The sequence below is a fragment of the Leifsonia sp. RAF41 genome, assembly GCF_052114085.1.
Taxonomy (GTDB): Bacteria; Actinomycetota; Actinomycetes; order Actinomycetales; family Microbacteriaceae; genus Leifsonia.
The window spans coordinates 2,984,727-3,436,002 of the sequence record NZ_JBFREB010000001.1 but is presented as its reverse complement, the minus strand read 5'-3'; the positions used below and the strand labels follow the sequence as shown (position 1 = coordinate 3,436,002).

Sequence of the window (451,276 nt, the reverse complement as noted above, 5' to 3'; positions counted from 1 at the left end):
GGGAGTGATGACCGTCGCATCCGCCGCCACCGGCCTGTTCACCTTCGTGAGCGTCTCCAACGTGCCGTGGTCGTTCGACGCGACCTTCAGCAACGGGCTCAGCTCGTTCGTGACCAGTGTCTCCCTGGGCCAGGCGTGGCTCGGCATCACGCTCATCGCGGCCGCCGTCACGGTCCTCTGCTTCGCCGTGCGCAACCAGACCGCGATCGTCTTCGTGACGATCCTGGCAATGGCCACCGTCGTGCCGATGGCCCAGCAGGGGCACAGCGCGGAGGCCGCAGGCCACGACGCGGCGGTGACCTCGTTCGGGCTGCACGTGCTGTTCGCGGCGATCTGGCTGGGCGGCCTGATCACGCTCATCGTCGTCAAGCAGACGCTGGGCAACGGCCGACTCGTCACCGTGCTCGAGCGTTATTCGACCATCGCCCTCATCTGCTTCGTGGTCGTCGCCGCGTCAGGGTACGTCAACGCGGAGCTGCGGGTCGGGACGCTGGCCGAGCTGGCGACGCCGTACGGCATCCTGGTCCTGGTCAAGGTTGCTGCGCTCGTCGTCCTCGGCCTGTTCGGCCTCACTCAGCGTCGCTACCTGATCGGCCGGCTGAAGAGCACGGGCGAGCCGCGCAGCTTCTGGTGGATCGTCGTCGCCGAACTCGCGTTCATGGGAATCGCGTCCGGAGTTGCGGCGGCGCTCGCCCGCACGGTGACGCCCGTGCCAGAGACGCGTGCGGCCACTCCGACTCCGGCGGAGATCCTCACCGGCGAGAAGCTGCCCGACCCGCTCAGCTTCGAGCGGCTGTTCACCTCCTGGAACTTCGACCTGCTCTGGGTGCTGGCGTGCGCCTTCGCCGTGTTCTTCTACCTCGCCGGCGTGTGGCGCCTGCGCCGCCGCGGCGACTCGTGGCCGGTATACCGCACCGTGCTCTGGGTGCTGGGCATCGCGCTCCTCTTCTACATCACCAACGGCGGTGTGAACGTCTACGAGAAGTACCTGTTCTCAGCCCACATGTCGGCGCACATGGTGCTCACCATGGCCGTGCCTCTGCTGCTCGTCCCGGGCGCGCCGGTCACCTTGGCGGCGCGCGCGATCCGCAAGCGCACGGACGGTTCCCGCGGTGGCAGGGAATGGATGCTGCTGGCGGTGCACTCGCGTTTCGCTGCGGTGATCTCCAACCCGATCGTCGCGGCGATCCTGTTCGCCGGATCGCTGTGGGCGTTCTACTACACGCCCCTGTTCCGCTGGGCGACGACCGACCACATCGGGCACGAGTGGATGATCGTCCACTTCCTCATCACGGGGTACCTCTTCGTGCAGTCGCTGATCGGGATCGACCCGGTCAAGTACCGGCTCCCGTACCCGTTCCGGCTCCTGCTCCTGCTGCTCACGATGGCTTTCCACGCCTTCTTCGGGCTGTCGATCATGCAGATGCACGGACTGATGCTGGCCGACTGGTTCGGCGCGATGGGCCGCACCTGGGGCGACGCGCCGCTGATCGACCAGCAGGCGGCCGGCGGCATCGCGTGGAGCATCGGCGAGATCCCGACGGTGATCCTGGCGATCGTGGTCGCCATCCAGTGGAGCCGGAGCGACGAGCGCGAGACGAAGCGCAGCGACCGGAACGCGGACCGCACGGGCGATGCGGAGTTGAAGGCGTACAACGAACGGCTGGCGCGGATGGCGGACCGCGACCGCGCGGTCCGGTGACGAACTCGCGTTAGGGCCCCTGGGCCACGACGATCGCGAGCGAACCGTCCGGTCGGATGGTGACGTTGCTCAGGCGCATCGAGAACGGCGCGTCGTCGCTGCGCCGGCTCACGGTCCCGTCGAACAGAGACTGCACCGTCACGTCGATGTGCGCGACACCGACCATGTCGTCCGTCACCCAGCCGGTGTCGCCGGCCCGCAGCCGCACGACGGGGTAGGTGACCATCGACCACTCGGGGTCGCCCTGCACGCGGTCGTCGATCTCGACGCCGAAGGGGCAGCCGGCGGGCTGAAGCACCTTCTGCTTCGCACAGTCGTCGAGGAAGTCGTCCACCTGCTTCTGCACCGCCAGCGTGAATTCAGAGGTCGGCTGGGCGTCGACGACCGTCTCGGTGACGTGTCCCGGCTCTGCCAGGGCCGTGACCGGGGCGGCGTGCACGTAGTGGGAGCTGTGCGACAGCTCGAGCGGTGCCAACGGCAGGACCAGATAATCGGCCGAAACGCTGAAGGCGGCCGCCGGCTGATCGGGCGACGCCGCCCGGGGGGCGACGGTGTGCCGGCCGACGGTGAAGGTGTCGGCGTGAGCGACGGTGACGCGGGCGACACCCAGTGGGGTGGATGCGAAGCTCCAGGTCGGCAGCAGGCCGAGCGCCGACCCGCTCTGCCGCACCTGGAATGAGGCCGAGACGGCGCGTCCGTCGGCGCGGGCGTGGACGACGACGGTGTGGACCCCGTCGGCGCCGGTCGTGTCGGACGCGACCGCCACATCCCGGATCGAGGGGAGGATGTCCGACCGCAGCAGCTCGCGGGATGCGCCGGACGGCAGCCCTGCGGCTTCGAGCGCGCTGGAGGTGGGAGCGGCCCCGGGCATGGCCAGCGCGTCGGGCACGCGATGCGCGGCAATGGACGCGACGAACGCCTCTACGAACCCGCTCGGGCTGTAGTACGCCCGCTGCACCGCCCCGAAGGCCCCCGCGGCGGCGACGAGCAGCAGGATCCCGAGCCCTGACCAGAGCAGGACGGCGCGCCGGAGCGTACGCGAGTCCCCCACAGCCATGAGGCCATCCTAGGGTCCTGTGGATAAGCGGCCTCGCGGCGGTAGGCAGCGTTAGAGTAGTGCGTCAGGTCGGGCGATCGGAAAGGGAGGCCATGGAGCGTCCACCCCTCTCGCCGGAGCAGCAGGCGGTCTTCGATCTGATCGAGAACACCCGCGAGCACGTCTTCGTCACGGGTCGCGCAGGCACGGGCAAGTCCACTCTCCTCAACCACCTGTCGTGGAACACGGAGAAGTCGCTCGTGATCTCGGCCCCCACCGGTGTGGCCGCGCTGAATGTGGGTGGGCAGACCATCCACTCCCTCCTCCGGCTGCCGATCGGCGTCATCGCCGACCACACCATCGACCAGAGTGCCGAACTCCGCAAGCTCCTCAACAGCATCGACACGCTCGTCATCGACGAGGTCTCGATGGTCAACGCCGACCTGATGGATGCCGTGGACCGCAGCCTGCGCCAGGCGCGTCAGCGCGCGGGCGAGCCGTTCGGCGGCGTACAGGTGGTCCTGTTCGGCGATCCGTACCAGCTCGCGCCCGTGCCGGGCGACCGCGAGGAGCGCGCGTACTTCGCCGACACCTACCGCTCGATGTGGTTCTTCGACGCCAGAGTCTGGCAGGAGGTCGACCTCCGCATCGTGGAACTGCTCCAGGTGCATCGGCAGCACGAGTCCGACTTCCGGTTCATGCTCAACGCCGTGCGCCACGGTCAGGTCACCAAGGAGATCGCCGACCGGCTCAACGAGGTGGGAGCCCGTCCGGCGCCCGACGACGGCACCATCACCCTCGCCACCCGCAACGACACCGTGAACCGGATCAATGCGCAGGCGCTCGGTCGGCTGCCCGGGCGCGTGCTGACGGCGAAGGCCGAGGTCAGCGGCGACTTCGGCGGCCGCAATTATCCCGCCGACGAGTCGCTCGAGCTCAAGGTCGGCGCGCAGGTCATGTTCCTGCGGAACGACGTCGGTCAGGGCGACGGTCCCCGATGGGTCAACGGCACCATCGGCACCGTGACCAAGATCGATTCGAACGTGTACGTCGACGTCGACGGCGAGGTCCACGAGGTGGAGCCGGCGATCTGGGAGAAGTTCCGTTACAACTGGTCGCCAGAGACGAAGAAGCTGACCAAGGACGTCGTGGCCGAGTTCACGCAGTTCCCGTTGCGACTGGCGTGGGCGGTCACCATCCATAAGTCGCAGGGGAAGACGTACGACGCGGCCATCGTCGACCTGGGGACGCGGGCTTTCACGTCAGGGCAGACGTACGTGGCACTGAGCCGGATCACCACGCTCGACGGCCTGTACCTGACTCGCCCGCTGCGGCCCAGCGACATCATGGTCGACGCCGATGTCGAGCGTTTCATGCGGGATGCGCGTCCCGTCACCATGCCCGTCGCGGGGGCGGCGGCCGGATGAGCGGGATCGTCGAGAGGGGACGGACGTGGCGGTGACCTTCGTGCTGGACTTCAGCGACGGACAACGGGTCGAGACGAGCGGCAACGGTGTGATCGGTCGCAGCCCCGCGGTGCACACGCCGGGCACCGAGCTGGAGGACCCGGGCCATGTCGAACTGGTCTCGGTGCAGGACGACGCCAAGTCGGTGTCGCGCGCCCATCTCGCGTTCGGCCAGTACGAGGGCGTCTTCTGGGTGATGGACCTCGGCTCGGCGAACGGCACGACGATCACCTACCCGGGCGACGGGACATTCGCCTGCGACCCCAACACTCGGCACGAAGTCGACCCAGGATCGGTGGTGCGGTTCGGGAGCGTGTCGTTCGCGCTCACACGACGCTGATCGCGCACCGGATCTGTGGTGGGCCGGATCAGTGGTGGTGGTGGACCGTCACGGCCGCGACACCCGCATCCGTGAACCCGAGGGCCGGGATGGTGATGGCGGACACCGCGCACGCACTCAGCAGGAGCACGAGAACGAAGCGGAAGGCGCTGCTCTGGGCGGGAACGGGACGGCCGCGCCGGATCACCACGGCGGCCGTCGCCGCGACGGCCACGTCGAGCAGAGAGGCGGCACCCATCGGGATGAGTGGCAGACCGATGGCGGTGCCGCCGGAGGCTGTCGCCCCCGCGACGGCGAGAGCGGCCCACATCCCGATCGGGAGGAGCGCGAGCGCGGGGATGAGCCGGAGAGCGGGCGGCCGATCGCGGGCCAGCGTCGCCGCGGCCCACAGGAGTTCCGCCAGGGCGAGCACAAGGAACGCCGCCAGCAGAGGAGGGGGTGCGCTGGGAGCGAGCGCTGCGTGAAGCAGCCCCGCCCCCAGCGCGGCCACGGCGAGGAAGGCACGGGTCGCCGGGCCCACCGCGACGGCCGAACCGGCCGAGGCGGCGGGGGCGACCCGCAGCGTTCCTGTCATCCTGCTCATGGGAGCCGTGGCCCCGCCGATCAGGCGGCGGCCGTCGTGGCGCGGGTCCCGCGGTCGGCGCCGAGACCGGTGCCGAGGAGGACGATCGCGCTCACGAGGTGCAGGAAGTGGTCGGGCGTGTTGAGGGCGAGGATGTTCGCATCCGTGCCGACAAGGAAGAAGCCGACGATACCGAGCAGAAGGTAGACGGCGCCGACCGTGGTGTTGACGGCCTTGGCGGCTGCCACCCGGGTCAGGCCGGCGATCAGCAGGGCTGCGCCGATGAGGAGGTGAGCGATGTTGTGCAGCGGGTTCACCTCGAAGATGCCGAGCAGCAGGCCGCCCTTGGTGGCGACGAAGCCGACCCCGCCGGTGAAGGCGAAGCCGAGGAGCCCGACCAGCAGGTAGACCGCTCCGAAGATGGTGGCCACCAGGCGGTTCGGTGATGTGCGCATTGTGTCGTTTCCTTCCGTAGGACGGCGCACCGATGCGCGCCTCACTTCCCATTCGAAGCGTCGTCCGAATCGGATTGCGGTCACAGCCCCTTGCGCGGCGGCTTCGTTTCTGCCGCACGTTACAATCGCTGGACACGCAGAGCCGATGGCGGGGGAAGATTCAATGCGACGAGACACGAAGTTCGGGCGTCTCGCGCTCGCCGCGACCGCCGCGCTCGTGGCCCTCGTGCTGGCCGGTTGCACGTCCGGGGCCGGTAGCGGAGGGCAGCCGTCGCAGCAGCCGGGCGGCTTCTCGACGGATGTCGAGAAGCGCCTGACCTCTGCTGTCACCGACGCCATGACGCTGGCCGACGCCTCCGCCGGGTTCGCCGGCGTCTGGGCCCCGTGGGCGGGCAGCTGGACGACCGCTCAGGGCACGACGACACGGGGAGGATCGAAGCCGGTCACGGAGGACATGGCCTTCCGCATCGGGCAGAACACCACGCCGATGACGTGCACCGTGCTTCTCCAGCTTGTCGACGACGGGCGGATCGGTCTCGACGACCCCCTGACCAAGTGGGTGCCTGGCCTGATCGGTGTCGACGGTGTGACGATGCGGGAGCTCTGCCAGAACACGTCCGGCATCAACGACTACATCGCCGCCCTGAACAGCAATTTCTTGATGAACCCGACGCGTCAGTGGCCGCCACTCGAACTCGCCAGCGACGGTATCGCGATGCAGCGGTTCGGCACTCCGGGTGAGAAGTACGGCCGCTCCGCCACCAACGCTGTACTCGTCGGGATGGCGCTCGAGAATGCCACGAGCCGCAGCTGGCAACAGCTCTACAAGGAGTACATCTTCGACAAGCTCGGCATGACCGCGAGCGTCCTGCCCGAGACCAGTCAGCTGACTGTTCCGGGACCGCACCCGGCGGGATACTCGGTGGGACTGGATGCGGCCGGCGCGATCGTGTGCGAGCCGATGCGCGACGTGAGCAAGATGTCTCCCTCGCAGGGATGGACGTCCGGTGGCGTCGTCTCCACCGTCAGCGACCTCAAGGCCTTCGGCCAGGCACTCGCCGGCGGCAGCCTCCTGAGCGAGAAGGCGCGTAAGGCGCAGGTCGACGCGGTCGTCAACGGCGAGTCGTGGCAGCGCTACGGCCTCGGCGTGCAGCTGCTCGGCCCGCTTCGCGGCAGCAGTGGCGCGGTGCCCGGTTACCTCTCGGCGGTGTTCGCCGACCCGTCCTCCGGCCTGACCATCGTCGTCGCGCTGAACAACTCGACTCCGGGTCCCGCTTTCGCGCAGTTGCTCGCGCAGCGACTCGCGTCGATCGCCTCCAAGCTGCCGGTCGAGCAGAAGGGTGCGAAGGCGGTCGCCTCCCTCCCGTGGTCGGAGCAGCAGACGGTCGACGGCATGAAGAGGTCGGCGCCGTGCCCGGCGAAGAAAGCCGGCTGACGCTCCTCTGCTGGTGACGTCGGTTCGGAGTTCGCTACGCCCCCGCCAGCGCCGCCAGCTCGGCGCGCACCGGGAACGCGTCGTCCTCCAGTACCAGCTGAACGGCCGCGCCGGTCGCCCGGTTCACGATCACAGGAGCCAGCAGGTTCACGGTGCTGCCCGCATGCGACGGCGTCACGACGACGAGCAGCAGCGCATCCGGCTCAGCCGCGATCCCGAGCTCGGCCGCCCGGTCCTCGGGCAGCTCCGGCGAGTAGCCGGGGAGGTGCCGCGACGCGTCGATCGTGAACAGGCGGATCTCCGGGCGCTCGACCGAGGCGAGCGTGTACAGGCCGTCGGCGCCGGCAACGGGCTCCAACGTGAACGAATCCAGGGGCTCGAGTCCGGGAGGCGGGGTGAGGAAGTGGACCGCGCTCATCGGAGGAAGTCCATCAGCGTCGGCTGGAGCACGCGAGCCGTCACGGCGATCGCGGTCTGGTAGTTCACGTCCTGCGTCTTCAGGTCGAGGATCACCTTGCTGAGGTCGACGTCCTCGAGCGACGAACGCTGGCCCTCCAGGGAGTTCGCACCGACGGCCAGGGCATCCTTCGCCTTGTCGATGCGGGTCTGGCGGCCGCCCACCTCCGCGTGCTCTCCCACGATGGCCTTCATCCTGTCGTCGATCTCGCCCAGGCGCGCAGTGACGTTCACGCCGGTGCGAAGGTCGTTCGCAACGTTGTCGATCAGCGCGAACACCGACGTTGCGCCCGTCCCGAAGACGGCCGCTCCGTCCGCATCCACCCGCACTGTTGTGTCGGGGCCGATCCTGCGCTCCACTGTACTTCCCGCCGTGCCGGTGAACGAGTAGTCGGGCTGGAAGGCGACGCCGGCGTCCGAGTTGCCGGCGAAGACCGTTCGGCCCAGGTACGTCGTGTTGGAGAGCGACAGCAGGCTGTTCTTGAGGCCATCGAGCTCGGTCGCGAGCGAATTCTTCGCCTCTGGCGACATGGCGCCGTCGTTCGCTCCCTGCACGGTGAGGTCGCGGACGCGGCGCATCAGCGCCTCCACGGACGTGAGTGCCGAGTCGGCGGTCGTCAGCCATGCATCGCCGTTGTCGACGTTGCGCTGGTACTGCGACGTCGCCGCCTGGTCGGAGCGCACGCCCATGGCGCTCGCCGTGGCCGTCGGGTCGTCCGACGGCTTGTTCAGCAGGCGTCGGCTGGTCGCCTGGTCGTACAGCTGAGCCTGACGCTGAAGGCTCAGCTGGAGGTTCCGCTGGGCGTTGAGGGTCTGGGTGGAGTTTGTCACGCGGCTGATCATGGCTATCTCCCGACGAGTCCGGTGTGGTTGATGAGCACATCGAGGGCTTCGTCCACGGCGGTCATCACGCGCGCGGCACCCTGGTAGGCGTGCTGGAAGGACAGCATGTTCATGTTCTCCTCGTCGATGTCGACGGAGGCTCCGGACAGCTGCGCGCTGGTCGCCGCGTTGCTGGCCATGTCGGCCAGGTCGGACTGCTGCTGCTCGGTTCGGCTGGCGACGCCGATACGGACGACGACGGCGGCCCACTGCTTGTCGACCGCGTTGGTCCCGGTGCCCAGCTGGCTGATCGCGTCGGCGATGCTTCCGTTCGCTCCCCCGGCCCCGGCGGTTCCCGTGGCGATCTGGCCCACGCCCGTCGGGACGACCGAGAGGCCGAGCGCGGCGGGCTTCGTCGGGTCGATGGCGAAGAAGTCGAGGCCGGTCGCGCCGGTCGGCGTGGTGCCGGTCGAGTGGATGGCGTTGACCCGCTGGGCGAGCGTGACGGCGAACGCGTTGTAACTCACCGCGGCTTCCGCCAGCACTCCCCCGGTGCCGTTGGCGTCGGCCGGCGCGAGCGTCGAGACGGCGCCCGCTATCGATCCGCCCTCCATCGCGATCGCGGCGCCCGGGCGGTACGCCCATTCGAGACGCGGCGGATCACCCGCGGCGTCGGCCATGCGTGCCGCCCCGGCCGCCTTCACCGCGTTGGCCGTGGTGCCCGAGACGAGCGCGTTGCCGCCGACCAGCACATCCACCGTGCCGTCATCGTTCGGCCGCACGACTCCCCCGGCGAGCTTGGCGATGGATGTGGTGAGCAGGTCGCGACGGTCCATCAGCTCGTTCGCCGACTGGCCGGAGGCGAGCGCCGAGCGGATGCGGCCGTTCAGGTCGGCGACCTCGGTGGCGGCGGTGTTCAGGTCGGAGACCATCCCGTCGACCGAGGTTCGGAGGGCGCTCCACTGGTCGTCGACGGCTCGGTAGCCGGACTGCAGCTGGGTGACGACACTGCCCGCCTGACCGAGGAGCACTCCGGCCGGCGCTTGCTCTCCCGCCTGGTTGGCGACATCGCCCCACGCGGACCAGAACTTCTGCAGCTGCGTCGACAGGCCGTTGGTGCCCGGTTCGTTGAGGGACGACTCCAGCTTGGCGAGTGCGTCGGCCCGCGTATTCGTGTAGCCGGAAAGGGCCGACGAGCTGCGGACGCGGGCGTCGATCGTGGCGTCGTCGAGGCGCTGAATGCCGTCGACGCTGACACCCTGCCCCGGGCGCACCCCACCCTTGAAGAGCCCGGTCGCGTTCAAGGCCGGGACCCCGGACGTGCTGACGCGCTGGCGGGTGTATCCCGGGGTGTTGGCGTTGACCAGGTTCTGGCCGACGACATCCAGCCCGGCCTTCGCGGCGACGAGCCCCGTGTACGCGGTGTTGAGACCGCTGAAAGTGCTCATCGGGTCAAGCCTCCGTGTCGAAGAAGCGCGCCGTGTCGCCCAGGCTGCCGGTGCCCCCCGCGCCGTACACGCCGGGGTCGTCGCCCGCACCGGACAGCGAGCTCAGCGTCTCCTGCGTCGAGCGGGCGGCCTCGCGCAGCAGGCGCTCGTTGGTGTCGCGCACCTCCGCGATCTGGGCGGTGAGTTCGGTCAGGGCGGCGAGGTGCGACCCGAAGATGTCGGACCAGATGCCGTCGGGTGCGGCGGTCGCGAGCTCGCGCAGGGTCGCATCCGGGCCGATCCCCCACTCGTCGGCGAGCGCGGCGACCTCGACGGTGCGGGCGAGCCCGACGGCGCGCATCCGCTCGATGACCTGCTCGACTTCACGGGTGGCGTGCGAGATCCAGCGGGACTTGCCGGCGATCAGGAGCAGCTGCTCCTCCTCCAGCTTGAACAGCAGGAGCTCCAGGAGCTCGCGCTCCTTCCACAGCTGCGCTGAAAGCTCACTCGCGGCCATGTCGCTACCAACTTCCTCGTGAGTCGATGTGCGCACCTGGTCTCCTCGGGTCTGAAGGGCGGTGGATGCTGTCCCCGCCTCTCCACACAATCGGCACGCTTGCGCCTGATGTTAGGCGTCGCGGGCGGCCCGACGTGGATGCGACCTACCGCTTCATAGGCAGGTGTCAGTATTCCCCGTACTGGGGGTACGGGCTGCCCCGTAGTGGGGGCAGAGAGCATGCAATCTGAGCACTCTCGAATTGTTACCGTAAACAACGAAAGACCCCTAGCAACCCGTTCGGCACCCGACTAAGTCCGAGCGTCCACAGCACCGCCCGAGTACCGAGAGACGACTTTTCCGAAGAGGTCGCCGCAACGTATCCGTCCGATGAAGAGGGGTCACCCAGCGTGAACCGGAACGAACGCAACGCGCTCGTCGTCGAGAACCTGCCGCTTGTCGGCTACCTGGTCTCCGACCTGTGCTCCCGCGCTACGCACCTGTCGCGCGACGACCTGGCCTCCGCCGGGTCCGTCGCCCTCGTCCAGGCGGCCGACGCCTACGACGCCACGACCGGTGTCCCGTTCGGCGCCTACGCCCGCACCCGTATCGTCGGCGCGCTCTCCGACGAGCTGCGTGCCTCCGACTGGGCCACCCGCGGCGCGCGCAAGCGCATCAAGGAGACCCTCGCGGTGCAGGAGAGCCTGACCTCGTCTCTCGGTCGCGCGCCGAGCGTCGACGAGATCGCGAACGCCCTCGGCGTCGACCGCGAGACGGCGGCCGCCGGTCTGGCCGACGCCTCGCGGACCGTCTCCGCCCTCGATGAGACGATCGAGCCGCTGCTCGTCTCCGAGATGACCGGCCCCGAGGATTCGCTCCTGGCCGACGAGCAGACCGGGTACATCCGCGCAGCCGTCGCCGCCCTCCCCGACCGGATGCGCTCCATCGTGGAGGCGATCTACTTCGACGACCGCACGGTGACGGAGATCGCCGAGGAGCTCGGGATCACCCACTCCGCCGTCTCGCAGCAGCGCTCGGAGGCCATCCGCCTCATGCGCGAGGGATTGGCGACCCACTACTCCGACGACGGCGACCCCGTCGTCATCGAGGCGAAGACCTCCCAGGCCCGGCGCAGTGCCTATCTGGCACGTCTCGCGCAGCACGCGGTCGCGGGCGTCTCGCGCCTCTCCCCCACGTCGCCGAGCTCGGCGCGGGCGTCCTGACGACGCACCGCTAACGGGACGGCAGCGACAGCCGATAGAGGCTGATGCGGACCACGGAAGGGCCGCGCACCACCACCCACATCATGGAGGAAACATCATGGGTATGCAGATCAACACCAACATCGCGGCGAACAACGCCTACCGCAACCTGAACAACACGCAGGGCGACCTCTCGAAGTCGCTCGAGAAGCTGTCCAGCGGCCTCCGCATCAACCGTGCGGCGGACGACGCGGCCGGCCTCGCCATCTCGGAGGGCCTGAAGTCGCAGGTCGGCGGTCTGACCGTCGCCGCCCGCAACGCTCAGGACGGCATCAGCGTCGTGCAGACCGCTGAAGGTTCGCTCACCGAGGTCCACTCCATCCTGCAGCGCATGCGCGATCTCGCGGTGCAGGGCGGCAACGACTCGAACTCCGTCGACTCGCGCAAGGCGATCCAGACGGAGGCCGACGAGCTGGGCAAGGAGCTCGACCGCATCACGCAGGGCACCAACTTCAACGGGATCGACCTGCTCAAGGGCGGCGCGCTGAACTTCCAGGTGGGCGCGGGTGCGACCGCGAACGACACCATCAAGGTCAACCTGGCTGACGTCGCGACCTCGGTGGGCACCCTCGCCGGCGCCGCCGGTGCCACCGGCTTCGACGTCACCACCAACGCGGCGGCGAACACGACGATCACGTCGATCGACACCGCGATCACCGCGATCTCGACCGCCCGCTCGGAGCTCGGTGCTTCGCAGAACCGGTTCGAGTCGGCCGTGCGCAGCCTGAACGTCTCGAAGGAGAACCTCTCGGCCGCGTCCAGCCGCATCACCGACACCGACATGGCGGAGGAGATGGTGAAGTACACCCGCTCCAACATCCTGTCGCAGGCCGGTACCGCGATGCTCGCTCAGGCGAACCAGTCCAACCAGGGCGTCCTGCAGCTGCTCCGCTAGTAGGCCCGGCGGCCGGGGCGTCGACCCCAAAGCGCGTCCCGGCCGCCGAACCACACCGCACCAACCGTCGTAGGAGGGAGACCACCGCATGAGCATGGCCATCGACGGGCTCATCAGTGGCCTGAAGACGACGGACCTGATCAACAGCCTGATGCAGGCCGAGGCGATCCCGCAGACCCTGCTGAAGAACAAGGTCACCGACTCCACGACCTACATCACCGCGATGCAGGCACTCAACACGAAGGTCGCGGCCCTGGCCGACGCCGCCGCGAAGCTCGCGAAGCCGGCCGGCACCGACCTGCACACCGCCTCCGCCAGTTCGACTGCCGCCGTTGCGACCGCAGGGGCCGGCGCCGTGGACGGCACCATCGACTTCACCGTGGACAAGCTGGCGCAGTCCCAGGTCACGGTCACCGGCCCGTTGACGCAGTGGCCCGATCAGCCGCCGACGCTCACCTTCGTCGCGGCCGACGGAACCGTCAAGCAGATCACCGCGGGCAGCTCATCCCTCGCCGACGTCGCCGCGGCGATCAACCAGGCGGGAGTGGGCGTCAGCGCCACCCGCGTCGCAGCCGGACTGGACCCGGCCACCGGCCAGCAGCTCTACCGGCTGCAGCTCAGCTCGACGAAGACCGGGGTCGCCGGCTCATTCACCGCGTACCGCGGTACTCCCGCCGACGTCACCGCCGGCACGGCGACGAACCTGCTCACCGAACCCGGCGCTGCCCAGGTGCGGGCGGCCCAGGATGCGCAACTCACGCTCTGGGCCGGGACGGGCGCCGCGCAGACCGTCACCAGCTCGTCGAACACGTTCGCCGACGTGCTGCCCGGCGTCGCCGTGACGGTGTCCGCCGCATCCAGCACTCCCGTCACCCTGACCGTGGCGCGCGACGACAAGAGCCTGACGGCCGCCGCCAACTCTCTCGTCACGAGCGTCAACGACATCTTCTCCTTCATCGGGTCGAAGCAGGCCGTCTCGACGACCACCGATTCGGCCGGCGGCACGGTGGTGACCGGTGGTGCGTTCACCGGCGACTCGACCGCACGCGACGCCAACCAGAAGCTGGTGGATGCGATCAGCTCCCCCATCAACGGCGTTTCGCCCTCCACCTACGGCATCAGTATCCAGCGCGACGGCACGGTCGCCTTCGACCAGAACGTCTTCAGCGCGGCCATGGCGGCCGACCCCACCACGGTGAAAGCTGCGCTCACCACGATCGCACAGCGGGTGGCGGACGCCTCGACTGCCGCCAGCGACACCTACACCGGGTCGCTCTCCCTGCGGATCAAGGGCGAGCAGTCCACCGTCAAAGACCTCAACGACCAGATCACCGACTGGGACACACGCCTCACCGACCGGCGGTCGACACTCGAGAAGACGTACGCCAACCTCGAGGTGCAGCTGCAGCAGCTGCAATCCCAGTCCTCCTGGCTCACCGGCCAGCTCTCCTCACTCCCGACTGCGAGCTCATGAACATGAACGTCCTCACCTCGGCGGCGGCCAAGCTCTCCGCATACAACCGCGACAGCGTCCTCTCGGCGAGCCCGGCCCGTCTGCTCACGATGCTGTACGACCGCCTGCTGCTCGACCTCACCCGCGGCGAGTCCGCGCTCGAGGCTGCCCAGTGGCCGACCGCGTGGGAGAACCTGCGCCACGCCGACCAGATCGTGGCCGAGCTGGCGGGCACCCTCCGGGTGGAGCTCTGGGACGGCGCCGAGGGCCTCCTCCAGCTGTACGGCTACCTCGCGGATCTGATCGTCGGAGGGATGATCGAGCGCGACCCGGCAAAGGTGCGCGAGGCGATCGAGCTCGCCGAGCCTCTGCGCCAGACCTGGCACGAGGCCGCTCGCCTGCTGCCGGCGGTCCCCGTGGCGACGGAAGCGGATCGGGACCTCGGTGTCGCCTGAGGTCGTCCGCGAGGACGAGCCCGTCCGCGAGGACGCCGTCGCCTGGTCGGACGCTCTCGATCGGATGGAGCACGAGCTGCACGGAGCGCTCGCCAAGGTCGACCCTGTCCCCTGGCGCCCGCCGATCGCGCTGGGCCCCATCCCGCCGGAACTGCAGGAGCGCGCCGCGCGCCTGCTCGAGGCGCAGCTGCACACCATCCGTTACCTGGAGGATGTGCGTCAGACTACCGCCCGGCACCTCGCGGCCGTCCGAGCTGTACCCCGGTCGGAAGTCGGGCCGCACCCCGTCTACTTCGATCTGATCGGCTGACTCCCCGCGCGTTCTCCACCTGTGGATAACCATGTTGATAAGACGTGGATGAACGCCTGATCGGTGTGGAGGACACGCGCGGGATGTGTGGACTCTCAGATTCTCAGATTTGTGATTATGCCTCTGACCAGGCGTTTGCCGAAACGACACGGCCGCTCGAAGCTTTCTTCGAAAGTACACCGCTGTAATTCACAACGGGGTACAAGCTGTGGATGACGTTGTGGGAATCGGCGCCCGAACGCGTGCAATTTAGGCCATACCGTATTGGTATGTGAGTTGGGAACTCAATATTCTCCCTCCTTGTGTCTTTCTCTCTTCGCCTTCTCTCAACGGTCGGGCTGATCGTCGCTGCGGCGCTCGTCGCGGGTGACCTGCAACCGGCTTCAGCCGCTGAACCCGCGCCCCAGGCCGTCGACGTCCTGTCCCTGCCCAAGCAGGAGTCGGCGAGTCCGGAGAACCCGGCCGGCTCGGTGCCGCGGGGCGACTTCGAGTCCGAGCCACGGCCCGAACCCGATGCCGAGCCGCAGAAGCCGACCGTCGAGCGCCCGGTAGAGCCGGCTAAGCGGTCGTCCACGTCGAAGGGGCCCGCCGCTGGAGCGACCGTCGAAAAGCGCGACGAACACTCCACGGTCTGGAAGAACCCGGACGGGACCACGACCGAGCTGGTTTCTCCTGACCCGATCAACGTGCGGGACTCTGAGGGAGAATTCGTCCCCATCGAGACCGGGGTGGACGGCACGGGCCTGCTCTCACCGATCGGACTGGGTGGAGGCGTCGTCGAGGATCACCCCTTGCATCCGTCATTCGCCGAGCATGCGAACGCCGACGACGCGTTCTCCGTCTCGAAGGACGGTCACACCGTCCGTTTCACCCTGGTCGGGACCAAGAACTCTCGGCTCGTCCGCAATCTGAACCCGTTGGCTTCGCGATCCGATCGTTCGAAGGTCGTGTACGAGGACGTACTCGACGGTACCGACGTGGGATACGAGGTGCAGAAGGCGGGGGTGAAGGAGACCCTGAAGCTCCTCAAGTCGCCGGGACGCTCGGGACGGTCCTCCTGGTCCTGGAGCGTCGCGGCCCCGGGCCTCTCGCTGTCGAAGGACTCGGCGACGGGGAACGTGACCTTCACAGACGGGAGTGGTCACCTCGTCTTCGTCATTCCCGCGCCGAGGATGTGGGACTCGTCCGGCGAGGAGGGCGTCAAGGAGCCCGCCGATCATCCCGTGGAGGTGGACCTCAAGCACACCGGGTCCACCTGGAAGGTCACCCTCACGGCGGACCGCGCCTGGCTCAACGACAACGACCGCGTGTACCCGGTCTACGTGGACCCGTCCGTGTGGTCGGACAACCAGGATGTGCACGCGTTCCGGTCGGACGGGTCGACTCGCACCAACACCGGCACGCTGGTGGGGAACGCGCGTGCCAACGGGGACACCTTCTGGCGCACAGTCACGCACTTCGACTACGAGTCGTACTTCGGAAAGCAGATCACGGACGCCTACATCTACGGCGTCGTGGACGGTGAAGGAACGACAAACGCTTATCCCGGTGGCGTCCACCACGCCACCGCCTTTTCCTATTACGGCGTCGGCGAGCACCTCTCGGCCTTTCCCGTTGGAGCCGACGGCTTCGCCCAGGACCCGAGGATCGAGAACCGCATCGCGTCATGGGTGAATGCGCGCTCGGCCGGGAATTACCTGATGATCGCCGGCGACGATCGGGGCGGGATCTACTCGTACAAGCGCCTCGAGACGGCCATGTACATCACCTACAAGGACTTTCCGACCGCGGGGAACCTCGTGGCTCCGTCACCGTCGAACGGCGGTTCGTCATCCATCAATCCCACACTCGCCATCGCCGGGGCGACGGACCCCGGCGGTACGGGCCTCGCCTACCAGTTCCTGGTCTCCGAGAACCCCAATCCGTCGGCCGGCGCGGTGTGGGGGTCCGGCTGGACCAGCCAGACGAGCATCAAGGTTCCGCAGTGGGCCCTGCAGGCGAACAAGACCTACTACTGGAAGGTGCAGGTCAAGGACGGCTACGACGGGTGGCTCGGCACCTCGACCGTGCGCGACAGCGCGACGTGGCGATTCGCGACGACACCGCCGCCGACCCCGAACGCCGACACGGCTTCGCCGGTCGCTGAGCAGGTCGTGACGACCGTCGCGCCGACGTTCACCATCGACCCGGTCGCCTCGTCATCCGGCGCGACGCAGTACCAGTTCCAGGTCGCGACCGGCGCCGACGCCAACACCGGACAGGTTGTCGCCTCCGGGTGGACGACCAACACGTCGTGGACTCCGCCCGTCGGCACCCTGCAGGACGGCGGGCGCTACAGCTGGGGAGTCTCCGTCAAAGACGGCGCGACGACCTACCTGCCGTTCTGGGCGAAAGCGTTCACCGTCAACCTCCGGATCGGCGACGCCGGTCCAGCACCGGCCGATACCGCTGGGCCGCTGACCGTGAACCTGGCCAATGGGAACGCACACCTCTCGTTCTCTTCGCCGACCGTGCAGACGCTCGGCGGCGAGATGGGGTTGTCGTTCGCGTACAACTCGCAGCAGCAGTCCAATCGGGGGCTGACGGCTCGATACTTCGACGTGACTCCGGCCGCCGGAGCCAACCCTGCCTACACGTTCGGCGGTCGTACCGCTCAGCTGGTCCGAACGGACGCGGCCGTCTCGTTCGACTGGCGCTATGGGTCCCCGGGGCCGGCGATCCCGGCGGACTACTACACGGTGCAATGGACGGGTTACATCACGCCCCCCGCGGCGGGCAACTATACGTTCGGATTCCTCCGCGACGACGGTGCGCGACTGAAGCTCGACGGGAAGCTCATCGCGGACTTGTGGACGATCGGCCGACAGGATCGCATCGACTGGCTGCCGTCGACCGCTCTGAAGGCGGGGGCGACGCCGATCACCGTGGAGTCCTACGAAGCGGATGCCCTGGCCCGCATCGAACTCTGGGTTCGGGATGGCAGCGGCAAGGAGTACGTCGTGCCACCGGATTGGTTCAGCACGAGTGTTCCCGTCCTTCCCGGCGGCTGGGCGTCGTCGACCGCTCTCACCGGTGCCGATGGCTACCTGCGCGCACAGATCACCGAGTCCGCCGTCATCCTGATCGACTCGAAGGGCGGCGTACACACCTACACGAAGAACCCGATCGCCATCGGCTCCGCGGTGCCCGCCGGGTACACCGCGCCGCCGGGGGAGGGGGGCGTCCTGGCGCTCGACAAGTCGGGCAACGTCACTCTCACCGACGAGTCGGGGACGGCCTACGTGTTCGACGCCACAGGTGCCGTCAAATCGATCTCCACGGTCGAGGACACGCGTAAGCCGTCGCTGCCGATCGCGTCGTGGCGCGCGGGTACCACGCAGCTCGACCGGATCAGCGATCCGCTCTCCGCTCTGGCGGGCGGAGGCTACGGGCGGGAGGTGAGGTTCGCCTATGCCGGCGACTCCGCAGCGTCGATCGGTCTCGGCGCGGCCGACTCCGATCTCGCCGGTGGGGCCTGTCCGGTGCGCGGTGGATACGCGCCGCCTCCGGCCGGCATGATCTGCCGAATCATCTATCCCGGCCACGTAGCGGGCTGGTGGGACAACACCGAGCTGCTCTACAACGGGAACGGTCAGCTGGCGGGCATCCTGGACCCGGGTCCGGAGCTCACCACCTTCGCTTACGACAGTGCCGGCCGCCTGACCACCGTGCGCGACCCCCTCGCGAACGAGTGGATCATCGCCGATGGATCCCGCGCGCAGCTTGCGCTGTCGCCGACGACCGCGACGACGATCGCCTATGACGGTTCCGGCCGTGCCACCTCGGTGACGCTTCCCGCGCCGGACGGTGTCACTGCCGACGCTCGACCGGCGAAAACGTACGCCTACGGCGACCACACCACCTTCGTCGATGTGAAGGGGCTGGACGTCCCCGCAGACGGTGTGTCCAACGGCCACGCGCGAACGGTGACCTTCAACGACGCGCTGCAGCAACAGGCCGACACGTCGGCCTCCGGCCTGACAGCGCGTACGGAATGGAACGTCTTCGACCAGCTGGTGTCCTCCCAGGATCCCCAGGGCCGGAAATCGACCCGCCTGTACAACGGTCGTCACCGGCTCACCGACACCTACGGTCCCGCGCCTGCTTCGTGCTTCGGTGCGGGGGGCGCACCGGAAGGCGCTTGCGCGGTGAGCCCAGCGCATACCCGCACTGCCTACGACGAGGGCCTGCGCGGACTCAGCGTCCAGTACTTCGACAACACATCGTTCGCGGGCAAGCCCAAGGCATACTCGCTGGGGCTCGGCCCGGCCGACGGAACCATGTCGAAGGACTGGGCAACCGCTGCACCCGTCGCAGGCATCCCCGCCGACAACTGGTCGGCCCGAATGACCGGCATGATCACCTTCCCCGTGGCGGGAACATACAAAATGTCGGTGACGGCCGACGACTCGTCGCAGTTATGGCTGAACGACATCCTGATGATGGCGGACGCGGTCGCCGGAGCTGCGCACGCGTCACCGGACGCCGTGGTCACCGTCGCGGCTGGGCAGTCGCTTCCGATCCGCATCCAGTACTGGGACGTCGGCTCCCTGGCGAGCTTCGCCCTCTACTGGACGCCGCCCGGCGGCACGCGCCAGCTGATCCCGGGGAGCGCGCTGGTTCCGGACTACGGACTCGTGACGTCGACCACCATCGATGACAGCGCACCAGCGGTGGCCGGTGTGGATCCCTCCCGGGTCACGGCTCTGAGCACGTCGACCGACTACGGCTCGGCTCCCTGGTACGGACTTCCGACGACGGAGACCGTCGATCCGGCCGGACTCAAGCTGACGACGGCGACCTTCTACGAGGCGGATGGGGCGGGCTTTCTCCGGCGTACCCACCGGGCGCTGCCGGCCGCGACCGTGCGGGGCATCCCGACCGGTACGGCGACCACCTCGACCTACTACGGCGACACGCAGACCCTGCAGGACGCGTGGGGCGGGGGAGTGTGCGGCGTGCCCGCATCCACGCCGCAGTACGGAATGCTCAAGCGCACGACGGACCCGACCAACTCGGACGGCGTCGCGATCGTCAGCGATACGGCCTACGACCTGATGGGTCGCGTCGCCGGCACGAAACGGAACGGCGACACCGAGTGGTCGTGCAAGTCGTACGACGGGCGAGGGCGGGTCATCAAGTCGACAATTCCCGCGTTCGCGGAGTCGAAGGCACGCACGGTCGTCACAAGCTACACCGCGAGCGGCACCTCGGCCGGTGACCCACTCACCAGTTGGGTAGAGGACGCGGCAGGTCGGATCACCACAGTTACCGACCTCCTCGGTCGGACGGTGAGTTACACCGACACGAGCGGCTCGGTGACATCGAGCGAGTTCGACGTGCTCGGCCGTGTGGTCTCCAAGCGGACGACGTACCCGAACGGTGGGGCGACGACGACATCGTTCGCGTTCAATCTGGACGGTTCGCCCACCTCGGTCTCGCTCGACGGTGCTCTCGTGGCGCAGGTCTCGTACGACCGCGGCGAGCCGGCGTCGGTGGTCTTCCCTTCAGGTGCTGATGCGTCCGGCAACGGTAGCGGAATCACCCTCTCCAAGGATGCTGCCGGTCGGGTGTCGGCGTTGGCGTTGACCCTTGCGGATGGCTCGATGGTCCGCGACTCGGTGGTTCGTTCCCAGGGCGGACGCGTGCTTTTGGACACGCTCTCGTCTGCCGCGGCGGATTACGAATCGCGTTATCGGTTCGACGGCGCGGGGCGTCTGGTTCATGCGTCGATCCCGCGCCATGAGTTCGAATACGGCTACGCGCCCGCCGCGTGCGGTGCGGATCCCATAGCTGGCAGCAATAGCAATCGCACACGGATGGTGGACGTGTTCGACGGGACCAGCTCGTCGACGGTGGACTACTGCTACGACAACGCGGACCGGCTCACAGGAACCGTTGCGTCCGGGGCGCTCCCCGACTCCGCTTGGTTGTCGGGAAAGAATCTGTCGGTTGTCGGACCGGGGGCATCTCTCGCGTACGACGCTCACGGGAACACCACCCGGCTGGCCGATCAGACGCTTGCGTTCGATGGATCGGACCGGCACGTCTCCACGGTGTCGGCCGACGGCTCGTCGGTTTCGTACGCGAGGGACGCGCTGGATCGCCTCGTTAGCCGCACGGCTGTGTCGCCGACGGGCGAGAAGTCCGTGACGCGGTACGTATTCGCCGGGACCGCCGACGCTCCGGTTGCGGAACTCGACGGCGAGTCGGTGCTGAGTTCGACCACGGCTGTCCTTCCGGGCGGTATAACGGTCACTCGTCCCATGTCCGGGGATGCGGTCTGGTCGTATCCCAACATCCACGGCGACGTGGTCGCAACCGCCGGCCCGACCGGTGTCCTGGTGGATTCGCTCTACCTGTACGACCCATTCGGGCAGCCGGTGGACCTCGCCAGCGGCCGGGTCGGCACCCTGGCGGCGGACGCGGCGGTTCCGGCGAACCAGCCAGGAACGGACTCGTCCAACGCCTGGATCGGCCAGCACCAGAAGCTCTACGAGCACGCCGGTGGCGTCGCAGTCATCGAAATGGGTGCTCGTCTCTATGTGCCGGGTCTTGGCCGCTTCCTCTCGGTGGACCCCATCGAGGGCGGAACACCGAACGACTACGTCTACCCAGACGACCCGATCAACGAATTCGACCTGACCGGGAAGGCGGCGGGATGGGATTGGGGCGCGGTTGCGGATGATGTGTCTGGAGCACTTGGCATCGCTGCGTTGTTCGGGTGCGGTCTCTGTGGCGCCGTTTCCGCTGGGATTTCGGCTGCTCGGGGGGTCTATCAAATCGCGACAGGCGACGTTGCGGGCGGTGTCATGAACTTGGCGTCGGCGGCCACCTTCGGGGCAGGCAAGGCGATTGCTGTGGTATCGAAGGCTGTACGATCCGTACGGCTTGCCAAAGCGCCCGCCTACCTGCGCGGCAAGCCCGCGAACGTCGCGAAACGAGCTGCGATTAAGGCGACGCATCGAAAGGTCATGAGGAATGTGGTGCGGCCGGTTCGAATTGCCGCCTACGCGCACGGAGTGGTTCAGGGTGCCGCATGGGTGCACAGTTACGCCTCGCGCATCAACGCCGGAAGGAGGCTCTATTGAGGGCGTATCTAAGGGCGTTCGTCCTTCGCTGGCTTTTGATTGTTATCTGTGTTTTCCCAGTCGGCGTTGCGATCTCAAACCTGCGTGGATACCAGTATCTCGACGATCCGTTCGGCCACGTCGTAGCCGCCCTGGTGATCGTTGCTGCTTCGGTGGCGGATTTCCTCCGGTCGCGGCAGACGAGCAAGAAGTACAACCCCGAGCAGTCCCTGCGTCGGGCGAGGCCGCAGTTGCCACCGCGGTCGCAGCTCGACCTCACCCGTCCGATTCTCGGTGTGTATGTGCGTGGCGAGCTCGCGGGTATTCATTCGTTGATCACGGTGTATCAGAACGATGAGGCCGAGTGGGTGGGAGGCTATGCGACCCTGGATGGTCATTTCTTTCCTCGGCTGGTTGATGGTTTGAAGGACATTCCCTGGGCTGATTTCGGGGCGGAGCTTCAAGAGGCCGGCATCTGGTTGCTGCCGCAGAGTGGTTACTCCGACAACGTCGCTGAGATCATCTTTGGCGACGATTCGGCCTCGTCGGCGCCGAAGGGCTTAATAACGCGTTGGCTCACTAGGAAATAGCTGCGTCTTGGCCACAAGGCGCGGTAACGCGGCGTTTCGAGTGCGCTCCCGCAAGCCCCACGCACGACACTTCATCGACACCCTCCGGGAAAATGACCGAATTCGCTCCAGTAGGCGCTCGTGGGCGTGGTCCTCTGCCGGTCGTCGGCGAACCTGTAAAAGGAGCCTTGATGAAGATCCCGATTGAAGAGGTTCTGCAAGAGCCGATCGCGAGAGTCGGATTCTGTCGCGCCGGCGAAGCGAGAGGTCGTTTCGTTTCGATTACCCCGTTGAAGCCGGTTTTCTCGACTATGCCGGAAGATGACACCATCATTTTTGACGTGGGCTTTTCGGGCCCGTTTCACTCCGACGGCGTACTAGTTGACGACTGGTATGTGGTCGCCCTGGAACACAGTGCATTGGTTGACGACCTCAGAAGCTTTGAAATTGATTGGGCACCCGATCACCTCAAAGGGCCAGTGGAAGCAACCATGTTTCCTGACCTCCGTCCCAGAGGAGGGCGAACGCGGCTCTCAAGCCTTCCGGGGCCTAGCTACGGCAAAGCGGAGTCCTTCGAAGCGCTACTTGCCCTTGCTGAGCTTGCTTGCACCGCCGACCGGTACATAGAGGGAACCGGGTACCCCGGACTCGACCAGAACGGTTTCAGTCAGAAAGCGATCTTGTCGAGTGACACGCCCGTCGAGGCGCTCATGGCTGCGTTGTCGGCCTACCGCTATACGCTCGCCGTCGTTCCAGCCGACTGGGGCCTTGAGCTGACGGACGACATTTGGAACGAGTTCCGCTCTCAATGACACCGGCGCACCTGGTCCGCGCCTGCGATCAAGTCTCGTGTGGTGGTGCATTTCGTTGTGCTTCGGCGTGGTGGGTCTGGCGCTCAGTTCGAGGACAGGTTGTTCGGTCACCTCGCTTCGTGTGTTGGGGACGAGGGTGAGGCAACTTTCGGCGGGGAGGTCGAGGTAGTGACGGCCCATATTGTGCACGGCCGGAGGTACGGATTTTACTGATGATGAACTCGATGCTCTGTTAGCACCTTTGCGATCGGGTGGGCAAGAAGTAGTGATGTTCTGCCGACCCGAGTGTCCCGCGCCGCGAGTTCGACTACGGGTATTCGCTGCGAGGACTCGCAATTGGTGATTGCTGGGTGCTGACCGCTCCTCCTCATCCGGCAGGCTTGGTCTGTGACCGGGAGCCCGGCGACGATTGGTGCCACGCACAGCTTGCGGTCGGGCTTAACCGAATCGGACGGTGCGACGACGCCTCGCTCCACCTTCGTGAAGCGTTGCGACATTCGGACTGGGACCACGTCCGCAGGATGTCGCGAAACGAGCCAGCGTCAGGGCCGCCCACCGAGAAATACGGCTCGCGTACCAAGCCTGAAGGAGGCCGTGTGGAAGGCGTATGTCGGCTGGTTCTCGAGTCGTTGGCTTCCGATGGTTATCTGTGCTTTCCCAGTCGGCGTTGTGACGGAGTCAGGTGACACATCGTGAGCGAATGGCTCCTCTCACTAGACGAGGTCCTTAGGGGCCATGCGGCGCGCGTCGGATACACGACGGCTGGGCCCGAGAGCGACAGCTTCGTGCTGTTTCTACCCGTGGCCGATTTTGACGGGGTGATGCTCTTCGACGTGCTCTACTCGCGGCCGGCTCACGACTTCGATGCCCAGATCGATGATTTCATGGTGTCCATCGGAGATCGGAGCACGGTCGAGCGTTTGGCCCGGGCCGAGATCCGCTGGTGCCCGCATGAGTTGCAACCGCTTGTCGTCAGAGCAATGTTTCCCCGGGAGAGCGGCATCCCGGAGCTCAGTATCGATTCAACTCCGACAGCTGGCGCCTATGGTCGGTTCGGGGGCGACGCGGCCCTTCGTGACCTCTTGATGGCGGCGTGCGACCCGCGCGATCGGCTCACGGGTTATGAGCGTCGGTACTCGAAATTGGATGGTACCCCGGATTTCGACGCTCTCTTCCGACACGTCCCAACGGTTGAGCCACTTTTGGCAATGCTGGAAGCATTCGGCAAGACTCTGGCGATTGTTCCGCTCGCCGGAGGTATCGCAAGGACAGATGACCCGTGGGCTGAGTTCCGGTCACAGTTACCTGCCTCTGGCCAGGCAGGCGCTTCTGAGGTGCCCTCACCGTCGGGTCGCACCGTGAAGCACGACATCGCTGCCTCGCTGTCGCCCCGGCTGCAAGACATCGCCTCGGCAGTCGCAGGTGTATTCGGTGCGTCGGTCGTCATCGCATCTCGCGAGAGGACAGGTGCACTCGAGCCGAGCGTTGAGTTCGCGGGAACCGAGCCGACCGGCGCGAGCATCCGCGTGTTTGAGGAGGGCGGGACCGCGCGTCTGGAGATCGAGAGCAGCCTCGCGTCCGGAAGAGTTAAGCCGCTTCGGATGCCTTTCGACGAAGCGCTCGGATTCCTGCAGCTCGCCGGCGAGTTCGGCGTCGTGGTTGTGGAACGGCGGGGCGACTTTGGGCGCTATCGCAAGTGGGGCCCGTGGACCACCGAATTTCTCAACACCCTCGGTGACAATGACCGAATACGCTCCAGTTGGCGCTCATGGGCATAGTCCTCTTTAGGCGAAACCTCAGGGAAATGAGTGCCATGGATCCATTCATCGACGTGTTGAACCGCCTCGCGGAAGAACCTCCAGGAGAGGTGGGGCGTCACGTGGTGGAGATTTCGCGCGAACCCGAGTTCGTGCGTATCGCCGCCACTCGCCCGGTGTCGACTGCTTCATTGGTTGTGCTGCCGACCACCCAGGTGCAGGTGGACGTCGTCGCTCCGACAGGGTGGCAAGAGGGTGACACGAGCGATGCTGACGACGGGTGGGAGGAGTTCTTATACGAGCTATGGGCCTACTCCGTCGTGCTGGAAACCATGGGACCGAAGCTCCGATATAGCTATGTCGCGCGGGTATCCGCGACTCGCGCTGTTGTGAGCGTGACTGACGGCCGTGAGGAAGCGACCTATCAGGTGGACCTCCCGCCGGAAGTCGGATTTCCTGACAGCATCGCCTCGGCGTACCACACAGGCCTACGCGAAGGCGTCATCAGGTGAACCGCGGCGGAGAAAGCCTCCAACGCTACTTGGCGAGCGTCGGATACACGACGGCTGATGCGGATGACTAAAGGCTATGCAGAACCGGATGAGCGCGGCCGGCGATTAGAGGACGAAGCCGAAGACGCATTTCAGCGCGGAGAAGTCGAACTGAGCGAGTCTCTTCTCCTTCGAGCCGCCCGGGCGGGTGGCCGCAGTGAGAGTCTGGACCACAATCTTGGAGTCGTTCAAGCCGCGCTTGGAAAGCATCAGGAGGCCATCGAGTCGTTCTCGCGAGCAATGCGGTACTCGCCGGAGTCCGTGGCAAACCGTGGGTATTCGTACGATGCCATCGGAGAGCCCGAGCTTGCGGAGACTGACTATCTATCAGCCCTCGAAAATGACCCCTCGGACGTCGAAACGCTCGTCAACCTCGGACTGCTGTACATCTCCGACGATCGTTGGGCACAAGCCGATCTGATGCTCGCGCGTGCCGTCAGTCTCGACTCGAGCGCAGAGTGGCAATACTCGGATGTTCTTATCCACAATCGACGACTCTTGGAGGCGCGTCGAGCGTTGGAACGCACTGTCGCGGCCGGTGAGAGCCGAGCCAACTTGGATCTTGCCCTGCTCGATATACGCGAGGGCCAGTCCGAGTCCGCAGAAAACCATTTTCTCGCTGCGATCGAGGCCGGTTCGTCTCGAGGGCGCGTCGAATATGCAACGTTTCTGCTTGACCACGAGCGGACGATGGAGGCAATCGGCGTCGCCCGCGCAGGAGCCCAACTCGGTGACGATTGGTGCTACGCGCCGCTCGCGGTCGGACTTAACCGAATCGGGCGGTGTGACGAGGCCTCGCTCTACTTTCGTGAAGCGTTGCGACATTGGGACTGGGACTACATCCGCAGGATGTCGATACCGGGGACAGACCTCGATCGGCAATGATGCGTGCCCTCATAGGCACCGGTGACCGGCCGGACGCATTGCTAGGTACCTCATCGACTCGAACAGGATCGGACCATGCCCAAGCCCCGTAAACGCAAACTCAACCGCGATTCCGACGAGACGGCTGAATCCGCCGCCGTCGCGCCGCGCGGCAAACGGAACCAGGTACGCCCAGGCACGTTCAATCGCGACGGTGAGCTCTTTACCCCCGAGGGAATCCTCGTCCAGCGAGTGAAAGCCGACCTCACCCAAACTGACGCGCTGAAGCTCGTCCGCAAGGGCGCTCGCGTCGCGTTCGAAGGGTGCGGCTGCGGCGGCGACGGAGGTGGGGGCTGCGTCCCGGCGTGGTCCACCTCGGAGGACTCCGCAGCGGCCGTTGCGATAGGCGAGCCACGCTTCACGGATGAGCATGGCGCTCCGACATGGATCGAGCACTGGTCGGGCGAAGGCCAGACAGTCGTTTTCCTTCACGGGGACATTCGATGGGGAACGATCGCGTGTTGAAGGCGAGAAGGCGTCAAAGTGGCGACGCCAAACGTAGTGATTTAGCGCCACTTGGTGGTCCAGGATCACACCAGTGGGTGATCTGTTTCGGCCGATCGGATGACGCGGGCGCCGCCTCCGCGCTGACAGGCTCCATCCATGCACCTGAAATTCCTCGTCCCGATCGCCACTTTCGCCGGCGTGACCGTCCTTGCCCTCACGGGGTGCACAGCCCCCTCCGACGGCGCCGCACGCGACGACGGAGAGCATCGAGTCTCCATCGTCTACTCGGCGTGGGTGGACGGCGGCGACGTGAAGTCCGTGGAGTACACGCACAACACTCCGGCCGACGGTGCGCTCGGCCAGGTGGACCAGCCCGGCACGCCGACCTGGAGCCTGACGGCCACTGTGCTGCACGACCGCGCGCTGACTGTCACCCCGACGGAGGGTGGGATCGCCCATTGCCTCATCAGCTCACCCTCCAGCAAGGTTGTCCTCGCGGTGAAGCAGGGCGAGGCCGGAGCGAAGGCCACCTGCGACGCGACGATCACGAAGTAGAACCGGGGACTAACGGCGGGGCAGCAACGGCCGATAGCTCTTCCTGAGCACGGATCGCTCATCGACTGGCCACGGATGGGCCGCCCTCGACCCAGGAGTGCAGCTGTGCTCGAATCCGTGACCAGTGCCGCCCTTGCGAGCGCCCTCGACGGCCTCGCGGCGCGCCAACGTGCCATCGCGAACAACATCGCCAACGTCAATACGCCCGGTTACACCGCGGAGCGTGTCTCGTTCGAGGATGCCCTGGCCGCGTCGGTCGCCGACCACGACGGCCACACCACAGCGACCACCGCCCGCTCCCTGGAGCCGACGCGCCTCGACGGCAACAACGTGAACCTCGACACCGAGACGCTCTCGAACGTCGACACCGTGCTGCGCTTCCAGTTCGCCACGCAGGCCGCCGGTAACCAGTTCTCCGCCATCCGCGCCGCTTTGAAGACCATCTGAGCCACGGATACGACCTCAAGGAGCATGACGTGACCTTCGACGCCATCGGGATCGCCGGAACCGGCCTGACGCTGCACCGCAAGTGGCTGGACGCCATCTCGGACAACCTCGCCAACATCAACACCGCGAAGCCGACCGACGGCGCCGCCTTCCAGGCCCGCTACATCGTCGCGCAGGAAGGGCAGGGCACCTCGGGCGTCTACGTCGAGGGCGCCGCCTACGGCAGTGCCGAGGGCCGGCTGGTGTACGAGCCCGACAATCCCGTCGCGGACGCGAAGGGCTACGTGCGCTACCCGGACATCGACCTGTCGACCCAGATGGGCGCGCTGATCATGGCCCAGCGCGGCTACCAGGCGAACGCCGGCGTCGTCGACCGAGCCAAGGAGACCTACCAGGCCGCTCTGCAGATCGGGAGGAACTGATGCCCATCCCCGCCATCGGCGCCCTCTCCGGCGTCACCGCGAACCCTGCGGTCACCGCGACCTCCGCGACGAACGGAACCGGGGGAGCGGCCTTCGGGAACGCGCTCACCAGTGCCGTCGACAACCTGCAGCAGCTGCAGGGCACCAGCGACCAGCTGGCCATCCAGGCCGTCACGGGAAACCTGGACGACATCCATAACGCCACCCTCGCGTCCACGCGCGCACAGGTGACGATGGAGCTCGTCGCCGGCGTCCGCAACAAGGCGGTCGACGCCTTCAACGAGATCATGCGGATGCAGGCCTGATGCCTCAGCAGGTAACCAGTTTCTTTCGGCGGCTCGGGGACACGATCCGCGGCTTCAGCGTGGCCCAGCGGGTCATCGCGCTCATCGGTGTCGCCGTGATCGCCCTCGGCGCGACCGGGATCGCCCTGTGGGCGTCCCAGCCGTCGTACACGCCGCTGTTCTCGGGCGTCGCCGCGTCGGACGCCTCATCGATCGTGGACCAGCTCCGCACGGACGGGGTGCCGTACCAACTCACGGACGGCGGCGCCACCATCCTCGTCCCGCAGGAGAAGGTCTACGACGAGCGACTGAAGGCCGCGTCGGCCGGGTTGCCCGCCACCTCCACCGGCGGGTACTCCCTGCTCGACAAAATGGGCGTCACGTCGTCGGAGTTCCAGCAGAACGTCACCTACAAGCGCGCGATGGAGGGGGAGCTCGGCAACACCATCGGCGCCATGAAAGGTGTCAAGACCGCATCGGTGCGCCTGGCGATCCCCGAGGAGACGGTGTTCGCAGCCGAGAAGAAGGACCCGACCGCGTCCGTCTTCGTCGAGACGCAGAACGGCGTCACCCTCAGCGCGGACCAGGTCCAGGCCATCGTCCACCTGACGAGCGCGGCGGTGGCCGGCATGAAGCCGACGGATGTCGCCGTCGTCGATGCCGACGGCACGGTGCTGAGCACGGTGGGCGGCGGAGCGACCGGGGGAGCGGACAAGCAGGCCAGCGACTACGAGACCCGCGTCAAGTCGGCGGTTCAGGAGATGCTCGACAAGGTCGTCGGCGTCGGCAATGCGACCGTCGCTGTCGCTGCGGACGTGAGCAGCGAGAGCGCCCAGCGCACCGAGGAGTCGTTCACGGCCCCCACCGACGCGCCCTCCCTGAGCGAGACCACGCAGAAGGAGACCTACTCGGGATCCGGCGGAGGCAGCGCCGGCGTACTGGGGCCGGACAATATCGCCGTCCCGAACGGCGGAACCGGCAACGGCACCTTCAACTCCGAGTCGAGCACGAAGGACAACGCGGTCGACAAGGTCACCGAGCAGCGCACCATCCCCGCGGGCGCCATCAACCGGCAGACCGTCTCGGTCGCACTCAACTCGGACGCGGTCGGCGGGGTGAGCGCCAACGAGGTCCGCAGCCTGGTGAACGCTGCGGCCGGCATCGACATCAAGCGCGGCGACTCGGTGAGCGTCGAGATGGTGCCGTTCAGCAAGGCGGGCGCCACCGAGGCGGCCAAGGCCCTGCAGGAGACGAAGGATGCGGCAGCCGCGGATCAGCTGACCAGCATCATCCGCACCTCCGTCATCGCGGCCGCCATCGTCGCCGCGGCGATCATCGCGTTCATCCTGTTCCGCCGGAGCCGCCGCCGTGCGGCCGAGCTGGATGAGCTCGCCGACGACACGGCCACGCTCGCCCTGGGTGCCGGGGGCTTCCCCATCGCGCTCGAGCAGGCGGCACCGACGGTGCCGATGCAGCTGGACCCGCTGCCCGATCTCCCCGCGGACCCGGAGGAGCTGGCGGCGGACCGGCGGAAGGCCGACATCGAGGCGCTCGCCGAGCGCGATCCGCAGCGGACCGCGGAGTTCCTCCGCAGCCTCATGGATGACAAGGCGGGCGTATGAGCACGGCTCTGAGCGGCGCGCAGAAGGTCGCCGTGGTGCTGATGAACATGGATCAGCAGCGCGCGGCCCAGGTGATGAAGCAGTTCTCCGACGAGGAGGCCGACGAGATCACCGCGGAGATCCTGCGGTTGCGGCGGGTGGATCCCGGTGTCGCCGAGAAGGCGCTGAGCGAGTTCCACGACCTGGCCACCCGGGGCACCGTGACGGCGCGCGGCGGACGGGACATCGCCGTCGGGCTGCTGGAGGCGTCGTTCGGTGCCGAGCGCGCCACCGGCGTGCTCAATCGTGTCGCATCCAACCTCGCGGGGAAGCAGTTCGAGTTCCTGGATGCGGTCGAGCCGGCACACGTGCAGATGCTCCTCGCCGGTGAGCTGCCGCAGACCAGCGCCCTCGTGCTCGCACACCTGCGGGCGGATCACGCGTCGCGCATCCTCTCCGGGCTCGACGATGTCGCCCGGACCGAGGTCGCGCACGCCATCGCGACGATGGGCTCGCCCAGCCCGGACGCCGTGCGCGTCGTCGCTGAGACGCTGAAGCAGCGCGCGAGTGCGGTCGTCTCGTCGCGGACGTCCTCCGACGCCGTCGGGGGAGTGCAGCCGCTCGTCGACATCATCAACCGTTCCGATGCCGCCACCGAGAAGGCACTGCTGGAGGCGCTGGAGCAGCGCGACCCGCAGCTCGCCGAAGAGGTGCGCTCGCGCATGCTGACCTTCGACGACATCGTCCGGCTGGAGGCGCGCGACGTGCAGCAGGTTCTGCGGGGCGTGGATGCGGCCGTGCTGGCCGTCGCCATGAAGGGAGCCGCGCCGGCAGTCACCGAGATCATCACGACCAACCTGTCGGAGCGCAACCGCGAGATCCTCGAGGACGAGGTGCGCATCCTGGGCCCGGTCCGCGTCTCGCAGGTCGAGGATGCGCGCGCGGAGATCGTCCGCGCGATCCGCGACCTGGAGGCGACCGGCGCGATCACCGTGCAGCGCGGGGACGAGGACGCGTATGTCGAGTGACGCCGCGCTCGCCTTCGAGCCACTCGCCGTCCCGGTTGTCACCTCGACGGAGCACGAGCGCGCCGCGATGGCGTCCGCTCGCTCCCGCGGGTTCGCTGCCGGGTTCGCCGAGGGGCGGCGCGCCGCTGCGGAGGAGCAGGCGCGCTGGCTCGTGGACGCGGAGGATGCGCGTGCCGCGGAGAGCGCCGAGACGGCCGACCGTGCCGCTGTGCTGGCGTCGGCCCTCCGGGGCGCGGCGATCGAACTGCGCGAGGCGACCGTTCCCGTCTTGGCCGAGGCGGAGACGGCGCTCGTCGATGCGGCGTTCGCGCTGGCGACCGCGGTTGTCGGCGTCGCGCTGGAGGACCGTCTGAGTGCCGCTCGTGCCGCCGTCGAGCGCGTGGTGTCTGCTGTGGACGCCGGCGCGGTGCCGGCCGTGCGCCTGCACCCGGACGACGTCGCGGCCCTCCGCCAGGCGGGTCTCGTCGGCGAGGAGCTGCGCCTGGTCGCCGACCCGGCGCTCGCACGCGGCGACGCGATCGGCGAACTGCCGACCGGGTGGCTGGATGCGCGCATCTACGAGGCCCTCGGACGCGCCAAGGAGGCGCTCTCGTGAGCGCCGTGCTGGCCCGCTGGGGCACCGCCGTCGAGGCCGCGGGCGTCGAACGGGTCGGCCGCGTCACCGGTGTCGTCGGGCTGGGAGCCGAGCTCGAGGGCGTCCCCGCGGCGATCGGCGACGTCGTCGTGATCGGCGAGAACCCGGGGGTACACGCCGAGGTCGTTGCCACCACCGCCGAGCGTGTGCGCGTGATGCCGTACGGACCGCTGACCGGCGTCGCCGCGGGCGCTCCGGCGCGGGCGGTCCGAGCGCCGCTGCTGGTACCGACCGGGCGCGGGATGCTCGGCCGCGTCGTGGACGCCCTCGGCCGACCGGTCGACGGCAAGGGCCCGATCGCGCCGGACGGCTTCGTCTCCCTCGGCAACCGCGCGCCCGACGCGATGCGCCGCGCGCGCATCCTGCAGCCCCTCGGGCTCGGCGTTCGCGTGCTGGACACGATGGTCACAACCGGTCGCGGGCAGCGCCTCGGCTTGTTCGCCGGCTCCGGCGTCGGCAAGTCGTCGCTGCTGTCGATGATCGCGCGTGGGACGGAAGCGCAGGTGTCGGTCATCGCCCTGGTGGGGGAGCGCGGACGCGAGGTGCGTGAATTCCTCGAGGACGACCTGGGTCCGGCCGGACTCGCCCGTTCCGTCGTCGTCGTGGCGACCTCCGACGAGCCGGCCGTGATGCGGCTCCGGGCGGCGTTCGCGGCGACCCGTATCGCCGAGGCCTTCCGTGACGACGGCGCCGACGTGGTGCTGATGATGGACTCGCTCACTCGCGTCGCCATGGCGCAGCGCGAGATCGGCCTGTCGGCGGGCGAACCCCCGGCGACCCGCGGTTACCCGCCGTCGACGTTCTCGCTCCTCGCACAGCTCCTCGAACGTGCGGGCACCGGCGAAACGGGGTCGATCACCGGCCTGTACACGGTGCTGGTGGACGGCGACGACCACAACGAGCCGATCGCGGACGCGGCCCGCTCCATCCTGGACGGTCACGTGGTGCTTGACCGACGGCTGTCGGTCGTCGGGCACTTCCCCTCCGTGGACGTACTCGGTTCGGTCTCGCGGCTCGCGACGCGGGTGACCACTCCGCAGCAGCGGGCCGCGGCGGTGGCGCTGCGCAGCATCCTCGCCGCCAGAGTGGCCGCGCAGGACCTGCTCGACGTCGGCGCGTACAAGCCGGGCACGAACCCGAAGGTGGACGCCGCCGTCGCTCATGCGGACGCGATCGACGCGTTCCTGCAGCAGGGAATCGGCGAGCCCGCCGACCCGGGGGAGTCGTGGGCGCGCCTGAACGGGCTCGTCGGGATGCTGGGAGGCGCGTGATGGCACGAGCGTTCGCACTGGCCGGGCTGCTGCGGTTGCGGCAGATCGAGAAGGAGCACGCCGCGAGCGACCTCGCGGCGGCCAACGCGCTGCGACGGGACGCGGGGGAGCGGCAGGCGCGCGCCATCGCCGCCCTGCACGCCGTGCCGGCGGAGGCCACGGACGCGGGCACCCTGTTCGCGATGGCCGCGGCGCGCGCATCCAGCCGCAGCATGCTCGCCGACCTGAACGCGCTCGCCGCCGAGACCGAGGCGCAGGCGCAGTCCGCACAGCAGGCGTTCACCGAGGCGAAGAAGCGCGCGGTCGGCCTGGAGAAACTCGAGACCCGGCATCGCGAGGGCGTCGTCGCAGGCGACCTCAGCGCCGAACAGGCGGCCATCGACGAGATCGCGACCGGTGCGTGGCAGCGCGCGCAGCAGGGGGGAGACGCATGACCATGACGGATGCGATCGGCCGGATCGCGCAGATCCAGGCGACGCTGGTGCAGCTGGACGGAGGAGCCAAGGCGACGGGGGCGTCGTCGTCCGCCTCGGCGACCTCGGCGACCTCCGCGACCTCCGCGACCGACTTCGCCTCGGCCCTTTCCGGCGCACTGGGCGCGACCGACGGAGCCCCGGCGGGCGGAGTGACCGGTGCGGATGTGGTCGCCGATGCCAAGAAATACCTCGGCGTCCCCTACGTCTTCGGTGGCACCAGCGCTTCCGGCATCGACTGCTCCGGACTCGTCCAGCGCGTGTTCAAAGATCTCGGGATCGACGTGCCGCGTCTCGTCTCCGGCCAGTCGACCGTCGGTACGGAGGTGCCGTCGCTCGCGCAGGCCCAGCCCGGCGACATCATTGTGACCAACGGCGGCGAGCACATCGTCATCTACGCCGGCGACGGCAAGGTCATCCACGCCCCGAGCGAAGGGCGCAACGTCAGCCTCGTCGACAACTGGATGAGCGACTCCGATATTGTGACCATCCGCCGGGTGGTGCCGCAGGCGGCTCCGGCTCCGGCGTCGGCGTCGGCGCAGTCGGTGCTGGCAGGGTACGGATCGGGTTCGTCGGCGCAGGCCGATATGCTCCGGTCTCTCTTCGCGTCGCTCGCGCAGGGGGGATCCCTGTGAACCCCGCTGCGGTGACCGCTGGGCAGCCTGCGGCTCCGGCCGGGCGGCCGGCGGCGGCTTCGGCCAAGGACTCGGGGGACGCGTTCGGCGCGTTCCTGCGGGGCGCGGTGGATGCGGCCCCGCGCGACACCCAGGGCGAGCAGCGGCCGGGTGCGGTGCGCCACGACGGCGGCCGACCGGGGACGCGCGGCGGCCATGCGGCGCACACGAAGAGCGCCGATGCCGTGGCCCCCGGTCAGGACGCCGGATCGCCCGCGGACGGTGTCGCCGACGCACGGCCCGAGCCCGCGTCGACGCAGGCTGCGGCGGCGGACGTCTCTGCGACCGTGGCGCCGGATGCCCAGTCGGTTGTTCCCGGGATCGTTCCCGTCGTTTCCGTGGATGCGCTCGCGGCAGCCGCGCCAGCAGGTGCGGCACCGCACTCCGCGGTTGCGACCACCCCGGCCGCCGGGTCCCCCATGGGCGCTGCTGCGGCTCCCGAAGCCGCCCCGGCCATCGCCGCGGCCGGGGGACTCGCGCTCGCCGCGCCGGCGCTGGCCGGAGCGACGGCTGAAGGGATGGCAGCGGCGCCCCGGGGTGCATCCGGCACGGCGTCACGGGCGACGGCCGTTTCCCCCGGAACCGATGCCGCCGCCCAGTCCTCCGGGTCTACCGCGCGTTCCGGTGGCTCACTCCCCGACAGCGCTTCCCCGACCGACGCGCTCACGACAGTGCCGACTCCGACCGATCCGGATACGGCGACCCCCGCCGCACCCGAACCGGCGACGGGGCGCGCGGGCGGCGTGCACCCGGCGAACAGCGGCACAGTGGCACAGCCAGCGGGTGCGCCGGCCGCAGCGGCTGCGCCGGTCGCAGCGACGGCCGGCACCACATCGGCGGCGAGCAGTCAGGCCGTGGCGCCCGAGCCCGCCCCATCCCTTCGCCCCAAGGGGCCCACGGTCGACGCCCCTGCCCCGGCAATCGCCCCCACGACACCGGCGCAAGCACCCGCTCCCACCGACCGCGCAATCCCGGCGCAGCCGGTGGCCCCCGCGCCCGCCGCATCCACCGCCCCGCCCCTGACCGCCCAACTCGCGCGGCCGGTGTTCACCCTCGCGGCGGCGGGGGCGGGCGAGCACGTCATGACGGTCCACGTCACGCCCGACACGCTCGGACCCGTGACCGTGCGGGCGCACGTCGGCGGGGAGGGCGTCCGCGTGGAGCTGTTCGCTCCGACCGACGCGGGCCGGGACGCGCTGCGCGCGATCCTCCCCGAACTGCGCCGCGACCTCACCGGGTCGGGGCTGACCGGCTCGCTCGACCTGTCGTCGCAGAACCAGCCGTCACCGCAGCACGAGTCGCCCACCGGTGGCGGGCGCGAGTTCCTCACCCGGCCGAGCGACGAGACACGACAGAACGCACCGGCCGCCGCATCCACCCGCCCCACCCCCGCCGCGCCCGCGGACGGGTCCACGCACACCATCGACCTGATCGTCTAGAAGGGAGCCACCGTGGCCGTCGACCCCATCACCGGAACCGATACCGCCTCCACCGGGGGCGTCTACTCCAGCACCCCCACGCGCACGCCGAAACAGTCGCTCGACAGCGAGGCGTTCATGCAGCTGCTGGTGACCCAGCTCCGCAATCAGGACCCCAGCTCGCCGATGGACACCAACCAGATGATCTCGCAGACCACCCAGCTGGCCATGATGGAGAAGCTCACCAACATGGACACCACCGCGCAGGAGGGCTTCGCCCTGCAGATGCGGCAGGCCGCGGCGGCCCTCATCGGCCACACCGTGAGCTACCTCGACAAGAACGGGGACACGCAGACCGGCGTCGCCTCGTCCGTCTCCTACGCGGGCGCGGTGCCGATCGTCACCATCGGCGACCAGAAGATCGCCCTGGACGCCATCCTCGGCGTGGTCAGCCCGACCGACAACGGTTCGGGCTCCGGCACGACGCCGCCCGGCACCACGCCGCCCGCTACGGGCTCCGGTTCGACCACTCCCACCGCCTGACCTCCCACTCGATTTCCTCACGAAAGGAACCACCATGCTCCGCTCGCTCTACTCCGGAATCTCCGGCCTCCGTTCGCACCAGACCATGCTCGATGTGACGGGCAACAACATCGCCAACGTCAACACCACGGCGTTCAAGTCGTCCGCCGTCCAGTTCCAGGACACGCTCTCGCAGCTCGTCCGCGGCGCCGGCGGCGCTCAGGCCGACACCGGCGGCACCAACCCGGCCCAGATCGGCCTGGGCGTTCTCGTGGCCGGCATCTCCACCAACTTCACCCAGGGCGCCGCTCAGGCGACCGGCCGCTCCACCGACATGATGATCAACGGCGACGGATTCTTCGTGATGAAGGTCGCCGGCGAGACCGTGTACACGCGCGCGGGCTCCCTCGACCCGGACTCGCTCGGCCGCTTGGTCGGACCGGGCGGCGCGATCCTGCAGGGCTGGAACGCGGTCAACGGCGTCATCCAGCAGGGAGGCGCGCTCAGCGACATCACCATCCCGCTGAAGGCGGTCACCCCGGCCTCGGCCACCACCGGCGCGAACATCACCGGCAACCTTCCCTCCGACGCCGCGAACGGCGACCAGCTGGTTCGGGACGTCAACGTCTTCGACGCCAACGGAACGCCGCGCAAGTTGACCATGACCTTCACCAAGACCGCGACCGGCTGGAATGTGGCGGGCTCGGATGCCGCAGGCGCCACCGGCACCGGCGCGCTCACCTTCACGAACGGCGTTCTCACCGGCGGCGGCTCGTTGAACGTCGGAGGCGTCACGGTCGACCTCGCGTCGGTGACCGGCTACTCCGGCATCACCACCGTCGCCTTCAAGGACCAGAACGGCCGGGCGGCCGGCACTCTGGAGTCCTTCACCCTGGACAAGGACGGCACGATCACCGGTCTGTTCTCGAACGGCGACAAGCAGGCGGTCGGCCGCATCGCCCTGGCGACCTTCGTCAACCCGGGCGGACTCGAGAAGGCGGGCGGCTCGACCTACCGTGCGACCGTCAACTCCGGCGCCGCCCAGCTCGGCGGCCCGGGCGAGGACGGCCTCGGCCAGCTCCAGGGCGGTTCGCTCGAGATGTCGAACGTCGACCTGTCGCAGGAGTTCACCAACCTGATCGTCGCCCAGCGCGGCTTCCAGGCGAACGCCCGCATCATCACCACCTCCGACGAGGTGCTGCAGGAGCTCACCAACCTGAAGCGCTGATCCGAAAGCGTAGGATCCCGGCCCGAGTTGCGACACGTAGCTGCCACTCGGGCCGGATTTCCGCATCCACTCACCACTCGGCCCCGATGGTGTCAGGAGTTTGGGCGCGCCCTTAGGCTCGTTCCGTGCCCATCCTCCGAGAGCTGGCGCCGACCCTGCTCGGTGTCGCTGTGCTCGCGCTACTCGCCGTGGCGGTTCTCGCCGCGTATCGGGTTCCGCACCGCTGGGCGCCCGCCCTCGCGATTCTGCGTGGCGCGGCCCAGCTCGCGGTGATCAGTGTCATCCTCGCGGGGGTCATCACCGACCCGCGCTGGGTCGCGCTGGCCCTCCTGGTGATGTTCTCGGTGGCGGCCGCGACGGCGACCCACCGGATCGGGTGGTCTCGGCAGCACGCGCTGATGATGGCCACGGGCATGGCTACCGGTGTCGTGGTGTCGTTCTCGGTGGTGTTCCTCTCCGGCGCCATCCAGTTCAGCGCGCGCTACGCGCTGGCGATCGGCGGCATCGTGATCGGCAACTCGATGAGCATCGCGACGCTCGCCGGGCGGCGGTTCACCGAGGCGGTCGGCGACCACTGGGACGAGGTGGAGGGCTGGCTCGCGCTGGGCGCGACCCCGCGGCAGTCCACACTCGAGCAGGCCCGGGGTGCTGTCTATTCGGCGCTCATCCCTTCGGTCGACCAGACCAAGACCACGGGGCTGGTCACGTTGCCCGGCGCCTTCGTCGGCGCCATCTTCGGCGGAGTTTCGCCTCTCGAAGCCGGCCGATTCCAGGTCGTAGTGCTCGCCGCCATCATGGCCGCCGGAGCGATCACGGCGGTCATCGTGTCGGCCTGGCTGGCACCGGTGCGGGTGCGGCCGGCAGCGCTGCGCTGAGGGCGTCAGGTCTGCCGCGGCGGGTCTCTTCGAAAACATTTGACACGGTCACATCCCTCCCGCATCATGACCGATACAACGTTGTAACCCGGATAGAGGAACACTGGAGACCATGCTCGAGACCCGTATCGCCCTCGATCGTTCCGCGCGAGTCGCGACCGTCAACCGACGCATTTTCGGCTCGTTCGTCGAGCACCTCGGACGCTGCGTCTACGACGGCCTCTACGAGCCCGGGCATCCCACCGCGAACGAGGACGGGTTCCGGCTCGACGTCGTGGACCTGGTCCGGGAACTCGGATCGACCACGGTCCGCTACCCGGGCGGCAACTTCGTCTCCGGTTTCCGCTGGGAGGACTCGGTCGGTCCGCGCGAGCAGCGTCCCGTGCGCCGCAACCTGGCCTGGCATTCGCTGGAGTCGAACCAGGTCGGCCTCGACGAGTTCTCGCGCTGGCTGAAGCTGACGGGGTCCGAACTCATGCTCGCCGTCAACCTCGGCACGCGCGGCATCCAGGCGGCCCTCGACCTGCTCGAGTACGCGAACCACCCGTCCGGCACGGCCCTGAGTGAGCAGCGCATCGCCAACGGCACACCCGAGACGCACGACATCAGGATGTGGTGCCTCGGCAACGAGATGGACGGACCCTGGCAGACCGGCTACCTGACCGCCGACGACTACGGCAAGCTGGCGGCGCGCACGGCCGCTGCCATGAAGATGGCCGACAAGGACCTCGAGCTGGTGGTCTGCGGCTCCTCCGGTTCCGGGATGCCGACCTTCGGCGACTGGGAGCGCACGGTGCTCGAGCACGCATACGACAGTGTGGATTACATCTCCGCCCATGCCTACTACCAGGAGCGCGGCGGCGACCTGGGTTCGTTCCTTGCCTCCTCCGTCGACATGCAGTACTTCATCGACACCGTCGCCACGACCGCCGATCACGTCGGCAACAAACGGAAAAGCAAGAAGCGCATCCAGATCTCCTTCGACGAATGGAACATCTGGTACCTGGACGAGCACCAGGCTTCGGAGGAGATCAACGATGAGTGGCGCTACGCGCCGCGTCAGCTGGAGGACGTCTACTCGGTCGCCGACGCGGTCGTGCTCGGCAACCTGCTCATCACCCTGCTGAAGAACCACGACCGGGTGACGAGCGCCTCCCTCGCGCAGCTGGTGAATGTGATCGCGCCGATCATGACCGAGCCGGGCGGCGACGCGTGGCGTCAGACCACCTTCTTCCCGTTCTCCGTCACGAGTCGTCTGGCGCGCGGCGAGGTGCTGCGCCCCAGCGTCTCGACCGGCACCTACGAAACCGCGGTGCACGGCGAGGCCGACCTGGTGGACGCGGTGGCCACCTTCGACGAGGCCGACGGTTCGGCAGCGCTGTTCGTCGTCAACCGCAGCATCACCGAGACCCAGACCGTCCGCGTCGATGTGCGAGACCTCGGCGTCGACCGGGTGCGCGAGGCCGTGTCCCTGTGGGATGAGGACGTCTACGCCAAGAACACGCTCCACGATCAGGACCGCGTGGGACTCCGTCCGACCCCGGTCGCCTCCGTGCAGGATGGTGTGCTGACGCTGGAACTCCCGCCGGTCTCGTGGACGGGCGTCTCGCTGGCCTGACCGGGGCTCTCCGATCCCCCTGCCGCAACCGGAGGAGGGTCAGCCGGCGCCGACGGCTGCCGACGATGTCGGAGGCGTTGCCGCCGCCTGGGGAATGAGCTTGCGGACCTCCTCCGCCTGCGCCGACAGGACCACCACATCCACTCGCCGGTTCTGCGCCAGGTCGCTGTCGGTCGTTCCCGTGAAGCCGGCGACGGGGCGGGCCGAGCCGTAGCTCACCGCCGCGATCCGGCCCTGCGGGAAGCCGTTCGCCTCGACCAGGTGGCGCAGGACACTGGTCGCGCGTCCGGCCGAGAGCTCCCAGTTGGTGGGATAGGGCGCACCCGGCTGGCGCAGGTCGGCGTGGCCCTCCACCGAGACGGCGTACGAGGCCGGCGCCAGCACCGGGCCGATGTCGTTCAGAACCGCCACAGCGCGGGCGCTCAGTTCGGCGCGATTCGAGTCGAAGAAGGTGGAGTTGCCCACCAGCCCGATGGTGAGGCCGCGCTCGTCGATCTTCAGCTCCACCGCATCCTGCAGGCCGTCCCGGGTCAGGGCGGCCTGGATCTGGTCCTTCAGGTGCTGCAGGTTCTGCACCTCCTGCTGTGCCAGAGCGAACTCCGTCGACTTCCCCGACTCGTCGACATGCTTCGGGGGCACGACCACGCCGGACGCGGTGTCCACCTTCTGCGTCTTCACCTGGCCGAACCCGGTGGCCAGCGAATCCTTCAACTGCTCGAACTTCTTCGCATCCACCGTCGACATCGCGAACAGCACGATGAACATGCACATGAGCACGGTGACCATGTCCATGTAGGAGGCCATCCAGCGCTCCTCGTTCTCGTGCTCCTCAGGCTCCTCGTGCTTCTTCCGGCGTGCGGACATGTCAGGCCGCTTCTTCGATCGGATCCTTCGCGCCACGGGACGCCTTCGCGCTCTTCGCGGCCGGCTTCTCCGCATCCCCGCCCGGCACCATGGCGCGCAGGCGCTCGCCGAGGAGACGCGGCTGGCTGCCCGACTGCACGGCGAGCACGCCCTCCATGAGCAGCGTCATCCGCTCGACGTCCAGCTCGGAGAGCCGGCGTAGGCGGGCGCCCAGCGGCAGCCACAGGAAGTTGGCGGAGAGCAGACCCCACAGCGTCGCGACGAAGGCGCTCGCGATCAGCGGCCCGAGCTCGCCGGGCGTCGCCAGGTTCTCGAGCACGTGCGTGAGCGAGACGACCGTACCGATGATGCCGATCGTGGGTGCATAGCCGCCCATGGCGCTGAAGAACTTGGCGGCGACGCGGTCCTTCTTGGAGCGCGTGGCGATTTCGTCCTCGAGCAGCACGCGCAGTTCGTCGCCGTCGGTGCCGTCGGCGATGTTCTGCAGCGCCCGCTTCAGGAACGGGTCGTCGACACCCTCCGCCTCCTGCTCCATGGCGAGGAGGCCGTTGGCGCGGGCCTTCTCAGCCAGGCCGACGACCTGGTCGATCACCTGCTGCGGCGGCTCGATCTTGCCGCGCAGCGCGCGGGGGAGAGCCTTCACGGCGACGAGGAAGTCCTTGACCGTGCCACTCGCGATACCGACCGCGATGGTGGCCCCGAAGACCAGGACCATCGGTGCCGGAAGGAGCAGGGAGCTCAGGTGGGCGCCCTCCATCGTCACCATCGCTACGACGGAGCCGAAGGCGATGACGATGCCGATGATCGTTGCCGGGTCCATTACTTCTTCCTTGCTCGGAGGGGGACGGCGCGGGCCTCGGGGTGAGCCTCCACCGCTTCGTCGTCATCCAGCCCGGCCAACGCCACGAGTCCCAGCGGCGGCGCCGGCACGGGGCGCGGGCCGAAGCTGGGGAGGTCGTGGGCGAGAGCGATCACACGCGCCCGGTACGCGGCGATCTTCTCGATCACTTCGCTGATGGACTCGGTGACGATGAATTTCGCCCCGTCGACCATGACGAGAGTGGTGTCCGGACTGGCGTGGATGCGCTCGATGAGGTCGGGGTTGACCGCGAACTGGGTGTCGTTCAGTCGGGTGACGACGATCATGGGCGCGAATCCTGGTCTCGGCTCCGGGTGAGCCGTCACGAGTGCACTATCGGCTCGGGCCGGTCGGTCGTTAGGGGGACCGGGGGATGCTGCGCGGTCGCTAACGGGACGCGCACTCCGGCCGATAGTCCCTCCCGTGACGACTCTGCAGGCCCCGGCGCCGGATGCGCCCGAGGCGCCGGTCTACGACTTCCGGCGGCCGACGACGCTCGCGCGCGAGCACTCACGGGTGCTCGAGTTGGCCTTCGAGACGTTCGCTCGGCAGTGGGGAACGCAGCTGACCGCCAAGGTCCGCGTACTCAGCCAGGTGGAGTGTGACGTCGTGCAGATGCAGACGTACGACGAGTACGCGGCGTCGCTGCCCGCCACGACAGCCATGGTGCTGTGCGAGCTGGAGCACATCGGGCCGAAGGCCGTCATCCAGTTTCCGACCGTCGCCGCCCTGTCGTGGGTGAATGCGATGCTCGGAGGCCAGGGCACCCCGGTCGACCACGAGCGCATCTTCACGCAGATCGAGCAGGCGCTCGTCCGCCGGCTGATGGACGACGCGCTCGAAGACCTGCGCTACTCGCTCGGCTCCCTTCTGGTCACCTCGATCGGTGTGGACGCCATCCAGTACAACTCGCAGTTCGCGCAGGCGGCGGCGACCTCCGAGCTGATGATCGTCGCCGGGTTCGAACTCCGTGTCGGCGAGAACACGGCGCGCGCGACCGTTGCGCTGCCCGCCGTCGCGGTGCTGCCGCAGCTCGGCGAGACCAACCCGACCCACAGCACCGAGAACGCGCGAGAACTGGTAGACGCCCAGCTCGCGCACGTCCCCGTGGATGTGGCGCTGCGGCTCACCCCGGCGACCGTCCGCCCGAGCGTGGTGCTCGGCCTGTCGGTGGGCGACCTGCTCCCGCTGCCCCACCCGCAGCACCGACCCTTCGACCTCACCGTCGGCGGACAGACCGTCGCTTCGGCGGGCCTCGGCTCGAGCGGCTCCCGTCTCGCCTGCGTGATCATCAACACAGAGGACTGAACCATGAGCATGACCAGCATCGCGAACGCCACCGGCCTCTCCCTCGGCCAGGCCCAGGCCGCCGCGGAAGCACTCGCACGGGTGCTGCCGACCGGCGCACCGCTCACTCCGCTGCTCACGAACGGATCGGACGTGCGGGCAGGCGTCCAGGCTGTCGTGGCCACGTTCGTCGGGGCCGTCTCGGCAGACCTCGCGGTCGTGCTGCTAGAGGCTCCGCAGCTGGTGGACGACGGCGCCGACGGCTCGCCCGTGGTGGCGCTTCAGGATGTGCTGCAGCCCGCCCTCGAAGCGGCCAGCGACACGCTCGGCGCCGGAGTATTGGACGACGCCCGGGCGGAAGACGGCGCGGAACTGTTCGCCGACCCGGCCACCACGGTCTTCGCCCTGTCGGGGCCCGCAGGCGTCGCCGGATGGTTCGCGGTGCGCGGGCGCGCATCCGTCGCCGAACGTTCCGGCGGTAACGCGCTCGGCGGCAAGCTGGCCCGCATCAGCAACGTCGAGATGGCGCTCACGGTCGAGATCGGGCGCACCCGCATGGCGGTGCGCGACGTGCTGGCCATGGAGCCGGGCGCCGTCATCGAGCTGGACCGCTCGGCCGGCTCTCCCGCCGACGTGCTGCTCAACGGCCGCCTCATCGCCCACGGCGAGATCGTCGTCATCGACCAGGACTACGCCGTGCGGATCACCAAGATCCTGGACACGGCCGAAGACCTCGACTGAGCGGCGCCGTTTTCTTACGATTTGCGCCAAATGGTGGTTTTGGGGCCGCGATAACCACGATTTCCGCCAAATCGCACCACACGGTGGGATCGCCGGCCCGCTCCACGCCCGCTCCCACCCGGGGCGGATTCGTGCCGAATGGACGTTTACGTGCGGCCAAAGCGACAATTCGTGACGAATCGCGCGGGGTGGGAGGGCCGCGTTGAGGTCAGCGGTTCAGCGCAACGGCGTCCAGCCCGGAGGCAACGGTCCGTCGACGCTTGCGCGCTCCGCGTCCGCTGCCGCCGACCAGCCCTGGGCGGCACCCTCGGCGTCGAAGCCGCCGCGCGCGAAACGGAAGCCGACGTCCTCGTGCTGCGTGCGCGGCGGACCACCGCGGCGCACCGACGCGCGCACATTCCAGGCGTCGTCGGCGAAGCCGCCGCCGCGGAACACCCGGTAGTCGCCGTAGCGGCCGGGGTCGAGCAGGTCCCAGCACCACTCCCACGTGTTGCCGAGCGTGTCGAACAGGCCGTTGAGGTTCGGGAGACGCCCGCCGACGTCCGCGGGCGCGATCAGGCCGTCGGCGCTCGTCCAGGCCACCTCGGGCAGCGGTCCGTAGTGCGGCCCGGTCGACCCGGCGCGGCAGGCGTGTTCCCACTCGGCCTCCGTCGGCAGGCGGTAGCCGTCCGCATCCACATGCCAGGTGACGTCTTCGCCGTCGAACGTGTAGGCCGGGTCGAGTCCCTCCCATTCGGACGCCGCATTGCAGATCCGCACCGCGCGCTGCCAGCTGAGCCGCGTCGCCGGGCGGCGTGGATGCGGTGACGGCTCGCCGATCAGGTCGGCCACCTGCTCCGCGGTGACGGCGAAGACACCCAGCTCGAACTCATCCAGCTCCACGGTCCACCGCCGCTTGCGCCGTGCGTCGTGGAGTTGCACCGTCCCGCCCGGGATGCGCGCCATCTCGATATCCACGCTTCCAGCCTGCCATGTGCTCGCACGCGACCACCTCGGCGAACCCCTAACGGAGTGGGCCGGCCGGCCGATAGTTCGCTCCGTGGAGACCCTGTTCATCGCCCTGCGCGTGCTCGTCGTGCTCGGCGTGATCGTGTCGCTGCTGTGGTTCGTGCAGCGCCGCGTGACCAAGGGTCGAACCTCCGCTCGTCGCCGTCGCGGCAACGCGGTCACGGTCGTCGGGCGGCAGGGGATCGGGCCGAAGGCTTCGGTCGTCGTCGTGGATGTGGACGGCAACCGTTTCGTGCTCGGCGTCACCGAGCGTCAGGTCTCCGTGCTCCACACCGCCGACCGTCCGCAGGATGCGGACGTCACCCCGCTCAAACCCCTCCGACAGGTGGAGGCCGCGACCGGCACCACCGACGTGTCGGCACGCACTGACAGCACCATCAGCACCACCAGGCAGGATGCCGAATTCCTCACGGCGCAGGGACGCGCCTCGCTCTTCGACGAGGCACTCAAAGGCTCGATCCTGTCCCCGGCAACGTGGCGTCAGGCGAGTTCGGCGGTGCGGCCCAAGAAGTGACGGCGCGCGCCGGGCGACTTCCTCGCCTCGCTCTGGCCGGCGTCCTGGTCGCGTTCATCGCGGTCGCCATCGTCTTGCTGAGCGCCAACGCCGCGCACGCCGTGCCCACGCCGGTCCCGACGCCGACCGGGCCCGGCGGCCCGGGTGGCGCGGGCGGAACCGGTGGCATCACCGTCGACATCAACGGCCCGAACGGCACCCCGAACGCCGCCATCCTGACCCTCGTCGGCATCACCGTGCTCTCGGTGGCGCCCGCTCTCCTGCTGATGATGTCGTCGTTCACCAAGATCTTCGTGGTGCTCGCGATCACCCGGAACGCGCTCGCGCTGCCGTCGATCCCGCCGAACCAGGTGCTGGCCGGGCTCGCGCTGTTCCTGAGCCTGTTCATCATGAGCCCGGTCCTGGTCGACATCAACAACACGGCCGTGCAGCCGTACCTCGCCGGGCACATCGACTTCACGGCCGCCGCGCATGCGGCGGAGGGTCCCCTGCGCGGTTTCATGGCTGCGCACACCCGCGAGGAGGACATCGCCCTGATGACGCGGGCGGCGGGGCGGCCGAACCCGCACGACGTGAGCGCCGTCCCGCTGCTGACGCTCATCCCGGCGTTCATGATCTCCGAGCTGCGGGCCGCCTTCATCATCGGCTTCGTCATCTTCGTGCCGTTCCTGGTGATCGACATGGTGGTCTCCGCCGCGCTCATGTCGATGGGCATGATGATGCTCCCGCCGGTGATGATCTCGCTGCCGTTCAAGATCCTTCTGTTCGTGCTGGTCGACGGCTGGGGGCTCATCATCTCGAGCCTGATCGCGAGCTACGGGGGTGGGGGATGAATCCCAGCGCCGTTCTGGACATTGCTATGCAGGGCCTCATGGTCACGGCGAAGCTGGCCGCCCCGATCGTGATCACTGCGCTGGTCGTCGGCTTCGCGATCTCGCTCGTGCAGTCCATCACGCAGATTCAGGAAGTCACCCTGTCGTTCGTGCCCAAGGCCGCGGCGGTCGCGGTCGCGCTGATCATCTGCGGGCAGTGGATGATCGCCGAGCTGGTGTCGTTCACCCACGTGCTGTTCGACAAGATCCCGCAGCTGCTGGGCGGCGGCTGATGAACATCCCCATCGATCTGGGTTCGATCGAGGCGATCGCGCTGGCCTCGCTGCGCATGGTCGCCTTCCTGGTGATAGCACCGCCGTTCTCGTACAACGGCTTCCCGGCCCAGGTGAAAGGGATGCTCGCGATCGGGCTGGCCGTCGCGGTCGCTCCTCGCGCCGGCGCCGGCTACAGCTCGGGCGACACCGGAGCGTTCCTGCTCGACATGGTCCGGGAGCTGGCGGTCGGGGCGACGCTCGGGTTCCTCGTCTTCCTGGTCTTTGCGGCCATCCAGTCGGCGGGCAGCCTGATCGACCTGTTCGGCGGCTTCCAGCTGGCGCAGGCGTTCGACCCGCAGTCGATGATCAACGGAGCGCAGTTCACGCGCATGTTCCAGCTGACCGCCCTGGCGCTGCTGTTCGCGTCGGGTGGGTACCAGCTGATCATCGGTGGCCTGGTGCGCTCCTTCGACGCGATCCCTCTCGCCAGCGGGCTGAGCATGGCCGACCCGGCGAAGGAGATGGTCAACGGCGTCACGCAGATGTTCGTCGCCGCCCTCCAGATCGCGGGCCCGTTGATCGTGGTGCTGTTCCTCGCTGATGTGGGGCTCGGTCTGCTGACCCGAGTCGCGCCGGCGCTCAACGCCTTCTCGCTCGGCTTCCCGCTGAAGATCATGCTCACGGTGGTGCTGTCGGCGATCGTCTTCGTGGCGCTGCCCGGGGTCGTCTCCGGCCTCACCGACACCGCGGTCAAGACCATGTTGGGGGTGGCCCGATGAGCGACGCCCAGGAACGCACCGAACAGGCCACCGACAAGCGGATGAAGGAGGCCCGCTCCAAGGGCAAGCTCAGCAAGTCCACCGACTTGACCGCCTGGGTCGGCGTGGGTGCGGCCGCCGTGATGCTGCCCTTCACCCTGCAGAGCGGGACGACCGCCGCCATCGATCAGCTCTTCTCCGTCCGCTCGGTGATCGAGAGCCCGGACCCGTCGAAGGCCGTCGCTGCGCTGGGCGACGGACTGGGCAGCATCATGGCGACGATCGGGCCGCTGCTCGGGGTGGGTGCGCTCGCCGTCGTGGGCGCGGCGGCGGTGCAGGGCGGCATCCACTTCAAGAAGCTCGAGGGCAAGTACGAACAGTTCAACGTCGTCCAGGGCCTCGGCCGGGTGTTCGGGATGCGCGCGCTCTGGGAGGGCGCAAAGACACTGCTGAAGTCGGGAGTGGTCGCGATCGGGCTCTTCCTCGTCGTTCAGGGGCTGATGCCGGTACTGCTGACCTCCGGATCCATGCCGCTCACGTCTCTGCTCTCGGCTGCGTCGGGCGGGACCGCAGGCCTCCTCCAGGCGGCCGTCGGCGCTGGGCTCGTGCTCGCCGGGCTCGACGTGCTCGTCGTCATGCGCCGCAACCGCAAACACACGCGTATGAGCAAGCAGGAAGTCCGCGACGAGAACAAGAACAGCGAAGGCGACCCGCTGGTGCGCTCGCAGCGGCGCTCCCGGCAGCTCGCGATGAGCCGCAATCGCATGATCGCCGCGATCGGAGGGGCGGATGTGGTGCTCGTCAACCCGACCCATATCGCCGTCGCCGTCAAGTACGAGCCGGGCAAGTCGGCTCCGCGGATCGTGGCCAAGGGCGCCGGGGAGATCGCGTTGCGCATCCGCGAGAGGGCCGAGGAGGAGCGGGTGCCGATCGTGAAGGACATCCCGCTCGCCCGGGCACTGCACGCGGGCTGTCAGATCGGCGACGAGATCCCGGTCGAGCTCTACAACTCCGTCGCGCGCGTGCTCGCGTTCGTCATGTCGCTGAAGCAGCGCGGCTCGTCGAGCGGGATCCACACGATGCGACCCCAACTGCAGGGAGGGCTGTCATGAAGCCGAATAGAGGACTGGCCGCGAAGATCGCGGTGCCGATCGGAGTGGTCGGCATCATCATGCTGCTGGTCGTGCCGGTGCCGGCCTGGCTGCTCGACATGCTCATCATCGTCAACATCATGCTGGCGCTGGTCGTGCTGCTCACCACGATGTTCGTCAAGAAGCCGCTCGATTTCTCGGTTTTCCCGTCCCTATTGCTCGTCGCGACGCTGTTCCGGCTGGGCCTCAACGTCGCCTCCACCCGATTGGTGCTCGGCGACGGGTTCGCCGGGCAGGTCATCCAGGCGTTCGGGCATGTGGCGGTCGGCGGGTCGATCATCATCGGCGCGGTGGTGTTCCTCATCCTGGTCGTCATCCAGTTCATCGTGGTCACCAAGGGCGCTGAGCGCGTCGCCGAGGTCGGCGCGCGGTTCACCCTCGACGCGATGCCGGGCAAGCAGATGGCGATCGACGCCGACCTGAACGCCGGACTCATCACCGAGGAGCAGGCCCGTGCCCGTCGCGCGGAGGTCTCGGCCGAGGCCGACTTCTACGGCGCGATGGACGGCGCCTCGAAGTTCGTGAAGGGTGACGCTATCGCGGGCATCCTGATCATCATCATCAACGTGGTGGGCGGCATCGCGATCGGCATGATCCAGCGCGGCATGGAGCTGGGTGACGCGATCAACTCGTACACGCTGCTGACCATCGGCGACGGCCTGGTCTCCCAGATCCCCGCTCTGCTGATGGCCGTCTCCACCGGCATGATCGTGACCCGGTCGAACGCCGAGTCGGACATGGGCACCACCGCCAGTAACCAGCTGAGCCAGTCGCGGAATGCCCTCATGATCGCGGGATGCGCTGCCATCGTGATGGCGCTGATCCCCGGGATGCCGCCCATCCCGTTCGTGCTCGTCGGGGCGTTCCTCATCTTCGGGTCCCAACGGATCAAGACGTCGCAGGCCGCACAGAAGAAGGCGCAGGCGGCGCAGAATGCCGTCGCCACCGCGACGAAGACGGAGACGACCGAAGACCTGATCGAGCAGATGCGGGTCCATGCGCTGGAGATCACGCTCGCGCCCGACCTGGTCGACATCGTCAGCGGCGCATCCGACGACCTGCTCGCGCGGGTACGGGCCCTCCGGCGGAAGATCGCACTCGAGCTGGGCGTCATCGTGCCGCCGGTGCGCACGCGCGATAGCGCCGAGCTGCCGCCGTCGACGTACGTCATCAAGATCGCCGGGGTGGAGGCGGGGCGCGGGCAGGCGCCGTCCGGTCGCGTGCTCGCGCTGGGCGACGCCCTCGACAACCTGCCCGGCACCCCGACGGTGGAGCCGGTGTTCGGCCTGCCGGCGAAGTGGATCCCGTCCGAGATGCGGCACAGCGCGGAGCTTGGCGGCGCGACCGTCATCGACCGCGTCTCCGTGCTCATCACCCACCTCTCCTCGATCATCACGATGAACGCCGGACGTCTGCTCACTCGGGAGGACGTTCGGCTGCTCACCGAGGGTGTCAAGCAGGTGAATCCGCCCGCGGTGGAGGAGCTCATCCCGGCGCTGCTGTCGCTGGCGGAGGTGCAGCGGGTGCTGCAGGGGTTGCTCGCCGAGCAGGTGCCGATCAACGACCTGCCGCGCATCCTGGAGGCACTCACCCTTCGTGCCAAGCTCTCGAACGACCCGGAGGGGCTGGTGGAGGCGGCCCGCGCGGCCCTCGGACCGGCGGTGGTGGCACCGCACATCGACGCGGGGACGCTGCGCGTCATCATGATCGATCCCGGACTGGAGCAGTCGATGCTGGAGGGGCTGCGTCCGTCCGAGGCCGGCACGCAGATCGTCCTCGACCCCGTGCGGTTGGATGCGGTGCTCGCGTCGGTTCGGGACACGGCAGGGCGCCTGGACGACGCCGGTGTGTCGGCGGTGCTCGTGTGCGCGCCGGCGCTGCGCCCGGCCATCCGGCGGCTCGTCGCCGGCCAGATCGCCGGACTGGCCGTGCTGTCGTACCAGGAGGTGACGGCCGTCCAGGCCGCCATCGAGACCGTGGGGGTGGTGCGTGGTGCGGAGTCGATCGCGGCCTGAGTGGGTCGACGGCGCTGAGGAGGTGCTGCCCGCGGTCTCGACCTCGTCGCTCGCGTTCCAGGCGGTCCTCGACGACCTCGTGCGCGCCGTCGACGCGCCCGAGCTCGCCGCGCCCACTCCGTCGAGTCGTGACTCGTTGCGCGAAACGGCCGCGAGTGGTGACAACCTGTCGCAACTCGGCGGGGACGGACTCGGCGCCGACCGTAGCTGGGGCGCCCCGAGCGACGTCCCGAGCACGCCGAGCGTGCCGAGCGGTGCGGAGGCGGGGCCGCCGCCGGCGCGGCTGCGCGGCCGCGGCGACCTCACCCTCGTGGTCGGCCTCGGCGGCGAGGCGGACGCCGCCGCCCGCGTGCTCGCGGCTTCGGCCGACGCGTCCGCAGAGGTGCAGCGTGTCGCCGACCGGCGCGATGCCCTGGCGGCTCGCGCCGACGGGGTCCGCCGCGAGATCCCGATGGTCGCGGCTTTCACCCTCGCGGGTCCTGCGGCCGTCCCGGAGGTGGCGCCGGAGCTGGCGGGCATCGCACCCGACCAGGTCTGGGTCGCGGTCGACGTCACCCGCAAGCACGACGACACCGAGCGGTGGGTGCGGGCAGTGGATGCGGTGCTCGCGGTGGACGCCGTCCTCGCGACCGGCGCCTCCCTCACCGTCTCCCCGGAGTCCATCCACCGGCTCGGTCTGCCGGTGCTGTGGCTGGACGCGCCGCCCGCCGGATAGGCTGGGGCGATGCTGGTATTGACGCGCAAGGCGGGGGAGCGGGTGCTCATCGGCGACGACATCGTCGTGACGATCCTCGATGCGCGCGGCGACGGCGTCCGGATCGGCATCGACGCTCCGCGCGGCATCCGCATCCAGCGCGACGAGGTCGTCAAGGCGGTCACTGAGGCGAACCAGGAGGCCACCGAACGCGCCGCCGGCACGGACGACGCTGAGGCCCTCATCAAGAAGTCCCTCGGTCTCTAGGCCGGCTCTCGGCGAGATGCCGATAGTTTACATATGTGAACGATCTCGCTTTCGACCCTGCACGCACCGCCCTGCTGATCATGGATCTCCAGCAGGGCATCCTCGCCCGGCACCCGGATGCCGACCCGTTCGTCGACGGACTGATCCGTGCGCGTGACGCCGCGCGAGCGGCCGGCCTCACCGTGGGCTACGTCCGGGTCGCCGTCACGGCGGAGGAGGCCGAGCGCATCCCTCCCACCTCCCGCTTCGCCGGGTCCGCCGAGCGGTTGAACGCGGACAGCCCCGCCACGCAGATCATCGAGCGGCTGCGGCCCGCGCCCGGCGAGATCGTCGTGCGCAAGCAGCGCGTCGGCGCTTTCAGCACCACCGACCTCGGCGACCAGCTCGCCGAGCGCGGGATCGACACCCTGGTGCTCACCGGCATCGTGACGTCGGGCGTCGTGCTGTCCACCATCCGCGACGCGTCCGACCGCGACTACCGGCTCGTGGTGCTCGAAGACGGCTGCTGGGACTCCGACCCCGAGGTGCATCGGGTCCTGACCCAGAAGGTCTTCCCGCGCAGTGGCGCGACCGTCAGGTCGATCGACGAGTTCATCGCGTCGCTGGGGTGACGTCGGGCGCGGATTCCCATGTTCCGGCACCGGGGCGCGCATCGCGCCGCCGGAACCCGTGCACCGTCAGGTAGACGCCGAGGAACGCCTCCCACACGAACTCGGGCAGCGTGGCGAGCGCCGACCAGGGCGAGACCTGGTCGTAGGCGCCGAGGAGCACCGCAATTCCCGACAGCGACACGAGCGGTCCGCCGATGATGCCGACGAGCGCCCAACCGCGGGGCACCAGATGAGCGCGGTACAGCATCCAGGCGAGGATCAGCCCGTTGCCGATGCCGGCCACGAAGCCCGGCCCGAGCAGGAACGTCCAGCCGTGCAGCGCGACGAGCGCCTGCGCGACCACGACCGCGGCGGCGTCGCCGACTGCGGCGGTCCCATCCTGTCGCAGCGTGACGATGGTGAGGAGGCTGAGGATCCCGACCGTGATCAGGGTCGACTCCACGACGCGGGCGACGACGTAGGCGAGTGCGAGGGAGGGGTTGGTGCGACGGAGCACCGGATACAGCACGAGCGCGGTGCCCAGGTTGGCGATGACGAGAGTCATCTCGAGCAGCGCGCCCGCGAGCACCGGTCCGGTGGCTCCGGATCCCAGCACGAACTGGGGGTCGCTGAGCACAGGACCATAGAGCAGGGCGCCGAGAATGGAGGTGACGAAGGTGAGGAGGAACAGCACGCCCGCGGCGAGCGAGCGGCGACGGTCCTGATCCATGAGGATCCTCTCGGGTTGGGAGGTGTACGGCGTACACCTCATGAATACCGAGGATAGGTGTACGCTGTACACCATGTCAAGGGACGGGTCGACGGCGCCACGGCAGACCCTGACCATCGAGCGCATCGTGGCCGAGGGGGTCGCCCTCGCCGACAGCGCCGGCCTCGACGGGCTGAGCATGCGGACACTCGCACAGCTACTCGGCGTCGTACCGATGGCCCTCTACAAACACGTCGCGAACAAGGACGAGCTGCTCGACGGGATGGTCGACCGGGTCTGGGCCGAAGTCGAGGCGCCGTCGCCGGACCTCGGCTGGCGCGACGCCCTCCACCGCCGGTCGGTTTCGCTCCGGGACGCCCTGCTGCGCCATCGCTGGGCGGTGGGGATGATGGAGGCGCGTCTCCGTCCCGGGCTCGCGAACCTGCAGCAGCACAACGCCATGATGGGCTGCCTCCGCCGCTCGGGATTCTCCTTTCGGACCACCGTGCACGTCACCTCGGTGCTCGACGCGTACGTCTACGGCTTTGCGCTGCAGGAGAAGACGTTGCCGTTCGACACGGCGGAGCAGTCCGGGGAGGTCGCAGAACAGAAGCTCGCGGCGACGCCGCCCGAGTTCGCCCTGCACTTCCCGTACCTGCTCGAGGTGGTGGCCGAGCTCGGCCGCGCCGGCTACGACTACGACGAAGAGTTCATGACCGGCCTCGACCTCATCCTCGACGGCGTGGAGCGGCTGCGCCCGGGATGGGCGACCGCCGACGGCGATCGGGCCTGACCCGCGTCCACCGATCGGCGGACACGGGTGACAGCCGGCCGCCGGTGCCGCCGATCCCGCCGGGCCGGGAGGCTGGGGGTATGAAGTCGTCCAACCTGGCCCTGACCGGCCTCATCCTCGCCGTTTCGATGACGACGATCGACCAGACGATCGTCGCGCTCTCCGCTCCGAGCATCCAGCAGAACCTCGGCCTCACGCACGACGGGATGCAGTGGGCGGTCAACGTCTACCTGCTCACCACCGCCGCGTTCTTCCTGCTCGGCGGCCGCATCGCCGACGTCATCGGCCACAAGCGGATGGCGCTGGTGGGCATCGCCGGCTTCGGCCTCACATCCCTGTTGTGCGGGCTCGCACCCTCGGGCGACCTCGCCGAGCCGTGGCTCGTCGCGGCCCGCGCCCTGCAGGGCATCAGCGGCGCGATCATGTTCCCCGCCGCGATCGGCATCGTCGTCGAGGGCTTCGCCCGCGAGAGTCGCGGCCGGGCCATGGCGATCTTCTTCGCCATCACCGGCGCGATGACGGCCATCGGCCCGATTGCCGGCGGCTACCTGACCGTCTGGACGTGGCGCGCGATCTTCTGGGTGAATGTACCGATCGCGATCGCGGCGTTCATCATCGTGGCTGTGACCGCGCGGCCGTCGAAGCGCCGCCACGAGCGGATCGACTGGATGGGAGCGGCGGTGGTCGCGGTCGGGATGGGGCTGGTCGTCTTCGGCCTGCAGCAGGCGAGCCCGTGGGGATGGGGCAGCCCGGCGGTCATCGCCTCCCTCATTCTCGGAGCCGCGCTCCTGGTGCTCTTCGTCGTCGTGCAGCGCCGCGTCAGTCAGCCGCTGATCCGCATCGCTGCCTTCCGCGACCGCGGTTTCGCCCTGTCCACCGTGGCGACACTGTTCGCGTCGGTGGCGTTCATCAGCGCGTTCTTCTTCTTGAGCGTCTACGGACAGGTCTCGTTGCAGCTGTCGGCGACCGAGACCGGGCTGCTGTTCCTCAAGTTCTTCATCGGCTTCGTCGTCGCCAGCCGGATCGGCTCCGTGCGCTTCGACAAGTACGGTGCGCGGATGGTCGTCCTGTTCGGTGGCGTCATCGGAGCGATCGGCTTCGGCTGGCTCGCGACGACGGCGACGAACCTGTCCATCCACGCGGATGCGTTCTTCAATCCGCAGACCTGGCCCATCATCGTCGCGGGCGCCGGCATCGGACTCATGTTCAGCCCGGTTTCGACCGACGCCGTCAACCGCGCCATCGGCGCTAGCTACGGCGAGGTCAGCGCCATCTCGCAAACGATGAAGAATTTCGGCGGCGCCCTCGGCCTCGCGGTGTTCACCACGATCGTCACGTCTCGCCTGACCGACCTGTTGACCGACTCGTTCGCGAAGTTCGGCGGTTCGGCGGCGGATGCGCAGGGCGCGGTAGACAGGATCAGCGGCGCGTCGGGGACCGGCAGCGGTCTCTCGAACCTGCCGATGGCCATCCAGGAGCAGATCCTGCACGCGGTCCGAGCCGACTACGCCTCTGCCGTCCAATGGGCGTTCTGGGGCATGGCGGCGGCGATGGCGATCGTCGCGCTGGTGGGGATCTTCTACCCGGCCGGCCGCACCTCGCTTCCGGAGGCCGCTGAGCCGAACGCTGACGCGAACGCCGACCGGGCTACAGTCTGATCGTGGCAGAGCGCGTGGACGACCGCTGGTTCGGGGACTGGATCGGGTACTCCGGCGCCGCAACCTTCGCGTCGGTGGTCCTCATCCTGGCCAATCCCGTCAGCGGGTACCCGCGGACGCTCACGTCCGCGGGTCTCGTGCTCGCGCTCTTCCCGATCTACTGGTTCTTGGCCCGGCCGAGCCGCGCCGGCATCCGTGCCAACACCTGGCGCGCATGGCTCTACGTCGTCATCGCGACCGCCGTCTATTTCGTGGCGTACGGCCTCAACAACTGGGCGAACATCGCGCTGTTCATCGTGTCTCCCCAGTTCTTCCTCGTGCTGTCCGCCCTCCCGGCCGCCGCTGCGATCGTCGTCATCAACTTCGGCGGTCTGACCGTACGCTGGCTGGTCGGCGACCTCGACCCGGGGGATGTGGCCGGGGTGCTGGGGCTGACGGTCCTGGTGATCGCCGTCTCCATCTACTTCAGCAACCGGATCACCGCCGTGACGAAGCAGAGTCGCGAGCGCGGACTGCTGATCGACCGGCTGCGCGAGCAGCAGCGCGAGATCGCGGAGCTCTCGGAGCAGCAGGGCGCCGCCGCCGAGCGCGAACGCATCGCGCGGGAGATGCACGACACGCTCGCGCAGGGCTTCACGAGCATCGTCACGCTCGGTCACGCGGTGCAGGGCGAGCTGGACACGGACCCGGCGATCGCACGCCGCCACGTCGAACTGATGACGGAGACCGCCCAGGAGAACCTGCAGGAGTCTCGCCGCATCATCGCCGCGCTGACCCCGGGCCGGTTGGCCGAGTCCACCCTCGAGCAGGCGCTCGGCCGGGTAGCCGGGCGATTTGAGGAGGAGACCGGCGTTCCGGTCGCGTTCTCCGTCACTGGTGAGCCGCATCCCGCGCTCCCGGCGATCGAGGTGGTCGCGTTGCGGGTGTTCCAGGAGGCGCTGGCGAATGTGCGCAAGCACGCGGACGCGTCGGCGGTGGATGCGGTCCTCGCGTACCAGCGCGAGGCGGTCGGGATCTCCGTCCGCGACGACGGTCATGGCTTCGATGCGGCGGCACCCCGCGAGGGGTTCGGGCTCGACGGGATGCAGGCGCGCGTGCGCGAGGCCGGCGGCACCTTCGAGCTGGAGACGGCCCCGGGGGCCGGGACGCGGCTCAGCGTGTACCTGCCCGCACCCGCAGGCCCGGGGGAGGTGACCGCATGATCCGCATCGTGCTGGCCGACGACCACCCGGTGGTACGCGAGGGCATCCGCGGCATGTTGCAGAGCTACGACGACATCGAGGTGGTGGGCCAGGCGGGCAGCGGGCCGGAGGCTGTTGCGCTGGTCGCTGAGCTGCATCCCGACCTCGTGCTGATGGACCTGCGTATGCCCGGCGGAGACGGCGTCGAGGCGACGCGGACGATCGCGGCCGCGCATCCGTCGACCCGCGTCGTCGTGCTGACCACGTACGAGACGGACCAGGACATCCTGCGCGCGATCGAGGCGGGAGCGAGCGGCTACCTGCTCAAGGACATCGCCCCGGCGGAGCTGGCCCGGTCGGTGCGCTCGGCTGCTGCCGGCCAGACAGTGCTGGCGACGTCCGCGGCGACCGCGCTGCTCGGTCGGGTACAAGGCAGGCAGGCGGGTCCGGCCCTCTCGGCGCAGGAGGTCAACGTCCTGCGACTGGCAGCCGACGGGCTGACCAACGCCGCCATCGGATCCCAGCTGTTCATCGGCGAAGCGACCGTGAAGACGTATCTGAGCCGTGCCTACGAGAAGCTCGGGGTCTCCGACCGCACGTCGGCCGTCCGCCGCGCTCTCGAACTCGGCTTGCTGGACTGAGCAGTACGGCAGAATGACCGCATGGCGGCGATGAGAACGGAACGCGGGCTCGACAGGCTCGTGAACTTCTCCGATGCGACCGTCGCGATCGCGATCACGCTGCTGATCCTGCCGCTCGTCGATGAGGCCTCCCAGATCGGAAACCTGTCGTTCGCCGAGTTCCTGGGGAAGAACTCCTGGGAGATGATCGCCTTCGTGATCTCCTTCGCGGTGATCGCGCGGTTCTGGGTCGTCCACCACCGCATCTTCGAGTCCGTCCGCGACTACAACGCGTGGGTCGTGTGGTTCAACTTCCTGTGGCTCCTGGCGATCGTCGTCATTCCGTTCAGCGCCAACGTCCTGGCGGCGGGCGAGGGTCAGCGACCCGAGATCTACGCGCTCTACATCGGTGACATGCTGCTCGCCACGATCGCGACCCGGCTCATCGGCGGGGTGCTGTACCGGCACCCCGAGCTGATGACGGATGCCGCGCGCGCCGAGCCCGCCGACCGTACCCGCGGCCTCGCCGAGGTGATGATCATGGCGGTCGCTCTGGTCCTGGCTGTGCTGGTGCCGGCGATCAACCTGTACTGGCTGTTCCTGCTGTTCCTCGCCGAGCCGCTGCACCGGGTGCTCCGCCTCGCGGTCTACGGCCGGGATGCCGAGCGGACTTCCCGATCCGGCGGCTGAGGGCTAGCGTCGGGGCATGCGACCCAAGACTCTTCTCCTTCTCCTCCTCCTCGCCGCCGCGTACCTTCTCGGCGCCCGCGCAGGTCGCGAGCGCTACGAGCAGATCACCGGCTCCGTCACGTCGTTCTGGAACGCTCCGGACGTGAAGAAGGCACGCAAGAAGGCGCAGGCGCAGGCGGAGAAGGCGCGTAAGCGCTACGCCTGACTCCCGACGCACAGTCGCGCGGGCGGCTACGGCTTGTCGTGGTCCCGCTCGGTGTATTCGCCCTCGGGCGCGTCGACGGGCTCTTCTACGTCCGTGTAGGTGCCCTCGACCGCCTCTTCGGGGCCGACGCCTTCGGTCTCGGTGTACTGGCCATGCACGGTGCGCTCGTGCGGCGCCTCGCCGTCGACCTCGGTGTAGCTGCCCTCGAGGTTGTCGTGTGCGTCGCCGATCGGCTGCTCTGGGTTGCTCATACGAGGGACACTACGCCGTGCCGCCCCCGACTGCTACAGGTGGACGCGCCGTAGCCGCACCGGCACCGGCCGGAGTAGTCTGCGCCCGTCGAACGGACGATCGGCGGATCCATGAGCGAAGACGCAGCAGCGGACGAGTGGCCCCACCGCGTCCTGGAGCTCCGCATCCACGGCATCAAGAACACGCCGCCCACGGAGAGCCTCGGTCGCGAGCTGAGCGAGCTGCGCCAGACGCAGGGTGATGAGAACGGCGGGTTCTGGTGGGCCCCGAAGCAGGACGAACCGGACCGCGACCCGGACGAAGCCCCGGGGGCCGTCGACCCGGCGGTGCCGCCGACGGGCGTCCGCACCGAGGCGTACTCGTGGGGTCGACTCGCCCGCTTCGGCTCAGGCCCCCTGCTCTTCATCGGGCAGCTCTTCGTCCAGTTGGCGTGGCTGCTGCTGGCGCCGTTCGGCCTCGCCAACACCGCCTACTGGACTCGGCGCATCCCGACGCAGCGCCCGGGCGGTGAGTGGGATGCGGGGGTCGGGGGCGCCTCCCTCCGCATTTTCGCTCTCGGCCTGACCCTGCTCTATGTCTGCGCCTTGGGGTCGGTGAGCCTGGACCTCGGCGTCCAGTGCATCAGCGGCACCGCCTGCACAGCCCTGCCGAGTGGCTTCACCGGCTTCTTCAGCACCGCGCCGCTCAGTTGGCGCGGCCCGCAGCTGTCCATCCTGTCGCTCGTCCCGATCGCCGGTGTCCTGCTGCTGTTCCTGGTCTCACGACGGGCCCGCGCCCGCTATGAAGCAGCGATCTTCGACGCCGCCGACCGGATGGGCGGACGGGGCGTCAGCCGCACCGGCAAGCTTCGCCCCCTCGCCTCGGAGGGTTTCTGGCGCACCGCACGCGTGGGGTCGCCGACCGAGCGACTGCACCTGGCGGCCGCGTTCCTCCTGGTCGCCCTCCTGCTGGCCTGGGACAGGATGTTCTCCGCCGCTGAGGCGTGCGCGAAGCTGCAGACGTTCGTCTCCGGCGAGTGTCTCGGCGCGGCGGCCCGTACCGGCGACCTCCCGATTCTCGTCGGAGGGATACTGGCGGCCGCGGGACTGGTCATCGCTATCGTGCTGGTCGGAGCCCTCGCCGAGACGACCAACCCGGGCCAAGGTGCAGTGGATGAGTACCTCCGCGACCGACTCCGGCGCACCGGGACGGTCACGGCCTGGGTGCTCGTCGGTGGTGTGGTCGTCTACGTGTTCGTCGGCGCATCCCTCTGGTTCGGCGGACAGTACGACGTGCCCGGAACCGGCGCGTTCCTCGGGCTGGCGACCGCACCATCCATCATCCTGGGCGTGCTGCTGGCGATCTGCGTCTCCGCCCTGGGCTGGCGGCGGGGGGTCCCGCACCGGCTGTCGATCGCGCTCATGACCGTCGCGGGACTGGCGTTCCTGGCGGGCGTCGCGCAGAACCCGCCGACGCAGGGCGGCGAGCCGGGACCGCTGCGGGTGCCCCTCCTGACGATCGCGGCCGTGGTGACCCTCGTGCAGCTGTTCCTCGTCTGGTGGTGGCCGCGCTCGCGAAGGGGTCGTCGCGCCGGGCCGCCGGAGCGCTTCCGCGCCGAAGGCTGGGCCGGGATGGGACCGGGCGTCCTCATGCTGCTCTCCCTGGGTGCCGCGATGATCCTCTCCACCCTGCTGGTACTGGGCGTCCAGGGCTGGCTGGTGAGCGGGTCGGCCCCGTGCGGCTGCGCCGCCCCTCCGCACGGCGTGCTCCGGCCGCCGATCGTTTACCACAACTTCGGGGACGTCCTCCCGTTCATCGCTCTCATCCTCGGGGTCGTCGTCGCGGGCATCGCGCTGTCCCTCCTGCGCTGGATGCCGCTCCTGACCACTCCACGAACCCGTGACGGTCGCCGACCGCTGCTGGAGGGGGTGGATGCGTACCGCGATGGCCGCATCGACGCCAGCACGACAGCCGACCGGCTGGCGCTGAAGATCCTCCGCGCACGACGCCTCGCCGCACTGATGCACCGCGGCGAGCCGATCCTGGGCATCGTCGCCGGTCTGCTCGCGGTCGGGTTCGTCGTGGCGCTCGCCGTGTCGTATTCCGTCGCGTTCCGGGCGATCGACGGACTCGTCGGTCCGGCGCTCGCGGTCATCGCCGCCGCCATCCTCGCCGTGATCGTCGAGAACGCGCTCACGGCCACCGAACGCCCCATCAGCGTGATGTGGGACCTCATGTGCTTCCTCCCGCGCGCCGGCCATCCCTTCGGTCCGCCCTGCTACGCGGAGCGGGTCGTCCCGGAGGTGCGCGACCGCGTCACCGACTGGCTCACCCACGACCTCCAACCGCCCGACGGACTCGATCTCGCCGAGCGCCAGAAGTGGCGCGAGGCGCAGGAGGAAACCGCGCTGTCGGAAAAGCGCCCGTTCAGCGTGGTGCTGTCGGCGCACAGCCTCGGAGCCGTGCTGGCCGTCTCGACGCTGTTCACCCTGCGGCCGGACGGCGCCGAGCAGCTCCGCAACGTCGGGCTGCTCACCTACGGCGCGCAACTGCGGGTCTACTTCGGGCGATTCTTCCCCGAGCTGTTCGGCCCGGACGCGCTCGGCACGCTCGGCTCACGCCGCCCGCTGCTCGTGAAGGGCGACCCGTGGTTCACGCAGGTCGAGCTCGACCAGGACGGCGACCCGGTCGTCGTCGGCGGGTCTGCTGCGGACGACCCGTCGCTCGTGCAACTGCTCACCCAGCCGGACGGCTCCGTCGCCTGGGTCAACCTGTGGCGCCGCACCGACTACCTCGGCTTCCCGATCAACAGCTACCGGCTGGACGACCGGCGCCCCGACGACCTCGACCGCGGGGCCGACGAGTTCGGGCCGCCGCGCTACCTCGTGAAGGTGGCGACCCATCCCGACTACCAGTCCGCGCCGCAGTACCGGGTGGCCTTGCTGGATGTGATCAGCCGGCTCGAGTCTGGAGGCCCGTAACCCTCCGCTACCCCGCCCGAGCGGGAGAATCGACCCCCTTGGGCAGCGCGCTGAGACGGCGTTACGTGTTCAGCATGACCGATTCGCGTAATGCACAGGAGCCGGTCACCGGCCACGACCCACCAACGGTCTGGCCGGCCACCTCAGGGTGACGACGGTGGCGCCGTCAAGCCCACCGCGGACAAGGACGTGATCCAGGATGTGATTCCGGACCTCGACGATGCCAACGACACGGGCGAGAGCGCGGACTCCGCGACCTCGTACAGCGAAGAGGGCAAGCCGTAAGGCGCCCGGGAAGGAGCGGAGCATGAGCGACACCAGTGGACTGCCCAACACGGACGCCGAGGGTGTGCCGGAGGAGGACAAGCCGGAGCGCTTCGACGACGGGGACGCCCAGGCGGCCGAGCCCGCCGAGACCGAACCCGGTCAGTCAGGCCGGGTATCGGAACCTCACGAGACGGGCATCGCTCCGGAAGGAGCCGAGGATGTGACGGACGCTGACAACGGCGGCGACCAGTCCGCGCCTCCACCCGCCGACTTCGATCCGGCCGATCAGCCGTCCAATCCCGACCTCGTGGGTGACAGCAACGCCAGCGAACCCCCGGACTGATCCCCCACGCGCTACCGGCCGCGCGCCGGTGCCAGACGGCCCCGCCCTCCTCATCCCAGGGCGGGGTTGTTGTCTGCGCTCAGCAGTTCAGCGGTTGCGGCCGAGGAGCCATCCCGCGCCCGCGGCCAGTCCGATCGCGCAGAGCGCGGCGCCCACAGCGAGTACCGGGACGCCGCCGCCGGTGCGCGGCACCAGCATTCCGACGACGACCAGGAGCGCGCCGACGTTCAACAGCACGGCGGCGACCCAGCCGAGCGCCGTGCGGAGCGTGGCGTTCATTCCGGAAAGCGTAGCCCCGCGGCTACTCCCCATCGATCAGGTCGAGCAGGCGCTTCGTCTCGCGGGCGATGTCATCGTGGTCGTTCTGGGCTGCGCGACTCTCCAGCGAGATGACGGCGCACCGGTGGACCTTCGCGAAATCGCCGAACGGGAAGCTGAAGCGTCCCTTCGTCTCGTCGCTCTTCTCCGGGTCCTCGCCGAGGTGCCACAGCGCGTACTCGTCCCACCCGTTCTTCTCGATGAAACGGTTCTCGGCGTCTGCGCTCGGGGCGTGCTCGCTCCAGTCGTCGCGCTCGTCGTGCACGACCTTGCCCTGCTCGACGAGCTTCCGGGCGTGCTCCAGCGCCTTCTTGTTCAGATGGATGCTCATGCCTCGCCCTGGTTGCCGGTGGAGGCCGTCTCTGCATCCAACGACTCGTTGATCAGGGAGGCGACGAGCATCCGCCAGTCCGACCCTTCATGCAGGGTCTCCGCGTACCCGGGTGGAACCGCGCCGAAGACCGGCTCGTGCTCCTCGCCCTCCACCGCGACGCGGATCAGCGTCCCGAGTTCGGCGTGCGACTCGTCGAGTACCACCCACACCCCCGGTGACTTCTTCTCCACGTGGAAGATGCGGTCGCGGTACGGATACCGCACGCTGGACATCTCGAGTTCGCTCGCCGACATGGCGACTCCTCTCCCTGGGCCGTCGTCCCTAATGGAACGCCGCCCGCGTCGGCTTGGCAAGAGCCTTCTTCTGAGCGCGTCCGTTCAGGCCGACCGCCGGCCGCTGAGCACGCCGTCGATCCGGGCCAGCAGATCGGCGGGGTCGTCGAACACCGAAACGGCCCCCGCCTCCAGCAGCTCGGAGGGCCCGACACCGCCCGAGAGTACGCCGGCGGCCCGGACGTGGGCGCGCGCGGCGGCCATCATGTCCCACGTCGAGTCTCCGACGAACAGCGCGTCGGAGGGGCCGACCCCGGAGCGTTGCAGGGCGACCTCGATGAGTCCCGGCTCCGGCTTCGCCGTCTCCACATCGTCGGCGTTGGTCGTCGCGTGGATGGCGTCATCCGCATCCAGGGTCTCCATCAGCAGCTTCAACTCATCCTCCGGGGCGGACGTCGCGAGCACGACCCGGATGCCGCGGGAGGCCAGCTCGCGCAGCAGGTCGCCGGCGTGCTCGAACGCGCGCAGCCGACCGGACTGCTCCCGGTAGTGCTGCGAGTGCAGGTCCTTCGCGCGCTGGATCCACTCCTCGTCCCTGTCGCCGACGAGCGAGTCGAGGAGTTGGGCCGAATCCTGGCCGATCGATCGGTGGATGCGCCACGAATCCACCGGCGTGCCCATCTCGGCGAACGCACGGCTCCACGCGTCGACGTGCAGGAAGTTGGAGTCGACGAGGGTCCCATCGACATCGAAGAGTACGGCGGAGATCGTCATGGCTCCACGACTACCACCCCTTGCGCCTGTCCGGGATGGGGTGCACCGTGCCCGGTATGGCCGATCAGACGTATCCGGAACTCACCGACCCCCGCACCGCCATCGTCACCGGCTCCGACTCCGGTATCGGGCGCGCCACTGCCGTCGCCCTCGCGCAGGCCGGTATGGACGTGGGGATCACCTGGCACTCCGACGAGACGGGTGCGGAGGAGACTGCGCGCCTCGTGCGCGAGACCGGCCGCCGCGCCGTCGTCGCGCATCTCGACACGACGGACGCGCCCGCCTGCGGGGACGTCGTCGACCGGATGGCCGACGAACTGGGCGGCTGCGACGTCTTCGTCAACAACGCCGGCGTCAACGGCGGCACTCCGTTCTTCGAGACCGACTGGGAGACCTGGCGGAAGACCGTCTGTGCCGATCTCGACGGTGCCTTCGTCTGCATCCAGCGCATGGCCAAGCGGATGGTGGATGCGGGACGCGGCGGCCGCATCATCGGTGTCACCAGCGTGCACGAGCATCAGCCCCGCGTCGGCTCGGCCGCCTACGACGCGGCCAAGCACGGTCTGGGCGGCCTCCTCAAGACGCTCGCGCTCGAGCTCGGCGAGTACGGGATCACCGCGAACGCCGTCGCGCCGGGCGAGATCTCGACGCCGATGAACGATGCAGACGATGAGGACCCGCGGGAGGTGCATCGTCCGGGCATCCCGCTCGGCCGGCCGGGCGACGCCCGCGAGATCGCCGCGGTGATCGCCTTCCTCGCGTCCCCCGCCGCCTCGTACGTCACCGGCGCCTCCTGGGCGGTCGACGGCGGGATGCTGCAGATGGGACCGCAGGCCGGCTCGCACCTCACCTCGGACGACTGGCGCCGGCTCTAGCAGCCGTCGCCCCGCCTGTGACGGGCATTCGTGCCCGCAATGCATGCCGTTTGTAATCATTTTATTGCTATCCAGTTTCGCGTTTCGAGCGTAATGAAACGCCCCCCACGGAGTCCTCATAGGTGAGGGCCGACCGGTCCTCGACGTATTCGCTCTCGGAGGCGATGCGGCCGTCTCTTCGTGGGGGCCGTCCCACCCCGCGGTGGATCGGAAAGGAAACTGGAATGACCGCAAACGCACGGCATCGCGGGCGCACAGCGCTTGCTGCCGCAACCGTCCTTTCGCTGGGTGTGCTGGGAGCACTGGCGACCAGCGCTGCCGCGAATGCCGCCTCGATCGATACGGCGCGGCAGGGCTCGATCCTCATCCACAAGTACACGAACCCGGGAAACGGCGATCAGAACGCCTCCGGAACGGGAACCGAGCCGGACACGGAGCCGATCTCGGGAGTCGTGTTCGAGTACTGCTCGATCGACGGAATCGACCTGCTCGACGGCACAAACACGGGCTGGGACGACCTGAACGCGATCACCGCTGCAGCGAAGCAGGCTGCTGCGGCAACGGGGACGACCCAGCTCGGCAGCCACACCCTGAGCGGGTGCACCGGCATGCCGGCGACGAACGCCTCCGGTGCGGCCACGACGGCCAAGCTCCCGCTCGGCGCCTACTTCGTGCGAGAGATCTCCGCCCCCAACAACGTGGTGACCCGCGCTGCGCCGTTCATCGTCACGCTGCCCACCCCGGAGGATGCCAAGACCCTCAACGGCACCTGGGTCTACGACGTGAACGTCTACCCGAAGAACACCATCGCCCAGGGGCCGGTGAAGAACGTCGTCAAGCAGGACGCCAACGGCTCTCTGCTGGGGGCTCCGGTGCAGTACGAAGTGACGCAGCTCATCCCCGCGCTCGCGACCGGAGAGGCGTACGCGAAATTCAGCCTGACTGAGACGCTCGACACGAAGCTCACGCCGGGTGCCGCTCCGGTGACGGTGAAGGCGGGCGCGACGACGTTCGCCTCCGGTACCGACTACACCGCGGTGTGGGCGGGACAGCGGCTCACGGTCACGTTTACGCCGGCCGGTCTGGCGAAGCTGCTGGCCGGGCAGAACGTCGTGTTCGGATTCCAGGCCACGCCGAATGCCCCAGGAGCGATCGACAACCAGGTCTTCCTGAACCTCAACGACTTCACGCTCACCCCGGGCTCGGCGAACGGTACGGACGGTTCGCCCTCCACCACCGCCACGACCCGCTGGGGTGACCTGGTGGTGCAGAAGGTGAACGCGGCCAACACCTCCGACGGTCTGTCGGGCGCGAAATTCGAGGTCTACCGGGGAACCACCGATCAGGTCTCCGGCTGCACGGCAGACATCAGCGGCCTCACGCAGGTGACCGTGCCGGGCGGGAGCACGCCGTATGTGGCGACGTCCAACGGCACCGGCACGATCTCGATCGCGGGACTCTGGATCGGCGACACCGAGAAGACCGTGGCGGCGGATGGCACGGTGTCCGACACTGCGGTGGCCGGTCACGACTTCCTCCAGCGCTGCTATGTGCTCAAAGAGATCGCGGCACCGGACGGCTTCGTGCTTCCTACGGGCGCCGCGGCCCTCACCCCGGTCATGGTGAAGGCCGGCGCCAACGGCGTCGTCCCGCTGGTCAAGATCAACAACACGCAGCAGCGCGTCCCCGAGCTGCCGTTCACCGGATCCAACGTCCAGCTCGCACTCACCATCGGCGGTATCGCGCTCCTGATCATCGCCCTCGGCGGTGTGCTGGTCGTCCGTCGGCGGGCGACCCGCCGCGAAAACGGCTGAGCAGCCTCCCTCGCACGTCGCTCGGAGGCGGGTCGGAATCCCGCCCGCCTCCGAGCGGCACTCACACACCGGAAACCGAGACATGCCCCGAGAGATCCCACGGCACGCGCGGCCCCGCCGCCGCTGGCGGCCGGGCTTCCTCGTGATCCTGATCGCTGTACTCGGTGTGCTCGGGGCGACCATCCTGACCTACTCACCGGCGGCGAGCTGGCTCTCCGCCTACAACCAGTCCCTCGTGATCAGCCGCTACAGCGAAGCGATCAAGAAGGTCAAGCCCACAGCGTCGGAGCAACTCGCCGAATCGCATCGCTACAACACCGACCTCTCAGCCGGAGCCGTTCTCGAAGCCAACACCAATGTCCCCACCGGCAACGGTACGAGCGGGCTGAAGACGTACGACTACTGGAAGCTGCTCGATACGCCCAACGGTGCGATGTCCCGCATCCAGATCCCCGTCATCTCGGTCGATCTGCCGATCTACCACGGCACGAGTGATGCCTCACTGCTGAAGGGTGCCGGGCATCTCCAAGGAACCTCGTTGCCCGTCGGAGGCGAGAGCACGCACTCCGTCATCACCGCCCACCGTGGTCTGGCCGACGCGACGATGTTCACCGACCTCGACAAGGTGAGAAAAGGCGACACGTTCACGCTCACCACGTTCGGCCAGGTCTACACCTACGAGATCTTCGACACCCGCGTCGTCGAGCCCGAAGACACCGCGACACTCCGGCAGGAGGCGGATCGCGATCTGGTCACGCTCGTCACCTGCACACCTCTCGGCATCAACACCCACCGCATCCTCGTCACCGGCAAGCGCATCCTGCCCACGCCACCGAAAGACCTCGACGCGGCGAAGAACACGAAGGCGACACTCCAGTTCCCGTGGTGGGCGCCGCTCTATGCCGGTGGTCTCGTTGTCGTCGCTCTGTACACCTGGTGGGCCGGGCGCAGATATCCGCTCCACGGCGCCCATTACCCGAAGCGAAAAAAGGAGGCGCGATGACCGTGATGCCCCGCATCCCGTCCCGGAAGCCGAAGCGGCACCGATCGTCCTTCGTCGCCCCGGCGACCCGCTCCCACAGCGTTCCCGACGCCCTCTCCTGGCGTGAGCAGCTCGACGGCTCCTCCGCGCCGAAGGGCCCGGCCGCGTGGACGGCGGCGAGCCGCGACGGCCTCGGCAGGACCGTCATCGACGCCGGTCCGTACGGGGTCATCGACATCGCGACAGCGGAAGCGATCGACGGTGCCGGCCGCAATCCCGAGCTCGGCGTCGTCTGGTGGGACAAACGCTCGTTCCGTGAAGAAGACGACGACGACGGCACGATTCAGACCAGTTTCGTCCCGGCATCCATCGCCGACCACGTCTCACTTGCGCGTGCTTCACAGCCGTCGGCGTCGCTCGATGAGCCGAGGGCGTGGCCGCTCGGGTCCCCCGGGCCACCCGTTCGGGCGAGCCGGCCGAACGATGACGAGGGGCCCGACCCCAGGCGGCGCACCCGTCGATCCCGCCACGTCGCTCTCGTACCGCATCAAGGCAAGCGAAGTCGGCCGGTCGATTCGACGCATCCCCGACGGGCACTGCTGCGACGACGACGCGCGCGGCGTCGCATTGTGCTCGGGGGCGTGCTGGTCATCGTCGCGTTCGTCACGACGGTCATCATCCAGAACGCGATCATCACCCCCTTCACCGTGCCCTCGGCCTCCATGGAGAACACCCTCGACCCGGGTGACCGCATCCTGGTGAACAAGTTCGCCTACGCGACGTCGCCGATCCATCGCGGAGACGTCATCGTCTTCCGAGATCCCGGCGGATGGCTGGAGCCCGGTGAAAGGCGTGCGACGGGAAGCGACGATTATCTCGTCAAACGCGTGATCGGCATCCCTGGCGACCGGGTCACGTGCTGCGACACGAATGGCCGGGTGACCATCAACGGCCTGGTGCTCGACGAGCAATTCGCGACGATCCCCGCCGGCAGCCCGTCGGCCGCCTCGCCGTTCGAGGTGACCGTGCCCGCTGGTGATCTGTGGGTCCTCGGAGACAATCGCTACCATTCGCGAGACTCGAGCCAGACGCAAGACCTGGAGACTCGGGGATTCGTTCCCATCGCAGACGTCGTCGGTCAAGCCGTCTTCAAGCTCTGGCCGGTGACCGAACTCGCGCCGATCGGAACGGCGCGGGAGACGTTCGCGTCGATCCCCGACGAGATATGCCCGATCTGAGAGCACACGCTCGAGACCACGACGAGGTCGACGGACTGGACGAGTCCGCCGGAGGTGTTCCCGCGCCGAACACGGCTGCCGAGTTCATCTCCGACTTCGCACTCCCCACGGTCGTACCCCAGCGGGTGCACCCCCTCGCCGTGATGGCTTTGCTTCTCGCATTCCTCGTGCCGATGGTCGCCATCCCCGTCGGACACCGGGTCGCGCGCACCCTGCAGCACGACGGCGGTCGCGGTCGAGCACTGCTGCAGGCGGCGATACTGATCAGCTACCTCAACATCCTGCTGCTCGCCCTCATCGGCCTCAACCTCGCAGCCGCGGTACTTCTGCACCTGACGTGAGCCGCCTCGCCCCAAGTTGTCGACTCGGCGCACTCCCGACGGCGATGACCATCGAGAATCAGCCGATCAGAGACACGGCGCGCGCGATGACCAGCGCGAGCAGCACGAATCCAGCGAACGACTCGAGGGCCATGAGCAGCTTCGCCCGGTGCCTCAGCGGCATGGTGTCGGTCGGGCTGAACGCCATCGAATTCGACAGGGAAAAATAGAAGTAGTCGATGTAGGTCGGAACCCAGTCCGCCTTCGCGCTGGAACCGCGCGCGACCTCGTCGATCGCGTCGTGGTCTTCATCCTGCGGGAACCGGAAATCGGCAAGCTCGAGCTTCGACCGGGGGACCATCGACCTCGCGATCGGGCCGCCGCGGTCGAGCACCCAGAACACCAGAGCGAACGCGATCACGTTGGTGAGCCAGACCTGGAGCGAGGCCAGGAGGAGTTCAGAACCGTTGCCCCGCTTGTTGAGCAGCCGGATGATCGTCTCGGCGAACGCGATCTGGTTCGCCACCAGGATGATCAGGGCGAGTGCGATTTCGGCCCGCCGCGACCACATCGACTCGCGCGTCAGTCGGTGCGGGTTGTAGAGCACGAGCGCAACGACCATCAGCAGGCAGACTCCCACCACGGCATACCGCTCGATAGCGGGCACGACGCTCGGGAGGAATGCGTACGCGGCAAGGGCGATCACCGTGGCGATAACCGCGGGCCAGCGGTGCTCGGGTTGCGCTCTGCGCACGTCTTTCGAGGTTTCGGTCACACCGGGAACAGTACAACCGCGCGGTGGAGCTAGGAGCAGCGCGGAGCGATGCCGCGACCCCAGCGCCGAGGGAGCCTGCGATCGCGCGGTGGAGCTAGGAGCAGCGAGGAGCGATGCCGCGACCCCAGCGCCGAGGGAGCCTGCGACCGAGGTCCCCGGTCAGTTGAAGATCGCCCACTCCTCGCGGTCGAGCCTGGCCCGATTGCCCTGAATGACCAGATACCACGAGTTCTCGTCGCGGTGCAGGTACTCCGCGAGGATCGTCGTGTACTTCCACTCGCCGGACACCAGCGACCAGCGGATCAGCGAAATGAGCTGGCCCTGGCGCAGGTAGGGGACTGCGACGAAATCATTCTGATGATGGGGCTCCGGAACGGTGTGGCGGGCCCCCGTCCGCTGCGTGCTCATGGTGCACTGTAACTCCGCCGCAGGCCCGCTGGATATACCCCGAGCAATTCGGGAAAACGACGCTCTCTTCGCCTGTTATCCGCGGGATGCGGCGCTCGTCAGCTCCTCGATCGGCCGAACCGGCGCGATGGTCCGGTGCTCGGCGGATTCGTAGGCGGCCAGGATGATGCCGAGCACCTCGATCCCCTCCTTCTGCGTGTGGAGCGGCCGAGTCCCGTCCAGGAGGCTTCGCGCGAAGTGGGCGATCTCGGCGCCGAACTCGTGCACCGGCTCCAAATCGTATGAGGTCGGCTGCTCGTCGCCCCGTCCCCGGAACGTGAGAGTCGTGCCGTCGCTGGTCAGGCTGCCGTGCTCACCGACGGCGGAGAACTTCTCCGTACCGTCGGCCGGCTGGTACGCCCAGCTCGTGACCAGGCTGCCGATCACCCCGTTGTCGAAACGCACGAGGACCTGCGCCGAGTCCTCCCCCTCCATGAAGGTGAGTCGGTGCGTAGCCAGCAGCGCGGTCACCTCGACGGGCGAGCCGCCCGCCAGGTGCAGCAGCAGGTAGGTGGGGTGGTATCCGGTGTCGATGAGCTCGCCGCCCCCGCTGGTGGCAGCGTGAGCACGCCATCCCATGTTCGCCGGGTCGAAGTCGTTGTAGAAGCTGTCCGTGGTCCGCACCTCGTAGAGGCGCCCGAGAGCGCCGGACTCGATGAGCTCCTTCGCCTTCGCGACGGCGGGGAGGAACAGCTGGTTGTGCGCGCACATCAGGGTCACGCCCGCCTCGGTGACCGCGGCATCCACCTCGGCTGCCTCTTCGGGCGTGAGACAGAGCGGCTTCTCGCAGAGGATGTGCTTGCCGGCGCGGGCCGCGGCGACGATCGCGTCCTTGTGCAGGTGGTGGGGAAGGCAGATGTCGACGGCGTCGATGTCCGCTTCCGCGAGCATGGTCGTGTAGTCGGCGTAGATGGCAGCGCCGGTGTCGCCGGCGCGACGTTCGGCCGCTTCGCGGACCGGGTCGGCGACGGCGGCGAAGGTGACGGTCTCGGGGTTGCGCCGGTAGCCGGCGACGTGTGCGCCGGCGATGCCGCCGGCTCCGATGAGGCCGATGCGGATGGTGGTGCGGGGCAGGGCAGTGGACATGGTGAAGGGCTCCTTGAGAAGTGGATGCGGTGCTCGCGCACCGAGAAGGGGGAGAGGGTCAGGCGACGGGCGCCGCTTCCACCGCGACCGCGCGGCCGGCCGCCGCCGACTCGTTGGCAGCGACGACCATCCGGGTCAGTTCGACGGCGTGACGCAGGTTGTCGTCGGCCGTGGTGCCGTCGTGGATGTGCTGCACCCACTGAGCGAATGCACCGGGCCGGGCCTCGGGGAGTGGCAGCTCCTGCCACTCCTCACCGAAGGCCCCGCCCTTGGCGAGGAGCCGTTCGCCGCCGAAACCGAACATGACCGAGGCGAGGGTGCCCCGGAGCTCGATCGTGAACGCGCCGGGCGTCGTGACGACGCTGGCCTCGAAGACGCCGATTCGGCCGCCGGGGAACGCTGCCGTCACGACCGCGTTGTCCTCGACGGCGCGCCCCGTCACGCTCCCGTACGTCGCCGAGATCGTCAGCGGCTCGGCGCGATGGAAAAGCCGGGTGAGGTACGCCGGGTGGCAGCCCAGGTCGGTGAGGGCACCGCCGATCGCCGCCTCAGGATCGGCGAACCGCTCCGGCAGCCAGCCGGCGACCCAGCCGTCGTGCGCGAGGCGCACACGCGAGTAGGTGAGGTCGCCGAGCGTGCCATCGTCGAGGATGCGCTCGATGGCCGCGGTGTAGTCGTCCGACAGTCGCGGCAGCGAGACGACGAGTGCGACGCCGGCATCGCGGGCGAGGTGGACCAGCTCCTCCGCTTCCGCGACGGTGGGGGCGAGGATCTTCTCGGTGAAGACGTGCTTACCGGCGGCGATGGCGCGACCGATGACGTCGCGATGCCGGTCGGTCGCGGTGGTGACGGTGACGGCATCGAGCTCGGAGCGCGCGAGCAGCTCGTCGAGGTCGGCGACGAACTCCACGCCGAACTCGTCGGCGGCCTCCTGGCCGCGCTCGTCGTCGTCGTCCCAGACGGCGACGAGGGTGGTGTCGGGATGCTGCTGGACGTTGCGCGCGTAGTCGCCCGCATGCACGTGCCAGAAGCCGATCGCTGCAACGGTGAGGGGGTGGGACATGCCTGTGAAGGCCTCCTTGCCATGGGATTCGGTGCGCGAACCACGAAAGCGTATCTTCTGCTCCGGAGCAGTCGATAGCCCTTCCGGGAAAATTTCTGGAATCGATCCCAGGTTCGGCATGATCGAAGGATGAGCGCGACGACGATCAGCCTCGACGGCGAAGACTGGGCCATCCGCGAGGCACTCGGCGACACTGCCGAGTGGTACTTGGGAGCTCCGCTGCCCGAGGCGGGAAACAACGTGGCGGAGGCATCGGCAGCGATCGCGGCGGCCCCGGGCTGGATTCCCGCGCGGGTGCCGGGCGCCGTGATCGATGACCTGCATCGGGCGGGGGAGGTTCCCGACCCGCGCGTCGGACGCAACAGCCGTGCCTGCGAGTGGGTCGCGGAGCGATCCTGGGTGTATCGCCGGGCTGTGGAGCTCGGCGCAGCGGCAGCGGACGGGCATGGCGTCCTCGAACTCGACGGTGTGGACCCGGGCGCGGACGTGTACTGGGACGGCGAGCTGCTCGGCTCGGTCGACGGTCTCTACCGTCACGCGCGGCTGACGCTGAGCCCGGCCCAGAGGGCAGCGGGACGCCACAAGCTCGCGCTGCGCGTGCATCCCGCGCCCGACTCCGAGCCGCAGGTGGGCCGAACCGAGCGGGTGCGTGTCCACACGCCGCGCCTCGGGTACGGCTGGGACTTCTCCCCGCGCCTGCGGCACCAGGGCGTGTGGAAGTCCGTCCGGATCCGGCACGGTCGGGCCCTCCTCGGAGACGTCGTGGTGCGCTCGCGGCTGGACCCCGCGGCCGTCGCCTCGGTCGCGCCCGTCGCCAGTGATGGTCGGCCCGCGCAATCCGGCGACGGGATGGTGGAGGTGACGTGGGAGGCGCCCTGGGGCGGGCGTGCCGCTGCGAACCCCGGCGCGCTGTCCGTCACCGTCGCCGTCTGGCGGCACGGGCGGCACGGGCGGCACGGGCGGGCGCTCGCCGAGGTCACGGTCGCCGCGGCCGACGGCGCGGCGGAGGTCCGCATCCCTCACCCCGAGCTCTGGTGGCCGAACACCGTCGGAGGCCAGCCGCTGTACGACGTCACGGTGGTCCTCGCCGATGACGCGGGCGAAACCGACCGCACGACGCGCACGGTCGGCTTCCGCACCGCCCAACTCATTCCGAACGCCGACGCACCCGGTGGCGCACTCGCGTACACCGCCGTCGTGAACGGCGTGATGGTCCCGCTTCTCGGCTGGAACTGGACCCCGGCCGACTCCCAGTTCGGTTCCATCGACGAGGAACGGGTCGAGCATCTGCTCGGTCTGGCGGCCGGCTCCGGCGCGCGCCTCATCCGCGTCTGGGGTGGCGGACTCATCGAGACCGAGCACTTCTATGCCACCTGCGACCGCCTCGGGCTGCTGGTGTGGCAGGAGTTCTCGCAGTCGAGTTCGGGGATGCAGAGCGCACCGAGCACCGACCCGGAGTTCGTCGCGCTGATGCGCGCCGAGGCGGAGGCGCTGGTGCCGACGCGCGTCCACCACCCCTCGCTCCTGATCTGGGGCGGCGGAAACGAGCTCGACGAGGGCGGTGTACCGCTCTCCGACGACCGGTCGCCGGTGCTCGCCGCCCTCTCGTCGACGGTCGCGCGCCTGGATCCGGACCGCGCCTGGCTGCCGACCTCACCGACCGGGCCGGAGTTCCACAACCGGCTGGATCGCATCCACGCCGATCCGGATGGGCAGCACGACGTCCACGGGCCCTGGGAGCATCAGGGGCTGGTCGGGCAATACACGCTGGCCAATGCGGGAACGAGCCTCGCGCACACCGAGTTCGGCGTCGAGGGGATGACGAACCTGCGCTCGCTTGCGGCCGTCGTTCCCGAGGACGATCGCTGGCCCGCCGATCGCACGAACCCGGTCTACCGCCACCTGGGAGAGTGGTGGAACAACGCCGATCAAGTAGTCGAGCTGTTCGGCGGGCGCCCGGACACAGTGGAGACGCTCAATCGCGCATCCCAGTTGCTCCAGGCCGCCGGGTTGCAGTACGCGGTGGAGGCGGACCGGCGACGGTTCCCGCGCTGCAGCATGGTGCTGCCGTGGCAGCTGAACGAGAGCTTCCCCAACGCCTGGTGCACGGCCGCGGTCGACTTCCGCGGCGACCCGAAACCGGCGTTCTTCGGGGTGGCGCGCGCCTTCGAGCGGCGGCGGGCGACACTGCGAGTGGATCGCGCGGCCTGGGCCGGCGAGCCTGTTGCGTCCGCCGAGGTCTGGCTCTGGGCGGAGGACCCCGTGGCGGAGGGGTCGTCGGTCGCGCTGCGAGCGTTGGCGCTCGACGGCGTGGTCCTGGCCGAGCGCGAGTTCCTGGCGCCGGCCATGGGCCACCCGCAGGCGGTCGGGACCATCTCGGTGCCGACCGCTGAGCTGCCGGACGTATTCGTCTGGGAAGCGGAATGGCGGGACGCGCTCGGGCTGGTGGATCGCGAGCGGGCGCTGGCGACGAGCGGCGCCGACTTCGCAGCGCTCTTCGACCTGCCGACGCCCACGCTCGAGGTCTCGCGCCTGCCGGACGGCTCCGTGCGCGTCCGGAACATCGGCGACAGAGCGGCGGTGACCGTGCGCCTGGTCGACCCGCGCCCGGTCGGCGAGCCCGGCATCCTCTCGGTCGGTGGAGACCCGCGTCCGCTCCTGCCGAGCGAGGAGCGCACACTCTCCGCAACGCCGGGCCTCCCGGTACGTGTCGAGGTCTGGAACGGCACGGCCGTGAACCTGACCTCATGAAACCGCGAAGCAATGCAGGCGGCACACCGCCAGCGTTCACGGCCTGTTCAGTTCCGGGTGGTGGGATAGCCCCGTGAAGACGCGAATCGCGGAATACCCGCGGCCGGACCACTTTCTTCTCCACATCAGCGACACGCACTTGCTGGCGGGGGGTGAACAGCTGTATGGCTCCGTCGACAGCGAGCAGCACCTGCGCGCACTCCTGCACGAGGTCGAGGCGTCCGGCGGGCGCCCGGAGGCGATCGTCTTCACCGGCGACCTGGCCGACCGCGGGCAGCCCGACGCATACGCGCGGTTGCGGGCCCTCGTCGACCCGGCGGCCGAGCGGATGGGCGCGCGGGTGATCTGGGTCATGGGAAACCATGACGACCGGGCGTCGTTCCGGCAGGGGCTCCGCGACGAGCTGGGAGACGTCTCGCCGATCGACGACGTGTACTGGCTCGGCGGACTGCGCGTGATCGTGCTCGATTCGACCGTCCCTGGCCACCACTATGGCGATGTCAGCGAGTCGCAGCTCGACTGGCTGGCGGCCGAGTTGGCCACCGCGGCACCCGAGGGCACCGTCCTCGCGATGCATCACCCGCCCATCCCGAGCGTGCTCGACCTGGCGGTCTCGGTCGAGCTGCGCGACCAGTCGCAGCTGCGCGAGGTGCTGGACGGGAGCGACGTGCGCAGCATCCTTGCCGGGCACCTGCACTACTCGTCGACCGCGACGTTCGCCGGCATCCCGGTCTCGGTCGCGTCGGCCAGTTGCTACACGCAGGACCTCAACGTGCCGGTCGGAGGTACGCGCGGCCGCGACGGCGCGCTCTCGTTCAACCTGGTTCACGTCTACCCGAACACGGTGCTGCACTCCGTCGTGCCGCTCGGCCACTACCCGACGCTCGACTACGTCGACGCGACGGAGTCGGCCCGCCGCCTCGCCGCCGACGGCATCCGCATCCCCCCGGCGCCCCGCCGCGAACTCCCCACGGAACCCATCAGCATCGTCGCCTGATCCCCCGCGATTTGCGCCAAGTCGCGGGAATGCTGTCGCGATAACCGCGATTTGCGCCAAATCGTGGGAATGCTGTCTCCCATAACCGCGATTTGCGCCAAATCGCGCGCGCCCTGAGGCGGGTCAGGCGGGGCGTTCCCAGGGGGCCGGGAACGGGAAGTAGCGCTCCAGGAAGTCGGTGACGATGCGGGTGCGCTCGGCTGGCTCGATCTCGGGCTTGGAGCCGTCGTTCAGGCAGAACATGTCCTGGTCGCGCTTCTTCAGCAGGCGCCGCATCATGTCGGGCGCCTGCCGCAGCGTCGTCTCGATGTAGAGCACCTTCGCCTGGTTCTGCGTGACCGCGCGCCCAGTCATCAGCGCGTAGTAGTGGTACAGCGAGTTGGTGACGGAGATGTCGGTGGCCGAGCGGAACGGGCTGGCCGCCGTCCGCCGGAAGTCCTCGGCGAACTCGCGCTCCATCTCCCGCAGGACGCTGATGCGCAGCGGGGCCGCGCAGTGCTCCAGGTGCCGGGTGGTGACGGTGCCGAATCGCTCCCAGAGCAGGCGGCGGTTGACCCGCGCCGCGTTCTCGAAGCCGCTGCGTTCCGGATTCGTCTCGCCCAGGCCGATGCGCGTGCCCGCCTCGACGAACTTGGTCACGCCGCCCGGCGAGAAGTAGATGTCGGGCGAGAGGGGCCGCCCGATGAACATGTCGTCGTTCGAGTACAGGAAGTGCTCCGACAGGCCCGGGATGTGGTGCAGCTGGCTCTCCACAGCGTGGGAGTTGTGCGTGGGCAGCCCCGACCTGTCAGGGAAGAAGTCTTCGCTCCGCATGATGTGGATGCGCGGGTGCTCGGGGTCGAGCCATGACGGCACCGGGGAGTCGGTGGCGATGTAGATGTTGCGGATCCACGGGGCGAACATGTGGATGCTGCGCAGCGCGTACTTGAGCTCGTCGATCTGCCGGAAGCGCGCCTCGTTGTCGTCCCCGTCGCCGACCACGTACCCGGCCTGCCGTGCCGCCCGCTGCCGCTGGTACTCGACGTCGGACCCGTCGACCCAGGAGAAGACGATGTCGATGTCGAATGCGACGTCGCTGGCGAGCGGGTCGAACATGTGCTGCAGCGTCCGCCAGCGTCGACCGTACAACTCGACCTGGGCCTCGACGGCTTCGCTGCGGGGGAGGCGGGGGCGCATCAGCGCATTCTCGCGCGGTGCCGTGATCTCGTCGTCGCCGAACCGCCAGAACTCGAGCTGGAACGCGGTCTCGGCACCGTAGCGGAGGCGGCCGATGGGTTCGAGGCGGGGGCGGTACAGGCGCAGGATGTCGGCCTTGCGCCGCGAGAGCCGGGCGTCGGCGATCAGGAGGTCGTCGCCGTCCGCATCCCCGTCGGGGTCGATGCTGCGGGCGTAGAAGGGCTCGTCGGCGAAGGCGGTGGACAGGGCCTCGTCGACCCGCTTGCGTGTGCGGCGGTCGAGGGCCACGATCAGGCGGTTGTCGTCGTCGCGAACGAGCAGGTACTCGAGCCCGGCGTCATCGAGGGCCTCGCGGACGGCGAGCAGGTCTTCGATCATCGACTCCCGCGGCGTGAACGGTCCGGAGACCAGTGTGTACAGGCCTTTGCGCTGCACGATGTCGTCGCGAGTGAACCGGCGCACACCGATGCCGGTGTCGCTGGTGACGATGACGGGTTCGGGGTGGTCGGAGAGCGATGCGGGAGGAAGTTCAGCCATACATTCATTACTCTAGGCCGCTCTGGTGCGCGCTCTACCCGCGTTCCCGGCCCCGCGGTGCTGGAAATTCCTCCTTACCTGTCGGCGGAGAGGAGTTCCCGGACCGTTGCGAGCAGGAGCGCCCGTGCGTCCGGCGTCACCAGCCAGGGGGCGAATCCGTCCGTTGCGAGGAAGAACGTCGCACGCGCCGCGGGTGCGGTGCTGCCGTCGGTGAGCCGGGACCCGGCAGGGGTCAAGCCGATGACAGCACGGCCCGACTCGGCGTCGCGTGCGACGACGATCGCGTCCTCCGGCGGATCCGCGAGGGTGAGCTTCGAGCGGCCGCGGTAGACGACCACCTCGCCGTCGAGCCCGGCAGCGGCAGGATGCTGGGCAGCGGTGATGTGGACGCGGTCCAGCGACAGCGGGACGGCCGCGGCCGACGCCATCCCGAGCGGCACCAGGTGCCCCCAGGCGAGTAGCGGAACGGCGCGAGCGGATGCGGCCCTCGCGCTCTCCTCCGGCGCGGTGCGCGTGACGATGAGCAGGTCGGCGTCGGGGTGGTCGCCGAGGTGGGCGCGCATCCCGGCGCCGCCGAGGAACTCGACCAGTTCGCGGTCACCCGGGGCCGGGTTGCCGCCGCTCAGCACGGCGACGACCGCGCCGTCGCCGCTGCTGCGCGCGGAGGAGACGCCGAGGAGTTCGAGGGCGGAATCGACGAGCGCGAGGACGGCGCCGCGGGCCACGTCCGCGAACTCGGCCTCGAGATCGCGGCGCGCGGCGAGGAGGGCGGCGATCGTGTCGGCGTGCGAGCCCGGGTCCGTGTCGGCGCCGCCTGCGCGCAGCGCACGGCAGGCGAGCACGCCAGCGGCTCCGGCGGCCCGCGCCGCCGCGATCCACGGTCGGAGCTGCTCCACGAGATCGGCCGGGGTGGCTGCGGACCCCGTGGTCGACGCGAGCCGCGCGAGCAACGCCTCCACCTCATCCCAGCGGCCGTCCGCCACCAGTTCGTCGAGGCGCGGCCACCGTGCAGCGCTGGGCGGCCAGGCGCTGCAGGCCTCGACCAGCGTGCGAAGGCCGTCGTCCGGTCCGGCGACCGCGATGTACGCCCGCTCGGCCGCTGCCGCCGGGTCGTACCTGCCGGGGTCCGCGGCCCATTCGGCGACGGTCGCGAGCGCGAGGTGCGACGGCGCCGCCTCGACCATGGGGTTGGTGACGATGCCGACCAGGCCTGGCGCGGCCGTCCGGCCGCTCAGCGGTCCGAGGAACAGGCGCGAACGGTCGAAGTCGTTGACCGGGAAGTTGTCCCACAGCACGAGTTCGCGCTCGAATGCACGCACCGCCCGTGCGATGTCGTCGGCAGTGATCTCGCCGACCACGATGTCGGAGCCCGTCCACAGCACGCGTGCGTCCGCCGGGAGCGTCTCGGAGAGGCCGATGCGGTACGGCGTCCGCTCGAGACCGGCGTAGTCGGTGGGGCAGAGGAGCACCGGCTCGTCGATGCCGGCGGGCAGCAGGAACGATTGCTGGAACCGGGCCGCCGCCTCCCCATGCGCGCGCCCGAGCGACTCCGGCTCGTCCATCGGCACGTCGTCGAACAGCAGGGCGAACGACCGGATGCCCGCGCCGAGCAACTGACGGCACTTCGCCGCGAGCGCCTCGTGCTCGGCGTCGTCGCCGTACCGCATCGACAGCCCGGGCGAGATCGCGTAGACGAAGCGCACGCCGCGCTCGGCGGCCGCGAGGTTCAGCGCCGCCAGTTCTGCGAGCCGCCGTTCGGGATAGGGCTCCCGCCACTCCTCGCGATGCCAGGGGTCGTCCTTCGGCGCGTACAGGTAGTGGTCGAGTCCGAGGGCGCCGCCGCGCTCGAACCAGGCGAGCCGGCCCGCATGCGACCAGGGTTCACCGTAGAAGCCCTCGACCACGCCGCGCCAAGCGAGCCCGCTCACGCGGCGCCTCCATGCCAGGACGACCAGAGCTCGGCATACGCACCGCCGGCGGACACCAGCTGCTCGTGGCTGCCGAGCTCGTCGATGTGCCCGTCGCGCACCACGACGATGCGGTCGGCGTCGTGCGCCGTGTGCAGGCGGTGCGCGATCGCGACGACCGTCCGGCCCTCCAGCACCCGGTTCATCGCGCGCTCCAGGTCGCGTGCGGCCGTCGGGTCGAGAAGCGAGGTCGCCTCATCGAGGATGAGCGTGTGCGGGTCGAGCAGGACCAGTCGGGCCAGCGCGAGCTGCTGCGCCTGCGCGGGGGTGAGGACGACCCCTCCCGAGCCGACGACCGTGTCGAGACCCTTCGGCATCGCGGCGACCCAGCGGAGCGCATCCACCACTCGGAGGGCGCGCGCGAGTTCGTCGCGGCCTGCTCCGGGTCTCGCGAGGGACAGATTGTCGGCGATGGTTCCGACGAAGACGTGGTGCTCCTGGGTGACGAGGGCGACGTGGCTGCGGAGGTCGTCCAGCGGGAGGTCGACCAGGCGAACGCCGCCGACCGTGATCCGGCCGCCGGACGGCTCGGTGATGCCGGCCATGAGCCGGCCGAGCGTCGACTTGCCCGATCCTGAGGGCCCGACGATGGCGAGCCGCTCGCCGACGGCCAGGTCGAGGCTGACGCCGTGCAGCACCTCCGTCCCCTCGCGGTACGAGAAGCGGACGTCGTCCGCGACGACGTGCTCGTCGGCCGGCTGCTCGCCGGTCGCATGGCGGTCCTCGGGCACGTCGGCCACGCCGATGATGCGCGAGAGCGCGGTGGTACCGACCTGGATCTCGTCGAGCCAGCTGATCAGCTCGTCGACCGGTGCCACGAGTTGCATGGCGTAGAGCGCGACGGCTGTGACCGCGCCGATGCCCGCCACGCCGGAGCCGACCAGGTAGGCACCCCAGGCGAGTACCACGATGACCGGCAGGAGGAACGCGATGTCGGTGCTCGGGAAGAACCACGACCGCAGCCAGAGTGTGTACCACTCCGACTCGCGACGCTCCCGCAGAGCGGCGTCGATCTTGCTGCGTTGTGCGGGTGCCAGGCTGAGCGCTTCGATCGTACGGACGCCGTCCACCGTCTCGCTGATCGTGCCGCCCAGGGTGGCGTAGGAGGCGAGCTGGCGCTGGTACCCGGGCCCCGATCGCTTCAGGTACCACCGAGCCGCGATCACCAGGATGGGGACGCCCGCGAACATCGCGACGGCGACCGGCGGGCTGACCACGAACGCTGCGACGACGGTGAGCACGGCGGTGACGCTGGCGACGAGGATGCGCGGCACGCCGAACCGGACGGTCTGGGCGACCGACTGGATGTCGTTGGTGGTCCGCGCGAGCAGGTCGCCTGTCCCGGCCGCTTCGACCGTGGAGAGCGGGAGGCGCGCGACGGTCGCGAGGAACTCCTCCCGCAGCTGCGCGAAGACGCCCTCGCCGAGGACCATCGACTGGCGCTGCGCGAACCGGATCAGGACCGCCTGGCACACGATCGCCCCGAGCAGTATGAGGGCGATCGTGTCGATTCCGCTCGAGACGAGAGTGTGTCCGGTGATGCCGTCGATGATCAGTCCGATGAGGGCCGGTCCGGCGAGGCCGGCGACGGCGGCGAGAGTGTGCAGGACGAGCACGACCGACAGGCCTCCGCGGTGCTGACGGATGAGGCGCGCGCTGGTGGCCCGGACGGTCGCGGTGCTAGCGATCGGAAGCAGCATCGTCTGTCCCCTTCGTGCGCGCGGCCTTCGCGGCCTTCGCCGCGTTCTTGGCCTTCTTCGGCTTCTTCGTCTTCTTCGTGCCCTCGTCGGTCGGCCGCTGAGCCGTCACGGGATGCGTCGCCGTCCAGAGCGCGTCGATGGAGCCGGTCCAGGCCTCATCGAGCTGCTCGCCCTCCGCCGGCTCCGCGGCGCTGATCGTGCGTGAGACGATCGCCCGGTACAGGTCGCCGAGGTCGTCCTCCTGGCGGAGCAGCGACTGATGGCTGCTGGTGCCGACGACGCGGCCCTTGCGGACGACAGCGACCGTGTCCATCCGATCGAGCAGCAGCGGGCTGGCGGTGACGACGACGGTGGTGCGACCGTCGCGTGCTGTGCGGAGACGCTCGGCGATCTGCGACTCGGTGTGCGCGTCGACGGCACTCGTCGGCTCGATCAGCACCAGGACCTCGGCGTCGGTGAGCAGCGCGCGGGCGAGGCTGAGCCGCTGCCGCTGGCCGCCGGAGAAGGTCCGGCCGCGCTCAGCCACGTGCTCGTGGACGCCCTCCGGGAGCGCATCCACCGTCTCCGAGGCGGCCGCGGTGTCGAGGGCTGCGGAGACGCGGCGCAGGCGGCCGGTGGAGGTGTCGGCCTCCGTCCAGCGGGCGGCTCCTTCGTCGCGGATCGGCAGGGTGTCGAGCCCGTCGAGCAGGCGCCCGCCGAACAGATGCGGGTTGGCGTCGTTGACCACGATGCGTTCGCGGACCTCCCGGACAGGCACTCGACGGTGGTCGACCCCGCCCCAGAGCACAGGCGCTTCCCTGTGGACTGTGTCGTCGAAGCGTCCGAGGCGGGTCGCGATCCCGGCCGCCTCGTCCGGGTCGGCGTCGACGATCGCGGTGAACCGGCCGGGCTGGATGACGACTCCGGATGCGAGATCCTCGATGGCAGACCCCCAGGCGGGCGCCTCCGCCGTCGCGGCGGTGTCGCGTGCAGCCGGCTGGGTGCGGAGCACGGAAAGCACGCGGCGAGCCGACACGATGCCCGCGGTGAAGGTCTGCGCCGCCTCGACGGCGGTCCGCAACGGCAGCACCAGGAAGGTGGCGTACCCGTAGAAGGCGGTCAGCTGCCCAGGAGTGATCACCCCGTCGACGGCGAGGTGTGCCCCGAACCAGACGATGAACACGAGAAAGGCGCCGGGCAGGAGCACCTGGAGGCCGTCGAGCCAGCTCTGGGTCTTCGCGACGCCGACCCCGGCGGCGCGTACGCGCTGCGACTGTGCCGCGTACCGCTCCACGAACTCCTGCTCTCCGCCGATGCCACGCAGCACCCGCAGGCCGACCACCGTGTCGGCGCCGAGGGTGGTCAGCCCGCCCGCCTCCTCCCGCCACACCGCCTGGCGCGTGCGGAGCGGACGGAGCAGCAGCGCCAGCACCAGCGCGACGGCCGGGACCCCGATCACGACGGTGAGGCCCAGCGGGAGGGATGCGTTGAGCATGATGACCGAGACCACGGCGAAGGCGACGACGCCGCCCGCGAGGCGCGCGGTCACTTCGAACATCGCGCCGAGCCGCAGCGAGTCGGTGCTCACGGTCGCGACAATCTCGCCCGAGGACGTGGTGGCGGTGATCGCAGGCCCGGTCTCGGCCGAGTGGTAGCCGATCAGCCGGGCGATGCCGAGGGACGAGCGCAACCAGTTGGACACGGCCATCCGATGCCGGAGCATGCCGCTCAGCGCCTGCACCACGGCGACACCGAGCAGTGCGCCGCACCAGACCCAGAGCCGTGTCGGATCGCCCGAAACGCCCTCATCGACCGCGCGGCCGAGGAGATAGGGCCAGACGGCTTGGCAGAGCATCCACACGACTCCGAACAGCACACCGCCGGTGAGGCTCGCCGGCTGCCGCGCGGCCTGCCACAGCAGGAACCGCGGAACCGAGGACAGGTGGGCCTCGGTGGGTCGGGTCGGAGCGATGCGTGCGGCGCGTGGCGGACGATCGGAGGGTAACGGACGGGCAGCGCGGACGCTGGACACGGAGGGCTCCTGGGGGTTCGAGCGGGAGGGAGGGGGCGGGGGCTCAGCGTCCCGGCGGTGTGAGCGCGGCTACCGCGGCGGCGTCGAGAGTGACCGCGGGCGCCTGCTTCAGCAGGAGGGTCAACTGTGCCGCGGTCTCCAGCTCCTCGACGAGGTCGATGGCCGCGTCCAGCGTCGCCGCCGCGACCACCGGGCCGTGGTTCGCCAGCAGCAGGGCCGGATGGCCGGGCGCCGCGGCGGCGACGCCGGCTGCCAGGTCTGCGCTGCCCGGCGGGGCATAGGGGACGAGCGGCACATCGCCCAGCCGCATCACCCGGTAGGGCGTGAGCGGTGGGAGCTGCGCATAACCGTTGAGCGCCGGTGGCAGGCAGGCGATCGCCGTCGCGTACGGCGAGTGGAGGTGCACGACCGCGGTCGCGTCGGGATGCGCGGCGTACATCGCGGCGTGCAGCGGAAGCTCCTTGGTCGGCCGCGCTGCGCCCTCCTGATCCGCGGGCGTCGCCGCGAGTTCGTCCTCGGTGACCGCCCGGAGCGACGACCCGGTAGGCGTCGCGATGATGCGCGCGCCGACCCGGATGCTCACGTTGCCGGAGCTTCCCGGCGACAGCCCGGCCGCGGAGAGGTGCCGGCAGGCGCGCACGATGGCCGAACGCGCCTCGGCCTCGGTCAGGATGCGTGTCATGGCGCCGCCTTCCACGCGTCGGTGAACAACCCGGGGCCGCCGAAGTTGCCGGACTTCAGCAGCACCGCGATCGTGCGCTTCTCGCCGGCGCTGTCGCGGCTGACGGCCTCCGCCCACGGCACGCCCGGCGCTGCCTGCGCGCCGATCCGCAACCGCGTGATGCCGAGGCCGCCGGTGACTGCGCCGGAGGTCTCGCCACCGGCGATCAGCAGGTGGCTGTAACCGAGGTCGTGGACGGCGAAAGCGGCGAGCTCGCCGAGCGCCTCCTCGAGAAGCGCGGCCGCCCGTTCGGCGCTGAGCTCGCGCTGGGCGGCGGCGACGTCGGGGGAGGCGTGGATCAGTGCGGGTGCACGAGGGTCCTCGCGTGCCGCGAGCGCATCCCGCAGCCGGGTGATCGCGTCACGGTCGCGAGCGAGTATGAGCGGGTCGAGGATGTGGCGCTCGCCGCCGAACGCGGCGATCTGAGCCCGAGTGGCGGCCGAGGCGCTGCCGGCGAGGATGAGGCGGCCGGTCACCGGGACCGGCGCGAGGACGGCGGCGTCCAGCCCGGTGGAGTCCCGGTCGCGGGTCTCCACGCGCGCAAGAGCCGTCGCAAGCCCGGCCCCGCCGGCGGCGACGGTGGGATGGGTGGGCGCCAGCCGGAGGACCGCATTCGCGATGGCGTCGAGGTCGTCCTCGGTGAGCGCATCCACGAGCGTGTGGCCGTCGCGCACGCCCGCGGCCACGGCCTCGGCGCCACGTCGGACGGTGCCCCAGCGGACCAGCCCGACGGGTGCGGACGTCTGCGGCGTGAGCAGGCGGACGAGGTCCGAGTCGCGCATCGGCGTCAGCGGGTGGTCGCGCATCGGCGATTCCGCGAGCGGAACACCCTCGACGAAGAGGGTGCCCTGGTACTGGGTCCGCCCGGCGCCCGGAGTGGCCGGCGTTCCGACGGACCCTGCAGCGCCCGCGACGGCCGCCAGGGCGTCCGCGATCGGACCGATGTTGCCCGACGCCGTCGAGTCGAACGTCGAGCAGTACTTCTGGTAGAGCTGGGTCGCGCCCGATGCGACCAGAAAGCGTGCCGCGGCGGTCGATTCGGCGACGGCCTGGGCGACAGGCGCTGTACGCACCTTGAGGGCGACGACCGTGCATCCGGGTCGGTCGGTCGGGAACGCGTCGTCGAGCGTGCCGGTGGCCGGGGCACCGAGCAGGACGCTCGCGGGAAGTCCCGCCTCGGCGACGCGGCCCGCGAGATCGCAGGCGCCCGTGACATCGTCGGCGACGGCGCCGAGCCGCATCACGAGACGCCGACCTGCTCGCCCGCGACCACGACGGTCGCCCCCGCCTCGCGCAGCGCGCGCAGGTCCCCCGGGTCGGCGCCCGCGTCGGTGAGGATCACATCCACCAGGTCCAGGCCGCCCACACGGATCGGGGCGCGCGCGCCCAGCTTGGAGTGGTCGACCAGCAGCACCGTGGTGCGGGCGGCGCGGGCGAGCTCTTGCTTGAGTTCGGCGTCGAGCGCGTTGGCGCACAGGATGCCGCGGGTGTCCACCGCGGTCGCGGACAGCACGGCCACATCGATCGAGTAGTCGGCGATGGTCCGCCGCGCGGTCGCACCGGCGAAGCTGCGCGTCTCGCTCTGGTAGACGCCGCCGACCGCCACGAGTTCGACGTCCTGACGCTCGATGGCGGCCTGGATGACCGGCGCGGAGTGGCTGATGATCGTGCTGCCGGGCTGCAGCATCCCGGCGAGGGGTGCGACCGTCGTCCCCGCGTCGAGCGCCACCGTGACGGCGCCGTCGAGCAGATCGAGGCAGGCCTCGGCAATGGATCGCTTCTCGCCGCTGCCGGTGACGGCGCGCTCGTCGAAGGGGCGTCCGTGCCCGAGGTTCGGGAGGCTGGCGCCCCCGACGACCCGCCGGGCGAGACCGTCGGCTTCGAGCTGACGGAGGTCGCGGCGGATGGTCATCTCGGAGACGCCGAGTTCGTCCGCGACGCGCGACGACGACACGTAGCCCTCGACGGAGAGCCGGCGGAGCAGCTCTTCGCGGCGGGCGGGGGCGTCGGTGTAGCGCACGGCGTCCATCCAATCGGCTTCGGCGACCGCTTGTCAACAAACGCACAAATCTTGACGAGAATGTTCAGAAGTGAACAGAATGGTGAACGTGACTCTCGCTCCTCTCGCCGCAATCGGCGTGGACGTCGGCACCACCAACACGAAGGTGGTGCTGGCCGTGCTCGGTGACGCCGGAAGCGACAGAGCCGTCCACGAAGAGCGCACGCTGACCGTCCCGACGCCGAGCGGCGGGGCCGCGCTGCAGGCGGTCGTGCTCAACGCGATCCGCGAAATCGTGGCCGACAGCCCGCACCCGATCGCCGCCATCGGCGTCGCGTCCATGGGCGAAACGGGGTCGCTGACAGCGCCCGACGGAGAGCCGCGCGGCGACCTCCTCCGCTGGGCGGACGGCGACGCCGCGACGGCCGGGCGCCTCGTCGCAGCGGCGGGCGCCGAGGCGCTCTACGACGCCACCGGCGTGCCCGCTCCGCACAAGTCGCCGCTCGCGCACTGGCTCCGGCTGGTGGACGAGGGGGATGCGCGGCTCGCCGACGCGTGCTGGCTGGGCGCGGACGGGCTCGTCCTCTCGTCGCTCACCGGCGAAGCAGTCACCGACCACACACTGGCCGCGCGCACGATGGCGTACCGGCTGCCCGGAGCGGGCTCGCCGCTCGCCGACGGCTTCGACGCGGAGCTCCTCGGGCTGGCGGGTCTCACCCCCGACCGATTCCCCCGGGTGATCCTCCCCGGCGCGACCGCGGGCACGCTCACCTCGGGGGCCGCCGCAGCGCTCGGACTTCCGGTAGGCGTCCCGGTCATCGCCGCCGGCCACGACCACGCCGTCGGCGCGTGGGCGGCCGGCGTCCGCGAGCCCGGCGACGCGGCCGACTCGGTCGGCACCGCCGAAGCGCTGCTGCGCATCGTCGAGAACGTCTCCCGTGAGGGCGCGCGGCGCCACGGGATGAGCATCGGTCGCAGCATCGACGGCCGCCACGAGACGTTGCTCTCCGGCAATCCGACCGCAGGCGCCCTGGTGGAGTGGGCGTTCGCCGAGCTCCTCCCGGGAGTCCATCGGCGCGATGCGCTCGAGGCGGCGCGGACGCTGGCCGACGGTCCGATCGATGCCTTCCTGCTGCCCTACCTCCGCGGGCGTCAGTCCCCGGCTCCCGATCCCACGCAGTCGCTGCGTCTCATCCATCTCGACCCGGCGGGGACCGCACCCGGCGCCGCCGGGTCCGCTCGTCTCGCCGACCCTGCGGCCACGCTCACGGCCGTGCTGGCCGGCCTCGCCCTCCAACTCGCCTGGATGGATGCCGCCCAGACCGCGCTGGCCGGCCCCCGTCGACCAGAGCTCACCGTCCTCGGTGGGCCGGGCGCCGCCAATGGCGCCTGGTGGCGGCTCAAGCAGCGGCTCCTGCCCGGCGTGCTCCGCCGGGTCGCCGCCGCCGAGCCCGTCGCCACCGGCGCAGCCATGCTGGCCGCGCACCGCGTGACCGGCCTCACGACCTCGCTGCCGCTGCGCAGCGCCGACAGCGTCGCCTCCGCGGGCGATCCAGCCCTGCTGGACGCCTTCGTGGAGGCGGCGACGCTACAAGCCAAGGAAACCGCATGACTGACACCACCTCCCGCCCGGCGCTCGACCTCGACGCCATCGCCCGCCCCACCGGCGGACTCGCGATGGTCGCGATGGACCAGCGCGAGAGCCTCCGCCACATGTTCGACCTCGCGGGCGCTGGACGTCCGGCCGACGACGTGCTCATCCGGTTCAAGCTCGATGTCGCCGAGGCGCTCGGCCCGCTGGCCTCCGGTTTCCTCATCGACCGGCATTTCGGCTTCGAGGCGACCCGCGATCTCTTGCCCGCGAGCACCGGCCTCATCCTCGCCGCCGACGCCCTCACCCAGGAGGACGGCGGCCCGGTCGAGGAGACCGCGCTCGACGAGGTCGTCCTGACGCAGACCGATCTCGCCGGTGTCGCCGCCCTGAAGCTGCTGATCATCTGGCGCCGCGACGCCAAGCGCGAACAGCGGGTCCGTCTCGTCGAGCGCTTCGTGGCCGAGTGCCGCGCCCGTGGGGTCCTCTCGGTGCTGGAGCCCGTCGTGCGGGCGACGCCGGAGGAGCTGGCTGCCGGCAGCTGGGACCTCGATGTCGCCATCCGCGAGGCGGCCGCCGAGCTGTCGCCCTCGGGCCAGAGTCTCTACAAGGTGCAGGTGCCGATGTCGGGCACCGGCGACGCGGCCGAGCAGAGGGACGCGAGCCAGCTTCTCAACGCGTCCATCTCCGGGCCGTGGGTGGTGCTGTCGCAGGGTGTCGAGCGCGCGGCGTTCCTGCCCGCCGTCGAGGCGGCCTGCCGTGCGGGGGCGAGCGGGTTCCTCGCCGGGCGGGCCCTGTGGAGCGACGTCGTCGGTCGCGACGACGTCCCGTCGGCGCTCCGCGAGCTGTCGGTGCCACGACTCGAGGCTCTGATCGAGGTCGTCGACCGCGAGGCGCGCCCGTGGCGGGACGCGCGATGATCGCCGGACTGCTCCACACCGTCCCGGCCCTCGCCCCCACGTTCGATGCGCTGGTCGCCGACGCCGTTCCGGGTGCGCACCGCGAGCACGTCGTCGACGCGTGGATGCTGGAGACGGCCATCGCCGGAGGCGTCACCCCCGCGGTGAGCGAGCGGGTCGCATCCCACCTCCGTCACCTCGCCGAATCGGGGGCGGACGCCATCCTGGTGACCTGTTCGTCGATCGGCGAGGCGGCGGAAGCCGTCGCCGACTCCCTCCCCATCCCCGTCATCCGGGTGGATGCCGCCATGGCCGCCCAGGCCACACGCCTCGCCCGCGAGTCGGACTCTGCGCACATCGTGGTGCTGGCGACGAACACGGGGACGCTCGGGCCGACCACGCGGCTGATCGAGCGCGAAGCGGCGGCGCAGGGTGTCGCAGCCGTTGTGACCGCGAGCGTGGTCGAGGGGGCGGCTGCCGCGCGCGCCGCCGGCGACCAAGCCACCCATGACCGGCTCATCGCGGAGGCCGTGCGTGAGGCGGCAGTGCCTTCCGACGGCGACAAGGCCGCCGTGCTCGTCCTCGCACAGGCATCGATGGCCGGGGCCGCCGAGTCGGCCGGCGTCGCCATCCCCGTGCTCACCTCCCCGGCCGGCGGCGTCGCCCGCCTGGCGGAGGCCCTGACCCCGTCGGACCCGGGAACGTCGGCCGCCAGCGCGAACCGGCTGGCGACTCCCGGGTCCGGCGGAACCTCCACCGTCGCAGAGGCGCCGACCCGATGACCGGCGTCGACCTGCTCGCGTACGCCGACCGGCTCGGCGGTGACCTGCCACGCCTGCGCGCGCTGCTCGACGGCCCGCTGCGCGACTTCGCCGGGGTGCACATCCTGCCGTTTTTCGTGCCGTTCGACGGGGCCGACGCGGGCTTCGATCCGATCGACCACGGAATGATCGACCCGCGCCTCGGCACCTGGGACGACGTCCGCGCCATCGCCGTCGACCGCGAGGTGACCGCCGACCTCATCGTCAACCACGTCTCCAGCGAGTCGGCCGAGTTCATCGACTGGCTGGCGCAGGGGGAGGAGTCCGCCCACGACGGCATGTTCCTCACGTTCGACACCGTCTTCCCCGAACGCGCCTCGGAGGACGACATCACGGCGTTCTACCGCCCGCGCCCCGGCCTGCCCTTCACCGCGTACCGGATGGCCGACGGCCGCCGCCGGCTGGTCTGGACCACCTTCATGCCCAGCCAGGTCGACCTCGACGTGGCGAACGATCGCGCCCGCGCGTACCTCCGCCGCATCCTGGCGACGCTGCGCTCCGGCGGGGTGACGACCGTCCGTCTGGATGCGGTGGGTTACGCCGTGAAGACTCCCGGGTCCGACAGCTTCATGACGCCGGAGACGCTCGAATTCGTGCGCGGCATCGTGGCGATGGCACGCGAGGCGGACCTCCGGGTGCTCGTCGAGGTGCACGCGCACTACTCGCAGCAGCTCGCCATCGCTCCGCTGGTCGACTACGTGTACGACTTCGCGCTGGCGCCGCTGCTCCTGCACAGCCTCGGCACCCGCACCTCCGACCGCCTGGTCGAGTGGCTCGGCATCCGCCCGCAGAACGCCATCACCGTGCTGGACACGCACGACGGCATCGGCATCGTCGACGCCGGTCCCTCGGGCGACCGACCGGGCCTCATCGATCAGGATGAGATGGCGGCGATCTTCGCGCGCGCGGCGCAGGCCACCCACGGCCACTCCACCCGGGCGTCCGTCATCCCGGCCTGGATGAGCCTGCCGCACCAGATCAACGCGACGTTCTTCTCCGCCCTCGGCGCCGACGCGCGGAGCTACCTGCTGGCGCGGGCCGTCCAGCTGTGGCTGCCCGGCCGTCCCCAGCTCTACTACGTCGGGCTGCTCGGCGGGCTGGATGACGTGGCGCTGTTCGAACGCACCGGCCAGGGGCGCGACGTCAACCGGCACAGCTACACGCCGGACGAGGTGGATGCGGCTCTCGCGAGCGACGTGACACGCGCTCAACTCGCGCTCGTGCGCCTGCGGTCGGCGCACCCCGCCTTCGCGGGCGAGTTCCGCTACCGTGTGGAGGCGAACGGCTCGCTCGAGCTGGAGTGGGCGCTCGGCGACGCGCGTGCCACGCTCGTCGTGTCGTTCTCCCCCGAACCCGCGTTCCGCATCCACGCCACCGCCGACCACGGCAGTTCCGTCACCGCCGACTCCGTCGAAGCACTCGCCGCACTCTGACCACCCGCACCTCACCTTCCCCCACACCGAGGACCATGCAGACCACCCAGGACATCACCGTCACCCGCAGCGCGACCGAGGTCGTGATCGTCGCCCCCGCATACACGCTCGGCGTCGCGCTCGCCCGCCCCCGCGCCACCATCGCCGGCCCGGACGGCGAGATCTGGAGCGATCTCTCGCTGCTTGCGAGCGTCGACCGCCTCGGCATCCCCGACGAGTCCTCGGGTCCCACCGCGGTCACCGTCGAGGAGGAGCCGGACGGCTCGGTGCGGGTCACCGTGCTCACCGACTCCAGCGCCTGGGCGACGAAAGCCGTCGTTCTCCACTGTCTGCCGGGCGAGGTCCGTGCGCGGGTCGAGGTGACCACCGAGGATGACGACGCCCGGATCACCGACCTGACCGTGTTCGGCGGCCAGGCCACGCTGCCGACCGGCGCGGCGGGCACGTTCCGCTCGGGCATCCGCTTCCCGACGGTCTTCGTCCCGACCCCGACCGAGCCCATCCAGGTCGTCCGCCCGTCGAACACGCAGGCGCAACTCGGCGTCGTCGGCGACGCGGAGCCGGGACGCCTCCACGGCATCTTCTCGCCCCCACCGCTCGTCTTCGCGCTGGGCCGCCCCTCCATCGCCCCGGACGCGCCGCACGGCCCGACCGACATGCCGGTCGGCGACTGGCTGGCCGTCTCGGTCGTCGCCCCGATCGCCCAACTCGGTTTCACGACCTTCCGCTACGACGCGATCGACGGCGGCTTCCTGTTCCGGCTCACGTACGAAGGCCATACCCGCGTGCGGGCGGGTGGATGGGTGTCCCCCGAATTCGTGCTGCGGCCTGCCGGGGCGCCGCTCACCGCCATCCGCGACTACCGCGACGACCTCGCCGCCCGCGGCTGGGCGGCCCCCGCACCGGAACCCGCGGCCTGGTGGTACGAGCCGATCTTCTGCGGCTGGGGAGCACAGTGCGCCCTCGCCGTGCGGATGAGCCACGAGGGGGAGGCGCTCGCCACCGACAACGCGGACGGCTTCGTCCTCCCCGCCGGAGCCGCCTTCGCACCCGACCTCGCGCGCCAGTACCTCTACGACCGCTGGCTGCGACGGCTGGCCGAGCGCGACATCCACCCGGGTACCGTCGTCATCGACGACCGCTGGCAGGCGGACTACGGCACCAACTCGGTCGACACCGAGAAGTGGCCCGACCTGCGCGGCTGGATCGACGAACGCCACCGCGCCGGGCAGCGCGTGCTGCTCTGGTTCAAGGCGTGGGATCCCGCCGGTTTGCCGCCCGAGCTGACGGTCCGCGACGCGTCCGGTCGGCCTGTCTCTGTCGACCCGTCCAACCCGGCCTACCTGGCGGCGCTCGCCGAGCAGGTCACCCGGATGATCTCGCCGGACGGACTGGACGCGGACGGCTTCAAGGTCGACTTCTCCCAGCGCGCGCCCTCCGGCGTAACGCTCCGCACGCACGACGACGACGTGTGGGGCATCAGCGCGCTGCACGCGATCGTGCGCACCATCCACGTCGCGGCCAAGGCCGCCAAGCCGGACGCGCTCGTCGTGACCCACACCGTCCATCCCTCGTTCTCGGACGTCACCGACATGGTGCGCCTCAACGACGTGCTGGAGGACTCGGTCCACGGCGAACCGGTTCCGGTCGGCGACCAGCTGCGGTTCCGCCACGACATCGCGGCGGCCGCGCTGCCCGGACACCCCATCGACACCGACCAGTGGCCGATGCCGAACCGCGACGAGTGGCTCGCCTACTCGCGCATCCAGCCGGAGCTCGGCGTGCCGGCGCTCTACTACGTCGAATCGATCGATAACAGCCGCGAGGATGTCACCGACGCGGACCTCGACGAGATCGCCGCCCTGTGGCGGGCCTACCGGGCGGCACTCGGCGAACGGACAGACAAGGAGCCGACCACGGTATGAGCGCGTTCACCGAGGTCGCTCCCGGCGTCCACCGGTTCGCGGACACCTGCAACGTCTACGTCGTGACGGCGGACGCGGACGCGGCCGCCGGCGGTGCTCCTTCCGGCGCGATCGCGATCGATTTCGGCTCGGGCGACGTGCTCGACCACCTCGCCGACCTCGGCCTCGAGACCCTCGACGCCATCCTGATGACCCACCATCATCGCGATCAGGGCCAGGGCCTTCCCCGCGCCGTCGCGGCGGGTATCCCGATCTTCGTCCCGCCGGTCGAGCAGGACCTCTTCACGCGGGTCGATGAGATGTGGTCCGCGCGCGCCCTGTACAACGACTACAACCTCCGTCAGGACCGCTTCTCCCTGCTCGACCCGGTGCCGGTCGCGGGGACCGTGCCCGAGTACCGGACCGCGCGCTTCGGCGGGATCGAGGTGAAGACCATCCCGACACCAGGTCACACGATGGGCTCGGTCACCTACCTCGTCGACCGCGGCCCGGCAGCCGAGGGGCAACGGGTGCGAGTCGCCTTCACCGGCGACCTCATCTACGCCCCCGGCAAGGTGTGGTCCCTCGCGGCGACCCAGTGGTCCTATACGGAGAACGAGGGACCGGCGATGAACGTGCTCTCGTGCCTCCTGCTGCACGAGGAGGAGCCCAGCATCCTGCTGCCGTCCCATGGCGAGCCGATGCCGGACGCGATCGGCGCGCTCGAGCAGCTGGCCGACCGGATGAGCGGCTACGTGGACTCGCGGCGCACCCACCCGTGGGATCTGCGCGACTGGCTGGAGCGTCCCTTCGTGCGGCTCACCGACCATCTGCTGCTGAACCGCACCGCCAACTCGTGCGTGTACGTACTGCTCAGCGACTCCGGCGCCGCCCTGTTCATCGACTACGGGTACGACATGTCGACCGGCTGGCCGGCAGGAACCGACCGCGCGGCGCGCCGGCCGTGGCTGGCGTCACTGCCCGCGCTGAAGCGCGACTTCGGTGTCACGTCGGTGGAGGTCGTGCTCGGCACGCACTATCACGACGACCACATCGCCGGCTTCAACCTGCTCCGCGACGTCGAGGGCACCGAGGTGTGGCTGCCCGAGAACGTCGCGCCGATCATGGCCGACCCGATGCGAACCGACCTTCCGTGCCAGTGGTTCGAGCCCATCCCGGCCGACCGCGTGCTGCCGATCGGCTCGACCGTGCGCTGGCGCGAGTACGAGTTCGTGACGCACGAGCTGCCCGGGCACACCCTGTACGCGGCGGCGTTCGAGTTCGAGGTGGACGGCGTCCGCGTGCTCGCGACGGGCGACCAGCAGACCGCGGAAGGCCGGCTGGGCGTGCAGCGCGAGATCCTGAACTACCAGTACCGCAACCGGTTCCGGCGCGACGACTTCATCCAGAGCGCCGCGCTCTACCGCCGGGTCGCACCCGGTCTGATGATCACCGGTCACTGGCAGGGCCGCGAGGTCGACGAGGACTACCTGCAGCTGCTCACCGAGCAGGGCGACGAGCTGGCGGCCATCCACAACGGACTGCTCCCGGACGACGGGATGCTTCCGCCGGCCGATGGCAACCTCGTGCTCGTCGAGCCGTTCTACCAGCGCGTGCCGACCGGCGCGTCGCTCGACTACGAGGTCGTCGTCGTGAACCCGTACGACGAGCCGCGCGAGGTGGTGGCGCGGCTGGTGACGCCCGACGGGTGGAGCGATCCGTCCCCGGACTCCGTCGTCGCGGGCGCAGGAGAGACGGTGCGGCTGCGCTTCGCGGTGCGCGCCTCCGCCACGGCCGGCAAGCGTCAGCGGCTCGCGGCCGACGTCACGGTGGGTGCGGTTCGGCTGGGGCAGGCGGGGGACGCGGTGGTCGACACGGTCGCCGCACCGCCGGCTCTCGACAGTGCGGGTGCGCTCGGCTAGCCTGCGGGCGTGGACCGCATCCCGCTGCACCGAGAATGGCATGGCGACCCGGACTCGCCGCACCCGCCGCTGCTGCTGATCCACGGCGGCGGGTCGACGATCGAGACGAACTGGGGGCTGCTGCTCCCGCTCGTCGCGCCGACGCGTTCCGTGCTGGCCGTCGAGCTCCAGGGGCACGGGCGCACACCGTCGGGCGACCGTCCGGCGACCTTCGAGGGTTCGGCCGACGACGTCGCGGCGGTGCTCGCCTCGCTCGGGCTCGGACCGGTGGATGTGCTGGGCTTCAGCAACGGCGGCCAGGTCGCCCTGCAACTGGCGGCGCGCCATCCCTCCGCCGTCCGCCGGCTGATCGCGGCCTCCGCGCCGGTGCGCCGCTCCGCGATGGTCGACGGCTTCTGGGACGGCCTCACCGCCGGAACCTACGACGACCTTCCCGCGCCGTACCGGGATGCGGATCTCGCCGTCAGCCGTGACCCGGAGCACGCGCGCCGGATGTTCGACCTCGACCGCGAGCTGATGCTGGCCTTCGAGGACTTCCCGGATGCGCTCCTCGCCTCGATCGTCGCCCCGACCCTGGTGGTCGGTGCCGACCACGACGTCGTGCGTGCCTCCGCTTTCGTGGAGCTCGCGTCGCTCCTCCCCGATGCCCGCCTCCTCATCGTCCCCGGCACGCACGGCGACTACCTCGGCGAGCGCCTATCGGCCGCCGCCAACGCCGCCCCCCTCCACCGAACCCTCCCCCACCTCCTCGCCTTCCTGGACGCCCCCTGACCCCCATCGCTTCCTCACTTAATCCCGTCGGCGACGGCGTTTCGGCGGATTAATCGAGGAAGCGATGGATGGGCACAGGGGTTAGGAGGCGAGGAGGGGGTCGATTTGGGTGAGGGCCTGGATCATGCCCTCCTCTTGGCCCATCTCGAGGAGCTCGTTCATCTGGTCGACGCTCGCGAAGCGGCTGAGCATCGTCATCCGGGTGCGGCCGCCGGTGTCCTCAATGGTCGTGATCATGCGGCCCGGTTCGCCCGGAGACGGCGAGCCGCCCTCTTCGGCGAAGCCGTCGTCCAGCTCGATCCGGCTCGTCGGTTCGATTTCGACGAACCGCCACCAGCCCCACGCCTTCGTCCCGTCGGGGATGGTCATGTAGTACGTCGCGCGTCCGGCCGGCTCGAACTCGAACACCTCGAACGTCGCCGGGTATCCCGGAGGGCCCCACCACCGCTCCAGCTGCCGCGGGTCGGACCACAGCTGCCAGATCCGCTCCGGCGGGGCGTCGTACTCGCTGACGATGGTGAGCGTCAGCGCCTCAACATCCTTCTTCGACTCGATGAAGGTCATCGATCGTTCCTCTCTGCGTCGGTGGTGCCCGTCTCCTCGGCGAGGAGCCCGTCGATGGCGGTCAGGCGGTGCCGCCAGATCTGCTCGTACCGGTCGAGCAAGCCGGACGCGCGACGGATCGTCTCCGGATCGCCGGACACGACGCGCTCGCGGCCCCGCGTGCGTTTGTGGATCAATCCGGCGCGCTCCAGCACCGCCACGTGTTTTTGCACGGCGGCGAAACTCATGTCGTACCGCTCTGCGAGCTCGCTCACGGAGTGTTCCCCGCGCAGTGAGCGCGCCACGATGTCGCGCCGCGTCGCATCCGCCAGCGCCTGGAAGATGCGGTCGACCTCTGCGTCCGTCAGCTCATCTACAACCATTTGGTTGTACGTTACCGCTCCATGCAGGGATGCACAACCCGGATTCAAGGCGCGGGCGTGATCCCATGTTGACCCGCCCGCTCGCCGCGCCATAGTATCTGTGGGAACGATCCCACACGATCCGCCGGAGAAGGTGCGGTCGTGCACCCCGGAAGGACATGATGGCAAACGGCCTCCGCGCCGTCCTCTCACTCGACATCGGCGGCACCAAGCTCGCCGTCGGTGTGGTGACAGAGGATGGACGAACGCACGCACTCAGCGTGGAACCCACACGCCGCGAAGAGGGTCCGGGTGTAATCGTTCCCAGGCTGTTCGCCATGGGTCAGCGTGCCATCGCCGAATCCGGCCTCGACGTGGAGGCGGTCGGCATCTCCTGCGGCGGACCGCTCGACGCGAAGGCCGGCGTCCTCACTGGCCCGCTCCACCTCCCGGGCTGGATCGAGCTGCCGATCGTCGACCTCGCCGAGCGCGAGTTCGGCGTCCCCGCCGTGCTCGAGAACGACGCCACCGCCGGCGCCCTCGGCGAGTTCCGTTACGGTGCCGCGCGTGACGCCGACACCATGGTCTACCTCACGATCTCCACCGGCATCGGCGGAGGGGCCGTCATCGACGGCCGCCTCCACCGCGGAGCGGCGGGTAACGGCGGCGAGTTCGGGCACGTGATGGTTCGCACCGACGGCCGCCCCTGCCTCTGCGGGCGCCGGGGTTGCCTGGAGGGCTACGCCTCGGGCACGTCGATCGCCCTGCGCGCACGCGAGGCCGTCGCCGAGCGCGGTGCGGGATCGTCGCTGGCGCAGCTCCCCACGGTCCGCGCCGAGGATGTCGTCGCAGCGGCTGCCGCAGGCGACCAGCTCGCAACCGAACTGTGGGACGAGACGATCGACGTCCTGTCCACCGCCCTGACCGACCTCGTCAACGTCTTCGAGCCCGACCTCGTCGTGCTCGGAGGCGGCGTGACCCGCTCCGGGGATGCGCTGCTCGTTCCCGTCCGCCAGCGCGTGGCCGCCGACGCCATGCCGCCGGCCGCCGCCGCCTCGACCGTGGTGCTGGCCGGCCTCGGCGACGTCGTCTGCGTTGTGGGCGCGGGCGCCGTCGCGTTCGACCGTCTCGATCAGCTCGCGGGTGCGGGCGCAGGAACGAAGGGATCCCGCCGTGGCTGAGTGGATGCGAGAGCAGCTGGAGGCGCACATCCAGGTCGCCGAGCTGGGGGAGAAGCTGCTGCCGGCGCTCCGCGAAGTCGGCAAGCTGCTGTGCGACGCGTTCGCCGAGCGCGGCATCCTGTATACGTTCGGCAACGGCGGCAGCGCGGCGGACGCGCAGCACTTCACGGGCGAGATCATCGGTCACTACAAGCGCGATCGCCGCCCGCTGGGAGCCGTGACGCTGAGCACCAACCCGACCACGATGACCTGCATCGCCAACGACTACTCGTACGACGACGTCTTCTCGCGCCAGGTGCTCGGGCTCGCCCGGCCAGGAGACGTGGTCGCGGCCTTCACGACGAGCGGGCGGAGTGCGAACATCGTTTCAGCGCTCGAGGCGGCGAAGTCTGTCGGCGCGACGACGGTCCTGTTCGGCGGGGGCGATGGCGGCCCGGCGCGCGCGTTCGCCGACTACGCCCTCCTCAGCCCGTCCACGACCACCCCGAGGATCCAGGAGTTCCACACCTTCATGCTCCACGTGCTGTCTGAGATCGTGGATGCATGGGCCGACGGCGACGAGGAGTACGCACTGTGAGCATCCCCGATTCGACCCCACCGGAGAAGATCGCGGTGGATTCGGCTCAGCGCCAGCGCACGAGCGCACTGGATGCGACCGCTCCCGTCGCGAACGCCCCCGCGGGCACCCAGCCGCGGGACCTCGCGCCCGCGAAGCGCCCCACCGCGACGCCGCAGCGCACCCTCCACATGATCGGCAACGCGCACCTCGACCCGGTGTGGCTGTGGCCGTGGCAGGAGGGCTACCAGGAGGCCCGCGCGACTTTCTGGTCGGCCATCCACCGCATGGAGGAGTACCCCGACTTCATCTTCACGTGCGACCAGATCGTGCTGCTCAGCTGGGTGGAGGAGTCCGACCCGGAGCTGTTCGAGCAGATCAAGCGCCGCGTCGCCGAGGGCCGCTGGGTGAATGTCGGCGGCTGGTGGGTCGAGCCGGACAACAACATGCCGATGGGCGAGAGCTTCGTGCGGCAGGGCCTGTACGGCCAGCGCTACCTGGAGTCGCGCTTCGGCATTCCGGCGACGGTCGGCATGAACGTCGACCCGTTCGGCCACAACGCGATGCTCCCCCAGATCCTGAAGGGTCAGGGCCTCGACTCGTACACCTTCCTGCGCCCCGGCCCGCACGAGTCGGACCTCGTGCAGTCCCTGTTCTGGTGGGAGGCACCGGACGGTTCTCGGGTGCTGGCCTATCGCATCCCCTTCGAGTACGGCAGCCCTCCCGGCTCCGTCGACGGGCAGACCGAGAAGTCGCTGGCGGCTCTCGACCGCACGGTCGGTTTCGGCGAGAACGCGACCGCGATGGTTTTCTACGGTGTCGGCAACCACGGTGGCGGCCCAACGATCGCGAACATCGAGTCCATCCACCGCTACGACCGCATGGGCTCCTTCGGAAGGATGACGATGTCCTCACCGCGCACGTATTTCGACGAGGTGCTCGGCCGCGGGGAGGCGTTCCTCGAATCCCTCCCGGTGCGCCGGGACGACCTGCAGCACCACGCACCGGGATGCTATTCGGCGCACTCGGGCATCAAGGCCTGGCAGCGCCGCGCCCAGTTCGCCGTGCTGAACGCCGAGCGCTGGGCGGCCGTCGTCGCCGCGAGCAACGGCGTCGCCTACCCCCGCGAGCAGCTGGAGACCGCGTGGAAGCAGGTGCTGTTCAACCAGTTCCACGACATCCTGCCGGGCTCGGCGATCGAGCCGTCGTACGATGACGCGCGCGACCAGCTCGGTGAGGCGGTCGCGATCTCGAAGCGGATCATCACCCGCGCCCACAACGTCATCGCCCGCCAGGTGCAGGTCGACCGGGAGGACGGCACCCAGCCGGTCCTGGTCTTCAACCCGCACGCCTGGCCCGTGTCCGTGGATGTTCCCTTCCAGTACGGCGCCCAGCGCGGCGGTGTGCACGTGGTCGACGAGACCGGCGCGCCGGTCGTCTTCCAGAACTCGCAGTCGACCGCGACCACGGACGACGTGTCGCGTGGAGCTGTCGTGTTCCGGGCCGAGGTCCCCGCACTGGGCTACCGCCTCTACCGCCTGCGCCCGGGTGCAGGACCGGGGGCCGCTTCCGGCGGCTTGACCGTCACCGCGGACACGTTGGAGAACGACCACGTCCGCATCCGCATCGACCAGGAGACCGGCTGGATCTCGTCCTACCTGCTCAAGGCGACGGGCGTGGATGTGATGGCCGGCGTCGACGGGACGCAGCACACGCAGATCAACGACGACCCGACCGACACCTGGGGTCACCGTGTGATCTCGTACGCCTGGCCGGGCGCATCCATGGCCGTGAAGCGGATCGTCGTGCGCGAGACCGGTCCGCTGCGCTCGCGGGTGCGGGTGGAGCGCGAGTGGGGCGAATCCACCCTGGTGGAGGAACTCATCCTCGATCACGATTCGACCGCGCTGCGCGTCGACGTCACGCTCGACTGGCGTGAGCAGGCCCACCTGCTGAAGCTGCGCTTCCCGACCGTGCTGGACGACCCGAACGCGACCTACGAGATCCCGTTCGGACACCTGGGGCGCCCGGTCGACGGCGCCGAGGAGCCCGCGCAGTCGTGGGTGGACCTCACCGGAACGGTCGACGGCGCGGCCGCCGGTCTGACGGTGATCATCACGAACAAGCACGGTTACGACGTCTCGCCCGCGTCGGAGGAGAACGGCGAGCAGCCGAGTATCGGCGTCACCGCCGTCCGCAGCCCGGTCTACTCGTGGCACGACCCGCGGCTGCTCGACCCGGAGGGCATCTACTCCTTCCAGGATCAGGGCGTCCAGCGGTTCAGCTACGAGCTCGTCCCGCACACGGGCGACTGGCGTACGGCAGACCCGATCCGTCGCGCTCTCGTGCTCGGCAACCCCGTGCGCGCGATGCAGGAATCGTTCCATGACGGCGCCCTGCCGCCGATGCGCTCATTCGCGGGCGACGGCGGCGGGGCCGTCATGGTGACCGCGCTGAAGGGCACCGAGGATGGGACCGACGCGCCGGGTGGCGCGGACGTGGTGGTCCGGGCCGTCGAGACGCGTGGCGAGGCCGGACGGTCGCGCATCGAGCTGCCCCTGCTCGGTCGCACCATCGAGGAGGACTTCGGCCCGTCGCAGCTGCGCACGTTCGTGGTGCCGGCCGACCCGGCTGAGCCCGTTCGGGAGGTCGACCTGATCGAGCGCCCACTGCTGTGAGCGCGCGTCCCGAAGTCAGGGTCAGTGTCGTCGGCGCTGCGGCTGATGCGGTCGAGGTGCGCGAGGAGTGGAGTGACGCCGATCCCGGCTGGCGGCTCACGCTGCAGGTGACGTACACCGGTGACGAGCCGAGCGACGGGTCGGTGCTGGTGGAGGCGCCCGTCCGTGGCGCCGACGACCCCTGGTGGCTGATCCCCGGCGCGTTCTACGGGGAGAACCGTCCCGCCGACAACGCGCGCGCCTTCCCTCGCTTCGAGATCGGCGCCACGACGCCGGAGCAGCACGCCGCGCTCGTCAGCGACGCGTGGGAGTTCCGCGCCGATCGAGCGGCGACGCCTGCCGTGTTCGCCTGGGCCGGTCCCGGCCGCGGAGGCGTCGCGCTCGCCGCCGACGAGACGTCCCCGCTCGGGCTCACCGGACTCGGACTCGCGCACGACGCCACCTGGGGCGACGCCACGGTCAGTCTTCGCTTCCCCTACCGGGAGTTCCCGGTCACGTACTACGGCGACGCCCGCCCGCGGCCGGCCGACGTGTCCACGCACCGGTTCACTCCCGGTGAGACCATCGAACTGTCCGTGCGCGTCTTCGCGCTGGACCCATCCCGTCACGCCTACGCCCCCGCTTTGCGCGCCCTGCACGCCGAAGCGGCTGCGGGTGCGCCACAGGACCCGTGGGTGGATGTGGAGACCGCGGCCGATCTGACGGCCGAGGGCCTGCTGACCTGGCACTACGACCCCGACCCTGGGGTGCTGCTGGAGACCGTCGGCTTCGACCGTGAGGTGAGCGGCCGCGACGGCCTCACCGTCGACCGGCAGGCGATGCACGTGGGCTGGGTCAGCGGCATCCCCTGGGCGTACGCGCTGCTCGCGCACGGCTTGCGGACCGATCGTCCCGCCGAGGTGGATGCTGCGCGTCGCGTCATCGACTTCATCACCGGCTCCCTGTCGCCCTCCGGCACCTTCTGGGGCGTCTGGTATCGCGACCACGGGTGGACGCAGAGCTGGACAGAGCTCAAGCGTGGCCTGCACTCCCGCACCCTCGCCGAGGCGACGCTGTTCCTGGTGCGCGCCCAGGCTCTCGACGGGCACGACCAGTGGGAGCACGCCATCCGCTCCAACCTCGACGTGATCGTCGGGCGGCAGCGCGCGGACGGCAACCTCGGGTCGGTGCACCACGCCGAGACCGGCGAGGTGCTGTCGTGGTCCGGCGCGTCCGGTCTGACCTGGATCGCCGCCCTCGTCGAAGCCGCCGACCGCGACCGGCGGTACCTGCCGGCGGCGCTGTCGGCCGGCCGCTACTACGAGCAGTTCGTCGACCGCGAGTTCATCCACGGGGCTCCCGAAGACGTCGACCTCGCCCCGACCTCCGAAGACGGCTACGCCGCGGTCATGGCGTACGTCGCACTGCACCGGGCCACCGGAGACGGGCACTGGCTCGACGTGGCGCGGCGCGCGGCCGACTGGATGCTGACCTTCCGGTACAGCTACGACGTCGCGTTCCCGCAGCACACCCTGCTCGGGGCATACGGCTTCCGCACCCGCGGGGCGGACAACGCCTCCCCGTCGAATCAGCATCTGCATGCCTACGGGCTCGTCTGCACCGCGGAGTTGCGCGAGCTGTCCGCTGCGCTCGGCGACCCGCACTACGCGGAGCGTGCCGACGAGACGCTCGCCTGCTTCCGGCAGTTCATCGCCCGGGAAGACGGAGACTTCAACGCCTACCGGGGGATGGTGAGCGAGCGCTACTACCAGACGGCATGCTTCCAGCCGAAAGGGATGCTGCTCACGCTCTCCCACGCGTGGAGTGTGGGCGTGACGCTGCTCGCGTGCGAGCAGACCCTCGCAGGCTGAGGCTGCGCGTCAGCCGTCCGTGCGCAGCTGCTGCAGCAGCTGCGGGGCGCGCGCGTCGAGCACCCGGCCGCCGACCCGGATGCCCACCACGACCAGGACCGCGCCGAGAACGACGGAGGCGACGAGGCCCAGCCATCCCCACACCGCCTCCCGGGTCACCAACGAGACGACGAGCAGCACGATCTCAGGGAGGCACAGCACCGCGATGACGCCCCACGCGGCGAAGGTCGGACCGAGGAGCGAGATGTTGGAACCCGGGCGTGACCGGAACGGGTTGTCCCCCGGCTCCGGCACCGGGAAGACGAACCGCGCGGACGTCACCGAGCACACCGCGACGCCGCTCAACAGCATCCCGAGCGAAAGCCCGAGCAGGCCGGGAGCGGGCAGCCAGTCGCCCTCGAGAGCCGCGGCCCCAACGGAGACGATCACCACGGCCGGTACGGCGAACGACAGCAGCGCGGCGGCACGTCCCCAGCGGTCGGCGCGGCCGGGCACGGCTTTGGAGACGTGGAGCGCGAAGGCGGTCGAATCGTAGGAGACGTCGGCGATCATCCCGATGCCGAGCGAGAAGGCGACGACCGGGCCGGCCGCGAAGATGTAGCCGGTGGAGTGGTTGATGCTCGCGTAGAACCACATGACGGCCGGCAGCAGCGGAATGACGAGCAATTGCCGGAGGTAGCGCGGATCGCGGAACCAGTAGGTCAGGCACCGCGCCGCGATCGCGCCGGCGGCCGTCCCGGGGAAGACCCCGAAGAGGCCCGACTTGCCCGGAGCGCGCACCCGCGACGACGCCCGCGCCGGAGTGACCAGCGAGCGCGCGAGGCCCCACCGCCACACCGCCCACAGCACGACGAACGTCGCGATCGCGATCAGCAGCCGCAGCAGTGCGCCACCCGGGTCGCCCGCGGCGAAGGCGCCGGGCACGGCCCAGACCGCTCCGAGCGGCGACCAGCCGAGACCGGACGCGACTGCAGGCAGGGCGTCCGCCGAGCTCCGCAGCCCGGACGAGATGCCGATGATGATCGGTCCGGCCAGGATGAGCGGGATCAGGATCAGCAAGCCGCTGGCCTCCCGGAACCGCCGGCCGGACGCCAGGCCGCTCGCGACCGACGTCACGGCCCGCGAGATGACGATGCACGTGGCGGCGCCCAAGGCTCCCGTCACGAGAGCGATCAGCGCGATCCCGGGTGAGTGGAGCCACGGCAGGGCGGTCCCGAGCGAAGCGATGGTGGTCGCGGCGCCCGCCACGCCGACCGCGCCGCTCAGCAGCATCCCCACCATTAACGGGCGGAGGGCGATCGGGTACACGGCAAGGTGCCCCGGGTCGAGGGTCTGCTCGACGCCCGACAGCAGCAGCGGAAAGACCGCCCAGCCGAGCACGGCGGCGGATCCGGCCAGGACTACCGCGGTCGTCGCCACCTCCGCGGGCGCGAACGACAGGGCGACGAGGGCGCCCAGCACGACGAGCAGGCCGAAGGCGCCGTAGAGCGCGCCGATGATGACGGCGACGAGCTGGCTGGTGCTGCGCCGGAACGAGTTGCGCAGGACCAGCAGCCGCAGCCTTACGAGTGTCGCAACCACTCCGGTCCCTCCCCGACCCGGCGTCCGCCGACGAGCTCGACGAAGCGGTCCTCCAGGGTGGAGCCGGCGCGAACGTCGTCCACCGACCCGGCGACCACGACGCGGCCGGCCGTGATGACAGCGACGTGGTCGCACATCCGCTCGACGAGGTCCATGACGTGCGACGACACGATGACCGTGCCGCCGCCATCCACATAGGTGCGCAGGATGTCGCGGATGTTCGCGGCCGACACCGGGTCGACCGACTCGAACGGCTCATCCAGCACCAGGACGCGGGGCGCGTGCACCATCGCCGCCGCCAGCGCGATCTTCTTCGTCATGCCGGCCGAGTAGTCGACGACCAGCGTCCCGCCGGCGGACTCGAGGTCGAGCAGCTGGAGCAGGTCGGCAGTGCGCTGCTGCGCGGTCGGGCGGTCCATCCCGCTGAGCAGGCCCGCATACTCGACCAGCTGCTGACCCGTCAGCCGGTCGAACAGGCGGACGCCGTCGGAGAGGACGCCCACCATGGCCTTCGCGATCAGCGGCTGCTGCCACATGTCGACGCCATGGATCAGAACCTGGCCCGCGTCCGGACGGAGCAGCCCGGTCGCCATGCTGAGTGTTGTCGTCTTGCCGGCGCCGTTCGGGCCGACCAGCCCGTAGAAGCTGCCCGACGGCACATCCAGATCGATCCCGCCGACAGCGATCTTCTCGCCGAACCGCTTGTGCAGTCCGCGGATCCTGATCGCGAGCCCCTCGTCTTCGGCCACGCGCACCCCTCACGTCTCGGGTCGCTCGTTCGTCGGGCGGCCCGTGGAACCACCCTAGCGGCGGCGTCCGACGCCGGGCCGCCGGGTCGGCGGTTCCGACCATCCCGATCGGATGCGGCACACCGGGCGCCCCTGGTCGCATTCGTGTGTGCCGCATCCATCGGTCGACGGGGGAGGGAACGCCCGCCGTTGAGGTCATCCGTAGTTCGGCGCGGAACGGATTGGAATCGCTCTGGTTTCGGGGGCCCGCTCGCTCTCAGTGTGGCATCGTTGCCATACGAGCGGGTCCCTTGAGAAGCGTCCCGTTCGAGCGTAAGAAACAATCAAGTAACGAAAACCGGGTCCGCGGACCCGGTCCCCTTGTGAAGACCCATGCCGCTGCATTAGCGTGCGATGTGGGAAGGTTTCCATACTGTCGCTTCTGAACCCGGCGGTAGGGGATCCCGTACCTCTTCGCACGGGCGAGGACGCCCGCTGCGACACCACTGAAGGGAAATCAGATGAACAAGAGGCACACCGCCTACGCCGCGCTGGCAATCACCGCGTCGGTGGCGCTCCTCGCCGGTTGCAGCTCCAGCGGCGGCAGCTCGTCCGGCGGGGACTTCTCGAAAGACGCCAAAGGCAGCCTGAACGCCTGGGGCTTCGACAACGCCGACGAGGTCGGCACCTCGCGCATCGACTACGCGAAAGACCAGCTCAAGGGCGTCACGATCAAGATCGACCAGACACCGTTCGACGCGCAGAAGTTCACCACGCGCGTGGCCGGCGGCAACGTTCCGGATGTCGTGCAGATGGACCGCCAGTTCGTCGCCACCTACGCGGCGCAGGGCCTCATCCAGCCGCTCGACCAGTGCTACTCGGTGCACAACGTCGACCCGTCGAAGCAGTACTACTCCTCGGTCGTCGACGACATCACCTACAAGAGCAAGATCTACGCGGTGCCGCAGTTCTACCAGCCGCCGGCGATCATCACCAATGAGCGGGTCATGAAGGCGGCCGGCGTGACCGACGCCGACATCGACACCTCGAAGCCGGAGACGCTGGTCGCCGCGGTCAAGAAGATGTACAAGGCGTCCGGCAGCAACCCGTCCGTCCTCGGCTTCGACCCGCAGGCGAGCGGTCAGGCCGGTCTGTGGCTCCTCGCCAACGGCGGCCAGATCATCGGCTCCGACGGCAAGCCCACCCTCGACGACCCGAAGAACGAGAAGGGACTCGAGGTCCTCAAGCAGATCGCGGACGCTCAGGGCGGCTACGCCAAGATGAAGAGCTTTACCGACTCCTTCGACTTCTTCGGCGAGAACAACCAGTACGTGAAGGACCAGGTCGGCGCTGAGGTGAACGCGCAGTGGTACGTCAACGTGCTGACCCCGTTCGTCGACAAGGTCGACATCGGTGCGGTGCCGTTCAAGGACACCCAAGGCCAGCCCTTCACCGTCGCGTCCGGGACGTCGTTCGTCATCCCGGCCGGTGCCAAGAACAAGGACGCCGCGTGCGCCTGGGCACTCGCCCTGACCAGCGAGCAGGCGTGGGAGGCCGCGGGTGCTGCCCGTGCCAAGACGCTCGAGAAGACGCCGGGTGCGATCAACACCGGCCTCTTCACGGGATCCCCGGAGGCCGACAAGACGCTGCGCGAGAAGTACATCAAGCCGTCGGGTAACGCCGGCTTCGACAAGGCGATCTCGACCTACTACGACGTCGTCGGCAGCGGCAAGTCGTTCGGTGCTTCGCCGGCCGGTCAGCAGATCCAGACCGAGCTGCAGAACGCGGTCCAGAAGTACCTCCTGGGCAACGCGTCGGCCAGCCAGGCCCTCAAGGACGCCCAGACGGCGGCCATGAAGGCCTACGAGCAGTCCACCAAGAGCAGCAAGTAACACCGCTCGCGGTTCAGGGGCGGCCTCCTCCGGGAGGCCGCCCCTTCTGCGTGCGCGCCGCGCCGCCCGCGCCGCGCCGTGCGCGCCGCGAGGTGCGCGTTGTGGTCGTTATTCCGCCCGAATTCCAGCCACTACCTGCACCTCGCGCCCCCCGTCGGAGCCCGGGCGGCCGCTCGCGGTCGGGGAACTCAGCGCCAAAGTGACGCGCGCGGTCGGCGCGGTGCCCGGGCTCACGGCGAGGTGCGCGTTGTGGTCGTTATTCCGCTCGAGTTCCAGCCACTACGTGCACCTCGCGGCGCTTCGTCGCGTTCCGCGCATCCACTCGCGGGCGGGCGGGCTCAGCGCCACAGTGACGCGCGCGGTCGGCGCGGCGTCCGGGCTCACGGCGAGGTGCGCGTTGTGGTCGCTATTCGGCCCGAATTCCAGCCACTACGTGCACCTCGGCGCCGCGGGAGGTGCGGAACCCGCGAGGAGTGGGAGGAGCGGGCTGGGTGGGCGCGTGAGCGCGCCGGCCAGGCGAGGCGCACGAGGTGTGAGTGCGCGGGTGCGCGAAATGCGCGTTGTGGTCGCTATTCGGCCCGAATTCCAGCCACTACCTGCACCTCGGCGCCACAGGGAGCCGCCAAGTGGGCCGGGGATGCCGTGACGGGCGACTCGAACCAGGATCGGGTGGTCCCCGCCCGGCGCACTCGACCCGAGATCGCCGCCCGCGGGTTAATCACCACCGGGCGCAGCGGACGGTGTCCGACTGCGTCCGGTGACCGGGGTCGAGGTCAGCCCTTGCGGCCCTGCGTCGCCACACCTTCGATGAAGTACCGCTGGCCGAAGCCGAAGAGCAGCAGCATGGGCAACGTCACGATCAACGCCGCGACCATGACGTACTGGTAGTCACCGTGTCCACCGTTCGTCGGGCTGAACGTCGTCATGGCGTACGAGATGCCGAGCGGGACCGTGAAGCCTTCGACGCCTCCCGCGTTCAGGTAGATCAGGGCCGCCTGCAGGTTGTTCCAGCTGGCCTGGAACTCGAACAGGAAGATGATGATGAACGATGGGATGCTGAGCGGCATCGCGATCTTGGTGAACAGCTTCCAGTAGCTGGCACCGTCGAGGCGGGCGGCCTCGAACAGCTCGCGGGGGAGCCCCATGAAGAACTGCCGCTGCAGGAAGATGTAGAACGCCGAACCGAACAGATTCATGCCGAACAGCGGGATCCACGTCCCGATCAGGCCGATGTTCTTCCAGATCAGGTACTGGGGGACCATCGTCACCGCGCCCGGCAGCATCATCGTCGCCAGCACCAGGCCGAACAGCAGGGTGCGACCGGGGAACTTGAAGTACGCGAAACCGAACGCCACGATCGAGCTCGAAATCGCGACGAGACCGGCGGCGAGGACCGCGATGACGATGCTGTTGCCGATCCACGACATCAGCGGCAGCTGGTTCCAGACCTCGACGTAGTTCTGCGGCGTGAAGGTCTTCGGCCATAGCGAGTTGTCGAAGACCTCCTGCCGCGGCTTGAGGCTCGCGGCGAGCAGCCAGGCGAACGGGTAGAGGAACAGCAGGGTGAACCCGATCGCGACGATCCACAGCAGGGTCTTGCCGACGATCGACTTGGGCTTGTACCAGCGGTTTCCGACGGGCTTGTCGCCCCGACCATTGGAGGTGGTGCCCAGCTGGGCCTCCTCCAGTTCGGAGGCGAGCGGGGCCAGGGCCGCAGCAGCGGTGGACTGGGTCGCGGACGACATCACTTGTCTCCTTCGTAGTAGACGAGGCGGTTGCTGACCTTCACCTGCACGAGGGTGATGAGCAGGATGATCACGAACAGCAGCCACGCCATCGCCGCGGCGAAACCGAAGTTGAACTGGCGGAACGCCTGCTGGAAGAGGTAGACGCCGTAGAACAGGGATGAGTCCGGCGACGCGTTCGTCTGGTCTCGCCAGAACAGCAGATACGCCTGGTCGAAGACCTGCAACGCCGCGATGGTGAGGACGACCACGTTGAAGAAGATCGCCGGCGAGATCATCGGGACGGTGATCTGGAAGAACTTGCGGATCGGGCCCGCGCCATCCAGAGACGCCACCTCGTAGAGCTCCTGGGGGACGTTCTTGAGGGCCGCGAGGAAGATCACCATGGTCCCGCTGACGCCCCAGAGCGTCATCAGCACGATCGACGGCTTCACCCAGTTCGGGTCGATGAGCCACTGCGGTCCGTCGATGCCGAACAGCGCGAGGAACCGGTTGATGGCTCCCGTGTTGCCGTTCAGCAGCAGCAGGAAGATGGATGCGGTCGCGACCGCGGGCGTCATTTTCGGCAGGTAGTAGATGGTGCGGAACACGCCGGCTCCGCGTCCGACCCAGTTGAGCAGGAGCGCGAGGAGCAGCGCGAACACGATCTCGAGCGGAACGGCCATGACGGCGTAGAACAGCGTGTTTCCGAGCGACAGGCCGACCTTGGGGTCGTTGAACAGCTCGGCGTAGTTCTCGACGCCGGCTGGGCTCGCGCTGTTCGTCGCCAGGTTGTAGTTGCTGAACGAGATGTACAGGCTGTACAGCATCGCGCCGAGCGTGAACACCAGGAAGCCGATGATCCACGGGCTGATGAACAGGTAGCCCGCCATCGCTTCGCGCCGGTTGTATTTGCTCGCGCGCTTCTTCGCCGGCTTGCGGTCACCCGTCCGGGCTTTGCTGCCGGGCGATTCGGTGAGAACGGCCATCACCGACCTCCCTGCGTCGCATCATCGAGCTCGGTGATCCTCATCGCCACCCTTTCGATCCGTCCCCGCCTTCCTCGGCGGTGTGGCATCGTTACCACATAGCAGCGACTATAGGTCCTGGTGAGCGGGCCATGCAACCGCGTCCAGGCGTTTCCCGGGCGGGGACCGGGCTGCGCGGGCGCGGACCCGTCGCGACTATGTGGGCGGTGCCGGCGGGGGAACTGCCTGTGTGAGGCGCACGGTACACCTGGCGCACGCATTCGTCCTCCCTGTCGGCGACCGCCGAAGTGCGCGTTGTGGCGGCTATTCGGCGATTTTCCAGCCACAACGAGCACCTCGGCGCCCGGATGGGTGGGAGCGGGCGGCGCAGGGTGACCGTTAGGGTGGACTTCGCCGGGCGTCCGGCGCTCCGGCGCCCGTGGGAAGGGTGTCATGATCGAGAACGACGCGGAGGGGGCTCCGCGCCGCGCCACGCTGAAGGATGTCGCGCTGGCGGCCGGCGTGTCGCAGTCGACGACATCCCGCGCGCTGAGCGGTGAGGGATACGTCGCCGCCGGGGTCCGGGAGCGCGTCGTCGCCGCCGCGGAATCGCTCGGGTACGTGCCGCACGCGATGGCGCGCAGCCTCCGCAAGCAGGACAGCCGCACCATCGGCGTCCTCGTCTCCGACCTGCGCAACTCGTTCTACGCCGACCTCGCCGCCGGTGTCGCCGCGCGGGCACGCCGCGAGGGCTACACCATGATGCTGGTCGACGATCAGGGCTCGACCGAGGCCGAGATGGATGCGGCCCGCGCGTTCGTCGCCACGCGCGTCGCGGGCGTCATCGTCACGCCGCTGTCCGGTGACGTCTCCGACTACCTGATGCGCCAGCACATCCCCGTCATCGAAGCCGACCGCCAGTTCTCGGCTGGTCGCTGCGACGCCGTCATCATCGACAACGCGGGCGTCGCGAAGCGAATGACGGACCACCTGATCGACCTGGGTCACCGCCGCATCGCGCTGTTCATCGACGAGACCACGTGGACCACCGGTGGCGAGCGTGCCGCAGGCTACCGGAACTCGCTGCAGGGTTCCGGCATCGCCGCCGACCCGGCCCTGGTCATCTCGACCGGGTGGGATGCGGACGGCGCCCGCAAGTCGGCCATCGACATCCTCGCCCGCCGGGACCACCCCACCGCCATCTTCGCCGCCAACAACCTCCTCGCGGAGGGCGTGTGGAGGGCGACCAACGACCTCGGGCTGCGCATCCCCGAAGACGTCAGCGTCGTCTCGTTCGACGACTCCGAGTGGATGAGCATGGTCAGCCCCGGCATCACGGCGGTGGCGCAGGATGCGGTCTCGCTCGGCGAGACGGCGCTCGCCCGCCTCCTGGAGCGGCTGCAGGACCCGGCCGCCGAGCCGCAGACGACGGTTCTCGAGGCGCAGGTGCTCCCGCGCGGTTCGACGGCTGCGCCCCGCGCTCTGTAGCGATTCGTGGGCACACCCGTGCCCACGCCGACCGTTCCGATTCGCCGAGTGGTGACATGATGTCGCAACTCGCGGCGGATACACGCATCTACTCACGACTCGCTGTCAGCGATGGGTCTCGAGTGATCGTGACCGGAAGAGCGAGCGGACGGACTGGAAACGATCCCATATTTGCGACAGGATGGGCGCGACGAAAGGATCCGACGGTGATTTCCACCCGTGTCCCGGACGACGGCGTGCTCGTCGCGATCGACGGCGGCAACTCCAAGACGGAGGTCGTCGTGCTGGCCCGCGCGCAGGACGGGCTCGTCGAGCGGGCGCGAGCCATCGGGGCGGGAAGCGGCGCCGGGCCGGACGCCGTCGTGGCCGAGGTCGGAGCCCTGTTGCGCCAAACGGGGACGGAGCCCGCGCAGGTGAGTCGCGTATCCGCCGCTGTCGCGGGCCTTGATTTCCCGGGCGACGACGTCGGGTATCGCACCGCCCTCAGCGGGTTGTTTCCGCACGCGCAGGTCGACGTCATGGGGGATGCAGTCGCTGTATTGGAGGCGGGGGCGGGATCCGGCCACGCGCTCGCGATCGTCTGCGGCGCCGGCCTCAACGCGGTGGCGCGCGGCCCCCTCGGCGTGGCGACCGTGCCCGCACTCGGCTGGGCGAGCGGCGACGGCGGAGGCGGCGACGAGCTGGGCCGCGCGGCGGTCCGGGCCGCCGCCCGCGCCGAAGACGGCCGAGGGCCCGCTACGACGTTGCGAGCGCTGGTTCTGACCGAGACGGAGGCCGCCGACACCGTCGAGCTCGCTCGGAGCATCCGCGACGGCCGGGTTTCGATGCGGCAGGTGGGGGCGCTGGCCGCGATCGTGGCGCGTGCCGCTGCCGACGGCGACGCGGTGGCAGGCAACCTGATCGCGCATGCGGCCTCGGAGGCACTCCTGCTCGCCGGTGTCGTGGCGCGCGGCGCCTGGGGCGCGGAGGCGAGCGTCCCGCCGGGGACGCCCGCCGTGCTCGCAGGCGGCGTGTTCTCCGACCCGGCCTTCCGCGCACACGTGTCCGACGGGCTGCGAGATCTCGGCTTCGACCCGCACCCGCTGGAGTTCCGCCCGGTCGACGGCATCGTCCGCACCCTCCGCGAGAGCGCGTCCGGACAGGCCGGCCCATCGACCCGGGCCGCGGCGGAGCCCGACACCCCGGACGCCGCTCCGTGACGGCCCAACGCCGCCCATCTCATCCCGACACCCCCGACACCCCCGAAAGGTCCCGCACATGAAGGTCACGGTCATCGGCGCCGGTTCCACCTACACACCCGAGCTCGTCTCTGGCCTGTGGAACGAGCGCGAGCGCCTTACGGTCGACGAGCTGTGGCTCATGGATGTGGACGGGCCGCGCCTGCAGATCGTCGGCGGCATGGTGCGACGCATGCTCGCGCGGCAGGGCGCGGGGGTTCCGGTCACCCTGACGACCGACCGCACGGCCGCGATCGACGGCGCGGACGCCGTGCTCATCCAGCTGCGCGTGGGCGGTCAGCTGGCACGCCTGCAGGACGAGCTCTTCCCGCTCGCCTGCGGATGCGTCGGACAGGAGACGACCGGCGCCGGCGGCCTGGCCAAGGCGCTGCGGACCGTTCCGGTCGTACTCGATATCGCCAGGGAGGCCCGGGAGCGGGCGAATCCGGACGCCTGGATCGTCGACTTCACGAATCCAGTAGGCATCAACACCCGGGCACTGCTCGACGACGGCCACAAGGCCATCGGGCTGTGCAACTTCGCGATCGGTGTCCAGCGGTGGATCGCCCGCGAGCGCGACGTGGAACCGCACCGTGTGGAGGTGGACCCGGTCGGTCTCAACCACCTGTCCTGGGTGCGCCACATCCGCGTCGACGGTGTGGATGTGCTCCCCGGGATGATCGCGGAGCGTGCCGATGAACTCGGCCGCCGCGGCGGCGTGACCGGCGAGCTCATCCGCGACCTCGGTGTGCTGCCCTCCTACTACCTCAAGTACTACTACGCCCACGACGCCACCGTCGCCGAGCTGAACGCCGCAACGCCTCGGGCGACCGTGGTGGCGGACGTGGAGCGCGAGCTGCTGCAGTTGTACGCGGACCCGGCGGTCGACACGAAGCCGCCGCAGCTGGAGGCGCGGGGCGGCGCGTTCTACAGCGAGGCGGCAACAGCGCTGCTGGCCTCGCTGGTGGCGGGTACCGGCGACAACCACGTCGTCAACGTGCGCAACAACGGACTCGTCACGGGGCTGGCCGACGACGACGTGATCGAGACGCTGTGCCGCGTGGACGAGTCGGGCGCGACGCCTCTGCCGCAGGATCCGGTCGCGCCGGAGCTGCTCGGACTGATCCAGCACGTCAGCGCGTACGAGCGGCTCGCGGCCCGCGCCGCGGTGACCGGTGACCGACGGCTGGTGCGGATGGCGCTGCTCGCGCATCCACTCGTCGGCCAGTGGGATCTGGTGACGGCGCTCGAGCGCGGACTGTTCGAGACCGGTGCAGAGTTCCTCCCGCAGTTCGCGGATGGGGCAGCGAGCGCATGAGTCGTTCCGTCGACGTCGTGGTCTACGGCGGTACGTCGGCCGGTGTGGCCGCGGCCGTCGCCGCCGCCGAGACGGGGTCACGCGTGCTGCTCGTGGAGCCGGGCCGGCACCTGGGCGGTATGACGTCCGGCGGCCTGGGCTACACGGACGTCGGCGATGTCCGTGCGCTCGGCGGGGCAGCTGCTCGCTTTCGGGCCGACGTCGCCGACCACTACGGCGTCTCCCCCGGACGCTACGCCGGCCCCGAGCCGCACGTCGCCGAGGCGATCTTCCGGCGCTGGCTGGAGCACGCTGGTGTCGAGGTGGAGTTCGGCTCACGGTTGGGGACGGTGGAGACGGCGGAGGGACGCGACGGCCGTGAACTGCGGGCGCTGTTCACGACGAGCGGCGAACGGATGGAAGCGGCCGTCTTCATCGACGCGACGTACGAAGGAGACCTGCTGGCGGCGGCGGGCGTTCCGTACCGGGTCGGTCGCGAGGACCGCTCCCTGTACGGCGAACGATTCGCCGGACGTCAGGAGCTCCTGCCCGGGATGCACAACATGCCGCCGTGGGTGTCGCCCTTCGTGGGCGACCCGACCGGTCGCGCGGAGGGAGGCATCCTGCCGCAGCTGCACGACCGCCCTCTCGCCGCGCTCGGCGCGGGCGACGGCGGGGTCATGTCGTACGGCTACCGGGTGTGCCTGACGACAGCGCCGGACCGCATCCCGTTCGACCGGCCCGCCGATTACGACGAGGCGTACTGGGAGATCGGTCGTCGGCTGTTCGCCCGTGACCGCTGCCAGGGGGTGGAGCGCACTGCGGGTGGCATGCTCGGGCTCGAACCGAATCTCCCGGGTGGGATGGCGGACGGCAACTCACTGGGTCCGGTGTCCCTGAGCGTGCTGGACGGATCGGCGTGGGAATACCCGGACGCGTCGCCGGAGCGCCGGGAGGAAATCCGGCTCCACCACGTCGCGCACACGGCCGGGTTCCTGTATTTCCTGTCGCGCGATCCCGCCGTCCCCGCGGCGATCCGGCAGGAGCTGTCGAGGTGGGGGCTGCCGCGAGGCGAATTCGCCGACACCGGTCACCTGCCGCACCAGCTGTACGTGCGCGAGGCGCGCCGGATGGTCGGCGAGCGCGTGCTCACGGAGCACGACCTGGTCGCGGGATCCATCCCGCCCGACACGATCGCGCTCGGCTCGTACCACATCGATGTCCGTGAGGTGCAGCGCGTCTGGCGCTGGGTGTACGAGCATCCGGTCCCGATCGGCACGGTGTTCACGGAGGGGTACTTGTCCGTCCCGGTGCCCGTGTACGGCATCCCGTACTCCTCGCTGCTGCCGTGCCGGAGCGACGCATCCAATCTGGTCGTCCCCGTCTGCCTGTCTGCGTCGGCGGTGGCGTTCGCCTCGGTGCGGATGGAACCCCAGTACCTGATGCTCGGGCAGGCCGCCGGTGTCGCTGCGGCGCTCGCCGCGGACTCCGGCCGGGCCGTCCACGACGTCCCGTTCGATCTGCTGGCCCGGCGCCTCAGCGATGGCGGGCAGAAGTTGGCCATCCGCTAACCACGGGATGGTACCGGTGTCAATCCCCCTGACACGACAGGATTTCGGTGGTGCGTTCAGGCACTATGTAGTTATGGGAAAACTCGTCTACGGCGCAGGACAGGAGTACGAACTCGACGACCGCGTGCTCAGTCACGTCAAGCTCGCCATCGTCGCGAAACTCCGCCGTCACGAGAGTTTCCTGCTGAACTGGGATGTTCCGGTGGAGCAGGGATCGGGTCGCGTATCCCTCTGGGTCAGTCGCGAGGTTCCGCTCGCGTTCCAGTTCAGCGGCAGCCGGCCGCCCGCGATCAACACGCAGTGGCTGGAGGCACTCATGCACACGTCCCAGCGGACAGGTGGCATGGTGATCATGCCCGAGGACGAGATCAGCCGACACATCCCCTGACCGCTCGCACCCTCCCGACGGTTCGTCAATCCCCTGACGCTTCCGGCGACTGCACCTTAACTTTGCTTGCATGGGCGATTTGGCAGCAACCGCTGTGCTGATGATGCTGCCGCGCCGTGCCCGCACGCCGGTCGCCGTCCTGGTGGACGGGGCCGTCCCGTCCTCGCTCCGGCTGGATGTGTTCGGCGGACGGGACCTGTTCGTGCGGATGCGCCGGGGGCAGGGCGCGCACGGCGTGAGTGAGCCCTTCCGCGAGCAGTCGCGTGACGACTTCCCCGTCGAGTCCGACCCCGCTGTCGTCGTCGCCTTCGACCGGTACGCCCAGGCGCGATTCGCGTGCTCGGCCTCCGTGTTCGGGGCGTCCGACGTCGTCGTGTTCGTCCCGCTCGACGGGAACGGCGAGGCACCGGACCGCATCAGCATCCCCATCCCGTCACTCGACCGGCCGTCCTGGCACCGGTTCGAGCTCGTTTCGCGCACCCGCATGGAGTGCCGCTACCGCGTCGCCGCTCCGTACGACGCCGTCCCCAGCGGAGGATCGCATGCTCTATCAGCTCGCTGAGGTCGAGCGACTGCTCGACGACGGCCCCGGCCTCTACGTGCGCTATTCGGCCGGCTTCGCAGCCGATCTGGAGGACGGCTCGTTCGACGCCGAGTCCGGACTCCCGCTCCCCGGCCTTCCGGCGTTCCCGCTGGACTGCGAGGAATGGTGGACGCTGCCCCGCGCGGAGTGGACTGCTCGCCAGATCAGCCGTCTGCCCGCTCCCCGTCATGCCCCGCAGGACGGCTCCCGCCCGGAGCGCTTCGCCTGGTTGCTGCGCGGCCGCGGCGTCGGGCACGCCCCGGACGGCGAGGTGCTCGTGGGCGACGTGGAGGTCGTGGGGCGTCTGGCCGAGTGCCTGATCGAGCAGGCCGATCGTGTGTGGGGAGCACGGTTCGAAGCCGAGCTCGGGCGGCGCGAGGCGGAACTGGTGTCGGTCGCGCATGCCTGACCCCTCTGTCACCGAGGCCGGAGAGTCCTCCCGCGTGGATGCGACCGCGGTTCTGCAACTCATCTCCGACGGCCCGTCGGGCGACACGGCCATCGTGCTGCGTCGCACGGAGGCGCCGCCGTTCATCGTGATGGGCGACGACTCCGAGGAGGGGTTCTCGCGTCTGCGCCGCGGGACGATCGCCTACGGCGTGCCCGAGTCGTACCAGGCGCTGCCGCGCGACATGATCCGTGCCGGGCACATCCTCCACGTGCGCGACGACCATCGGCCTGCCCGGGTCGACAAGGCGGGCTCGATCTTCGGCCCGGCACCCGAGAAACTGTGGGTGCCGCTGGATGACGACCTCCGGCCGTTCGAGCGGATGCGGGTGCCCATCCCGTCGCTGGAGCGCCCGGCGTTCGTGGAGTTCGCCCTGCAGAGCGACGGTGAAATGCTGGAGTACCGGCTCCACGGCGAAGCGCAACTCGGCGACGGCTACATCTGCTCGTACTGCGGGAAGCTCTGCCCGGAGAAGGAGCCGCACACCGCCGCACACGGCGTAGCAGGCCACACGCACGCGGGCGTGGCGGCGGGGCAGGAGCACGAACCGGCGCCGATGACCGGACCGCTCGAGCTGGGGCACCCGGGCTCCGGGTCTCAGCTGTGAGCCGCGCTCTGCGGCTCCTCGTCTGGCAGGTGCACGGCGGGTGGATGGACGCGTTCGTGCGCGGGCGGCACACGTACCTCCTGCCGGTGGATGCGGCGGGCGAGGGCGGCGTCGGCGCCCGCGACTGGCCTGCCACCGTGGTGGATGTGCCGGAGACCGAGCTCGCCTCGACGCCCTTCGACGCCGTGGTGTTGCAGCGCCCCGAGGAGTTCGACCGCGTCGAGCGCCTGACCGGCCGCAAGCCGGGCATCGACATCCCCGTGGTGTTCGTGGAGCACAACACGCCGCAGGAGGGCGTCCCCAATTCGCGGCATCCGCTCGCCGATCGCGACGACGTCATCATCGCCCACGTCACCCATTTCAACGCGCTGTTCTGGGACACCGGTTCGACGCGCACTGTGGTGATCGAGCACGGCGTCGTCGACTATGGCAGCTTCTACACCGGCGAGCTGCCGCGGGCGGCCGCCGTCATCAACGAGCCGGTGCGGCGCTGGCGGGTCACCGGGTCCGACCTGCTCGGCGGGTTCAGCGCGGTGGCCCCGATCGACGTGTTCGGGATGCAGGTGGATGGGCTGGCGCAGGCCCTGGGCGTCGGCGGGGACCGGGTGGTCGCGGCCGGAGACATCGAGGCCCCGCGACTGTTCTCGGAGATCGGCCGGCGGCGCGTCTACGTGCACCCGAACCGGTGGACGTCACTCGGCCTTGCGCTGCTCGAGTCGATGACGGCCGGTATGCCCGTGGTGGCCCTGGATGCGACGGATGCGCGTCGCGCGGTGGTTCCGGGTGTCGGCACGATCTCGACCGATGTCCGTGAGCTGCACGACGCCGTGCGCGCATTCGTCGACGACCCGGGGCGGGGAGCGGAAGCGGGCGGGCGCGCCCGCGAGTGGGCGCTGGAGCGCTTCGGCCTCGGGCGGTTCCAGGCCGACTGGGACGAGCTGCTCACGCGCTGGGTCGGCTGACCCGCGTCGCGGCGACGGCAACGGGTCGGTGCGTCAGTCGTCGCGCGCTTCGCGGAGCGCCTTCTCGGCTTCGCGGACGGCCCGCTGCGCGTCGGAGAGCCGATGCCGTAGCTCCCGCTCGGCGGAGCGGGTCTCGGTGAGGTCGTCCATAGTCCGCTGCAGGAGACGCTGGAGGCGTTCGCGCTCGGCCTCCAGATCGCCGCGGCGGTCCACCGTCTCGTCGAGCTCGTCGTCGACCGACTCCGCATCGCCGCGGGCGCGTTCGAGGGTCTTCTCGGCGGCGCGGACGCGGCGCTCCCGTTCGCGGCGTTCGCTCGGCGACTCGGCCGGCTCCGCGCTCGGCTCCTCGCCCGTCGAGGCGGCCGCGTCCGCATCGCTCGACTCGGCCCGCTGTGCGGCCGCTTCCTGGGCAACCTTCCGCCGCCGCCCAGGGGTCGGCGCGGGGAAGTCCTCGATCTCGACCGGCAACGCCACGGCTTCGGACACGTCGACCTGTTCGAGCCCGGTGGACTCGAGGGCGCGGACCAGCATCCCGCTGCGGACCGCCGCCGCGGCTGCCGGGTCGATCACCGCCGCCTGGAGGGTCTCTTCGACCTCGCGCTGCACTGCCGGGCTGAGGTCGAGTCCCTCCGTGGCGCGCTGGAGCAGCCGCTGCCGCTCCTGAGTGAGCGACCGGATCTCGGCCCGGTCTCGGGAGGCGAAAGCGTCGCGCATCCGTGCGCCGATCTCGAGCACGTCGCCGACCAGGTCGGGTTCGTCGCGCACCAGCGCGTTGATGGCGGATGCGGATGCGGACGGCTTCCTCAGCGCCTTGATCTGCTGGGCGGTCGGCCGGTCGGCGTCCGCGGCGGCGGCGTTCCGCTTGGCGATGAAGTCGCCTGGAGCGGCGGCGTAGAGCTCGCCGGCGACATCCCGCAGGTCCATGCCGCGAGTGTACGCGTGCGCGCCGACACCGTGGAGGCGGTCGCGGGAAGGTGCGAGCTCCTGCCACCTCGCGAACGGAGGAACCATCGGCCTAGCGGCGCCGCGGGTCCTCCGGTTCCAGCGTTCTCCTGGCGCGTCGGAGCGCATCTCCTCCGTTTCCGGTACCCGCGCGGATGCCGCCCCAGCAAACGAAAGCGGCCCGCGGAAATCCGCGGGCCGCAAACGAACGATGGGTGTCAGGCGCGCGGCACCTTGGACGCCTTCACGGCGGCGAAGTACTCGCTCGACGGGCGCAGCCAGATCAGGACGACGGCGACGACCGCCGCGGCGAACTGGAGGAAGCCGGTTCCGAAGCCGTTGATGATGTTCAGCAGCGACAGGACGGTGAGGACGGTCAGCACGATGCGTGCCCAGTTCGCGCCCCGTCGCATGAAGAACGCGAAGAGAACGAAGGCGACGGCCCAGAAGATCAGCGTGATGATGGCCCAGACGGTCGCGCCCGCGATGACCGCGTCGGCGACGCTCTGCGCGTTCACCGAGCCGCCCTGGTCGGAGTTCTGCACGGCATCGAGGAACTGCGCACGCTGGTTGCCGATGGTTGCGATCGTGATGATGCCGCTGATGACGCTGAGCACGGCAGCCGCGACGAATAGCCAGAAGGCGATGTTGACCGTACGCGGCGGCTCGGTCGGCGCGACCACCGGTACGCCTGCCGGCGACCCACTGGACGCCGGGAAGGCGGGGGGAGGCGGCGGCGCGGCGGGGTAGCCCTGGCCGGGAGCGGAAGGAGCGGAAGGAGCGGAAGGAGCGGAAGGAGCGGAAGGAGCGGAAGGAGCGGCGGGTGCGGGCGGCGGAGGGGTCGGCTCGCCAGCCCCTGCGGGTCCGGCGGGGCGCGGCGTGCTCTCGTCGTCAGGATTCGTCATGCCGCGAGACTACTCCCGCGCGGAACGGCCTGACTAGGCCTACCGGCTGGGCCGCTGGGCGGAGGGCCCTTCGGCAGAGGCGTTGGAGGGCCGCGCGGGCGGCGCCGGGGACAGCGGCTGGGTGGCGGGCCCTTCGAGTACAGTGCCGTCCGGCGCGAAGCGGGAGCCATGCAGCGGGCAGTCCCACGAGAGCTCCGCGTCGTTCCAGCGGACGACGCCGCCGAGGTGGCTGCACACCGCGGTGAGCGCGCAGGTGTTGCCGTCGACGGTCGAGACGGCGACGGGCGCGCGGCCGCGACGTCCTACCGTCCCGGTGCCTTCGGCGACCGGCTCGTCCCCGACTTCGGGGCCGGTCTCTGCGGCCGCCCATTTCGTCAGGGCTGCCTTGCCGACTTCCGCGTTCATGGCGACACCGGATGCGATGTCGCGTGGCCGGGTGACCCGGTGGTGGAGGATGCGCGACCAGTCCAGGGTCTCGCCGGTCAGATCGGCCGTGAGGGTCATCGCGGAGGCGATGGCGTTCGTCATTCCCCATTTGTCGTAACCGGTCGCCAGGTAGACCCGTCCGCGCCCGCGCGGCAACCATCCGACGAAGGGCACGCGGTTTGCGGAGCGGTAGTCCTGCGCTGCCCACCAGTGGGTGCGTTCAGCGCCGAGGAACGTGCGTTCCGCCCAGGCGGTGAGGTCGGCGATCTTCTCGGCGGGCGAGGGTGCTCGACCGGCGGGATGGCCGTTGCCGCCCACGAGGAGCAGTTCGCTGCCGTCCGCCGCGGTCGCGGTGCGCAGCGATCGCGTGGGCGAGTCCGCCGACAGGTACATCCCTCGCGGGATGTCGCCGGGTACCCGGTAGGCGGTGATGTACGAACGGTACGGCTCGACTTTGGCGAAGTAGAGCCCGCGATCGAGGATGGGCGTGCCCGTCGCGAGAATGACGAAGTCGGCGCGCGAGGTTCCGGAGGTGCTGGTGACGACGGCGGGCTTCGCGGCCGACACGTCGGTCACCCGCTCGCCCTCGACGATGCGTCCGCCGAGACGTCGGAACTCGGCGGCGAGCGCGGCGAGGACCTCCATTGGATGCACCTGCGCCTGCCCGGCGAGGATCAGGGCGCCTTCGACGGCGAACGGGAGTTCTGTGGTCCGCTCCTCCACAGCGTCGAGTCCGGCTGAGCGGGCGGCGGCGAGTTCCGCGTCCAGCTTGTCGAGCCCGTCGAGCGTGGTCGCGTAGGTGATCTCGTCGCGGATCTCGAACGGCACCCGCTGCTCTTCGAGGAAGTCGAGCAGCCAGCCCTGGCCGGCGGTGTTCCCGTCGACGTACGCGCACAGCACGGCGTCCGAGGAGTGGCGGCGGATGGAGGACAGCGTGGTGCCCTGCAGCAGACTGACCTTGCCGGTCGTGTTGCCGGTGGTGACGGCGCCCACGGTTCGTGCTTCGAGCACGAGCACGCGCATCCCGGAGCGGGTCAGCATGAGGGCGGTCGCGAGGCCGGTCAGGCCGGCGCCGACGACGATCGTGTCGTAGTGACCGTCCCACTCGAACGAGTCGGTGGCGATCGGCGGGGAGGTTTGGAGCCAGAGAGACGTCATCGGCATGACACGAGCATCCCCCGTCCGGCGCACCGGCGGAAGCGGTCGGTTCGGCTTCCGTTCGTCAGGCGAGCGAGTCGAAGTCGAACCAGAAGGCGTCGTCGTCGTCCTCGCCGGCGGCGGCGCCGGCCGAAACCGGGTCGCGGGGAATGGTGGCCGTCTCGATCCGGACGCGCGTCTGGCTGGTCACGAAGATCTCGCTGGGCGGTCGGCTCGACTGCGAGATGGTGACGAAGTCTCCGTCATCCCTGCTCGCCTGCACGATGTTGCTTTTCAGCTCCTCCACCGGAGCGCGATCGACGAAGGTGAACCTCAAGTCGTCGATATAGACGTGGAACACCTGCATTACCTCTCCCGCTTCCCGTTATCGCCCGATAGTACGCGGTGGTCAGAGTTGTACCAGTGCAGTCGTGTATCGGACGACCTCACAGCAGATCGAAGTCGACGTCCGGCAGCTCCTCTGTGCCGTGCTGGACGTAGCCGGCGCGTTGTGGTCCGAGGGCGGCGATCCTGGCCTCGAGGTCGTCGACGAAGGGGCCGTCCCGCAATTCTTCGCCCGCGAACGGCTCGTCTTCCGCCATGATCTGGCTGGCGGGTCCGAGGAGCATGAGCACCTCTCCGGTGCGGCCGCTCTCCTCGATGGCCGGTGCGCGCACTTCGGTCGAGTCGTTGTTGTGCGCGAGGGCGGCTGCGAATCGCACCAGGACATCGGCTATGTCGTCTCCCGTGAGGAGTGAACCGCTTGCGTAGTGGATTCGCTTCATCAACCATCCATACGTTCACCTGGGCGCAAGGTCAAGGTCGACTGCGAAAGCCTTGCGCGCTGAGGGTGGCGCGCGTTCACTGCGCCACATGAACGATGAGACCCGTTCCCTGACCGCCCTCGCCCTCGTCTGCACCCTGAAGCCGTCGCCCTCCGAGTCGAGCAGCCAGCTCCTCGCCCGGCAACTGTTGGACGAACTCGCGACGCACGACGTGACCGGCACGGCGGTTCGCCTGGCCGATTACGACATCAAGCCGGGTGTGGAGCTCGACGAGGGTGTCGGCGACCAGTGGCCGCACATCCGCGAGCAGATCATCGCGTCCGACATCCTCGTCATGGTCACACCGACGTGGATGGGGCACCTTTCGTCCGTCGCGCAGCGCGCGCTCGAGCGCCTCGACGCGGAGCTGTCGGAGACGGATGAGGACGGCCGTCCGCTGGTGGAGGGCAAGGTCGCGATCGTGGGCGTCGTCGGAAATGAGGATGGCGCGCACGCGATCATCGCCGATCTCTTCCAGGGCCTGAACGATGTCGGTTTCAGCATCCCGTCGCAGGGTTCGACGTACTGGAACGGCGAGGCCATGGGCTCGGTCGACTACAAGGATCTGGACGAGACGCCGGAGGCGGTCGCTAACCAGAACGCGACAGTCGCGAACAACGCGGCGCACCTGGCCCGCCTGCTCGCCACCCAGCCGTACTGATCGGTAGGGCGCAGGGTTCGCCCCGGCTAGCATGGCCGCGTGCCGGAACCGCATCCTGAGATCGTCGAGCGTCAGATCGTCGCGAGTCAGATCGTCGAGCGTCTGCGGGCCGCGGGGTGCGTGTTCGCCGAAGACGAGGCGCGGCTGCTGACCGAAGCGGCGGAGTCGCCGCGGCGGCTGGAGGAGCTCGTGTCCCGCCGCGTCGCCGGTGAGCCTCTGGAGCCGCTGCTCGGCTGGGTCGAGTTCTGCGGGCTCCGGTTGCGGGTCGTTCCCGGAGTGTTCGTCCCGCGCCGGCGCACGGAGCTGCTGGCGCGCCGAGCGGCGGGGCTCGCGCAGGCCGCGGTCGATCGCGCGGGCGCTGCCGTCGTCGTCGACCTGTGCTGCGGTGTCGGGGCGATCGGCGCGGTGGTCCGGGATGAGGTGCCCGCGGTCGACCTGTACGCCACCGATATCGACCCGGCCGCCGTGCGGTGCGCCCGCCACAACCTCCCCGCCGACCGGGTCTTCGAGGGCGATCTGTTCGTGGCCCTGCCGAGCGGGCTCCGCGGTCGCATCGACGTGCTCGCCGTGAACGCGCCGTACGTGCCGACCGCGGCGATCCCGCTGATGCCGCCGGAGGCGCGTGATCACGAGCCCGGCGTCGCGCTCGACGGGGGCGCTGACGGCCTGGATATCCACCGGCGCATCGCGGCGGAGGCGGCTGCCTGGCTGGCGCCCGGCGGCACTCTGCTGATCGAGGCGGGCGAGAAGCAGGCGGAGACGTCAGCGGCTCTGTTCGGTGCGGCGGGGCTGGTGCCGAGCATCGAATCCGACGACGAGGTGGGCGCGACCGTCGTGCTGGCCGTCGCCCCTCGCTGAGCGGCATCCCTTCCCCGCCGGGCCACGCTGGGCTACCGTGCGTCGCATGAGCACGCTCGCCGCCGCGCGGCCCATGCCGATCGACCGAGTCCGCCAGACCCTCGTCGTCGTCGGAGCGGTGGTGGCGCTGGTCGGGGCGGTCGTCGGTTCCGGCTTCGCGGGCGGCACCCCCATCCCGGAGGTCGCCGGTGGTGCTCTCGGCGCGGATGCGACGCTGCTCGCGCCCGCGGGTCCGGCCTTCGCCATCTGGTCTGTCGTCTACGCGGGTCTCGTCGCCTACGCGGTCTGGCAGGCGCTCCCCTCGCAGGCCGCCCGCGACCGGCAGCGTCGGGCCGGGTTCTGGGTGCTGGGCTCGCTGCTCCTGAACGCCGCGTGGATCCTCTCGGTGCAGGCCGGTCAGCTGACGGTCTCCGTCGTCGCGATCGTGGCCCTGCTCGTCGTGCTGATCGTGGCGTTCGTCATCCTGCGCCGGCACCCGGCGGAGTCGACCGCTGACGCGGTGCTGCTCGACGGCGTGATGGGGCTGTACCTGGGGTGGGTGATGGTCGCGACGGTCGCGAACGTCACATCCTGGCTGCAGGTGGTCGGCTTCCGGGGGTTCGGTGCGAGCCCGCACGCCTGGGCGATCGGGATGCTGGCGCTGTTCGGTGCGATCGGTTGCGCTCTGGCCGTCTGGGACCGTGGTCGCTTCGCTCCGGCGGTCGCCTCCGCCTGGGGCCTCGCCTGGATCGGCGTGTCGCGGCTGACGGGGTCGCTGCTGTCCGCTCCGGTCGCCATCACGGCGTTCGCGGCGGCGGCGCTGCTGCTGCTGGTGGCGCTCGCCGTGCGGGTGGCGCGGCCGTCACGGCCCGGCAGGCGTTAGCGTCCGGGCGGGGTCCGGGGCGCCCCTAGGCTGGTGCGATGGGCGGTGTGCTGACCGGGTTCGGGATCATCGCCTTCGTCATCCTCGTCGGCTACCTCGCGGGCCGGCTCGGGATCGGCGGGCCGACGGCGCCGTTCGTACTGAACCGCATCGCGTTCTTCGTGACGAATCCGGCCCTGCTGTTCGTCACTCTGGCCCGGGCCGACCTGCGGGTCGTCTTCTCGACGCAACTGATCGTGGCGGCGATTGCGGCGATCGTCTCGGCCGCCGTCTTCGTCGCCCTGTCGCGTGCGTTTTTCCGCCTTCCCGCACCGGAGACGACTCTCGGCGCCCTGGGCTCGGGCTACGTCAACGCCAACAACATCGGCCTCCCGGTGGCCGTGTACGTGCTCGGCAGCGCGTCGTACGTCGCGCCCGTCCTGCTGCTGCAGCTGATCGTCTTCGCTCCGATCGCGCTCACGGTGCTGGACACGACCAGCCGTGGCGCGGTCTCCGTCCGCTCGATCCTCACCCAGCCGTTCCGGAACCCGATGATCATCGCGTCCGTCCTGGGCATCCTGGTGGATGTGAGCGGACTCACCCTTCCGGACGCGGTCCTGAAGCCGTTCGAACTGCTCGGCGGGGCGGCCGTGCCGCTGGTGCTGATGGCGTTCGGGATGTCGCTGGTCGGCGCCCGTCCGCTGCAGGCGGGCGCCGGGCGCACTCCGATCGTGGCCGCGGTCGTGCTCAAGTCGGCAGTGATGCCGCTGGTCGCGTTCGTCTTCGCGCGATTCGTGTTCGGGCTCGAGGGTCAGTCGCTCTTCGCGGCGGTCGCGCTCGCTGCGCTGCCGACCGCCCAGAACGTCTACAACTTCGCCGCCCGGTACGAGCGCGGGATGGCGGTGGCACGGGATGTCGTGCTCCTGACGACCGTGTTCGCCGTGCCCGCGTTGCTGGTCGTCGCCGCGCTCCTGGCACCGTGAGCGCCGATCAGCTCCCGGTGTCGAGCGAGCGCAGGTACTCGGCGTTCCCGCGGATCGCGGGCTCGTAGCGCAGCAGGTCGGGCGTCCGGATCCCGTCGGCCGCCAGCTCCATCAGTTCCGCCACCGCGGCATCGCTGCGCCCGGCGGCGTGCAGCGACAGCGCGTGCCAGACCCGGACCGACTCGGACGCGGGGAACAGTGCCAGGGCCCGGTCCAGAGCTGCCAACGACTCGTCGAACCGGCCGAGGTTGCGCAGGGTGCTGCCGTACTGGAGCAGGCACCTCCGAAGCGTGTCGCCGTCGAGCCCGGCGTGCAGAGCGCGCTCGTAGTATCCCGCCGCCGTCTCCTCCTCGCCTGCGGTGTCGTAGGCGCCGCCGACCTCGTAGAGCACGTGCGGGTCGTCGGGATGCTCGGCGTACACCGCGAGCAGCGCCCGGATCGTCGGCGCCATATCGTCGCGGTCGCGGGCGGCGAACAGCGTGCTCAGGCGCTCCAGCAGAGCGGGATCGGTCGGCTCGGGCATCCCCCCACCCTAGTTCGGCGCCTGCACCACCTCGCGGAGCGGTGCGGGGAGCTCGTCGGCCGGCAGTGCGGAGGCGAGCACAGCGCCGTAGTGCTCCTTGCGGCCCGAGGTCGTGCCGAGAAAGCGGTGCAGCTGCTGGTCGAGAGTCCGCTCCCGCTGAGCCGGCTGTTGCTGGAACGTCCGGAACAGGCGCAAGTCGCCCTCGGCCTCCAGCACCGCCGCCGTGCGCTCGTGGCCGAGGGCGGCGAGCAGTTCCGCCTCCAGATCCGGCCGGCAGACGAACACGGCGTCGTCCGGCAGCCCCGCCCGCTCGAAGAATCGGACCTCGCCCGCGTCGCACAGGCCACGCAGCCGCAGCCCCGCTCCCTGCGGCCCCAGCTCCGCGACGAAACGCCGGACGCTCATCGCGCCTCCCATCGGGACGACCTGCACCCCGTCGCCCGCGAGGTCCACGCCCAGGAGGTCGGCTGCGGTCAGCACGGCCGCGCGGTCGCTTGCCCCCTCGACGAGGATCGCCGTTCCGTCGCCTGCCCGATCACCGGTCACGCTCACATTGTGCCCCTGACGGACCAGACGGGGCTGTCGCGGTCGAGCCTCGGCGCGTACCGTGCACGCCATGAAGATCATCATCTTTGCCGCAGGAGTGGCCGTCGGGTACGTCATCGGGACGCGCGCAGGGCGCGGCGCTTACGAGGATCTGCGCCGCAAGTGGCGCGGGTTCGCCGGGTCCGACACCGTGCAGCACGTGAAGGGCGATGTGAAGGACCTCGCCGGGCGCACCGCGTCCGACGTCGGGGGCAAGGTCAGCGAGACCGTCAGCAAGGTGACCGAGAAGGCCTCGGCCAAGATCGACCAGGTCACCGGCAAGGGCGGCTCCGACGCGGGCCCCGCCACCCCGTCGCCCGCCGTCTGATTCAGGCCCCGTCGGGCGGGTGGGACAGCAGTTCCACCCGCTCGGCGAGGTAACCCCCGAATTCGCGGGCGTCGGCGTCGTGGGCCGTCGCGCTCCACCGAACCATCGGCCTGCTGTCGCGCAGGAACAGCGGACCGGTCGTTGCGCGAAGGGCCGACACCTCCATGGGGATCGCCGGCGCGTCGAAGTTCACGGTCTCGCCGTCCCGGAAGTGCCCGCGCTGGGCCGCGGCCCGAAGCGAGCGTCGGTCCTCGGCGGACCGCGACTGGTATTGCGGGCGCCCGGGAGGCGTCGCCCGGACGAGCGATCCCGTCGCGCGGAGACTGCCCTCGGCGTCCAGAAGGAAGACCCCCAGCCGCCACACGGCGCCGATCCGACGCAGTACCGGCTCACGCCTCATCAGGAATCGCCGTCGCGCGGGGACGAACTCGGCCAGCGCCTCCTGACGCGCGGCCGCGGCTTCGAGCGTCTTGACCGCATCCTCGACGGCCGCGTGGATGCGCGCGATCGCGTCCTCGTCCGTCCCGCCGTCCACGGGACGAGCCTACGAGGCGGAGGAGGTGGCCGTGCGGATCGAGAACGAGTTGTCGTCGGTGACCAGCAGGAGCTCGATGCCGGCCTCGTGCCGCAGCACCACCAGCGCGGAGGCGTCGGTCGCGGCGACGCGCTCGACCTGGTTGAGGAAGATCCGGGCCATCTCGTCGGTGACGCGGAAATCGCGTCCGAGGGCATTGACGATGTAGCCGGAGATCGCCGGCGGACGACCGCGCAGCCCCGTCTCCTTCGCGAAATCTTCGACAGCGACATGGAAATCAGGCGTCATGGTCATCGGGGTGCTCCTTCTTTAGCATCACAGACGGTAGTCGCAGAATTCCGCGGCGCCAGGGGGTTGACGAGGGGTTAGATGGAAGACATGAAGACCTTCACCTTCCCCCGGACCGAGATCACGGCGTCGAACGTCGTCCTCGGACTCATGCGCATCTCGCCCCTCGACGACGAGCAGATCCGCACCCTCGTCCGCACCGCCCGCGACGAGGGCATCACGATGTTCGACCACGCCGATATCTACGGCGAGGAACGTCACGGCAGCGAGCGCCGCTTTGGCGACGCTGGTGCCATCCCGGCGGCCGAGCGCGACCAGGTGGTCATCCAGTCGAAGGTCGGCATCCGCGACGGCTACTTCGACTTCTCGCGCGAGCACATCCTCCGCTCGGTGGATGAGTCGCTCGCCGCACTCCGGACCGATTACCTCGACATCCTGCTGCTGCACCGTCCGGACACCCTGATCGAGCCGGACGACGTCGCGCTCGCGTTCGACGAGCTGCAGAGCGCCGGCAAGGTGCGCGCGTTCGGCGTCTCGAATCAGACGCCCGGGCAGATCGAACTGCTGCAGCGGTCGCTCTCCCAGCCGCTGGTGGCCAACCAGGTGCAGCTCAGCATCACCCACGCGCCGCTCATCGCCCAGGGAGTCGCCGCCAACATGGCCGGACTCGACCAGTCCATCTCGCGCGACAACGGCATCCTCGACTACGCCCGGCTGCACGACATCGTGCTGCAGGCCTGGTCACCGTTCCAGAAGGGCTTCTTCGACGGGGTCTTCCTCGGTGACCGCGAGAACTACGCGGAACTCAACGATGTGATCGAGGAGCTGGCCGAGAAGTACGACGTGACGCCGACCGCGATCGCCGTCGCATGGATCACCCGCCACCCGGCCGGAATGCAGGTGGTACTCGGCACGACGAACGAGCAGCGCGTCCGCGACTCGGCCGCAGGCTCCGAGATCCCCCTCACCCGACAGGAGTGGTACCGCCTGTTCACGTCGGCGGGCCACATCCTGCCGTAGCCCGTTCGGCCCCGGCAGAAAGGGAGGAGGATGCGGCAGCGCTCGCCGTGTCCTCCTCCCTTTCCCATGTGGCGGCCTTCCTGCGGCGGCGTCTCCTCCCTTTCGTAGGCCCCACGGTCGCTGCTGACCGTCTCCGTGGCCCCACCGGAAACGGAGGACGTGCGGCTGCGCGGCTCCTCGAATCGCGGACAACGGAGGAACTCGGGGGCGGAACTGGCCGCAACTCCTCCGCTTCCGGTGCGCGGGGCCCAGCCGTGGCCAGTCCGCCGCGTCGGGCTTCGCTGCAACGAACACACCCGGGGCACCGGGACGGGGGAGCCAATGGGGCCGGGTTACGTTCGAATCGTGCACGACGAACCGCTGTCGCTGCCACGCCGCCTGGCGATGGTCGCGTGGCGTGCGCGCGTCGGCGCCATCCGCTCCCGCCTTGTCCAGCCCGAGGGCAGCCGTCAGGCGTACGCCGCAGGGCGCCGCTCCCTCCGTGTGCTCCTGGTCGGGTCCGGTCCGGCCGTCGGGTGGGGGGTCCGGAGCCACGATATGGCGCTGCCCGGCGCCATCGCGCGGCAGCTGGCCGCGGCCACCGGCCGAGGCGCCGTCGTGGATGTCGTCCCGCACCCGTCGGCCGGGGTTCGGCGTCTGCCGCGACTGGTCGACGGGGCGAGGTTCGAACGCTACGATGCCGTGATCCTGAGCGGCGCCGAGGCCGATGCGGTCCGGCTCGAAGAAGCACACGCGTGGGGGGAACGCCTGCGCCGGTTGCTCACCCACGTGCGCTCGTGCGGCCCGCGCTCGGTGGTCTGGCTCGGCGCCCAGCCGCTCCGCTCCATCGCCCCGGACGACAGCTTCGCAGGCGGAGTGGCGCAGTGTCACGGAGAACGGCTCGACGCCACCGCTCGAACCGTGTGCCGCGAGACGGGCGCGCTGTACGCCCAACTCGACGCCCCCGCCCCGGATGCGTCGACGCGACACGCGCGTCGGCACCGCACCCCTGCCGACTACCTGTTCTGGGCCCGCCAGATCGTCGACGTCCTGGCTCCCGCGCTTCAGGAGCGCGAGGCGCAGCGGGCGACGCCCACCAACGATGGTGGCGACCGGGTGGATGCGATCGAGCGTCTCCAGCTCAGCCTCCGCGGTGGAGACGCCCGGCTCGACGGAATCGTGGGTACGGCCAAGCGCACGCTCGGTACCGAGATCGCCATGTTCACGGTCCTCGATGACCGGAACGAGTGGCCGCTGGCGTCGACGGGCTCCGTGCTCAGGCAGATCCCCATCGAGCAGTCGGCGTGCATCCACACCATTGAGACTCCCGACGGCATGGTCGTTCCGAACGCCGCAGAGGACGTCCGTTTCGCGGCCAACGCGCTCGTGACCGGCCCCGCCGGCTTGCGCTATTACGCCGGCTACCCCGTTGAGGCTCCGGACGGCACGCGCATCGGAGCTCTGTGCGTCTTCGGACGTTCACCGCGAGCGCGCGCCGACGGTGAGGCCGACCTGGACGTGCTCCGCGAGCTGGCGCTGCTCACGCAACGCGAGCTGTGGCGGTGGGCACCCGACGGCTGACCGGCGCCCGCCCACTCCCGTCAGCGGTCGAGTGCGGTCAGCAGGCGGTCCAGCGAGCCGCCGAGTCCCCAGCGCTCCGAGAGCGCATCGAGTGCCGCCCGCTGATCGGTCGTCGGGGAGGTCAGTCGCGCATCCACCTCGCGCAGCGGGAGGTCGCGCATCACCCCGACGACCTGCGGTGCGACCGCGAGGTAGTCGCGTGCGGCGGCGAAACGTGCCCGGGCCGCCGGCTTCATGCCGCTAGCGGAATCTTCCGCTGCGGCGATGATCCCGGCGAGATCGCCGTACTCGGCGAGCAGCGCTGCGGCGGTCTTCTCGCCGATGCCGGCGACGCCGGGGAGGCCGTCGGAGGAGTCGCCGCGCATTGCCGCGAAGTCGGCGTACTGGTCGGCCCGGACCCCGTACTTCCGCTCGAGGACGTCGCCGGTGACCAGCTCCAGGTTGCTCATGCCGCGAGCGGTATAGATGATGCGCACCTTGCGCGCGTCGTCGACGAGCTGGAACAGGTCCCGGTCGCCGGTCACCACATCCACCGGCCCCTCACCGTGGGTCGCAAGCGTCCCGATGACGTCGTCGGCCTCGGCGAGAGAAGCTCCGACGATCGGGATGCCGACGGCGTCGAGCACCTCGCGGATCACCGGAACCTGGGCGACCAGCGCCTCGGGCGTCTCCTCCACATCCACCCCGTCCGGGACGACCTTCGCCACGCGGTGCGCCTTGTAACTCGGGATGAGATCGACCCGCCAACGCGGACGCCAGTCGTCGTCCCAGCAGGCGACCAGCGCATCCGGGCTGTAGTCCGTCACGAGCTTGGCGATGATGTCCAGGAACCCGCGCACCGCGTTGATGGGGGAGCCGTCCGGAGCCTTCACCGTGTCAGGCACGCCGTAGAACGCGCGGAAGTAGAGGGAGGCGCTGTCGAGCAGCATCGTTCGGCCGGTCACGCCCCCGATCCTGCCACTGTCGGGGGGTGCGCCGGAATGCCCTCGCCGCGTGGCGCTCCCGGACGCTAGGGTCGCGCTATGGCCGGAACCCTCTCCGTCGAGCGCGCCCTGCAGATCCGCGCCACCCGCGACCAGCTCCTCCCGCACATCGCGCGGCTGCCCGAGTGGACGCAATGGTCGCCCTGGGAGGACCTCGATCCCGACCTCAGCCGCGACTACACGGGAGAGCCCGGCGCGATCGGCTCGACCTACGCGTGGTCCGGCAATCGCAAGGCCGGGTCCGGCAGGATGCGGGTGACGGCGGTGGAGGCTGACCACGTCGGCATCCACCTGGAGTTCACGCGGCCGTTCCGTTCCTCCAATGAGCTCCGCTTCATCCTGGAGCCGGACGGGGATGGGACACGGGTCACCTGGCGCATGGAGACGCCGCGGAAACTGATCTACCGCGTCATGAGCCTCGAGAAGCTGGTCGGCGGCGACTTCGAGAAAGGTCTGCGCAAGCTGAAGCAGGTGGCGGAGACGCCCTAGCGAGCGCCGCGCGAAGACCGCCCGCTAGCGTGGAGCCATGACTGCCGCCCCTCTGATCGTCTCCGCCGTCGCGGTCGTGCGCGACCGGGCAGTGCTGATGGTCACCGCACGCGGACGCGAGGTCTATTACATGCCCGGCGGGAAGGTCGATCCGGGCGAGACGGCCGCAGAGGCCGCGGCCCGCGAGGCGTTCGAGGAAGTGGCGTTGCAGTTCACGCCGGGCGACCTCGAGGAGCTGTTCGAGGTGCGGACGCAGGCGCATGGCGAGCCGGATGGCCGCCAGGTGCACATGCGGGTGTTCCGGGGCTGGACGGACGACGACCCGGTGCCGTCCGGCGAGGTGGGTGCTGTGCACTGGACGACCAGCGCCGACGCGAACCGCTGCCCGCCCGCCGGCGTGGATGTGCTCCGCCGCCTCGTCGGCCTCGGCCTGATCGACTGACGCATCACGCGGGCGGGCGTGCCGCAGCGAAGGAGATTCGAACGATTTCCGGCCGAATCTCTCGCGCCACTGCCAATCGAAGGAGATTCGGGCCTCATCCTCCTTCAACGGCACACGAGAGGGGCGGTCCGCACCGGCGGACCGCCCCTCAGACGTGACTTACGGCTGCGCGTTCCAGCCGCCGCGCGGCGGCGCCGGCCAGTGCGGGCGGGTGGAGACGACCGAGCTCACCGCGCCGGACGTCGGGTCGAGCAGCACCTCGCGCTGCTGCGGGTGGAACCAGTCGAACAGGCCGCCGAGCGAGCCGGCACGCGTGTCGAACGACGCGTCACCGATGCGGCCGGTCAGCCAGTTGTTCTCGATGAAGCGGAGGACGCTGGTCTGGTCGGTCGGCGTGTGGTCGACGCGGTTCTGCGCCGCCCAGGGCGACACGACCAGCAGCGGCAGGCGCTGGCTGGGTCCGCAGCGGTCGGCGTAGCCGCCGGCCACCTTGGTGACGCTGGTGCAGACCGTGGAGTCGACGGCCGGATCGTTCGACCCGTTCGTGACCTTCGGGGCCACATGGTCGTACCAGCCGTCCGAGTCGTCGTACGCCAGGACGACCGCCGTGCTCGACCAGCTGCTCGACTTCTGGATGGCGTTGATCTCGTTGACGAGGAACTTCTGCTCGTCGATCGGGTCGGAGTAGCCCGCGTGACCGTCCTGAGCCTCTGGCGCCTTCAGGAACGACACCGCCGGGAGGTTGTTCCCCTTGAGCGCCGAATCGAACGAGGTCAGGTCGTACTGGTGGTTGGCCTGGTCGGTGTGCCCGATAGCCTTCACCGACGTCGGCGGGAGGTGGTGCGGGTTCGACGTGGACTTGTAGTACTGGAACGGCGAGTGGTGCGGCGAGTAGTCCTTCGGCGTCGCGCCCGCGATGTTCGCGGTGGTCGCGTCGCACTTGGCGTAGGAGCCGGTCTGGCCGTTCCACGCGGTGGTCGGCGTGAAGCCGCCCTGGAACCATCCCCACGTCACGCCCCGCGAGTTGAGCAGGTCGCCGACATTGCGGCCGGACATCCCGACGACGGCCGAGGACGCCGTGTGGTCGTTGTCCGAGCAGTCGTCGTAGGCCGGGTCGGGGTCGCCGATCACGGTTCCGACGCCCTGGGCGTTCGCCGACTGGACCGCCGTCGAGGTGGTGAGCACCGCTCCCGTCTTCGGGTCGTACGCCGTGCCCCCATGGGTCTGGCCCGAGATGAGGTTGAGCGCGCCCGGCGTCGACGGTCCGAACGTGGTGTCCCAGCTGTTGTCGCTCATGGCGTAGTTCTGCGCGTAGTTCCAGAGCCCGGTGACCGTGTTGCCGTCGTAGTAGTCCATCACGAGCCCCGGAGCCGCGTAGGCGCCGGTGCAGGTGTCGGTCTCGGTCTTCTGCACGAACTGGTCCATCTTGCCGCCGTCCACAGCCGCCTGCTCGGCGGCGTAGCTGTGGTTCTGGTCGCAGGTCACAGCCTGGCCGGAGGTGAGCCGCTTCGGCGCGTACAGGTTGGGATTGTTCGTCAGGGTTCCCGAGGTGGCGAGGGTGTTCGCCTTCGGTGTCTTCGGGGAGGCGGTGAACGGCATCCCGTCGGTGTTCGCCGCGTTCGGGTAGGTCCCGAAGTAGTGGTCGAACGAGATGTTCTCGTCGAAGATCACGACGAGGTGCTTGATCGGGGTGACGGTCTGGTCGGAGTGGTCGGCATGCTGGCCGCCGGGATAGGCGACCGCAGGCGCACCCGCGAGGATGCCGGCGCCGGCGAGCGCGGCCGCGCCCGCGAGGGCGACACCCGCGAGGGCGACGGGGGAGCGGCGCAGACGGGAGGGTCTGAACACGATTCCTTCTTCCTTTTCTTCACTGTCCCGGCACGGTCGTGACGGGTGGCCTCCACTGGCTGAACGCGCTCAGGCGAGCATGGTGCGGCCGAGCCAGTCGGAGGAGTCGCGGGCTCCGGGGAGCGCGAAGTAGTACCCGCCGCCGAACGGCTGGACGTAGTCGGTGAGCGGCTCACCGGCCAGTCGTTTCTGCACCGTGACGAATTGGCGGTCGAGGTCCTGGTTGTAGGCGACGAAGATCAGCCCCATGTCGAGATTGCCGTTCGCGTCGACGCCGCCGTCGTAGTTGTACGCGCGGCGCAGCATCCTCTCGCCCGCGGTGTCGTGGGTCCGCGGGTTGGCGAGGCGGATGTGGGCGTCCAGCTGGATGACGTCGCCGGTGGGGTCGTTCTCGAAGTGCGGGTCGTCGAATTCGTGGGACGCGGTCAGCGGGGCACCCGTGTCGCGGCGACGGCCGATCATGTTCTCCTGCTCGTGCAGGTTCACCCTGTCCCAGAACTCGACGAGCATCCGGATGACGCGGACCACGTGGTAGCTGCCTCCGGCCACCCACGCGGGCTCGCCGGCCCCGCTTCGCGCCCACACCAGGCGGGACATCTCTGCGGCGTCGGTGGTGTCGGGGTTGCTGGTGCCGTCCTTGAAGCCCATCAGGTTGCGCGGCGTTCCGCTGGGCCGCGGAGGCGAGACGAAGCCGTCCTGGCGCCAGCGCACCTGCATCCCTCCGCGAGTGGCCCGCGCGATCTCACGGACCGCATGGGTGACCGCGTCCCGGTCGGCCGCGCCGACCTGCAGCAGGAGGTCTCCGTCGCAGACCTCGCGGCGGAGGGCGTCGTCGGGGAACTCGTCCATGGTCCGCAGCCGTGCGGGTCTCGCCCCGGCCAGACCGAAGCGGTCGTCGAAGAGCGAGGCGCCGACCGAGAGGGTCACCGTGGACGAGTCCGGGAGCACGGTCGGGCCGAGCACTCCCGAGTCGCGCGGCGGGGCGGTCAGGCCGGGGTCGGGAGGCGTGCCTCCGGTGGTGAGAAAACGCGCGCGCTCCGTGATCGTTTTCAGGAGGTCGGCGAGCTCCGCCCGGGAGCCGGCGGTCACATCCAGGGCGATGAACGCCGACGCGCGTTGCTGGGGCGTGAGGATGCCCTGTTGGTGGGCTCCGTGGAACGGGATGGCGGCAGGATGCGCGACAGCCGCGGGATGGGCGGACGCGGTGGTCGCGGCGATGCCGGCTACCGCGGCCACCGCGGTCGCGGCCACCGCGGTCGCGGCGCCCGCGGCCGTCGCCTGCAGGAACCCGCGTCGGTCGATGCTGCTCACGAGTCCCTCCTCGGGTCGCAGATGGCGGCCACCGGTGCCAGGAGTTCGGCGGCGCGGCTGAGGGCCGCGTCCACCCGCTCCCGGGCGGGCCGGTCGAGGGCGGCGAGCGGTGTCCAGGTGCCGTCGGCCGCACGGTGCGACTCGACCAGCGCCTGGGCCTGCGCGAGGGCTTGTTGCGTCTCGGTCAGGGCGTCGTAACGACTCTCCAGCACCGCACGGAGAGGAGTGAGCGCTGCGATCGCACCGGAGAGGTTCGCATCGATGCCGGCGAGCTCGGTGCCGGAGCCGGCATCCGTGGCGCCGGTGAGGCCGTCCTGGATCGCGTCCTCGACGATCTCGTGCGCACGGAGGGCCACCTCGCCGGGGTCGAGCTGTGCATCGGCGAACTGCGACTGCAGCCGGGCGACTTCGTCGCCCAAGGCGCTCGCCGAGGCGGCAACGCTCGCGGACGGGGCGCCGCCCCAGAGCTGCGACTCGACGAGGTGGAAGCCGGTCAGGCCGCCGCGTGGCAGGCCGTCGAGTTCATCCCCGAGGTCGCCGAAGGAGTCGTAGGCACCTCCGAGCGTCTCGTAGGTCGTGTGTGCGGCCAGCCAATCGCGTCGTGCGGCCGATAAGTCGCCCTCCTCAGCGTCGGCCGCGACGGCGGCGACCTGGCGCTGGACGACCGGGATCCGCCCGGAGACCCAGGCGGTGTACGCCTTGGCCACCGGGATCAGGTCGTTCCGGGTGACCGGGACGATGCCCGGAGTGAGCGAGGAGTGAGGTGGTGCCTTGCCGACGATCACGGTGGGTCCGCGGGCGGGATCCGCGTCGGCGGGCAGGCAGATGAAGCGGTAGCGTCCGGCTCCGAGGGTCGCTCGGACCGTGGCATGCGCGCCGGCGCCGAGGCTCTCGAGGTCGAGGTAGACGCGCTTGCTGTCCACGGATTGCAGGTAGATCTCGATCCCGCCGACCGTCGTGTTGGTCACGGTGAAGACCTGTTGGCCTCCGTCGATCGCGGCGCCGGACCCGGTGTCGCTTCCGCTCCCGCTCCAACCGCCGCCGCAGTCGTCGATCCCGGCCGCGACCTCGAAGGCGGCTGGTGCGTTCGGCGACGTGGCGACCGGGCGCAGCACGATGGCGAGGACCGACGCGACAACCACGAGCGCGGCGATCGCCGCGAAGAACGCGGTCAGCCGGGCGCGAGTCGACATCGGCGGATGCCTCCTGTGTGGGATGGGGTGGTCCGGGCGACGCCCGGCGAGAGCGAGCCTAGAAGCGCGCCGCGAACCCCGGAGCGGCCTTCACGCGGTGTTCACCCGACCGTCACCGGACTGCCCCCAGGCGGGGGACACCTGCCCGATCCTCCGTTCGCGCCGCGAACAGGGGTAGCGGGACTTCGGTGCCCGCGGGCGCATGATGGACGGGTCGGAAGGGGTGCCATGCGCGAGGCCTGCTGCCCGCAGTGCCGGGGCGTCGCGCGGCTGGTGCGCAACCCCTACTACGGCGCCGGTCTGGCGGTGCACGCCGATCTGCTGGTGTGCCAGGCGTGCGGGTACTCCGGTTTCGCCGACAACCCGGAGGAAGGCGGCTCGGCCGGTTTCGTCGACATCGCGGACGACGGGCCGCTCCGCCGCTTTCTGAGGAAGATCGCCAGTCGCCGACGCGGCTAGCGGATCCGCACCCGCCCCTGCTGCCACATCCGCGCCGCCGTCACGCGCGGGTTCGCCTGCTCATCCGCATCCACCCCGAGCGCCGTGTACAGGCGCGCGAGCATCGTCTCGACCGCACGAACGCTGGTGCCGCGCTCGACGGCGATCCGCCGGGTGGAGGCGCCGGATGCGACCAGGCGGAGCACCTCGGCCTGGGCGCGCGTGACGGTGCGGATGTCGCCGGCCGGTTCCGCGGTGTGGTGCTCGCCACCGACGATCGCGGCGTCGACCGCCGCGACCAGGACGTCAACATCCTTCACTTGTGACTTGACCAGGTAGACGACGGACGGAGGCAGGGTGTCGTCGCCGACCGCCAGCTGTGGCGACAGATGCGACGTGAGTACGACGAGGCCGACCCACGGGAGTTCACGGTGGACGCGCCAGAGTAGTTCGGCTCCGGAGTCGCCCCCGCCGAAGTCGAGGTCGGTGACGACCGCGTTGGGCTCCACCTGCAGGATGATGTTCCAGGCCTCGGCAGCGGTGACGGCCTGCGACGCCTCGATGCCCGTGGATCGGAGGGCGGACGCGACCATCGACGCAGTGAAGATGTCGTCGTCCGCGACGACGGCTCGCAGGGTGCGTGTTCGCGTGGAAATATCAGTCATTGTTTTCTGGCTCCTGGCCCTGGGTCACTGTCCCGGAGGTGGACGCCACGAGGCCCTCGACGGCGTCGAGGAGTTGGGTGAGGGGGATGGGCTTGGTCAGGTAGCCGATCCCGGTTCCGGCGAGCTCATCGGGTCGGGTCAAGGAGCCGCTCATGACCAGTATCGGTCGAGGGCTCCCGTCGGCCCGGCGACCGAGCAGGCTGATGCATTCGCTGAGCGAATACCCGGGGATGATCGCATCCACCAGTGCAGCGGCGGGATCGCCCTCGCGGGCGGCCGCGCGCGGGTCGCCTGAGGCGGTCACCCGGTAGCCGTGGCGGGTGAGAGCCGCGTCCAGCGTGAGCCGGATCAGCGGGTCGTCGTCGACGACGAGGATGCTCACGTCTCTCCCACCCCTGTTCATGGCGGTCAGTGTAGGCCGCCCTCTCCGCCTACAATCCCTCCATGCCCCACCCGAACCGGATGCCGCGATGACGACCGCATCCGAAGCGCTGCGTCTGAACGGCCTGGACGCTCTGTTCCACGGCCACCCGGACGGTGTGTGCGTGGTCGACGTGGCGGGGACGTTCGTCGAGTGCAACACGGCGCTGGTCGAGCTGACAGGCTATTCTGCGGAGGACTTGGACGGGATGACGTTCTCGCGGCTCCTGCATCCCGACGACGTGGACGCGACCATGGCGCGGTTCCGGGAGACGGTCGGCGGTGAGAATCGGCGCTACGTGACCCGGATCGTGACTCCCGACGGAGCCGTCCGCCCGTTGGATGTGACGATCATCCCGCTGCGCGGCGACGACGACGAGGTGGCCGCCGTGCTGGCCATCGCCCGCGACATCGGCGACGTGGAGCGGTCGGCGGCCGAAGCGGCGGGCAACGAGGCCCTCGTCCGCATGGCCGCGCGCATCGCCGGGTTCGCCGGCTGGTTCGTCGACGTGGAGACCGGCCGGATCGAGTGGAGCGAGGGCCTGTTCCGCCTGCTCGGGATGGAGCCGGGCCGGGTCCCGGTGGACGCGGAGGCCCTCGCACTGTTCGAGCCGCAGGACCGCAGCGCGGTGTGGCATGCGTTCGAGCGGACGATCCAGCACGGTGATCCGCTGGATCTGCACGCGACCGTCGTCGACGCCTCCGGGCGAAGGATGCACGTCCACCTCGTCGGTGAGCCGGAGCGGGACGAGAAGGGTGCCATCGTCCGCGTCCACGGCGCCTTCCACGACGTCACCGCACTGGTACGGCACCGCGAGGAGCAGCGAGCGATGGCCCGGCTGCTGAGGAGCTCCCTCGACCAGGTGCACGACGCCATCGGATTCGTCGACCGGGAGTGGCGGTTCACCTTCGCCAACTCGTGGGCTCTCCAGCTGGCGGGGATCGACGAGCGACGACTGCGCGACCACACGCTCTGGGAGATGTTCCCGAGCTCGCTGGGGAGCCCGTTCGAGAAGATCTACCGGGACGCGATGGACAACGCCACCGTGGGCACCGCTCGGGCGTTCGTACCCGACTGGGGCTGCTGGTTCGAGGTGGACGCTCATCCCACCGAGGAAGGCATCGCGATCATCGTCCGCGATGTCACCGACGATCAGCTGGCCCGCGAGAAGCTGGAGGAGTACACCCGGCGGGTGGCGTCGCAGGCGGCTCTGCTGGACGCCGCGCGCGACGCGATCATCGTCCGCGATCTCCAGGGCGTCGTGCGCTACTGGAACGGCGGGGCGGAGACGATCTACGGCATCTCTGCTGAGGAGGCGGTCGGGCGGTCGATCCGTGAGCTGCTGTACGACGACCCGCGGGAGTTCGACGACGCCGCCGCGGCCCTGCTCCGTGACGGCTTCTGGGTGGGCGAGCTGCGGCAGCGCCGTGCCGATGGCTCCCTGATCGTCGCGGACTGCCGCTGGCAGCTGTCCCGCGGGGAGGACGGTCAGGTGACGGTCTTCGCGGTGAACTCGGATATCACCGAGCAGCGGCTCGAGCAGGAGCGGCGCATCCGTGCCCAGCGGCTCGAGAGCCTGGGGACGCTCGCGGGCGGAATCGCGCACGACCTTAACAACGTGCTCACGCCCATCCTGATGTCGGTTCAACTGCTGCGCCAGGACGAGCAGGATGCCCGCAAGCGCGACATGCTGGACGCCCTGGACGCCGCAGCTCAGCGCGGCGCCGCGATGATCCGTCAGGTGCTCTCGTTCGCGCGCGGCTCGCAGGGCAGGCGCGGGCCGGTGGATGTGGTCGCGCTGCTCGGCGAGGTGGGGCGGTTCTGTGCCGAGACCCTGCCGAAGTCGATCGACCTCCGGGTGGAGTGCCCGGCGAGTCTGCCTTCCGTCTCGGGCGATGAGACCGAGCTGTTCCAGGTACTCGTCAACCTGGTGACGAACGCACGCGACGCGATGCCGGACGGGGGTGTCCTCACGATCAGCGCGAGCGAGCGGGACGGCGTCATCCGTCTCGCCGTCGGTGATACCGGTTGCGGGATGGACGAGGCGACGACCGCTCACATCCTGGAGCCGTTCTTCACGACCAAGGAGAGCGGCACGGGGCTCGGGCTGCCGACATCCGCGGCGATCGTCAAGGCGCACGGCGGCGAGCTGGACATCCAGACCACGGTCGGTGCGGGGACGACGATCGGCTTCGACGTGCCCGCGGTCACCGTGGCGGACGCCTGGACGCACCGGGAGGAGGCACCGGTGCCCGGTCCGGGACGCGGCCGTCGCGTGCTCGTCGTGGACGACGAGGCGGCCATCTGCGAGCTGGTGAGGCAGACGCTCGACCAGCGCGGGTTCGTCACAGAAGTGGCGCAAGGTCGCGAAGCGCTCGAACTCCTCACCCAGGGGCGGCGGTTCGACGCCGTCCTCACCGACGTGATGATGCCGGGCGTCCAGGGCGACGCCATCGCGCGTCGCCTCGCGGCGGAGCAGCCGCACGCGGCGGTCGTGCTGATGAGCGGGATGCTCCCCGGGCCGGGGCCGCGTGCCGCGGTCGAACGGAACGGGGCGCACTTCCTGGCGAAGCCGTTCACTCCTGCGACGTTGCTGGCGACGCTGGATGCGGCCCTCGCCGGCCGAGCGTCGTCGGGTGACGAGGGGCCCGGGTGACGGAACCGGACAGGGCACTCCTGGGCGTGCTGGAGCCAGCGCTCCGCGAGGCGATCGCCGCACTCTCGGCGCCTCAGCTGGACGTGCTCGAGCGCGCGAGGGTTTCCGCCCTGCTCGCGTCGGCGGCCGAGGAGGCGCAGAGGCTGCTGGGCGAGCTCGCGCGAGATCCGCGCATCCACCGCATCGTCGGCGCAGCGTCCTCGGCGGCGATGGCTCTCTCGCTGGCGGACGGCATCGTCCCGCTGGCCGAGGTGAGCGGGAGCCTTCAGGGGGGCCTGCGCCTGCTTGCGGCGGGATCCTGGCCACCCGAAGACCAGGATCCCGCCGAGTAGGTCGCGGCTGCGCCGACCGGGGACCGGGGGGGGGAACGGGGCGGCGCAGGTACACGACGGATCGATCATCCAAGCCGCCGCGAGCAGAACGCAATGGCGTCGAGGCGGTTCTATGCGCTCCGCGAACAGAGAAAATAGATGACGAGAGCGCTCTCCTGTGTCAGGCTTCAGACATGAAGGAATCTCACGGTGCCGAATTCGCGGAGCCGGCGTCCGTTCATGGGCCGGGCCGCGCGCCGGCGGGGATGCCTCTCACCATTCGTCTGGGCGAGCGGGAGTACGCAGCGCTGGTGAGGATCGCCCGCTCCCGCGAGACCACCGCAGCGACCCTGGTGGAGCAGCTCGTCCTTCATGCGCTCAGCAAGACCGAGGTGCCGCCGCCGGCGGACTCCCACCCGGCTCGCCGTCACACGACCTACGAAGAGGCGACAGCGGGCTTCAGCCGCGACGAGCCCGCCCACACCGCACCGGATATGTAGCGGCGGGGGACGCAAGGCGGCTGGGGCGCTCGCGTAGTTGCGCTAGCGCCACTGTCGACATACTCCCAGCGGGCGTACAGTCCCCGACGTGATCCGTCGACGGCCCGTGCAGCGCGCTGCGACGCTGCTGCTCGCCGGCGCTCTCGCCGGCGGGCTCACCAGCGCCCTCGCGGGGTGCTCCGCAGACGACGCCGCGCGCGGGAGTCTCTCCCAGTCGGCCGGAACGGCGGCTGCGACGGCGCGCTCCGCCGGGCTGGTGCTGGGTCTCCAGGAGAACGACCGTCTGATCGGAACCGTCCTCGACACGGGGCTCAGCGACGCCGCCGACAGCCTGGCACAGGAGGCGCAGACTGTCGCCACGATGACAGCCGGCGGAGGCGTCGGCGCCCGCCGCGACAGCGTGCTCGTCGACATCCGTGCGGCACAGGATGCGGTCACGTCGGCGCAGCGGGCCGTGGCCGCCGGCCGAGACGCGGGCCGTGCGCTCGATCGGCAGCGTCGCGAGCTCGACCGCCTCGCGGCCGAGCTCGACACGGCCTCCAAGCGGCTGGAAAGCCGGTGAAGGCGCTCTTCGCCGTCGCGCTCGGCGTCCTCACGGCGATCGGAGGCTTCGTCGACATCGGTGACCTCGTCACCAGCAGCGTCGTCGGCTCCCGCTTCGGACTGACGCTGACCTGGGTGGTCATCGTTGGCGTCATCGGCATCTGCCTGTTCGCCCAGATGTCCGGACGCGTTGCCGCGGTCAGCGGGCGCGCGACCTTCGAGATCATCCGCGAGCGTCTCGGTGCGCGCATGGCCCTTGCGAACTTGTCGGCGTCGTTCCTGATCAACCTGCTCACACTGGCGGCGGAGGTCGGCGGCATCGCCCTGGCCCTTCAGCTCGCCTCGAGCATCGCGCCGGTGCTGTGGTTCCCGGTGGCGGCGTTCGCGGTGTGGCTCGTGGTCTGGCGCGTGAAGTTCTCCATTCTCGAGAACGTCACCGGGATGCTCGGGCTCGCCCTCGTCGTCTTCGCCGTCGCGCTGTTCGCCCTGCATCCCGACTGGTCGTCGCTCGGTTCCCAGGTGCTGTTCCAGCCGTCTCCGCACACCGACGAGTCGGCCGGCACGTACTGGTATTACGCGGTCGCCCTGTTCGGCGCGGCGATGACGCCGTACGAGGTGTTCTTCTTCTCCTCCGGTGCGATCGAGGAGAAGTGGAAGACCAAGGACCTCGCACAGTCCCGCATCAATGTGCTCGTCGGCTTCCCGCTCGGCGGTCTGCTGACCCTGTCGATCGCCGCGTGCGCCGCCGTCGTGCTTCTGCCGAAGGGCATCGCGGTGGAATCGCTGTTCGAGACCGCGCTGCCGGTGGCCCAGGCGCTCGGCAAGGTCGGACTCATCGTCGCCATCCTCGGTTTCGTCGCGGCCACGTTCGGCGCAGCGCTGGAGGTGACGCTGTCGAGCGGCTACACCATCGCCCAGTTCTTCGGCTGGCCCTGGGGCAAGTTCCGGCGTCCGGCGTCGGCTTCGCGGTTCCACGTGGTGATCATCCTGTCGCTCGTGGTCGCGCTCGGCATCCTGTTCACGGGCGTCGACCCGGTGCAGGTCACCGAGTTCTCGGTCGTCTTCTCGGCCATCGCCCTGCCGCTCACCTACCTGCCGATCCTCATCGTCGCCAACGACCCGAAATACATGGGCGACAATGTGAACGGCCGGGTGACCAACTTCTTCGGGCTCATCTACCTCGGCATCATCCTGCTGGCGTCGATCGCCGCCATCCCCCTCATGATCGTGACGGGAGCAGGCGCATGACAGATCGCCGCAACCTCCCCGCGCCGCCACCCGTCGCCGGGCGCGTCCTCGACGCCGGGCTCGACCTCCTCGACCGGCAGATCCTCGACCCGAAGGGCGTGCCCGTCAGTACGGTCGACGACGTGGAGCTGACGACGCCGGACGACCCGGCCCACCTGGACCCCCAGAGGGCGCCGGTCATCTCGGCGCTGCTCACCGGTCCCATCCTGCTGACCCGCGTGTTCGGCGGTCGGCTGCCGGATTCGCGGTTCATCCGCATCCCCTGGGCCGTCGTCTCCGACCCGGACATCGTCGTCAGGGTCGGGGTCGATGCCGACTCGCTCGACGCGAGCTGGACCGAGCGGTGGATGCGCGACCACATCATCGCCCGCATACCGGGAGGCCGCCATGATCCTGAGTGACCTGCTGGGCAGTCCGGTGCTCGCTGCGTCCGGCGAGCGGCTGGGCCAGGTGGTGGACGCCCGGTTCGTCCTCGACGGTCCGCCGGACGGCATGCTGGCGGCAGCGCGACTGCATGGCCTGGTGGTGAGTCCCCACGCCCACAGCTCGTTCGACGGTTACGAGCGGACCGGGGTGGATGCGCCGGCGCTCATCGCGCGCTTCCTGCGCTGGCGGGCGCGCGGCTCCTTCCTGGTGCTGTGGACGGATCTGGAGTCGTTCACCGACGAGCTCCGTCTCCGCGCCGGTGCGACGCTCTACTCACCCCGGCTCAGTGAATCCGAGGTTTGATCGACGTTTTGTCAAGCCCTCCCCTCGAACCCACAGCGCGGGTTGCGTGGATCGCGACGGAAAGGAGTCATTATGACCACCGCACACCCCTCCGACCGGAGTTCCGCCGACCGTGACGACCACCGCTATGCGGAAACCGCTCTTCAGAAGGCCGCGCTCATCTCGGAGATCGTCTTCCTCGTCGTCGGTCTCGCCGGCTTCATCCCCGGGCTGACGACCAACTACAGCGAGCTGTCGTTCGCGGGACACGACTCCGGGGCGCTGCTGCTGGGCATCTTCCAGGTCTCGGTGCTGCACAATCTGGTGCACCTGCTCTACGGCGTGGCGGGTCTCGCGTTCGCCCGGTCGCGGAAGGGGTCGCGCAACTTCCTGATCTTCGGTGGGATCATCTACGCCGTCATCTGGGTGTATGGCCTGTTCTTCAGCGGTGACCACCCGGCGAACTTCGTGCCCGTGAACAGCGCCGACAACTGGCTCCACCTGTTCCTGGCCGTGGCGATGATCCTGCTCGGCATCTTCCTCAGCCCGCGCATGCCCAGGGTCGATCGGCCCATGGCGCGCGGGTGACGGGGCGAGGAAGTCGTGTGACGGTCGATGCGGAATACGTCCTGCCGCTGCGCTGGCAGGACGACGAGGGCCTCGCTGAACTGATCGACTACCTCACCGGTCTCCGCGAGCTGGTCGACATCACGGTGGTCGACGGGTCGGATCCCGAGCTCTTCACGGCGCACGCCGGCGCGCTGCCGCCGGGCGTGCGCCACCTCCCGGTCGAGCCGCGGCCCGGGCGCAACGGCAAGGTCGCCGGCGTCATGACCGGCATCCACACGGCACGCCACGACCGCGTCGTCATCGCGGACGACGACGTGCGCTACGACGAGGGTGCACTGCGGGCGGTGGTCGGGATGCTCGACGCAGCCGACCTGGTGCGCCCGCAGAACGTCTTCATCCCGGCTCCCTGGCACGCCCGCTGGGACACCGGGCGCAGCCTCCTGAATCGCGCCCTCGGGCACGACTACCCGGGGACGCTCGCGGTCCGGCGGCGCGTGGTGGTGGATGCGGGCGGGTACGACGGCGACGTGCTGTTCGAGAACCTGGAGCTGATCCGCACCGTGCTGGCGATCGGCGGAACGGTCATCGCGGCGGACCACATCGGGGTCGCCCGTCGTCCTCCGGAGCTTCGGCACTTCCTGCGCCAGCGGGTGCGGCAGGCATACGACGACTTCGCGCAGCCGGCGCGGCTGATCGCCGAACTGGCCCTGCTGCCGCTCGTGCTCGCGTCGCTCCGCCGCCCGCGGCGCATCATCGCCGGGGTGGTCGCCGTTGTCGCGCTCGCCGAAGTCGGGCGCCGCCGCGCGGGTGGCCGGCTGCTCTTCCCGCCGACGGCCGCGCTCTGGGCTCCCGCGTGGCTCGCGGAGCGCGCCGTCTGCGTCTGGTTCGCCGTTGGAGCCCGGATCCGCGGAGGTGTCCGCTATTCGGACGGCCGCCTGCTGCGCGCCGCCACCCCGCTGCGCATCCTCCGTCGTCGCCTCCGCCGCTGACGGCAGCACACATGCGGTGCAGGGGCAAGCGCTTGACGGGTTGCTGTCGCCCAGGTTTTCTCGAGGTATGACACCACGCATCACCCCGCGGGGGCCGGTGAGCGAGGCGCTGCTGGAGGCGCTGTCGGTCCTTCCGTCCGCTGCCTCCGATACGGTCGACCGCTTCTCCGGCCGGGCCGCGGAAGCCCTGCAGGCGCAGCCCGACCTCCTCACCGATGACGACCTCCAGCTGACCCTCTACGTGCTCTACGGCCTCCACTACGGCGACACCGTCGACGCCGACGACGAGTGGGAGTGGCATCCCGAACTCCTCCGCACCCGCCGCAGTATCGAGCGCGCGTTCGAGCGGCAGCTGCGCGACCGCGTGCCGGTCGGCGAGCTGCCCGAGCCGACCGCCGACGCCGTCGCCGCCTACCTTTTCGACCTCACGTCGGAGGACGCCGGACCGAGCCTCTCCCGCTTCCTCGCCAAGAAGGCGACCGAGGAGCAGGCGGTCGAGTTCGTCATCCAGCGCTCCATCTACACGCGCAAGGAGGCGGACCCGCACTCCTGGGCCATCCCCCGCCTGACCGGGCGTGCGAAGGCCGCGCTCGTCGAGGTCCAGTCCGACGAGTACGGCGCCGGCCGGCCGGACCGCATCCACGCGGAGATCTTCGGCCGCACCATGCGCAACCTCGGTCTGGACGACAGCTACGGCGCCTACGTGGACAACGTTCCCGCGATCACCCTCGCGTCGTTCACGATGATGTCGATGTTCGGCCTGAACCGCAGCCTCCGCGGCGCCATCACCGGCCACCTGGCCGCATTCGAGATGACTTCGTCGATCCCGAACCGGTTCTACGGCAACGGCTTCCGCCGCCTCGGCTACGACGACGACGTCACCTGGTACTACGACGAGCACGTCGAAGCGGATGCGGTGCACGAGCAGATCGCCGGTCGCGACCTGGCCGGGGGACTGGCGGAGCAGCATCCCGAACTCCTGCCCGACATCGTCTTCGGCGCGGCCGCCTGTCTCTACGTCGACGGCCTCGCCGGCCTGCACATGCTGGAGAGCTTCGAGGCGGGACGCAGCTCGCTGCGCCACCCGGTGGCGGTGCCCGCATGACCGGGCACGCGGAGCAGCCGGTCATCGTCGCCTGCCCCGACGGCCCCCTGCTCGTCCGGGGCGACATCGACCTGACGACCCCGGACGGGACCCCGATCGAGCAGCACCGCCGTACGGTGGCGCTGTGCCGGTGCGGGATCTCGACCATCAAGCCGTTCTGCGACGGCAGCCATAAAGCGGTGCACTTCCGCACCGACACCTAGACAGGAGCGCACATGTCCGACGCCACAAACACCGAAGGCGACCGCCACGACGACGACACCGTGACCGAGCAGCAGATCATCGACAAGCCCTCGCAGGCCGAGGGCGACGAGGGCGACTCCGACGCGGGATAGGGTTCCTGCATGACGACGGAAGACGGTCTCGATGTCAGCCCGGGTGACGGTCGCAGCGAGACGTCCACGCAGCGCGCCGACCGCAACTGGAACGAGCTGCTGCAGGAGTTCCGGGTGCTGCAGACCGGCACGCAGATCCTGGCGGCGTTCCTGCTGACGTTGCCCTTCCAGCAGCGGTTCACCCAGCTGGACCCGTTCGATGTCGGCGTCTACCTGGTGCTCGTGTTCCTGGCTGTCATCGTCACGCTGCTGGCGCTCTCGCCGGTGAGCCTGCACCGGCTCCTCTTCCGTCAGCGGGCGAAAGCCGAACTGGTCGGGCTCAGCAGCATCATCCTCATCGTCTGCCTGGCAGCCGCATCCTTGCTGTTCACCGGGATCGTGCTGTTCATCATGGACTTCCTGCTGGCACCGCCCGCCGGGATGATCGCGGCGGGCTGCGTCTTCGTGGTGCTCCTGGTCATCTGGGTGATCCTCCCCCTGGCTGTCCGCCGCCAGCACCGCCGCCACCCCGCCACCCCCTGACGCCTGCGCCCCTGCCTCCCGCACCCCCCGCACCCCTGCACCCGCGCCGGTGCAGGAGATTCGGCCGGCGAACCGCCCGAATCTCCCGCACGACTGCCAATCGAAGGAGATTCGCAACCCGATCTCCTTCGATAACGAGCACGCCGGCTACGGCGTCGGCATGCCGCCGGTGACCGCGAGTGTCTCGCCGAGCACGTAGCTCGACTCGGGCGACGCCAGGAAGACGTATGCCGGCGCCAATTCGGCGGGCTGGCCCGCACGGCCGATCGGCGTCTCGAGCCCGAACTCCGGGATCGCCTCCGGAAGCTGTCCCTTGCTGACCTGCAGCGGCGTCCAGATGGGGCCGGGAGCGACCGCATTCACGCGGATGCCCTTCGGCGCGAGTTGCTGCGCCAGAGCCTTCGTGAAAGCGTTGATGGCCGCCTTGGTCGTCGCGTAGTCGACCAGCTGCTCGCCCGGCTGGTAGGCCTGGATCGACGTCGTGTTGATGATCGTCGCACCGGCCGGCAAGTGCGGCAGGGCGGCGCGGGTCAGCCAGAACATCGCGTAGATGTTCGTCTTCATGGTGTGGTCGAACTGCTCGTCGTTGATGTCGGTCAGACTCTCTTGAGCGATCTGCTTGCCCGCATTGTTGACGAGGATGTCGATCCCGCCCAGCTCGTCGAGGGCGCGCGTGACGACTTCGTCGCTGAAGGCGCGCTCCTTGAGGTCGCCGGGGATGGTGACAGCGGTGCGTCCCGCATCCCGGATCAGGCCGGCGATGCGCTGGGCGTCCTCCTCCTCGTCCGGAAGGTAGACGATCGCGACGTCGGCACCTTCGCGCGCGAACGCGATGGCGGCGGCGGCGCCGATCCCGGAGTCGCCTCCGGTGACGATCGCCTTGCGCCCGGTCAGGCGGCCGGATCCGACGTAGCTCTTCTCGCCCAGGTCCGCGGCGGGCTGCAGGTCGCTCTCCAGGCCCGGCTCCGGCACCTGCTTCTCGTCGGGCTTGATGGTGGGGTAACGGTCAACGGGGTTGTCGAAGGTGAACTGGTTTTCTGGCATGCCTCCACGCAATCACTGCGCGCGTGCGCGTCCAGGGGGATGCATCCCGCGCTCTCCGGGAGTAACGCCGCTTGCGTCCGGTCGTGCCCTGTGCCAGCATTGAGACGAATTGATACCGGTACCAAAAACGGATCGGTGGAGGGAGACACATGCTGGGCTTCAACGAAGAGGAATACCTGGAGCAGGTGCGGAGCACCGTCGCGCTCCGACCGCAGATCGAGGAGCTGGCCGAGCGCGTCAGCGCCGGCCGCTGGAAGAACATCTACTTCATCGGCGCGGGCGGAACCTACGCCGCTGCGCTGCCGTACGAGCGCTTCTTCCAGACGCACTCCGCGTTCCCGGTCCGCGCCGTCATCGGCAAAGAGTTCATGCTCGCGCCGGACCCGCAGTTCGGTCCGGACTCGGTCGCGATCTTCGCGTCCGTCTCGGGCACGACCGAAGACATCCTCGAGTGCGTCGAGTTCGCCCGCGAGAAGGGAGCGCTGACCATCGGGTTCACCGGCTACCCCGAGAGCCCGATCGCGTCCGCCGTCGACGAGGTGCTCCTGTCGGCACCCAAGGCGTGGCCGTTCGACGTGCAGTTCCTCACCTTCGCGGCCAAGTTCCTGTCGCTGCGCGGCGAGTTCGACGGCTACGACCGCCTGGTGAAGGACCTCGAGGCCCTCCCTGAGGCACTCATCGCCGTCACCGAGCAGGCCGACCCCATCGGACAGGCGTTCGCCGAGAAGCACGCCGACAACGACTACCACTTCCTCACCGGAGCGGGTCAGCTGTGGGGTTTCACCTACCTGTACTCGATGTGCATCCTCGAAGAGATGCAGTGGCTGAAGACCACGCGCGTGCACGCCGCCGAGTTCTTCCACGGCTCGCTCGAGCTCATCGAGAAGGACACCAGCATCATCGTGTTCGCCGGCGAGGATGAGACCCGCCCGCTCACCGACCGCGTCATCGCGTTCTCGAAGGAGTACAGCGACGACGTCACCGTGATCGACACCAAGGACTACGCGCTGCCGGGTGTGAGCGACGAGTTCCGCGGCGTCCTGGCTCCGATCGTGGTGGACGCGGTCGTCGATCGCTTCAGCAAGCACCTCGCGAAGGTGCGCGACCACTCGCTCGACCTGCGTCGCTACTACCGCGTCGTGGCGTACTGAGCGGCGACCGATGAGCACGGTGCGCGTCCTCGGTCTCGGGGACAACATCGTCGACCGCTTCGTCGACCGTGGGGTGGAGTATCCGGGAGGGAACGCCGTGAATGTCGCGGTGTTCGCCCGGCAGCTCGGCGCCGATGCGGCGTACCTGGGGGTCTTCGGCGACGATGAGCAGGGGCGCTTCGTGCGGCAGGCCATCGAGGACTGCGGGGTCGACACCTCGCGGTCCTCGGTGCGCCCGGGTCCCAACGGCGTGACCGAGATCGAGACGGTGGACGGGGAGCGGCGCTTCCTCGGCTGGAACCAGGGCGGGGTCACCATCAGCGACCCCGTGCGCCTCGGCGAGGAGGACCTGCGCTACGCATCCGGTTTCTCGCTGGTGCACTCGAGCGCGTACTCCGGCATCATCCCGGAGCTGCCGAAGCTGGCATCGACGCGGATACTGCGCTCGTACGACTTCTCGTCGGAGCCCGAGTACCGCACGAGTGAGTACTTGGAGTCTGTCGGCCCGTGGATCGACCTGGCCCTGGTCTCGCTCGGCGGACTCTCGCGCACGGACACCTGGGCGGAGTTGCGGCGCATCGCATCGCACGGCCCCTCGCTGGTTCTGGGGACACTGGGGGATGAGGGGGCCGTGCTGTTCGACGGCGATGCGTACTACTACTCCGATGCGGCGCCGGTGCCCGGTCCGTTCGTCGACACCATGGGATGCGGCGACGCGTACGTGAGCGCGTTCGTGGTTGAATTGCTCCGATCCGGCTGGCGCAGGAATGCGCGGGCCGGTGGCGCCGCAGTGCATCGGTCGATGCGGCGGGCGGCGCAGTTCGCCGCCCTCCAGTGCACGGTCGAGGGAGCGTTCGGTCACGGCCGAGCGCTCGACGAGTCGGTGCGGGTCGGCTCGCTCCCACAGGTTTCGGCGGGCGACGCGAGCTAGGGCGGAGGTCGCCCCGGATCAGGAAGGGGTGGCCATGTCCACAGAGCGGGACCACCGCATCCCCTCGCCGACGATCTCAGAGGTGGCGGCCGCGGCCGGCGTCGGCCGCGCGACCGTCGCCCGGACCCTCGGCGGCTACGGGTCGGTGAGCGCGAAGACGCGCGATCGGATCCTGGCCGTCGCGAAGGAGCTCGGGTACCGTCCGAATTCCATCGCCCGGAGCATGACCACCGGTGAGACGCGCACCCTCGGCGTGGTGCTGGCCGATGTCGGCAACCCGTTCTTCGCCGGTGTGCTGCGCGGGATCAGCGACGCCGCCCGCAAGGCCGACTACGACGTGCTCGTGCTGAGCACCGACGAGGATCTGCAGCTGGAGGCGGCCGCCATCGAGGTGCTCGTGGACAAGCAGGTCGACGGGATCGCCCTGGCGCCGGCGGCCGGACGCAGTGCGTCACTGCCCCATCTCGACATCGTCGCCAAGCGGGAGATCCCGCTGGTCCTCCTCGACCGCCTGGTGGACACGGTGGACGCCGACGCGGTCGTCATCAACAATCGGGAGTCGTCCCGGCAGGCCGTGATGTCGCTGATCGAGAAGGGGCACACGCGGATCGCGTTCGTGTGGGGCCCCGTCACGAACGAGCCGGCGGCCGGGGCGGACGATCTCCGCCGCATCCTCGACCACGCCCTCTGGAGCGACGGCGAGCGTCTGCTCGGGTACCTGGAGGCGCTCGAGCTTGCGGGCATCCCCTTCGACACGTCGCTGGTGACGCACGTGCTGAAGAACGAATCGCAGGCGACGCGGGCGGTGCTCGGGATGCTGTCGCTCTCCGACCCGCCGACCGCGATCTTCGCCACCGAGACGGACGCGCTCACCGGCTCCCTGCGCGCGCTGCGGCAGCGGGGGCTGCGCTGCCCGGAGGACGTCTCGCTGATCGGCTTCGACGACAGCTCCTGGGCGAGCGTCATGACGCCGCCGATGTCGGTGGTCGCCCAGCCGATGCACCAACTCGGCGAACTGACCGCCGAGTGCCTGCTCGCGCGCGTCGCGGGCAGCGAGGCGCCGGTCGCCACCCACGTCCTCGAGGCCGACCTCATCGAGCGCGACTCCGTCGCTCCCCCGCCCACGCGCCCCTAGCCCCGCCCCCTCCCTCCACGATTTGCGCCAAATCGCGGTTATGGCGCGCGTATAACCGCGATTTGGCGCAAATCGCGGAACCGCACCGTTCGGCGCTCGCGAACGCACGTGATTGGTCAGTGTTGATACCGGTACCAAAATCCCGTATAGTCATCGCAACCGGTCGCTGGACGGCCGGGATGACGATCCAAAGACGGGTCAGCGGACGAACCCGACCGCACGACCCGCACGACGGGAGATGAGCGTGAACAAGAGCAGGACCATCACGGCAGCGGCGGCGGGTGTCATGGCGCTCGCGCTCACCGCGTGCTCGTCCGGCGGCGGAGCATCCGCCGACATCACCGCCAAGCCGGACTACTCCGGCAGCATCAGCATCCTGACCGCAGCGGCGGGCGACCCGCTGGGCTCGTACTTCGAGAACCTGGTCAAGGACTACAAGAAGCTCCACCCCGACGTGAAGATCACGCTGGCGCAGGAGACGGACGACAACGCGATCAAGGACAAGGAGAAGGTCCTGATCGGGTCGCAGTCGCTCCCCGACATCTACTTCAGCTATGCCGGCAACTGGGGCGAGAACTTCGCCGCCAACGGCCTGGCCGTCGACCTCAGTTCAGTCATCGCCCCCGGCACCACGTGGGGCGACACCTTCGGCGAGGGATCGGTGAACGCCTTCAAGTACGACGGCAAGTACTACGGCATCCCGCAGTACGTCGACGGCAAGTTCATGGGCTACAACAAGAAGGTCTTCTCCGACCTCGGCCTCGACGTGCCGAAGTCGCTCGACGAGCTGATCTCCGACTGCTCGACGATCAAAGACGCCGGCTACGTGCCCATCGCGTTCGGCAACAAGGACGGCTGGCCTGGCCTGCACTACCTCGGCCAGCTCCTCGCCTACGACGTCCCGCAGAAGACGCTCGAGGCCGACCTCGTGCCGTCGACCGCGAAGTACACCGACGACGGGTACATCCAGGCCATGAAGGAGTTCCAGGAGCTGGTCACCCAGTGCACCGGCGACGCTTCGAACTCCAACGGCGTCACCTACACCACCGCCCAGCAGCAGCAGGGCACCGGCAAGGCGGCCATGTACTACCAGGAGCTCATCGAGTTCGACTCCGTGAACACCGCGGACAGCCAGCTCAACAAGGACGGCTTCGGCATCTTCCAGCTGCCTGCTGCCGAAGGCGCGAAAGGCGACACCGCGACCCTCGAGGCTGCTCCCGAGGGGTACATGATCAACAAGAAGAGCAAGAACGCCGCTCTCGCCCTCGACTTCATGAAGTTCGTCATGAACAAGAAGAACGCGACGACGCTCTCCTCCCCGCCCTACGGTCAGCCGAGCGCGGTGAAGGATGTGGTCACCGACCAGATCGCGACGCCAGCCGTCGCCGAGGGCACCAAGCTGGTGAACGACGCGAAGTCGACCGTCGTGTGGCTCGACATGGCCAACGTCCCGAGCGTCGGCGACGCGTGGGTCTCCGTCTCCGAGGGCCTCGTCTCCGGCAGCCTCACCCCCGAGGCCGCGCTGAAGGCCGTGCGACAGGCGTCCGAGAAGGCGAAATGACCACCACCCAGGCACCCCAGGCTCCCGTACGGCCGCGGCTCGACCGCGGCCGTACGGCCCCGGCCCCGGGGGACGTCGCCCCGAAGGCGGCCAAGCGGGGTGCCGGGCGCTGGCGCGGACTGGTCTGGCTCGTCCCGGCCCTGGCCGTGCTCGCCGTCTTCGTCTACTGGCCGCTCCTCCAGAACGTCGTCTTCAGCTTCCTGAAGTGGAACATCTACAGCGGCGAGCAGACGTTCGTCGGCGTGGACAACTACACCAAGCTCGCCCAGGACCCGGTGTTCTGGCAGGCACTCGGCAACAACGCCTGGTACGCGGGCATCTCGATCGTGTTCCAGGTCTTCGGCGCGCTCGTGCTCGCCGCCATCGTCGAGAGCGTCCGCAGCGAGCGCTGGCGCAAAGCGTTCCGGGCCATCTACTTCATCCCGTCGGCGATCTCACTGACCGTCGCTGGCCTGCTCTTCTACTTCATCTACCAGCCGCAGACCGGCCTGCTGAACGTCTTCCTCGACAACCTCGGCCTCGGCCAGTTCTCGCAGGCGTGGCTCGGGCACGAGGGCACGGCGATCTTCGCGATCATCGCGATGAGCCAGTGGCAGGGCTTCGGCTACAGCGTCCTGCTGTTCTCGGTGGCGCTGCAGCGCATCCCGCAGGAACTGTACGAGGCGGCGAACCTCGACGGCGTCGGCCCGATCCGCCGCTTCTTCCAGGTCTCGCTGCCGCTGGTGCGCGAGATGACCGGCCTCATGATGATCGTCACGATCTCCGGCGCCTTCCAGGTGTTCAACGAGGTCATGGTGATGACGAGCGGCGGACCGAACAACTCCAGCCAGGTGCTCGGAACGTGGCTGTACCACGCCGGGTTCGTGACCAACGACTTCGGATCGGCGGCCGCGATCGGCGTCGCCATCTTCGTCATCACCCTGCTGCTCGCTGCGGCTCAGCTCGGCTACTCGCGCAAGAGGAGAGTGGAATGGTAGTCCTCGCCCGTCTCGGCCACGGCGTCCGGGTCGCTCTCATGTGGGCGCTGCTGATCGCGCTGGCCGTCCTCGTCCTCTATCCGCTGCTGTGGATGGTGACCAACGCCCTGAAGACGAACGCCGAGCTGTTCGGCAACCCGTTCGCCCTCCCGAGCGAGTGGCTCTGGCGGAACTTCGGCAAGGCCTGGAATCAGGGCGTCGGAGACTTCGTGTTCACGAGCGTCTCGCTGACCGTCCTCGCCACGCTGATCACCGAGCTGATCAGCGCCTGGGCCGCGTACGGACTGACCCGGGTGAACATCCCGCTGAACCGTACCTTCACGGTGATCGTGCTGGCCGGCCTGATGCTGGCGCCGACCGTCGCGCTGATCCCGCTGGTGAAGCTGTTCCAGGCGTGGGGTCTGTACGACACGTTCTTCGGGCTGCTCATCCTGTACACGGCGTTCCGCATCCCCTTCACCGTCTTCCTGATGCGGGCTTACATGCTCGACCTTCCGCGGGAGGTGGATGAGGCGGCCTCGATCGACGGCGCCTCGCGCGCAGCGACGTTCTGGCGGATCATCCTGCCGATGAGCATGCCGATCGTGGCGACGACCATCGTGCTGAACGTGCTGCAGAACTGGAACGAGTACCTGTTCGCGATGATCTTCACGAGCGGCACGGGCGTGCAGACGTTGCCGGTGGGCCTCGCCGACATGATGTCGAAGAACGGCACGCAATACCCGGTGGTCTTCGCCGGGATGGTCATGGCGGCCCTGCCGATGGTGATCCTGTTCTTCCTGTGCCAGCGCTACTTCGTGCGCGGTCTCGCCGGCGGCGTGGGCAAGTAGCGGGGTGCGGACGTACCTGGAGCTCGTCCGCGTCCCCGGCGTCCTGCGCGTCACCGTCTCGCAACTGGTGGCGCGCTTCCCGCTCGGGATGCTGTCGCTGGCCGTCCTGCTGCATGTACGGCACGCGACCGGGTCGTATGCGCTCGCCGGCCTGGTGGTCGCGTGCGTGAGTGTGGGCGAGGCGGTCGCGATGCCGCTGGTGAGCCGTTCGGTTGGCGTACTGGGCATCCGGCCACCGGTATTGGCCGCCGCGCTGCTGAATGCGACCGGGATGCTGCTCCTGGCGTTCGGTCCGCCGCAGCCGGTGCTCCTGCTCGCGCTGGGGGTGATGATCGGGGCGTCCGTGCCTCCGCTCATGCCCGTCGTGCGCGCGCTGTATCCGAGGCTCGTGCCGCGGCGGACGGTGCCCGCCCTGTTCGCGCTCGACACCTCAGCTCAGGAGCTCATCTGGATCACCGGTCCTATCGCGGCGACGCTCCTCAGCGGCGCGGTGTCGACGCAGGCGCCGCTCGTGCTCGCCGCCGGCGTAACCCTCGGCGGCACCGTCTGGTTCGTGTTGACCCCGCACATCGCGGGCGTTCGGCTGCCGCGCAGTGAGACGCGGCCGGGGATCGTCCTGCTCACCCGGGCGGTGCGGCTGGCGGCCGCAGCCAGCTGTGCGCTGATCGCGTCTTTCGCGGCGCTGGAGATCGCTCTCGTAGCCCGGTTCGACGGCAACAGCGTGTTCGCCGGGCTGGCGATCGCCGTCTCGAGCCTGGGTTCGCTGATCGGCGGGATCGCGTTCGGGCACCGCCGGATCGGCCCGCGTGGGCTCGCCGGCATCCTCGGCGGCGTCGCCGTCGCGACCGCCGCGGCCGGTCTCGTCCCGGGCATCCCGCTGCTCTACGGGGTGCTGTTCCTGTCGGGCCTCGGCTTCGCGCCGTCGCTCGCGGCCCTCTACGCCCTGGTGTCGGAGGCGCTGCCGGAGTCGTCCACGCCCGAGGCGTTCGGCTGGCTGAACACCGCGGGCCTGATCGGCGCGGCGACCGGCACCGCCGTCGCCGGCGTGCTCGGGGATGCGCTCGGCGCGGCAGGCCCCTTCATCGCTGCCACCGTCGCCTCCGTCGTCGCCGCCCTGCTGCCGATCACCCCAGGCCTTCGGCCGAAACGCGCGTTACCGCCGGCCTGACCCGGACCTCACCCGGTCGAGCGTCGTCGCGGGAGACTCGCCGTACTCGGACCGATAACGCCGGGAGAAGCGGTCGAGGTCGGCGAACCCCCAGCGCGCGGCCAGGTCGGTGAGATCGGTCGATGCGGCGTCCGACGCCAGCAGGTCGGTCTGCGCCGCGGAGAGCCGCGCCCGGAGGAGGTAGTCGCGCGCCGTCGTCCCCTGATGCGCCCGGAACGCCGCGTTCAGCTGGGTGATGGTCGTACCCGCTGCCCCGGCGATGTCCGTGACCGTGATCGGCAGCGAGGCATGGTCGTCGATGAATTGGCGGGCGAGTCGATGCGTCTGCACGAGACCTGCAGGTGTCAGGGGCCGTTCGCGCGGGTCGGTGCTCAGGCGGAAGGACTGCAGCGCCGACATCGACAGAGAATGGAACAGGCTTGCGCGAACCAGCGGGTGGCGCATCGTGCCCGACTCCATGTACTCCGCCGCCACGGTCGCGGCGGTCATCATGTACTCCGCGTGGCGCGGGCCGGCGGTCTCGGCCGAGTCGAATACGACCGGACCCTCATGCCCGAACGCTGTGCGTGCCACATCACCGAGGATCTCCGGCGAGAGGAAGATGTTGACGACGTCGCTGTTCTCCGCGTAGCAGGTGAAGTCGTGTCCCGGGCGGATGAGGAAGGGCGCGCGCCTCCCGACACCGTGCTCCCCGTCGATGTCCCAGCGGTAGGGGCCGCTGCGGACGTTGACGATCACGAGGTCGTCGAAGTCGCCCGACGTCTCCCACTCACCGCCGATTCTGTAACGGGCGACCGAGAACGCCGAGTCGATGACCTGCTCGACCTCGAACGAGAAATCGGTCTGCGGGAGCGTGGCGAAAGCGAACCGCCCACCGGCGGCAGCCATAGCCGCATCGGCCTCCTCCGGGTCGGAGGTGTGGCTGTGCAGGCGCGTGAGATCAGCCATCGGGCCACGCTATCGCGAGCGTCTGACAGTCACGCGAGTGGGGCTCGTCGGTCAGTCGGCGTGGCCCAGCACATGGACCGGGATGCCGAACGACAGCGCGATGCAGAGAATCCCGGCGAAGAAAACCAGGCCCTGCCATGCGGGAAGCGTGTCGGCCAGGCCGAGGAGGAAGATGCCCACCAGGAACAGCAGGAAGCACAGGATGAACGCGATCACATCGCCCATGGGTCAGCTCTTCTTTCGTTTAGCGGCAGTCTCGCGGCGGTTCGCACGCTTGATCTCGTCGATCAGTTCGTCCTTGGTCATCCGGCTGCGGCCCGAGATGTCGAGCCGCTTGGCGATGTCGAGCAGGTGCGCTTTGGAGGCGTTCGCGTCGACACCCTCCTCGGTGGGGGCATCGGTGTCCCGGCCGCCGGCGGCCTTGCGGTCTGAGGGACCGTTCTCGGCCTTCCGCTCCCAGTGGTCGCCGACCTTCTCGTACTCGTGCTTGAGCGCTGAGAATGCCGTCCGGTGGGCGCGCTCGCCTTCGCCATACTCCTTCACCGCCGAGTCGTGCGCCTTCGACCAGAGGGCCCGCGCGTGCTTGTCGGACCGCTCGAGGGTGGAGGGGAGCTCCTCTGATGCGGGCATGATCCTGTCGTACTCCTTCCGCTGCCGGTGGGGCTAGTACTTCTCCACAGCTACGCCTCTCCGTCAGGTTTTCAACGGGTCGGCCGCGCACGGCGGCCGTTCCGATCGTTCGACGGGAACCGGGATACCGTGGGGGAGTGATCGACGACCGTGACGCCTCGCCGAAACTCGACGCTGTCGTCACGGTCGATACCGCCGACACGGTCGACACGGTCGGGCCGCCGCGACCGGTTTTCGTGCTGGTGCACGGCATCGGCGTCAGTTCGCGGTACTTCGAGCGGCTCGTGCCGGCGCTCGCCGAAGAGGGGCGCGTCATCGCCGTCGACCTCCCGGGGTTCGGTAAGGCGAAGCCGATACGGCCGAAGCTGGGCCTTTCGATCGAGGAGTTCGCGGACTCGGTCGCACGGGCGATGGATCGGCTCGGCGTGTCGGATGCTGTCGTCGTCGGGCACTCCATGGGCGCGCAGGTCGCCGTCTCCCTCGCCGACCGGCGGCCGGATCTCGTCCGTGGGATCGCACTGCTCGGACCGGTCATGGCCCCTCAGGACCGCAACGCCATCAAGGCCGCCGCGCTGCTGGGGCTCGACATCTTCCGGGAGGATGCGCGCGGCAACCGCATCGTCGTCGGCGACTACCTGCACTGCGGCGTCCGCTGGTACCTTGCGACCGTGCCGGCCATGCTCACCTTCCGCACCGAGCGCGAGTTGGAGAACACCCGCGTCCCGGTTGTCGTGGTCCGCGGCGGCCGCGACCCGATCGCGCGCGACGACTGGGTCGCCCGGCTCGCGGAAGCCACCCGCGGTGCCGGCGAGGTCGTTCCCGGCGTCGCGCACCTGGTCATGCACGGGGCGCCGTGGCGCACCGCCGCGCTCATCGCCGGGCTCGTGAAGGTTCCGTCGTGACCTGTTCCGCGACGACGAGTGCCCTGACGACGCGTGCCGGGATGAGGGCGCCGGGATGAGGCGGACGCTCCTGCGCCGCGCCGGGGTCATCGTCCTCGACTACGTCTACGCGGGCCGCCACCAGCTGCGTGCGGTGTTCGACCGCGGCACGCCCGAGTCGCTGGTCGCGGGCGAAGGCGACCGCGCGCCGGTCGTGCTGCTGCCCGGCATCTACGAGACGTGGCGCTTCCTCCGTCCGCTGGCCGACCACATCCACGCGTCCGGGCACCCGGTGCACGTGGTCACCGCGTTGGAGCGGAACCGCATGTCGGTGCCGGAGGCTGCCGCACTGGTCACCCGGCATCTGCAGGAGCACGACCTCGAAGGCGTCGTCATCGTCGCGCACAGCAAGGGGGGACTGGTCGCCAAGTACCTGATGGGCATGCCCGACTCGGGCCCGCGGATCCGCTCGGCCGTGACGGTCGCCACCCCATTCGCGGGTTCGAGTCTGGCGCGGCTCATCCCCGTCCCGGCCATCCGCGCCCTCATGCCGAACACCCCTGGGCTCGTGCGGCTGGCGCTGAGCCGGGCAGTGAATGCGCAGATCGTCTCGGTCTGGGGATGGTTCGACCCCCACGTCCCGGAAGGCAGCCGCCTCGAAGGCGCCCGCAACATCGAGCTCGACGTCGGCGGCCACTTCCGTATCCTGGCCCGGCCGGAGCTGCTCGCGGTGGTGGATGAGGTGCTCGCCCCCGCGGACTGACCCCGTGCCGCGCCCCACCCGGAATGCAGGAGAATCGGTCGGTGGCGCCCCGAAACTCCTCCGATTGAGCGCCCACTGTCGCCGCGCCGAACGCCGGCGCTACGCTTCGGGCCAACGACCGGGAGGGATCATGCTGCAAAATCGCCGAATCCACCGCACCGCCGCCGTACTCGCGGCGATCCTGCTGCTCGCGGGCTGCGCCGGCACCCCGAGCGGGGCGGCCGTCGTCGGCCGGTGGGGCTCCACGTCGTCCGGTCAGCCCAACCTCGACATCCAGAGCGACGGCACTTTCTCCGGCACCGACGGCTGCAACCGCCTCAGCGGGCAGGGTCAGATCGACGGTGACGAGATCACGTTCGGGTCGATCGCATCCACGATGATGGCCTGCGAGGGCGTCGACACCTGGCTGAGCAAGGCCGCGACCGGGAACGTCTCAGGCGACTCCATGACCGTTCTGGATGACGGCGGCAGCACCATCGGGACGCTGAAGCGTTCGGGTTCCTGACCCGAGGTCACTGTCTAGCGCGGCCGAATGCTCCGTGATTAGCGTGTGCCCTGCCACGCCTGGAACGGCACACCCGGCGCGGCGGGACCAGGTGCCGTCGGAGGAGTCACGCTCATGACCATTGCAGAGTCGAAGGGACGGTCGTCGGCCGGGCAGCCGCCCACGACCGCGTACACAGGGATCAGCGACCGGACCCAGCTCAACCCGATCTTCGCCCGGCCGGGAGAGGACAGCGACCTGCCGGTCGACCGCATCCCGGACCGGGAGTCGCTGCCGGAGACCGCGTACCAGATCGTGCACGACGAATCGATGCTCGACGGCAATGCGCGCCTCAACCTGGCGACCTTCGTGGGCACGTGGATGGACGACCACGCGGCCCGCCTCTACGCCGAGTCGGCCGACAAGAACATGATCGACAAGGACGAGTACCCGCAGACCGCCGCCATCGAGACGCGCTGCTGGAAGATCATCGCCGGCCTGTGGAACGCCCCCGATCCGGAGCTGGCGATCGGAACCTCCACCATCGGTTCGTCGGAGGCGTGCATGCTCGGCGGCCTCGCGCTGAAGCGCCGCTGGCAGCAGGCGCGCCGGGCCGAGGGCAAGCCGACCGACAAGCCGAATCTGGTGATGTCGAGCGCCGTGCAGGTGTGCTGGGAGAAGTTCTGCAACTACTGGGATGTGGAAGCCCGCTACGTGCCGATCAGCGACGAGCACAAGGTGCTCGACGGCAACGACCTCGAGAAGTACGTCGACGAGAACACGATCGGTGTCGTCGCGATCATGGGCGTCACCTACACCGGGATGTACGAGCCGGTGGAGCAGATCTCCGCGGCGCTCGACCGCATCCAGGCCGACACCGGGCTGGACGTCAAGATCCACGTCGACGGAGCATCCGGCGGGATGATCGCCCCCTTCCTGCAGAAGGACCTCGCGTGGGACTTCCGGGTCGACCGCGTCGTCTCGATCAGCACCTCCGCCCACAAGTACGGCCTCGTGTACCCCGGCCTCGGCTGGGTCGTGTGGCGCACCGCGGCCGACCTCCCGGCCGACCTGGTCTTCGACGTGACGTACCTGGGCGGTCACATGCCGACCTTCGCCCTCAACTTCTCGCGGCCGGGCGCGCAGGTGCTGCTGCAGTACTACCTGTTCCTTCGGCTGGGATGGGATGGGTACTACCGCGTGCAGAAGGCGTCGCAGGATGTGGCGCTCTACCTCTCCGGCGAGATCGCCAAGATGCCCGCCTTCGAACTGTGGAACGACGGCTCGGACATCCCCGTGTTCGCGTGGCAGCTGAAGAAGGGCCACACCGACAACTGGACGCTGTACCACCTGTCCGAGCGGCTCCGCCTGAAGGGCTGGCTCATCCCGGCCTACCCCATGCCGGACGACCTCGCCGACCTGACCGTGCAGCGCATCGTCGTGCGCAACGGACTCAGCCGCAACCTGGCCGAGTCGCTCGTCCTCGACATCCGCGAGGCTGTCGACTACCTGGACCGGCTCGAGAGTCCGATGCCGGGCGAGGTCCAGGCGAGCTCCTTCACCCACTGACCGCACTCCGGGCGGACGGCAGATCCGGCGCAGTGCGCCGCACATGATCGGGAGATGACGATGACCACAACAAGCGAGCCCGGAAACACGTCGGCTCGGCAGACGCGGGCGGACGGCACAGTGGCGCCGTCGCCCGAGCACGTGAAGCCGCACCCCTTCGGCGGGGTGCCGCACAAGCCGGCGATCGGTTCGCCCGGCACCACGTCAGCCAAATTCATGAGCCTGACGCAGCTGGCCATGCTGACGGTTGTGGCCGTCGCCTCGCTGCGCAGCCTCCCCGCGATGGCCGGCTACGGCCTCGGGTCGGTGACGTTGTTCATCATCCCGGCGATCTTCTTCCTCATCCCCGTGGCGCTGGTCGCGGCAGAGCTGGCGACGGGGTGGAAGGGCGGCGTCTTCACCTGGGTGCGGATGGCGTTCGGCGAGAAGTGGGGGTTCCAGGCGATCTGGCTGCAGTGGGTGCAGAACGTCGTCTGGTATCCGACCCAGATCGCGTTCATCGCCGCGTCGCTGGCTTTCGTGTTCCTGGATCCGAACCTGGCGAACTCCGGCTTCTATACGGCGGTCGTCATCCTGGTGATCTACTGGTTCTCGACGTTCATCACGCTGCGCGGCGGGAACCTGTTCGCCAAGGTCGGTTCGTGGTCGGGACTCGCGGGCACGATCTTCCCCGGCGTCCTCCTCATCCTGTTCGGGGCGATCTGGCTCGGCACCGGGCAGACGAGCCAGACTCCGCTGGAGGCCTCGGCGATAATCCCGCCGTTCACGGGAATCGCATCCATCGTGCTGATCGTGTCGAACGTACTGGCCTACGCGGGCATGGAGGTGAACGCCGTCCACGCGAACGACCTCAAGAACCCGGGCAAGGGGTACCCGAAGACGGTGCTGATCGCATCCATCCTCATCCTGGGCATCTTCATCTTCCCGACCATCGCGATCTCGGTCGCCGTTCCGTCGTCCCAGCTGGGCCTGACCACCGGCATCAACCTGGCGTTCCAGACGTACTTCGACGCCTGGGGGATGGGATGGGCGACCCCCTGGATCTCGCTGCTGATCGCACTCGGCGCGTTCGCGTCGGTCGTGACCTGGATCGCGGGGCCGTCGCGCGGACTGCTCGCGGCAGCGCGATCCGGATACCTGCCCGTCTTTCTGCAGAAGCGGAACAAGGCAGGTGTGCAGATCGGCATCCTGAACGTGCAGGGCATCGTGGTGACGCTGCTGGCGGCGCTGTTCATCTTCGTGCCGAACATCAACACGGCGTTCATCCTGCTGGTCGACATGGCTGCGGCGCTCTACCTGGTCATGTACATGATGATGTTCGCCGCGGCGATGCGGCTGCGCCGGACCCATCCACAGGTCGTGCGCTCGTACCGGACCCCGGCCATGGGGCTCATCGCCACCATCGGGTTCATCGCGTGCTTCGCGGCATTCGCACTCGGCTTCGTGCCTCCGGAGGGTTTCGCTCAGGGGGCGCCGGGATGGGCGTATCCGCTGCTGGTCGCCGTGGTGGTGGTCATCCTCGGGGTGCCTCCGCTGATCTTCTACGCGCTGCGGCGGCCGTCGTGGGACCAGCGGAACGCGCAGGAGAGGGCGGTGTTCGACGACGTGCTCGTGAATCCGGGGTCCACCGCGCCGGAGGGCGCGACGCCGGCCGCTCCGCCGGCTGTGCCCCCGGCGGCGCCGCCGGCCGGACCGCCCACGCCCACGGCGCCCGCCTGACCGGTCCGCCCCCCCCCCCCCCCCCCGATCACTCGGGGGGAGGCGGAGCGGGCTAGGCGGCAGCGGCAGCGGAGTAGTGGCCGGCGGCCAGGTCGTCGAAGAGCGTCGGGCCGGTCGGCTCCCAGCCGAGCCGTGCGCGGGTGAGGGCGCTCGATGCGGGGATGTCGCTGGCGAAGAATGCGCCGATCCACCCGAAGTGCGCGTCCGCGTCACCCGGATCGATGGAGGCGACGGGCACCCCGACGGCAGCGCCGATCGCCTCGGCGAACTTCCGGGTGGGATTGCCCTCTTCGGCGACCGCGTGCACCACGGGCGATGCCTCCGGGTCGGCGAGGGCGAGCCGCACCAGGCGGGCCGCGTCGCTGCGGTGGACGGCCGGCCAGCGGTTCGTCCCTTCCCCGACGTAGCCGGCGACCCCCTTCTCGCGCGCGATTCCGGCGAGCACCGCCGCGAAGCCGTGGTCCCCGGCGCCGTGGACGGTCGGCGCGAACCGCAACGCCACCGGGCGAATGCCCCGGGCGGCGGCTCCGAAAGCGAGCGGTTCCACGCCTCCGCGCGGCGCGTCCGGCCCGCTGTACGGGCTCACGTCGTCTTCTGTCGAGATCCGTCCGGGCGCGACCATCGCGATCCCCGAGGCGAACAGGAGCGGCTTGCCGGTCCCGTCGAGGGCGTCGAGGAAGATCTCCATCACCGCGCGCTCGGTCGCCCCGGAGGCGGCGTAGTCGCTGAAGTCGTGCTTGAACCCCAGGTGGACGACCGCGTCGGCCGCCGACGCGGCGGCGTGCAGGGCTTCGAGGTCGTCGAGGTTCCCGGCGAAAGGCTCCGCGCCGGCGGCCCGCAGCCGCTCCGCCGACCGCTCCGACCGGGCAAGCCCGGCGACCTGGTGTCCAGCTCCGAGTAGTTCAGGGACGACGGCCGAGCCGATCCAGCCCGATGCTCCGGTAACGAATACGCGCATGTCGCGCTTCCCTTCTCCTGATGTCAGTGACTGACGTCACTTACTACCGGCAGCGTAACACTGATGTCAGCCGCTGTCATCACCGCTCGCATTCATTACACTGGCCGCATGGGACGTTGGGAGCCGGGAGCGCGCGGACGCCTCCTGCGCGCCGCCCTCGAGCTTTACGCCGACCCGGGCTTCGAGCAGACGACCGTCGCTGACATCTCCGCCCGCGCCGGAGTCACCGAGCGCACGTTCTTCCGCCATTTCGCCGACAAGCGCGAGGTGCTCTTCGACGGTTCCGCCGAGTTCCAGCAGCGAGTTCTCGACGGCGTCGCCGCCGCCCCGTCGACCGCGTCCGCTCTCGACGCGGCAGCCGCGGGCATGGACGCGGCAGCCGCATTCCTGCAGAGCACGCCGGACCTCGAGTTCCCGCGCCTTCGAGCCGCCGTGGTCGCGGCGAACCCCAGTCTTCTGGAGCGCGAGCTGCTGAAGCTGTCCACCGTGACGTCCGCCAGCTCCCGAGCGCTGCAGGACCGCGGCGCATCTGCGATGGAGGCCGCGATCGCCGCCGAGGTCGCGATGGCCGCGTTCCGGCTGGCTTTCGAGCGCTGGGTCTCCTCCCCCGGACATCCTGATCTCCGCGCCCTCGTCCGCGAGGGGATTGCGGCCTTCCGCGCCCTCGCCTGACCCCTTCTCGGGTGGTGCGGATACCGGATGTTCGCCCAAAACCCCCTGAACTGGGGCACGGTGAACGGTATGCGAATGCATGCATGTGCCGCTAGAAAGAGAGCGACGACCACCTCGCCTGCCCGAAACCGGGCGAGTCCACCTGCCCGAAACAGGTGAGCCGTGTACCCACGCGGTCGGTCATCGCTTACCCGATTTGTGCCCTTGGGGGACACGTGCTTACCCGACGCCTCTTGGCGCGCGCCCGAACGCGCCTTCTTGCCCGAAACACCCGAATCCGTCGCGCCTCTCGCGAGCGTCGTACGCTCCGCGCATCGGCGTCCGTCGCCACCGGTGTCGTGCTCGCCCTGGTGGGAGCGCTCGCGATGGGCGCACCCGCGGCCAGCGCCGCCGACCTCGGCTCGGGCGTCCTCAACCTGTCGAAGACGTCCACCGTCACGGACGCCACGCCGGGCCAGCAGTTCCTCTACACGCTCAACTTCGGGTGCTCGTCCACCACGACCGGGTGCGTGGATGCGACCATCACCGATCCGGTCCCCGCGCCGCTGGTCGTCGTCGGACAGCCGAGCGTTGTGGGCGCCGGCAGTGTCACCGCCAGCGTGACCGGCAACGTCGTGAAGGTGCAGTTCCAGGATGCGGTCCCCAACACGACTCCGGCGAGCACGGGCCTCGCCGCCGGCACCACGGGCTCGGTCCAGGTGCAGGTCATGCTTCCGGCAGCCACGCCCAAGTCGTTCGACGGGCAGACCCTCACCAACACCGGCACGTTCACCGCCTCCAACGCCACCACCGTCACGGCCTCGCGCCCGGTGACGCTTCACGTGCCCGATGTCATCGCGGCGACGGTCGGCAAGACCTGGACGCCTTCGTCCACCCAGTTCCGGCCCGGCGAGACCTCCGCCGCGACGCTGACCGTCCAGAACACCTCGAACATCGACGCCAGCGGTCTGACGGTCGTCGAGCCGGCTGATCCCTCCGCCGCGGGGGCCACCTTCCGCTTCTACGACTTCACCGGCTTCGGCCCTGTCACCTTCCCGGCGGGCGCCGACACCATCCAGGTCACCGCAGTCACCGCGGGCGGGACGGTCGACGGCCCCGCGGGCGCGACAGCGACGCTGCCCTCGGGCGTTGCGCCGTCGGATGTGATCGGCCTGCGCCTGACCTTCGGGTCGAGCACCGGCGCCACCATCGCCGCAGGCGGAGCGGCGGGAACCCTCGTCGTCACCCTCGCGCAGCGCGCCACCGACCGGAGCACGGGAGCCGGGATCGCCGCGGGCGGAACGCGCACGAACACCGTCGGCGCGAGCGTCATCACTCCGAGCGGAACGGGCCAGGCGGTTCTGGCCTCGGCGAAGCAGGTCGTCGCACCACTGACAGCGACGGTGTCGGCCGACAAGACGTTCACCGTTCCGCAGCTGCCCGCCGGGCAGAGCACCGGTGCGACCCTGACGGCGACCAACACCTCAACCGGCGTGCTCGACACGCTCACCGTCCGGGAGCCGGGTACCGGCTCCTTCTTCAGCGACAAGGTCCTCTTCGGCGGCTTCACCGGCAGCCAGGCCTGGCCGCAGGGAGCGACCGCGGGACGGGTGACCTGGTTCGTCGACCAGGGTTCGGCTCCGGGCGACTCGACCTTCGACACCGCCTCCGGACTGCCGTCGACGCCGACGCTCGCAGCAGGGCAGCACATCACCGGCTTCCTGGTGACCTACACGGGTGCGATCGCCACGGGCGCCAGTGCGGTCATCCCGTTCACCGTCACGACCACGCTCGCCGCCGGACCGGTCGCATCCGGCTTCGTCACCTACCCGAACAACGTGACTGTCGCGGGGACGAACGCCGCCGGCACCGGAACGGACGTGGCCAACGCCGACCTCGAGGTCTACTTCCCCGAGGTGGACATCAGCCTCGACAAGACCGTCTCGCCCGGCACGCTCATCCCGGGCGGCACGAGCCTGGTGCAGCTGTCGGCGCAGACGCCGGCCGGATCGAGTTCGGTGCGCCCGAACTCCATCGTCATCACCGAGCCGCAGGATCCGGCGTCCGCGTACTGGAACGCGTTCGACGCCACGGCGATCGCCCCGACCTCGGTGCCGTCCGGTTCCACTCTGACGATCGAGTACACGACCGACGGCACCACGTGGAAGACGCTGGACACGGTGGATGCGACCTCCCGGGCCGTCACCTACTACGCGGTCCTCGACGACAAGCTGCCGGCCGGAACGACTCACACCGACATCCGCGGCCTGCGCTTCACCTTCGCCGACGCTGACGGCTTCGGCCAGGCGACGAACGTGAAGCCGGCGATCGGCTTCGTGGCGCGCGGCCAGCTCCGCGACAACAGCGGCCCGACGAACCCGGGCACCTACCCGGCCGCGACGGCGTATCAGAACTGCTCTGTCGCGACCGCGACCGGCACGGTCAACGGCGGGATGCTCATCACCAGCAAGCCGGCCACCGACTGCGGCTCCGTCAGCATCCAGGCCACCACCGGCGGCCCGGGCGACGGCGGCGTGGCCGCGAGCAAGGCGTGGGACGGCGGCAAGATCCTCCAGGCGCAGTCCCGAGTCACCACGGGCGTCACTCTCGGTTGGGGCACCCAGGTGACCGGCGTCCAGTCGATGACCGTTCAGGATGCGGCGACGCCCTCCCCGCTCAGCGGCAGCGTCTTCCAGGCGTTCGACCTGACACGTATCGACGCGATCACGCCTACCCAGACGGCGGGCGCAGCCTACGACCCGCTCATCCGCTGGGACGCCGTCTCGAAGGTGGAGCTGTTCGACGGCACCAGCTGGAACGACATCACGGCCAAGGCCTGCGCGACCGTCGCCAGCTGCGACGGGACCTTCCCCGGCTACACGCTCAGCGCATCCGAGAAGTCGTCGACCCAGGGCGTACGCCTGACGTTCGTCGAGAGCCCGAATCGGGCCGCGACCATCGCCGCGACCGCTGACCCGACGGCCCCCGCCGTCGGCTCGGGAGTCGCGAGCGCCTCCGCCGGTGCCTTCCCCGGCCCGGACGCGAACTCCCGCACCCTGCACCTCGACCTGCAGTTGCGCAACAGCATCCGCAACTCCGCGATCGACGACTGGATCACCGGAACCCGCACCTACAACGTCGCTGGATCGCCCGGCGCCGTCGACAACCAGGTGGCGGTGACCTCGCGGCCGGCCACCGGCGGTTCGTTCTCCCGCCTCGCCGACGACCGCGTCCTCATCCTGGATCCGACCTTCACCACCAAGGTGACGAAGACCGCAAACCCGACCAGCATGGTGATCCCGCAGTCGGATGTGCCCGCGACGTCGTACCCGACGACCACCTACACGGAGTCGATCGAGAACACCTCGACCACGAGCACCTGGCAGCTGCGGCTGAGCGACCCGATCGACTGTCTCAACGCCGCCCAGGGTGCAGCCCCGTGCAGCTTCGACGCCTACGTCCCGGCCTCGAACCCGTTCGAGCGACTCAACCTGACCAAGATCGCGATCAACACGACGCTCGCGACCGGCGTGCAAGCGTCGCAGAGTTCCGTCTCGCTGCTGCACCGCGCGACCGACGGAACGCTCAGTGTGCAGACGCTCACGATCGCGCAGGCGGCCGCGCTCACGCCGTCTTCGCTGGCCGACGTCGTCGGCGTGAGCGTGCTGTTCCGCGGGACGAATGCGCAGGGCGTCGACGGCTCGGGAGGCAGTATCGCGCCGGGCCAGAAGGCGACCGTCACCCTGTCCACCCAGCTGCGCCCGACCACACGGTCGGGAAGCGCCGCGCTGGTGCCCGGCACGGTGAACAACACCGCGCACGGCACGCTGCACGACGACGTCTACCCGGACACCATCGCGGCGGATTCGCAGAGCGCGTCCGTCGCGCTGGCCAACGGCAACCTCCAGGTCGCCACGACCAAGGCGTTCACCCCGACGCACACACTGCAGGCCGCTCCGACCGACCCGATCCTGGTCGACCTGGGTGCCCGCTCCACCGGCACGCTGGCGCCCAAGATACTCGTCATCGAGGACTCCGCCGCCACGTTCTGGAACGCCTTCACCCTGAAATCCTTCGCGCTGCCGAACACCCCAACGAACGCCGACCGCGTGCAGGTCGACGCGCAGACCGGCCAGGGCTCGCAGGCGGTCTGGACGAGCGGCACACCGACGACCATCGCGACCGCCGCCCTGCCGGCGGGAGTGACGGCGGCTGCGGTCACGGGCCTGCGGTTCACCTACACGCGCGCCGACGGCATGGCCTTCGCCGCCAGTGCGAGCGCCGTCAACGTGCGTCTGAGCGTGTCGCTGCGCTCCTCGCTGCGGGACGGCTCGGGCCCGGTGACGTCGAGCGCCGTGACGGCGCCGATGCCCGGCGAGACCGCAGCCGGTGTGATCACCGACACCGTGCTCGCCAACGCCTCGTACAACGCGGTGAAGGCGCCGCAAGCCTCGGCGAACGCGACCTTCACCGTCGACCCGGGCACCGCCGCGATCGCCGTCGAGAAGACGAGCCCCGGCCAGGCGGCCTCCGGACGCGAGGTCAACTGGACGCTGCGCTTCAAGAACACGGGCACCGGCGTGCTGCCGAACCCCGTGGTCACCGACACGCTGCCCGCGGACGGCTCGCTTCTGTTCGTGCCCACGAACGTCCCCTCGTACAGCACGTCGACCGGCGGAACGCTGCCGACCGATGCGGCGAGCGTGACGCGCGCCTACGATGCCGCGTCGCGCAGCATCCGCTTCACCTGGCCGGCAGGCGCGCAGCTCGCGCCGGGTGAGACGTACAGCATCACCCTGTCGCTCCAGATCAAGCCGGGTCTGCCGCCCGGGTCTGCCGCCGTGAACTCGTTCGGCGTGCGAACCGATCGCACGCTGGCGTCGAGCGGCTGCACCGCGCTCAACGCCGGCAACGGCCGCGCGGTGACCTTCGCGAACAACACGTGCTCCACCTCCAACGTGGTCACGACGCTGTCCCAGGGCTCGTTCGCCGCCTCCAAGGGTGTGAAGTCCGATACCGGCGCTTCACAGAACGTCGCGAACGCGGCTGTCCCCTGCACCGCCGACAGCGACGGCTACTACCGGTACCCGTGCGCCGCCCTCAGCGGGATCGGGCACACCGACTCGTGGAAGCTGGAGCTCACCAACGGCGGCAACGTGCCGGCGACCGCACTGACCGCCGTGGACGTGTTCCCGCACAACGGCGATGTGGGCGTCGTGGACCCGTCCCCGCGCGGCTCCGTCTACGCGCCGCGCTTCAACGGCGACCTCTCCTACCTGCCGTCGGCCGACGCGAGCGGTGCCGTGCTGAACTGGTTCGTCACCACCTCAGCGAACCCGTGCGTGAGCGAGATCACGCCCGGCGGAACCTGCCCGGCCGGTTCGTGGACCGCCGCTTCGGCGGTCGGCACCACGATCGGCGCCGCGTCGGTCACCGCGGTGAAGCTGGTGTTCGACTTCAGCAAGGCGCCGGGCGGCGTCCTGGCCGCGGGCGCATCCCTCAAGGTCACGTACACGACGACGAACGTCCCGACCACTGCCGCCGGGGACGGCAACGCTCCGGTGACCGCACCCGTAACGGGCGTGCGTGCCTGGAACTCGTTCGGCTTCTACCCGACGTACGCGTCGGGTTCGCAGCCGGCGGGGCCGCAGGAGCCCATCAAGGCCGGGGTCATCCTGACCGGCGGTCCGCTGCAGGTCACGAAGACGGTCACCGGGCCAGCCGCTCAGTACGCGCCGACGAGCTTCATCGCTAACGTCGCGTGCACGATCGACGGCGTCGCCGTCGTCCTCGGCGCGAACGCGTCGGTGACTCTCTCGAGTGCGAACGGCTACAAGGCCACTGTCGACGGCATCCCCACGGGTGCGGTCTGCCAGGTCGTGGAGCGCGGGACCACCGGCTCCTACGGCGAGTCGACGCGGACGGTCACACCGTCGTCCGTGACCATCGCCGCGGCCGACGTGGCCCGGTCGCTCAGCGCCCCGCAGACGATCGCGATCGTCAACGACTACGAGCTGACGACCCTCACGGTCGCGAAGCACGTGGACACGGCGGCGACGGCGGGAGCGTTCGGCCCGTTCTCCTTCACGGTCAGCTGTGTGTCGGCGCTCGGCGCCACGGTCCCTCTCGCCGCCGGTGACGCGTCCTTCGCGCTCACGGACGGCGGCAGCCGCACCATCGCGGGCCTGCCGGTCGGTGCAGCCTGCACCGTGACCGAGACCGACGCCGATGGCGCCACGGTCTCGCCCAACCACGTCGGGATCTCCGTCGACGGCGCCGCCGAGACGGCCGGAACGCAGGCCGTGGTGACCGTCCGTGACGACGACACCGCCGTGGTGAGCAACCACTACGCGGCAGGGACGCTGGCCGTCACCAAAACGGTCGACGGCAACGCCGCGGCCGACTACGGCGACGGACCGTTCACCCTCCACGTCGAGTGCATCTACGCGGGTACCCAGTCGCTGTTCGACGGCGACCTGACCATCGCCGGCGGGCAGACCCTGACCGTGCCAGGCGTCTTCCCGGCCGGCACGGAGTGCTCGGTCGCCGAGACCGCGAACGGGGGCGCGACCGGCACCGCCGTGAGCGCGCCGACCGTCGTCATCCCGGGTGACGACACCGGCACGGCCGTCGTGACGGTGGATGTGACCAACACGTTCTCCGCGGGCTCCGTCGAGATCACCAAGGTCCGCACCGGCGACGGCGTCGCCCGCTACGGAGACGGCCCGTTCACCGCGCAGCTCGTGTGCAGCTGGGTGAAGGACGGCGTGACGCTCACCATCCCGCTGCCGAACAGTGGCGAAGTGGTGCTGGATGCGGCCGGCGGCTACCGTGCGACGGTGACCGGACTCATCCAGGGAGCCCACTGCGATGTCACCGAGACGACGACGGGCGGGGCCACCTCGGTTGCGGTCGCACCTGCCGCCGGCGTGACCGTGCCCGCGGGGAGCCCTGCCGCGGTCACCATCACGAACACCTTCGCAACCGGTTCGGTCACGATCGACAAGAAGCGCATCGGACCGGGTGTGGCGTTGTTCGGCGCCGGCCCGTTCACCGTGCAGCTGACCTGCACGGCCGTGATCGACGGTGTCGTCACCCCGATCGACCTCGGCGCAGACGCGACACAGGAGCTCTCGAAGGCCAACGGCTACACGGCGACCGTCGACGGCATCCTGGCCGGCGCATCCTGCGTCGTCGACGAGACGGATGCGGGACTCGCCACCGCGAGCACCCTCGACCCCGCGAACGGGACCGTCACGGTCCCTGACGGCGCGGCCGCGACGGTGACGGTCACGAACACCTTCCTGATCGGCCACCTGCGCATCCTCAAGCAGGCGGACCGGGCGAGCGCCACCGTCGGCGACACGATCGTGTACACGATCCGCGTCACCAACGACGGCGCGATCGACGCCACCAACGTGAAGGTGACGGACACGTTGCCCACCGGCCTGCAGGTGCTCAGTACGGTTCCCCAGGCGACGAACGGTCCGGGCACCCTGCACTGGACCATCCCCGCGCTCGCTGCCGGAGAATCGGCGACGATGACGGTGACCACGAAGCTGATCGCCGCCACCGACACGGTGAACCGCGCCTCGGTCGAGACCCCGAGCGGACCGTGGATGGACTCGTCCGCGGCAGGCACCTGTGGTGACCCGGCCGCCTCCTGCGCGACGGTGATGGACCCGCCGCACGCGGGCCTCGCGTCCACCGGCTCGGACGTCGTCCCGGCGGCCGGATGGGCGGCGCTCGCCGCGCTGCTCGGGGGGCTCCTGATCGCGCTGAACGCGATCCGCCGCCGCCGCGGCGAACGCGGCTGACCACGCGGGCGGGTACGGGCTCACCCCGTGCCCGCCCGGTGGGATGATGTCCCGCAGGATGTCGACCGCTCCGGGATGGGGATGATCATGACCGCAGAATCGGTGGACCGGCCGGATGGTGTCCCGCACCCGCATCATCATCACGGCTGGTGGTGGAAGACGCTGCTCACGGGCCTGGCGCTGTGGATCCTGACCATTGTCGTGACCGCCACCACCCAGAACACGAACCTCGTCCCGACACTGATCCTGCTCGGCAGCTTCCTGGTCCCGTTCTGCGTCGTGCTGTTCGCCATCGAGCGCGTCACCGGGAGCATCAGCTCGCTCCAGCTCGTGCTCGCGTTCTTCGTCGGCGGCATCTTCGGTGTGCTCGGTGCCTCCCTGCTCGAGGTGAACCTGCACCAGAGCTACTGGATGTACCTGCTGGTCGGGCTGATCGAGGAGGCGGTGAAGGCCGTCCTGCTGGTCATCATCGGCTGGCGGGTCGTGCCGAAGACGGCCATGCAGGGTGCACTGCTCGGCGCGACGGTCGGCGCGGGTTTCGCCGCGTTCGAGTCGGCAGGCTACGCATTCAACGCGGCCATCACCGCGCGCGGCATCGACCTGGTCTCCCTGCTGCAGACCGAGGTGCTGCGCGCCATCCTGGCACCGGTCGGCCATGTGCTGTGGACGGCGGTGCTCGGCGCGGTGCTGTTCGGCGCGGCCCGCGGCGCCACGCGCTTCCGGTTCTCACCGTGGGTTGTCGTCACCTACGTCGGCGTCGCCATCCTCCACGGGCTGTGGGACTCGGCGAGCGACCTTGCCGCCGTGATCGCGCTCATCGTCAACGGACGGGCGTTGGAGGAGCTGGCCACCGCCGGCGGCCTCACCGCACAGACCTCGTCTGCTGTGACCGCGCTGGCCGGCATCCTGTACATCGTCGTGCTGATCGTGGTGGCCGCGGGCGGCATCCTCACTCTCTGGCTCATCCTTCGGCACTACCGCCGCGCCGAGCGCGCACGGATGGCGGAGCAGCCGATCGTCTGAGGTGCGCGTGAGTGCGCCTACTCCTCGGTGAGAGCCTCCTGCGCAGCCTTCGGCAGCTTGCGCACCTTGGCGCGGCGCTTGCGGCGGTCGGGGATCATGGACCGCATCTCCTCCAGCCGACCGAAACACAGCAGCCGGTCGCCCGACTCGAGCACCACGCCGCTGCGCGGGTTCGGGATGACGGACGTTCCGCGGTGCAGCGTCAGCACGGAGATGTCCCGCTCAGCCAGGCCCGAGTCGCGCAGCGACTTGCCGACCAGGTCCGCATTCGTGTGCACGAGCAGTTCCGCCACGCCGTAGCCCGTCGACACGCTGAGCCGCTGGCGCACGTCGATCTCGGGGAACGCGACCTGGTTGTCGATGAAGTCGATGATCGCGCCGGCCACATCCAACCCGGTCGCCCGCTCGATGCCCTCCAGCCCGGGTGAGGAGTTGACCTCCATCACGAGGGGGCCGTCCTTGCCCTCCAGCATGTCGACGCCGGCGACGCGCAATCCCATGATCTGCGCCGAGCGGACCGCCGCCTCCTCGAACTCGGGCGTCAGGGTCACCTTCTCGACGGTTCCGCCGCGGTGCACGTTCGAGCGGAACTCGTCGCCGCTCGCCACCCGCCGCATCGCGGCCACCACGCGGTCGCCGACAACCAGCGCGCGGATGTCGCGGCCACGGCTCTCGGCGATGAAGCTCTGGATGAGGACGTTCTGCTTCGTCGAGTGCAGCGTCTCGATGATCGCCTCGGCGATCTTCGCCTCCGGCGCGAGGATGACCCCGATCCCCTGCGTGCCCTCCAGCAGCTTGATGACGACCGGCGCCCCACCGACCCGCTCGATCGCCATCTGCACGTCGGCCCGGCTGCTCACGAAGGCGGTTCGCGGCATCCCGATGTTGTGGCGCGAGAGGATCTGCGTCGCCCGCAGCTTGTCCCGCGAGTTCGTGATGCCGTTCGCGGTATTCGGCGTGTACACATCCATCTGCTCGAACTGCCGCACGACCGCGGTGCCGTAGTACGTGATCGAATTGCCGATGCGCGGCAGAATCGCGTCGTAATCCGACAGCAGGCGACCCCGGTACTGGAGGTCGGGCTCGTCGCCCGAGAGGTCGATCGCGAAACGCAGCGTGTTCAGCACCCGCACTGTGTGACCGCGGTTCTCGGCCGCCATTCGCAGTCGCTGCGTCGAGTAAGCGTGCGGGGCGCGCGAGAGGATGGCGAGTTTCACGGGTCTGCTCCTGCGAAGATGGGGGAATGGCCGAGACCCATCCAACCACCGACACGGTCGGCTGGCGTGAGTGGGTCAACCTGCCCGGGATCGGCGTGTCCTGGATCAAGGTGAAGGTCGACACCGGGGCGCGCAGCTCGTCCCTCCACGCCTTCGACATCGAGGAACTCCCCGGCGACCGGGTGCGCTTCCAGGTGCACCCCTGGCAGGACACCGATCGGGATGCGGTGACCGCCGAGTGCGCGGTGCACGACCGCCGTGTGGTGCGGAGTTCGTCCGGTCACACCGAGGAGCGGATCGTCGTGCTGCTCGACCTGGTGCTCGGCGGCCGCCCGGTGCGGGCGGAGACGACGCTCACGAACCGCGACCAGATGGGCTTCCGGATGCTGGTCGGTCGCGAGGCGCTGCGGCAGGGCTTCCTGGTGGACCCGGCCCGCTCGTTCCTCGGCGGCCGGGCGCCCCGCGAGATCCGCCGCCGCAACCGCGGCCGCGAGCTGGGCTGAGTCCAAACCCGCGCGGCAACGGAGGGTCAGACAGCCGCGTCCAGGCCCAACTCGCGGCGCCAGTGGGCGAGGAACTCGGCACCCGCGTCGTCGTGGATCGCGTCGCCGATGGTGATCACCTCGTAGGGCCGTTCGAGCACGCCGTCGGCGGGGCGCACATCCACGTGTGCCACCTCGTAGCCGGCGTCGTGCACGAAGTCTGCCATCTTGTAGTCGCTGCGGGAGTCGCCGACCGAGCGCCAGCGCCGCGGCAGGGGTCCCCGTGCCGCGAAGTAGTCGAACGCGCGCTGCGCCCCGCGGTCCTTGTCGAGCAGCACCGACTCGATGTCGGTCGAGATGATCGTCGGGTCGATGCGGTACGGCACCGCGCCGTCCGCATCGGGGGCGACGCGCTCGCCGTAGCGCAGGCCGACGCCGAGGCCGGTCAGCAGCTCGAACGCCGCGTCCTGGAACCGGGATTGCGCCTCCTGGTAGGTCTCCGCATCCACGTCGGTGCGTTGCTCGACCGAGATCATGGCGCGCTTCGTCTCGTCGAAGAACATCGTGTCGGCGAAGCGGTCGCGCACGAGCCGGCGGATGCCGTCCACAGCCTCGGGGGAGAACGCGACGGTCTCGTCGACGGTGACCTCGCCCATCCCAGCACCCGTGATCGGCGCCCAGGCGCCGCCCTTCTCGAACACGCCGAACATGCGCGCTCCGTGCTGGTCGAGCGCCTCCCCGAGCCCGGCGTCGCACAGCGGCGTGACCACCTGGTGGCGGATGAAATCCCCCGACCGCCCGGTGATGAAGGCGATCGGGACGCCCGCCGCCGCCATCGAGACCAGGTCGGTGACGATGCTGCGGATGGCGATGGTGCGGGTGACGGGACTCGCGATGGGGCCGTCGACGTCGAAGAGCAGACCGAGATTGTGCACAGTCCATTCTCACCGCTGAGAGAATGGACGCATGTCACAGCCTGTTCCCGCAGCCCCACCGCTGTGGCATCCGGATGCGCCCAGCACGGTCGTGCAGGGCGACAACCTCGAGGTGCTGGCCGGGTTGCCGGACGAGTCGTTCCGGCTGATCTACCTCGATCCGCCCTTCAACACCGGCCGCCCGCAGGCGCGGCAGACCCTGACCTCGGTGAGGTCGGAGGGAGGCGCGGGCAGCGTCGTCGGGTTCAAGGGCCGCAGCTACGAACGGATCAAGGGCGATCTGCTGCGCTACGACGACCGATTCGAGGACTACTGGGGATTCCTGGAACCGCGCCTGATCGAGGCCTGGCGAGTACTCGCCGCCGACGGCACCCTCTACCTGCACCTCGACTACCGCGAGTCGCACTACGCGAAGGTGCTGCTGGATGCGCTGTTCGGCCGGGAGTCGTTCCTGAACGAGATCATCTGGGCCTATGACTACGGCGCGAAGCCGAAGAACCGGTGGCCGGCCAAGCACGACACGATCCTCGTCTACGTGAAGGACCCGTCGGCGTACCACTTCGATTCGGCGGCGGTCGAGCGCGAGCCGTACATGGCGCCGGGCCTGGTGACGCCCGAGAAGGCGCAGCTCGGCAAGCTCCCCACAGACGTCTGGTGGCACACCATCGTGTCACCGACCGGACGGGAGAAGACCGGCTACCCGACCCAGAAGCCGGAGGGCGTGCTCCGCCGCATCGTGCAGGCGTCCAGCCGCGAGGAGGACTGGGTGCTCGACTTCTTCGCGGGCAGCGGCACGACCGGTGCTGTGGCCGCATCCCTCGGTCGCCGGTTCCTGCTCGTGGACAGCAACCCGGAGGCGGTCGCGGTCATGCGGGGGCGGCTGACCGGCGGTGAGCGCGAGGTTCGGTTCGTCAGCTGACCACAGCCCTCATGCGGGGTGCTCGACGTGCGCCTTCAAGGCTCGCATCGTTCGCCGGCTCTCGCCGGCTGCCATCCGGACCAGTACCGGTTGCATCGCGCGGTAGACGCCATGCGTGGTCATCTCGCCGACGCGCGTGACGCGCGTGACCGGACCTGCCGTGGCGACGGCGTAGCGGATGTCCGCGTCGAGCCCGCCTGAGCGGACCGTCTGGTGGAAATGCAGCGCCCGGTCGGGGTCTTCCTCGAGCAGCTCGCCGCGCATCCGGCCGACGCTTGTCGAGTCCTCGTAGAGGGCGGCCGTCCCGGGCGGGCGCATCCGGGTGCCGTGGTAGACGATCGAATGCCGCAGCCAGCCGGGATAGGCGTCGAGCGCGCGGAGGGCGGCGTACACGTCGTGGGCCGGCGCTTCGATGTCGATGGTGTCCGTAATCCGTCTCATGGTGCTTGGTCTACACCTGTTCACAGCCGATCGAGCAGCGGAGTTCTCCCTCTCCACGGCGTTCGTCCGGAAATCTCAGAGTCGGTTGTGGAAGGGTGGATGCACTATGCGATCGAGCCTCCGGACCCTCCCGTTCCTGTGGGGAGCGCTCGTGTCCGCGGTGCTGTTCGTCGCCGTGTACCTCGTCTTCGTGCAGAGCTACATCGGGCAGGTGATCGACGAGCGGGCGTTCGCCGGTGCGGACGCGTGGAAGGGCGACCTGATCGAGTTCGCACACGGCTTCCTCGATGCGCTGCCCGTCGCGTCGGTGGTGATCGGCGCGGTGATCGCGATCGTGATCGTGCTCGTGCGGCGCAACTGGCTGGTCTTCGCGGTGGCGGTCGGGGCCGCCGTCGGGGCGAACGTGAGCACGCAGGTTCTGAAGTACACCATCCTCTCGCGGCCGGAGAAGGGGGTGGATGTGGGGCTCGCCAATTCGCTGCCGTCGGGTCACACGGCGGTCGCGGCGTCTGCCGCCCTCGTGGTGTTCCTGCTCGCGTCGCCGCGATTCCGGCCGCTCGCCGCGGTGGTGGGGTCGCTGTTCACGATTGCTGCAGGAGCCTCCACGCTCGTCGAGCAGTGGCACCGTCCGAGTGACGTGGTGGCCGGGATGCTCGTCGTCGCGTTCTGGGGGTGCCTGGCCGGAATCGTCCTCTCGTGGCTCCGCCTGCCCGGGGCCGAGCCGCCGGTGCGGAGCAAACTGTGGCCCCTCGTCTGGATCGGCGCGGTGTGCGCGATCGGCTCCGTCGTCGCGCTCATGGTCACCTATTTCTCGACCCAGTCGGGCACCGAGCATCTGTTCATCGCGTACGCGGGAGGCGTCGCGGCGATCGTGGCGTCGGGGTTCGTGCTGGCCGCGCTCGGCAACCGCCTCTACCGCCGGCTGGCCTGACTCGCGCCGGCGTCAGCCGTGGAAGAACGCGGTGAGTGCGTCGGAGAGGGGCTCGGGCGCATCCTCGGCCATGTGGTGCCCGGAGTCGATTCCGTGCCCGCGCACATCCATCGCCCAATCGCGCCAGATCGCCAGCGGGTCGCCGAACAGCTGTTCCAGGTCGTCGCGGAGTGACCACAGGACGAGCAGCGGCACCTGCAGCCGTCGTCCGGCGGCCCGGTCGGCCTCCTCGTCGGCGCGGTCGACGGTGAGTCCGGCGCGGTAGTCCTCGAGCATTGCGCGCACCACCTCGGTGCGGTGCACGGCCGATCGGCGCTCGGCGAAGTTCTCAGCCCCCATCTGCTCCGGCGCGCCGCCGTACCAGCCGTCCGGGTCAGCGCCGATCACGCGCTCGGGGATGTCCGGCTGAGCGAAGAAGAACCAGTGGTACCAGGCGGTCGCGAACTCCGGGCTGATGCGGTCGAGGTGCTCGACGATCGGGATGCAGTCCAGCAGGGCGACTCGGCGGACCGCCTCGGGATGGTCCATCGCCAGTCGGAAGGCGGCGTAGCTGCCGCGGTCGTGTCCGACGAGGTCGAACCGGTCGTGGCCCAGAGTTCGCATGAGGGCCAGGAGGTCGCCCGCCATCGCCCGCTTCGACGCCTGGGCGTGGTCGGGACGTGGCGCCGGCGCGGTCGAGCGGCCATACCCGCGCAGGTCGGGTACCACCACCGTGAACCCCTGCCGCACGAGCCGCGGGGCGACACGATGCCAGGTGGCACCGGTCCGCGGGTGACCGTGGAGCAGCACCAGCGGCGGGCCCTCGCCGCCGTGCCGCACATGGATGCGCGCGTCGCCGACGTCGATGTCAGCGATCGCGAAGCCGTCGAACACCGGTTGCCGGTGCGGAGTTCAGGCCTTCGCGCTCAAGTTCTCGGCGATCTTCGCGAGCGAACCGTCGAGCGCCTGCTGCATGCCGTCGAACTCTTGCGTCGTGTGGATGGTGAGCTCGACGCCGTCGTCGGTGAGTCGCAGCGAGCCGTGATAGTCGTGCGGGCCGGGAGCAGACCAGGTCACCTCGCGCGCGGCGCGGTCGACGTCGAACTGCGCCTCCGAGGTGACGGTCTCATCCTTCCCGTCCTGGTCGGCGTCGACGTGGGCCGTTGTCTCGACCTTGCCGTCGGGCAGCTCGTGCGCCTCGGTCACGCGCGGGAAATAGGCGGGGAGGTTCTCCGGGTCGGCGATGTAGTCGAAGTACTCGTCGGCGTCGCCCTCCAGCGGACGGGATGCGGTGTAGGTAGCCATGCCGCGACCGTACGCCGACACCCCACGAGCACAAGCGGCGCTGATCAGCGCGTCGAGCCCGACGGCGCCGAGGGTCAGCGCGCAGACAGCTGCGGCACAGGCGATCAGCACGGCGGGGCCGAGCGGTGCGATCAGTCCGGCGGCCGCCACACCGAGGGCACTCCCGCCGACTTTGACTCCGGCGACGGTGGCGAACACGCGAGCAGAGGCACCGGGCGGCGCGTACTCGGTGCGCGCGGCCAAGGTCGCGGCGAACAGCGCCGCGCTCGCCGCGCCCACGACGGCGAACGCCACGCCGCCGACCACCCTCCCGGCGTCGGGATTGGGCAGTGCGAGCAGGGGCAGGAGCAGCGCGCCGCCGGTCACCGCGACTCCGAGACGCACGAGTCGTTCGGGATCGCCGCTCAGTGGTCGCGCGATCAGGATGAGCGACGCCGCCAGTCCGCCCGCGCCGTACGACGCCATGAGGACTCCGGCGACGGATGCGTCGGCGCCCCGGGCAGTGGCGAGGGCCGCGGCGATGACGGGAGCGGACGCCAGCGCGGTCGCCGACCCGACCGTAGCCGTCGTCGTCCTCCGCAGCGGCGGCGAGACCAACAGGAGGCGCAGGACCGACCGGGTCGCGTCTCCTCGGCGCGACTGCCGCTCCGCGGGCAGCCAGAGAACCACCGCGGCCCCGAGGGCCAGGAGGACGGCAGTCGCCGCCAGTGCTCCGTCCGGTGTCAGAGCGCTCGCGGCCAGCGCGACCGCTGCCGGCCCCACCGTGCCAGCAACGCCGTACGTCAGTGCGTCGAGCGCCTGACCGCGACGCTGGTCGCGTCCCGCCGGATCGCTGCGTCCCGACGTGTCGAGGATGGGAGCAAGGCGACTGCTCAGGCCTCCGGTAACGAGGGGGCCGGCGCAGCCGCCCGCCGCGAGTGCAGCCGCGGCTCCGGCGACCGTAACGGGGAGCAGGAGCGCCGCGACCACCAGAAAGACCGCGTACCAAACGAACGCCGCCGCAAGAACGGGGCCGGGCCGCCTCCGCCGATCGAGCAGTCGCCCCGCAAGCGGCCCGATCAGGTGCGGAACGGTGAGAGCGGCGGCGAGGAGCCCGCCGACGGCCGGCCCCGCGATCGCCGTGCCCGCCAGCACGGCGGCGACGATCGCTCCGGCATCCGCCGATCGCGCGGCCACCGCCGCGGCGACGTAGATGACGACGCCCCTCCGCGCACTCATGACCGATACCCTGCACTCACGTGCGTCACCTGTCAAGATGGTGACGCACAATTCATGCCAACACGCCACTGGGCGCTGTACGGCTGAGCCAGTCTCGCGGTTCAGTATCCGCAGGTGGTCTTGATGGGCTCCATGGAGTCGTCAATCGCCGGCGTCGCTGCATCCAGAGCGGAGCCGTTCGCTTCAGAGGGGTCGGCGGCGTACTCATCGAACACGACGATGAGATTCTGCAATTGCTTCTGCAGGCCAGCGACATCGCGGTCGAGGTCCGGGTCGCTGACCTCCTCCACAGCGTTGTTGAACGCGATCACACTGTGCAGCATGTGCTGTGTGGCCTGGTACGAGTCCGTCTCAAGGAGGTCGTAGGTCTCGCCGAATGACGTCACGAGGGTGTCGGCGGCATCGGAGACGGCCTGACACTCACCGGTGAGTCTGTCCTCGGCGGCGATGGCGGATGCGGCGATCGGGATGACGATGGCGGCGATCCCCAGGAGCATCACGCCGAACGCGCCCCAGACGGTGGCGATGACCGCCGGCAGGGTGCCCCTCTGGCCGCGCTTGTGGATCTGGACCAGAGCGATGATGCCCAGGACCAGTCCGACAGGTGCGAACACGAAACAGAGGATCAGCGCGGCCGTGGCCAGGTTGTTCCGGGGCTTCTTCGGCGCTGGTAGTGGCTGACCCGTCGGGACCGGAAGGGGCGGCTCCGTGGGGCTGGGTTCGTGCTCGGTCGATGGGGGCGTGGAGGTCATCGAGATGTCCTGTTCTGTGGCTGTGAGAATGGTGGGATTGCGCGCCGCAGGCAGGGTCCGCAGAGCGGTGGTCGTGACCAGGAGTCCTGTGGAGGCGGCGACCGTCCATCCTGTCGAGCAGCGCGAGGAGATGTGGACGTGGGGCGCGAACTAGCGGGGTGATGCCGCCAGAAATCAGGGTCGTCATGCCCAAAATGCGGGGCCGCGGACCTCATGGCCGGGAATTCGCGTCGGCCCCACCGTGTTTCCGAGCGTCCCGGAATGAGCGAATGCTGCGCAGGGGTAGTGCCCTGAGACTTTGCGGAGGTCGTCGCTGAGCATCGAACCGACGCGTTGCCCTCGCCTGAGTCACCTGTCAAGATGGTGATGTGACGTTCGAGTTCGTAGCGGGCAACCTCGCCCTCGATTTCGTCGCGACGGTCGCCGAACGTCGCACGACCGCTGAGGAGCGCCTGCCGACCGCGGGCGATCTGGCCCAGTGGTTCGTCGATGCGGGTGTCGTGGATGCGCCTCCCGCCGTGGATGAGACGGCTTACCGCCTAGCGCTGCAGTTGCGAGAGTCCATCTGGGGTCTCCTCACGACCGACGCCGACCGACCGCTCGATGAGAGTGCCGTGGCGGACCTTAATCGGCAAGCCGCCTCGCCGGTCCCCGTCGCGTCCCTCGACGCCGACAGACGGGTGACAACCGAGGGAGACCTCCCGGCCTGCCTCGCGGCAGTAGCGCGGGCCGCAATAGACGCGTTCCGACCCGAGAACGCCCGCCACCTCAAGTGGTGCGAGGGCACCGACTGTACCCGGCCCTTCCTCGACGCCTCCCGGGCCTCGAATCGTCGGTGGTGCGGGATGGCCGGCTGCGGCGACCGTGCCAAGGCGGCCGCCTACCGAGCCCGCAAACGCGCCACCCCACCCCTCCCAACTCCCCAGCAATCGCTTCCTCGATAAGTACGGCGACACGCCGCCCTGGGGCGGATTAATCGAGGAAGCGATGGAGGGAGAGCAGGCAGGCAGAGGTCAGGAGCTCTGCCGGATGACCAGCTCGGTGGGCAGAAGAGTGACCTTCTCGACAGGCTCGCCCGCGAGGAGTCGGACGAGGACCCGCGCCATCGCCTCGCCGAGGCCGATGGACGGCTGGTGCACGGTCGTCAGCGGCGGTGTCGACATGAGGCCGAAGCTGTCGTCGTCGTAGCCGACCACCGCGATGTCGCCCGGGATGCTCAAGCCCGCCTCGTGGATCGCCGAGTAGGCACCGGCGGCCATCTGGTCGTTCGCAGCGAAGAGGCCGTCGATGGGCCGGCCGTCGGCGAGCAGGCGGCGCATCGCCTCCAGACCCGATGCAGGCGAGAAGTCTCCGTACGCGACCATCGACGTGTCCAGCCCGGCCGCATCCATCGCCCGCTTCCAACCGGAGAACCGGTCGAGGCCGGCGGGCATGTCCTGCGGACCGGTGATGAGCGCGATGTTCCGCCGCCCGCGGTCGATGAGGTGCTGGGCGGCGACCTGCGCGCCGGCGACGTTGTCCACATCCACGTAGTACGAGGAGTGCTCCGACTCACTGACCGGGCGTCCGCCGAACACCAGCGGCAGGGAGGTGCCGAGCTGCGCGTAGGAGTGGTCGCCCGAGTGGTGCGAGACGACGAGCGCGCCGTCGACGTTGCCGCCCATCAGGTAGCGCCGCGTCTTGTCCGGGTTCGTCTCTGACGAGATCACCATGTTGAGCGTGAACTCGGTGTCGGCGAGGCTGAGCGCGACGCCCTGCACGATGGATGCGAAGAACGGGTCGGCGAAGACCTTGGCCGTCGATTCCGGCACCACCAGGGCGACCACCTGCGTCCGCCGCGACGCCAGCGAGCGGGCGGCGCGGTTGGGCACGTAGTTGAGGTCGGCGATGGCGCGCTCGACCACCGCGACCACTTCAGCCGTCACCTTGGGCGAGCCGTTGACGACGCGCGAGACGGTCGCCCGGGAGACGCCGGCGCGCGCGGCGACGGCCTCCAGGGTTGGAACCGAACGGGCTGCGATCTGCTCCGTCGTCATGGGGTCTCCTCGTCGCTTGCGTCCATGCTAGACGTGCGACGCGGCGGCCTCCTCCACGGCCTCCTCGGCGCGGGCCGCGGCGATGACCCGAGCGAACGTACGGCCCGAGTCCTTCACCGTCCGTTCCTGACTCTCGTAGTCGACCCGGACGATCCCGAAACGCTTCGCGTAGCCCCACGCCCACTCGAAGTTGTCGAGCAGCGACCACACGAAGTAGCCGCGCACATCGGCGCCCTCGTCGATGGCGCGGCCGACAGCGTCGATGTGGGCCAGGATGTACGCCTCGCGGTCGGCATCGTGCACCCGCCCGTCCTCCGCCACGACGTCGTCGTAGGCGGCGCCGTTCTCGGTGATGTACAGCGGGGGCAGGGTCGGGTAGTCGCGGGTGAGCCGCACGAGCAGGGCGCGCAGCCCATCCGGGTTCACCTCCCACCCCATGGCCGTGGTCGGCAGGTGACGCGACGGGAAGGTCACGTACTCGCTCCCGACGAACGGGGAGGCCGTGGGACGCGCGGTCGGCACGACAGCCGGCGCAGCATCCGCCGCCTGAGGATGTCCGCTCACATTGTCGTCGTGGTAGTGGTTCACCCCGAGGAAGTCGAGCGGCTGCGCGATGGTCGCCAGGTCTCCGTCGTGCACGAGCTCGTCGAAGCGGTGGTCGCGGACATCGTGCAGCACGTCGGCCGGATAGGTGCCGAGGAGGAGCGGCTCGAGGTACATCCGGTTCCACAGGCCGTCGATGCGGCGGGCCGCCTCGCGGTCGACGGGATCCGCGGGGTCGTTCGGTACCGCCGTCGTCAGGTTGAGCGTGATGCCGAGTTGGAGGCCGTCCTCGCGACCGTGCGCCGCAGCGCGCGAACGGATCGCCGCCGCGGCCAGCCCGTGCGCGAGGTGCTGGTGGTGTAGCGCGGCGAGTCCCGCTCGCGGCTCACTCCGGCCGGGCGCGTGCTCGCCGCCCGCATAGGCGATCAGCGACGAGCACAGCGGCTCGTTGAACGTCGTCCAGTGGTCGACCCGGTCACCGAGGGCGTCGTACACGGCGACCGCGTAGTCGCGGAACCGGTACGCGGTGTCGCGGGACGCCCATCCCCCCTTCTCCTCGACCGCTTGCGGCAGATCCCAGTGATACAGCGTCAGCCACGGCAGGATGCCGGCGCCGAGCAGCTCGTCGACCAGCCGGTCGTAGAACGCGAGTCCCGCCGGGTTCACCTCTCGGTCGCCGGGCTTCACCCGCGCCCACGACGTGGAGAAGCGGTACGACTGCAGCCCCAGGGACGCCATGAGCGCGACGTCCTCCGGCATGCGGTGGTAGTGGTCCACGGCGACCTCCGGCGTGTCGCCGCCCGCGATCGCGCCGGGGACGCGCGCGAACGCATCCCAGATCGAGTCCTCCTTGCCGTCCTCGTGGGCGGCGCCTTCGATCTGCGCGGCAGCGGTGGCCGACCCCCAGAGGAAGTCGGCGGGCCAGGTGCGGTTCATTCTCAGCCTTTCACCGCGCCGGCCATGATGCCGGAGACCAGCTGCCGGCCGGCGAGCACGAAGAGGATCAGGAGGGGGATGGTGGCGAGCACGGCACCGGCGAGCACGATCGAGTAGTCGACGTACTTCGCCGACTGCAGCTGGCTCAGCGCGACCTGCAGCGTCGGATTCTGCGGCGCGACGAGCAGGGGCCACAGGTAGTCGGTCCACGCGGTCATGAAGGTGAACAGTCCGAGGATCGCCATCGCCGGACGCGCCGCGGGAACGCCGACGTGCCAGAAGGTGCGGATCATGTTCGCGCCGTCCACCCGGGCGGCCTCGATCAGCTCGTCCGGGATCACGTCGACCAGGTACTGCCGCATGAAGAACACGCCGAACGCGGTGACCAGGGTCGGCACGATGACCGCGCCGAGCGTCCCCGTCCAGCCGAACTGCTTCATGACCATGAAGAGGGGGATGATGCCGAGCTGCGTCGGGACGGCGAGCGTCGCGACGACGAAGACCATCAATCCCTCGCGTCCGCGGAACCGCAGCTTCGCGAAGGCGTAACCCGCCAGCGTCGAGAAGGCGACGACCGAGCCGGTGATGACCGTCGCGACGATGATGGAGTTGCCGAGCGCCTGCCAGAACGGCACGGTGCCGAGCACCTCGCCGATATTGGTCCAGAACTGCCCGCCCGGAAGCAGAGGCGGCCAGGTCGCGGTCAGAACGGTGCTGTCGCTGGAGCCGGCGACGAACGACCACCACAGCGGGTAGGCGCCGCCGATGAAGATCGCGAGCAGGATGCCGTAGGTCACGAAACCGGGCCGACGGTCGATGCCGAGCGCCTTGCGCTTGGGCGCGCGGGGTGCGGCGGTCGCGGCGGTGCGCGCCGGGCGGGTGGTGCGGGCTGTGGCGGTCACAGGTTCTTCTCCTCGCTGGCGGCGGCCAGGATGCGCGATGCCTGCAGTCGTCGTGCGGTCCGTTTGCGATGCAGCCGGCTCTCGGTGGACGCGATGCGGCGCGAGATCAGGAAGTTGAGCACTCCGAAGATCACGATCAGCAGGAACAGCAGCCATGCGATCGCGGAGGCCTTACCGAAGTTCTGCCGGTTGAACGCCATGTCCCACAGGTACAGCACGGTGGTCTGGTACTGCCGCTGCGGGCCGCCCGGGACGGCGCTCGACGGGTTGAACAGCTTCGGTTCGGTGAAGATCTGCAGGCCGCCGATGGTTGCGGTGATGATCACGAAGATCATGGTCGGGCGGATACTCGGCAGCGTGATCGAGAAGAAGCGACGGAACGATCCGGCGCCGTCGAGGGCGGCCGACTCGTGGATGTCGCGCGGGACCGCCTGCATCGCGGCCAGCAGAATGAGCGCGTTGTAGCCCGTCCAGCGCCAGTTCACCATGGTCGCGATGGCGACGTGCGACGGGAACGTCTCGGTCTTCCACATCACCGGGTCCACCCCGATGGCCTGCAACATGTTGTTGATGAGCCCGTACTTCTCGTCGAACGCGCTCGAGAAGATGAGCGTCACTGCGACCGGTGTGACGACGTAGGGGAGTAGCACGCTCATCCGCCAGAACGTCTTCGAGCGGATGTTCTGGTCCAGGATCGCGGCGATGAAGACGGCGGCGATCAACTGCGGGATGGCGGAGAGCAGGAAGATGCTGACGGTGTTGAAGAGCGAGTTCCAGAAGAACGGGTCGGACAGCTCCGCCGCGTAGTTCTTGAGGCCGACCCACTCGCCGGGCCCGGTGAGCAGGTTCCAGTTGTTGAGTGAGACGACGAACGTGTAGATCAGGGGGAACAGTCCGACGAGTGCGAAGAGCACGAAGAACGGCGCCACGTAGAAGTAGGGGGACGCCTTGACGTCGAAGCGGCTCAGCCGCTGCTTGTAGGTGAGGCCGCCGCGGCCGGCTCGCCCGCGCGGCGACGAGGGGGCGGCTGGAGCCGTCTCCCGTGTGGCGGTGGTGGTCATTGCGTTTCTCCCTGTGGAGCGGGCCCCCGCAGCTCGGGTGCAGCGGGGGCCCGGGTAGGTGGTTCGAGTTACTTGTTGACGACGAGCTGGTCGAGCAGCTTCATCGCGTTGTTCCACGCCTGGTCGCCGTTCGCCTTGCCGGAGTCGAGCTCCTGCACCGACGGGCCGAAGACCTGCGACTGGATGACCGAGTCGTCCGGTCCCTTGTACTGGGCGACGACGCCCTTCGCGCGCTCACCGAGGATCTGGCCGATGGGTGCGTTGTTGAAGAACTTCGTGAGGTCGCTCTCACCGGTGACACCGGAGTCTGTCTGCGCCTCGGTCACCGACGGGAACGTGCCAGCGGCCTGGAAGGTCTGGACCTGCGACTTGGCGGTGGTCAGCCAGGCGGCGAGGGCCGCGGCCTCCTTCGGGTGCTTGGACTGCGTCGGGACCGTCAGGAACGATCCGCCCCAGTTGGCCGCGCCGCCCGGGAACACGTTGGCGAAGTCCCAGCCGGAGGTGGCGTCGCCGCCGCCCGCCTTGACCTGACCCTGCACGACGCCGAGCATCCAGCCCGGGCAGACGAACGTGGCGAAGGAACCGTCGGTGAACGCCTTGCCCTTGCCCCAGTCCCACTGGGTCTGGTTGGAGGAGAGGCCGGCCGCTGCGCCACCGGCGAGCTTCGACCACAGCGCCTTGAGGTCGCTGTTGTCCTTGACGTTGAGCTTGCCGTCCTTGGTGTAGTAACCCTCGGGCTGCTGGTTCACCATGGCGTTCCAGATGAAGCCGGACTGGTCGTACCAGGCCTTGCCGGTGGCGGCCTTGTACTGCTCGCCGACCTTGAAGAAGTCGTCCCAGGTGGCGTTGTCGCCGCCAAACAGCTTGGCGACGGACTCGCGGTCACTGGGGAGACCTGCCGCGGCGAAGAGCTTGCCGTTGTAGCAGAGACCCTCCGGGCCGATGTCGGTGCCGTAGCCGATGATCCGGCCGTCCTTGTCGGTGGCCTGCTTCAGCTTCCAGTCGACCCAGCGGTCCTTGATGTCGTTGGCGCCGTACTTCGTGAGGTCGGTGAACTGGTCGGAGACCTGCTGGACCTTGCTGAGCCAGCCCTCCTCGACGGCCTGGACATCGGGGAGGCCGCTGCCGGCGGCCTGCTTCGTCTGCCAGTCGGTGAGCGCATTGTCACCGGTGTCGATGTTGGTGGCCTTGATCTTGATTCCGGGGTGCTCTTTCTCGTACTGCGAGTAGAGCTTGTCGAAGCCCATCGTGCCGAACGTGGTGACCGTCAGCGTGGTGGGGTCCGAGCTGGATCCGCTGCCGCCGCTCGATGAGCATCCGGCTGCGATGAGGGCGAAGGATGCTGCGCCGGCGACGGCCGCGGCAATCCTGATGGGTCGTGAAAGCTTCACGGTTCACTCCTTTGTGCGTGTGTCTGGTGTGCGCCTGGTGCGCGCTGAGAGCGCTCTCATTGGTGAAGCGTGAGAGCGCTCTCACGCGTTTCATGAGAATGTAGATCGGAACCGTGCGGCTTGTCAAGTTTCTTGTGGTCGCGCTCTCATCCGCGTCGTTCCGCGGAAACGCGAAAACGGCCGCCACCTCGATGAGGTGACGGCCGTTCGGGCCCGAGCGGGTGTCAGTCGGTCGCGGGGCGCGGGCGCTGTGCGCGCGTGGATGCCGTGTCGGCTCCCGGCTCGATCAGCGCGCCGAACTCCGTGGCAGCCCGATTCGCGAGGATCCCGGTGTCGTACTCCTCGGCGTCGTCGTCTTCGGCTGCCGAGGCGAGAACGCCTGCGGGGGTCAGCTTCCGATCCTCCGCGGCCTGCGCGTCGGCGGCGTCGTCCGCCGCCTCCTGCAGGGCGGACTTCGCGCGCAGCGGCGGCGCCTTGAAGAAGAGCGTCAGCACGAACGCGAGCAGTACGACGATCATGGCGACCCAGTAGACCTGCACCGCCGAGGCGTTGAAGCCGACCAGGAAGGGCTGTGCGAGCCGCTGATCCGCGTCGTTCAGGAACGATGTGTCGTTGGTGGCAGAACTGCTGTTCCCGGCATTGCTCGACTTCTCAAGCTGCGCCTGGACCGCGGGCACCGCCTGATCGACGACCTGCTTGCGCTGGTCGGCGTTCGAGAAGTCGATCGGAGTGGCCGGCACCTGCTGCTCGGCGACATCCTGCGGGACGCCCTGAGCCACCAGCTGCTGGACGCCGGCCTGGTGCGCGCCGGCCTGAGCCTGCTTCTCGATCGGGTCCACGATCTTGTTGTAGATCTGGTCCATGATCTGCTTGTTCTCGGGGGCGTTGGCCACCGAAGGCGTGAGTGCAGCGTCCAGGGCGCTCGTCAGGGTGGGCTTGTCGGACAGCGCGTTCTGGATGTTGGACGGGAACACGGCGAAGAGCAGCGACAGCAGCACGGCGGTGCCGAGCGTTCCACCGATCTGACGGAAGAACGTCGAAGCGCTGGTCGCGACTCCCATGTCCCGCAGGCCGACCGAGTTCTGGCTGGCGATGGTGAGCGTCTGCATCAGCTGGCCGAGGCCGAGACCGATGAGGAGCATGGCTCCCGCGATGAACCAGTACGAGTCGCCCACCTTGATGAACGTCAGGTAGAAGAACCCGCCGGCGAGCATCGCGGTGCCGATGATCGGGAACTGCCGGTAGCGGCCCGTGCGCGCGATGATCTGGCCGGAGGCGATCGAGGAGATCATCAGTCCGAGGATCATCGGCAGCAGCTGGAGGCCCGACTCGGTCGGCGTGGAGCCGAGTACGAGCTGCAGGTACAGCGGCAGGGTCAGCATGGCTCCGAACATGCCGAAACCGACGAAGACGCCGATGATGGTCGCCATCGAGAAGGTGCTGGAACGGAACAGCTTGATCGGGATGAGCGCGTCGTCCTTCATCGCGATCTCGATCAGGATGAACGCGATGATTCCGACGACGCCGATCACGTAACAGGCGATGGAAGCCGGGCTGTCCCAGCCCCACTCCCTGCCCTGCTCGGCCACGAGGAGGAGGGGCACGAGTGCCACGATGACGCCGGCGGCGCCCCACCAGTCGATGCGAGCGGAGCCGCGTTCCCGTTTGGGCAGGTGCAGGAACCGCAGCACCATGGCGAGGGCGAGGATGCCGATCGGCACGTTGATGAGGAACACCCAGCGCCAGCCGGCGATCCAGAGGATCTGGTCGGCACCGGCGAAGAGCCCGCCGATCAGCGGACCGATGAGGCTCGAGATGCCGAACACCGCGAGGAAGTACCCCTGGTATTTGGCGCGCTCGCGCGGCGCGAGCATGTCGCCCATGATCGCCAAAGGCATCGACATGAGTCCTCCGGCGCCCAGACCCTGAATGGCCCGGAAGGCGGCGAGCTCGATCATCGACGTCGAGAACGACGCCAGGATCGAGCCGACGATGAAGATCACGATCGCGATGACGAACAGCGGCCGCCGGCCGAAGATGTCGGAGAGCTTGCCGTAGATCGGCGTCGAGATCGTCGAGACGATCAGGTATCCGGTCGTCACCCACGCCTGCTGGCTCAAACCGTGGAGGTCGTCACCGATGGTACGGATGGCGGTTCCGACGACGGTCTGGTCGAGGGCGGAGAGGAACATGCCGGCCATGAGGCCGAAGATCACGAACAGGATCTGCCGATGCGACATGATCGGTGCGGGAGCGGCATTCGCCGCGGTGGTCTGACTGGACATCTGTCTCCGTGTCGAGAGTCGGGTGAGGGGACGCCCGGGCTCGCGAGGCGTCACACCGGTGTGGGGCAAAAGAATTTTGCGGAGAGTGCAAAGTTACACCCGCTGCCAGGTCGGCCACAACGCAAAGCCTCAGCCTGGGGCGTCGTCGTTCGCCACGAGCGAACGTGAGCGGCGGCTCCACTCGGCAAAGCTGCGCTGATCGGTTGGATGAGGCAGAAAACGAACACGGTGACCCCCGTCCAGGTCACACAAATGTTGTGAGCGTACGGTGGAGGAGTCGGCCCCGACCACCTCCGAATCCGCCACGAAGGTTGTATGAGTTCTCTCAGCAGTTCCCACCGCGCCCGTCGCACGATCGTCCTCGCCGCCGTTGCCGCGTCCGCCGCCCTCGCGTTCACCGCGTGCGCGGGCGAGCCTTCGCCGGTGACGAAGGCCGTCGCCCAGGCGGCCGCGCCATCCCCGAGCCCGACGTCGTCGGTCGTGTCGTCCATCCAGCCCGCCACGGGGAGCGTGTCGGGCGGCACCGTAACCCTCACCGGCACGAACCTGGAGAAGGTCGGCGCGGTGCAGATCGGCGGCCAGCCCGCGACCGTCACGCAGGCGAGCGGCGACAAGGTCGTCGTGAGCGTGCCCGCCGCCGCGAACTTCCAGGCCGGATCCGTTCCCGTCACCGTGACCGACAAGTCGGGCAAGCCCGTCACCACCGCCGCGAGCAGCTACGACTACCAGGTGCAGACGCCGGTGGACAAGCAGCTCGCCTACGCGCTCACCTACTGGAAGAACTACAACACCGCCGCGTACGGCGACCTCAACCCGGTCGGCGGAGACTGCGCCAACTTCGTGAGCCAGACACTCCTCGCGCGCGGCTGGCAGATGAACGGCGACTGGTACAACCACAACGCGGCGGCCGACTGGAGCCCTGCGTGGGGCTACGTCCCGGCCATGGACAACTACTTCCGCGAGAATGCGGCCCAGCTCGGGCTCACCGAGTACTCGTTCGACCAGCGCGACAAGATCAAGGTCGGCGACATCGTGATGTTCGACTGGAACGACAACAACTCCCTCGACCACGTGCAGATCGTGTCGGCCGTGCAGAACGTCAACGGCCAGATCAAGATCAAGATGGTCGGCCACAACGAGGACAGCGACTACCGCGACCTCGACGAGGCGATCACCGTGGACCACCCGGGCGGCATCGGTCACTTCTGGAGCGTCTCCCAGTAACAGACGGGCTTGCGGCCACGCTTCGTCGGCCGGTCTGACGCGTGAGCTAGGCTCGGCGCGTGAGTCTGGGGGGTGCCCGCCGAGTTCGGGTTCGTGCAACGCGGGTCGCCCGCGTGAGCGGCGCGCTGATCGCCGTCCTGTTCCTCGCCGGATGCGCGGCCGGAGCGGTCTCCGCCGCCCCCAGCGGTCATCGCCCGACACCGCACCGATCGAGTCCGGCGCCCACGCCCGCGCGGCCCACGCCGACGCCGACCGTGCCGCCTCCGCCGACGGTCGTCGGGTTCGACAAGACGGCGCTGTCCGTCGACGACCCGGCCAGTACCTGGGTCGTCGTCAACAAGTCCCGGGCGCTGAATCCGCTCGCCTACGTCCCGGCCGACCTGACCTACCCGGACGTCGCCTACGTCAACCATCAGCCGATGCGCCAGGACACCGCCGCGGGGCTCGTCGCGATGTTCCACGCGGGCAAGGCGGAGGCCGGGCTCGACTTCTCGGTGCAGAGTGCCTACCGCTCGTTCGAGTCGCAGACCGGCGTGTATGACGACGACGTCGCCAGGAACGGTCAGGCGTATGCCGACACGGACACCGCTCGCCCCGGCCACAGTGAGCACCAGACCGGTCTCGCAGTCGACATCAGTGCGCTGCCCGCGCAGTGCTCGCTCGACGCCTGTTTCGGCGAGACGGCGCAGGGCCGCTGGCTCGCGGCCAACGCCTGGCGCTTCGGATTCATCCTGCGCTATCCAGCCGACAAGGTCGCTGTCACCGGCTTCACGTACGAGCCGTGGCACTTCCGGTACGTCGGCATCCCGCTCGCGACGGAGTTGCACGCCACCGGCGTGACGACGCTCGAAGAGTTCTTCGGCTGCGCCGGCGGCACGAACTACCCCAGCTGACCGGCCGCTGTCTCAGCCGCCGAGCGCGTCCCCGACAATCCGCTTGGCCTCCTCCTGCACCTCACGCAGGTTCTCCTCGCCATCGAACGACTCGGCGTAGATCTTGTAGACGTTCTCGGTTCCAGAGGGGCGCGCAGCGAACCACGCCTTCTCGGTCTGGACCTTGACGCCCCCGAGCGGCGCGTCGTTGCCCGGCGCGCGGCTCAGCTTCGCCGTGATCGTCTCGCCGGCGAGTTCGGTCGCCGTGATCGCGTCGCCGTCGAGCTTCGAGAGCGCGGCCTTCTGCTCCGGGCTGGCGGGCGCATCCACCCGCTGGTACACGGGGTCGCCGAAGCGCTCGGTCAGCTCGCGGTACAGCTCCGAGGGCGACTTGCCGGTCACCGCGCGGATCTCGCTGGCGAGCAGGGCGAGCAGAATGCCGTCCTTGTCGGTCGTCCACGCCGTCCCGTCGAACCGCAGGAACGACGCACCGGCGCTCTCCTCGCCGCCGAAGCCGACCGTCCCGTCGATGAGACCGGGGACGAACCACTTGAAGCCGACCGGCACCTCCCACAGGCGGCGGCCCAGCGACTCGGCGACGCGGTCGATGATCGACGATGAGACGAGCGTCTTGCCCACCGCCGCATCCTTCCGCCACTCGGTTCGCGTGCGGAACAGGTACTCGATCGCGACGGCGAGGTAGTGGTTCGGGTTCATCAGGCCGCCGTCGGGCGTGACGATGCCGTGCCGGTCCGCATCCGCGTCGTTGCCGGTGAGGATGTCGAAGTCGGCCCGGCGTGCCACCACTGAGGCCATGGCCGAGGGGCTGGAGGGATCCATGCGGATCTTGCCGTCCCAGTCGAGCGTCATGAAGCCCCAGGCCGGGTCGACGTCCGGGTTCACGACGGTCAGGTCGAGGTCGTAGCGCTCGGCGATCGCCTGCCAGTAGTTCACGCTCGCGCCGCCGAGCGGGTCGGCGCCGATGCGGATACCGCTGTCCTTGATGGCCTTCACGTCGATGATGTTCTCGAGGTCGTCCACGTAGTGCCCGCGGAAGTCGTACGTCTCGACGCCGGACGGCTCCGCCATCCGCACCTCCGTCATCCCATTGGCGATGATTTCGTTGGCGCGCTTCGCGATCCAGCTCGTCGCATCCGTGTCGGCGGGGCCACCGTGCGGCGGGTTGTACTTGAAGCCGCCGTCAGACGGAGGGTTGTGGCTCGGCGTGACCACGATGCCGTCCGCCTGGTCGTCATGGCCTTGCCGGTTGTAGCGGATGATCGCGTGCGACACCGCGGGGGTGGGCACCCAGTCGTCGAACTCGTCCACCAGCACCCGGACCTCGTTGCCGACCAGCACCGCGAGCGCGGTCGTCGTGGCGAACTCGCTCAGCAGGTGAGTATCCGCCCCGATGAACAGCGGGCCGCTGATGCCCTGGCTGTTGCGGTACTCGACGATCGCCTGCGTGGTCGCGGCGATGTGGTCCTCGTTGAAGGCGGTGTTCAGCGACGAGCCGCGGTGGCCCGAGGTGCCGAACACCACGCGCTGCTCCGGGATGCTGACATCCGGCTTCAACTCGTAGTACGCGCGCCGCAGGGCGTCGACGTCGATCAGGTCGGAAGGCTGCGCAGGGGTGCCGGCTCGTTCGTCCATGCCCCTACTCTTCCACGGAGGAGGGGTCTCGGCGAGGTCGGCGACCGACGAGGACCGGTCCGGGTCAGAAGCGGGCGCGTCGATGCCCCGCGATCGTGGCGTGCCGCTTGGGACAAGCTGATATCCTTTCAGGCGTAAGCCCCGGACGGGACGCTCTGAGCGTCGGCGCGCCGGGGCAATCACGTTAAGCGGACCGATTGCCTACCTGGTGTGCTCGCTAGGCTGAACGGCATGTCTTCCGCTCCCGATGACGCCCCCGCCGAGCTGCCCGCCTCCGTCGATGACGTGTACAGCTTCCTCGGGCCGTCGGGCACGTTCACGGAGGCGGCGCTCAAGCAGGTGCCGGAGGCGCGGGGCAAGCACTGGCGCGCGGTCAACAACCTGGGCGAAGCGCTCGCCGACGTGGTCGAGGGGCGCAGTGTCGCCGCGATGATCGCGATCGAGAATTCGATCGAGGGCGGCGTCTCGGTCGCTCAGGATGCGCTGGCCACCATCCCGGGGCTGCGCATCGTCGGGGAGTACCTCGTCCCCGTGAACTTCGTGCTCGTGGCGAGGCCCGGCACGACGCTGGCCGACGTGCGGACGGTGAACGCGCATCCCGTCGCCTACGCGCAGTGCCACCAGTGGCTGGACCGCCACTTGCCCGACCACGGCCACCTGCCGGCGTCGAGCAACGTCGCCGCCGCCGCATCACTCTTCGAAGACAGCGCAGCGGATGCGGCCGTCGCGCCTCCCGGCATCGTCGACCACCACGACGTCGTCGTGCTTGCCGAGAACATCGGCGACAACGCCAACGCGGTCACGCGGTTCGTGCTGGTGAGCACCACCCGGAGCGTGCCGGCGCCGACGGGCGCCGACAAGACGAGCCTCATCGCCGAACTGCCGGACGACCGCCCCGGAAGCCTCCTCGACCTGCTCGAGCAGTTCTCGACCCGGGGAGTCAACCTCAGCCTCATCGAGTCGCGCCCGGTCGGCGACGAGCTCGGCCGGTACCGGTTCGTCATCGACGCCGACGGCCACATCCACGACGAGCGCGTGGCGGATGCGCTGCTGGGCCTGCGGCGGTTCAGCCCGAAGGTCTCGTTCCTCGGCTCGTACCCGCGTGCGGACGGGGCCCCGGTGGAGTTCGATCAACGCTACCGGGACGCGGTGTTCACTGAGGCTCGGGAGTGGCTGCAGTCGTTGACCGTGCAGCCGAGCGCGGACGAGGGCCACGACGGGCCCGTGTCGGCGTAGGCTGCGGGTCAGCAGCACGTCGGGAGGTCACCATGGTCGCCGAAGAGCATGACGACAGCGGTCGAGCGGGCGGTTTCGACCCGCGATTCGACCCGTCCTTTCAGCGCGGCTACCAGCCGCAGCCGGGCGAGCGGCCGCAGACCCGCGTCCGCGGGGACGCGCCCGACTCGGCGTACCGGCGACCCTCATCGCTGCTCCAGCATCCCGACGACCGCGTGAGCGACAGGGACCGCGCGGTGGCTCCGGTCGACGACGCCTACGATGCGGGCCTCGGGCTCGCCGACCCGCAGGGCGAGCTCGCACGTCAGGGGTACGGGACGATCGAGTCGACGGCTTCGGCCGATCCGCCGATCGTGGTCGCCGGCCCCGGCCTGCTCGGACGGGTGGACGTCAGCCCGCGCCGCAACCCGATCATCCTGACGCTGTGGATCGTCGGTGCCGGGTTCGTCGTGCTCGGGATCGTGCTCTACTGCATCTCGGTGACGTCGTCGTACAGCGGACCGACCCCGAGCAGTGACGTCGGCTCGCTCGTTTTCGCCCAGCTCGGCTGGATGCTGGCCGGGCCCCTGATCACCGTCGGTCTCCTCACTCTGGTGGGGTTGCTGTTCCTGACGGCGCTGGCCGGGCGGCGGACGCGGGAGGCCGTCCCGCTGGATGAGGAACTCTGACGCGGTCCCTCCCTTGTCGCCTCAGAGCGCCGGGGGAGCCGTGACCCGCAGGCTCCGCTCGTCGACAGACAGCTCGAGGTTCAGGATGTCGCCGAACGCGTCCCCGTCGAGTTCGAACGGCTCCGGCGCATCCACCGCCAACTGCACCGTCGCGCCGCGGAGGTAGCTGAGCCGGGTCCGCACGGCACGGTCCGTGAAGCGGATGATCCGGCGTCCGAGCGCGGACTTGCGGAGTACCCGGTTCTCCCACGTGACCTTGCGCCAGATCGCCAGCCAGCCGAACACGGACGCCGGTTGCAGGATCGCGACGTCGAGCAGGCCGTCGTCGATCGCGGCGTCCGGGATGAGTTCGATGTTGCCGGGGAGGGCGCCGCAGTTCGCGATGAGGATGGTGCTGACGTGCGCCGATCGCTCGTGCCCGTGGTCGATGCGGAACCGCACGTGCACCTTGGTCGCCTTCGGCAGGGCACGGAACGCGGCGTCGACGTAGGCGAGCCAGCCGAAGCGACGCTTCAGCTCGGGGCGCGCTCCCGCGATCATGGCCGCGTCGATGCCGACCCCTGCCATCACCAGGAACACGTGCTCGGTGACGGTCCCGTCCGGCCATCGGGCGGACGCCACCCCGAGGTCGATGCGACGGGTCTCCCCCGCGAAGGCGATGGCGCACGCACTCTCCACACTCGCGAACGGGATGCTCAGGTTGCGCGCCAGGAGGTTTCCCGTGCCGCCGGGGATGACCCCGAGCGTCGCATCCCGGCCGCGCATCGCCTCCGCGACGGCCCGCACCGTCCCATCGCCGCCGGCCGCCAGGACGAGCGTCGCGCCGCGGTCGAGCGCATCCCGGGCCTGCGCCTGGCCGCCCTCCTCGGGAGTGGTCTCCAGCCACAGAAGGTGGATGCCGCGCCCCGCCGTCGCCGCGGCGGCCGCGGCCGCCGCCTCCACAGCCACTCGTACGCGCGGAACATCGACCCGGACGGGGTTGTAGACGACGGCGACGATCGTGTGCTCCTGCTCGCGCCGTCCGTTCACTCGCATCACGCTACCTGTTCGGCATCGATCGATAAGCTGGTCAGGTGATCGATCCTGTGCTGCTTCGCGAGAACCCCGATGTCGTCCGCCGCTCGCAGGGGGCGCGTGGCGACTCCGTGCAGCTGGTCGACGAGGCCATCCAGGCCGACATCGAGCGCCGCGCAGCCATTACCGCCTTCGAGGAACTCCGCGCCGAGCAGAACGCTTTCGGCAAGACGGTGGCGAAGGCGCCCAAGGAGCAGAAGAAGGAGCTCGTCGCCCAGGCGCAGCAGCTCGCGGGACGCGTCAAGGAGGCCCAGCAGGCGGCGAACGAGGCGGATGCGCGCTTCGAGCAGCTGATCCGCAGCATCGGCAACCCGATCGTCGACGGCGTGCCGTCGGGCGGCGAAGACGACTACGTCGTGCTGAAGACGGTGGGCGAGATTCCCGAGTTCACGTTCGAGGCGCGCGACCACCTGGAGCTCGGCGAGTTGCTCGGCGCGATCGACATGGCGCGCGGCGCGAAGGTCGCCGGCGCCCGCTTCTCGTACCTGCGCGGCATCGGCGCCCGGCTCGAACTGGCTCTGATGAACATGGCGCTCGACAAGGCCGTCCAGAACGGCTTCATCCCGATGATCACGCCCACGCTGGTGAAGCCGGAGATCATGCAGGGCACCGGATTCCTCGGAGCGCACGCCGACGAGGTCTACCACCTCGAAAACGACGACCTCTATCTGACCGGTACCAGCGAGGTCGCGCTCGCCGGTTACCACTCCGACGAGATCATCGAGGTGGACGAGCCGCTGCGATACGCAGGCTGGTCCACCTGCTACCGGCGCGAGGCCGGCTCGGCGGGCAAGGACACGCGAGGCATCATCCGCGTGCACCAGTTCAACAAGCTCGAGATGTTCGTCTACACCCGGCCCGAGGAGGCGGAGTCCGAGCACGAGCGACTGCTCGGCTGGCAGGAGGAGATGATGAACGCGCTGGGACTCAGCTACCGCGTCATCGACACCGCCGCCGGCGACCTCGGCTCGAGCGCCGCCCGTAAGTACGACGTCGAGGCGTGGATCCCGACTCAGGGTCGCTACCGCGAACTCACGTCGACGTCGAACTGCACCACCTTCCAGGCGCGACGACTGGACATCCGGTTCCGGACCGAGAGCGGCAAGACGGCACCGGTCGCTACCCTCAACGGGACGCTGGCCACCACGCGCTGGCTGGTCGCCATCCTCGAGACCCACCAGCAGGAGGACGGCTCCGTGCGCGTCCCCGAGGCTCTGCGGCCTTACCTCGGCGGCCTGGAGTTGCTGGAGCCGATCTCCCGGTGAGCGACGACGACCGCCTGCTGATCGCGCTCGACGTCGACGGCACGCTGATCCACGAGGACGAGTCCGTGGGCGATGCCGTGCGCACGGCGGTCGCTCGCGTCCGCGACGCCGGGCACGAGGTCATGCTCGCGACCGGCCGCAGCTGGGAGACCGCGCGTCCCATTCACGAAGAGTTCGGGCTGACCAGCCAGTTCGTCGTGTGCGCGAACGGTGCGCTGACGATGAAACGCGACGACACCCTCGAAGGCGGTTATCGCCGCGAGTTCATCGAGGTGTTCGATCCGACCGAGGTTCTCACGACGATCCGGCCGCACCTCCCCAGCGGCAGCTTCATGGTGGAGGGCCCGACCGGTTTCCGCCGCTACACCGAGGGCATGACCGACTGGGAGCTGGTGAACGCCGAGGAAGTGCCCTTCGACGAACTGCTCCAGCATCCCGCCACCCGCGTCGTGGTGGTGTCGCCCGAGCACGACACCGAGGAGTTCCTCTCCATCGTCGACCGGATGGGGCTCCAGCGGGTCAGCTACTCCATCGGCTGGACGGCGTGGCTCGACATCTCGCCGGACGGCGTCAGCAAGGCCACAGCGATGGAGCGCGTCCGCCACGCCCTCGGCATCCCGCGCACCCACGTCGTGGCCGTCGGAGACGGGCGCAACGATCTCGAGCTGCTGCAGTGGGCCGGTGCCGAAGGGCTCAGCGTGGCCATGGGGCAGTCCCCGGACGAGGTGAAGGCGGCCGCGACCCGGACGACTGCGCCGGTGGTGGACGACGGTCTGGCGCACGTGCTCGACGCGCTCTGAGACCTTTTCCAGCCTGCCGTGTCAAGCTTTAAGGCGGCGCGCGCTCATTCGAGTGCGTGCCTATGGATGTGCGAACGCAGGATCGGAAGGAAGTGAATGAGCGAGATGCCCACCCGCGCGCAAGCGCGAGCGCAGGAGAAAACGGCCGGACCAGCGGTCCGCCACGGACGACTGAAGCAGCACCATCCACTCAAGGCACTCCTCACGATATTCGTCGCGATCGTCGCTGTCGTCGGCGTGACCGGCGTCTCGCTCGCGGCGTATGCGGCGGTCGACGTGGCATCCAGCGTCAAGAAGTCGGTCAAGCTGGTCGACGCCAAGGGCCACGAAGTCACGCCCGGCGTCGGTGCGATGAACGGCGCGTTCAATATCCTGCTGGCGGGCAGTGACTCCGGCGGCGGAAACAGCGCGTACGGCGACCGCGAGGAGAACCTCAACGACGTGACGATGGTGCTCCACGTCTCCGCAGACCACAAGAACGCGACCGTGGTCAGCTTCCCGCGCGACCTGTACGTGTCCATCCCGAGCTGCCCGGACCCCAAGGGCGGCAGCTTCGACGCGATGAGCCGGCAGAAGATCAACAACTCGCTCAGCTACGGCGGACTCGCCTGCACCGTGCTCACGGTCGAGAAGCTGACCGGCCTCGAGATCCCCTACGCGGGCGTCATCCAGTTCGACGGCGTGATCGAGATGTCGAATGCGGTCGGCGGCGTACCGGTGTGTGTCGCGGGCGACATCGAAGACCCGTACACGGGCCTGAATGTGAAGGCCGGTCAGAACACCCTGCAGGGCGCTCAGGCGCTCGCCTTCCTCCGGACCCGGCACGGTGTCGGCGACGGCTCGGACCTCGGTCGCATCAGCAACCAGCAGGTGTTCCTTTCGTCGCTGGTCCGGACGATCAAGAGCGCCGACGTGCTGAGCAACCCGGTGAAGCTGTACGGCATCGCGAAGGCCGCGACCAGCAACATCACCCTCTCCGACAGCCTGAACAACCCGACGACCATCGTCTCGATGGCCACGGCGCTGAAGAACATCGACATCAGCAAGGTCGTGTTCGTGCAGTATCCGAACCACTATCAGGGTGATGGCGTGGTGCCGACGACCGATGCGGCACAACAGCTCATGGGTGCCCTGGTGAACGACCAGCCGGTCGCGCTGACCGGCGACACCGGTGTGGGATCGGAGGCCGACCCCAACGCCCCCGCTCCGCAGGCTCCGGCGACGCAGGCCCCGGCGACGCAGGCTCCGGCGACGCAGGCTCCGGCCACCGAGGCTCCCGCGACCGGCTCGACCCCGGCTCCGACGGACGGCGCTGTGGCTCTCCCGGAGGATGTGCACGGCCAGACCGCGGCACAGGTCACCTGCTCCAAGCCGTTCTCGGACTGACGCTCGCTCGATCGCAATCGTGGCGCGGGCGGTCGGTTCGTTAGACTCAGGCGACGCCGGATTGCGGTCCGGCGCCGGGAGGGCTGTCCGAGCGGCCGATGGAGCCAGTCTTGAAAACTGGTGGGCAGAAATGTCTCGTGGGTTCGAATCCCACGCCCTCCGCAGCGTGTGGGCTTAGGCTGCAAGGACGGAGCCACCGTGGCCCCCATGAGGGAGCCACCATGTCGGCCGATTCCAATTCTTCCGTTCCATTGACGCTCGGCATCCTTGCCACCTCCGCGAAACCGGATGAGCGCCGCCTGCCGCTTCACCCGGCTCGCCTCGACCGCATCCCGGGCGAGCTGCGTGAGCGCATCGTGCTCGAGACCGGGTACGGCTCTCGGTTCGGCGCGACCGACGACGCATTGCGTCCCTTGGTCGGCCGCATCGCCTCCCGCGCCGATGTGATCGCGTCGAGCGATATCGTGGTGCTCCCCAAGCCGCAGCCGTCCGACCTGGACGACCTCCGCGACGGCCAGGTCCTCTGGGGCTGGCCGCACTGCGTGCAAGACAGAGAGATCACGCAGCGCGCCATCGATAAGCGTTTGACCCTGATCGCCTTCGAGGCGATGAACCACTGGACGAGCAGTGGCAACTTCGCCTTGCACGTCTTCCACGTCAACAACGAGCTCGCCGGCTACTGCTCGGTGGTCCATGCTCTCGGGCTGGTCGGCCGGACAGGCGACTACGGCCGGCGCCTCAACGCCGTCGTCATCGGGTTCGGAGCGACTGCGCGTGGCGCGGTGACCGCACTGAACGCCCACGGCATCCACGACGTGCAGGTCCTGACCAACCGGGAGGTCGCCGCCGTCGGCTCACCGATCCACTCCGTGCGGATCGTGCAGTTCGATCACGATGACGACGCTCCGTTCCTCAGTCACGTCATCACCGACGCCGGGAGGGTGCCGCTCGCCCCATTCCTGGCCGAGGCGGACATCGTCGTGAACTGCACCCTGCAGGATCCGAACGCGCCACTCACCTATCTCACGGAGGACGATCTCGCGGCTTTCGCCCCGGGAAGCCTGATCGTCGACGTCTCGTGCGACGAGGGCATGGGATTCAGCTGGGCGCGCTCGACCAGCTTCGACGAACCGATCATCGAGGTCGGCGATCATGTGCAGTACTACGCCGTCGACCACAGTCCGTCGTATCTCTGGGACTCCGCGACCTGGGAGATCGGGGAGGCGTTGACGCCATTCCTCGAGGTCGTGATGGCCGGCCCCGACGCCTGGCAGGCCGACCCGACCATCCGGCGCGCGATCGAGATCCAGGACGGTCTAATCGTGAACCCGGCGATCCTCACCTTCCAGAACCGCGAGCCGCTGCCGCCGTACCGGGATGTGCTCCGTCGCTGATACCGTCGCCCAGGCACTGACCTCGGCTACGGGTTCAGCTGGTCGTCGATCGCGTCCTTGAAGGTGCGGAGTTCGAGGGTGTTGCCCTCGTAGACCTTTCCCTGATCGCTCCAGTTGAGCGCCAACGTGCCCACGGTGTCATCCCCCGTCACTTCGGCGCCCTGGAAACGGGTGTGATCGATGACGTCGTCGTGGCCCCCGCTGCTGTGCTCGTTGTCGAGGAAGTAGATCCTGTCCGGCGTGAGAACAAGCCGACCCTCATGTCGGCCGTCCTCATCCAATCGATCCGCTGCCACTTCCGTGATCGCCTGCTCGCCCTGCGCAAGCCTGTCCGGGTGGCCCTTTCCATGTTCAACCATGACGGCACCATAGACCCGGAACCACGGTGATGGTGAGACCTCCGGGGTCTCATCCGGTGTCGGTGGATCGACGGAGTTCAGGCCTGCGGCACCGGTGCCGACGCGAACCGTTCGACTCCGGCGACCCGGAGCAGGTCGAGCTTGGCCGCATCTTCGGAGCCCGGCACCGCGGTGTAGACGACGATGCGAAGATCGCCGTCGGGTACGGTGAGCACGTCGCAGTCGACGGTGATCGGGCCCACGATCGTCTCGGTCATCGTCTTCCTGCTGGAGCGGTGCGCGGCCACCCGCGCAACGGCCCAGCGGCGGTCGAAGTCGGGGGAGGCCGCCTGGAGCCGAGCGATGAGGCGGACGAGGTCCCGGTCGGCGGGGTAGCGGCCGTGCGCCTGGCGGAGATCGGCGACGAGGTCGGCCGAGAACTCCTCAGCATGGACGTCGTCGAACTCGACGCCAGAATGCCCGTGGGTGAAGTGCCGCCAGACGAGGTTGCGGTCGAGGCCTGTGAGCTCGGACGGGTCCTTCAGCAGCGCCGCCCACAGGGGGTTCCAGACGAGGAAGTCCCAGGACGCCGAGAACACGCCGAGGGGCACATCCCCGATCCGGTCCAGGATGCGCTGCACGCCCGGCGTGAGGTGCTTCGGGACGCTGCCTGCCGGCGACGACACCGCTCCGGCGACGCGGAACAGGTGGTCGCGCTCCTCGGCGGAAAGCCGTAGCGCACGGGCCAGCGCGCTGAGGAGCTGAGGCGACGGGTTGGTCGCGCGACCCTGCTCCAAGCGCACGATGTAGTCGACGCTCACCCCGGCGAGGGCGGCGAGTTCTTCGCGGCGCAGGCCCGGCGTCCGTCTGCCCGGCCCTGCGGGGAGCCCGACCTCGACCGGGTCGACCCGATCGCGCCACGACCGCAGCACCACCGCGAACTCGCTCATGCGCTCATCGTACGTCCGGGCGCCCGCCCCATCCTGGTACTGCCGGTACCCCCGAAGACCGGTGCCTGGGCGTCCCCTCGGCTTGAACGCAGGATCGAGTCATGACGACGACACTCATCACAGGAGCCAACCGTGGCCTCGGACTCGAGACCACCCGCCGACTCATCGCGGCCGGACACATCGTCTTCGCCGGGATGCGCGACACCGCGGCCGGAGCAGGATCGCGAGCTCTCGGCGCCATCCCGCTGGCCCTCGATGTCACCGACCGGGCCAGCGTGGATGCGGCGGTGGCCTCCCTGCCCGAGCTGGATGTGCTGGTCAACAACGCGGGCGTGCTCGGAGCCTCGCGACAGGGGACACACGACCTCGACGCCGAGTCGATGCAGCAGACGCTCGACACCAATGTGGTCGGCCTCGTCCGCGTCACCCAGGCCTGCCTGCCCCTGCTCCGCCGCTCGGCGGCGCCGGTCATCGTCAATGTCGCCTCAGGCGTCGGCTGGCCCCGCTGGCTGTCGACGCCCGTGCACGACGAGTTCTCGGTGCTCGGCATCCCCTACGCAGCATCCAAAGCGGCGGTCATCGCCCTGACGGTGCAGTACGCCAAGAGCCTGCCCGAGTTCCGCGTGAACGCCAGTGATCCCGGCTACACCGCCACCGAGTTCAACGGGTACAGCGGACACCAGACCGTCGAGGAGGGGACGGATGCCACAGTGATGCTGGCCACGGTGGGTCCGGACGGTCCGACCGGCGAGTTCCACAACCGTTCTGGGCGCATCGACTACTGACCGTCATGAGCTGGTTCGCCGAGACGAACTCTCCCCGCTGAGACGGCGATCGCGATCTTTCTGGCGTCGATGCCGAGCTGGCGGAGGTTGCCGGTCAGCGGATTCGAATACCCCAGGAAGAACAGGCCGGGGTGCGCGGGCAGTTGCGCCTCTGCGTTGACCAGCGGACGACCGCTGGGGGCAAGAACGCCGAGTTCGCCGACCAGCGGCTCGAGGCCGCGGCGGAACCCGGTCGCGAGTACGACCGCGTCGGGGCGCAGTTCGGTGCCGTCGGCGAGCACCACGGCATCCGGGGTGAATCTCGAGACCGCCGCGACGACCGTGACACGACCGGCCTTAAGGGCGCGCAGCAGACCGACGTCCAGCGTCGGCGTGACATCATCGCGGGCCTGCTGGGTGGCGATCCCTCGCGGCGCCCGAGGGATGCCGTACTTGCGCAGGTCGCCGACGGCCACTCGTTGCAACGCGCCCGCGAGCGCATCCTGCACCTTGAGTGGGAATGCCGCCATCGACAGGATGAGGGCCTGGCTGGGGATGCCGACCACGGCGCGACGCACGATGTTCGGCGGTGTGCGTACCGCCAGCGAGACCGTGACACCCGCCTCGGCGAGGTCGGCCGCGATCTCCGCTCCGCTGTTGCCCGGTCCGACGACGAGTACGTTTCGAGCGCCGAGGGACGCGGGGTTCCGGTATGCGCTCGAGTGCAGCACCGTGCCGGGATAAGCGTCGAGGCCGGGCCAGTCGGAGACCTTGGCGCTGTGGTTGTAGCCCGTCGCGATGACAACGCTGTCGGCAGCGATGACGCCCCGCTCGTCTCCTCTGCTCCAGGCGACCTGCCAGTGGTGTCCGGCCCGTTCAACAGACAAGGCGGAAACCCCCAACCAGATGTCGAGGTCGTGCACGGTGACGTACTGGGCGAGGTAGCGCAGCACGTCGTCGCGTGCGACCCAGCGACCGTAGCGGCGCGGGATGCGGAAGCCGGGCAGCGCGGAGAGCCCGCGCGACGTGTGCAGGTGCAAACGGTCGTAGTGGGCGGCCCAGCTCGCCCCAACCCGGTCGGCCTTGTCGATGACGACAGTGTCGACGCCCGCGCGCTTCAGCTCCGCGGCGGCGGCGAGGCCGCCGGGTCCGGCCCCGATGACCAGCGCCGGAACACGCGAGGGGAGGGCGTAGGCGCTCACGGGAGCCACCCTAGATCGAACGGGTGAAGAGCGGGAGGGCGCGGATACGGTTCGAGCCCCACGCCCTCTGCACCTCAGCCGGGGCGGACGATGAAGGCGACCCCGTCGGGATCGCGGATGGTCGTCGCCCCTGACGGTGACGAGACTGCGTCCCTCGCCCCGAGCCCCGTCAGCCGGGCGATCTCACCGTCGAGTCCTTTCGGCGGTGCAATCAGGCTGAAGTACTGGCGATCGGTCGGTTTGCCCGCCTCGATGGGCTCGCCGCTCCAGGCGAGCTTCGTTCCGCCCGCGGGCGCCTGGATGGCCACCTCCTCGCCCACGTCCCACACCACCGGCCAGCCGAGGGCGCGGCTCCAGAAGATCCCCGTCGCCCGTGTCCCCTCGCACGCCACCTCGCCCAGTGGTCCGGCGCCCGCCAGGTAGGCGTTCTCGTCCTCGATGACGCAGAACTCGTCCCCCACCACGTCTGCCATGGCCGCGTAGCTGCCGTTCGGAACGTGTCCGTTGCCGCGCAGCCGCGCCCCGTACTCCACGCTGGCGGCGATGACCTCCGCCTGTAAGCGACCCGCTCGACTCAGGTGGAGGTGCAGCCGATTCCGTTCCGCGCCGTGAGCGTCGCCGGCGGCGAAGCGGAGCGCGACCTGCCTGTCGTCGCCCGGCAGGAGGATCCCGTCGTCGTCGACCTGCGGCGTCCGACCGAGCAGCGCTCCCCAGAACGACGCGTCGGCCTCCGGGTCCCCCGAGCGGAAGGTGACGGAGTGAAATCGGACACTCATAAGGCGACGGTAGCCGGTGTCGTCTTCGCGAGGCAATCACTACGCATTGCTGTGAGTGCGCTAATCCGTATGCGTTTATAGAACCCGCTGCGCGATTAGATTCACATTATTTCGGGGGCTTACAGTTCCAGCATTTGTCCTGATCAATTGGCATTTATGGACCTTTCGAGCCGGAATGGCAATGCGTGCTGCGGCAATCGCAGGCGTGACTTCGTAGTTGATAGTGCGCTAACGTGACCTCCACACAACCAACGACAAAGGAGTTGAAGTGACTGAGCCGTACACCGTCGTAGCCTTATCGCCGTTGCAGATCCCGATCGTCGAGCCGGAGGACGCGCTGAAGAACACCAAGCGCATCATCGGGTTCATGAAGACGGCGGTCGGCGTCGCAGCGACCGAGGGTCACCCGGTCAAGCTGGTCGTCATCCCCGAGATGGCGATCCAGGGAATGCACATGGCATTCACCGCAGGCAACCGCGAGGCGGAGAAGAAGTTCGCCCGCACCATCCCCGGTCCCGAGACCGACGAGCTCGGCAAGGCCGCTCGTGAGTTGAACACGTACATCGCCGGCGAGCTGTACCTCGTCGCCGACGACGATTTCCCGGACCGCTATTTCAACTGCGCGTTCATGATCGACCCGAACGGCGACGTGATCTACCGTCGGGCGAAGGCGACCAGCGACGGCTTCGAAGGCGGAACCCTCGGCACCACCAACCCCCACGATCTGTGGGACGAATGGATCCAGAAGAAGGGCGACGGCAACGTGCTGGACGCCATCTACCCCGTCGCGAAGACCCCCGACATCGGCAACATCGGCTACGTCATCTGCCACGAGGGTGCCTATCCGGAGATCGCCCGCGGGCTCGCCATGAACGGCGCAGAGGTCATCATCCGCGCAACCCTCATCGAGCCGCAGACCTCTCAGGGCATGTGGGAGGTGCAGAACAAGGCGCACGCTCTGTTCAACAACGCCATCGTCGTGGCACCGAACCTCGGCCCGGAGCTGGGCCCGGACGGCGTCATCAACGACCTCTTCGGCGGCCGGTCGATGATCGTCAACCAGCGCGGTCGGATCATCACGGAGACCCCGGGCGTGACTGCCGGCGACACCTTCGTCAGCACCACGATCGACATCGACGCGCTGCGTCGTGACCGTCAGGCGAACGGCGTGTTCAACGGCTTCAAGGATCTGCGCACCGAGCAGTACGCGGCGATCTATGAGAAGCCGATCTACCCGAAGAACCAGTACCTCGACGCCCCTCCCGGGGAGGACTGGCTCGCCCGCGAGCGCGAGACCCGCGCCCGCAACATCAAGCTGCTCGAGGAGCGCGGCGTCTTCACGCCGCTCGACTAGCGCACCGCGTGGCGGCGTCCCGGGGCGGTCCATCCCCCGTTCCGGCCCGGGGCGCCGCTGCTAGCACCACCCGTTGTACCCAGCACCGATCACCTCACAAGGAAGTGGAAAAATGATCAGTCCCCACACCCGAACCATGCTCAAGGTCGCCGGTATCGCGGCGGTCTCAGCGCTCCTCCTCACCGGATGCGCCCGCGGCGGAACCGACGGAGCCGCTGCCAACGACGCCGACAAGAGGACGGGCAAGGGGCTCGTCATCGGTTGGAGCCAGCGCGGCATCAGCGGAAGCGACTGGTGGAAGACCCTCGTCGAGGGCGGCCAGGCCGAGGCCAAGAAGCTCGGCGCCACCATCCAGCTCCTCGACGCGAACGGTGACACCGTCCGCCAGAACGCAGACGTCCAGACCCTCATCACGAAGAACGTCGACGCCGTCATCATGAACCCGAACGACCCCATCGGTGTCGGTGCGTCCGTCGCAGCGCTTCAAAGCGCCAACGTCCCCCTCGTCACGGTCAACTCGAACCTCGACCCGTCGCTGGTCAAGGACATGTACTGCTACGTCGCGGAGGACCAGGGTTACACCGGCTCCCTTGCCGGCGAGGTCGCCGCGAAGAAGGCCGTCGCCAAGTTCGGCGAGACCGGCGAGATCAAGGTCGTCGGTATCGGCGGCTTCCCCGGCGATGTCCTCAGTGACCTGCGGTTCAACGGGTTCATGAAGGGCTACGAGAGCGTGATGAAGAAGTACCCCGGCATCACGACCAAGAAGCTGGAGACGAAGTACGGCGAGTGGAAGCCGGATAAGGCGCTCGCCCCGATCCGCGACGTCGCCACGGCGAACCCGGACCTGAAGATCGTCTACAGCATGAGCGACGTGATGCAGGGCGGCATCGAGCAGGGCCTCCAGCAGGCCGGCATCTGGGGCGACGGCGTCATCGTTGCCGGCTACGACGGCGGGATGAACGTCGTCAAGGAGATGGTCGACAACCCGACCGGTCCGCTCCAAGCGACCGCGTCCAACCAGCCGTGGGACCAGGGCGTCGCCGCGGTGAAGATGGCCGTCGCCGCCTACAACAACGACAAGTCGGCATGCCCGAAGAAGGAAGTCTTCATCAAGACGACCGTCGTCACGCCGGAGAACGCCAAGCAGTACTACAAGCCCGCTGACACGTACGTGCGGGCGAACGACTAGGCACCTGCGGGTACCACAAGGAGTCGCTGCGCCCGATGTCATCGGTTCGGGCGCAGCGACCACGTTCAGACGAACACGTCACGAGGAAGTGCAGAGGAAATCATGGACGAGCTTCAGCTCGAGGGCATCACCAAGGGCTACCTCGGCGTTCAGGCGCTGAAGGGTGTCAGCTTCTCGGTCAAACGGGGAAGCATCCACGCCCTCGCCGGCCAGAACGGCGCCGGCAAGTCGACGCTGGTCAAGATCCTCTCGGGAGCCGAGACGCCGGATGGTGGGACCATCCGCCTGGGCGGTGAGGTCGTGAAGTTCCGTGAGCCGACGGACGCCCAAGCCGCGGGGATCCACACCATCTACCAGGAGCTCAGCCTCGTGCCTTCGCTCTCGGTGGCCGAGAACATCTTCCTCGGCACGCTCCCCAAGAAGGGAAGCGTCGTCGACTGGAAACAGATGCAGGCCAAGGCCCGCGAAGCGCTCGCCCGCGTCGGATTCGATCTCGACGTGCGCCAGCCGGTCTCCAGTTTCTCGGTGGCCGAGCAGCAGGCCGTCGAGCTCGCCAAGGCGCTGCACAAGGACGCGCGCATCCTGCTGCTCGACGAGCCCACCTCCACACTCCCTCTACCGGACGTCGAGCGCCTCTTCACCGTGCTGCGCCGGCTGGCAGCCGAAGGGGTGACGCTCCTCTATATCTCGCATCGGATGGACGAGCTCTACAGCCTGTGCGACGCAGTGACCGTGCTGCGGGACGGCGTCACCGCCGCGAACCTGACCACCGCCGAAACGAAACCCGCTGACGTGGTGACCGCCATGGTCGGAAAGAGCCTCGAGGGTTCGATCGCGGACGCGGCCCTGCGCGGCGAGCGCAGCCCCCGTCTCGGCGCCGGCCGCACAGAGAAGATCCTTCTGTCCGCCCGCGGGCTGGGCGAGGACGACCGGGTCGCCGACATCGACTTCGATCTGTACCAAGGGGAGGTGCTCGGCATCGCGGGCCTCATCGGTTCGGGCCAGTCCGAGCTCGCGAGCCTGCTCGCCGGGGCCCGCAGGAAGACCGACGGGCAGCTGACGATCGACGACAAGCCGGTCTCGTTCGCCACACCGCGCGACGCCATCCGGCGCGGGATCGGGCTGCTGCCGCAGGACCGCAAGACGCAGGGCTTCATCCCGGACATGGGCGTCGCGGGCAACATCACGCTCGCGAGCATGCCGATGTTCAGCCGGCTCGCGGTGATCGACGGCAAGCGCGAGAAGCGGGCCGCTCAGGACATGGTGACCAAGCTCGGCATGAAGGTGTCCAGCGTAAACCAGCCGATGAAGACCTTGAGCGGCGGGACGCAGCAGAAGGGCATCCTCGCACGGTGGCTGGTGCGCTCCTCCCGCCTCCTCATCTGCGACGAGCCGACCCGCGGGGTCGACGTCGGCGCCAAGGAGGACATGTACGAGCTGATCCGCGACTTCGCCCGCTCGGGCGGAACCGTGATCATCGCAAGCTCTGAGATCTCGGAGGCGATGATGTGCGATCGCGTGCTCGTCATGGCCCGTGGCCGGGTCGTCGCCGAATTCGACCACGACCAGATCGACCCGCAGGGGCAACGCATCCTGCAGCTGCTCGCCTGAGCGACCCCCGGGCAACCGAACACATCCACTGACCCAACCCAATGACGGGAAAGACAATGTCGAACAACACTCTCCAAGAGCCGGTGAAGCCGACCGGCTCGTCCCCGGCCGCGCGCCCGCGCTCGACGTGGGGCGGTGTGGCCAAGCGCCTCCTGCCGAAGAGCTACCTGCTTCTGGTGCTCGTCGTTATCATCGTGATCGGCTACTACGTCTCGGCCGACTTCCTCACCCTGAGGAACGCGGAGAACGTGATCGCGGCCGCCTCCATCGTGGCGGTCCTCGCGGTCGGGCAGTTCTTCGTCATCCTCACCGGCGGCATCGACCTGTCGGTCGGGTCGATCCTGGCCATGTCCACGGTGATCGTGGCATTGACCCTGCAAGCCGGCATGGCGACAGGGCTCTCCGTCGCGTTCACGCTGTTCTGCTGCGGGATCGCGGGACTGATCAACGGCCTGCTCGTCGTGTGGCTGCGCATCCCGCCGTTCATCGCGACTCTCGCCATGATGAGTGCGGTCAAAGGCTTCAGCTACATCATCCAGTCGACCAGCCTGATCCAGATCACCGACCAGACCTTCATCGACCTCTTCGCCCGCGGAACGACCCTCGGGCTGCAGAACCCGGTCATGATCTTCCTCGTCGTCATGATCCTCGCGGCACTCGTGGCGAAGTTCACCACCTTCGGGCGGTCGCTCTACGCGATCGGCGGCAACCCGGAGGCCGCGCGTCTCTCCGGTCTGCCCGTGGCCCGCAACCTCATCATCACCTACACGATGTCGGGACTCCTCGCCGGCCTGGCCGGTCTCATCGCCGCGGCCCAGCTGCGCCAGGGCAGCTCGCTCATCGGCGTCGGCTACGAGTTGGATGCGATCGCCGCGGTGGTCGTGGGCGGCGCCTCCCTGATGGGCGGCAAGGGCGACCCCATCAGCGCCGTGATCGGCGTTTTCGTCCTCGCGACGATCATCAACGTGATGAACCTGGTGGGGATCTCGTCGGAGCCCCAGCTGGTCATCAAGGGTGCCGTGATCGTGGTGGCCGTCTTCCTCTCCAGTGCCGGAGGTGTTCAGAGGATCTCCGGGTTCTTCCGATCGCACTTCGGACGCCGCACCGCACGGGCAGCGAGCTGAGACCGTGTCGGCACCTTCGAGTAACGAGAAGCAGTCGACGACTCGCGGTGCCAGGATGATCGATGTCGCACGGCTCGCCGGGGTGTCCCAGCAGACCGTCTCCCGCGTCGTCAACGGGAGCCCCAACGTCGCCCCCGAGATTCGGGAACGTGTGGAGCTCGCCATCCGCCAACTGCGCTACCGCCGAAACCCCGCCGCTCGTGCGCTGGCGAACGGCCAGACGATGAACATCGGGATCGTGAGCTTCGGTCTCGCCCAGTACGGTCCGTCGGTCGCCCTCAGCGGGATCGCCGACGAGGCCAGGAGCGCGGGCTATGCCACCAACCTCGTCACCCTCGGGGATGTGGACCGCGCGGCCATGAAGGCGGCGCTCGACCACCTCGCCGAGGACTCGGTGGACGGGATCGTCGTCCTGGCGCCGGTCCAGGCGGCACTCGAAGCGATCTCCGGTCTGGAGGCGGATGTTCCCCTCGTCTTCTTCGAGCCGGGGGCGCCGGAGGGGACCACCAGCGTCGCCACGGACGAGATCAGCGGTGCAGAGCTTGCTACGCAGCACCTTCTGGACCTGGGCCACGACACGGTCTGGCAGGTCGCCGGCCCTCACGGCTGGCTGGGGACCGAAGCCCGCCTCCGCGGCTGGTCGCGTGCCCTTGCGTCGGCCGGGCGGGTGACCAACCGGGTGTTCACCGGCGACTGGTCCACTCGCTCCGGATACGGCGCGGGCGGTGAGATCGCGGCCAATCCGCGCATCACGGCCGTGTTCGTCGCCAACGACCAGATGGCCCTCGGCGTCATCAAGGCCCTCGCGGATCACGGGGTCCGCGTTCCGGAGGACGTCAGCGTCGTCGGATTCGATGACGTCCCGGAATCCCGGTACTACCGGCCGGGCCTCACGACCGTGCGTCTCGATTTCGAAGAGGTCGGCCGACTGGCGGTCGACCGGATTCTGCACCTCATGCGCGGGGGCACGGCAGACGCGCTGCCCCGGGTGCTGCCGGAGCTGATCGTGCGCCAGAGCACGGGGCCTCCCTCCCACGCTTCACCAACCACCGACCACATCTGACAGAGAAAGCGAAGCGCATGACCATCAAACAACTGGGGCGCACCGGCCTCACCGTCTCCGACGTCTGCGTCGGGACGAGCGCCCTCGGCAGTTTCCCCGCCCAGTACGGCTACGAAGTCGACACCGAGACGGCTGTCGCGACAATCCGCCGCGTCTTCGACGGACCCTTCACCTTCATCGACACCTCCAACGAATACGGCGGTGGCGAGAGCGAGAAGCGCATCGGCCAGGCCATCCGAGAGCACGGGGGAGTTCCCGATGGCGTAGTCGTGGCCACCAAGGTCGACCCCATCCCCGGCACGACCGACTTCTCCGGCGACCGCGTGCGTCGTTCGGTGGAGGAGAGCCTCGGGCGGCTCGGCCTCGACACGCTCCCGCTGGTGTACCTGCACGACCCGGAGAAGATCAGCTTCGAGGAGGGCGTCGCCCCCGGCGGCCCGCTCGAGGCGCTGATCGCCCTCCGCGACCAGGGCGTCATCGGCTCCCTGGGCGTCGCCGGGGGCCCGATCGATCTCGAACTGCAGTACCTGGCGACCGAAGCCTTCGACGCCGTCATCAGCCACAACCGGTTCACCCTGGTCGACCAGTCGGCCGAGCCGCTGCTCGACGACGCGCAGGCCCGCGGTGTGGCCTTCGTGAACGCAGCCCCCTTCGGCGGCGGGATGCTCGTCAAGGGGCCGGATGCGGTCCCCACCTACTGCTACGCCCCCGTCGCCGACGAGGTGCTCGAACGGGTGCGCCGGATGGAGGCCCTCTGCGCCGAGCATGACGTCCCGCTCGCCGCCGCCGCGCTGCAGTTCTCGCTACGCGACCCGCGCGTCACCTCGACGATCGTCGGCATGTCGGAGCCGAACCGTGTGGAGCAGACGGTCGAGCTGGCCGAATTCGACATCCCCGAGGCGTTGTGGGATGCGCTGCTGCCGATCGCGCGCCTGGGTCGCGCGGGCGTGCTGGCCTAGCCCATCCGTCCAGAACCAGATCTTCCAGAAGGAAAGGACACAGAATGACCACCCTCAAGAACCCCGAGCCCGTCGACGTCGTCATCGTCGGCGCCGGCGCAGGTGGGGCGACCGCCGCCAAGGTGCTGACCGAAGCCGGTCTGCGCGTCGTCGGTCTCGAGCGCGGACCCTGGCTGAAGCCCGAGCACGCCTCGGGCGATGAGCTCAAGTTCCTCAACCGCAACTTCATCTGGCAGGATCCCAAACTCAAACCGCGCACGTACCGTCAGAACGACAGCGAAGATGCCGTGATCACCAACTTCTCGGCGACCCCGCAGGTCGTCGGCGGAGGCACGACACATTGGGGCGGCATGGTGCCCCGGATGACGGTGAACGACTTCCGCCTGCGCTCGCTGCACGGCGACGTCGAGGGCGCGAGCCTCGTCGACTGGCCGATCAGCTACGACGACCTCGAGCCGTACTACACCCGTGTCGAGTGGGAGTTCGGCACCTCGGGCCTCGGCGGCGCCAACCGCTGGGAGGGACGCCGTACCCGCGACTACCCCACCAAGCCGGCTCCCCTCAGCCAGATCGGCCGCAAGTTCGCGACCGCCATGGACAAGATGGGCCACAGCACGTTCCCGATGCCGCAGGGCATGGTGACCGAGCCGTACCGCGGTCGCAAGCCGTTCAGCGAGAACGGTTTCTGGCAGCAGTACCCGGACCCCGGCAACGGCAAGTCGTCGACGCTGATCAGCTTCATCCCGGATGCGATCAACACCGGCCTGTACGACCTCCGGTCCGACTGCTACGTCAGCGAGATCCTCGTCGACAAGACCGGCAAGGCGACCGGTGTGCGCTACCAGGACGAGAACGGCAACGAGTTCGTCCAGAACGCCAAGGCCGTCATCGTCTGCGGCGGCGGGATCGAGACCCCGCGACTCCTGCTGATGTCGAAGTCCGCCCTGTTCCCCGACGGCCTCGGAAACGGCAGCGGCCAGGTCGGCAAGAACGCGACCTTCCACCAGTACTCGTTCTCCGTCGGCCTGTTCGACAAGGAACTGCACGACCCGCTGTACGGCTGGTCGGGCCACTACATGAACCTGTGCTCGTTCGACTTCTACGAGACCGACGAGTCGCGGGGGCACATCCTCGGCTCGCTGATCTTCCCGTCGATGCTCGGGCATCCCGTCAACTGGAGCTTCCCGGGCCGCCCCACGTGGGGGCAGGCGGCGAAGGACGCCGACCGCGAGCTGTTCAACTACAGCATGAAGATCGGCATCCTCCTGCACGATCTGCCGGTGGAGTCCAACCGCGTCGACCTGGACCCGACGGTGAAGGATGCGTGGGGCCTCCCGGTCGCCCGCATCACGCACACGCCGCACCAGAACGACTTCGCGCAGGAGAAGTGGCAGGTGAAGAAGAACGGCGAGATCCTCGAGGCGGCCGGCGCCTCCAAGATCGTGCCGGTCAACATGGAGCGCATCACGGGTAACACCTCGCACGAGCTCGGGACCGCCCGCATGGGCAACGACCCCGCCAACTCCGTGGTGGACAAGTGGTGCCGTTCGCACGAGGTGCCGAACCTGTACGTGTTCGACGCGAGCTTCTTCCCGACCGCGACCGGCATCAACCCGGCGCTGACGATCATGGCGAACGCCTGGCGTTGCGCCGACCGCATCATCGCCGTGGACCGCCACGGCTGGACCGACTGACGTCGACGGCGACCGCAAAGGAGACGACGAAAACAATGGGACAGGCAGAATGGGTCACCGTACCGATCTCGACACGAGACACGGATGGGCCGCTCTTCTTCACGGAGCACGAGTGGGCGACTGTCGAGGCCGCCACTGCGCGCATCATTCCGACGGACCGCCACCCGGGGGCCAGGGAGGCGGGAGTGGTCCGCTTCATCGACCGGATGCTCGCGGGGACGCAGTTCGTGTTCCCGGCCGCTGACGGCAACGGGTTCCTCCGCATGGAGGGCCTGGAGGAGAAGGCCTGGCAGGAGCGCATCGAGAGCCGCCAGAAGTTCTACCGGGACGGTGTCGCCGAACTCGACAGCATCGCCGACGAGAAGTTCGGGGCGCGCTTCATCGACCTGGACGACGAGCAGCAGGACAGCGTGCTCGAGACCATCTCCAAGAAGGAGAAGCCGGCGAAGTTCGTCTTCGCCGACTCGGACGGCCAGGGCAGCGGCGGAGCGCCCGCCGGCAACCAGCCGGTCAACGAGGACTTCCTCGAGTTCTTCCCGCTGCTGGTGCTGAACACGAGGCAGGGTTTCTACGGCGACCCGGTCTACGGCGGCAACGACAACCGCGTCGGCTGGCGGGTGATCGGGTTCCCCGGTCCCCCGTCCCTCGCCTCGACCATGGACGGCAGCTACACGACGCTGGAGTACATGATCCCGGAGGCGGAGTGGCCGTATGAGCAGCACCCGGCGGTGCTGCGCTACGGGAGCCGCTGAGCGCCGGCCCTCCGCCGACCGCACCGGCCGGGCGCGCTTCGCAGCCGCCCGGCCGGTCGCGGCCATAATTGAGGGATGATTCCCTCAACCGCCCATCGGTCGGTCGCTCCCGGGTCCGGTCGGTGACGGAGATCAACGAGGCCCCTCGCGCTGCACGCATGGTCGACGTCGCCCGTCTGGCCGGGGTCTCGCAGCAGACGGTCTCCCGCGTCGTGAACGGGCACACGAACGTCGCGCCGGAGATCCGGGAGCGTGTCGAGCGCGCGATCGCCCAGCTGCGGTACCGCAGGAACTCAGCCGCCCGCAGCCTCGCGACGAGCCGTTCCATGAACCTGGGAGTGCTCAGTTACGCGCTTGCGGTTCACGGACCGGCCCTCGCCCTGTTCGGCATCGCCGATGAAGCCCGCCGTAGCGGCTATGCGACGAGCCTCGTCAGCATCGCCGAGGTGGACCGCGCCAGCATCAAGGCCGGATTGGACTCGCTCGTCGATGACGGCGTCGACGCCATCGTCGTGCTCGCCCCGATGACCGCCGCCGCCGAGGTGCTGCAGCGTCTGGACGCGGATGTGCCGGTCGTCCGTTTCGAGCAGGGCTCTCCCGCCGGTCCGGCCACGGTCTCCATCGATGAGACCCTCGGTGCCCAGGTGGCCACGCGACACCTGCTCGACCTGGGCCACCGCACCGTCCATTTCGTCGGCGGGCCGGAGGGGTGGATGGCGTCCGAGGCGCGACGACGCGGCTGGCAGACCGAACTCGCCCTCGCCGGACGGCCGGCGCCCACCGAATTCGCGTCGCCGGACTGGTCGGCGGAGTCCGGCTACCGCGCCGGTGTGGAGATCGCCGCGGATCGATCGATCACGGCGGTCCTAGCCATCAATGACGCGATGGCGCTCGGCGTGATCAAGGCGCTGGAAGACCGCGGTGTCCGCGTGCCTGCCGATGTGAGCGTGGTCGGGTTCGACGACCGCGACGAGTCGGCCTTCTTCCGCCCCGCCCTGACCACTGTGCGACTTGACTTCACCGAGGTCGGTCGTCGCGCGGTGGAGAGCGTCCTCCGCGCTCTGCGCGGGGAGATGGCCGACACGATCCCCCTGATCCAGCCGGAGTTGAAGGTGCGCGACAGCACTGGTCCCGTCTCTGCCGCCGGGAGGTAGCGCGAACCTCACAACGGCCCCAAGACGGCGCCGGGGTCGGCGTCGAGCTCGAGTCGATCCAGCAGAGGCTCCAGTTCGCGTTCCTCGAACCGGAAGTGCGACTCCATGATGGCGGCGATGCCCTGCAGGTGCAGCGCGAGGGTTGCGGGCGATTCAGTGGACCGTACTGCGGCGTCGAAGCGGGCGAGCAGGGCTGCGATCAGCTCGTGATCCCTGGTGAGCATGCTCACGACGCGTGCGATTTCCGGATGCTGCGCGGCGAGCGCCGGGAAGAGCAGTGTGTCCTCGCCTCGATGGTGGCCATCGAGGGCCACGCAGAATCCGTGGCAGTAGAGCAGGAGGTCTCGCGGGGCATCCGGGAGGTCAGCGCCATCGCGGGCGGCTTCCCTCGCCGTCGCGAGTGCGAAACGGAGGCGAGTGTGCGCCTCGAGAAGCTGTCGTCGCCAGGCGACGAGCCTCGGAATGTCGCTCACGCGACGGTGTCGGTACAAGCTTTCATGTGTATCCGCCTTGGTCGAGCACCGGACTGATCAGGGGATCAGGCAGCGCGCGGCTAGTTTAGCCACTCGTCCTGCTCAATCGAGTAAGGTCATGCTGGCACTTGGCCTCCGCGATGTGTTGCCGACCGAGAGGAATCGCATGACCGACAGCCCCGTACCCTCATTCGAACTGCTGGCCGCCGGCCTCCTCGAGGACCCGGACCTGGACGTGTCGGTGACCGCCACGGGCCTGCACGTTCACGGGAAGCTGTTCGCCTACCTCGACGGGACCGACCTCGCGATCGACCTTCCGCAGCAGCGCGCCGACGACCTCGTGAAGCGCGGGGTCGCCACCGCGGTGCCTGCCGGTCGCAGCGAGGCCAAGGGCGCTTGGGTCCGCATCGCCGACGCGGAGGACTGGCCCGAGCTCGCCTCCGAGGCGCACCAGTTCGTCGGCGAGCCCGCCGTCGGCAAGGAGTCCTGACCACCCATGTCGGACGCTTCGTCACCGGCGCCCGGCTGGTACCCCGACCCGCGGGCCTCCGGCGGGCTTCGCTGGTGGGATGGCCTCCGCTGGACTGAACACGTCGCGCTGGCACCCGCATCCGCACCCGCACCGTCGCCGTACGGGCGATCGCCATACGCGCCCGCCCAGCGACGGCCACTGCCCGCCGAGACGCCGGTGTACACCGTGTGGATCTGGCTTGTCGCGGTCCTGCCGCTGGCCAGCAGTCTGCTGCTGTTCCTGCTGCACCCCCAGCCGTTGTTCGAGGCATCGTCTTTCGGGCCTTCCTCGAACATCGTCATCCGCGATCCGTTCGCGCTGCTCGGCGGCCCGATGTATTTCGTCGTAGTGGGCATCGGATGGCTGCTGACGGCAGCCGGCATCGTCTTCTCGTGGCTCGACTTCCGCGAGCTGACCCGTCGCGGCGTCGAGCGTCCGTTCCACTGGGCGTGGTCGTTCCTCGGCATCGTCTATCCGATCGGCCGCAGCATCATCGTCCGTGGAGTGGCCGGCGGCCGCGGTCTCGCACCGCTGTGGGTAGCGGTCGCCGTCTACATCGCCAGTTTCGCGATCGCCGTCACCTGGTCGATCCTGCTGGTCGCGCAGATCTTGGGAACTGCAACGCAGAACGTCCCGCTCGGCACCTGAGAGCCCGGTGTTCGGACGCCCCCGCAACGTCCGATATGATGGAAGTCGTGCGTCCGCTCGCGGTCGCGCTGGAGACGTCGCATAGTTCGGCCTAGTGCACCACCCTGCTAAGGTGGAGTCCCCGTAAGGGGACCGAGGGTTCAAATCCCTCCGTCTCCGCCGATCGAGACCCCCGGAATCCCAGTAATTTCGGCGGTTTTTTCTTTCCAGACTTGCCCATCCCCCACAGCTGATTTCGCTGCGGCGTCGTCCAGGCCGTCGTAGTTCGAGATGTTCTCGACGGTGGCCCGTTCCTCGTTGCTGGGGCGATTCGCCCGCATTCTCAGAGGCTTCGACCCTGTGCTGCGTTGCATCAGAAGCAGTCCGACTGTGGCGATGAGCGCGAGGATGCTGGGGATGATGAAGACACGCGGTAGCCCTATGCGACGGTGATCGCAGTGACCGCGACTCCGCAGGCGATCAGTCCGGCCAATTGGGCACGGGACGGGCGCTCGTGGAGGAGCATGACGGCGAGCACGATCGTGAATGCGGGGTAGATCGAGGCGAGTACCGCGGCGATGGTGAGCAGCCCCAGGTGGCTGGCATAGAAGTACGCGATCGTCGCCCCGATCGAGAGGACGGCGGCCGCCAGGACCCACCCACGGTTATGGAGTAGATCCAGCCGCGCGGGCAGCGGCGGTCGGTACAACGCCGTCGCGATCGCGACGATGGCCACGGCAGTGATCTGCCCGGCCGCGACCGGCCAGAGCGTGTCGCCGGCCTGGTGGAGCGCGACGAACAAGACCGCGAACCCCATACCGGCGACGAGCCCATCTGTCGTTCCTTCTCGCGTGGTTTTCGCCGTTGGTTTCGCCACCAACCAGATCCCGGGGAATGCCAGGATGACGCCGGCGATGGCAACGGCGGAGAGCCGATCTCCGAGCAGGAACCCGACGACGACGGGGATGGCTGCGGCGCCGACGGCCGAGAGGGGAGCGGCCACCGACATCTGCCCACGCGAGAGGCCACGGTAGAGCGCCAGGGTGCCGATCGCCGAGCCGATCCCACTGGCCGCGCCCCAGGCGAGGGAGCTGATCGCCGGTGGCGGCGGTCCGGTGAGGAGGAGCGCAGCGCAGACGAGGAGGACGCCGAGCGCCTCGATAACCAGGGTGACGAAGAGGAAATGGATCCTCCGGGAGGCGACCCCCGCGGCGAAGTCGCCGACGCCGAACGCCAGCGCCGCCAGGATCGCGAGCACTGTGCCGGTCATCGATCTCCTTCACCGACGATCGTCATTGCTCTGTTCCTCCATCGTCGCAGACGTCGTAGACGATGTGAATCGCGCGCGGAGAGCTCACGACATCCCTCTGTCTCAGGCTCTCCTTTCCCGCGGAGGTGAACAAGCGTGTGCCCGAGCCGACGAGCAAGGGGGAGATGTGGATGTGGATTTGATCCACCAGGCCGGCGGCGACCGATTGGTCGATGACGTTCGCGCCTCCCATCACCACCACATCCTTGCGGCCGGCCGCAAGGCGGGCGAGCCGGATGGCTTCATGGACACCCCCGGTCACGAACTGAAAGCGGGAGCTGAGGCGCACGCGTTCCGGACGGTGATGGGTGACGACGAAGCACGGTGGGGCGATCGTCTGGTCCTGGTCGTGCCCGTACCCGATGTCGTCACTCCACCCGTCGGGTCCGTCGACGATGTCGAACAGATTGCGTCCGAGGACGACGGCGCCGGTGTTCTCGTACGAGGTCGCCAGGATGTGCTCGTCGATGGATGACCGAGGGTGCTGGAGGACCCATCCATGAATGCCTTCCCCTCCTAGGCCAAGGCCCTGGGTCAGGCTGGGTTCGGGGCCGGTGACATACCCGTCGAGGGAGATGGAAATGTCGGCGATCACTCTGCTCATGCTCGATCTCCTACCGCTCTGCCCGGGACAGATAGAGAGCGGAAGGATGGGGGAACGGTGCGCTGAAGGTGACTTGTCGCCGCTCATCGAGCGCTACAGAATCGCTCGACTGTGTCGTCCGGTCTTCGATGTCGAACCACTCCACCCGGTACTCTCCCGCCTCCAGGATCACCTGGAGCTCGCGACCGGCGTCGGGTTGCAGCACGAGGTATTCGGCACCGGCATGTACGAGGGCATACCCCGAGGACGCGACGTCGTCCCGCGGGGTCATCTCGACGAGATTGATCCGCTCCGCGTAGCGGCGCGTGTCGCCCATCGCCCACCGCGCCGGCTCATACGTCTCGAACGGCGGGACGCCGCTGTCCGCAGCGCTCTCATCCGTGGGTTCGAACCCGGCGATGATCCCGTAGTCCATGAGGAGGGGGTGATGGCCGCGCAGGAAGGTCTTCCATGCCCACAGCGCGTCGCCCTGTCCGGGTGCGTAGTGATCGGAATCGCTGATGATCACCTTCGCGCCGTCGGCGAGCGGGGGGTCCGCGTACCAGCGCGACGGGGGCGAGCCCGGCGCCATCGGGTGACCACCATCGGCGAAGATCTCGTCGTCGTAGCCCGGTGAGATCCATTCCGCCCGACTGGCGAGCAGGGGCTTGTTTACCGCGGTCTGGATCGCGACGGGAAACTGCATCGTCATCCCGATGGGATGCGTGTCGAAGCCGCTCGCTTCCTCGTGGTCCTTCACGAGATGGATGACCCGGTATTGCCACTGGGTCGTGTCTCCCCAGTCGGGGGCGGTTGCGAGGCCGAGGAAGCCCGCGAACTCGTCGTCGACCGTGCCGCCGCCGGAGGACTCGTTGGCCACCTCCCAGAGCACGTTGGGTAGGTCATGGAGGGTGTCGATCACTCGGCGGATGTACCGGTCCTGGATCTCTTGCACACGCTCGTCCAGCGGGAGGACCTGCAGGTCCACGATGGATTCGGCGGCAACACTGTTGACGTTGTTGTCGGCGTGGAAGGGGTGGCCCTCGATGTGGTCTGGCGCGGGGCTGAGGTGGAGTGCCCAACCGTCGAACAACATGACGCCGACGTACATGCCGGCGCGGCCCGCTGTGGCGACACGATCACGGAGTCGGGCGAAGTAGCTGTCATCGTGCTGGTCGAGGTCGAAGCGCGGTTTGCCGTCTTTGGCTGTCCCGGGCCCGGTGCGGCTCCACGGCTGCGGGCTCATATTGAGGTGGAAGTTGCCGCCGGCCGCTTGAGACTGGAATTGCTCCCACCGCCACAGCCGGATGAAGTTGTGTCCGCGTGCCGCGAGGAAATCGAGGTACGCGGCGAAATCCGATTGCTCCGGAACTTCTGGGGCGTCCGGTCCCGGACCCATGCCGTCCTGGAGGTTGTTCCAGATGTGGGATCCGGTGAGGTAGACCGCCTTTCCCGCGTCCGGACCGGCGGTGGGTGTGAAATAGCGGGGGTTGCGGTCGGAGACGACCAGGGGGCCTGTCGCTGCCTTCGTCGAGGGTGAGGAAACCATGCTCTACTCCGGTTCGTGTCAATGGTTGTGTGCTCCTGAGCTTGTCCGGATGCTCCGAGCAGAACATCGACCACCTGGCCGATATGTGCTGCGTGCGGAAGATGGTTTTCGCCATGGTGCCCGCGGTCGGAGCATGGCAGGGTTGAGCGCATGAGTGCCCCGGAGGATGCCGGCTTTTCGGGTGTGTCCGCGTCCGGGGCGGCCATTCCGATGCCGCTCACTGCCTTCATCGGCCGAGGCGACGAGGTCGCGATGGTGTCCGGCCTTCTCTCCCAGCGACGCCTGGTCACTCTCACGGGGCCTGGCGGAGCGGGTAAAACGCGCCTGGCGGCAGAGGTCGCACACCGGCGGCTGAGCGACTTTCCGGATGGCGTGTTCTGGGTCGACCTGTCCCTTCCGTCAGACGATGCATCTGTGGCCGAGGCCGTGGCGGCCGCTGTCGGCGCCCCGCCCGTCGGGGACCGACTCCGGTCCCTTTGCGATCTCCTGGCATCGCGGCGTGGGCTTCTCTGTCTCGACAATGCTGAACACCTCCTTGCAGGTGTGGCCGACCTGGTCGAGGTCGTGCTCCGCGCTTGCCCGGACGTCGTCGTCCTGGTGACTAGCCGGGAGCCGTTGGCCCTTTCCGGCGAGGCGGTCTGGCCGGTTCCGCCGCTGAAAGACGCGGACGCTGTCGACTTGTTCGTCGATCGCGCCAGGCTGGTGCAGCGGGAGTTCGAGTTGGACGAGTCCAGCGCCCGGGCGGTGCTCTCCATCGCGGCCCACCTGGATGGGGTCCCCCTTGCGCTGGAGCTGGCCGCCGCGTGGATGCGGGTTCTCACCCCCGAGCAGGTGGAGGCGGGCCTTGAGGATCGGTTTTCGCTGCTGGTCCGTGGCCCTCGGGGTGCCCCTCGGCGGCAGATGACCCTGCTGGGATCGATCGACTGGAGCTACGCCTTGCTGGATGACGCTGATCGCGTCATCTTTCGCCGCCTCTTCGTGTTCGCCGGTTCCTTCACGGCCGCCGCCGCTCAGGCGGTGTGCGTCGACGGGGAGGACGTCACCTCCCAGGACGTCCTGCTGGCGATCGGCCGACTCGTCGACAAATCACTCCTCATAACCGAAACACGCGACGGTCGCCCGCGCTATCGGATGCTCGAGACCATCCGCGCCTACGCGACGGCACGCGCTGCGGAGTCCAACGAACACGAGGTCATACGTACTCGCCACCTCGGCTGGTGCGTCGGCTTCGCGGAGGCCGCAGACCGGGATCGGGTATCAAGTCCCCTCACCTGGCGGGCTGAAATCGCTCTCGAATACGACAATCTCGTGGCCGGCCTGCAGCACGGGCTCGCAGCGTTCGACCCGCAACCAGGTCGGCAGCTCGCCGCTAGCCTGGCCTGGTACTGGCATTTCGACCAGCGCGGCCGAGAGGGAATGACCTTCCTCCGGGCTGCCGTCGAACGCGGGCCCGAGGATCGGACCCTGCTCCAGGTACGGCTTCTGATCGGTCTCGCCCTTGTCGCAGACACGGCAGGACCCCTCGACGTGGAGTATCAGGCAGCCGTGCAAGCGCTCGCTTTAGCGGAGGAGATCGGGGCGACAGCCGAGCGCGCGGAATGTCTTCTCCTGTCGGCTGTGGGCTCCTTCTACGTCGATTTCGACAAATCGTGGGCTCTGAGCGAACGGGCCCGCGAATCGGCTCTCGCGACCCGAAGCGCTTTTGTGGGGGGAGCGTCGCGTGCCCTGCAGACGATGATCCTGCACCTGCGAGACGAGCATACGGAAGCGCAGGCCGTGGCGGCGGTAGGCATGGGGAAGGATCTGCCCCACCATCCAGGGATTCGGTCGACGTTACTCGCCTACCAAGCCGACGGTGCGTTCGACACCGGTGACCTCCCGCTCGCGCAGGAGCTGGCCGAGCAGGCGGTGCTTCTCGCGGAGCCGCTGAACGACTACCTTCGGCTGGGGATTGCCCGTTCTACCCTCGCCCGGATCGTCGCGTTGCGTGGCGACCCCGCTCTGGCGTCCGACCTCCTCGCTCCGTTCGCACGGTTTGCCGACCGCGACGACGTGTTCATTCCCGGCCTGAACGAGGCGATGGCGTTGCTTGCGACACAGCGAGGAGACGCGGAGTCAGCGGTCGCTTGGCTCGAGCGTCCCGCCACGGCGACGGAGCGCGGCGCCCAGACGTGGATCTCCGCTCGCGCGCTGCCGCAACTGGGTGCCGCCCTGGCAGCTCTCGGCCGCGTGGACGAGGCGTCAGAGGTGTTCGTCCAGGCCGTCCATGCCTGCCGGCGCCTTGACCTTCCCGGGTCTCTCGCCCAAGCGCTCTCGGGGCAAGGCGATGTGGCGGCCGAAGCCCTCGCGACATCGGGCCGAGCTGCCGACCTCCACCACGAAGCTCTGACCATCCGGTGCCAGCATGGTTTGGTCCCTGCTCAGATCGCGAGCGTGGAGGCGTTGGCACGCGTGAGCGCGCTCACGAAACCTTCTGCAGACGCTGTGCGGCTCCTTGCTGCGACGTCGGCTGCCCGTGCGCGCCTGGGACTTCCGCGCACCCCGGCACAGCAGGCGTCCTATGTTCAGACCGTCTCCGCTCTTCAGGTTGTCCGAGACTCGGCTGAAGGGGAAGACGCCGCCTCGGCTGGATCGGCGTGGGATCTCTCGGAAGCAGTCGCTCACGCCCGACGAACCCGCGGGCCTCGTTCCCGCCCGACGACCGGCTGGGCGAGCCTCACGCCAACCGAAATGCAGGTAGTGACTACGATTGCGGAAGGGTTGTCGAACCCGGACGTCGGAGCACGCTTGTTCATGAGTCGCAGCACGGTGAAAACGCACCTGGGCCACATCTACCGCAAACTCGGCGTCGCAAACCGTGCCGAGCTGGCCGCTCGGGCATCCAAGCAGGACCGCGGGACACAAGAACGGTGACCGAGCGCCGGGCGAGATGAGTTACCGGCGCCGGCATTCCCCGGGCGTCTCAGCACCATAGCTGGTGCGGTTGCTGAGTGCCGCCGACGACGGAAAGCAGGCGGCCGGGCGTCTGACGATGACCGACACACAGGAGGCGCCCGTTTGCCGATCCGCTTACGGCGCGGCGCTACGCGTGCTTCTGACGCTACCTTTGTCGCCATGAGTCAGGTTGCAGGAGGTCGCCACTTATTGACTTCAGGCGGCGTCCTCGCCCTAGCGACTGTCGCGGCGCTGCTTTCGGGGTGCGTACAGTCGTACCCCATCGGGCGTGCACCGGCCGGGGATCCAATTGACGCCGCACAAGCACTGTCCGATGCACCCGCCCCCGTTGGCGCCAGCGACGCGAAAAAGACGTGCGGAGCGTTTGTCCTTGCTCAGGGCCAATCGCTGCCCTCCGAGGCAGTCGAGTGTCTCCAGGCGGCGGTTTCCAGCCGAGACGCTGCGGAACTTGCGTGGAGCGTTCCGACTACCGAAGGCGACCCCATCGTCTCTTTCGCCTTCGTTACCCCGAGCAGCGGAGAAGTGACGGTCTACTCCACCAACGCCTTCGATTCGTACGGTGGCGATACTGGATGGACGCAGAGATCGTGCAGCGATCCCGCGATCGCAACAAGTCTCGCCGGATGCGCGGCACCCTGAGGCACTCGGGCTGGTCGCCGTCGTGCTCCCATCTGACTCATCCCGGCAGACAACTGGCAAGGAATACCGGTCGCCGTCCAGTCTCGCAAGGGATCCCCCACCGAGACGTCTACGTCCCCGACGAGGTCCCCTATGCCAGAGCAACCGCCGTTGGTTCTCATCGCGCATCGCTTGGCCTCATCGGCCGGTTCATCCATGGCCGCGCCGGTAGGCGGGGCTGCGCCGCGGCCGCCGCGCCGATCGACCAACGCAATCGTGAGCATGGCTCCACTCAAAGAGGCCCCAGACCGCGGCGATCAGCTAGCTCCAACCGTTCCCACCGTTCGGAACCATCGTGATTCATTCGCATCTTCGGCCATGGCCCTATCGACATGCTGGCTCGCCCGCGTACCGCGCCAATGTCGAGTTATGGCTGGCCGTTATCGCAGGACGAAGAGCAGGAAAGCCAGAAAGCGCCCGCTGGGACGATTCTCGAACTCTTCGGGAAATCGCTCGTACGCAGCCGACGACGGCGCCGGCTCACTGATCGCCTCCACACGGAACCCAGCTGCGGCGAACGCGTCGGTCATCGCGTGGAGTGGTCGGTCCCAGAAGGTGAGTTCTGCCGTACCGTCGCCCATCGTCCATTCTTCGATGCGAGCTCGCGTTCCGAAGTACTCGGACGTCCCACCGGAGAGTCGATCGCTGAGGAAAGTCGCGGACGGGTGTTCCTCGGAGACGATCAGCCGGCCGCCGGGCTTCAGCACTCGTCGGAACTCCGTCAGGGTCGGGCCCCAATCCTCGAGATAGTGCAGCGCCTGGGAGACGATGACGTCGTCAAAGGTGTCGTCTGGGAACGGCAGCGGATCTACAAGGTCAGCCTGGAACAGGTCTGCGTCGGCACCAAGTCGCTGCCTGGCCTGGTCGAGCATCCCTGCGCTCGAGTCAAAGCCCGTGACGATCGCGCCGCGGTCCCGCAGATCCGCAAGGACCGGTCCCGACCCGCAGCCGGCGTCGAGAACCCGATGCCCAGTGACGTCACCCGCCAGTTCGACCAGCGCGGGCCGGTTGTAGTACTCGTTCAGAAGGCTGGTTTCATTCAGCGCCGCGTAGCCTTCCGCGATGCTGTCGTACGCGGTAGTCCCGGACTCTTCGGCGGGTGTCGTCGTCATTTGCGTCAGCGTATAGGCATCGGATGCATCGACGTCTACGAGCCAGACGGGGCAACCCCAATCGGCAGTTCAGCATCGGCGCTGTCACCCGCGACAGCGACCAGGGGATCAGCAACAGCGCGGACCGAGATAAGTCGGCAGAGCCCAGCACGTGGCAGCGATTGCGGTCACCCGGAACCCGACCCCACATCCTTCGTTCTACAAGTCAAGGCGCCCGGATTGGGGTGGCGATCGATCAGCCACCCGGACGTGTTCCGGCTAGCGTGGACCGAAACCCGAGCGGGTCTTCCTTCTGCGGGTTCTCGCCACCTCGTTCGACGCCGTGAGCGACGGAAGTGTGGCGGGTGGAATCGATGGGGACACTCAATGTGGGTACAGGTTCGCCGCCTCCTTGTCTCCGCGGCGATCGCGGTCGTCCTTGCGGGCCTTCTCGCTGCCGCCGTCACCATGTTGGGCGGCGGGCTGCACCTGCCGTCTGCGCATTCATTCACTCACAAAGAGACCTCTTTGCCGAGGTGCGTCGACCGGAACCCGATCCTGGTGAGCGACCTCGCCGCTCAGTCGCGGGCGACGTGTGATGCAACAGGTATCGAACTGATCTTCCCGGATGGGTATCGCCTGAAGGTTGAACCCCCACTTGACTCCGGCTCCGAATCGACTGGCGATGGTCCCACCTACTCCACGATTAACTTTGGGATCTACGGCGTGTGCGCGGCCACCGCAGCGGCTCAACCGGTTGCGCCAGTCAGATGGGCGCCATCTGGCCTTCGATTAGAGCGGGATCGTTGGACAACGAGCTCGCTCGTAAGCGCCACGACGGTCCGGCGGCGTCAGCGGCCATAGGTCTCACATAACCGACGGCACCGAGCCGAAGCTGCGCGCCACCGGCCGGGGACTGCCACACGATACCTGCCTATGTGGCCGGGGCAGTGCGGACCCCCAAGGCGCGCTTTGAGACTGCCGCAACCCTCAAAACCCCTCCGGACGGATCAGCCCGGAGGGGTTTTGAGGGTAATGCGTTCAGGCCGTCTGTGTCAGTTCGGTCAGGAGCTCGCAGGCTTCACGGCTGGATGCCAGGGGCACGGCACGGCTGGGGCCGTCCCCGGCCTGAGCGAGGGCGACGAGGGCGTTGCCGATCTCGGCGGCGGAAACGTGGTTCGGATCACCGTCGGCGAACCGGGTGCGGACAGGACCGAGAATCAGCGCGTGGATCCGATGGTCCGGGTTCTCGGCGGCGAGGACGCGCTGCATCATGAGCACCGCGGCCTGCTCCATGCTCACCAGGCCGCTGCCCGGGACGGGCCACTCCGCGGACTGTCCGACGACAACGGTGTAGGCGCCGACGCCGCTCAACCGCGGAACAATCGCACGCGCAAGCGCCATGTGCGCGGTGGTCAGCCCCGTGAACGCCGCCGCCCAGTCGTCCTCGCGGATGCCGGTCAGGGAGCCGCCCTGCCACCATCCGCCGACGGGGACCACGGCGTCGTCAATTCCGCCGAGACGTTCGGTCATCTGCCGGCCGAGCTCCTCCGCGCCGTCGAAGGTGGTGTAGTCGTGCGTCGGCATGTGCAGGAGCGGCGAGACACCGAGGTCGCCGAGGGCTGCACGCAGCTCCGCTCCTCGCTGATCGGAGCGCGTCGGCGCGACCACATCGGCGCCGGCCACGAGGAAGGCGCGGACGACACCTTCGCCGACGCCACCCGTACCGCCGGGAACGAGAACGCGCCGACCGGCGAGAGTGCCTGTTGAGAGATTGCGAGACATAAATACTCCTTGGTTGGACCAATGTTGGTCAAACCAACGTTAGCACGATCTGTTGGTGACACCAACTGATAAGCTTGGTGCATGCCGGACGACTCTCAGCCTCCCCTCGCGCTCCGCACCCTCGTGAGTTGGCAGGCTGGACGCGTTGCGACGATCGGGGCACGCCTCACCGGAATGCGGATACCGCTCGAGGCGCGGTCGGACTTCGCCGTTCTGTCCGCGCTGCAGGAGTACGGGCCGCTGAGCCAGGCGGACATCGGACGGGCCCTCGGCCTGGACCGCAACAACGTCAACGGCATCGTCGTCCGCCTTGAAGCCGACGAGTCCGTACGCCGAAGCCCTGACCCCACGGACCGACGGCGAAACATTGTGACTATCACCACGAACGGCGCGGAAAGACTCGCCGCTCTTCGGGAGCAGGCCAACGCGGTTCAGGACGAACTGCTCGCAGCGCTGTCGCTCACTGATCGGGACACCCTTGTCCGCCTCCTCGGCGAAGTGCTCGCATCCCATCCCGCGCAGCCATCCTGAGCGGTCTCAATCACCGCGCAGGCCCAGCACGAGATACTGCCCAGTGGCCGATCGTGCTGCGCGTCACGTGCGTTAGCGGATCGTCCTGCGTGTCAGGTGCGTTAGCGGCTCCTCTAGCGGGCCCGTAGTGTGAGTGCATGCGGGTACTCGTGTCAGTCGATATGGAGGGTATCGGCGGAGTCGTCGACCGGTCGGATATCGCGCCGGGCGGTCCCGGGTGGGAACGCGCACGCGAATTGATGACGGACGAAGCGTCCGCAGCGGTGCGCGGAGTCTTCGCCGCGAGCAAAGAGGCCGAGGTCACGGTGTGCGATTCTCACGCGAGGGGTTTGAACATTCTGTCGGATCGGCTGGATCCGCGGGCGCGGCTGATTCGCGGCACCCCACGCCCGTTGGACATGGTCGCGGGAGTGGATCGAGGCTTCGACGCACTGCTCCTGGTGGGCTATCACGGTCGAGCGGGCCTCGCCGACGCTGTTCTCCCGCACACCCTCAGCGGCCGCACCATCGATTCGGTACGAATCAACGGCACCGTCCTTGGCGAGATCGGGTTGAGCGCGGCGGTGGCAAACCGTCACGGCGCGAGGACCGTCCTGGTGACCGGCGATGACGCCGCAACTGAGGAGGCTGGGGACGTTCTTCCCGGTGTGATGACGGTGACGGTGAAGCGAGCGCTCGGGGTCCGGGCAGCGGACAGTGTGCACCCGGCAGTGGCGTGTTCGCTCATCGAGGAGGCGGTACCGCGAGCCCTGGCATCAGCCGAGGTTGGTATCGGGCCCGCTTTCCCCAGTTCGGTCGACCTCGAAGTAGATGTACGTCTGACAGAGATGATGGAACGCCTCCTGCTCATTCCAGGATCGCAACGTCGCGGCCCGCGCACCTTCGGCTATCCGGACATCGATCTGTCCACTGCCTACGGCTTGGTCGGGCTGGTAGCGGACATCGCAGAAATCGCGTGAGCGCCATTTGGGCACGGGTTGCAGCTGATCCCTGCTGGGCGAGCCGATCGCGAGTTCTTCGACAAGCTCCGCGCCATTCCACGCGGCGAGCGGGTCGCTGAAGTCCTCGCAGCGGCGGTCACCACATGGCTGATGGAGTCGGATCGCGACACTCGGCCGGAGATCGCACTGACCGGCGACGCGCGGACCTTCGCAATCGGTGGCATGGCCGCGCTCGTCTCCACGTGGCAGATGGCCGACGCGCCACCGAGTACCGCACAGCAGGTCGCGTCGCTCCGCAGGTTCGCGGCCGCTGCCGCCACCGCAGCTGGGTGACGCCTCAGCCGTCGTAGGCGACGTAGTGCAACTCTGCGTCCCGCCGGTCATTGTAGAGCTTCAGGTACGCCTGGGCGATGACTGCGGGCTCAGCATCCGGGCGACCGGCTCCGATCAGGACTTCACGTCGGATGACCTGATGGCGCTGTTGTGGATGGCAGGAGTGGCCAGCCATGACCCTGGCGCTCCCGGCGGCCGGCGTCGAATTGTGGATCGAAGCATCTCCGCTGCCTGGACCGCATAGCTCTCGACGATCAGATCCCACGTCGCACTTGACGATCCTTGAGCGGGCGGCTGACCTGCCGCATCCCACGGCCGACAGGTCCTTCTCTACTACGCGCGCTCGACGGGGAGCCAGAGCTCGCAGGTGGCCGTGCTGAAGTCGTCGGCACGGTCGAGTACCGCGACGATGGACGGTCCAGGCCGAAGCCTCCATGGGTTCGACGGGAACCAAGCAGTCGCGGTTGCAGCCCACGCCTCCTGCAGCGCAGCCGGGTACTCGCCCTCGGTGTGGAACATCGCCCACGTGCCGGCCGGAACCTCGATCGTGTCGAGATCGTCCGCCACCGGAGCCGTGCCCGTGACAGCTACTCCATGCAGGTAGGTCAGTTCGCTTCCCTCGGTGTAGTCCGGGTCGACGTCGGCGCTGACCTGGAGCAGGCCAGCCGGTTCGGCATCGCTTAGGGCTTTGAGGCGCGCGTGCTCTGCCGCCGGCAGGGAGGCGATATGGGATTGGATGTGCGGGTTGATGCCCTCGTGAATGAGGGGCACGCGGGCGGCGTGGCCGACGAGGAGAAACGCCGGCCGGTCGATGATTCGGGTGTCCATGGAGATGTTCCCTTCTACAGTCAGGCGGAACCTGAGTTGCGGTTGCGTTCGAAGGGGGCCGCCATTTCGCTTGACACTGCCGACGCTGACGCCGTGCACTGATCGGAACGCTCGGCCGAATGCCTCGGTTGAGCCGTAGCCATACCGCACCGCGATGCTCAGCAGGTCGTCGTCTCCGAGAACATCCGCTGCCGCGACTGACATTCGGCGACGCCGGATGTAATCCGACAGCGGCATCCCAGCGAGCGACGAGAACATCCGCCGGAGGTGGTACTCCGTCGTGCCGAGTTCCCGCGCCAAGGATGCAACGTCGAGGTCGTCGTTCAGACGATCCTCGACCAGTTCGACCAGCCTGTTCAGGCCCGCGATCATGGCGCCTCCCTTCGACACCCACACTTCCGGGTCGTCACGATCGGCACCCTACTATCGCGGTCCGATCGGATCGCCTTTGTGCTCCGGAACGTGCCCTCTAGACGATCCCGTAGCGAAAACGCCGGTGGCGACGCCGACCTAGGCGAAACAGGCCCGGCAACCTCTGTGCCGCCGCACGCTTCAATGGTGTCGCGTGATCTTTACAGCACGCTAGATTAGGCTTACAGTTGCAAACGAAAGCCGATTGGTCAGCACCTTCAAGGGAAGAAAGCAGAGCTCGGCTTAGCGAAGGAAAGATAATGACTGTCGCAACGTTGGCGCGCCCATCCGTGACGATCACTGATGAGCTACGCGCGGAGGCTGCCGAAGTCGTCGAGCAGATCGGCGATGAGAGATTCTCCGGTGTGACGATCACAACGGAGACCGGCAAGAGTATCCAGGTGCCAGCTGGCCTCGCCGAGATCCTCGACTCGCTCGTGCACCGGATGGAGCAGGGCGGCCGTGTGGTGTTGGAGTCGATGCCCGAGCTGTTGACGACGTCGAACGCTGCCGACGTGCTCGGAGTCTCTCGCCCCACGCTCGTGAAACTGATCACCGACGGCAAGCTCCCCGCCGTTATGCGAGGCACGCACCGGCGGGTGCGCTGGAGCGACCTGTCAGCATTCCGTCAGGCGCGCGAAGCTGAGCGTTCGGATGCTATCAACGAGTTGTTCGAGGCTGACTTCGGCGGAGAATAACGCACCACTCGCCGCGAGGTGTCCGCGGACCCCTCTATCCTGATCAGATGCGAGTGCCGATCGTCTTCGTGGACGCGAACGTCCTATATTCGAAGACCCTTCGGGACTGGCTGTTCCTGCTGCGGAAAGAGACCTGCGGTGACATGTTCACTGTGGCGAGCTCCAACGACGTTATCGCCGAGGTTCTGTACCGGATTCGGAGAAACAACATAGGTGGTCCGGGTCACCTCACGAGCAACGTGAAAGAGAAGATCGAAGCGTCTCTGGATGAACTCGTCCGCGATTTCCCTGCAGGGATGGTATTCCCAGGAGACGACACGCACGACACTCACGTCTATGCCGCATCAATAGCGTGCGGGGCGACCTACCTGGTCACCGATGACGCGGGGTTTAGCGACGTCTCCGATGAGTTGCCCTACGAGGTACACTCCGCCGACTCGTTCTTCCAGCTGATTGGTGAGAACGTCCCGCGCGCCGTCGACAACGTGATCCGAGCACAGATTTCCTACTACCGAAGCCAGAGCGACAGCAAGACGCTAAGCGAGGCTCTTACCTTGGCGAAGTGCCCGACGTTCGCTGAGATCGTGTATCAGCACCTTCAAGCAATGAGTGGCGGCAACACGACAGCTGGCATCGCCGAGAGTGTGAAGCCCGTCGTCATCGACGATGCAGCCGAGACGCCAGCCGTCCCGGAGGGCGTCCTATAGCCGGTCCATGACTGAGACAGACCGATGTGGTTCAGACGTCATTCGGTGAACAGCGTCGTTCCGCGGGTGGACCATTCCTGTAAGAGCCGCCCGCAAAAGTGCCTCGTGAGGGTGCCTCAAGCGAAGCGGCGACCGCAACTTCGCTCAAGCGACAGCCGCGCGGTGCGACTGAGGGACTTTCGACTCTTGGCGCGATCCTCCACACCTTCCAGGCTGGCTCATGGAGAGAAGGAGAGCCTCGTGGACGTTCCCGCCAGTATGGAGCTGGGAAATTATCTCGGGTGGGGAAGTTTCGTCATCCAGCTCGGTAACTTGATCGTCATCGCGATCATGCTCGTGCTGTTCGTCTTGGCACTCGTACTGCCGTTCCCGAAGGCACGGCGGCGGCGATGACTTCTCAGAGAACTACGCCCGGCATTCGACGCGACGACGCTCCGGACGAGGTTTACACCTGGACTGGGCGGGCGCGCCGCTGGCTACTGAAGCGGCTGCCGCCCGACAAGCTGCTCCCGCAGGACCAGCCCAGCTATGTCGCATCCTGGATCTACGTGTTCGGTATGGCGGCACTCGCCGCGCTCGTGGTCGTGATCGGCTCAGGATTGGTGCTCAGCCTGAATGGGCCCGGCTGGTACCACGTCTCTGCCTTGGGGCACTTCACCAATGGCGTGCACCTGTGGAGCGTCGAGCTGTTCTTCGTGTTCATGGTCGTGCACCTGTGGGGCAAGTACTGGATGGCCGCCTGGCGGGGAGGCCGCGTTCTCACCTGGATCACCGGGGTGATCGCTTTCGCCGTCTCGATCGTCGCCGCGTTCACCGGGTACCTGCTGCAGACGAATTTCGACTCGCAGTGGATCGCGTTCGAAGGCAAAGACGCCCTGAACGCGGTGGGAGTCGGCGCCTGGTTCAACGTCGCCGACTTCGGTCAGATGTTCACCTGGCACATCGCGTTGCTCCCACTCGGGGTCGCAGCGATCGTCGCGCTTCACGTGCTGCTGGTGCGGATGCACGGAGTGGTGCCACCGATCGACGCCACGGAATCGGACGACCAGATCATCCGACCCGGCAGCGAATCGGAGACGCGGCCATGAAGCCCCGGCCGAGCATGTCGTGGCGCGCTGGAGACGACCTCGTGACCCGGCCATGGCACGGCCGAGTCCGCGACTACGACTTGTTCAAGGAGGTCACGGTCGGATTCATCATCGTGTGCCTGCTCACCGTCGGCATCGTCGCGGTTCTCGGGTCGCCGGACGAGCCGAGCGTGACCTTCTCGTCGTGGGCGAAGAGCCAGCCTCTCGACTTCGCCACCACCGCTACCGCGGAACTCGGGGGGACCAGCGACACGGCGACCTACGGGCCGCCCTACAACAAGACGCCCGATGCCACCCAGACGCTCGGGCCGCTCGACCTGCAGAGCCTGTCCGGTGTGCGGATCCCGATCGATACCGCGAATGACTTCGTGATCGCGCCCCTGAGGACGCTGCCCGTCGTGCCCCGCGCCGTCACCACGTGGTCAGCAGCCGGCTCGCCGACGCAGGCGCGCTGGACCGATGCATACGGCAAAGCACTCGCCGCGGATAAGGGCACCGCGTTGCCTCCGGCGCGAGCAGCCTACGGTCCGGTACCCGCCCTCGTCACCTCGCTGACGTCGATGGCGCGAAGCGGTGGTCTCGACGGTGCGCTCGCCGGCCACGGGTTCTACAACCAGGACTACACCCGGGCGATCCTCTTCCTCGGAGACGGAACCTACTTCCAGGACCTGGCCGCACGTCAGCACCTCACCGGAGACCAGTGGGGAATGATGAACGAGACCGGCAACTATCCCGGCCAGTCCTGGCTGTGGCTGTTCTCGCTCTTCTACCAGGTGGAGCCTTTCTCTTCAGCGCCGAACGCGGACCTGCTGGTCGTGCTCATCATGGGGGTGCTGACCCTTCTGCTGGCGCTGATCCCTTTCATCCCCGGATTGCGCACGATCCCTCGGTGGATCCCGCTGCACCGGCTGATCTGGCGAGAATATTACCGATCGCAGAGGCCGCGGCCGGCCGCGGCTGTGCCGTCTCGTGATGCGCCCGCGCCGGAGCGAGCGCCCGAGAAGGTCGGCTGAGAAGTGATCGGCTGAGTGACGTCGGGTACGCGAAGAGGGGGACGGAGACGGACCGTGAGCACACTTATCGAAGCGGCAACGTGGGAAGACTTCGCGCGAAGGGCACGGCGGGACGCGCGTGTCTGGTTCATGCTCACCCCGGACCGCTTGCTCACGCTGACCCGAGGTGAGGGTCAAGCACTTCCGGTGTGGTCATCGCGGGATAGCGCGGAGCAGGCGCTCGCCCTCTCAGACGGTGCAGATCGGCTGGACGTGTGCTGCGTCACCGTGCAGGAGTGGAATCGGCGCTGGCTTCCGAGCTTGCGCGAGAAGGTGATCGGTGTGGGCGCTGACTGGCCGACACTTCGCGCGGGCGAGGCCCGCGCTCCTCTGCCGATCTGACGAACTGCGTTGCGGCACTGGGGGCACTCGACTCCGCCCGGCTTCGGCCGTCACCCTGGCGGTGGCTCTCGCGGTCGGCCGAGTGTTCGCCGTGGCACGTCGTCGGCTGTCACTCGCGGCCGCATCGGCGCCGCCGTGAAGGCGCGGACGGCATCCCGCCAGGGGCGCTGCGCGCTCCATCCGATCTCGGCGGCGATGCGTTCGGACGAGGCCGTGATGTGGCGCACGTCGCCGAGGCGGAAGTCGCCTGTCACCACGGGGGCGGGGCCCCCGAGGGCGTCGGCGATCGCCGAAGCGAACTCGCCGATTGTGCGCACCGTGCCGCTACCGACGTTGTACGCGTGCACTGCGCCCTCCGGTCGCGTCTCCAGCCACTTGATCGCGCGCACGTTCGCGGCGGCCACATCCGTGACGTCGACAAAGTCGCGGCGCTGCCGGCCATCCTCGAACACGAAGGGGGCTAGGCCCTCGTCCAGCCGGGAACGGAACAGGGACGCGACGCCCGCGTATGGCGTGCCGCTCGGCATGCGGGCTCCGAAGACGTTGTGGTAGCGCAGCGCGACCACGCGGCCACCGGTCGACCGCGCCCACGAGCGGGCCAGCTGCTCCTGGGCGAGCTTGCTGACGGCGTACACGTTGCGGGGCTCGGTCGGGTCGTCCTCGCCGATCAGCAACGGTTGCAGGGGGCGACCCTCCCGGTCGAGCGGATCGAACCGGCCTGCGCGCAGGTCATCGACGGCGCGCGCAGGCGGCTGGACCACCGCGTCGCCGTCACGGTACAGGCCCTCCCCGTACACCACCATCGACGAGGCCAGGACGAGTCGCGTCGTCCCGGCGGCAGCCATCCCGGCCAGCAATCGCGCCGTCACGCCGACGTTCGACTCCACGTAGTCGGGCGCGTCGCTGAAGTCCACACCGAGCCCGACCTTCGCCGCCTGGTGGCACACCGCGTCGGCGGACCGCAGCAGCGTCTCGGGGATCGTGCCGGCATCGCCGACGAGTAGGTCGACGTCGCCTCGGAGGGCGCTGAACCAGCCGGGCACCTCGGCGGTGGCGTGAACGTCCGGACGCAGCGAGTCGACGACCGTCACCCGCCAGCCGCTTCCCGCAGCGGCCTCGACGACGTGGGAGCCGATGAAGCCCAGCCCGCCCGTCACAATGAGGTGCGTCATCCGGCGCGACCCGCGGAGACGGGAGCGGACAGCACGCGGCGCACGGCGTCGGTGGGAATCAGCGTCCGAGGCCGGTAGCCGGTCGGCACGGCGGCGACGGTGGCCGCGACGGCCGCCCGGATGCGGGGACCGGCCTGCGCCATCCGCTCCAGCACGAGCGCGGCGTCGGCAGCGTCGGAGGTATCGCCCGCGGCCGTGCCGGCGTCGGTGTCCGTCACGAAGCAGATGGTGACGAGCCCGAGACCGAGCTCGGCCGCGAGCACCGCCTCCGGGTACTGCGTCATGTTGACGATGTCGGCCCCGGCGGAGCGGAACCAGAACGACTCGGCCCTCGTCGAGAACCGCGGTCCCTGGATGACGACGGTCGTGCCCTCCGGGACGACCTCCTCGCCGAGAGCCGCGAGCGCCCGGGTCGCCGCATCCCGCAGCACCGGGTCGAAGGGATCGGCCGCGGCGAGGTGCTGCACATCGCCCTCATCGAAGTAGGAGTCGGGACGGCCACTGGTGCGGTCGATGAGCTGGTCGGGCACGACGAACAGGCCGGGCCGGGCCCGCTCGGACAGCCCGCCCACGGCCGAAGATGTGATCACGGCTCGGACGCCGAGCGCGGCGAGCGCCCACATGTTCGCGCGGTACGGGATGCGGTGCGGCGCGAGGGCGTGGTCTTCGCCGTGCCGGGCCAGGAACGCCACCCGGCGGCCTGCCGCCTCGCCGATGCGGATCGGGCCCGAGGGCGGTCCGTATGGGGTGTCGAACGCGACGGTCTCGATATCGGCGCTGTCCTCGAACAGCCGATAGAGGCCCGACCCCCCGATGACGGCGATCTCGGCTCCGGTCATGATGTCTCCTCTCGAGTGGCCGCCGGCCGGGGTGCCGCGGCGGGGTCCGCAATGCGTGGAACGTCGGTCAGCGGAACGGAGCGCCTCCAGCGCACGACCGTCACGGTCGCCGCCACAACGGCGGCCGCCGCCAGGACCAGCGTCGCGGTCGTGTGCGAGGGGACGAGCGATTTCACGGTCAGAGCGATCGGCACCACCAGCCACTCCCAGCGCCGGCTCAGCGCGATGAACGGGATGAGGATGAGCGCGTACCAGGGGTAACTCGGGCTCGTGATCAGCAGCACTGCGCCCACCGAGACGACCTGGGCGTGCCAGGGCGCCCGCGGATCGGCAGCGCGCCACCCGAGAACCAGCGCCCCGAGGACGAGCGCGCCCGCGACCGCGGTCGCCCACAGCCCGGGAAGGAACGGAGACAGCAGGGCGAAGCGTTTACCGCTCTCGTACCCCTCTTCATTGAGGTACCCAGGGAGGTAGCCGATGACGGCCCATCCGGTCACCGCTACATAGGGGATGTACCAGACGGCGAACGTGGTGACCGCGGCGAGCAGCGTGGTGACCGGCCGTCGCCGGACAAGTGCTGGGGCCGCAATGGCCGGCACGAACTTCGCCGCCGCGGCCAGCCCGACCAGCACCCCGACGAGCGCGGCGCGGCGCCTGCTCCCCTCCGGTCCGAACCATTCGTGCAGCCGCGATCCCCGGCCGCTCAGGCGTCTGCCCAGGGCGGGAGTGGCGGCGAAGGTCGTGGCGACCATGAACAGCACACCGAGCACGTCGACGTGGGAGTTGGTCACTGCCTCCGTCGCCACGAACGGCGACCAGCCCCAGATCGCGGCCCAGCGCGGGTCGAGTCCGCGAGCGCGCATCCCGAACACCAGCAGCACAGTCGTCCCCAGGCTCAGCAGGAGGCCGCTCACCTGGAGCGGCGCGTACTGGGCCTCGACGGGCACCACCGCGCGGACGGCCGCGAAGTACGCCTCGGCCGCCGGCGGATAGATCGTCGGAACGTGCGGCCGATTGAGCGCGGTGCAGAGCAGGTCTCCGCCCGGCAGGGTCGTCGTCTGCGAGATGCGAGGGCCGTCGCAGTGGAGCGAGCCGTCGGCGGCGGGCACCGGCACCGGGAACAGCCACGGCACGCGATACGGGTCGAGTGCCTCGGCGGCGGGAACGTGAGCGTAGGGCGAGAGACCCGCATCTTGCACGATGCCGTCCCAGGCGTACCGTGCCGAGTCGGTGCTGAGGTTCGGGGGCCCGGCCAGCGCCGCGCATCCCAGCGCCGCCGACCCGGCCAGCACGAGGACGATCGCTGCGCGACCTCGCACGCGCAGCAGCACGAGGAACGCCGCAGCGGCGAGCAGCCAGGTCACGCCCGCCGTGATCCCGAGCGCGGGCTTGGCGCCCGGCACGAAACCCGCGATGGTCGCCGTGGACACGGCCGTGACAGCGGTCAGCGCGGCGAGCAGCACGCAGACGAGGACGACCTTCACGTCCTCGAGTGTGGCTGCTCCCCGCGGGCTTCGGACCGGGATCCGCCCTCCCGTTCGGAGATCGTAAGATTTGCCGCGCATCCTGCGCGCCGCCTCCGATCACAATCGGAGCATGTCCGTCACCGGCCGTGTCTCCCGCGCCCTCGAGCCGCGGATGGCCCGAGCCCGGGGGTTGCTCGCGGCCCCGGCGCGAACGGCGCGAACGACGGTCGTCATCGGCCGCCTGCTGGCCACCGCATTCGTCGTCTGCTTCCTCACCGGCCTGTACAGCCACCTCCTGCAGGAGCCGCTGCCCGGGATGCGCTTCCCCACCTGGCCCGGTCTCTACGCGTTCACCCAGGGTCTGCACGTCACGGTCGGCGTCGCGATCTTCCCGCTCCTGCTCGGCAAGCTGTGGACGGTGTACCCGCGGCTGCTCCTGTGGCCGCCGGTGGGCTCCGTGCGACAGGTGCTGGAGCGCGCGTCCGTCGCGCTGCTGGTGTCCACCGCGCTGCTCGAACCCGCCATCGGGCTGGTCAACACGTACCAGTGGTATCCGTGGCCGTTCCCGTTCCGGCAGACGCACTTTGCGCTCGCCTGGGTGATCGTCGGGTCCATCGCGCTCCACGTGGCCGTGAAGCTCCCGATCGTCGTGCGCTTCTGGTCGCGCCGCAGCGCCGCCGAGGATCGGAGCGTGACCGATGACTGATCGGCCGGGGATCACGCGCCGGGCGCTTCTCGGCACGATCGCGGCCGCCGGGGCGGCGGCTGTGGCGTTCACCGCCGGCCAGTCGTTCGGCGTGCTGGCGCCGCTGAACCTCTTCGCGCCCCGCGTGCAGGGCGACGGACCGCAGGGGGTTCCCGTCAATATGACCGCGGAGGCTGCCGGGGTGCTGTCGACAGCACAGGCCGCGGACTGGCGGCTGACCGTCCGCAACGGCGACCGCGCCGAGACCTTCGACCGCGCCCGGCTGAGCGGCCTGCCTCAGGCGAGCTCCACGCTCCCAATAGCGTGCGTCGAGGGCTGGAGCACCACAGCGCAGTGGGGTGGCGTGCGGATGCGCGACCTCCTCGCTCTCGTGGGCGCACCCGCGGGCGCCACCCTCCTGATCAGCAGCCTGCAACCGCGGGGGGCCTATCGCCGGACGACGATGGGCCCGGAGTTCGCGGAGGACCCGGCCACCCTGGTCGCCTTGACGCTCGGTGGGAAGACGCTCGATCTCGACCACGGCTATCCGGCTCGCGTGATCGCACCCGGCCGGCCGGGCGTGCTGCAGACGAAGTGGCTGGCCTCGATCGAGGTGATGCCCGGATGACGCGCATCCGCCGCATCATCGGCGCCCTCGGCCTCGCACTGATCGGCACGGGCGTTGTGTTCCTCGTCGTCGATCTGCGGATCGCGCAAATCGTCGGGGTGGTGGTCTGGCTTGCGGCGGCGGTCGTGCTGCACGACGCGGTGCTGGTGCCGATCGAGACGACCATCGACCTGCTGCTGCGACGCGTCGGGCGGCGCCTGCCGCGCGCCGTGGTGACTGTCGTGGAGGCGGGCCTGGCCGTGGGTGCCCTCCTCACGGCCCTGGTGGTGCCCGAGCTGGTCGCGCAGGCGCGCGGGCCGCGTAATCCCACGGTGCTCCCCGGCGACTACGGCACCCGGCTGGCCGTGCTCTGGCTGGTGATCGTGGTCGCGGTGGTCGTTACGTCCACCGTCATCGTGTGGCGAGCACGAAGGCCCGCCCGGCGATCGTGACCGTTGTCGCATCCATCCCGAGGTCCCCCGCGATCCCGGTCGCGACGCGCGCACCCACTTCCGCCCAGGGGAACCACGCGCTCCGAGCGCCGGCGGGGTGGACCAGCTGCGCGAGAAAGCTCGCATCCTGTTGCGGGTCTGCGTGCGCCTCCACGATCATCCGGCCGCCCGGGCGCAGGAGTTCCGCCGCTCGGGACAGGAGGGCGACCGGGTCCCCGCCGATACCGACGTTGCCGTCGAACAGCGCGACGGCGCCCCACGTGCCTTCTGCCGGCAGCGGGTCGAACACCGAGCGGTGGAGCACCGGCAGTCCTGCCGACCGCGCATGCCCGATGGCCGCCGAAGAGATGTCGATGCCGAGCGCGAGCCTCCCCGCCTCGATCGCGGCGCGCACCAGCCGGGCGGGGCCGCAGCCGATGTCGAGCAGGGGACCGTCCGTGAGCGCCAGCACCTCGCGCTCTCCGTCCGTCGCGGAGGCGAGGTAGGCGGACACGTCGAGGTGGGATGCATCCTCGTCGCCCCCATCCCGGGCGATCACCGTGAGGGGGCCGCCTCCGGTACGGAGCGCCAGCTCGTAGGGCTCGGCGCCGCCGCGCCCGAACTCGGCCGACTGCCCGGGGCCGAACGGTCCGTTTTCGACGAGGCCGGAATCGAGGAGGGCGCCCGAGCTCCAGCCCTCGGCCACGCTCATGCGATGACCCCGGCCGGCCGGAGTTCGTCCAGCGCGCGGGCCAACGCCGGCGAGCGCTGGGCCGCGGCCGGCACATCCGCCGCCGTGTCGATGTCGGTGAGCGCGGGAAGAAGCCGCACCCGGAGTCCAGCGGTGCGCAGCCGCTCCAGCTGGTGGAAGCCGGTCGCCTCGGTCGACATCGGAACGCCGAGCACGAGCGCGCCGTCCGGCCGACGCAACGCCAGCGCCCAGAAGCCGCCGTCCGTCGCGGGACCGAACCACGCATCCACGTCCGGATCGTCCGCGAACACGCCGGTGAGCGTCGCGGGGTCGACGTGGGGCGTGTCCATGCCGAGCAGCAGGACGGGTTCGTCCAGCATGTCGAACAGGGCAGCGATCCGCTCGTCGAGACTGCCCGAGCGCTGGGGCAGCACCTCCCAGCCGGCGGCGGCCGCCGGAGGCACGGCGCCATCGAAGTACAGGATGCGGCGGGACGCCGGAAGCGCACACCCGACCCTCAGCGTGTCGGTGAGCGCTGCGGTCGCGATGGCAGCGGCCTCCTCCGCGGTGAACTCCGGCTGCAGTCGCGTCTTGACGCGTCCCGGGAGGCACTCCTTGGCGATCACGACCACGGCGGTCATCGGGCTGCCTCGGCTAGGCGTCGCCGCGTGTCGCGGACAGCGGTGAGATAACCGCGCAGCGACCCGGTCACCTTCGACCGGCCGATGCGGGGGTGATAGGCCACATCCACATGGCTCAGTCGCCACCCCGCCCGGTGCGCGCGGAGCACCAGCTCGACCGGGTAACCGCTCCGCCGATCGCTCACCTCCAGTTCGAGGAGCGCCCCCCGGCGCGCAGCGCGCACGGGGCCGAGGTCGCGGAGAGGAAGGCCGGTCCGGGAACGCAGCATCCACGCGAGCACCAGGTTGGCGACCCGGGCCGGCACCGGCCACGCCTGCCGGGAGGTGGGGCGACGGCGCCCCACGGCGAGATCAGCCGTTCCCGCCCGCACAGGAGCGACCAGCGCATCGAACTCGGCCGGGTCGATGGTTCCGTCGGCGTCGCACACCAGCACGAGGTCCGAGGTCGCAGCCGTGAGGCCGGCATGGACTGCGGCCCCGTAGCCTCGGCGCGGCTCGCTCACCACGACGGCTCCCCCGAGCAGGGCGACGTCGGCGCTGCCGTCGGTCGACCCGTTGTCGACGACGATCGCCCGGTATCCCGGAGGAAGGGCGGCGAGGAGTACCGGCAGCGCCTCCGCTTCGTTCAGACACGGGAACACGACGTCGATCGGTACGGTCACGGTTCGACGCTACGCAGCGGGATGGTCGGGCGGCGCCGCCAGAATCTTACGAAACGCGGACAGTGACGCCCCTCGGGATTCGGAGCGGCCCGCCGCCCGGGCTGCCGACTTATGCTGAGCGCATGACCACCCTTCCCACCGGCTCGCCGTCGGTGCGCGACGTGCGCGACCGGCGCGTGCTCGTGGTTGAGGACGACCCCACCGTGCGGGAGGTGGCCAGCGGCTACCTCCGCTCGGCCGGCCTGATCGTGGACGAAGCGGTCGATGGTTTTGATGCTCTCGCTCTCGCGGAGCGCACGCCGCCCGACCTCGTCGTGCTGGACCGGATGCTGCCGGGTGTCGACGGGCTGGAAGTCGCCAGGAGACTGCGGAGCCGCCGGACGGTTCCGATCATCATGCTGACCGCGCTCGGCTCCACCGACGACCGGATCGAGGGGCTGGAGGCAGGCGCCGACGACTACCTGGCCAAGCCGTTCTCACCGCGCGAGCTGGTGCTGCGCGTGCAGTCCATTCTGCGCCGCAGCGTCGGCGAACTCGCCCCCGAGGCGCCGTTCCTCCTCGGAGCCTTCGCGATCGATCCCTCCAACCGCACGGTCAGGAAGGCCGGCCGGCCGCTGACCCTCACAGCCCGCGAGTTCGATCTGCTCGCGTTCTTCCTCAAGCATCCCAACCAGGTCTTCAGCCGGGAACAGCTCCTCAAAGAGGTCTGGCGATGGGATTTCGGCGACCTGTCCACGGTCACCGTCCACGTCCGCCGGCTGCGCGAGAAGATCGAGGACGACCCGACGAAACCCCGGCACCTCACCACCGTCTGGGCGGTGGGCTACCGGATGAGCGCCTGAGGAGGCGGCGGACATGCTCTCTCTCGCGGACCTCGCCGTGATCGTCGGCACCAGCCTGGTCGTGGCGCTCGTGATCTCGGCGGTGGCGGTGGCGGTGCTGCAACTGCTGCGCCGCGCGTCCATCCTGGTTCGCCTCGGTGTTGTCGTGCTGGCGGCCGTCGCGTCGATCGTCGGCGGCACGGTGGCCATCGCCCGGGCCATGTACATCTCGCCGCACGACTTCGTGGTGCTCGTCTGGGTCATCGCAGTAGCCGCTGTCGTGAGTCTCGGGGTGGCGGGGGTGCTGGGGATGGGCCTCGTGCGCACCAGCCGCACACTCCGCGATGCCGCTCGAGCGGTCGGCGACGGCGAGGTCGTCGCGGCGCAGCCGCAGGACAGCAGCGAATTCAGCGCCCTCTCGCGCGAACTCGCCGATATGTCCCGCCGTCTCGCCGAGTCGCGCGAGGAGGTCAGGATGCTCGACGAGTCGCGACGGCAACTCGTCGCCTGGATCTCGCACGATCTTCGCACCCCGCTGGCAGCCATGCAGGCGATGGCGGAGTCGCTCGAGGATGGCATCGCCGCCGATCCCGAGCGGTATTACCGGCAGCTGCGCAGCCAGTGCGCCACGCTTGGTCACATGGTGGACGACCTGTTCGAGCTGTCCAAGATCCAGTCCGGGAGCCTGCAGCTCGAGTTCGGCCCCCTGTCGCTGTACGACATCGTCAGCGATGCGGTGGCGGACCTTTCGCCGCTTGCCGCCACCCGCTCCATCTCCTTGAACGAATCGCAGGACGGCGACCTCACGGTGTGGGGGGACGCGCGGGAACTGTCCCGCGTCATCCACAACCTGCTCCTCAACGCCATCGAGCACTCCCCGGCAGGTTCCGGCATCCACGTCACTGTGCGCGAGGGGGCTGGCTCGTCGGTCGTGCTCAGCGTGGTGGACGAGGGTGGCGGCATCCCGGAGGAGCACCTGGCGAAGGTGTTCGACGCGGGCTGGCGGGGAAGCGCCGCGCGGTCCCCGCGCGACGGGGTGGTGTCGGGAGGTGCGGGCCTGGGCCTGGCGATCGTGCAGGGCATCGTCACCGCGCACGACGGGGACATCTCGGTGCGCAACACTGAGGCCGGCTGCCGGTTCGATGTGCAGCTGCCACGGTTCCGCACGGCGGCCGCCGGAACGTAGGGCACACCTGGTCGTCGGCTGCGGGCGCTCGTGCACGCCAACCGTCCGGAGGTCAGCGGATAGGGTGGGGATCTGGGTGTGCCGGGAAGTCTGGTCGGCGGGCGGTGGGTAACCGCTCCGACTGCCGAGGAGAGCCCGCATGTCTTTCGTCCGATCGGAACGTGTCGCAGCCGTTCTGCTGCTTGTCGCGGCTGTCGTGGGCTTGGTCGTGGCGAATACATCGATCGGTGCTCCGGTGCTGGCGCTCGAGAAGGTGGAAGTCGGGCCGGCCGGGACGGCGCTTCATCTGACGCTCGGTGAGTGGGTCAGCGAAGGCCTTCTCGCTGTGTTTTTCTTCGTCGCTGCTGTCGAGCTGCGCAACGAGTTCACCAACGGCCAACTGAACACGGTGAAGAAGGCGATCCGTCCCGCCGTCGCGGCAGCCTTCGGAGTCCTCGTACCCGTCGCCCTGTACCTGAGCATCACCGCGGGATCCGGTTACACCCGCGGTTGGCCGGTTCCTACGGCGACCGACATCGCCTTCGCGCTTGGCGTACTCGCGATTTTCGGACGCTCCATCCCGTCGCGGTTGCGCATCTTCATGCTCGCGCTGGCGATCCTGGATGACGTGGTCGGGATCGTGATCATCGCCGTCTTCTTCGCCCACGACATCAACCCGCTGCTGCTGATCGCCGCCGCCATCACGGTCACCGGGTTCGCGTTCCTCAGCCGACACATCGGAGGCCGTTTCCGCGTCCTTGTCTTCCTGCTGCTCGTCGTTTTGGCCGTGCTGGTGTGGGTGCTCGTGGCCCTTTCCGGTATCCATCCCACGATCGCCGGTGTCGCCCTCGGACTCGCGATGGCGCACCAGCCCGGTCTGCGCACACGCCACACGCTTGAACCTTTCACCAACGGTGTGGTCCTCCCGTTGTTCGCGTTCACGGCTGCGCTCGTCCCGATCCCCGGTGTGGGCATCGGAGAGCTTTCACCGCCGTTCTGGGGGATTCTTATCGCGTTGCCTGTCGGCAAGCTCGTCGGAATCACCCTCGGAACCTGGCTCTACACCCTGATCAGCCGAGACAACCGGCCCCACATCACCGTCCACGGACTCCTGGCTGCTGGAGCGCTCGGCGGGATCGGCTTCACCGTATCCCTGCTGATGAACGAACTCGCCTTCGACAACAGACCCGAAATCGCCGACCAGGGCACCCTCGCCGTCCTCCTCGGCTCCGGGATCTCGATCCTCGTTTCAGCGATCCTGGTCAGCACCTTGAACACGTCCTATCGACGCCTGCACCGTCTTCGTCAACAAGCGGTCGCACTGTCGGTCAAACGCTCCGACGAGCGCCCGCCACCACATCCGGCATAGGATGTCCGTCGCTCGACGGAGGGCGGAAGGCGAGGGACCTGTGGGCGATGAGCGGGTGACGATTGTCGACGTGGCGAGCAAGGCCGGCGTTGCCATCAGCTCGGTCTCGAGCGCGCTCAACGGCCGCCCCGGGGTGTCGGACGTCACGCGCGAGCGCATCATCCGGATCGCTGCGGAACTCGGATTCGTCCCTTCGCTTCGCGGGAAGAGCCTGTCGGGGCGGCGGGCGTTCACCGTCGGCCTGGTGCTGCACCGCGACCCGGACGTGCTGGAGCTCGACCCGTTCTTCGGCGGGTTCATCGGCGGCATCGAGGATGCGATCGACCCTCGGGGGTATGCACTCGTACTGCAGATCAGCGCTGAGTCGGACAAGGTGCTCCAGCGCTACGAGAAGCTCGCAGCCGACCGCCGTGTCGACGGCGTCTTCATCAGCGACCTGGAAGTCGACGATCCGCGGATCGAGCTGGTCCAGCGGCTCGGGTTGCCGGCGGTCGCGATCAACCCCGGCATCGGCTTCCCGATTCCCGCCGTGCGGGAGGACCCGGAGGCGGGGATCCGGGCGACACTGCGGCATCTGGTGGACCTGGGCCACCGCCGCATCGCCTACGTCAGCGGCCGCGCGAACATGACGCACTCGGTGGAGCGCGAGGACGCCTGGCGAACAGGGCTGCTCGAGATCGGGCTCGCGCCGGGTCCGGTCGTTCCCGGGGACTTCACTTACTTGGGCGGCGCGTCCGCCGCATCCACACTGCTCGCGCTCGCCGACGCACCCACGGCGGTGGTGTGCGCGAACGACCTCTCGGCCATCGGGCTGATCGCCCAGGCGCAGCATCTCGGGGTGGATGTGCCGGGACAGCTCTCGGTGGTGGGTTTCGACGACATCCGCCTCGGCACCTACGTGCGGCCGTCCGTGACGACTGTCCATACATCTCCGCGGAAGCTGGGCGCCGAGTCGGGCAGGATGCTGCTCGAGCTGATCGAGACGGGCGCCGTCAGCGACGTGCGGATCCCGGATGCGGAGCTGATCGTCCGCGATTCCACTGGCCCGGCGCGCGCCGGGCGCTGAGCCGAACCACCGATCGCCGCGCACCAAGGGTTGCGCTCGCCGACCTGAGCATGGCAGCATGACGGAACCGAAACGTTTCGGTGGTTCGCTCTCTCGGCTTCCGAAACGTTTCTGGAACCCGAATCACATGCGGACATTCCCGACTCGACGAGGAGACATCACATGGCAACGAAGAGGTTGCGCGGTACGACATTGGGCCGGCGGTTGCTCGCCGGCGCGGTCGCCGCGGCCACGATCGGCGCGCTGGCCGCCTGCTCCGGCGGCGGAGGCGGATCGACAGACGGCGAGCCCAGCGGCAAACTCCAGCTGCTCGTCTCGAGCAGCGACGCCACGGACGCCGGCTTCCGAGCGATCAATCAGGCGTTCGAGAAGCAGTACCCGAAGGTGGATGTGGTCTTCTCCACCGTCTCGAACGACAACTACCCGGCGACCAAATCCTCCCGACTGACGGCGGGCAACCTCGACCTGTTCGTAGTGAAGGGTCTGATGGAGACGCCGTCTTACGCGAAGGACGCGGCGACGGACGACGCGCGGCTCGCCAAGGCGGGCGGTCTGGTCGATTTGACCGGTGAGTCGTTCCTCAAGCAGTACACGCCCACCCTGCTCGACGCGCAGGCGATCGGCGGCAAGCAGTACGCAGTACCGACCGGCGTGAGCTACTACACCGGTGTCTTCTACAACAAGAAGATCTTTGCCGACAATGGGCTGACGGTCCCCACCACCTGGAGCGAGTTCACCAAGCTGGTCGACGTGCTGAAGGCCAAGGGCGTCACGCCGTTCGGCCTGGGCGGAAAGGACAGCTGGCCGGCCGGCCTCCCCATGCTGGCCTCGGTGGCGTCGCTCTACCCGACAGTCGCCGACAAGCAGCAGCTCGCGAAGGACCTGTGGACGAATAAGGCCACGCTCACAGACCCGACCCAGGTCAAGGTACTGGAGCAGACGGAGTACGTCCTGAAGAACGCGCAGCAGGGTGCGGCGGGCGCCGACTACACGTCAGTCCCGTCCGGATTCGCGGCGGGAGATTTCGCGATGACCGTCGACGGCACCTGGGACCAGCCGACGATCGATGCGGCGGTCGCGAAGTCTTTCGATTACGGGTACTTCCCGTTCCCGGGGTCGGATGACGCGGCCGACAACGCGCTGCTCAACGGCAAGACGGAGCTGCAGCTGGCGGTTCCCACCTCGGCGAAGAACAAGTCGGCGGCCATCGCCTGGCTGAAGTTCTTCTCGGACAAGAAGAACTACGAGCAGTTCCTGCAGAAGTCGGGCTTCTCGTCCGCACAGCCCGGCATCTCGACCAGCGACTTCCTCCAGTCGATCGGCGGCTACACGAAGTCATACGAGCCGGCGTGGGACCAGATCTGGTTCGCCAACAACAAGGCGGGTCAGGATGCGGTCTTCCCGTTCAACTACCCTGCGCTGAGCCCGCTCGGTTCCGCCACCGCCGAGCAGGCAGCTCAGGCCGCTCAGAAGGCGTGGTCGGCCGCCGGCTGACGCGCTGTCGAGACGGGCGGCCCGCAGATGTTCGGGCCGCCCGCTCGGGAGTCGAGAGACACATGACTGAATCGTTCCCCTTCCCTCGCCGGACACCGGTCCGGATCACCTTCGGGCTCGGGATGCTGTTGCTGGGCATCTTCGGCTTCGTCCCGGCGGTCGGCGTGCTGATCGCGTCGCTCACCGACCTGCGCGGCCTGCCCGGCCTGCCGATCAACTTCGTCGGCCTGCAGAATTACGTCGACTTCTTCTCGCCTGCGAAGTGGGCGGACAGCGCGAACGCGCTGCGGAACACGATCATCTTCGCGGTCGTGAGCACCGTGGTGCAGATCGTGGTCGCGCTGGCTGTCGCGGTGCTTCTGAACCGCAAGCTGAAGGGCCGGGACTTCTACCGCGCCGTGGTGTTCATGCCCACCATCCTGGGTGTGACGGTCACGGGCCTGGTCTGGTCGCTGATCTTCAATGTCAGCGGCGGCCCGGCCGCGTCGGTGCTCGACCTGTTCGGCGGCCACTCCGCGTTCTTCGGCGACCCTCACCTGGCGCTGACGCTGGTGATCCTGGTGCAAGTGTGGATGGTCCTGGGCATCTCCGTCATCATCTTCCTGTCCGGGCTGCAAGCGATTCCCGAAGAGCTGCTCGAGGCGGCGCAGATCGACGGGGCGACGGGTTGGCAGCGGTTCCGCAGCGTCACGGTCCCCCTGCTCGCACCCTCGATCACGGCGAACGTCCTCCTCGGCATCGTCAACGCGCTGCAGAGCTACCAGCTCATCTACGTGCTCAGCGGACCGAACAACCGCTCCACGCAGGTGCTCTCCCTGCTGGTCTACGTGCAAGGCTTCGGCGGCGCCTCCGGCACCACGCTGTCGCAGTCGCAGGGGTACGCATCCGCCGTCTCGATGGTCCAGTTCGTGCTGGTCGCCATCGTGTCGATCCTCGCGCTGGTCATCCTGCGCCGCCGGGAGGCGAAGCTATGACGACAACCACTTCCGAGTCACTGCCGGCCACGGCCGCACGCCCGCATGAGACGGTAGTGAAGCGTCGGCGGCGACGCCTGCCGATCGGGGCATACCTCTCCGCGCTCATCCTGCTCGTCGTGTTCCTGTTCCCTCTGCTCTACCTGCTCAACACGGCGCTGAAGTCGCAGGCGGAGTTCGTGGCGAACCCAGTCGGTCTCGTCGCGGATCCGCAGTGGGGCAACTTCGCCACCGCGTGGGAGAAGGGCGACTTCGGCGCATACATCGTCAACAGCGTGCTGTACACGGCGGCGGGTTCGGCGATCGGCACCCTGCTCACCTTGGTGCTCGCGTTTCCGGTCGCCCGTGGCTACGTCCGCGGCGCTAAGTACTGGTCGGTGATCTTCGTTCTGGTGCTGTTCCTGCCGAACGCCCTGATCACCCAGTTCCAGCTGCTGCTGCGCCTGGGCCTGTACGACACGCAGCTGGGCTACATCCTGCTGGTCGGCGTGGGAGTCGGCGTCGGCCCGCTGCTGCTGAGCGGTTTCGTGAAATCGATTCCGCGCGAACTCGACGAAGCCGCCGCGATGGATGGGGTCGGCTACTGGCGCTACCTCTTTGCCTTCATCCTGCCGCTGGCGCGCCCGGCACTGGTGACCGTGTTCATCCTGCAGGCGGTCTGGATCTGGAACGAGATCATCCTCGCGACGGTCCTGCTCGCCGACCCCACCAAGTTCCCGGTGACCGTCGGGTTGTATGCCTTCAAAGGGACGTACGGCAACCAGTGGCCGCTGCTCGCGGCGGCCACGTTCATCGTCGCAGCCCCGTTGATCGTCGGCTACATCTTCATCCAGCGCTACCTGGTCAACGGAGTCGTCGGCGCCGTCAAGGGCTGAGCCGTTTCCGTTCCACCCCACCCGCAAGAGAGGTCCTGTTGTCCACCACCATCGCCGCCGGCACCACCGCTGTCGCCATCCCGTACACCCTCGAACGCGTGGGCGTCGTCATGGAGCCCGACCCCACCGACCCGCGCCAGGCCGAAGGCGTACTCAACCCTGCGACGGTCCAGGACGCGGACGGCACGGTACATCTGTTCCCGCGGCTGGTGGCCCAGAGCAACGTGTCGCGGATCGGCCGGGCACGCGTCCACGTGACCGACGGGCTGCCGACGGGCGTCGACCAGCTCGAGATCGCACTGGAGGCGGAGCGGGGATGGGAGCACGGAACCGCGCATGGCGGCGTCGAGGACCCGCGCATCACGCCGCTGAAGGACCTCGGCATCCACGTCATGTCCTACGTGGCGTTCGGGCCGCTCGGCCCCAAGCCCGCGCTCGCCATCTCGACGGACGGCATCGGCTGGCGTCGGCTCGGGCCCATCCAGTTCCAGTACGACGACGGGCTCGACACCGACCTCAACCTGTTCCCCAATAAGGATGTCGTCTTCTTTCCCGATATCGTCCCCGACCCGGAGGGCCGTCCCAGCTTCGCGATGCTGCACCGGCCCATGTGGGACTTCGGATTCGTCCGGCCCGACGAGCAACCGCCGCTTCCGGCGGGCGTGACGGACGCGCGCGCCAGCATCTGGATCTCCTATGTGCCCGTCGAGGACGCCGTTCAGGATCTGACCGCTCTGACCCGGCCCGCCGGTCACCGGTTCGTCGCCGGGCCCGAGTACGACTGGGAGGCGCTGAAGATCGGCGCAGGGCCGGCGCCGCTCCGCGTGCCGGAGGGCTGGCTGCTCCTGCACCACGGAGTGACCGGGTCCCTTCCGGGCGGATCGTTCGTGCCCCAGGCGTTCACGGTCCGCTACGTCGTCGGCGCGATGCTGCTCGACGCCGACGATCCTTCGCGCGTCCTCGCCCGGTCGAGCGAGCCGCTGATGACCCCCGAAACCGCAGATGAGACTGCGGGCACAGTGGCCAACGTGCTCTTCCCCACGGCGATCGAGATGATCGAAGGAGAGCACTTCGTCTTCTACGGTGCCGCCGATACACGGATATCGGTTGCACGCCTGGTCCGCACCCTCTGACCCAACCCGCTCACCTGACAAGGAGTCCCGCGCAATGATGCGTCATCCTGAAGACCCGAACGCTCCACGTCCGCTCGTCCGCCGCTCGCGCCTCTCAGCGCTCGTGGCCTTCTTCGTCGCCGCCCTTCTGAGCGTGGCCGGCGTGACCGCTCCCGCGCAGGCAGCGGATCTGGAGACGGACGTCTCCACGATCGTCACCCGGCTGCAGGACTACTACCTGAGTCAGGGCGACGAGGTACAGATCGCCAACGGCATCTACCTGGCGCAGACCTCCAACGCGCTGGACTATGTCGCGTCGCAGAACGCCGACGGCTCGTGGTCCGACGTGAACTACCAGGACACGACGAGCTCGGCGAACGGCAAGACGTGGGATGCCTACAAGGCGCTCTACCGGATGGTCGCCATCGCCCAGGCGTACCGGGAGACTTCGGCCAAGGGGTACCACGACGCCCGGCTGATCGCGGCGGAGGAGCGCGCGCTCGCCTACTGGGACCAGGTGAACCCGGGCAACACCAACTGGTGGGAGACGGAGATCGGCGAGTCGATCGCCATGGGTCGCATCTCGATCTTCGTGGGCGACGTGCTGAGTCCGGGCGCCGCGGCACTGGCGATCACTCACAACCAGGGCAAGCTCGATCCGGCCGGAGCGAACGGCGCCTGGCGCACCTCCGATTACCTGTACAAGGCGCTCGCAACGCGGAACGCCGATCAGATCAAGGCGGGCTTCGCCACAATGGTGCAGACGGTGGCGGTGGACGACTCAGGGACCGTGCAGGAGGCGGTGCAGCCGGATGCCACATTCTGGGCACACGGCGCGCAGCTGTACAGCGAGGGCTACGGCATGGCCCTGTTCACCATGGTGGCGATGTGGGCGGACTCGGCTCGCGGCACGAGCCTGACTTTCACCCGTGACCAGCTGGACACCATCGCGTTCTACATCATCGACGGCACCCGCTGGCTGATCCGGGGCGAGATCGAGATGCTCTACCTGCTGTACCGCCCGGCGACGACGGTGGACGGGGTCACGAGCTATGCGGCCGTGTTCCTGGATCCGCTGGACCGGATGGCGCGCACCGATCCGCTCTACGCGACCACGTACCGCCAGCTCGCGGACAACATCCGGGGGAAGACGGCCGGCAACGGCGCGATCGGTGACACGTACTTCTGGCGCTCGGAGTTCTCCTCGCACCAGCGGGCGGACTACGGCATCGTGACCGGCCTGAACTCGAGCCGCACCGTCGGCAGCGAATACCGCTCGACGATCCGCAAGGACGTCGGCAATGAGATCGTGTGGAACCGCACCGGCACGACGGCGATCCAGGTGACGAACAAGGAGTACACGGACCTCGGTCCGGCGTTCGACTGGTTCCACTACCCGGGTACCACCGTGCCGTACGTGAAGGAGACCACTCTCGGCAAGGACGGCCGATCCGCCAACGGCGGCGCGTTCACGGGCGGTGTCTCGGACGGCGTGTACGGCGCGACTGTGGAGAGCCTGGACCGGGTCGGCACCCAGGCGCAGAAGAGCTACTACTACTTCGACGACGAGATGGTCGCCCTCGGTGCGGGCATCCAGTCGACCTCTACCGCGCCCATCCACACCACGGTGAACCAGGTCGCAGCCAAGGCCAACGCGTCGGTCGACGGTCAGAAGGTCGCGGCAGGGACCGACGGGAAAGTCGTCCAGGATCCGTCGTGGGCGTACAACGACAAGGTCGGGTACGTGTTCCCGTCGAACCAGGCCCTGACGGTGTCCGACAAGACCCAGACCGGCAGCTATTACGGCGACCAGCCAGAGAGCCATGACGCGTTCTCGTTGTATTTCGACCACGGCGTAACGCCGAGCAAGGCCGGCTACGAGTACATCGTGCTCCCGGCCAAGACGGCGGCCCAGACGCAGGCCTACGCGGCGGCCCCGGCCGTGAAGATCCTCCGCAACGACACGTCGGTGCAGGCGGTGCAGCATCCCGGACTCAAGCGGACGATGGCGACCTTCTACAAGGCCGGATCCCTCGAGCTCGGCGACGGCCGTACCCTCACGGTCAGCCAGCCCGGCATCCTGATGCTCGACGAGTCCTCGGGCACCCCGGTGGTGAGCCTGTCGAACCCGAGCCAGCCGGGCATCCTCGTGGATGTCACGCTGAGTGGGGGAGACGCCGCGTCGCGGGGCACGTTCGTTCTCGGGACAGGGGCGAACCTGGGCAAGACCGTCACGGAGCCGCTGGCCGCGGACCTCTCGGGCGGTTCGCCCTACACCGCGAGCGGCTCGGCCGCCGGTCACGCTCCCGCGCTCGCCGGTGACAAGGACCAGACCACGACCTGGCAGTCGTCGGGCACCGGCCCGTGGCTGAGTCAGCGTCTGGCGGCGGGCACGTACGCCCTGGGGGCGGACGTGGATTGGGGCACCGACTACGCGTCCCGTTTCCTGGTCCAGACCTCCATGGACGGAGCCACCTGGACCGATCGGAAGCTGGTCCAGAACGGTGCAGGTGGACACCAGCACGTGGACTTCCCGCCGACGACGGCGAACTTCGTCCGCATCCTGCCCCTGGATGGGCCGGGAGGGGGCTCCTACTCGGTCGCGGAGTTCGCGGCGGTCTCCGCCACGAACCTCGCCCTCGGCGCACCGACCACCGCGTCCGACGGGACGAGCCCGGGCAGCGCGACCGACGGCAACCCGACCACGCGGTGGATCGCCGACAGGACAGGGTCACCGGACGCGTCGTGGCTCCAGGTCGACTTGGGCAGTGTGCAGAAGGTGGGAGCCGTCCGGCTGTCGTGGGAGGCCTCCTACGCCAGCCAGTACAAGCTCCAGGTCTCCGATGACGGCAGGACCTGGCGCGATGCATACGCGACCCCGGCAGTGGGAAGCGATGGCGGCACCGACCTGGTGGCGCTGAACGCGACCGGCCGTTACGTCCGGATGCAGACCGTGAAGCGCGCGATCGCCACCTACGGCGTCTCCGTGTGGGAGTTCGAGGTGTTCGGCGACAGCGCCATCACCACCGCCCCCACGACCGCTGGGCGGGTGAACCTCGCCCAGGGAAAGCCGACCACCTCTGACAGCGTCTACAACAACCTCGCAAATGTGCAGGCTCCCGCGGCTACCGACGGCTCGAAGACCACCAAGTGGTCGTCGGTGCGCCCGACCGGGACCGCACCGTACACGAACCGGAACTGGCTGCAGGTCGACCTCGGGTCGGTCCAGCCGGTGTCCCAGGCGGTCGTCGAATGGGAGAGCGGCAACTCCACCGACTACCAACTCGAGGGCTCGGTGAACGGCACCGACTGGATGCCGTTGGCGCGCGTGCAGAATCCGGGCACCGCCGACCACCGTCGGGATACGACAGACTTCGCCACCGCAGAGGTGCGTTACGTCCGGGTGATCGGGTCGCCGGCGACCAAGTACGGGCTCAACATTTGGGAGTTCGAGGTGTACGGCGGGTACAACCTGGCCTGCACCGCCCCGGTCAGCGTGGGCCGCGGCGGCACCGCCACCCTGACGGGGACCATCACCCCGGCTACCAGCGGGGACTTGTTCGCCGCGTACTCGCTCGACCCCTCTGTCGCGTCGGTTGCCTCCGCGCCGCGGGCGGGAGCAGACGGCACCGTCTCCGTCGACCTGAAGGCTGGTGCTCCCGGGAGCACGTCCATCCTGCTGACGCATGCCGCCGGCGAGGAGTTCGTCTCGTGCCCGGTCACGGTGGCGGTCGACACCGCCGCGCTGCAGGCGCTGGTGGATCGTGCCGAGGGGCTCGATAGCACCATGTACACGCCCGCCAGCTGGTCTCCGCTGCTGCCCGCGCTGGATGCGGCCAAGGCCACGCTGAAGGCCTCCGGGAGCACGCAGGCCGTGATCGATGCCCGCGCGGCATCGTTGAAGGCAGCGCTCGACGGGTTGAAGGCGACAGTCATCGTCAGTGCGCCTGCGGTGACCGCGAACTGGGGGACCGCGGCTGTCGTCACCGTCACCGTGACCTCGCCACTGCCCGTCACCGGGCAGGTCTCCCTCACCGAAGGGACCAAGGACCGCGGTGCCGCCGCACTGAGGAACGGTGTCGCGGAGTTCACCCTCCCCGTCGGTCTCGCAGCGGGCGACCACACCCTGACGGCGACCTACTCCGGCAGTGACTCCGTCGACGGTGGCAGCACCACGGTGACCGTGACGGTCGTGCTTCCGGCGGCGTGGAATAAGGCGACCTCGTACAAGTCGGGCGACGTCGTCAGCTACCGCGGAGCGGTGTACAAGGCGGGATGGTCGACGAAGGGTGAACAGCCCGGCCTCAGCAACACGGGGGCATGGCAGGAACTCGCGCTGACGGAGAGCGGCGCGGTCTCGTGGACCGCGTCCCGTGTCTTCGGAGCCGGTGACACCGTCGTCTACCAGGGGCGGACCTTCCTCGCCGGCTGGTACAGCCGGGGCGACGTCCCCGGATCGGTGACCGGCCCGTGGCAGGAGATCGCGAACGCGCCGGACGGCACCGCGCTGTGGACGCCGTCGCGCGTCTTCAACGCCGGCGACAAGGCGAGCTACCGCGGCATCGTGTACGTCGCCAAGTGGTACACCCGCAACCAGGCTCCGGGCGCCCCCAACGGGCCATGGGCCGTCGCCGGGTAGCCGAAGCCGGCCCTCAGGCGGGAACCGGTTCGGGTCCGGTTCCCGCCCGCGGGGTCGCCCGTGACCCGGGTGAGCGCCGCGTCACCATTTCGGATGTGGCCGCACGAGCCCGCGTCTCCAAGAGCGCGGTGTCATTCGTGTTCAATGGTCGCCGCGGACTGAGCGCAGCGACGACGGCCCGCATCATCCGAGCTGCCGACGAGCTCGGCTGGCGTCCGAGCGCTCGGGCACGCGCCCTGGCGGGGAACAGCGTTCGAAGTGTCGGCCTGGTGATCCGGCGGGGGGACGCGGGACCGACGCGGGATGCGGAGATCGCCGGTTTCCTGGAGGGCTTGGGAACTGCGCTGGCCGCCGTCGGCGTCGCCCTGGTGGTCCGCGTCGTCTCCTCCCGCTCCCACGAGCGGGAGGCGTACGCCGCTTTCGCGCGCGAGTCGCACGTCGACGTCGTCCTCATCGAAGGGTCCCCGGAGGATGACGACCGACCGGTCTTGCTGACGCAGCTCGGTCTTCGATTCGTCCGGGCGGACCAGGGACCGGAGGCCGCCTTGCTCTTCCACTGCAGGCACAAAGGTGAGTAAACTTCACTTTCAATCGTAGCTGACAGCGCGAGAGCCCGCGGGACACCCGCGGACGGCCGGTGAAGCACGAAGGAGTGCGGCCACCGGCTTCGACAATCTCGAGGAACGGGGCCGACCGTGCGTACTCGACTTATCGCCTGCCTTGCCGCTGTGGCGACGTTCACGATCGGGAGCATTGCCTTATCGCCCGCGGACGAAGCACAGGCACTGTCGCCGGATCTCCCCTTCAGCGCCGATGCGTTGCCGACCTGGCAGACCAACGGGACCGTGTGGCAGGTGGCCGCCTCACACGGCCGGATGGTCGTCGGGGGAACCTTCAGCGAGATACGCCCGGGGGCCGGTCAGTCGGGCACCGCGCGCACTCTGCAGAGTCTCGCGATCCTGGACGCCGCGACCGGCGCGCCGGATGCCTGCCAGCTGCCGGTGGCCTTCTCCGGCGGCACGGCATCGGTCTACGCGGTGAAAACGGCGCCCGACGGCAACTCGGTCTTCATCGGCGGCCAGTTCACCAGCGTCGGCGGCGTCGCTGTGACGCGCCTCGCCGAGATCAATGTCGAGACGTGCACCGTGACTCCATTCCGGGTGAGCGGCATCTCCAGCTACGTGCTCGAGATCGAACCCTCCGCCGACGCCGTGTACTTCGGCGGCGTCTTCCAGACCGTCGGCGGACAGACCAGGCGCAGCTTCGCGAAGGTCAACCGTGCGGGAGCCCTGCAGACGGCCTTCGTCGCCAACGCATCCGGTGCGTCGCAGGACCTCTACAGCACCGTCGTCGTACCGGACAAGAACGCCCGCGGGGACGCGCTCCAGCTCTCGCCGGACGGCACCCGGCTCGCCATCGGCGGCGACTGGTTCGACATCAACGGATCGGCGACGCACAGCTTCGCCGTGGTGGACTCCACCACGGGTGCAGTGCTGCACACGTGGCCTGCGAGCACCGTCGGGAACACGTCCCGGACCAAGACGATCAGTTCGGACGGCACACGGTTCTTCGTCGCACAGGAGGGGTTCAACGGCTTCGACGGTGCGATCGCGATCAACTGGTCGGACTACAGCCAGGCCTGGCGCGACAACTGCGCTGGAGCCACTCAGACGATCGTGCCCTACCAGGGCCTGCTGTTCGAGGCGCACCACCACCACGACTGCTCCGCCCAGGGGATGTTCCCGGATGGTCGCCGCACCTTCCTCTCGGTGAGTCATGCAGCCGATCCCAACCAGCTGCACATCGGCTGGCTCCCCGAACTGAACGACGGCACCGGTGAGGGCATCGGCCCGCGCGCCATCGCGATCGGGAACGGGACCAACGGGACCCCCTACCTCTGGGTCGGCGGCGAGTTCACGCGCGTCAACGGAGCGAGCCAGCAAGGCCTGACCCGCTTCAGCCCCACCGACACCGGGGCGCCGCCGGTACCCACCCTCGCTGCGCGGGCGATCACGCCCAACGCCGTGCAGGTGAACATCCGTGGGGTCTACGACCCGGATGACTCGGACATCACTTACGCCGTCTACCGCGGAAACAACACGACCACGCCGGTGTGGACCGGGGTCGCGGAGTCGAAGCACTGGTACCGCTATCAGGCGACGTTCGTCGACACCGACGTCACCCCGGGCACCGCCTACACCTACCGGGTGCGAGCGATCGATGCGGCCAACAACCAGAGCGGCCTGTCGGCGACGGCGACCGCAACGGCATCCACGACCGGATCCGCTTACGCGTCGACGGTGATCGCCGATCAGCCGCGACTGTTCTACCGCTACGACGACACGGCGAACGCGCAGTGGGTCGTGGACAGTGCCGGAGCCACCGTCGTCGGCCTCAACGGCCTCGCCCAGAACGGCGTCACCCGGACTGCCTCGGGGGCGATCCCGAACGACGCGAGCGCCAGCGCGACCTTCACCGACACGCAGCCGAGCGGACTGCCGCAGTACATCTGGAACGACGTCATCGCGCGCGGCCCTGCGGCGTACTCGGTCGAGACCTGGTTCCGCACGACGTCCACGACGGGTGGGGCGCTCGCGAACTACGGATCGTCGGACGGACGGCCCCGATCGGATACCGGGGTGGATCGGGTCAGCGGCACGGTCGACCGCGTCGTCTACATGGAGAACGGAACCGGCTTCCTCCGCTTCGGCGTTCGGGCCGGGTTCGGCACGACCACCCTTCGGAGCCTGACGGCTCTGAACAACGGGCAATGGCACCACGTGGTCGGCGCGCAAGGCCCTGGCGGCATGCAGCTGTATGTCGACGGGGTGCTCCAGTCGCAGAACGCCACGACCGGCAACGGCACCTACTTCGGCACGTGGCACGTCGGCGGCGACAACCTCAGCGGCTACCCGACGACCGGCAACTCGCTGGCGAACCGCTACTTCGACGGACAGCTCGACGAGACGGCGGTGTACTACCGGGCACTGTCCGCTCAGCAGGTGCAGAACCACTACAGCGTCGGGACGGGCTTCGTCGACACGGTGCCGCCCAGCGCCCCACAATCGGTTGCCGCCTCGTTCGACGGCTCCAACGTCGACGTCTCCTGGAACGCCTCGACGGACAACGTCGGAGTCGGAGGCTACCGGGTCTACCGTGGCGCGACCGCCGGGTTCACGCCCGCTGCCGACACACTGCGCGGAACGGTGACCGGAACCACGTTCGAAGACGTGACACCGCCTCCGGGCACCTACTACTACAAGGTCGTGGCCTTCGACGGCGCCAACAACGCCAGCGCTGGGTCCGCAGCCTCCGCGGCCGTCGCTGTCGTGGACGCGGCGCCCCCGACGGTTCCGACGGGAGTCACCGCCGTTGCGGCCGGGCTCGCGGCCGACATCTCGTGGACGGCCTCGACCGACAATGTCGGAGTGACGGGGTACGCGCTGTACCGCGGCTCGGACGCGGGCTTCGTGCCCGGTGCCGACACCCTCATCCAGCCGAACATCGCCGCAACCACGTACCACGACGCTCCCCTTTCCGAGGGCACGTGGTACTACAAGGTAACCGCCCGGGATGCCGCCGGGAACGTCTCCGGCGCATCCAGTGCAGCATCGGTGGTCATCGTGGCTCCGGACGCCACTCCGCCGAGCGTGCCGACGGGTCTGACCGCGACGGTCGATGCCTCCCACAACGTCGACCTGGTCTGGAACGCGTCCACCGACAATGTGGGAGTGACGGGCTACCTCGTCTACCGCGGAACGACGGCCGGGTTCACCGCAGACGACACGTCTCGGATCGGCAACGTCACGAGCACGAACTTCACCGATACGGCTCGACCGCAGGGCACTTGGTACTACAAGGTCGCCGCAACGGACGGCTCGTCCAACGTGAGCGGCGCCTCGACTGCGGCGAGCGCAACGGTCACCGGTCCGTCGGCTCCGCCGACGACGCAGACGATCGTGACCAGCGCTGATTCGATGGCCGCGGCCGTCAACCCGGCGTTCGCGTACGGGACGACGAACCAGATCTCCTCGCGGTTCAACACGACGATCGAGTCCTTCCTGCGGTTCGACCTGCCTGCGGCGCCGGCCGGACAGGTCCTCACCTCGGCGACGATCTCGGTCCGTACGTCCACCGATCCGACTGCCGGATCGACGGACACCCACGAGTTCCGGCTGGTCAACGGCGCCTGGGACGAGGCGACCGTCACCTGGAACAACCGCCCGACGGCGGTGGGATCGGGAGTCCTCGGCCAGCTGAACGGTGCGACCGCGCTGAACACGGCTTACACCGCCACGCTCTCGGCTGCCGATCTGGCTCCGCTCGCGGGCACCTCGATCACGCTGAGGCTCGGGAGTGCCGCCGGGAGTGACAACGTGCGGCTCTGGTCGCGTGAGGCGCCGACAGCGGACTATCGGCCCACCCTGACGCTGGTCTACACCACGCCCTGAAGCGGGGCAGCATGAAGAAGTGGTCCGTCGTCCTCGTGCTGGGATGCGCCCAGTTCGTCATGGTCCTCGATGGCACCGTGATGAACGTGTCGATTTCTACCGTGGTCTCCGACCTGGGCACGACGGTCTCCGCGATGCAGGCAGCGATCACCTTCTACACGCTGACCATGGCAGCGCTGATGATGCTGGGCGCCAAACTCGGCGACATCTGGGGTCGCCGCCGCGCTTTCGTGATCGGGTCGATCGTGTACGCGCTCGGTTCGCTGACCACGGCTCTGGCCCCGAACATCGTGTTCCTGTTTCTCGGGTGGTCGGTGGTGGAGGGCCTCGGTGCGGTTCTCGTCATCCCGGCCATCGCGGCGCTCGTGGCCGACAACTACCAGGGCCGGGACCGCATCTCCGCCTACGCGACCATCGGAGCCGTCTCGGGTGCCGCGGTCGCCGCTGGGCCGCTGATCGGCGGCTACGTTACGACCTATCTGAGTTGGCGGTACGTCTTCTTCGGCGAGGTCGTGATCATGATCGCGGTGGTACTGCTCACCCGGCTGATCACCGACCGGACCGTCAGGCAGCACTCCCGCATCGACGTGTGGAGTGTCCTCCTGTCGGCCGTGGGCCTGGTACTGGTCGTGCTGGGGATGCTGCAGAGCAAGACCTGGGGGTGGGTCGTGCCCCTGACGTCGCCGCAGATCGGCGGAGTCGAGATCGCGCCACTGCAGATCTCGCTTACCGCGTGGTTCATCCTGATCGGCTGTGTCCTGCTCTGGGCGTTCGTCCGCCGCCAGCGCATGCTCGTGGCCGCGGGGCGGTCACCTCTCGTGCACGTCGAGATGTTCTCGATCCGCCGGCTGCGGAGCGGACTCTCCGTCCTCGGCGCCCAATACGCGGTCACCGCCGGGCTCTTCTTCATGGTCCCGGTCTACCTGCAGATGACGCTCGGCCTCGATCCGCTGCAGACCGGCCTGAAGATCTTCCCGCTGTCGATCTCCCTCATCCTGTTCTCGATCGTCGGCACGCGGCTGTCGAAGCTGTGGTCGCCGCGGCGGATCGTGCGGGCCGGGCAGTTCATCCTGGTCGGGAGCTCCCTGCTGCTCCTGGGCGCTGTGACCCCCGACCTTCGTGCCGGCCTCTTCGCGGTCGGGATGTTCCTCGCCGGGGCCGCGCTCGGGCTCCTTGCGTCCCAGCTGGGCAACGTGAACATGTCCAGCGTGACGGAGAAGGAGACGAGCGAGGTGGGCGGCCTGCAGGGGGTGTTCCAGAACCTCGGCTCCTCGCTCGGAACGGCCCTGATCGGCTCCATCCTGATCGCCGCCCTATCCACCTCCTTCGCGGGAGCCGTTGCCGGGAGCACTCTTTCCGATGAGGTGCAGGCGCAGGTCGCGTCGGAGACGCACGGCGGAGTCTCGATCGTGCCCTCGTCGACCGTCGAACAGATCGGTACCGAGGCCGGCCTGTCCTCGACGGATGCGAGCACGCTCGCCGGGCTCTACCGTGACTCGCAGCTGTCCTCACTGCGCATCGCCTTCTTCGGGCTCATCGCCATCAGCCTGCTCTCGCTGCTGTTCTCGGCGGGAATTCCTACGGAGGCGCCGCCGCGGGGCGGCCGGCAGAAGAGGTTGAGCGCTGAGGCCTCCGGTGGTGGGGATTAGGCGCAGACGAACCCGCAACTGCGGCATCCACGATCGCGTCGCCGGAGCGTAGCCTGAGCGCACGCGGACCGAAGGAGAGACATCGTGACCGACGACGCAGCAGAGGTAGCAGCACCGGTTGATTTCGTCATCATCGAGTTCCCCGAGGGGCAGCAGAACTTTTCGGGTGAGGTCCTCGATGAACTCGCTCGTCTCGTCGATTCCGGGACGATCCGGCTCGTCGACGCGATGGTCCTGATCAAAGACGCGGACGGAGACGTCGACGGGGTCGAGTTGTCCGACCTCGACGGGCTCGGCCCTCTCGAGGCCATCGCGGCGGAACTCGCCGACTTCCTCGCCGAGGATGACGTGGCCGACCTCGCTGCCGCCATGGATCCTGGAAGCGTGGCCGGCGTGATCGTCTACGAGAACATCTGGGCCGCACCGTTCGCCGCTGCAGCCCGTCGGGCCGGCGGCCGGCTCATCGCCGACGGACGCATCCACAGCCAGGACATCGCTGACGCGCTCGAAGCGGAAGCGGAGCTGGAAGACGAGCTCGAACAAGAAGCAGACAAAGAGGGGGCCTGAGATGCGAGCAGCACGTGTAGGACGAGTGGGGGTCGTCGGCCACCCCGTGGCCAAGGCGGCCGTCGTCACCAAGGTCGTCACCAGTCCCGGCCCGGCGCCCGTCGCGAAGACCGCAGTCGTAGCCGCAGCGGTCACCCCTCGTCGCCGCAGGTTCTGACCGCGTGCCTTGGGTGAGAGCAGCATCAGGATGGCGGCGATGATCGGGACGGGACTGATCGCGATCCCGAGTGCCAGTGGCAGCGTGGTTCCGATCACTTCGAGCATCTCGTCATCTCCCCGATCGGTGGCGACCAGAACGAAGGAGATCGGGCGTCGAATCTCCGACGATTGGCAGTCTGGCGGGAGATTCGAACGCTGAACGTTCAAATCTCCTTCAGTTTGCGAGTCCCCAGCGGTGGGACGATGGCCGATGGCGTTAGCACGTCACCGGCTGCCGGGACTACCGTTGGATGGTGACTACGCCAGATTCCGCGCACAGCGACGCCGAGACCGCCGACGAAGCGCCGACCTTCACCTCCTTGGGGCTGGATGGCGCCGTCCTGAAGGCCCTGAAAGATGTCGGCTACGAGACCCCGTCGGCCATCCAGGCCGCGACCATCCCCCTGCTGCTGGAGGGTCGCGACGTCGTCGGGCTCGCCCAGACAGGCACCGGCAAGACGGCCGCCTTCGCGCTACCCATCCTGTCCCGCCTCGACCTGTCGCAGAAGAGCCCGCAGGCGCTCGTGCTGGCGCCGACGCGCGAGCTGGCCCTGCAGGTGGCCGAGGCCTTCGAGAGCTACGCCACCCACATGAAGGGCGTGCACCTGCTGCCGGTCTACGGCGGGCAGGGATACGGCGTGCAGCTCTCCGCACTGCGCCGCGGCGTGCACATCGTGGTCGGCACCCCTGGGCGCATCATGGACCACCTCGACAAGGGGACGCTCGACCTCTCCGAGCTGAAGTACCTCGTGCTCGACGAGGCCGACGAGATGCTGAAGATGGGGTTCGCGGAGGATGTGGAGACCATCCTCGCCGACACCCCCGACGACAAGCAGGTCGCGCTCTTCTCGGCGACCATGCCCGCGCAGATCCGCCGCATCTCGAAGAAGTACCTCCACGATCCCGAAGAGATCACCGTCAAGTCGAAGACGACGACGTCGGCGAACACCACTCAGCGCTACCTCGTCGTGTCGTACGCGCAGAAGGTGGACGCGCTCACGCGCATCCTCGAGGTCGAGAACTTCGAGGGCATGATCATCTTCGTTCGCACCAAGAACGAGACGGAGACTCTGGCCGAGCGACTCCGCGCCCGCGGCTACTCGGCGGCAGCAATCAACGGCGACGTCGCCCAGGCCCAGCGCGAGCGCACCGTCGACCAGCTCAAGTCGGGCAAGCTCGACATCCTGGTGGCGACCGATGTGGCGGCGCGCGGTCTCGACGTCGAGCGCATCAGCCACGTCGTCAACTTCGACATCCCGGTCGACACCGAGTCGTATGTGCACCGCATCGGCCGCACCGGGCGCGCGGGCCGGAGCGGCGCTGCCATCAGTTTCGTGACGCCGCGCGAACGCCGCCTGCTCACGGCCATCGAGAAGGCCACCCGGCAGCCGCTCACCCCGATGCAGCTGCCCACCGTCGACGACGTCAACGTGACGCGGCTCGCCCGCTTCGACGACGCCATCACGCAGGCGCTGGCCGAGGAGGAGCGGATCTCGCGTTTCCGCGACATCATCGGCCACTACGTCGAGCACCACGACGTGCCCGAGGCGGATGTCGCGGCGGCCCTCGCCGTGGTTGCGCAGGGGGAGGAGCCGCTGCTGCTCAGCGCCGACGACCTGCTCTCGCAGCGCGTCGAGCGCGACTCGCGGCAGGAGGACCGTTCCGGTCGTGCCGACCGGGGTGGCCGTGACGACCGCGGTGCCCGCGGCGACCGTCCGCGGCGGGAGCGCGGCAGCCAGGCCATGGCGCCGTACCGTATGGAGGTCGGCAAGCGGCAGAAGGTGGAGCCGCGCCAGATCGTCGGCGCGCTCGCCAACGAGGGTGGCCTGAGCCGCGAAGACTTCGGTCACATCCGGATCATGCCCGACTTCACCATCGTCGAACTGCCCGCAGACCTCCCCGGCGACACGCTCTCGCGCCTCTCCGGAACGCGGATCGGCGGCAAGCTGATCCAGCTGCGCCCCGACACCGGCGGTCGCGGCCGGAGCGACTCCTGGCAGCGCGACGACCGACCGCCGCGCAAGCCCCGGCACAGCTGAAGCCGGCCCGCGCCTCGTGCGCGGACCGGCGTCGGCTGTCGGTTTCCGTGGGGTTCAGGCCGCTCCGGCGAGGGCCTTCGCCTTCAGGGTCTCGAACTCGGCGGGAGTGATCGCGCCACTGTCCAGCAGGCGCTTGCCGGACTCGATCTCACCCGCGGGCGAGCTCGCACCGGACCCGGCGACCGAGCGGATGTACTGGTTGGACGCCTCCTGCGCCTGCACGGCTCCCGCCGCGCTCCGCTGCGCCATCCTGCCGCCGCGCGCGATGAGGTAGATGAATGCCGCAAGGAACGGGACGAAGACCAGGAACAGGATCCACAGAGCCTTTGCCCAGCCGTTGAGTTCGGGATCGCGGAACACGTCGATGATGACTCGGATGAAGATCGAGATGCAGACGATCACCAGGTAGAACCAGAACGACCAGACGATGAAATCCCAGAAGCTCATGACAACTCCATTCGTTTGGCCGAAGCGATGATCGCTTCGGGTGGCCTGAAGGTACGACGTGCACGTCGGGCTCGGCTAGTGCCTTCTTTCGGCTCTGTCAGTCCTCGCTGACCCGCACGATCGTCTTCCCGTTCCGCCTGGGACGCGCGCCGAATGCAGCCGCGGCATCCTCAAGCGGGACGACATCCCCCACGAAGGTGCGCAGCCTCCCGGCGCGGACGCGTCGCGCCAGCTCGGCGAGCTGCGACCGGTCCGGCTCCACCACGAAGAAGATGGCGGTGACTCCCGGTCGCTGAGCCTGCGGCGGCTCCACGATGGTGACCAGTGTTCCGCCGTCGCGGACCAGAGCCGCCGACCGCACGCCGACCTCCCCGCCGATCACGTCGAAGACGAGATCGGCGCCTCCCGCGGCCTCGGACCAGTCGCCGTCGGTGTCGACGAATCGATGCACTCCGGCTTCCTCCGCTCGCTCCCGGTGAGCGGACCGCCCGGCGCCGATCACGTAAGCGCCCGCATCCCGTGCTAGTTGCGCCACGACGGTCCCGACTCCGCCGGCCACGCCGTTGACCAGCACGGTCTGGCCGACCTGCAGGCGGCCGTGCTCGAACAGCCCCTGCCAGGCGGTGAGGCCCGAGATCGGGAGGCTGGCCGCCGTGACGAAGTCGATGTCGCCGGGGAGCGGGGCCAGGTTGCGCGCTTCGACCGACACGTACTCGGCCAGTGTCCCGTCCCGCGCCCAGTCGGCGAAGCCGAATACCCGCTGGCCGACCGTGAGGCCGGTCGTCCCATAGCCGAGCGCGGTCACGACCCCGGCGAGCTCGTGCCCGGGGATGGACGGGGTCCGGTCGCGACCGGCCCGGTCGGTCCATGTCGCGGGCCACGCCAGCTCACCCGGTGTGAAGCTCGCGGCGCGCACCTGAACGACGACGTCGTTCTCCGCTGCGTGCGGGGACGGGCGATCCTCCAGCTTCGCTCCCCCGGCTCCTTCGGACCGGTCGGTCACCGTGATCGCCTTCATGAGAGTCCTCCTGGGTTCTTCCTCTTCGGACCATGATGCGAGTGCCGGGGCTACTCCGGCCAGCCCGAATCGTCGTCAGGCGACGATCTTGCCGAACACCTCGTTGAGGGCCTCGGTCGTGCTGGGGTGCGTGTAGATGGCGTTCCTCAACGTTGTGGAGGTGACGCCCTGACGCATCGCGAGGGCCACCGTGTTGATGACTTCCTGCGCGTCGATGCTGAGAATGGCGGCACCCAGGATCAGGTCGGTGTCCGCATCCAGGACGAACTTCATCACCCCGCGGGTCTCTTCCACGGTGTAGGCGCGGGGCATCGCGACGATGTCGGCCACGTTCTCCCGCGCGACGACGATGTTGAGGCCCTGATCGCGTGCCTCCCGCTCGGTCAGCCCGACGGTGGCGAGCGGCGGCGTGATGAACAGTGTCCTCGGGACGGCCACCCGATCCGCCGTGCTGCGGGTGCCCCCGCCGAGGAGCTGATCGATGACGATGCGCGCGTCGTCGAGCGAGACGTAGGTGAACTGCGGCCCGCCGTTCACGTCACCGAGCGCGAAGATGTGCGGCTGCGAGGTCCGGAGGAACTCATCCACGACCACGGCGCCCGGCGGCGTCGTCTTCACACCCGCGGAGTCGAGGTCCAGTCCCGCGGTTGCCGGCTTGCGGCCGGTCGCGGGAAGGAAGGCGTCCCCGTCGACCGTGAAGGTCTGCCCGTCCTTGGTGTAAGTGATCCGCGCGCCTCCCTCGATGTCGTCGATGCGGTCGACGGTCGCTCCGGTCACGATGGTGATCCCGTCTCCGGCGAGGATGCCGGTTGCGACATCGGCGACGTCGCCGTCCTCCTTGGGCAGCAGGCGGTCGGCAGCCTCGAGCACCGTGATCTCCGACCCGAAGTGCCGGTAGATGGATGCGAACTCCAGCCCGAGGTACCCGCCGCCGATGATCACCAGGTGCGCCGGGAGGTGCGAGGCCCGGGTCAGGTCCGTGCTGGAGATCAGGTGCGCGCTGGTCGCGATGCCGTCGATGTCGGGCACGATCGGCTCGGAACCCGTGTTGATCAGGATGGTCGGGGCCGTGACCGTGATCCGGTCCCGGCCTTCGCCAACGGCGACCGTGTGGGCGTCGACGAAGTGCGCCGCGCCGGTGATCACGGTGGCGGTGTCTTTTCCGTCGAGCGCCTCGAAGTTGCCGGCCCGGAAGCTGGCGGTGAGCGCGCGAACACCTTCGATCGAGTTGGCGAAGAACTCCTGGGCCTCGTCTTCCAGACGACGCGAGTTGGAGTAGTGCACGAGCATCTTCGTCGGCACGCAGCCGACATTGGGGCAGGTGCCGCCGTACATCTCTTCGGACTCCTCGATGAGGATGACGCGCTTGCCGGCGTCCGTCAGCGCGTGCGCGGCGGTCTTGCCGCCTTTACCGAATCCGACGACGATGACGTCGGCCGTGAGTGCAGTCGTAGTGTCCATGTCTTGAGTGTGAAGGCCTGCGAATGATACGAATAGCCTGTCGGGTATCAGGAAACCGCTCGAAAGTCTCACATGGATGAAATCAGCCAGCTGCTGCGCATGGCACGCCTCGAAGCAACCCTCGACAAGCGGTGTCTGCTCGCCGGATCCACCGAAATGGACGTGGCAAGCGGCGGCCCCCGCGACATCCCCTTCCACGTGCTTCTCGAGGGCGAATGCGACCTCGAAGTCGGGGGAACCCTCCACCACATGACGGCGGGAGACGTCGTGGTCATCCCGAGTGGCGGCCGCCACCGGATCATCACGGCAGGCGCCGGGTCGGCCGGATCCATTGCCGAGCGGCCGGGGGCGACCTTCTCGCTGACGACGAGCGCGGCGGGCGGCCAGCCGGTCATCGACCTCTTCTGCGGCCACTACACGATCGGCGCCGGCGCCGGCGCGATCCTCTTCGGCTCCCTGCCGACGCCCACCCAGGTATCCCTCTTCCGGTCGGAGGACAGCCGCGCGGAACTCACCCGCCTGAGCGAGTCCATGCGCGCCGAAGCGGATCGCGACGGCCCTGGCTCCGCCGCCATCATGTCGGCCTTCTGCACCGTCCTGATCGCGATGGTCCTGCGCACCAGCACCGCGTCCAGTGCACACGGCCGCATCTGGACCGCTGTGGCGGACTCGTCGATGAGCGCGACCATCCAGGAGGTGCTGGCCAGACCGGGCGACCGCTGGACGATCGAGCGACTGAGCACGCGGACGTCCATGTCCCGCGCGACCTTCATCCGGCGGTTCCACGCGGCCACCGGCATGACCTTCGGCCAGTTCCTGACACGCGCACGACTGATGACCGCCGCCGACCTGTTGGCGGGATCCGACCTGGCTGTCGCGGCGGTGGCGGCCGCGGTCGGGTACCGCTCGGAGTCCGCGTTCTCGCGGGCGTTCCGATCCGAGACCGGTCGGACGCCGGCTCGCTTCCGCAGGGCGCATCAGGAGAGTCTGCTGCCCGGCTGGCGTCGCTCCGGTCAGCCGCGCCCGGCCCAGGGGTCGTAGTCGGCGAGCAGCGGGCCCTGCGCCGGCCGGTCCGCCTCCGGGATGTGCTGCAGGTTGATGCGCACCCGGTACCAGAGCGAGCTGGAGCCGCGCATCCCATCCACGAGCTCGTCAGCGGGATGCAGCAGCGCCGCCGCGTCCGGATGGGCACTCTTCCACTGCTCGAGTGCATCCACCGCCTGGGGCTTCGTCTTCGTGCGGGCGACCTCGATCAGCGGCATCTGCGAGACGCGGCGGCCGGCGCCGTCTCCTGAACGTGGCGGCTTCTCGGCGGGTCCCAGGCGCTCGGCCAGCGCGAGCAGCGCGCCGAGCGAGCCGACCGTATCCTCGATCCCCTCGTGGGCGTCACCGCGCTCGGCGAAGCGCTGCAGCACGGTCGGCACCGTGAACTCCTCGGGGCGGCGCGAACGCACTTCGTCCCAGTCGAGCGGTGTCGACACCCGGGCGTCGGGCAGCGGGCGGATGGAGTATGCGGATGCGACCGTGCGGTCCTTGGCGTTCTGATTGAAGTCGACGAAGACGCTCTCGCCGCGTTCCTCCTTCCACCAGCGGGCCGTCGCCAGGCCGGGCGCGCGGTTCTCCACCTCCCGAGCCAGGGTCTCGGCGGCGAGGCGCACGTCGGCGAAGGTCCATTGCGGGGCGATGCGGGCCAGGATGTGCAGCCCGCGCGAGCCGCTCGTCTTCGGCCAGCCCACGAGACCGTGGTCGCTGAGGACGTCACGCGCGATGAAGGCGACGTCGACGATCTGCGACCAGTCGACGCCGGGCATCGGGTCGAGGTCGACGCGCAACTCGTCGGGATGGTCGAGATCTTCGGCGCGGACGGCGTGCGGGTTGAGGTCGAGGCAACCGAGGTTGGACACCCAGGCGAGTCCGGCGGCGTCCCGCACCACGGTCTCCTCGGCCGATGTCCCGCTGGCGTAGTGCAGGGTGGCGGTGTCGATGTACGGCGGGTGGCCGTCCGGGACGCGCTTCTGGAAGAACGGCTCCTGCGACAGCCCCTTCACGAACCGCTTGAGCACCATCGGTCGCCCGCCCGCGCCCCGCAATGCGCCCTCCGCAACGGCGACGTAGTAGTTCGCGAGGTCCAGCTTGGTCAATCCAGGCTCAGGAAAGACGACCTTGCCGGGATTGGAGATGCGCACCTCCTGCCCGTCCACTTCCAGGAACGTCTCCGACTTCGACGACGGGCTCATGCCGCCACGCTAATCTCGTTGTCCCCCTCCGGCCAGGCCCGCCGAGGCCGAACCCTTGCCGCGCCGTCGGCTCGCCGAACGTGGCGGCATCGCCCGCATGTGCCGGACCACCGGGGTGAGGAGCGCATCCAGCATCCGGATGTCGTCGCGCGGGAGAGCGTCGAACAGCATCCGATTCAGCACCTCGATGTGGCCGGGGAACACGGCGGCGAGGCGGGCACGGCCGGCGTCGGTGATCGTGACGGTCGTTCCGCGCTCATCCTCGACCGAGGGGGCGCGGGTGACGAGCCCCGCCTTTTCGAGCAGGCCGGCCTGGTAGGTGAGGCCGCTCCGGCTGTACACGACGCCGTCGGCGAGCTCCGTCATGTTGTGGCTGCCGTCGGGGGCGTCACCGAGTCGCGCCAGGAGCTGGAACTGGACGTAGCTCAGCTCTCCGGCCTCCTTGAGCTGCAGCTCGACGGCATGCCGCAGGAGGCTCGTCGCCTCGATGAGGGAGAAGTAGGCGGCCAGCTCGACAGGGTCGAGTGCCGGCGAGGGGGAACTCATGGAGAAAGTATATGTTGCTTCGAATTCGAAGCGATGTTACTGTTCCTATGTGCTTCACATTCGAAGCAAATATCGACGATGGAGAGAGAAATCATGAAGACAATGCGCTTCCACCAGTACGGCGGCCCCGAGGAGCTTCGCTACGAAGACGTCCAGGTGCCCGACCCCGGCTCCGGTCAGGTCCGCCTCCGCGTCGCCGGTGCCGGCTTCAACCCGGCCGACAACGGCATTCGGAGCGGCAACCTGCGCCAAGCCATCCCGGTGACCCTGCCGCACGTGCCGGGGTATGACGTGTCCGGCGTGGTCGACGCGCTCGGCGATGGCGTGGAGAACCTCGCCATCGGCGACGCCGTCGTCGGGTTCCTGCCGATGGTCGCGGACGGAGCGAACGCGGAGTTCGTCTTGGCCCCGGCCGACGCTCTGGCGGCCGCGCCGACCAGCATCCCCCTGGCGGATGCGAGCGCGCTTCCCTCTGTGGCCCTCACCGCCTGGCAGGCGCTCTTCGACGACGCGGGCCTCTCCGCCGGGCAGCGCGTGCTGATCAGCGGTGCGGGTGGAGCGGTCGGCGGCTATGCGGTCCAACTCGCCAAGCGCGCGGGCGCGCACGTGATCGCCACCGTCAGTCCGCGGAGCCGGGCAGGCGTCCTGGACGACGGCGCTGACGAGGTCGTCGACCACACCGGCACCGACGTGCTCGGGGCCGTGGGTGAGCCCGTCGACATCCTCCTGAACCTCGCTCCGATCTCCCCGGACGACTTCCAGGCGATGGTGGGCCTGGTGCGCTCGGGCGGCGTGGTCGTGAGTACGACCGCTTGGATGCCGGCGCCGGCCGACGAGGAGCGTGGCGTGCGCGCCGTGGACGTGTTCGTCCGCAGTGACGTGTCCCAGCTATCGGAGATCGTCGCGCTCGTGGATGCGGGTGAGTTGCGCGTCGATGTCGCGCGGCGGGTGTCGCTCCGCGATCTGGCAGCACTACACGTCGAGGCGGCCTCCGGCGGTCTGCGTGGCAAGGTCGTCGTCGTGCCGGACGCCGCCTGACATGTCCCGCGATACACCGCCGAGCGCTGCGGCGGCTTCCGGTGCAGGATCAGCCGCGCTGTTCCAACAGGCGCCGCCAGTCACTCGGCAGGCGGTCGGCCGGTCCGGGGACGGTCTGGTCGACGGGATGGCTGACCGGCGGCGCGAGCTCCGGGCCGTCGAGGAACGTCTGCCTGCGGTAGTCCCAGAACCAGTCCTCGCCCGGTTCGAAGCTCTGGATGATGGGATGCCCGGTACTGGCCGCGTGCTTGGTCGCGTGGGTGTTCAGCGAGTCGTCGCAGCAGCCGACGTGCCCGCAGGTCGCACAGCGGCGCAGGTGCACCCACCAGTCGCCGGTCTGCGTGCACTCGACGCATCCGGGCCCGCTCGGACCGACGCTCGGGTCGATCCCTTCGGCGGCTCCCACATCACTCATGCCCAGCTCCCGTCATGATCCCTCGTCCTCGTACCTCTTGGCGCGCCCGGATGCTCGCAGACGGACGAAACGGTAGCCGATCCCGACCGCCAAGACCAGCACTCCGGCGACGATCGAGCCGGCGGGGAGCGCGGCGACGAGAATGACACAGCCGACCGCGCCCGCGACGGCCAGTGCTCGTGGGTAGCGGCGGTGCGCGCGGTCCTGCGTCCAGGCGGACGCGTTGGCGATCAGGTAGTAGAGCAGCACGCCGAACGACGAGAATCCGATCGCGCCGCGCAGGTCGGTCACTGCGACGAGCAGGCAGACGATCAGACCGAGCACCAGTTCGGCCCGGTACGGCACCCGGAAGCGCGGGTGGACAGCGGAGAACCACGCGGGGATGTCGCGGGTGCGCGCCATCGCCAGGCTGGTGCGCCCGATCCCGGCGATCATGGCGAGCAGAGCGCCGAGGGCGGCGGCCGCGGCGCCGATGCGGATGACCACGCCCGGCCACGCTGTACCGCTCGTCTGCGCGACCGCTCCCAGAGGCGCGGCCGCCTGCGCGATTCCAGCGGGGCCGATGGCGTGCAGGGCGGAGAGCGCGACCAGGGCGTACACGACGAGCACGATTCCCAGCGCTGTCGTGATCGCGCGGGGGATGGTGCGCGCCGGATCCACGACCTCCTCGCCCATGGTCGCGATGCGGGCGTACCCGGCGAAGGCGAAGAACAGGAAGCCGGCCGCCTGGAGGATGCCGTACAACGAAACGGGCGGACCGGGCTCTGCGGCCGTCGCCCCCGTGTGGGTGAACCCGATCACGATGGCGACGGTCAGGGCGACCAGGGAGACGGCGACGAGGATGCGCGTCAGGAGGGCCGTACGTGTCACGCCCAGAGTGTTCACCACGGTCAGCGCGGCCACCGCGAAGATGGCGACCGGCTTCACCCAGGGCCCCGGCACCGCATAGGTGGCGAACGTCAGCGCCATGGCCGCCGAACTCGCCGTCTTGCCGACGACGAACGACCATCCCGCGACGAACCCGGGCCACTCCCCGAGACGCTCCCTGCCGTACACGTAGGTGCCGCCGGACGTCGGGTACTGGGCGGCGAGCTGCGCCGACGACGTCGCATTGCAGAACGCGATGAAACCGGCGACGACGAGTCCCGCCAGCAGCCCGGCGCCCGCGACCCCGGCCGCCGGTGCGAAGGCCGAGAACACGCCGGCGCCGATCATCGAGCCGAGCCCGATGGCGATCGCGTCGCGCAGGCCCAGCCGCCGCGCCAGCGGGGCGAACGACGGGGAAGGGGATCCAGTGCTCATAAGGTGCTCGCAGTGTACGCGAGCCGCGTGACGCCACCGGGTCGTCGCCGGGCAGGCGGATGGACTGTGAGCATCGACGGGGGTACCGTCGCGCGGCAGGACCCAACGGAAGGATGACGCGATGAGCGACGAGAACAAGCGCCCCGATGCGGACGAGCTGCCCGACGGCGCCGGCTCCGACGGCAGTGCCCCCGAATCCGGCGAGGACACCACCTCGGGCGGCGGCCCCGAAGACCCCGACAACTGATCCCCTAGCACCTAGCCCCCAGCCGCCCACCGCCCACCACCGAGTACGCGAAGACTGCACGTTTCGAGGTCATGAAGCGTGCAGTCTTCGCGTACTCGGCGGTGGGGCGGGGGTCAGCGGCGGTGGTGCGGGCGGATGGACAGGGACTCGACGGTGCCGGAGCGCGGGAGGTCGACGGCCGTGCGAACGGTCGCGGCCACCATCTCCGGCGTGATCGTATACGTGGTGTCGTAGGTGTGGCCCTCGCGGGCGACGAGCGCGCGCTGCATGTCCGTATCCACACGCCCGGGGTGGATGCTCGACACGCGCACACCGTTCGGGCGCTCCTCCTCGCGGAGCGCGTCCGTGAGCGCCCGCAGCGCGAACTTCGAACCGGCGTACACCCCGCCGCCGGGGCCGCTGGCGAGCCCGGATCCGCTGTTGATCGACACGACGATGCCCTCCGCCGCCCGGAGCGCCGGAAGCGCGCGCCGGGTCAGCGCCGCGACCGCGAAGACGTTGACCTCGAAGACGTGACGCCAGACCTCGGCATCCGTCTCCTCGATCGTGCCGCCGCCCTCCACACCGGCCGAGTGGACCAGGACATCCAGCCGCTCCGGAAGCGCAGGCAGCGACTTTCCGGTCAGGTCGGCGACGAGGTCGGCCACATACGGTTCCGCGGAGGGCAGCTGGGCGACCACGGCGTCCACGGCTTCCGCATCCCGACCTCCGACCAGGATGTGGTGCGTGCGTCCCAGCTCGATCGCGACCGCCTTGCCGATCCCGCGCGAGGCGCCGGTGACGAGAGCGATCGGGCGGGACGTGTCGGTGCGAGCCATGCCTCGACCCTACGCGGACACCGGCCGCGGCGGGTCGGCGCCGCCTGAGGGTCAGGCGCGGCGCAGCATCCTCAGTCCTGCCGGGATCGACAGCACCGCGATCGCGGTCACGAACACCACCAGCACCGGGACCAGTGGCCAGACGATCAGCGCGACACCGACCAGGAGCACCGGCAGCGCCAGACCGATGTAGGCGATGAGGAAGATGGCCGACAGTACCTCGCCGCGGCGTTCCGGCGCGGCGAGCGAGGCGGTGACGGCGATCGCCGAGCGGAACTGCAGACCGACTCCCGCACCGGCGAGCACGCCGCTCACCACGAACACCGCGAGGGACGCGACCAGCACGCTGACCGCGAGACCGGCCAGACCCAGCAGCATGAGCACCAGGGCCAGGATCAACTGCCCGCGGGTCGACGTCCGCACGAATACGATCTGCGACACGGCGGACGCGGCGAACACCGCGAAGGGCACGGCCCCGGCGAGCAGGTGCGACGTCTGGTGCAGCGTCCCCGCCAGCACGCTCGGGGCGAGGGATGTGAACAGTCCGAACACCGCGAAGCCGGCGAATGCGGCGACCGCGGCGGCGGAGAATGCGCCGCGCGCCTCGGCGGGCAGCGAGATCCGCTGCGGCCGGTAGGCCGGTCGCTCCTCCGCGCGCTCGACCGTCTCGGGCACGAACGCCACCGCCACCGCCGCCAGAGCCAGGATCACCAGGAACACGGCGTACGGGAGCAGGAGCGGGGTGGGGAGGAACTGCGCGAACGCGCCGCCGATGAGCGGGCCGAGCGCCAGGCCGCCCGTGTTGACCACGGTGGAGACGGTTCCGGCGAGCCGCGGCCCTTCCTCCGGGCGGGCGACTGCACGCAACTCGCTGAGGTGAGCCGTCGCGCTCGCGGTGAGCGCGCCGACCCCGATGCCGGACAGCGTGCGCGCGACGATCAGCCCGGAAACGTCGTTCCAGACCAGGAACAGCGCGGCGGAGACGATCTCGACCAGCACCGCGATGAGCACCATCCGGCGCCTTCCGGCCCAGTCGCTGAGGTGCCCGATGAAGAACAGGCTCGCGATGACACCGACCGCATAGGCGGCGAAGATGACGGTCACGACCCAGGTCGGGAAGCCGTCGCGCGCCTGATACAGCGCGTACAGCGGCGTCGGGATGGTCGAGAACGCCATCACCGCGAGGAACGCCGCCGCGATCACCCAGAAGCCGGCTCCGTGCCGGAGGCGGAAGGGACGGCGGTCGGTGGTGGGGGTGTCGAGCGTGGTGGTCATGGTTGAAGGATGCTCCCCTCCGACCATCGAGTCCAACGGAAATAGCCGATGGTGAGCATCGAAGGATACGATTGCGCCGTGGATACGCGCCAGCTCGAATACTTCGCAGCCGTCGCGGCCGAGGGCAACTTCACCCGCGCCGCGGAGCGCGTCTTCGCCGCGCAGTCGACGGTCTCCGCCGGCATCCAGAGCCTGGAGCGGGAACTCGGGCTGCCTCTGTTCGAGAGGGACGCGCACGGCGTGCGCCTGACCGACGTCGGAGAGGCCGTCCTGCCGGAAGCGCGTGCGGCGCTGGAGGCCGTCGAGCGGATGCGCGAGCTCGCCGACCGCGGAGGTCCGCTGCGCGGAACCGTACGCGTCGGCATCTTCACCAACCTCACCACGGTCGACCTACCGGGCATCATGGGCGAGTTCCATCGCAGGCACCCGGGGGTCGACCTGCGCCTCGGCCCGTCGCCGAGCGGGTCCACCGGGCTCGTGGAGGACGTCCGCCAGGGACGGCTCGACATCGCGTTCCACGGTCTTCCGGATGCGGTGCCCGACCTCCTGACGCGCCCCCTCGTGGAGTCCCCGTTCCTCGCGGTGCTGCCGGAGGCGCATCCACTCGCCGGTCGTACGGCGGTGTCGCTCGCGGACCTGGCGGGGGAGCCGTGGGTGGATGCGCGCCCCGGCTTCGGCAACCGCGTCACCCTCGACCGCGCGTTCTCCGCCCTCGGGCTGACGCGCCGGGTCCCGACCGAGCTCTCCGACCTGGGCGAGATCCCGCGCTTCGTGTCGTCGGGGCTCGGGGTGGCCGCGCTGCCCGAGCTGACGATCATCCCCGCTCCGGGTGCCGTCGTCCGCCCGCTCCGTGAGCCGGTCGACTGGCGGCTGAGCGCGATCGCCCGCGCGCGTCCCGGTCGGGCGGCGGAAGCGTTGCTGACGCTGCTCGCCGAGCGCATCGGCGGCGCCTGACCCGCGACCCTTCCCCGCCCGGCACGGATGCGTCAGACTCGGCGCCGGAAGGGCAGGAGGCGGCATGACGGACATCACGGACCACCTGAGGTCGGAGCTGCGCCACCGAATCCGACCGATGGGCGGGCGCAACCCCCGCGAGCGCGGGCGCAGCGCCACGCCCCTCGAGTTGCTCTACGACCTCACGTACGTGGTCGCCTTCGCCGCCGCCTCCGACCAGCTGGCCGAGCAGCTCGCTCACGGCGACATCTGGCCGGCGCTGGGCGCCTACGTGTTCGCCATCTGGGCGGTCTCCTGGGCGTGGCTGAACTTCACGTGGTTCGCTTCGGCCTACGACAACGACGACCTGGTCTCCCGTCTGGGGACGATCGTGCAGATGATCGGTGTGATCGTGCTCACCTACGGACTCCCTGTCAGCTTCGAGCGGGCGGCGCACGGTGAAAGCCCGAACAACCTCCTCATGGTCCTCGGCTACATCATCATGCGCGTCCCGCAGATCCTGCTCTGGCTGCGGGCGGCCCGGCAGGATCCGGACCACCGCCGGAATGCGGTGTCGTACGTCGTCATCATCTCGATCGCGCAGGTCGGCTGGCTGCTGACGGCGATCATCCCGCTGCCCGTCGCCGTCACCGTCGGTGCGCTCGTCGTGCTCGCCTTCTTTGAGATGGTCGCCCCGGTGCTGGCGACCCGTTGGTACGGGTTCTCGCCGTGGAACGCCGGTCATCTCGCGGAGCGGTTCAGCCTCCTCACGATCATCACGATCGGCGAGGTCATCGCAGGGACGACGTCCGCGGTCGGCGTGCTCACCCAGAAGACGGGTTGGTCGGTGGAGGCGGTGCTCATCGCCTCCTCAGGGCTGATCACGGCGGCGGCCGTCTGGTGGACCTACTTCCTCGTGCCGTCGCGCCTCATCCTGGAACGGCGCCCCGAGCGGGCCTTCCCGTGGCGTTACGCGCACCTCGCGCTGTTCGGGTCGATCACGGCGATCGGGGCCGGACTGCACCTGACCACGATGGCCATGGAGAGCGGCGGCGTGTCACTGCTGGGCGTCGCGCTCGCCCTCGCCGTGCCTCTGGCGACCACCATCGCGCTGATCTTCCTTACCTGGAGCGTGCTGCTGCGGTCGTTCGACCTCACGCACCTCCCGCTCCTGCTGATCACTCTCGCCCCGCTGGCGGCGGCGGTCGTGGTGGGGGCGATGACGCATCCCGGCGAGGCGATCGACCTGGAGCAGCCGGGCACGTTGACCGCGTTGAGCGTGGTCGTCGGCCTGGTCGCGCTCGGTGCGGTTGTCGAGGTGGTCGGCCACGAGCTGGTCGGGTTCCGGCACACCCTCCGGGCTTGGCGCGACGACCTGGACGCCTCGCCGCTCAGTGCTGTCGAACCGGATCCGTCGTGACGGCGGCCTGCGCATCCTTTCGCGTCTTCCGGATGCTGGCGACGGCCGCCACGGCGATGGTCGCCCCGATGAAGACGAGCGAGAACCACGTCGGGATCTCGGGGATCCACTCGACCGGGTGACCGCCGTTGAGGAACGGCAGCTCGTTGACGTGCAGCGCGTGGAACACGAGCTTGACCCCGATGAAGCCGAGGACGACCGCGAGCCCCTGCGACAGGTAGACCAGCCGCTCGAGCAGTCCGCCGATCAGGAAGAACAGCTGGCGGAGGCCCATCAGGGCGAACGCGTTCGCGGTGAAGACGATGTAGGCCTCACTGGTCAGGCCGTAGATGGCGGGGATCGAGTCCACCGCGAAAACGACGTCGATCAGGCTGATCGCGATGATGGTCAGCAACATCGGCGTGACGAAGCGGCGGCCGTCCTTCTTCACGGTCAAACGGTCGCGGTGGTACTCCTCGGTGACCGGGAGGTGGCGGCGTACGAACCGCATCACCCTGTTGTCGGACGGGTCGGAGTCGTGCGAGCCGAACGCCTGCCGCCACGCCAGGAACAGCAGCAGCGCGCCGAACAGGTAGAACACCCACGAGTAGTTCTCGATCAGCGTCGCGCCGACAGCGATGAACGCGCCGCGGAGCACCAGCGCGATGATGATGCCGATCATCAGCACCTTCTGCTGGTACGCCTTGGGAACCGCGAAGGCTGACATCAGCAGGAGGAAGACGAAGAGGTTGTCGACCGACAGCACCTTCTCGGTGAGGTAGCCGGCGAAGTACTCGCCGCCGTAGGTCCAGCCGGAGACGATGCCGATGCCCACGCCGAACAGCAGCGCCAGACCGATGTAGAAGGCCGACCACCGCGCGGACTCGCCGATGGTCGGCTCGTGCGGCTTGCGCACGTGAGCGAAGAACTCGTAGACGAAGAACGCGATCGTGACAGCGATCGTGATGATCCAGATGAGCGGGGTGACCTGCACCGGGACTCCAAGGGGATAGGCGTTGCGACTCGCCAAGGTCTCCTCCGCCCCGGCCGGAAGACTGCGGGACCAGCGGTCCGGGATGCGATGGCGCATCCGTACTGACGGACTCACTGCAGGCGGGAGTACTCCCCTTGATGCACCCAGCCTAGCGGCGGACCGCCTGGCAGGGTTCTGTGAGCATCCTCCTGTTGCACTCGCCGGCTTGCTTCGGTCGGCCGCGGCGCGGAGATTCGGCCGAATCCCGTTCGAATCTCCCGCAGGACTGCTCATCGAAGGAGATTCGACGCCGGAACTCCTTCGGCAGCGATGACGAGGCTAGCCCCAGGTCGACAGCTTCTCGGGGTTCGTGACCACCCAGACGTGGCGGACCGCTGTCGCCCGTCCGTCGAGGGCGATGACGGCGACCAGGCGGCCGTCGCGGGAGGCCAGCAGTCCCGGCCGGCCGTTGATAGAGCGGACCTGCAGGCGCAACGTCATCGGTGCCCCGAGGGCGACACGGAGCAGGGTCAACGCCGCGGTGATCCCGCTTGCCGGTCCGTGCGCCGCCCCGGCGACGCCGCCGGTGTCGACGACGACGCAGACGTCGGGGCCGAGCAGTCGCGCAAGCGCCACGGGGTCGTCGGTGCGGTAGGCGTCGCGGAACGCCCGGGGGAGCGCGGCACCGCCGCCGTCAGGCCGCACCCGCCCGCTGCGTCGCCTCGCCCCGTGTGATGGCCTCATCGGTTCGTCCTCCACCGTCGCCGCTCACGCCGTCGACCTGATCCACGGGTTCCAGCCGGTCCTCGAAGTAGGCGCGGGACAGCACCCCGCGCAGTCGTTGCGCGAGCCCCAGCCGCCCGCTCTCGTCGGGATGCACGTCGACGCCGTGTGCTGCGACCGGACCGGCGAGGCGGTACCGCTCCTCCGCATCCACACGCCCGTGCACCTCGGCGTACTCACCGCCGGGCAGCCGGACGATCCGCCCGGTCTCGTACCCGTGCAGCAGGATGTCGCGGTCGCGCTTCTGCAGGGCGAGGCACACCCGGCGGGTCAGCCAGAAGGCGACGATCGGGCCGAGCACCACGAGCGCCTGGTAGGCGGCGACGACCGACTCGACCGTGAGGTGGAAGTGGGTCGCGACGAGGTCCGCGCTGCCGGCTCCCCAGAGCGCGGCGTAGAACACGAGGGCGGCGACGCCGAGCCCCGTGCGGGTCGGCTCGTTGCGCGGTCGGTCCAGGATGTGGTGGTCGCGGTGATCGCCGGTCACCCACTCCTCCACGAACGGGTAGACCGCGACCGCGAGGAGATACAGGCCGACGACGGCGAGCGGGACGAGGATCGCCAACGTCCAGGTGCGGCCCAGCCACTCCACCTCCCACCCGGGCGGGACGAGCCGCAGCGCGCCGTCGAGGAACCCCGTGTACCAGTCGGGCTGGCTGCCGGCGGAGGCGTTGCCAGGGGAGGATGGCCCGTACAGCCAGATCGGGCTGATCGTGACGGTAGCGGCGACGAGCAGGAGTCCGCCTGTCACGATGGCGAACAGGCCACCGACGCGAACGGCGAGGTTCGGCCAGACGGGGACGCCGACGATCACGTCCTCGCTCCGCCCCGGCCCGGCGAACTGCGCAGGCTTGTTGACGTACGCAGTCCGCGCCCGCAGCGCGATCAGCACCACGAGCAGCGCGGGGACGACGGCGACATGGATCGGGTAGAGGTTCTCGATGATCCGCCCCGGGAACTCGCCGCCGAACAGCAGAGCGGACAGCCATGTCCCGATCACCGGGATGCCGAGCACGATCCCCTCGACGATCCGTAGCCCGGTGCCCGAGAGCATGTCGTCGGGGAGGGCGTAGCCGCTCCAGCCCCCGACCAGCGCGGTCAGCAGCAACCCGAACAGCAGCAGCCAGGAGAGGCGCCGCGGCCGGCGGAAGGCCCCGGTGAAGAAGGTGACGGCGAGCTGCAGGATGAGCGCGGCCGGGAGCAGCAGCGCCGCCCAGTGGTGCGCCTGGCGCATCAGCAGACCGCCGGGCAATTCGAACGAGATCGCCAGGGTCGACTGCAGGGCCTTGGACATCTCCGCGCCCGCCAGCGGCACGTAGGGTCCGCTGTAGGTCACCCGTTCGCTCGACGGCGTGTACGCGAACATCAGGATGAAGCCCGTCACGAACAGCACGACCACGCACGCGAACGCGACGACACCGAAGAGATTCGTCCAGTGCAGCGGCGCTCGCCGCATCCTGAGCTCGTCGCGCAGGGCGGTGGTACGGCGGCCGACGGAGGTGCCGGCGACGAGTCGCGACGCACGCACGGTCATCGAGGGGCGGACCCTCCGGTCGACGGGCATCAGACCCTCCCGGCGAGCTCGTCCGGTGCCCCGCCGCCGACGAACGCGCGGCGCGGATGCTGCACCGAGAGCAGCGAGACGATGTCGCGGCCGAACACCACGGCGCTCGCCCAGATCAGCAGCACCCGCACCTTGCGCTCCCAGGTCGGGATGGCAAGCACGTGGTAGCCGCGGTGCATCACCCATGCCAGAAATCCGGTGATCACGATGCCGCGCCACTGGAAGATCCCTTTCCCGAGGCCCAGGGTCGCCACGACACCGAGACTGTGGTGAACGTAGTCCTTCGGCTGCTCGCCGCGCAGCGTCGCCACGATGTTCTTGGCGAGCCGCTTCGCCTGCCGGACTGCGTGCTGCGCGTTCGGCACGGTCACCGCCCCCTCGATGGGCGACGCCAGGTCGGGAACCGCGGCGTCGTCGCCGGCGGCCCACGCATCCGGGACCACCTGCTCCGGCGTTCCGACCCGGAGGTCCGCACGCACCATCACCGAGCCGCGCGCCGTCAGCGGCAGGTCGGTGTGGTTGGCGACCACCGGATTGGCGCCGTTGCCGGCCGTCCAGACGATCGTGTGCGCGTCGAACTCGTCGCCGGTGGAGAGCACCAGATGGCCGCCCTCCGCCGACACCAGCTGAGCACCGAGGTGGATGCGCGCCCCGCGCTGCTCCAGCGCCCGCACCACCCAGCGTCCCGGCCCGTCGGTGACTTCGGGCAGGATGCGGTCGCGCGCCTCCACGAGGTGGAACGACAGATCCGAGAACCGCAGCTCGGGGTACGACTTCAGCAAGGCCGTGGCCAGCGACAGCAGCTCGCCGAACCCTTCGACGCCCGAGAAACCGCCGCCCACGAAGGCGACCGTCAGCAGCCGACTGCGCTCCGGTCCCGGCGGGAGCACGGACGCCCGGTCGAAGGCTTCGAGCAAGCGGTCGCGGATGGCGACCGCCTCCTCCACGTGCTTCATCCCGATCGCATTCTCGGTGATCCCCGAGATGGGGAACGTTCGGGTCACGGCGCCCGCGGTGACGACGAGGATGTCGTAGCCGAGGTCGAACGGCTCGCCGTCCTTCGGGAGCACCGACACCCTCTTCGACGCGTGGTCGATGCGCGTCACCGAGGCGTGGATGAGACGCGCGCGCTTCAGGTGGCTGCGCAGCGGGATCGCCGCGTGCCGCGCCTCGATCGACCCCGCTGCCACCTCGGGGAGGAACGGCTGGTAGGTCATGTACGGCCGCGGATCGATCACGACGATCTCGGCCTCGTCCCGCCGGAGCTTCTTCTCCAGCTTCCATGCGGTGTAGAAACCGGCGTAGCCGCCGCCCACCACCAGGATCCTGCGCATTGCTGACTCCTGTCTCGCGCTGCTGATGCCTTCACCAGCTATGACAGGACAGCCCCCCGATTTGTGACATCCGGGGCTGCGCGATTTCGGGATGCGGTCAGGCGGGGACGGGCAGCCGTTCCAGCTTCTCCGGGTTGAGCACCCACTGCAGGCGGCGGATGCCGTCCGCAGTGACGTCCAGGGTGACGAACGCGACCACGGCGCCGTCCCGGACGAGCACCGCCGCAGGAGCGCCGTTGGCCTCCACGATGCGGACCGTCCCCTCCCAGAACCGGCTGTGGAACGCGTGCAGGTACTTGGCGACCGTCTCGCGCGTGAAGACGGGGATGCGCGAGGCGCGTGCCAGGCCGCCACCGTCGGCGTAGCTGACGATGTCGTCGGCGAAGATCCGCTCGAGCTCCTCGATGTCGCCGGACTTCGCCGCCTGGAGGAAGGCCTCCAGCATCCGGCGCTGCTCCTGGTGGTCGACCTCGCGCACCTGCCGTTCCTCCGCGAGGTGCTTCCTGGCTCGGCTCACCAGCTGCCGCGCCGACGCCTCCGACCCCTGGATGATCTCCGCGATCTGCGCGTACGGGTAGTCGAACGCCTCCCGCAGCACGTAGGCGGCGCGTTCCGTCGGGGTCAGCTTCTCCAGCAGCACGAGCACGGCGAACTCGAGCGCCTCCCCCCGCTCCGCACCCAGCAGGGGGTCGGCGCTCGTGTCCACCGGCTCGGGCAGCCACGGCCCGACGTACGTCTCGCGCCGCACGCGCGCCGACTGCGCGAGGTTGATCGCCAGCCGGGTCGTCGTCGTCGCCAGGAACGCCGCCGGCTCGCGCACTGCGCTCCGGTCGGCGTTCTGCCAGCGCTCCCAGGTGTCCTGGACGATGTCCTCGGCGTCGGCCACCGTGCCGAGCATCCGGTAGGCGATGCCGAACAGGCGTGGTCGAACCGCCGCGAACGTTTCCGCTGCGGCGTTCAGGTCGTCCGTCTGCGCTGTCTCCCCGAGCATGGTCGAAATGCTAGCGAGCGCTCTCCAGCCAGCGGGAGTAGGAAATGCTCCCGAGGCGGTGGTCGGTGATCGCCGGATCGTTGCCGGGGACCAGTGAGCGGTCGTCGACCGTGCCGCCGAAGTATCCGGCGGCGGGGTCGGTCACGACAGTCCGGGCGTCGCCGCGGGCGGCCAGCAGGCGGCGTGCGAGATCGTCCAGTCGCAGCGGCTCCGGCCCGGCCACCTCGATGATCTCGTTGCCCGGGGTCGCCGCCGCGACCTCCGCGAGCGCGGCCGAGACGTCGGCCGCCGCGATCGGCTGCATGAGCACATCCGACAGCACGGTCCTGTCGCCCTGGGTCGATCCGTCGGCCAGCGCACCGATGAACTCGAAGAACTGCGTCGCCCGAACGATGGTGAACGGGATGCCGCTCTCGTCGACGATGCGCTCCTGCGCGACCTTCGCGCGCATGTACCCGATGTCGGGCAACCGGTCGGTCCCGACGATCGAGAGGACGACGTGGTGGCCGACCCCTGCCTCCTTCTCGGCGGCGACCAGGTTGGCGGTCGACCGTTCGAAGAACTCCAGCACCGGGCCGTCCTCGAATGACGGCGCGTTCGGGGTGTCGACCACCACATCCGCGCCCTGCAGTGCCTCGGCCAGGCCGCTCCCGGTGACCGTGTCCACACCGGTGGAGGGGGATGCGGCGACCGCGTCGTGCCCGCGCTTCTTGAGCAGTTCCACCACGCGTCGGCCGATCAGGCCGGTGCCGCCGATGACGACGATCCTCATGTCGTTCTCCATTCCGCCCGTCGGTCGATCCGAGGGCTCACCGACTATGACCGGATAGGCGTTCCGGATGTGACAGGGCGCCCCCGAGTCAGCGCAGCAGCGAGCGATGCGGGGCGGCCGCGGTCCCCGAGGGCGACGCGTCGGTGTTGGCGGGTCGCGGGTTCCGGATGCCGATGCCCGAGACGATCGCACCGATCGCGATGGCGATGGCCGCTGCGGCCGCCAGCTCGTGGAACCCGGCCACGGCAGACATGGCGCCACCGGCGGATCCCGCGAGCGCGACTGCGACGAGTCCGGCGACGCGCGACACCGCGTTGTTCACCGCGGACGCGATTCCGGAGCGCGCGGAATCGACGGCGCCGAGGATCGTCGCGGTGAGCGGAGCGACCGTGATCGACATCCCGAGCCCGAAGATGACGACGGCAGGGAGCACCTCCGTCACGTAGTCCGCTTGGCTGGTGATCCGAAGCATGAGGGCGAACCCGCCGGCCGCCACGAGCGGGCCGACGGTCATCATGACGCGCGCGCCAACCCGCCCGCTGAGACGCCCGAAGAGTGCCGAGAGCGCGATCAGGAGGATGCTCGACGGCACCATCGCGAACCCGGCGAGGGTCGCGCTGTACCCCGCGCCCTGCTGGAGGAACAGCGAGAGCGCGAAGGTCCCGACGGCTACGCCGCCATAGATGAAGGCGGTCGCGACGTTCCCCACCGAGAAGTCGCGTGCACGGAAGATCGCCAGTGGCAGCATCGGGTGCGCCGAGCGGCGCTCCCACAGCACGAACCCGACGAGCCCGACCAGGCCGAGGGCGAGCGATCCCGCGATGAGCGGGGATCCCCATCCGAATCGGGGATGCTCGATCAGCGCGAACACCGGCAGCCCGAGTCCGATCACGCCGAGTGCTGCGCCGAACCAGTCCACCCGGGCTCCGGTGGAGCGGGGAGCGTCGGCCGGGAGGCCGCGTAGGAGCAGCAGGGTGACGGCGATCGGCAGGAGGTTGATGCCGAACACCCACCGCCACGAGAGCGTGTCCACGAGGACGCCGCCGAGCACCGGTCCAGCAATGCTGGCAACGGATGTGATGGCCGTCCACGTGCCGATGGCCCTGGCCTGTTGCGCGCCGGAGAAGGTGCTCAGGATGAGTGCGAGCGAACTCGGGACGAGGAGCGCCCCGGCGACACCCTGCAGCCCGCGCGCGACGATGAGCACGCCGGCGGTCGGTGCGAGCGCGCACAGCGCCGAGGCCACCGCGAAGCCGACCAGACCCCAGAAGAGCACACGCTTCCGGCCGAACAGGTCGGAGAGCGATCCGGCAAGCAGGATGACCGAGCCGAGGGTCAGCAGGTACGCGTCCACCACCCACTGCTGCGCGGCGAGTCCGCCACCCAGCTCTCGCCCGATCGCCGGGAGGGCGACGGTGACGACGCTCCCATCGAGGAAGGCGATGAAGGTCGCCAGCACGGCGACCGTGAGTACCGTGCGCTGCTGTGTGCTGAGCCATCTGGTCATGGGGTGCATCCGTCCGTCGAAGTGCCGGGAAACCCCGACTCCGACTCTGACCGAACGCCGCACCCGTTTGTGACAGCGACGGCAGCTGAGCCAGGCTCGCGCATTTAAGGGCTGAGGGCCCGAGTCCCGACCACGATTGTCCCGACCCGCCGGAGCCAGTCGCGGGACAAAACGTTCACTTGGCGTCATGTTTTGGGGGTGAACCGCGTCGTCTAAGGCGAGGGCGTGGTTTCGATCAGATGGTTTCTGCGTCCTCCCGCCGAAAGAGTTTCGTGCGCCAATGGTCCAAGGAGGAACCATGAAGAAAATTGTTCGAATGATCACTGGAGCTGCAGCGGCCGTAGGCATCATTTTGGGTGTGGGCTTCGTGACTGCGGCCCCGGCCAGCGCTGCCGGGTCCGACTGTCAAACGCTCTCCGTGGGTGAGACCCCAGGCGGGTACCTCGCTACGATCCTGTGTTCCGAAACGTTGGACGGATGGTTGGATAACAATCTGCCGACGAGGTCCTACTACAAGGGCGTGGGCAACACTCCCGGCGACGCGCTAAGCAATGCAACCTGGATGGCCTACAACTCGAATAGCGCGAGTTCGTGCCACGACGTGAGCACAGCAGCCGTCCCTGGCGGCTACAACGTGGTCTACACCTGCACGGGCCGGCTCACGTACCCCAACGCTGCCGCTGCTGATTTGAACACCGCGGTGTCTTGGGCAAACTATCAGTTCGTCCTGTATCGCTGAGTGAGGGCTAGGTAGGTGCGGGTCCGGGCCTTCGGGTTCCGGCACCCGGACCAACTCGCAAAGCGTTTCATGGGGTCGACCACGAAGGGGTTCTTCCATCGACATTGTCAGTGGTTATTGGGTGGATTTAAAAGTCGCTTTGCCGGGGATGAAGTAGCAGATTTTCACTATGATTCCACGGGGTTCGGTGTTAGTGTGCTGAAGGAGGTGGTTGTGATGAACATGGCGACAACGACTCGCAACGCTCACTCGGCATCCGCGAAGATCGGCATCCGCGAGATCACGCGGCGCCTGAACTCCGCGCTTGGCGCGACCCTGGTTGCTTCTCTGGCGGGCAGCAAGGACCCGAAGATCAGCTACAAGTGGGCGCGTGCTGACGGCCCAGAGCCGAAGATCGACGCCGTACGCCGGCTTCAGTTCGCGCACACACAGTGGCTAGCGATCACGGCTTCCGAGGGCGAGCACGTGGCGCGGATGTGGTTCATCGGCTCGAACCCGCTCCTGGACTACGACACCCCAGTCGACGCGATCCGCGAGAACCGCTTCAAGGAGGCCGCGGCCGCCGCGAAGGCGATGGTCGAGGATGGCTTCCTCGGGTGACGGCCCGGGTCGATCCAGCCACCGGGCTGCGCCTGGTGGCGAGCCCAACGGTGCCCGTCTACCGGATCGCGAAATCGTCCTACGGGCCGATGAATCCACCCATACGAGAGGACTCGAAGAGACGAGCCTGGAACCGCTGGGACACACCCGGCCGCACCGTCTACGCATCCGATAGTGCGGGCACCGCGTACATCGAAGCGTTGGCGTGGGCGCACGAGGAGGCCGCCGGCCGCGATCGCGCCATTCGCAAGACGGCTGAACTCTTCGGGATCTCCCCCAAGCGGGCTCGCGACCTGGTCGAGGCCGACTGGCTGAAGGCAGGGAACATGCAGCCAGGCTGGCTCCCGACGATCTGGCGGGACGGCCGGCGGATGTATCAGCTGACGTTCCCCGACGGCTGGTTCGTGGACGTGATGAGCAGCGACACGCTCTCGGCGATCTCAGCCGGGCTGGAAGACGACCTCTTGAAGCGCGGCATCAACGGGACGCTGACTGTGTCAGAGGTCACCTCCAACGACAGGCGGCTCACGACGCGCATCGCGACGTGGCTCCGCGAGGAAGCCACCCTCGACGACGGCACCCAGCCGCTCGGGATCCAGTTCACCTCCAAGTACGGACGCCCTGGCGAGGCCGAGGGAACCTCGTGGGCGTTCTGGATGCGGGCGATCGACGCTGGGCTGTCAGCTGAGCCAGTGATCGTCGACAACGGAGAGCCGATCAAGCTGGCGGATGCCGACTTCAAGCGTGCGCTGCAGTTCCATCACATCGACTCTCGTTGAGTGCTCGGGTGGCAGTGTCGTCGGACGCCGATGGGGTCGAGGTCATGGCTTCCCCCGGCAAAGGAACGGTCTCTCGGGCGGCAGATGCTGTCCGCTGTCCGCTGTCCGCTGTCCGCTGTCCGCTGTCCGCTGGCTGCTTGTCCGCTGTCCGCGATGGTGGGCTGTCACATCCCGCCATCCCATCCGGTCATAGCTAGTGACCGGCCGCAGCGCGTGGCCGTCGCAACGCAAGCCTGAGGAGACACGGGACATGAAGATCGTCGTCATTGGCGGGACCGGCCTGATCGGTTCGAAAGTGGTCACCAAGCTGGCAGCCCACGGGCATGAGGCGGTCGCCGCCTCACCCAACTCGGGAGTCAACACGCTGACGGGCGAGGGGGTGGATGAGGCGCTCGCCGGTGCGGACGTGGTCGTCGACGTCTCGAACTCGCCATCATTCGAGGACAAGGCCGTCATGGACTTCTTCACGGCGTCCACCAACACGCTGCTCGCCGCCGAGCGCACGGCCGGGGTGCGGCACCACGTCGCACTGTCGGTCGTCGGCACCGAGCGGATGACCGACAGCGGCTACATGCGCGCCAAGGTCGCGCAGGAGCTGCTGATCCGCGAGTCGGGCATCCCCTTCTCACTGGTGCACGCGACACAGTTCTTCGAGTTCGTGAAGTCCATCGCCGACGCCGCGACCGACGGCGACACCGTGCGGCTGGCTCCCGTGCAGATCAAGCCGACCGCTGCTGAGGATGTGGCTACGGCCGTCGCACGCACGGCTGCCGGCACCCCGCTGGGCGCGGTGCTCGAGGTGAGCGGTCCGGAGGAGTTCCTCCTCACCGAGCTGATCGCACGAGGACTCGTCGCGCGCGGTGACACCCGGACGGTCGTCGCCGACCGCGATGCCCGCTACTTCGGCGCGCACCTCACCGACCGTGAGCTCCTCCCCGGCCCCGACGCCGAGGTCTTCCCGACGACATTCGACCAGTGGTTGGATGCGCAGGTCACCGTTACGCGGTGATCCCGACCGGTCCGGCCGAGCCGTGAGGTAAGAGCGGAAGCACCGGGTTTCAGGCGTCCCCATCCCCGGGGGAGTCGCCAAGCAGACCACGGCTGGTCCCATCCGCCGCCGGACCCTTTTTCATCCCTTCGGACTGAAGGAGACGTCATGTCCACGACAGCCTGGCTGCCGTCGCTCCTCCCGCACCGCCGCCGCACCGTCGGCGAACTCCGTGCCGCAGCATCGGCCCGCGACCTCCGGCGGCTTCGTGCCCTGCTCGACCCGGACGTCTCGGTGGTGGTGGACGCGGGCGAGCCCGACCGGGCGACGGTGCGTGTGGTGCACGGGGTGGAAGATGCATCCCTCCTGCTCGCGCACGGCCTCGGCGCCCAGCGTGGCCTGCAGGTCAGTGAACGGCCGGTTAACGGCAGCCCAGGTCTGCTGCTGTCGAAGGATGGGCGCACCACCGCATCCATCGCCGTCGACCTCACTGGGAGACTCGTCAGCGTGGTGTGGGTACGCCTGAACCCGGTGGCTCTCCGGCGTGGAAACGCTGTGTAGCGGGGCGGTCCTCAGGGCGTGAGCGTGTCGGAGCCTGTCCCGAGGAGTTGGGTCGTCAGCGTCGATTCGAGCCAGCCCTGGAAGCGGGCGGGCGTCCATCCCGAGTTCACGACCAGTTCCAGGTAGACCCCGCTCGCGGCGAAGGCCCGGTAGACCGCTTGCGCCTCGGCCAGCGGCACGACGAGTTCCTGCTCGACGGAGGCGATGAGGCTGTCCATCACCCGGTTGCGGCCGCGGAGCTTCGAGTGCAGCAGCGCCCGGGTGGGTGCGTCCTCGTCGAGGGCGGAGTCGAGGATGCGGACCACATCGAAGTCCGTCGAGTACAGAACGGTCAGCCAGTGGGCGGCGCCGCGCACGCGCGAGATCGCGTCCGGCAGCTCCAGCGTCTCGCGGGCCAGCTCCCGCGCACGCGCCCGCTCGAGCCAGCGTTCGCAGATCTGGTTCAGGATCTCGCGCTTGGCGCCGAAGGCGGCGTAGACCGTGCGGGTGCCGACTCCCGCCTCCCTCGCGATCGCCTCGATGCTCGTCACGGCGTAGCCGTCGCGGGCGAAGAGCGACTGGGCCGCTTCCGCGATGCGGACGCGCGTCTGGAGGGCTCGCTCCTGTCGGTAGGTCGATCCGGTCTTGACGTCGGCGTTCACACGATCGATACTAGTCAGTGCACTCAATGCAGTACCACTGCATTGAAAGCAGCGAGAATGCAACGAAGGAGTTTTCATGCTCAACACAGAAGCCAAGCCGACCGCTCTCCGCGTCATCGAGCGCATGCTGGTCGAAGGGTTCGCCACCGGGCGCACTGCGGTGGTGGACGAACTCTGCTCTCCCGACCTGATCGAGCACCAGTTCGGGCTGTCCGGCACGGGCTCTGACGCCATCGCCAAGGTCAAGAAGGGGATCCAGGACGTTCACGCGGCCATGCCGGACCTGCGGTTCTCGGTCGAGGATTGGGCGGAGCACGACGACATCATCTGGGTGCGTGCGGAGGCGGAGGGGACCAACACCGGTCCATTCCTCGGGCCGCCCAGCGGTCTCCCGGTGCGCTTCACGGTCATCGACATCGCCCGGGTGGTGGATGGCCGGATCGTGGAGCACTGGGGTGTGCCCGACCGCTTCGAGCTGTTGGTGCGAACGGGTCGCATGCCCGTGCCGAGTCACGAGTAGGCGCCTCGGCTCTTCCCGCATTTCCAGGATACCGGAGGCGGGGGGACTTGCCGCAAGGGCCCCCTCATCAACCAGAATTGCTGGTCGCGGCCGGAATCAACCCGGTCGGAAGGGGGCTCAATGGGTTCGGATGCATTCGACGTGGTCATCATCGGCGGCGGCCCGACGGGGATGATGCTGGCGAGCGAACTGCGGCTGCACGGGGTGGATGTGCTGGTGCTGGAGCGCGACGCCGAGCCGACCCGGCTCGTCCGTTCGCTCGGGCTGCACGCACGCAGCCTGGAGATCATGGACCAGCGCGGGCTGCTCGACCGTTTCCTCGAGCAGGGCACGCGACATCCCGGCATCGGCAGCTTCGCCGGCATCGTGAGCCCGCATCCGGTGACGCTCGACACGGCGCACGGCTACACGCTCGGAATCCCGCAGCCCATCACCGACCGCCTGCTGGCCGACCGCGCCGCGGAGCTCGGTGCGGAGATCCGCCGGGGCCAGGAGGTCACCGGGTTCGAGCAGGATGACGACGGGGTAGTAGTCGAGCTGGCCGACGGTTCGCGCGTTCGGTCGCGCTGGCTGGTCGGCTGCGACGGGGGTCGCAGCGTGGTCCGCCGCACGCTGGGTATCGACTTCCCGGGGCAGCCTGCCACCACCGAGTGGATTCTCGGTGAGGTGGAGGCGACCGCTTCGGCGGAGGAAGTCGCCGCGGTGTCGGAGGAGGTCCGCAAGACGCATCTCGGTTTCGGAATCGGGCCCACCGGCGACGGGATCTTCCGCGCGGTCGTCCCGGCGGCATCCGTGTCGGAGGACCGCACGGCGCCGCCCACGCTGGACGAGTTCCGGACGCAGTTGCGCGCCTATGCGGGAACCGACTTCGGCATCCATTCGCCGCGGTCCCTGTCGCGCTTCACCGACGCCACCCGGCTGGCTGAGCGCTATCGCGTCGGTCGCGTGCTGATCGCCGGTGATGCCGCGCACGTCCATCCCCCGCTCGGCGGCCAGGGACTCAACCTCGGCATCCAGGACGCGTTCAACCTGGGCTGGAAGCTCGCCGCCCAGATCGACGGCTGGGCGCCGGAGGACCTACTGGACACGTACTTCAGCGAGCGGCACCCGGCAGCGGAGCAGGTGCTGACGATCACCCGCGCGCAGAGCGAGCTGATCTCGCCGGAGCCTGGCCCGCAGGCAGTTCGGCGCCTGCTGACCGAGCTGATCGAGTTCGAGGACGTCGCGAGGTTCCTCGCGGAAAAGATCGCGGGGACGGGCGTCCGCTACGACTTCGGCGACGGTCCAGCGCTGCTGGGGCGCCGGATGCGGGACTTTCCGCTGTCCGAGGGTCGCCTGTACGAGCGGATGCGCGACGGCCGGGGGCTCCTGCTCGATTCGACCGGCACACTCACGGTTGCGGGATGGGCGGACCGCGTCGACTCCGTGGCAAGCCTGGATGCCGACCTGGGCGGCCCCGCCCTGCTGCTGCGCCCGGACGGGCACATCGCATGGATCGGGGCCGACCAGGGGGACCTGCGCGCTCGGCTGCGCCGGTGGTTCGGGGCCGCCACGGAGTAGGCACGACGCGGCGATCAGCATCCCGATCGGAACCATGACCTTCGGGCCGAACCGGCTCGAAAGGGAATGAGTGGTTCGAACCGGGGGCCGGACGGGGGCGGGTCACCCCGGGATGAGGGTCACCTTCCCGTCGCCCGTGTTGTCAAATGTTGCAGAGGTAGCCGCCCCGAGTGCCACCGCGACAACGATTGACAGGCCAAGCAGGACAATTGCGGTGGTGAGCATCGCCACCGAACGGGGCCGTTGCCGGGCCAACCGCACCGAGGCCCAGACCAAGAGGACAACCGCACCGATGAGCGCAGGCCACACGATTGGAGCCAGGATGCTGACTACGACGGAGGTGGCAAGTAACCCCCGGTCGGTCATGGCGGGGTGGTTTCGGGTCATGGCGGGGTTGGTCATCGCTAGATGTTCTTCAGGCTCGCGCTGGTGAGCTTGGTGCCCTTGTAGACAAGCTGCTGCTGCTTGTTGGCGCTGAAGAAAGAGCCTTTGAAGGCAAGCGACATGTTGTACTTGACCGCGCATGTGCCCTGGCCGCCGGAGACGTAGTTGCTTTGGCTGGTGCTGATGTTCCAGACTCCGGCTACCCCGGTGAACCAGCCCGTGCACTCCAGGTTACGGGTGACGTTGGTCGACGTGGCCTCGAAGACGTAGCGCATGTTGAACGTGCCCGTTGTGATCCCAAACAGGCTTGCGTTCACCGGATAGGTTGCCGTGTACCGAGGCGCAGCCGCGGCGGTCTGGATGTGCAGCCCGCTGGCGGCATTTCGTGCGGAGGCCCGCTTAGTGGTGGCGATGTTGTGATGCGCCGCCGACTTGATCGAGCTGGCAACGTTGTGTGCCAGCGCCGGCTGTGCAGTGGTCCCGGTCCCCGCGGTCAGGGTCGGCGCACCGGCGTCGAACTCCATAACGGACAGCGGATTCGCCTCGATTGCGTCTGCCACCCGCTCCTGCTCGGCGGGCGGCAGGTCGTCAAACTGCTCGGTTAGCGCGGCATCGGTCTTGGCATCGACTTTCAGGGCGTCCACGAACTCAGTGAACACCGCCTCAGCCGAGTCGGGTGCCTCCTCCGCATTTGCCGCGGTGATTCCGCTCCCAAGGATCAGGCCCACCGCAATGCTGCTTGCCGACGCCACCTTCGTCAGTCGGTTCATGTGAATCTTCCATCTTCGTTCGTCTTTGAACGCGCGATCCTCGTGTCCCTCACCCGAAGTTCGGAAGGGGCGGTCCGGTTCGCGACCGTACAGGGAAATACCCCGTTACCCATGAAGACGACGCACCCGTCGAGTCGTGACGCGACATCCGCCACGGTGTTCGGTTGTGCACGCAAAAAGCACCCCCACTCCTCTCCGCGCTGGAAAGGGGTGGGGGTGCAGCTGACGCAGGGGTATGGCTCGGGCCGGGTCAGCTGAAGGTCACTGCGCTGGAGCGGCTGCAACCTGAGCGGCCGCTGCGGGTGCCGTGCGCCGGCGGTACAGCAGAGCGGAGAGCACGGCACCGAAGGCGAAGAACGCGGCGCCCCACCAGTACGCGGTCGCGTAGCTGTGGACGGCCGCCTCGCGTGCGACCTCTGCGGTCGGAGGCAGGTGGGAGGCGACGTAGTCCACGGCCGCTGTGGCCGCCAGCGTGTTGAGGAGGGCCGTTCCGATCGAGCCTCCCACCTGCTGGCTGGTGTTCACGAGGGCCGAGGCCACCCCGGCGAAGTGCCGGTCGACACCCAACGTGGCGGTCTGGATCGCGGCAGGCATGATCGAGCCCATGCCGAAGCCGAGGATCATCAGCGGAGGGAGGACGTCGGCTGCATAGTTCGCGGTGACGCCGAGGTGGGTCAGGTACACCATCCCGGACCCTGCGATCACCATCCCGATCGGCACCATCACCTTCGGCCCGAACCGGGGCAGCGTCAGGTTGGTGGAGAGCTGCGCCGCCGCCACCAGCATGATGATCATCGGCAGGAACGCCAGCCCGGTCTGAATGGGTGTGAACTTCAGCGTCGCCTGCAAGTAGTAGGTGACGAAGAGGAAGATCCCGAACATCCCGGCACCGGCGATGAGGATGGAGATGTAGGAGGCTGCGCGGTTGCGGTGCAGCACGATCGGCAGCGGAAGCAGAGGATGTGCGGCGCGGCGCTGCCAGAGCACGAAGGCGATCAGGAGCAGGCCGGACGCGATGAGGAAGCCCCAGCAGGACGGCGAATCCCAGCCGTCGCTCTCGGCGTTCGAGAAGCCGTAGACCAGTGAGAACAGGGCGCCTGAGACGAGTATCGTCCCGGGAATGTCGAGCTGGGGACGCGGTCCGGTGCGCGGAGTCGAGGCCACGAAGAATGCGGCGCCGACGATCCCGATGATGGCGATGAAGACGTTGACGTAGAGGTTCCAACGCCAGTTGAACTGCTCGGTGAGCACTCCGCCGAGGAGGAGGCCGACCGCCCCGCCCGCACCGGCGATGGCACCGAAGATGCCGAACGCGCGGGCGCGTTCCTTGGGAATGGTGAACGTCGTGGTCAGCACTGCCAGCGCGGTCGGGGCGAGGAGTGCGCCGAACGCGCCCTGCAGCGCCCGGGCGCCGACGAGCATCCCGAACGTACCGGCGGCCCCGCCCAGCGCCGAGGCCCCGGCGAAGCCGATGAGGCCGATGATGAAGGCTCGTTTGCGGCCGATCAGGTCGGACAGCCGACCGCCGAGCAGCAGCAGACTGCCGAACGCCAGCGAGTAGGCGGTGACGATCCACTGCCTGTCGGCGTTGGAGAAGCCGAGGTCCTGCTGGGCGGACGGCAGGGCGATGTTGACGACGGTCGAGTCGAGCACGACCATGAGCTGCGCCAGGGCGACGGTGACGAGCGTCCACCACCGGTGCGAGCGGGCAGCGGGCGTGCCGGGCGCCTCGGGAACGACTGCGGGGAGGGAGGAAGTCTGCGACATGGCGGCAAGCATATACGAAACTTGCCAGTTTCGGATCTCTTGAGTTCCAAAATTAACCTTACAATGGATGTGATGCACCAGCCAGAACAGGAAGAAGCCGCAATGACGCAGCTCCATACCGACGACGCCCCGCGAAAACTCGGCCGCCGCCGCGACCACACCCGGGACGCGGAGATCCTGGATGCCGCCATCGAAGTGCTGGCCGAGACCGGCTACGACCGGATGACGATGGACATGGTGGCGGCCCGCGCACAAGCGGGCAAGGCCACGGTCTACCGCCGCTGGTCCTCCAAGAGCGAGCTGGTCGTGGAGGCCATCGCCTGCCTCAAGAAGAACGACATCGACCTGGAACACGTACCGGACACCGGCACCCTGCGCGGCGACCTCGTCGCCATGATCCGGCCGCACACGATCGAGGACGGCGAGAAGAAGCTGCAGGTCATGGCAGGGATCACCTCCATGCTCGCCCGAAACCCCGAACTCGTGGAGGCGGTGACCGCGGCGATCATCGAGCCCCGCGCCGCCCTGAACCGCATGCTGATGCGCCGTGCCATCGACCGCGGCGAAATCGCCGCCGACACGGACGTCGACACACTGGCGATGATCATGCCGTCGATGACCTCGTACCGCGTGCTCATCCTCCAGAAGCCCGTGGACCGAGAGTTCCTGCTGTCGCTGATCGACGGCGTGCTGCTCCCGGCGGTCGGGCTGAAAGCTAGCGCGTCCCGCTGACGGCCAGCGTCGGTCGACCTAAACCCCGCCGCCGCCTCCACCGCCGCCTCCGCCACCAGAGAACCCGCCACCGCCGGTCCCGCCGGATGACGAGCTGCTTGCGATGGTCGTGCTGGACGAGATCCCGCTGACCATGTGCGAGAGAACGGCTGCATTGAAGGCGGTCTGGCCGGAGTACCAGGTCGGCGTCTGCCCGGTCTCCTCGTAGAACCTCCCCAGCTCCGCCAGCCACTTCTTCTCCTCGCCGAACAGCACGGCCCACGGCAGCAGGCGCTCGGTGAGCTTCAGCATCTCGCGCGGGTCGTTCACGGCGACGGACACCCGCTCGGCCCCCTGCGGCGATTGCAGGTAGCGGATGCGGTCGGCTTCGGCGAGCTCCACGTACATCCGCAATCCGTCCACATACTCGCGCAGGGCCGTGCCGCGGCCGGTGAGCGGCGAGCGCGACAGGAGGACGGCGGTGGCGATGAAGAGCAGGACCGAGCTGAGGAGGATCGCTACGGGCACCGCCCCTCCGTAGACGCCGACGAGGCAGAGCACCGCGCTGACAGCGGCCAGCAGAGTAGCGCCCAAGGCGGTGAAGAAAACCGTACGCACCGCTCCTCGGGGGCCCGCGGTGCGGTACCCGAACCTGGTGGCATCCGTGTGCACCCGCTTGAGCAACGCGGAGACGGCGCGCGCGACCCGGGAGTTGGACGAGCCGAGCTCCAGGGTGCTGCCCGGGATGAGCGCGTCGCCGAACAGAGCGCGCAAGAACTGCAGCTCATCGGTCGTCGGATGCGGTTCGTTCAGCGCCTGGCGGCCGGACGCCTCCGTGGAGACGAACTCCAGCGTGTATGAGGATCGGCCGAAGAATCCCTCGGTCTGGAGGACGCGGACCCTGCCCGACACGGCGAGGTCGAGCGTCTGCGCGGGAACCGCCTTCTTGCTGCGACCGGTCAGGTCCGCCGCGAGAAGCAGCCCCTCCGTCGGCGGGACGTATTCGGGGATGATCGTGCCGCGCCCCGGGGCATCGCGCAGCAACCGCACGCGCACGACGATCGCGGCGATCAGCGCCAGAACGCAGAGCAGGAGCCCGACGATCGACGCGAACCCCCATCCGGTGTCGAACAGTCCGTCGGCGCGCGCGATGAAGGTACCGGGAGCGAAGCCGATCGCGAACGTGACGTTCTCCCGCGGGCCGAGCTGGTCGGCACGGAAGCGGTACCCGTCGTCGGTGCGTTCGACGGTGGCCGCCTGTGTGGAGCCCTGCGCGCCGCGATACGCGGACGCCGTGCCCTGAAGGGCTCCTGCCAAGCCCGCGCCGAGATGAACGGCGGCTGTCACGCGGTCGAAGGGCTGCGCCCAGGCCGTGCCGTTCGTGTCCCAGTAGAACTCGTCGTCGCCGGTGTCGGCGAAGGAGCGTGTGACGTTCGTCTGCCGGTAGGTGATGACGTACGTCTGGTCGCCGTGCACGTAGTCTTTCGCCGCGATCGTCAACGACAGGATCCCGCCGTCGGATTCGCTGCTGTAGGGTCGCGGGACGCCGCTCTGGTCGGTCACCGAGACGACCTTCAGGTCGGTCGGGTGGCCGTCGTAGTCCTCGACCAGTTCGCGCCTGATGCCGTGGTTCTGGTCGGTCTCGGGAAAGCGGGCCACCAACGTCTCGACCGTGGTGAGCGTCGAATGCCCCTCCGCATCGCGTCCGAGTCGATAGTCGCCGTCGAAGCTCGCGAATGAGAAGTCGTCGACGCCGGTAGGAGCCAACGCTCCCGTCTGCGCGCGGGCCGCGGGGTCGGCGGGAGCGGGCGCAGCAGTGGCGCTCACGGCTCCCGCCGTCGCAATCAGCCCGCACAAGGTCACGGCGACGGCGGCCGCGATGAGCCTTCCGGCTCGGCCGTACCACTGCGGGGTTCGTTTCCGGACTCCCACCTGCGCCGCCGTCCTCCGCCCAGCCGGACGGTTCGCTCGGCTGCCGGCCCTCCCGGCAGCATGCACTTCATCCTGACACGGAGGGTGCCGGATCGGATGGGAGCGGGGAGTGCCCAGCGCGCGGCCGTCAGTCCATGATGGACGTGATGACAGATCGCATCTCTCCGCAGAGAATCCTCGAGCATGTCCAACGGCTCGGGGAGCAGCATCCGCCGATCGCACTCGATTCGGTCGACCGCCAGGTGCGCGAACCGTCGGCTGTCGCCGATCGCTACGGCCATGTCATCGACTATCTCGCCCGGGTGGAGCTCGAGGTCGACCGCAACGTGCTCGAGTTGCTCGTTCTGCTACCCGACGTGCACGAAGTCGACCGCATGTTCTACGCCGACGTGTGGCAGCCGCAGGAGATCCAGCACGGCTTGATCCTCGACCGCCTGCAGCAGGACCTCGGTCGCCCTGCGGCCCAACCCGAACTCACGGTCTCCTTCACGATCAAGATCATGGGTGCCCTCGCGCACTTCTCTTCGATCCAGGACATCGCCCGCCTGCTCTACTACCTGACCGGCGCGAGTACAGAACGACAGGCGGTGCTGGCCTACAACGTCCTCTACGACGGGATGCTGCAACTCGACGAGGCCGCAATCGCCGAGACGATCATCAGCCCGATCCGCCGACAGGAACCGGGTCACTTCGCGTTCTATCGGATGAGCGCGACCCAACTGATCCAGAGTGGTGAGCTCAAACCGTGGCAGCTCTATCTGGCGCGGATTCTGAGGGAGAAGACGTACAACCTCGTCGGCACGAACGGCCAAGACCGCTATCGCGCTCAGATGGGTGGGGTTGCGAGTGTGCTCGGATTCGCCGACGACCTCGAGAAGTACGCACGCGAGGTCGGCCGAATCGAAGCGCAACTGCTCTGGGCTGAGCACAGCGGGATGGAGTTTCCTCCCTACGTGCTCAAGGCGCTGAAGGAAAGCATCGACCTCTACCGCGAACGCGGCTTCGACTAGTGGAGCGAGTGACGGGAATCGAACCCGCGCTATCAGCTTGGGAAGCTGAAGTTCTACCATTGAACTACACTCGCGCGGCCCGGAATCCCAGTAAAACACTGGGAAGTAAGGCTGCGGCCCAGACTACCCGCTCAATGGTTTTTGGCCAAACTCACCGTCTACTCGCCGCTCTGAGCGTCGGTGCGATTTCGGCTGGAAGCGCGTCGTAGACCTGTGCCCACTCCGCTTCGTAGGCGACGGGGCCGACGAGCCCGGCCTTCCGCCGGGCTTCCAAGTCCATGAGCAGGCAGGTGGAAACGCGCAGGAGGTGGACGTCGCCGAACTCGCGGAGTTCGCCGCCGACGTACTCCGACGCCACGGTCAGGCTCCGGCTGCGTGAACGCAGGCCGCGGGTGAGACGCGCGGCGATGGCGAATCCGACCACGTAGGCGACCAGTACGGTCGCCATGCTCAACACGGGGCCCGCATCGCTGAGGAAGACCAGGCCGAACAGGCTGAGGACCGCTCCCGCGACGGGCCAGGTGTGGGCGAAGAGAGGCGCCAGCCGGAGGGAAAGCGTTAGGACTTCCGTCCCCACCGTATTGATTGCGTTAGGACGCGCATCCGGCGCTCTCCCGTCCACTTATATGGAGCCCGTGGTTCTGGCAGAGCGCCAGATCCCGTCGTCTCGCCGGCATCGGCGAGGCGGATGACCCGGATGGAGAAGTTCCGTGTTGGACCTCATTTGCGTTGTGGGGATTCTCGCGCTCGGCGCGATCGTCGCCCTGGTCGGACGAGGGGTGGAGAAGCTGTGATCTTCTTCGACCTGCTGGCGGCGGCACTGGCCGTCGCGTCGATCGCTTACCTCGTGTACGCCCTGTTGAAGCCGGAGAGATTCTAGAAATGACGGTCTGGCTTTTCGTGGCGCAATTCGCCACGCTCATCCTGCTGCTCGGGCTCACGTACCGCCCGCTCGGCGACTACATGGCAATCACCTTCACGTCGAAGAAGGACCTCCGGGTCGAGCGCGGGTTCTACCGGCTCATCGGCGTCAACCCGCGCCTCGAACAGAGCTGGCCGGTCTACCTCCGCAGCGTGCTGATCTTCTCGGTGCTCGGCGTTCTCTTCCTGTACCTGATTCAGCGCATCCAGGAGGTCCTGCCGTATGCGCTGGGACTCCCCGCCGTTCCGGAGGGTCTCTCCTTCAACACGGCGATCTCGTTCGTCACCAACACCAACTGGCAGTCGTACTCGCCCGAGGTGACGATGGGCTACACGGTGCAGATTGCAGGCCTGGCTGTGCAGAACTTCCTGTCCGCAGCGGTGGGTATCGCCGTGGCGATGACCTTGGTGCGCGGCTTCGCGGCGCACCGCACGGGCACCGTCGGCAACCTGTGGGTGGACCTGACCCGCGCGACCCTGCGCATCCTGCTTCCGCTGGCGGCCGTGTTCGCGATCGTCCTGATCATCGGCGGCGCGGTGCAGAACTTCAACGGCTTCGAGCACGTCACCTCGATCACCGGCGGGACGGTCACGATCCCCGGCGGCCCGGTGGCCTCGCAGGAGGCGATCAAGGAACTCGGCACGAACGGCGGCGGCTTCTTCAATGTCAACTCTGCGCATCCCTTCGAGAACCCGACCGCGTGGACGAACATCATCGAGATCTACCTGCTCCTGGTGATCGCGTTCTCGCTGCCGCGCACGTTCGGACGCATGGTGGGCGACAACCGTCAGGGCTACGCCATCCTCGGCGCGATGTCGACCATCTTCGTGATCACTCTGGTCTCGATGACGCTGTTCGAGCTGCAGGCCGGTGGAACCGCCACGCAGGCGGCGGGCGCTGCGATGGAAGGCAAGGAGCAGCGGTTCGGGATCCTCGGGTCGACGTTGTTCGCCAACTCGACGACGCTGACCTCGACCGGGGCCGTGAACTCGATGCACGACAGCTACACGCCGCTCGGCGGGATGATCGCCATGCTGAACATGATGACCGGCGAAGTCGCACCCGGCGGCGTCGGATCGGGGCTCTACGGCATCCTGATCATCGCCATCATCGCGGTATTCCTCGCAGGTCTCATGGTCGGCCGCACGCCGGAGTACCTCGGGAAGAAAATCGGCGCTCGCGAGATCAAGCTCGCGAGCCTCTACATCCTGACCACTCCGACGCTGGTGCTGCTGGGCACCGGGCTCAGCTTCGCGATCCCCGCCGTCGAACAGACGATCGAGAAGGTCTCGATCTGGAACCCCGGACCGCACGGCTTCTCCGAGGTGCTCTACGCGTTCACGTCTGCCGCTAACAACAACGGCTCGGCGTTCGCGGGACTCACGTCGAACACGCCGTGGCTGAACGCGGCACTCGGTGCCGTCATGTTCCTCGGCCGCTTCGTGCCGATCGTGTTCGTCCTGGCGCTTGCCGGTTCGCTGGCCGGGCAGGAGAAGGTACCCGCTACCGCAGGCACTCTGCCGACACATCGCCCGCTCTTCGTCACCCTCGTCGTCGGCACGGTCGTCATCGTCGCCGCACTCACCTACTTCCCCGTTCTCGCGCTGGGTCCCCTGGCAGAAGGGCTTCACTGATCCATGTCCACACTCACAGACACCGCCCCATCGAGCGGTGGCACGTCCGGCCGGAAGGCACCCCAGGGTGCGTTCAGCGGCGGACAGCTGATCGCCGGTATTCCCGGTGCATTCCGCAAGCTCAACCCGAAGGACATGTGGCACAACCCCGTCATGTTCATCGTGGAAGTCGGGGCGGCGCTCACGACTGTTCTCGCGATCGCGCAGCCGTTCCTCGGTCCGCAGACCTCGGGAGGCTCACCGGTCACGGTCGGCTTCACCTGGGCGATCGCGATCTGGCTCTGGCTGACCGTGCTCTTCGCGAACCTCGCCGAGTCGGTCGCCGAGGGCCGGGGCAAGGCACAGGCGGCCAGCCTGCGCAAGACGCGCACGACGACTGTCGCCAACCGTGTCGCCGACTACGACGGGAAAGCGGATGCGGCGGCAACGAACGCGCAGGTCAGCCAGGTCGCTTCGGCCGACCTTCGCCTCGGCGATGTGGTCGTCGTGACCGCGGGGGAACTCATCCCCGGCGACGGCGACATCATCTGGGGCATCGCCTCGGTGGACGAGTCGGCGATCACCGGAGAGTCCGCTCCCGTCGTGCGCGAATCGGGCGGTGACCGCAGCGCCGTCACCGGCGGGACGCGCGTGCTCTCCGACCGCATCGTGGTGAAGATCACGAGCAAGCCGGGTCAGACGTTCGTCGACCGGATGATCAAACTCGTCGAGGGAGCTTCTCGCCAGAAGACGCCGAACGAGATCGCGCTGAACATCCTCCTCGCTGCACTCACGATCATCTTCGTAGTGGTCGTCCTCGTGCTCGGCCCGGTCGCAGGGTTCGCGAACGCGGCTCCCGGGGTCACGGTCCTGGTCGCGTTGCTGGTCTGTCTCATCCCGACGACCATCGGTGCGCTCCTCTCCGCGATCGGCATCGCCGGCATGGACCGCCTGGTGCAGCACAACGTCCTCGCGATGTCGGGTCGCGCGGTGGAAGCGGCCGGCGACGTGACCACCCTGCTCCTCGACAAGACCGGGACGATTACATACGGCAACCGCCAAGCCGCCGCGTTCACGCCGGTTTTCGGGGTCGAACCGGCCGACCTGACCAGGGCGGCCGCGCTCGCCTCGCGCAGCGACCCGACCCCCGAGGGCTCCTCGGTCGTCGCGCTCGCCGAGCAGCAGGGCTTCGTGCACGACGGCGACCTGGAGGGCGAGGTCGTGCCGTTCACGGCGCAGACCCGCATGAGCGGTGTCGACTTCGCCGACGGCAGCCAGGTGCGCAAGGGCGCTGCGTCCATGCTCATCGCCTGGGCGCAGGAGGCGGGGCCGATCGCCCCGGCGATCCTCAGCGACCTTGAGGAGAAGGTGGATGCCATCTCCCGGGCCGGCGGCACGCCGCTGGCCGTCGCAACCAAGTCCGCGAACGGCGCGGCGACCATCCTCGGGGCTATCTACCTCAAGGACATCGTGAAGACGGGACTCGCCGACCGCTTCGCGGACATGCGCAGGATGGGCATCCGCACCGTCATGATCACGGGCGACAACCCGATCACGGCGCAGGCGATCGCGACCGAAGCCGGAGTCGACGACTTCCTCGCCGAAGCGACCCCCGAAGACAAGCTGGCTCTGATCCGCAAGGAGCAGGAGGGCGGAAACCTGGTCGCGATGACCGGCGACGGCACGAACGACGCTCCGGCGCTCGCTCAGGCCGACGTCGGTGTGGCCATGAACACGGGAACGTCGGCGGCGAAAGAGGCCGGCAACATGGTCGACCTCGACTCCGACCCGACCAAGCTGATCGACATCGTCAGCATCGGCAAGCAGTTGCTGATCACGCGCGGCGCGCTCACCACGTTCTCCATCGCCAACGACGTCGCGAAGTACTTCGCGATCATCCCGGCGATGTTCGTTGGAGTGTTCCCCGGCCTCCAGGCGATCAACATCATGCAGTTGCATTCGCCGTCGTCGGCCATCCTGTCGGCGATCATCTTCAACGCGCTCATCATCGTCGTCCTGATCCCGCTCGCCCTCCGCGGCGTGCGCTACCGGCCGGCATCCGCATCCCTGCTGTTGCGCAGCAACCTGCTGATCTACGGCCTCGGCGGGATCATCGCCCCCTTCATCGGAATCAAGCTGATCGACCTTCTGGTCAGCCTGATCCCCGGATTCTAGAAATCGGAACGGAAGACATCATGAACGCGTCACTTCGCGGAACCGGTCGCCAATTCTGGGTCGCACTCCGGGCTTTGGCTCTCCTCACCGTCGCCCTCGGCATCGTCTACCCGCTCGTCATCACCGGGATCGGCCAGCTCGCATTGCCGGCCCAAGCCAACGGCTCGGCGATCACGAACCAGGGAGAGGTCGTCGGTTCCAGCCTGATCGGCCAGTCGTTCACCGACAAGAAGGGCAACCCGTTGCCCCAGTGGTTCCAGTCCCGGCCGTCCGCGGCAGGGACCGGGTACGACGCCGGAGCATCCAGCGGAAGCAACTGGGGCCCGAACAATCCCGACCTCCTGAAGGCCATCCAGCAGCGCACTCAGACGATCGAGAGGGTCGACGGGGTCAGCGCCGGCCAGATCCCCGCCGAAGCGCTGACTGCCTCCGGATCCGGACTGGATCCGCACATCTCACCCGCCTATGCGCTGCTCCAGGTGGATGCCGTCGCCAAGGCACGGGGGATCAGCGCCGACTCGGTGCGTGCGCTGGTCGACAGTCACACCCAGCAGCGCGACCTCGGCTACCTGGGCGAGCCCACCGTCAACGTCCTGCAGCTGAACATCGCCCTGGCGGCGATGGACCCCGACGGTAACAAGTAGGGCGCGAGAGGATGGCGACTCGGGGCCGGCTTCGGGTGCTGCTGGGAGCAGCACCCGGGGTCGGCAAGACCTACCTGATGCTCGAAGAGGGGCATCGCCTGCACGACCTGGGCAAGGATCTGGTGGTCGCGGTCGTGGAGACGCACGAGCGCGAGGCCACCGCGGCCCTCCTGGATGGCCTCGAACTCGTCCCCCGGAAGACGGTCGAGCACCGCGGCATCACGCTGACGGAGATGGACCTCGACGCCGTCATCGCACGCAAGCCCCAGATCGCCCTGGTGGACGAACTCGCTCACACCAACGCACCCGGGTCCGCCAATGCGAAGCGCTGGCAGGATGTCGAGGCGATCCTCGCCGCCGGCATCGATGTGATCTCGACCGTCAACGTCCAGCACATCGAATCGCTCAATGACGTCGTCGAACAGATCACGGGAGTCCCGCAGCGGGAGACCATCCCCGACTCTGTCGTCCGCAGCGCCGACCAGGTCGAGGTCGTCGACCTGACCCCGCAATCGCTCCGCGACCGTCTGGCGGAGGGGCAGGTCTACCCGGCCACCCGCATCGACGCCGCCCTCTCGAACTACTTCCGTCTCGGCAACCTCACCGCGTTGCGGGAGCTCACTCTGGTGTGGCTGGCCGACGAGGTCGACAACTCACTGCAGCGCTACCGCGCCGAGCACGGCATCGAGGAGAAGTGGGAGGCGCGCGAACGCGTGGTCGTCGCGTTGACCGGCGGCCCGGAAGGGGAGACCCTCCTTCGTCGCGGGGCGCGCGTGGCTGCGCGTTCCGGCAGCGGCGAGCTCCTCGCCGTGCACGTCGCGAGCCAGGACGGGCTCCTGGAGGCCGACCCGGCGTCGCTTGCCGCACAGCGCAAGCTGGTCGAGGAACTCGGCGGCAGCTACCACCAGGTCGTCGGCACCGACATCCCGGAGGCGCTCGTCGCCTTCGCGCGGGCCAGCAACGCGACCCAACTGGTCATCGGGGTCTCCCGTCGAAGCAGGCTCACCGCGTTCCTCACCGGGTCGGGGGTCGGCGCCACGGTCGTCCGGGCATCCGGCGACATCGACGTGCACATCGTCACGCACGCGTCCGCCGGCGGCCGGAACCTGCCGAAGTTCCGTCGCACCGGCGCTCTGGGGGTGCGGCGGCAGGTGTACGGGTTCGCGCTCGCCCTCATCGCCGGCCCCCTCCTCACGTTGCTGTTCAGCCAGATCCGGAGCAGTGACTCCCTCACCGCCGAAGCGCTGAGCTACCAGCTGCTGGTCGTCGTCGTGGCGCTCGTCGGCGGGATCTGGCCGGCGTTGTTCGCTGCAGTGCTCTCCGGCCTGACGCTCGACTTCGTGTTCGTCAGCCCGTACAACACCCTCACGATCGGTCGGCCGACGCATCTGATCGCGTTGGGCCTGTACATCGTCATCGCCGTGCTGGTCAGCGTCGTCGTCGACCAGTCGGCGCGCCGGACACGGAGCGCCGCACGGGCGGCGGCGGAATCCGAACTCCTCGTCACGATCGCCGGCAGCGTCATCCGGAGCGGAGACGCCGTCCAGTCGCTGGTCTCCCGATCGCGCGAGGCGTTCGGGCTGCAGGCGGTCCGGTTCACGGCCGACGAAGGCCGGGTCGAGAGCGTCGACGGTGAGATCCCGCCGGATGCGCAGCCCACCCGCATCCCGGTGGGCACACGGGGATCGCTCGAACTCTACGGCGACGATCTGCAAGCGGCGGATCGCCGGCTGCTCTCGGTCATCGTCACTCAGCTCGAGGCTGCGCTCGAGCACGCCGACCTGAGCACCGCGGCACAGGAGGTGGGGCCGTTGGAGGCGACGGACAAGGTCCGTACTGCACTGCTGGCCGCGGTCGGGCACGACCTGCGCCGCCCTCTGGCGGCGACGACCGCCGCGGTGACGAGTCTCCGATCCGCCGGCAGCCGTCTCTCGGCGAGAGACAAGGACGACCTCCTGGATACCGCCGAGGTCGGCCTCCGCGACCTCGCCGACCTCCTGACGAACCTCCTGGACGTGAGCCGCGTGCAGGCCGGAGTGCTTGCGGTCTCGCTGCAGCCGGTGGAGCTGGAGGATCTGATCCCCCCGGTCCTCGATGAGCTGTCGGTGAAGCCCGCGGAGGTCGTCATCGACGTCTCCGACACGCTCCCCCCTGTCGCGGCCGACCCGGTCCTGCTTCGGCGAGCGCTCGTCAACGTGCTCAGCAACGCACTGCGATACTCACCGGAGGGACAGCCTCCCCGGGTGAGTGCGAGCACCTTCGGCGGGCACGTGGAACTCCGGGTCTCCGACCATGGCCCCGGCGTGCCCGACGACCGCAAAGAGGAGATCTTCCATCCATTCCAGCGGACGGGAGACACGGACAACAGTGCAGGCATCGGCCTCGGGCTCGCGCTGACGAAGGGGTTCGTCGAGGGGATGGGCGGCACGCTCGCCGCCGAGGACACCCCCGCTGGCGGCCTCACGATGGTGCTCGCACTCCCCGTCGACGACAGCGGGCGCGCGGGCGATACGGAGACCGCCCGTCAGGCCGCAGGTCCTCCGGCCGACGCTGCACAGGACGCCTGAGATGAAACTCGTCGTCGCCGACGATGATCCGCAGATGCTCGGTGCTCTGCGCATCATGTTGAGCGCGCACGGCTACAGCGTCTCGCTGGCGCGCAACGGCAAGGAAGCGCTCGACCTCATCGTGGAAGTGCATCCCGACCTCGTGATGCTCGACCTCGGAATGCCGGTGTTGAGCGGCCTCGACGTCATCAAGGCGATCCGCGGCTGGAGCACGGTGCCCATCCTGGTGGTCTCCGGGCGCGTCGACTCCTCGGACAAGGTCGGCGCGCTGGATGCCGGCGCCGACGACTATGTCGCCAAGCCCTTCTCCGCGGACGAGCTGCTCGCTCGGATCCGGGCGCTCACCCGCCGCGCGTCCGGCGCCGCCGACGCACCCGTCGTACGGTTCGGCGACGTGTCCGTCGACCTCGGGAACAAGATCGTCCTGATCCGGACAGCGCAGGGCGAACGGCCGGTGCGGCTCACTCCTACTGAGTGGCAGATCCTCGAGCTGCTGCTCCGCAATCCGCGCAAGCTGATCACGCAGCGATCCATTCTGTCCGACATCCGCGGACCACAGCACGTGGGCGACTCCGGCTACCTGCGCCTGTACATCGCTCAGCTCCGCAAGAAGCTCGAACCCGACCCCACCCGACCGCAATTCCTCCTCACCGAACCGGGGATGGGCTACCGCTTCCAGCCAGACCCGGGGCAGGAAAGCGATACCTGAACTCGCTCGGAATGACATCGCTCGCCTACGGGCCGTAGGAGGGTCGATCGAGCAGGGGAGTGAACGGCCACAAGGCTCACCGTTCTGCGGTCTCTTCGCGTTCCCGTCGCGTCCGTGCCCGAGGGGCCACGACGACAGCAGAGCACCAGACGAGGAGCAACAGGGCGACGATCCCGATCCCGACGACGGTGAGATCGACCCCGCGCACCCAGCTCCACATCGCCCCTTCGAGACCCAACTCGCCGCCGAGGAGGTTGATCAACTGGATCGTGCCGACGATCAGCGCCATGCTGACAGAAAGAGCCGTCACCGTCAGGTTGTAGCGCGATCGCCTTCGGGGCGCGCCGGATGCCCAACTGTAGGCGAACCGCATCAGAACGCCGTCCGACGTGTCGAGGAGCGACATCCCGGCGGCGAAGAGCAGAGGGAGTGCCAGCACGGTGTACCAAGCCACCCCAGCCGCAGAGCTCGTGGCAGCGATGGCGAGGAGCCCGATCTCTGTTGCCGTGTCGAACCCGAGCCCGAACAGCACTCCGAGCGGATACATCTGTCCGGGGCGCCGGATGGACGAGACGGCCCGGCCGAAGAGCCGTACCAGCGGGCCGCCCGGGCGCACATCCTCTGCCGAGCCGGTGCGGTCGCTGCGTAGGCCGGACAGGAGCGAGAACAGGTTCACACCGGCGATCGCGTAGAGGAACACCGCCGACACGCTCGTTCCCACGATGCCGGTGATCTGGTGAAGCGGCGAGTTCTCCTCGGTGACGGGTCCGACCAACACCCGAGCTCCGAGGGTGAGAGCGAGGATAAGGCCGAGAACGACGCTCGAGTGGCCCAGCGAGAACCAGAACCCGACCGATATAGGACTGCGGCTGTCGTTGACGAGCTTCCGGGTGGTGTTGTCGATGGCCGCGATGTGGTCCGCATCGAAGGCGTGACGCAGGCCGAGGGTGTACGCCGTGAGGCCCAGTCCCAGAACGGTGGGCCTGACGGCTGCCCCCGTGGTACCGAGAAGCAGGGCAAGGCCGCCGACGTGGAGCACGAGGATCACCGCGCCCATCCCGAGGACGGGCCAGAGGAGCGCGCGGCCGACGGCCCCGGCACTCCTCGCGTCAGACGACATCGACGTAGATGACCTCGACCGCGTTGTTTCCGTATCCGAGACGGTTCCAGAGCGGCACCTCGGGCTGGCCGTTCCCTGCAGCGTCGGTCGCCTTGACCCGCAGGGTGTGCCGCCCTACGTCGACCGCATCCCAGTCGAAGGTCCACTCCTGCCAGTGATACGGGCCGGACGGCGGCGCCAGGGTCGCCGGGAACCATTCGCCGGCACCGGTGAGACTCACCTCGACCCGGGCGATGGCACCGCTGCCGGACCACGCCTTGCCGCGGACCGTGCAGGTGCCCGCCGGGATGGTGGATCCTGCGGCAGGGGCGGTGATCCGCGCTCGGACCCGCATGAGGTCGACAGGCTCGGGCGGCCGGTCGGCCCATTCGTACATGTAATGGCCGGTTTGGAACTCACCGGTCAACGTCTCCGTCAGCACGTCGATCCGGCTGAGCCACTTCACCGATGCAACGGCGTACCAGTGCGGCACGATCAGGCGGAAGGGCGCCCCGTGGTCGCGACCGAGCGGCTCCCCGTTCATCTCATAGGCGATGAGGATGTCGGAACCGGGATCGGCGGCAAGGGCGAGGGGCAGCGCACGGACGAAGCTCAGATCCTCTCTGTTCGTATCAGCGAGGACCGGTTTGAGGTGGTAGGCGCCGTGGTCGGCGCCGGTAAAGCGGACGTCGATGCCCTCGGCGCTCGGTTCGGCTTGCGCGAGCACGTCATGGAGGAGGGCGCCCTTCCAGCGGGCGGTGGAGACGGCGTAGTCGCCCCAGGGTTCGCCGGTCGGCAACGGGCGCATCTGGAGGCGGCCGTTGCCTGCGCACTCCAGCGTCACGGCACGCTCGTGGGAAGGCAGCGCCCGCAGGTCGTCGAGTGTGAGGGTGAGGGGCCGGGCGACCGCGCCGCCCACCTGGAGGGTCCCGTCGTGCTCGGGCAGCGGGAAGTTGCTCCGGACATAGTGGAGGTCGGTTGGCGTGATCTCGCCGACCAGTGCTTCGGGTGGCGCCTCGGCGTTGTACGGTGCCGGGTTGATCAGTTGAAGCCCCGCGCGCGTGTCGCGCAGGTCGGCGCTGGTATCCATCGCTTGTCTCCTCTTTAACCGGGTCGAATGCTGTTCAGTAGTCGGAGTCGCGGAAGTCGGGTTCGCGGTCGTCATTGAAGGCGCCGATGCCTTCGACACGATCGGGATGCACGGCCGAGCGCCAGTGGGCGTCCATCATGATCGCGATGGCTTGCTCCACCGGCTGCCCTTCCCCGAGTTGGACGGCGCGCTTGACGGCTTGGACGGCGGTCGGCGAATTGCTTGCGATCTTCTCCGCGATGCGAAGGGCGGCATCGAGCAACTGGTCCGCCGGGTGGAGCTCGTTGACCATGCCGAGCCGGTGAGCCTCGATCGCGGTGATCGGGTCTCCGGTCAGGAGCATCTGCATGGCGCGCCCGGGCCCGACCAGCCGGGGGAGGAAGACCGGCGATCCGCCGCCGGCGGAGAGGCCGAGCATCGCCTCGGGCTGCCCGAACGTGGCACCCTCTGACGCGATGATGAAGTCGCAGCTCTGCGCGAGCTCACACCCGCCTCCGTAGGCGATGCCGTTCACCGCGGCGAAGATCGGCTTGCGCAGCTGGCGCACCGTGTAGAGGGTGCGGTCGAAGTCCTGCCGTTGGCGCAGCCAGCCCTCTTTTGTCATCTTGTTGCGTTGCCGCAGGTCGCTGCCGACAGAGAACGCCCGATCCCCGGCGCCGGTGAGTACGACCACCCGGACAGCCGTCCGCACGGCGATGTCCTCGACGGCCTGCGTGAGACGCGCACCCATCTCGGTGGTGATGGCGTTATCGGCGTGCGGGCGGTTCAGCGTGATGACGGCGATCCGCCCGTCGTGCCGGTAGTCGACGAGGACGGACGATTCGGGTTCTTGAGCGTCAGCGGGCGGCCGCGGGAAGTCGAGCAGCTTCCAGCGCTCTGTACCGGTCGAGGTCTCGGTCATGAGGTGTTCTCCTCGCAGGGTCGGGTCAGGAAAGGTCGGCCAGCCACCGCATCGCGGACAGGCTGGGCGCGAAGCAGTACTCGCCACCGCGTGTGACCACGAACGGAGGGATGTCCGTGAGCCGCCGGCGAATGGGGCGATTCGGGATGGTGAAGTCGCTGGAACCGCGCGGCGAGCCGACGATCGGGTCCGCCTCATTCGGCGCCCCGATGAAGATGCCGTCGTTCAGCCACTGGGTCTTCACGAACTCGAACTGTCTCTTGATGTGCGCACCCGCGAACACGAAGATGATGCCGCGGTCCGCTCCGTCATCCTCGAGCACACCCTCCGGCAGCTCGGGCCCATAGCTCGTGCCTCGCCGGATCATCCGATGGAGGCGGACATCCACGCTGCCGTCACCGTCGAGAGCGTCGCGCGGGTTCGCGCGGCGGGCATGGGCGCCCACGGGGCATTTGAAGCCGCGCGGATCGTCCCCGTAGGTGAAGTGGTTGTGGCGTGACGGGTCTGCGCCGAGCTGCTCGTCGTCGTGATCCGGGGAGAGGGCGAGGGGCGCTCCTCCCTGCCAGCGTCCGACCATCTTCGCGCCGAGCAGCGCCTCGTCCGCGCGGTTCGAGGCCCGCGAGCGGAGGTACTGACGGTAGGCCGCCACCTTGGTGCGCAGCTTCCGGAAGACCACGTACGTCCCGTTCCGGCCGAGGACGTCCGGGCTCGGCATCGGCGGCAATTCGCCCGTCTCGTCCGGGTAACCGAGGACGATCTCGCCCGCCTTGAGGGGGGCCTCGAGCGGATTGGCCGATGGTCGGCCGCTGCCCTCCACGGTGGGCTGCCCGATGCCGTCCTTGAAGCCGAAGGAGGTGCGTCCGGTCGGCAGTTGATAGCAGTCCTGCCGCCAGACGACGGCGATGCCGGGCAGTTCCTGGTGTGCGCGTCGCGCCTTCTCGACGACAGACTGCAGATGATCGAGGTCTGGTGCGAGCACGGCGATGGCGATATGGACATCGGCTGTGCCGAGCGGCTTCTCCCAATTCTCGGGGCTGCTCTCTCCTACGTCTCCCAGGTGAGCCGCACGTGCCGCCATCCCCTCGCGAAACTCGGGTGCGAAAGTGTCAAGGGACTCCTGAGGAACGCCGAGCGCCTCGAGCCCGTAGTAAGTGAAGGCGACCGTGATCCAGGCGTCCTGTCGTGGATCGTTCGACGGCACTCCTGCGTCCACCAGCGGCACGAGCCGGCGGACGAGTTCTCTGCCGGCGGCGCGGTCGTCGACGCGCAGCAACAGGTACGTGCCGACGTACGGGGAGGGCCGCTCGTGAAGTGCACCGCTCTGGATGTCGTCGAGTTCGAGCGCGATGTCCGTCGTGTCGGCCATCAGTGATGCTCCGGCGGTTCCGGTGGCTCCGGGTTCGGGGGCGAGAGATACGGGAAGGCCATCGATGCCGGGCGGGAGGACGCGTCCACTCCGTCGCGGATGGTGGGACCGTTGCCGGCGTTGATGAAGGTCGTGAAGAACGTGTCCATCATGTCGTCGTTGACAGCGCGGCCCCCCGCGGTCTCGTGGGACCGGCCCTCCCGTGTGGAGAGTTCGATCTCGAGGAAGGAGCCGTGCTCCTGGTAAGGCTTCGTGACGTCCACGACGAGGTAGTCGGCGAGCACCAGCTCGGTCAGGGGATGGGTGCCGCCGTCGAGTGGCCAGTCGACCGCGTCGTCCAGCCCGTCCCAGAAGGCGAGGTTGGCGTTCAGCCGAGCCCGGTAGGCGCCGGCGTAGCCGTCCTCAAGGTGGAAGCCGTCCTCCATGTTGTACAGGTCGCGGATCTCGAGATCACGATTGACCTGATCGAACTGCTTGGGTCCGAGGAGCAGGTTCTTCACCTCCGGGCGCCCCACGCGCTCGATGCGTACGTTGAACACGCCCCGGGTGAGGGTCTCCGCGATCACGCCGACAAGCGTCGCATCCCCCAGGAGAGCCGTCTCGATCTCCAGCACCAGGCCGAGCACGTTCTTACCGTCGAGGAAGATCGCGCCCGGGTCGGTGAAGGCGAGCCGGCCGGTGGCGACGGTCTTGAGCGCGGCGGGCGCATCGAGGATGAACGGATCCCACCGCGGGCCGGCGAACACGCGAACCCCGCCTCCGGACCCACCGTTCTCGTCGTTCACGACAAACGGCACCACATCGCCTGCCGGGGTGGTGACGCTGCCCTCCTGGCTGAACGAATCGCCGGCCGACCGGTCGGGCGGCGAGAACACGCAGTCGAACCGAAACTCCCGCTCGCCGGGCACGAGAGGTACAGCGCCGTCGTCGGCGACGCCCAGCGGACGCACCCGGAAGCGGTAGACGAGTCCCTCGGAGAAGGCGTTGGACACCTTCGCGAAGGGCAGGGTGTTCATGATCAAGACCAGTCGCCCCGGGCGTTCGGGGCTGGGGAACGCGTAGACGTCGGTGATGTCAGCGATCGGGTTGCCCAGTGCCCGCGGCCCGGAGATGTGATCGGACATCCCCGTCAGTCCCCGGCCTCGTCGAGCAGGGGTTGCAGGGCCGGATGTTCGAGCGCGGCCCCGGCGTCCGGATGATCCAGGACGCGCTGGAACGCCGCGTTCACCCGCTGAGCCTTCCGGATCTCCTTCACCGTTCCCGGGTAGTTGCGGGCGTAGGCCGCTGCGCGCTGCTGAGCACCGAGGATGAACGCCTTCTCCGTGGCCAGATCGGGGAGGCCGTCATAGCCCTCGGTGTGGCGGAAGACGAGGTCGAACAGGGCGAGCGTTGGACCGGAGTTGAAGAAGTCGTCCATGTAGGCGTCCCAGGGGCCGTCGAAACTGGTGATGAAAGCCAGCCGTGTGTCGTCGTCGAACAGCACGAACCGCGCCTCGTGGATGGTGGATACGGCCATCCCGTAGTCGCCTGGTCGGTATCCCTCCGTCTGCTGCAGGTCTTCCAGCGCGGTACGAAGCGACTCGCTCTCGCCCGGCTTCACCCGGAAGAACAGGCTGAACTCGCTCGTGGGGCCAACGCTTCTGCCCGGCTCCTGGGACTCCGATTCGGAAGCGGCCATGTGTTGCTCCTGTTATCTGCAGCGCTCCCCCGGAGTTCGATGTCGGGACAGTGCACTGCCTTGTCTGTCCCGGTGGCCGCATGATGCACCCGCGGCGACCGGCTCGGCTAGAGGGAGCCACAGGGGATTCTGCAGGAGCCGGGACATCCGCATGGGCGAGAGCGTTCAGCGCCAGCTTCGGGCCGTCTGAATTGGTCTCTAGTGCGGCGCGACACTTCGGAACTACGGTGCGGGTGGCTGCGGCGACCATCGCAGCGACGGAGACGGCCGGCGGTCCGGCTGGTTTTAAGGAGAACGACCATGGCTGATCAGCCGTATGTGGCGCTCGCTGCCCAGTACGCGAGCGAAGAGGAAGCGGTGGCGGATTTCGATGCCCTGCATGCGCACTTCAAGGAGGCGGGGAAGCACGCTTCATTCGATGCGGCGGTGGTGAGACGCGATAAGGAGGGCAACGTCGAAATCCCGAAGCGCGAGGACGGGGATAAGCACCACGGTGGGCGGAAGGGGCTCGCCATCGGGTTGGCCGGCGGGCTCGTCGTCGCGTTGTTCCCTGCGGTGGCGTTGGGTGGCGCCTTGCTGCTCGGAGGTGGCGCCGGCGCGGGTATCGGCGCGCTGGCAGGGCACATCTCCAAGAAGTCGTCGGCCGAGGATCTCAAAGCCATCAGCGAGACGCTGCATGCGGGGAGCGCGGGAATCGTCGTCGTGGTCTCCCCGGCGGACGCCGATCAGATTCAGAGTCTGCTCAGCCACGCGACAGGCGTCACCCGCAAGGAGATCGCCGTCGATGACGAGAAGCTCGACAACGAAGTGCAGGACGCCGCCGAATAGCGACGCGCGCAACGTGGCGTGATGGACGACCTCAGGAGGCCCGGCCGCGGGACTGGTCCGCGGGTTCGAGCGGCCGCAGTCGCTGCCGCGGCCGCCCTCGCTCTTGTGACGGCCGCTCTGGTCGGCTGCTCGGGCGACCTCAGCGCGGTGGACCGTGCCCAGGCACAGGTGTCCACGAAGGAGAAGGCGGCCAACGAGGCCAAGGCTGCGGCGACGACCGCCTCCGACACGTTCTGCCGATCGAGTAAGACCTACATCCAGGCACTCGACCGGTACGGTGACGTCCTCACCCAGACCGCCCCGACCGTCGGAGATGTGAAGGATGCGGGCGCCGATCTCGCCAAGCCGCGAGACGCCGCCTTCGACGACGCAGAAGCGGCCGTTCAGGCCCACAAAGACTGGGTGACGGCCCAGAACGAGCTCACCGACGCTCGAGCAGCGCTGGAGCAGGCCAAGGCCGGGCCATCCGGGTCTCCGACCGTCACAGCGACGCCCCACGCAACGGCGACGCCACTTGTCCCCAGCGCCACTGTCGACCGGGTGAAGCAGGCCGACTCCGAGTTCTCCTCCGCACAGGCCGCGATCACCGACCAGACCACGCTCGCAGCCGCGTCCGAGCAGTTCAACAGCGCCGCTGTCGCGCTCGAGTTCTCCTGGCTGCGGCTTTTCGCCGATGCCGGCTGCGTTCCCGACGAGAAGGCACAGGAGGCCGAGGCTGCCGTCAGCACGTATGTGGCGACGCTGCAGCAGGGCCTGACGACCGCCGGTTACTACCAGGGAGCGATCGACGGGGTGTACGGTCCGCAGACCGTTGCAGCGGTCCAGGAACTCCAAAAGGCGAGCGGTCTGCCTGTCACCGGCGCGATGGACAAGGCGACCACCGCCGCACTGGACGCGAAACTGGTCGGACTCGGCGGCGCTGCTGCCAAGGAGAGCGCGGCAACGACCGCCGCGCTCCAGCAGACGCTCAAGCTTGCCGGCTTCTGGGACGGACCCGTCGACGGACAATGGACGCCCGCACTCACGGAAGCACTGAAGGCGTTCCAGACGCACCTGGGCGTCTCGCCGACAGGAACGGTGGACGCGGCCACCCTTGCCGCCTTCGAGAAAGCGATCTCGCAGGCCAAGCAGCCACCCGTCGCTCCCAGCCCAACACCGGCCCCGTCCACTTGAAGAAGCGCCTCGATCCCGCTCCCCAGGCAGTCGGCGCCCGAACCCGGTGCGCGGTTGAGGTCACACCGACGCCGTGCGGATTCGAACCTCCCGCTCCATGCGCTTCTCGTGCCGCTCGCGGCCCTTGACCGCCTCGAGCTCGCGGCTCTTCGGTGGTGCGTTGGTGACCAGCTGGTCGAGCATCCGCCGGGTGGCGTCGGCGATCTCGTCGATCGCCTGCTCGAACGCGGCGGCGTTCGCCCGGGACGGGTGGGTGGATCCGCTGACCTTGCGGACGAACTGGAGGGCGGCCTCCCGCACCTCGTCGTTCGTGGTCGGCGGTTCGAAGTTGTGAAGGCAGCGGATGTTGCGGCACATGACACTGACGGTATTACCGCAGGGCGGGGTGGCGCACCCCCGACAGCCCACCGATAGGCTGGGCGCGTGCTTCTCTCCGATCGTGACATCAAGGCCGAGCTGGGCTCCGGGCGGATCGCGCTGGAGCCGTTCGAGCCCGAGATGGTCCAGCCGTCGAGCGTCGATGTGCGGCTCGACCGGTTCTTCCGGCTCTTCGACAACCACAAGTACCCGTTCATCGACCCGGCGGAAGACCAGCCGGAACTGACGCGGTTCGTCGAGGTGGATGCGGACCAGCCGTTTATCCTGCACCCGGGCGAGTTCGTGCTCGGGTCGACCTTCGAGTTGGTCAGCCTGCCGGACGACGTCGCCGCGCGACTCGAGGGCAAGAGCTCGCTCGGCCGGCTGGGACTGCTCACCCACTCCACCGCCGGATTCATCGACCCGGGGTTCTCCGGTCACGTGACCCTGGAACTCAGCAACGTTGCGACGCTGCCGATCAAGCTGTGGCCGGGAATGAAGATCGGTCAGATGTGCTTCTTCCGACTGTCGTCGGCGGCCGAGCGGCCGTACGGATCGGCGGAGTACTCCTCTCGCTACCAAGGGCAGCGTGGCCCGACGGCATCCCGTTCGTACCTGAACTTCCACCGCACCGACGTCTCCACCACAGAAGCGGGTCGCCCCGCCTGAGCCGAGCCGTCCGACCGAGAGGGGCACCATGAGCGAGACCACCGACCAGGCGTTCGCGCGGGCCCTGATCAGCACCGGTCCGATGGAGCACAACCCGCAGAGGATGCAGCTGTTCGGCCGGCTTGTCGGTAGCTGGACGGCGGAGGTCCGGCTCGTCGACGAGGCGACCGGCACCTGGAGTGAGTCGGTGAACGAGTGGATCTTCGCATACACGCTCGGCGGCCGCGCCGTGCAGGACGTCCTGGTCATCCGGGACGAGACCGACCCGGAGGGTGTGCGCGGGCGCGGGTCGACAGTCCGCGTCTACGACACGACGCTGGGTGCGTGGCGGGTCAGCTGGTTCGGTGCCGAAGCCGGCGATTTCTGCACCCTCGTCGCGACCCCGTACCGGCGCGACGGGATCCGGCAGGACGGCACCCAGACCGACGGACGCCCCATCCGCTGGAACTTCTCCAACATCACGGACGAGTCGTTCGAGTGGGACGGCTGGGTATCCGATGATGAGGGCCGCACCTGGTGGCTGGAGCAGCACATCGACGCCACCCGCACGGGGTGAGAAGCCCGCGGTGTTCGACGACTTCGACGCCCCGGAGCTCGACCGCGCGGTCTGGCTTCCGCACTACCTTCCCGGGTGGAGTTCGCTCGCCGAAACGCGCGCGACGTACCTGATCGACGACTCCCGGCTCGAGTTGAGCATCCCGCCGGAGCAGGGGCTGTGGTGCGCGGGCGACCACGAGCCGCCGTTGCGGGTGTCCGGGGTGCAGACCGGCAACTTCTCGGGGCCGGTCGGCTCGACGGTCGGGCAGCAGCCGTACCGGGAGGGCGTCCTTGTCCGAGAGGCGCAGGAGGAGTTCCGCGGCTGCCTGGTCGACCGGGGCACCGTCGGGATGCGCGCATCCCTCTACCTCAGCGCTCGATCGATGGCGTCCCTGTGGCTGGTCGGTTTCGAGGACGCGCCACAACGCAGTGGCGAGTTGTGCGTGATGGAGGTGTTCGGCCGCGACCTCCACGATGGCCAGGCGCTCGTCGGGATGGGATTCCACGCCTTCCGCGACCCTCGTCTGGTTGAAGACTTCGAGCAGGTTCCGCTGGCGATCGACGCCACAGAGCCGCACGCCTACGAAGCGCACTGGGACGGCGACCAGGCGACCTTCCGCGTCGACGGGCGGGTGGTCCGGATGCTGGACGCGCCGCCGCAGTATCCGCTGCAGCTCATGCTCGCGGTGTTCGACTTTCCGGAGTGGCCGGACGCACGGGATCCCGAGCGTGCCTTCGTCCCGACCCTCGCGGTCGATCGGGTCTGGGCGAACTGACTCGCCGGGCGAGCGGATACCCCTCCCGGCATACGTCGGAAGAGTTATCCACAGTCAATTACACAGGTGGAAAATAGTGAGTCCGACTCACAGCTGACCCGAAGCTTCGAGACTGTCGTCGGCGTAGAGCGCGGGGAGCTGGAGGGTCAGCCAGGGGCTGAATGCCCACGGAGTCGCCTCCACGGAGGAGAGCAGGGCTCGCGGGTCGGCCCAAGTCCATTCGACGACCTCGCCCGGCGATGGGTCGAGCTCGCCGACGACGGTTGCGGTGTACACCGGGCAGACCTCGTACTCGACAATCCCGGCCGCGTCGACGGCGCGGTAGCGGAAGTCCGGAAGAACCGGTGTCAGGTTGTCGATCCGGGCGCCGAGCTCGTCCGCCGCGCGCCGGCGCACGGCATCGTCGATGGCCTCGCCCGGGCCCGGGTGCCCGCAGAACGAGTTCGTCCAGACCCCGGGCCACGTCGCCTTGCTCAGTGCCCGGCGGGTGACGAGGATGCGTCCCTCCCCGTCGAAGAGGTGGCAGGAGAAGGCGAGGTGGAGCGGAGTGTCCGTCGTGTGGACCGTCGCCTTGTCCGCCGTTCCGATGGGGGTGCCGTCCTCGGCGAGCAGCACGACCTCTTCGCGGGGTGGCGTCATGCGTCCATACTAGGCGCGCCGTCTGAGGGCGACTCCTGCTGCCCGGCGGGACGCCAGCCGAGGTTGCGGGCCATCGCCTCCAGCGTCGCCATCGTCACGGCGTAGTCGCCCTCGGAGATGCCGCTGGCGAGTGCGGCGCGGACCGTCTGAACGCGCTCGAACGCACGATCGTGTGCGGCCCGGCCTTCGTCGGTCAGCGTCGCGCGGTCGCCGTCGAACCAGACCCAGCCGCGCTCGACGAACTCGGCGAGGACGCGGTGCCCGCGCCGGTGGCCGCGGGGGCCGCGCTGGCCGCGATTGCCGCGGTGGCCGCGATTGCCGGCGTCACCGCCGGGGAAGGGGCCGTAGCCGTACCCGCCCGGGAACGGGCGTCCGGGAAAAGCGCCGTAGGCGTGTCCGCCGGGGAAGGGTCCGTAGCCGTGGCCGCCGAACGGACCGACCGGGTGACCGCCGCGCACTACGCCGAAGGCGAAGCCGCGGTCGAACCCGCGGACGTACCCGCGTTCGAACACCTGCTCGAAGCCACCCGGTCCGCCGTGGTGGTGTCCGTGTGCGTCGTCGTGCTCGCGACCCTCAGGGGAGTGCCCGTGAGTGTCGGCGTGGGGGTGCTCGTGCGCGTCGGGACGCGGACGCTCGCCCTCCCGCGGGCTCGGCTGCTCGTCGCGGGGCTCCTGGCTGCGCCAGCCCGGGTGCGCGCCGCGACGGTGTCCGTCAGTGAACGCGTTGCGGCGGTCGTGACCGGGCTGGCGTCCCGCGCCCTGGCCGCCGTCGCCGTGGGGCAGGCGCTCGGCCAGCTCCTCGGCGGTTGCTGGGCCGTCCGCCAGAGTGTGGAGGATGCGCCAGCCTCCGCGGCGCAGCCCGAGGTCGGCGAGTGCCTCGCGCATCCGCTCGTGCAGTCGTCCTTCGATCACGCCGAACCAGTATCCGGGCGGCGTCTGTGCTGAGTCGTCGATGTTCGTCATCGCGGCTCTCCTTCCGTTTGTATGTACTGTTACAAGTAAATGTATACTTACATGCATGAACGACGATCGTCAAGACGAATCCGCAGTTCCGCCAGAAGCGGACATCGTGGCGATGGTCGAACACGCACTCCTCGCCGTGCGGCGCGACCAGTCCCGTCGGCGCCCGCCCTGGGCCGACGGGATGCAGCACGGCCACGGACACGGACACCACGGCGAGCATTGGGGCGGCGGTCCTTTCGGGGCCGGCCCCTGGGGGCCCGGTCGCCCGGGGGGTGACGCCCGCGCGACGCCGACGGAGGGCGACTCGGTTCGGGATGCGTCAGGTCGCGTCGACTGGAGCGCTCAGCCCAACGGGATGCCGTTCGGCGACTCGGCGCGCCCCGGCCCCGGCCGTCGTGGTCGTGACGGATCGCTCGGACGCTTCGCGCGCGTCCGCATGCTGGAGGCGCTGGAGGCAGCCGATGCGGACGGTCGCAGCCTCTCCGTCAGCGGCGTCGCCGCCGCGATCGGGGTCGACCAGCCGCGCGCCAGCCGCCTGGTGCAGGAGGGGGTCGAGCGTGGGCTGGTGCGTCGCATCCCCGACCCGTCCGATGCGCGCCGCGCGCTCATCCAGCTGACCACCGCCGGCCGTGCGCAGCTCGAGGAGCTCCGCACCCACCGCCGTTCCGCCGTCGAGACCGCCCTCTCGGCCTTCACGCCCGAGGAGGCGCGTACCTTCGCCGACCTCTTCGACCGCTTCGTGCGCGCCTGGCCCCGCCCCACCCCGGACCCCGCCGACCCCGTCTGATCCCGCTGCCCTCGCTCTACCGCACATTCGTGCCGAATGTGCGGTATCCCCGCGCCATAACGCCAATTCGGCACGAATCGCGATGAGTCGCCGTCCGCACCCCAGAAGATTTGGCGGAAATCGTGGGAAAGAGCGCGTCAGAACCGCGAATTGGCGCAAATCATCGCGAGGAAACCGCGGCGCGCGTCGCCGGAGTGACGATTTGGCGCAAATCGTCACAGGAACAGACGACGACCCGAAGCCGAACGAACCTCAGGCGGTGCGGCGCGGCGCCCGAACCGGGAGCAGCAGCCCCAGCCCGATCGCCAGCACCAGGACGATCGCCAGGATGCCCCAGAACTGGGCCCCGCCGACCGCGACGAACACCGCGAAGAGCGTCGGCGCGAGGAACGACACCGCGCGACCGGTCGTCGCGTAGAGCCCGAACACCTCACCCTCGCGTCCGGCGGGCGTCACGCGCGCCAGGAACGTGCGGCTCGCGGACTGCGCCGGCCCGACGAACAGGCAGAGCACCAGTCCGCCGACCCAGAACGCCGCGGCTCCCAGGTTGTGGGTGAAGAACACGGCCAGCCCGGCGATGATGAGGCCGACCAGCGACGTCACGATGACCGCCTTCGGGCCGAAACGGTCGTCCAGCCTCCCGGAGAGGAGGGTGCTGACACCGGCGACCACGTTGGCCGCGATCGCGAAGATGATCACCTGTCCGCTGGTGAAGCCGAAGGTGCCCTGCGCGAGGATGCCGCCGAACGTGAACACGCCCACCAGTCCGTCGCGGAACAGTGCCGACGCGATGAGGAAGAGCACCGTGTTGCGGCTCTCCTTCCACAGCCGGCCGATGTCGCGGACGAGGACCGCATACGACGCGAAGAAGCCGACGCGCGGCGTGCGGGCGTTCGGCGGGATCTCCGGCACCACGAAGAGCACCGGTAGTGAGAAGACGAGGGTCCACAACGCGGCGATCAGCGCGATGATGCGGATGTTCAGCCCGTCAGCGGTCGGGACGTGCAGCAAGCCGCCCGTGCCGTCGTCGTTGCTCGTGACGATTCCGAAGTACACGATGAGCAGCAGCACGATGCCACCCAGGTAGCCGGCGCCCCACCCGAAGCCGCTGACGCGTCCCACCGTCTTCGGGGTGGAGACCTGCACCAGCATCGCGTTGTAGTTGACCGTCGCGATCTCGTAGAACACGGTCCCGATCGCGACGAGGGCGACCCCGAGGAGGAAGTACGCGGGCTCGCCCACGACGAAGAACATGAGCGCGGTCACCACGACCACGACGCCCGTGTTGACGCCGAGCCACAGTTTGCGCCGCCCTGAGCCGTCGGTCCGCTGACCGAGCACCGGCGCGATGAGCGCCACGACGATCCCTGCGATGCCGACGCCCCACGCCAAACCACTCGACAGCACCGCGACCGCCGCGTCGTAGGCGGTGTGTGCGGGGCCGGAGGTGCCCGATTCGGCGTTCTTCGCGGCGACGACCGACGGGTTCACGAACAGGCTGCTCGTCAGGTACACGGTGAAGACGAACGTCGTGATGACCGCGTTGAACGCGGCGCCGCCCCAGTCCCAGGACGCCCACGCCACCACCCAGCGGGTGGGGATGCGGCGGTCCGTCGCGCTGTCGGCGAAGAGCGGGCTGGCGGTCGTCACCAGGGCATCGTCGCCCATGCCGCGACCGGGCAGATCGGTGGTCATGGGGACAGCGTAGGGCCGGGCACCCAACGCCCGGTGAACGACGCGGCAGAGCAACGACGCGGCAGAGCAACGACGCGGCAGATGAACGACGCGGCCGGCAGCGGTCGCGGATCACCCCCAGAGCGTCAGCTTCTCCGGGTTGCGGACCATGCGGATGCCGGAGACGGCGCCGTCCCGCACGCTGAAGGTCATGACCCCGGTCACCTGGCCGTCGTCGACCATCAGGAAGCCGAGCCCGTCTCCGGTCTCGCGCGGCACGACTGCGACATCCGGGTACTTGGCGGTCAGGCCGAGGAGGAAGCGGGCGACACTGTCCGCGCCTAGGACCGGTCGGCGCGCGGCGCTCACCACCCCGCCCCCGTCCGAGGTGAGCTCGACCTCCGGATCGAGGACGGCCACCAGGGCGCCGAGGTCTCCGCCCGCAGCCGCCTCCGCGAACGCGCGCACCACCCTGTCGTGCTCGGCGCGGGGGACGTCGCGCTCGCGCCCCTCCCGCACTCGTCGGCGAGCGGATGCGGCCAGCTGGCGGCAGGCGGCGGGCGAACGGCCCACCGCCTCGGCGATCTCGTCGAACGGCAGGCCGAAGACGTCGTGGAGCACGAAGGCGACCCGCTCGGCGGGCGTCATCGCCTCCAGCACCAGCAGGAGTGCCGTGCTGACCGAGTCGTCGAGGGTGACCCGGTCGAGCGGGTCGGCGGGGATCGCGGTCGTGAACGTGTCCGACGGGACCGGTTCGGGCAGCCACGGTCCCACGTACCGCTCACGTCGTACGCGTGCCGAGCCGAGCACATCCAGGCACACCCGCCCCGCTACCCGGGTCAGCCACCCGGCCGGGTTGGCGATGGCGTCGCGCGACGTCGGAGTGAGCCGGTACCAGCGTGCGTACGTCTCCTGAACCGCATCCTCGGCCTCGGCGACCGTGCCGAGCATGCGGTAGGCGAGCGACAGCAGGTGGCGGCGCTCCGCCACCACGGCGTGGTCCACTTCGATCGAGGATTCATCCATCACACCCATTAAGACGAATCGGGCACCCGGAATGCGAGCCCCACCTCACATTCCGCCTCGCTGCGTCGTCGGAGAGGCATGGACAACACACCTCTGCGGCGCACCCTGCTCGGGCTCGGCGTGGCGCTCGGCGCCTTCGTGGGCGGGTGGGCGTTCTTCGCCCCGGACGCCTTCTACAGTTCCTTCCCCGGTCTGGGGATGCACTGGATCGACGTGGACGGACCCTTCAACCAACACCTGATCCGCGACGTCGGTGCCCTCTACCTCGGGCTCGGTGCCGCCAGCCTCGGCGCGGCCCTGTCCCGATCCGCCCAGCCCGGGAGGATCGTCGGACTCGCCTGGGCGGTGTTTGGGGTGCTGCACTTCGGTTATCACGCATCCCACCTGGAGGGCTCGGTCGGGGACCGGGTGGGCACTCTCGTCTCGCTCGGGCTGAGCGCGCTGCTGGGGCTGGCGCTCCTGCTTCCGTCGCGCGCGCGCACGCCTCAGGAGCCGCTACAGGAGCCGTCGGCGCGCGCCGCCGATCGTTCGGGGGTCGTGCGATGAGGGTTGCGGTGGCGGGAGGCACCGGTGTCGTCGGTCGGCACGTTGTCGCGGCGCTCGCCGCGTCCGGGCACGAGGCGGTCGTCCTGAGTCGCGCCACGGGGGTGGACCTCGAGCGGGGCGCCGGTGTGACGGAGGCGCTGCGCGACTGCACTGCGGTCATCGACGTGACGTCGGTGCAGGCGCTCGGCGCCAAGCGGTCGAAGGCGTTCTTCGGCGGCGTCACGCGCACTCTGCTTGCCGCCGAGCGGGAAGCGGGTGTCGGGCACCACGTCGCCCTGTCGATCGTCGGCGCGGCCGAGGCGCCGTCCGCCTATTACGCGGGCAAGGCGCTGCAGGAGCGGCTGGTGCAGGAGTCGGGGACAGGATGGACGCTGCTGCGGGCGACGCAGTTCCACGAATTCGCCGCGCAACTGGCCGTACGCAGCGCGCCGGGGAGGCTGCGCATCGTCCCTGCCATGACCTCGCAGCCGGTCGCTGCCGCGGAAGTCGGCGCAGCGCTCGCGGAGATCGCGGTCGGCGCGCCGCGCGGGATCGAGCGCGACCTGGCCGGCCCACGGGTCGAGGACATGCCCTCCCTCGTCCGCCGCTACCTCGCGGCACAGGGCGACCACGGGCGGGTCCTCACGGTTGCGCTCCCTGGCCGGTGGGGTAAGGCGCTGCGCGACGGGACGCTGCTCGGCGGTCCGCAGGCGCGGCTCGGCGTGCAGCCGTTCGACGAGTGGCTCGCCGCGACGACCTCCTGACGCTGTCCGGATCGCCGGGCGGGATTCCGTGGACGCACGGATTCTCCGCTGGGCCGCTGGGCCATAGCGTTGCGGCACACCCGACATCGGAGGCTCCGTGAGCACTGCCCGCACCGCACCGAATCCCTACGGCTGGGTCCGTCACCTGATGCCGCGCATCGTCGTCGGCGCGCTGATTGCCGCCGCGCTGGTCGGCGTCTACGCCGTCGTGCTCGGCCGGTTCGACGAGACATGCTGGCGGCTCATCGGCACGATCGGCCTCTTCGTCTTCTTCGCGCTGGTGTCCTGGTACGACGCGGACGTCTCCGCTCGGCGGGCCGCCTGGTTCGGCGCGGTCAGTGTCATCACGTCGGTGTACCTGTTCGGCATCGGCCTGTGGAAGGTGTGGATGCCGGCGGTCCAGCCCGTCGGAGGGTTCGGCTACGACGCGGCCGAGCCCTGGTGGGAGCCGTTCTCGTGGTTCCTGCTCGTGCTGGTCACCCGTATCGGCCTGTTGCACATCCACCTCGTCCTCAACACGCAGCGTCGGTTCACGGGGCCGATCATGAGCAAGGTGACCGTGGCGACGCTGGTGCTCGTCGGCCTGCTCACGGGCGGCCTGTCGCTCCCCTTGATCTGGACGCGCGTCGACTTCGGCGAGACGTACTGGCGGCTGGTCGCCGTGGTGGCGATCCTGGATGCGCTCGGCACCGTCCTCATCCCGCTCACGTACTCGTTGTTCGGGCCGAAGGCCGTGCGGCCGCAGGGGCCCGCCGCTATGGCGTTCGCTCCGGCGCCGCAGGCTCCGCCGGCAGCGGCAACGGGACCGACTCCGGCCTCGCTTCCCACCTCGCCCTACCCGCGTCTCGACGCCTCCGCCGGACTCCGCCTGGAGTGGCCGCGCTACATCAACGGCCAGCCGTTGCCGGCGCGACCCGACGGCTCCCCGGACTTCACCGGCGTCGTCGGCTACTGACCGTCCGGCTCAGATCGAGGCCGGGAGGCTGTAGACGGTCCCGCGGTCGTCGCCGCGCACCTGGCGGTGCAGGTCCTCCATGGTGACGTCGAGCTGGCTCGCCGTGCCGGCCGCCGCGGTCAGGTCGCGGAGGAGGCCCTCGGGGACTTCGCCGTCGTACTTGTAGTAGATCTTGTGCTCGAGGCTGGCCCAGAAGTCCATCGCGACCGTCCGCAGCTGGATCTCGACGGGCACAAGTACGGGCCCCTCGCTCAGATACACGGGTACCTCGACGATCACGTGCAGGCTCTTGTAGCCGTTCGGCTTCGGGTGGGCGATGTAGTCCTTCACCCGGAGCGTCCGCACATCCTCCTGTGCGGTGAGCAGGTCGAAGACACGGTAGACGTCGGAGACGAAGCTGCAGACGATCCGGATGCCGGCGATATCGGTGATGGCCTCGCGGATCGCATCGAAACTGGGGTCGCAGTTCTTGCGGATGACCTTCTGCTCGATGCTCTCCGGCGACTTCAGGCGGCTGGAGATGTGCTCGATCGGGTTGTAGTCGTGCAGTTCCGCGAACTCTTCGCGCAGGATGCTGACCTTGGTCGAGATCTCGTCGATCCCGAACTTGTACGGCATGATGAACCGCGCGAAATCGTCGCGGAACGCCTGCACCTCGCTCAGCGTGGCGGGGTCGATGCTCTGCAGCGCTTCGATCGCGCGCGTGGAGAGCAGCGGTGCTGCGGCGGGATCCGTATCCATGCTTCGACGCTATCGACGGTGCTTGTGGGGTCGGTGTGAATTGGGGGAGTCCCAATCATCGCGTCGTGTGCTTCCCTGACGCCAGACGAGAGGTGGGTCATGTCGGCTGCAAGCTCGGCGGGCGGAAACGCGACGCCGACCACGTTCAACGGGCGCCTTGCGCTCCTCCTCGCGATGGCGATGTTCGTGCTGGTCGTCGACACGTCGCTGATGAACGTCTCGATCTCGGCAGTCGTCCACGACCTCCACACGACGGTGAGCGGGGTGCAGAGCGCGATCGCGCTCGAAGCGCTCGTGTCGGCGGCGTTCATCCTCATCGGCGGCAAGACGGGCGACCTGATCGGGCGCAAGCTCGCCTACGTCCTCGGGCTGCTCGGGTACGCCGTCGGCGCCATCGCGATGACCCTGGCACAGAACCTCGGGGCGATCATTCTGTTCTGGGCGGTCATCGGCGGCATCGGCGCATCCCTGCTCCTGCCGGCGATGCAGTCCCTCATCCACGGCAACTTCGAGGGCGCCCAGCAGAAGCGGGTCTACGCGCTCGTCGGAGCATCCGCGGCGATCGCGGCGGCGGTCGGACCGCTGCTCGGCGGCTTCATCACCACATTCCTGTCGTGGCGGGTCGGCTTCCTGCTCGAAGCCGTCATCATCGCGGTCGTGCTGTCCGGGATCGGCCTGGTGAAGGACGTCCCATACACCGGCGAGCGGTCGATCGACCTGGTCGGCGCACTGTTTTCAGTCATCGGCATGGGCGGCATCGTCACGGGCATCCTGGTCTGGCAGGAGGGCGGAGAGCGGGTGCTGCTCATCATCCTCGTCGGCGTCGCCGGGCTGCTTTCGCTGGTCATCTGGCTGCGGTACCGATCGCGGCGGTCGAAGCCCACCCTGCTCGACCCGGGGCTCTTCCGGTCGAAGCTGTTCCAGTCGGGGGTGTCCGGCCAGCTACTCCAGCAGATCGCGCTGGGCGGCACGATGATCGCGCTGCCGATCTACTTGCAGATGGTGCTCGAATACAACGCCCTGTGGTCGGGGCTCTCCATCGCACCGCTGTCGCTGAGTATGTTCGTAGTCGCCCTGCTCGCCGGTCGCAGGCTGAAGCGGAGGCCGGCGTCGCTCATCCTGTGGGGCTTCGTGCTCGTGGTCGTCGGGATCGCGTCGATCATCCCCCTGGTGCCGATCGCCACGTCCGGCTGGTACCTCACCCTGCCGCTCATCGTCGCCGGCTGCGGGCTGGGACTGCTGGTCTCGCAGCTGAACAACTACACGCTCTCCCCAGTGTCGGATGAGCGGGTCAGCGAGGCGGCGGGCGTGAACTCGGCCGCCGGGTCGTTCGGGCTCTCCTTCGGGCTCGCGTTCGCGGGCGCGATCATGCTGGCGACGCTGGCGACGACGTTCACGGCCAAGACGGATGCGAGCACGGTCCTCCCGCCCGACGACAAGCAGCAGATCTCGCAGGTGCTGGAGACGGATGCCGAGGTCATGTCCAACACCAAGCTCGCCGAGCTGCTGGCGACCGAGCCGCCTGCGGTGCAGGCCGAGGTCATTCGCATCAACACCGAGTCGCGGCCGATCTCCTTGCAGGTCGCCCTACTGGTGCCGCTGCTGGCGGGCCTGCTCGGCGTCGGCAACGCCTTCCGGATGCGCCGGCTGCCCGACCCCGCGCCCAACGCCGCGGCCGAGGGCACTCTCGCCGGCTGAGCGCGGAATACGTGCGGCTTCCTGAAAGTTGAGTCATGTGTACTCAAGTTTTGACGTCGACATCTTGACACGGTCCCGCGTGGATGGCAGTGTTGAGTCGTCGAGGCTCAAGTCTTGACCCCAGACTTTCACGGCCCACAAGCCAGCAACAAAGGAGAAAAGCACATATGTCACGTGCAGTAGGAATCGACCTCGGAACCACGAACTCCGTCGTCTCGGTGCTCGAGGGCGGCGAGCCCACGGTCATCGCGAACGCGGAGGGCTTCCGCACCACCCCGTCGGTGGTCGCCTTCACCAAGGACGGCGAGGTCCTCGTCGGCGAGACCGCCAAGCGCCAGGCGGTGACCAACGTCGACCGCACCATATCGTCGGTGAAGCGCCACATGGGCACCAACTGGACCACCGACATCGACGGTAAGAAGTACACCGCGCAGGAGATCTCGGCCCGCATCCTGCAGAAGCTGAAGCGCGACGCCGAGCAGTACCTCGGTGACACCGTCACCGACGCGGTCATCACCGTTCCGGCGTACTTCAACGACGCCGAGCGCCAGGCCACCAAGGAGGCCGGCGAGATCGCGGGCCTCAACGTGCTCCGCATCATCAACGAGCCCACCGCTGCCGCACTCGCGTACGGCCTCGACAAGGGCAAGGAGGACGAGCTCATCCTCGTCTTCGACCTCGGTGGCGGCACGTTCGACGTCTCCCTGCTCGAAGTGGGCAAGGACGACGACTTCTCGACCATCCAGGTCCGCTCCACCGCCGGCGACAACCGCCTCGGCGGCGACGACTGGGACCAGCGCGTCGTCGACTGGCTGATCAAGCGCTTCAAGGACAGCACCGGCGTCGACGTCTCCAAGGACAAGATCGCCCTGCAGCGACTGAAGGAGGCGGCGGAGCAGGCCAAGAAGGAGCTGTCGTCGAGCATGTCGACCAGCATCCAGCTGCCCTACCTCTCGCTGACCGAGAACGGCCCGGCCAACCTCGACGAGACGCTCACCCGCGCCCAGTTCGAGCAGATGACCAGCGACCTCCTCGACCGCACCAAGAAGCCGTTCCAGGATGTCATCCGCGAGGCCGGCATCAAGGTCGGCGACATCGCGCACGTCGTGCTCGTCGGTGGTTCGACCCGCATGCCCGCCGTCTCCGAGCTCGTGAAGCAGGAGACCGGTGGCAAGGACCCCAACAAGGGCGTGAACCCGGATGAGGTCGTCGCCGTCGGCGCCGCCCTGCAGGCCGGTGTCCTGAAGGGCGAGCGCAAGGACGTCCTCCTCATCGACGTCACCCCACTGTCCCTCGGCATCGAGACCAAGGGCGGGATCATGACCAAGCTCATCGAGCGCAACACGGCCATCCCCACCAAGCGCAGCGAGACCTTCACGACGGCCGACGACAACCAGCCGTCCGTCGCGATCCAGGTCTTCCAGGGCGAGCGCGAGTTCACTCGCGACAACAAGCCGCTCGGCACCTTCGAGCTGACCGGTATCGCCCCGGCGCCCCGCGGCATCCCGCAGATCGAGGTCACCTTCGACCTCGACGCCAACGGCATCGTGCACGTGTCCGCCAAGGACAAGGGCACCGGCAAGGAGCAGTCGATGACGATCACTGGCGGGTCCAGCCTGCCGAAGGACGACATCGAGCGCATGGTGCGCGAGGCCGAGGAGCACGCGGCGGAGGACAAGAAGCGCCGCGAGTCCGCCGAGACCCGCAACCAGGCCGAGCAGCTCGTCTACTCGATCGAGAAGCTGATCAAGGACAACGAGGACAAGCTCCCCGAGGATGTCAAGAACGAGGTCCAGGGCGACGTCGACGGGCTGAAGACCGCGCTCGCGGGCGAAGACGATGACGCTGTGAAGACCGCGTACGACAAGCTCAACGCGAGCCAGGGCAAGCTCGGCGAGGCGATCTACTCGTCCGCGCAGGCTCCGGAGGCAGCGGCATCCGAGCCGGCCGAGGGTCAGCAGGGCGAGCAGTCCTCCGACGACGAGGACGTCATCGACGCCGAGGTCGTCGACGACGAGGAGAAGAAGTAACGATGTCGGACCAGAACGGTGGCTCGGAAGAGCCAGAACGCGAGGAGCCGATCATCCGCGACAAGCGGAAGATCGACCCCGAGACCGGGAAGGTCCGGCAGCCCGACGGTGAGCCGCAGGACGACGCCGGCGAGCACGACCTCTCCCACGAGGAGCTCGTCGACGTCGGCCCGGCCGAGGAGAAGAAGGAGGAGGGCGACATCCTGAGCGACGACGACCTCGACATCCTCTCCGGCCAGACGACCGCCGAGCAGCTTGCGGCTGAGCGCCTCGCCGACCTCCAGCGGGTGACCGCGGAGTACGCGAACTACCGCAAGCGCACGGAGGCGAACCGCGAGATCGAGCGCGAGCGCGCAGTGGGGGATGCCGTGAAGGGCCTGATCCCGGTGCTCGACGACCTCGAGCGGGCGGAGAAGCACGGCGACCTGGGCGAGGGCAGCGCGTTCTCGTCCATCGCGGCGAAGCTCCGCACCGCGGTCGAGCGTCTCGGCCTCACCCCGTACGGCGAGAAGGGCGAGCCCTTCGACCCGCAGATCCACGAGGCGATCTTCCAGCAGCCCACCCCCGGCGTGACGGCGGACACCGTCGCCGAGGTCGTGGAGACCGGCTACCGGCTGGGCTCCACCACCGTCCGGGTGGCGAAGGTCGTCGTCGCGGTGCCGGCCTGAGCCGGTTGCAGCACATGACGGAGCGGCGGGACATGCGTCCCGCCGCTCCGGTCGCCGTGTGCGCGCGAAACATACAGACTTCATCCACGATAGACAACGACCTGAGAGGAGGCGCCCGTGGCTAGCCAGGACTGGTTCGACAAGGACTTCTACAAAGTGCTTGGCGTCTCCAAGGACGTCAGCGCGGCCGACCTCAAGAAGACGTACCGCAAGCTGGCGCGCAAGTACCACCCCGACTCGAACCCCGGCGACGCCGCCGCGGAGGCGAAGTTCAAGGAGATCAGCGAGGCCTACTCGGTGCTCAATGACCCCGAGGAGCGCAAGGAGTACGACCAGATCCGCGCGATGGGCACGGGCGCCCGGTTCACCGCGCCCGGCTCGGGTGCGCAGGGCGGGTTCGACGACGTCTTCGGTGGGATGTTCGGCCAGGGCGGCCAGGGCGGCCAGCAGAGCTATACCTTCCAGCAGGGAGGCGGCGGGTTCGACGACGTCTTCGGCGGACTGTTCGGCAACGGCCGGTTCGGCTCGACGACGGGCGGCTACCGCGGTTACGGCGGGCCGACCCGCGGTCGCGATGTGACCGCCCACACGACCATCGACTTCCTGACCGCCACGCGCGGCGAGACGATCACGCTGCAGGCGTCCGACGGCAAGCCGATCAAGGTGAAGATCCCGGCCGGGGTCGCCGACGGGCAGAAGATCAAGCTGCGCGGCAAAGGTCAGCCCAGCCCGGACGGCGGCGAGGCGGGCGACATCGTCCTGACCGTGACCGTCCGCAAGCACCCGGTCTTCGAGCGCGACGGCCTCAACCTGCGCGTCAACGTGCCGGTGACCTTCGCGGAGGCCGCGCTCGGCGCGACCATCGAGGTCCCGACGCTCGGCGGAGACCCGGTCAAGCTGCGCGTCGCCCCCGGAACCCCGAGTGGACGCGTCCTGCGCGTGAAGGGCCGAGGCGTGGAGACCAGCAAGGGCACGGGCGACCTGCTCGCGGTCGTGCAGGTCGCCGTCCCGTCGCACCTCTCCGCCGAGGCGAAGGATGCGCTGGAGGCGTTCGCCGCGAAGCTGCCCGACGAGAACCCGCGCGACGACATCCTGACGAAGGCCCGGAGCTGACGATGGACGAGAACAGCCAGGTCTTCGTGATCTCGATCGCGGCAGAGCTCGCGGGCATGCACCCGCAGACGCTCCGCCAGTACGACCGGCTCGGACTCGTCAGCCCCAGCCGAACGGCCGGAAAGTCGCGCCGGTATTCGATGCGCGACATCGCCAAGCTGCAGGAGATCGCGCGCCTCGGCTCCGAGGGCGTGAGCCTGGAGGGCATCCGGCGCATCATCGAGCTCGAAGACCAGGTGGGCGAGCTCCATGGCCGGATCCGCGAGCTGGAGTCGGCGCTGGCCGACGAGCTCCTGAACCGTCCGGGCCGCCGCGTCTTCGCCGCCGGTTCGGAGGGTGAGGTCGTCTCGCTGCGCGCCGGAACGCGCACGCGACGGAGCACCTCCGTCGTCGTCTGGCGTCCACTGGAGCGCTGAGCTCGCGACCGCCCTCTCGCCGAGTTGCGACATGATGTCACCACTCGACGCCGGTTGGAGCATCCACTCACCACTCGGCGGCCGGCGCGCACGGCGAGTGTCAGAGCGAGGACACGCCCTGGCCGACGTAGAGGGTGTTCTCGATGTTGTGCGCCTCGCCGGCGGCGATCTCGCGATCGATCCCGGCTCGGACCTCGCGCATGAGCTTGTGCAGTTCGGCGTGCTTGGCGGGGTGCCGGGCGTGGCCGGTGCTGTCCCAGAGGTTCGATCCCGGCAGTGCGACGCCGGCCTCGACCGCCAGCGTCCACTCCTCCGTCGTCGCAACGGCGGCGAACTCCGACTGCATGGTGACCAGCACGCTGCGGTGGAGGGCGTCCGCCGAGATCGCGCCGGCCTCGTTGACGAGGTCGAGCGTCCCGGTCGCGTCGGAGAGGAACTCCACGGTGAAGCCCAGCTCGGCCGCATCCCGGGCCGTCCCCGCGCAGCAGTGCTGGGTCATGTAGCCGGCGATCGTGATCGTATCCACGCCGGCTTCGCGAAGCCATGCCTCCAGGTCGGTACCCGGGAAGGCCGAGACGCTGCCCTTGGTGACCACGTGGGCGGGCACCCGGTCGGCGATAGAAGGATGCAGGGCCGCGCCCTCCGAACCGCGTGCGAAGACCGGCGCGCCCTCGTCCTCGATGTGCTGGACGACCACGACCGGAATGTCGTCGTCGTCAGCCGCATCCCACGCCACTTCGATGTTCGGGATGGACGTGAGCAGGTCGGGGTAGCAGATCTTCAGATGGCCGGTCACGTACTCGTTCTGCAGGTCGATGACGATCAGCGCGCGTTTCATGCGTGCACTCTAGCGTCCGTCCCCGGACCGCTGGTCTAGGCTCTATCTCGGCCGGGCCCGCCCACAAGGCGGCTGCGGTCACGCGATGAAGCACACCGACTCCCACGAGGAAGCGACGATGAGAGCCCTGTTCAAGAGCGAGGCCGCACCCGGCCTCGAACTGGTCGACCGACCCGAGCCCGAGATGGGCCCCGAGGATGTCCGGATCCGCGTCCTACGCACCGGCATCTGCGGCACCGACCTGCACATCCAGCGCTGGGACGACTGGGCGGCGTCGGCCGTGAAGGCCCCGCTCATCCCCGGCCACGAATTCTTCGGCGAGGTCATCGAGGTCGGCCCCCTGGTGCACGACGTCGAGGTCGGCGACCTGGTGTCGGGCGAGGGGCACATCGTCTGCGGCACCTGCCGCAACTGCCGTGCCGGCCGGCGCCAGATGTGCATCCGCACGCAGGGTGTCGGCGTGCAGCGCGACGGAGCGTTCGCCGAGCAGCTCGTGCTGCCCGCCACCAACGTCTGGGTGCACCACAGCGCGATCGAGCCCGAGGTCGGTGCGCTGTTCGACCCGCTCGGCAACGCCGTCCACACCGCACTGGCCTTCCCGGTCGTGGGTGAGGATGTGCTGGTCACCGGATGCGGGCCCATCGGCCTGATGGCCATCGCCGTCGCCCGCCACGTCGGCGCGCGCTTCATCGTGGGCACCGACGTGAGCGCGCAGCGGCTGGAGCTGGCGCGGGGGATGGGCGCCGACTTCACCGTGGACGTCTCGCAGCACGACATCCACGAAGCACAGAAGGCACTCGGGATGCGCGAAGGCTTCGACGTCGGCTTCGAGATGAGCGGCGCCCCGACCGCTCTGCCGTCGATGATCGAGAACATGAACCATGGCGGCCGCATCGCCATGCTGGGGCTTCCGTCGCACCAGATCGCCGTCGACTGGGGAATCGTCGTCACGCACATGCTCACGCTGAAGGGCATCTACGGCCGCGAGATGTTCGAGACGTGGAACGCCATGGGTGCGATGCTGCAGACCTCGGCCACCCTGCACGACGCCATCGCGTCGATCGTGTCCGACCGCTTCCCCGCGCGCGACTGGGAGAAGGGTTTCGCCGCTGCCGCCGCGGCCGGCGGCGGCAAGGTCATCCTCGACTGGACGGAGGTCTAGAGATGTACGGAACTTTCCGCGAGCACATCGCGACACAGCTGCAGCAGATCGAGGAGGCCGGGCTCACCAAACGCGAGCGCAGCATCCACGGCCCGCAGTCCGCGCTCATCACCGCCGACGGCCAGCAGGTGCTGAACTTCTGCGCCAACAACTACCTGGGTCTGGCCGACCATCCGGCCTTGCGCGATGCCGCCAAGACGGCGCTCGACGACTGGGGCTACGGGATGGCCAGCGTGCGCTTCATCTGCGGCACCCAGGAGCAGCACCTGGAGCTCGAGCGTCGGGTGTCGAAATTCCTCGGCACGGAGGCGACCATCCTCTTCTCGTCCTGCTTCGACGCGAACGGAGGCGTGTTCGAGACGCTCTTCACCGCCGAGGACGCCATCGTCTCGGACGAGCTGAACCACGCATCCATCATCGACGGCATCCGCCTCTCGAAGGCGCAGCGGTTCCGCTACAAGAACCGCGACATGGCCGACCTGCGTGCACAGCTGGAGGCGGCTCGGGATGCGGGTGCCCGCTTCACTGTCATCGTGACCGATGGTGTCTTCTCGATGGACGGCTACATCGCCCCGCTCGCCGAGATCTGCGACCTCGCCGACGAGTTCGGTGCGCTGGTCTTCGTCGACGACTCGCACGCGGTCGGCTTCGTCGGCGAGCACGGACGGGGAACACCCGAGTTCTGCGGGGTCTCCGACCGGATCGACATCTACACCGGGACGTTCGGCAAGGCGCTCGGCGGCGCCTCCGGCGGCTACGTCGCCAGCCGTCGCGAGATCGTCGACCTGCTGCGGCAGCGCGCTCGGCCGTACCTGTTCTCGAACACGCTGGCACCCTCCATCGTCGCCGGTACGCTGGCCGCCCTCGACCTGCTGGAGCAGTCGGACCACCTGCGGGCCCAGTTGGTCACCAACGCGGAACTGTTCCGCGGGCTCATGACCGAGGCCGGCTTCGACCTGCTGCCGGGTGCGCATCCCATCGTGCCGGTCATGTTCGGGGATGCTGCGCTCACCGGCCGCATCGCCGACGAGATGCAGCGTCAGGGCGTGTACGTGACTGCGTTCTCGTACCCCGTCGTGCCGAAGGGTCGCGCGCGCATCCGTGTGCAGCTCTCAGCGGCGCACACGGACGAGGAGATCCGCCGCTGCGTGGACGCGTTCATCGCATCCCGCGCCGCCGTGGCCGCGTAAGCCCCGCTCGCACGATTTGCGCCAAATCGCGGTTATGAGCGCCGCATAACCGACATTTGGCGCAAATCGTAAGGGGCCGGGCGCAACAGCGTCAGTCGTCGAGGGAGGGACGCGCGCGCCGCAGAGACGCCCCGCGACGGGCGAAGAACAGGCTCAACGCGATCACCAGGAACACCGCCAGCGCGGACAGGTCCACGATCGCGACCGTCCCGGCGACCGCCGCCGCCTGCGTCAGCCCGCAGGCGCGAGACGTCTGGTCAGGCACACAGAGGAACCGCTCGCCCGAGCCGGTCACGCCGGAGCGCATCCACGACCCGATCAGCTGGTTGTACCCGGTGGCCAGGCCTTTCGTCAGCGTCGGACTGGAATGCCCCGCCCCAGGGACCGCCCAGTAGGTCACCTTCCATCCGGCGTTCTCGGCCGCCGTCGCGGTGTCCTCGACCTGCGGACGGAACTTCGCATCCTCCGCACCGGCGACGAAGATGCCGACGGTCGTCTGCGGGTAGTCGCGCGATGCGAGCACGTTGGCCGGCCACGTCTTCTCGTACGCGACCTGATCGCCGCCGAAGTACTGGTCGCGCGTGACGGTGGGCCGGTACTCGCCCGGCTTGTCCGGACCGGAGATGTCGATCACCGCGCCCCAGGTCTCCGGGAAGCCGGCACCCAGGTACGCCGCGCACTCGCCACCATGCGAGAACCCGGCGATAACCCGCTGGGCGCGGTCGTGCGCCACGGGAAGGTTCGTGTCGATCCAGGCGGGCACATCCTTGGCCAGATAGGTGACCAGCTTGGTCCCGGGCACGTCCGCGCACGGCGGGTTCTTGTCGAGCGCGCCGAGCTGGTCGACGACCAGGACGAAGGGGGCCTGATTGAGGCGGTCGTCGCCGAGGCTGTGCAATGCGTCCAGGGTGGCGCCCAGAGTCGGGCTGCCCGGCTGGCCCATCATCATTTCGACGACCGGCCGTGTGGAGGAGGGATCGCGCAACCAGCCCGGTGGAACGAACAGGTGCGCGTCGCGGGCTTCGAACTCCGATGCCGTCGGCGGGATGTGCACCGCCAGCTGATAACCTTCGGCCAGTGTCTTCGCGGTGACCGGGATGGCGCGGCCGGCCACCACGGGCTGTGCGAGTGCCGGCGTCGCCGCGACACCCATGACGCCGACGGTGAGGGCGGCAGCGGCGGCGGCGACCGCGACGCGGACGGCCCTGCGGTCGGCGGACTGCACGAGGTCGCCGATCGCGAGTGGAAGGACCGTCGCGGCCAGCAGGAGGACGAACCATCCCATCCCGACCAGATCCGGTCGGGGGAGGAGCAGCACGCCGAGCACGACGAGTACCAGGCCGGCGACCTGGCTCGCGATGACAGCGGTCACCGTCGCGTTCGCCCGGAACCGCCACGAGCGCCGCACGAAGCGGTACGCCGGGTATGCGCCCACCGCGATGAGGGCGGCGGCGAGCCAGGCGAGCGCGGACATTGCGGCCAGTCTATGGCCGACCGGGCCGGGGCCTACGCCGTCAGGGCGTACGGTGGCGAAGGAGTTCGACCTCCCGCCCCTCGCGGTCGAGGCAGGCCCGCCGGCCGGTGACGGGATGCTGCCGAGCGCGCCCTCTGGTTGACTGGAGGCGTGTCCCCCGCAGCTCCCGACTTCCCCTATGAGCGGCTGGGCCGGTGGCCGGATGTCGAGGCGCCGAACCTGTTCGCGTCCGACGCCGCCGACCGGCTGCTCGCCGACCTCGCGGGCGAGGCGGTTGCTGCGCCAGGACTCGTCGTCATCGGCGACGGGTACGGAGCATTGACACTCGCGGCGGCCGCGCGCGGCGCCCACGACATCCGGGTGCACCAGGATGCGCTCACCGGCGAGCGTGCGCTCGACGCCAATGCGGCAGCTCTCGACCTCGGTGGGACGTTCGAGCATCGCCCGCTCGACGAGTCGCTGGTTCGGGGAGCCCGGACGGTGCTCCTCCGTCTGCCGCGCAGCCTCGACGCGCTCGCCGAGATCGCCACCCTTATCGCAGAGCACGCGCACCCCGATGTGACGGTTTACGCCAGCGGGATGCTGAAGCATATGACCACCGCGATGAACGGTGTCCTCGCGGAGGTGTTCGGGTCGGTGGAGGCGTCGCTGGCTCGCCAGAAGGCGCGCGTGCTGACGGCGCGGGAGCCGCATCCCGCCGCAGCCACCGTGCTGGACCGCTGGCCCGAGCGGACGCTGGACGCGGACACGGGGCTCTGGGTCTGCGCCCACGGTGCTGCATTCGCGGGTACGGCCGTCGATATCGGGACGCGCTTCCTGCTCGGCGTGCTCGGGCAGGCGGTGCCGGAGGCGCGCACGGCGATCGACCTCGGCTGCGGCACCGGCGTGCTGGCGTCGGCGCTCGCCGCGGGCCGGCCGGGCCTCCACGTGATCGCCACTGATCAGTCCGCCGCCGCTGTCGCCTCCGCTTCCGCGACCGCGGCGGCCAACCATGTCGCCGACCGCGTGACCGTGGTCCGGGACGACGGCCTGCGCTCGCAGCCCGACGCATCCGCCGACCTCGTGGTGCTCAACCCGCCGTTTCACATCGGCGGGGCGGTGCACACCGGCATTGCGCACCGGCTGTTCGCGGATGCAGGTCGGGTGCTGGCGCCCGAGGGCGAACTGTGGACCGTATGGAACTCGCACCTCGGGTACCGGGCGGCCCTCGAACGTACGGTGGGACCGACGCGGCAGATCGCCCGCAACGCGAAATTCACCGTCACGGCGTCGCGCAAGCGCGGCTGACCGCGCAGAGCCGAATCCGGGAGTTCGACGACTTCTTCCGTTGCGGATGAGCGGATTCGCAACGCTTTCAGGGGCTCCGAAGGCAATTCGGCAATCGAATCCGTCGTAACACGCTTGTCCTCCCGGGCGGATGTTGCTAACGTCCCCCTGTCGCACACCGGCGTTGCGCCCCCAGCTCCGCCGAACTTCGCGACCCTTCTCAGCCAGGGAGAGCAATGACGCAGACCAGTTCCCGGCCCGATGCCACGCCCGGTGGCACCGAACCCGGCCGAGGTGACAATCACGCGCTCAAGGCCGACGGCGTCAGCGCCGCCGGGTCGATCGTCATGGCCGTCGCGGGCAGCGCACCGGCGTACTCGATCGCGGCCACGACGGCGACGCTGGTCGGTGCCGCGGCTCTCGGCGCCCCGGCCGCCCTCCTCTGGTGCGGCATCCCGATGCTCGGCATCGCGTGGGCGTTCCTCTACCTCGGGCGCCTCGACGTGAACGCGGGCGCCGCCTACTCGTGGGTCGCGCGGGCGCTGCATCCCATCCTCGGATTCCTGTCCGGATGGGCGCTCGTTATCTCCGCCACCATCTTCATGGTCGCGGGCGCGCTGCCCGCCGGAGCGATGACGGTCACGCTGTTCGCGCCGGACCAGGCGGAGAACGTTCCGCTGATCACCGGCGTCGGCGCCCTCTGGTTCCTCGTGATGGCGGCGTGTGTGCTCTTCGGCGTCCACGTCACCGCCCGCGCGCAGTGGATCATGTCGGTGATCGAGGTCGGCATCCTGCTCGTCTTCGCCGTGCTGATGATCGTCCGCGCGACGACCTCGGCACACGCCGGCCCCTCCTTCTCGTGGGACTGGCTCGGCTTCCAGCACCTCACCGGCCAGGGCGTGTTCGTCTCGGCTGCGCTCATCGCCGCCTTCTACTTCTGGGGCTGGGATGTGGCGGCGAACCTCAACGAGGAGACCAAGGACGGCCACAAGAACGCGGGCTCGGCCGGCATCATCGGCGTGATCATCGTCTTCCTGCTGTTCGAGATCTTCACGATCGCGACCATGGTCATCCTGCCCGCCAAGACCATCGAGGAGAACAGCGCGAACGTCCTGTCGATCCTCGGGGAGGCCGTCTGGCCGGGCATCGGCGGCAAGATCCTGGTCGTCGCCGTGGCGCTGTCGACCATCGCCACGCTGGAGACGACCCTGATCCAGGTCACCCGGACGCTGTTCTCCATGGGACGCGACAACACCATCCCGAAGGTGTTCGGGACGATTCACCGCCGCTGGCGCACCCCGGCGTTCGCGACGCTGGTCGTGGTCGGGGTGTCCGTCATCCTGTTCCTGGGTGCGAACCTCATCGGCAAGACGGTCGGCGACATCATGACGAACGCCATCGCATCCATCGGCATCCAGATCGCGTTCTACTACACGCTCGCCGGCCTCGCGGTGGTGGTCGCCTACCGTCGGGTGCTGCTCAAGTCGGTGAAGAACTTCATCCTCATCGGCCTGTGGCCCGCAGCGGGCGCGATCTTCATGGGCGTCATCTTCGTGCTCGGCATCGTGCAGAACTTCCAGGACGACGCGATCATCGTCAACGTGCTCGGCCTCGGGCTGATCGTTCTCGGCGTTGTCCCCATCCTGCTCTTCTACCGCAAGGCCCGCGGCTACTACACGCGGCGCCCCCTCGAGCTCCCCGAAGACCTCGACGCCGCCGCCCCCGCCAACATCGACGACCGCGACCCCGCCGCCCGCTAGCCGCCGCCCGCTAGCTGCTCGCGGGCTAGGCGGCGGGGACTAGGGCCGAGGGGGAGCGCGGCCGGAGGGTGAGGATGAGCGTGGTCGCGACGAGGGCGGCGGCCGCGAGGGTCGCGCCGGCCGCGAGGAACACGCCATCGGGGCGGACGATCGACTGGCCGGCCAGGGCCTGCGCCGTGACCAGGGCGACCACTGCCGCGTAGACCACCGTCGCCACCACGACGAGCCGCGTGCGCACCCGGTCGTCGGCGAGCAGCTGCCAGCGACGGCCCAGCCAGCCGAGCAGGATTGCGAGCAGGGGCAGCAGCTGCAGGGCGTGCATCCCCACGAAGTGCGGGATGCGGAGATCGCCGCCGACGGTGCTCCAGCCGAGCACTGGCAGGCCCGGACCCCCGTCGGCCAGACCGACCGTGTGTGCGCCCGCGATCCCCCGGAAGTCGGCCAGCTGGGCCGCCGTCGGACCGGTCATCAGGTAGGCGAGCCCCATCCCGACGAGCGCGATCACCGCTCCCGCCCGCACGGCGAGCGTCGTCGACCGGGTGCCGAGCCGCAGGAAGAAGACGGCGATCGTGGTCAGGAAGGTGCAGACGTAAAGGGTCGTGATGGAGACGGCCATGGCCGACCAGATCGCGCCGGCGAGAGGAGTGGAGACGTTGAAGTGGCTCGTGGTCCCCGCCGCCGCCGCTGCGACGATGAGCACCTGCTCGATGATGAGTGCGACCGCGATGACGGTGCCCGCGACGTGGGCCACCCGTCGCCAGCGCGGCAGGTGAGCGATCAACCAGGCCCACGTGACGCTGTACAGCAGGATCGACAGCGAGAACTTGAGCGGCTTGGCCCAGGCGTCCAGGCCGGTGACCTGGCGCGGGTCGACGAGCAGTCCGACGAGGCAGACGACGGTGCTGACCACCATGAGGGCGGCGACCGTCATGAGCGGACGGTGCCAGGCGAAGACGGTCTTCATGAGCTTCTTCTTTCGTTGGTGACGACGGCCTGGGCGATGCGTCGCAGGCCGAGCGAGAGGGTGTCGCCGAGCACCGTGCCGACGACCATCAGCTCGGTCATGCGCGACGGGTCCTGGATGGCGCCGACGGCCGCGAGGTCCGCTTCGGCGTGGGCGCGCGCGGCCGCCGCGTACCGGTCGAGGTAGTCGTCGGGGAGGGGGAAGCCCGCGTTCGCGAAGGCGTCGATGACGCGCGCCGCGATCTGGCGACCGATGTTGTCGTCGCAGTCCGCCCATCCGGCGCGTGCGGTGAGGGCGTCGACTCGGGCGAGGGCCTCGGGTGACGGCTCGGCGACGTCCGGCACCGCGGAGCGGGACAGCGCCTGCTGCGCGACGTCGAAGGTGTGGGCGAGCGGCGCGTCCGGCTCGTCGAGCGCCTCGAGGACGCTCTTCACGGAGGCGATCGACAGCTTGCCGACCTCGAGCATCGCGCGGATCAACCGCAGCCGCCGCTCGTGCTCGTCGCCGTACAGCGTCCGATTCCCGCCGATGCGCTCGCCCGCCGGGAGCAGCCCCTCGCGGACGTAGTACTTGATCGTGGCAGCGGGGGTGCCGGAGCGTTCGGAGAGTTCTGAGATGAGCACGGGTTGATAGTAGCACTACCGGTAGTGGTGCTACCAGTGCCTGTTACAGGTCTTCGTCCTCGCGCCGGTGGCTCGACGGCGATTCGAGCAGGGACAAGAAGAACAACAGCGCCAGAAGCGCGAAGATCGCCAATCCGCACAGCAGATCGCTCCAGCTGAACGGGATGAGCTCGCCGTCGATCGAGAGCACGAAGACCGTCTCCATGACGCCGAACGCGATGAAGAAGACACCGAGGAGCACCCGCGTGGCGATGATGTTGCCGCGCCGGTGGATCTCCACCCGCCGGAGTTCGACCATGAGAGTGAGCAAGAGCAGCGGCAGCACCTGCGCCAGCGTCGCCGCCGTCGCGCTGTCCAGCAGCACAACGCGAAGGTCGGCCGGATCCACCATGAGCGACAGGCTACAGATTTTTCGCCCCTGAATCGGGAATTGCCTCTCGCCCAACAAAGTTGAGCTTAGTAGACTCAAGTTTGCCCACGACGAAATGGGAAGGAACCACATGGCGAACATGCAGGGAGCACCCTCCACGCAGGAGGACGCGAAGAGCGCCCTCGAACAGTACGGCGTCAACCTCACGGAGATCGCCAAGAGCGGCAAGCTCGACCCCGTGATCGGGCGCGACGCCGAGATCCGGCGCATCAGCCAGGTGCTGACGCGCCGCACCAAGAACAACCCCGTGCTCATCGGCGAGCCCGGCGTCGGAAAGACGGCGGTCGTCGAAGGCCTCGCCCAGCGCATCGTCGCGGGGGACGTGGCCGACTCGCTCAAGGGGAAGCAACTGGTCGCCCTCGACCTGTCAGCGCTGGTCGCGGGCGCCATGTACCGCGGGCAGTTCGAGGAGCGGCTGAAGGCCGTCCTCAAGGAGATCAACGACGCCGACGGGCAGATCATCACCTTCGTGGACGAGCTCCACATCCTGATGGGCGCTGGTGGCGGCGAAGGGTCCGTGGCCGCGTCCAACATGTTGAAGCCGATGCTCGCCCGAGGCGAGTTGCGGCTGATCGGCGCGACGACGCTCAACGAGTACCGCGAGTTCATCGAGAAGGATGCGGCCCTCGAGCGCCGCTTCCAGCAGGTGTACGTGGGCGAGCCGTCGGTGGAAGACACGGTCGCGATCCTCCGCGGACTGAAGGGCCGCTACGAGGCCCATCACGGCGTGACCATCGAGGACTCGGCGCTCGTCGCCGCCGCCTCCCTCTCGAACCGGTACATCACTGCGCGCCAGCTGCCGGACAAGGCCATCGACCTCATCGATGAGGCCGCCTCCCGGCTCAAGATGGAGATCGACTCGGCGCCCGTCGAGATCGACACGCTGCAGCGCCAGGTCGAGCGGATGAAGCTGGAGGAGTTCGCCCTCAAGAAGGAGAAGGACGACGCCAGCAAGGAGCGCCTGGAGCAGCTGCGCGAGCGGCTCCGGGAGCAGGAGTCCGAGCTGGAGGAGTTGCAGGCCCGGTGGCGCGCCGAGAAGGCGTCGCTCAACCGCGTCGGCGAGCTGCGGTCACAGCTGGAGGAGGCCAAGACGAAGCGCGACCTCGCGTTGCGCGACGGCCGCTACCAGGAGGCATCCCGCATCGAGTACGAGACCATCCCGGGCATCGAGCGGGAGCTGGCGGAGGCCGAGCAGGCCGAGCACGACGTCCCGCGCATGGTCAACGAGCAGGTGACGGCTGACGACATCGCCGCCGTCGTGGCCGCGTGGACGGGCATCCCCGTCGACCGCCTCACCCAGGGTGAGACCGAGAAGCTGCTGCACCTCGAGCACGAGCTGGGCCGGCGGATCATCGGACAGAAGAAGGCTGTGCAGGCGGTAGCGGATGCGGTGCGCCGCAGCCGAGCCGGTATCTCCGACCCCGGACGCCCGACCGGATCGTTCCTCTTCCTCGGGCCGACGGGTGTCGGTAAGACAGAGCTCGCGAAGGCGCTCGCCGGCTTCCTCTTCGACGACGAGAAGGCGATGGTCCGCATCGACATGAGTGAGTACGGGGAGAAGTTCTCCGTCTCGCGCCTGGTCGGCGCCCCTCCCGGCTACGTGGGTTACGAGCAGGGCGGCCAGCTGACCGAGGCCGTGCGCCGGCGTCCGTACTCGGTGATCCTGCTCGACGAGGTCGAGAAGGCGCACCCCGAGGTGTTCGACGTGCTGCTGCAGGTACTCGACGACGGTCGGCTGACCGACGGCCAGGGCCGTACGGTCGACTTCCGCAACACCATCCTGGTGCTCACCTCCAACCTCGGCAGCCAGTACCTCGTTGACCCGACACTGAACGAGACGGAGCGTGAGGAGGCGGTATTGCAGATGGTGCGCGAAGCCTTCAAGCCGGAGTTCGTGAACCGCCTGGATGACATCGTCGTGTTCTCGACGCTGACCAAGGAGGAGCTGGGCGAGATCGTCGAGCTGGGTCTCGATCGGCTGATGGCGCGGCTGTCGGAGCGGCGGCTGGAGTTGGCCGTCACTCCGGATGCGCGGGCCTGGCTCGCGGAGCGCGGGTACGACCCGATCTACGGCGCGCGACCGCTGCGGCGGCTGATGCAGCGCGAGATCGAGGACCGTCTCGCGACCGCGCTGCTGGCCGGTGACGTGCGCGACGGCGACCTCGTGCGCGTCGACCTCGACCGCGAGGCCGATCATCTGACGGTCGACGCGGTGCACGAGTAACGCCGCGGGCGGCGGCATCCGGTGATCGGGCGCCGCCGCCCCGCACTGCGTCGAAACGGAGGTGTTCCGCTCCTCTATCGCGGCTGTCTCCTCCGTTTCGCGCGTTCGGCCCCTTTGCGCCACGTTTCTCCTCCGTTTCCCGCAGGGTCCGCTCTGTCTCCCCGTCAACCCCGCCCTCGACGGAAACGGAGGAGTGGATGCAGTGAGCGGCCGAATATCGCGGCGAACGGAGGAAGGCGGGGGCCGCCGCCCCGCAATCTCCTCGCTTTTCGGCACGGCCGGGACCGGGCACGCGCCTGCCCGCCCTTGCCACCGGCCCGCCACCCGGCGCAGACCGGCACGCCCTGCGCGTAGGCTCGGATCATGCGTGCTGCAGTCATTCACGGAGAGCGCGATGTGCGCCTCGAAGAAGTCCCCGATCCCTCCCTCTACACCGGTGAAGGCGCCAACGGCCTCGACGCCATCGTGCGCGTGGTCGCCGCGTGCGTCTGCGGCAGCGACCTGTGGCCGTACCGCGGCGTGACGCCGACCAACGAGCCGCGCCGGATCGGTCACGAATTCGTCGGCGTGGTCGAAGAGGTCGGTGCCGAGGTGCGCACCATCAAGCCCGGCGACTTCGTGATCGCGCCCTTCTACGACTGCGACATGACCTGCGTCAACTGCCGCAACGGCGTGAGCACGTCCTGCCTGCACGGCGGCTGGTGGGGTGCGGACGACCGCATCGGCGGTTTCGCCGACGGCGGCCAGGGCGAGCGGGTGCGCGTGCCGCACGCGGACGGCTCCCTCGTCGCGACCCCCGAGTATCCGCGCGCCGAACTCATCCCGAGCCTGCTGACGCTGTCGGATGTGATGGGCACGGGCCACCACGCGGCTGTCTCAGCGGGCGTGACGCAGGGCAGCACGGTCGTCGTCGTGGGAGACGGCGCGGTCGGGCTGTGTGCGGTGCTCGCCTCGGCGCGGCTGGGCGCCTCCCGGATCATCGCCATGTCGCGCCACGAGACCCGCCAGGCGCTCGCCCGCGAGTTCGGCGCGACCGACATCGTCGCGGAGCGCGGCGACGCGGGAGTCGCCGCGGTGAAGGAGCTGCTCGACGGGATCGGCGCCGACTGCGTGCTGGAGGCCGTCGGCACCAAGGAGTCGATGGATCAAGCGATTCGCTCGGCGCGCCCGGGTGGGATGGTCGGCTACGTCGGCGTCCCGAACGGCGGCCCGGAGCTCCCCGTCCGACCGCTGTTCCAGAGCAACATCGGCGTCAACGGCGGCGTCGCTCCCGTGCGCAACTACGTCGAGGATCTGTTGCAGGATGTATGGTCCGGCGCGATCAACCCGGGCAAGGTGTTCGATCTGGAAGTGCCGCTCGACGAGATCGGCGAGGCTTACGCCGCGATGGATGAGCGGCGCGCGATCAAGACGCTGGTGCGCCCCTAGGGCCAACGAAGAAGGCGCCCGCGGGGAGATGTGAACACATCCCCGCGGGCGCCTCTGTGTGTACGCCGGCCGGTGCCGTCAGTCGTTGACGACGACGAGGTCCTCCAGCGGGCGGCGCGTGCGCGGTGCCGCCTCGCGCTCGCGGAGCGGCTCCGGCAGCGCTGCCGCGTCGCCGAGGGTGCCCAGCGCGGTGACCGACACGGGGACGAATCCCTCGTCGAGTTCGAACGCCTCTCGCAGGCCCTCGGGGTCGAAGCCGCCCATCTGGTGCGCGTGCAGCCCGTCGTGGTGCGCCTGGATCGTCAAGTGGGCGACCGCCTGGCCGAGGTCGTACGTGGCCCAGCGGCGCTCATTGCCCTCCGCGTCGACAGTCTCGGCGACGGCGACGACGAGTGCGCCCGCGGAGCCCGCCCACACCTGATTGAACCCCTGCAGGTTGGTGACGATGGTGTCGAAGGCCGCGCTGCCGCGGCGAGCGACGATGAACCGCCAGGGCTGCGTGTTGGCTGCCGAGGGCGACCAGCGGGCGGCCTCCAGCGCGGCGCGCAGCTTGTCCTCGTCGATGGGAGTGGCCGCGTCGAAGGCGCGGGGGCTCCAGCGCTCGGCGAGCGCAGGGAGCAGCGGCACGGAGGTGTCGGCGGCGCGTGAGGCGTAGTCGGCGATGGTCACAAGGGTCTCCTCGGCAATGCGTATTGGCGGTTTATTGCGGCGGCTCCATTGCCGAGCTATAACCATGTAAACGCATCGAGAAGCGGGCTATTCCCGCGCCCGCTGTGTGAACGCAATGTGTCGTGGTTGTAAAAGTTCGTAACATTCGCCGAGGTTCGGCGAGCGGTGCAACCGGGGTACAGAATCCATGCATTCCGGGCGCGTTGGATGGTGCCTCCAACGGCGGTCGTAGACAGAGCGTTCTTCTCGGCGATCAGGCATTCCATTCGTTTGAGGTTGCTTCGCGCGCGCGTGCTCTCGGTGTCCGCGTGTCCGAGGACACCCCGAAACGGGGGACGCTCCGACACGCCGCGACCCTTCAGTCGACCCCCACTTGCGGGCCGTCACCACCCTCACGTAGAACTGTCAACACCCGAACCCGACCAGATCCCCAGCGCTGCGGATGCCGCCCCCACCATCCCTGTGAGAGGTCACGTCCGTGTTCATCTTCCTGTTACAGCTCCGCCACATGCTCGGCGGACACCCCGAGTTCTATCTCTTCGCCATCTACTCCGCCCTGATCTGGGTCATCTGGATCGTCAAGGTGCTGATGTCGCGCCGTTACCGTGCCTACACCGGCGAGTTCCACGGCACGACCAGCGTCGTCGTCCCGGTCGTCGACGAGCCCCTCGACCTCTTCCGCGACGTGCTCGGCCGCATGGTCGAGCAGAAGCCGGGGGAGATCATCGTCGTCATCAACGGCGCCCCCAACCCGGAGCTCGCCGAGGTGTGCGAGGAGTTCGCGCCGCTCGTCCGCTGGGTGCACACGCCCATCCCGGGCAAGCGCAACGCCGTCATGATCGGCACCAAGATGTCGACGGGCGAGATCACCGTGCTGGTCGACTCCGACACCATCTGGACCGACGGCACGCTGCCCGAGCTCGTGAAGCCGTTCGCGGACGACCGGGTGGGCGGCGTCACCACCAAGCAGCGCATCCTGGAGCCGACCCGCAGCTGGATCACCCGCTGGGCGGACTGGCTGGAGAACTCCCGGGCCCTCTACTCGATGCCCGCGCAGAGCGTCGTCGGCCAGATCGGCTGCCTTCCCGGCCGCACGATCGCCTTCCGCCGCTCGATCCTGATGCGGGTCATGGACAAGTTCATGAACGAGAAGTTCCTCGGCGTCTTCCTCGAGGTCTCCGACGACCGGACGCTGACGAACCTCACCCTGAAAGAGGGTTACCGGACCGTCTACCAGCACACCAGCCTCGTCTACACGGACGCCCCGCTGAAGGTCAAGAAGCTCTACAAGCAGCAGCTCCGCTGGGCCCGCGGCAGCCAGTACAACACCCTGCGCATGCTCCCGTGGATGCTCGGCCACGCGCCGCTGCTGGCGTTCTTCTTCGTGATGGACATCCTGCTTCCGTTCATGCTCGCGGGAGTCATCGGCGGCTGGATCTACCGGTCCATCACCGGCGGCGGCTACAACTTCTACGAGGGCTTCCTGAAGTCCTACGGGATCGAGGGCGGCATCCTCACCGTCGCCGCCCTGATGGTCGCGTCGTCGGTGATCAGCATGTCGATCCGGCAGATCCGGCACCTCGGCGAGAAGCCGAGCGACTTCTTCCGGCTCCCGATCTTCATCATCGTGTCGACGTTCTTCCTGATGCCCATCCGGCTGATGGGGTTCTTCCGGATGGCGCACGCCAGCGGATGGGGCACTCGCGCCGGCGCCTATGCCGGCGGCCCCGCGGAGACCAGCTCCGACGAGGAGATCCTCCAGCACACGGCCGGCGCGGCAGAAGCGAGTTCACCGACGCCCGCATTGCCTGATGCCGTCGGCGGCATGACCACCGCGACGGCTCTCGCCACTCGCACGCAGGTCGCCACGAGAGCCGAAGCGAAGGCCGCCGTCAAGGCACCGGCCGTTTCCCCCAAGAAGACCCCGAGGCGCCGGCTCAACGCGCTGGCCGCCATCCCCTATCTGATCGGCATCGCGATCCTGACCCTGGAGGCCCTCTTCCTTGTCTGACCAGACCGCCCCCTCCCGAACCGCCGCTTGGTGGTCCGAGTCCAAATCCCGTTCGCAGGCGACCGCCGCGGCGGCCATCGTCCTCACCGCCGTCCTGGTGGGCATCTCGGCCTACGTCTGGGTGTCGCCCACGGGGGCGCCGCTCCGCAAGGCGGTCGACCAGGCCGCCGAGGTCGTGACCCCGTACGCGGCCCAGAACGCAGAACTGAAGCGCAACCTCGACCGCGCGACCGACACCATCGCATCCCAGAAGGGGAAGCTCACCGCCTTGCAGAAGGCGTCGCTCGCCGCACAAGCGGCCGCCGCCAAGCAACTGGCGACCGCCCAGCAGAAGGTCGCGGCCGCCGAGGGCAAGCTCTCGAGCGTGCAGGCGCAGCTCTCCGCGGCGCAGGCCAAGTCCGGTTCCGGCTCGGCCACAGCGGCCGGGACGGGAACGAAGGGCGGCTCCGGCTCCGGTTCGGGTGGCTCGCCTTCCGCTCCGATCACCGCGCCGTCCCGCGCGGAGGTGGTGAACCCCGCCAACCGCTACTACGGCATGTACACCGAGCAGGCGCCCTTCAACTGGGCGACCTTCGACGCCACCAGCGCGAAGGTGGGCGTCTCGCCCAACATGGTCGGCTACTTCAGCGGCTGGGATGAGACGTTCCGGGCCAACGCCGTCACCCGCTCCTGGCAGCAGGGCCGGCTGCCGCTGATGACGTGGGAGTCGCGCCCCATCGATGCGGGCAACGACGCGATCAACGCACCGGCCTACTCGCTGCCGAACATCATCCGCGGAGACTTCGACGCCTACCTGCACCAGTACGCCAAGGACATCGTCGCCACCGGGCTCCCCCTGGGGATCCGGCTCGACCATGAGATGAACGGCATCTGGTACCCGTGGGCGGAGACCGACGGCCAGGGCAAGTCGATCAACGGCAACAGTGCGGGCGACTACGTGAAGATGTGGCGCCATGTCCACGACATCTTCCAGCAGGAGGGTGCGAACAGCCTCGTCGTCTGGGTCTGGGCGCCCAACATCGTCAACAACCTGCCGGCGTCGCACAGGGCTCCTGGGTACCTCGAATCGCTCTACCCCGGAGACGGCTACGTCGACTGGGTCGGGCTCTCGGGATACCTGCGGCCGCCGTACAAGGCCGACAACGACTTCAGCTTCGACTACACGTTCAAGGCCAGCCTTGACGAGCTCCGCTCGATCACGAAGAAACCGATCGTGCTGGCCGAAGTCGGGGCCTCGGAGACCGACGGCCACAAACCGGCCTGGATCACCTCCTTCTTCCAGGCCCTCGCCAAACCGGAGAACGACGACATCATCGGGTTCTCCTGGTTCAACCTCGCCGTGACCAGCTACGTCGAGGGGGTCCGCGCCACCAACGACTGGCGCATCGACTCACGCGCTGACTCGCTCTCGGCCTTCATCACCGGCCTCACCAGACCCGAGGACGACTTCGCCCTCACACCCGCTCCGTAAGCCCAGAGAAAGGACGATCACCATGACCGCTCCGAAGAAGATCAAGGACCAGCCCGCCCCGCGCATCAGCGTCATCGGCACCGGCTACCTCGGCGCCACGCACGCTGCCGCCATGGCTGAGCTCGGCTTCGACGTCGTCGGCGTCGACACCGACCCGCGCAAGGTGGAGGAGTTGAAGGAGGGACGCGCTCCCTTCTTCGAGCCCGGACTCCCCGAGCTCATCCGCCGGAACGTCGCCGCCGGCCGGCTGACGTTCACCACCGACCTCGCGGAGGCCGTCGCCGTCTCGGACGTCCACTTCATCTGCGTCGGCACGCCGCAGCAGTCCGGCTCGTTCGCCGCGAACCTCTCTTATGTGGAGGCGGCGGCGCGGGGCGTTGCCGAGAACCTCACGCACGACGGCCTGATCGTCGGCAAGTCGACCGTCCCGGTCGGCACCGGAGCCCGGCTCCGCGCGATCATCGCGGATGCCGTGCCCGAGGGGATCGATGTCGAGCTCGTCTGGAACCCCGAGTTCCTGCGCGAGGGCAAAGCGGTCGACGACACCCTCTCGCCCGACCGCCTCGTCTTCGGCGGGACGTCCGCGAAGGCGGAGGCCACCCTCCGCCGCATCTACGAGAAGCCGATCGCGGAGGGATGCCCGGTGCTCGTCGCCGACCTGCCGACGGCCGAGCTGGTGAAGGTGAGCGCCAACGCGTTCCTCGCCACCAAGATCTCGTTCATCAACGCGATCGCCGAAGTGTGCGACGCGGCAGGGGCGGATGTCTCCCTGCTCGCCGACGCGCTCGGACACGACGCGCGGATCGGGCGCCAGTTCCTCAACGCGGGCCTCGGCTTCGGCGGTGGCTGCCTGCCGAAGGACATCCGTGCGCTCATGTACCGCTCCAACGAGCTGGGCGCGCACTCAGCGGTCGGCCTGCTGCAGCAGGTGGACGAGATCAACATGGGCCGTCGCCAGCGGGTCATCGACCTGGCGCTGAAGGCGCTGGGCGGCTCGGTGCTCAACCGCAAGATCGGTGTGCTCGGCGCGGCCTTCAAGCCGCACACGGACGACGTCCGCGACTCGCCCGCTCTCAACGTCGCGGCCGCCCTGCACCTGCGCGGCGCCCAGGTGGTCGTCTACGACCCCCAGGCGCGTGACACCGCCCAGCGGCTCTACCCCACCCTCGGCTACGCGGACTCGATGGAGGAGGCGCTGACCGGCGCCGACCTGACGGTCGTGCTCACCGAGTGGGACGAGTTCACCACCGCCGACCCCGCCGCCCTGAGCGAGATCGTCCGGAACCGAACCGTGATCGACGGCCGCAACTGCCTCGACGCCTCGGCCTGGAACCGTGCCGGCTGGAGCGTCTACGCCATGGGCACCGTGCCCGAGGTCGCTCCGCTCGCCGACGACCTCGCCTCGCTCGCCCCCGTCCGCTGACCCGCCGATCTCAGGAGACAACCATGACCAGTTACGTGACGAAGGCCGTGATCCCCGCGGCGGGACTCGGCACCCGGTTCCTGCCCGCTACCAAGGCGATGCCCAAGGAGATGCTCCCGGTGGTCGACAAGCCGGCCATCCAGTACGTCGTCGAGGAGGCCGTCACCTCCGGGCTGACGGACGTCCTGCTCATCACCGGCCGCAACAAGAACGCGCTCGAGAACCACTTCGACCGCAACGCCGAGCTGGAGGATGCGCTCACCAAGAAGGGCGACCTCGACCGCCTGCGCGCGGTCAGCTACTCCACGTCGCTCGCCGACATGCACTACGTGCGGCAGGGCGACCCGAAGGGCCTCGGCCACGCGGTGCTCCGCGCCAAGATGCACATCGGTCATGAGCCGTTCGCGGTACTGCTCGGTGACGACATCATCGACGCCCGCGACCCGCTCCTCAGCCGGATGCTGGAGGTGCAGCACGCGCTGAACACCACCGTCGTCGCACTCATGGAGGTGCCGCCGGAGTCCATCCACCTCTATGGGGCCGCCGCGGTCGTCGAGACCGACGACGACGACGTGGTCCGGATCACCGGACTGGTCGAGAAGCCGAGCCGCGAGAACGCACCGTCGAACTACGCCGTCATCGGACGCTACGTGCTGCGGCCTGAGATCTTCGACATCCTGGAGAAGACGGAGCCGGGCAAGGGCGGCGAGATCCAGCTGACCGATGCGCTCCAGGGCCTCGCGACGGCACCGGCGTGGACCGGAGGCGTGCACGGCGTCATCTTCAGTGGACGCCGCTACGACACGGGCGACCGGCTGGACTACCTGAAGGCGATCGTCCAGATGGCGGTCGCACGCGAGGACCTCGGCCCCGAGCTGCTGCCGTGGCTCAAGGAGTTCGCCACGAACGCCGGTCCCGCTGAGACGGCGCCGATCCCGACGTTCCCTGCGATGCCGTCGGTCGCGCCGGCCGCGGCGAAGCCTAAGGCGAAGCCGGCGAAGCCTGTTCCCGAGGCCGCCGCGGCGGCGCCGAAGGACCAGTCCACCACTCGGGAGCTGGTGGGCACCGCAGGAGCCTGAGCCCGCGTCACCGAACTACTGGTCCGGACATGCCGTCATCGCTCAGATATAACGGCATGTCCGGACCAGCGGTTTCGGCTTGGCATCAGTCCAGCCCGAGGCGCTTGAGGGTGTGCTCTTCGCTGTGGCCCGCATCGGTCTCGATCTGGTCGATCGCGATCGGGATGCTGGGGCCAACCGCCAGCCAGACGAAGCCGTCGCGGTGGACGAGCGGCACCAGGTCGGTCGTGCCGTCGCGCAGGAGCGTCCGGACGCGTTTCAGGAGCGCGTATCCCTCTGCCGGGCGGGTCACGTAGGTCTTCCGGCGGTAGTGGATGACGTGGGCGACGGTCTTGGTGCTCAGGCTCGCCACCTGCCCGTCGAGGGGCGCATCCGCGGTGTCGGTTCGGGTGTCGGTCATGGCGGGAACGGTACGCCGCCTGCGCTCGCGTCGACAGATGCACGAACCCGACGCCTGGGTCTCTCCGCGCAGCGCGGAGCACTAGACGCCGAGCCTCGGACGCTGAGCCGTCACGCGCCGAGCGGTCACGCGCCGAAGATCGCGCGCAGCTCCTCGATCGGCGCCTTGGGTCGGCGGTCCTCGAAGACGAGCCCGTTGGTCTCCTGCCCGGTGTCGGCCAGCTGGGTGTAGCAGTAACCGGCCAGGGGTGCCGAATTCCGAACGGCGTCGACCAGCGCGCGCAGCCGGTCCACCAGGTCTTCCGAACTCGTAGCCGTGGAGTAGCCCCACGCGTCGGCCGGCCCGTTCTCGGTGTACGAGACGCCGCCGAACTCGGTCAGCATGAGGGGCGCATCCGTGCGCTGCTCCGCATCCACAATGAGGCGTCGCCCGGGGAACGTGAACTCGGCCCCGAGGATGCCCTCGCGCGTCGCGTACCGCTCGGCCACCCGGGCAGGATCGTGGTCGTAGTCGTGGATGGAGAGGATGTCGGAGGCGGCGTGCTCCCAACCGTCGTTCGAGATGACCGGTCGCGTCGGGTCGACCGTCTTCGTGAGGTGCACCAGCGCCTTCGCGTACGACACCATCCGCTCGTCGTGGGCCAGGTGCTGGACGCCCCAGCTCTCATTGAGGGGCACCCACGTGACGATCGAGGGATGCGACCGGTCGCGGTCGAGGATCGCGGACCACTCCGCGATGCTGCGGCGCACCGCCTCCGGCGTGAAGGCGTAGGCGGCCGGCGCCTCGCCCCAGACCAGCAGCCCGAGCTTGTCGGCCCAGAACAGGAAGCGGGGATCTTCGTACTTCTGGTGCAGGCGGGTGGCGTTGAAGCCCAGGTCGAGGATGAGCTGAGCCTCGGCGCGCAGAGCGTCGGCGTTCGGCGCGGCCGAGTGCGACTCCGGCCAGTAGCCCTGGTTGAGTACCGAGCGCACGTAGAAGGGACGGTCGTTCAGCAGGAACCGGCCGCCCCCCACCGCCGCGGACCGCAGCCCGAAGTAGGAGGACACGATGTCCGCCGGCGCGTTCGGCACCAGCAGGCGGACGGTGGCGTCGAGGAGCGTGGGATGCGCGGGCGACCACAGCAGCTCCTCGTAGGCCTGCCCGTTGGTCTGACGGTGGATCCGGAACGGCACCACGAGCTCGCGGCCCGCAGCGCTCGTCTCGACGGTCGCCAGCGTTTCGGCGCCGAGGGCGACCTCGATGCGCACGGTCGTCCCGGCCGGAGCGGGCCGGCTCAGACGGAGCTGCGCGATGACCTCGCCGGCCGGCACGTCGGTGACCCAGTGCAGCTGCTCGATGCGGACGTCCGCGGCGGCCTCGAGCCACACGGGCTGCCAGATGCCGGTGGTGCGGTGGTACCAGATGGAGTGCGGGTGGTGGCGCCAGTCCTGCTTGCCGCGCGGCTGGGCCACATCGGCCGGGTCGTCGTCGGCCCGGATGGTGATCGAGAAGTCGCCCTGGCCGACCAGATCGGTGATGTCGAGCGAGAAGGGGGTGGAGCCGCCCTCGTGCCGACCGGCCGAGCGGCCATCGACCCACACCTCGGAGGCGTGATCGACGGCACCGAAGTTGAGCAGGATGCGCTCGCCGGATGGGACGTCGTCATGCAGCACGGTGCGCTGGTACCAGACGACGGGATGGAAGCCGGTGTCGCCGACGCCTGACGCGTCCGACTCGAACGGGAACGGCACCTGGATGACGCCCGGCAGCGGCCCTGCGGACTCCCAGTGCTCCCGTCGGCCGCGATCGTCGTCATCGAATGCGAAAGTCCACGGTCCGGACAGGTCGAGCCAGTCGGCCCGGACGAGCTGGGGCCGCGGGTAGCGGCCGTCCTGCGCGGTGGCCGCTTCGACGCGGCGTTCCTCGGTGAGCATCCCTTTAGCATGCACGATCTGTGCAGCGCTGTAAAGCCGGAAACCGTGGTCAGGAGACGGAGGGCGCGCTCTCCCTCACGACGAGCGAGAACGGCGCCAATTCGTGGCGACCCATTCCGTCGAAGCCGCCGACCCGCTCCAGCAGCATCTCGACCGCGCGGGAGGCCAGGCCCCGCATGTCGGGCGCGACCGACGTGAGCGACGGGTAGGTGACCGCCGTCATCGGGGTGTTGTCCCATCCCGTCACCGCGACGTCATCCGGCACGTGGAGGCCCCGCTCCTGCAGGGCGCGGAGGGCGCCGATCGCGGCCAGATCGTCGCGACAGACCAGTCCGTCGAACTGCAGTCCCGCGTCGAGCGCAGCGCCGACCGCCCGCACAGCGTTTCCGGCCGAGACGGCGACGCTCGGGATGAGGAGCTGCGGCTCGGGGGAGATCCCTGCGTCCTCCAGCGCTTGCTGGTACCCGGCCATGCGGAGCTTCGAGGTGCGGGTCGGCCGGGAGCTCTCGTGACCGGCGAAGGCGATGCGCCGACGGCCCTGAGCGATCAGGTGCTCGGTCGCGACGCGGGCGGCTTCGACGTTGTCGATCATGATGCGGTCGACCGTGAGCGGGGCCGCGTTCTCGCCGAGGACCACCAGGGGGATGTCCGTGCGCGTCTGCGCCAGTTCGGCGGAGTTCATGACGCTCGGCTGGAAGATCATGCCGTCCACGAGGCCCGATTCGCCGGCACTGATCACCGCACGCTCGCCCTCGATCGTGCCCTCGGTCTGCTCGAGGAGCACCCGGTAGCCGCGGCGTTCGGCCTCGTCGGCGACGACACGGGCCAGCTCGGCGAAGTAGGGCAGCGTGACGTCGGCGAAGGCCAGGGCCAGGAGGCCCGTGCGGCCGGTCGCCAGGCGGCGGCCCATGATGTTCGGCCGGTAGCCGAGCTCGTCGATGGCCCGCTGCACCTTCTCGCGCATCTGCGGGCTGACGTGGGCGTAGTTGCGGACGACGTTGGAGACGGTCTTCATGGAGACGCCGGCGTGCTCCGCCACGTCCTGAAGTCTGACCGCCATCGCGCATCCTCTCGCGTCATCATGCGGTTTCCCGCCGGGGTCACTCTACAGCGCACTCCCTTGCGCACTGTGCACCGGGTTGACACCGTCTGTCCAGCGCTGTAAATTCGCCGAACATGCCGAGTGTTCCGGCACCAGCACCACCGGTCATGCGTGCGAGCAGCGAAAAGACGTCGCGTGAACGGCTCACTCAAGGGAGAGAACAGATGAAGAAGCGATTCGCCGCACGCGCGATCGCAGTGGCGGTCACCGCGGGCCTCGGGCTCGCGCTGACGGCCTGCGGAAGCTCCGGATCCGGTAGCGGAGACGTCTCCGCCGCCGACTACACCGGACCGAAGGTCAACATCAGCTTCTGGAACGGCTGGACGGGTGGCGCCGCCCCCGTGCTCGTACCGAAATTGATCGACAAGTTCAATGCCGAGCACAAGAACATCGTTGTGAAAGACGTCCCGATGGAGTGGGCGGACATCGCACGCAAGATGCCGCTCGCGGTCAAGGCCGGCAAGGGCCCCGATGTCGCGGTCGGGCACGGTGACGACATCGCCACCTACGCGGCACAGGGACTCGTGCTCAAGGCGGACAGCATCGTGAAGTCGCTCGGCTACAAGGCCAGTGACTTCCCGGAGGGGCTGCTCGACGCCGGCAAGTACAACGGCGCCCAGTACGCGGTGCCGTGGAGCATCACGCCGCTCGGCCTGTACGTCAACAAGGACGTGCTGAAGTCGGCCGGTGTCGACTCCATCCCCACGGACAAGACGTCCTACCTGGCCGCGCTCGACAAGCTGAAGGCCGCGGGCGTTCAGGGCGAGTGGGTCGACGGTTACGTCTTCACCGGGACGTTCGAGTTCGAGAGCCTGCTGTGGCAGTACGGCGGCGACCTGTTCAACAAGGACGTCTCCGAGGCGACCTTCAACTCCGACGCCGGCGTGCAGGCGCTGACCTGGATGACCGACCTGATCAAGAAGGGCTACAGCCCGGCGGACGTGGCACAGGACGGCAACATCAACGCCCTCATCGCAGGCAAGACCGCGTTCAACTGGAACGGCGTCTGGCAGACGACCAACACCGCGTTCGACAAGCTGAGCTGGGAGGCCACCGCGGTGCCGCAGATCGGCACCGAGAAGGGCGTCTGGTCCAGCTCCACCCACTGGATGTTCATGAACAACAAGGGGCAGGACAAGAACAAGACGTCCGCTGCCGCGACGTTCGTGAAGTGGATGAACGACAACTCGGCCGACTGGCCGCAGACCGGTGAGCTCCCCGCCCAGAACTCGGTTCGCAACGACCCGAAGCTGGTCGAGACCTACCCGCACCTGAAGCCGTTCCTCGACGAGCTGCCCTACGCGCACTACGAGCCGATCGCCCCGGGCATCAGCACCGTGGAGGCCACCATCACCACCGCGGTGAACGAGGCCGTCACCGGCAAGAAGAGCCCCAAGCAGGCTCTGGACGACGCCGTCGCCAAGGCCAACACTCTGCTCAAGCAGAACAAGGCGAAGTACAGTGGCTGACACCGCTTCGATCGTGGCGCCCCGGGAGACCGGGGCGCCACGCCCGTCCCGCGGCGGCCGGGCTGGCCGCCGCCCCGGCGTCCCGCGCCGCACCGGCATCGCCTACCTCTTCCTGGCGCCGTTCCTCGTGCTCTTTATCGTGTTCGTGCTGGCCCCCGCCGTCTTCGGCCTGTGGATCAGCCTCACGAACTGGAGCCCGTTCCGGGCCACCCAGAAGTTCATCGGGCTGCAGAACTACATCGACCTGTTCACACCCGGCTCCGCCACCTCCGGCGACTTCTGGCAGTCGATGGCCGCGACCGGCATCTTCACCCTGGCGAGTGTTCCGTTCCTGATCGTCATCCCACTGCTGATCGCAGTGCTCCTGAACCAGAAGATCCGTGCTGGATCGTTCTTCCGCGGCGTCTTCTTCGCGCCGTACGTGCTCGGCGTCGCCGTCATCAGTGTCATCTGGAAGTACCTCCTCGACACCCAGGCCGGCATCATCAACCACCTGCTCGGCATGATCGGACTGCCGGACAACCTGCCCTGGACCGTCGATGTTCCGTGGGTGTGGGTCACGCTGGCCGGTGTCACGGTCTGGTGGACGATGGGCTTCAACACCGTCATCATCCTGGCCGGGCTCAAGAGCATCAGCGCTGATCTCTACGAGGCGGCGGCCCTGGACGGCGCGGGCGCGTGGCGTCAGTTCACCAATGTGACGCTGCCGGGTCTGCGTCAGGTCATGACCTTCGTCTTCACGATCACCATCCTCGCGAGCGCGAACATGTTCGGTCAGTCGTTCCTCATCACGAAGGGCGGCCCGGGCAACACGACCCGCACGGCGATCATGTACATCGCCGACCAGGGCCTGTCGCAGAACAACCTGGCCGCCGCGGCAGCGATGAGCTACGTGCTCTTCGCCTTCCTCGCCATCGTCAGCATCATCAACTTCCGCCTGCAGCGGGAGCGCGCAGAGAAGAGCGTCTCATGACAACGACGACCGCTCCCGAGAAAACTGCGACGCCGAAGAGCGTTCGATCCCGTCGCAAGCAGACGCCGAAGGCGGCAGCGCGCAAGACCCTGCTCTACGCCGTGCTGATCGTGCTGGCCCTGGCCGTCATCCTGCCGCTGCTGTGGATCGTGCTGACGTCGTTCAAGACCGACGGCGACGCCATCCGCAATCCGTATTCGGCCTTCCCCAACCCGTTCTCTACCGACGCATACACGACCCTGGCCAGCGGGCAGCAGCCGGTGTTCCGTTGGTTCCTGAACAGCCTCGCGGCGGCGGCGATGCAGACCGTGATCATCCTGGTCACCGCCTCGATGGCCGCCTACGCACTCGCCCGCCTCGAATTCTGGGGCAAGCGGATCGTCTTCGGCCTGATCATCTCGACGCTGCTGGTGCCGCCGGTGATCTTCCTCATCCCGAACTACCTGATCGTGCAGAACCTCGGCTGGCTCGACACGATCTGGGCCATCACGATCCCGGGTGCCGCGAGCGCCTTCGGCGTCTTCTTCCTCCGTCAGTTCTTCGTCGGGCTCCCGGCGGAGATCGAGGAGGCGGCGCGGATCGACGGTGCCGGCGACTTCCGGATCTTCCTCCAGATCGTCCTTCCGCTGGCCCGTCCGGCACTGGCGACTCTCGCCGTGCTGAGCTTCCTGGCGAACTGGAACGACTTCCTGTGGCCGGTGTACGTGCTGCTGAGCCCGGAGAACCTGACGCTGCAGCCGGGTCTGTCGCAGCTGCAGGGTGCGTACTCGACGCACTACGCCATCGTGATGGCGGGCGCGGTGATCGCCTCGGTGCCGGTGCTCATCCTGTTCTTCTTCGCGCAGAAGCAGATCGTGGAGAGCGTCGCCACCAGCGGGGTCAAGGGATGACGTTCCGCCGGGCAGCCCTGGCGACCGGTGCCATGCTCGGGCTCGTCGCCGGCCTCGTGGGCTGCTCGGCGGGGTCCCCATCGACGAGTGAGTCATCGCCCTCCATCGCGCCGTTCCAGATCGACAGCGACTTCCCCGACCCGGGCGCGCTCGTGGTCGGCGACACCGTCTATGCCTACGCGACCAACACTCCGGCTGCGAACGTGCAGGTCGCGACCAGCGGCGACATGAAGACCTGGAAGGTGAGCGACCAGGATGCGTTGCCCACGCTGCCGTCGTGGGCGCTCCCCGGCAAGACCTGGGCGCCTGGCCCGGCGAAGCTGGCCGACGGCCGGTTCGCGCTGTACTTCACGGCGTCGGATGCCGCCAGCAAGTACCAGTGCATCGGTGTCGCCTTCGCCGACAAGCCGGAGGGCCCGTTCACCTCGACCGCCGACAAGCCGCTGGTCTGTCCCGTCGATGAGGGCGGCGCGATCGACGCGAGCGTGACGGCGGATGCCGACGGCCAGCGCTACCTGGTGTGGAAGAACGACGGCAACTGCTGCGGTTTCGACACGTGGATCTCCGCGCAGCCGTTGTCGCCTGACGGCGCAATGCTGACCGGTGAGCCGACCAAGCTCATCAAGCAGACCGAATCGTGGGAGGGCAAGCTGGTCGAGGCGCCGGTCATCGTCCACCACGACGACGGATTCGTGCTCCTGTACTCCGCCAATGACTACGGCAATTCGTCGTATGTGACCGGCGCTGCGACATCCGCGAGCCTGCTCGGCCCGTACACGAAGGCGAAGGAGCCGCTGCTCTCGACCTCAGGCTCGAAGGGCCGCTATCTCGGCCCGGGCGGCGAGGACCTCATCACGTTCCAGGGCAGGGGCTGGATGCTGTTCCACTCGTGGGACGAGGCCTTCGCCTACCGGGGCATGCATGCCGTGCCGGTGACCTGGCGCGACGGCCTGCCGGAGCTGTCGTCATGAACACAGGCTCCCTACGCGTCACCGATCACTGGGGACCGGTGTGGGGCGGTTACTTCGCCGACCCGTTCGTCCTGCGACTCTCGGGCGGCGACTACGTCGCCTACGGCACCCATCCGGGCAGCGACGGCGACCGCGTCTTCGAGGCGCTGGTGTCGCCGGACCTCAAGCAGTGGGAGAGTGCTGGCGCCGTCCTGGAGCGCCTGCCCGACCGATTCGGCGAGGACTACTGGGCGCCCGAGGTGGCCGAGGCGCAGGGCGCGTTCTGGATGTTCTACTCCGTCGGACGCGGCATCGAGGGGCACCACCTCCGGGTGGCACGCGCCGAGTCCGCGACCGGACCGTTCCGCGACGTCGGCGTCGACCTGACGCCGGACGAGGTCTTCGCCATCGACGCTCACCCGTTCCGTGATTCCGACGGCCGCTGGTTCCTGTTCTTCGCCCACGACGTGCTCGACCATGAGCGCCCGGGCACCCACCTGGCGGTCGCTCCGCTCGACGCGGGGATGACCGCCCTCGCCGGTCCCGCCGTGCCAGTGCTCGCGCCGAACGCCGACTGGCAGCTCTACGAGCGCGACCGTCTCATCCACGGTCGCCGTTTCGACTGGCACACGCTCGAGGGGCCGGCCGTGCTGTACCGCGGCGGCCGCTACTGGCTGACGTACTCCGGCGGCGCATGGACCGGCCCCGGATACGCCGTCGGGGTGGCGGTTGCGGATCATCCTCTCGGGCCGTGGTCGCACGTCGAGCAGCCGCCCCTGCTGCGCAGCGGAGGCGACCTGCGCGGGCCCGGCCACAACTCCCTCACAGTGGCGCCCGATGGCACCGACGTGATCGCGTTCCACTCCTGGAATGAGGAGGAGACAGCGCGTCGACTGCACCTCGGCACCCTGACGATCGACGAAGACGGAGAGGAAACCCCATGAACGACGACGTTCCCCGGGTCACACCGGCTCAGCCGGACACCATCGGTCTCGAGCCCGAGATCCAGGAGGCGGTGACCGCGCTCTACGCCGACGGCACCGTCGGCAAGAGGGGCGCGTTCAGCCCGGAATGGGCCGACCGGCTCCGCGAGGACATCGAGGTCGCCTTCGATGAGGCGCTGCAGCGGAAGGGCGGCGCGGTCGGGCGCGGCACCAAGCGCTACTACGTCGAGATCCACCCGGAGCAGATGCGCGGCTGGGTCGAGCTGGTCGACCACCCGTGGGTGCGCGGCGTCTGCGAAGCCGTCCTCGGGCCGGGCTACCAGCTCGTGGAGCTGGGCTTCGACGTGCCGGGCCCCGGAGCCAAGGATCAGCCGTGGCACCGCGACTTCCCGATGCCGGACGAGACGAAGAAGACCGGCCGGCTCACGTCGCTCGCGTTCAACCTGACGGCGGTGGACACCGCAGAAGACATGGGGCCGTTCGAGATCGCTCCGGGCACCCAGTGGGATCTGCCGGAGGGCTTCGAGCACGAGATGTTCCCGGTCACGGAGCTCTACCCGCGGTTCGAGGAACGCGCGGTCCGCAAATACCCGAACCGCGGCGATATCTCGGCTCGGTCCGCGCTGACCGTGCACCACGGCACCGCGAACACGTCGCAGTCGTCGCGACCCGTCCTGGTGCTCGGTGTGGATGCTCCCGGCGCCGGAAACGCGGAACACCACGACATGGCGGTCACGCACGAGTTCTACGAGTCGCTGCCGGAGCGGGTGCGTCAGCACCTGGTCTGCCCGGTCGTCGACGAGTTGACGCCGATCACCCAGAAGCACACGATCGAGGGGCTGATGATGGGCGACGCGTAGCGCGGCTGTGCTTTCCCCCTGCTGTGCTTTCCCCGTTAAGCCACGATGCCGGGCTATGAGAAGACTAGGGTTTCTTCTCACGGCCCGGCATACGTTCGGGGTTACGCCGGATGGATATTCGGGTTCCCCCGGCGCTCTTGAAGACTACAGGAAAAGTGCGCTTCGTGTAGGTCGAATGGAGGACAATTTTGTACCCCGGTCTGCCCCCAATGTGAGGGACAACAGGGGACACGCGCCGCTAAGCCGCGTTCAGTTCCTCGACGAGCGCGGCCACGAAGGCGTCGATGTCGTCTTCGGTCGTGTCGAAAGCGCACATCCAGCGCACCTCGTTGTTCGCCGCATCCCAGTCGTAGAACCGGAAATGCTCGCGAAGACGGTCGGCGACGCCCGTCGGAAGGGTGGCGAACACGCCGTTCGCCTGCGTCTTCTGACTGAAGCCGACGCCCTGGATGCTGCCGTCAGCGATGCCCGCCTCCAGCGCCGTCCGCAGCCGGGTCGCCATCGCGTTGGCGTGCGACGCCGACCGCAGGTAGAGGTCGTCGGTGAGCAGGGCGATGAGCTGAGCGGAGATGAAGCGCATCTTGGAGGCGAGCTGCATGTTCAGCTTGCGGAGGTAGATCAACCCCTCCGACGCCTGCGGGTTGAGCACGACGACGGCCTCGCCGTAGAGCATCCCGTTCTTGGTGCCGCCGAAGCTGAGCACATCCACGCCCGCGTCGGTCGTGAACGCCCGCAGCGGCACGCCCAGGGTGGCTGCCGCGTTGGAGATGCGGGAGCCGTCCATGTGCAGCTTCATGCCGTGCTTGTGCACGTGGTCGGCGATCGCGCGGATCTCCTCCACCGTGTACGCCGTTCCGAGCTCGGTGGTCTGCGTGATCGAGACGACCAGCGGCTGGGCGCGGTGCTCGTCGCCCCAGCCCCACGCCTCGCGATCGATGAGCTCGGGCGTCAGCTTTCCGTCCGGCGTCTCCACCGTGAGCAGCTTGATGCCGGCCACCTTCTCGGGCGCGCCAGCCTCGTCCGTGTTGATGTGCGCGGTCTTCGCGCAGATGACGGCGCCCCAGCGCGGCAGCATCGACTGGAGACCGACGACATTCGCGCCCGTCCCGTTGAAGACCGGGTAGACCTCGACACCCTCGCCGAAGTGCTCAGCGAACACCTCGTGCAGGCGGGCCGTGTAGACGTCCTCCCCGTACGCGATCTGGTGGCCGTTGTTGGCGGCCGCGATGGCGTCGAGGATCTCGGGATGCACGCCCGCGTAGTTGTCGGAGGCGAAGCCGCGGAGGGTGAGGTCGTGGAGTTGTAGCGTCACCCATCCATCCTCTCAGGCTCCAGTGGGATGCGTCGTCCGCCGACCTCCGCGGCTGTCGCCGACCAGAGCCCCACGACCTCCTCGCCCAGCCGCGCCTCCAGCCCGGCGAGCGTCTTCACGACGAACACGGTGGCCGCGGACTGCGGAGCATCTTTCGCCAAGCCCTGCGCCACCGCACGCGTCCAGGCGTCCGCCGCCGCCTTCACCGCGGCGTAGTTCGCGCCCCCCGCGTACGGCTTGTCGACCGCGGTGGACGACACGATCGCGAGCCGCCCGGCAGGCGAGGCGACCAGGTCGTCGTAGAACACTCGCGTCGTGTTGCGGAGCGTCCGGAACGACCGGTCGAAGAAGTCCCAGTCCTCGTCGCTCTGCCCGGCGAGCCCGCCTCCGCCGCGCCACCCGCCGACCAGGTGGATCAGACCATCCAGCTGCCCGAACTCTTGGTGGACGCGGATGGCCAGCTCGGCCACCGCATCCCGGTCGGCGAGGTCGCAGACGATGGTCCGGACGCCCGGCACCGCGGCGGCCAACGCGTCCAGCGCCTCCTGCCGGGTGCCGACCGCGATCACGGTGGCGCGGGCGGTGGTCAGCGCCCGGGCGACCGCCTCACCGGAGGCGCTCGTCGCCCCGGCGATCAGGACGAGACGGCCGGCGACGCCGGACGGCCCGGCCTCCGAGGAGGTCCGGGCCGTGCGGTCCGCCGCCGAGTGGGACTCAGCGGCGTCCGTCATGCGTAGTCCGCGCTATCGGTGCTGCGGGTGGTTCCGGTGATACCGGCCGTGGACTCGATAACGGCGGCCATCTTCTTGTTCAGCGCCTCGTAGAACATCGAGAGCGGGAACTCGTCGTCGAGCACCTGGTCGGTGTAGCCCTTCGGCGGACCGGCGAGTACCTCATCCGACAGTCCGCGCGCCCAGTTGGAGGCTGGATGCGGGGTGAGCGTCTCGGTGAGCATCTCGTAGGCGGCCAGCCAGTGGGACACCTTCGGGCGGTCGATCGAACGCCAGTACAGGTCGTTGATCTGGTCGCTGAGGGCGATGACCACGTCCGGAACGTTCTCCCAGTCGATGGTGAGCTGGGTGTCCGTCCAGTGCAGCACGTTGTGCTGGTGCATCCACGCGAACAGCAGCTGGCCGCCGAGCCCGTCGTAGTTGCGCACGCGGCTGCCGGTGATCGCGAACCGGAAGATCCGGTCGAAGATCACGGCGTACTGCACCAGGTGGGCGGTGTCGCGGATGGCGCGCTGCGCGTCCGACAGCTCGGCGTCCGGAAGAGCGCCGAGCTCGCGCTCCAGCTTCACCGACTCGCGGAAGGCCGTCAGGTCGCACCGCAGCTCCTCCAGCGAGTAGAGGAAGAACGGCATCCGCTGCTTGATCATGAACGGGTCGAACGGCAGGTCACCGCGCATGTGGCTGCGGTCGTGGATGATGTCCCACATCGCGAAGGTCTCCTCCGTGAGGTGCTGGTCGTCCAGCATCGCGGCGGCGTCCTCGGGCAGCTCCAGCTTGGTGATCTCCGCGGCGGCACGGACGACACGGCGGTAGCGTGCCGCCTCCCGATCCTGGAAGATCGCGCCCCACGTGAAGCTCGGGATCTCGCGCATGGCTACCGTCTCGGGGAACAGCACCGCCGAGTTCGTGTCGTAGCCCGGCGTGAAGTCGACGAAGCGCAGGGCGACGAACAGCTTGTTGCCGTACTCGCCGGCTTCCAGCTCCGCGATGAACTCCGGCCAGATGACCTCGACGAGCACAGCCTCCACGAGGCGGTTCGCGCTGCCGTTCTGGGTGTACATCGGGAACACGACCAGGTGGCCGAGCCCGTCGACGCGGTGCTGCTGCGGCTGGAATTCGTTCAGGGCGTCCAGGAAATCGGGGACGCCGAAGCCTTCGTCCGCCCAGCGGGCGAAGTCGCGCTGCAGGGCGGCGAGGTAGGACGCGTCGTGCGGGAAGGCCGGTGCGAGTGCGGCGATCGAGTCGACGATGGTGCGGACGTGCTCAGCTGCGGCGGGCCGGTCGGACTCCTGCTCGACCGAGCCGTCCTTGACCTGGAGTGCCTGCAGGGCGACGGCCGCGTCCTTCAGACGCAGCCACGCGGGATCGTTCGCGACCTCGCGAACCGGGCGGCCGTCCTCGACGACCTCGGGCTCTCCGACAATTGCGCTGGATGTGAAGTTCTGGACGAATTGAGACATGACGAACCTCCCGTCGTTGGTCGACCGCTCGCACGCGGCACGTAAATGGATGTGACGAGCCTATCCGGGGATCGCAAGCGTTTTGTTGTCCAATTCGGCGGAAAAGTGCGCCGGATGGCCCTCGAACGCAGGGAAACACCGTCTGCTGAGCGCCCACCCTGCACCCCCGATCGAAGTGCACGTTGTGGCTGCTATTCCGGCGAAATAGCAGCCACAACGTGCACTTCGGTGCTCGAGCGTTGGATGCGCGCGTCCTGTCGCCCCTGCGATGATGGGGACATGGCGAGAACGGTCCGCGGCGCACGCGTGCTCATCACCGGTGCGGCGTCCGGCATGGGGCGGCTGTACGCCGAGCGGGCGGTGCTGGAGGGCGCACGTGCCGTCATCCTGTGGGATCGCGACGAGGCCGCGCTCCTCGAGTTGACGCACCGGCTGCGGCGCGAGGTTCTCGCCGGGCGCACCGCCGCAGCCTGGGGCGCGCCGCCGAGCTCGCCGAGTTCGGCCGCCGGCGGGCCTGGGACGAGCGTGCTGCCGTACGTCGTCGACCTCTCCGAGCTCGGCGCGATCGCGCAGACCGCGCAGGCCGTCCGCAAAGAGGTCGGCAGCATCGACGTGCTCATCAACAACGCCGGGATCGTGCGCGGCAAGTACTTCTGGGAGCACGACAACGGAGAGGACACCCGCCCGACCATGCAGGTGAACGCCCTGGCGCCGATGTATGTCACGCGCGAGTTCCTCCCCGGCATGCAGCAGAGCGCCCGGGAGGCGCGGATCGTCAACATCGCGTCGGCGGCGGGCACCATATCCAACCCGCGCATGAGCGTCTACGCGGCGAGCAAGTGGGCGGTCATCGGGTGGAGCGACAGCCTCCGCCTGGAGCTGGTCCAGGAGGGGTACGCGCACGTCAAGGTGACCACGGTCGCCCCCAGCTACATCGACACGGGGATGTTCGCGGGCGCCCGTGGGCCCCTGCTGACGCCCGTGATGACGCCCGAGTACGTGGTCGACCGGGTCTGGCGAGCGATGCTGGCGGGCCGGCCGATGCTGATGCTCCCGTGGACGGTCGGACTGGCGAAGACGCTGCGCGGCCTGCTGCCGACGCGGGCGTGGGATGTGGTGGCCGGGCGCGTTTTCGGCGTCTACGACTCGATGGACGAGTTCACCGGCAGGCAGTGAAACTCCGGGAGCCAAGACTCCCTTTTCTGTGAGAACTCACATACAGTGGCTCCCCGAGCGAAGGTGTCGAAGGGAGCCGATCGTGAGCGATCCGTCGTGGACCCAGGTGGTCAAGACTGTCGAACCGGAGCAGCCGGAGCTGAAGCGGGCCCTCGGGCCCGGTCTGCTGCTGCTCTTCATCGTCGGCGACATCCTCGGCACGGGCATCTACGCCCTCACCGGGCAGGTCGCCGCCGAGGTCGGTGGCGCCGCCTGGCTGCCGTTCCTGCTCGCGTTCGCCGTCGCGACGGTCACCGCCTTCTCGTACCTGGAGTTGGTGACGAAGTACCCGCAGGCGGCGGGCGCCGCGCTCTACACACACAAGGCGTTCGGCATACACTTCTTCACCTTCATCGTGTGCTTCATCGTCATGACCTCGGGCATCACGTCGGCATCGACCGCATCGCGTGCTTTCGCGGTGAACCTGACCGTCGGCTTCGGCATCCCCGACGACAACCTGACGACGCTGCTGATCGCGCTCGCGTTCATCGTGCTGATCATGCTGGTCAACCTGCGCGGCGTCGCCGAGAGCGTGTGGCTGAACGTCGTGCTCACGCTCGTGGAGCTGTCCGGTCTGCTGCTCGTCATCTTCATCGGCCTGTGGGCGATCTCCGGTGGGAACGCGGACTGGTCGCGGGTCGTCGCCTTCGAGACGCCCGAAGACAAGGGCGTGCTGCTCGCGGTGAGCACGGCGACGTCGCTGGCGTTCTTCGCGATGGTCGGCTTCGAGGACTCGGTGAACATGGCCGAAGAGACGAAGGATCCGAGCCGCATCTTCCCGAAGATGATGCTCAGCGGCCTCGGGATCGCCGCCGTCATCTACGTCCTGGTGTCCATCACCGTTGTGGCGCTGGTGCCGATCGGGGAGCTCGCTGGGAGCGAGACGCCGCTGGTGACCGCGGTCGAGAAGGCGGCGCCCGGGTTCCCGATCAACGACCTCCTGCCGTTCATCTCGATGTTCGCCGTCGCCAACACGGCGTTGATCAACATGATGATGGCGAGCCGCCTGCTCTACGGCATGAGCCGGCAGAAGGTGCTGCCGCCGTTCCTGGCGAAGGTGTCGCCGAAGCGCAGGACGCCCTGGACGGCGATCCTCTTCACGTCGGCGCTCGCCGTCGGCCTGATCAGCTACGTGTCGCTCGATCCGAAGGGATCGGTCGTCGCCTTGCTTGGAGGCACGACCTCCCTGCTGCTGCTCGCCGTCTTCGCGGTCGTGAACGTCGCCGTGCTCGTGCTTCGCAAGCAGCCTGTTGACCACAAGCACTTCCGAACCCCGACCGCGTTGCCGATCGTCGGGGCGATCACGTGCCTCTACCTGGTGTTCCCGTGGACCTCGGGCCGCCCGGCCGGCCAATACACCATCGGCCTCGGGCTGCTCGCGATCGGCATCCTGCTCTGGGTGGTCGAGCGCATCTACGCCGCGAGTGCGAAGCGTCGCGGTGAACGGGTGGAGTGAGCCCTACTCGGGCCTGATGTCGCCGCGCGCGACGATGGTCGCCGGGTCGAGATCGTCCTCGGGAGGGACGGGCACGTCGCCCACGTCATCGGGGCCGCCCGTCCCCGGGCGGACGGTGTCGCCGGTCGAGTCCTGCTGCTTGACCTCGGTCTCGCGCTCGCTCGCCGGGCTGTAGGAGCGGTCCTTCGCCGTCTGGTCGGCGTCGCTCTGGTGGCCGTCGGGGTCGTCCGGTGTGGGGTTCATTGTGCGGACGGTACGCGCTGAACGTGGTCGGATTAAGCCCCTGACCGACCTCTCTGGCGGACGACGGCCCCGGTGGGAAACACCGGGGCCGTCGTCGTCTGTGCCGTCGTTCGTTGCGGGACGGTCAGACCGTGTCGCCGCGGTCCACTTCGCCACGCCAGGCACCGGTCTCGGTTCCCTGCGACTCGATGAACTTCTTGAAGTTCTCGAGATCCTTCTTCACGGCGTGGTCGTCGAGGCCGAAGACCGACCCGATCTTCTCGAGCGCGTCGGAAGGCGCCCACTCCAACTGGACGGTCACCTTCGTCTCGGCGTCCGAGAGCCGGTGGAAGGTGACGACGCCCGCGTGCTCCGTGTCGCCCGCGACCGACTTCCAGGCCACGCGCTCGTCGGGGAGCTGCTCGGTGATCACGGTGTCGAACTGGCGCTCCGCGCCGCCGATCTTCACGCGCCAGTGATTGGTCGTGTCGTCCACCTGGGTGATCTCCTCGACCTCGTCGAGGAAGTGAGGGAAGGACTCGAACTGGGTCCACTGGTTGTATGCCGTGGTGACGGGCACGTTCACGTCGATGGACTGGGTAACTGCGGCCATGTTGGCTCCTTATCGTCGTCTTCTGTCGTCGAAGGCGACGGTAGGCTCCGCAGCGGATGCGTACAGGGCCTGGAATTCACAGGCGGATCGTGGAAAGTGCGCCGTCTTCGCCGAACCGGGTCAGCCCCAGCGCCGGGCCGCCCACTTCTCGAACACCCCCACCAGGGAGTCGGTGATCTTGCCCAGGATGGCCAGCAGGATGATCGCGAGGAACAGGCGGTCGGTGCGGCCGTTGTTCTGGGAGTCGCTCAACAGGAAGCCCAGCCCCATCGATGACGCGATCAGCTCCGCCGCCACGAGGAAGAGCCATGCCTGCGCGAGTGCCAAACGCAAACCGGAGATGACGGAGGGCAGCACCGCAGGCAGCTGCACCGTCGTGAACAGACGCACGCCACCGAGCCCGAACGCGCGTCCCGCCTCCACCAGCTGACGGTCGACGTGCTTCAGCGCGGCCGCGACCGTCGTATACACGGGGAAGAACGCGCCGATCGCGATCAGGATGATCTTCGAATCCTCACCGATCTTGAACCAGAGGATCAGCAGAGGCACCCACGCCAGCGACGGTACGGCCCGAATCGCGGCGAGAGTCGGGCTGAACAGGATGTCGGACCAGCGCGACAGCCCCACCAGTGCACCGAGCAGCACACCGAGCGCGGCGCCGAAGGCGAAGCCGACCAGCACGCGCTGGGTCGAGATCGCGATGTACTGGCCCAGCAGGCCGCGCTGCGCGAGGTCGACGGCCGCCTCCCACACCATCGCGGGGGACGGGAGCTGTGACGACGTGAAAGCGCCCGAGGTGGATGCCGCCTGCCACACGACCAGCAGGACGACGGGGATGGCCAGCCCCGCCGCGATCCGCACCCCGCGGCGCGCGGCCAGCGGCGTGCGACCGCCGGGTTCGGCTCCGGTCTCGCGGGGCCGCTCGCGGGCGACGGATGTGCCGCCCGCGGCCTCGAGTCCCGGTCCGCCGGCGACGATCCACGGTCCGTCGCCGTCTGGTGCGTTCTGCGTCGTCATCCGGTCGTCAGTTTCCGACGGCGCTCGGGTCGGCCTTCTTGGCGAAGGACGGGTCGAGGAGCGTCTTCAGCGCGGTGTCGATGTCTGACTGCGAGCGGACGTCACCGGACTGGACGAAGATCGGGCCGACCTTCTTCAGGACCGTGAGCTGCGCGCTGCCCGGGACGTTGGAGACGTCCAGGTTGCTGCGTTCCGTGATGACCGTGGTCGCGACGGCGGGGTCGATGCCGGCGACGTCGGAGAGGACCTTTGCCGTCTCCTCCGGGTGCTTCGCGGCCCAGGCGCGGGCGTACTCGTAAGTGTTCACGACGGTCTGGGCGACATCCGGCTTCGTCTTGAGGAACGACTCCGTCGCGTTGAGGAAGCCGTACGTGTTGAACTTCACGTTGCGGTAGACCAGCTTCGCGCCGGCCTTCTGTGCGTTCGCCATGATCGGGTCGAGGCCGCTCCAGGCGTCCACCGAGCCGTTCTGGAGGGCGGCCCACCCGTCGGCGTGCTGGAGGTTCTGGATCGTGACGTCGCTCGCGGAGAGGCCGTTCGCCTCCAGCGCCTGCAGCAGGAAGAAGTACGGGTCCGTGCCCTTCGTGGCTGCGATCTGCTTGCCCTTGAGCTCCTTCACTGACGTGATGGTCGAGTTCGGGCCGACCACGATGGCCGACCATTCCGGCTGGGAGAAGATGTCGACGGTCTTGATCGGAGAGCCGTTGGAGCGGGCCAGCAGCGCGGCCGATCCGGCGGTCGAGCCGACATCGATGGCGCCGGAGCGCAGCGCCTCGTTGGCCTTGTTGGAGCCGGCGGACTGCACCCAGTTGACGGTGATGTCCTGCTTCTTCAGCGCCTTCTCGAGCCAACCCTCCTTCTTGATGACCAGGCTCAGCGGGTTGTAGGTGGCGAAGTCGATGTTGAGGGTGCCACCCTTCGTGCCGGCGGAACTGCTGCTCGGCTCCGCGGCGGACCCTTCGCCGGCCACGCAGCCGGTGAGGAGCAGGCTGGTGGCCGCGACGATTCCGGCGGCGGCGGTCAGGATGGTCGATCTGCGGCGCATGGTGTCTCTCTCGTCTTTCGATGGAGTGTTCTGGGGAGGTGCGGGTGCGGTGCGGGTGTGATGTGGTGCGGTAGGTCAGTACGGGAACACGGGGAGGGCCGTCGTGCGCTCCTCGCCGTGGGCGCGACCGTGGCGGTCGATGCCCAGGCCGTCGAGCAGTTCGGCCCGGAGCTCGGCGAGTTCCGCCCAGCCGCGGTCGCGCGGTCGCGAGCCGGGCACTGTGGTCACGCTGCGGATGGTCGACCCCGGGCGGCCGTCCTCGGCGCCCAGCAGGACGATACGATCTGCGAGCTGCAGCGCCTCGTCGACGTCGTGGGTGACCAGGAGGACGGTCGTGGGCGCGGCGGCGTGGATGTCGAGCAGGAGATCCTGCATGCGGAGGCGGGTGAGCGCATCCAGGGCTCCGAACGGCTCGTCGAGCAGCAGCACACCGGGGTTGCGGGCGAGCGCGCGGGCGAGCGAGGCGCGCTGGGCCATTCCGCCGGACACCTCCCGCGGGCGGAAGTCGGCCGAGGAGGTCAGCCCGACCAGCTCGAGCAGCCGGGACACGCGCTCGCGACCGGCGGATCGGTCCAGGCCGCGCGGGAGGCCGAGAGCGACGTTGTCGGCGAGCGACCGCCACGGCAGGAGTCGCGGCTCCTGAAAGCCCACGGCGCACCGGGCATCGATCCCGGCGATCGGTGTGCCGTCGATGAGCGCCGCGCCGCCGGTCGGACTGTCGAGGCCGCCCGCGATGCGGAGCAGGGTGGACTTGCCGCAGCCGCTCGGCCCGAGGATGGCGACGACTTCGCCTGCACGGACGCTCAGCGACACATCCCGCAGCACGGCACGCGGGCCCTCGGACGCAGGACGGCGTCCGGACGTCGGGAAGCTGCGCGCGACGGCGGAGAACTCGACGGTGAAGGCGGTGGAGGTGGAAGACATCGTGCGCCCGACGCTATCGAGCGAGTTGTCATCCCGCTGGCCCGCCCGAAACGCGGCGTAACGGAAGTTGCTGGAAGGGCGGGGCCGGGTGTCAGAAGGTCGAGCCGGGCACGCCCGAGATGACGAGGGCGGCCCCGCCCGCCCACCCACCGATAGCCAGAAGGATGCCGACGATCGGCACCCAGAACGAGATCCTCCGCTTCACCAGCAGCACGATGGTGGCGATCACTGCCACGAGGGTCACGGTGCCCGGACTGAGGAGGGCCACGAAGAAGCCGACGCCCATCCGGCCGGTGTCGCACACGGTCGATCCGCCGCACGGGTCGCTTGCGAACACCAGGAAGGCGGCCGCGAACGTCTGCCCGGCCGCGACGACGATCGCGACCACGAGGAGCACGATCGAGGTCACCAGATCCCACACGATGACAGGCCGTCGCGGTGCGGGTGGCGCGCTCATCGCCACTTCGGTCAGCCGAAGATCATGGGGCGGTCGGCGTCGTCATCGTCGGCGGCCGGCGCCGAGGCGAGCTCCACGAGCACGGGGACGTGGTCGCTGGGGGCGACGCCCTTCCGTTCGTTGCGGTGGATGCTGGCGCCGACGACACGGTCGGCGAAGGCTCGCGACCCGAGGATGAAGTCGATGCGGAGGCCTTCATTGCGCGGGAACCGGAGTTGCTTGTAGTCCCAGTAGGTGTAGCCGTCGGGGACGATCGGCCGCACCACATCGGTCAGGCCCGCCTGCTCGAAGGCGGCGAACGCCGCCCGCTCGGGTGGCGAGATGTGGGTCGACAGACCGGGGACCAGCGCAGGGTCGCCGACATCCGAGTCGAGCGGGGCGACGTTCCAGTCGCCGGCGAGCGCCAGCTGCAGCGACGGGTTCTCGGCGAGCCAGCGCTGCGTGTCGGCGGCGAGGACCGCAAGCCAGTCGAGCTTGTAGATGTAATGCGGGTCAGCCAGAGCGCGGCCGTTTGGCACGTAGAGGCTCCACAGCCGGACGCCCTCGATCGTCGCGCCGATGGCCCGCGCCTCTTTCGGAAGGTCGGGGCCGTCGTGGTCTTTCAAGAAGCCGGGCATGTCCGGGAAGCCGATCGTCACATCCTCGATCGGGAGTCGGCTGGCGATCGCGACGCCGTTCCACTGGTTGAGACCGTGGAGCACGACCTCGTATCCGGCCGCCTCGAACTCCGCGTACGGGAACTGTTCGGGCTTGCATTTGATCTCCTGCATCGCGAGCACATCCACGTCTTCGCGGACCATCCAGTCGACGACACGGACCACTCGGGTGCGGATGGAGTTCACATTCCAGGTGGCGACGCGCATGCCCCGATCGTATCGGCCGCCACCGACCTCTTCCGAGTGGAGCGCGCATGCGTGGAACGTCGACGGCCTGTGGAGAACTCCCGGCCGGCGCGGCGTTCCCCTCTAGAATCGGGGATGTGACCGACGCACGACAGCAGCTCATCGACTACATCGCCGCCGAGGCAGTGTTCCACGGCGACTTCACGCTCACCAGCGGCAAGAAGGCGAGCTACTACGTCGACCTGCGCAAGGTCAGCCTCGACCACCGTGTCGCCCCGCTCATCGGACAGGTCATGATCGACCTGATCCGCGAGGTCCCGGACGTGGTCGCCGTCGGCGGGATGACCATGGGCGCAGACCCTGTCGCCGCGGCCATCCTGCACCAGGGCGCCGCGCAGGGACTGTCCTACGACGCGTTCGTCGTCCGCAAGGAGCCGAAGGACCACGGTCGGGGCAAGCAGGTCGAAGGCCCGGACCTCCAGGGCAAGCGGGTCGTCGTTCTGGAAGACACCTCGACGACCGGGGGCTCGCCCCTCAAGGCGATCGAAGCCCTGCAGAAGGTCGGCGCCGAGATCGCCGCGGTGGCCGTGGTCGTCGATCGCGACACCGGTGCCCGCGAGGTCATCGAGGGCGCGGGCTACCCGTACTTCGCCGCCATCGGCCTGAAGGACCTGGGGCTGGCGTAGTGTCCGACGAGCGCGGGAGGGGCGCGGCGGATGAGGGGCGCCCGGAGACTCCCGACGAGGCGACGGAGCCGGAATTCGGGAGCTCGGACTGGCTCCTGCAGCAGCTGACAGGCGGCCGCCACATGGAACGGCCGGAGGAGTCGCCGACGGCGGCGCTGCCGATCGTCGAGCCGGACGAAGAGCGCGGTGGGGAGTCGCCGGCGGAGCCGGTGCCCGGCCGCTTCGATGACCTCCTGAACACCGAAGACGAGACTCCCGCCGCCGACGAACCGGCCGCGTCGGAGTTCCCGGTCGCGTTCTCGTGGAACCTCACGCCGGGTGGGGGAGCGGACCCGGTGGAGTCTGTTCCGGTCGAGTCCGTGCCTGTCGAGTCCGTGCCGGCGCCGCCGGTGGACCCGACCCCGCTCGTTCCGCTGGTGTACCAGCCGCCGCTCACAGAGCCGGTCGAGGTCACGCCGGCCGATGTCGAGCCGGCGGAGGAGCCACCCGCCGCGGCGCGCTCGTGGGTGATCGAGTCACGCGAGCCCGTGAAGCCGGCCGAGCCGGAGCCTCCCCGCACGATCTTCGATGCGCCGGCCGCCGTCGCTCCTGCCGCCGAATCAGCGGAGAGCCACGGCCTGGCCGCGCTGCTCGGCTTCGGCGACGCCGAGGGGGACGGACCGTCCGGGCGCTCCGTCATCGGAGACACGACGAGCATCATCCCGATCGACCCCTCCGCGCTGACCCGACCCGCAACGGCCCCCGCGTCTCCGGACGGCCCGCGACCCGAGCCCGCGAATGCGGATACCCCGACACAACAGCTCGACGCGGCCGAGATCGCGGCGCTCCTCCGGGCGGACCGCGACGAGTCACCCGTTGCGCTTCCTTCTGAACCCGCCGTTCCCGCCGCAGAGGCGGAACTGGCGCTCGGCGGGCTGCCGTCGCCCGCGACCAGCGCGATCGACGCCGCGAGTATCGCAGCGGCATCGGAGCCGGAGCCGGAGCCCGCCCCCGCGCCGTTCGATGCGGCACTGCAGGAGCCGGACGATGCGGACGGCGATCCGGCGGATGACGGCACGGACGGGCTGGCCGCACTCTTCGGAGAAGTCGCCGTAGCACAGGCGGTCGAGCCCGAGCCCGACCCCGAGCCCGAGCGCGAAGCGGAGCGAGAGCGCGCGCAGGAGGAGACGGCGGCCGTGGCGTCTGCGCCCGAGCCCGCCGCAGACCTCGAGGGCCCGCAACTCACCGCGACGACCCCGTTCACGTTCCCACCGCCGAACACTTCGGACGCCGGCCGCCCCGACCCCTATGCACAGGGATCCCCGCCCCGCTTCACGCCATTGGCGACTGCCGGAACGCCGGTCGCTGCGCCAATGCCCGTCGCTGCGCCTATGCCCGTCGCGGCGACCGGGTCGCTGTCAGCCGGCGCTGCGGGAGCATTCGCAGCGACCGCGGGCGACGTGGCCCCTCCCGCCGGCCCTGCCGCTCCTGCCGGCCCGACGTCGCCCACTGGACCGGGTGGCACCGGGCTCTGGGGGTCGCGCAACAATCGCATCCTGCTCATCGGCGTGGCCGTCCTCGCCGTGGTGCTCGTGCTGGTCGGACTCTTCGCGCTCGGCACGCGCATCCCCTCGCTCTTCGGGGCGGCGAAACCGGCACCCCTGCCGACGAGCTCGGCTACACCGCGTGCGACCGCCCCCAGCCCCACTCCCACACCGGTTCCGACCGTCACGCCGAAGCCCGCCGCAGCGGTCGGGGCGGGCACCCACCCGTGGGATGCGCTCGGTGGCGGGGAGTGCATCCAGCCGTTCACCTCGGTCTGGGCTGAGGAGTTCACGGTCGTCGACTGCACCGCACCGCACACCGCCCAGCTGGTGTACACGAACCTGCTCTCCGCCGACCCGGCCGCGCCGTACCCCGGGGCGGATGCGCTGGCGCAGCAGATGCCCGGCCTGTGCACGGCCGGAGGTGTGGTGGACCTCGGCGCGGCCGGTGCATACCCGGACCTGCAGGTGGTCGGTTCGTTCCCGGCGACCGAAGAGCAGTGGAAGAACGGCCAGCGTTCGTACTACTGCTTCGCCAACCGCTCCAGTGGGCAGCCGCTGACCTCGTCGGTCGCGGGCCCCGGTCCGGGCGCCTGACGCGCCCGTTTCGGTACTTCTAGAGCCGCCCTGTCGCCGACAGATCCGCCGCGTACCGTGTCAGCGCGTTGGCTGGATTGAGCCGTCGGGCTGACGCGAGCGCGTCCTCCGGCCGCTCATGCGCGGGCATCGTGACGTTCACCACCACCGCCTCCCGCGCCGTCCCGGAACCGAAGAAGCCTTCCGCGTCCAAGTCGGAGAGAGCCCCTTCCATCGCTCCGAGGAGCGCCTCGTTCAGCGGTCGCGGCCGGTCATAGGGGTCGCCTCGTGCCTCGAACAGCGGCTCCAACCGGGCGAACGCAGCGTCACCGAACAGGTCGTACGGCGACGCGTTCACCATCCAGCGAACCTGGTCCACCGACGCGGGGAGGCCGTCCGCTCGCGCGGTCTCGACCGCGATCCGCAAGCCCTGCGCCGAGCACGCGGTCGGTGCCGGGCGATGCGCGACCGGAGTGGTCCACAGTCCGAAGTAGTAGAAGTCGTCGGCGGGATGCTCGTCACGCAACTGGGTCCAGGTCTCCCTCGCGGCGTCCGCGATCGCGGACCGGATGCGCGCGAAGTCGTCCATCGTCCCTCCCCAGCCGGAGCGACCCCGTCAGAACTCGGTCTCGATGGGCTCCCGCGCCACCAGTTCGTGCACGCCGGTCAGCACCTCGTCCGGCCGGAACGGGTAGCGCTCGATCTCAGCCGGGTCGCTGATCCCGGTGAGCACCAGGATGGTGTGGAGGCCGGCCTCGATGCCCGCCACGACGTCGGTGTCCATCCGGTCGCCGATCATGGCCGTGTTCTCGGAGTGGGCCCCGATGCGGTTCATCGCGGAGCGGAACATCATCGGGTTGGGCTTGCCGACCACGTACGGGTCGCGGCCGGTGGCCTTCGTGATCATCGCCGTCACCGCGCCGGTCGCCGGCAGCGGGCCCTCGGCGCTCGGGCCGGTCGCGTCCGGGTTCGTCGAGATGAAGCGGGCGCCCTTGCCGATCAGGCGGATCGCCTTGGTGATCGCGTCGAAGGAGTAGCTGCGCGTCTCGCCGACGACCACGTAGTCCGGGTTGGTGTCGGTCATGATGAAGCCCGCCTCGTGCAGGGCCGTGGTCAATCCGGCCTCGCCGATCACGTAGGCGCTGCCCCCGGGCATCTGCGACTTGAGGAAGTCGGCGGTCGCGAGGGCGGAAGTCCAGATGGACTCCTCGGGGACATCGAGTCCGGACGTCCGGAGTCGCGCGGCGAGGTCGCGCGGGGTGAAGATCGAGTTATTGGTGAGCACCAGGAAGGGCGTGCTCTGATCCCGCCACTGCTGGATCAGATCCGATGCACCGGGTAGCGCCTGATTCTCGTGCACGAGCACGCCGTCCATGTCGGTGAGCCAGCACTCGATCTCGTCGCGACGCGTCACGCGGACTCCTTTCGCCGGGAATCGGATGCGTCCAGCTTAGGGGCCGGGGGCGCGAAGCGGTGAGGGGGCGCGGAGACCGTGGATACGCTGGTCCGGTGGAAGAGACGCCGAACCCGACGCACGAGCTGACGACGAACGGCGTCGGACCCTGGCCCGGCGATTGGCCGGACGACCCGCGGTACGACCAGGAACTGCTGCGCCACGGCGACACCCGCAACGTCATCGACCGCTACCGCTACTGGAGCATGGACGCGATCGTCGCCGACCTCGACGAGCACCGGCACCCGTTCCACGTCGCGATCGAGAACTGGCAGCACGACATGAACATCGGATCGATCGTTCGCAGTGCGAATGCCTTCCTCGCGGACACGGTCCACATCATCGGGCGGCGCCGCTGGAACAAGCGTGGCGCCATGGTGACCGACCGGTACCAGCACGTCGTGCACCACGACGACGTGGCCGATTTCGTGGCATGGGCGCGCGGCGCCGGCCTGCCGGTGATCGCGATCGACAACGTCCCCGGTTCGGTCGGCATCGAGACGTTCGCCCTCCCCCGGGAATGCGTGCTGCTGTTCGGGCAGGAGGGTCCCGGTCTGTCGGCCGAGGCGCTGGCCGCGGCGGATGCCGTGGTCGAGATCGCGCAGTTCGGGTCCACCCGCTCCATCAATGCGTCGGCTGCCGCCGCGATCGCCATGCACACGTGGATCACGCAACACGTCCCGTTCGGCGGCGCGGAGCAGGGACAGCCCGCTTAGCGGTTGGCGCGGCGCCAGACCAGCTTGAGGGCCGACCAGTCGGCGTCGAGGGCGGCCACCTTCACGTCGACGAGGCCGCGGTCGAGGGCCGCATCCCGGATCACGTTCTCGGAGAGGTCGCTGACGTGCCCGGCAGCCTTGCGCGGCCACGCCGCCCACAGCATCCCGTCCGGCCGGATGCGCTCGCCGAGGTCGTGCAGCTCGGTCAGGAAGGCGTCCGCCGAGCGGTAGAACGCGAGGATGAGTCCGGCTGCCCCGTCGTCGACCCACGTCACCGTGGGGCCGTCGTCGAGGGGGATGTGCCACCCGGCATCGGCATGGAGCACCGCCGCGCGCATCCCGGGCTTCAGTCCGAGCTTCTTCCAGAGCGGGGTCGACGAATAGCCCGCGGTCGTGCTCACTCCCGCCACCCGGCGTCGTCAGCGATACGCCGGATGGCGGCGGCATCCAGGTCGTACACCGTCTGCCCGTCGTCGGGTGCCGGTGCGGTGAGGAAGTGGGCGCGGACCGGGCCGTCGTCGAGCAGCTGCACCCAGGCGAACCCGGAACCGCGCACGGCCCGCTCGCGGGGGACCGGCCACAGCACGTCGGTCGTGTTGGCGACAGCGGGTGCGACGACGACGGGGATGCCGGCGGCTCCCGCCTCGGTGGCCAGCCCGTGGTGGAAGTGCCCAGCCAGGATGAGCCGGACGTCCCCAGCACTGCACACCTCGAGCAGCGCGTCCGGGTCGACCAGCCGCAGCGGTTCGAACAGCACCGTCGTTGGGGGCACAGGCGGGTGGTGCATCACGACGACGGTCCCGTGCTCGGAGGGTGTCGCGAGCACGTCGCCGAGCCACTCGAGTTGCGACTCGTCCACGCGGCCGTAGCCGGCCTGTGGCACAGCCGTGTCGATGGTGAGCACCCGGAATCCGCGCACAGTGGTCACCGTCTCGCGGGCCCCGAGGACCTCCTCGAAGCCGTCCGCCAGATCATGGTTGCCCATCGCGTACACGACGGGCGCGCCGCGCTCGGCGGCCCACGGTTCGAGCGTGCGCTGCAGCTTCCGGTACGAGGCAGCCGTGCCGTCTTCCGACAGGTCGCCGGACGCGACGACGAGGTCGACCTCGGCCACCTCGGCGGCGCGCGCAAGAACCCGGTCGAGCCCGGCCAGCGTATCCACGACCCCGTAGTGCAGCCGTCCATCGCCGTACAGGTGCGTGTCGGAGAGGTGCAGGATGCGCAGCGTATGGGTCACGCCGTCACCCTAGCGCCGGCCACCGTCGTCGCCGCTGGCGCCGTCCACCGGCTCAGTCGGCGTCGAGCGCCTCGATGATGGAGTCGACGGCGGTGATGAGGTTGTGCAGCGCCTGTCGCTCGATCGAGTCCTCCGGCAGCTTCTGGATGTCGTAGCTCGCGGCGCTCGCCGCCTGGCGCGCTTGCGCGAGCGCCGCTTGGACTTCGAGATCGGCCATGGTCGTCCTCCTCGGATCGGGTGCTGGTGGCCGTCACACTAGCGCTCGCCGCGGTCGGCCCACCAGGGGTGCGCTACCCGATCAGCGACGGCCGCAGGTCGCGGAGCGTGCGGAAGTGCGTCATCCGCGTGACCCCGATCCCCGCGATGAGCAGCGCGATCAGCATCCACAGAGCGAGCACACCCGCGTCCGCCCACGCCGTCGCGGGGTTGCCTCCGTACATGACCTGACGGATGCCGTCCACCGCGTATGACATCGGCAGCGCATGGTGGAGCGCGGCGAGCGGTCCGGGGAGGGTCTGCCACGGGAATGTCCCGCCCGCGGTGACCAGCTGCAGCACCATGAGCACGAGGCCGAGGAACTGCCCGACGCTCCCGAGCCAGACGTTGAGGGCGAGGATGATCGCCGCGAACGTGACCGAGGCGAGCCCCATCATCCCGTACATCCCGACCGGATTGTCGATACGGAAGCCGAGGGCTCCGGCGACGATCGCGAACAGACCGATCATCTGGATGGCGCCCAGCAGGCCCGGAGTGAGCCAGCCGGCCAGGGTGATTTTCACCGGGGAGTGGAGCGCTGTGATCGCACGCCGCGACACAGGCTTCACGATCAGGAACAGGGCATAGATGCCGATCCAGCCCGCCAGTGCCACGAAGAACGGGGCGAGGCCGGCGCCGTAGGTTCCGGCGGATGTGATCGAGTCGTTCTTCAGGTTCACCGGGTCGGCGATCGTCGAGGACTGCTTCGCCTGCAGAGCAGGCGAGTTGTCCGGGATGCGGTCGACGCCCGCCTTCAGGCCGTCGCGCAGCTGCGCGGTACCGTCGTGCAGAGTGGTGAGCCCGTCGCGCAGTTGTGCCGCACCGCCTGCTGCCGTCGACGCACCGGACGCCAGTTGAGAGGCTCCCGAGGCCGCCTGCTGCGAGCCGGACGCGACCTGGGATGCGCCTCCCGCCACCTGGTCCGCCCCGGACGCCAGCTGGTTGATCTGGCCGACCGCTCCCTGGATCTGCTCGTTGCCGGACTGCACCTTCGTGTCGAGGTCGCCGAGTACCGCGGTCACCTGATCCAGCTGCGCCTGGGTCGCGCCGGCGGCGGCGAGACGCTGCAGCAGGTCCTGCCGCGCCGCGGGGGCCGCGGCAGCGATCTGCGCCGCCGCGGTTCCGGCATCGTTGGCCTTCGCTGCGAGCTGGTGGTTCCCCGCGGCCACCTGAGCGGCACCGTCGCTGACCTGTTGCGCGCCGGACGCCAGCTCACCGAGTTTGCCTGCAAGCTCCTGCGAGCCCGAGGCGAGTTGCGACGTCCCGTCGGCCAGCTGCGAGGCACCGGACTGCGCACTGGCGCTGCCGTCCACGAGCTTGTTCGCGCCGTCCACTGCCGTGACCAGACTCGAGCGGATGTCGGCGAGCCCGATGAGGAACTGCTTGGCCGCCTGCTCGTTCACCTGCTTCACGATCGACGTGCGGATCTTCTCGGCCGCCTGGGTGCCGATCGTCGAGGCCAGGTAGCTGTTCGTGTCGTTCGTCGTCAAGGTCACCACCGCGCGATGCGGGCTGGAACCCGACGCCGACGCGAGTGCGGAGGAGAAGTCTTTCGGGAAGGTGATGCTGAAGTCGTACTTCGAGTCGTCGACGCCGCTCGCAGCAGAACCCTGCGCCACGCGGTGCCACTGGAACGAGCCGTCCGCGATCAGCTGGTCGGCGACGTCGCTTCCGTAGTTCACCGTCTTGCCGTCCACCGTGGTGCCGCTGTCGTCCACGACGATGGCCGCAGGGATGCGGTCGAGGTTGGCGTACGGGTTCTGGTTCGCCCACAAGTAGAGGCCGCCGTACAGCACCGGCACGCACATCAGCGCGATGAGCGCCACGATGGACATGGGGCTGGCGGTCAGGCGGCGGAACTCCGCCGCGATCATCTGCGGGATCTTCATCACTTCTCCACAATCAGGTCCGGGAGATCGTCGGTGTCGTCCCGGCCGGGGTCTTCGTCAAAGGTCTGGGGTTCCGTCTCATCCATTCGGGAGACGAGGGAGGCGGCGGCGATGGCGGCTGCCGAGGCGTCGCCCGCGACGACGAGCACCGCGATGCCGCGTCCGGCGAGTTCGCGCGCGAAACGCCACCACTCCACGGGGTCGCCGCCGTGCCGGTCGGGCGAGACGAGAACGAGGGCATCAACGCCCTTCCGCAGCAGCGCCAGCTCGGCGAGGAGGCGGATGCGGACGGTCGGGGGTACGGTTCCGATCGACTGCCGTGCCCACTCGGACGCACCGAGGTCGCGCAGGCAGCGGCCGACCGCGACGGGATGCGACGCACGGCCGGCGAACATCAGCTCCTCCGCCACGATGCCCGAGACGGTCACGTCCGCGGCCGGCTCGGAGACGTCGGGGGCATCGATGAGGGCGATGCGGCGCCGCATCGCGGCGTAGTCGGCGGCGCCGTCGATCGTGACGGTGCCCGCGTCGGGCCGCATCCGTCCCGAGGCGATCAGCCCGAGGACGGTCGGGCGCTGTTCGGTCTCGGCTCGGGCGAGCGACGCCCGCCCGGTCTCGAACACGGCGGAGGTCGGCGGCAGGGCGGCGCCTTTCTCGACCTGCTCCAGCACGACCTTCATCGCTGTCCTCCGTTGTTCTGGTCCACGGTCTCCGCGCTGAATGCGAGCTCGGGGGTGGATGCGATCAGCTCGCCGGCCTCGCGCCACCCCATCCCGGCGGCCCCCACCCCGGCGAGCATGACCAGCCGATGTCCTGCCTCCGGAGTGAGCCCTGCGCGCGTGGCTTCGTCGAGCACCGACACGGCGGCGTTCTCGATGAGCCGGGTGACCGTCTCACTGTCGAGGTCGGTGCGGATCCGGCCGGAATCCATCCCGCGCCGCACCGTTGCGCGCAGTCGCTCGCGCGCGGGATCGAGTGCGGTTCCGACCATGGCGCGGTGCGGTCCGCGCACGGCGAGCGCGGCGCTCACGCGGATGTGCTCCACCTCGGCCCACAGGGTGGCGCCGAAGAGTGCGATCTCGACGAGCGGATCGGGATTGGACACCGGGTCGAGCAGGGCCGCGAGGCGCCGGGCGCCGCGGGTGAACACCTCGATGAGGAGCTCGTCGCGCGTGGCGAAGTGGCCGTACACGGCGCGCCGGCTCAGGCCGGCGCGGGCGGCGATCGTCTCGAGGGAGGCGTCGATGTCCTCGTTCAGTGCGACTGCCGCCGCGCCGAGGATCGCCTCGCGGTTGGCGGCCGCGTCGCGGCGCGGAGCACGGGCGGAGGAGGGGGTGGGCATGACCCCAGTGTACGCCCTTCTTGCACACTCGTGTGCAACTTAACCACCCACTCTCGGCAGATGCTCGATACGGGGCCCGAAACGCCGTCGCGATAGGATCGAGTGCGACGGTCGTCCGCGTGGCGCCGCAGCGTTCCATCCACCGAGAGGACTCCAACGTGCCCGCGATCGTGATCATCGGCGCCCAGTGGGGCGACGAAGGCAAAGGCAAAGCGACCGACGTCCTGGGTAGTCGCATCGACTACGTCGTGAAGTTCAACGGCGGCAACAACGCAGGCCACACGGTGGTCATCGGCGACGAGAAGTATGCGTTGCACCTGCTGCCGTCGGGCATCCTCACCGAGGGCGTCACCCCGGTCATCGCGAACGGCGTCGTCGTCGACATCGAGGTGCTGTTCGAAGAGCTGGATGCGCTCATCGCGCGGGGCGTAGACGTCTCGCGCCTCCGGGTGAGCTCCAACGCGCACGTCATCACGTCGTACCACCGCACGATCGACAAGGTGACCGAACGCTTCCTCGGCAAGCGTCAGATCGGCACCACCGGCCGCGGCATCGGCCCCGCCTACGCCGACAAGATCAACCGGGTCGGCATCCGCATCCAGGACCTTTTCGACGAGAACATCCTGCGCCAGAAGGTCGAGGGCGCTCTCGACCAGAAGAACCACCTCCTGGCCAAGGTCTACAACCGTCGCACCATCTCCGTCGACGAGGTCGTCGAGCAGCTGCTGGAGCACGCCGAGCGGCTGCGGCCCATGGTCGTCGACAGCTCGCTGCTGCTCAACCAGGCACTGGAGGAGGGCAAGTATGTGCTCTTCGAGGGCGGACAGGCGACCATGCTGGATGTGGACCACGGCACGTACCCGTTCGTCACCTCCTCCAACTCCACCGCCGGTGGCGCGGCGACCGGCTCGGGCATCGGGCCGAACCGTATCGACCGCGTGATCGGCATCGTCAAGGCGTACACGACCCGCGTCGGCGCCGGCCCGTTCCCGACCGAGCTGTTCGACGAGTGGGGCGAGTTCCTCCGCGAGCGCGGCTTCGAGTTCGGCACGACCACCGGCCGCCCGCGCCGTACCGGCTGGTACGACTCCCCGGTCGCCCGCTACACGGCCCGCGTCAACGGCGTCACCGACTTCGTCCTCACCAAGCTGGACACGCTCACCGGCATCGAGAGCATCCCGGTCGCCGTCGCCTACGACGTCGACGGGGTGCGCCACGACGAGGTCCCGGCCTCGCAGAGCGACTTCCACCACGCCAAGCCCATCTACCAGGAGTTCCCCGGCTGGACCGAGGACATCAGCGGCGCCCGCAACTTCGAGGACCTGCCCAAGAACGCGCAGGACTATGTCCTCGCCCTCGAGAAGCTCTCCGGCGCACGCATCTCCGCGATCGGTGTCGGCCCCGCCCGCGATCAGATCGTGGTGCGCCACGACCTGATCGACTGAGTCAGGCTGCCGGAACCCGGGAGGCGATCCTGCGGTCGAGGGCGCTCAGCTCGTCGATGATCGCGGTGACCGCCCAGACCTTGTTCCGGGTCCGGTTGGTGATGGCGTGGATGATGCCCGCCTTCTCCAGGCGGTCGAGCGCATCGTAGACGGTCGAGGGTGGACGGCGGATGCGGTCCTCCGCCGAATCCGCGTCGAACACCGGGTGGTGACTGAGCCCGTCCAGAAGGGCGGCGACCGCACTGCCCGCGCGCGGCGCCACCTGCTCCCACCACTCGGACGGGAGGTGCTGGATCGCGCGGACCGACACGAGTGACTCCTCCGACGCGATCTGCGTCGCTCGCGCGAGCTCGGCGACGATCGGCGCGGCCTGTCCGCGCCGGTACTGCGTCAGCAGTCCGAAATAGCGGGCCCGGTCGGCCGCGAGTGCCGACGCGACGGGAGGGGTCGAGGTGGCGGTCAGTCCGCGGCGGCGGTAGATAGCGCCGATGAGCGCTCGGCCGATGCGCCCGTTCCCGTCAGTGAACGGATGGATGGATTCGAACTGCGCGTGGGCGATCGCGGCCTGGGCGATGACCGGTACGTCGTCCCGGTTCGCGTAGCGAAGGAGATCCTCGAGGAGGGCGTCGATCCGCTCTGGAACCGGCGGCACATGGACGGCGTCGATCGGGGAGAAGTCGCTTCCGCCGATCCAGTTCTGCATATCGCGTATTCGGCCTGCGTAGGGGCCGTCTGCGGGGTCATCGGCCATGAGCGCACGGTGGGCGGCGAGAAGCGATTCCTTGGTTATGGTCCCCGTTCCGGCGTCGTCGGTCATGCGGGTGATCGCTTGGGCAGCCGAAACCATTGACGTGGCACTCGCGTTGGCGCGGCCGCCTGCCAGCGCACGCGCGAAATCCTCCGTCGACGCCTCGATGTGCTCGATCTTGGAGGATGCGATCGACTCGGTGCGGATGAGAAATGCCGAAATCGCCCCGGCGCCGGGGCGTGAGTCCGCATCCAACTCCGCCAAGGCTCGGACGGCTCGCTCCTGAGCTACCTGGGCGCCGGGGTCGCTGGGGAGGTCGAGGTTCGCGATGAAGGGCGGGACGGTCGCATCGACCGAGGCAAGCGTTCGGTCCGCCCGAGTGCCACGGCCACTGCGGGACCGCCATGGCACATTCTCCACAGTGTGGGGTGGCCAATCCTGGACAGCTGGCATGCGCCACCCCCATCCGGAATAGTAGGTCCTTGATCCGATTCTATGCCCGGAAACCGGAATAACTCGTAGTTATTCCGGTTTAGGGGACCAAAACCGGAATACTGGGGCGCTATTCCGGTACGTTCGTCAGAACCAGGTGCTGAGGCGCGGGGGGACCGCCGTGCGGAACAGGCGGTCGAGCGCATCCACGTCGCCCTGGATCCGCCCGGCGAGGGCCAGATTGCGGGCGATGTCGTGACCGAGGTAGACGCTTCCGAGGGCGTTGACGGGCAGCGTCACATCCGGTGCGTCGTCGGTCGGAGCGACCTCCGCTTGGCCGCCTCGCACTGTCAGGCGGAATCGTCCCGACGCGAAGCCGAGGTCGTCCGCGACATCGAGAACCACCGAGCCGTCGCGCTCGTAGGTCCGCGCCTGCACAGCGGCCGGGACGTCGAGGACGCGCACCCACAGGTGGTCTTCGAGGTCGGTCACGCGGGCGCCGCGGATGTCGTTCACCAGTGCCTGGACAGGCTCGTCGATGCCGCGCGTCCAGATCTTGACGGTGGCGACGAGGTCCAGCTCGAGCAGGAAGCGCCAGAGGGCCCGGTGTGCTGCCGGGGTGGCAGCCGCCAGGTGGCGGACCTCGACGGTGTGCCGGGTGAAGTCGTCATCGCCCTTGAGCACGTAGGAGACGAAGCCCTCAGGATCCCCCGAGTCGGAGTCGTAACGGACCAGGCGCACCTTGTCCGCCTCCGGGTCGGCCTTGAGCGGGCCAATGAGTCGCTTAGCCAGGTACGGCTCCAAGCCGATTTCGCCGTGGCGGCCGGCCATCACGCGGTCGAGCACTTTCGCGCCGATCTCGCCGTACTCGTCCGCTTCGGCGAACGACAGGCGGCCCGGCGTCTCACCGCCGATCCAGCGCACGCGCTTGGTGTCGACCGACCATGCCGTGGACCAGGTGGCCGGGCCGAAACCCCAGCGGCCGTAGATGACTGATTCGGAGACGGTCAGGATCGCGAGCGGGAGGCCGAGCGCGTGTGCTGTGCGGAGTTCGCCACCGAGCAGCGCACGTGCGACGCCCCGGCGGCGGTGCGTGGGGGCGACGGTCACCGAGCTGATTGCCCACGCATCCACTCGCGCCCCGCCCGGGACGGTGAGCGGGGCGGGCCACGCATTGACCGTGCCGACCGGCTCGCGGCTCGGGCCTGCGTCGTCGTAGACGGCCGTATTGCGCCGGGCGGCGAAGTTCTCGCGTGCCCCCTCCAGGACCTCTGCGGAGGGTTGCCGGTCATGGAAGCCGCGGAAGTCGGCGCGGATCCACCCGTCGAGGGCGTCCGCGTCGGCGGCATCCACGAGGGCGTAGCGCAACCCGGCTTCCGACAGGTCGCGGGCGGAAGTCTCGTCGAGGGAGATCGTGCGGTAGTCCATCCCCTCACCGTATCGGCAGCCCCCGTCCGGCGGCAGAGAGGGACGACACTGCGCGGCGGAGCCGTCCAGGTCTGAGGCGCCGGTCGGCTAGCGTTGATCGCATGAAGGTGCGCGGACTCATCCAGACCAGCCAGACGCGTGAGCTCACGGCGGAGGCGGACGACGCCGAGTCGGCGCGCGCACTCATCGAGGAGCAGGTGCCGGACGGCTTCGAGCTTCTCCAGGTGCACAACGCCATGCCGCGCGGCGGCCGGGTGATCGCGAAGGCGATCATCCGCGAGTCGGCCATCGACGAGATCGAGGCCGACGGCCCCGACTACGCCTCCGCTCGCGACGCCCTCCGCGCTCGGGTCCCAGCCAACCACCGCCTCCTGACCATCGTCGTCGACTAACCCCCGCTCGGCGGCTACGGGAGGGGGAAGGGTTGCGCCGATGCCTGCTCGAGGAGTGGCCAGAGGCGCGCGCCCTGGCGCGGCGAGCGGGTCGCGCGCGTTGCGGGGGTGAGGGTGGGGGCGCCCTTGGTCCAGAGAGCGGGGCCGAGGTAGGAGCCGCCCGGGATCGAGGCGTCGAGCACGGCGCGGACCGGGACGTGTGCGCCGTCGTCCTTGCCCTGCGTCCACGCGGCCTGCAGGTTGTCCGCGAAGCGCTTCAGCCGGGACGGATGGTTGACCCCGCGGATGCCGGGCGTTCGGCCCGAGGTCGAGTAACCGGGATGCACGACCACGCTCTGCACACCGGATCCGGCCGCCCGCAGACGACGGTCGAGCTCGAACCCGAACACCTGCGCCGCGATCTTCGACCCGGAGTACGCCCGCCACGACGTGTACCCGCGCTCCAGCTGCAGGTCGTCCAGCCGAAGACGGCCGAGGCGGCTGGCGAGCGATCCGAGCGTGACGATCCTGGCCCCGTCCGTCCGCTCCAGAGCAGGCAGCGCCCGGGCGACCAGGCGGAAGTGGCCGAGCACGTTGGTCGAGAGCACCAGCTCGTTGCCCTCGTCGTCGGTCCGCCGTTCTCGTGGCGGGTGGACGATCCCGGCGTTCAGCACCAGCGCATCCACCCGGTCGCGACCGAGCAGCGCATCCGCCGCCGCGTCGATCGACCGTCGGTCGGTCACATCCAGCGGCATCGCCTCGACGCTCGCCCCGCGTACCCGGCGGCGGATGGCCGACACGGCGGCCTCTGCGCGTTCCGGATCGCGGCACCCGAGCACGACGTGAGCGCCCGCCCGGGCGAGCTGCTCCGCGGTGAAGTAGCCGACCCCGGCGTTCGCGCCCGTGATGACGATCGTCCGGCCATGGGCGTCCGGCAGCTCGGCGGCATCCCAGCCCATCCGGTCACTTGCCGTTCTCGACGGCGATGCGCTCGTGGTGGTGGATGACCTCGGCGACGATGAACGTCAGGAACTTCTCGGCGAAGGCCGGGTCGAGGTGGCTTTCCTCGGCCAGGGCCCGCAGTCGCTGAATCTGCTCCTTCTCACGTTCCGGATCCGCCGGCGGGAGGCCGTGCTCGGCCTTCAGAGCACCCACCTGCTGCGTGAACTTGAACCGCTCCGCGAGCATGTGGATGACCGCGGCGTCGATGTTGTCGATGCTCTGACGGATGCTGTGTAGCTGCTCGAGCGCAGCTTCCACGTCGCTGTTCTGGGGCATGCTCCGACCCTACTGGGTCACAGGCTGGGGGATGGCTCGGCGAGCACCCGGGTGAGCACCGGCCGCGTGGCGCGCACCGCGACCCAGACGAGGAGCATCCCGGCCGCCAGGCAACCCACGACGGTGAGGAGGGTGAGGGGCGACGTCAGAAGGCTCATCCCGGTCAGCGGGAACATGACGACCGCCGCCGTCACCGCGGAGCCGATCGCCGTGATCCGCAACGGTGAGAGCACCGCACGGCTGCGCGCGGCGTTCATCTCGGAGACCGGTACCCCGATCCGGTCGAGGCTGACGTAGAGGTCGCGTCTGTCGAGGATCGCGGCGGCCTGGTTCACGCCGGCGGAGCAGGCCACCATCAGGAAGGAGGCGGCGATCGTGATGATCACACCGGTTCGGACGTCTCCGACGAGGAGCCGTGCTTGCGCACCGGCCGAGTCGCCGGCGTCGCCCGCGACCGAGATGGCGACCCCTGCGAAGACCGCGGTGAAGCTCGTCATCGCGACGCCCGAGACTTGGCGCCAAGCGGCCTTCGGCGACTCCAGGACGGCGCGGGCGGACAGCAGCCGCCGGAGCGTACGCGCGCGACGCGCCTGCCCCGACGCGACGAGCCGCAGAACCCAAGGCCCGACGAGGTTCAGCACGGCGATGCTGCCGCCGAAACCGACGGCCAGGACTCCCACGATGACACCGATCCCGGCCGAGTCCGGCAGCACGCTGAAGACCGCGACGACGATCGCGATCATCCCGATGGTGATCACCACCCGGACCCAGTGGATGCGCGGTGCGCTCTCCCGCATCCGGACTCCGAGTGGCGACAGGATGACCCCGCGCAGTCCGACGACGGCGCTGATGGCGGCGAGGAGCCCGATACCCGCCACGGCAGAGGCGGTCCATCCGGCACCGAGGAAAACCGACATCCCGAGCGGGTGGCCGCGGAAGGGGATCAGAGCGATCAGGGGCGACACCGCCAGGTTCACGATCACACCGGCGATGGCGCCGACCAGTGCCAGCAGCGTCGACTCGATGACGGTGAGAGCGGTCACGAGCCGCGGTGTGCCGCCGAGGAGACGCAGGCTCGCGAGCCGGTCGTCACGTCGCCGCGCGGACAGACGGGCCGCCGATCCCCCGAGCGCGGCGAGCGGGACGAGGAGGAGCGACAGGGCGACCACCGCGAGCGCCTGGTAGACGCCGGCCATGTCGTCCGTCCACACGAAGAACGCTTGGGCGCCGCCGGCGACGATGAGCAGCAGGCTGGTCACGACCGCGAACGCGACAACGGGGAGCACAACGGTCGACCGCGCTGAGGCACTGCGGCGGGCGAACAGCCACGCCAGGCGCAGGGTGGTCATCGTGCGCTCACCCCATCCACGATCTCCCCGTTGACGATCCGGCCGTCCGCGAGGCGCAGGATGCGGGAGCAGCGGGCCGCGACGCTCTCGTCGTGCGTGACGACGACGAGGGAACGCCCGCGCTCCGTCGTTGAGAGGATGAGCGCATCCATCACCTCGGCGGAGGTCGCCGAGTCGAGGGCGCCGGTCGGCTCGTCGGCGAAGACGACCGCGGCTCCGGTCGTCTGGGCGCGGGCGATGGCCACCCGCTGCGCCTGGCCGCCGGAGAGCTGGCCGATGCGCCGCGACTCGAAGCCGGCGAGCCCGAGTGCGGTCAGCCACATCGCCGCGGTCTGCTCGGCCGCCCGCCGGTCGATCCCGTTCAACATCAGCGGCAGCGCGACGTTCTCGACGGCCGTGAGTTCCGGCAGGAGCAGCCCCTGCTGGAAGACGAAGCCGAACGACTCCCGGCGGAGTCGCGACCGGCCCGCCTCGTCGAGCCCGATGACGTCCACCCGCCCCTGGGATGTGTTCAGCACGACGGAACCGCTGTCAGGCACGACGATGCCCGCCAGACAGTGGAGGAGCGTCGTCTTGCCCGAGCCCGACGCCCCCATGATCGCGACCGACTCACCGCGGTCGACGCGGAAGTCGACGCCGGCGAGAGCGACGGAGGGGCCGTAGGCCTTGGTGAGCCGGGTGGCCTCGAGGGCCGTAGGCGACTGGGTTGTCAGTGTCATGCCTCCAGCGTGGCCGCGGGGTCGTGGCGCCGGCATCGGTCCGAAGGCGCATCCCGGGCGGCGGACGTCATCCGATGGATGTGGTCCGGCGGTACGACCGGCTCAGCCGGTGGCGACGCGCCCGACCTTCTCCGTCTTGTCCCACTTCGCCTCGGCTCCCGCGAGCTCCTTGAGGTACGAGTCGAACGTGATCGCGCAGAGCAGCGATCCGTAGCCGGCCAGGTAGATCAGGGTGGGCGACAGCCAGCGGCCGGCCCGGGTCTTCTCCGCCTTGCGCGCGAGCCACGCGAAGACCATCGAGAACGGGATCCAGATGTAGATGGCGAGGGTCAGCGCGAACAGCGTCGGGCCGTTGAGGGTCACCCCGAAGAGCCCCGGCAGCCAGACCAGCGTCACCGGTGGGAACAACGCCGTGATCATCACGATCATGTTGATGATCCCCGGGAAGAGCAGCACATGGCCCAACTCGTGTCTCGTCGTCTTCCCGTCGGTCTGAGAGCCGAGGATGAGCACGAAGAGGTAGGCGAGCGCGGCCGAGATCCACAGCACCCGGAAGACACCGGTCGCGACCTGGTTCTGCAGGAAGAGCAGGCCCGCGAGCCCGATCGACGACATGATCATGATCAGCGGCAGCAGCCACAAGCTGAACCACACGATCCCGAAGCTGAATCCGCCCAGGTTGTGCGTGCGCGACGGCCGGAACCAGACCTTGGAGTAGCGCGCGGTGACGGACACGTTCCCGCGTGCCCAGCGCAGCCGCTGCTTCCACAGGCCGTCGATCGCGCGCGGCTCCTCGGCGAGCACGTGGGCGTGCGGCTCGAACACGACCTTCCGACCCTGGAGCTGCGTCTCGAAGGTGGTGATCGTGTCCTCGGCGAGCGTCGTCGTGTCGATGCGTCCGCCGATGGCGAGCAGGTTCTCGCGGCTGTGCAGCTGTGCGCCGCCCGCCAGGCAGGCCTGGGCGCCGAGCACGTTCTGCGCGCGCCGGGCGGCGGGCTGCGAGAGCACGTACTCGGTGCTGATGAACTTGGTGAGGTAGTTGCGGTCGGCGCTGCCCTCGCGGATGTACGCCGACACCGCACCCACCTCCGGGTCGGCCAGGTGGCGGGTCATCCGGCGGAGCGACGTCGGTGTGTAGATGACGTCGGCGTCCATGATGAGGAGCGCCTCCATCCAGTCGTCTTCGAGGATCTTCGTGATGCCGTGGTTGAGCGTGTGCGCCTTGCCCTGTCCGCCCTGGTCGCGGCGCAGGAGGTGGACGTTGCCCGGGTACTGCGCGGCGCGGTCGCGGACCACGACGGGGGTGTCGTCGGTGCTCGCGTCGTCGACCACGTAGATGCGCAGAGCCTCGCGCGGGTAGTCGAGCTTCATCAGCCGGTCGATGGATGCGCCGATCACGGCGCCCTCGTTCCAGGCGGGCACGACGATGGCGACGCGGGGGAGGTACGGTGCCGCCTTCTTGTAGTGGTTGAGCCAGGCGTGGAACGGGATGACTACGAAGGTGGCGGCCGCCGCGACCACCGGGAGGAGCCCGGAGAGCGCCAGGATCAGGCACACGACGACGCCGATCCATTGCAGCACGGTGAGTACGTCCACCCCCAGCACCTCCCTGTTCTACCCTGCACCCTACCGCGGGGATGCACGCCGCGAGATGACGACAGGAACGGGAGGTTCGCAGAGCTGCCTAGCCCTCCCCATTCCGCGGCTTCTATGCTCGCGGCGACACGGGAGCGAACGATGGATGAGCAGCAAAGCAGGGAAACCCGCTGGCGGTTCGAGCGCTGGTTCGAGGTCGAGGTCGTCAGACCCATGGCCGATTTCGAGAACCCGCGCCAGGAATGGCGGCGCTTGGTCTCCGAGGTCTACGGCACCTTCCTCCTGGTGATCGTCGCCGCAGGAGGCGGGATGATGAGCCAGGCGTTTCCTGGCGTGATCAGCCGTAGCGCCGCCGTCGTGGCCCCCGGGCTCATGGTGATGGGAATCATCCTCTTCATGGGAAAGATCTCCGGCGCGCATCTGAACCCCGCGGTCACGCTCGCGTTCTCGCTCCGCGGCGACTTCCCGTGGCGGCGCGTCCCCGCCTACATCGTCGCCCAGCTGGCGGGGGCGACGGCGGCTGCACTGCTGCTGCAGCCTCTGATCGGGGTGTCTGCCTCGTACGGGTCGAACTATCCCGCAGACGGGTTCACCGCGTTTCAGGCGTTCCTCATGGAGGCGCTGCTCACCCTGGGACTGGTCAGCGTCATCCTGGGCACCGCCTCGGGCGCACAGAACCTGGGGGTGATCGGCGCCATCGGCGTAGGCGGCTACATCGCGCTCGCCGGACTGTGGGGCAGCCCCATCTCGGGCACGTCGATGAACCCCGCCCGGACGTTCGGTCCAGACCTCGCCTCGCTAGATTTCAGGGACTACTGGGTTTACTTGGCCGGACCGCTCGCCGGCGCTGCCGTCGCCGTCATCCTCGCGTTCGTGTTGCGCGGTTACGGTGGCGGTCGCAGCGGATCCGCCGCGGCCCAAGGCGACCTCGACACGGAGGTGGGACGCCCCGGCCAGGCCTGAGACCGTCCCAGCGGGGCGGGCCGTGCCAACCGACGGTTCCGCTGCGCGGAGGGTTACCGCCGCTGCGTGGGCAGGGTCCCGCCCGCCGCGAGCCGCATGAGGTCGGAACCGAGGTCGATGCCCAGCTCGTTGCCGCCGGCCGAGCCGAACTCGTGCTGGTAGCTGTCCCAGGAGGCGTCCGTGATCTTCGCTTCGACCTCGGACTCCATCAGTACGACCAGTTCGCGGGCGGCGCGGTCGATCCGCTTGGTGAGCGCCTTGTCCTGCCAGTCCTCGGTGGCGGCGAAGACCGACGTGGGCGTGGTCATCGTGCGGAGGAAGGCGAAGAGGGAACGCATCTCGCCGTCGACCACCAGGGCGTGGCGGGCGGTCCCGGCGGTCGCGCCGAGCACCACCGGCTTCGCGATCAGGAGGTCGTTGTCGAGCACCTGGAAGAACGAGGTGAACAGCCCGCTCGGGCCGGCCTTGTAGACCGGCGCCGTCGCGATGATGCCGTCCGCCGACTTCAGCGCCTCGATCGCCTTCGTGAACTTCGGGCCCAGGTGACCGGAGGCGAGGGCCGCGCCCAGCTCGGGCAGGAGTTCGCGGAGGTCGAGGTTGAGCGTCTCGACCGTGCGGCCGTCGCGCTGGGCGGCCGCCTCGACCCGGAGGGCGAGCCGGTCGGCGAGCATCTTGGTGGACGACGGGTCGCTGACGCCCGCGTTCACCACCACGACGCGGAACGGTCGCTGCGAGGTGTCAGTCATGATCTGTCCTTCTTCCTGGGCTCCGTCAGAGTGACGGGTAGCTCGCCTGGAACTGCTCCTCGGTGTCCTGGTACGGGGATGCGCCGGTGACGTTGTCCCCGCGGTTCGCGTTCGGCCGCGGCTGGCGCGGGGCGGAGTCGCCGTACTTGTCGAGGACCAGCGACTCGTGCGTCGGCGCGTCGGGGGTCTCCGGGTCCTTGCGGGCCTCGGTCTCCTTGCGCAGCACCGGGACGACGTACTCGCCGAGCAGGTCGAGCTGCTCGAGCACCGTCTTCAGCGGCAGGCCGGCGTGGTCCATCAGGAACAGCTGGCGCTGGTAGTCGCCGGCCCACTCGCGGAAGCCGAGCGTCTTGTCGATGACTTCCTGGGGGCTCCCCACGGTCAGCGGGGTCGCGTCGGTGAACTCCTCCATCGTCGGGCCGTTGCCGTAGACGGGGGCCTCGTTGAAGTAGGGGCGGAACTGGTCCTTGGCGTCCTGCGAGTTCTTCGCGATGAAGGCCTGGCCGCCGAGTCCCACGATCGCCTGCTTGGCGGTTCCGTGGCCGTAGTGCTCGAAGCGCTCGCGGTAGAACGCGATCAGCCGCTGGTAGTGATCCTTCGGCCAGAAGATGTTGTTCGCGAAGAAGCCGTTGCCGTAGAAGGCGGCCTGCTCGGCGATCTCCGGCGTGCGGATGCTGGCGTGCCAGACGAACGGCGGTACGTCATCGAGCGGGCGCGGCGTGGAGGTGAAGCCCTGCAGCGGGGTGCGGAAGCGTCCCTCGAAGTCGACGACGTCCTCGCGCCACAGGCGGTGCAGGAGGTTGTAGTTCTCCAGTGCGAGCGGCAGGCTCTGGCGGATGTCCTGGCCGAACCACGGGTACACCGGGCCGGTGTTGCCGCGGCCGACCATGAGGTCCATGCGGCCCTTGGAGAGGTGCTGCAGCATCGCGTACTCCTCCGCGATGCGCACCGGGTCGTTCGTGGTGATCAACGTGGTGGAGGTGGTCACGGTGAGCGTCTTGGTCAGGGCCGCGATGTGCGAGAGCAGGGTGCTGGGGGACGACGAGAAGAACGGCGGGTTGTGGTGCTCGCCGATCGCGAAGACATCCAGTCCCACCTCCTCGGCGTGGGTGGCGATTTTCACGATCGCTTCGATGCGCTCCGCCTCACTCGGCGTCTCCCCGGAGACCGGGTCGCGGGTGATGTCGCTGACGGAGAAGATTCCGTACTGCATGACTGGCTCCTCTTGTTGTTCTCGCCGTTTCTATGCAAATGCATACAACGCGAAGACGCAGGAAGTATTCCCGCCTCCTATGATCCACTGCGCGTCCGATTCCCGCGTGCCCGAGTCGGTGGCAACCGATAGCGTCAAGGGGTGAAGGTTGCACTGCAGTTCGCCGCTATGGGGCTCGTCTGGGGCGCCAGCTTCCTGTTCATGAAGGTCGCCCTCGAGGGGGTCAGCTTCGGGCAGGTGGCGTGGGCGCGCCTCGTCTTCGGCGCGGTCACCCTCGGCATCATCGCGCTGGTGATGCGTGCGAAGCTCCCGCGCGAGCCGATCGTGTGGCTGCATTTCACCGTCGTCGCCATCACCTACTGCGTCATCCCGTTCCTCTTGTTCGCCTGGGCGGAGCAGTACGTCTCGTCGAGCCTGGCCAGCATCTACAACGCCGTCACGCCGATCACCACGGCGATCCTCGTGACCGTGGCGTTCCGTGTCGAGAAGCTCAACCGCGACCATGTGCTGGGCGTGCTGGTCGGCATCATCGGCGTGGTCGTCGTCGTCGGGCCGTGGGCGGTGGATGCGCTCGCCGGCAGCTTGTGGGGCCAGCTCGCGTGCCTCGGCGCTGTTACGTGCTATGGATTCAGCTTCGGTTACATCCGCCGTTTCATCAGCCCGCGGGCGGTATCCGCGACCACGAGCGCGCTCCTCAACATCGGCATCGCAGCCGTGATCATGCTGCTCCTCACGCCGATCATCGCCTGGCATCCGGTCGACTTCAGCTGGCCGGTGCTGCTGTCGCTGCTGGCGCTCGGCGCGCTCGGCACGGGCGTCGTCTACATCTGGAACATGAACGTGCTGCGCGCCTGGGGCCCGACCGCGACGTCCGGCGTCACCTACATCACGCCGGTGGTGGGAGTGGCGCTCGGCATCCTCGTCCTCGGCGAGCATCTGACCTGGAACGAGCCGGTCGGCGCGGTGGTCGTGCTGGCGGGCATCCTCCTCACGCAGCAGCGTGTGCGCCTGTTCACCCGCCGGCAGGCCGAACTCGCCGTGACGGAGGCGGCTTCGCGCTAGCCGCCGTCGCGCGTGTGGCCTCCCCGCGGTGAAGGAGATTCGGCCGTGCTGCGTGCGAATCTCCTGCGTCAGTGCCAATCGAAGGAGATGCGAGCGCCCTCCTCCTTCGTCGCGAGCGGCCGGAACGCGGCGCTGGGCCGTCGCGGCATCCCTCAGTGCGTGTGCGCGGTGAGGAAGTCGATCGTCGCCGTGAGCGCGTGCCGCGCCTCGGGGAAATGCAGATGGAACTGGTACTCGTGCGGCAACTCCGGTTCGTGCGTGGCCGGCCAGAACAGCTCCGTCACATCGACACCCTTGCCTCTCAGGGCTGCGGACATCGGGATGGATTCGGTCCAGGTGAGGCCGTCCCCGTTGCCGCCCGAGATGTAGGTGGGCGGGAAGTCGGCCGTGACGTGCTGGATGGTCGACATGGTGTTGCCCACGTAGGTTTGCGACCACTCCTTGGTGCCGGTGTAGGACCACAGCGCGGTCTTGAAACCCCAGGCGGCGATGCCGGTCAGATCGGCGAGAGCGTCGAGATCGTAGACGCCGCAGTTGAGGATGACGCCGGAGAGCTGTGACGCCTCGAGGGCGGGAGCGATCCCCAGGAGGTGGGAGTACTCCGGGTTGGTGGTCAGCGTAGCCAGCTGGCTCGCGAGCTGCGCGCCGGCGGAGTCGCCCGCAAGGACGATCTGCGTCCGATCGATGCCGAGCGCCGCGGCGTTCGCGTCGAGGTAGGCGAGCGCGTCGTTGAGTTGATGCACCGCGGTCGGATAGGTCGCCTCCGGGCCGACCGTGTAGTTCAGGCCGACCGTGGCGTAGCCGTGGCTCGCAAGGATCCGTAGGTACGGATCGACATCGGCGGCGGCCCCTGAGATCCAGGCGCCGCCATGGATCCAGACGACTGTCGGCAAGGGCGCATCCGCAGTATCCGGACGGAACACGTCGAGGGTGGTGTCGGGTGAGTCGGGCGCGTAGCGGATGCCGGTCTTCGCCGCGATCCCGGACGTGGGTACGTACGGCTTCATCTCGGCGACCGTATCCGCCGCGCCTTTCTCGAAGACGCTTCGGATGACGAGCGCGGACGGCCAGGGTGACGACGAGACGAGGCTCGCGACAATCAGGACGCAGACCAGCACGATCGCGCAACCGTAGAGGATGCGGCGGGTGCGGCGAGAGATGGGCTGGCGGGGGAGCTCGTCGGTGCGGGCGCGCGTCACGCTTTCACCGTAGCGGCCGCCGACAGCTCCTCAGTTTTTCGACCGGGCGACGGCGTGTCGATTCGAAGAACTGAGGAACTGTCGGCTGGGCGCGGAGGGCGCTGCTAGACGGCTAGGCGACCGTGGGGCCGAAGTGCTCGGGGAGGGTGGAGCGGTGCACGCCGTGGAGCTCCTCGAGGCCGATGGTGAAGAGGTCCTGCACCTCGAGAACGGGCTGGGCGCCGACCTCGGCGTCCGTCACGCCGATGCGGAGGGCGGGGATACCGCGTCCGTCGCACAGGCCGCGGAACTTCACATCGTCTTCGCGGGGGACGCTGACGATGACGCGGGCGGTCGACTCCGAGAACAGGGCCGTCGCCGCATCCACCCCGTCGCGCTCCTCGATCTCGGTCAGCCAGACGCGGGCGCCGACGCCGAAGCGCATCACGCTCTCGGCGAGGGCCTGCGCGAGGCCGCCGTCCGCCAAGTCGTGAGCGGAGGAGACGAGCCCCTCGAGCGACGCCGCGTGCAGCGCCTCGGCCAGCGACCGCTCGGCCGCGAGGTCCACCACCGGCGGGTGCCCGCCGAGGTGACCGTGGATGGTGCCCGCCCAGGCCGAGCCGTCGAGCTCTTCGCGGGTGGTGCCGAGCAGGTAGATGTTCTCGCCCTCGTCCTGCCAGCCGGCCGGGATGCGGCGGGCGACGTCGTCGATCACGCCGAGCACGCCGACGACCGGCGTCGGGAAGATGGGGGTGTCTCCGGTCTGGTTGTAGAAGGAGACATTGCCGCCGGTGACTGGGATCTCCAGCTCCAGGCAGGCGTCGGAGAGGCCCTCGACGGCCTGCGAGAACTGCCACATGACCTCGGGGTTCTCTGGGCTGCCGAAGTTGAGGCAGTCGGTGACCGCTACCGGGACCGCCCCGGAGGCGGCGACGTTCCGGTACGCCTCCGCGAGGGCGAGCCGGGCGCCCTGCTTCGGGTCGAGCTGGCAGTAGCGGCCGTTGGCGTCGGTCGCGATCGCGAAGCCCAGGCCGGACTCCTCATCGACGCGGATCATGCCCGCGTCGTCGGGGAAGGAGAGCGCCGTATTGCCACCGACGAAGTAGTCGTACTGGTCGGTGATCCAGCCCTTGTCCGCCAGGTTGGCGCTGCCGAGCAGGGCGAGCGTCTGCTCGCGCAGCTCGTCGCCGGTGGTCGGGCGCGCGAGCACCGAGGCCGAGTCGTCCTGCAGGGCGTCGATCCAGGTCGGGTAGGCGACGGGGCGCTCGTACACCGGGCCGTCGACCGCGACCGTGCGCGGGTCGACGTTGACGATCTCCTCGCCCTTCCAGTTGATGACGAGGCGTCCGGTCTCGGTGACTTCGCCGAGCACGCTGGTCTCGACATCCCACTTGGCGGTGACGGCGAGGAACGCGTCGAGCAGTTCCGGCTTGACGACGGCCATCATGCGCTCCTGGCTCTCCGACATGAGGATCTCCTCGGCGGTGAGGCTCGGGTCGCGCAGCAGCACCTTGTCGAGTTCGACGAACATCCCGCCGTCGCCGTTGGAGGCGAGCTCGCTGGTCGCGCACGAGATGCCCGCGGCGCCGAGGTCCTGGATGCCCTCGACGAGCTTGTCGCGGAACAGCTCCAGGCAGCACTCGATGAGCACCTTCTCGGCGAACGGGTCGCCCACCTGAACGGCCGGACGCTTGGTCGGGCCGCCCGCGGAGAACGTGTCGGACGCGAGGATGCTGGCCCCGCCGATCCCGTCGCCGCCGGTGCGCGCACCGAACAGCACGACCTTGTTGCCGGCGCCGGACGCGTTCGCCAGGTGCAGGTCTTCGTGACGGAGGACGCCGACGGACAGCGCGTTCACCAGCGGGTTGCCTTGGTAGATCGGGTCGAAGTACGTCTCGCCGCCGATGTTCGGCAGGCCGAGGCAGTTGCCGTAGAAGGAGATGCCGGACACAACGCCGTGCACGACGCGGGCGGTGTCCGGGTTGTCGATCGCGCCGAAGCGCAACTGGTCCATGACGGCGACCGGGCGCGCGCCCATGGAGATGATGTCGCGGACGATGCCGCCGACGCCGGTCGCGGCGCCCTGGAACGGCTCGATGTACGAGGGGTGGTTGTGCGATTCCACCTTGAAGGTGACGGCCCAGCCCTCGCCGACGTCCACCACGCCCGCGTTCTCGCCGATCCCGACCATGAGGTTCTTCTTCATCGCCGGACTGACCTTCTGCCCGAACTGGCGCAGGTACATCTTCGACGACTTGTAGGAGCAGTGCTCCGACCACATCACCGAGTACATGGCCAGCTCACCGCTGGTAGGGCGTCGGCCGAGAATCTCGCGGATCCGCGCGTACTCATCCGGCTTGAGGCCGAGCGCTGCGTACGGCTGCTCCCGCTCCGGAGTCTCGGCGGCGTTCGCGACAGTGTCGACGACGTGGGTGGTGGCGGTGTCGGTCACGCAGGCACTCCTGGCTGGGCGGGGCAGGGGGATGGGGTCCAGTCTACCGGGAGCGGCGGCACGCGACGCCGGGCGGCGCTAAGGTGACGGCGACGGGTCAGGCTGGGCAGCGCTCGGAAGGCATCGTCTTCACCCCACCCTGACCGATCGGTTGGACCGCTTCGTTGCCGATCTGGATATCGGCGACCGTGCCGTTGATCACGCAGAACACGATCCAGCCGCCCTGACCGTCGGTGAGGCCGTAATACGTGACGACGTCGCTGTATGAACCAGTCTTCACGATCGCCGGGTACGCGGCCATGAGCTCATCGATGGTCGAACTGATACCGATGCCTTCCGCCGTCTTCGGGCCGGTGGCGCGGTCCTCGGAGCCGTTTCGGAATTTGCCGTACTCGATCGCCGCAGTTCGCCCCGAGCCGTCGGCTGCACCGACCAGGGTGAAGGACAGGCCGGCGGGCGACCGAAGACGGGCCATTTCGTTGACGCAGATCGAGTCGGTGATGTCGGTGAGCGCCGGGACCGCTTGGTGTTGAGCCGGGAACGGCGTCCCGAGCTCGAGGGGGCCGACGCTCTCGAATCCGATCACCCAGGTCGACGGATCGGACGGGTCCTGCACCGGCGCCGCAACGGTTGGCGTCGGAGTCGGCGTGGCCGTTGGCGTCGGTGTCAATGTCGCGGTCGGCGTGGGCGTCGGTGTCGCGGTTGCGGTGACGACTGGCGCCGGCTCCAGGAGGCCGTTGCTGAGGGCGTAGGCGACCGTGCCGCCGGAGATGCTCACGGCGAGCAGCACGAGAGTGACGATCAGCGCGGTGCGCTTACGTCCGCCGGCTCGTCCGGGGTTCGCGGCGGCGTTTGTCACCACGAGGTCGCGGATCGCCGCCTTGCGGCGCGGGTCGAAGGTGGGCTCGTCGTTCATCGCTCTCCTCCGTTCATCTGAGTCGGCTCCTGAAGGAGCTCGGTGAGGCGGGCTTTCGCGCGCGACAGTCGCGACTTCACGGTGCCCGGTGCGATGCCGAGCGCCGCTGCTGCGTCGGCCGTGCTCAGCTCCTCGAGCACGCAGAGGGTCAGGATGTCCTGGTCACGTCGCGGGAGTGTGGCCAGCGCCGAGCGCAGAGCGGCCCGGCGGGAGTCGCGGTCGATCCGGTCGTCCACGGCGCCCGCATGGTCCGGCGAATGCTCGGGCGGCGGCAACTGCTGGAGGCCCTCGCGGTAGCGGCGGGAGGCCCGGGCGTAGTTGCGGAACACGAAGTTCGTCATGACCAGCAACCAGCCGATGACGGAGCCGTTGACCTCGCGCATCGCATCGCGGCGGCGCCACGCCTCCAGGAAGACGACCGCCGTCACGTCCTCGGCGTCGTGGATGGACGACGTCAGCCGGATCGCTTGGCGGAAGACACGGTCGTGGTGCAGATCGAACAGCGCCCCGAACGCATCCGCATCACCGGCGTTCACTCGTTCGAGCACGCTCGCCTCGTCCAGTTGGATACCCCTCACATCTATGAAGTGTCCGCGACGCGGCGCCGGGTTCCCGATTCGCCATCGCTTCCTCGCTTAATCCGCCGACGCGCCGCCGCGAGCCGGATTAATCGAGGAAGCGACGGCGGGGCGGAGGGAGGGGCGTCAGGCCTCGACGAGGGCCGAGCGGATGACGGAGGTGAAGAACGTGAGGCCGTCGGTGCCGGAGCGCATGGCATCGCGGGTGTCGGGGCCGAAGCCGGCCTCGACTGCGTGCTCGGGGTGCGGCATGAGGCCGACCACGTTGCCCCGTTCGTTGCGCACGCCGGCGATGTCGTTGAGCGATCCGTTCGGGTTGACGCCTGCGTAGCGGAAGACGACCATCCCCTCGCCCTCGAGCCGGTTCAGCTCCTCGGCCGAGGCGATGAAGCCGCCCTCGCCGTTCTTGAGCGGGATGACGATCTCCTGCCCCTGCTCGAAGCCGCTGGTCCACGGTGTGCCCGTGTTCTCGACCGTGAGGTGCTGGTCGCGGCGGATGAAGTTGCCGTGGTCGTTGCGGATCAGGCCGCCGGACACGAGGTGCGCCTCGGCGAGCATCTGGAAGCCGTTGCAGATGCCGAGCACGGGCATCCCGCGGGTCGCCGCATCCACGACCTCGGTCATGATGGGCGACAGGGAGGCGATCGCGCCGCAGCGCAGGTAGTCGCCGTAGCTGAAGCCGCCGGGCAGTACGAGGGCGTCGACGCCCTGGAGGTCGTGCTCACCGTGCCAGAGCGCGACCGGCTCGGCGCCGGCGAGGCGCACGGCGCGCAGGGCGTCGCGGTCGTCGAGGGAGCCGGGGAAGGTGATGACGCCGATGCGCATCAGGCGTCGACCTCGGCGGGGTAGTGGACGCCCACCACGTCTTCGATCACCGAGTTGGAGAGGATCTCGTCAGCGATCTCCTGGACCGTCGCGCGCACCTCGTCGTCGATCGGCCCGTCGACGGTGAGCTCGAAGCGCTTACCGACCCGGACACCGCTGACGCGGCCGCGGCCCGTCCGGGCGAGGGCTCCGGCGACCGCCTTGCCCTGCGGGTCGAGCAGCTCGGCCTTGGGCATCACTTCAACAACGATGGTCGGCACGGGGATACTCCGCTCACTCGGGCGACAAGGGTGGGGGTTCGCTGTCGATTCTACCGTGACTGTCCGACAGTGCGGGCCGGAGCGGCGACGGCGGCCGCGTGGGCGATCGCGCGCCCCTCCAGGTCGTCGCGCAGGCGTCCGAACAGGCCGGCGGACGCGGCGCCGGGCCAGTCCGGGGGGAGCGCCGCACCGGGAAGGCCGGGGTCGCGGTACGGGATGACACGCCACTCGTCGAGCGCGCGCATCCACACGGCGAAGGCCCGCCGGTCGTCGGGCGGCTCCGGGGCCTCTCCGAAGCGTGTGAGGAACGAATCGTGGATGCGGCGGATCGACTCCAGGTCATACCAGCGCGCGAGGCCCGCGGCCAGGTCGCCGCGAGGGGTTGCGTCGGCGAACAGCACGACGGCGGCCTCCCCGGCGATGTCGTGAACGGTAGCCGCCAGCTCGTCCTCCAGGGCGGCCGGGGCGATCCACAGGCCGTCGGCGACGGTTCCGCAGCCGAGCGCTGACAGCCGTCGGCGCAGGCGGTCGCGGCTGCTGCGGCGGCGCTCGGGGAAGGAGAAGGACAGCAGGCACCACGCGGACGCCTCGACGCGCTCGCCGAAGATGCGCGCATCGCCGCGCTCCAGCATCGGCACTGCCGCCGGCTCCAGGGCGTAGCCGGCCGCGCCATCCCTCGGCTCCCGCCGCAGCACGCCGCGCGAACAGAGGCGGGCAAGACTGGAGCGAGCGGTGGCGGCCGGGATGCCGAGGTCGTCCATCAGGCGAACAGCGCCTGCCGCGCTCATCCACCCGCCGATCGGGCGCAGGATGCTGCCGACGACGGTCCGGAGCAGCGCCGTGGCGCTGCCGCTGGTCGCCTCCAGGTCGTCGGCCACGGCGACATCGATGCCGCCGGCGACGTCTGCGCCGGCGACGTCAGTCATGCGTGAGTTCGCCGAGCGCATCCCGCACCGCGGCCATCCCGGCGCACACTTCCTCGAAGCTGGTGCTGAGCGGCGACAGGCCGACACGCAGGCCGTCCGGGTCGCGGTAGTCGGGGATGACGTCCCGCTGCCAGAGCAGCGCCGTCACGTCCCGCATGGCCGGATGGTTGAGGGTGACATGGCCGCCTCGCCGTTCGGCCTCGCGCGGGCTGGCCAGCGTGACGCCGAGGGGGGTCAGCCACTCCTCCGCCAGAGCGATCGCGAACTCGGTGAGCGCAACGGACTTGGCGCGCACCGCGTCGATGCCGGCCTCCTCGATCATCGCGATCGTGTCGCGCATGGCGAGCATCCCGACGATCGGCGGCGTTCCGCTGAGGAAGCGGCGCACGCCGTCCGCCGGCTGGTACTCCGGCCCCATCGTGAAGACGTCGCGGACGCCCATCCACCCCTGGATGGGCTGGGTCAGGTGGGGGATGAGGCGCGCGTTCACGTACCCGAACGCGGGCGACCCCGGGCCGCCGTTGAGGTACTTGTAGGTGCAGCCGACGGCGAGGTCGACGCCGGCTGCGTCCAGCCCCACCGGAACGGAGCCCGCGGAGTGGCAGAGGTCCCAGAGCACGAGCGCGCCGGCATCGTGGACGATTCGCGTGATCGCCGGCAGGTCGGCGAGGAAGCCCGAGCGGTAGGCAACGTGGCTGAGCACGACCAGGGCCGTCCGCGGGCCGACCGCTGCCGCGACCTGCTCGGGCGTGACGCCGGCCTCGGTGTCCGCCTCGATCCAGACCAGCCGCAGCCCGCGCTCGCGGGCGATGCCGTCGAGCAGGTAGCGGTCGGTCGGGAAGTTGTCGGTGTCCAACACGATCTCGCTGCGCTCCGGGAGGCTGTCCACCGCCGCGCGCGCGAGTTTGTAGAGGAGCACGGTCGTCGAGTCGCCGATGAACGTCTGGCCGGGTGCGGCGCCGAGGGCTGCGCGGCCGAGGTCGTCGCCGATGGTGAACGGCAGGTCCATCCACTCCTCGTCCCACCCGCGGATGAGCCGGTCGCCCCAGCCGTCCAGCAGGAAGCGGTGGATGCGCTCCACGCTCGCGCGCGTCGGGCGGCCGAGCGAGTTGCCGTCGAAGTAGGCGACGACCTGCGAGCTCCCGTCGTCGAGGCCGGCGAAGCGGGCTCGGAAGGCGGCGAGGGGGTCGGACGCGTCCTGTGCCCGGGCCGCGCTCAGGGGGTCGGGCGCAAGCGAGAGGGGAAGGGCGGTGTCGAAGTCGGTCATGCGTCGTCCTCAGAGGTCGCGGGGAAGGAGGTGGGGGTGCGGGCGGTTCCGGAGGGTGTGGCGTGGCCGGAGCCGTCGGCATCGGCGCGGGCCGCATCGGACGTGGTCAGCTGCGCGACGGTGAGACCGCGGGCGGTGGCGAGCCAGCCGGGGAGCGCGTGCGGGAGGGCGTCGCGCTCGGGGGGAGCGGTCGGGATCCAGGCGACGCGCGGGCCGATCGTCGGCGGGCGGCCGTCGGGCCGGCGGAGGCCCGCGATCGACCGGAGCACGGCATCGGGATCCACGCCCGCTCGGAGCATCCCGCGCAGCTCGCGCTCGTTGACACCGACCGCGAGCGGGCCGTTGCCCAGGTCGGTGCCGTATAGCACACGACCACCCGCCCGGGCGAACCGGCCGAGGTTGTCGGAGGCGATGGCGTGCTGCTCGGTCGGCTCGCCCCAGCCGTGGATGTCGAGCGTGCTGACCCAGCTCATCCCCCGACGGGCGGCCTCCTCGATCAACGCGTCGTCGAGGCGCTCGGTGAAGGGGGCGTGCGCGAGCTGATCGGCCCCGGCGGCGACGGCGCGAGCTGTCTGGCCCTCACCCTCGACGTGAACCGTGACCGGCACGCCCTGAGCGTGGGATTCGGCCACAATTCCGTGGAGGACCCGGTTCTCCACAGTTTCACCGGCCGCGGTGTTGAGGGTGACCTTGATGCGGGAGGCTCCGAGCATGACATTCGCCCGCACCACCAGCCGTGCCTCCCGTTCGCCGCCGACCTCTGACGAGGAGCCCGGCGGCCCCCACCCGGCGTTCACCGGGTAGCCGCCCACGCAGGTGATCAGGGAGCCGACGATGGCGACCGACGGTCGCGTCAGGTCGTCGGTGAGCCAGCCGGCGGCGACGGCGGGGATCCAGCCGAGGTCGATCGCGTGCGTGATACCGCCGGCGAAGACGGCGTGCTGGTCAGTCAGGCCGAGGTGCGTGTGATGGTCGGTGAGGCGCGGGAAGAGCGTGCCGTCCAGGCGGTGGTGACGTCCGCGTGCGTGCGCGGGCACGTCCTCCACGGGGTGCAGGCGTTCCCCGTCGCTGCGCAACGTGGTCTCGCCGAGGAGGCGGTGGCCGCTCCAGACCGCATCGACGGTGAGATACGTGTCGATGTCCGGTTCGGGATGCGCTTCGCTCACGCGGGCGCTCCGATCTCCGTACGTACGGCGTACAGCTCGGGGAAGAACGTGAGGTCGAGTGCTTTCTGAAGGAACGCAGACCCGCTCGATCCGCCGGTCCCAGTCTTCATGCCGATCGTGCGCTGCACGGTCTTCAGGTGACGGAACCGCCAGAGCTGGAAGTTGTCCTCCAGGTCGACGAACTCCTCGCAGGCCTCGTACTCGCGCCAGTGGTCGTTGGCGTGCTCGTAGATGTCGCGGAACACCGGGACGAGTTCCGGCGTGAAGACGTGCGCGTGCGTCACGTCTCGCTCCAGCACGGAAGTCGGGATGTCGAAGCCGGCACGCGCGAGGTAGCGCAAGAACTCGTCGTAGATGCTCGGTGCGTCGAGCAGCCCCGACAGCAGGGTGTGTGCGGCCGGGTCGCTCTCGAACACGCTGAGCATCCGCGGGTTCTTGTTACCGAGCACGAACTCCACTGCGCGGTACTGGTACGACTGGAAGCCCGACGAGTTGCCGAGGAAGCCGCGGAATTCCGCGTACTCGGTCGGCGTGAGCGTCGCCAGCACGGACCACTGCTCGGTCAGGGTGCGCTGAATGTGTTTCACCCGGGCGATGCGCTTGAGCGCCGGGGAGAGGTCGTCGGCCCGCAGCAGGTCGCGCGCGGACTCCAGCTCATGGAGCACGAGCTTCAGCCAGAGCTCGGTGGTCTGGTGCTGAATGATGAACAGCAGTTCGTCGTGATGGGCCGGTCGACTCACCGGACGCTGCGCGCTGAGGAGTGTCTCGAGCTCCAGATAGGAGCCGTACGACATCCGCTCCCGGAAGTCGGTGACGATTTCGGGATCGAACTCGCGGGTGTTGTCGCCATCGGCCATGCTGCAAGTCTGCGCCGATCGTGAGGAAAGTGCAACAGTGCTCGATGATTCCCGCCGTCCTCGCTCCGTTCACCGGCGCGTTACCGGCAGTTGCGCACGTCGTCGCACCCGGCTCCTAACCTGACGGCACGCTGACGCTGGGGTGGCGGAAGACAGCAGCGATGCCTCCCGACCCCACGTCGACGACCGCGACGAAAGGCTCCACCATGACCCCCGACGGACGCATCACCAGCGAGTTCGACGACGTGACCGCGAACCCGGACCCCGAGCGCTGGGATGAGGACGACTGGGACGAGCTCGCCGACGAACGCGACGACGACCTCGCCGACCTGGAACTCGTCGTGCTCGACCTCACGGGGACGACCGTGATCGACGACGGTCTCGTCGAGCGCGCGTTCACCCGGGCCGCGGCAGCCGCCGGCATCGGCAACACACCCGATGAGCGGGCGACCGCCTTCACTTTCGTCCGCGAGACCATGGGTCAGCCGACGCTCGGCGTCTTCCGCGCTCTGACCGGTGACGAGGACCAGGCGCAGCACGCCAACGCCGTGTTCGACTCGACCTACGCCGACCTCGTGGAGGCGCAGGGTCTCCGTGCCGTCGCCGGTGCGGAGGAACTCATCCGCCGGCTTCGCGCCACAGGGGTGAAGGTCGCGCTGACGTCCGCCTTCTCTGCGCGCACCCAGGGCGCGGTGCTCGACGCTCTCGGCTGGAACGATCTCGCGGACGTGACGCTCACAGCCGGGGAAGCCGGCCGCGCCCGGCCGTTCCCCGATCTGCCGCTGACGGCCCTGCTGCGCACCGGCGCATCCAGCGTCGAGGGGATGGTCGTCGTCGGCGACAGCGCGGGCGACATCGCGTCGGGGATCGCGGCCGGCGCGGGCCTGGTCGTCGGGGTGCTGACCGGTGTCCACGACGAGCAGACCCTCCTGGACGCCGGTGCCGACGCCGTGCTTCCGAGCATCGCCGACCTGCCGGAGCTGCTCGGCTACGAGGAGCCCGGCCTCGACCAGCCCTCCTTCGAGTCCCCGGCGGATGCCGTGGAGGGGCCCGGCGCCCGGTGACGATCAAGGCGGTCACCCCGCGCGTCGTCGAGCCGCCGGCGCGCCTGGGGATGGGGGTGAGCGTGTATCCGTCGGCCACCGCCATGGTGTGGCCGGGCGACGGGCGCGCGCATGAGGCGGTCGCCGTGCCGGGGGTGCGGCTGGCGCCGGGAGACGTCCTCGCCGAGGTGGAGCTTGCGACGGTCTGCGGCTCCGACATCCACACGGTGCTCGGCCAGCAGCAGGCCCAAGCGCCGCTCGTGCTGGGTCACGAACAGGTCGGCCGGGTCGTCGCCCTGGGCCGGGGTGGTGCGAAGACGACCGACGGGCACCGCGTCGCGCTCGGGGAGCGCATCGTCTGGTCCGTGGCGGTCCCGTGCGGACGGTGCGTCCGCTGCCGCCGGGGGCTGCCGCAGAAGTGCGTGAACCTGCAGAAGTACGGCCACGAGAGGATGCGCCGCGGCTGGGAGCTGTCCGGCGGGTTCGCCACGCACACCCACATCCTGGATGGGACGCCGATCGTGCGGGTTCCCGACGACGTCCCTGCCGAAGTGCTCGCCCCGGCGTCGTGTTCGACCGCGAGCGTGGCGGCGGCCCTCGAGGCGGCATCGGTGATCGTCCCCCTCGATGGGGCGCTGGTCCTGATCGCCGGAGCGGGGATGCTCGGCCTCACCGCCACGGCGATGGCGACCGACGCCGGGTCTCGCGTCGTGGTGAGCGACCCGCTACCGGACCGACGGGAAGCGGCCCTGGCATTCGGCGCTGCAGCGGTCGCCGACCCGACGTCGCTCCCCGCGGTGCTCGCCAAGGCGGGCGGGCGCGCGGGCGCGCCGACCATCGCGCTGGAACTGTCCGGCGATCCGGCGGCGGTGCGGGCGCTGCTCGGCGCGGTGGATGTGGGGGGCGTACTCGTGCTCGTCGGCTCGGTCGCGACCGGGCCGGAGCTCGGCGTCGCTCCCGAGCAGCTGGTGCGCAACCTCCTCACCATCCGCGGCGTGCACAACTACGCGCCGCGACACCTGGAGCAGGCGGTGCGGTTCCTCGCCGACGCGTGGCAGCGCTACCCCTTCGCCGCGCAGGTCGGAGCGACGTTCCCGCTCGCCGAGGTGGACCGGGCACTCGCCACGCGCTCCCACCCGCGGGTCGCCGTGCGGCCGTAGCCTGGGGTGGTGCTGGACCGCTTCTTCGAGATGATCCGCGAGGTGCCCGCGCCGGACGACGCCGAACTGCTGTTCGGCCACGACGACGCCGGGCGGATGCGCGAGCGCAATCTGCGGCGCTACCTGGAGCGACCGCACGCGCCGATCCTGCTGCTCGGGGAGGCCCCCGGCTGGCGGGGGATGACCGTGACCGGCGTGCCTTTCACCTCGGTGCGAGAGGTGGAGGCGGGAGTGCTGCCTGGTCTGGAACTCCCCGCCGCGCCGCAGGCGCCGTGGGAGGCGTCCAGCCGGGTCTACTGGGAGACGATGGGCCGCTGGCGCGGACCGCTCCCGCTGTCGTGGCCGGTCTACCCGCACCACCCGTTCGTGGCGGGGCTCCCGCAGACGAACCGCACCCCGCGGTCCTCGGAGGTGCGCGCCGGCGGCCCGGTCGCCGACGAGCTGATCCGGGCGCTCGGCATCGAGACGGTGGTCGCGGTCGGGCGCAAAGCGCAGGGGGCGCTCGCCGAGGCCGGCATCGAGGCGCCCGCTGTGCGACATCCTGCCCAGGGTGGCGCGCGGATGTTCACCGAGCAGCTGCTCGCGCTCAACCGGGCGATGCTGGACGGCTGATGGTCAGTCCAGCCGGGTCGCCTGCCGGTGCTCGGCCGTCTTCTCGAGGTAGACGGCCGCGTTCCGCGCGATGCCGTCCAGCTCTTCGTCGGTGAGCTCGCGCCGCACCTTCGCGGGTACCCCGGCGACCAGCGACCGCGGCGGGACGACGGCGCCCTGCGTCACGACCGCGCCTGCCGCGATCAGCGAGCCGGAGCCGACGCGCGCTCCGTTCATCACCGTCGCGCTCATCCCGACCAGCACGTCGTCCTCGATCGTGCAGCCGTGGAGTACCGCGTTGTGGCCGACCGAGACGCGTGCGCCGACCGTGAGCGGGAACCCCGGGTCGACGTGCGCGGCGACGTTGTCCTGCAGGTTCGAGTCCGGCCCGATGACGATGGGCGCGTTATCCGCGCGCACGACCGCGCCATACCAGACGCTCGCGCCCGGTTGCAGGGTGACGTCACCGACGACGGTCGCTCCGGGGGCGACCCAGGCGTCGTCGGCGACCTGCGGGGACCGGTCACCCGGCAGTGAGTACAGCATCATCGCTCCTTGTTCATCTGACGTTCACGCTACTTGACCCGGATTGATCCGTGCCGTATATTCCTTCTGGAATAATCAACACGGAACAACTATGGCTGAATCACGCACCCTCACTCCTCTCGCCGTCGCAGCGCTCGCGCTGCTCGCCGAGGGTCCCTCGCATCCCTACGAGATGTACCAGACCCTGGTGCAGCGCTCGGAGGACCGGCTGGTGAAGGTGCGCCCTGGCTCGCTCTACCACACCGTCGACCGCCTGGCGCGGCACGGTCTGGTGCGTGCGACGGGCACCGAGCGCGAAGGCAACCGGCCTGAGCGCACCACGTACGCGATCACCGAGGACGGCACTCTCGCCCTGGGTGAGCGCATCGCCGACATCATCGGCACCCCTGTCAACGAGTTCCCCGAGTTCCCCCTCGGCCTCGGCGAATCCCACAACCTGCCCGCGGAGACGGTGATCGCGCTGCTCCGGAAGCGCGTCGGGCTCATTCGGGCAGATGTCGCCGTGTACGACAAGGCGATCCGGACCGTACGGGCGAAGTCCCTGCCCGCCAAGTACTGGGTGGACGTGCGCTACCAGCGCGCGATGGCGGAGGCCGACGCGGCCACGCTCGAAGCCCTCATCCACGACCTCGAATCGGGAGCCCTCTCCTGGGACGAGGAAAAACATTGAGCGACCCAGCTCTCAACAGGAAGAACGTGACAATGGAACGCGAATTGAAGCCGTGGCCCGCCCTCTGGGCGCTGGTCATCGGATTCTTCATGATCCTGATCGACACGACCATCGTGTCGGTCGCCAATCCCTCGATCATGAAGGGCCTCGACCTCGGGACGGACTACAACGCCGTCATCTGGGTGACGAGCGCCTACCTGCTCGCCTACGCCGTGCCGCTGCTGATCACCGGCCGGCTCGGTGACCGCTTCGGCCCGAAGAACCTCTACCTCATCGGTCTGGTGATCTTCACCCTCGCCTCGGCCTGGTGCGGATTCTCCGGCAGCATCGGCTGGCTGATCGCCGCCCGTGTGGTCCAGGGCCTCGGCGCCGCATTGATGACGCCGCAGACGATGGCCGTCATCACCCGCATCTTCCCGCCGGAGCGCCGCGGCGCGGCCATGGGTCTGTGGGGCGCGGTCGCTGGTGTGGCGACGCTCGTCGGCCCGATCCTCGGCGGCGTGCTCGTCGACACCCTCGGCTGGGAGTGGATCTTCTTCATCAACGTGCCCGTGGGTATCGTGGCGTTCATCCTCGCGGTACGCCTCGTCCCGAAGCTGCCGACGCACAGCCACAGCTTCGACATCCTGGGTGTGATCCTGTCGGCGGTCGGCATGTTCTTGCTGGTGTTCGGTATCCAGGAGGGCGGCACCTACGACTGGGGCGTCATCTGGGGTCCCATCTCGGTGTGGGGCCTGATCATCTCCGGAATCGTCGTCCTCGCGGGCTTCGTCGTCTGGCAGGCGATGAACAAGAAGGAGCCGCTGCTCCCCCTGCCGCTGTTCCGCGACCGCAACTTCTCGCTGTCCAACGGCGCGATCACCACCGTCGGGTTCGCCGTCACCTGCATGGCGCTGCCGCTGGTGTTCTACTTCCAGACCGTGCGCGGCCTCACGCCGACCGAATCCGCTCTGATGCTGGCACCGATGGCGATCGCCACCGGTGCGCTGGCCCCGATCGTCGGGCGCCTGATCGACCGCGTCAACCCGCGGAACATCGCTGTCGCCGGCCTGCTGCTGTTCGCGCTCTCCCTCGGCCTCTACTCGGTGATGCTGTCGCCGGATATCAACATCTGGTTGCTGCTCATCCCGAGTTTCACCCTCGGCATAGCGATGTCGGGAGTCTGGGGCCCGATCTCGACTACGGCCACGCGCAACCTGCCGATGAATCAGGCGGGCGCGGGCTCCGGTGTGTTCAACACGACCCGCCAGATCGGCGCCGTGCTGGGAAGCGCATCCATCGCCGCCCTCATCGAGAGCCGCCTCACCGCCGACCTGCCGAAGGCCGCCGGGGGAGCAGCGAGCGCCAGCGGTGCCGCCTCGGGCACCGAGCTGCCGCAGTTCCTGCACGCCGGGTTCACCCAGGCCATGTCCGAGGCGCTGCTGCTGCCCGCCGCGGTCGCTTTCCTCGGCGCCCTGATCGTCGTCTGGTGGGAGCGCCCGAAGCCGCCGGCGTGGGCGCGTAATGCCGGAGGGGCGGCGGCCGGTGCTCCTGCAGGTGCCACCGCCGGTGCCTCGTCCGGTTCGCCCGCCGAGGTGCCCGCCACCCACGGCGCCCACGCGGCACCGGTGCAGGTGGATGCGACCCCTCACGGATCGCACGCAGCCGACGTCGCTCCGGCGACGAATGCCGCTCCCGGCGAGGAGCCGCCGCACGGCGTCCACGCCGCCCCGGTCACCGACTAACGCGCGGGATCTCGACAAAAAGGGAGGAGGTCGCAGCCACCGTGGCTGCGACCTCCTCCCTTTTCCGCATTTCGAGCCGGCTCAGGCCGGGACCTCCTCCGCTTCCGTCACGACTCGAACGGCATTCGCCCACGGGTCGTCGAAGGTGACTGCGCGTCCGTCGTCGCGCGCGGCCACGCCGTAGTGCCGCATCCGCTCGCTCAGCGCGCCCAGATCGTCGGCCGACGGCACCCGGATCTCGACCTGGCCGAGCCCCAGCGCGAGCTGTCGCCGCCCGGCGCCACGGCTGTTCCACGTATTCATGGCCATGTGGTGGTGGTAACCGCCCGCGCTGACGAACAGCGCGCTGCCGCCGAGCGCCGCCGTCGTCTCGAAACCGAGTCGATCGACGTAGAAGGCGCGCGCAGACGCGACGTCGCCGACCGACAAGTGCACGTGGCCCACGGATGCGTCCCCGAACGGCGAGACCCCGTCGGCTTCGCCGAGGGCGGCCCCGCGCTCGGTGAGGTGCTCGGTGAGGAACCCGTTCGGGTCGAGCGCCAGCGTCGCCATCTCGACCTGCCCGTGCGTCCAGCTCCACAGGCTCCTGTCCCGATCCCAGTACAGCTCGACGCCGTTGCCTTCCGGGTCGGTGAAGTAGAACGCGGTGCTGACGAGGTGGTCGGCGCTGCCGGTGAAGGTTCCGGGAGCGCGTCGTGCGACGGAGTACACCGCCGCGGCCAGCGCCTCTTGCGTGTCGAAGACGATCGCGGTGTGGAACAGCCCGGCCTCGCCCGGGGACGCGTGCCGCAGCTCGGGCGCGTGCTCCAGGATCACCGCGGGCGTCGTACCGCGGCCGAGGATGACGCGACCGCCGTCCGCGGCCAGGACACTGAGCGTGACGGCGTCGCGGTAGTAGGCGGTCATCGCGTCGAGGTCGGCGACGCGGAGCGTGACCGCACCCATGGCGGAGTCGGCGGGCAGCAGTTCGGGCATACAGAGGGAAACACCCGGCAGACCGGGACTATTTCACGTCTCGATCGCCCCGCCGTTCTCGGCGAGATACCGGCGCAGCGTCAGCGTGGGATCGGCGGCCTGCTCCCGGCGGTACCTCGCGAAATCGAGCTGGTCGCGCAGCGATGAGCCGCCACGCATGCGGTCCGCCTGCGCCCCTTCGACGGTCTGGATGCGCGACGCCTCCGCGAACAGCCGCTCACGGTCGCCGGCGGCCAGCACGAGCACACCGTCGTCGTCGGCGACGATCCAGTGGTCCGGAGTCACGGCCACGCCGTCGAGGAACGCGGACCGCATCGCCGTGCCGGCCGGTGGCACCCGGCGCGGGCCGAAGGGATGCGCCCCCCGGCTGAACACCGGCAGGCCGATCGCGCGCAGCTGGGCGGAGTCGCGGTGCCGTCCCCAGATGACCGCGCCGGACATCCCGGCCGTCGCCGCCTCCAGCAGCATGAGGTCGCCCACGCAGGCCTCGTCGTCGCGGCCGCCGTTGTCGACCACCAGCACCGCCCCCACAGGTGCGTCGTCGATGGTCTCGAGCAGCACATCCACACTGCCGAGGTGCGTCACGGGGGCGGCGGGACCGGCGAAGGGGCGGCCGGGCAGAAGCGGGAGCAGGCTGACCGGCGCCGTGCCGACCGCTATGCCGAGACGGACCGCGGCGTCGGCGACGGCGGCCGTGGCGGGAGGGGTGTTCGCATCCATGCCGGGACGCTATACCGTGCGGGATGCGCGCGGGGGCATGTGAGCAGCCGGACCGGAGCGACGGGCGCGGCGTCGACCGGCCCTCTAGCGCCCGGTCAGACGCTCCAGGAGTTCGCGGTACCGCGCCGCGGTGCGTTCGACGATGTCGGCGGGCAGCTCCGGCGGGGTACCGGTCTTGTCCCAGTTCCCGGCGAGCCAGTCGCGGACGATCTGCTTGTCGAAGCTGGCCATCCGCTCCTCCGGGCTGCCGCCCGTGGCGTAGGCGGCCGCATCCCAGAAACGGCTGGAGTCGCTGGTGAGCACCTCGTCGGCGAGGGTGATCTCACCGGTGGTGCGGTCTGCGCCGAACTCGAACTTCGTGTCGGCGATGATGACGCCATGCGCCTCCGCGATCGCGGCCCCGCGCGCGTACACGTGCAGTGAGAGGCGTCGCAGCTCCTCCGCGATGTCCGGTCCGACCAGTTCGACCGTCCGCTCGAAGCTGATGTTCTCGTCGTGCTCGCCGAGCGGGGCCTTCCAGGCCGGCGTGTAGATCGGCTCCGGCAGGCGGTCGCCGTTCTGCAGGCCGACGGGCAACGGGATGCCGCAGACGCTCTGCGACTCCCGGTACTCGGCCCAGCCGCTTCCCGTCAGGTAGCCCCGCACGACGCACTCGATGGGGAACATGTCGAGCGGTTTCACCAGCATCGACCGGCCGGAGACGGCCGCGGGAATGCGCTCCACCACGCGATCGCCGACCAGGGCGTGGTCGGGGATGAGGTGGTTCGGCACGTCGTCCAACTGGTCGAACCACCACAGGCTCAGCGTGGTCAGCAGCTCGCCCTTGCCCGGGATGCCCGGCTCGAGCACATGGTCGAAAGCACTGACCCGGTCGCTGGCGACGACGAGCACGCTGTCGGTCTCGGCGAGCCCGTCCGCGCCCTCGGGCACGAACAGGTCGCGCACTTTGCCCGAATAGACGTGGGCCCAGCCCGGAAGATCGCTCACGCGTCCATCGTAGAGGGACGTTCCCCCGCCCTACGCGAGCAGCTTCGCCTTAGCGCCGGAGAACTCCTCATCCGTCAGCACGCCCTGCGAGTGCAGCGTGGCGAGCTGCTGCAGCTTCGCCATCATGTCGTCGCCGCTCCCCGCAGCGGGGGCCGCCGGAGCGGCCTGCTGCTGCATCGCCGCCTGCTGCGCCGCCGCTTGCTGTGCCATCTGCTGCATCTGCGCCTGCTGCTCCTGCTCCTGCGCCTGCTGCTGGTCGTACTGGCTCTGTGCCTTCTCCTGCTGGCGTCGCTGAACGTTCCCGGAGACCGCCGTTGCGGTTCCGGCGACGACCGCTGTGCGGGCCGCCATCCCGATCAGTCCCGGGCGTCCCATTCTCCTCAACGGCATGGTGTCCTCCTCAGCTCTCAGTGGTTTCGAGTTCTTCGTACGCTGCGGCCGCGACCGCGTTCAGAACCGGTGCGGGGATGCGCTCGCTGTGCACGACGACGCCACCCGATTCGAAGAAGCGGCTGGCGAGGGTCTTCGCCCACAGGTGCTCGATCACGAGAACCGCACCCGTGGAGCCTGGCTCCAAGAGTTCGGCGATCTGCGCCACGTCCTCGTCTCCGGCGATGCCGCTGGCTTCGAGGCTGACGTCGGTCAGACCGATCTCGTCGCCGATCTGCTCCAGCTCGATGATGTCGACGCTCCCGTCGGGGTGCCGCTCGACGAAGACCAGGTCGAGGAGGCGGACGGTGCCGCTCTCCACCAGGTCGAGGATCGCTTGCACGACCCCTGCCGACGGTCGGTCGGTGTCGAACTGCGCCACCATCAACTCCGCCGGACCGTACTCGAATTCGGCCATGTCAGCCCCTCTCTCGGACGCCCACCCTGCTATTCAGGGGCACCATACTGCGCGGTCGGCACGCCCGGCAACGCACGTTTTCGATCGTCTCGGACGGCGGTCGTGGGTCCGGTCACATCCGTAGGATGGGGAGTGTCGAACGGTCGGACGGCCGCTGGCGGAGACCCGAGGAAGGGCCGTGATGACCGAGAAGAACTGGGCAGGCAACTACGAGTACCGGGCGGAGCGGATCGCCCGGCCGACGACGGTCGAGCAGCTGCGCGAGCTGGTCGTCGGCGCCCGCGCAGTGCGCGCACTGGGCAGCCGGCACTCGTTCAACGACCTGGCCGACACGGACGGACTGCTCGTCAGCACGGCGGACCTGCCCGGAGACGTGAGCATCGACGAAGGTGCGAGAACAGTCACGGTGGGCGGCGGCGTCCGCTACGGCGATCTCGCCCAGACGCTGCAGGACGCCGGGTGGGCACTGCACAACCTCGCCTCGCTGCCGCACATCTCGGTCGCAGGCGCGATCGCCACGGCGACGCACGGGTCCGGCGACCGGAACGGCAACCTGGCGAGCGCCGTCGCGGGGCTGCGCATCCTGAACGGCTCGGGCGAGCTGGTCGGTCTGCGGCGCGGTGACGACGGCTTCGAGGGTGCGGTCGTCGGTCTCGGCGCGCTCGGTGTGGTGACCGAGGTGACCCTCGACATCCGCCCCACGTACAACGCCCGCCAGCGGCTCTTCGGCGGCGTGCCGTGGGAGGCGGTCCTCGGCCGCTTCGACGAGGTCACCTCTGCCGCATACAGCGTCAGCCTGTTCACGACGTGGGCGGAGGACGCGGTCTCGCTCGCCTGGCTGAAGGAGCTGGACGGCGTCGAGACGCTCATCCAGGACGACTTCTTCGGCGCTCCGGCCCTGACCGAAGCCCGCCACATGATCCCGACGATGGATGTGCGCAACACGACCGAGCAGCTGGGAGTGGTCGGACCGTGGAGCGAGCGCCTGGCGCACTTCCGGTTCGCCTTCACGCCGTCGAACGGTGAGGAGATCCAGTCCGAGTACCTCGTCCCGCGGGCGCGGGCCGTTGAGGCGATCGAGGCCGTGCGCGCGCTCGCCCCGGTGATCGCGCCACTGCTGCAGATCAGCGAGATCCGTACGGTCGCGGCGGACGACCTGTGGCTGTCGAGCGCGTACGGGACGGACGTGGTCGGGCTGCACTTCACGTGGTTCCGCGACCAGGCCGGGGTGGAGGCGGTGCTGCCGCAGGTGGAGGCGGCCCTGCTGCCGCTCGGTGCCCGCCCGCACTGGGGCAAGCTCTACGTCGACCGCGACGGCATCGTGCCGTCCCTCTACCCCCGCCTGGCCGACTTCGCGGCCTTGGCCTCCCGCTTTGACCCCGACTCCCGCTTCCGCAACCCGTTCCTCACCCGCCTCCTCCCCTAACCCCCTCCATCGACTCCGCGAAGACTGCACGCGACACGCCGCCGGAGCGTGCAGTCTTCGCGGACTCGATGGTGGGGCTGAGGGCGCTCGGTCAGGAGACGCGGGCGGCGATGTCGGTGCGGTACTGGGCGCCGGCGAGGTGGATGAGGTCGACGGCCTGGTAGGCGCGGTCGCGCGCCTCAGCGAAGCCGGTGCCGCGCGCGACGACGGACAGCACCCGGCCGCCGGTCGCGAGCAGCTCGCCGGTCGCCTCGTCCACCGCGGTCGCGGCGTGGGCGATGGTCACCTCGGGGACCGCGGCGGCCGCATCCAGCCCGGTGATCGGGCGCCCCGTCAGCGGAGCCTCGGGGTAACCCTCACTGGCCAGCACGACGGTGACGGCGGTGTCGAGCGCGAATTCGGGACGCGGCATCCCGCCGAGCCCGCCGGTCGCCGCCGCGTAGAGCAGCGTCGACAGCGGCGTGACGAGTCGCGGCAGCACCACCTGCGTCTCCGGATCGCCGAAGCGTGCGTTGAACTCGATGACCCGGATGCCGCGCTCGGTGACGATCAGCCCGCAGTACAGAAGCCCGATGAAGGGCGTCTGCTCTGCCGCGAGCGTGCGCACGGTCGGGAGGGCGATGGTGTCGATGACCTCGTCGACGAACGTCTCCGGCAGCCACGGGAGGGGCGAGTACGCGCCCATCCCGCCGGTGTTGGGACCGGCGTCCCCGTCGAGCAGGCGCTTGTAGTCCTGGGCGGGGGAGAGGGGCAGCACGTCGTGCCCGTCGCTGACCAGGAAGAGCGACACCTCCTGGCCGTCGAGGAACTCCTCGATGAGCACGCCCCCGTGCAGCAGCCAGTGCGTCGCGTGGTCGACCGCGGCGGCGCGGTCCTCGGTGACGAGCACGCCCTTGCCCGCGGCCAGGCCGTCCGCCTTCACCACGTAGGGCGACCCCAGCTCGTCGAGTGCCCGCTCCGCATCGGCGAGGGTCTCGGCGCGTACGGCGCGACCGGTCGGGACGCCCGCGGCATCCATGATCCGCTTGGCGAACGCCTTGGAGCCCTCCAGCTGAGCCGCGGCTTTGCCCGGCCCGAAGACGGGGATGCCCCGGGTGCGCAGGGGATCGGCGACGCCGGCGACGAGCGGGGCCTCCGGCCCGATCACGACCAGCTCGATGCCGTTCTCGATCGCGTACTCGGTGACCGCTTCGCCGTCGAGCGGATCCAGGCCCGTTTCGACGGGCACATCCTGCGCGATGCCGGCGTTGCCCGGGGCCGCGACGATATCGTGCCGCACTCCCTCGGCCAGCAGCGCGGTGATGATGGCGTGCTCGCGGGCACCGGAACCGAGGACGAGAATCTTCACGCCCCCATGCTAGAGGGATCGGCTGCGGCCGCCGGGGTCAGGTCCGGGGGCCCGCGCCCAGTGGGAGTATTGACGCATGGCGAGAGCGAAGATCGCGGACGACGTCGGCGGCCCGGCCACCCGAGCCGCCGTCGCAGGGGGAGCCGACCGCAACACCATCGCCACGGCTGTGCGCTACCTCCTTCAACTGCTCGCGGAGCGGGCGCCCGGCAACACCGTCGAGGTGCGCGTGCCGCCCTTCGGCGCCGTGCAGTGCATCCCGGGCCCGCGTCACACGCGTGGGACACCGCCGAACGTGGTCGAGACCGACGCCGCGACCTTCCTCGCCCTGGCGTCGGGCGCCATGAGTTGGGACGAGGGGGTCGCCTCCGGCGCCGTGCATGCCTCTGGTCAGCGCGCCTCGCTCGAGGGGTTGCTGCCCCTGCGGTACTGAACCCTCGTCAGGGATGCACGCCGAACGCGACAGCGGCAACGGCGGCGGCCGCCAGGAGCAACGCGAACGCGCCGGCCGCGAGAGCCGCCAGGGCGACTGTTCGACGGGACGCGGTGGCCGGTCGGGATGGTGTGCTCACACCCTCGTAGACGCAGCCCGGCCCCATCCATGACGCCCGACCGTCGTCCAGTTTCGATCTGGGACAATGGGGACATGACCGACACCCCCGACGGCGACGAGCAGTTCGAGGAGACCGTCACCCCGGCGGAGGTCCGCGTGCGGCGCTCGCCGCGATACTTCCGGTTCATGATCACCGGCGCGGTGATCTTCGCGATCGTGGCGTTGATCCTGACCTTCTCGTTCCCGGAGAACCCCACGTACGACCGTGGCAGCGTCTTCGGCTTTCTGCTGGCGATCGGCGTGATCGTCGGGGTCGCCATCGGAGCCGTCGTCGCACTCGTCGTCGACCGCGCGACCGGCCGTCGAGCGCGCAGTGTGCAGGCGGATAGAATCGACGTACGCGTCCCCGAGCCCGGAACGTCACCTGCGCGGCAGGCCGACTCGGCGGAGCCGGGAACGCAGCACGACAGCACGAGCGACACCCAGAGCTGAACATCACGACTTCCTGAAAGGGGTCTGCTGTGTCCGGAGGCGACGGTCTTCTCAGTCACGATCTGCTTCCCGGCGAGAAGGGACCGCAGGACGCCTGCGGTGTCTTCGGCGTCTGGGCCCCCGGCGAGGAGGTCGCCAAGCTCAGCTACTTCGGCCTGTACGCGCTGCAGCACCGCGGGCAGGAGTCCGCTGGCATCGCGACCAGCGACGGCGACAAGATCCTCATCTACAAAGACATGGGTCTCGTGTCGCAGGTTTTCAACGAGAACGCGCTGAACTCGCTCCCCGGCCACATCGCCGTCGGCCACACGCGCTATTCGACGACCGGGGCGTCCAGCTGGCAGAACGCGCAGCCGACCCTCGGCTCGACCGCGAGCGGCACGGTTGCCCTCGGCCACAACGGCAACCTGACCAACACCGCCGAGCTCATGCAGCTCGTGCACGAGCGCTACCCGCAGCACGACGGCGAGCTGTCGCGCGGCAACACGACCGATACGGCCGTGGTCACCGCCCTGCTCACCGGCGACCTCGATCACACGCTCGAGTCGACGGCGATGGATGTGCTCCCGCGCCTGCGCGGAGCGTTCTGCCTCGTGTTCATGGACGAGCACACGTTGTACGCGGCGCGCGACCCGCAGGGCGTCCGTCCGCTGGTCCTCGGTCGTCTTGAGCGCGGCTGGGTGGTCGCCTCCGAGACCGCGGCCCTCGACATCGTCGGCGCCAGCTTCGTCCGCGAGGTCGAGCCGGGCGAGCTCATCGCCATCGACGAGAACGGTCTCCGCAGCCAGCGTTTCGCCACCGAGAAGCGCGCCGGCTGCGTCTTCGAGTACGTCTACCTCGCGCGTCCCGACACCACCATCGCCGGTCGCGGAGTCTACGAAGCGCGCGTCGAGATGGGTCGCCAGCTGGCCCGGGAGCACGCGGTCGAGGCCGATCTGGTCATCCCCACCCCGGAGTCCGGCACCCCCGCCGCCATCGGCTACGCGCAGGCGTCGGGCATCCCGTTCGGGCAGGGCCTGGTGAAGAACTCCTACGTCGGCCGCACCTTCATCCAGCCGTCGCAGACCATCCGCCAGCGCGGCATCAAGCTCAAGCTGAACCCGCTCAAAGAGGTCATCAAGGGCAAGCGCCTGATCGTGGTCGACGACTCGATCGTCCGCGGCAACACGCAGCGCGCCCTGGTCTCGATGCTGCGCGAGGCCGGCGCGGCCGAGGTGCACGTCCGCATCTCCAGCCCGCCGATCACCTGGCCGTGCTTCTACGGCATCGACTTCGCATCCCGCGCCGAGCTCATCGCGACCGGGCTGGGGGTGGATGAGGTGCGCCAGTCGATCGGCGCGGACAGCCTCGGCTACCTCTCCGAGGACGGCATGATCGACGCCACCGAGCAGCCGCGCGAGCGCCTGTGCACCGCGTGCTTCACGGGTGTCTACCCGATCGAGCTGCCGGACGCGCACCACCTCGGCAAGAACCTGCTGGAGCGCCCCGCGCTCGCTCCCACAGACGACGGTTCCGACGCGACCTCCGACGGCTGCGAGCCCGGTCCCGACTCCGAGCTCGAGCCGCTCCTCTCCTTCGGCGACCCCGCCCGCCAGGAGTAGCCCGGCCGACCAGCCGGATACGATGGTGGGGTGACCGACTCGAGCGCCTCAACGTCCGCCTCCTACGCTGCCGCCGGCGTGGACACCGCAGCGGGCGACCGGGCGGTGGAGCTGATGAAGGCGGCCGTCGGGCGCACGCAGGGTCCTGAGGTCCTGGGCGGTGTCGGCGGCTTCGCCGGACTGTTCGACGTGTCCTTCCTGCGCGACTTCCGGCGTCCCCTCCTGGCCACCTCGACGGACGGCGTCGGCACGAAGGTCGCCATCGCCCAGGCGCTCGACAAGCACGACACCATCGGCCAAGACCTGGTGGGAATGGTCGTCGACGACATCGTCGTGGTCGGCGCCCGCCCGCTGTTCATGACCGACTACATCGCCTGCGGCAAGGTCGTTCCCGAGAGGATCGCGGCCATCGTCGAGGGCATCGCCCGCGCCTGCGAGCAGACCGGCACCGCGCTGGTGGGTGGCGAGACCGCCGAGCACCCGGGCCTCCTAGGCCCGGACGACTACGACGTCGCCGGTGCGGCCGTCGGCGCCGTCGAGGCGGATGCGGTGCTGGGCGCCGAGCGCGTGCGCGACGGGGATGCGGTGCTCGCCCTGGCTTCGTCCGGCCTGCACTCGAACGGGTTCTCGCTGGTCCGTCACATCCTCGCGGCGCGGGGCATCGGCTTCACGGACCGTTCAGAGGAGTTCGGCGGGATCGTCGGCGAGGCGCTTCTCGAGCCGACGCGCCTGTACACCGGGCCGCTGCTCCGGGTGCTGCAGGATGCGTCCCTCGGCGGCGCCATCCACTCCCTCAGTCACGTGACCGGTGGCGGCATCGCGGCGAACCTCGCGCGGGTGCTGCCCGTCGGCTCGTGGGTCGAGGTGGATCGCGCCAGCTGGTCGCCGACGCCGGTGTTCCGCATCCTGAGCGACCTCGCCGGAACCACCCTCGAGTCGAGCGAGGGCACCTGGAACCTCGGCATCGGGATGTTCGCGGTCGTCGCGGCCGAGGCGGCGGATGCGGTCGCCGCGGCGATCACGGCGGACGGCATCCCCACCTGGCGCGCGGGAACAGTGTCGACCTCGTCCCGGGATTTCACCGGTTTCGAGCAGGGTGCGAAGGGCGTAGACGGCGGCGCCGTGCGGCTCGTCGGGAGCTACGCGAACTGACGCGACGTCACCCTTTTTGGTCGGAGCGGCGCCGGGCGACCTCCGGATAGAGTGACGCGTGTGAGACGACCGCATGCCCTTCGCCTGGCATGCGCGCTCACCCTCGCCGCCTTCGGTGTGCTGGTCGGTGCCGGGCCCGCGCTGGCGGCGGCCTCGCCGGCGGATGGCACAGCGACAGCCTCACCTTCCGCCCCCGCCGATGTGCTCACTCCGCTCGTCGACTGCGTTCAGGATGCGCCCCTCGGCACCGTCTCCTCTCGCACCGTCGTCCTCGGCTACCGCGCTGCAGTATCGACGGCCGTGACTGTTCCGGCGGGCTCGGGTGCGAACGACCTCACCGTCGGCGTCGCCGATCGCGGACAACCCTCGACGTTCGAGCCGGGCGAGCATCACGGCGTGTGGCTCGTGACGGTGGATGCGGCGGCCGAGCCCGGCATCGCCTGGCGGCTCGGCACTACCGACGTCGGCTTCGACGGTGCCCCGGCATGCACGACGGCGACCGCGGTCACCGTCAGCGCGCCTGCGCAGGTCTCCGCCGGAGGTCAGGCGTCCGTCTCGGCGGCCGTGACCCGCATGCTCCTCGGTGCGCCGGACGCCGGAACGGTGGCCTTCGCACTCGATGGAGGAGCGACTGTCGCCGTCCCCGTCTCGGCCGGAGTCGCACGCGCCGACCTCCCAGTGCCCGCGGTCGGCCGGCACACCGTGACCGCAACCTTCCAGCCGGCGGCAGGGTCCGGCCTCCTCTCGGCGGTCGGCACGACGACGCTCACCGCGACCGCCGCCAGCGCTCCGCTCGGCGTTACGGCCGATTCCGTGGTTGCGGGAAGTACCGGCGTCCTGGTCACCGTCACGAGGCCGTCGCCCGCAGGGACGGCCACTGTCGACGTCATGACCGCCGATGGCACGGCGACCGCCGGAACCGACTACGGCCAACTGTCGACGGTCGTGGCGTTCGCCGACGGACAGTCTTCGGCAACCGTGTCCGTACCGCTTCTGTCGCGGCCCGCGGGTGCCCCGGCCGCAACGTTCTTCGTGCTGCTGCAGCGCGCATCCACCGCGGTGTCCACCGCCTCCGCGACCGTACGGCTCCCCGCCGTGCCCGCGACCCCGCCTGCTGCCGTGACGGCTGCGGCGAACCACCCGGGAGCAGGCGGCGGCGGAGCGTCGTCGGTTCTCCCGCCGGACGACCCCACGGCCGCGGCGCCCGCAGCCGCGCTCAGCGGCGGGCAGGACCTCGCGGTGCTCATCGGTGGCCTTCTGATCACCGGGGGCGGCATCGCCGGGGTCATCGGTTTGGTCAGAGCGGCCGGGATGCGCGAGGCACGGGCGTGACAAACGTCACCCCGTCGTCCTGACACCCGCCCTGCTCACAGGTCCCGCCGTTCCGCGAGTCTGGACGGGTGAACGAGACACCAGCCATCCGCCTCACCGGCCTGCGCAAGACGTTCGGGGCGCTCTCCGCGGTCGACGGCGTCGACCTGAGCATCCGTCCGGGTGAGGTCGTCGCTCTGCTCGGCCCGAACGGGGCCGGAAAGTCCACCACCATCGACCTCGCACTCGGGCTCGCGCGACCTACGTCGGGAAGCGTCGAGCTGTTCGGCGGCCCGCCCCACGATGCGATCCACGGCGGCCGCGTCGGGGCCATGCTGCAGGGAGGCGCGCTGCTGCCGACCCTCACCGTCGCTGAGTCGGTCGCGCTGGTCGCGGCCGCGCACCGCCACCCGCTCAGCGTCGACGAGGCGCTGAAGCGGGCACGCTGCACCGAGATCGGGCGGCAGCGCGTCTCCAAACTGTCCGGCGGACAACTGCAACGCGCGCGGTTCGCCGTCGCGGTCGTCTCCGACCCCGACCTGCTGTTCCTCGACGAGCCGACGGCGGCAATGGATGTGGAGGCCCGGCGCACCTTTTGGCAGTCGATGCGCGAGTTCACGGAGGCCGGTCGCACAGTCGTCTTCGCCACCCACTATCTCGAAGAGGCAGACGAGTACGCCGACCGCATCGTGATGATGGCCAGGGGACGGGTCGTCGCCGACGGGACGCCGACCGAGGTCAAGGCGGTCGTCTCCGGCAGGCGCATCCGGGCAACCGCTACCTTCGCCGCCGCCCCGGAGACGCAGGCCGAATTGCTCGCGCTCCCCGGCGTCCGCTCCGTCGACCGCCGGGGCGACCAGCTCACGCTGGTCAGCGACGACTCCGACGCCACCCTGCGCGCCCTCCTCACGGCGCGCCCCGACATCCACGACATCGAGGTGACCGCGCACACGATGGACGAGGCCTTCCTCGCCCTCACCGAGTCGCGCGATCCAGAAGGAGCAGTCTCATGAGCATCGCGTACCTGGGCCACGAGTCCCTCCGCCAATTGAAGAACATGCGGGCGATGATCTTCACCCTTGCCGTCCCCCTCGTCATGCTGTTCGCGTTCGGCGGCACGTTCGGTGGCGAAGGTCAGGTGGATGCGGTGACGCACCTCCCGTGGATCGTGGTCACCACCATCCAGGTCGCCGCGTACGGAGGGATGATGTCGGCCCTTTCGCAGGCGTTCCAGATCGTCACGGAGCGGTCGATCGGCTGGAACCGTCAGCTGCGCATCACCCCCCTCAGCGGCACGGGCTACCTCGTCTCCAAGCTCATCGCGGCCCTGGCGCTCGCGCTGTTCAGCATCCTGGTCATCGTCGGGGTGTCGGTCGCGTTGTATCGTCCCGACCTCGCCGTCGGCAGCTGGGTGCTCGCCGGTCTGGCGATCTGGTTGGGCGTCGTCCCGTTCGCCCTGCTCGGCATCCTGATCGGACAGTTCGCCAAGCCGGAATTCGCCCAGCCGTTGTTCATGGCGGTGTTCATGGGGATGGCGGTGCTCGGCGGGCTGTGGATCCCCCTCCAGGTGTTCCCTGCGTGGGTGGCCGATGTCGCCAAAGCCGTGCCCTCGTACTGGTTGAATCGCGTCGGCCAACTCGGCGCGCTGCAGAGCGGGGACGCCGTCACTCCGACGATCGTGCTGGTGGCGTGGACGCTGGCGCTCGGCGCCCTCATCGTATGGCGGTACCGCCGCGACGCTGCTCGCGGCTGAGCGCCGCCGGTCCGCTGGCTAAGGTAGCAACGTGTTCTCGCGTGAGGTGCAGGAGGTCCAGCCGATCGGCTGGTGGGTCCGGCTCACCCATCCGTCCGCATTCCGCTGGTATCCCGGAGCCGCGATCGGGCTCCTCTACCAGGTTTCGGTGCTGGTCGGGTTGTGGACATCGAGCGGGACGCTCGGCGAGAAGCTGCTGACCACGGGTCTGCTCGCCATGATCTACGTCGGCTTCCTGGTGCTCCCTCCGCTGCTGTGGTGGGAGTCGGAACGCGTCCGCTTGATCGGCCTCGCCGCCTACTTCGCGCTCACCCTGACGCTGTTCCCCCTGATCGGGACCGTCGCCACCTGGACGTGGGTATACGTCGCGTGCGTGGCGGGGATGGTGGTGGCGCGCAGCGCGGTCAGCCTGGCGATCATCGGAGGCCTGGGCATCCTCCAGCTGGTGGTCTTCACTGCGGCCGGCTCCCTCGAAGACGACTGGTTCATCGCCTTGGTGACGGTGTCCATCGGGGTCATGATGAGCGCGTTCGCCCGCCAAATCGACGCGCTCCGGCGACTCCGCAACGCGCAGAGCGAGATCGCCCGGCTGGCGGTGGTCGACGAGCGCGCACGCTTCTCGCGCGACATGCACGACGTGCTCGGGCACTCACTCACCGTCGTGACCGTGAAGTCGGAGCTGGCCCGGCGGCTGATCCCCGTCGACCCGGTGCGTGCAGCGGACGAGATCGCCGACATCGAACGGCTGAGCAGGTCGGCGCTCGCCGACTTGCGGGCCGCCGTCGCGGGCTACCGCGAGATGAGCCTCTCCACTGAGCTGGCCGCCGCGCAGGCCGGGCTCGCCGCCGCCGACATCCGGGCGCACCTTCCCCGCAACGGCGAGGCGGTCGACCCCGACTTGCGGGAGCTCTTCGGATGGGTCCTTCGCGAAGGGGTCACCAACGTGATCCGCCACTCCGGCTCCCGTAACTGCTGGGTGACGGTCGCACGCGACAGTCTGGAGATCGAGGACGACGGTCGCGGGCCCGTCGTCGATCCCGGGTCAGTGCCGGCCCCGCTGGGTGCGGCCGACACCTCGGCGACGCTCCGGACGGCCGGCTCGGGATTGGCGGGGCTCGCCGTGCGCGCAGCCCAAGCGGGTGCGGTCCTCGCCGTCGGCGCCGGCGCGCGCGGAGGCACCCTGCTCAGCGTGCGGAGGACTGCGTGACAGGGACCATCCGGCTGCTGCTCGCCGACGACCAGGCGTTGGTCCGCGGCGCCCTCGCCGCCCTCCTCGACCTCGAACCGGACTTCGAAGTCGTGGCGCAGGTGGGGCGCGGCGACGAGGTGGTGGCCGCCGCGCGGTCAGCGCACGCCGACGTCGCCCTGCTCGATGTGGAGATGCCCGGAGCGGACGGCATCGCGGCGGCGGCGGCCTTGCGCGCCGAGGTTCCGCTCTGCCGGTCGCTGATCGTCACCACGTTCGGACGCCCCGGCTATCTGCGTCGGGCGATGGAGGCGGGTGCGTCCGGGTTCGTGGTGAAGGACACGCCGTCCGGACAGCTTGCGGATGCGGTGCGCCGAGTCGCTTCAGGGTTGCGCGTGGTCGATCCGGCGCTGGCGGCGGAGTCGCTCGCATCCGGAGCGTCGCCTCTCACCGTCCGGGAGGCGGAGGTGCTGGATGTCGCCGGTCAGGGTGGGAGCATCTCCGACATCGCTCGTCGGCTGCACCTCAGCGAGGGCACGGTGCGCAATCACCTGTCGAGCGCGATCGGGAAGACCGGTGCCCGCAACCGCTCGGAGGCGGTGACGATAGCGACCCGTCAGGGTTGGTTGTGACCGGGTTGGCGGAGATCGGTACGGTGCGGTCGGAAGGGGACTACGCGCGCTTCGGCGTGCCCGTTTCCTCGTCCTCGTCTTCGTACTCGAACTCGTCGTCGGTTTCGGGCTCGTACTCGGCCCACTTGTCGTACTGGCCGTCTTCGCTGTGGGAGTGACCGGTCAGCTCGCGCTCCAGCGCGTCATAGTTCACAGTCGGACTGAACGATTTCAACTCGCGAGCGATCTTGGTGTGCTTCGCTTTTTGACGGCCGCGCCCCATGCGTGACCCCCTTTTGGTCCCAGCCCGTGCGAGAGACTCGCCGGGGATCCGATAGAAACAGTGAAAACTACGATTCAGTTTAGCATGCGGCCCCCACGAGACCCCGAGTCGGCGCACAGCGAGAAATGATGGGATGAGCGCGTGAGCACGACCAGGACCGACACCCAGGTGGTGGTCATCGGCGCGGGTCAGGCCGGCCTCGCGGTCGCCTACTACCTCCGTCGATTCGAGCTGACTCCCGGGGTCGATTTCGTCGTCTACGACCGGGGTCCCCGCACCGGCGGAGCGTGGCAGCACCGGTGGGATGCGCTCAAACTCGGCAGCGCTCACCACGTTAACGATCTGCCGGGAATGTCCGAGATCGGCCTGAGTTTCGACACGGCCGACCGCTCGCTCCCGGCCCGGGACATCGTCGCCGGCTACTACCGCCGGTACGAGGAGTTCTACGGTCTCGACGTCCAGCGTCCCGTCACCGTGACGAGCGTCTTCGACAAGGGTGCCGACCTCATCGTCCAGCACACCCGGGGTGAGACGGCGACCCGCGTCGTGGTCAATGCGACCGGCACGTGGGGCGCGCCGTTCGTCCCCTACTACCCGGGCATCAACACGTTCAGAGGTCGCCAGGTGCACACCTCGAGCTACCTGTCGGCGGAGGAGTTCGCGGGCCAGTCGGTCATCGTCGTCGGAGGCGGCACCAGCGCGATCGGGTTCCTGCTCGAGCTGGAGGGCATCGCAGCGTCTCTCACCTGGACCGCGCGGCGACCGGTGGACTTCCGCGATGAATCGGAACTCACCATCGAGGGCGGCGTCGCCGCGGTGGCGATGCAGGATGCTGCGGCGCGATCCGGGCAGGCGCTCCCGTCGATCGTGAGTGGGACGGGCGTGCCCCGCACCCGGAGGATCGCCGCGGGCATCGAGCGCGGCGTGCTGATCGAGCGCGAGATGTTCACCCGGATCGAAGAGGACGGCGTGCGCTGGCCGGACGGCTCGTTCACCCGCGCGGACGCCATCATCTGGGCGACCGGGTTCCGTCCGGAGCTGCGCCACCTCGCGCCCCTGCGCTTGCGGGAGAAGACCGGCGGTCTGACGGTCGCGTCGGGCGCGTCCTGGCAGGACTCGCGCATCTTCCTCGCCGGGTACGGCCCCCAGGCGTCGACGATCGGCGCGAACCGCGCCGGCCGCATCATCGCCCGCCAGGTCATGGCTCAGCTCTGACCTTCCGCACCCAGCCCCCGAGTTGCGACCTGATGTCGCGACTCGTGCCGGATGGGCGCAACGAGTCACGACTCGATCGCCCCGGCCGCGCGCATCCGGTCGGTGACTCCGTCGAGTTGCGACATGATGTCGCGACTGGACGCGGACTGGAGCAACGAGTCACGACTGGCTCTGGGGTCCTGGAGCTGCTGACCGGCGCGCGCGGCGGCCGCGTCCGACCCGGTGAGGGCCTCGCGGACCCACGGCACCGGCTCGTCGCCCCGCGGCTCGTGGTGCGCGACGGGCCTCCGCTGATCGGTTCGCGCTGACCTCCGAAATCCGCACGTAACGCGGCCCGGAGACAATGGAGTCATGTCTCCACAAGAGCCTCTGCTGGATGCGCCACGAGCGCGTCGCCTGCCCGTGACCGTATCCATCACCCGTCGCGTCGATGGCAACCGCCTGACGGAGGTGACCCACTGGGTGCAGTCGGGCGTGAACCTCGCGAACGGCTACGAGGGTTTCCTCGGTTCGGGATGGGTGCGGGCGCACGCCGACTCGGGCGAGTGGCACATGCTGTACCGCTTCGCGGACTCGGACACGTTGGAGGCCTGGGAGGCGTCGGACGACCGCGCCGACTGGCTGTATGAGGGCCGGGAGCTCGTCGAGGTGTCGCGCGTGGAGCGCCGCACGGGTATCGAGGGCTGGTTCGATGAGCCGCAGCCGGGAGTGCCGTCGGCTCCGCCGCGCTGGAAGCAGGCGGTCACCATCTGGCTCGGGTTCTTCCCGCTCTCGTTGGCCTTCACGTACCTGACCGGGATGTTCGTGCCGGGCTGGCACAGCCTGTGGCCGCTGGCCACCGTGCTCGCGACGACGCTCTGCCTCACCCCGATCATGACCTACCTGCTCCTTCCGTTCGTCACACGGCTGCTGCAGCCGTGGCTGCGGCGGCGCTAGTGGGAGGCCGCCTCTGTTCAGGGTTTCCCCTGAGCACCCCCTGAACTCCTCCCATTTCAGCTGAGTGCGCTTGCATCGCATCCACTCGCGATATATCGTGATTCACGTCAACAGTCGCGATATAACGCGAATCACCGACGGTCCCCGGCAGAGGACCGGAGAAGAAGGAGCAAGCACGATGGCACAAGAGAAGTGGCTGATCCAGCCGGGCGAGAGCCGCACCATCGACGTCGAGGTCGTCCGCGCGCTGAAGGTCGGCTTCATCGGAGGCCAGATCGACATCGTCGGACACGACGAGCCGGGTGCACGCATCGAGGTCCACTCGGTCGCCGGGCGCGACCTGAAGATCGTGATCGACGGCGACCGCCTCGAGATCGACCACCCGCAGCTGCGCTGGGACAACTTCATCGAAGTCTTCAAGTCCATGCGCTCCAGTGCGCGTGCCGATGTCAGCGTGCTCGTTCCGCGCGACGTCGAGCTCAAGTTCGGTGTCGTCTCGGCGACCGCGCTCGTCTCCGGACTCCACACCGACGCGCGTCTCAGCACGGTGTCTGGGGATGTGGTGGCCGACGGCCTCACCGGCGACATCGAGCTCAACTCCGTCAACGGCGAACTCTCCGTCCGTGACCACACCGGTCGCATCACGGCCCACACGGTCTCGGGCGATGTGACCGCCACCGGTGCCATCCGCCGGTTCTCGTCCGACGGGGTCTCCGCCGACGTCATGTTGGACGTCATCGGGACGCCGGACGACATCAACGTGAACTCCGTGTCGGGGGACACGACCATTCGCATCCCGGAGGCCGTCGGCGCCCGTTACCGGGTGAACACCGTTTCGGGCAAGGTGCAGCTGGACAACATGACCGTCGTCGGCGGAATGGGTAAGGGGTACACGGGCACGTCGGGCACCCTCAACGGGACGTGGGTCGAGATCAGCGTCAACTCCGTCTCGGGCGACGCGGCCGTGCTCCGCAGCTCCGCGAGCGCCCAGAGCGCGGAAGGCGCGGCGCCGCAGGAGGCATCGGCGTGAGCCCCGTCTTCTCTCACGGCAGCCTCCGCCTCTACCTGCTGAGCCTCCTCGACGAGTCCCCGCGGCACGGCTACGAGCTGATCCAGGCGCTGACCGACCGCTTCGGCGGCACCTACAGCCCCAGTGCGGGCACCATCTACCCCCGGCTGGCGAAGCTGGAGGAGGAGGGCCTTGTCACCAAGTCCGCGGACGGCCGCAAGACCGTATACGCGATCACGGATGCCGGGCGAGCGGAACTCGCCGCCCGCCGCCCGGAGCTCGATGCCATCGAAGAAGAGGTCACCGACTCGGTGCGCCGACTCGCCGATGAGGTCCGCGCCGGCGTCAACGACGCCATGCGGACCCTCCGTGCCGAGCTGGCGTCGGCCGCTCGGGAAGCGAAGCGCAACGCCTCGAGGGTCGACCCGCGGCAGGATGCCCGCGACGCGGATCGGGATGCGCGGGCGGCGGGGATCGGGGCCGTTCGGGATGCGGAGGCGGCGATCAACGAGTTCCGTCAGCAGCTGCGGACCGACCTGCGCTACCAGGCGGCTCGCGGTGTGCTCCCAGCGGACGTGGTGCCGCTGCTCAAGGGAGAGCTCGACCGCGTGCGCCGCGCAGTCACCGAGGCTCTCGAGCGCCGCTGACCGCTTCTGGCCGGTTTTCGGAAACAGTCAGTCAATGCTCATTCGGCTCCCAGTGAGGCCGCTCGCGCCCCGAGCGCCGCGCCAATCCGCGGCGGACGAGCCGCCGCAGGTGCGACCCTCAGTGTTTGCAGATCACGATGCTGGGGACAGCGCGACGCGCCGACTTGACAGTGCATTGGCAGCGAGTATGCTCGCCACTCGTGACAACTGAGGGGAGATCCCCGAAGCGCTGGTTGATCGGCGACCCGCTTCCGAGTGAAAAGCTCGAAGGACAACTGCTCCCGAAGCACCTCGCCCTACCCATCTTCGCCTCGGACGCGCTCTCGAGCGTCGCCTATGCTCCGCAGGAACTCCTGATGATCCTGCTGCTCGGCGGCCTGGCGTTCCTCACCTTCGCTCCCTGGGTCGCGGTGGCCGTCGTGGTCCTGCTCGTGACCGTCGTGCTGAGTTACCGACAGCTGGTCAAGGCATACCCCTCCGGCGGTGGCGACTACGAGGTCGCCCACAAGAACCTCGGCGAGAAGGCCGGGTTGATCGTCGCGTCGGCGCTCCTGGTGGACTACGTGCTCACCGTCGCGGTGTCCGTCGCCTCCGGCGTGGACAACATCATCTCCGCCCTGCCCTTCCTCGCGCCGTGGCGGGTCGAGCTCGCCGTTCTGTGCGTCATCCTCATCGCCGCGGTCAACCTGCGCGGCGTGCGCGAGTCGTCCAAGGCGTTCGCGCTCCCGACCTACATCTTCATCGGCAGCATCGGCCTGATGATCGTGACGGCGTTGATCCGCACGGTCTTCGGCGACGCTCCCGTCGCCGAGTCGGCCGGATACCAGGTGCACGCGGACTCGCTCACACAAGCGGCCGTCGTCCTTCTGCTCCTCCGCGCCTTCTCCAGTGGATGTTCGGCTCTCACCGGTGTGGAGGCCGTCGCCAACGGCGTCCCGGCGTTCCGCACCCCGAAGATCCGAAACGCTCGGGTCACCCTGGCCCTGATGGGCGGAATCGCGATCACCCTGTTCGCCGGCCTCACCGCGATCGCGCTGATCAGCGGCGTGCACTACGCCGAGAACCCCTGCGACCTGCAGGGCTGGGCGGACTGCGCGACCCAGCCTCAGCGCAGCCTGATCGCCCAGATCGCCGCGGCGACCTTCGGCAACAACACCTTCTTCTTCTTCCTGGTGCAGGCTGCGACCGCGATCGTGCTGCTGCTCGCGGCGAACACCGCGTTCAACGGCTTCCCGCTGCTCGGCTCTGTGCTCGCCCGCGACTCGTACGCTCCCAAGGCGCTTAACACCCGCGGTGACCGGCTGGTGTACTCGAACGGCATGATCATCCTGGCTCTGGCGGCGACGGTGCTGCTGGTGGTCTACCAGGCCAACCTGACGCAGCTCATCCAGCTGTACATCATCGGCGTGTTCGTCTCGTTCACCCTCGGCCAGTCCGGGATGGTGAAGCACTGGATCTCGCTGCTCCGCACCGGCGGCCAGACCGGGCGCGAACGCACGGGCATCATCCGCTCGCTGTGCATCAACGCCTTCGGCGCCTGCCTGACCGCGATCGTGCTCATCGTCGTGACGATCACCAAGTTCACGCACGGCGCGTACCTGGTCTTCATCTTCATGCCGATCCTGTGGTTCCTGATGCTCGGCGTGAACCGGTACTACCGTGACGTCGAGAAGGAGGTCGAAGTCGACCCCGTCACGACGTTCGGCAGCGTCGGCGACCACGCCGTCGTGCTCATCGGCAAGATGCAGAAGCCCGCGCTGAAGGCACTCGACTACGCGATCGCCGCCCGCCACGACTCGATCGAGGCGGTCCACGTCTCCATCGAGGAGGAGGCCACCCAGAAGCTGCAGCGGCAGTGGATCGAGCAGAACATCCACGTGCCGCTCACCATCATCGAGTCGCCGTACCGCGACTTCGGCATCCCCCTCGTGAAGTACCTCAAGCACCGGCGTGAGGAGCACGGCTCCGAGGTCGTCACGGTCTACCTCCCGCAGTACATCGTCGGCCACTGGTGGGAGGGGCTCCTGCACAACCACCGCTCCCGCCGGATCAGCAAGCAGCTCATGCTCTGTCACGGCGTCACCGTCGCGCTCGTGCCGTGGCTGCTCGACTCGTCGTCGCTCATCTACGGCCGCCGCTCGCGGCCGCTGCCGGGACAGGATCGCCGAGGCGAGCCGGTGCGTCCCATCGCCCGCCGGCCGCTGGCGCCCGCGTCTGCCGCGCGCACGCCCATCCACATCCACCAGGTGCCGATCACGATCGAAGAGCCGCCGCAGACGGCGGAGTCTATAGCCGCGTCCATCCCCGAGCCGGAGCCGAAGGTCCCCGCCCGGGCGAAGCGCTAGCCGCCGCTCCTTGACCTTGACCTTGACGTAACGTCAACTCCTAACGTGGGTTTCACAACCGCACGGGAGGAGGAGACATGGACTGGTCCATCCAGGACATCGCGCGGATCGCCGGCACCACCAGCCGCACGCTGCGCCACTATGACGCGATCGGGCTGCTGAAGCCCAGCCGCGTCGGCGGCAACGGCTACCGGTACTACGACCGCAACGCGCTCGTGCGGTTGCAGCGCATCCTCTTGCTTCGCGAGCTCGGTCTCGGCCTCGACGCCGTCGGCAGCGTGCTCGACGATCGGACGGATGCGGCACCCGCTCTGCGCGACCACCTTGCGTGGTTACGGGCGGAGCGGGAACGGCTGGCGCGGCAGATCGCGTCGGTCGAGTCGACGATCCACGCAGTGGAGGAAGGAGAAGAGATCGTGGCCGAGCGCATGTTCGACGGATTCGATCACACGCAGTACAAGGAGGAGGTGGAGCAGCGCTGGGGCAAGGATGCGTACGCGGCATCCGACAGCTGGTGGCGCAGCAAGACGCCGGAGGAGCGGCGGGAGTGGCAGGACCGCCAGGAGCGACTGGCGAAGGACTGGCAGGCCGCCGCCGCGAGCGGTGTCTCGCCGGACTCCGACGAAGCCCAGGAGCTCGCGCGCCGTCACGCCGAGTGGCTGGCCGGCATCCCCGGCACCCCCGGCTACGGTACGGGTGCCCCCGCCGCCGCCTACCTGACGGGGCTCGGCGACATGTACGTCACCGACGACCGTTTCGCCGCCAACTACGGCGGCACCTCCGGGGCGACCTTCGTCCGCGACGCCCTCCGTCTCTACGCCGCCGCCCACCTGACCTAGCCCCCGCTGTCCCACCATCGCTTCCTCGAAAAATCCGGCTAACGGACCCCGATTCGCGGATTAAGTGAGGAAGCGATGGTGGGACTCAGTCAGGGGTGGCGGGGGCGGCGGGTGAGGCGGTCGTCCAGCCAGTGGGCGGCGATCAGGCGCGACGGGCGGGACGCGGGGGTCGGCCGCGAGGCGGCGGCGCGGTCGGGTTGGGGACCGCGCACGAATGGGGAGTCGGACCGCGTGACGCGTGCGTGCGCAGCGCGGTCTGATTCGAGCAGGATGCCGTCGCGCACGTCGTAACGGACGGCATCCTGCTCCTCCTCGAGGCCGGCCGACTGCTCGGCCGTTCCCTCGAGCTCGCTTTCCAGCGCTGCCTCAGTCGTTGCAGCGTCCTGCGGCAGGCGGATCGCGAAGAAGGGGAGGGTGATGCTGCACAGCGGCCCGACGAGCAGCGCGAACGCGAGCGTTCCCACGCCGACGTTGCCGCCCAGCACCCACCCGATGATCAGCACGGTCACCTCGATGGCGGTCCGCACCATCCAGATGGGACGACCGGTGCGAGCGTGCAGCCCGGTCATCAGGCCGTCACGCGGCCCGGGACCGAGCCGCGGGCCGATGTAGAGCCCGGTCGCCACTGCCAGCAGTGCGAGGCCGGCGGCGAAGAACAGCACCTGCACCCACAGGATCGTCTGCTGCGGGATGAGGTCGAGGCCGAGTTGCGCACTCGGGCCGACCAGCAGCACGTTGAGGACGGTTCCGAGGCCGGGACGCTGGCGCAACGGGATCCAGAACGCGAGCACCACGAGCCCGACCAGGTTGGTGACGAACCCGAACGGGATGCCGGTCTTGAGCGACAGCCCCTGCGCCAGGACGTCCCACGGCGACAGGCCGATACCGGCGCGGACCATGAGCGCGATGGCGATTCCGTAGAGGAACAGGCCGATCAGCAGCTGCACGAGGCGGCGGGTGAGGAGCAGTCGGCTGGTCATGACACAATCCAATCGCGACAATTGGACTGGCGGCAAGATGCCAATTCGCCTAAAGTGGCCTGCATGTCGGATGCTCAGCTCACCGCCCGCTCGCTCGAGAACCTCCTCGGAGCGTGGCGGACGAGCGCCGCAGGCTACCAGGCGCTCGCCGACCGCATCCGCCTGCTGGTGCTCGACGGTCGCATCCCGATCGGAACGCGCCTGCCGGCCGAACGCGACCTCGCCGGGCGCCTCGAACTGAGCCGGACGACGGTCGCGGCAGCCTACCGCCAGCTGCGCGAGGCCGGGTTCGTCGACAGCGTGCGCGGCTCGGGGAGCGTCACGCGGTTGCCGGGCCGGACACTCCCGCTCCCGGCCGTCGGGGGCGAGGGGATGCTCGACTTCACCAAGGCGTCCCTCCCCGCAGCCTCCTCGCTCGCGGCCGCAGCGCGAGCCGCCGCCGAGGACCTGCCCCGCTTCCTCTCCGAACCCGGCTACGACCCGGTGGGCCTGCCGCACCTCCGCGGAGAGATCGCCGACCGGTACACCCGCCGCGGGCTCCCCACCGATCCGGACCAGATCCTGGTCACCGTGGGCGCGCAGCAGGCCATCGCGCTCATCGCACGCACGTTCCTGCAGCGCGGTGACCGCGTCGTCATCGAGGTGCCCACCTACCCGCACGCGATCGAGGCGATCCGCCTGGCCGGAGCCCGGCTGGTTCCCATCACCGTCACCGCGCCCGAGGAGGGACCGCACCGCCTCGGCGAGCAGAACGATGGATGGGATGCGGACGCGATCGAGCAGACGTTCCATCGCGCCAATCCGGCGCTGGCCTACCTCATCCCCGACTTCCACAACCCGACCGGCGCCTCCATGTCGCCGGAGACGCGGGAGCGTGTGCTGGCCGCCGCCGCCGGTCACGGCGCCATCGTGGTGGCGGACGAGACCACGGCAGAACTCGACATCGACCGCGTCGGAGAATACCTGCCGATGCCGCGGTACGCGGACCCCGCATCGCCGGGTGCGCCGATCATCATGATCGGCTCGGCGAGCAAGACGCTGTGGGGCGGACTCCGGATCGGCTGGATCCGCGCCGAGCGGTCCCACATCCAGCGCCTGATCGCGGCCAAGCCGGCGACCGACCTCGGCACTCCGGTGATCGAGCAGTTGGTCGTCGCGCGGCTGGTGCCCCAGCTCGACGAGATCATGGAGGAGCGGCGCGAGCAGCTCCGGGATGGCCGGGAGACGGTCCGCCGGCTCGTGGCGGAGCGGTTCCCCGACTGGTCGATGCCCGTACAGCACGGCGGCCTCACCGCGTGGGTGGGCATCGGGGCCCCCGTCAGCTCGGCGCTGGCGCTCGCCGCACGCGGTCATGGTCTGCTGATCGCGGCCGGACCCCGGTTCGGGATCGACGGTGCCTTCGAGCGCTTCCTCCGCATCCCGATCACGTACACGCCGGAGGAGTACGAGCGCGCCTTCACCGCCCTGTCCGGCGCCTGGGCTGTCGCGGCCAACGAGCCGGTGCCCTACTTCGACCAGGGAGCGCTTCCCAGCGTGGTCTGACTCCCGGGCGGGACTCCCCGGGGAGTAGCAGGATGTCGTACCTGGGCATGAAGAGAGCGCCCACCCTCTCCTGACATACTTTGCGTGCGCCACCGGTGTCGCACGTCCTGCAACCCGTCCCTCGAGGGGAACCCCCGTGCATTTCCTGGCTGTCCTCAGCATGAAGAATCGCGCTCTGATCGCGCTCGTGACGATCGTCGCAGCGATTTTCGGCGGACTCGCGCTCAGCAACCTCAAGCAGGAGCTCATCCCGTCGATCTCCTTCCCCCAGCTCGTGGTGCTCTCCAGCTACCCCGGTGCTTCGCCGGAGGTCGTGAACAACGACGTCAGCACCCCGGTGGAGGCGGCGATCCAGGGCGTTCCGGACCTCGACAGCACGTCAGCGGTCAGCAGCACGAACCAGTCGATCATCACCGTGAAGTTCACCTACGGGACCGACCTGGCGACCGCCGAGCAGAAGATCGACCAGGCGATCAACCGCATCAAGTCGACCCTCCCGTCGGGGGTCGAGCCGCAAGTGCTCTCCGGAAGCATCGACGATCTGCCGGTCATCCAGCTCGCCGTCACCGGCGGGAGCGACCAGCGCAAACTGGGCGACGACATCACGAAGCTGGTGCTGCCGGACATCAAGGATCTGAAGGGCGTCAACGACGCCCAGCTCGTCGGCGAGGTGGGCCGGCGCATCACGATCACGCCCGACCCGGCGAAGCTGGCGGCCGCCGGCGCGTCGACCTCGGCGATCAAGGATGCGCTGCAGCAGAGCGGCGTGCTCATCCCGGGCGGCGCCATCACCGAGGACGGCAAGACGCTGTCCATCCAGTCGGGCACCCAGGTGAACTCGGTTGACGAGATCGCCGGGCTGCCCCTGGTGCGGTCGGCGGGTGCGAGTGCCGGCGGTGCCGCCGGTGCGGGCAAGGCTGGCGTCGGCGGCGCAGCGGGCGCGGGAGCGGGCGCGGCCACCGTCGTCGCCCCCACCACCCCGGCGACGATCGGGTCCGTCGCGACCGTCGCCGAGACCGACGACCCGATCACCTCGCTGTCGCGGGTGGACGGCAAGCCGGCACTGACCATCGCCGTCACCAAGCTGCCCTCGGCCAATACGGTCGAGGTCTCGCACGAGGTCACCAAGCTCATCCCGGACCTGGAGTCGAAGCTCGGCTCCGACGCGAAGGTCACGGTCGTCTTCGACCAGGCGCCGTTCATCACCCAGTCGATCAACTCCCTCACCGAAGAGGGTCTGCTCGGCCTCGCGATGGCCGTCATCGTCATCCTGGTGTTCCTGTTGTCGATCCGCTCGACGCTGGTGACGGTCATCTCCATCCCCACGAGTGTGCTCATCACGTTCATCGTGATGTGGGCCTCCGGCTACACGCTCAACATCATCACGCTCGGCGCGCTCACGATCGCGATCGGACGCGTGGTGGACGACTCCATCGTCGTCATCGAGAACATCAAGCGGCAACTGGTGGCGGGCTCCGACCGGGCGGTCACCATCGTGCGGGCTGTGCGGGAGGTCGCCGGCGCGATCACCGCCTCCACGATCACGACCGTTGCGGTGTTCCTGCCGCTGGCGTTCGTCGGTGACGTGACCGGGGAGCTGTTCCGCCCGTTCGCCGTGACGGTCACGATCGCGCTGTTGTCGTCGCTGCTCGTCGCGCTCACGATCGTCCCGGTGCTCGCCTACTGGTTCCTGCGCGCGCCGAAGGCGCACAAGCACGAGGGCGGCTCCGACGTCGAGTCGGCGCACCTCTCGGTGGACGAGGCGACGACCAGCGGCGTCGACGAGCTCGAGCACCCGTCACGGCTGCAGGCCGGATACCTGCCGATCATCCGCTGGACCCTCAGGCACTCGTGGTTGACCATCGTCGCTGCAGCCGTCGTGCTGGTGCTGACGTTCTTCTCGGTGCCGCTGCTGAAGACGAACTTCCTCGGATCGAGCGGCCAGAACTCGCTGACCGTCACACAGACCCTCGACCCGGGCGCGAGCCTGCAGGCGAAGGACGACGCGGCGAAGGTTGTGGAGCAGAAGCTGCTCGACACCGCGGGCGTCAAGACCGTGCAGGTCTCGATCGGATCCAGTGGATCGTCGCTGCGCGACGCGTTCACCGGCGGCAGCGGCGGCACGACGTTCTCGATCACCACCGACCCGAACGCCGACCAGGCGAAACTGCAGAACACGATCTCGGACGAGATCGCCGGCATCAAGGACCAGGGCGAGATCACGCTCTCGACCTCCAGCGGCTTCGGAGGTTCGAGCGACATCGAGGTGGACATCACCGCGAGCAGCAACGAGGATTTGCAGAAGGCGACGGATTCGGTGGTCGCGCAGCTGGACAAGAAGTCCTCGTTGAAGCAGGTCACCTCCAATCTGAGTGCGTCGCTGCCGTACGTCGCCGTCGAGGTCGACCGGTCGAAGGCCGCCGCGGCCGGTCTCAGCGAGGTCGCCGTCGGCACCCTCGTGTCGCAGGCGATGCAGCCGACGCAGGCCGGTTCGGTTGCCATCGACAACACGACCCTGAAGATCTACCTGCAGAGCGACAACCCGCCGACGACTGTCGCGGGTCTGGCTCAGCTGCCCATCCCGACCGTCACGGGCGTGGTCCCGCTCGACAGCCTTGCCGCGGTCAAGGAGGTCAAGGGGCCGGCGACGGTCACCACTCAGCGCGGTCTCCGTACCGCGAGCGTGACGGCGACACCCGCGACGGACAACCTGACCACGGCCAACGCGGATGTGACGGCGTCGCTCAAGGCGGCCGACTTGCCGGAGGGAGCGACGGCGAAGATCGGCGGTGTCTCATCCAGCCAGTCGGATGCGTTCTCGCAGCTCGGGCTCGCCCTGCTCGCGGCCATCCTGATCGTCTACATCGTGATGGTGGCCACGTTCCGATCCCTGCGTCAACCGCTGGAGCTGCTGGTGTCGGTGCCGTTCGCTGCGACCGGTGCCATCCTGCTGCAGCTCGTTTCCGGCATCCCGCTGGGCGTGGCGTCGCTCATCGGACTGCTGATGCTCATCGGCATCGTGGTGACGAACGCGATCGTGCTCATCGACCTGGTCAACCAGTACCGACAGCGTGGGCTCAGTGTGGCCGACGCCGTCGCGCACGGCGCGTCCCGACGACTCCGGCCGATTCTGATGACGGCCTTGGCCACGATCGCGGCACTGACCCCGTTGGCGATCGGGCTGACCGGGCACGGCGGCTTCATCTCGCAGCCGCTCGCGATCGTTGTGATCGGCGGTCTGATCTCGTCGACCGTACTCACGTTGGTCGTGCTCCCGACGCTGTACAACCTCGTCGAGGGGCGCCGCGAGCGCAAGTCGGCGCGGAGGGCGGCGAAGGATGCGGACCTCGGCGGCGGGGACGGCACGCCCGGCAGCGGCTCGGGTGGAGCGGATGGGCCGTCAGGCGACGGGCCGTCGGGCGACGGGCCGTCCGACGGCGGTCGGTCGCCGGAGAACCCCGAGCCTCCCGTGTTCACGCGGCCGGCAGGCGGCTCCCAGATCTGAGCGGTGCGGCGGCGGGACGTCCGGAATCCCAGACGGGTGGACGTCCGCCGTCCGCCGCGCCCGCCTCCCGCATCGCTAGGGTCGCGGTATGAGCGAGCTAGGGCTGTCCGTCGATCCGTTGTGGCCGCGCGCCGGAGACTGGCCGCCGTTGGGGCCCGACGGCGCCGATCTGACGCTGATCGGCATCCCGACCCATGAGACGTCGCTGTCGCCGACAGGCGCGCACGCGACTCCCGCAGCCGTGCGGGACGCCCTGCGCCGGTACTCGGCGTTCGCTCCAGGGCTCGATGTCGAGGCGCTGCGGTTCGCGGACGCGGGGGACGTGACATCGCCGGACGGACCGGACGGGCGCGAGCGCGCGGCCGCCGCCGTCGCGGAGGCCGTCGGCCGGTCGCGGCTGACGGTCGCGGTCGGCGGCGACAACTCCCTCACCGTGCCGGTCGCGCTCGGTGCGGCGGGGGACGAGCTGGCGTCCGCCGGTCTCATCACTCTCGACGCCCATCACGATCTCCGCGATGGGAGGTCGAACGGCTCACCGGTCCGCGAGCTGCTCGAGTCCGGACTGGACGGCCGCCGAGTCGTGCAGATCGGCATCGCCGACTTCGCCAACTCGGCCGCCTACGCGCGGCGGGCCGCAGAGCACGGCATCACGGTGATCACGCGCGGCGAACTGCACACCCGGTCGATCGAGGATGTGATGGCGGAGGCGATGGAGATCGCCGGCTCGGCCGGCGGGCCGGTTCACGTCGACCTGGATGTGGACGTCTGCGACCGTTCCGTCGCCCCGGGGTGCCCGGCCTCGGTGCCCGGCGGCCTGGCTGCGTGGGAGCTGCGCCGGTTCGCCCGCCTGGCGGCAGCATCCCCGTTCGTCCGTTCGATCGACATCGCCGAGGTGGACGCAACCGCCGACGCCCCCGACGCCCGCACCGTCCGTCTGGCCGCTCTCCTCGTCCTCGAGGCCGCCGCCGGCCTCGCCTCCCGCTGACCCCCCTCGCTAGCGGCGGCTAGCTACGCGTGGAGGGTGCGGGCGACGAGGGGGACGCCGGGACGGTAGGCGAGGTGCACGTAGGTGGGGGCGTGCAGGACGACGAGGTCGGCTCGGGCACCCACCCGGAGGTGGCCGACGTCGTCACGGCGCAGCGCGGCCGCACCGCCGCGGGTGGCGGCCTCGAGCGCTTCGGCGGGAGTGAGCCCCAATTCACGCACCGCCAGCGCGATGCAGAACGGCATCGACGAGGTGAAGGACGAACCCGGGTTGCAGTCGCTCGCGAGCGCGATCGTGGCTCCCGCATCCCGCAGCCGTCGGCCCGACGGGTACGGGTGCCGGGTCGAGAACTCGACGCCCGGGAGGAGCGTCGCGACGGTGTCGGAGGCGGCCAGCCGCTCCACATCGTCATCGCTCAGGTAGGTGCAGTGGTCGACGCTCGCCGCATCCAGTTCGACCGCCAGAGCGACACCGTCGCCCGGGCCGAGTTGCGCGGCGTGCAGGCGGACACCGAGCCCGCGAGCAGCACCTGCGGTCAGGATGCGGCGGGCCTGTTCGACCGTGAAGGCACCCGTCTCGCAGAACACGTCGATCCAGCGCGCGTACGGAGCGCAGGCATCGAGCATGGGGCCCGTGACAAGGTCGGTGTACGCGTCGGAGTCGTCGGCGAACTCGTCCGGGACGACGTGCGCGCCGAGAAAGGTCGTCTCGTCGGTCACTTCGCGCGCCAGCCGGAGCAGCCGCTCCTCGTCGGCGACGGTGAGCCCGTACCCGCTCTTGACCTCGAACGTGGTCGTGCCCTGGGTGCGGAGCTCGGCGACGAAGCCGGCGAGCCGTGACCGCAGCGCGTCATCCGTCGCAGTGCGCGTCGCCGCGACCGTGGAGCGTATTCCGCCCGCGGTATACGGCTGCCCCGCCATCCGCGCCTCGAATTCTGCGGCCCGGTCACCGGCGAACACGAGGTGCGTGTGCGAGTCCACGAAGCCGGGGATCACGGCCGCGCCATCGACTTCAATCACCGCGTCGGCGTCGGAGTTCGGCGCCGAAGATGCCGGACCTGTCCAGGCGATGTGGCCGTCCACCATCAGAACCGCGGCGTCCTCGACCAGCCCGAGTGGTCCGGAATGCGCGGGATCGAATGTGACCAGCTCGCCGATCCCGGTGACCAGGGTCGCCGTCATCGCCGCGTCGCGGTCTGCTCACGCATCGGGATGCGCAGCCCGCGCTCCTCGGCGACCTCCACCGCGCGGTCGTAGCCGGCGTCGACATGCCGCATCACGCCCGTGCCCGGATCGTTGGTCAGCACCCGCTCGATCTTCTCGGCGGCAAGCGGCGTCCCGTCGGCGACGACGACCTGGCCCGCGTGGATGCTGCGTCCGATCCCGACGCCGCCGCCGTGGTGCAGCGACACCCAGGTCGCGCCGGACGCGGTGTTCAGCAGCGCGTTGAGCAGCGGCCAGTCGGCGATGGCGTCCGAGCCGTCGGCCATCGACTCGGTCTCCCGGTACGGGGAGGCGACCGAGCCCGAGTCGAGGTGGTCACGGCCGATGACGATCGGGGCGGAGAGTTCGCCCGAGGCGACCATCTCGTTGAACCGCAGCCCGGCGAGGTGCCGCTCCTTGTATCCCAGCCAGCAGATGCGCGCCGGAAGGCCCTCGAAGTGCACCTTCTCGCCGGCCTGGGTGATCCAGCGTCGCAGGTGCTCGTCCTCCGGGAACAGCTCCAGCACGGCCCGGTCGGTCGCGGCGATGTCGGCGGGATCGCCACTCAGCGCCACCCAGCGGAACGGACCTTTGCCCTCGGCGAAGAGGGGCCGGATGTAGGCGGGGACGAAGCCGGGGAAGTCGAACGCGCGATCGTAGCCGCCCAACTGCGCCTCCGTGCGGATCGAGTTGCCGTAATCGAACACCTCGGCGCCGGCATCCTGGAACCCGACCATCGCCTCGACCTGGGCGGCCATCGAGCGGCGGGCGTCCTCGGTGAACCGCTCGGGGTCGGCGGCGGCACGGTCGTGCCACTCCGCGACGCCATAGCCGGAGGGGAGGTACGAGAGCGGGTCGTGCGCGCTGGTCTGGTCGGTCACGATGTCGATCGGAACGCCGCGGCGCAGCAGCTCGGGGAACACCTCGGCGGCGTTGCCCACCACTCCGACGGAGACGGCCCGACCCGCATCCTTGGCGGCCAGCGCCTGCGCGACGGCGTCGTCGAGGTCGGTGGCGAGCACGTCGAGGTAGCCGTGGTCGACGCGGCGCTGCAGGCGGGAGCGGTCCACATCCACGATCAGGACGGCGCCCCCGTTGAGCGTGACCGCGAGCGGCTGCGCCCCGCCCATGCCGCCGCATCCGCCGGTCAGGGTGAGAGTGCCCGCGAGCGACCCGCCACTGTGCTCGTCGGACCCACCCTGCCGGGCGGCGAGCTTGCGCGCTACCGCGCCGAAAGTCTCATAGGTGCCCTGCAGGATGCCCTGCGAGCCGATGTAGATCCACGATCCGGCGGTCATCTGGCCGTACATCGTCAGCCCGAGCGCCTCCAGGCGGCGGAACTCGGGCCACGTCGCCCAGTCGCCGACGAGGTTGGAGTTGGCGATGAGAACGCGAGGCGCCCATTCGTGGGTACGGAACACACCGACCGGCTTCCCGGACTGCACCAGCAGCGTCTCGTCCGCCTCCAGGTCGCGGAGGGTGGCGACGATCGCATCGAACGCCTCCCAGCTGCGTGCCGCCCGCCCGGTGCCGCCGTAGACGACGAGGTCGTCCGGCCGTTCTGCGACTTCGGGGTCGAGGTTGTTCATCAGCATCCGCAGCGGCGCTTCCGTCTGCCAGCTCTTGGCGCTGAGCTCCGTGCCGCGTGCAGCGCGAACCGGTCGTGCTCCATCCATCGTTCTCGATTTCCTTTCGACGATTCATCGCTTCCTCGATTAGTCCGCGCCACGACGGCGTTTCAGCGGATTAAGTGAGGAAGCGATTGTGGGGTCAGGGGAGGGGGGAGGCGGCGCGGAGGGCGCCGGACGTGACGAGGACGTAGGCGGCCTCGATCTCGGGGGAGAGGTGGCGGTCGGGGCCGGGGCCGGGGACCGTCAAGCGCAGGGCGGCGATCACGGCGCCGGTCGCCGGGCCGGGCCGGAGCGGTGCACGTAGGTCGGCGCCGCGGGCGGCGGTCATGACCTCGATCGCGATCACGCGGGCCAGGCCGTCCAGGGCGCGGCGCAGCTTACGGGCGGCCGCCCATCCCATCGACACGTGGTCCTCCTGCATCGCGGACGAGGGGATGCTGTCCACCGACGCGGGCGTCGCCAGCCGCTTGAGCTCGGAGACGATACCGGCCGCGGTGTACTGCGCGATCATCAGTCCGGAGTCGACGCCGACCTCGTGCGCGAGGAAGGGTGGCAGTCCCTGGTTCCGCGCCGGGTCGAGGAAGCGGTCGGTGCGGCGCTCCGACATGCTCGCGACGTCGGCGACCGCGATCGCCAGGAAGTCGAGCACGTACGCGACCGGCGCTCCGTGGAAGTTGCCGTTCGACTCGACGCGGCCGTCGAGGGTCAGCACGGGGTTGTCGACCGCCGACACGAGTTCGCGGCCGGCGACCAGCTCGGCGTGCGCAAGCGTGTCGCGGGCGGCGCCGTGCACCTGCGGCGAGCAGCGCAGCGAATACGCATCCTGGACGCGCGTGCACTCCGGGCCCTTGTGGCTGGCGACGATGGGCGAGCCGGCGAGCATCGTCCGGATGTTCGCCGCGGCGACCGCCTGGCCCGCCTGCGGCCGCAGCCGCTGCAGGTCGTCCGCGAACACGGCGTCGGTCCCGAGCAGCGCCTCGACGCTCATGGCCGCAGCGATGTCGGCGTCGGTCAGCAGACCGTGCAGGTCGTGGATGGCGAGCGCCAGCATCCCGAGCATCCCGTCGGTTCCGTTGATGAGCGCCAGGCCCTCCTTCTCGGCCAGGACGACCGGTCGGATGCCCGCAGCCGCCAGCGCGTCCGCCGCGTCCACGAGCTCGCCGTCGACCCGCACCCGGCCTTCGCCCATGGCCGCGAGGGCGCAGTGCGCGAGCGGCGCGAGGTCGCCGGAGCAACCGAGCGAGCCGTACTCGTGGACCACGGGGGTCACACCGGCGTTGAGCAGGGCGGCATACGTCTCGACCGTCTGCGGTCGGGCGCCGGTGCGGCCGGTCATCAACGTCGAGAGGCGCAGCAGCATCAGCGCGCGCACGACCTCACGCTCGACCTCCGGGCCGGAGCCCGCGGCGTGGGACCGCACCAGACTGGCCTGCAGCTGGGCGCGACGGTCGCCGGGGATGAACGTGGTGGCCAGTGCCCCGAACCCGGTCGAGATCCCGTAGTGCGGCTCCGTGTCGTCGGCCAGCGCTTCCACGATGGCGCGAGACGCGGCCACGCCGGCGAGGGACTCGGCGTCGAGTTCGATGCGGGCGTCGTGGCGGGCGACGGCGACGACGTCGTCGACGCTGAGGGGGCCGGCGCCGACGGTCACGAGGGTCTGGGTCTGGAGCATGCTCCGATCTTCGCGGCGCGGCATCGTCGCGCGCGCCGGCTGTAGGCTGCTCGGTGTCCGGGATCCCAGACAGCGCAAGCAGTGCCGCGATCGGCGCACCGAGGGCGGAGGTGGATGCGATGAGCAAGGTTCCCGCGGCCGAGAACACGCTCCGGATCCTCGTCTACCTGGGCACGCAGCGCGGGCCGGTCCCGGCGGCCGCGATCGCTACGGCGCTCGGCCTCCCCCGCTCCACCGTGTATCACCTGCTCGCCGTTCTCACCGAGCACGGCTTCGTGCTCCATTTCCCGGAGGCGAGACGCTACGGCCTCGGCGTCGCAGCGTACGAGCTGTCCAGCGGATTCTCTCGGCAGCAACCCCTCAGCCGGCTCGGCCGCCCGATCGTCGCGGCGTTGGTGGATGCGCTCGGCGAGTCCGGCCACGTCGCCGTGCTGCACGGACGAGATGTCGTCTACATCGTGGAGGAGCGCGCGCCGCGCCGGCCGCGCCTGGTGACGGATGTGGGGGTCCGGCTCCCGGCGCACCTGACCGCCAGTGGCCGAGCGCTGCTCGCGACGCTGCCCCGTGAGCAACTGCGCGCACTGTACCCGGACTCCGGCGCCTTCGAGGACCGCACCGGCTCCGGCCCGCACTCGTACGCCGAGCTCCGCCGCGTCGTGGCGGAGGCGCGCGAGCGGGGCTATGCCACGGAGGACGGCGACGTGACGCCGGGCTTCGCCTCGGTCGCGGTGTCGGTACGCGACCACGCCGGGTGGCCGGCGGCCGGCATCGCGGTCACGTTCCCGCGCGAGAACGTACCGGCGGAGGGGTGGGATGCGCTGGCCGCGCGGGTGCGCGACGCGGCGGCGGAGCTGTCCCGCCGTATCCGGGGGAGCTGATCCACTCGGGAAACGAAGGAAGGTGCGTCTGGTGGCGCGTGTCTTCGACGCCTCTCAGCGGGCAGTGACCGCCAGTGGCTTCGCGTAGCAGATAGAGAACTGGCCGTCGACGTAGGCGCCGAAATTCGGGATGCGCTCGTAACCCGAACTCTCGTACAGCGCGATCGCCGCGTCGTGCAGCGGCCCGGTCTCCAGGCGGAGCTCGGCGATCCCCGCTTCGGCGGCCGCCGCCTCCACGGCTGCCAGCAGCCCGCGCGCCAGGCCCTGACCGCGCGCATCCGCGTGCACGAACATCCGCTTCAATTCGGCGTACATCGGTGCACCAGGATCGACCACCAGCGCCGCGATGCCGAGTGCGCGCCCGTCGCTCCGGCCCACGAACAGCGTGACGCCCGGCTTCTCCAGCTCACTCACATCGAGCAGGTAGCAACTGTCGGCGGGATAGAGCCCGAGCGCGAAGTCGTCGCTCAGCCGCAGCAGCTGCTCGATGTCGGGCTGTCGCGGCGGCTCGGGGCGGATCTCGGTCGGCATGCGCCCGATGGTAGCCGCGGCATGTGTCCGTCGTATTACGTGGATGGATGCGGCCGCCGCCAGGGCGCCCGCCGCATCCACTCACGAAGGGGTCAGGCCCGGCTGGGCGTCCGGTTCTCGGCGCTGACCATCCAGGCGTACTGCTCGAGACGCTCGATGATGGCGTGCAACAGGTCGGCCGATGTCGGGTCCTCCTCGTCGACGTCGTCGTGCACGTCGCGCATCGTCCGCACCACGGCTTCCAGCCGCTCGGTGATGAGGTCGACGGTCTCCCCGGTCTCGACCTCGCCGTTCGGGAACTCGGGGAGGCTGGTCTGCTCGGCCACGGTGGCGCTGCGGCCGTCGGGAGTGGCGTGCAGGGCACGGAGGCGCTCGGCGATCGTGTCGCTGAACTCGCGGGCGGCCTCCACGATCTCGTCGAGCTGCAGGTGCAGGTCGCGGAAGTTGTGTCCGACCACGTTCCAATGTGCCTGCTTCCCCTGCAGGTGCAGCTCGATCAGGTCGACGTGCACGCGCTGCAAGTTCTGGGCGAGCTCCGTCGAGGCGACGAAGCCGTGCTCCGCGTGCTCTCGCCGGGTCGGGGCGACGCCGACGGCGCTGGTGCGTCGCACGGCGGCGGTCTTGGGTGCGCCCTTCTTGGCGCTGGTCTTGGTACTCGTCTTGGTCTCGCTCACGGCCACGATGGGTCCTTTCTGCTCGAGGAACACAGCGCACGATAGGCCGCACCGGCACCCGTCGGAAGCGGGTTGACACGGTGGTTTTTGTCTTGGCACTCTCCGGGTAGGAGTGCTAATATCTGTGGCCGAAAGGGGGCACAAAGCGCCTCTCATCAGCTCAATTGAAGGAAGGGGTACATCCAATGGCCATGTCGTTCGATCCTTTCTCCCAGTTGGACAGGATCGCGCAGAGCGTCTTCGACACCAGCCGCCAGCCGCGGATCATGCCGGTCGACCTGTTCCGCGAAGGTGACCGCTACATCCTGAACGCCGACCTGCCCGGGGCCGACCCCGCGTCGGTGGATGTGGATGTCGACGGCCACCTGCTGACCATCCGCGCCGTCCGCAGCGCCGCCGACCGCGACGGCGCACGGTGGCTCGCGCAGGAGCGCCCGTACGGCGCGTACCTGCGCCAGTTCACGATCGGCGACGACGTCGATCCGGACGGGATCACGGCGTCGTATGACAACGGCGTGCTGAGCGTCATGATCCCGATCGCCGAGCGGGCCAAGCCGCGCAAGATCGCGGTGGAGTCGACGCGGTCCGAGTCCATGCGGACCGAGTCGACGCGCGACCGAGGCACCCGAGCGGTCTCGGCCGGCTAGCACGAGCCGCACGCGGGTCCGAGGGCGCGTCGCTACTGGGCGGCGCGCCCTCGCGCCGTCCACTCCAGCCGACGCAGTGCCTCGGCGTTCCGCACGTGCAGCAGCGCGTCCGCAATCACACCGGGAAGTCGTGTGACCAGGCCGGTGTGGGGGTGCTCCTCGATACGGACGATGCACCCCCCGCCGCGCGGCTTCACGTCGATGATGACGCGCTCGGTGCCGAACGGGCGCGTCTTCGCCTCCAGCACCATCCGGCGCGGAGGGTCCCACTCGTCGACGCGGGTCTCATCGTTCAGCACCAGAGGCCAGACGCCGATCGAGTGGTGGAGGCGCGAGCCGACCGCGGGGTAGCGGTCGTCGGCGGCGCGCAGCCGGGAGGCGCCGACGACCCAGGTGGGATACACCCACGGGTCGGCGAGGACGTCGAACACCTGCTCGGGCGTGCAGGCCATGCGGCGGACGTTGACGGACATGTTCACTGCTCCGGGAGGGTGTGGGGATGGATGGCGTCGGGCACGAGCGTCGCGTCCGGTGCTGGGATGGTCTGGCCGGGACCGGGCGCGAGGTCCGGCATCCGGGTGAATCCGAATTCGTGGCGCAGCGCACTGCGAGCCGCATAGTAGCCGCCCAGCCCGTGGACGCCAGGCCCGGGGGCAGCGGAGGCGGAGGCGAGGTAGAGTCCGCGGCCGGGCATGCGCCACGGGTCGGACGAGAGCACCGGACGCGCGACGAGCTGCGCGAAGTCGGGGGCCCCGGCCGAGATGTCGCCGCCGATGTAGTTCGGGTTGTGCTGCTCCATCTGCACGGCGTTCATGGTTGACGTTCCGATGATCAGGTCGCGGAATCCGGGCGCGAACTGCTCGATGCGGTGGATGATCGCCTCGGTGCGGTCCTCCGTCGATCCGCGCGGCGTGTGCGTGTAGGTCCACAGCACGTGCTTGCCCGCCGGCGCGCGCGTCGGGTCGAAGAGCGAAGGCTGGGAGAGCAGCACGTACGGGGGCTCGCTGTGGCGTCCGGCATCCACCGCATTCTCGGCACGTGCGACATCGCGGCGAGTGCCGCCCAGGTGCACGGTCGCTGTTTCGAAGAGCTCTGGGTTGGTCCACGGCACGGGCCCGGAGAGGGCGAAGTCGGCTTTGAAGACGCCGTTGCCGTCGCGGAAGCGGGAGATGCGCCGGAGGTACCCGGCCGGCAGCCGGTCCTCTCCGAGACGCGCTGCGGTCGCGACGTGGGTGTCGAAGACGATCACCCGCGCGTCGGGCAGGTCGGCCAGTGAGTCGATCTGGGTATCCGTGACGATCTCGCCGCCGTGTGCCCGGACATCCGCGGCCATCGCCTCCGCGATCGCCTGACTGCCACCCACCGGAATGGGCCAGCCGCGGGCGTGGGCATACGTGGCGAGCGTGAGGCCCGCCGCTGCGCCCGCAAGGCTCGGCAGGGGAAGGGTGGTGTGCGCGAACACGCCGGAGAGCAGGGCGCCGGGAGCCTCCGTGCGGAACGGCAGATCCCACCACGGTCCGCCCTGGGCGAGTGCCGTCAGACCGAACCGGGCAGCGACGAGGGGATGCCGCGGCACCTGCACGATCTGCGACCCCGTGAACTGCGCCACGGCGTCCGCCTCGCGCACCAGAGGGCCGAGCAGGTTCCGCCAGGCGGGGCCGTCCACTCCGAGCGCGTCGGCCGTGCGCTCGAGATCCAGGTACGCCATCGCCACGCGCCCTCCGTCGAGGGGGTTGCCGTACGACGCCGAGGGCACCACGAAGGGCACGCGCTTCTCGAGGCCGAACTTCCGGAAGAAACCGGAAGCGAAGGCGAGCGGATGGACGGCCGAGCAGATGTCGTGCCGGAAGCCCGGAAGCGTGACCTCCTCGGTGCGCAGGCCACCACCGATGGTGGCGTTGCGCTCGTAGACCCGCACCGACAGGCCGGCGCGCGCGAGCGTGACCGCAGCGGAGAGACCGTTCGGACCCGAACCGATGACGATCGCGTCCAGCCTGTCCGTGGAGGTGCCTGCGCTCATACCTCCCTGTATACCCCGCAGCTGCTCCCGTGCGGAGGGCGATCGGCAGCCCGTTCTCAGCATCCATCCGCTATCGTAGGGAAGTCGGCTCTTGACACTGCGCGATCTGCGCGGATGGGTTTGTCAGTCAAGTGGGCCGGTTCTGCACCCGATAGGCGGTGCAGATCACACAATCGTGAACGGCCCCGGACACAGTTCGCCCGGGATTCATTCGGTGCGTTTACGCGCGCCGCCGAGCACTCGACATAACCCAGGAAGCACATCCATGCCCGGATTCAGCAACGAACGACGATCGCAACCCTCACGCTCCGCCGCCCCCAAGAGCGGCAGCCGCAGCCCCAAGCACCGCGGCTACCG

The 451,276-nt window shown here is 69.1% G+C and carries 438 protein-coding genes and 3 tRNA genes (2 of these 441 only partly in view); 255 read left to right on the top strand and 186 right to left on the bottom strand.

Features of this window, described 5'->3' with window-relative positions:
* Positions 1 to 1,702, top strand: the 3' portion of a protein-coding gene (locus tag AB4Y74_RS16690; protein ID WP_441800469.1) for a cytochrome c oxidase assembly protein. It extends 209 nt beyond the left edge of the window; only the last 1,702 of its 1,911 coding nucleotides appear in the window; its start codon lies off the left edge, out of view; the stop codon is at positions 1,700 to 1,702.
* Between the two features lie 10 nt (positions 1,703 to 1,712).
* On the opposite strand, the gene AB4Y74_RS16685 is transcribed toward AB4Y74_RS16690, so the two are convergent.
* On the bottom strand, positions 1,713 to 2,759 hold the full coding sequence (locus tag AB4Y74_RS16685) for a hypothetical protein (protein WP_441800185.1): 1,047 nt from the start codon (positions 2,757 to 2,759) through the stop codon (positions 1,713 to 1,715).
* Positions 2,760 to 2,851: 92 nt separating this feature from the next.
* On the opposite strand from AB4Y74_RS16685, the gene AB4Y74_RS16680 reads away from it, so the two are divergent.
* Both AB4Y74_RS16680 and AB4Y74_RS16675 read left to right on the top strand, forming a co-directional pair.
* The gene (locus AB4Y74_RS16680; protein WP_441800184.1) at positions 2,852 to 4,165 is read left to right on the top strand and encodes an ATP-dependent DNA helicase; all 1,314 of its coding nucleotides are present in this window, start codon (positions 2,852 to 2,854) and stop codon (positions 4,163 to 4,165) included.
* Positions 4,166 to 4,190: 25 nt separating this feature from the next.
* Positions 4,191 to 4,544 carry an FHA domain-containing protein gene (locus tag AB4Y74_RS16675; RefSeq protein WP_441800183.1) on the top strand — a complete coding sequence of 118 codons (354 nt, stop codon included), beginning with the start codon at positions 4,191 to 4,193 and terminating at the stop codon, positions 4,542 to 4,544.
* 28 nt (positions 4,545 to 4,572) lie between these two features.
* On the opposite strand, the gene AB4Y74_RS16670 is transcribed toward AB4Y74_RS16675, so the two are convergent.
* Positions 4,573 to 5,118: a hypothetical protein gene (locus AB4Y74_RS16670; protein WP_441800182.1), complete on the bottom strand. Its 546-nt coding sequence runs from the start codon at positions 5,116 to 5,118 to the stop codon at positions 4,573 to 4,575.
* Between the two features lie 29 nt (positions 5,119 to 5,147).
* Positions 5,148 to 5,561, bottom strand: coding sequence for a DUF4383 domain-containing protein (locus AB4Y74_RS16665; protein ID WP_441800181.1), 414 nt, complete (start codon positions 5,559 to 5,561; stop codon positions 5,148 to 5,150).
* Positions 5,562 to 5,724: 163 nt separating this feature from the next.
* Between AB4Y74_RS16665 and AB4Y74_RS16660 the strand changes: the two genes are divergently transcribed.
* Positions 5,725 to 6,996 carry a serine hydrolase domain-containing protein gene (locus AB4Y74_RS16660; RefSeq protein ID WP_441800180.1) on the top strand — a complete coding sequence of 424 codons (1,272 nt, stop codon included), beginning with the start codon at positions 5,725 to 5,727 and terminating at the stop codon, positions 6,994 to 6,996.
* Between the two features lie 34 nt (positions 6,997 to 7,030).
* Here the strand turns inward: AB4Y74_RS16660 and AB4Y74_RS16655 are convergent, their stop codons facing one another.
* From AB4Y74_RS16655 to AB4Y74_RS16640, 4 genes are read right to left on the bottom strand one after another with little or no spacing between them, the layout of a single operon-like run.
* The gene (locus tag AB4Y74_RS16655) at positions 7,031 to 7,414 is read right to left on the bottom strand and encodes a flagellar assembly protein FliW (RefSeq protein WP_441800179.1); all 384 of its coding nucleotides are present in this window, start codon (positions 7,412 to 7,414) and stop codon (positions 7,031 to 7,033) included.
* Positions 7,411 to 8,283 (bottom strand): flagellar hook-associated protein FlgL, encoded by an 873-nt coding sequence (gene flgL, locus AB4Y74_RS16650; protein WP_441800178.1) that lies wholly within the window; start codon positions 8,281 to 8,283, stop codon positions 7,411 to 7,413. Before flgL ends, AB4Y74_RS16655 begins: the two co-directional genes overlap by 4 nt.
* A 14-nt stretch (positions 8,284 to 8,297) precedes the next feature.
* The gene (gene flgK, locus AB4Y74_RS16645) at positions 8,298 to 9,722 is read right to left on the bottom strand and encodes a flagellar hook-associated protein FlgK (RefSeq protein WP_441800177.1); all 1,425 of its coding nucleotides are present in this window, start codon (positions 9,720 to 9,722) and stop codon (positions 8,298 to 8,300) included.
* Positions 9,723 to 9,726: 4 nt separating this feature from the next.
* Positions 9,727 to 10,218: a flagellar protein FlgN gene (locus tag AB4Y74_RS16640; RefSeq protein ID WP_441800176.1), complete on the bottom strand. Its 492-nt coding sequence runs from the start codon at positions 10,216 to 10,218 to the stop codon at positions 9,727 to 9,729.
* A gap of 389 nt (positions 10,219 to 10,607) precedes the next feature.
* Here AB4Y74_RS16640 and AB4Y74_RS16635 point away from each other — a divergent pair, with 389 nt between their 5' ends.
* From AB4Y74_RS16635 to arfA, 27 genes are all read left to right on the top strand, one after another.
* Positions 10,608 to 11,420: a sigma-70 family RNA polymerase sigma factor gene (locus tag AB4Y74_RS16635; RefSeq protein ID WP_441800175.1), complete on the top strand. Its 813-nt coding sequence runs from the start codon at positions 10,608 to 10,610 to the stop codon at positions 11,418 to 11,420.
* A gap of 97 nt (positions 11,421 to 11,517) precedes the next feature.
* Entirely contained in the window at positions 11,518 to 12,354 is an 837-nt protein-coding gene (locus tag AB4Y74_RS16630) for a flagellin N-terminal helical domain-containing protein (protein WP_441800174.1), read from the top strand.
* An 88-nt stretch (positions 12,355 to 12,442) separates the two neighbouring features.
* Positions 12,443 to 13,828 (top strand): flagellar filament capping protein FliD, encoded by a 1,386-nt coding sequence (gene fliD, locus AB4Y74_RS16625; RefSeq protein WP_441800173.1) that lies wholly within the window; start codon positions 12,443 to 12,445, stop codon positions 13,826 to 13,828.
* Positions 13,825 to 14,262 (top strand): flagellar export chaperone FliS, encoded by a 438-nt coding sequence (locus tag AB4Y74_RS16620; RefSeq protein WP_441800172.1) that lies wholly within the window; start codon positions 13,825 to 13,827, stop codon positions 14,260 to 14,262. Before fliD ends, AB4Y74_RS16620 begins: the two co-directional genes overlap by 4 nt.
* Positions 14,252 to 14,572, top strand: coding sequence for a hypothetical protein (locus tag AB4Y74_RS16615; RefSeq protein WP_441800171.1), 321 nt, complete (start codon positions 14,252 to 14,254; stop codon positions 14,570 to 14,572). The genes AB4Y74_RS16620 and AB4Y74_RS16615 overlap by 11 nt, the downstream gene beginning before the upstream one ends.
* 302 nt (positions 14,573 to 14,874) lie before the next feature.
* Positions 14,875 to 21,702 carry a PA14 domain-containing protein gene (locus AB4Y74_RS16610; RefSeq protein WP_441800170.1) on the top strand — a complete coding sequence of 2,276 codons (6,828 nt, stop codon included), beginning with the start codon at positions 14,875 to 14,877 and terminating at the stop codon, positions 21,700 to 21,702.
* Positions 21,699 to 22,271 carry a hypothetical protein gene (locus tag AB4Y74_RS16605; protein ID WP_441800169.1) on the top strand — a complete coding sequence of 191 codons (573 nt, stop codon included), beginning with the start codon at positions 21,699 to 21,701 and terminating at the stop codon, positions 22,269 to 22,271. The genes AB4Y74_RS16610 and AB4Y74_RS16605 overlap by 4 nt, the downstream gene beginning before the upstream one ends.
* A 170-nt stretch (positions 22,272 to 22,441) precedes the next feature.
* Positions 22,442 to 23,062: a hypothetical protein gene (locus AB4Y74_RS16600; RefSeq protein WP_441800168.1), complete on the top strand. Its 621-nt coding sequence runs from the start codon at positions 22,442 to 22,444 to the stop codon at positions 23,060 to 23,062.
* Positions 23,063 to 23,754: 692 nt separating this feature from the next.
* Positions 23,755 to 24,840, top strand: coding sequence for a hypothetical protein (locus tag AB4Y74_RS16595; protein ID WP_441800167.1), 1,086 nt, complete (start codon positions 23,755 to 23,757; stop codon positions 24,838 to 24,840).
* Between the two features lie 35 nt (positions 24,841 to 24,875).
* Complete coding sequence (locus AB4Y74_RS16590; protein ID WP_441800166.1) at positions 24,876 to 25,331, top strand: hypothetical protein; 456 nt, start codon at positions 24,876 to 24,878, stop codon at positions 25,329 to 25,331.
* Positions 25,332 to 25,394: 63 nt separating this feature from the next.
* Positions 25,395 to 26,255, top strand: coding sequence for a tetratricopeptide repeat protein (locus tag AB4Y74_RS16585; RefSeq protein WP_441800165.1), 861 nt, complete (start codon positions 25,395 to 25,397; stop codon positions 26,253 to 26,255).
* Between the two features lie 75 nt (positions 26,256 to 26,330).
* Positions 26,331 to 26,759: a hypothetical protein gene (locus tag AB4Y74_RS16580; protein WP_441800164.1), complete on the top strand. Its 429-nt coding sequence runs from the start codon at positions 26,331 to 26,333 to the stop codon at positions 26,757 to 26,759.
* Positions 26,760 to 26,897: 138 nt separating this feature from the next.
* A complete protein-coding gene (locus tag AB4Y74_RS16575) occupies positions 26,898 to 27,296 on the top strand; it encodes a hypothetical protein (RefSeq protein ID WP_441800163.1) in 399 nt (132 codons plus the stop codon).
* A 105-nt stretch (positions 27,297 to 27,401) separates the two neighbouring features.
* Positions 27,402 to 27,743, top strand: coding sequence for a flagellar basal body rod protein FlgB (locus AB4Y74_RS16570; protein ID WP_441800162.1), 342 nt, complete (start codon positions 27,402 to 27,404; stop codon positions 27,741 to 27,743).
* A gap of 29 nt (positions 27,744 to 27,772) precedes the next feature.
* Positions 27,773 to 28,165: a flagellar basal body rod protein FlgC gene (locus AB4Y74_RS16565; protein ID WP_441800161.1), complete on the top strand. Its 393-nt coding sequence runs from the start codon at positions 27,773 to 27,775 to the stop codon at positions 28,163 to 28,165.
* Entirely contained in the window at positions 28,165 to 28,470 is a 306-nt protein-coding gene (gene fliE / locus AB4Y74_RS16560; RefSeq protein WP_441800160.1) for a flagellar hook-basal body complex protein FliE, read from the top strand. The genes AB4Y74_RS16565 and fliE overlap by 1 nt, the downstream gene beginning before the upstream one ends.
* Positions 28,470 to 30,071 (top strand): flagellar basal-body MS-ring/collar protein FliF, encoded by a 1,602-nt coding sequence (gene fliF / locus AB4Y74_RS16555; RefSeq protein WP_441800159.1) that lies wholly within the window; start codon positions 28,470 to 28,472, stop codon positions 30,069 to 30,071. Before fliE ends, fliF begins: the two co-directional genes overlap by 1 nt.
* A complete protein-coding gene (gene fliG, locus AB4Y74_RS16550; protein WP_441800158.1) occupies positions 30,068 to 31,078 on the top strand; it encodes a flagellar motor switch protein FliG in 1,011 nt (336 codons plus the stop codon). The genes fliF and fliG overlap by 4 nt, the downstream gene beginning before the upstream one ends.
* Positions 31,068 to 31,673, top strand: coding sequence for a FliH/SctL family protein (locus AB4Y74_RS16545; RefSeq protein ID WP_441800157.1), 606 nt, complete (start codon positions 31,068 to 31,070; stop codon positions 31,671 to 31,673). The genes fliG and AB4Y74_RS16545 overlap by 11 nt, the downstream gene beginning before the upstream one ends.
* Positions 31,670 to 32,983 carry a FliI/YscN family ATPase gene (locus AB4Y74_RS16540; protein WP_441800156.1) on the top strand — a complete coding sequence of 438 codons (1,314 nt, stop codon included), beginning with the start codon at positions 31,670 to 31,672 and terminating at the stop codon, positions 32,981 to 32,983. Before AB4Y74_RS16545 ends, AB4Y74_RS16540 begins: the two co-directional genes overlap by 4 nt.
* Positions 32,983 to 33,417, top strand: a complete 435-nt coding sequence (locus AB4Y74_RS16535; protein ID WP_441800155.1) for a hypothetical protein — start codon at positions 32,983 to 32,985, stop codon at positions 33,415 to 33,417. Before AB4Y74_RS16540 ends, AB4Y74_RS16535 begins: the two co-directional genes overlap by 1 nt.
* Entirely contained in the window at positions 33,414 to 34,091 is a 678-nt protein-coding gene (locus AB4Y74_RS16530) for a C40 family peptidase (RefSeq protein ID WP_441800154.1), read from the top strand. Before AB4Y74_RS16535 ends, AB4Y74_RS16530 begins: the two co-directional genes overlap by 4 nt.
* Entirely contained in the window at positions 34,088 to 35,569 is a 1,482-nt protein-coding gene (locus AB4Y74_RS16525) for a flagellar hook-length control protein FliK (RefSeq protein WP_441800153.1), read from the top strand. Before AB4Y74_RS16530 ends, AB4Y74_RS16525 begins: the two co-directional genes overlap by 4 nt.
* 12 nt (positions 35,570 to 35,581) lie before the next feature.
* Positions 35,582 to 36,091 carry a flagellar hook assembly protein FlgD gene (locus AB4Y74_RS16520; protein ID WP_441800152.1) on the top strand — a complete coding sequence of 170 codons (510 nt, stop codon included), beginning with the start codon at positions 35,582 to 35,584 and terminating at the stop codon, positions 36,089 to 36,091.
* A 34-nt stretch (positions 36,092 to 36,125) separates the two neighbouring features.
* On the top strand, positions 36,126 to 37,298 hold the full coding sequence (locus AB4Y74_RS16515; protein WP_441800151.1) for a flagellar hook protein FlgE: 1,173 nt from the start codon (positions 36,126 to 36,128) through the stop codon (positions 37,296 to 37,298).
* Positions 37,299 to 37,423: 125 nt separating this feature from the next.
* Positions 37,424 to 38,173, top strand: a complete 750-nt coding sequence (locus AB4Y74_RS16510) for an ABC transporter permease (RefSeq protein WP_441800150.1) — start codon at positions 37,424 to 37,426, stop codon at positions 38,171 to 38,173.
* A 112-nt stretch (positions 38,174 to 38,285) separates the two neighbouring features.
* Positions 38,286 to 39,791 (top strand): arabinosylfuranosidase ArfA, encoded by a 1,506-nt coding sequence (arfA, locus tag AB4Y74_RS16505; RefSeq protein ID WP_441800149.1) that lies wholly within the window; start codon positions 38,286 to 38,288, stop codon positions 39,789 to 39,791.
* Between the two features lie 39 nt (positions 39,792 to 39,830).
* Here the strand turns inward: arfA and AB4Y74_RS16500 are convergent, their stop codons facing one another.
* The 3 genes from AB4Y74_RS16500 to AB4Y74_RS16490 are packed head-to-tail and all read right to left on the bottom strand — an operon-like array spanning position 39,831 to position 41,801.
* Positions 39,831 to 40,655: a flagellar motor protein MotB gene (locus tag AB4Y74_RS16500; protein WP_441800148.1), complete on the bottom strand. Its 825-nt coding sequence runs from the start codon at positions 40,653 to 40,655 to the stop codon at positions 39,831 to 39,833.
* A 1-nt stretch (position 40,656) separates the two neighbouring features.
* Complete coding sequence (locus tag AB4Y74_RS16495; protein WP_441800147.1) at positions 40,657 to 41,475, bottom strand: motility protein A; 819 nt, start codon at positions 41,473 to 41,475, stop codon at positions 40,657 to 40,659.
* A complete protein-coding gene (locus AB4Y74_RS16490) occupies positions 41,475 to 41,801 on the bottom strand; it encodes a flagellar FlbD family protein (protein WP_441800146.1) in 327 nt (108 codons plus the stop codon). The genes AB4Y74_RS16495 and AB4Y74_RS16490 overlap by 1 nt, the downstream gene beginning before the upstream one ends.
* Before the next feature lie 136 nt (positions 41,802 to 41,937).
* On the opposite strand from AB4Y74_RS16490, the gene AB4Y74_RS16485 reads away from it, so the two are divergent.
* On the top strand, positions 41,938 to 42,822 hold the full coding sequence (locus AB4Y74_RS16485; protein ID WP_441800145.1) for a flagellar motor switch protein FliM: 885 nt from the start codon (positions 41,938 to 41,940) through the stop codon (positions 42,820 to 42,822).
* 3 nt (positions 42,823 to 42,825) lie between these two features.
* Positions 42,826 to 43,542 carry a flagellar motor switch protein FliN gene (gene fliN, locus AB4Y74_RS16480; RefSeq protein WP_441800144.1) on the top strand — a complete coding sequence of 239 codons (717 nt, stop codon included), beginning with the start codon at positions 42,826 to 42,828 and terminating at the stop codon, positions 43,540 to 43,542.
* A 216-nt stretch (positions 43,543 to 43,758) separates the two neighbouring features.
* Here the strand turns inward: fliN and AB4Y74_RS16475 are convergent, their stop codons facing one another.
* Positions 43,759 to 44,499, bottom strand: a complete 741-nt coding sequence (locus tag AB4Y74_RS16475) for a formylglycine-generating enzyme family protein (RefSeq protein ID WP_441800143.1) — start codon at positions 44,497 to 44,499, stop codon at positions 43,759 to 43,761.
* A gap of 82 nt (positions 44,500 to 44,581) precedes the next feature.
* Between AB4Y74_RS16475 and fliO the strand changes: the two genes are divergently transcribed.
* The 9 genes from fliO to AB4Y74_RS16430 are packed head-to-tail and all read left to right on the top strand — an operon-like array spanning position 44,582 to position 51,647.
* A complete protein-coding gene (gene fliO, locus AB4Y74_RS16470) occupies positions 44,582 to 45,064 on the top strand; it encodes a flagellar biosynthetic protein FliO (protein WP_441800142.1) in 483 nt (160 codons plus the stop codon).
* Positions 45,025 to 45,897: a flagellar type III secretion system pore protein FliP gene (gene fliP / locus AB4Y74_RS16465; protein WP_441800141.1), complete on the top strand. Its 873-nt coding sequence runs from the start codon at positions 45,025 to 45,027 to the stop codon at positions 45,895 to 45,897. The genes fliO and fliP overlap by 40 nt, the downstream gene beginning before the upstream one ends.
* Entirely contained in the window at positions 45,894 to 46,169 is a 276-nt protein-coding gene (fliQ, locus tag AB4Y74_RS16460) for a flagellar biosynthesis protein FliQ (protein WP_441800140.1), read from the top strand. Before fliP ends, fliQ begins: the two co-directional genes overlap by 4 nt.
* Positions 46,169 to 46,930 carry a flagellar biosynthetic protein FliR gene (locus AB4Y74_RS16455; protein WP_441800139.1) on the top strand — a complete coding sequence of 254 codons (762 nt, stop codon included), beginning with the start codon at positions 46,169 to 46,171 and terminating at the stop codon, positions 46,928 to 46,930. Before fliQ ends, AB4Y74_RS16455 begins: the two co-directional genes overlap by 1 nt.
* Complete coding sequence (locus tag AB4Y74_RS16450; RefSeq protein ID WP_441800138.1) at positions 46,927 to 48,021, top strand: EscU/YscU/HrcU family type III secretion system export apparatus switch protein; 1,095 nt, start codon at positions 46,927 to 46,929, stop codon at positions 48,019 to 48,021. Before AB4Y74_RS16455 ends, AB4Y74_RS16450 begins: the two co-directional genes overlap by 4 nt.
* Positions 48,018 to 50,075, top strand: coding sequence for a flagellar biosynthesis protein FlhA (locus tag AB4Y74_RS16445; protein ID WP_441800137.1), 2,058 nt, complete (start codon positions 48,018 to 48,020; stop codon positions 50,073 to 50,075). The genes AB4Y74_RS16450 and AB4Y74_RS16445 overlap by 4 nt, the downstream gene beginning before the upstream one ends.
* On the top strand, positions 50,050 to 50,790 hold the full coding sequence (locus tag AB4Y74_RS16440; protein ID WP_441800136.1) for a hypothetical protein: 741 nt from the start codon (positions 50,050 to 50,052) through the stop codon (positions 50,788 to 50,790). The genes AB4Y74_RS16445 and AB4Y74_RS16440 overlap by 26 nt, the downstream gene beginning before the upstream one ends.
* A gap of 9 nt (positions 50,791 to 50,799) precedes the next feature.
* Complete coding sequence (gene csrA / locus AB4Y74_RS16435) at positions 50,800 to 51,036, top strand: carbon storage regulator CsrA (RefSeq protein WP_064110384.1); 237 nt, start codon at positions 50,800 to 50,802, stop codon at positions 51,034 to 51,036.
* A 35-nt stretch (positions 51,037 to 51,071) separates the two neighbouring features.
* A complete protein-coding gene (locus AB4Y74_RS16430; RefSeq protein WP_441800135.1) occupies positions 51,072 to 51,647 on the top strand; it encodes a cysteine hydrolase family protein in 576 nt (191 codons plus the stop codon).
* Here AB4Y74_RS16430 and AB4Y74_RS16425 read toward each other — a convergent pair.
* Positions 51,628 to 52,356, bottom strand: a complete 729-nt coding sequence (locus AB4Y74_RS16425) for a DUF4386 domain-containing protein (RefSeq protein ID WP_441800134.1) — start codon at positions 52,354 to 52,356, stop codon at positions 51,628 to 51,630. The genes AB4Y74_RS16430 and AB4Y74_RS16425 overlap by 20 nt on opposite strands.
* Before the next feature lie 73 nt (positions 52,357 to 52,429).
* On the opposite strand from AB4Y74_RS16425, the gene AB4Y74_RS16420 reads away from it, so the two are divergent.
* The 6 genes from AB4Y74_RS16420 to AB4Y74_RS16395 all read left to right on the top strand — a co-directional run bounded on the left by AB4Y74_RS16420 (position 52,430) and on the right by AB4Y74_RS16395 (position 57,482).
* Positions 52,430 to 53,128, top strand: coding sequence for a TetR/AcrR family transcriptional regulator (locus AB4Y74_RS16420; protein WP_441800133.1), 699 nt, complete (start codon positions 52,430 to 52,432; stop codon positions 53,126 to 53,128).
* 80 nt (positions 53,129 to 53,208) lie between these two features.
* Positions 53,209 to 54,786 carry an MFS transporter gene (locus AB4Y74_RS16415; protein WP_441800132.1) on the top strand — a complete coding sequence of 526 codons (1,578 nt, stop codon included), beginning with the start codon at positions 53,209 to 53,211 and terminating at the stop codon, positions 54,784 to 54,786.
* A 2-nt stretch (positions 54,787 to 54,788) separates the two neighbouring features.
* Positions 54,789 to 55,988, top strand: a complete 1,200-nt coding sequence (locus tag AB4Y74_RS16410) for a sensor histidine kinase (RefSeq protein ID WP_441800131.1) — start codon at positions 54,789 to 54,791, stop codon at positions 55,986 to 55,988.
* Positions 55,985 to 56,608 (top strand): response regulator, encoded by a 624-nt coding sequence (locus tag AB4Y74_RS16405; protein WP_441800130.1) that lies wholly within the window; start codon positions 55,985 to 55,987, stop codon positions 56,606 to 56,608. The genes AB4Y74_RS16410 and AB4Y74_RS16405 overlap by 4 nt, the downstream gene beginning before the upstream one ends.
* Before the next feature lie 21 nt (positions 56,609 to 56,629).
* Complete coding sequence (locus tag AB4Y74_RS16400; RefSeq protein ID WP_441800129.1) at positions 56,630 to 57,277, top strand: TMEM175 family protein; 648 nt, start codon at positions 56,630 to 56,632, stop codon at positions 57,275 to 57,277.
* Positions 57,278 to 57,293: 16 nt separating this feature from the next.
* Positions 57,294 to 57,482, top strand: coding sequence for a hypothetical protein (locus AB4Y74_RS16395; RefSeq protein WP_441800128.1), 189 nt, complete (start codon positions 57,294 to 57,296; stop codon positions 57,480 to 57,482).
* Positions 57,483 to 57,508: 26 nt separating this feature from the next.
* Here AB4Y74_RS16395 and AB4Y74_RS16390 read toward each other — a convergent pair whose 3' ends face one another.
* Entirely contained in the window at positions 57,509 to 57,733 is a 225-nt protein-coding gene (locus tag AB4Y74_RS16390; protein ID WP_441800127.1) for a hypothetical protein, read from the bottom strand.
* 111 nt (positions 57,734 to 57,844) lie between these two features.
* Here AB4Y74_RS16390 and AB4Y74_RS16385 point away from each other — a divergent pair, with 111 nt between their 5' ends.
* Together AB4Y74_RS16385 and AB4Y74_RS16380 are read left to right on the top strand one after the other, a co-directional pair.
* A complete protein-coding gene (locus AB4Y74_RS16385; RefSeq protein WP_441800126.1) occupies positions 57,845 to 60,694 on the top strand; it encodes a hypothetical protein in 2,850 nt (949 codons plus the stop codon).
* A 307-nt stretch (positions 60,695 to 61,001) separates the two neighbouring features.
* On the top strand, positions 61,002 to 61,304 hold the full coding sequence (locus AB4Y74_RS16380; RefSeq protein ID WP_441800125.1) for a hypothetical protein: 303 nt from the start codon (positions 61,002 to 61,004) through the stop codon (positions 61,302 to 61,304).
* A gap of 87 nt (positions 61,305 to 61,391) precedes the next feature.
* Here AB4Y74_RS16380 and AB4Y74_RS16375 read toward each other — a convergent pair whose 3' ends face one another.
* The 4 genes from AB4Y74_RS16375 to AB4Y74_RS16360 all read right to left on the bottom strand — a co-directional run bounded on the left by AB4Y74_RS16375 (position 61,392) and on the right by AB4Y74_RS16360 (position 63,002).
* Positions 61,392 to 61,583 (bottom strand): hypothetical protein, encoded by a 192-nt coding sequence (locus AB4Y74_RS16375; protein WP_441800124.1) that lies wholly within the window; start codon positions 61,581 to 61,583, stop codon positions 61,392 to 61,394.
* A gap of 22 nt (positions 61,584 to 61,605) precedes the next feature.
* Positions 61,606 to 61,953: a hypothetical protein gene (locus AB4Y74_RS16370; protein WP_441800123.1), complete on the bottom strand. Its 348-nt coding sequence runs from the start codon at positions 61,951 to 61,953 to the stop codon at positions 61,606 to 61,608.
* Positions 61,950 to 62,249, bottom strand: coding sequence for a hypothetical protein (locus tag AB4Y74_RS16365; protein WP_441800122.1), 300 nt, complete (start codon positions 62,247 to 62,249; stop codon positions 61,950 to 61,952). Before AB4Y74_RS16365 ends, AB4Y74_RS16370 begins: the two co-directional genes overlap by 4 nt.
* 84 nt (positions 62,250 to 62,333) lie before the next feature.
* Complete coding sequence (locus AB4Y74_RS16360; protein WP_441800121.1) at positions 62,334 to 63,002, bottom strand: HAD family hydrolase; 669 nt, start codon at positions 63,000 to 63,002, stop codon at positions 62,334 to 62,336.
* Positions 63,003 to 63,058: 56 nt separating this feature from the next.
* Between AB4Y74_RS16360 and AB4Y74_RS16355 the strand changes: the two genes are divergently transcribed.
* The 5 genes from AB4Y74_RS16355 to AB4Y74_RS16335 all read left to right on the top strand — a co-directional run bounded on the left by AB4Y74_RS16355 (position 63,059) and on the right by AB4Y74_RS16335 (position 68,252).
* Positions 63,059 to 63,877, top strand: a complete 819-nt coding sequence (locus AB4Y74_RS16355) for an SDR family oxidoreductase (protein WP_441800120.1) — start codon at positions 63,059 to 63,061, stop codon at positions 63,875 to 63,877.
* 224 nt (positions 63,878 to 64,101) lie between these two features.
* Entirely contained in the window at positions 64,102 to 65,691 is a 1,590-nt protein-coding gene (locus AB4Y74_RS16350) for a SpaH/EbpB family LPXTG-anchored major pilin (RefSeq protein WP_441800119.1), read from the top strand.
* 82 nt (positions 65,692 to 65,773) lie between these two features.
* The gene (locus AB4Y74_RS16345; RefSeq protein WP_441800118.1) at positions 65,774 to 66,694 is read left to right on the top strand and encodes a class C sortase; all 921 of its coding nucleotides are present in this window, start codon (positions 65,774 to 65,776) and stop codon (positions 66,692 to 66,694) included.
* Positions 66,691 to 67,911, top strand: coding sequence for a signal peptidase I (gene lepB, locus AB4Y74_RS16340; RefSeq protein WP_441800117.1), 1,221 nt, complete (start codon positions 66,691 to 66,693; stop codon positions 67,909 to 67,911). Before AB4Y74_RS16345 ends, lepB begins: the two co-directional genes overlap by 4 nt.
* On the top strand, positions 67,899 to 68,252 hold the full coding sequence (locus AB4Y74_RS16335) for a hypothetical protein (RefSeq protein WP_441800116.1): 354 nt from the start codon (positions 67,899 to 67,901) through the stop codon (positions 68,250 to 68,252). The genes lepB and AB4Y74_RS16335 overlap by 13 nt, the downstream gene beginning before the upstream one ends.
* 58 nt (positions 68,253 to 68,310) lie before the next feature.
* Here the strand turns inward: AB4Y74_RS16335 and AB4Y74_RS16330 are convergent, their stop codons facing one another.
* The 4 genes from AB4Y74_RS16330 to AB4Y74_RS16315 all read right to left on the bottom strand — a co-directional run bounded on the left by AB4Y74_RS16330 (position 68,311) and on the right by AB4Y74_RS16315 (position 71,602).
* Positions 68,311 to 69,006, bottom strand: a complete 696-nt coding sequence (locus AB4Y74_RS16330; protein WP_441800115.1) for a hypothetical protein — start codon at positions 69,004 to 69,006, stop codon at positions 68,311 to 68,313.
* Between the two features lie 159 nt (positions 69,007 to 69,165).
* Positions 69,166 to 69,414 carry a hypothetical protein gene (locus tag AB4Y74_RS16325; protein WP_441800114.1) on the bottom strand — a complete coding sequence of 83 codons (249 nt, stop codon included), beginning with the start codon at positions 69,412 to 69,414 and terminating at the stop codon, positions 69,166 to 69,168.
* A 75-nt stretch (positions 69,415 to 69,489) separates the two neighbouring features.
* On the bottom strand, positions 69,490 to 70,539 hold the full coding sequence (locus AB4Y74_RS16320) for a Gfo/Idh/MocA family protein (RefSeq protein WP_441800113.1): 1,050 nt from the start codon (positions 70,537 to 70,539) through the stop codon (positions 69,490 to 69,492).
* Positions 70,540 to 70,597: 58 nt separating this feature from the next.
* Positions 70,598 to 71,602 carry a Gfo/Idh/MocA family protein gene (locus AB4Y74_RS16315; RefSeq protein ID WP_441800112.1) on the bottom strand — a complete coding sequence of 335 codons (1,005 nt, stop codon included), beginning with the start codon at positions 71,600 to 71,602 and terminating at the stop codon, positions 70,598 to 70,600.
* Between the two features lie 129 nt (positions 71,603 to 71,731).
* Here AB4Y74_RS16315 and AB4Y74_RS16310 point away from each other — a divergent pair, with 129 nt between their 5' ends.
* Positions 71,732 to 74,353: a glycoside hydrolase family 2 protein gene (locus AB4Y74_RS16310; protein ID WP_441800111.1), complete on the top strand. Its 2,622-nt coding sequence runs from the start codon at positions 71,732 to 71,734 to the stop codon at positions 74,351 to 74,353.
* A 73-nt stretch (positions 74,354 to 74,426) separates the two neighbouring features.
* Positions 74,427 to 75,350: a phosphodiesterase gene (locus AB4Y74_RS16305; RefSeq protein WP_441800110.1), complete on the top strand. Its 924-nt coding sequence runs from the start codon at positions 74,427 to 74,429 to the stop codon at positions 75,348 to 75,350.
* Positions 75,351 to 75,473: 123 nt separating this feature from the next.
* Here the strand turns inward: AB4Y74_RS16305 and AB4Y74_RS16300 are convergent, their stop codons facing one another.
* The 7 genes from AB4Y74_RS16300 to AB4Y74_RS16270 all read right to left on the bottom strand — a co-directional run bounded on the left by AB4Y74_RS16300 (position 75,474) and on the right by AB4Y74_RS16270 (position 85,491).
* On the bottom strand, positions 75,474 to 77,063 hold the full coding sequence (locus tag AB4Y74_RS16300) for a stealth family protein (RefSeq protein ID WP_441800109.1): 1,590 nt from the start codon (positions 77,061 to 77,063) through the stop codon (positions 75,474 to 75,476).
* 74 nt (positions 77,064 to 77,137) lie between these two features.
* Positions 77,138 to 78,991, bottom strand: a complete 1,854-nt coding sequence (locus tag AB4Y74_RS16295; RefSeq protein ID WP_441800108.1) for a beta-N-acetylglucosaminidase domain-containing protein — start codon at positions 78,989 to 78,991, stop codon at positions 77,138 to 77,140.
* Positions 78,988 to 80,730 (bottom strand): ABC transporter ATP-binding protein, encoded by a 1,743-nt coding sequence (locus AB4Y74_RS16290; RefSeq protein WP_441800107.1) that lies wholly within the window; start codon positions 80,728 to 80,730, stop codon positions 78,988 to 78,990. Before AB4Y74_RS16290 ends, AB4Y74_RS16295 begins: the two co-directional genes overlap by 4 nt.
* Positions 80,711 to 82,741, bottom strand: coding sequence for an ABC transporter ATP-binding protein (locus AB4Y74_RS16285; RefSeq protein WP_441800106.1), 2,031 nt, complete (start codon positions 82,739 to 82,741; stop codon positions 80,711 to 80,713). Before AB4Y74_RS16285 ends, AB4Y74_RS16290 begins: the two co-directional genes overlap by 20 nt.
* A 43-nt stretch (positions 82,742 to 82,784) precedes the next feature.
* Positions 82,785 to 83,423, bottom strand: coding sequence for a class II aldolase/adducin family protein (locus AB4Y74_RS16280; protein ID WP_441800105.1), 639 nt, complete (start codon positions 83,421 to 83,423; stop codon positions 82,785 to 82,787).
* Positions 83,420 to 84,703, bottom strand: a complete 1,284-nt coding sequence (otnK, locus tag AB4Y74_RS16275) for a 3-oxo-tetronate kinase (protein WP_441800468.1) — start codon at positions 84,701 to 84,703, stop codon at positions 83,420 to 83,422. The genes AB4Y74_RS16280 and otnK overlap by 4 nt, the downstream gene beginning before the upstream one ends.
* Positions 84,703 to 85,491: a DeoR/GlpR family DNA-binding transcription regulator gene (locus tag AB4Y74_RS16270; RefSeq protein ID WP_441800104.1), complete on the bottom strand. Its 789-nt coding sequence runs from the start codon at positions 85,489 to 85,491 to the stop codon at positions 84,703 to 84,705. The genes otnK and AB4Y74_RS16270 overlap by 1 nt, the downstream gene beginning before the upstream one ends.
* A gap of 70 nt (positions 85,492 to 85,561) precedes the next feature.
* Here AB4Y74_RS16270 and AB4Y74_RS16265 point away from each other — a divergent pair, with 70 nt between their 5' ends.
* Genes AB4Y74_RS16265 through AB4Y74_RS16235 form a run of 7 tightly spaced genes read left to right on the top strand, consistent with a single transcriptional unit; the run spans position 85,562 to position 94,802 of the window.
* Positions 85,562 to 87,073 (top strand): FGGY-family carbohydrate kinase, encoded by a 1,512-nt coding sequence (locus AB4Y74_RS16265; protein ID WP_441800467.1) that lies wholly within the window; start codon positions 85,562 to 85,564, stop codon positions 87,071 to 87,073.
* Positions 87,070 to 87,972 carry a hypothetical protein gene (locus tag AB4Y74_RS16260; protein WP_441800103.1) on the top strand — a complete coding sequence of 301 codons (903 nt, stop codon included), beginning with the start codon at positions 87,070 to 87,072 and terminating at the stop codon, positions 87,970 to 87,972. Before AB4Y74_RS16265 ends, AB4Y74_RS16260 begins: the two co-directional genes overlap by 4 nt.
* Positions 87,954 to 88,733: an aspartate/glutamate racemase family protein gene (locus AB4Y74_RS16255; protein ID WP_441800102.1), complete on the top strand. Its 780-nt coding sequence runs from the start codon at positions 87,954 to 87,956 to the stop codon at positions 88,731 to 88,733. The genes AB4Y74_RS16260 and AB4Y74_RS16255 overlap by 19 nt, the downstream gene beginning before the upstream one ends.
* A complete protein-coding gene (gtfA, locus tag AB4Y74_RS16250) occupies positions 88,730 to 90,205 on the top strand; it encodes a sucrose phosphorylase (protein ID WP_441800101.1) in 1,476 nt (491 codons plus the stop codon). Before AB4Y74_RS16255 ends, gtfA begins: the two co-directional genes overlap by 4 nt.
* A 35-nt stretch (positions 90,206 to 90,240) precedes the next feature.
* Positions 90,241 to 92,130, top strand: a complete 1,890-nt coding sequence (locus AB4Y74_RS16245) for a hypothetical protein (RefSeq protein WP_441800100.1) — start codon at positions 90,241 to 90,243, stop codon at positions 92,128 to 92,130.
* On the top strand, positions 92,127 to 94,031 hold the full coding sequence (locus AB4Y74_RS16240) for an MBL fold metallo-hydrolase (protein WP_441800099.1): 1,905 nt from the start codon (positions 92,127 to 92,129) through the stop codon (positions 94,029 to 94,031). The genes AB4Y74_RS16245 and AB4Y74_RS16240 overlap by 4 nt, the downstream gene beginning before the upstream one ends.
* A gap of 9 nt (positions 94,032 to 94,040) precedes the next feature.
* The gene (locus AB4Y74_RS16235) at positions 94,041 to 94,802 is read left to right on the top strand and encodes an alpha/beta fold hydrolase (RefSeq protein ID WP_441800098.1); all 762 of its coding nucleotides are present in this window, start codon (positions 94,041 to 94,043) and stop codon (positions 94,800 to 94,802) included.
* 81 nt (positions 94,803 to 94,883) lie between these two features.
* On the opposite strand, the gene AB4Y74_RS16230 is transcribed toward AB4Y74_RS16235, so the two are convergent.
* Positions 94,884 to 95,366, bottom strand: a complete 483-nt coding sequence (locus AB4Y74_RS16230; RefSeq protein WP_441800097.1) for an SRPBCC family protein — start codon at positions 95,364 to 95,366, stop codon at positions 94,884 to 94,886.
* Positions 95,363 to 95,728: an ArsR/SmtB family transcription factor gene (locus AB4Y74_RS16225; RefSeq protein ID WP_441800096.1), complete on the bottom strand. Its 366-nt coding sequence runs from the start codon at positions 95,726 to 95,728 to the stop codon at positions 95,363 to 95,365. Before AB4Y74_RS16225 ends, AB4Y74_RS16230 begins: the two co-directional genes overlap by 4 nt.
* Before the next feature lie 161 nt (positions 95,729 to 95,889).
* On the opposite strand from AB4Y74_RS16225, the gene AB4Y74_RS16220 reads away from it, so the two are divergent.
* The 4 genes from AB4Y74_RS16220 to AB4Y74_RS16205 are packed head-to-tail and all read left to right on the top strand — an operon-like array spanning position 95,890 to position 101,972.
* Positions 95,890 to 96,888, top strand: a complete 999-nt coding sequence (locus AB4Y74_RS16220) for an ROK family protein (RefSeq protein WP_441800095.1) — start codon at positions 95,890 to 95,892, stop codon at positions 96,886 to 96,888.
* The gene (locus AB4Y74_RS16215) at positions 96,881 to 97,465 is read left to right on the top strand and encodes a D-sedoheptulose-7-phosphate isomerase (protein WP_441800094.1); all 585 of its coding nucleotides are present in this window, start codon (positions 96,881 to 96,883) and stop codon (positions 97,463 to 97,465) included. Before AB4Y74_RS16220 ends, AB4Y74_RS16215 begins: the two co-directional genes overlap by 8 nt.
* Complete coding sequence (locus AB4Y74_RS16210) at positions 97,462 to 100,122, top strand: alpha-mannosidase (RefSeq protein WP_441800093.1); 2,661 nt, start codon at positions 97,462 to 97,464, stop codon at positions 100,120 to 100,122. The genes AB4Y74_RS16215 and AB4Y74_RS16210 overlap by 4 nt, the downstream gene beginning before the upstream one ends.
* A complete protein-coding gene (locus tag AB4Y74_RS16205) occupies positions 100,119 to 101,972 on the top strand; it encodes a hypothetical protein (RefSeq protein WP_441800092.1) in 1,854 nt (617 codons plus the stop codon). The genes AB4Y74_RS16210 and AB4Y74_RS16205 overlap by 4 nt, the downstream gene beginning before the upstream one ends.
* A gap of 9 nt (positions 101,973 to 101,981) precedes the next feature.
* Here the strand turns inward: AB4Y74_RS16205 and AB4Y74_RS16200 are convergent, their stop codons facing one another.
* Positions 101,982 to 103,553, bottom strand: a complete 1,572-nt coding sequence (locus AB4Y74_RS16200; RefSeq protein WP_441800091.1) for a transporter — start codon at positions 103,551 to 103,553, stop codon at positions 101,982 to 101,984.
* Positions 103,535 to 104,308, bottom strand: coding sequence for an ABC transporter ATP-binding protein (locus AB4Y74_RS16195; protein ID WP_441800090.1), 774 nt, complete (start codon positions 104,306 to 104,308; stop codon positions 103,535 to 103,537). Before AB4Y74_RS16195 ends, AB4Y74_RS16200 begins: the two co-directional genes overlap by 19 nt.
* 494 nt (positions 104,309 to 104,802) lie before the next feature.
* Between AB4Y74_RS16195 and AB4Y74_RS16190 the strand changes: the two genes are divergently transcribed.
* A complete protein-coding gene (locus AB4Y74_RS16190) occupies positions 104,803 to 106,173 on the top strand; it encodes an ABC transporter substrate-binding protein (protein ID WP_441800089.1) in 1,371 nt (456 codons plus the stop codon).
* A gap of 773 nt (positions 106,174 to 106,946) precedes the next feature.
* On the opposite strand, the gene AB4Y74_RS16185 is transcribed toward AB4Y74_RS16190, so the two are convergent.
* Positions 106,947 to 107,918, bottom strand: a complete 972-nt coding sequence (locus tag AB4Y74_RS16185) for a carbohydrate ABC transporter permease (RefSeq protein ID WP_441800088.1) — start codon at positions 107,916 to 107,918, stop codon at positions 106,947 to 106,949.
* Entirely contained in the window at positions 107,918 to 108,886 is a 969-nt protein-coding gene (locus AB4Y74_RS16180) for a carbohydrate ABC transporter permease (RefSeq protein WP_441800087.1), read from the bottom strand. Before AB4Y74_RS16180 ends, AB4Y74_RS16185 begins: the two co-directional genes overlap by 1 nt.
* Positions 108,887 to 109,318: 432 nt before the next feature.
* On the opposite strand from AB4Y74_RS16180, the gene AB4Y74_RS16175 reads away from it, so the two are divergent.
* The 9 genes from AB4Y74_RS16175 (at position 109,319) to AB4Y74_RS16135 (ending at position 117,426) form a co-directional block, all read left to right on the top strand.
* Positions 109,319 to 110,353 (top strand): LacI family DNA-binding transcriptional regulator, encoded by a 1,035-nt coding sequence (locus tag AB4Y74_RS16175; protein ID WP_441800086.1) that lies wholly within the window; start codon positions 109,319 to 109,321, stop codon positions 110,351 to 110,353.
* A gap of 206 nt (positions 110,354 to 110,559) precedes the next feature.
* Positions 110,560 to 111,552, top strand: coding sequence for a BadF/BadG/BcrA/BcrD ATPase family protein (locus AB4Y74_RS16170; protein ID WP_441800085.1), 993 nt, complete (start codon positions 110,560 to 110,562; stop codon positions 111,550 to 111,552).
* 58 nt (positions 111,553 to 111,610) lie between these two features.
* Positions 111,611 to 112,888, top strand: a complete 1,278-nt coding sequence (locus tag AB4Y74_RS16165) for a 6-phospho-beta-glucosidase (protein ID WP_441800084.1) — start codon at positions 111,611 to 111,613, stop codon at positions 112,886 to 112,888.
* Positions 112,885 to 114,438 carry an FAD-dependent oxidoreductase gene (locus tag AB4Y74_RS16160; protein ID WP_441800083.1) on the top strand — a complete coding sequence of 518 codons (1,554 nt, stop codon included), beginning with the start codon at positions 112,885 to 112,887 and terminating at the stop codon, positions 114,436 to 114,438. Before AB4Y74_RS16165 ends, AB4Y74_RS16160 begins: the two co-directional genes overlap by 4 nt.
* 73 nt (positions 114,439 to 114,511) lie before the next feature.
* Entirely contained in the window at positions 114,512 to 114,826 is a 315-nt protein-coding gene (locus AB4Y74_RS16155; protein ID WP_441800082.1) for a DUF7882 family protein, read from the top strand.
* 70 nt (positions 114,827 to 114,896) lie between these two features.
* The gene (locus AB4Y74_RS16150) at positions 114,897 to 115,388 is read left to right on the top strand and encodes a hypothetical protein (protein WP_441800081.1); all 492 of its coding nucleotides are present in this window, start codon (positions 114,897 to 114,899) and stop codon (positions 115,386 to 115,388) included.
* Positions 115,369 to 115,818, top strand: a complete 450-nt coding sequence (locus tag AB4Y74_RS16145) for a DUF6098 family protein (RefSeq protein WP_441800080.1) — start codon at positions 115,369 to 115,371, stop codon at positions 115,816 to 115,818. Before AB4Y74_RS16150 ends, AB4Y74_RS16145 begins: the two co-directional genes overlap by 20 nt.
* Positions 115,811 to 116,464: a hypothetical protein gene (locus AB4Y74_RS16140; protein ID WP_441800079.1), complete on the top strand. Its 654-nt coding sequence runs from the start codon at positions 115,811 to 115,813 to the stop codon at positions 116,462 to 116,464. The genes AB4Y74_RS16145 and AB4Y74_RS16140 overlap by 8 nt, the downstream gene beginning before the upstream one ends.
* Positions 116,461 to 117,426 carry a glycosyltransferase gene (locus AB4Y74_RS16135; protein ID WP_441800078.1) on the top strand — a complete coding sequence of 322 codons (966 nt, stop codon included), beginning with the start codon at positions 116,461 to 116,463 and terminating at the stop codon, positions 117,424 to 117,426. Before AB4Y74_RS16140 ends, AB4Y74_RS16135 begins: the two co-directional genes overlap by 4 nt.
* Positions 117,427 to 117,459: 33 nt before the next feature.
* Here the strand turns inward: AB4Y74_RS16135 and AB4Y74_RS16130 are convergent, their stop codons facing one another.
* The 5 genes from AB4Y74_RS16130 to AB4Y74_RS16110 all read right to left on the bottom strand — a co-directional run bounded on the left by AB4Y74_RS16130 (position 117,460) and on the right by AB4Y74_RS16110 (position 121,621).
* Positions 117,460 to 118,350, bottom strand: a complete 891-nt coding sequence (locus AB4Y74_RS16130; protein WP_441800077.1) for a hypothetical protein — start codon at positions 118,348 to 118,350, stop codon at positions 117,460 to 117,462.
* 236 nt (positions 118,351 to 118,586) lie between these two features.
* The gene (locus tag AB4Y74_RS16125; RefSeq protein ID WP_441800076.1) at positions 118,587 to 119,051 is read right to left on the bottom strand and encodes a hypothetical protein; all 465 of its coding nucleotides are present in this window, start codon (positions 119,049 to 119,051) and stop codon (positions 118,587 to 118,589) included.
* A 261-nt stretch (positions 119,052 to 119,312) separates the two neighbouring features.
* A complete protein-coding gene (locus tag AB4Y74_RS16120) occupies positions 119,313 to 120,857 on the bottom strand; it encodes an FAD-dependent oxidoreductase (protein WP_441800466.1) in 1,545 nt (514 codons plus the stop codon).
* Positions 120,858 to 120,921: 64 nt separating this feature from the next.
* Positions 120,922 to 121,203, bottom strand: a complete 282-nt coding sequence (locus tag AB4Y74_RS16115) for a hypothetical protein (RefSeq protein ID WP_441800075.1) — start codon at positions 121,201 to 121,203, stop codon at positions 120,922 to 120,924.
* A gap of 79 nt (positions 121,204 to 121,282) precedes the next feature.
* A complete protein-coding gene (locus AB4Y74_RS16110; RefSeq protein ID WP_441800074.1) occupies positions 121,283 to 121,621 on the bottom strand; it encodes a hypothetical protein in 339 nt (112 codons plus the stop codon).
* An 88-nt stretch (positions 121,622 to 121,709) separates the two neighbouring features.
* Here AB4Y74_RS16110 and AB4Y74_RS16105 point away from each other — a divergent pair, with 88 nt between their 5' ends.
* From AB4Y74_RS16105 to AB4Y74_RS16090, 4 genes are read left to right on the top strand one after another with little or no spacing between them, the layout of a single operon-like run.
* A complete protein-coding gene (locus AB4Y74_RS16105) occupies positions 121,710 to 122,321 on the top strand; it encodes a flavodoxin family protein (RefSeq protein WP_441800073.1) in 612 nt (203 codons plus the stop codon).
* Between the two features lie 39 nt (positions 122,322 to 122,360).
* Entirely contained in the window at positions 122,361 to 123,179 is an 819-nt protein-coding gene (locus AB4Y74_RS16100) for a putative protein N(5)-glutamine methyltransferase (RefSeq protein ID WP_441800072.1), read from the top strand.
* Between the two features lie 46 nt (positions 123,180 to 123,225).
* Positions 123,226 to 124,041, top strand: a complete 816-nt coding sequence (locus AB4Y74_RS16095) for a tryptophan-rich sensory protein (protein ID WP_441800071.1) — start codon at positions 123,226 to 123,228, stop codon at positions 124,039 to 124,041.
* 38 nt (positions 124,042 to 124,079) lie between these two features.
* Positions 124,080 to 125,003: an AEC family transporter gene (locus AB4Y74_RS16090; RefSeq protein WP_441800070.1), complete on the top strand. Its 924-nt coding sequence runs from the start codon at positions 124,080 to 124,082 to the stop codon at positions 125,001 to 125,003.
* 7 nt (positions 125,004 to 125,010) lie between these two features.
* On the opposite strand, the gene AB4Y74_RS16085 is transcribed toward AB4Y74_RS16090, so the two are convergent.
* Complete coding sequence (locus AB4Y74_RS16085) at positions 125,011 to 125,526, bottom strand: tetratricopeptide repeat protein (protein WP_441800069.1); 516 nt, start codon at positions 125,524 to 125,526, stop codon at positions 125,011 to 125,013.
* 9 nt (positions 125,527 to 125,535) lie between these two features.
* Complete coding sequence (locus AB4Y74_RS16080) at positions 125,536 to 126,072, bottom strand: TOPRIM nucleotidyl transferase/hydrolase domain-containing protein (RefSeq protein WP_441800068.1); 537 nt, start codon at positions 126,070 to 126,072, stop codon at positions 125,536 to 125,538.
* Positions 126,073 to 126,142: 70 nt separating this feature from the next.
* On the opposite strand from AB4Y74_RS16080, the gene AB4Y74_RS16075 reads away from it, so the two are divergent.
* Entirely contained in the window at positions 126,143 to 126,439 is a 297-nt protein-coding gene (locus tag AB4Y74_RS16075) for a hypothetical protein (RefSeq protein WP_441800067.1), read from the top strand.
* Between the two features lies 1 nt (position 126,440).
* On the opposite strand, the gene AB4Y74_RS16070 is transcribed toward AB4Y74_RS16075, so the two are convergent.
* Both AB4Y74_RS16070 and AB4Y74_RS16065 read right to left on the bottom strand, forming a co-directional pair.
* On the bottom strand, positions 126,441 to 126,974 hold the full coding sequence (locus AB4Y74_RS16070; RefSeq protein WP_441800066.1) for a hypothetical protein: 534 nt from the start codon (positions 126,972 to 126,974) through the stop codon (positions 126,441 to 126,443).
* Positions 126,975 to 126,983: 9 nt separating this feature from the next.
* Positions 126,984 to 127,268, bottom strand: coding sequence for a TetR family transcriptional regulator (locus AB4Y74_RS16065; RefSeq protein WP_441800065.1), 285 nt, complete (start codon positions 127,266 to 127,268; stop codon positions 126,984 to 126,986).
* An 84-nt stretch (positions 127,269 to 127,352) separates the two neighbouring features.
* On the opposite strand from AB4Y74_RS16065, the gene AB4Y74_RS16060 reads away from it, so the two are divergent.
* Positions 127,353 to 128,282 (top strand): aldo/keto reductase, encoded by a 930-nt coding sequence (locus tag AB4Y74_RS16060; protein WP_441800064.1) that lies wholly within the window; start codon positions 127,353 to 127,355, stop codon positions 128,280 to 128,282.
* A gap of 345 nt (positions 128,283 to 128,627) precedes the next feature.
* A complete protein-coding gene (locus tag AB4Y74_RS16055; RefSeq protein WP_441800063.1) occupies positions 128,628 to 129,842 on the top strand; it encodes a hypothetical protein in 1,215 nt (404 codons plus the stop codon).
* A 20-nt stretch (positions 129,843 to 129,862) separates the two neighbouring features.
* On the opposite strand, the gene AB4Y74_RS16050 is transcribed toward AB4Y74_RS16055, so the two are convergent.
* On the bottom strand, positions 129,863 to 130,771 hold the full coding sequence (locus tag AB4Y74_RS16050) for a 5'-3' exonuclease (RefSeq protein ID WP_441800465.1): 909 nt from the start codon (positions 130,769 to 130,771) through the stop codon (positions 129,863 to 129,865).
* A gap of 93 nt (positions 130,772 to 130,864) precedes the next feature.
* Here AB4Y74_RS16050 and AB4Y74_RS16045 point away from each other — a divergent pair, with 93 nt between their 5' ends.
* Together AB4Y74_RS16045 and AB4Y74_RS16040 are read left to right on the top strand one after the other, a co-directional pair.
* Positions 130,865 to 131,314: an SRPBCC family protein gene (locus AB4Y74_RS16045; protein WP_441800062.1), complete on the top strand. Its 450-nt coding sequence runs from the start codon at positions 130,865 to 130,867 to the stop codon at positions 131,312 to 131,314.
* A 37-nt stretch (positions 131,315 to 131,351) separates the two neighbouring features.
* Complete coding sequence (locus tag AB4Y74_RS16040) at positions 131,352 to 131,756, top strand: NUDIX domain-containing protein (RefSeq protein WP_441800061.1); 405 nt, start codon at positions 131,352 to 131,354, stop codon at positions 131,754 to 131,756.
* A gap of 159 nt (positions 131,757 to 131,915) precedes the next feature.
* Here the strand turns inward: AB4Y74_RS16040 and AB4Y74_RS16035 are convergent, their stop codons facing one another.
* From AB4Y74_RS16035 to AB4Y74_RS16025, 3 genes are all read right to left on the bottom strand, one after another.
* Positions 131,916 to 133,604: a phospholipase C gene (locus AB4Y74_RS16035; protein ID WP_441800060.1), complete on the bottom strand. Its 1,689-nt coding sequence runs from the start codon at positions 133,602 to 133,604 to the stop codon at positions 131,916 to 131,918.
* 69 nt (positions 133,605 to 133,673) lie between these two features.
* The gene (gene efeB / locus AB4Y74_RS16030) at positions 133,674 to 134,915 is read right to left on the bottom strand and encodes an iron uptake transporter deferrochelatase/peroxidase subunit (protein ID WP_441800059.1); all 1,242 of its coding nucleotides are present in this window, start codon (positions 134,913 to 134,915) and stop codon (positions 133,674 to 133,676) included.
* Positions 134,912 to 136,108 (bottom strand): EfeM/EfeO family lipoprotein, encoded by a 1,197-nt coding sequence (locus AB4Y74_RS16025; RefSeq protein WP_441800058.1) that lies wholly within the window; start codon positions 136,106 to 136,108, stop codon positions 134,912 to 134,914. Before AB4Y74_RS16025 ends, efeB begins: the two co-directional genes overlap by 4 nt.
* A 228-nt stretch (positions 136,109 to 136,336) precedes the next feature.
* On the opposite strand from AB4Y74_RS16025, the gene AB4Y74_RS16020 reads away from it, so the two are divergent.
* Positions 136,337 to 136,567, top strand: coding sequence for a hypothetical protein (locus AB4Y74_RS16020; RefSeq protein WP_441800057.1), 231 nt, complete (start codon positions 136,337 to 136,339; stop codon positions 136,565 to 136,567).
* On the opposite strand, the gene AB4Y74_RS16015 is transcribed toward AB4Y74_RS16020, so the two are convergent.
* Both AB4Y74_RS16015 and AB4Y74_RS16010 read right to left on the bottom strand, forming a co-directional pair.
* The gene (locus AB4Y74_RS16015) at positions 136,564 to 137,211 is read right to left on the bottom strand and encodes a response regulator (RefSeq protein WP_441800056.1); all 648 of its coding nucleotides are present in this window, start codon (positions 137,209 to 137,211) and stop codon (positions 136,564 to 136,566) included. The two genes, AB4Y74_RS16020 and AB4Y74_RS16015, sit on opposite strands and share 4 nt — an antisense overlap.
* Positions 137,204 to 137,614, bottom strand: a complete 411-nt coding sequence (locus tag AB4Y74_RS16010) for a response regulator (protein WP_441800055.1) — start codon at positions 137,612 to 137,614, stop codon at positions 137,204 to 137,206. Before AB4Y74_RS16010 ends, AB4Y74_RS16015 begins: the two co-directional genes overlap by 8 nt.
* A gap of 67 nt (positions 137,615 to 137,681) precedes the next feature.
* Here AB4Y74_RS16010 and AB4Y74_RS16005 point away from each other — a divergent pair, with 67 nt between their 5' ends.
* The 12 genes from AB4Y74_RS16005 (at position 137,682) to AB4Y74_RS15950 (ending at position 147,119) form a co-directional block, all read left to right on the top strand.
* On the top strand, positions 137,682 to 140,288 hold the full coding sequence (locus AB4Y74_RS16005; protein ID WP_441800054.1) for a PAS domain-containing hybrid sensor histidine kinase/response regulator: 2,607 nt from the start codon (positions 137,682 to 137,684) through the stop codon (positions 140,286 to 140,288).
* Entirely contained in the window at positions 140,285 to 140,620 is a 336-nt protein-coding gene (locus AB4Y74_RS16000) for a hypothetical protein (RefSeq protein WP_441800053.1), read from the top strand. Before AB4Y74_RS16005 ends, AB4Y74_RS16000 begins: the two co-directional genes overlap by 4 nt.
* Before the next feature lie 173 nt (positions 140,621 to 140,793).
* The gene (locus AB4Y74_RS15995) at positions 140,794 to 141,099 is read left to right on the top strand and encodes a hypothetical protein (RefSeq protein ID WP_441800052.1); all 306 of its coding nucleotides are present in this window, start codon (positions 140,794 to 140,796) and stop codon (positions 141,097 to 141,099) included.
* A gap of 88 nt (positions 141,100 to 141,187) precedes the next feature.
* Entirely contained in the window at positions 141,188 to 141,661 is a 474-nt protein-coding gene (locus AB4Y74_RS15990; RefSeq protein WP_441800051.1) for a hypothetical protein, read from the top strand.
* On the top strand, positions 141,658 to 142,890 hold the full coding sequence (locus tag AB4Y74_RS15985; protein WP_441800050.1) for an NRAMP family divalent metal transporter: 1,233 nt from the start codon (positions 141,658 to 141,660) through the stop codon (positions 142,888 to 142,890). Before AB4Y74_RS15990 ends, AB4Y74_RS15985 begins: the two co-directional genes overlap by 4 nt.
* The gene (locus tag AB4Y74_RS15980) at positions 142,887 to 143,291 is read left to right on the top strand and encodes a hypothetical protein (protein WP_441800049.1); all 405 of its coding nucleotides are present in this window, start codon (positions 142,887 to 142,889) and stop codon (positions 143,289 to 143,291) included. Before AB4Y74_RS15985 ends, AB4Y74_RS15980 begins: the two co-directional genes overlap by 4 nt.
* A complete protein-coding gene (locus tag AB4Y74_RS15975) occupies positions 143,278 to 143,619 on the top strand; it encodes a PRC-barrel domain-containing protein (RefSeq protein ID WP_441800048.1) in 342 nt (113 codons plus the stop codon). Before AB4Y74_RS15980 ends, AB4Y74_RS15975 begins: the two co-directional genes overlap by 14 nt.
* Positions 143,620 to 143,691: 72 nt before the next feature.
* Positions 143,692 to 144,186 carry a DUF4383 domain-containing protein gene (locus tag AB4Y74_RS15970; RefSeq protein ID WP_441800047.1) on the top strand — a complete coding sequence of 165 codons (495 nt, stop codon included), beginning with the start codon at positions 143,692 to 143,694 and terminating at the stop codon, positions 144,184 to 144,186.
* Positions 144,187 to 144,203: 17 nt separating this feature from the next.
* Positions 144,204 to 145,157: a glycosyltransferase gene (locus tag AB4Y74_RS15965; RefSeq protein WP_441800046.1), complete on the top strand. Its 954-nt coding sequence runs from the start codon at positions 144,204 to 144,206 to the stop codon at positions 145,155 to 145,157.
* 67 nt (positions 145,158 to 145,224) lie between these two features.
* Positions 145,225 to 146,262 (top strand): iron-containing redox enzyme family protein, encoded by a 1,038-nt coding sequence (locus AB4Y74_RS15960; protein ID WP_441800045.1) that lies wholly within the window; start codon positions 145,225 to 145,227, stop codon positions 146,260 to 146,262.
* Positions 146,259 to 146,465 carry a CDGSH iron-sulfur domain-containing protein gene (locus tag AB4Y74_RS15955; protein WP_441800044.1) on the top strand — a complete coding sequence of 69 codons (207 nt, stop codon included), beginning with the start codon at positions 146,259 to 146,261 and terminating at the stop codon, positions 146,463 to 146,465. The genes AB4Y74_RS15960 and AB4Y74_RS15955 overlap by 4 nt, the downstream gene beginning before the upstream one ends.
* 141 nt (positions 146,466 to 146,606) lie before the next feature.
* Entirely contained in the window at positions 146,607 to 147,119 is a 513-nt protein-coding gene (locus tag AB4Y74_RS15950) for a DUF6328 family protein (protein WP_441800043.1), read from the top strand.
* A gap of 147 nt (positions 147,120 to 147,266) precedes the next feature.
* Here the strand turns inward: AB4Y74_RS15950 and AB4Y74_RS15945 are convergent, their stop codons facing one another.
* The gene (locus AB4Y74_RS15945) at positions 147,267 to 148,163 is read right to left on the bottom strand and encodes an SDR family oxidoreductase (protein ID WP_441800042.1); all 897 of its coding nucleotides are present in this window, start codon (positions 148,161 to 148,163) and stop codon (positions 147,267 to 147,269) included.
* Between the two features lie 149 nt (positions 148,164 to 148,312).
* Between AB4Y74_RS15945 and AB4Y74_RS15940 the strand changes: the two genes are divergently transcribed.
* The 7 genes from AB4Y74_RS15940 (at position 148,313) to AB4Y74_RS15910 (ending at position 155,916) form a co-directional block, all read left to right on the top strand.
* Positions 148,313 to 149,314 carry an SIS domain-containing protein gene (locus AB4Y74_RS15940; protein WP_441800041.1) on the top strand — a complete coding sequence of 334 codons (1,002 nt, stop codon included), beginning with the start codon at positions 148,313 to 148,315 and terminating at the stop codon, positions 149,312 to 149,314.
* A gap of 10 nt (positions 149,315 to 149,324) precedes the next feature.
* Positions 149,325 to 150,245 (top strand): PfkB family carbohydrate kinase, encoded by a 921-nt coding sequence (locus AB4Y74_RS15935; RefSeq protein WP_441800040.1) that lies wholly within the window; start codon positions 149,325 to 149,327, stop codon positions 150,243 to 150,245.
* A 34-nt stretch (positions 150,246 to 150,279) separates the two neighbouring features.
* Positions 150,280 to 151,380, top strand: a complete 1,101-nt coding sequence (locus AB4Y74_RS15930) for a LacI family DNA-binding transcriptional regulator (protein WP_441800039.1) — start codon at positions 150,280 to 150,282, stop codon at positions 151,378 to 151,380.
* A gap of 238 nt (positions 151,381 to 151,618) precedes the next feature.
* Positions 151,619 to 152,941, top strand: a complete 1,323-nt coding sequence (locus AB4Y74_RS15925; protein WP_441800038.1) for an ABC transporter substrate-binding protein — start codon at positions 151,619 to 151,621, stop codon at positions 152,939 to 152,941.
* Complete coding sequence (locus AB4Y74_RS15920; protein ID WP_441800037.1) at positions 152,938 to 153,918, top strand: carbohydrate ABC transporter permease; 981 nt, start codon at positions 152,938 to 152,940, stop codon at positions 153,916 to 153,918. The genes AB4Y74_RS15925 and AB4Y74_RS15920 overlap by 4 nt, the downstream gene beginning before the upstream one ends.
* A complete protein-coding gene (locus AB4Y74_RS15915; RefSeq protein WP_441800036.1) occupies positions 153,912 to 154,748 on the top strand; it encodes a carbohydrate ABC transporter permease in 837 nt (278 codons plus the stop codon). Before AB4Y74_RS15920 ends, AB4Y74_RS15915 begins: the two co-directional genes overlap by 7 nt.
* Before the next feature lie 4 nt (positions 154,749 to 154,752).
* On the top strand, positions 154,753 to 155,916 hold the full coding sequence (locus tag AB4Y74_RS15910) for an MFS transporter (protein ID WP_441800035.1): 1,164 nt from the start codon (positions 154,753 to 154,755) through the stop codon (positions 155,914 to 155,916).
* Here the strand turns inward: AB4Y74_RS15910 and AB4Y74_RS15905 are convergent.
* The 3 genes from AB4Y74_RS15905 to AB4Y74_RS15895 are packed head-to-tail and all read right to left on the bottom strand — an operon-like array spanning position 155,902 to position 157,494.
* Positions 155,902 to 156,864, bottom strand: coding sequence for a helix-turn-helix transcriptional regulator (locus tag AB4Y74_RS15905; protein ID WP_441800034.1), 963 nt, complete (start codon positions 156,862 to 156,864; stop codon positions 155,902 to 155,904). The two genes, AB4Y74_RS15910 and AB4Y74_RS15905, sit on opposite strands and share 15 nt — an antisense overlap.
* Before the next feature lie 51 nt (positions 156,865 to 156,915).
* Positions 156,916 to 157,089, bottom strand: coding sequence for a hypothetical protein (locus AB4Y74_RS15900; RefSeq protein ID WP_441800033.1), 174 nt, complete (start codon positions 157,087 to 157,089; stop codon positions 156,916 to 156,918).
* Positions 157,090 to 157,092: 3 nt separating this feature from the next.
* Complete coding sequence (locus AB4Y74_RS15895) at positions 157,093 to 157,494, bottom strand: ChaB family protein (protein ID WP_441800032.1); 402 nt, start codon at positions 157,492 to 157,494, stop codon at positions 157,093 to 157,095.
* Between the two features lie 137 nt (positions 157,495 to 157,631).
* Between AB4Y74_RS15895 and AB4Y74_RS15890 the strand changes: the two genes are divergently transcribed.
* From AB4Y74_RS15890 to AB4Y74_RS15870, 5 genes are all read left to right on the top strand, one after another.
* A complete protein-coding gene (locus AB4Y74_RS15890) occupies positions 157,632 to 158,396 on the top strand; it encodes an alpha/beta fold hydrolase (protein ID WP_441800031.1) in 765 nt (254 codons plus the stop codon).
* A gap of 55 nt (positions 158,397 to 158,451) precedes the next feature.
* A complete protein-coding gene (locus tag AB4Y74_RS15885; RefSeq protein ID WP_441800030.1) occupies positions 158,452 to 159,138 on the top strand; it encodes an esterase/lipase family protein in 687 nt (228 codons plus the stop codon).
* 130 nt (positions 159,139 to 159,268) lie between these two features.
* Entirely contained in the window at positions 159,269 to 159,643 is a 375-nt protein-coding gene (locus AB4Y74_RS15880) for an META domain-containing protein (RefSeq protein WP_441800029.1), read from the top strand.
* A gap of 114 nt (positions 159,644 to 159,757) precedes the next feature.
* Positions 159,758 to 161,191, top strand: a complete 1,434-nt coding sequence (locus tag AB4Y74_RS15875) for a glutamate decarboxylase (RefSeq protein ID WP_441800028.1) — start codon at positions 159,758 to 159,760, stop codon at positions 161,189 to 161,191.
* 54 nt (positions 161,192 to 161,245) lie between these two features.
* Positions 161,246 to 162,910, top strand: coding sequence for an amino acid permease (locus tag AB4Y74_RS15870; RefSeq protein ID WP_441800027.1), 1,665 nt, complete (start codon positions 161,246 to 161,248; stop codon positions 162,908 to 162,910).
* Positions 162,911 to 162,962: 52 nt separating this feature from the next.
* On the opposite strand, the gene AB4Y74_RS15865 is transcribed toward AB4Y74_RS15870, so the two are convergent.
* Complete coding sequence (locus tag AB4Y74_RS15865; protein ID WP_441800026.1) at positions 162,963 to 163,868, bottom strand: SDR family oxidoreductase; 906 nt, start codon at positions 163,866 to 163,868, stop codon at positions 162,963 to 162,965.
* Between the two features lie 108 nt (positions 163,869 to 163,976).
* Here AB4Y74_RS15865 and AB4Y74_RS15860 point away from each other — a divergent pair, with 108 nt between their 5' ends.
* From AB4Y74_RS15860 to AB4Y74_RS15850, 3 genes are all read left to right on the top strand, one after another.
* The gene (locus AB4Y74_RS15860; RefSeq protein ID WP_441800025.1) at positions 163,977 to 164,540 is read left to right on the top strand and encodes a helix-turn-helix domain-containing protein; all 564 of its coding nucleotides are present in this window, start codon (positions 163,977 to 163,979) and stop codon (positions 164,538 to 164,540) included.
* Positions 164,541 to 164,905: 365 nt separating this feature from the next.
* Entirely contained in the window at positions 164,906 to 172,336 is a 7,431-nt protein-coding gene (locus tag AB4Y74_RS15855) for a DUF5979 domain-containing protein (RefSeq protein WP_441800024.1), read from the top strand.
* A gap of 87 nt (positions 172,337 to 172,423) precedes the next feature.
* Positions 172,424 to 173,359: a PrsW family intramembrane metalloprotease gene (locus AB4Y74_RS15850; RefSeq protein ID WP_441800023.1), complete on the top strand. Its 936-nt coding sequence runs from the start codon at positions 172,424 to 172,426 to the stop codon at positions 173,357 to 173,359.
* 17 nt (positions 173,360 to 173,376) lie between these two features.
* Here the strand turns inward: AB4Y74_RS15850 and rimK are convergent, their stop codons facing one another.
* The gene (rimK, locus tag AB4Y74_RS15845; RefSeq protein WP_441800022.1) at positions 173,377 to 174,576 is read right to left on the bottom strand and encodes a 30S ribosomal protein S6--L-glutamate ligase; all 1,200 of its coding nucleotides are present in this window, start codon (positions 174,574 to 174,576) and stop codon (positions 173,377 to 173,379) included.
* Between the two features lie 26 nt (positions 174,577 to 174,602).
* Between rimK and AB4Y74_RS15840 the strand changes: the two genes are divergently transcribed.
* Positions 174,603 to 175,079 (top strand): ATP-dependent zinc protease family protein, encoded by a 477-nt coding sequence (locus AB4Y74_RS15840; protein ID WP_441800021.1) that lies wholly within the window; start codon positions 174,603 to 174,605, stop codon positions 175,077 to 175,079.
* 26 nt (positions 175,080 to 175,105) lie between these two features.
* Here the strand turns inward: AB4Y74_RS15840 and AB4Y74_RS15835 are convergent, their stop codons facing one another.
* Positions 175,106 to 175,993, bottom strand: a complete 888-nt coding sequence (locus AB4Y74_RS15835) for a hypothetical protein (RefSeq protein WP_441800020.1) — start codon at positions 175,991 to 175,993, stop codon at positions 175,106 to 175,108.
* A 31-nt stretch (positions 175,994 to 176,024) separates the two neighbouring features.
* On the opposite strand from AB4Y74_RS15835, the gene AB4Y74_RS15830 reads away from it, so the two are divergent.
* On the top strand, positions 176,025 to 176,912 hold the full coding sequence (locus tag AB4Y74_RS15830; protein ID WP_441800019.1) for a DNA-methyltransferase: 888 nt from the start codon (positions 176,025 to 176,027) through the stop codon (positions 176,910 to 176,912).
* Between the two features lie 9 nt (positions 176,913 to 176,921).
* Here the strand turns inward: AB4Y74_RS15830 and AB4Y74_RS15825 are convergent, their stop codons facing one another.
* On the bottom strand, positions 176,922 to 177,353 hold the full coding sequence (locus tag AB4Y74_RS15825) for an SRPBCC family protein (RefSeq protein WP_441800018.1): 432 nt from the start codon (positions 177,351 to 177,353) through the stop codon (positions 176,922 to 176,924).
* 106 nt (positions 177,354 to 177,459) lie between these two features.
* Here AB4Y74_RS15825 and AB4Y74_RS15820 point away from each other — a divergent pair, with 106 nt between their 5' ends.
* Positions 177,460 to 178,284 (top strand): phosphatase PAP2 family protein, encoded by an 825-nt coding sequence (locus AB4Y74_RS15820; protein ID WP_441800017.1) that lies wholly within the window; start codon positions 177,460 to 177,462, stop codon positions 178,282 to 178,284.
* A gap of 12 nt (positions 178,285 to 178,296) precedes the next feature.
* Here the strand turns inward: AB4Y74_RS15820 and AB4Y74_RS15815 are convergent, their stop codons facing one another.
* The 3 genes from AB4Y74_RS15815 to AB4Y74_RS15805 all read right to left on the bottom strand — a co-directional run bounded on the left by AB4Y74_RS15815 (position 178,297) and on the right by AB4Y74_RS15805 (position 181,538).
* A complete protein-coding gene (locus AB4Y74_RS15815) occupies positions 178,297 to 179,157 on the bottom strand; it encodes an alpha/beta fold hydrolase (RefSeq protein ID WP_441800016.1) in 861 nt (286 codons plus the stop codon).
* Positions 179,158 to 179,175: 18 nt separating this feature from the next.
* Positions 179,176 to 180,786: a hypothetical protein gene (locus AB4Y74_RS15810; RefSeq protein ID WP_441800015.1), complete on the bottom strand. Its 1,611-nt coding sequence runs from the start codon at positions 180,784 to 180,786 to the stop codon at positions 179,176 to 179,178.
* A gap of 101 nt (positions 180,787 to 180,887) precedes the next feature.
* The gene (locus AB4Y74_RS15805) at positions 180,888 to 181,538 is read right to left on the bottom strand and encodes a DUF4190 domain-containing protein (RefSeq protein WP_441800014.1); all 651 of its coding nucleotides are present in this window, start codon (positions 181,536 to 181,538) and stop codon (positions 180,888 to 180,890) included.
* Positions 181,539 to 181,906: 368 nt separating this feature from the next.
* Here AB4Y74_RS15805 and AB4Y74_RS15800 point away from each other — a divergent pair, with 368 nt between their 5' ends.
* Positions 181,907 to 182,482 (top strand): CGNR zinc finger domain-containing protein, encoded by a 576-nt coding sequence (locus AB4Y74_RS15800; RefSeq protein ID WP_441800013.1) that lies wholly within the window; start codon positions 181,907 to 181,909, stop codon positions 182,480 to 182,482.
* A 69-nt stretch (positions 182,483 to 182,551) separates the two neighbouring features.
* Here the strand turns inward: AB4Y74_RS15800 and AB4Y74_RS15795 are convergent, their stop codons facing one another.
* The 6 genes from AB4Y74_RS15795 to AB4Y74_RS15770 form a co-directional block, all read right to left on the bottom strand.
* A complete protein-coding gene (locus AB4Y74_RS15795; protein ID WP_441800012.1) occupies positions 182,552 to 183,574 on the bottom strand; it encodes a LacI family DNA-binding transcriptional regulator in 1,023 nt (340 codons plus the stop codon).
* 27 nt (positions 183,575 to 183,601) lie between these two features.
* Complete coding sequence (locus tag AB4Y74_RS15790; protein ID WP_441800011.1) at positions 183,602 to 185,053, bottom strand: GH1 family beta-glucosidase; 1,452 nt, start codon at positions 185,051 to 185,053, stop codon at positions 183,602 to 183,604.
* A 2-nt stretch (positions 185,054 to 185,055) separates the two neighbouring features.
* Entirely contained in the window at positions 185,056 to 185,955 is a 900-nt protein-coding gene (locus AB4Y74_RS15785; RefSeq protein WP_441800010.1) for a carbohydrate ABC transporter permease, read from the bottom strand.
* Positions 185,952 to 187,016: a carbohydrate ABC transporter permease gene (locus AB4Y74_RS15780; RefSeq protein WP_441800009.1), complete on the bottom strand. Its 1,065-nt coding sequence runs from the start codon at positions 187,014 to 187,016 to the stop codon at positions 185,952 to 185,954. The genes AB4Y74_RS15785 and AB4Y74_RS15780 overlap by 4 nt, the downstream gene beginning before the upstream one ends.
* Positions 187,017 to 187,084: 68 nt before the next feature.
* The gene (locus AB4Y74_RS15775; protein WP_441800008.1) at positions 187,085 to 188,407 is read right to left on the bottom strand and encodes an ABC transporter substrate-binding protein; all 1,323 of its coding nucleotides are present in this window, start codon (positions 188,405 to 188,407) and stop codon (positions 187,085 to 187,087) included.
* Between the two features lie 224 nt (positions 188,408 to 188,631).
* A complete protein-coding gene (locus AB4Y74_RS15770; RefSeq protein ID WP_441800007.1) occupies positions 188,632 to 190,692 on the bottom strand; it encodes an MDR family MFS transporter in 2,061 nt (686 codons plus the stop codon).
* Positions 190,693 to 191,007: 315 nt separating this feature from the next.
* Between AB4Y74_RS15770 and AB4Y74_RS15765 the strand changes: the two genes are divergently transcribed.
* Positions 191,008 to 191,916 (top strand): DUF1287 domain-containing protein, encoded by a 909-nt coding sequence (locus AB4Y74_RS15765; RefSeq protein ID WP_441800006.1) that lies wholly within the window; start codon positions 191,008 to 191,010, stop codon positions 191,914 to 191,916.
* A 113-nt stretch (positions 191,917 to 192,029) separates the two neighbouring features.
* The gene (locus AB4Y74_RS15760; RefSeq protein ID WP_441800005.1) at positions 192,030 to 192,809 is read left to right on the top strand and encodes a M15 family metallopeptidase; all 780 of its coding nucleotides are present in this window, start codon (positions 192,030 to 192,032) and stop codon (positions 192,807 to 192,809) included.
* A gap of 12 nt (positions 192,810 to 192,821) precedes the next feature.
* Here AB4Y74_RS15760 and pgm read toward each other — a convergent pair whose 3' ends face one another.
* On the bottom strand, positions 192,822 to 194,441 hold the full coding sequence (gene pgm / locus AB4Y74_RS15755) for a phosphoglucomutase (alpha-D-glucose-1,6-bisphosphate-dependent) (protein ID WP_441800004.1): 1,620 nt from the start codon (positions 194,439 to 194,441) through the stop codon (positions 192,822 to 192,824).
* 231 nt (positions 194,442 to 194,672) lie between these two features.
* On the opposite strand from pgm, the gene pheA reads away from it, so the two are divergent.
* Positions 194,673 to 195,677, top strand: a complete 1,005-nt coding sequence (gene pheA / locus AB4Y74_RS15750; RefSeq protein WP_441800003.1) for a prephenate dehydratase — start codon at positions 194,673 to 194,675, stop codon at positions 195,675 to 195,677.
* Between the two features lie 32 nt (positions 195,678 to 195,709).
* Complete coding sequence (locus AB4Y74_RS15745; RefSeq protein WP_441800002.1) at positions 195,710 to 196,345, top strand: hypothetical protein; 636 nt, start codon at positions 195,710 to 195,712, stop codon at positions 196,343 to 196,345.
* A gap of 21 nt (positions 196,346 to 196,366) precedes the next feature.
* Here the strand turns inward: AB4Y74_RS15745 and AB4Y74_RS15740 are convergent, their stop codons facing one another.
* Positions 196,367 to 197,380, bottom strand: coding sequence for a diacylglycerol/lipid kinase family protein (locus AB4Y74_RS15740; RefSeq protein ID WP_441800001.1), 1,014 nt, complete (start codon positions 197,378 to 197,380; stop codon positions 196,367 to 196,369).
* Between the two features lie 38 nt (positions 197,381 to 197,418).
* Between AB4Y74_RS15740 and serS the strand changes: the two genes are divergently transcribed.
* The 5 genes from serS (at position 197,419) to AB4Y74_RS15715 (ending at position 202,264) form a co-directional block, all read left to right on the top strand.
* On the top strand, positions 197,419 to 198,684 hold the full coding sequence (gene serS / locus AB4Y74_RS15735; RefSeq protein WP_441800000.1) for a serine--tRNA ligase: 1,266 nt from the start codon (positions 197,419 to 197,421) through the stop codon (positions 198,682 to 198,684).
* Entirely contained in the window at positions 198,681 to 199,484 is an 804-nt protein-coding gene (locus AB4Y74_RS15730) for an HAD family hydrolase (protein WP_441799999.1), read from the top strand. Before serS ends, AB4Y74_RS15730 begins: the two co-directional genes overlap by 4 nt.
* A 96-nt stretch (positions 199,485 to 199,580) precedes the next feature.
* The gene (locus AB4Y74_RS15725) at positions 199,581 to 200,870 is read left to right on the top strand and encodes an LCP family protein (protein ID WP_441799998.1); all 1,290 of its coding nucleotides are present in this window, start codon (positions 199,581 to 199,583) and stop codon (positions 200,868 to 200,870) included.
* A gap of 77 nt (positions 200,871 to 200,947) precedes the next feature.
* A tRNA-Ser gene (locus AB4Y74_RS15720) sits at positions 200,948 to 201,032 on the top strand.
* Positions 201,033 to 201,091: 59 nt separating this feature from the next.
* Positions 201,092 to 202,264, top strand: coding sequence for a N(5)-(carboxyethyl)ornithine synthase (locus AB4Y74_RS15715; RefSeq protein WP_441799997.1), 1,173 nt, complete (start codon positions 201,092 to 201,094; stop codon positions 202,262 to 202,264).
* A gap of 26 nt (positions 202,265 to 202,290) precedes the next feature.
* On the opposite strand, the gene AB4Y74_RS15710 is transcribed toward AB4Y74_RS15715, so the two are convergent.
* Both AB4Y74_RS15710 and AB4Y74_RS15705 read right to left on the bottom strand, forming a co-directional pair.
* Complete coding sequence (locus AB4Y74_RS15710) at positions 202,291 to 202,623, bottom strand: hypothetical protein (protein WP_441799996.1); 333 nt, start codon at positions 202,621 to 202,623, stop codon at positions 202,291 to 202,293.
* A 77-nt stretch (positions 202,624 to 202,700) separates the two neighbouring features.
* Positions 202,701 to 203,552 (bottom strand): helix-turn-helix domain-containing protein, encoded by an 852-nt coding sequence (locus AB4Y74_RS15705; protein ID WP_441799995.1) that lies wholly within the window; start codon positions 203,550 to 203,552, stop codon positions 202,701 to 202,703.
* A gap of 101 nt (positions 203,553 to 203,653) precedes the next feature.
* On the opposite strand from AB4Y74_RS15705, the gene AB4Y74_RS15700 reads away from it, so the two are divergent.
* Positions 203,654 to 204,337, top strand: coding sequence for an SDR family NAD(P)-dependent oxidoreductase (locus AB4Y74_RS15700; protein WP_441799994.1), 684 nt, complete (start codon positions 203,654 to 203,656; stop codon positions 204,335 to 204,337).
* Here AB4Y74_RS15700 and AB4Y74_RS15695 read toward each other — a convergent pair.
* A complete protein-coding gene (locus tag AB4Y74_RS15695) occupies positions 204,331 to 205,518 on the bottom strand; it encodes a flavin-containing monooxygenase (RefSeq protein WP_441799993.1) in 1,188 nt (395 codons plus the stop codon). The genes AB4Y74_RS15700 and AB4Y74_RS15695 overlap by 7 nt on opposite strands.
* Before the next feature lie 74 nt (positions 205,519 to 205,592).
* Positions 205,593 to 206,294 carry a VOC family protein gene (locus AB4Y74_RS15690; protein ID WP_441799992.1) on the bottom strand — a complete coding sequence of 234 codons (702 nt, stop codon included), beginning with the start codon at positions 206,292 to 206,294 and terminating at the stop codon, positions 205,593 to 205,595.
* A gap of 268 nt (positions 206,295 to 206,562) precedes the next feature.
* Here AB4Y74_RS15690 and AB4Y74_RS15685 point away from each other — a divergent pair, with 268 nt between their 5' ends.
* The 9 genes from AB4Y74_RS15685 (at position 206,563) to AB4Y74_RS15645 (ending at position 217,194) form a co-directional block, all read left to right on the top strand.
* Complete coding sequence (locus AB4Y74_RS15685; RefSeq protein ID WP_441799991.1) at positions 206,563 to 207,648, top strand: nitrilase-related carbon-nitrogen hydrolase; 1,086 nt, start codon at positions 206,563 to 206,565, stop codon at positions 207,646 to 207,648.
* Between the two features lie 112 nt (positions 207,649 to 207,760).
* Positions 207,761 to 208,837 (top strand): sugar ABC transporter substrate-binding protein, encoded by a 1,077-nt coding sequence (locus tag AB4Y74_RS15680; protein WP_441799990.1) that lies wholly within the window; start codon positions 207,761 to 207,763, stop codon positions 208,835 to 208,837.
* Positions 208,838 to 208,939: 102 nt separating this feature from the next.
* Positions 208,940 to 210,448: a sugar ABC transporter ATP-binding protein gene (locus AB4Y74_RS15675; protein ID WP_441799989.1), complete on the top strand. Its 1,509-nt coding sequence runs from the start codon at positions 208,940 to 208,942 to the stop codon at positions 210,446 to 210,448.
* Positions 210,449 to 210,504: 56 nt separating this feature from the next.
* Positions 210,505 to 211,572: an ABC transporter permease gene (locus AB4Y74_RS15670; protein WP_441799988.1), complete on the top strand. Its 1,068-nt coding sequence runs from the start codon at positions 210,505 to 210,507 to the stop codon at positions 211,570 to 211,572.
* Between the two features lie 55 nt (positions 211,573 to 211,627).
* Positions 211,628 to 212,635, top strand: a complete 1,008-nt coding sequence (locus tag AB4Y74_RS15665) for a LacI family DNA-binding transcriptional regulator (RefSeq protein ID WP_441799987.1) — start codon at positions 211,628 to 211,630, stop codon at positions 212,633 to 212,635.
* A 17-nt stretch (positions 212,636 to 212,652) separates the two neighbouring features.
* Entirely contained in the window at positions 212,653 to 213,594 is a 942-nt protein-coding gene (locus tag AB4Y74_RS15660; protein ID WP_441799986.1) for an aldo/keto reductase, read from the top strand.
* Positions 213,595 to 213,638: 44 nt separating this feature from the next.
* Entirely contained in the window at positions 213,639 to 215,288 is a 1,650-nt protein-coding gene (locus AB4Y74_RS15655) for a GMC family oxidoreductase (RefSeq protein ID WP_441799985.1), read from the top strand.
* Positions 215,289 to 215,323: 35 nt separating this feature from the next.
* Positions 215,324 to 216,040: a gluconate 2-dehydrogenase subunit 3 family protein gene (locus tag AB4Y74_RS15650; RefSeq protein WP_441799984.1), complete on the top strand. Its 717-nt coding sequence runs from the start codon at positions 215,324 to 215,326 to the stop codon at positions 216,038 to 216,040.
* A 158-nt stretch (positions 216,041 to 216,198) separates the two neighbouring features.
* Positions 216,199 to 217,194 carry a LacI family DNA-binding transcriptional regulator gene (locus AB4Y74_RS15645; protein ID WP_441800464.1) on the top strand — a complete coding sequence of 332 codons (996 nt, stop codon included), beginning with the start codon at positions 216,199 to 216,201 and terminating at the stop codon, positions 217,192 to 217,194.
* A gap of 8 nt (positions 217,195 to 217,202) precedes the next feature.
* On the opposite strand, the gene AB4Y74_RS15640 is transcribed toward AB4Y74_RS15645, so the two are convergent.
* Positions 217,203 to 217,667, bottom strand: a complete 465-nt coding sequence (locus AB4Y74_RS15640) for a hemerythrin domain-containing protein (protein WP_441799983.1) — start codon at positions 217,665 to 217,667, stop codon at positions 217,203 to 217,205.
* Positions 217,668 to 217,833: 166 nt separating this feature from the next.
* On the opposite strand from AB4Y74_RS15640, the gene AB4Y74_RS15635 reads away from it, so the two are divergent.
* From AB4Y74_RS15635 to AB4Y74_RS15625, 3 genes are all read left to right on the top strand, one after another.
* Complete coding sequence (locus AB4Y74_RS15635; protein WP_441799982.1) at positions 217,834 to 218,157, top strand: hypothetical protein; 324 nt, start codon at positions 217,834 to 217,836, stop codon at positions 218,155 to 218,157.
* Positions 218,158 to 218,163: 6 nt separating this feature from the next.
* Complete coding sequence (locus AB4Y74_RS15630) at positions 218,164 to 218,826, top strand: DUF2510 domain-containing protein (RefSeq protein ID WP_441799981.1); 663 nt, start codon at positions 218,164 to 218,166, stop codon at positions 218,824 to 218,826.
* Between the two features lie 70 nt (positions 218,827 to 218,896).
* A tRNA-Ser gene (locus tag AB4Y74_RS15625) sits at positions 218,897 to 218,985 on the top strand.
* Here the strand turns inward: AB4Y74_RS15625 and AB4Y74_RS15620 are convergent.
* The 4 genes from AB4Y74_RS15620 to AB4Y74_RS15605 all read right to left on the bottom strand — a co-directional run bounded on the left by AB4Y74_RS15620 (position 218,967) and on the right by AB4Y74_RS15605 (position 222,246).
* Positions 218,967 to 219,146, bottom strand: a complete 180-nt coding sequence (locus AB4Y74_RS15620) for a hypothetical protein (protein WP_441799980.1) — start codon at positions 219,144 to 219,146, stop codon at positions 218,967 to 218,969. The genes AB4Y74_RS15625 and AB4Y74_RS15620 overlap by 19 nt on opposite strands.
* A gap of 98 nt (positions 219,147 to 219,244) precedes the next feature.
* On the bottom strand, positions 219,245 to 220,075 hold the full coding sequence (locus AB4Y74_RS15615; RefSeq protein WP_441799979.1) for an EamA family transporter: 831 nt from the start codon (positions 220,073 to 220,075) through the stop codon (positions 219,245 to 219,247).
* A gap of 22 nt (positions 220,076 to 220,097) precedes the next feature.
* A complete protein-coding gene (locus AB4Y74_RS15610) occupies positions 220,098 to 220,718 on the bottom strand; it encodes a dihydrofolate reductase family protein (RefSeq protein ID WP_441799978.1) in 621 nt (206 codons plus the stop codon).
* 10 nt (positions 220,719 to 220,728) lie between these two features.
* Positions 220,729 to 222,246, bottom strand: a complete 1,518-nt coding sequence (locus AB4Y74_RS15605; RefSeq protein WP_441799977.1) for a hypothetical protein — start codon at positions 222,244 to 222,246, stop codon at positions 220,729 to 220,731.
* Between the two features lie 150 nt (positions 222,247 to 222,396).
* Between AB4Y74_RS15605 and AB4Y74_RS15600 the strand changes: the two genes are divergently transcribed.
* Complete coding sequence (locus AB4Y74_RS15600) at positions 222,397 to 225,159, top strand: helix-turn-helix transcriptional regulator (protein WP_441799976.1); 2,763 nt, start codon at positions 222,397 to 222,399, stop codon at positions 225,157 to 225,159.
* Positions 225,160 to 226,259: 1,100 nt separating this feature from the next.
* Here AB4Y74_RS15600 and AB4Y74_RS15595 read toward each other — a convergent pair.
* Together AB4Y74_RS15595 and AB4Y74_RS15590 are read right to left on the bottom strand one after the other, a co-directional pair.
* The gene (locus AB4Y74_RS15595; RefSeq protein ID WP_441799975.1) at positions 226,260 to 226,991 is read right to left on the bottom strand and encodes a class I SAM-dependent methyltransferase; all 732 of its coding nucleotides are present in this window, start codon (positions 226,989 to 226,991) and stop codon (positions 226,260 to 226,262) included.
* A 1,020-nt stretch (positions 226,992 to 228,011) separates the two neighbouring features.
* A complete protein-coding gene (locus AB4Y74_RS15590; protein WP_441799974.1) occupies positions 228,012 to 228,755 on the bottom strand; it encodes an SDR family oxidoreductase in 744 nt (247 codons plus the stop codon).
* A gap of 81 nt (positions 228,756 to 228,836) precedes the next feature.
* Here AB4Y74_RS15590 and AB4Y74_RS15585 point away from each other — a divergent pair, with 81 nt between their 5' ends.
* From AB4Y74_RS15585 to AB4Y74_RS15575, 3 genes are all read left to right on the top strand, one after another.
* A complete protein-coding gene (locus AB4Y74_RS15585) occupies positions 228,837 to 229,286 on the top strand; it encodes a MarR family winged helix-turn-helix transcriptional regulator (RefSeq protein WP_441799973.1) in 450 nt (149 codons plus the stop codon).
* A 137-nt stretch (positions 229,287 to 229,423) separates the two neighbouring features.
* Positions 229,424 to 230,245: a M55 family metallopeptidase gene (locus AB4Y74_RS15580; protein WP_441799972.1), complete on the top strand. Its 822-nt coding sequence runs from the start codon at positions 229,424 to 229,426 to the stop codon at positions 230,243 to 230,245.
* Between the two features lie 18 nt (positions 230,246 to 230,263).
* A complete protein-coding gene (locus AB4Y74_RS15575) occupies positions 230,264 to 230,560 on the top strand; it encodes a hypothetical protein (RefSeq protein ID WP_441799971.1) in 297 nt (98 codons plus the stop codon).
* A gap of 4 nt (positions 230,561 to 230,564) precedes the next feature.
* Here AB4Y74_RS15575 and AB4Y74_RS15570 read toward each other — a convergent pair whose 3' ends face one another.
* Both AB4Y74_RS15570 and AB4Y74_RS15565 read right to left on the bottom strand, forming a co-directional pair.
* Positions 230,565 to 230,735, bottom strand: a complete 171-nt coding sequence (locus AB4Y74_RS15570; RefSeq protein ID WP_441799970.1) for a hypothetical protein — start codon at positions 230,733 to 230,735, stop codon at positions 230,565 to 230,567.
* A 158-nt stretch (positions 230,736 to 230,893) separates the two neighbouring features.
* Positions 230,894 to 231,760 carry an AraC family transcriptional regulator gene (locus AB4Y74_RS15565; protein ID WP_441799969.1) on the bottom strand — a complete coding sequence of 289 codons (867 nt, stop codon included), beginning with the start codon at positions 231,758 to 231,760 and terminating at the stop codon, positions 230,894 to 230,896.
* Between the two features lie 299 nt (positions 231,761 to 232,059).
* On the opposite strand from AB4Y74_RS15565, the gene AB4Y74_RS15560 reads away from it, so the two are divergent.
* From AB4Y74_RS15560 to AB4Y74_RS15535, 6 genes are all read left to right on the top strand, one after another.
* The gene (locus AB4Y74_RS15560; RefSeq protein ID WP_441799968.1) at positions 232,060 to 232,497 is read left to right on the top strand and encodes a helix-turn-helix domain-containing protein; all 438 of its coding nucleotides are present in this window, start codon (positions 232,060 to 232,062) and stop codon (positions 232,495 to 232,497) included.
* A 47-nt stretch (positions 232,498 to 232,544) separates the two neighbouring features.
* Complete coding sequence (locus AB4Y74_RS15555) at positions 232,545 to 233,204, top strand: hypothetical protein (protein ID WP_441799967.1); 660 nt, start codon at positions 232,545 to 232,547, stop codon at positions 233,202 to 233,204.
* Positions 233,205 to 233,444: 240 nt separating this feature from the next.
* On the top strand, positions 233,445 to 233,597 hold the full coding sequence (locus AB4Y74_RS15550) for a hypothetical protein (RefSeq protein WP_441799966.1): 153 nt from the start codon (positions 233,445 to 233,447) through the stop codon (positions 233,595 to 233,597).
* On the top strand, positions 233,594 to 234,292 hold the full coding sequence (locus AB4Y74_RS15545) for a cytochrome b N-terminal domain-containing protein (RefSeq protein WP_441799965.1): 699 nt from the start codon (positions 233,594 to 233,596) through the stop codon (positions 234,290 to 234,292). The genes AB4Y74_RS15550 and AB4Y74_RS15545 overlap by 4 nt, the downstream gene beginning before the upstream one ends.
* Complete coding sequence (locus AB4Y74_RS15540) at positions 234,289 to 235,305, top strand: hypothetical protein (protein ID WP_441799964.1); 1,017 nt, start codon at positions 234,289 to 234,291, stop codon at positions 235,303 to 235,305. Before AB4Y74_RS15545 ends, AB4Y74_RS15540 begins: the two co-directional genes overlap by 4 nt.
* 15 nt (positions 235,306 to 235,320) lie before the next feature.
* Positions 235,321 to 235,686: a DUF2750 domain-containing protein gene (locus tag AB4Y74_RS15535; RefSeq protein ID WP_441799963.1), complete on the top strand. Its 366-nt coding sequence runs from the start codon at positions 235,321 to 235,323 to the stop codon at positions 235,684 to 235,686.
* Between the two features lie 50 nt (positions 235,687 to 235,736).
* Here AB4Y74_RS15535 and AB4Y74_RS15530 read toward each other — a convergent pair whose 3' ends face one another.
* Genes AB4Y74_RS15530 through AB4Y74_RS15520 form a run of 3 tightly spaced genes read right to left on the bottom strand, consistent with a single transcriptional unit; the run spans position 235,737 to position 239,181 of the window.
* Positions 235,737 to 236,858 (bottom strand): NAD-dependent epimerase/dehydratase family protein, encoded by a 1,122-nt coding sequence (locus tag AB4Y74_RS15530; RefSeq protein WP_441799962.1) that lies wholly within the window; start codon positions 236,856 to 236,858, stop codon positions 235,737 to 235,739.
* A complete protein-coding gene (locus AB4Y74_RS15525) occupies positions 236,855 to 237,697 on the bottom strand; it encodes an MTAP family purine nucleoside phosphorylase (RefSeq protein WP_441799961.1) in 843 nt (280 codons plus the stop codon). Before AB4Y74_RS15525 ends, AB4Y74_RS15530 begins: the two co-directional genes overlap by 4 nt.
* Positions 237,694 to 239,181: a glycosyltransferase 87 family protein gene (locus AB4Y74_RS15520; RefSeq protein WP_441799960.1), complete on the bottom strand. Its 1,488-nt coding sequence runs from the start codon at positions 239,179 to 239,181 to the stop codon at positions 237,694 to 237,696. The genes AB4Y74_RS15525 and AB4Y74_RS15520 overlap by 4 nt, the downstream gene beginning before the upstream one ends.
* A 112-nt stretch (positions 239,182 to 239,293) precedes the next feature.
* Between AB4Y74_RS15520 and AB4Y74_RS15515 the strand changes: the two genes are divergently transcribed.
* From AB4Y74_RS15515 to AB4Y74_RS15505, 3 genes are read left to right on the top strand one after another with little or no spacing between them, the layout of a single operon-like run.
* On the top strand, positions 239,294 to 239,869 hold the full coding sequence (locus AB4Y74_RS15515) for a hypothetical protein (protein WP_441799959.1): 576 nt from the start codon (positions 239,294 to 239,296) through the stop codon (positions 239,867 to 239,869).
* The gene (locus AB4Y74_RS15510) at positions 239,862 to 240,476 is read left to right on the top strand and encodes a molybdopterin-dependent oxidoreductase (RefSeq protein WP_441799958.1); all 615 of its coding nucleotides are present in this window, start codon (positions 239,862 to 239,864) and stop codon (positions 240,474 to 240,476) included. Before AB4Y74_RS15515 ends, AB4Y74_RS15510 begins: the two co-directional genes overlap by 8 nt.
* Positions 240,473 to 240,907 (top strand): hypothetical protein, encoded by a 435-nt coding sequence (locus AB4Y74_RS15505; RefSeq protein WP_441799957.1) that lies wholly within the window; start codon positions 240,473 to 240,475, stop codon positions 240,905 to 240,907. Before AB4Y74_RS15510 ends, AB4Y74_RS15505 begins: the two co-directional genes overlap by 4 nt.
* Here the strand turns inward: AB4Y74_RS15505 and AB4Y74_RS15500 are convergent.
* The 3 genes from AB4Y74_RS15500 to AB4Y74_RS15490 are packed head-to-tail and all read right to left on the bottom strand — an operon-like array spanning position 240,867 to position 242,880.
* The gene (locus AB4Y74_RS15500) at positions 240,867 to 241,598 is read right to left on the bottom strand and encodes a class I SAM-dependent methyltransferase (protein ID WP_441799956.1); all 732 of its coding nucleotides are present in this window, start codon (positions 241,596 to 241,598) and stop codon (positions 240,867 to 240,869) included. The two genes, AB4Y74_RS15505 and AB4Y74_RS15500, sit on opposite strands and share 41 nt — an antisense overlap.
* On the bottom strand, positions 241,595 to 242,218 hold the full coding sequence (locus AB4Y74_RS15495) for a TIGR04282 family arsenosugar biosynthesis glycosyltransferase (RefSeq protein WP_441799955.1): 624 nt from the start codon (positions 242,216 to 242,218) through the stop codon (positions 241,595 to 241,597). The genes AB4Y74_RS15500 and AB4Y74_RS15495 overlap by 4 nt, the downstream gene beginning before the upstream one ends.
* A complete protein-coding gene (locus tag AB4Y74_RS15490; protein ID WP_441799954.1) occupies positions 242,215 to 242,880 on the bottom strand; it encodes a glycosyltransferase family 2 protein in 666 nt (221 codons plus the stop codon). The genes AB4Y74_RS15495 and AB4Y74_RS15490 overlap by 4 nt, the downstream gene beginning before the upstream one ends.
* 122 nt (positions 242,881 to 243,002) lie before the next feature.
* Between AB4Y74_RS15490 and AB4Y74_RS15485 the strand changes: the two genes are divergently transcribed.
* The 15 genes from AB4Y74_RS15485 to AB4Y74_RS15415 all read left to right on the top strand — a co-directional run bounded on the left by AB4Y74_RS15485 (position 243,003) and on the right by AB4Y74_RS15415 (position 265,299).
* On the top strand, positions 243,003 to 243,722 hold the full coding sequence (locus AB4Y74_RS15485; RefSeq protein ID WP_441799953.1) for a response regulator transcription factor: 720 nt from the start codon (positions 243,003 to 243,005) through the stop codon (positions 243,720 to 243,722).
* Between the two features lie 13 nt (positions 243,723 to 243,735).
* Complete coding sequence (locus tag AB4Y74_RS15480) at positions 243,736 to 244,887, top strand: sensor histidine kinase (RefSeq protein ID WP_441799952.1); 1,152 nt, start codon at positions 243,736 to 243,738, stop codon at positions 244,885 to 244,887.
* Positions 244,888 to 245,026: 139 nt separating this feature from the next.
* Positions 245,027 to 246,235 (top strand): Na+/H+ antiporter NhaA, encoded by a 1,209-nt coding sequence (locus AB4Y74_RS15475; protein ID WP_441799951.1) that lies wholly within the window; start codon positions 245,027 to 245,029, stop codon positions 246,233 to 246,235.
* Between the two features lie 55 nt (positions 246,236 to 246,290).
* Complete coding sequence (locus tag AB4Y74_RS15470) at positions 246,291 to 247,301, top strand: LacI family DNA-binding transcriptional regulator (RefSeq protein WP_441799950.1); 1,011 nt, start codon at positions 246,291 to 246,293, stop codon at positions 247,299 to 247,301.
* A 162-nt stretch (positions 247,302 to 247,463) separates the two neighbouring features.
* Positions 247,464 to 248,795 (top strand): ABC transporter substrate-binding protein, encoded by a 1,332-nt coding sequence (locus tag AB4Y74_RS15465; RefSeq protein WP_441799949.1) that lies wholly within the window; start codon positions 247,464 to 247,466, stop codon positions 248,793 to 248,795.
* Between the two features lie 62 nt (positions 248,796 to 248,857).
* Complete coding sequence (locus AB4Y74_RS15460) at positions 248,858 to 249,769, top strand: carbohydrate ABC transporter permease (protein ID WP_441799948.1); 912 nt, start codon at positions 248,858 to 248,860, stop codon at positions 249,767 to 249,769.
* Positions 249,766 to 250,644, top strand: coding sequence for a carbohydrate ABC transporter permease (locus tag AB4Y74_RS15455; protein ID WP_441799947.1), 879 nt, complete (start codon positions 249,766 to 249,768; stop codon positions 250,642 to 250,644). The genes AB4Y74_RS15460 and AB4Y74_RS15455 overlap by 4 nt, the downstream gene beginning before the upstream one ends.
* A gap of 38 nt (positions 250,645 to 250,682) precedes the next feature.
* The gene (locus AB4Y74_RS15450) at positions 250,683 to 251,777 is read left to right on the top strand and encodes a glycoside hydrolase family 130 protein (RefSeq protein ID WP_441799946.1); all 1,095 of its coding nucleotides are present in this window, start codon (positions 250,683 to 250,685) and stop codon (positions 251,775 to 251,777) included.
* Between the two features lie 34 nt (positions 251,778 to 251,811).
* Positions 251,812 to 256,395 (top strand): polysaccharide lyase family 8 super-sandwich domain-containing protein, encoded by a 4,584-nt coding sequence (locus AB4Y74_RS15445; RefSeq protein WP_441799945.1) that lies wholly within the window; start codon positions 251,812 to 251,814, stop codon positions 256,393 to 256,395.
* Positions 256,396 to 256,490: 95 nt separating this feature from the next.
* The gene (locus AB4Y74_RS15440) at positions 256,491 to 256,973 is read left to right on the top strand and encodes a LacI family DNA-binding transcriptional regulator (protein ID WP_441799944.1); all 483 of its coding nucleotides are present in this window, start codon (positions 256,491 to 256,493) and stop codon (positions 256,971 to 256,973) included.
* 117 nt (positions 256,974 to 257,090) lie between these two features.
* The gene (locus AB4Y74_RS15435) at positions 257,091 to 260,846 is read left to right on the top strand and encodes a LamG-like jellyroll fold domain-containing protein (RefSeq protein ID WP_441799943.1); all 3,756 of its coding nucleotides are present in this window, start codon (positions 257,091 to 257,093) and stop codon (positions 260,844 to 260,846) included.
* An 11-nt stretch (positions 260,847 to 260,857) separates the two neighbouring features.
* Positions 260,858 to 262,495, top strand: a complete 1,638-nt coding sequence (locus tag AB4Y74_RS15430) for an MFS transporter (protein ID WP_441799942.1) — start codon at positions 260,858 to 260,860, stop codon at positions 262,493 to 262,495.
* 84 nt (positions 262,496 to 262,579) lie between these two features.
* A complete protein-coding gene (locus AB4Y74_RS15425; RefSeq protein ID WP_441799941.1) occupies positions 262,580 to 263,062 on the top strand; it encodes a DUF6325 family protein in 483 nt (160 codons plus the stop codon).
* A 1-nt stretch (position 263,063) separates the two neighbouring features.
* The gene (locus AB4Y74_RS15420) at positions 263,064 to 263,219 is read left to right on the top strand and encodes a hypothetical protein (protein WP_441799940.1); all 156 of its coding nucleotides are present in this window, start codon (positions 263,064 to 263,066) and stop codon (positions 263,217 to 263,219) included.
* A gap of 295 nt (positions 263,220 to 263,514) precedes the next feature.
* Complete coding sequence (locus tag AB4Y74_RS15415; protein ID WP_441799939.1) at positions 263,515 to 265,299, top strand: DEAD/DEAH box helicase; 1,785 nt, start codon at positions 263,515 to 263,517, stop codon at positions 265,297 to 265,299.
* 54 nt (positions 265,300 to 265,353) lie between these two features.
* Here AB4Y74_RS15415 and AB4Y74_RS15410 read toward each other — a convergent pair whose 3' ends face one another.
* The 3 genes from AB4Y74_RS15410 to AB4Y74_RS15400 all read right to left on the bottom strand — a co-directional run bounded on the left by AB4Y74_RS15410 (position 265,354) and on the right by AB4Y74_RS15400 (position 268,225).
* Positions 265,354 to 265,746 (bottom strand): hypothetical protein, encoded by a 393-nt coding sequence (locus AB4Y74_RS15410; RefSeq protein ID WP_441799938.1) that lies wholly within the window; start codon positions 265,744 to 265,746, stop codon positions 265,354 to 265,356.
* A gap of 97 nt (positions 265,747 to 265,843) precedes the next feature.
* Positions 265,844 to 266,764 (bottom strand): NADP-dependent oxidoreductase, encoded by a 921-nt coding sequence (locus tag AB4Y74_RS15405; protein ID WP_441799937.1) that lies wholly within the window; start codon positions 266,762 to 266,764, stop codon positions 265,844 to 265,846.
* Between the two features lie 75 nt (positions 266,765 to 266,839).
* Positions 266,840 to 268,225, bottom strand: coding sequence for an FAD-dependent oxidoreductase (locus AB4Y74_RS15400; protein WP_441799936.1), 1,386 nt, complete (start codon positions 268,223 to 268,225; stop codon positions 266,840 to 266,842).
* 72 nt (positions 268,226 to 268,297) lie between these two features.
* On the opposite strand from AB4Y74_RS15400, the gene AB4Y74_RS15395 reads away from it, so the two are divergent.
* Positions 268,298 to 269,266, top strand: coding sequence for a cupin domain-containing protein (locus AB4Y74_RS15395; RefSeq protein WP_441799935.1), 969 nt, complete (start codon positions 268,298 to 268,300; stop codon positions 269,264 to 269,266).
* On the opposite strand, the gene AB4Y74_RS15390 is transcribed toward AB4Y74_RS15395, so the two are convergent.
* On the bottom strand, positions 269,239 to 270,462 hold the full coding sequence (locus tag AB4Y74_RS15390) for a DNA polymerase domain-containing protein (protein ID WP_441799934.1): 1,224 nt from the start codon (positions 270,460 to 270,462) through the stop codon (positions 269,239 to 269,241). The genes AB4Y74_RS15395 and AB4Y74_RS15390 overlap by 28 nt on opposite strands.
* 9 nt (positions 270,463 to 270,471) lie before the next feature.
* A complete protein-coding gene (locus AB4Y74_RS15385) occupies positions 270,472 to 271,008 on the bottom strand; it encodes a MarR family winged helix-turn-helix transcriptional regulator (RefSeq protein WP_441799933.1) in 537 nt (178 codons plus the stop codon).
* A gap of 93 nt (positions 271,009 to 271,101) precedes the next feature.
* On the opposite strand from AB4Y74_RS15385, the gene AB4Y74_RS15380 reads away from it, so the two are divergent.
* Positions 271,102 to 272,046, top strand: a complete 945-nt coding sequence (locus AB4Y74_RS15380; protein WP_441799932.1) for an NADP-dependent oxidoreductase — start codon at positions 271,102 to 271,104, stop codon at positions 272,044 to 272,046.
* Between the two features lie 49 nt (positions 272,047 to 272,095).
* Here AB4Y74_RS15380 and AB4Y74_RS15375 read toward each other — a convergent pair whose 3' ends face one another.
* Complete coding sequence (locus tag AB4Y74_RS15375; RefSeq protein WP_441799931.1) at positions 272,096 to 272,461, bottom strand: UBP-type zinc finger domain-containing protein; 366 nt, start codon at positions 272,459 to 272,461, stop codon at positions 272,096 to 272,098.
* A 12-nt stretch (positions 272,462 to 272,473) separates the two neighbouring features.
* Complete coding sequence (locus AB4Y74_RS15370; RefSeq protein WP_441799930.1) at positions 272,474 to 273,763, bottom strand: APC family permease; 1,290 nt, start codon at positions 273,761 to 273,763, stop codon at positions 272,474 to 272,476.
* Positions 273,764 to 273,884: 121 nt separating this feature from the next.
* Here AB4Y74_RS15370 and AB4Y74_RS15365 point away from each other — a divergent pair, with 121 nt between their 5' ends.
* The gene (locus tag AB4Y74_RS15365; protein ID WP_441799929.1) at positions 273,885 to 274,010 is read left to right on the top strand and encodes a hypothetical protein; all 126 of its coding nucleotides are present in this window, start codon (positions 273,885 to 273,887) and stop codon (positions 274,008 to 274,010) included.
* A gap of 113 nt (positions 274,011 to 274,123) precedes the next feature.
* On the opposite strand, the gene AB4Y74_RS15360 is transcribed toward AB4Y74_RS15365, so the two are convergent.
* Together AB4Y74_RS15360 and AB4Y74_RS15355 are read right to left on the bottom strand one after the other, a co-directional pair.
* Positions 274,124 to 274,828 (bottom strand): SDR family oxidoreductase, encoded by a 705-nt coding sequence (locus tag AB4Y74_RS15360; protein ID WP_441799928.1) that lies wholly within the window; start codon positions 274,826 to 274,828, stop codon positions 274,124 to 274,126.
* A gap of 51 nt (positions 274,829 to 274,879) precedes the next feature.
* Positions 274,880 to 276,103: an MFS transporter gene (locus AB4Y74_RS15355; protein ID WP_441799927.1), complete on the bottom strand. Its 1,224-nt coding sequence runs from the start codon at positions 276,101 to 276,103 to the stop codon at positions 274,880 to 274,882.
* 78 nt (positions 276,104 to 276,181) lie between these two features.
* Here AB4Y74_RS15355 and AB4Y74_RS15350 point away from each other — a divergent pair, with 78 nt between their 5' ends.
* Together AB4Y74_RS15350 and AB4Y74_RS15345 are read left to right on the top strand one after the other, a co-directional pair.
* Positions 276,182 to 277,057 carry a LysR family transcriptional regulator gene (locus AB4Y74_RS15350; RefSeq protein WP_441799926.1) on the top strand — a complete coding sequence of 292 codons (876 nt, stop codon included), beginning with the start codon at positions 276,182 to 276,184 and terminating at the stop codon, positions 277,055 to 277,057.
* 64 nt (positions 277,058 to 277,121) lie between these two features.
* A complete protein-coding gene (locus tag AB4Y74_RS15345; protein WP_441799925.1) occupies positions 277,122 to 278,456 on the top strand; it encodes a low temperature requirement protein A in 1,335 nt (444 codons plus the stop codon).
* Here AB4Y74_RS15345 and AB4Y74_RS15340 read toward each other — a convergent pair.
* The 7 genes from AB4Y74_RS15340 to AB4Y74_RS15310 form a co-directional block, all read right to left on the bottom strand.
* Positions 278,428 to 279,429 (bottom strand): TerC family protein, encoded by a 1,002-nt coding sequence (locus AB4Y74_RS15340; RefSeq protein ID WP_441800463.1) that lies wholly within the window; start codon positions 279,427 to 279,429, stop codon positions 278,428 to 278,430. The genes AB4Y74_RS15345 and AB4Y74_RS15340 overlap by 29 nt on opposite strands.
* A gap of 318 nt (positions 279,430 to 279,747) precedes the next feature.
* The gene (locus AB4Y74_RS15335; RefSeq protein ID WP_441799924.1) at positions 279,748 to 280,113 is read right to left on the bottom strand and encodes a hypothetical protein; all 366 of its coding nucleotides are present in this window, start codon (positions 280,111 to 280,113) and stop codon (positions 279,748 to 279,750) included.
* Complete coding sequence (gene qcrB / locus AB4Y74_RS15330; protein ID WP_441799923.1) at positions 280,103 to 281,725, bottom strand: cytochrome bc1 complex cytochrome b subunit; 1,623 nt, start codon at positions 281,723 to 281,725, stop codon at positions 280,103 to 280,105. The genes AB4Y74_RS15335 and qcrB overlap by 11 nt, the downstream gene beginning before the upstream one ends.
* 29 nt (positions 281,726 to 281,754) lie before the next feature.
* Positions 281,755 to 283,089, bottom strand: coding sequence for an NAD(P)/FAD-dependent oxidoreductase (locus tag AB4Y74_RS15325; protein ID WP_441799922.1), 1,335 nt, complete (start codon positions 283,087 to 283,089; stop codon positions 281,755 to 281,757).
* A gap of 97 nt (positions 283,090 to 283,186) precedes the next feature.
* Complete coding sequence (locus AB4Y74_RS15320) at positions 283,187 to 284,080, bottom strand: RNA polymerase sigma-70 factor (protein WP_441799921.1); 894 nt, start codon at positions 284,078 to 284,080, stop codon at positions 283,187 to 283,189.
* Positions 284,081 to 284,090: 10 nt separating this feature from the next.
* Entirely contained in the window at positions 284,091 to 284,852 is a 762-nt protein-coding gene (locus tag AB4Y74_RS15315) for an SDR family oxidoreductase (protein WP_441799920.1), read from the bottom strand.
* Between the two features lie 88 nt (positions 284,853 to 284,940).
* Positions 284,941 to 286,359 carry a DHA2 family efflux MFS transporter permease subunit gene (locus AB4Y74_RS15310; protein ID WP_441799919.1) on the bottom strand — a complete coding sequence of 473 codons (1,419 nt, stop codon included), beginning with the start codon at positions 286,357 to 286,359 and terminating at the stop codon, positions 284,941 to 284,943.
* A 298-nt stretch (positions 286,360 to 286,657) separates the two neighbouring features.
* On the opposite strand from AB4Y74_RS15310, the gene AB4Y74_RS15305 reads away from it, so the two are divergent.
* From AB4Y74_RS15305 to AB4Y74_RS15285, 5 genes are all read left to right on the top strand, one after another.
* Complete coding sequence (locus AB4Y74_RS15305) at positions 286,658 to 287,098, top strand: hypothetical protein (protein WP_441799918.1); 441 nt, start codon at positions 286,658 to 286,660, stop codon at positions 287,096 to 287,098.
* Positions 287,099 to 287,113: 15 nt separating this feature from the next.
* On the top strand, positions 287,114 to 287,698 hold the full coding sequence (locus AB4Y74_RS15300; protein ID WP_441799917.1) for a hypothetical protein: 585 nt from the start codon (positions 287,114 to 287,116) through the stop codon (positions 287,696 to 287,698).
* Positions 287,695 to 288,477: an RES domain-containing protein gene (locus AB4Y74_RS15295; protein WP_441799916.1), complete on the top strand. Its 783-nt coding sequence runs from the start codon at positions 287,695 to 287,697 to the stop codon at positions 288,475 to 288,477. The genes AB4Y74_RS15300 and AB4Y74_RS15295 overlap by 4 nt, the downstream gene beginning before the upstream one ends.
* 250 nt (positions 288,478 to 288,727) lie before the next feature.
* Positions 288,728 to 289,486, top strand: a complete 759-nt coding sequence (locus tag AB4Y74_RS15290; protein ID WP_441799915.1) for an SDR family oxidoreductase — start codon at positions 288,728 to 288,730, stop codon at positions 289,484 to 289,486.
* A gap of 147 nt (positions 289,487 to 289,633) precedes the next feature.
* Positions 289,634 to 290,026 (top strand): hypothetical protein, encoded by a 393-nt coding sequence (locus tag AB4Y74_RS15285; protein WP_441799914.1) that lies wholly within the window; start codon positions 289,634 to 289,636, stop codon positions 290,024 to 290,026.
* 11 nt (positions 290,027 to 290,037) lie between these two features.
* On the opposite strand, the gene AB4Y74_RS15280 is transcribed toward AB4Y74_RS15285, so the two are convergent.
* A complete protein-coding gene (locus AB4Y74_RS15280; RefSeq protein WP_441799913.1) occupies positions 290,038 to 290,667 on the bottom strand; it encodes a TetR/AcrR family transcriptional regulator in 630 nt (209 codons plus the stop codon).
* 76 nt (positions 290,668 to 290,743) lie between these two features.
* Between AB4Y74_RS15280 and AB4Y74_RS15275 the strand changes: the two genes are divergently transcribed.
* Together AB4Y74_RS15275 and rox are read left to right on the top strand one after the other, a co-directional pair.
* On the top strand, positions 290,744 to 291,187 hold the full coding sequence (locus AB4Y74_RS15275) for an ester cyclase (RefSeq protein ID WP_441799912.1): 444 nt from the start codon (positions 290,744 to 290,746) through the stop codon (positions 291,185 to 291,187).
* A gap of 120 nt (positions 291,188 to 291,307) precedes the next feature.
* A complete protein-coding gene (rox, locus tag AB4Y74_RS15270) occupies positions 291,308 to 292,747 on the top strand; it encodes a rifampin monooxygenase (protein ID WP_441799911.1) in 1,440 nt (479 codons plus the stop codon).
* Between the two features lie 102 nt (positions 292,748 to 292,849).
* On the opposite strand, the gene AB4Y74_RS15265 is transcribed toward rox, so the two are convergent.
* The 3 genes from AB4Y74_RS15265 to AB4Y74_RS15255 all read right to left on the bottom strand — a co-directional run bounded on the left by AB4Y74_RS15265 (position 292,850) and on the right by AB4Y74_RS15255 (position 295,668).
* Positions 292,850 to 293,149, bottom strand: coding sequence for a hypothetical protein (locus AB4Y74_RS15265; protein WP_441799910.1), 300 nt, complete (start codon positions 293,147 to 293,149; stop codon positions 292,850 to 292,852).
* A 2-nt stretch (positions 293,150 to 293,151) separates the two neighbouring features.
* Positions 293,152 to 293,901, bottom strand: a complete 750-nt coding sequence (locus tag AB4Y74_RS15260) for a hypothetical protein (protein ID WP_441799909.1) — start codon at positions 293,899 to 293,901, stop codon at positions 293,152 to 293,154.
* A gap of 261 nt (positions 293,902 to 294,162) precedes the next feature.
* Positions 294,163 to 295,668, bottom strand: coding sequence for an MFS transporter (locus AB4Y74_RS15255; protein WP_441799908.1), 1,506 nt, complete (start codon positions 295,666 to 295,668; stop codon positions 294,163 to 294,165).
* A gap of 102 nt (positions 295,669 to 295,770) precedes the next feature.
* Here AB4Y74_RS15255 and AB4Y74_RS15250 point away from each other — a divergent pair, with 102 nt between their 5' ends.
* The gene (locus tag AB4Y74_RS15250) at positions 295,771 to 296,400 is read left to right on the top strand and encodes a TetR/AcrR family transcriptional regulator (protein WP_441799907.1); all 630 of its coding nucleotides are present in this window, start codon (positions 295,771 to 295,773) and stop codon (positions 296,398 to 296,400) included.
* A gap of 18 nt (positions 296,401 to 296,418) precedes the next feature.
* Here AB4Y74_RS15250 and AB4Y74_RS15245 read toward each other — a convergent pair whose 3' ends face one another.
* On the bottom strand, positions 296,419 to 298,206 hold the full coding sequence (locus AB4Y74_RS15245; RefSeq protein WP_441799906.1) for a DUF2207 domain-containing protein: 1,788 nt from the start codon (positions 298,204 to 298,206) through the stop codon (positions 296,419 to 296,421).
* 251 nt (positions 298,207 to 298,457) lie between these two features.
* On the opposite strand from AB4Y74_RS15245, the gene AB4Y74_RS15240 reads away from it, so the two are divergent.
* Positions 298,458 to 299,321: a GTP-binding protein LepA gene (locus tag AB4Y74_RS15240; protein ID WP_441799905.1), complete on the top strand. Its 864-nt coding sequence runs from the start codon at positions 298,458 to 298,460 to the stop codon at positions 299,319 to 299,321.
* Here the strand turns inward: AB4Y74_RS15240 and AB4Y74_RS15235 are convergent.
* Together AB4Y74_RS15235 and AB4Y74_RS15230 are read right to left on the bottom strand one after the other, a co-directional pair.
* Positions 299,322 to 299,395, bottom strand: a tRNA-Gly gene (locus tag AB4Y74_RS15235).
* A 77-nt stretch (positions 299,396 to 299,472) separates the two neighbouring features.
* On the bottom strand, positions 299,473 to 299,898 hold the full coding sequence (locus AB4Y74_RS15230; RefSeq protein WP_441799904.1) for a DUF6611 family protein: 426 nt from the start codon (positions 299,896 to 299,898) through the stop codon (positions 299,473 to 299,475).
* A 213-nt stretch (positions 299,899 to 300,111) separates the two neighbouring features.
* On the opposite strand from AB4Y74_RS15230, the gene kdpF reads away from it, so the two are divergent.
* The 6 genes from kdpF to AB4Y74_RS15200 are packed head-to-tail and all read left to right on the top strand — an operon-like array spanning position 300,112 to position 307,951.
* Positions 300,112 to 300,201: a K(+)-transporting ATPase subunit F gene (gene kdpF, locus AB4Y74_RS15225; RefSeq protein WP_363805968.1), complete on the top strand. Its 90-nt coding sequence runs from the start codon at positions 300,112 to 300,114 to the stop codon at positions 300,199 to 300,201.
* Positions 300,202 to 300,203: 2 nt separating this feature from the next.
* Positions 300,204 to 301,877 (top strand): potassium-transporting ATPase subunit KdpA, encoded by a 1,674-nt coding sequence (gene kdpA, locus AB4Y74_RS15220; RefSeq protein ID WP_441799903.1) that lies wholly within the window; start codon positions 300,204 to 300,206, stop codon positions 301,875 to 301,877.
* Between the two features lie 3 nt (positions 301,878 to 301,880).
* Positions 301,881 to 304,031 (top strand): potassium-transporting ATPase subunit KdpB, encoded by a 2,151-nt coding sequence (kdpB, locus tag AB4Y74_RS15215; RefSeq protein ID WP_441799902.1) that lies wholly within the window; start codon positions 301,881 to 301,883, stop codon positions 304,029 to 304,031.
* 20 nt (positions 304,032 to 304,051) lie between these two features.
* The gene (kdpC, locus tag AB4Y74_RS15210; protein ID WP_441799901.1) at positions 304,052 to 304,675 is read left to right on the top strand and encodes a K(+)-transporting ATPase subunit C; all 624 of its coding nucleotides are present in this window, start codon (positions 304,052 to 304,054) and stop codon (positions 304,673 to 304,675) included.
* An 11-nt stretch (positions 304,676 to 304,686) separates the two neighbouring features.
* Positions 304,687 to 307,242, top strand: coding sequence for an ATP-binding protein (locus AB4Y74_RS15205; protein WP_441799900.1), 2,556 nt, complete (start codon positions 304,687 to 304,689; stop codon positions 307,240 to 307,242).
* Position 307,243: 1 nt separating this feature from the next.
* Positions 307,244 to 307,951 carry a response regulator gene (locus AB4Y74_RS15200; protein WP_441799899.1) on the top strand — a complete coding sequence of 236 codons (708 nt, stop codon included), beginning with the start codon at positions 307,244 to 307,246 and terminating at the stop codon, positions 307,949 to 307,951.
* Positions 307,952 to 308,027: 76 nt separating this feature from the next.
* Here AB4Y74_RS15200 and AB4Y74_RS15195 read toward each other — a convergent pair whose 3' ends face one another.
* Genes AB4Y74_RS15195 through AB4Y74_RS15170 form a run of 6 tightly spaced genes read right to left on the bottom strand, consistent with a single transcriptional unit; the run spans position 308,028 to position 314,085 of the window.
* Entirely contained in the window at positions 308,028 to 309,071 is a 1,044-nt protein-coding gene (locus AB4Y74_RS15195; RefSeq protein WP_441799898.1) for a HoxN/HupN/NixA family nickel/cobalt transporter, read from the bottom strand.
* Positions 309,061 to 310,140, bottom strand: a complete 1,080-nt coding sequence (locus AB4Y74_RS15190) for a sulfite oxidase (RefSeq protein WP_441799897.1) — start codon at positions 310,138 to 310,140, stop codon at positions 309,061 to 309,063. The genes AB4Y74_RS15195 and AB4Y74_RS15190 overlap by 11 nt, the downstream gene beginning before the upstream one ends.
* 34 nt (positions 310,141 to 310,174) lie before the next feature.
* On the bottom strand, positions 310,175 to 311,041 hold the full coding sequence (locus AB4Y74_RS15185) for an enoyl-CoA hydratase/isomerase family protein (protein ID WP_441799896.1): 867 nt from the start codon (positions 311,039 to 311,041) through the stop codon (positions 310,175 to 310,177).
* A gap of 25 nt (positions 311,042 to 311,066) precedes the next feature.
* Positions 311,067 to 312,407 (bottom strand): Dyp-type peroxidase, encoded by a 1,341-nt coding sequence (locus AB4Y74_RS15180; RefSeq protein WP_441799895.1) that lies wholly within the window; start codon positions 312,405 to 312,407, stop codon positions 311,067 to 311,069.
* Positions 312,407 to 313,531: a DUF4331 family protein gene (locus AB4Y74_RS15175; RefSeq protein ID WP_441799894.1), complete on the bottom strand. Its 1,125-nt coding sequence runs from the start codon at positions 313,529 to 313,531 to the stop codon at positions 312,407 to 312,409. The genes AB4Y74_RS15180 and AB4Y74_RS15175 overlap by 1 nt, the downstream gene beginning before the upstream one ends.
* A gap of 5 nt (positions 313,532 to 313,536) precedes the next feature.
* A complete protein-coding gene (locus tag AB4Y74_RS15170) occupies positions 313,537 to 314,085 on the bottom strand; it encodes a hypothetical protein (protein WP_441799893.1) in 549 nt (182 codons plus the stop codon).
* A gap of 300 nt (positions 314,086 to 314,385) precedes the next feature.
* On the opposite strand from AB4Y74_RS15170, the gene AB4Y74_RS15165 reads away from it, so the two are divergent.
* Both AB4Y74_RS15165 and AB4Y74_RS15160 read left to right on the top strand, forming a co-directional pair.
* Positions 314,386 to 314,913, top strand: coding sequence for a DUF1269 domain-containing protein (locus AB4Y74_RS15165; RefSeq protein WP_441799892.1), 528 nt, complete (start codon positions 314,386 to 314,388; stop codon positions 314,911 to 314,913).
* Between the two features lie 21 nt (positions 314,914 to 314,934).
* The gene (locus AB4Y74_RS15160) at positions 314,935 to 316,086 is read left to right on the top strand and encodes a peptidoglycan-binding domain-containing protein (protein WP_441799891.1); all 1,152 of its coding nucleotides are present in this window, start codon (positions 314,935 to 314,937) and stop codon (positions 316,084 to 316,086) included.
* A 60-nt stretch (positions 316,087 to 316,146) separates the two neighbouring features.
* Here the strand turns inward: AB4Y74_RS15160 and AB4Y74_RS15155 are convergent, their stop codons facing one another.
* The gene (locus AB4Y74_RS15155) at positions 316,147 to 316,443 is read right to left on the bottom strand and encodes a DUF2277 domain-containing protein (RefSeq protein WP_441799890.1); all 297 of its coding nucleotides are present in this window, start codon (positions 316,441 to 316,443) and stop codon (positions 316,147 to 316,149) included.
* 66 nt (positions 316,444 to 316,509) lie between these two features.
* Between AB4Y74_RS15155 and dcd the strand changes: the two genes are divergently transcribed.
* Genes dcd through AB4Y74_RS15140 form a run of 3 tightly spaced genes read left to right on the top strand, consistent with a single transcriptional unit; the run spans position 316,510 to position 318,425 of the window.
* Positions 316,510 to 317,112, top strand: a complete 603-nt coding sequence (gene dcd / locus AB4Y74_RS15150; RefSeq protein WP_441799889.1) for a dCTP deaminase — start codon at positions 316,510 to 316,512, stop codon at positions 317,110 to 317,112.
* A gap of 28 nt (positions 317,113 to 317,140) precedes the next feature.
* Positions 317,141 to 317,668 (top strand): hypothetical protein, encoded by a 528-nt coding sequence (locus AB4Y74_RS15145; protein WP_441799888.1) that lies wholly within the window; start codon positions 317,141 to 317,143, stop codon positions 317,666 to 317,668.
* A gap of 10 nt (positions 317,669 to 317,678) precedes the next feature.
* Entirely contained in the window at positions 317,679 to 318,425 is a 747-nt protein-coding gene (locus AB4Y74_RS15140) for a glycoside hydrolase family 16 protein (RefSeq protein WP_441799887.1), read from the top strand.
* 87 nt (positions 318,426 to 318,512) lie between these two features.
* On the opposite strand, the gene idi is transcribed toward AB4Y74_RS15140, so the two are convergent.
* Together idi and AB4Y74_RS15130 are read right to left on the bottom strand one after the other, a co-directional pair.
* Entirely contained in the window at positions 318,513 to 319,064 is a 552-nt protein-coding gene (gene idi / locus AB4Y74_RS15135; protein WP_441799886.1) for an isopentenyl-diphosphate Delta-isomerase, read from the bottom strand.
* Positions 319,061 to 320,026, bottom strand: coding sequence for a hypothetical protein (locus tag AB4Y74_RS15130; protein ID WP_441799885.1), 966 nt, complete (start codon positions 320,024 to 320,026; stop codon positions 319,061 to 319,063). The genes idi and AB4Y74_RS15130 overlap by 4 nt, the downstream gene beginning before the upstream one ends.
* 55 nt (positions 320,027 to 320,081) lie before the next feature.
* Between AB4Y74_RS15130 and AB4Y74_RS15125 the strand changes: the two genes are divergently transcribed.
* Positions 320,082 to 320,813 (top strand): MarR family winged helix-turn-helix transcriptional regulator, encoded by a 732-nt coding sequence (locus AB4Y74_RS15125; protein WP_441799884.1) that lies wholly within the window; start codon positions 320,082 to 320,084, stop codon positions 320,811 to 320,813.
* 252 nt (positions 320,814 to 321,065) lie between these two features.
* Here AB4Y74_RS15125 and AB4Y74_RS15120 read toward each other — a convergent pair whose 3' ends face one another.
* Positions 321,066 to 322,508 (bottom strand): MFS transporter, encoded by a 1,443-nt coding sequence (locus AB4Y74_RS15120; protein WP_441799883.1) that lies wholly within the window; start codon positions 322,506 to 322,508, stop codon positions 321,066 to 321,068.
* A 111-nt stretch (positions 322,509 to 322,619) separates the two neighbouring features.
* Positions 322,620 to 323,513: an RNA polymerase sigma factor SigJ gene (gene sigJ / locus AB4Y74_RS15115; RefSeq protein WP_441799882.1), complete on the bottom strand. Its 894-nt coding sequence runs from the start codon at positions 323,511 to 323,513 to the stop codon at positions 322,620 to 322,622.
* Between the two features lie 78 nt (positions 323,514 to 323,591).
* Between sigJ and AB4Y74_RS15110 the strand changes: the two genes are divergently transcribed.
* The 3 genes from AB4Y74_RS15110 to AB4Y74_RS15100 all read left to right on the top strand — a co-directional run bounded on the left by AB4Y74_RS15110 (position 323,592) and on the right by AB4Y74_RS15100 (position 325,757).
* On the top strand, positions 323,592 to 324,059 hold the full coding sequence (locus AB4Y74_RS15110) for a hypothetical protein (RefSeq protein ID WP_441799881.1): 468 nt from the start codon (positions 323,592 to 323,594) through the stop codon (positions 324,057 to 324,059).
* The gene (locus AB4Y74_RS15105) at positions 324,056 to 324,802 is read left to right on the top strand and encodes an SDR family oxidoreductase (protein WP_441799880.1); all 747 of its coding nucleotides are present in this window, start codon (positions 324,056 to 324,058) and stop codon (positions 324,800 to 324,802) included. The genes AB4Y74_RS15110 and AB4Y74_RS15105 overlap by 4 nt, the downstream gene beginning before the upstream one ends.
* A gap of 97 nt (positions 324,803 to 324,899) precedes the next feature.
* Positions 324,900 to 325,757, top strand: a complete 858-nt coding sequence (locus AB4Y74_RS15100; protein ID WP_441799879.1) for a hypothetical protein — start codon at positions 324,900 to 324,902, stop codon at positions 325,755 to 325,757.
* A 9-nt stretch (positions 325,758 to 325,766) separates the two neighbouring features.
* Here AB4Y74_RS15100 and AB4Y74_RS15095 read toward each other — a convergent pair whose 3' ends face one another.
* On the bottom strand, positions 325,767 to 326,498 hold the full coding sequence (locus tag AB4Y74_RS15095; protein ID WP_441799878.1) for a GTP pyrophosphokinase: 732 nt from the start codon (positions 326,496 to 326,498) through the stop codon (positions 325,767 to 325,769).
* A 99-nt stretch (positions 326,499 to 326,597) separates the two neighbouring features.
* Here AB4Y74_RS15095 and AB4Y74_RS15090 point away from each other — a divergent pair, with 99 nt between their 5' ends.
* The 5 genes from AB4Y74_RS15090 (at position 326,598) to AB4Y74_RS15070 (ending at position 332,423) form a co-directional block, all read left to right on the top strand.
* Positions 326,598 to 328,196: an MFS transporter gene (locus tag AB4Y74_RS15090; protein WP_441799877.1), complete on the top strand. Its 1,599-nt coding sequence runs from the start codon at positions 326,598 to 326,600 to the stop codon at positions 328,194 to 328,196.
* A 167-nt stretch (positions 328,197 to 328,363) separates the two neighbouring features.
* Positions 328,364 to 330,226 carry a molecular chaperone DnaK gene (dnaK, locus tag AB4Y74_RS15085; protein ID WP_441799876.1) on the top strand — a complete coding sequence of 621 codons (1,863 nt, stop codon included), beginning with the start codon at positions 328,364 to 328,366 and terminating at the stop codon, positions 330,224 to 330,226.
* A gap of 2 nt (positions 330,227 to 330,228) precedes the next feature.
* Positions 330,229 to 330,894, top strand: a complete 666-nt coding sequence (locus tag AB4Y74_RS15080) for a nucleotide exchange factor GrpE (RefSeq protein WP_441799875.1) — start codon at positions 330,229 to 330,231, stop codon at positions 330,892 to 330,894.
* Between the two features lie 117 nt (positions 330,895 to 331,011).
* Positions 331,012 to 332,007: a DnaJ C-terminal domain-containing protein gene (locus AB4Y74_RS15075; RefSeq protein ID WP_441799874.1), complete on the top strand. Its 996-nt coding sequence runs from the start codon at positions 331,012 to 331,014 to the stop codon at positions 332,005 to 332,007.
* A 2-nt stretch (positions 332,008 to 332,009) separates the two neighbouring features.
* Complete coding sequence (locus AB4Y74_RS15070; RefSeq protein ID WP_441799873.1) at positions 332,010 to 332,423, top strand: heat shock protein transcriptional repressor HspR; 414 nt, start codon at positions 332,010 to 332,012, stop codon at positions 332,421 to 332,423.
* A 100-nt stretch (positions 332,424 to 332,523) separates the two neighbouring features.
* On the opposite strand, the gene AB4Y74_RS15065 is transcribed toward AB4Y74_RS15070, so the two are convergent.
* On the bottom strand, positions 332,524 to 333,261 hold the full coding sequence (locus tag AB4Y74_RS15065; RefSeq protein ID WP_441799872.1) for an isochorismatase family protein: 738 nt from the start codon (positions 333,259 to 333,261) through the stop codon (positions 332,524 to 332,526).
* Between the two features lie 118 nt (positions 333,262 to 333,379).
* Between AB4Y74_RS15065 and tdh the strand changes: the two genes are divergently transcribed.
* Both tdh and AB4Y74_RS15055 read left to right on the top strand, forming a co-directional pair.
* A complete protein-coding gene (tdh, locus tag AB4Y74_RS15060) occupies positions 333,380 to 334,423 on the top strand; it encodes an L-threonine 3-dehydrogenase (protein WP_441799871.1) in 1,044 nt (347 codons plus the stop codon).
* 2 nt (positions 334,424 to 334,425) lie between these two features.
* Complete coding sequence (locus AB4Y74_RS15055; protein WP_441799870.1) at positions 334,426 to 335,613, top strand: glycine C-acetyltransferase; 1,188 nt, start codon at positions 334,426 to 334,428, stop codon at positions 335,611 to 335,613.
* A 91-nt stretch (positions 335,614 to 335,704) separates the two neighbouring features.
* Here AB4Y74_RS15055 and AB4Y74_RS15050 read toward each other — a convergent pair whose 3' ends face one another.
* On the bottom strand, positions 335,705 to 337,087 hold the full coding sequence (locus AB4Y74_RS15050; RefSeq protein WP_441799869.1) for an alpha/beta hydrolase: 1,383 nt from the start codon (positions 337,085 to 337,087) through the stop codon (positions 335,705 to 335,707).
* A 150-nt stretch (positions 337,088 to 337,237) separates the two neighbouring features.
* Here AB4Y74_RS15050 and AB4Y74_RS15045 point away from each other — a divergent pair, with 150 nt between their 5' ends.
* A complete protein-coding gene (locus AB4Y74_RS15045; RefSeq protein ID WP_441799868.1) occupies positions 337,238 to 338,374 on the top strand; it encodes a class I SAM-dependent methyltransferase in 1,137 nt (378 codons plus the stop codon).
* Positions 338,375 to 338,589: 215 nt separating this feature from the next.
* Positions 338,590 to 340,113, top strand: coding sequence for an APC family permease (locus tag AB4Y74_RS15040; protein ID WP_441799867.1), 1,524 nt, complete (start codon positions 338,590 to 338,592; stop codon positions 340,111 to 340,113).
* Between the two features lie 25 nt (positions 340,114 to 340,138).
* On the opposite strand, the gene AB4Y74_RS15035 is transcribed toward AB4Y74_RS15040, so the two are convergent.
* From AB4Y74_RS15035 to AB4Y74_RS15025, 3 genes are read right to left on the bottom strand one after another with little or no spacing between them, the layout of a single operon-like run.
* Entirely contained in the window at positions 340,139 to 341,077 is a 939-nt protein-coding gene (locus AB4Y74_RS15035; protein WP_441799866.1) for a hypothetical protein, read from the bottom strand.
* Complete coding sequence (locus AB4Y74_RS15030) at positions 341,074 to 341,700, bottom strand: MerR family transcriptional regulator (protein WP_441799865.1); 627 nt, start codon at positions 341,698 to 341,700, stop codon at positions 341,074 to 341,076. Before AB4Y74_RS15030 ends, AB4Y74_RS15035 begins: the two co-directional genes overlap by 4 nt.
* Before the next feature lie 43 nt (positions 341,701 to 341,743).
* A complete protein-coding gene (locus AB4Y74_RS15025) occupies positions 341,744 to 342,091 on the bottom strand; it encodes a hypothetical protein (protein WP_441799864.1) in 348 nt (115 codons plus the stop codon).
* Between the two features lie 109 nt (positions 342,092 to 342,200).
* Between AB4Y74_RS15025 and AB4Y74_RS15020 the strand changes: the two genes are divergently transcribed.
* Together AB4Y74_RS15020 and AB4Y74_RS15015 are read left to right on the top strand one after the other, a co-directional pair.
* A complete protein-coding gene (locus AB4Y74_RS15020; RefSeq protein ID WP_441799863.1) occupies positions 342,201 to 344,354 on the top strand; it encodes an ATP-dependent Clp protease ATP-binding subunit in 2,154 nt (717 codons plus the stop codon).
* A 363-nt stretch (positions 344,355 to 344,717) separates the two neighbouring features.
* Positions 344,718 to 345,782: a zinc-dependent alcohol dehydrogenase family protein gene (locus tag AB4Y74_RS15015; protein ID WP_441799862.1), complete on the top strand. Its 1,065-nt coding sequence runs from the start codon at positions 344,718 to 344,720 to the stop codon at positions 345,780 to 345,782.
* Between the two features lie 78 nt (positions 345,783 to 345,860).
* On the opposite strand, the gene AB4Y74_RS15010 is transcribed toward AB4Y74_RS15015, so the two are convergent.
* On the bottom strand, positions 345,861 to 346,445 hold the full coding sequence (locus AB4Y74_RS15010) for a nitroreductase family protein (protein WP_441800462.1): 585 nt from the start codon (positions 346,443 to 346,445) through the stop codon (positions 345,861 to 345,863).
* A 484-nt stretch (positions 346,446 to 346,929) separates the two neighbouring features.
* Between AB4Y74_RS15010 and AB4Y74_RS15005 the strand changes: the two genes are divergently transcribed.
* The 4 genes from AB4Y74_RS15005 to galU are packed head-to-tail and all read left to right on the top strand — an operon-like array spanning position 346,930 to position 352,435.
* Positions 346,930 to 348,462 (top strand): glycosyltransferase family 2 protein, encoded by a 1,533-nt coding sequence (locus tag AB4Y74_RS15005; RefSeq protein WP_441799861.1) that lies wholly within the window; start codon positions 346,930 to 346,932, stop codon positions 348,460 to 348,462.
* Positions 348,455 to 349,933 carry a glycoside hydrolase family 26 protein gene (locus tag AB4Y74_RS15000; RefSeq protein ID WP_441799860.1) on the top strand — a complete coding sequence of 493 codons (1,479 nt, stop codon included), beginning with the start codon at positions 348,455 to 348,457 and terminating at the stop codon, positions 349,931 to 349,933. The genes AB4Y74_RS15005 and AB4Y74_RS15000 overlap by 8 nt, the downstream gene beginning before the upstream one ends.
* Positions 349,934 to 349,955: 22 nt before the next feature.
* The gene (locus tag AB4Y74_RS14995) at positions 349,956 to 351,356 is read left to right on the top strand and encodes a UDP-glucose dehydrogenase family protein (protein WP_441799859.1); all 1,401 of its coding nucleotides are present in this window, start codon (positions 349,956 to 349,958) and stop codon (positions 351,354 to 351,356) included.
* Positions 351,357 to 351,379: 23 nt separating this feature from the next.
* Complete coding sequence (gene galU / locus AB4Y74_RS14990; RefSeq protein WP_441799858.1) at positions 351,380 to 352,435, top strand: UTP--glucose-1-phosphate uridylyltransferase GalU; 1,056 nt, start codon at positions 351,380 to 351,382, stop codon at positions 352,433 to 352,435.
* 85 nt (positions 352,436 to 352,520) lie between these two features.
* Here the strand turns inward: galU and AB4Y74_RS14985 are convergent, their stop codons facing one another.
* The 3 genes from AB4Y74_RS14985 to AB4Y74_RS14975 form a co-directional block, all read right to left on the bottom strand.
* Positions 352,521 to 352,835, bottom strand: a complete 315-nt coding sequence (locus AB4Y74_RS14985; RefSeq protein ID WP_441799857.1) for a hypothetical protein — start codon at positions 352,833 to 352,835, stop codon at positions 352,521 to 352,523.
* A 125-nt stretch (positions 352,836 to 352,960) separates the two neighbouring features.
* Entirely contained in the window at positions 352,961 to 354,748 is a 1,788-nt protein-coding gene (locus AB4Y74_RS14980) for a glycoside hydrolase family 2 protein (protein ID WP_441799856.1), read from the bottom strand.
* A gap of 49 nt (positions 354,749 to 354,797) precedes the next feature.
* A complete protein-coding gene (locus AB4Y74_RS14975) occupies positions 354,798 to 355,808 on the bottom strand; it encodes a LacI family DNA-binding transcriptional regulator (RefSeq protein WP_441799855.1) in 1,011 nt (336 codons plus the stop codon).
* 206 nt (positions 355,809 to 356,014) lie between these two features.
* Here AB4Y74_RS14975 and AB4Y74_RS14970 point away from each other — a divergent pair, with 206 nt between their 5' ends.
* From AB4Y74_RS14970 to AB4Y74_RS14945, 6 genes are read left to right on the top strand one after another with little or no spacing between them, the layout of a single operon-like run.
* Positions 356,015 to 357,319, top strand: a complete 1,305-nt coding sequence (locus tag AB4Y74_RS14970; RefSeq protein ID WP_441799854.1) for an ABC transporter substrate-binding protein — start codon at positions 356,015 to 356,017, stop codon at positions 357,317 to 357,319.
* The gene (locus AB4Y74_RS14965) at positions 357,312 to 358,292 is read left to right on the top strand and encodes a carbohydrate ABC transporter permease (protein ID WP_441799853.1); all 981 of its coding nucleotides are present in this window, start codon (positions 357,312 to 357,314) and stop codon (positions 358,290 to 358,292) included. Before AB4Y74_RS14970 ends, AB4Y74_RS14965 begins: the two co-directional genes overlap by 8 nt.
* A complete protein-coding gene (locus AB4Y74_RS14960; RefSeq protein WP_441799852.1) occupies positions 358,289 to 359,182 on the top strand; it encodes a carbohydrate ABC transporter permease in 894 nt (297 codons plus the stop codon). Before AB4Y74_RS14965 ends, AB4Y74_RS14960 begins: the two co-directional genes overlap by 4 nt.
* The gene (locus AB4Y74_RS14955; RefSeq protein WP_441799851.1) at positions 359,179 to 360,153 is read left to right on the top strand and encodes a glycoside hydrolase family 43 protein; all 975 of its coding nucleotides are present in this window, start codon (positions 359,179 to 359,181) and stop codon (positions 360,151 to 360,153) included. The genes AB4Y74_RS14960 and AB4Y74_RS14955 overlap by 4 nt, the downstream gene beginning before the upstream one ends.
* Positions 360,150 to 361,076, top strand: a complete 927-nt coding sequence (locus AB4Y74_RS14950) for a glycoside hydrolase family 43 protein (protein ID WP_441799850.1) — start codon at positions 360,150 to 360,152, stop codon at positions 361,074 to 361,076. The genes AB4Y74_RS14955 and AB4Y74_RS14950 overlap by 4 nt, the downstream gene beginning before the upstream one ends.
* A complete protein-coding gene (locus AB4Y74_RS14945; protein ID WP_441799849.1) occupies positions 361,073 to 361,936 on the top strand; it encodes a phytanoyl-CoA dioxygenase family protein in 864 nt (287 codons plus the stop codon). Before AB4Y74_RS14950 ends, AB4Y74_RS14945 begins: the two co-directional genes overlap by 4 nt.
* A gap of 238 nt (positions 361,937 to 362,174) precedes the next feature.
* Here the strand turns inward: AB4Y74_RS14945 and AB4Y74_RS14940 are convergent, their stop codons facing one another.
* Genes AB4Y74_RS14940 through AB4Y74_RS14930 form a run of 3 tightly spaced genes read right to left on the bottom strand, consistent with a single transcriptional unit; the run spans position 362,175 to position 365,439 of the window.
* Positions 362,175 to 363,248 (bottom strand): threonine aldolase family protein, encoded by a 1,074-nt coding sequence (locus tag AB4Y74_RS14940; protein WP_441799848.1) that lies wholly within the window; start codon positions 363,246 to 363,248, stop codon positions 362,175 to 362,177.
* Positions 363,245 to 363,979, bottom strand: coding sequence for an SDR family oxidoreductase (locus AB4Y74_RS14935; RefSeq protein WP_441799847.1), 735 nt, complete (start codon positions 363,977 to 363,979; stop codon positions 363,245 to 363,247). Before AB4Y74_RS14935 ends, AB4Y74_RS14940 begins: the two co-directional genes overlap by 4 nt.
* Positions 363,976 to 365,439 carry a DUF6421 family protein gene (locus tag AB4Y74_RS14930; protein ID WP_441799846.1) on the bottom strand — a complete coding sequence of 488 codons (1,464 nt, stop codon included), beginning with the start codon at positions 365,437 to 365,439 and terminating at the stop codon, positions 363,976 to 363,978. The genes AB4Y74_RS14935 and AB4Y74_RS14930 overlap by 4 nt, the downstream gene beginning before the upstream one ends.
* 279 nt (positions 365,440 to 365,718) lie before the next feature.
* Between AB4Y74_RS14930 and AB4Y74_RS14925 the strand changes: the two genes are divergently transcribed.
* Entirely contained in the window at positions 365,719 to 366,615 is an 897-nt protein-coding gene (locus AB4Y74_RS14925) for an SDR family NAD(P)-dependent oxidoreductase (protein ID WP_441799845.1), read from the top strand.
* A gap of 82 nt (positions 366,616 to 366,697) precedes the next feature.
* Entirely contained in the window at positions 366,698 to 368,110 is a 1,413-nt protein-coding gene (locus AB4Y74_RS14920) for an APC family permease (protein WP_441799844.1), read from the top strand.
* Positions 368,111 to 368,113: 3 nt separating this feature from the next.
* On the opposite strand, the gene AB4Y74_RS14915 is transcribed toward AB4Y74_RS14920, so the two are convergent.
* From AB4Y74_RS14915 to AB4Y74_RS14885, 7 genes are all read right to left on the bottom strand, one after another.
* Entirely contained in the window at positions 368,114 to 368,353 is a 240-nt protein-coding gene (locus AB4Y74_RS14915) for a hypothetical protein (RefSeq protein WP_441799843.1), read from the bottom strand.
* Positions 368,354 to 368,477: 124 nt separating this feature from the next.
* Entirely contained in the window at positions 368,478 to 368,945 is a 468-nt protein-coding gene (locus AB4Y74_RS14910) for an SRPBCC family protein (protein ID WP_441799842.1), read from the bottom strand.
* A 120-nt stretch (positions 368,946 to 369,065) separates the two neighbouring features.
* Positions 369,066 to 369,962, bottom strand: coding sequence for an ABC transporter permease (locus tag AB4Y74_RS14905; RefSeq protein ID WP_441799841.1), 897 nt, complete (start codon positions 369,960 to 369,962; stop codon positions 369,066 to 369,068).
* 7 nt (positions 369,963 to 369,969) lie between these two features.
* A complete protein-coding gene (locus tag AB4Y74_RS14900; RefSeq protein WP_441799840.1) occupies positions 369,970 to 371,007 on the bottom strand; it encodes an aliphatic sulfonate ABC transporter substrate-binding protein in 1,038 nt (345 codons plus the stop codon).
* 75 nt (positions 371,008 to 371,082) lie between these two features.
* Complete coding sequence (locus AB4Y74_RS14895; protein ID WP_441799839.1) at positions 371,083 to 371,931, bottom strand: ABC transporter ATP-binding protein; 849 nt, start codon at positions 371,929 to 371,931, stop codon at positions 371,083 to 371,085.
* A gap of 91 nt (positions 371,932 to 372,022) precedes the next feature.
* Complete coding sequence (locus AB4Y74_RS14890) at positions 372,023 to 372,388, bottom strand: hypothetical protein (RefSeq protein WP_441799838.1); 366 nt, start codon at positions 372,386 to 372,388, stop codon at positions 372,023 to 372,025.
* A gap of 11 nt (positions 372,389 to 372,399) precedes the next feature.
* Positions 372,400 to 373,251 carry an exodeoxyribonuclease III gene (locus tag AB4Y74_RS14885; protein WP_441799837.1) on the bottom strand — a complete coding sequence of 284 codons (852 nt, stop codon included), beginning with the start codon at positions 373,249 to 373,251 and terminating at the stop codon, positions 372,400 to 372,402.
* Positions 373,252 to 373,367: 116 nt separating this feature from the next.
* Between AB4Y74_RS14885 and pyrE the strand changes: the two genes are divergently transcribed.
* Both pyrE and AB4Y74_RS14875 read left to right on the top strand, forming a co-directional pair.
* A complete protein-coding gene (gene pyrE / locus AB4Y74_RS14880) occupies positions 373,368 to 373,916 on the top strand; it encodes an orotate phosphoribosyltransferase (RefSeq protein WP_441799836.1) in 549 nt (182 codons plus the stop codon).
* A complete protein-coding gene (locus AB4Y74_RS14875) occupies positions 373,916 to 376,036 on the top strand; it encodes a hypothetical protein (RefSeq protein ID WP_441799835.1) in 2,121 nt (706 codons plus the stop codon). The genes pyrE and AB4Y74_RS14875 overlap by 1 nt, the downstream gene beginning before the upstream one ends.
* A 19-nt stretch (positions 376,037 to 376,055) precedes the next feature.
* Here AB4Y74_RS14875 and AB4Y74_RS14870 read toward each other — a convergent pair whose 3' ends face one another.
* Positions 376,056 to 376,604: a DUF4303 domain-containing protein gene (locus tag AB4Y74_RS14870; protein WP_441799834.1), complete on the bottom strand. Its 549-nt coding sequence runs from the start codon at positions 376,602 to 376,604 to the stop codon at positions 376,056 to 376,058.
* Positions 376,605 to 376,631: 27 nt separating this feature from the next.
* Positions 376,632 to 377,429, bottom strand: a complete 798-nt coding sequence (locus tag AB4Y74_RS14865; RefSeq protein WP_441799833.1) for an HAD-IIA family hydrolase — start codon at positions 377,427 to 377,429, stop codon at positions 376,632 to 376,634.
* Between the two features lie 95 nt (positions 377,430 to 377,524).
* On the opposite strand from AB4Y74_RS14865, the gene AB4Y74_RS14860 reads away from it, so the two are divergent.
* Positions 377,525 to 378,184 (top strand): TrmH family RNA methyltransferase, encoded by a 660-nt coding sequence (locus AB4Y74_RS14860; protein ID WP_441799832.1) that lies wholly within the window; start codon positions 377,525 to 377,527, stop codon positions 378,182 to 378,184.
* On the opposite strand, the gene AB4Y74_RS14855 is transcribed toward AB4Y74_RS14860, so the two are convergent.
* The 6 genes from AB4Y74_RS14855 to AB4Y74_RS14830 form a co-directional block, all read right to left on the bottom strand.
* Positions 378,181 to 378,585, bottom strand: coding sequence for a DUF3052 family protein (locus tag AB4Y74_RS14855; protein WP_441799831.1), 405 nt, complete (start codon positions 378,583 to 378,585; stop codon positions 378,181 to 378,183). The two genes, AB4Y74_RS14860 and AB4Y74_RS14855, sit on opposite strands and share 4 nt — an antisense overlap.
* Positions 378,582 to 379,421 (bottom strand): metallophosphoesterase, encoded by an 840-nt coding sequence (locus AB4Y74_RS14850; protein ID WP_441799830.1) that lies wholly within the window; start codon positions 379,419 to 379,421, stop codon positions 378,582 to 378,584. Before AB4Y74_RS14850 ends, AB4Y74_RS14855 begins: the two co-directional genes overlap by 4 nt.
* 52 nt (positions 379,422 to 379,473) lie before the next feature.
* A complete protein-coding gene (locus AB4Y74_RS14845; RefSeq protein ID WP_441799829.1) occupies positions 379,474 to 379,638 on the bottom strand; it encodes a hypothetical protein in 165 nt (54 codons plus the stop codon).
* A 73-nt stretch (positions 379,639 to 379,711) separates the two neighbouring features.
* Positions 379,712 to 381,565 carry a YhgE/Pip family protein gene (locus AB4Y74_RS14840; RefSeq protein ID WP_441799828.1) on the bottom strand — a complete coding sequence of 618 codons (1,854 nt, stop codon included), beginning with the start codon at positions 381,563 to 381,565 and terminating at the stop codon, positions 379,712 to 379,714.
* Positions 381,565 to 382,245 (bottom strand): hypothetical protein, encoded by a 681-nt coding sequence (locus AB4Y74_RS14835; protein WP_441799827.1) that lies wholly within the window; start codon positions 382,243 to 382,245, stop codon positions 381,565 to 381,567. The genes AB4Y74_RS14840 and AB4Y74_RS14835 overlap by 1 nt, the downstream gene beginning before the upstream one ends.
* Positions 382,242 to 382,907 (bottom strand): TetR/AcrR family transcriptional regulator, encoded by a 666-nt coding sequence (locus tag AB4Y74_RS14830; protein ID WP_441799826.1) that lies wholly within the window; start codon positions 382,905 to 382,907, stop codon positions 382,242 to 382,244. Before AB4Y74_RS14830 ends, AB4Y74_RS14835 begins: the two co-directional genes overlap by 4 nt.
* Positions 382,908 to 383,065: 158 nt before the next feature.
* Here AB4Y74_RS14830 and AB4Y74_RS14825 point away from each other — a divergent pair, with 158 nt between their 5' ends.
* A complete protein-coding gene (locus AB4Y74_RS14825) occupies positions 383,066 to 384,352 on the top strand; it encodes an adenylosuccinate synthase (RefSeq protein ID WP_441799825.1) in 1,287 nt (428 codons plus the stop codon).
* Position 384,353: 1 nt separating this feature from the next.
* Here AB4Y74_RS14825 and AB4Y74_RS14820 read toward each other — a convergent pair whose 3' ends face one another.
* Both AB4Y74_RS14820 and AB4Y74_RS14815 read right to left on the bottom strand, forming a co-directional pair.
* Entirely contained in the window at positions 384,354 to 385,511 is a 1,158-nt protein-coding gene (locus AB4Y74_RS14820) for a Fic family protein (protein WP_441799824.1), read from the bottom strand.
* Between the two features lie 168 nt (positions 385,512 to 385,679).
* On the bottom strand, positions 385,680 to 386,960 hold the full coding sequence (locus AB4Y74_RS14815) for a GNAT family N-acetyltransferase (RefSeq protein ID WP_441799823.1): 1,281 nt from the start codon (positions 386,958 to 386,960) through the stop codon (positions 385,680 to 385,682).
* Positions 386,961 to 387,061: 101 nt separating this feature from the next.
* Here AB4Y74_RS14815 and AB4Y74_RS14810 point away from each other — a divergent pair, with 101 nt between their 5' ends.
* On the top strand, positions 387,062 to 387,352 hold the full coding sequence (locus tag AB4Y74_RS14810) for a hypothetical protein (RefSeq protein WP_441799822.1): 291 nt from the start codon (positions 387,062 to 387,064) through the stop codon (positions 387,350 to 387,352).
* 14 nt (positions 387,353 to 387,366) lie between these two features.
* On the opposite strand, the gene AB4Y74_RS14805 is transcribed toward AB4Y74_RS14810, so the two are convergent.
* The 5 genes from AB4Y74_RS14805 to AB4Y74_RS14785 all read right to left on the bottom strand — a co-directional run bounded on the left by AB4Y74_RS14805 (position 387,367) and on the right by AB4Y74_RS14785 (position 392,258).
* A complete protein-coding gene (locus AB4Y74_RS14805; protein ID WP_441799821.1) occupies positions 387,367 to 388,290 on the bottom strand; it encodes an SDR family NAD(P)-dependent oxidoreductase in 924 nt (307 codons plus the stop codon).
* Between the two features lie 4 nt (positions 388,291 to 388,294).
* The gene (locus AB4Y74_RS14800) at positions 388,295 to 388,609 is read right to left on the bottom strand and encodes a chorismate mutase (RefSeq protein WP_441788872.1); all 315 of its coding nucleotides are present in this window, start codon (positions 388,607 to 388,609) and stop codon (positions 388,295 to 388,297) included.
* 17 nt (positions 388,610 to 388,626) lie between these two features.
* The gene (locus tag AB4Y74_RS14795; protein ID WP_441799820.1) at positions 388,627 to 389,958 is read right to left on the bottom strand and encodes a permease; all 1,332 of its coding nucleotides are present in this window, start codon (positions 389,956 to 389,958) and stop codon (positions 388,627 to 388,629) included.
* Positions 389,955 to 390,677: an ABC transporter ATP-binding protein gene (locus AB4Y74_RS14790; protein WP_441799819.1), complete on the bottom strand. Its 723-nt coding sequence runs from the start codon at positions 390,675 to 390,677 to the stop codon at positions 389,955 to 389,957. The genes AB4Y74_RS14795 and AB4Y74_RS14790 overlap by 4 nt, the downstream gene beginning before the upstream one ends.
* A 102-nt stretch (positions 390,678 to 390,779) precedes the next feature.
* Positions 390,780 to 392,258 carry a glycosyltransferase gene (locus tag AB4Y74_RS14785; RefSeq protein ID WP_441800461.1) on the bottom strand — a complete coding sequence of 493 codons (1,479 nt, stop codon included), beginning with the start codon at positions 392,256 to 392,258 and terminating at the stop codon, positions 390,780 to 390,782.
* A gap of 156 nt (positions 392,259 to 392,414) precedes the next feature.
* Between AB4Y74_RS14785 and AB4Y74_RS14780 the strand changes: the two genes are divergently transcribed.
* A complete protein-coding gene (locus AB4Y74_RS14780) occupies positions 392,415 to 393,236 on the top strand; it encodes an MIP/aquaporin family protein (RefSeq protein WP_441799818.1) in 822 nt (273 codons plus the stop codon).
* Positions 393,237 to 393,289: 53 nt separating this feature from the next.
* Here AB4Y74_RS14780 and AB4Y74_RS14775 read toward each other — a convergent pair whose 3' ends face one another.
* Positions 393,290 to 393,982 carry a CE1759 family FMN reductase gene (locus AB4Y74_RS14775; RefSeq protein WP_441799817.1) on the bottom strand — a complete coding sequence of 231 codons (693 nt, stop codon included), beginning with the start codon at positions 393,980 to 393,982 and terminating at the stop codon, positions 393,290 to 393,292.
* Positions 393,983 to 394,007: 25 nt separating this feature from the next.
* A complete protein-coding gene (locus AB4Y74_RS14770; RefSeq protein WP_441799816.1) occupies positions 394,008 to 395,195 on the bottom strand; it encodes a CE1758 family FMN-dependent luciferase-like monooxygenase in 1,188 nt (395 codons plus the stop codon).
* A gap of 141 nt (positions 395,196 to 395,336) precedes the next feature.
* Between AB4Y74_RS14770 and AB4Y74_RS14765 the strand changes: the two genes are divergently transcribed.
* Entirely contained in the window at positions 395,337 to 396,257 is a 921-nt protein-coding gene (locus AB4Y74_RS14765; protein ID WP_441799815.1) for a DMT family transporter, read from the top strand.
* 152 nt (positions 396,258 to 396,409) lie between these two features.
* On the opposite strand, the gene AB4Y74_RS14760 is transcribed toward AB4Y74_RS14765, so the two are convergent.
* The 10 genes from AB4Y74_RS14760 to kynA form a co-directional block, all read right to left on the bottom strand.
* On the bottom strand, positions 396,410 to 397,456 hold the full coding sequence (locus AB4Y74_RS14760; protein WP_441799814.1) for an alpha/beta hydrolase: 1,047 nt from the start codon (positions 397,454 to 397,456) through the stop codon (positions 396,410 to 396,412).
* Positions 397,457 to 397,568: 112 nt separating this feature from the next.
* The gene (gene purL, locus AB4Y74_RS14755) at positions 397,569 to 399,887 is read right to left on the bottom strand and encodes a phosphoribosylformylglycinamidine synthase subunit PurL (protein ID WP_441799813.1); all 2,319 of its coding nucleotides are present in this window, start codon (positions 399,885 to 399,887) and stop codon (positions 397,569 to 397,571) included.
* A 97-nt stretch (positions 399,888 to 399,984) separates the two neighbouring features.
* Positions 399,985 to 400,803, bottom strand: coding sequence for a hypothetical protein (locus tag AB4Y74_RS14750; RefSeq protein WP_441799812.1), 819 nt, complete (start codon positions 400,801 to 400,803; stop codon positions 399,985 to 399,987).
* Positions 400,800 to 401,381, bottom strand: a complete 582-nt coding sequence (locus AB4Y74_RS14745; protein ID WP_441799811.1) for an RNA polymerase sigma factor — start codon at positions 401,379 to 401,381, stop codon at positions 400,800 to 400,802. Before AB4Y74_RS14745 ends, AB4Y74_RS14750 begins: the two co-directional genes overlap by 4 nt.
* Positions 401,382 to 401,507: 126 nt before the next feature.
* Positions 401,508 to 402,206, bottom strand: coding sequence for a phosphoribosylformylglycinamidine synthase subunit PurQ (gene purQ, locus AB4Y74_RS14740; RefSeq protein ID WP_441799810.1), 699 nt, complete (start codon positions 402,204 to 402,206; stop codon positions 401,508 to 401,510).
* Positions 402,206 to 402,466: a phosphoribosylformylglycinamidine synthase subunit PurS gene (gene purS / locus AB4Y74_RS14735; RefSeq protein WP_441799809.1), complete on the bottom strand. Its 261-nt coding sequence runs from the start codon at positions 402,464 to 402,466 to the stop codon at positions 402,206 to 402,208. Before purS ends, purQ begins: the two co-directional genes overlap by 1 nt.
* A gap of 50 nt (positions 402,467 to 402,516) precedes the next feature.
* The gene (locus AB4Y74_RS14730; protein WP_441799808.1) at positions 402,517 to 403,392 is read right to left on the bottom strand and encodes a PaaX family transcriptional regulator; all 876 of its coding nucleotides are present in this window, start codon (positions 403,390 to 403,392) and stop codon (positions 402,517 to 402,519) included.
* Positions 403,385 to 404,659 carry a kynureninase gene (locus tag AB4Y74_RS14725; RefSeq protein ID WP_441799807.1) on the bottom strand — a complete coding sequence of 425 codons (1,275 nt, stop codon included), beginning with the start codon at positions 404,657 to 404,659 and terminating at the stop codon, positions 403,385 to 403,387. The genes AB4Y74_RS14730 and AB4Y74_RS14725 overlap by 8 nt, the downstream gene beginning before the upstream one ends.
* On the bottom strand, positions 404,656 to 405,825 hold the full coding sequence (locus AB4Y74_RS14720; RefSeq protein WP_441799806.1) for an amidohydrolase family protein: 1,170 nt from the start codon (positions 405,823 to 405,825) through the stop codon (positions 404,656 to 404,658). Before AB4Y74_RS14720 ends, AB4Y74_RS14725 begins: the two co-directional genes overlap by 4 nt.
* Positions 405,822 to 406,682 carry a tryptophan 2,3-dioxygenase gene (kynA, locus tag AB4Y74_RS14715; RefSeq protein ID WP_441799805.1) on the bottom strand — a complete coding sequence of 287 codons (861 nt, stop codon included), beginning with the start codon at positions 406,680 to 406,682 and terminating at the stop codon, positions 405,822 to 405,824. Before kynA ends, AB4Y74_RS14720 begins: the two co-directional genes overlap by 4 nt.
* 206 nt (positions 406,683 to 406,888) lie before the next feature.
* On the opposite strand from kynA, the gene AB4Y74_RS14710 reads away from it, so the two are divergent.
* Genes AB4Y74_RS14710 through AB4Y74_RS14700 form a run of 3 tightly spaced genes read left to right on the top strand, consistent with a single transcriptional unit; the run spans position 406,889 to position 409,497 of the window.
* Positions 406,889 to 407,746 carry an HAD family hydrolase gene (locus tag AB4Y74_RS14710; protein ID WP_441799804.1) on the top strand — a complete coding sequence of 286 codons (858 nt, stop codon included), beginning with the start codon at positions 406,889 to 406,891 and terminating at the stop codon, positions 407,744 to 407,746.
* On the top strand, positions 407,743 to 408,885 hold the full coding sequence (locus tag AB4Y74_RS14705; RefSeq protein WP_441799803.1) for an alcohol dehydrogenase catalytic domain-containing protein: 1,143 nt from the start codon (positions 407,743 to 407,745) through the stop codon (positions 408,883 to 408,885). Before AB4Y74_RS14710 ends, AB4Y74_RS14705 begins: the two co-directional genes overlap by 4 nt.
* Before the next feature lie 9 nt (positions 408,886 to 408,894).
* On the top strand, positions 408,895 to 409,497 hold the full coding sequence (locus tag AB4Y74_RS14700; RefSeq protein ID WP_441799802.1) for a uracil-DNA glycosylase family protein: 603 nt from the start codon (positions 408,895 to 408,897) through the stop codon (positions 409,495 to 409,497).
* Positions 409,498 to 409,500: 3 nt separating this feature from the next.
* Here the strand turns inward: AB4Y74_RS14700 and AB4Y74_RS14695 are convergent, their stop codons facing one another.
* The gene (locus AB4Y74_RS14695) at positions 409,501 to 410,022 is read right to left on the bottom strand and encodes a gamma carbonic anhydrase family protein (RefSeq protein ID WP_441800460.1); all 522 of its coding nucleotides are present in this window, start codon (positions 410,020 to 410,022) and stop codon (positions 409,501 to 409,503) included.
* A 91-nt stretch (positions 410,023 to 410,113) separates the two neighbouring features.
* Here AB4Y74_RS14695 and AB4Y74_RS14690 point away from each other — a divergent pair, with 91 nt between their 5' ends.
* Entirely contained in the window at positions 410,114 to 410,692 is a 579-nt protein-coding gene (locus AB4Y74_RS14690; protein ID WP_441799801.1) for a PadR family transcriptional regulator, read from the top strand.
* Positions 410,693 to 410,724: 32 nt separating this feature from the next.
* Positions 410,725 to 412,416, top strand: a complete 1,692-nt coding sequence (locus tag AB4Y74_RS14685) for a DHA2 family efflux MFS transporter permease subunit (RefSeq protein WP_441799800.1) — start codon at positions 410,725 to 410,727, stop codon at positions 412,414 to 412,416.
* Positions 412,417 to 412,497: 81 nt separating this feature from the next.
* Here the strand turns inward: AB4Y74_RS14685 and AB4Y74_RS14680 are convergent, their stop codons facing one another.
* The 5 genes from AB4Y74_RS14680 to AB4Y74_RS14660 form a co-directional block, all read right to left on the bottom strand.
* On the bottom strand, positions 412,498 to 413,391 hold the full coding sequence (locus AB4Y74_RS14680; protein ID WP_441799799.1) for a VOC family protein: 894 nt from the start codon (positions 413,389 to 413,391) through the stop codon (positions 412,498 to 412,500).
* 33 nt (positions 413,392 to 413,424) lie between these two features.
* Positions 413,425 to 414,111: an RraA family protein gene (locus AB4Y74_RS14675; protein ID WP_441799798.1), complete on the bottom strand. Its 687-nt coding sequence runs from the start codon at positions 414,109 to 414,111 to the stop codon at positions 413,425 to 413,427.
* A gap of 84 nt (positions 414,112 to 414,195) precedes the next feature.
* Entirely contained in the window at positions 414,196 to 415,098 is a 903-nt protein-coding gene (locus AB4Y74_RS14670) for a phosphoribosylaminoimidazolesuccinocarboxamide synthase (RefSeq protein WP_441799797.1), read from the bottom strand.
* A 30-nt stretch (positions 415,099 to 415,128) separates the two neighbouring features.
* Positions 415,129 to 415,488, bottom strand: a complete 360-nt coding sequence (locus AB4Y74_RS14665; protein ID WP_441799796.1) for an SHOCT domain-containing protein — start codon at positions 415,486 to 415,488, stop codon at positions 415,129 to 415,131.
* 10 nt (positions 415,489 to 415,498) lie between these two features.
* Positions 415,499 to 415,945 carry a DUF6325 family protein gene (locus AB4Y74_RS14660; RefSeq protein WP_441799795.1) on the bottom strand — a complete coding sequence of 149 codons (447 nt, stop codon included), beginning with the start codon at positions 415,943 to 415,945 and terminating at the stop codon, positions 415,499 to 415,501.
* Positions 415,946 to 416,126: 181 nt separating this feature from the next.
* Between AB4Y74_RS14660 and AB4Y74_RS14655 the strand changes: the two genes are divergently transcribed.
* Positions 416,127 to 417,371 (top strand): FAD-binding protein, encoded by a 1,245-nt coding sequence (locus AB4Y74_RS14655; protein WP_441799794.1) that lies wholly within the window; start codon positions 416,127 to 416,129, stop codon positions 417,369 to 417,371.
* A 91-nt stretch (positions 417,372 to 417,462) separates the two neighbouring features.
* Here AB4Y74_RS14655 and purD read toward each other — a convergent pair whose 3' ends face one another.
* Positions 417,463 to 418,719 (bottom strand): phosphoribosylamine--glycine ligase, encoded by a 1,257-nt coding sequence (purD, locus tag AB4Y74_RS14650; RefSeq protein WP_441799793.1) that lies wholly within the window; start codon positions 418,717 to 418,719, stop codon positions 417,463 to 417,465.
* Positions 418,720 to 418,795: 76 nt separating this feature from the next.
* On the opposite strand from purD, the gene AB4Y74_RS14645 reads away from it, so the two are divergent.
* Complete coding sequence (locus AB4Y74_RS14645) at positions 418,796 to 419,152, top strand: sterol carrier family protein (RefSeq protein WP_441799792.1); 357 nt, start codon at positions 418,796 to 418,798, stop codon at positions 419,150 to 419,152.
* A 7-nt stretch (positions 419,153 to 419,159) separates the two neighbouring features.
* Here the strand turns inward: AB4Y74_RS14645 and AB4Y74_RS14640 are convergent, their stop codons facing one another.
* Complete coding sequence (locus AB4Y74_RS14640; protein WP_441799791.1) at positions 419,160 to 419,291, bottom strand: hypothetical protein; 132 nt, start codon at positions 419,289 to 419,291, stop codon at positions 419,160 to 419,162.
* Between the two features lie 74 nt (positions 419,292 to 419,365).
* On the opposite strand from AB4Y74_RS14640, the gene AB4Y74_RS14635 reads away from it, so the two are divergent.
* The 8 genes from AB4Y74_RS14635 to AB4Y74_RS14600 all read left to right on the top strand — a co-directional run bounded on the left by AB4Y74_RS14635 (position 419,366) and on the right by AB4Y74_RS14600 (position 427,399).
* A complete protein-coding gene (locus AB4Y74_RS14635; protein ID WP_441799790.1) occupies positions 419,366 to 419,764 on the top strand; it encodes a hypothetical protein in 399 nt (132 codons plus the stop codon).
* A 29-nt stretch (positions 419,765 to 419,793) separates the two neighbouring features.
* Positions 419,794 to 421,365 (top strand): amidophosphoribosyltransferase, encoded by a 1,572-nt coding sequence (purF, locus tag AB4Y74_RS14630; protein ID WP_441799789.1) that lies wholly within the window; start codon positions 419,794 to 419,796, stop codon positions 421,363 to 421,365.
* A 30-nt stretch (positions 421,366 to 421,395) separates the two neighbouring features.
* The gene (gene purM / locus AB4Y74_RS14625; protein ID WP_441799788.1) at positions 421,396 to 422,517 is read left to right on the top strand and encodes a phosphoribosylformylglycinamidine cyclo-ligase; all 1,122 of its coding nucleotides are present in this window, start codon (positions 421,396 to 421,398) and stop codon (positions 422,515 to 422,517) included.
* 60 nt (positions 422,518 to 422,577) lie between these two features.
* Positions 422,578 to 423,849 (top strand): Calx-beta domain-containing protein, encoded by a 1,272-nt coding sequence (locus AB4Y74_RS14620; protein WP_441799787.1) that lies wholly within the window; start codon positions 422,578 to 422,580, stop codon positions 423,847 to 423,849.
* A gap of 68 nt (positions 423,850 to 423,917) precedes the next feature.
* Positions 423,918 to 424,841: an ABC transporter ATP-binding protein gene (locus AB4Y74_RS14615; RefSeq protein ID WP_441799786.1), complete on the top strand. Its 924-nt coding sequence runs from the start codon at positions 423,918 to 423,920 to the stop codon at positions 424,839 to 424,841.
* Complete coding sequence (locus AB4Y74_RS14610; protein ID WP_441799785.1) at positions 424,838 to 425,581, top strand: ABC transporter permease; 744 nt, start codon at positions 424,838 to 424,840, stop codon at positions 425,579 to 425,581. Before AB4Y74_RS14615 ends, AB4Y74_RS14610 begins: the two co-directional genes overlap by 4 nt.
* Before the next feature lie 31 nt (positions 425,582 to 425,612).
* Positions 425,613 to 426,788 (top strand): sensor histidine kinase, encoded by a 1,176-nt coding sequence (locus AB4Y74_RS14605; RefSeq protein ID WP_441799784.1) that lies wholly within the window; start codon positions 425,613 to 425,615, stop codon positions 426,786 to 426,788.
* A complete protein-coding gene (locus AB4Y74_RS14600; RefSeq protein ID WP_441799783.1) occupies positions 426,785 to 427,399 on the top strand; it encodes a response regulator transcription factor in 615 nt (204 codons plus the stop codon). Before AB4Y74_RS14605 ends, AB4Y74_RS14600 begins: the two co-directional genes overlap by 4 nt.
* A 40-nt stretch (positions 427,400 to 427,439) precedes the next feature.
* Here AB4Y74_RS14600 and AB4Y74_RS14595 read toward each other — a convergent pair whose 3' ends face one another.
* Positions 427,440 to 427,661: a DUF3073 domain-containing protein gene (locus AB4Y74_RS14595; RefSeq protein ID WP_441799782.1), complete on the bottom strand. Its 222-nt coding sequence runs from the start codon at positions 427,659 to 427,661 to the stop codon at positions 427,440 to 427,442.
* Positions 427,662 to 427,802: 141 nt separating this feature from the next.
* Between AB4Y74_RS14595 and AB4Y74_RS14590 the strand changes: the two genes are divergently transcribed.
* Complete coding sequence (locus AB4Y74_RS14590) at positions 427,803 to 428,876, top strand: NAD(P)-binding domain-containing protein (RefSeq protein WP_441799781.1); 1,074 nt, start codon at positions 427,803 to 427,805, stop codon at positions 428,874 to 428,876.
* Positions 428,877 to 428,941: 65 nt separating this feature from the next.
* Here the strand turns inward: AB4Y74_RS14590 and AB4Y74_RS14585 are convergent, their stop codons facing one another.
* Complete coding sequence (locus AB4Y74_RS14585) at positions 428,942 to 429,124, bottom strand: hypothetical protein (RefSeq protein ID WP_441799780.1); 183 nt, start codon at positions 429,122 to 429,124, stop codon at positions 428,942 to 428,944.
* Between the two features lie 103 nt (positions 429,125 to 429,227).
* Here AB4Y74_RS14585 and AB4Y74_RS14580 point away from each other — a divergent pair, with 103 nt between their 5' ends.
* The 5 genes from AB4Y74_RS14580 (at position 429,228) to AB4Y74_RS14560 (ending at position 434,652) form a co-directional block, all read left to right on the top strand.
* Positions 429,228 to 429,812: an antibiotic biosynthesis monooxygenase gene (locus tag AB4Y74_RS14580; protein ID WP_441799779.1), complete on the top strand. Its 585-nt coding sequence runs from the start codon at positions 429,228 to 429,230 to the stop codon at positions 429,810 to 429,812.
* A gap of 178 nt (positions 429,813 to 429,990) precedes the next feature.
* Entirely contained in the window at positions 429,991 to 430,842 is an 852-nt protein-coding gene (locus AB4Y74_RS14575) for a DUF4097 family beta strand repeat-containing protein (RefSeq protein ID WP_441799778.1), read from the top strand.
* On the top strand, positions 430,839 to 431,468 hold the full coding sequence (locus tag AB4Y74_RS14570; RefSeq protein ID WP_441799777.1) for a PadR family transcriptional regulator: 630 nt from the start codon (positions 430,839 to 430,841) through the stop codon (positions 431,466 to 431,468). The genes AB4Y74_RS14575 and AB4Y74_RS14570 overlap by 4 nt, the downstream gene beginning before the upstream one ends.
* Positions 431,469 to 431,701: 233 nt before the next feature.
* On the top strand, positions 431,702 to 433,813 hold the full coding sequence (locus tag AB4Y74_RS14565; protein ID WP_441800459.1) for an APC family permease: 2,112 nt from the start codon (positions 431,702 to 431,704) through the stop codon (positions 433,811 to 433,813).
* A 77-nt stretch (positions 433,814 to 433,890) separates the two neighbouring features.
* The gene (locus AB4Y74_RS14560) at positions 433,891 to 434,652 is read left to right on the top strand and encodes a MerR family transcriptional regulator (protein ID WP_441799776.1); all 762 of its coding nucleotides are present in this window, start codon (positions 433,891 to 433,893) and stop codon (positions 434,650 to 434,652) included.
* 89 nt (positions 434,653 to 434,741) lie between these two features.
* Here the strand turns inward: AB4Y74_RS14560 and yczE are convergent, their stop codons facing one another.
* On the bottom strand, positions 434,742 to 435,632 hold the full coding sequence (gene yczE, locus AB4Y74_RS14555) for a membrane protein YczE (protein ID WP_441799775.1): 891 nt from the start codon (positions 435,630 to 435,632) through the stop codon (positions 434,742 to 434,744).
* Between the two features lie 63 nt (positions 435,633 to 435,695).
* Between yczE and yczR the strand changes: the two genes are divergently transcribed.
* The 3 genes from yczR (at position 435,696) to AB4Y74_RS14540 (ending at position 441,664) form a co-directional block, all read left to right on the top strand.
* Entirely contained in the window at positions 435,696 to 437,174 is a 1,479-nt protein-coding gene (yczR, locus tag AB4Y74_RS14550) for a MocR-like transcription factor YczR (protein WP_441799774.1), read from the top strand.
* Positions 437,175 to 437,310: 136 nt separating this feature from the next.
* Positions 437,311 to 440,679 (top strand): efflux RND transporter permease subunit, encoded by a 3,369-nt coding sequence (locus AB4Y74_RS14545; RefSeq protein ID WP_441799773.1) that lies wholly within the window; start codon positions 437,311 to 437,313, stop codon positions 440,677 to 440,679.
* Positions 440,680 to 440,767: 88 nt separating this feature from the next.
* Positions 440,768 to 441,664: an arginase family protein gene (locus AB4Y74_RS14540; protein WP_441799772.1), complete on the top strand. Its 897-nt coding sequence runs from the start codon at positions 440,768 to 440,770 to the stop codon at positions 441,662 to 441,664.
* A gap of 23 nt (positions 441,665 to 441,687) precedes the next feature.
* On the opposite strand, the gene hutI is transcribed toward AB4Y74_RS14540, so the two are convergent.
* The 3 genes from hutI to hutH form a co-directional block, all read right to left on the bottom strand.
* Positions 441,688 to 442,845 carry an imidazolonepropionase gene (hutI, locus tag AB4Y74_RS14535; protein ID WP_441799771.1) on the bottom strand — a complete coding sequence of 386 codons (1,158 nt, stop codon included), beginning with the start codon at positions 442,843 to 442,845 and terminating at the stop codon, positions 441,688 to 441,690.
* Positions 442,842 to 444,542: a urocanate hydratase gene (gene hutU, locus AB4Y74_RS14530; protein ID WP_441799770.1), complete on the bottom strand. Its 1,701-nt coding sequence runs from the start codon at positions 444,540 to 444,542 to the stop codon at positions 442,842 to 442,844. The genes hutI and hutU overlap by 4 nt, the downstream gene beginning before the upstream one ends.
* A 94-nt stretch (positions 444,543 to 444,636) precedes the next feature.
* Positions 444,637 to 446,169, bottom strand: coding sequence for a histidine ammonia-lyase (gene hutH, locus AB4Y74_RS14525; protein WP_441799769.1), 1,533 nt, complete (start codon positions 446,167 to 446,169; stop codon positions 444,637 to 444,639).
* A 119-nt stretch (positions 446,170 to 446,288) separates the two neighbouring features.
* Here hutH and AB4Y74_RS14520 point away from each other — a divergent pair, with 119 nt between their 5' ends.
* Positions 446,289 to 447,047 (top strand): IclR family transcriptional regulator, encoded by a 759-nt coding sequence (locus tag AB4Y74_RS14520; RefSeq protein ID WP_441799768.1) that lies wholly within the window; start codon positions 446,289 to 446,291, stop codon positions 447,045 to 447,047.
* A gap of 54 nt (positions 447,048 to 447,101) precedes the next feature.
* Here the strand turns inward: AB4Y74_RS14520 and AB4Y74_RS14515 are convergent, their stop codons facing one another.
* Together AB4Y74_RS14515 and AB4Y74_RS14510 are read right to left on the bottom strand one after the other, a co-directional pair.
* Positions 447,102 to 447,578 carry a GNAT family N-acetyltransferase gene (locus AB4Y74_RS14515; protein WP_441799767.1) on the bottom strand — a complete coding sequence of 159 codons (477 nt, stop codon included), beginning with the start codon at positions 447,576 to 447,578 and terminating at the stop codon, positions 447,102 to 447,104.
* 92 nt (positions 447,579 to 447,670) lie between these two features.
* Entirely contained in the window at positions 447,671 to 448,258 is a 588-nt protein-coding gene (locus tag AB4Y74_RS14510) for a Dps family protein (RefSeq protein ID WP_441799766.1), read from the bottom strand.
* A 179-nt stretch (positions 448,259 to 448,437) separates the two neighbouring features.
* On the opposite strand from AB4Y74_RS14510, the gene AB4Y74_RS14505 reads away from it, so the two are divergent.
* Positions 448,438 to 448,899 (top strand): Hsp20/alpha crystallin family protein, encoded by a 462-nt coding sequence (locus AB4Y74_RS14505; RefSeq protein WP_441799765.1) that lies wholly within the window; start codon positions 448,438 to 448,440, stop codon positions 448,897 to 448,899.
* Positions 448,900 to 448,931: 32 nt separating this feature from the next.
* Here the strand turns inward: AB4Y74_RS14505 and AB4Y74_RS14500 are convergent, their stop codons facing one another.
* Both AB4Y74_RS14500 and AB4Y74_RS14495 read right to left on the bottom strand, forming a co-directional pair.
* Positions 448,932 to 449,372, bottom strand: coding sequence for an SRPBCC family protein (locus tag AB4Y74_RS14500; RefSeq protein WP_441799764.1), 441 nt, complete (start codon positions 449,370 to 449,372; stop codon positions 448,932 to 448,934).
* Positions 449,373 to 449,374: 2 nt separating this feature from the next.
* Positions 449,375 to 450,919 carry a phytoene desaturase family protein gene (locus AB4Y74_RS14495; RefSeq protein ID WP_441799763.1) on the bottom strand — a complete coding sequence of 515 codons (1,545 nt, stop codon included), beginning with the start codon at positions 450,917 to 450,919 and terminating at the stop codon, positions 449,375 to 449,377.
* Between the two features lie 265 nt (positions 450,920 to 451,184).
* Between AB4Y74_RS14495 and AB4Y74_RS14490 the strand changes: the two genes are divergently transcribed.
* Positions 451,185 to 451,276 carry the beginning of a DEAD/DEAH box helicase gene (locus AB4Y74_RS14490; RefSeq protein ID WP_441799762.1) on the top strand. 2,035 nt of this gene lie beyond the right edge of the window, so only the first 92 of its 2,127 coding nucleotides appear in the window; its start codon is at positions 451,185 to 451,187; its stop codon lies beyond the right edge, outside the window.

Coding starts and splice junctions, on each gene's coding strand:
- AB4Y74_RS16685 (WP_441800185.1), bottom strand. CDS start 2,759: ATGGCTGTGGGGGACTCGCGTACGCTCCGGCGCGCCGTCCTGCTCTGG.
- AB4Y74_RS15870 (WP_441800027.1), top strand. CDS start 161,246: ATGACGATGACCACAACAAGCGAGCCCGGAAACACGTCGGCTCGGCAG.
- AB4Y74_RS15515 (WP_441799959.1), top strand. CDS start 239,294: ATGTCCGTCACCGGCCGTGTCTCCCGCGCCCTCGAGCCGCGGATGGCC.
- AB4Y74_RS14580 (WP_441799779.1), top strand. CDS start 429,228: ATGTCTCCACAAGAGCCTCTGCTGGATGCGCCACGAGCGCGTCGCCTG.
- AB4Y74_RS14695 (WP_441800460.1), bottom strand. CDS start 410,022: ATGCTGTACTCACTGCCGGGTGACCGGTCCCCGCAGGTCGCCGACGAC.
- AB4Y74_RS15780 (WP_441800009.1), bottom strand. CDS start 187,016: ATGACCACCACCGCCACACGGGAGACGGCTCCAGCCGCCCCCTCGTCG.
- AB4Y74_RS15610 (WP_441799978.1), bottom strand. CDS start 220,718: ATGAGCAGAGTGATCGCCGACATTTCCATCTCCCTCGACGGGTATGTC.
- AB4Y74_RS16040 (WP_441800061.1), top strand. CDS start 131,352: ATGACTGCCGCCCCTCTGATCGTCTCCGCCGTCGCGGTCGTGCGCGAC.
- AB4Y74_RS14770 (WP_441799816.1), bottom strand. CDS start 395,195: ATGCAGTACGGAATCTTCTCCGTCAGCGACATCACCCGCGACCCGGTC.
- AB4Y74_RS15650 (WP_441799984.1), top strand. CDS start 215,324: ATGGGACAGGCAGAATGGGTCACCGTACCGATCTCGACACGAGACACG.
- AB4Y74_RS15585 (WP_441799973.1), top strand. CDS start 228,837: ATGCCGGACGACTCTCAGCCTCCCCTCGCGCTCCGCACCCTCGTGAGT.
- AB4Y74_RS16425 (WP_441800134.1), bottom strand. CDS start 52,356: ATGGATCAGGACCGTCGCCGCTCGCTCGCCGCGGGCGTGCTGTTCCTC.
- kynA (WP_441799805.1), bottom strand. CDS start 406,682: ATGGCCGATGGCGACAACACCCGCGAGTTCGATCCCGAAATCGTCACC.
- AB4Y74_RS16175 (WP_441800086.1), top strand. CDS start 109,319: ATGATCGAGAACGACGCGGAGGGGGCTCCGCGCCGCGCCACGCTGAAG.
- fliD (WP_441800173.1), top strand. CDS start 12,443: ATGAGCATGGCCATCGACGGGCTCATCAGTGGCCTGAAGACGACGGAC.
- AB4Y74_RS15460 (WP_441799948.1), top strand. CDS start 248,858: ATGACTGAATCGTTCCCCTTCCCTCGCCGGACACCGGTCCGGATCACC.
- AB4Y74_RS16315 (WP_441800112.1), bottom strand. CDS start 71,602: ATGTCCCACCCCCTCACCGTTGCAGCGATCGGCTTCTGGCACGTGCAT.
- AB4Y74_RS16260 (WP_441800103.1), top strand. CDS start 87,070: ATGACTGACACCACCTCCCGCCCGGCGCTCGACCTCGACGCCATCGCC.
- AB4Y74_RS14950 (WP_441799850.1), top strand. CDS start 360,150: ATGAACACAGGCTCCCTACGCGTCACCGATCACTGGGGACCGGTGTGG.
- AB4Y74_RS15770 (WP_441800007.1), bottom strand. CDS start 190,692: ATGTCCAGTCAGACCACCGCGGCGAATGCCGCTCCCGCACCGATCATG.
- AB4Y74_RS15865 (WP_441800026.1), bottom strand. CDS start 163,868: ATGCGCGTATTCGTTACCGGAGCATCGGGCTGGATCGGCTCGGCCGTC.
- AB4Y74_RS15510 (WP_441799958.1), top strand. CDS start 239,862: ATGACTGATCGGCCGGGGATCACGCGCCGGGCGCTTCTCGGCACGATC.
- AB4Y74_RS15795 (WP_441800012.1), bottom strand. CDS start 183,574: ATGACGACGGAGCAGATCGCAGCCCGTTCGGTTCCAACCCTGGAGGCC.
- AB4Y74_RS14655 (WP_441799794.1), top strand. CDS start 416,127: ATGACCGAGAAGAACTGGGCAGGCAACTACGAGTACCGGGCGGAGCGG.
- AB4Y74_RS16395 (WP_441800128.1), top strand. CDS start 57,294: ATGCGACCCAAGACTCTTCTCCTTCTCCTCCTCCTCGCCGCCGCGTAC.
- AB4Y74_RS16105 (WP_441800073.1), top strand. CDS start 121,710: ATGAACGATGAGACCCGTTCCCTGACCGCCCTCGCCCTCGTCTGCACC.
- fliQ (WP_441800140.1), top strand. CDS start 45,894: ATGAATCCCAGCGCCGTTCTGGACATTGCTATGCAGGGCCTCATGGTC.
- AB4Y74_RS15400 (WP_441799936.1), bottom strand. CDS start 268,225: ATGGACACTACGACTGCACTCACGGCCGACGTCATCGTCGTCGGATTC.
- AB4Y74_RS14815 (WP_441799823.1), bottom strand. CDS start 386,960: ATGGACTACCGCACGATCTCCCTCGACGAGACTTCCGCCCGCGACCTG.
- AB4Y74_RS15970 (WP_441800047.1), top strand. CDS start 143,692: ATGACCACCGCACACCCCTCCGACCGGAGTTCCGCCGACCGTGACGAC.
- AB4Y74_RS16165 (WP_441800084.1), top strand. CDS start 111,611: ATGAAGGTCACGGTCATCGGCGCCGGTTCCACCTACACACCCGAGCTC.
- AB4Y74_RS15055 (WP_441799870.1), top strand. CDS start 334,426: ATGTACGGAACTTTCCGCGAGCACATCGCGACACAGCTGCAGCAGATC.
- AB4Y74_RS16375 (WP_441800124.1), bottom strand. CDS start 61,583: ATGAACGCCACGCTCCGCACGGCGCTCGGCTGGGTCGCCGCCGTGCTG.
- AB4Y74_RS14925 (WP_441799845.1), top strand. CDS start 365,719: ATGGCGAGAACGGTCCGCGGCGCACGCGTGCTCATCACCGGTGCGGCG.
- AB4Y74_RS15040 (WP_441799867.1), top strand. CDS start 338,590: ATGACGCAGACCAGTTCCCGGCCCGATGCCACGCCCGGTGGCACCGAA.
- AB4Y74_RS16665 (WP_441800181.1), bottom strand. CDS start 5,561: ATGCGCACATCACCGAACCGCCTGGTGGCCACCATCTTCGGAGCGGTC.
- AB4Y74_RS15145 (WP_441799888.1), top strand. CDS start 317,141: ATGAGCGAGACCACCGACCAGGCGTTCGCGCGGGCCCTGATCAGCACC.
- AB4Y74_RS16400 (WP_441800129.1), top strand. CDS start 56,630: ATGGCGGCGATGAGAACGGAACGCGGGCTCGACAGGCTCGTGAACTTC.
- AB4Y74_RS14830 (WP_441799826.1), bottom strand. CDS start 382,907: ATGCCCACCCCCTCCTCCGCCCGTGCTCCGCGCCGCGACGCGGCCGCC.
- AB4Y74_RS16420 (WP_441800133.1), top strand. CDS start 52,430: ATGTCAAGGGACGGGTCGACGGCGCCACGGCAGACCCTGACCATCGAG.
- AB4Y74_RS14930 (WP_441799846.1), bottom strand. CDS start 365,439: ATGTCTCAATTCGTCCAGAACTTCACATCCAGCGCAATTGTCGGAGAG.
- AB4Y74_RS16150 (WP_441800081.1), top strand. CDS start 114,897: ATGGGCGATTTGGCAGCAACCGCTGTGCTGATGATGCTGCCGCGCCGT.
- AB4Y74_RS15255 (WP_441799908.1), bottom strand. CDS start 295,668: ATGTCGCAGACTTCCTCCCTCCCCGCAGTCGTTCCCGAGGCGCCCGGC.
- AB4Y74_RS16115 (WP_441800075.1), bottom strand. CDS start 121,203: ATGCAGGTGTTCCACGTCTATATCGACGACTTGAGGTTCACCTTCGTC.
- AB4Y74_RS15710 (WP_441799996.1), bottom strand. CDS start 202,623: ATGGTTGAACATGGAAAGGGCCACCCGGACAGGCTTGCGCAGGGCGAG.
- AB4Y74_RS15905 (WP_441800034.1), bottom strand. CDS start 156,864: ATGGCTGATCTCACGCGCCTGCACAGCCACACCTCCGACCCGGAGGAG.
- AB4Y74_RS14890 (WP_441799838.1), bottom strand. CDS start 372,388: ATGAGCGCGCCACCCGCACCGCGACGGCCTGTCATCGTGTGGGATCTG.
- AB4Y74_RS15690 (WP_441799992.1), bottom strand. CDS start 206,294: ATGAGTGTCCGATTTCACTCCGTCACCTTCCGCTCGGGGGACCCGGAG.
- pheA (WP_441800003.1), top strand. CDS start 194,673: ATGTCTTCCGCTCCCGATGACGCCCCCGCCGAGCTGCCCGCCTCCGTC.
- hutH (WP_441799769.1), bottom strand. CDS start 446,169: ATGCTCCAGACCCAGACCCTCGTGACCGTCGGCGCCGGCCCCCTCAGC.
- AB4Y74_RS16025 (WP_441800058.1), bottom strand. CDS start 136,108: ATGTCGACTCGCGCCCGGCTGACCGCGTTCTTCGCGGCGATCGCCGCG.
- otnK (WP_441800468.1), bottom strand. CDS start 84,703: ATGCGGCTCGGCGCCGTCGCCGACGATGTCACGGGCGCCTGCGATCTC.
- AB4Y74_RS15370 (WP_441799930.1), bottom strand. CDS start 273,763: ATGAGCACTGGATCCCCTTCCCCGTCGTTCGCCCCGCTGGCGCGGCGG.
- AB4Y74_RS14945 (WP_441799849.1), top strand. CDS start 361,073: ATGAACGACGACGTTCCCCGGGTCACACCGGCTCAGCCGGACACCATC.
- AB4Y74_RS14495 (WP_441799763.1), bottom strand. CDS start 450,919: ATGAGCGCAGGCACCTCCACGGACAGGCTGGACGCGATCGTCATCGGT.
- AB4Y74_RS15180 (WP_441799895.1), bottom strand. CDS start 312,407: ATGGCCGACACGACGGACATCGCGCTCGAACTCGACGACATCCAGAGC.
- AB4Y74_RS14505 (WP_441799765.1), top strand. CDS start 448,438: ATGGCCATGTCGTTCGATCCTTTCTCCCAGTTGGACAGGATCGCGCAG.
- AB4Y74_RS16230 (WP_441800097.1), bottom strand. CDS start 95,366: ATGACCTTCATCGAGTCGAAGAAGGATGTTGAGGCGCTGACGCTCACC.
- AB4Y74_RS16530 (WP_441800154.1), top strand. CDS start 33,414: ATGACCATGACGGATGCGATCGGCCGGATCGCGCAGATCCAGGCGACG.
- AB4Y74_RS15580 (WP_441799972.1), top strand. CDS start 229,424: ATGCGGGTACTCGTGTCAGTCGATATGGAGGGTATCGGCGGAGTCGTC.
- AB4Y74_RS14900 (WP_441799840.1), bottom strand. CDS start 371,007: ATGCGCCGCAGATCGACCATCCTGACCGCCGCCGCCGGAATCGTCGCG.
- AB4Y74_RS16345 (WP_441800118.1), top strand. CDS start 65,774: ATGCCCCGAGAGATCCCACGGCACGCGCGGCCCCGCCGCCGCTGGCGG.
- AB4Y74_RS16545 (WP_441800157.1), top strand. CDS start 31,068: ATGTCGAGTGACGCCGCGCTCGCCTTCGAGCCACTCGCCGTCCCGGTT.
- AB4Y74_RS16500 (WP_441800148.1), bottom strand. CDS start 40,655: ATGTCCGCACGCCGGAAGAAGCACGAGGAGCCTGAGGAGCACGAGAAC.
- AB4Y74_RS14685 (WP_441799800.1), top strand. CDS start 410,725: ATGGAACGCGAATTGAAGCCGTGGCCCGCCCTCTGGGCGCTGGTCATC.
- AB4Y74_RS15555 (WP_441799967.1), top strand. CDS start 232,545: ATGCGAGTGCCGATCGTCTTCGTGGACGCGAACGTCCTATATTCGAAG.
- AB4Y74_RS15700 (WP_441799994.1), top strand. CDS start 203,654: ATGACGACGACACTCATCACAGGAGCCAACCGTGGCCTCGGACTCGAG.
- AB4Y74_RS16600 (WP_441800168.1), top strand. CDS start 22,442: ATGAAGATCCCGATTGAAGAGGTTCTGCAAGAGCCGATCGCGAGAGTC.
- AB4Y74_RS15185 (WP_441799896.1), bottom strand. CDS start 311,041: ATGACCGAGACCTCGACCGGTACAGAGCGCTGGAAGCTGCTCGACTTC.
- AB4Y74_RS16355 (WP_441800120.1), top strand. CDS start 63,059: ATGGCCGATCAGACGTATCCGGAACTCACCGACCCCCGCACCGCCATC.
- AB4Y74_RS15620 (WP_441799980.1), bottom strand. CDS start 219,146: ATGCGGGCGAATCGCCCCAGCAACGAGGAACGGGCCACCGTCGAGAAC.
- hutI (WP_441799771.1), bottom strand. CDS start 442,845: ATGACGGCGACCCTGGTCACCGGGATCGGCGAGCTGGTCACATTCGAT.
- AB4Y74_RS15675 (WP_441799989.1), top strand. CDS start 208,940: ATGGACGAGCTTCAGCTCGAGGGCATCACCAAGGGCTACCTCGGCGTT.
- AB4Y74_RS16045 (WP_441800062.1), top strand. CDS start 130,865: ATGGCCGGAACCCTCTCCGTCGAGCGCGCCCTGCAGATCCGCGCCACC.
- AB4Y74_RS14835 (WP_441799827.1), bottom strand. CDS start 382,245: ATGAAGGTCGTGCTGGAGCAGGTCGAGAAAGGCGCCGCCCTGCCGCCG.
- AB4Y74_RS15705 (WP_441799995.1), bottom strand. CDS start 203,552: ATGAGCGAGTTCGCGGTGGTGCTGCGGTCGTGGCGCGATCGGGTCGAC.
- AB4Y74_RS14690 (WP_441799801.1), top strand. CDS start 410,114: ATGGCTGAATCACGCACCCTCACTCCTCTCGCCGTCGCAGCGCTCGCG.
- AB4Y74_RS15190 (WP_441799897.1), bottom strand. CDS start 310,140: ATGGATACCAGCGCCGACCTGCGCGACACGCGCGCGGGGCTTCAACTG.
- AB4Y74_RS15790 (WP_441800011.1), bottom strand. CDS start 185,053: ATGAACCGCACCTGGCCCGCCGACTTCCTCTGGGGGTCGGCCACCGCT.
- AB4Y74_RS15635 (WP_441799982.1), top strand. CDS start 217,834: ATGACCGACAGCCCCGTACCCTCATTCGAACTGCTGGCCGCCGGCCTC.
- AB4Y74_RS14995 (WP_441799859.1), top strand. CDS start 349,956: ATGACCGCTCCGAAGAAGATCAAGGACCAGCCCGCCCCGCGCATCAGC.
- AB4Y74_RS15120 (WP_441799883.1), bottom strand. CDS start 322,508: ATGACCACCGATCTGCCCGGTCGCGGCATGGGCGACGATGCCCTGGTG.
- gtfA (WP_441800101.1), top strand. CDS start 88,730: ATGACCGGCGTCGACCTGCTCGCGTACGCCGACCGGCTCGGCGGTGAC.
- AB4Y74_RS14905 (WP_441799841.1), bottom strand. CDS start 369,962: ATGACGACGCAGAACGCACCAGACGGCGACGGACCGTGGATCGTCGCC.
- AB4Y74_RS15925 (WP_441800038.1), top strand. CDS start 151,619: ATGAGCGTGAACAAGAGCAGGACCATCACGGCAGCGGCGGCGGGTGTC.
- AB4Y74_RS14560 (WP_441799776.1), top strand. CDS start 433,891: ATGGACTGGTCCATCCAGGACATCGCGCGGATCGCCGGCACCACCAGC.
- AB4Y74_RS15105 (WP_441799880.1), top strand. CDS start 324,056: ATGAGGGTTGCGGTGGCGGGAGGCACCGGTGTCGTCGGTCGGCACGTT.
- AB4Y74_RS15355 (WP_441799927.1), bottom strand. CDS start 276,103: ATGACCACCACGCTCGACACCCCCACCACCGACCGCCGTCCCTTCCGC.
- AB4Y74_RS16245 (WP_441800100.1), top strand. CDS start 90,241: ATGCAGACCACCCAGGACATCACCGTCACCCGCAGCGCGACCGAGGTC.
- AB4Y74_RS15945 (WP_441800042.1), bottom strand. CDS start 148,163: ATGCCAGAAAACCAGTTCACCTTCGACAACCCCGTTGACCGTTACCCC.
- AB4Y74_RS15160 (WP_441799891.1), top strand. CDS start 314,935: ATGGACGACCTCAGGAGGCCCGGCCGCGGGACTGGTCCGCGGGTTCGA.
- AB4Y74_RS15405 (WP_441799937.1), bottom strand. CDS start 266,764: ATGAAGGCGATCACGGTGACCGACCGGTCCGAAGGAGCCGGGGGAGCG.
- AB4Y74_RS16240 (WP_441800099.1), top strand. CDS start 92,127: ATGAGCGCGTTCACCGAGGTCGCTCCCGGCGTCCACCGGTTCGCGGAC.
- AB4Y74_RS15860 (WP_441800025.1), top strand. CDS start 163,977: ATGGGACGTTGGGAGCCGGGAGCGCGCGGACGCCTCCTGCGCGCCGCC.
- AB4Y74_RS16130 (WP_441800077.1), bottom strand. CDS start 118,350: ATGGACCTGCGGGATGTCGCCGGCGAGCTCTACGCCGCCGCTCCAGGC.
- AB4Y74_RS15065 (WP_441799872.1), bottom strand. CDS start 333,261: ATGAAACGCGCGCTGATCGTCATCGACCTGCAGAACGAGTACGTGACC.
- tdh (WP_441799871.1), top strand. CDS start 333,380: ATGAGAGCCCTGTTCAAGAGCGAGGCCGCACCCGGCCTCGAACTGGTC.
- AB4Y74_RS15200 (WP_441799899.1), top strand. CDS start 307,244: ATGAAACTCGTCGTCGCCGACGATGATCCGCAGATGCTCGGTGCTCTG.
- AB4Y74_RS16580 (WP_441800164.1), top strand. CDS start 26,331: ATGCCCAAGCCCCGTAAACGCAAACTCAACCGCGATTCCGACGAGACG.
- AB4Y74_RS15390 (WP_441799934.1), bottom strand. CDS start 270,462: ATGAGCCCGTCGTCGAAGTCGGAGACGTTCCTGGAAGTGGACGGGCAG.
- AB4Y74_RS15855 (WP_441800024.1), top strand. CDS start 164,906: ATGGGCGCACCCGCGGCCAGCGCCGCCGACCTCGGCTCGGGCGTCCTC.
- AB4Y74_RS16220 (WP_441800095.1), top strand. CDS start 95,890: ATGGCAAACGGCCTCCGCGCCGTCCTCTCACTCGACATCGGCGGCACC.
- AB4Y74_RS15725 (WP_441799998.1), top strand. CDS start 199,581: ATGAGCGAGATGCCCACCCGCGCGCAAGCGCGAGCGCAGGAGAAAACG.
- AB4Y74_RS16365 (WP_441800122.1), bottom strand. CDS start 62,249: ATGTCGGCGAGCGAACTCGAGATGTCCAGCGTGCGGTATCCGTACCGC.
- AB4Y74_RS14595 (WP_441799782.1), bottom strand. CDS start 427,661: ATGGGGCGCGGCCGTCAAAAAGCGAAGCACACCAAGATCGCTCGCGAG.
- AB4Y74_RS14805 (WP_441799821.1), bottom strand. CDS start 388,290: ATGGGCTGGGATGCCGCCGAGCTGCCGGACGCCCATGGCCGGACGATC.
- AB4Y74_RS14635 (WP_441799790.1), top strand. CDS start 419,366: ATGACCGACACCCCCGACGGCGACGAGCAGTTCGAGGAGACCGTCACC.
- AB4Y74_RS14970 (WP_441799854.1), top strand. CDS start 356,015: ATGAAGAAGCGATTCGCCGCACGCGCGATCGCAGTGGCGGTCACCGCG.
- AB4Y74_RS16575 (WP_441800163.1), top strand. CDS start 26,898: ATGCACCTGAAATTCCTCGTCCCGATCGCCACTTTCGCCGGCGTGACC.
- AB4Y74_RS15465 (WP_441799949.1), top strand. CDS start 247,464: ATGGCAACGAAGAGGTTGCGCGGTACGACATTGGGCCGGCGGTTGCTC.
- AB4Y74_RS16065 (WP_441800065.1), bottom strand. CDS start 127,268: ATGACCATGACGCCTGATTTCCATGTCGCTGTCGAAGATTTCGCGAAG.
- AB4Y74_RS16535 (WP_441800155.1), top strand. CDS start 32,983: ATGGCACGAGCGTTCGCACTGGCCGGGCTGCTGCGGTTGCGGCAGATC.
- AB4Y74_RS14790 (WP_441799819.1), bottom strand. CDS start 390,677: ATGACACTGACAACCCAGTCGCCTACGGCCCTCGAGGCCACCCGGCTC.
- AB4Y74_RS15410 (WP_441799938.1), bottom strand. CDS start 265,746: ATGAGCTTCTGGGATTTCATCGTCTGGTCGTTCTGGTTCTACCTGGTG.
- AB4Y74_RS15595 (WP_441799975.1), bottom strand. CDS start 226,991: ATGACGACGACACCCGCCGAAGAGTCCGGGACTACCGCGTACGACAGC.
- fliN (WP_441800144.1), top strand. CDS start 42,826: ATGAGCATGACCAGCATCGCGAACGCCACCGGCCTCTCCCTCGGCCAG.
- AB4Y74_RS15070 (WP_441799873.1), top strand. CDS start 332,010: ATGGACGAGAACAGCCAGGTCTTCGTGATCTCGATCGCGGCAGAGCTC.
- lepB (WP_441800117.1), top strand. CDS start 66,691: ATGACCGTGATGCCCCGCATCCCGTCCCGGAAGCCGAAGCGGCACCGA.
- AB4Y74_RS15600 (WP_441799976.1), top strand. CDS start 222,397: ATGAGTGCCCCGGAGGATGCCGGCTTTTCGGGTGTGTCCGCGTCCGGG.
- AB4Y74_RS15880 (WP_441800029.1), top strand. CDS start 159,269: ATGCTGCAAAATCGCCGAATCCACCGCACCGCCGCCGTACTCGCGGCG.
- AB4Y74_RS16310 (WP_441800111.1), top strand. CDS start 71,732: ATGAGCGCGACGACGATCAGCCTCGACGGCGAAGACTGGGCCATCCGC.
- AB4Y74_RS16630 (WP_441800174.1), top strand. CDS start 11,518: ATGGGTATGCAGATCAACACCAACATCGCGGCGAACAACGCCTACCGC.
- AB4Y74_RS15130 (WP_441799885.1), bottom strand. CDS start 320,026: ATGACGAACATCGACGACTCAGCACAGACGCCGCCCGGATACTGGTTC.
- AB4Y74_RS14665 (WP_441799796.1), bottom strand. CDS start 415,488: ATGCCGTTGAGGAGAATGGGACGCCCGGGACTGATCGGGATGGCGGCC.
- AB4Y74_RS16180 (WP_441800087.1), bottom strand. CDS start 108,886: ATGGCCGTTCTCACCGAATCGCCCGGCAGCAAAGCCCGGACGGGTGAC.
- sigJ (WP_441799882.1), bottom strand. CDS start 323,513: ATGGATGAATCCTCGATCGAAGTGGACCACGCCGTGGTGGCGGAGCGC.
- AB4Y74_RS16290 (WP_441800107.1), bottom strand. CDS start 80,730: ATGCTGCTTCCGATCGCTAGCACCGCGACCGTCCGGGCCACCAGCGCG.
- AB4Y74_RS16445 (WP_441800137.1), top strand. CDS start 48,018: ATGAAGCCGAATAGAGGACTGGCCGCGAAGATCGCGGTGCCGATCGGA.
- AB4Y74_RS15820 (WP_441800017.1), top strand. CDS start 177,460: ATGCGATCGAGCCTCCGGACCCTCCCGTTCCTGTGGGGAGCGCTCGTG.
- AB4Y74_RS16095 (WP_441800071.1), top strand. CDS start 123,226: ATGAGCACGCTCGCCGCCGCGCGGCCCATGCCGATCGACCGAGTCCGC.
- AB4Y74_RS15915 (WP_441800036.1), top strand. CDS start 153,912: ATGGTAGTCCTCGCCCGTCTCGGCCACGGCGTCCGGGTCGCTCTCATG.
- AB4Y74_RS16010 (WP_441800055.1), bottom strand. CDS start 137,614: ATGAACAGGGGTGGGAGAGACGTGAGCATCCTCGTCGTCGACGACGAC.
- AB4Y74_RS15195 (WP_441799898.1), bottom strand. CDS start 309,071: ATGTCGTCTGACGCGAGGAGTGCCGGGGCCGTCGGCCGCGCGCTCCTC.
- AB4Y74_RS15900 (WP_441800033.1), bottom strand. CDS start 157,089: ATGGGCGATGTGATCGCGTTCATCCTGTGCTTCCTGCTGTTCCTGGTG.
- AB4Y74_RS16140 (WP_441800079.1), top strand. CDS start 115,811: ATGCCTGACCCCTCTGTCACCGAGGCCGGAGAGTCCTCCCGCGTGGAT.
- AB4Y74_RS15290 (WP_441799915.1), top strand. CDS start 288,728: ATGAAGATCGTCGTCATTGGCGGGACCGGCCTGATCGGTTCGAAAGTG.
- AB4Y74_RS15715 (WP_441799997.1), top strand. CDS start 201,092: ATGTCGGCCGATTCCAATTCTTCCGTTCCATTGACGCTCGGCATCCTT.
- AB4Y74_RS15830 (WP_441800019.1), top strand. CDS start 176,025: ATGTCACAGCCTGTTCCCGCAGCCCCACCGCTGTGGCATCCGGATGCG.
- AB4Y74_RS16280 (WP_441800105.1), bottom strand. CDS start 83,423: ATGACACGCATCCTGACCGAGGCCGAGGCGCGTTCGGCCATCGTGCGC.
- AB4Y74_RS15505 (WP_441799957.1), top strand. CDS start 240,473: ATGACGCGCATCCGCCGCATCATCGGCGCCCTCGGCCTCGCACTGATC.
- AB4Y74_RS16350 (WP_441800119.1), top strand. CDS start 64,102: ATGACCGCAAACGCACGGCATCGCGGGCGCACAGCGCTTGCTGCCGCA.
- AB4Y74_RS16160 (WP_441800083.1), top strand. CDS start 112,885: ATGAGTCGTTCCGTCGACGTCGTGGTCTACGGCGGTACGTCGGCCGGT.
- AB4Y74_RS15615 (WP_441799979.1), bottom strand. CDS start 220,075: ATGACCGGCACAGTGCTCGCGATCCTGGCGGCGCTGGCGTTCGGCGTC.
- purQ (WP_441799810.1), bottom strand. CDS start 402,206: ATGCGCATCGGCGTCATCACCTTCCCCGGCTCCCTCGACGACCGCGAC.
- AB4Y74_RS14500 (WP_441799764.1), bottom strand. CDS start 449,372: ATGTCCGTCAACGTCCGCCGCATGGCCTGCACGCCCGAGCAGGTGTTC.
- AB4Y74_RS16660 (WP_441800180.1), top strand. CDS start 5,725: ATGCGACGAGACACGAAGTTCGGGCGTCTCGCGCTCGCCGCGACCGCC.
- AB4Y74_RS15385 (WP_441799933.1), bottom strand. CDS start 271,008: ATGAGTTCCCCCTCGCCGGCACTCGACCCTGTCGAGCTGGCCGCCTAC.
- AB4Y74_RS14750 (WP_441799812.1), bottom strand. CDS start 400,803: ATGAACGACGAGCCCACCTTCGACCCGCGCCGCAAGGCGGCGATCCGC.
- AB4Y74_RS16050 (WP_441800465.1), bottom strand. CDS start 130,771: ATGCTGCTCGACAGCGCCTCCCTCTACTTCCGCGCGTTCTACGGCGTG.
- AB4Y74_RS15035 (WP_441799866.1), bottom strand. CDS start 341,077: ATGAAGACCGTCTTCGCCTGGCACCGTCCGCTCATGACGGTCGCCGCC.
- AB4Y74_RS15840 (WP_441800021.1), top strand. CDS start 174,603: ATGGCCGAGACCCATCCAACCACCGACACGGTCGGCTGGCGTGAGTGG.
- AB4Y74_RS15740 (WP_441800001.1), bottom strand. CDS start 197,380: ATGCGAGTGAACGGACGGCGCGAGCAGGAGCACACGATCGTCGCCGTC.
- AB4Y74_RS16415 (WP_441800132.1), top strand. CDS start 53,209: ATGAAGTCGTCCAACCTGGCCCTGACCGGCCTCATCCTCGCCGTTTCG.
- AB4Y74_RS15825 (WP_441800018.1), bottom strand. CDS start 177,353: ATGAGACGGATTACGGACACCATCGACATCGAAGCGCCGGCCCACGAC.
- AB4Y74_RS15320 (WP_441799921.1), bottom strand. CDS start 284,080: ATGCTCGGGGAGACAGCGCAGACGGACGACCTGAACGCCGCAGCGGAA.
- AB4Y74_RS16225 (WP_441800096.1), bottom strand. CDS start 95,728: ATGGTTGTAGATGAGCTGACGGACGCAGAGGTCGACCGCATCTTCCAG.
- AB4Y74_RS15605 (WP_441799977.1), bottom strand. CDS start 222,246: ATGGTTTCCTCACCCTCGACGAAGGCAGCGACAGGCCCCCTGGTCGTC.
- AB4Y74_RS14575 (WP_441799778.1), top strand. CDS start 429,991: ATGGCACAAGAGAAGTGGCTGATCCAGCCGGGCGAGAGCCGCACCATC.
- AB4Y74_RS16085 (WP_441800069.1), bottom strand. CDS start 125,526: ATGCCCGAGCCGACCGATCCCGCTCTGCTGGAGCGCCTGAGCACGCTG.
- AB4Y74_RS14955 (WP_441799851.1), top strand. CDS start 359,179: ATGACGTTCCGCCGGGCAGCCCTGGCGACCGGTGCCATGCTCGGGCTC.
- AB4Y74_RS14975 (WP_441799855.1), bottom strand. CDS start 355,808: ATGGCGGTCAGACTTCAGGACGTGGCGGAGCACGCCGGCGTCTCCATG.
- AB4Y74_RS16110 (WP_441800074.1), bottom strand. CDS start 121,621: ATGAAGCGAATCCACTACGCAAGCGGTTCACTCCTCACGGGAGACGAC.
- AB4Y74_RS14885 (WP_441799837.1), bottom strand. CDS start 373,251: ATGCGCGTCGCCACCTGGAATGTGAACTCCATCCGCACCCGAGTGGTC.
- AB4Y74_RS15250 (WP_441799907.1), top strand. CDS start 295,771: ATGACGCAGCTCCATACCGACGACGCCCCGCGAAAACTCGGCCGCCGC.
- AB4Y74_RS14895 (WP_441799839.1), bottom strand. CDS start 371,931: ATGTCTTCCACCTCCACCGCCTTCACCGTCGAGTTCTCCGCCGTCGCG.
- AB4Y74_RS15480 (WP_441799952.1), top strand. CDS start 243,736: ATGCTCTCTCTCGCGGACCTCGCCGTGATCGTCGGCACCAGCCTGGTC.
- AB4Y74_RS15275 (WP_441799912.1), top strand. CDS start 290,744: ATGCTCAACACAGAAGCCAAGCCGACCGCTCTCCGCGTCATCGAGCGC.
- AB4Y74_RS15980 (WP_441800049.1), top strand. CDS start 142,887: ATGACAGATCGCCGCAACCTCCCCGCGCCGCCACCCGTCGCCGGGCGC.
- AB4Y74_RS14520 (WP_441799768.1), top strand. CDS start 446,289: ATGAGCAAGGTTCCCGCGGCCGAGAACACGCTCCGGATCCTCGTCTAC.
- AB4Y74_RS16335 (WP_441800116.1), top strand. CDS start 67,899: ATGCCCGATCTGAGAGCACACGCTCGAGACCACGACGAGGTCGACGGA.
- kdpA (WP_441799903.1), top strand. CDS start 300,204: ATGACGGTCTGGCTTTTCGTGGCGCAATTCGCCACGCTCATCCTGCTG.
- AB4Y74_RS15080 (WP_441799875.1), top strand. CDS start 330,229: ATGTCGGACCAGAACGGTGGCTCGGAAGAGCCAGAACGCGAGGAGCCG.
- AB4Y74_RS16585 (WP_441800165.1), top strand. CDS start 25,395: ATGACTAAAGGCTATGCAGAACCGGATGAGCGCGGCCGGCGATTAGAG.
- AB4Y74_RS14775 (WP_441799817.1), bottom strand. CDS start 393,982: ATGACTGACACCTCGCAGCGACCGTTCCGCGTCGTGGTGGTGAACGCG.
- AB4Y74_RS16360 (WP_441800121.1), bottom strand. CDS start 63,002: ATGACGATCTCCGCCGTACTCTTCGATGTCGATGGGACCCTCGTCGAC.
- AB4Y74_RS15955 (WP_441800044.1), top strand. CDS start 146,259: ATGACCGGGCACGCGGAGCAGCCGGTCATCGTCGCCTGCCCCGACGGC.
- AB4Y74_RS14845 (WP_441799829.1), bottom strand. CDS start 379,638: ATGGCCGATCTCGAAGTCCAAGCGGCGCTCGCGCAAGCGCGCCAGGCG.
- AB4Y74_RS15305 (WP_441799918.1), top strand. CDS start 286,658: ATGAAGAAAATTGTTCGAATGATCACTGGAGCTGCAGCGGCCGTAGGC.
- AB4Y74_RS15165 (WP_441799892.1), top strand. CDS start 314,386: ATGGCTGATCAGCCGTATGTGGCGCTCGCTGCCCAGTACGCGAGCGAA.
- AB4Y74_RS15360 (WP_441799928.1), bottom strand. CDS start 274,828: ATGGCTCGCACCGACACGTCCCGCCCGATCGCTCTCGTCACCGGCGCC.
- AB4Y74_RS15260 (WP_441799909.1), bottom strand. CDS start 293,901: ATGAACCGACTGACGAAGGTGGCGTCGGCAAGCAGCATTGCGGTGGGC.
- AB4Y74_RS15930 (WP_441800039.1), top strand. CDS start 150,280: ATGTCCACAGAGCGGGACCACCGCATCCCCTCGCCGACGATCTCAGAG.
- AB4Y74_RS15660 (WP_441799986.1), top strand. CDS start 212,653: ATGACCATCAAACAACTGGGGCGCACCGGCCTCACCGTCTCCGACGTC.
- AB4Y74_RS15670 (WP_441799988.1), top strand. CDS start 210,505: ATGTCGAACAACACTCTCCAAGAGCCGGTGAAGCCGACCGGCTCGTCC.
- AB4Y74_RS16015 (WP_441800056.1), bottom strand. CDS start 137,211: ATGACTGATATTTCCACGCGAACACGCACCCTGCGAGCCGTCGTCGCG.
- AB4Y74_RS14870 (WP_441799834.1), bottom strand. CDS start 376,604: ATGGACGACTTCGCGCGCATCCGGTCCGCGATCGCGGACGCCGCGAGG.
- AB4Y74_RS16145 (WP_441800080.1), top strand. CDS start 115,369: ATGCTCTATCAGCTCGCTGAGGTCGAGCGACTGCTCGACGACGGCCCC.
- fliG (WP_441800158.1), top strand. CDS start 30,068: ATGAGCACGGCTCTGAGCGGCGCGCAGAAGGTCGCCGTGGTGCTGATG.
- AB4Y74_RS15325 (WP_441799922.1), bottom strand. CDS start 283,089: ATGCGCAGGATCCTGGTGGTGGGCGGCGGCTACGCCGGTTTCTACACC.
- AB4Y74_RS15920 (WP_441800037.1), top strand. CDS start 152,938: ATGACCACCACCCAGGCACCCCAGGCTCCCGTACGGCCGCGGCTCGAC.
- AB4Y74_RS15895 (WP_441800032.1), bottom strand. CDS start 157,494: ATGCCCGCATCAGAGGAGCTCCCCTCCACCCTCGAGCGGTCCGACAAG.
- AB4Y74_RS16495 (WP_441800147.1), bottom strand. CDS start 41,475: ATGGACCCGGCAACGATCATCGGCATCGTCATCGCCTTCGGCTCCGTC.
- AB4Y74_RS14610 (WP_441799785.1), top strand. CDS start 424,838: ATGAGCATCGCGTACCTGGGCCACGAGTCCCTCCGCCAATTGAAGAAC.
- AB4Y74_RS15665 (WP_441799987.1), top strand. CDS start 211,628: ATGATCGATGTCGCACGGCTCGCCGGGGTGTCCCAGCAGACCGTCTCC.
- csrA (WP_064110384.1), top strand. CDS start 50,800: ATGCTGGTATTGACGCGCAAGGCGGGGGAGCGGGTGCTCATCGGCGAC.
- AB4Y74_RS15655 (WP_441799985.1), top strand. CDS start 213,639: ATGACCACCCTCAAGAACCCCGAGCCCGTCGACGTCGTCATCGTCGGC.
- AB4Y74_RS15525 (WP_441799961.1), bottom strand. CDS start 237,697: ATGACCGGAGCCGAGATCGCCGTCATCGGGGGGTCGGGCCTCTATCGG.
- AB4Y74_RS15885 (WP_441800030.1), top strand. CDS start 158,452: ATGAGGCGGACGCTCCTGCGCCGCGCCGGGGTCATCGTCCTCGACTAC.
- AB4Y74_RS14730 (WP_441799808.1), bottom strand. CDS start 403,392: ATGACTGACGTCGCCGGCGCAGACGTCGCCGGCGGCATCGATGTCGCC.
- AB4Y74_RS15175 (WP_441799894.1), bottom strand. CDS start 313,531: ATGTCCGATCACATCTCCGGGCCGCGGGCACTGGGCAACCCGATCGCT.
- AB4Y74_RS15805 (WP_441800014.1), bottom strand. CDS start 181,538: ATGACCTCCACGCCCCCATCGACCGAGCACGAACCCAGCCCCACGGAG.
- AB4Y74_RS16190 (WP_441800089.1), top strand. CDS start 104,803: ATGAACAAGAGGCACACCGCCTACGCCGCGCTGGCAATCACCGCGTCG.
- AB4Y74_RS16075 (WP_441800067.1), top strand. CDS start 126,143: ATGAAGATCATCATCTTTGCCGCAGGAGTGGCCGTCGGGTACGTCATC.
- AB4Y74_RS14710 (WP_441799804.1), top strand. CDS start 406,889: ATGACCCCCGACGGACGCATCACCAGCGAGTTCGACGACGTGACCGCG.
- AB4Y74_RS16060 (WP_441800064.1), top strand. CDS start 127,353: ATGAAGACCTTCACCTTCCCCCGGACCGAGATCACGGCGTCGAACGTC.
- AB4Y74_RS16515 (WP_441800151.1), top strand. CDS start 36,126: ATGCTCCGCTCGCTCTACTCCGGAATCTCCGGCCTCCGTTCGCACCAG.
- AB4Y74_RS15485 (WP_441799953.1), top strand. CDS start 243,003: ATGACCACCCTTCCCACCGGCTCGCCGTCGGTGCGCGACGTGCGCGAC.
- AB4Y74_RS14910 (WP_441799842.1), bottom strand. CDS start 368,945: ATGGCCGCAGTTACCCAGTCCATCGACGTGAACGTGCCCGTCACCACG.
- AB4Y74_RS15285 (WP_441799914.1), top strand. CDS start 289,634: ATGTCCACGACAGCCTGGCTGCCGTCGCTCCTCCCGCACCGCCGCCGC.
- AB4Y74_RS15540 (WP_441799964.1), top strand. CDS start 234,289: ATGAAGCCCCGGCCGAGCATGTCGTGGCGCGCTGGAGACGACCTCGTG.
- idi (WP_441799886.1), bottom strand. CDS start 319,064: ATGACGCCACCCCGCGAAGAGGTCGTGCTGCTCGCCGAGGACGGCACC.
- AB4Y74_RS15545 (WP_441799965.1), top strand. CDS start 233,594: ATGACTTCTCAGAGAACTACGCCCGGCATTCGACGCGACGACGCTCCG.
- AB4Y74_RS16590 (WP_441800166.1), top strand. CDS start 24,876: ATGGATCCATTCATCGACGTGTTGAACCGCCTCGCGGAAGAACCTCCA.
- AB4Y74_RS15680 (WP_441799990.1), top strand. CDS start 207,761: ATGATCAGTCCCCACACCCGAACCATGCTCAAGGTCGCCGGTATCGCG.
- AB4Y74_RS15940 (WP_441800041.1), top strand. CDS start 148,313: ATGCTGGGCTTCAACGAAGAGGAATACCTGGAGCAGGTGCGGAGCACC.
- AB4Y74_RS14680 (WP_441799799.1), bottom strand. CDS start 413,391: ATGCCCGAACTGCTGCCCGCCGACTCCGCCATGGGTGCGGTCACGCTC.
- AB4Y74_RS14540 (WP_441799772.1), top strand. CDS start 440,768: ATGAGCGAGCTAGGGCTGTCCGTCGATCCGTTGTGGCCGCGCGCCGGA.
- kdpB (WP_441799902.1), top strand. CDS start 301,881: ATGTCCACACTCACAGACACCGCCCCATCGAGCGGTGGCACGTCCGGC.
- AB4Y74_RS16390 (WP_441800127.1), bottom strand. CDS start 57,733: ATGAGCAACCCAGAGCAGCCGATCGGCGACGCACACGACAACCTCGAG.
- AB4Y74_RS16680 (WP_441800184.1), top strand. CDS start 2,852: ATGGAGCGTCCACCCCTCTCGCCGGAGCAGCAGGCGGTCTTCGATCTG.
- AB4Y74_RS15430 (WP_441799942.1), top strand. CDS start 260,858: ATGAAGAAGTGGTCCGTCGTCCTCGTGCTGGGATGCGCCCAGTTCGTC.
- AB4Y74_RS15810 (WP_441800015.1), bottom strand. CDS start 180,786: ATGAGTGCGCGGAGGGGCGTCGTCATCTACGTCGCCGCGGCGGTGGCC.
- AB4Y74_RS14780 (WP_441799818.1), top strand. CDS start 392,415: ATGGATGAGCAGCAAAGCAGGGAAACCCGCTGGCGGTTCGAGCGCTGG.
- AB4Y74_RS16020 (WP_441800057.1), top strand. CDS start 136,337: ATGCGCGAGGCCTGCTGCCCGCAGTGCCGGGGCGTCGCGCGGCTGGTG.
- AB4Y74_RS16300 (WP_441800109.1), bottom strand. CDS start 77,063: ATGGCTGAACTTCCTCCCGCATCGCTCTCCGACCACCCCGAACCCGTC.
- AB4Y74_RS14810 (WP_441799822.1), top strand. CDS start 387,062: ATGAAGGTGCGCGGACTCATCCAGACCAGCCAGACGCGTGAGCTCACG.
- AB4Y74_RS15310 (WP_441799919.1), bottom strand. CDS start 286,359: ATGACCAGATGGCTCAGCACACAGCAGCGCACGGTACTCACGGTCGCC.
- AB4Y74_RS15380 (WP_441799932.1), top strand. CDS start 271,102: ATGAAGACAATGCGCTTCCACCAGTACGGCGGCCCCGAGGAGCTTCGC.
- AB4Y74_RS16620 (WP_441800172.1), top strand. CDS start 13,825: ATGAACATGAACGTCCTCACCTCGGCGGCGGCCAAGCTCTCCGCATAC.
- AB4Y74_RS15375 (WP_441799931.1), bottom strand. CDS start 272,461: ATGAGTGATGTGGGAGCCGCCGAAGGGATCGACCCGAGCGTCGGTCCG.
- AB4Y74_RS16655 (WP_441800179.1), bottom strand. CDS start 7,414: ATGAGCGCGGTCCACTTCCTCACCCCGCCTCCCGGACTCGAGCCCCTG.
- AB4Y74_RS16005 (WP_441800054.1), top strand. CDS start 137,682: ATGACGACCGCATCCGAAGCGCTGCGTCTGAACGGCCTGGACGCTCTG.
- AB4Y74_RS15240 (WP_441799905.1), top strand. CDS start 298,458: ATGACAGATCGCATCTCTCCGCAGAGAATCCTCGAGCATGTCCAACGG.
- AB4Y74_RS15495 (WP_441799955.1), bottom strand. CDS start 242,218: ATGACCGCCGTGGTCGTGATCGCCAAGGAGTGCCTCCCGGGACGCGTC.
- AB4Y74_RS15345 (WP_441799925.1), top strand. CDS start 277,122: ATGACGGACATCACGGACCACCTGAGGTCGGAGCTGCGCCACCGAATC.
- AB4Y74_RS16385 (WP_441800126.1), top strand. CDS start 57,845: ATGAGCGAAGACGCAGCAGCGGACGAGTGGCCCCACCGCGTCCTGGAG.
- AB4Y74_RS14645 (WP_441799792.1), top strand. CDS start 418,796: ATGGCGAGAGCGAAGATCGCGGACGACGTCGGCGGCCCGGCCACCCGA.
- AB4Y74_RS16405 (WP_441800130.1), top strand. CDS start 55,985: ATGATCCGCATCGTGCTGGCCGACGACCACCCGGTGGTACGCGAGGGC.
- AB4Y74_RS16455 (WP_441800139.1), top strand. CDS start 46,169: ATGAACATCCCCATCGATCTGGGTTCGATCGAGGCGATCGCGCTGGCC.
- AB4Y74_RS16270 (WP_441800104.1), bottom strand. CDS start 85,491: ATGGACGCCGTGCGCTACACCGACGCCCCCGCCCGCCGCGAAGAGCTG.
- AB4Y74_RS15475 (WP_441799951.1), top strand. CDS start 245,027: ATGTCTTTCGTCCGATCGGAACGTGTCGCAGCCGTTCTGCTGCTTGTC.
- galU (WP_441799858.1), top strand. CDS start 351,380: ATGACCAGTTACGTGACGAAGGCCGTGATCCCCGCGGCGGGACTCGGC.
- pgm (WP_441800004.1), bottom strand. CDS start 194,441: ATGGACGAACGAGCCGGCACCCCTGCGCAGCCTTCCGACCTGATCGAC.
- AB4Y74_RS15110 (WP_441799881.1), top strand. CDS start 323,592: ATGGACAACACACCTCTGCGGCGCACCCTGCTCGGGCTCGGCGTGGCG.
- yczE (WP_441799775.1), bottom strand. CDS start 435,632: ATGACCAGCCGACTGCTCCTCACCCGCCGCCTCGTGCAGCTGCTGATC.
- AB4Y74_RS15565 (WP_441799969.1), bottom strand. CDS start 231,760: ATGATCGCGGGCCTGAACAGGCTGGTCGAACTGGTCGAGGATCGTCTG.
- AB4Y74_RS15025 (WP_441799864.1), bottom strand. CDS start 342,091: ATGGTGGATCCGGCCGACCTTCGCGTTGTGCTGCTGGACAGCGCGACG.
- dnaK (WP_441799876.1), top strand. CDS start 328,364: ATGTCACGTGCAGTAGGAATCGACCTCGGAACCACGAACTCCGTCGTC.
- AB4Y74_RS14915 (WP_441799843.1), bottom strand. CDS start 368,353: ATGAACCCCACACCGGACGACCCCGACGGCCACCAGAGCGACGCCGAC.
- AB4Y74_RS14515 (WP_441799767.1), bottom strand. CDS start 447,578: ATGCCGACCGAGATCCGCCCCGAGCCGCCGCGACAGCCCGACATCGAG.
- AB4Y74_RS15850 (WP_441800023.1), top strand. CDS start 172,424: ATGACCGCAGAATCGGTGGACCGGCCGGATGGTGTCCCGCACCCGCAT.
- AB4Y74_RS15420 (WP_441799940.1), top strand. CDS start 263,064: ATGCGAGCAGCACGTGTAGGACGAGTGGGGGTCGTCGGCCACCCCGTG.
- AB4Y74_RS14725 (WP_441799807.1), bottom strand. CDS start 404,659: ATGACCGACTTCGACACCGCCCTTCCCCTCTCGCTTGCGCCCGACCCC.
- AB4Y74_RS15570 (WP_441799970.1), bottom strand. CDS start 230,735: ATGGCTGGCCACTCCTGCCATCCACAACAGCGCCATCAGGTCATCCGA.
- AB4Y74_RS16670 (WP_441800182.1), bottom strand. CDS start 5,118: ATGACAGGAACGCTGCGGGTCGCCCCCGCCGCCTCGGCCGGTTCGGCC.
- AB4Y74_RS15645 (WP_441800464.1), top strand. CDS start 216,199: ATGGTCGACGTCGCCCGTCTGGCCGGGGTCTCGCAGCAGACGGTCTCC.
- AB4Y74_RS14795 (WP_441799820.1), bottom strand. CDS start 389,958: ATGACCACCCTGCGCCTGGCGTGGCTGTTCGCCCGCCGCAGTGCCTCA.
- AB4Y74_RS14980 (WP_441799856.1), bottom strand. CDS start 354,748: ATGCTCACCGAGGAACGCCGCGTCGAAGCGGCCACCGCGCAGGACGGC.
- AB4Y74_RS16090 (WP_441800070.1), top strand. CDS start 124,080: ATGGGCGGTGTGCTGACCGGGTTCGGGATCATCGCCTTCGTCATCCTC.
- AB4Y74_RS14800 (WP_441788872.1), bottom strand. CDS start 388,609: ATGCCCCAGAACAGCGACGTGGAAGCTGCGCTCGAGCAGCTACACAGC.
- AB4Y74_RS15560 (WP_441799968.1), top strand. CDS start 232,060: ATGACTGTCGCAACGTTGGCGCGCCCATCCGTGACGATCACTGATGAG.
- AB4Y74_RS15995 (WP_441800052.1), top strand. CDS start 140,794: ATGAAGGAATCTCACGGTGCCGAATTCGCGGAGCCGGCGTCCGTTCAT.
- fliF (WP_441800159.1), top strand. CDS start 28,470: ATGCCTCAGCAGGTAACCAGTTTCTTTCGGCGGCTCGGGGACACGATC.
- AB4Y74_RS14985 (WP_441799857.1), bottom strand. CDS start 352,835: ATGACCGACACCCGAACCGACACCGCGGATGCGCCCCTCGACGGGCAG.
- AB4Y74_RS14660 (WP_441799795.1), bottom strand. CDS start 415,945: ATGGCCGAATTCGAGTACGGTCCGGCGGAGTTGATGGTGGCGCAGTTC.
- AB4Y74_RS15745 (WP_441800002.1), top strand. CDS start 195,710: ATGGTCGCCGAAGAGCATGACGACAGCGGTCGAGCGGGCGGTTTCGAC.
- AB4Y74_RS14960 (WP_441799852.1), top strand. CDS start 358,289: ATGACAACGACGACCGCTCCCGAGAAAACTGCGACGCCGAAGAGCGTT.
- AB4Y74_RS14675 (WP_441799798.1), bottom strand. CDS start 414,111: ATGGATGCGAACACCCCTCCCGCCACGGCCGCCGTCGCCGACGCCGCG.
- AB4Y74_RS15875 (WP_441800028.1), top strand. CDS start 159,758: ATGACCATTGCAGAGTCGAAGGGACGGTCGTCGGCCGGGCAGCCGCCC.
- flgK (WP_441800177.1), bottom strand. CDS start 9,722: ATGAGCACTTTCAGCGGTCTCAACACCGCGTACACGGGGCTCGTCGCC.
- AB4Y74_RS15975 (WP_441800048.1), top strand. CDS start 143,278: ATGATCCTGAGTGACCTGCTGGGCAGTCCGGTGCTCGCTGCGTCCGGC.
- AB4Y74_RS15950 (WP_441800043.1), top strand. CDS start 146,607: ATGACGACGGAAGACGGTCTCGATGTCAGCCCGGGTGACGGTCGCAGC.
- qcrB (WP_441799923.1), bottom strand. CDS start 281,725: ATGACCGTGCGTGCGTCGCGACTCGTCGCCGGCACCTCCGTCGGCCGC.
- kdpC (WP_441799901.1), top strand. CDS start 304,052: ATGAACGCGTCACTTCGCGGAACCGGTCGCCAATTCTGGGTCGCACTC.
- AB4Y74_RS16185 (WP_441800088.1), bottom strand. CDS start 107,918: ATGTCGTCCGCGACCCAGTCCACCGCTGCTGCGGCCCTGGCCCCGCTC.
- AB4Y74_RS16325 (WP_441800114.1), bottom strand. CDS start 69,414: ATGAGCACGCAGCGGACGGGGGCCCGCCACACCGTTCCGGAGCCCCAT.
- AB4Y74_RS14840 (WP_441799828.1), bottom strand. CDS start 381,565: ATGAAGATCCCGCAGATGATCGCGGCGGAGTTCCGCCGCCTGACCGCC.
- hutU (WP_441799770.1), bottom strand. CDS start 444,542: ATGGATGGAGCACGACCGGTTCGCGCTGCACGCGGCACGGAGCTCAGC.
- AB4Y74_RS15020 (WP_441799863.1), top strand. CDS start 342,201: ATGGCGAACATGCAGGGAGCACCCTCCACGCAGGAGGACGCGAAGAGC.
- AB4Y74_RS15960 (WP_441800045.1), top strand. CDS start 145,225: ATGACACCACGCATCACCCCGCGGGGGCCGGTGAGCGAGGCGCTGCTG.
- AB4Y74_RS15365 (WP_441799929.1), top strand. CDS start 273,885: ATGAGCGACGAGAACAAGCGCCCCGATGCGGACGAGCTGCCCGACGGC.
- yczR (WP_441799774.1), top strand. CDS start 435,696: ATGTCGGATGCTCAGCTCACCGCCCGCTCGCTCGAGAACCTCCTCGGA.
- fliE (WP_441800160.1), top strand. CDS start 28,165: ATGCCCATCCCCGCCATCGGCGCCCTCTCCGGCGTCACCGCGAACCCT.
- AB4Y74_RS15170 (WP_441799893.1), bottom strand. CDS start 314,085: ATGGCCGCTTCCGAATCGGAGTCCCAGGAGCCGGGCAGAAGCGTTGGC.
- arfA (WP_441800149.1), top strand. CDS start 38,286: ATGCTCGAGACCCGTATCGCCCTCGATCGTTCCGCGCGAGTCGCGACC.
- AB4Y74_RS16640 (WP_441800176.1), bottom strand. CDS start 10,218: ATGGCCGCGAGTGAGCTTTCAGCGCAGCTGTGGAAGGAGCGCGAGCTC.
- AB4Y74_RS15455 (WP_441799947.1), top strand. CDS start 249,766: ATGACGACAACCACTTCCGAGTCACTGCCGGCCACGGCCGCACGCCCG.
- AB4Y74_RS15445 (WP_441799945.1), top strand. CDS start 251,812: ATGATGCGTCATCCTGAAGACCCGAACGCTCCACGTCCGCTCGTCCGC.
- AB4Y74_RS15935 (WP_441800040.1), top strand. CDS start 149,325: ATGAGCACGGTGCGCGTCCTCGGTCTCGGGGACAACATCGTCGACCGC.
- AB4Y74_RS15765 (WP_441800006.1), top strand. CDS start 191,008: ATGAGTTCTCTCAGCAGTTCCCACCGCGCCCGTCGCACGATCGTCCTC.
- AB4Y74_RS15205 (WP_441799900.1), top strand. CDS start 304,687: ATGGCGACTCGGGGCCGGCTTCGGGTGCTGCTGGGAGCAGCACCCGGG.
- AB4Y74_RS15500 (WP_441799956.1), bottom strand. CDS start 241,598: ATGAGCGTGGCCGAGGGCTGGAGCTCGGGCGCCCTCCTCGATTCCGGC.
- AB4Y74_RS16320 (WP_441800113.1), bottom strand. CDS start 70,539: ATGTCCACTGCCCTGCCCCGCACCACCATCCGCATCGGCCTCATCGGA.
- AB4Y74_RS16155 (WP_441800082.1), top strand. CDS start 114,512: ATGGGAAAACTCGTCTACGGCGCAGGACAGGAGTACGAACTCGACGAC.
- AB4Y74_RS16370 (WP_441800123.1), bottom strand. CDS start 61,953: ATGAGCATCCATCTGAACAAGAAGGCGCTGGAGCACGCCCGGAAGCTC.
- AB4Y74_RS15395 (WP_441799935.1), top strand. CDS start 268,298: ATGGATGAAATCAGCCAGCTGCTGCGCATGGCACGCCTCGAAGCAACC.
- AB4Y74_RS15530 (WP_441799962.1), bottom strand. CDS start 236,858: ATGACGCACCTCATTGTGACGGGCGGGCTGGGCTTCATCGGCTCCCAC.
- AB4Y74_RS15125 (WP_441799884.1), top strand. CDS start 320,082: ATGAACGACGATCGTCAAGACGAATCCGCAGTTCCGCCAGAAGCGGAC.
- AB4Y74_RS15630 (WP_441799981.1), top strand. CDS start 218,164: ATGTCGGACGCTTCGTCACCGGCGCCCGGCTGGTACCCCGACCCGCGG.
- AB4Y74_RS16450 (WP_441800138.1), top strand. CDS start 46,927: ATGAGCGACGCCCAGGAACGCACCGAACAGGCCACCGACAAGCGGATG.
- AB4Y74_RS15155 (WP_441799890.1), bottom strand. CDS start 316,443: ATGTGCCGCAACATCCGCTGCCTTCACAACTTCGAACCGCCGACCACG.
- AB4Y74_RS15095 (WP_441799878.1), bottom strand. CDS start 326,498: ATGGATACGGATCCCGCCGCAGCACCGCTGCTCTCCACGCGCGCGATC.
- AB4Y74_RS15090 (WP_441799877.1), top strand. CDS start 326,598: ATGTCGGCTGCAAGCTCGGCGGGCGGAAACGCGACGCCGACCACGTTC.
- AB4Y74_RS16380 (WP_441800125.1), top strand. CDS start 61,002: ATGAGCGACACCAGTGGACTGCCCAACACGGACGCCGAGGGTGTGCCG.
- AB4Y74_RS15015 (WP_441799862.1), top strand. CDS start 344,718: ATGCGTGCTGCAGTCATTCACGGAGAGCGCGATGTGCGCCTCGAAGAA.
- AB4Y74_RS15050 (WP_441799869.1), bottom strand. CDS start 337,087: ATGTCCGCGCTCGCCTGGCTCGCCGCCGCCCTCATCGCGGTGGGCGCA.
- AB4Y74_RS15590 (WP_441799974.1), bottom strand. CDS start 228,755: ATGTCTCGCAATCTCTCAACAGGCACTCTCGCCGGTCGGCGCGTTCTC.
- AB4Y74_RS16120 (WP_441800466.1), bottom strand. CDS start 120,857: ATGACGTCTCTCTGGCTCCAAACCTCCCCGCCGATCGCCACCGACTCG.
- AB4Y74_RS14935 (WP_441799847.1), bottom strand. CDS start 363,979: ATGACGGACGCCGCTGAGTCCCACTCGGCGGCGGACCGCACGGCCCGG.
- AB4Y74_RS16490 (WP_441800146.1), bottom strand. CDS start 41,801: ATGATCGTCGTCACCCGACTGAACGACACCCAGTTCGCGGTCAACCCC.
- AB4Y74_RS15265 (WP_441799910.1), bottom strand. CDS start 293,149: ATGACCAACCCCGCCATGACCCGAAACCACCCCGCCATGACCGACCGG.
- AB4Y74_RS16265 (WP_441800467.1), top strand. CDS start 85,562: ATGGTGAACGTGACTCTCGCTCCTCTCGCCGCAATCGGCGTGGACGTC.
- rox (WP_441799911.1), top strand. CDS start 291,308: ATGGGTTCGGATGCATTCGACGTGGTCATCATCGGCGGCGGCCCGACG.
- AB4Y74_RS15315 (WP_441799920.1), bottom strand. CDS start 284,852: ATGAGGATCGTCGTCATCGGCGGCACCGGCCTGATCGGCCGACGCGTG.